The sequence below is a fragment of the Bradyrhizobium sp. ISRA442 genome (genome assembly GCF_038085055.1).
Classification (GTDB): Bacteria; Pseudomonadota; Alphaproteobacteria; order Rhizobiales; family Xanthobacteraceae; genus Bradyrhizobium.
In genome coordinates, this window is sequence record NZ_JALGCN010000004.1 from 1 (window position 1) to 452,588 (window position 452,588).

General features: G+C 64.0%; 439 protein-coding genes, 1 tRNA gene and 10 pseudogenes (1 of these 450 running past the window's edge). 242 read left to right on the forward strand and 208 right to left on the reverse strand.

From position 1 onward, the window contains the following. Positions 1-336: 336 nt before the first annotated feature. The 5 genes from MTR72_RS09520 to MTR72_RS09540 all read left to right on the forward strand — a co-directional run bounded on the left by MTR72_RS09520 (position 337) and on the right by MTR72_RS09540 (position 2,316). A complete protein-coding gene (locus tag MTR72_RS09520; RefSeq protein WP_280964470.1) occupies positions 337-552 on the forward strand; it encodes a hypothetical protein in 216 nt (71 codons plus the stop codon). Positions 553-1,258: 706 nt separating this feature from the next. Then, positions 1,259-1,465 (forward strand): hypothetical protein, encoded by a 207-nt coding sequence (locus tag MTR72_RS09525; protein ID WP_280964469.1) that lies wholly within the window; start codon positions 1,259-1,261, stop codon positions 1,463-1,465. Position 1,466: 1 nt separating this feature from the next. After that, on the forward strand, positions 1,467-1,667 hold the full coding sequence (locus tag MTR72_RS09530) for a hypothetical protein (RefSeq protein ID WP_280964468.1): 201 nt from the start codon (positions 1,467-1,469) through the stop codon (positions 1,665-1,667). A 78-nt stretch (positions 1,668-1,745) separates the two neighbouring features. Then, positions 1,746-2,096, forward strand: a complete 351-nt coding sequence (locus MTR72_RS40330; RefSeq protein WP_280964467.1) for a hypothetical protein — start codon at positions 1,746-1,748, stop codon at positions 2,094-2,096. A gap of 46 nt (positions 2,097-2,142) precedes the next feature. Next, the gene (locus MTR72_RS09540; protein ID WP_280964466.1) at positions 2,143-2,316 is read left to right on the forward strand and encodes a hypothetical protein; all 174 of its coding nucleotides are present in this window, start codon (positions 2,143-2,145) and stop codon (positions 2,314-2,316) included. 12 nt (positions 2,317-2,328) lie between these two features. Here the strand turns inward: MTR72_RS09540 and MTR72_RS09545 are convergent, their stop codons facing one another. Continuing rightward, positions 2,329-3,051, reverse strand: coding sequence for a DUF72 domain-containing protein (locus tag MTR72_RS09545; RefSeq protein ID WP_280964465.1), 723 nt, complete (start codon positions 3,049-3,051; stop codon positions 2,329-2,331). A 95-nt stretch (positions 3,052-3,146) separates the two neighbouring features. Here MTR72_RS09545 and MTR72_RS09550 point away from each other — a divergent pair, with 95 nt between their 5' ends. From MTR72_RS09550 to MTR72_RS09560, 3 genes are all read left to right on the forward strand, one after another. Next, complete coding sequence (locus MTR72_RS09550; RefSeq protein ID WP_280964464.1) at positions 3,147-3,365, forward strand: hypothetical protein; 219 nt, start codon at positions 3,147-3,149, stop codon at positions 3,363-3,365. 145 nt (positions 3,366-3,510) lie between these two features. Next, complete coding sequence (locus tag MTR72_RS09555) at positions 3,511-4,905, forward strand: tyrosine-type recombinase/integrase (RefSeq protein ID WP_341510319.1); 1,395 nt, start codon at positions 3,511-3,513, stop codon at positions 4,903-4,905. A 72-nt stretch (positions 4,906-4,977) separates the two neighbouring features. Continuing rightward, entirely contained in the window at positions 4,978-5,790 is an 813-nt protein-coding gene (locus tag MTR72_RS09560) for a hypothetical protein (RefSeq protein WP_341510320.1), read from the forward strand. 415 nt (positions 5,791-6,205) lie between these two features. On the opposite strand, the gene MTR72_RS09565 is transcribed toward MTR72_RS09560, so the two are convergent. Further along, positions 6,206-6,916 carry a recombinase family protein gene (locus MTR72_RS09565; RefSeq protein ID WP_341510321.1) on the reverse strand — a complete coding sequence of 237 codons (711 nt, stop codon included), beginning with the start codon at positions 6,914-6,916 and terminating at the stop codon, positions 6,206-6,208. 297 nt (positions 6,917-7,213) lie between these two features. Between MTR72_RS09565 and MTR72_RS09570 the strand changes: the two genes are divergently transcribed. The 5 genes from MTR72_RS09570 (at position 7,214) to MTR72_RS09590 (ending at position 15,009) form a co-directional block, all read left to right on the forward strand. Then, a complete protein-coding gene (locus MTR72_RS09570; RefSeq protein ID WP_341510322.1) occupies positions 7,214-9,811 on the forward strand; it encodes an HD domain-containing protein in 2,598 nt (865 codons plus the stop codon). 36 nt (positions 9,812-9,847) lie between these two features. Beyond that, positions 9,848-10,837 (forward strand): HEPN domain-containing protein, encoded by a 990-nt coding sequence (locus tag MTR72_RS09575; protein WP_341510323.1) that lies wholly within the window; start codon positions 9,848-9,850, stop codon positions 10,835-10,837. Between the two features lie 29 nt (positions 10,838-10,866). Beyond that, positions 10,867-11,724 (forward strand): hypothetical protein, encoded by an 858-nt coding sequence (locus tag MTR72_RS09580; protein ID WP_341510324.1) that lies wholly within the window; start codon positions 10,867-10,869, stop codon positions 11,722-11,724. A gap of 1,132 nt (positions 11,725-12,856) precedes the next feature. Continuing rightward, complete coding sequence (locus tag MTR72_RS09585; protein ID WP_341510325.1) at positions 12,857-13,588, forward strand: hypothetical protein; 732 nt, start codon at positions 12,857-12,859, stop codon at positions 13,586-13,588. A gap of 95 nt (positions 13,589-13,683) precedes the next feature. Next, on the forward strand, positions 13,684-15,009 hold the full coding sequence (locus MTR72_RS09590) for a hypothetical protein (RefSeq protein WP_341510326.1): 1,326 nt from the start codon (positions 13,684-13,686) through the stop codon (positions 15,007-15,009). 517 nt (positions 15,010-15,526) lie between these two features. Here MTR72_RS09590 and MTR72_RS09595 read toward each other — a convergent pair. Together MTR72_RS09595 and MTR72_RS09600 are read right to left on the reverse strand one after the other, a co-directional pair. After that, positions 15,527-16,282, reverse strand: a complete 756-nt coding sequence (locus MTR72_RS09595; RefSeq protein ID WP_341510327.1) for an Abi-alpha family protein — start codon at positions 16,280-16,282, stop codon at positions 15,527-15,529. Between the two features lie 197 nt (positions 16,283-16,479). Beyond that, a tRNA-Gln gene (locus tag MTR72_RS09600) sits at positions 16,480-16,553 on the reverse strand. Positions 16,554-16,812: 259 nt separating this feature from the next. Between MTR72_RS09600 and MTR72_RS09605 the strand changes: the two genes are divergently transcribed. From MTR72_RS09605 to MTR72_RS09630, 6 genes are all read left to right on the forward strand, one after another. Beyond that, complete coding sequence (locus tag MTR72_RS09605; protein WP_280964463.1) at positions 16,813-17,175, forward strand: DUF1428 domain-containing protein; 363 nt, start codon at positions 16,813-16,815, stop codon at positions 17,173-17,175. Between the two features lie 371 nt (positions 17,176-17,546). Then, entirely contained in the window at positions 17,547-18,800 is a 1,254-nt protein-coding gene (locus MTR72_RS09610; protein ID WP_280964461.1) for an ABC transporter substrate-binding protein, read from the forward strand. A gap of 66 nt (positions 18,801-18,866) precedes the next feature. Beyond that, positions 18,867-19,730 carry a branched-chain amino acid ABC transporter permease gene (locus MTR72_RS09615; RefSeq protein ID WP_280964460.1) on the forward strand — a complete coding sequence of 288 codons (864 nt, stop codon included), beginning with the start codon at positions 18,867-18,869 and terminating at the stop codon, positions 19,728-19,730. 13 nt (positions 19,731-19,743) lie between these two features. Then, complete coding sequence (locus tag MTR72_RS09620; protein ID WP_280964459.1) at positions 19,744-20,715, forward strand: branched-chain amino acid ABC transporter permease; 972 nt, start codon at positions 19,744-19,746, stop codon at positions 20,713-20,715. Further along, positions 20,705-21,472: an ABC transporter ATP-binding protein gene (locus MTR72_RS09625; RefSeq protein WP_280964458.1), complete on the forward strand. Its 768-nt coding sequence runs from the start codon at positions 20,705-20,707 to the stop codon at positions 21,470-21,472. The genes MTR72_RS09620 and MTR72_RS09625 overlap by 11 nt, the downstream gene beginning before the upstream one ends. Continuing rightward, positions 21,469-22,188: an ABC transporter ATP-binding protein gene (locus tag MTR72_RS09630; protein WP_280964457.1), complete on the forward strand. Its 720-nt coding sequence runs from the start codon at positions 21,469-21,471 to the stop codon at positions 22,186-22,188. The genes MTR72_RS09625 and MTR72_RS09630 overlap by 4 nt, the downstream gene beginning before the upstream one ends. A 38-nt stretch (positions 22,189-22,226) precedes the next feature. Here the strand turns inward: MTR72_RS09630 and MTR72_RS09635 are convergent, their stop codons facing one another. The 3 genes from MTR72_RS09635 to MTR72_RS09645 form a co-directional block, all read right to left on the reverse strand. Further along, positions 22,227-22,793 (reverse strand): invasion associated locus B family protein, encoded by a 567-nt coding sequence (locus MTR72_RS09635; RefSeq protein ID WP_280964456.1) that lies wholly within the window; start codon positions 22,791-22,793, stop codon positions 22,227-22,229. Between the two features lie 69 nt (positions 22,794-22,862). Then, complete coding sequence (locus tag MTR72_RS09640; protein ID WP_341510328.1) at positions 22,863-26,009, reverse strand: multidrug efflux RND transporter permease subunit; 3,147 nt, start codon at positions 26,007-26,009, stop codon at positions 22,863-22,865. Next, positions 26,006-27,187 carry an efflux RND transporter periplasmic adaptor subunit gene (locus MTR72_RS09645; protein ID WP_280964454.1) on the reverse strand — a complete coding sequence of 394 codons (1,182 nt, stop codon included), beginning with the start codon at positions 27,185-27,187 and terminating at the stop codon, positions 26,006-26,008. Before MTR72_RS09645 ends, MTR72_RS09640 begins: the two co-directional genes overlap by 4 nt. 388 nt (positions 27,188-27,575) lie before the next feature. On the opposite strand from MTR72_RS09645, the gene MTR72_RS09650 reads away from it, so the two are divergent. From MTR72_RS09650 to MTR72_RS09680, 7 genes are all read left to right on the forward strand, one after another. Further along, a complete protein-coding gene (locus tag MTR72_RS09650; protein ID WP_279370469.1) occupies positions 27,576-27,815 on the forward strand; it encodes a hypothetical protein in 240 nt (79 codons plus the stop codon). Positions 27,816-28,048: 233 nt separating this feature from the next. After that, a complete protein-coding gene (locus tag MTR72_RS09655) occupies positions 28,049-30,463 on the forward strand; it encodes a TonB-dependent receptor (protein WP_341510382.1) in 2,415 nt (804 codons plus the stop codon). Positions 30,464-30,753: 290 nt separating this feature from the next. Next, positions 30,754-33,297, forward strand: a complete 2,544-nt coding sequence (locus tag MTR72_RS09660) for a TonB-dependent receptor (RefSeq protein WP_280964453.1) — start codon at positions 30,754-30,756, stop codon at positions 33,295-33,297. 20 nt (positions 33,298-33,317) lie between these two features. Beyond that, positions 33,318-34,007: a Fe2+-dependent dioxygenase gene (locus MTR72_RS09665; RefSeq protein WP_341510329.1), complete on the forward strand. Its 690-nt coding sequence runs from the start codon at positions 33,318-33,320 to the stop codon at positions 34,005-34,007. Further along, the gene (gene exbB / locus MTR72_RS09670) at positions 34,004-35,035 is read left to right on the forward strand and encodes a tonB-system energizer ExbB (RefSeq protein ID WP_280964451.1); all 1,032 of its coding nucleotides are present in this window, start codon (positions 34,004-34,006) and stop codon (positions 35,033-35,035) included. Before MTR72_RS09665 ends, exbB begins: the two co-directional genes overlap by 4 nt. A gap of 3 nt (positions 35,036-35,038) precedes the next feature. Beyond that, positions 35,039-35,512, forward strand: a complete 474-nt coding sequence (exbD, locus tag MTR72_RS09675; RefSeq protein WP_280964450.1) for a TonB system transport protein ExbD — start codon at positions 35,039-35,041, stop codon at positions 35,510-35,512. 16 nt (positions 35,513-35,528) lie between these two features. Beyond that, complete coding sequence (locus MTR72_RS09680; protein WP_280964449.1) at positions 35,529-36,293, forward strand: energy transducer TonB family protein; 765 nt, start codon at positions 35,529-35,531, stop codon at positions 36,291-36,293. A 24-nt stretch (positions 36,294-36,317) separates the two neighbouring features. Here MTR72_RS09680 and MTR72_RS09685 read toward each other — a convergent pair whose 3' ends face one another. The 3 genes from MTR72_RS09685 to MTR72_RS09695 form a co-directional block, all read right to left on the reverse strand. After that, positions 36,318-36,740, reverse strand: a complete 423-nt coding sequence (locus MTR72_RS09685) for a hypothetical protein (protein ID WP_280971010.1) — start codon at positions 36,738-36,740, stop codon at positions 36,318-36,320. Between the two features lie 62 nt (positions 36,741-36,802). Next, entirely contained in the window at positions 36,803-37,483 is a 681-nt protein-coding gene (locus MTR72_RS09690; RefSeq protein WP_280964448.1) for a site-2 protease family protein, read from the reverse strand. Between the two features lie 75 nt (positions 37,484-37,558). Next, positions 37,559-38,425 carry a LysR family transcriptional regulator gene (locus MTR72_RS09695; RefSeq protein WP_280964446.1) on the reverse strand — a complete coding sequence of 289 codons (867 nt, stop codon included), beginning with the start codon at positions 38,423-38,425 and terminating at the stop codon, positions 37,559-37,561. A gap of 90 nt (positions 38,426-38,515) precedes the next feature. Between MTR72_RS09695 and MTR72_RS09700 the strand changes: the two genes are divergently transcribed. Further along, a complete protein-coding gene (locus tag MTR72_RS09700) occupies positions 38,516-39,427 on the forward strand; it encodes a DMT family transporter (protein ID WP_280964445.1) in 912 nt (303 codons plus the stop codon). A 10-nt stretch (positions 39,428-39,437) separates the two neighbouring features. Here MTR72_RS09700 and MTR72_RS09705 read toward each other — a convergent pair whose 3' ends face one another. The 5 genes from MTR72_RS09705 to MTR72_RS09725 form a co-directional block, all read right to left on the reverse strand. Beyond that, positions 39,438-39,830 carry a GFA family protein gene (locus tag MTR72_RS09705; RefSeq protein ID WP_280964444.1) on the reverse strand — a complete coding sequence of 131 codons (393 nt, stop codon included), beginning with the start codon at positions 39,828-39,830 and terminating at the stop codon, positions 39,438-39,440. Between the two features lie 7 nt (positions 39,831-39,837). Then, entirely contained in the window at positions 39,838-40,584 is a 747-nt protein-coding gene (locus MTR72_RS09710; RefSeq protein WP_280964443.1) for an SDR family NAD(P)-dependent oxidoreductase, read from the reverse strand. Positions 40,585-40,607: 23 nt separating this feature from the next. After that, positions 40,608-41,339 carry an SDR family oxidoreductase gene (locus MTR72_RS09715; protein ID WP_280964442.1) on the reverse strand — a complete coding sequence of 244 codons (732 nt, stop codon included), beginning with the start codon at positions 41,337-41,339 and terminating at the stop codon, positions 40,608-40,610. Positions 41,340-41,467: 128 nt separating this feature from the next. Continuing rightward, positions 41,468-43,297, reverse strand: coding sequence for an IlvD/Edd family dehydratase (locus tag MTR72_RS09720; protein ID WP_280964441.1), 1,830 nt, complete (start codon positions 43,295-43,297; stop codon positions 41,468-41,470). Positions 43,298-43,445: 148 nt separating this feature from the next. Next, a complete protein-coding gene (locus MTR72_RS09725; protein WP_280964440.1) occupies positions 43,446-44,522 on the reverse strand; it encodes a LacI family DNA-binding transcriptional regulator in 1,077 nt (358 codons plus the stop codon). Positions 44,523-44,725: 203 nt separating this feature from the next. On the opposite strand from MTR72_RS09725, the gene MTR72_RS09730 reads away from it, so the two are divergent. The 14 genes from MTR72_RS09730 (at position 44,726) to MTR72_RS09795 (ending at position 57,742) form a co-directional block, all read left to right on the forward strand. Next, positions 44,726-45,793, forward strand: coding sequence for an ABC transporter ATP-binding protein (locus MTR72_RS09730; protein ID WP_280964439.1), 1,068 nt, complete (start codon positions 44,726-44,728; stop codon positions 45,791-45,793). A gap of 48 nt (positions 45,794-45,841) precedes the next feature. Further along, positions 45,842-47,161 (forward strand): ABC transporter substrate-binding protein, encoded by a 1,320-nt coding sequence (locus MTR72_RS09735; protein ID WP_280964438.1) that lies wholly within the window; start codon positions 45,842-45,844, stop codon positions 47,159-47,161. A gap of 65 nt (positions 47,162-47,226) precedes the next feature. Then, positions 47,227-48,180 carry a carbohydrate ABC transporter permease gene (locus MTR72_RS09740; RefSeq protein ID WP_280964437.1) on the forward strand — a complete coding sequence of 318 codons (954 nt, stop codon included), beginning with the start codon at positions 47,227-47,229 and terminating at the stop codon, positions 48,178-48,180. Next, complete coding sequence (locus MTR72_RS09745; protein WP_280964436.1) at positions 48,173-49,099, forward strand: carbohydrate ABC transporter permease; 927 nt, start codon at positions 48,173-48,175, stop codon at positions 49,097-49,099. The genes MTR72_RS09740 and MTR72_RS09745 overlap by 8 nt, the downstream gene beginning before the upstream one ends. Positions 49,100-49,190: 91 nt before the next feature. Beyond that, positions 49,191-50,177, forward strand: a complete 987-nt coding sequence (gene denD / locus MTR72_RS09750; RefSeq protein ID WP_280964435.1) for a D-erythronate dehydrogenase — start codon at positions 49,191-49,193, stop codon at positions 50,175-50,177. 29 nt (positions 50,178-50,206) lie between these two features. Further along, positions 50,207-51,181, forward strand: a complete 975-nt coding sequence (locus MTR72_RS09755; protein WP_280964434.1) for a sugar kinase — start codon at positions 50,207-50,209, stop codon at positions 51,179-51,181. Between the two features lie 10 nt (positions 51,182-51,191). After that, positions 51,192-51,842, forward strand: a complete 651-nt coding sequence (eda, locus tag MTR72_RS09760; RefSeq protein WP_280964433.1) for a bifunctional 4-hydroxy-2-oxoglutarate aldolase/2-dehydro-3-deoxy-phosphogluconate aldolase — start codon at positions 51,192-51,194, stop codon at positions 51,840-51,842. Between the two features lie 56 nt (positions 51,843-51,898). Beyond that, complete coding sequence (locus MTR72_RS09765) at positions 51,899-53,068, forward strand: acetyl-CoA acetyltransferase (RefSeq protein ID WP_280964432.1); 1,170 nt, start codon at positions 51,899-51,901, stop codon at positions 53,066-53,068. 123 nt (positions 53,069-53,191) lie between these two features. Continuing rightward, positions 53,192-53,392 carry a hypothetical protein gene (locus MTR72_RS09770; RefSeq protein WP_280964431.1) on the forward strand — a complete coding sequence of 67 codons (201 nt, stop codon included), beginning with the start codon at positions 53,192-53,194 and terminating at the stop codon, positions 53,390-53,392. Between the two features lie 124 nt (positions 53,393-53,516). After that, positions 53,517-54,716 carry a CaiB/BaiF CoA transferase family protein gene (locus MTR72_RS09775; protein WP_280964430.1) on the forward strand — a complete coding sequence of 400 codons (1,200 nt, stop codon included), beginning with the start codon at positions 53,517-53,519 and terminating at the stop codon, positions 54,714-54,716. 176 nt (positions 54,717-54,892) lie between these two features. Beyond that, positions 54,893-56,029, forward strand: a complete 1,137-nt coding sequence (locus tag MTR72_RS09780; RefSeq protein WP_280964429.1) for a thiolase family protein — start codon at positions 54,893-54,895, stop codon at positions 56,027-56,029. Then, complete coding sequence (locus MTR72_RS09785; RefSeq protein ID WP_280964428.1) at positions 56,026-56,391, forward strand: Zn-ribbon domain-containing OB-fold protein; 366 nt, start codon at positions 56,026-56,028, stop codon at positions 56,389-56,391. Before MTR72_RS09780 ends, MTR72_RS09785 begins: the two co-directional genes overlap by 4 nt. 495 nt (positions 56,392-56,886) lie before the next feature. Further along, positions 56,887-57,414 (forward strand): carboxymuconolactone decarboxylase family protein, encoded by a 528-nt coding sequence (locus tag MTR72_RS09790; RefSeq protein WP_280964427.1) that lies wholly within the window; start codon positions 56,887-56,889, stop codon positions 57,412-57,414. Positions 57,415-57,439: 25 nt separating this feature from the next. After that, entirely contained in the window at positions 57,440-57,742 is a 303-nt protein-coding gene (locus MTR72_RS09795; protein WP_280971009.1) for a nucleoside triphosphate pyrophosphohydrolase family protein, read from the forward strand. Positions 57,743-57,757: 15 nt separating this feature from the next. Here MTR72_RS09795 and glsA read toward each other — a convergent pair whose 3' ends face one another. The 4 genes from glsA to MTR72_RS09815 all read right to left on the reverse strand — a co-directional run bounded on the left by glsA (position 57,758) and on the right by MTR72_RS09815 (position 63,330). Further along, positions 57,758-59,605 (reverse strand): glutaminase A, encoded by a 1,848-nt coding sequence (glsA, locus tag MTR72_RS09800; RefSeq protein ID WP_280964426.1) that lies wholly within the window; start codon positions 59,603-59,605, stop codon positions 57,758-57,760. A gap of 22 nt (positions 59,606-59,627) precedes the next feature. Beyond that, positions 59,628-61,703 carry a TRAP transporter permease gene (locus MTR72_RS09805; RefSeq protein ID WP_280964425.1) on the reverse strand — a complete coding sequence of 692 codons (2,076 nt, stop codon included), beginning with the start codon at positions 61,701-61,703 and terminating at the stop codon, positions 59,628-59,630. Positions 61,704-61,744: 41 nt separating this feature from the next. After that, entirely contained in the window at positions 61,745-62,908 is a 1,164-nt protein-coding gene (locus MTR72_RS09810) for a TAXI family TRAP transporter solute-binding subunit (protein ID WP_280971366.1), read from the reverse strand. Between the two features lie 146 nt (positions 62,909-63,054). Next, positions 63,055-63,330 carry an acetyl-CoA carboxylase biotin carboxyl carrier protein subunit gene (locus MTR72_RS09815; protein ID WP_280971365.1) on the reverse strand — a complete coding sequence of 92 codons (276 nt, stop codon included), beginning with the start codon at positions 63,328-63,330 and terminating at the stop codon, positions 63,055-63,057. A gap of 42 nt (positions 63,331-63,372) precedes the next feature. On the opposite strand from MTR72_RS09815, the gene MTR72_RS09820 reads away from it, so the two are divergent. Both MTR72_RS09820 and MTR72_RS09825 read left to right on the forward strand, forming a co-directional pair. Beyond that, complete coding sequence (locus MTR72_RS09820; RefSeq protein WP_280964423.1) at positions 63,373-64,347, forward strand: IclR family transcriptional regulator; 975 nt, start codon at positions 63,373-63,375, stop codon at positions 64,345-64,347. Next, the gene (locus MTR72_RS09825) at positions 64,277-65,836 is read left to right on the forward strand and encodes an acyl-CoA carboxylase subunit beta (protein ID WP_341510330.1); all 1,560 of its coding nucleotides are present in this window, start codon (positions 64,277-64,279) and stop codon (positions 65,834-65,836) included. The genes MTR72_RS09820 and MTR72_RS09825 overlap by 71 nt, the downstream gene beginning before the upstream one ends. A gap of 473 nt (positions 65,837-66,309) precedes the next feature. Here the strand turns inward: MTR72_RS09825 and MTR72_RS09830 are convergent, their stop codons facing one another. After that, entirely contained in the window at positions 66,310-66,543 is a 234-nt protein-coding gene (locus MTR72_RS09830; RefSeq protein WP_280964421.1) for a hypothetical protein, read from the reverse strand. Positions 66,544-67,151: 608 nt separating this feature from the next. On the opposite strand from MTR72_RS09830, the gene MTR72_RS09835 reads away from it, so the two are divergent. Continuing rightward, a complete protein-coding gene (locus MTR72_RS09835; RefSeq protein ID WP_341510331.1) occupies positions 67,152-67,493 on the forward strand; it encodes a hypothetical protein in 342 nt (113 codons plus the stop codon). 80 nt (positions 67,494-67,573) lie between these two features. On the opposite strand, the gene MTR72_RS09840 is transcribed toward MTR72_RS09835, so the two are convergent. Then, complete coding sequence (locus MTR72_RS09840; protein ID WP_280964419.1) at positions 67,574-68,494, reverse strand: DUF1127 domain-containing protein; 921 nt, start codon at positions 68,492-68,494, stop codon at positions 67,574-67,576. 163 nt (positions 68,495-68,657) lie between these two features. Here MTR72_RS09840 and MTR72_RS09845 point away from each other — a divergent pair, with 163 nt between their 5' ends. Beyond that, positions 68,658-70,223, forward strand: a complete 1,566-nt coding sequence (locus MTR72_RS09845; protein WP_280964418.1) for a winged helix-turn-helix domain-containing tetratricopeptide repeat protein — start codon at positions 68,658-68,660, stop codon at positions 70,221-70,223. A 174-nt stretch (positions 70,224-70,397) separates the two neighbouring features. On the opposite strand, the gene MTR72_RS09850 is transcribed toward MTR72_RS09845, so the two are convergent. The 3 genes from MTR72_RS09850 to MTR72_RS09860 form a co-directional block, all read right to left on the reverse strand. After that, entirely contained in the window at positions 70,398-71,693 is a 1,296-nt protein-coding gene (locus MTR72_RS09850; protein WP_341510332.1) for an MFS transporter, read from the reverse strand. Between the two features lie 115 nt (positions 71,694-71,808). Continuing rightward, positions 71,809-73,005 (reverse strand): acetyl-CoA C-acyltransferase, encoded by a 1,197-nt coding sequence (locus tag MTR72_RS09855; RefSeq protein WP_280964416.1) that lies wholly within the window; start codon positions 73,003-73,005, stop codon positions 71,809-71,811. A gap of 292 nt (positions 73,006-73,297) precedes the next feature. After that, positions 73,298-74,068, reverse strand: a complete 771-nt coding sequence (locus tag MTR72_RS09860) for an enoyl-CoA hydratase (RefSeq protein WP_341510333.1) — start codon at positions 74,066-74,068, stop codon at positions 73,298-73,300. A gap of 157 nt (positions 74,069-74,225) precedes the next feature. Here MTR72_RS09860 and MTR72_RS09865 point away from each other — a divergent pair, with 157 nt between their 5' ends. After that, the gene (locus tag MTR72_RS09865; RefSeq protein ID WP_280964414.1) at positions 74,226-74,765 is read left to right on the forward strand and encodes a PaaI family thioesterase; all 540 of its coding nucleotides are present in this window, start codon (positions 74,226-74,228) and stop codon (positions 74,763-74,765) included. Positions 74,766-74,823: 58 nt separating this feature from the next. Next, on the forward strand, positions 74,824-75,450 hold the full coding sequence (locus tag MTR72_RS09870; protein ID WP_280964413.1) for a TetR/AcrR family transcriptional regulator: 627 nt from the start codon (positions 74,824-74,826) through the stop codon (positions 75,448-75,450). A 107-nt stretch (positions 75,451-75,557) separates the two neighbouring features. Here the strand turns inward: MTR72_RS09870 and MTR72_RS09875 are convergent, their stop codons facing one another. After that, positions 75,558-76,466, reverse strand: coding sequence for a LysR family transcriptional regulator (locus tag MTR72_RS09875; RefSeq protein ID WP_280964412.1), 909 nt, complete (start codon positions 76,464-76,466; stop codon positions 75,558-75,560). Positions 76,467-76,566: 100 nt separating this feature from the next. On the opposite strand from MTR72_RS09875, the gene MTR72_RS09880 reads away from it, so the two are divergent. The 8 genes and pseudogenes from MTR72_RS09880 to MTR72_RS09915 all read left to right on the forward strand — a co-directional run bounded on the left by MTR72_RS09880 (position 76,567) and on the right by MTR72_RS09915 (position 85,976). Beyond that, a complete protein-coding gene (locus tag MTR72_RS09880) occupies positions 76,567-78,063 on the forward strand; it encodes a CoA-acylating methylmalonate-semialdehyde dehydrogenase (RefSeq protein ID WP_280964411.1) in 1,497 nt (498 codons plus the stop codon). A 22-nt stretch (positions 78,064-78,085) separates the two neighbouring features. Next, entirely contained in the window at positions 78,086-79,231 is a 1,146-nt protein-coding gene (locus MTR72_RS09885; RefSeq protein ID WP_280971007.1) for an isobutyryl-CoA dehydrogenase, read from the forward strand. Continuing rightward, positions 79,228-80,298, forward strand: coding sequence for an enoyl-CoA hydratase/isomerase family protein (locus MTR72_RS09890; RefSeq protein WP_341510334.1), 1,071 nt, complete (start codon positions 79,228-79,230; stop codon positions 80,296-80,298). Before MTR72_RS09885 ends, MTR72_RS09890 begins: the two co-directional genes overlap by 4 nt. Before the next feature lie 19 nt (positions 80,299-80,317). Beyond that, positions 80,318-81,223 (forward strand): annotated as a pseudogene (gene mmsB / locus MTR72_RS09895) (3-hydroxyisobutyrate dehydrogenase); the annotation flags it as partial. Further along, entirely contained in the window at positions 81,223-82,938 is a 1,716-nt protein-coding gene (locus MTR72_RS09900; RefSeq protein WP_341510335.1) for an AMP-binding protein, read from the forward strand. The pseudogene mmsB and the gene MTR72_RS09900, both read left to right, overlap by 1 nt. After that, positions 82,939-83,418, forward strand: coding sequence for a MaoC family dehydratase (locus MTR72_RS09905; RefSeq protein ID WP_280964407.1), 480 nt, complete (start codon positions 82,939-82,941; stop codon positions 83,416-83,418). Between the two features lie 229 nt (positions 83,419-83,647). Continuing rightward, complete coding sequence (locus tag MTR72_RS09910) at positions 83,648-84,565, forward strand: SDR family NAD(P)-dependent oxidoreductase (protein WP_280964406.1); 918 nt, start codon at positions 83,648-83,650, stop codon at positions 84,563-84,565. Positions 84,566-84,743: 178 nt separating this feature from the next. Next, positions 84,744-85,976: a BaiN/RdsA family NAD(P)/FAD-dependent oxidoreductase gene (locus MTR72_RS09915; RefSeq protein WP_280964405.1), complete on the forward strand. Its 1,233-nt coding sequence runs from the start codon at positions 84,744-84,746 to the stop codon at positions 85,974-85,976. 49 nt (positions 85,977-86,025) lie between these two features. On the opposite strand, the gene MTR72_RS09920 is transcribed toward MTR72_RS09915, so the two are convergent. Continuing rightward, positions 86,026-87,243 (reverse strand): MFS transporter, encoded by a 1,218-nt coding sequence (locus MTR72_RS09920; protein ID WP_280964404.1) that lies wholly within the window; start codon positions 87,241-87,243, stop codon positions 86,026-86,028. A gap of 91 nt (positions 87,244-87,334) precedes the next feature. Between MTR72_RS09920 and MTR72_RS09925 the strand changes: the two genes are divergently transcribed. Beyond that, complete coding sequence (locus MTR72_RS09925; RefSeq protein WP_280964403.1) at positions 87,335-88,237, forward strand: LysR family transcriptional regulator; 903 nt, start codon at positions 87,335-87,337, stop codon at positions 88,235-88,237. Here the strand turns inward: MTR72_RS09925 and MTR72_RS09930 are convergent. The 3 genes from MTR72_RS09930 to MTR72_RS09940 are packed head-to-tail and all read right to left on the reverse strand — an operon-like array spanning position 88,234 to position 91,621. After that, entirely contained in the window at positions 88,234-89,313 is a 1,080-nt protein-coding gene (locus tag MTR72_RS09930) for a D-TA family PLP-dependent enzyme (RefSeq protein ID WP_280964402.1), read from the reverse strand. The genes MTR72_RS09925 and MTR72_RS09930 overlap by 4 nt on opposite strands. A 2-nt stretch (positions 89,314-89,315) precedes the next feature. After that, positions 89,316-91,127, reverse strand: coding sequence for an ABC-F family ATP-binding cassette domain-containing protein (locus MTR72_RS09935; protein ID WP_341510336.1), 1,812 nt, complete (start codon positions 91,125-91,127; stop codon positions 89,316-89,318). A 2-nt stretch (positions 91,128-91,129) separates the two neighbouring features. Continuing rightward, on the reverse strand, positions 91,130-91,621 hold the full coding sequence (locus MTR72_RS09940) for a YaiI/YqxD family protein (RefSeq protein WP_280964400.1): 492 nt from the start codon (positions 91,619-91,621) through the stop codon (positions 91,130-91,132). 121 nt (positions 91,622-91,742) lie between these two features. Here MTR72_RS09940 and MTR72_RS09945 point away from each other — a divergent pair, with 121 nt between their 5' ends. Further along, positions 91,743-92,543, forward strand: coding sequence for a hypothetical protein (locus MTR72_RS09945; protein WP_341510337.1), 801 nt, complete (start codon positions 91,743-91,745; stop codon positions 92,541-92,543). Between the two features lie 458 nt (positions 92,544-93,001). Here the strand turns inward: MTR72_RS09945 and MTR72_RS09950 are convergent, their stop codons facing one another. Beyond that, positions 93,002-95,371 carry a xanthine dehydrogenase family protein molybdopterin-binding subunit gene (locus MTR72_RS09950; RefSeq protein WP_280964398.1) on the reverse strand — a complete coding sequence of 790 codons (2,370 nt, stop codon included), beginning with the start codon at positions 95,369-95,371 and terminating at the stop codon, positions 93,002-93,004. A 210-nt stretch (positions 95,372-95,581) separates the two neighbouring features. On the opposite strand from MTR72_RS09950, the gene MTR72_RS09955 reads away from it, so the two are divergent. Together MTR72_RS09955 and MTR72_RS09960 are read left to right on the forward strand one after the other, a co-directional pair. Next, positions 95,582-96,661 (forward strand): Ppx/GppA phosphatase family protein, encoded by a 1,080-nt coding sequence (locus MTR72_RS09955; RefSeq protein WP_280964397.1) that lies wholly within the window; start codon positions 95,582-95,584, stop codon positions 96,659-96,661. A 1-nt stretch (position 96,662) separates the two neighbouring features. Further along, entirely contained in the window at positions 96,663-97,349 is a 687-nt protein-coding gene (locus tag MTR72_RS09960; RefSeq protein WP_280964396.1) for an RlmE family RNA methyltransferase, read from the forward strand. 104 nt (positions 97,350-97,453) lie between these two features. Here MTR72_RS09960 and MTR72_RS09965 read toward each other — a convergent pair whose 3' ends face one another. Beyond that, the gene (locus MTR72_RS09965; protein ID WP_341510338.1) at positions 97,454-98,947 is read right to left on the reverse strand and encodes an MFS transporter; all 1,494 of its coding nucleotides are present in this window, start codon (positions 98,945-98,947) and stop codon (positions 97,454-97,456) included. A gap of 545 nt (positions 98,948-99,492) precedes the next feature. Here MTR72_RS09965 and guaB point away from each other — a divergent pair. The 3 genes from guaB to MTR72_RS09980 all read left to right on the forward strand — a co-directional run bounded on the left by guaB (position 99,493) and on the right by MTR72_RS09980 (position 102,741). Continuing rightward, entirely contained in the window at positions 99,493-100,989 is a 1,497-nt protein-coding gene (gene guaB / locus MTR72_RS09970; protein ID WP_280964394.1) for an IMP dehydrogenase, read from the forward strand. Between the two features lie 260 nt (positions 100,990-101,249). Further along, positions 101,250-102,272: an NADP-dependent oxidoreductase gene (locus MTR72_RS09975; RefSeq protein WP_280964393.1), complete on the forward strand. Its 1,023-nt coding sequence runs from the start codon at positions 101,250-101,252 to the stop codon at positions 102,270-102,272. A gap of 172 nt (positions 102,273-102,444) precedes the next feature. Next, the gene (locus tag MTR72_RS09980; protein ID WP_280971006.1) at positions 102,445-102,741 is read left to right on the forward strand and encodes a hypothetical protein; all 297 of its coding nucleotides are present in this window, start codon (positions 102,445-102,447) and stop codon (positions 102,739-102,741) included. Positions 102,742-102,750: 9 nt separating this feature from the next. Here MTR72_RS09980 and MTR72_RS09985 read toward each other — a convergent pair whose 3' ends face one another. Then, a complete protein-coding gene (locus MTR72_RS09985) occupies positions 102,751-103,590 on the reverse strand; it encodes a metallophosphoesterase family protein (protein WP_341510339.1) in 840 nt (279 codons plus the stop codon). A gap of 190 nt (positions 103,591-103,780) precedes the next feature. Between MTR72_RS09985 and MTR72_RS09990 the strand changes: the two genes are divergently transcribed. Together MTR72_RS09990 and MTR72_RS09995 are read left to right on the forward strand one after the other, a co-directional pair. Beyond that, complete coding sequence (locus MTR72_RS09990) at positions 103,781-104,203, forward strand: MAPEG family protein (protein ID WP_280964392.1); 423 nt, start codon at positions 103,781-103,783, stop codon at positions 104,201-104,203. A gap of 35 nt (positions 104,204-104,238) precedes the next feature. Then, the gene (locus tag MTR72_RS09995) at positions 104,239-105,540 is read left to right on the forward strand and encodes an RsmB/NOP family class I SAM-dependent RNA methyltransferase (RefSeq protein ID WP_280964391.1); all 1,302 of its coding nucleotides are present in this window, start codon (positions 104,239-104,241) and stop codon (positions 105,538-105,540) included. A gap of 294 nt (positions 105,541-105,834) precedes the next feature. Here the strand turns inward: MTR72_RS09995 and MTR72_RS10000 are convergent, their stop codons facing one another. Then, positions 105,835-106,044 (reverse strand): cold-shock protein, encoded by a 210-nt coding sequence (locus tag MTR72_RS10000; RefSeq protein WP_063700132.1) that lies wholly within the window; start codon positions 106,042-106,044, stop codon positions 105,835-105,837. A 269-nt stretch (positions 106,045-106,313) separates the two neighbouring features. Further along, positions 106,314-106,511: pseudogene (locus MTR72_RS10005) on the reverse strand (DHCW motif cupin fold protein); the annotation flags it as partial. Between the two features lie 432 nt (positions 106,512-106,943). Between MTR72_RS10005 and guaA the strand changes: the two are divergent. Beyond that, on the forward strand, positions 106,944-108,542 hold the full coding sequence (gene guaA / locus MTR72_RS10010; RefSeq protein WP_280964389.1) for a glutamine-hydrolyzing GMP synthase: 1,599 nt from the start codon (positions 106,944-106,946) through the stop codon (positions 108,540-108,542). Here the strand turns inward: guaA and MTR72_RS40335 are convergent. The 3 genes from MTR72_RS40335 to MTR72_RS10030 all read right to left on the reverse strand — a co-directional run bounded on the left by MTR72_RS40335 (position 108,441) and on the right by MTR72_RS10030 (position 111,604). After that, entirely contained in the window at positions 108,441-109,862 is a 1,422-nt protein-coding gene (locus tag MTR72_RS40335; protein ID WP_280964388.1) for an MFS transporter, read from the reverse strand. The genes guaA and MTR72_RS40335 overlap by 102 nt on opposite strands. 132 nt (positions 109,863-109,994) lie before the next feature. Beyond that, complete coding sequence (locus tag MTR72_RS10025; RefSeq protein WP_280964387.1) at positions 109,995-110,852, reverse strand: SDR family oxidoreductase; 858 nt, start codon at positions 110,850-110,852, stop codon at positions 109,995-109,997. A 95-nt stretch (positions 110,853-110,947) separates the two neighbouring features. Next, a complete protein-coding gene (locus MTR72_RS10030) occupies positions 110,948-111,604 on the reverse strand; it encodes an O-methyltransferase (protein ID WP_280964386.1) in 657 nt (218 codons plus the stop codon). A 95-nt stretch (positions 111,605-111,699) separates the two neighbouring features. Here MTR72_RS10030 and MTR72_RS10035 point away from each other — a divergent pair, with 95 nt between their 5' ends. Continuing rightward, complete coding sequence (locus MTR72_RS10035) at positions 111,700-112,332, forward strand: TetR family transcriptional regulator (protein WP_280964385.1); 633 nt, start codon at positions 111,700-111,702, stop codon at positions 112,330-112,332. 53 nt (positions 112,333-112,385) lie between these two features. On the opposite strand, the gene MTR72_RS10040 is transcribed toward MTR72_RS10035, so the two are convergent. Both MTR72_RS10040 and MTR72_RS10045 read right to left on the reverse strand, forming a co-directional pair. Then, entirely contained in the window at positions 112,386-113,288 is a 903-nt protein-coding gene (locus tag MTR72_RS10040; protein ID WP_341510340.1) for an SDR family oxidoreductase, read from the reverse strand. A gap of 114 nt (positions 113,289-113,402) precedes the next feature. After that, the gene (locus MTR72_RS10045; protein ID WP_280964383.1) at positions 113,403-114,491 is read right to left on the reverse strand and encodes an alpha/beta hydrolase; all 1,089 of its coding nucleotides are present in this window, start codon (positions 114,489-114,491) and stop codon (positions 113,403-113,405) included. 65 nt (positions 114,492-114,556) lie between these two features. Between MTR72_RS10045 and MTR72_RS10050 the strand changes: the two genes are divergently transcribed. Continuing rightward, positions 114,557-115,468 carry a LysR family transcriptional regulator gene (locus MTR72_RS10050; RefSeq protein WP_280964382.1) on the forward strand — a complete coding sequence of 304 codons (912 nt, stop codon included), beginning with the start codon at positions 114,557-114,559 and terminating at the stop codon, positions 115,466-115,468. Positions 115,469-115,856: 388 nt separating this feature from the next. Here the strand turns inward: MTR72_RS10050 and MTR72_RS10055 are convergent, their stop codons facing one another. Continuing rightward, positions 115,857-116,762 (reverse strand): LysR family transcriptional regulator, encoded by a 906-nt coding sequence (locus tag MTR72_RS10055; RefSeq protein ID WP_280964381.1) that lies wholly within the window; start codon positions 116,760-116,762, stop codon positions 115,857-115,859. A 162-nt stretch (positions 116,763-116,924) separates the two neighbouring features. On the opposite strand from MTR72_RS10055, the gene MTR72_RS10060 reads away from it, so the two are divergent. Both MTR72_RS10060 and MTR72_RS10065 read left to right on the forward strand, forming a co-directional pair. After that, positions 116,925-117,353, forward strand: coding sequence for a hypothetical protein (locus MTR72_RS10060; protein WP_280964380.1), 429 nt, complete (start codon positions 116,925-116,927; stop codon positions 117,351-117,353). Positions 117,354-117,366: 13 nt separating this feature from the next. Beyond that, on the forward strand, positions 117,367-118,512 hold the full coding sequence (locus MTR72_RS10065) for an alpha/beta fold hydrolase (protein WP_280964379.1): 1,146 nt from the start codon (positions 117,367-117,369) through the stop codon (positions 118,510-118,512). Positions 118,513-118,713: 201 nt separating this feature from the next. Here the strand turns inward: MTR72_RS10065 and MTR72_RS10070 are convergent, their stop codons facing one another. Continuing rightward, complete coding sequence (locus MTR72_RS10070; protein ID WP_280964378.1) at positions 118,714-120,252, reverse strand: carboxylesterase/lipase family protein; 1,539 nt, start codon at positions 120,250-120,252, stop codon at positions 118,714-118,716. A 138-nt stretch (positions 120,253-120,390) separates the two neighbouring features. Between MTR72_RS10070 and MTR72_RS10075 the strand changes: the two genes are divergently transcribed. After that, positions 120,391-121,197: an AraC family transcriptional regulator gene (locus tag MTR72_RS10075; RefSeq protein ID WP_280964376.1), complete on the forward strand. Its 807-nt coding sequence runs from the start codon at positions 120,391-120,393 to the stop codon at positions 121,195-121,197. A 91-nt stretch (positions 121,198-121,288) separates the two neighbouring features. Here the strand turns inward: MTR72_RS10075 and MTR72_RS10080 are convergent, their stop codons facing one another. Both MTR72_RS10080 and MTR72_RS10085 read right to left on the reverse strand, forming a co-directional pair. Further along, positions 121,289-121,798: a GFA family protein gene (locus tag MTR72_RS10080; RefSeq protein WP_280964375.1), complete on the reverse strand. Its 510-nt coding sequence runs from the start codon at positions 121,796-121,798 to the stop codon at positions 121,289-121,291. Further along, a complete protein-coding gene (locus MTR72_RS10085) occupies positions 121,795-122,160 on the reverse strand; it encodes a VOC family protein (protein WP_280964374.1) in 366 nt (121 codons plus the stop codon). The genes MTR72_RS10080 and MTR72_RS10085 overlap by 4 nt, the downstream gene beginning before the upstream one ends. Before the next feature lie 103 nt (positions 122,161-122,263). Between MTR72_RS10085 and MTR72_RS10090 the strand changes: the two genes are divergently transcribed. Then, entirely contained in the window at positions 122,264-122,938 is a 675-nt protein-coding gene (locus MTR72_RS10090) for a TetR/AcrR family transcriptional regulator (protein WP_280964373.1), read from the forward strand. Between the two features lie 193 nt (positions 122,939-123,131). After that, positions 123,132-123,566 (forward strand): RidA family protein, encoded by a 435-nt coding sequence (locus MTR72_RS10095; RefSeq protein ID WP_280971364.1) that lies wholly within the window; start codon positions 123,132-123,134, stop codon positions 123,564-123,566. 93 nt (positions 123,567-123,659) lie between these two features. Here the strand turns inward: MTR72_RS10095 and MTR72_RS10100 are convergent, their stop codons facing one another. Then, a complete protein-coding gene (locus MTR72_RS10100; RefSeq protein ID WP_280964371.1) occupies positions 123,660-124,157 on the reverse strand; it encodes a peptide deformylase in 498 nt (165 codons plus the stop codon). Positions 124,158-124,185: 28 nt separating this feature from the next. Between MTR72_RS10100 and MTR72_RS10105 the strand changes: the two are divergent. Next, positions 124,186-124,290, forward strand: a pseudogene (locus tag MTR72_RS10105) (DUF308 domain-containing protein); the annotation flags it as partial. Between the two features lie 17 nt (positions 124,291-124,307). Here the strand turns inward: MTR72_RS10105 and MTR72_RS10110 are convergent. Then, positions 124,308-124,769 (reverse strand): cupin domain-containing protein, encoded by a 462-nt coding sequence (locus MTR72_RS10110; RefSeq protein WP_280964370.1) that lies wholly within the window; start codon positions 124,767-124,769, stop codon positions 124,308-124,310. Positions 124,770-124,838: 69 nt separating this feature from the next. Beyond that, positions 124,839-125,813: a LysR family transcriptional regulator gene (locus tag MTR72_RS10115; RefSeq protein WP_280964369.1), complete on the reverse strand. Its 975-nt coding sequence runs from the start codon at positions 125,811-125,813 to the stop codon at positions 124,839-124,841. 79 nt (positions 125,814-125,892) lie between these two features. Here MTR72_RS10115 and MTR72_RS10120 point away from each other — a divergent pair, with 79 nt between their 5' ends. The 4 genes from MTR72_RS10120 (at position 125,893) to MTR72_RS10135 (ending at position 129,816) form a co-directional block, all read left to right on the forward strand. Continuing rightward, positions 125,893-126,855 (forward strand): crotonase/enoyl-CoA hydratase family protein, encoded by a 963-nt coding sequence (locus tag MTR72_RS10120; protein ID WP_341510341.1) that lies wholly within the window; start codon positions 125,893-125,895, stop codon positions 126,853-126,855. A gap of 37 nt (positions 126,856-126,892) precedes the next feature. Next, positions 126,893-127,726, forward strand: a complete 834-nt coding sequence (locus MTR72_RS10125) for a class I SAM-dependent methyltransferase (protein WP_280964367.1) — start codon at positions 126,893-126,895, stop codon at positions 127,724-127,726. 11 nt (positions 127,727-127,737) lie between these two features. Then, complete coding sequence (locus tag MTR72_RS10130) at positions 127,738-128,241, forward strand: hypothetical protein (RefSeq protein WP_341510342.1); 504 nt, start codon at positions 127,738-127,740, stop codon at positions 128,239-128,241. A gap of 354 nt (positions 128,242-128,595) precedes the next feature. Next, positions 128,596-129,816 (forward strand): MFS transporter, encoded by a 1,221-nt coding sequence (locus MTR72_RS10135; RefSeq protein WP_341510343.1) that lies wholly within the window; start codon positions 128,596-128,598, stop codon positions 129,814-129,816. 123 nt (positions 129,817-129,939) lie between these two features. Here the strand turns inward: MTR72_RS10135 and MTR72_RS10140 are convergent, their stop codons facing one another. The 6 genes from MTR72_RS10140 to MTR72_RS10165 form a co-directional block, all read right to left on the reverse strand. Beyond that, positions 129,940-130,812, reverse strand: a complete 873-nt coding sequence (locus MTR72_RS10140) for a bifunctional helix-turn-helix transcriptional regulator/GNAT family N-acetyltransferase (protein WP_280964364.1) — start codon at positions 130,810-130,812, stop codon at positions 129,940-129,942. 54 nt (positions 130,813-130,866) lie between these two features. Further along, positions 130,867-131,550 carry a VOC family protein gene (locus MTR72_RS10145; protein WP_280964363.1) on the reverse strand — a complete coding sequence of 228 codons (684 nt, stop codon included), beginning with the start codon at positions 131,548-131,550 and terminating at the stop codon, positions 130,867-130,869. A 280-nt stretch (positions 131,551-131,830) separates the two neighbouring features. Beyond that, positions 131,831-132,784, reverse strand: coding sequence for a hypothetical protein (locus MTR72_RS10150; protein ID WP_280964362.1), 954 nt, complete (start codon positions 132,782-132,784; stop codon positions 131,831-131,833). A 15-nt stretch (positions 132,785-132,799) separates the two neighbouring features. After that, the gene (locus MTR72_RS10155; RefSeq protein ID WP_280964361.1) at positions 132,800-134,122 is read right to left on the reverse strand and encodes an HlyD family type I secretion periplasmic adaptor subunit; all 1,323 of its coding nucleotides are present in this window, start codon (positions 134,120-134,122) and stop codon (positions 132,800-132,802) included. After that, positions 134,119-135,861 (reverse strand): type I secretion system permease/ATPase, encoded by a 1,743-nt coding sequence (locus MTR72_RS10160; RefSeq protein WP_280964360.1) that lies wholly within the window; start codon positions 135,859-135,861, stop codon positions 134,119-134,121. Before MTR72_RS10160 ends, MTR72_RS10155 begins: the two co-directional genes overlap by 4 nt. A 116-nt stretch (positions 135,862-135,977) precedes the next feature. Beyond that, positions 135,978-136,268, reverse strand: a complete 291-nt coding sequence (locus MTR72_RS10165) for a hypothetical protein (protein WP_280964359.1) — start codon at positions 136,266-136,268, stop codon at positions 135,978-135,980. A gap of 469 nt (positions 136,269-136,737) precedes the next feature. Here MTR72_RS10165 and MTR72_RS10170 point away from each other — a divergent pair, with 469 nt between their 5' ends. The 8 genes from MTR72_RS10170 to MTR72_RS10205 all read left to right on the forward strand — a co-directional run bounded on the left by MTR72_RS10170 (position 136,738) and on the right by MTR72_RS10205 (position 144,472). Beyond that, positions 136,738-138,408 carry an acetolactate synthase large subunit gene (locus tag MTR72_RS10170; protein ID WP_280964358.1) on the forward strand — a complete coding sequence of 557 codons (1,671 nt, stop codon included), beginning with the start codon at positions 136,738-136,740 and terminating at the stop codon, positions 138,406-138,408. A 134-nt stretch (positions 138,409-138,542) separates the two neighbouring features. After that, complete coding sequence (locus MTR72_RS10175; protein WP_280964357.1) at positions 138,543-140,369, forward strand: chloride channel protein; 1,827 nt, start codon at positions 138,543-138,545, stop codon at positions 140,367-140,369. Between the two features lie 24 nt (positions 140,370-140,393). Then, positions 140,394-140,741, forward strand: a complete 348-nt coding sequence (locus tag MTR72_RS10180) for a Lin0512 family protein (RefSeq protein WP_280964356.1) — start codon at positions 140,394-140,396, stop codon at positions 140,739-140,741. A 6-nt stretch (positions 140,742-140,747) separates the two neighbouring features. Continuing rightward, on the forward strand, positions 140,748-141,440 hold the full coding sequence (locus MTR72_RS10185; protein ID WP_280964355.1) for a GNAT family N-acetyltransferase: 693 nt from the start codon (positions 140,748-140,750) through the stop codon (positions 141,438-141,440). 89 nt (positions 141,441-141,529) lie between these two features. Continuing rightward, positions 141,530-142,714 (forward strand): serine hydrolase domain-containing protein, encoded by a 1,185-nt coding sequence (locus MTR72_RS10190; protein WP_280964354.1) that lies wholly within the window; start codon positions 141,530-141,532, stop codon positions 142,712-142,714. A gap of 14 nt (positions 142,715-142,728) precedes the next feature. Then, positions 142,729-143,394: a DUF429 domain-containing protein gene (locus tag MTR72_RS10195; protein WP_280964353.1), complete on the forward strand. Its 666-nt coding sequence runs from the start codon at positions 142,729-142,731 to the stop codon at positions 143,392-143,394. After that, positions 143,366-143,665 carry a hypothetical protein gene (locus MTR72_RS10200; protein WP_280964351.1) on the forward strand — a complete coding sequence of 100 codons (300 nt, stop codon included), beginning with the start codon at positions 143,366-143,368 and terminating at the stop codon, positions 143,663-143,665. The genes MTR72_RS10195 and MTR72_RS10200 overlap by 29 nt, the downstream gene beginning before the upstream one ends. 102 nt (positions 143,666-143,767) lie before the next feature. Beyond that, complete coding sequence (locus MTR72_RS10205) at positions 143,768-144,472, forward strand: glutathione S-transferase family protein (protein ID WP_280964350.1); 705 nt, start codon at positions 143,768-143,770, stop codon at positions 144,470-144,472. A gap of 2 nt (positions 144,473-144,474) precedes the next feature. Here MTR72_RS10205 and MTR72_RS10210 read toward each other — a convergent pair whose 3' ends face one another. The 3 genes from MTR72_RS10210 to MTR72_RS10220 all read right to left on the reverse strand — a co-directional run bounded on the left by MTR72_RS10210 (position 144,475) and on the right by MTR72_RS10220 (position 146,487). Further along, entirely contained in the window at positions 144,475-145,257 is a 783-nt protein-coding gene (locus MTR72_RS10210; RefSeq protein WP_280964349.1) for a sulfite exporter TauE/SafE family protein, read from the reverse strand. A 17-nt stretch (positions 145,258-145,274) separates the two neighbouring features. Then, complete coding sequence (locus MTR72_RS10215; RefSeq protein WP_280964348.1) at positions 145,275-145,907, reverse strand: TetR/AcrR family transcriptional regulator; 633 nt, start codon at positions 145,905-145,907, stop codon at positions 145,275-145,277. A gap of 208 nt (positions 145,908-146,115) precedes the next feature. Next, a complete protein-coding gene (locus tag MTR72_RS10220) occupies positions 146,116-146,487 on the reverse strand; it encodes a tRNA-binding protein (protein ID WP_280964347.1) in 372 nt (123 codons plus the stop codon). 112 nt (positions 146,488-146,599) lie between these two features. On the opposite strand from MTR72_RS10220, the gene MTR72_RS10225 reads away from it, so the two are divergent. Then, a complete protein-coding gene (locus MTR72_RS10225) occupies positions 146,600-146,959 on the forward strand; it encodes an ArsC family reductase (RefSeq protein ID WP_280964346.1) in 360 nt (119 codons plus the stop codon). 3 nt (positions 146,960-146,962) lie between these two features. On the opposite strand, the gene MTR72_RS10230 is transcribed toward MTR72_RS10225, so the two are convergent. Further along, entirely contained in the window at positions 146,963-147,643 is a 681-nt protein-coding gene (locus MTR72_RS10230; RefSeq protein ID WP_341510344.1) for a hypothetical protein, read from the reverse strand. A 317-nt stretch (positions 147,644-147,960) separates the two neighbouring features. Between MTR72_RS10230 and MTR72_RS10235 the strand changes: the two genes are divergently transcribed. The 7 genes from MTR72_RS10235 (at position 147,961) to MTR72_RS10265 (ending at position 154,441) form a co-directional block, all read left to right on the forward strand. After that, on the forward strand, positions 147,961-148,716 hold the full coding sequence (locus MTR72_RS10235; protein ID WP_280964343.1) for an ABC transporter ATP-binding protein: 756 nt from the start codon (positions 147,961-147,963) through the stop codon (positions 148,714-148,716). Then, positions 148,709-149,455 carry an ABC transporter ATP-binding protein gene (locus MTR72_RS10240; RefSeq protein WP_280964342.1) on the forward strand — a complete coding sequence of 249 codons (747 nt, stop codon included), beginning with the start codon at positions 148,709-148,711 and terminating at the stop codon, positions 149,453-149,455. The genes MTR72_RS10235 and MTR72_RS10240 overlap by 8 nt, the downstream gene beginning before the upstream one ends. Before the next feature lie 37 nt (positions 149,456-149,492). Continuing rightward, the gene (locus tag MTR72_RS10245; protein ID WP_280964341.1) at positions 149,493-150,716 is read left to right on the forward strand and encodes an ABC transporter substrate-binding protein; all 1,224 of its coding nucleotides are present in this window, start codon (positions 149,493-149,495) and stop codon (positions 150,714-150,716) included. A gap of 72 nt (positions 150,717-150,788) precedes the next feature. Continuing rightward, a complete protein-coding gene (locus MTR72_RS10250; RefSeq protein WP_279370353.1) occupies positions 150,789-151,652 on the forward strand; it encodes a branched-chain amino acid ABC transporter permease in 864 nt (287 codons plus the stop codon). 1 nt (position 151,653) lies between these two features. Then, entirely contained in the window at positions 151,654-152,622 is a 969-nt protein-coding gene (locus MTR72_RS10255) for a branched-chain amino acid ABC transporter permease (RefSeq protein ID WP_280964340.1), read from the forward strand. Positions 152,623-152,777: 155 nt separating this feature from the next. After that, entirely contained in the window at positions 152,778-153,422 is a 645-nt protein-coding gene (locus MTR72_RS10260; RefSeq protein ID WP_280964339.1) for a DUF47 domain-containing protein, read from the forward strand. 14 nt (positions 153,423-153,436) lie between these two features. After that, entirely contained in the window at positions 153,437-154,441 is a 1,005-nt protein-coding gene (locus MTR72_RS10265; RefSeq protein WP_280964338.1) for an inorganic phosphate transporter, read from the forward strand. Here MTR72_RS10265 and sugE read toward each other — a convergent pair. Next, the gene (gene sugE, locus MTR72_RS10270) at positions 154,434-154,748 is read right to left on the reverse strand and encodes a quaternary ammonium compound efflux SMR transporter SugE (protein WP_341510345.1); all 315 of its coding nucleotides are present in this window, start codon (positions 154,746-154,748) and stop codon (positions 154,434-154,436) included. The genes MTR72_RS10265 and sugE overlap by 8 nt on opposite strands. Before the next feature lie 157 nt (positions 154,749-154,905). On the opposite strand from sugE, the gene MTR72_RS10275 reads away from it, so the two are divergent. From MTR72_RS10275 to MTR72_RS10315, 9 genes are all read left to right on the forward strand, one after another. Continuing rightward, a complete protein-coding gene (locus MTR72_RS10275) occupies positions 154,906-156,525 on the forward strand; it encodes a peptide chain release factor 3 (protein WP_280964336.1) in 1,620 nt (539 codons plus the stop codon). A gap of 215 nt (positions 156,526-156,740) precedes the next feature. Next, entirely contained in the window at positions 156,741-157,307 is a 567-nt protein-coding gene (locus tag MTR72_RS10280; protein ID WP_280964335.1) for a hypothetical protein, read from the forward strand. Between the two features lie 105 nt (positions 157,308-157,412). Beyond that, the gene (locus tag MTR72_RS10285) at positions 157,413-157,997 is read left to right on the forward strand and encodes an NnrU family protein (protein ID WP_280964334.1); all 585 of its coding nucleotides are present in this window, start codon (positions 157,413-157,415) and stop codon (positions 157,995-157,997) included. A 2-nt stretch (positions 157,998-157,999) separates the two neighbouring features. Continuing rightward, positions 158,000-158,821 (forward strand): 3-methyl-2-oxobutanoate hydroxymethyltransferase, encoded by an 822-nt coding sequence (gene panB / locus MTR72_RS10290; RefSeq protein WP_280964333.1) that lies wholly within the window; start codon positions 158,000-158,002, stop codon positions 158,819-158,821. A gap of 11 nt (positions 158,822-158,832) precedes the next feature. After that, positions 158,833-160,428 carry a class I adenylate-forming enzyme family protein gene (locus MTR72_RS10295; protein ID WP_280964332.1) on the forward strand — a complete coding sequence of 532 codons (1,596 nt, stop codon included), beginning with the start codon at positions 158,833-158,835 and terminating at the stop codon, positions 160,426-160,428. Between the two features lie 162 nt (positions 160,429-160,590). Continuing rightward, positions 160,591-161,244, forward strand: coding sequence for a tetratricopeptide repeat protein (locus MTR72_RS10300; protein WP_280964331.1), 654 nt, complete (start codon positions 160,591-160,593; stop codon positions 161,242-161,244). Positions 161,245-161,285: 41 nt separating this feature from the next. After that, positions 161,286-161,849 carry a hypothetical protein gene (locus MTR72_RS10305; RefSeq protein ID WP_280964330.1) on the forward strand — a complete coding sequence of 188 codons (564 nt, stop codon included), beginning with the start codon at positions 161,286-161,288 and terminating at the stop codon, positions 161,847-161,849. Between the two features lie 49 nt (positions 161,850-161,898). Continuing rightward, on the forward strand, positions 161,899-163,278 hold the full coding sequence (der, locus tag MTR72_RS10310) for a ribosome biogenesis GTPase Der (RefSeq protein ID WP_280964329.1): 1,380 nt from the start codon (positions 161,899-161,901) through the stop codon (positions 163,276-163,278). Further along, the gene (locus MTR72_RS10315) at positions 163,275-164,525 is read left to right on the forward strand and encodes a TCR/Tet family MFS transporter (RefSeq protein WP_280964328.1); all 1,251 of its coding nucleotides are present in this window, start codon (positions 163,275-163,277) and stop codon (positions 164,523-164,525) included. Before der ends, MTR72_RS10315 begins: the two co-directional genes overlap by 4 nt. Positions 164,526-164,663: 138 nt before the next feature. Here the strand turns inward: MTR72_RS10315 and MTR72_RS10320 are convergent, their stop codons facing one another. The 6 genes from MTR72_RS10320 to radA form a co-directional block, all read right to left on the reverse strand. Continuing rightward, complete coding sequence (locus MTR72_RS10320; RefSeq protein ID WP_280964327.1) at positions 164,664-165,890, reverse strand: ABC transporter substrate-binding protein; 1,227 nt, start codon at positions 165,888-165,890, stop codon at positions 164,664-164,666. A 123-nt stretch (positions 165,891-166,013) separates the two neighbouring features. Beyond that, complete coding sequence (locus tag MTR72_RS10325) at positions 166,014-167,162, reverse strand: hypothetical protein (RefSeq protein ID WP_280964326.1); 1,149 nt, start codon at positions 167,160-167,162, stop codon at positions 166,014-166,016. A gap of 75 nt (positions 167,163-167,237) precedes the next feature. Further along, the gene (locus tag MTR72_RS10330; RefSeq protein ID WP_280964325.1) at positions 167,238-167,978 is read right to left on the reverse strand and encodes an SDR family NAD(P)-dependent oxidoreductase; all 741 of its coding nucleotides are present in this window, start codon (positions 167,976-167,978) and stop codon (positions 167,238-167,240) included. Between the two features lie 159 nt (positions 167,979-168,137). After that, complete coding sequence (gene purF / locus MTR72_RS10335; RefSeq protein WP_280964324.1) at positions 168,138-169,649, reverse strand: amidophosphoribosyltransferase; 1,512 nt, start codon at positions 169,647-169,649, stop codon at positions 168,138-168,140. A gap of 23 nt (positions 169,650-169,672) precedes the next feature. Beyond that, positions 169,673-170,302 carry a CvpA family protein gene (locus tag MTR72_RS10340; RefSeq protein WP_280964323.1) on the reverse strand — a complete coding sequence of 210 codons (630 nt, stop codon included), beginning with the start codon at positions 170,300-170,302 and terminating at the stop codon, positions 169,673-169,675. Positions 170,303-170,470: 168 nt separating this feature from the next. Next, positions 170,471-171,916 (reverse strand): DNA repair protein RadA, encoded by a 1,446-nt coding sequence (gene radA, locus MTR72_RS10345; protein ID WP_280964322.1) that lies wholly within the window; start codon positions 171,914-171,916, stop codon positions 170,471-170,473. Positions 171,917-172,141: 225 nt separating this feature from the next. Between radA and MTR72_RS10350 the strand changes: the two genes are divergently transcribed. Next, positions 172,142-173,296 carry an ABC transporter substrate-binding protein gene (locus MTR72_RS10350; protein ID WP_280964321.1) on the forward strand — a complete coding sequence of 385 codons (1,155 nt, stop codon included), beginning with the start codon at positions 172,142-172,144 and terminating at the stop codon, positions 173,294-173,296. A 17-nt stretch (positions 173,297-173,313) separates the two neighbouring features. Further along, positions 173,314-175,365 carry a putative bifunctional diguanylate cyclase/phosphodiesterase gene (locus tag MTR72_RS10355; protein WP_445819567.1) on the forward strand — a complete coding sequence of 684 codons (2,052 nt, stop codon included), beginning with the start codon at positions 173,314-173,316 and terminating at the stop codon, positions 175,363-175,365. Positions 175,366-175,373: 8 nt separating this feature from the next. Here the strand turns inward: MTR72_RS10355 and MTR72_RS10360 are convergent, their stop codons facing one another. From MTR72_RS10360 to MTR72_RS10400, 9 genes are all read right to left on the reverse strand, one after another. Continuing rightward, a complete protein-coding gene (locus MTR72_RS10360) occupies positions 175,374-176,102 on the reverse strand; it encodes a sulfite exporter TauE/SafE family protein (protein ID WP_341510346.1) in 729 nt (242 codons plus the stop codon). A 332-nt stretch (positions 176,103-176,434) separates the two neighbouring features. After that, positions 176,435-177,352, reverse strand: coding sequence for a ribokinase (locus MTR72_RS10365; protein ID WP_280964319.1), 918 nt, complete (start codon positions 177,350-177,352; stop codon positions 176,435-176,437). 20 nt (positions 177,353-177,372) lie between these two features. Then, positions 177,373-177,819 (reverse strand): ribose 5-phosphate isomerase B, encoded by a 447-nt coding sequence (rpiB, locus tag MTR72_RS10370; protein WP_063699988.1) that lies wholly within the window; start codon positions 177,817-177,819, stop codon positions 177,373-177,375. Between the two features lie 66 nt (positions 177,820-177,885). Beyond that, complete coding sequence (locus MTR72_RS10375; RefSeq protein WP_280964318.1) at positions 177,886-178,680, reverse strand: transporter substrate-binding domain-containing protein; 795 nt, start codon at positions 178,678-178,680, stop codon at positions 177,886-177,888. A gap of 19 nt (positions 178,681-178,699) precedes the next feature. Continuing rightward, positions 178,700-179,458: an amino acid ABC transporter ATP-binding protein gene (locus MTR72_RS10380; protein ID WP_280971004.1), complete on the reverse strand. Its 759-nt coding sequence runs from the start codon at positions 179,456-179,458 to the stop codon at positions 178,700-178,702. Between the two features lies 1 nt (position 179,459). Further along, on the reverse strand, positions 179,460-180,128 hold the full coding sequence (locus tag MTR72_RS10385) for an amino acid ABC transporter permease (RefSeq protein WP_280964317.1): 669 nt from the start codon (positions 180,126-180,128) through the stop codon (positions 179,460-179,462). 7 nt (positions 180,129-180,135) lie between these two features. Then, positions 180,136-180,819: an amino acid ABC transporter permease gene (locus tag MTR72_RS10390; protein ID WP_341510347.1), complete on the reverse strand. Its 684-nt coding sequence runs from the start codon at positions 180,817-180,819 to the stop codon at positions 180,136-180,138. A 9-nt stretch (positions 180,820-180,828) separates the two neighbouring features. After that, the gene (locus tag MTR72_RS10395; RefSeq protein WP_280964315.1) at positions 180,829-181,728 is read right to left on the reverse strand and encodes an NAD(P)-dependent oxidoreductase; all 900 of its coding nucleotides are present in this window, start codon (positions 181,726-181,728) and stop codon (positions 180,829-180,831) included. Between the two features lie 40 nt (positions 181,729-181,768). After that, positions 181,769-182,509: a FadR/GntR family transcriptional regulator gene (locus tag MTR72_RS10400; protein ID WP_279370326.1), complete on the reverse strand. Its 741-nt coding sequence runs from the start codon at positions 182,507-182,509 to the stop codon at positions 181,769-181,771. A gap of 270 nt (positions 182,510-182,779) precedes the next feature. Between MTR72_RS10400 and MTR72_RS10405 the strand changes: the two genes are divergently transcribed. After that, a complete protein-coding gene (locus MTR72_RS10405) occupies positions 182,780-183,148 on the forward strand; it encodes a GFA family protein (protein WP_279370325.1) in 369 nt (122 codons plus the stop codon). A gap of 7 nt (positions 183,149-183,155) precedes the next feature. Here the strand turns inward: MTR72_RS10405 and MTR72_RS10410 are convergent, their stop codons facing one another. Then, complete coding sequence (locus MTR72_RS10410; RefSeq protein ID WP_280964313.1) at positions 183,156-183,926, reverse strand: exodeoxyribonuclease III; 771 nt, start codon at positions 183,924-183,926, stop codon at positions 183,156-183,158. A 45-nt stretch (positions 183,927-183,971) separates the two neighbouring features. On the opposite strand from MTR72_RS10410, the gene MTR72_RS10415 reads away from it, so the two are divergent. After that, entirely contained in the window at positions 183,972-184,190 is a 219-nt protein-coding gene (locus MTR72_RS10415) for a cysteine rich repeat-containing protein (RefSeq protein ID WP_280964312.1), read from the forward strand. Between the two features lie 12 nt (positions 184,191-184,202). Here the strand turns inward: MTR72_RS10415 and alr are convergent, their stop codons facing one another. The 4 genes from alr to MTR72_RS10435 form a co-directional block, all read right to left on the reverse strand. Further along, entirely contained in the window at positions 184,203-185,453 is a 1,251-nt protein-coding gene (gene alr, locus MTR72_RS10420) for an alanine racemase (protein WP_280971003.1), read from the reverse strand. A 46-nt stretch (positions 185,454-185,499) separates the two neighbouring features. Next, the gene (locus MTR72_RS10425) at positions 185,500-187,005 is read right to left on the reverse strand and encodes a replicative DNA helicase (protein ID WP_280964311.1); all 1,506 of its coding nucleotides are present in this window, start codon (positions 187,003-187,005) and stop codon (positions 185,500-185,502) included. 516 nt (positions 187,006-187,521) lie between these two features. Next, a complete protein-coding gene (locus MTR72_RS10430) occupies positions 187,522-187,695 on the reverse strand; it encodes a hypothetical protein (RefSeq protein WP_280964310.1) in 174 nt (57 codons plus the stop codon). 130 nt (positions 187,696-187,825) lie between these two features. Further along, the gene (locus MTR72_RS10435; protein WP_280964309.1) at positions 187,826-189,076 is read right to left on the reverse strand and encodes an SAM-dependent methyltransferase; all 1,251 of its coding nucleotides are present in this window, start codon (positions 189,074-189,076) and stop codon (positions 187,826-187,828) included. A 278-nt stretch (positions 189,077-189,354) separates the two neighbouring features. Between MTR72_RS10435 and MTR72_RS10440 the strand changes: the two genes are divergently transcribed. The 3 genes from MTR72_RS10440 (at position 189,355) to MTR72_RS10450 (ending at position 191,548) form a co-directional block, all read left to right on the forward strand. After that, complete coding sequence (locus tag MTR72_RS10440) at positions 189,355-190,365, forward strand: hypothetical protein (protein WP_280964308.1); 1,011 nt, start codon at positions 189,355-189,357, stop codon at positions 190,363-190,365. Between the two features lie 104 nt (positions 190,366-190,469). Beyond that, positions 190,470-191,066, forward strand: a complete 597-nt coding sequence (locus tag MTR72_RS10445) for a TetR/AcrR family transcriptional regulator (RefSeq protein ID WP_280964307.1) — start codon at positions 190,470-190,472, stop codon at positions 191,064-191,066. A 14-nt stretch (positions 191,067-191,080) separates the two neighbouring features. Continuing rightward, the gene (locus MTR72_RS10450) at positions 191,081-191,548 is read left to right on the forward strand and encodes a PaaI family thioesterase (RefSeq protein WP_280971002.1); all 468 of its coding nucleotides are present in this window, start codon (positions 191,081-191,083) and stop codon (positions 191,546-191,548) included. Between the two features lie 121 nt (positions 191,549-191,669). Here the strand turns inward: MTR72_RS10450 and rplI are convergent, their stop codons facing one another. The 4 genes from rplI to rpsF all read right to left on the reverse strand — a co-directional run bounded on the left by rplI (position 191,670) and on the right by rpsF (position 194,146). Further along, positions 191,670-192,275: a 50S ribosomal protein L9 gene (gene rplI / locus MTR72_RS10455; protein ID WP_280964306.1), complete on the reverse strand. Its 606-nt coding sequence runs from the start codon at positions 192,273-192,275 to the stop codon at positions 191,670-191,672. A gap of 49 nt (positions 192,276-192,324) precedes the next feature. After that, entirely contained in the window at positions 192,325-193,296 is a 972-nt protein-coding gene (locus MTR72_RS10460) for a DUF2232 domain-containing protein (RefSeq protein ID WP_341510348.1), read from the reverse strand. Positions 193,297-193,430: 134 nt separating this feature from the next. After that, the gene (rpsR, locus tag MTR72_RS10465) at positions 193,431-193,670 is read right to left on the reverse strand and encodes a 30S ribosomal protein S18 (RefSeq protein WP_011441353.1); all 240 of its coding nucleotides are present in this window, start codon (positions 193,668-193,670) and stop codon (positions 193,431-193,433) included. Between the two features lie 5 nt (positions 193,671-193,675). Beyond that, positions 193,676-194,146: a 30S ribosomal protein S6 gene (gene rpsF / locus MTR72_RS10470; protein WP_280964304.1), complete on the reverse strand. Its 471-nt coding sequence runs from the start codon at positions 194,144-194,146 to the stop codon at positions 193,676-193,678. A 333-nt stretch (positions 194,147-194,479) separates the two neighbouring features. Between rpsF and MTR72_RS10475 the strand changes: the two genes are divergently transcribed. The 9 genes from MTR72_RS10475 (at position 194,480) to gmk (ending at position 203,230) form a co-directional block, all read left to right on the forward strand. Next, complete coding sequence (locus MTR72_RS10475) at positions 194,480-195,184, forward strand: TetR/AcrR family transcriptional regulator C-terminal domain-containing protein (protein ID WP_280964303.1); 705 nt, start codon at positions 194,480-194,482, stop codon at positions 195,182-195,184. A gap of 3 nt (positions 195,185-195,187) precedes the next feature. Beyond that, on the forward strand, positions 195,188-196,213 hold the full coding sequence (locus MTR72_RS10480; protein WP_280964302.1) for a fatty acid desaturase family protein: 1,026 nt from the start codon (positions 195,188-195,190) through the stop codon (positions 196,211-196,213). A gap of 323 nt (positions 196,214-196,536) precedes the next feature. After that, the gene (gene fabD, locus MTR72_RS10485; RefSeq protein WP_280964301.1) at positions 196,537-197,496 is read left to right on the forward strand and encodes an ACP S-malonyltransferase; all 960 of its coding nucleotides are present in this window, start codon (positions 196,537-196,539) and stop codon (positions 197,494-197,496) included. 11 nt (positions 197,497-197,507) lie between these two features. After that, positions 197,508-198,245 (forward strand): 3-oxoacyl-[acyl-carrier-protein] reductase, encoded by a 738-nt coding sequence (fabG, locus tag MTR72_RS10490; protein ID WP_280964300.1) that lies wholly within the window; start codon positions 197,508-197,510, stop codon positions 198,243-198,245. Between the two features lie 314 nt (positions 198,246-198,559). Continuing rightward, complete coding sequence (locus MTR72_RS10495; protein WP_008551805.1) at positions 198,560-198,799, forward strand: acyl carrier protein; 240 nt, start codon at positions 198,560-198,562, stop codon at positions 198,797-198,799. Between the two features lie 105 nt (positions 198,800-198,904). After that, on the forward strand, positions 198,905-200,170 hold the full coding sequence (gene fabF / locus MTR72_RS10500) for a beta-ketoacyl-ACP synthase II (RefSeq protein ID WP_280964299.1): 1,266 nt from the start codon (positions 198,905-198,907) through the stop codon (positions 200,168-200,170). Positions 200,171-200,296: 126 nt separating this feature from the next. Further along, the gene (gene mltG / locus MTR72_RS10505) at positions 200,297-201,565 is read left to right on the forward strand and encodes an endolytic transglycosylase MltG (protein WP_280964298.1); all 1,269 of its coding nucleotides are present in this window, start codon (positions 200,297-200,299) and stop codon (positions 201,563-201,565) included. A gap of 114 nt (positions 201,566-201,679) precedes the next feature. Further along, complete coding sequence (locus MTR72_RS10510; RefSeq protein ID WP_280964297.1) at positions 201,680-202,567, forward strand: YicC/YloC family endoribonuclease; 888 nt, start codon at positions 201,680-201,682, stop codon at positions 202,565-202,567. Positions 202,568-202,570: 3 nt separating this feature from the next. Further along, on the forward strand, positions 202,571-203,230 hold the full coding sequence (gene gmk, locus MTR72_RS10515; RefSeq protein ID WP_280964296.1) for a guanylate kinase: 660 nt from the start codon (positions 202,571-202,573) through the stop codon (positions 203,228-203,230). Here gmk and MTR72_RS10520 read toward each other — a convergent pair. Then, entirely contained in the window at positions 203,163-204,503 is a 1,341-nt protein-coding gene (locus MTR72_RS10520; RefSeq protein ID WP_280964295.1) for a hypothetical protein, read from the reverse strand. The two genes, gmk and MTR72_RS10520, sit on opposite strands and share 68 nt — an antisense overlap. Positions 204,504-205,224: 721 nt before the next feature. Between MTR72_RS10520 and MTR72_RS10525 the strand changes: the two genes are divergently transcribed. After that, positions 205,225-205,524 carry a hypothetical protein gene (locus MTR72_RS10525; protein WP_280964294.1) on the forward strand — a complete coding sequence of 100 codons (300 nt, stop codon included), beginning with the start codon at positions 205,225-205,227 and terminating at the stop codon, positions 205,522-205,524. A gap of 114 nt (positions 205,525-205,638) precedes the next feature. Here the strand turns inward: MTR72_RS10525 and MTR72_RS10530 are convergent, their stop codons facing one another. Next, positions 205,639-206,277, reverse strand: coding sequence for an HD domain-containing protein (locus MTR72_RS10530; protein ID WP_280964293.1), 639 nt, complete (start codon positions 206,275-206,277; stop codon positions 205,639-205,641). A gap of 522 nt (positions 206,278-206,799) precedes the next feature. Here MTR72_RS10530 and MTR72_RS10535 point away from each other — a divergent pair. The 4 genes and pseudogenes from MTR72_RS10535 (at position 206,800) to MTR72_RS10550 (ending at position 209,325) form a co-directional block, all read left to right on the forward strand. Further along, positions 206,800-207,749 (forward strand): annotated as a pseudogene (locus MTR72_RS10535) (NADP-dependent oxidoreductase). 202 nt (positions 207,750-207,951) lie between these two features. Beyond that, complete coding sequence (locus MTR72_RS10540) at positions 207,952-208,680, forward strand: class I SAM-dependent methyltransferase (RefSeq protein WP_280964292.1); 729 nt, start codon at positions 207,952-207,954, stop codon at positions 208,678-208,680. Positions 208,681-208,872: 192 nt separating this feature from the next. Continuing rightward, positions 208,873-209,013, forward strand: a pseudogene (locus MTR72_RS10545) (LysR family transcriptional regulator); the annotation flags it as partial. A 57-nt stretch (positions 209,014-209,070) separates the two neighbouring features. Further along, positions 209,071-209,325: a DUF6894 family protein gene (locus tag MTR72_RS10550; RefSeq protein ID WP_280964291.1), complete on the forward strand. Its 255-nt coding sequence runs from the start codon at positions 209,071-209,073 to the stop codon at positions 209,323-209,325. Between the two features lie 48 nt (positions 209,326-209,373). Here MTR72_RS10550 and MTR72_RS10555 read toward each other — a convergent pair whose 3' ends face one another. From MTR72_RS10555 to lptF, 8 genes are all read right to left on the reverse strand, one after another. Then, positions 209,374-209,610 carry a hypothetical protein gene (locus MTR72_RS10555; RefSeq protein ID WP_280964290.1) on the reverse strand — a complete coding sequence of 79 codons (237 nt, stop codon included), beginning with the start codon at positions 209,608-209,610 and terminating at the stop codon, positions 209,374-209,376. 150 nt (positions 209,611-209,760) lie between these two features. After that, positions 209,761-210,819, reverse strand: coding sequence for an alcohol dehydrogenase (locus tag MTR72_RS10560; protein WP_280964289.1), 1,059 nt, complete (start codon positions 210,817-210,819; stop codon positions 209,761-209,763). 25 nt (positions 210,820-210,844) lie between these two features. Next, positions 210,845-211,699, reverse strand: coding sequence for a 16S rRNA (adenine(1518)-N(6)/adenine(1519)-N(6))-dimethyltransferase RsmA (gene rsmA / locus MTR72_RS10565; protein WP_280964288.1), 855 nt, complete (start codon positions 211,697-211,699; stop codon positions 210,845-210,847). Further along, positions 211,699-212,712: a 4-hydroxythreonine-4-phosphate dehydrogenase PdxA gene (gene pdxA, locus MTR72_RS10570; RefSeq protein WP_280964287.1), complete on the reverse strand. Its 1,014-nt coding sequence runs from the start codon at positions 212,710-212,712 to the stop codon at positions 211,699-211,701. Before pdxA ends, rsmA begins: the two co-directional genes overlap by 1 nt. After that, positions 212,712-213,668, reverse strand: coding sequence for a peptidylprolyl isomerase (locus MTR72_RS10575; RefSeq protein WP_445819568.1), 957 nt, complete (start codon positions 213,666-213,668; stop codon positions 212,712-212,714). The genes pdxA and MTR72_RS10575 overlap by 1 nt, the downstream gene beginning before the upstream one ends. 56 nt (positions 213,669-213,724) lie before the next feature. Further along, the gene (locus MTR72_RS10580) at positions 213,725-216,217 is read right to left on the reverse strand and encodes an LPS-assembly protein LptD (protein WP_280964285.1); all 2,493 of its coding nucleotides are present in this window, start codon (positions 216,215-216,217) and stop codon (positions 213,725-213,727) included. Continuing rightward, positions 216,217-217,314: an LPS export ABC transporter permease LptG gene (gene lptG / locus MTR72_RS10585; RefSeq protein ID WP_280964284.1), complete on the reverse strand. Its 1,098-nt coding sequence runs from the start codon at positions 217,312-217,314 to the stop codon at positions 216,217-216,219. Before lptG ends, MTR72_RS10580 begins: the two co-directional genes overlap by 1 nt. After that, complete coding sequence (gene lptF / locus MTR72_RS10590; protein WP_280964283.1) at positions 217,311-218,480, reverse strand: LPS export ABC transporter permease LptF; 1,170 nt, start codon at positions 218,478-218,480, stop codon at positions 217,311-217,313. Before lptF ends, lptG begins: the two co-directional genes overlap by 4 nt. A gap of 337 nt (positions 218,481-218,817) precedes the next feature. Between lptF and MTR72_RS10595 the strand changes: the two genes are divergently transcribed. The 3 genes from MTR72_RS10595 to MTR72_RS10605 all read left to right on the forward strand — a co-directional run bounded on the left by MTR72_RS10595 (position 218,818) and on the right by MTR72_RS10605 (position 221,439). Further along, positions 218,818-220,329 carry a leucyl aminopeptidase gene (locus MTR72_RS10595; protein ID WP_280964282.1) on the forward strand — a complete coding sequence of 504 codons (1,512 nt, stop codon included), beginning with the start codon at positions 218,818-218,820 and terminating at the stop codon, positions 220,327-220,329. Next, complete coding sequence (locus tag MTR72_RS10600; RefSeq protein WP_280964281.1) at positions 220,326-220,778, forward strand: DNA polymerase III subunit chi; 453 nt, start codon at positions 220,326-220,328, stop codon at positions 220,776-220,778. Before MTR72_RS10595 ends, MTR72_RS10600 begins: the two co-directional genes overlap by 4 nt. Positions 220,779-220,944: 166 nt before the next feature. Next, on the forward strand, positions 220,945-221,439 hold the full coding sequence (locus tag MTR72_RS10605) for a hypothetical protein (protein WP_445819574.1): 495 nt from the start codon (positions 220,945-220,947) through the stop codon (positions 221,437-221,439). A gap of 142 nt (positions 221,440-221,581) precedes the next feature. Here MTR72_RS10605 and MTR72_RS10610 read toward each other — a convergent pair whose 3' ends face one another. The 3 genes from MTR72_RS10610 to MTR72_RS10620 form a co-directional block, all read right to left on the reverse strand. Continuing rightward, the gene (locus tag MTR72_RS10610) at positions 221,582-223,441 is read right to left on the reverse strand and encodes an ABC-F family ATP-binding cassette domain-containing protein (RefSeq protein WP_280964279.1); all 1,860 of its coding nucleotides are present in this window, start codon (positions 223,439-223,441) and stop codon (positions 221,582-221,584) included. A gap of 56 nt (positions 223,442-223,497) precedes the next feature. Then, positions 223,498-223,677 (reverse strand): hypothetical protein, encoded by a 180-nt coding sequence (locus MTR72_RS10615; RefSeq protein ID WP_280964278.1) that lies wholly within the window; start codon positions 223,675-223,677, stop codon positions 223,498-223,500. Positions 223,678-223,894: 217 nt separating this feature from the next. Continuing rightward, a complete protein-coding gene (locus MTR72_RS10620) occupies positions 223,895-224,149 on the reverse strand; it encodes a sulfur globule protein precursor (RefSeq protein ID WP_280964277.1) in 255 nt (84 codons plus the stop codon). A 307-nt stretch (positions 224,150-224,456) separates the two neighbouring features. Between MTR72_RS10620 and ndk the strand changes: the two genes are divergently transcribed. Together ndk and MTR72_RS10630 are read left to right on the forward strand one after the other, a co-directional pair. Then, positions 224,457-224,879: a nucleoside-diphosphate kinase gene (gene ndk / locus MTR72_RS10625; RefSeq protein WP_280964276.1), complete on the forward strand. Its 423-nt coding sequence runs from the start codon at positions 224,457-224,459 to the stop codon at positions 224,877-224,879. 130 nt (positions 224,880-225,009) lie between these two features. Next, entirely contained in the window at positions 225,010-225,870 is an 861-nt protein-coding gene (locus MTR72_RS10630) for a TerC family protein (protein WP_280964275.1), read from the forward strand. A 4-nt stretch (positions 225,871-225,874) separates the two neighbouring features. Here the strand turns inward: MTR72_RS10630 and ppx are convergent, their stop codons facing one another. From ppx to MTR72_RS10650, 4 genes are all read right to left on the reverse strand, one after another. Continuing rightward, positions 225,875-227,377, reverse strand: coding sequence for an exopolyphosphatase (ppx, locus tag MTR72_RS10635; protein WP_280964274.1), 1,503 nt, complete (start codon positions 227,375-227,377; stop codon positions 225,875-225,877). A 12-nt stretch (positions 227,378-227,389) separates the two neighbouring features. Next, complete coding sequence (locus MTR72_RS10640; RefSeq protein ID WP_280971000.1) at positions 227,390-229,579, reverse strand: RNA degradosome polyphosphate kinase; 2,190 nt, start codon at positions 229,577-229,579, stop codon at positions 227,390-227,392. Between the two features lie 227 nt (positions 229,580-229,806). Then, complete coding sequence (locus tag MTR72_RS10645; protein WP_341510349.1) at positions 229,807-230,484, reverse strand: DnaA ATPase domain-containing protein; 678 nt, start codon at positions 230,482-230,484, stop codon at positions 229,807-229,809. A 111-nt stretch (positions 230,485-230,595) separates the two neighbouring features. Then, on the reverse strand, positions 230,596-231,138 hold the full coding sequence (locus tag MTR72_RS10650; RefSeq protein ID WP_280964272.1) for a CDP-alcohol phosphatidyltransferase family protein: 543 nt from the start codon (positions 231,136-231,138) through the stop codon (positions 230,596-230,598). Between the two features lie 153 nt (positions 231,139-231,291). Here MTR72_RS10650 and purM point away from each other — a divergent pair, with 153 nt between their 5' ends. After that, positions 231,292-232,365: a phosphoribosylformylglycinamidine cyclo-ligase gene (purM, locus tag MTR72_RS10655; RefSeq protein ID WP_280964271.1), complete on the forward strand. Its 1,074-nt coding sequence runs from the start codon at positions 231,292-231,294 to the stop codon at positions 232,363-232,365. 4 nt (positions 232,366-232,369) lie between these two features. Next, positions 232,370-233,023 (forward strand): phosphoribosylglycinamide formyltransferase, encoded by a 654-nt coding sequence (gene purN / locus MTR72_RS10660; RefSeq protein ID WP_280964270.1) that lies wholly within the window; start codon positions 232,370-232,372, stop codon positions 233,021-233,023. Between the two features lie 93 nt (positions 233,024-233,116). Here the strand turns inward: purN and MTR72_RS10665 are convergent, their stop codons facing one another. Further along, a complete protein-coding gene (locus MTR72_RS10665) occupies positions 233,117-233,320 on the reverse strand; it encodes a cold-shock protein (protein ID WP_279370272.1) in 204 nt (67 codons plus the stop codon). Between the two features lie 382 nt (positions 233,321-233,702). Here MTR72_RS10665 and MTR72_RS10670 point away from each other — a divergent pair, with 382 nt between their 5' ends. Further along, complete coding sequence (locus tag MTR72_RS10670; RefSeq protein WP_280964269.1) at positions 233,703-234,863, forward strand: autotransporter outer membrane beta-barrel domain-containing protein; 1,161 nt, start codon at positions 233,703-233,705, stop codon at positions 234,861-234,863. Positions 234,864-234,882: 19 nt separating this feature from the next. Here the strand turns inward: MTR72_RS10670 and MTR72_RS10675 are convergent, their stop codons facing one another. After that, positions 234,883-235,923 (reverse strand): LysR family transcriptional regulator, encoded by a 1,041-nt coding sequence (locus MTR72_RS10675; RefSeq protein ID WP_280964268.1) that lies wholly within the window; start codon positions 235,921-235,923, stop codon positions 234,883-234,885. A 71-nt stretch (positions 235,924-235,994) separates the two neighbouring features. Between MTR72_RS10675 and MTR72_RS10680 the strand changes: the two genes are divergently transcribed. The 5 genes from MTR72_RS10680 to MTR72_RS10700 all read left to right on the forward strand — a co-directional run bounded on the left by MTR72_RS10680 (position 235,995) and on the right by MTR72_RS10700 (position 239,547). After that, positions 235,995-236,612, forward strand: coding sequence for a hypothetical protein (locus tag MTR72_RS10680; protein WP_280964267.1), 618 nt, complete (start codon positions 235,995-235,997; stop codon positions 236,610-236,612). Beyond that, positions 236,599-237,219 carry a GNAT family N-acetyltransferase gene (locus MTR72_RS10685; protein ID WP_280964266.1) on the forward strand — a complete coding sequence of 207 codons (621 nt, stop codon included), beginning with the start codon at positions 236,599-236,601 and terminating at the stop codon, positions 237,217-237,219. Before MTR72_RS10680 ends, MTR72_RS10685 begins: the two co-directional genes overlap by 14 nt. A gap of 25 nt (positions 237,220-237,244) precedes the next feature. After that, complete coding sequence (locus tag MTR72_RS10690) at positions 237,245-237,826, forward strand: isochorismatase family protein (RefSeq protein WP_280964265.1); 582 nt, start codon at positions 237,245-237,247, stop codon at positions 237,824-237,826. A gap of 28 nt (positions 237,827-237,854) precedes the next feature. Next, positions 237,855-238,025, forward strand: a complete 171-nt coding sequence (locus MTR72_RS10695; RefSeq protein WP_280964264.1) for a hypothetical protein — start codon at positions 237,855-237,857, stop codon at positions 238,023-238,025. A gap of 139 nt (positions 238,026-238,164) precedes the next feature. Next, positions 238,165-239,547, forward strand: coding sequence for an aspartate aminotransferase family protein (locus MTR72_RS10700; protein WP_280964263.1), 1,383 nt, complete (start codon positions 238,165-238,167; stop codon positions 239,545-239,547). Between the two features lie 75 nt (positions 239,548-239,622). On the opposite strand, the gene rnd is transcribed toward MTR72_RS10700, so the two are convergent. Both rnd and MTR72_RS10710 read right to left on the reverse strand, forming a co-directional pair. Beyond that, on the reverse strand, positions 239,623-240,771 hold the full coding sequence (rnd, locus tag MTR72_RS10705; protein WP_280964262.1) for a ribonuclease D: 1,149 nt from the start codon (positions 240,769-240,771) through the stop codon (positions 239,623-239,625). A 355-nt stretch (positions 240,772-241,126) separates the two neighbouring features. Then, a complete protein-coding gene (locus tag MTR72_RS10710; RefSeq protein WP_280964261.1) occupies positions 241,127-242,026 on the reverse strand; it encodes a LysR family transcriptional regulator in 900 nt (299 codons plus the stop codon). Positions 242,027-242,130: 104 nt separating this feature from the next. Between MTR72_RS10710 and MTR72_RS10715 the strand changes: the two genes are divergently transcribed. Further along, positions 242,131-243,120, forward strand: a complete 990-nt coding sequence (locus tag MTR72_RS10715) for a zinc-dependent alcohol dehydrogenase family protein (protein WP_280964260.1) — start codon at positions 242,131-242,133, stop codon at positions 243,118-243,120. Positions 243,121-243,197: 77 nt separating this feature from the next. Here the strand turns inward: MTR72_RS10715 and MTR72_RS10720 are convergent, their stop codons facing one another. The 5 genes from MTR72_RS10720 to MTR72_RS10740 form a co-directional block, all read right to left on the reverse strand. Continuing rightward, a complete protein-coding gene (locus MTR72_RS10720; RefSeq protein ID WP_280964259.1) occupies positions 243,198-244,517 on the reverse strand; it encodes an ABC transporter substrate-binding protein in 1,320 nt (439 codons plus the stop codon). A gap of 11 nt (positions 244,518-244,528) precedes the next feature. Beyond that, positions 244,529-245,398, reverse strand: coding sequence for a carbohydrate ABC transporter permease (locus MTR72_RS10725; protein WP_280964258.1), 870 nt, complete (start codon positions 245,396-245,398; stop codon positions 244,529-244,531). Beyond that, positions 245,395-246,345, reverse strand: a complete 951-nt coding sequence (locus MTR72_RS10730; protein WP_280964257.1) for a carbohydrate ABC transporter permease — start codon at positions 246,343-246,345, stop codon at positions 245,395-245,397. Before MTR72_RS10730 ends, MTR72_RS10725 begins: the two co-directional genes overlap by 4 nt. A 1-nt stretch (position 246,346) precedes the next feature. Continuing rightward, positions 246,347-247,195: a phosphodiesterase gene (locus MTR72_RS10735; RefSeq protein WP_280964256.1), complete on the reverse strand. Its 849-nt coding sequence runs from the start codon at positions 247,193-247,195 to the stop codon at positions 246,347-246,349. A 227-nt stretch (positions 247,196-247,422) separates the two neighbouring features. Next, complete coding sequence (locus tag MTR72_RS10740) at positions 247,423-248,901, reverse strand: protein adenylyltransferase SelO (RefSeq protein ID WP_280964255.1); 1,479 nt, start codon at positions 248,899-248,901, stop codon at positions 247,423-247,425. A gap of 194 nt (positions 248,902-249,095) precedes the next feature. On the opposite strand from MTR72_RS10740, the gene aspS reads away from it, so the two are divergent. Continuing rightward, positions 249,096-250,868 (forward strand): aspartate--tRNA ligase, encoded by a 1,773-nt coding sequence (aspS, locus tag MTR72_RS10745; protein ID WP_280964254.1) that lies wholly within the window; start codon positions 249,096-249,098, stop codon positions 250,866-250,868. Between the two features lie 232 nt (positions 250,869-251,100). Here the strand turns inward: aspS and MTR72_RS10750 are convergent, their stop codons facing one another. Beyond that, positions 251,101-253,071: a hypothetical protein gene (locus MTR72_RS10750; RefSeq protein WP_280964253.1), complete on the reverse strand. Its 1,971-nt coding sequence runs from the start codon at positions 253,069-253,071 to the stop codon at positions 251,101-251,103. 252 nt (positions 253,072-253,323) lie between these two features. Here MTR72_RS10750 and MTR72_RS10755 point away from each other — a divergent pair, with 252 nt between their 5' ends. Both MTR72_RS10755 and MTR72_RS10760 read left to right on the forward strand, forming a co-directional pair. Continuing rightward, positions 253,324-255,633 carry an NADP-dependent malic enzyme gene (locus MTR72_RS10755; protein ID WP_280964252.1) on the forward strand — a complete coding sequence of 770 codons (2,310 nt, stop codon included), beginning with the start codon at positions 253,324-253,326 and terminating at the stop codon, positions 255,631-255,633. Between the two features lie 317 nt (positions 255,634-255,950). After that, entirely contained in the window at positions 255,951-256,403 is a 453-nt protein-coding gene (locus MTR72_RS10760) for a DoxX family membrane protein (RefSeq protein ID WP_280964251.1), read from the forward strand. A 109-nt stretch (positions 256,404-256,512) separates the two neighbouring features. On the opposite strand, the gene MTR72_RS10765 is transcribed toward MTR72_RS10760, so the two are convergent. The 4 genes from MTR72_RS10765 to MTR72_RS10780 form a co-directional block, all read right to left on the reverse strand. Then, complete coding sequence (locus MTR72_RS10765) at positions 256,513-257,067, reverse strand: dihydrofolate reductase (protein ID WP_280964250.1); 555 nt, start codon at positions 257,065-257,067, stop codon at positions 256,513-256,515. Positions 257,068-257,076: 9 nt separating this feature from the next. Further along, positions 257,077-258,078 carry a polysaccharide deacetylase family protein gene (locus MTR72_RS10770; protein WP_280964249.1) on the reverse strand — a complete coding sequence of 334 codons (1,002 nt, stop codon included), beginning with the start codon at positions 258,076-258,078 and terminating at the stop codon, positions 257,077-257,079. A gap of 168 nt (positions 258,079-258,246) precedes the next feature. Continuing rightward, a complete protein-coding gene (locus MTR72_RS10775; RefSeq protein ID WP_280964248.1) occupies positions 258,247-258,816 on the reverse strand; it encodes a glutathione peroxidase in 570 nt (189 codons plus the stop codon). 134 nt (positions 258,817-258,950) lie between these two features. Then, positions 258,951-260,603 (reverse strand): L,D-transpeptidase, encoded by a 1,653-nt coding sequence (locus MTR72_RS10780; RefSeq protein ID WP_280964247.1) that lies wholly within the window; start codon positions 260,601-260,603, stop codon positions 258,951-258,953. A 207-nt stretch (positions 260,604-260,810) separates the two neighbouring features. On the opposite strand from MTR72_RS10780, the gene MTR72_RS10785 reads away from it, so the two are divergent. The 3 genes from MTR72_RS10785 (at position 260,811) to MTR72_RS10795 (ending at position 262,321) form a co-directional block, all read left to right on the forward strand. Further along, on the forward strand, positions 260,811-261,359 hold the full coding sequence (locus MTR72_RS10785; RefSeq protein ID WP_280964246.1) for a CreA family protein: 549 nt from the start codon (positions 260,811-260,813) through the stop codon (positions 261,357-261,359). A gap of 408 nt (positions 261,360-261,767) precedes the next feature. Beyond that, on the forward strand, positions 261,768-261,929 hold the full coding sequence (locus MTR72_RS10790) for a hypothetical protein (protein WP_280964245.1): 162 nt from the start codon (positions 261,768-261,770) through the stop codon (positions 261,927-261,929). A gap of 29 nt (positions 261,930-261,958) precedes the next feature. Next, positions 261,959-262,321: a hypothetical protein gene (locus MTR72_RS10795; RefSeq protein ID WP_280964244.1), complete on the forward strand. Its 363-nt coding sequence runs from the start codon at positions 261,959-261,961 to the stop codon at positions 262,319-262,321. Between the two features lie 79 nt (positions 262,322-262,400). On the opposite strand, the gene MTR72_RS10800 is transcribed toward MTR72_RS10795, so the two are convergent. Beyond that, positions 262,401-262,646 carry a DUF6719 family protein gene (locus MTR72_RS10800; protein WP_280970999.1) on the reverse strand — a complete coding sequence of 82 codons (246 nt, stop codon included), beginning with the start codon at positions 262,644-262,646 and terminating at the stop codon, positions 262,401-262,403. Between the two features lie 67 nt (positions 262,647-262,713). Beyond that, positions 262,714-264,183 (reverse strand): MocR-like pyridoxine biosynthesis transcription factor PdxR, encoded by a 1,470-nt coding sequence (gene pdxR / locus MTR72_RS10805; RefSeq protein WP_280964243.1) that lies wholly within the window; start codon positions 264,181-264,183, stop codon positions 262,714-262,716. A 74-nt stretch (positions 264,184-264,257) separates the two neighbouring features. On the opposite strand from pdxR, the gene MTR72_RS10810 reads away from it, so the two are divergent. The 5 genes from MTR72_RS10810 (at position 264,258) to kynU (ending at position 269,611) form a co-directional block, all read left to right on the forward strand. Then, the gene (locus tag MTR72_RS10810) at positions 264,258-264,998 is read left to right on the forward strand and encodes a pyridoxamine 5'-phosphate oxidase family protein (RefSeq protein WP_280964242.1); all 741 of its coding nucleotides are present in this window, start codon (positions 264,258-264,260) and stop codon (positions 264,996-264,998) included. A gap of 52 nt (positions 264,999-265,050) precedes the next feature. Continuing rightward, a complete protein-coding gene (locus MTR72_RS10815; protein ID WP_341510350.1) occupies positions 265,051-266,328 on the forward strand; it encodes an ArgE/DapE family deacylase in 1,278 nt (425 codons plus the stop codon). A gap of 385 nt (positions 266,329-266,713) precedes the next feature. Beyond that, positions 266,714-267,523, forward strand: coding sequence for an alpha/beta hydrolase (locus MTR72_RS10820; RefSeq protein WP_280964240.1), 810 nt, complete (start codon positions 266,714-266,716; stop codon positions 267,521-267,523). Positions 267,524-267,554: 31 nt separating this feature from the next. Next, positions 267,555-268,394, forward strand: coding sequence for a tryptophan 2,3-dioxygenase (gene kynA, locus MTR72_RS10825; RefSeq protein WP_280964239.1), 840 nt, complete (start codon positions 267,555-267,557; stop codon positions 268,392-268,394). Positions 268,395-268,402: 8 nt separating this feature from the next. Next, positions 268,403-269,611, forward strand: coding sequence for a kynureninase (gene kynU, locus MTR72_RS10830; protein WP_280964238.1), 1,209 nt, complete (start codon positions 268,403-268,405; stop codon positions 269,609-269,611). Positions 269,612-269,775: 164 nt separating this feature from the next. On the opposite strand, the gene MTR72_RS10835 is transcribed toward kynU, so the two are convergent. Next, the gene (locus MTR72_RS10835; protein WP_341510351.1) at positions 269,776-270,564 is read right to left on the reverse strand and encodes a cobalamin-binding protein; all 789 of its coding nucleotides are present in this window, start codon (positions 270,562-270,564) and stop codon (positions 269,776-269,778) included. Between the two features lie 119 nt (positions 270,565-270,683). Between MTR72_RS10835 and MTR72_RS10840 the strand changes: the two genes are divergently transcribed. Beyond that, complete coding sequence (locus MTR72_RS10840) at positions 270,684-271,085, forward strand: PaaI family thioesterase (RefSeq protein WP_280964236.1); 402 nt, start codon at positions 270,684-270,686, stop codon at positions 271,083-271,085. A gap of 150 nt (positions 271,086-271,235) precedes the next feature. Then, positions 271,236-271,841 (forward strand): GNAT family N-acetyltransferase, encoded by a 606-nt coding sequence (locus MTR72_RS10845; RefSeq protein WP_341510352.1) that lies wholly within the window; start codon positions 271,236-271,238, stop codon positions 271,839-271,841. A gap of 74 nt (positions 271,842-271,915) precedes the next feature. Here the strand turns inward: MTR72_RS10845 and MTR72_RS10850 are convergent, their stop codons facing one another. From MTR72_RS10850 to MTR72_RS10865, 4 genes are all read right to left on the reverse strand, one after another. Further along, entirely contained in the window at positions 271,916-272,221 is a 306-nt protein-coding gene (locus tag MTR72_RS10850) for a hypothetical protein (RefSeq protein ID WP_279370234.1), read from the reverse strand. A 104-nt stretch (positions 272,222-272,325) separates the two neighbouring features. Beyond that, positions 272,326-273,012, reverse strand: coding sequence for a DUF2161 domain-containing phosphodiesterase (locus MTR72_RS10855; RefSeq protein WP_280964234.1), 687 nt, complete (start codon positions 273,010-273,012; stop codon positions 272,326-272,328). A gap of 222 nt (positions 273,013-273,234) precedes the next feature. Beyond that, positions 273,235-273,915 (reverse strand): SDR family oxidoreductase, encoded by a 681-nt coding sequence (locus MTR72_RS10860; protein ID WP_341510353.1) that lies wholly within the window; start codon positions 273,913-273,915, stop codon positions 273,235-273,237. Positions 273,916-273,939: 24 nt separating this feature from the next. Beyond that, a complete protein-coding gene (locus MTR72_RS10865; RefSeq protein ID WP_280964232.1) occupies positions 273,940-274,683 on the reverse strand; it encodes a tyrosine-protein phosphatase in 744 nt (247 codons plus the stop codon). Positions 274,684-274,769: 86 nt separating this feature from the next. On the opposite strand from MTR72_RS10865, the gene MTR72_RS10870 reads away from it, so the two are divergent. After that, positions 274,770-275,081 (forward strand): MliC family protein, encoded by a 312-nt coding sequence (locus MTR72_RS10870; protein WP_280964231.1) that lies wholly within the window; start codon positions 274,770-274,772, stop codon positions 275,079-275,081. Between the two features lie 123 nt (positions 275,082-275,204). On the opposite strand, the gene MTR72_RS10875 is transcribed toward MTR72_RS10870, so the two are convergent. Next, positions 275,205-275,408 carry a DUF2735 domain-containing protein gene (locus MTR72_RS10875; RefSeq protein ID WP_280964230.1) on the reverse strand — a complete coding sequence of 68 codons (204 nt, stop codon included), beginning with the start codon at positions 275,406-275,408 and terminating at the stop codon, positions 275,205-275,207. A gap of 536 nt (positions 275,409-275,944) precedes the next feature. Between MTR72_RS10875 and MTR72_RS10880 the strand changes: the two genes are divergently transcribed. The 5 genes from MTR72_RS10880 (at position 275,945) to MTR72_RS10900 (ending at position 279,788) form a co-directional block, all read left to right on the forward strand. Next, entirely contained in the window at positions 275,945-276,979 is a 1,035-nt protein-coding gene (locus MTR72_RS10880) for a glutamine synthetase beta-grasp domain-containing protein (RefSeq protein WP_280964229.1), read from the forward strand. Between the two features lie 199 nt (positions 276,980-277,178). Further along, on the forward strand, positions 277,179-277,880 hold the full coding sequence (locus MTR72_RS10885; RefSeq protein WP_280964228.1) for a GrlR family regulatory protein: 702 nt from the start codon (positions 277,179-277,181) through the stop codon (positions 277,878-277,880). 20 nt (positions 277,881-277,900) lie between these two features. Beyond that, on the forward strand, positions 277,901-278,587 hold the full coding sequence (locus tag MTR72_RS10890; RefSeq protein ID WP_280964227.1) for a substrate-binding domain-containing protein: 687 nt from the start codon (positions 277,901-277,903) through the stop codon (positions 278,585-278,587). A 96-nt stretch (positions 278,588-278,683) separates the two neighbouring features. Beyond that, the gene (locus MTR72_RS10895; protein WP_007609497.1) at positions 278,684-278,833 is read left to right on the forward strand and encodes a hypothetical protein; all 150 of its coding nucleotides are present in this window, start codon (positions 278,684-278,686) and stop codon (positions 278,831-278,833) included. 250 nt (positions 278,834-279,083) lie between these two features. Further along, a complete protein-coding gene (locus tag MTR72_RS10900; protein ID WP_280970998.1) occupies positions 279,084-279,788 on the forward strand; it encodes a GrlR family regulatory protein in 705 nt (234 codons plus the stop codon). Between the two features lie 135 nt (positions 279,789-279,923). Here the strand turns inward: MTR72_RS10900 and MTR72_RS10905 are convergent, their stop codons facing one another. The 3 genes from MTR72_RS10905 to MTR72_RS10920 form a co-directional block, all read right to left on the reverse strand. Further along, complete coding sequence (locus tag MTR72_RS10905; RefSeq protein WP_341510354.1) at positions 279,924-280,580, reverse strand: alpha/beta hydrolase family protein; 657 nt, start codon at positions 280,578-280,580, stop codon at positions 279,924-279,926. Then, a protein-coding gene (locus MTR72_RS10915; RefSeq protein WP_445819569.1) for an IS5 family transposase occupies positions 280,564-281,323 on the reverse strand; the annotation gives its coding sequence in 2 pieces (ribosomal slippage) (positions 280,564-280,711 and positions 280,710-281,323; 762 coding nt in all). Before MTR72_RS10915 ends, MTR72_RS10905 begins: the two co-directional genes overlap by 17 nt. A gap of 103 nt (positions 281,324-281,426) precedes the next feature. Next, entirely contained in the window at positions 281,427-282,206 is a 780-nt protein-coding gene (locus MTR72_RS10920; RefSeq protein WP_280964224.1) for an ArsR/SmtB family transcription factor, read from the reverse strand. Positions 282,207-282,455: 249 nt separating this feature from the next. Here MTR72_RS10920 and MTR72_RS10925 point away from each other — a divergent pair, with 249 nt between their 5' ends. Together MTR72_RS10925 and MTR72_RS10930 are read left to right on the forward strand one after the other, a co-directional pair. Further along, the gene (locus MTR72_RS10925) at positions 282,456-283,865 is read left to right on the forward strand and encodes an MFS transporter (RefSeq protein WP_280964223.1); all 1,410 of its coding nucleotides are present in this window, start codon (positions 282,456-282,458) and stop codon (positions 283,863-283,865) included. Between the two features lie 41 nt (positions 283,866-283,906). Continuing rightward, positions 283,907-284,104: a DUF1127 domain-containing protein gene (locus MTR72_RS10930; RefSeq protein ID WP_280964222.1), complete on the forward strand. Its 198-nt coding sequence runs from the start codon at positions 283,907-283,909 to the stop codon at positions 284,102-284,104. A 162-nt stretch (positions 284,105-284,266) separates the two neighbouring features. On the opposite strand, the pseudogene MTR72_RS10935 reads toward MTR72_RS10930, so the two are convergent. Then, positions 284,267-284,566: pseudogene (locus MTR72_RS10935) on the reverse strand (alpha/beta hydrolase); the annotation flags it as partial. Between the two features lie 539 nt (positions 284,567-285,105). Between MTR72_RS10935 and MTR72_RS10940 the strand changes: the two are divergent. The 3 genes from MTR72_RS10940 to MTR72_RS10950 all read left to right on the forward strand — a co-directional run bounded on the left by MTR72_RS10940 (position 285,106) and on the right by MTR72_RS10950 (position 288,484). Further along, positions 285,106-285,396, forward strand: coding sequence for a DUF1127 domain-containing protein (locus MTR72_RS10940; RefSeq protein ID WP_341510355.1), 291 nt, complete (start codon positions 285,106-285,108; stop codon positions 285,394-285,396). A 186-nt stretch (positions 285,397-285,582) separates the two neighbouring features. Then, positions 285,583-286,044, forward strand: a complete 462-nt coding sequence (locus MTR72_RS10945) for a GNAT family N-acetyltransferase (protein ID WP_280964221.1) — start codon at positions 285,583-285,585, stop codon at positions 286,042-286,044. A 478-nt stretch (positions 286,045-286,522) separates the two neighbouring features. Continuing rightward, on the forward strand, positions 286,523-288,484 hold the full coding sequence (locus tag MTR72_RS10950) for an adenylate/guanylate cyclase domain-containing protein (RefSeq protein WP_280964220.1): 1,962 nt from the start codon (positions 286,523-286,525) through the stop codon (positions 288,482-288,484). A 394-nt stretch (positions 288,485-288,878) separates the two neighbouring features. Here MTR72_RS10950 and MTR72_RS10955 read toward each other — a convergent pair whose 3' ends face one another. The 4 genes and pseudogenes from MTR72_RS10955 to MTR72_RS10970 form a co-directional block, all read right to left on the reverse strand. Beyond that, the gene (locus MTR72_RS10955; RefSeq protein ID WP_280964219.1) at positions 288,879-289,643 is read right to left on the reverse strand and encodes an SDR family NAD(P)-dependent oxidoreductase; all 765 of its coding nucleotides are present in this window, start codon (positions 289,641-289,643) and stop codon (positions 288,879-288,881) included. A gap of 37 nt (positions 289,644-289,680) precedes the next feature. Then, positions 289,681-290,667, reverse strand: coding sequence for an aldo/keto reductase (locus MTR72_RS10960; RefSeq protein WP_280964218.1), 987 nt, complete (start codon positions 290,665-290,667; stop codon positions 289,681-289,683). 466 nt (positions 290,668-291,133) lie between these two features. Continuing rightward, positions 291,134-292,126 carry an ABC transporter substrate-binding protein gene (locus MTR72_RS10965; RefSeq protein ID WP_280964217.1) on the reverse strand — a complete coding sequence of 331 codons (993 nt, stop codon included), beginning with the start codon at positions 292,124-292,126 and terminating at the stop codon, positions 291,134-291,136. 141 nt (positions 292,127-292,267) lie between these two features. Beyond that, positions 292,268-292,366, reverse strand: a pseudogene (locus MTR72_RS10970) (Isoquinoline 1-oxidoreductase subunit); the annotation flags it as partial. An 11-nt stretch (positions 292,367-292,377) separates the two neighbouring features. Between MTR72_RS10970 and MTR72_RS10975 the strand changes: the two are divergent. The 5 genes from MTR72_RS10975 to MTR72_RS10995 all read left to right on the forward strand — a co-directional run bounded on the left by MTR72_RS10975 (position 292,378) and on the right by MTR72_RS10995 (position 297,688). Next, the gene (locus MTR72_RS10975) at positions 292,378-292,512 is read left to right on the forward strand and encodes a multicopper oxidase domain-containing protein (RefSeq protein WP_280964216.1); all 135 of its coding nucleotides are present in this window, start codon (positions 292,378-292,380) and stop codon (positions 292,510-292,512) included. A 117-nt stretch (positions 292,513-292,629) separates the two neighbouring features. Continuing rightward, positions 292,630-294,252, forward strand: coding sequence for an ABC-F family ATP-binding cassette domain-containing protein (locus MTR72_RS10980; protein ID WP_341510356.1), 1,623 nt, complete (start codon positions 292,630-292,632; stop codon positions 294,250-294,252). 112 nt (positions 294,253-294,364) lie between these two features. Further along, the gene (locus tag MTR72_RS10985; RefSeq protein WP_280964215.1) at positions 294,365-295,855 is read left to right on the forward strand and encodes an amidohydrolase family protein; all 1,491 of its coding nucleotides are present in this window, start codon (positions 294,365-294,367) and stop codon (positions 295,853-295,855) included. Positions 295,856-295,858: 3 nt separating this feature from the next. Beyond that, positions 295,859-296,794 carry a CobW family GTP-binding protein gene (locus MTR72_RS10990; RefSeq protein ID WP_280964214.1) on the forward strand — a complete coding sequence of 312 codons (936 nt, stop codon included), beginning with the start codon at positions 295,859-295,861 and terminating at the stop codon, positions 296,792-296,794. An 18-nt stretch (positions 296,795-296,812) separates the two neighbouring features. After that, entirely contained in the window at positions 296,813-297,688 is an 876-nt protein-coding gene (locus MTR72_RS10995; RefSeq protein WP_280964213.1) for an MBL fold metallo-hydrolase, read from the forward strand. 203 nt (positions 297,689-297,891) lie between these two features. Here the strand turns inward: MTR72_RS10995 and MTR72_RS11000 are convergent, their stop codons facing one another. Continuing rightward, entirely contained in the window at positions 297,892-298,137 is a 246-nt protein-coding gene (locus tag MTR72_RS11000) for a hypothetical protein (RefSeq protein WP_280964212.1), read from the reverse strand. Positions 298,138-298,353: 216 nt separating this feature from the next. Here MTR72_RS11000 and MTR72_RS11005 point away from each other — a divergent pair, with 216 nt between their 5' ends. Further along, complete coding sequence (locus MTR72_RS11005) at positions 298,354-298,812, forward strand: cupin domain-containing protein (protein ID WP_280964211.1); 459 nt, start codon at positions 298,354-298,356, stop codon at positions 298,810-298,812. On the opposite strand, the gene MTR72_RS11010 is transcribed toward MTR72_RS11005, so the two are convergent. After that, positions 298,809-299,780 (reverse strand): alpha/beta hydrolase, encoded by a 972-nt coding sequence (locus MTR72_RS11010; protein WP_280964210.1) that lies wholly within the window; start codon positions 299,778-299,780, stop codon positions 298,809-298,811. The two genes, MTR72_RS11005 and MTR72_RS11010, sit on opposite strands and share 4 nt — an antisense overlap. Positions 299,781-299,901: 121 nt before the next feature. Here MTR72_RS11010 and MTR72_RS11015 point away from each other — a divergent pair, with 121 nt between their 5' ends. Continuing rightward, the gene (locus tag MTR72_RS11015) at positions 299,902-300,579 is read left to right on the forward strand and encodes a nitroreductase (RefSeq protein ID WP_280964209.1); all 678 of its coding nucleotides are present in this window, start codon (positions 299,902-299,904) and stop codon (positions 300,577-300,579) included. 397 nt (positions 300,580-300,976) lie between these two features. On the opposite strand, the gene MTR72_RS11020 is transcribed toward MTR72_RS11015, so the two are convergent. Genes MTR72_RS11020 through MTR72_RS11030 form a run of 3 tightly spaced genes read right to left on the reverse strand, consistent with a single transcriptional unit; the run spans position 300,977 to position 303,596 of the window. Then, the gene (locus MTR72_RS11020) at positions 300,977-302,098 is read right to left on the reverse strand and encodes an HD-GYP domain-containing protein (RefSeq protein ID WP_445819570.1); all 1,122 of its coding nucleotides are present in this window, start codon (positions 302,096-302,098) and stop codon (positions 300,977-300,979) included. Between the two features lie 47 nt (positions 302,099-302,145). Then, positions 302,146-302,478, reverse strand: coding sequence for a PilZ domain-containing protein (locus MTR72_RS11025; RefSeq protein ID WP_280964207.1), 333 nt, complete (start codon positions 302,476-302,478; stop codon positions 302,146-302,148). After that, the gene (locus MTR72_RS11030; protein ID WP_280964206.1) at positions 302,475-303,596 is read right to left on the reverse strand and encodes a DUF2336 domain-containing protein; all 1,122 of its coding nucleotides are present in this window, start codon (positions 303,594-303,596) and stop codon (positions 302,475-302,477) included. Before MTR72_RS11030 ends, MTR72_RS11025 begins: the two co-directional genes overlap by 4 nt. Before the next feature lie 297 nt (positions 303,597-303,893). Here MTR72_RS11030 and MTR72_RS11035 point away from each other — a divergent pair, with 297 nt between their 5' ends. Both MTR72_RS11035 and MTR72_RS11040 read left to right on the forward strand, forming a co-directional pair. Further along, positions 303,894-304,841 carry an AraC family transcriptional regulator gene (locus tag MTR72_RS11035; protein ID WP_280970995.1) on the forward strand — a complete coding sequence of 316 codons (948 nt, stop codon included), beginning with the start codon at positions 303,894-303,896 and terminating at the stop codon, positions 304,839-304,841. A gap of 63 nt (positions 304,842-304,904) precedes the next feature. Then, positions 304,905-305,495, forward strand: a complete 591-nt coding sequence (locus MTR72_RS11040) for an NADPH-dependent FMN reductase (RefSeq protein WP_280964205.1) — start codon at positions 304,905-304,907, stop codon at positions 305,493-305,495. A 113-nt stretch (positions 305,496-305,608) separates the two neighbouring features. Here MTR72_RS11040 and MTR72_RS11045 read toward each other — a convergent pair whose 3' ends face one another. Both MTR72_RS11045 and MTR72_RS11050 read right to left on the reverse strand, forming a co-directional pair. After that, complete coding sequence (locus MTR72_RS11045; protein ID WP_280964204.1) at positions 305,609-307,690, reverse strand: methyl-accepting chemotaxis protein; 2,082 nt, start codon at positions 307,688-307,690, stop codon at positions 305,609-305,611. Positions 307,691-307,787: 97 nt separating this feature from the next. Then, a complete protein-coding gene (locus tag MTR72_RS11050) occupies positions 307,788-308,228 on the reverse strand; it encodes a DUF1810 domain-containing protein (protein WP_341510357.1) in 441 nt (146 codons plus the stop codon). Between the two features lie 181 nt (positions 308,229-308,409). Here MTR72_RS11050 and MTR72_RS11055 point away from each other — a divergent pair, with 181 nt between their 5' ends. Both MTR72_RS11055 and MTR72_RS11060 read left to right on the forward strand, forming a co-directional pair. Continuing rightward, positions 308,410-309,360 (forward strand): DUF2778 domain-containing protein, encoded by a 951-nt coding sequence (locus MTR72_RS11055; RefSeq protein WP_280964202.1) that lies wholly within the window; start codon positions 308,410-308,412, stop codon positions 309,358-309,360. 74 nt (positions 309,361-309,434) lie between these two features. Next, positions 309,435-309,692 carry a hypothetical protein gene (locus MTR72_RS11060; RefSeq protein ID WP_280964201.1) on the forward strand — a complete coding sequence of 86 codons (258 nt, stop codon included), beginning with the start codon at positions 309,435-309,437 and terminating at the stop codon, positions 309,690-309,692. Between the two features lie 57 nt (positions 309,693-309,749). Here MTR72_RS11060 and MTR72_RS11065 read toward each other — a convergent pair whose 3' ends face one another. From MTR72_RS11065 to MTR72_RS11090, 6 genes are all read right to left on the reverse strand, one after another. Then, positions 309,750-310,532 carry an ABC transporter ATP-binding protein gene (locus MTR72_RS11065; RefSeq protein ID WP_280964200.1) on the reverse strand — a complete coding sequence of 261 codons (783 nt, stop codon included), beginning with the start codon at positions 310,530-310,532 and terminating at the stop codon, positions 309,750-309,752. Next, positions 310,520-311,575, reverse strand: a complete 1,056-nt coding sequence (locus MTR72_RS11070) for a dihydrodipicolinate synthase family protein (RefSeq protein WP_280964199.1) — start codon at positions 311,573-311,575, stop codon at positions 310,520-310,522. The genes MTR72_RS11065 and MTR72_RS11070 overlap by 13 nt, the downstream gene beginning before the upstream one ends. A gap of 6 nt (positions 311,576-311,581) precedes the next feature. Continuing rightward, on the reverse strand, positions 311,582-312,403 hold the full coding sequence (locus MTR72_RS11075; protein ID WP_280964198.1) for a GNAT family N-acetyltransferase: 822 nt from the start codon (positions 312,401-312,403) through the stop codon (positions 311,582-311,584). Then, a complete protein-coding gene (locus tag MTR72_RS11080) occupies positions 312,390-313,427 on the reverse strand; it encodes an NAD-dependent epimerase/dehydratase family protein (protein WP_280964197.1) in 1,038 nt (345 codons plus the stop codon). Before MTR72_RS11080 ends, MTR72_RS11075 begins: the two co-directional genes overlap by 14 nt. Positions 313,428-313,448: 21 nt before the next feature. Then, positions 313,449-314,216, reverse strand: coding sequence for an ABC transporter permease (locus tag MTR72_RS11085; RefSeq protein ID WP_280964196.1), 768 nt, complete (start codon positions 314,214-314,216; stop codon positions 313,449-313,451). Positions 314,217-314,299: 83 nt separating this feature from the next. Beyond that, positions 314,300-314,947, reverse strand: coding sequence for a TetR/AcrR family transcriptional regulator (locus MTR72_RS11090; protein WP_341510358.1), 648 nt, complete (start codon positions 314,945-314,947; stop codon positions 314,300-314,302). Between the two features lie 98 nt (positions 314,948-315,045). On the opposite strand from MTR72_RS11090, the gene MTR72_RS11095 reads away from it, so the two are divergent. The 6 genes from MTR72_RS11095 (at position 315,046) to MTR72_RS11120 (ending at position 319,710) form a co-directional block, all read left to right on the forward strand. Further along, positions 315,046-316,065, forward strand: a complete 1,020-nt coding sequence (locus tag MTR72_RS11095; RefSeq protein WP_280964194.1) for an ABC transporter substrate-binding protein — start codon at positions 315,046-315,048, stop codon at positions 316,063-316,065. Positions 316,066-316,408: 343 nt separating this feature from the next. Beyond that, the gene (gene minC / locus MTR72_RS11100; protein ID WP_280964193.1) at positions 316,409-317,098 is read left to right on the forward strand and encodes a septum site-determining protein MinC; all 690 of its coding nucleotides are present in this window, start codon (positions 316,409-316,411) and stop codon (positions 317,096-317,098) included. Between the two features lie 21 nt (positions 317,099-317,119). Then, on the forward strand, positions 317,120-317,935 hold the full coding sequence (minD, locus tag MTR72_RS11105) for a septum site-determining protein MinD (RefSeq protein ID WP_280964192.1): 816 nt from the start codon (positions 317,120-317,122) through the stop codon (positions 317,933-317,935). Continuing rightward, positions 317,932-318,210: a cell division topological specificity factor MinE gene (gene minE, locus MTR72_RS11110; protein ID WP_280964191.1), complete on the forward strand. Its 279-nt coding sequence runs from the start codon at positions 317,932-317,934 to the stop codon at positions 318,208-318,210. The genes minD and minE overlap by 4 nt, the downstream gene beginning before the upstream one ends. Positions 318,211-318,351: 141 nt before the next feature. Further along, complete coding sequence (locus MTR72_RS11115; RefSeq protein WP_341510359.1) at positions 318,352-319,425, forward strand: linear amide C-N hydrolase; 1,074 nt, start codon at positions 318,352-318,354, stop codon at positions 319,423-319,425. A gap of 99 nt (positions 319,426-319,524) precedes the next feature. Next, positions 319,525-319,710, forward strand: a complete 186-nt coding sequence (locus MTR72_RS11120; protein ID WP_027572193.1) for a hypothetical protein — start codon at positions 319,525-319,527, stop codon at positions 319,708-319,710. 22 nt (positions 319,711-319,732) lie between these two features. On the opposite strand, the gene MTR72_RS11125 is transcribed toward MTR72_RS11120, so the two are convergent. The 3 genes from MTR72_RS11125 to MTR72_RS11135 all read right to left on the reverse strand — a co-directional run bounded on the left by MTR72_RS11125 (position 319,733) and on the right by MTR72_RS11135 (position 321,099). Beyond that, positions 319,733-319,978 (reverse strand): hypothetical protein, encoded by a 246-nt coding sequence (locus MTR72_RS11125; protein WP_280964189.1) that lies wholly within the window; start codon positions 319,976-319,978, stop codon positions 319,733-319,735. A gap of 103 nt (positions 319,979-320,081) precedes the next feature. After that, positions 320,082-320,609: a hypothetical protein gene (locus MTR72_RS11130; RefSeq protein WP_280964188.1), complete on the reverse strand. Its 528-nt coding sequence runs from the start codon at positions 320,607-320,609 to the stop codon at positions 320,082-320,084. 109 nt (positions 320,610-320,718) lie between these two features. Continuing rightward, positions 320,719-321,099, reverse strand: coding sequence for a hypothetical protein (locus tag MTR72_RS11135; RefSeq protein ID WP_280964187.1), 381 nt, complete (start codon positions 321,097-321,099; stop codon positions 320,719-320,721). Positions 321,100-321,229: 130 nt separating this feature from the next. Between MTR72_RS11135 and MTR72_RS11140 the strand changes: the two genes are divergently transcribed. Then, on the forward strand, positions 321,230-322,015 hold the full coding sequence (locus MTR72_RS11140; RefSeq protein WP_280964186.1) for an SDR family NAD(P)-dependent oxidoreductase: 786 nt from the start codon (positions 321,230-321,232) through the stop codon (positions 322,013-322,015). On the opposite strand, the gene MTR72_RS11145 is transcribed toward MTR72_RS11140, so the two are convergent. Both MTR72_RS11145 and MTR72_RS11150 read right to left on the reverse strand, forming a co-directional pair. After that, positions 322,016-322,246, reverse strand: coding sequence for a DUF6894 family protein (locus MTR72_RS11145; protein WP_280964185.1), 231 nt, complete (start codon positions 322,244-322,246; stop codon positions 322,016-322,018). A 379-nt stretch (positions 322,247-322,625) separates the two neighbouring features. Further along, on the reverse strand, positions 322,626-323,666 hold the full coding sequence (locus tag MTR72_RS11150; RefSeq protein WP_280964184.1) for a hypothetical protein: 1,041 nt from the start codon (positions 323,664-323,666) through the stop codon (positions 322,626-322,628). Between the two features lie 342 nt (positions 323,667-324,008). Here MTR72_RS11150 and MTR72_RS11155 point away from each other — a divergent pair, with 342 nt between their 5' ends. The 4 genes from MTR72_RS11155 (at position 324,009) to MTR72_RS11170 (ending at position 326,180) form a co-directional block, all read left to right on the forward strand. Then, complete coding sequence (locus MTR72_RS11155) at positions 324,009-324,605, forward strand: L,D-transpeptidase (protein WP_445819571.1); 597 nt, start codon at positions 324,009-324,011, stop codon at positions 324,603-324,605. A gap of 104 nt (positions 324,606-324,709) precedes the next feature. Continuing rightward, on the forward strand, positions 324,710-325,708 hold the full coding sequence (locus MTR72_RS11160; protein ID WP_280964182.1) for a hypothetical protein: 999 nt from the start codon (positions 324,710-324,712) through the stop codon (positions 325,706-325,708). Between the two features lie 16 nt (positions 325,709-325,724). Next, on the forward strand, positions 325,725-325,916 hold the full coding sequence (locus tag MTR72_RS11165; protein WP_341510360.1) for a hypothetical protein: 192 nt from the start codon (positions 325,725-325,727) through the stop codon (positions 325,914-325,916). 66 nt (positions 325,917-325,982) lie between these two features. Then, complete coding sequence (locus tag MTR72_RS11170) at positions 325,983-326,180, forward strand: hypothetical protein (protein ID WP_280964180.1); 198 nt, start codon at positions 325,983-325,985, stop codon at positions 326,178-326,180. Positions 326,181-326,206: 26 nt separating this feature from the next. On the opposite strand, the gene MTR72_RS11175 is transcribed toward MTR72_RS11170, so the two are convergent. After that, positions 326,207-326,641, reverse strand: coding sequence for a COG4315 family predicted lipoprotein (locus tag MTR72_RS11175; RefSeq protein WP_280964179.1), 435 nt, complete (start codon positions 326,639-326,641; stop codon positions 326,207-326,209). Positions 326,642-326,759: 118 nt separating this feature from the next. After that, positions 326,760-327,224 (reverse strand): MarR family winged helix-turn-helix transcriptional regulator, encoded by a 465-nt coding sequence (locus tag MTR72_RS11180; protein ID WP_280964178.1) that lies wholly within the window; start codon positions 327,222-327,224, stop codon positions 326,760-326,762. Between the two features lie 101 nt (positions 327,225-327,325). Between MTR72_RS11180 and MTR72_RS11185 the strand changes: the two genes are divergently transcribed. The 5 genes from MTR72_RS11185 (at position 327,326) to MTR72_RS11205 (ending at position 331,702) form a co-directional block, all read left to right on the forward strand. Continuing rightward, on the forward strand, positions 327,326-329,248 hold the full coding sequence (locus MTR72_RS11185) for an FAD-binding monooxygenase (RefSeq protein WP_341510361.1): 1,923 nt from the start codon (positions 327,326-327,328) through the stop codon (positions 329,246-329,248). 162 nt (positions 329,249-329,410) lie between these two features. Continuing rightward, positions 329,411-330,457: an SH3 domain-containing protein gene (locus tag MTR72_RS11190; RefSeq protein WP_280964176.1), complete on the forward strand. Its 1,047-nt coding sequence runs from the start codon at positions 329,411-329,413 to the stop codon at positions 330,455-330,457. Between the two features lie 162 nt (positions 330,458-330,619). Further along, positions 330,620-330,898, forward strand: a complete 279-nt coding sequence (locus MTR72_RS11195) for a hypothetical protein (protein ID WP_280964175.1) — start codon at positions 330,620-330,622, stop codon at positions 330,896-330,898. 208 nt (positions 330,899-331,106) lie between these two features. Beyond that, entirely contained in the window at positions 331,107-331,313 is a 207-nt protein-coding gene (locus MTR72_RS11200; RefSeq protein WP_341510384.1) for a hypothetical protein, read from the forward strand. A 26-nt stretch (positions 331,314-331,339) separates the two neighbouring features. Beyond that, positions 331,340-331,702: a hypothetical protein gene (locus MTR72_RS11205; protein WP_445819572.1), complete on the forward strand. Its 363-nt coding sequence runs from the start codon at positions 331,340-331,342 to the stop codon at positions 331,700-331,702. A 117-nt stretch (positions 331,703-331,819) separates the two neighbouring features. Here MTR72_RS11205 and MTR72_RS11210 read toward each other — a convergent pair whose 3' ends face one another. Together MTR72_RS11210 and MTR72_RS11215 are read right to left on the reverse strand one after the other, a co-directional pair. After that, on the reverse strand, positions 331,820-332,389 hold the full coding sequence (locus MTR72_RS11210) for a TetR family transcriptional regulator (protein ID WP_280964173.1): 570 nt from the start codon (positions 332,387-332,389) through the stop codon (positions 331,820-331,822). Beyond that, entirely contained in the window at positions 332,389-332,733 is a 345-nt protein-coding gene (locus tag MTR72_RS11215; RefSeq protein WP_280964172.1) for a DMT family transporter, read from the reverse strand. The genes MTR72_RS11210 and MTR72_RS11215 overlap by 1 nt, the downstream gene beginning before the upstream one ends. A 165-nt stretch (positions 332,734-332,898) precedes the next feature. Between MTR72_RS11215 and pdxY the strand changes: the two genes are divergently transcribed. Continuing rightward, the gene (gene pdxY / locus MTR72_RS11220; RefSeq protein WP_280970993.1) at positions 332,899-333,717 is read left to right on the forward strand and encodes a pyridoxal kinase; all 819 of its coding nucleotides are present in this window, start codon (positions 332,899-332,901) and stop codon (positions 333,715-333,717) included. An 18-nt stretch (positions 333,718-333,735) separates the two neighbouring features. Here the strand turns inward: pdxY and MTR72_RS11225 are convergent, their stop codons facing one another. Beyond that, on the reverse strand, positions 333,736-335,058 hold the full coding sequence (locus tag MTR72_RS11225) for a hypothetical protein (protein ID WP_280964171.1): 1,323 nt from the start codon (positions 335,056-335,058) through the stop codon (positions 333,736-333,738). A 290-nt stretch (positions 335,059-335,348) separates the two neighbouring features. Between MTR72_RS11225 and MTR72_RS11230 the strand changes: the two genes are divergently transcribed. From MTR72_RS11230 to MTR72_RS11240, 3 genes are all read left to right on the forward strand, one after another. Continuing rightward, positions 335,349-335,618, forward strand: coding sequence for a hypothetical protein (locus MTR72_RS11230; RefSeq protein WP_280964170.1), 270 nt, complete (start codon positions 335,349-335,351; stop codon positions 335,616-335,618). A gap of 177 nt (positions 335,619-335,795) precedes the next feature. Then, positions 335,796-335,960, forward strand: coding sequence for a Flp family type IVb pilin (locus tag MTR72_RS11235; protein WP_280964169.1), 165 nt, complete (start codon positions 335,796-335,798; stop codon positions 335,958-335,960). An 82-nt stretch (positions 335,961-336,042) separates the two neighbouring features. Further along, a complete protein-coding gene (locus MTR72_RS11240; protein WP_280964168.1) occupies positions 336,043-336,246 on the forward strand; it encodes a hypothetical protein in 204 nt (67 codons plus the stop codon). Between the two features lie 91 nt (positions 336,247-336,337). Here MTR72_RS11240 and MTR72_RS11245 read toward each other — a convergent pair whose 3' ends face one another. Then, on the reverse strand, positions 336,338-336,688 hold the full coding sequence (locus MTR72_RS11245; protein WP_280964167.1) for a zinc ribbon domain-containing protein YjdM: 351 nt from the start codon (positions 336,686-336,688) through the stop codon (positions 336,338-336,340). Between the two features lie 270 nt (positions 336,689-336,958). Between MTR72_RS11245 and MTR72_RS11250 the strand changes: the two genes are divergently transcribed. Further along, positions 336,959-338,365, forward strand: coding sequence for an adenylate/guanylate cyclase domain-containing protein (locus MTR72_RS11250; protein WP_280964166.1), 1,407 nt, complete (start codon positions 336,959-336,961; stop codon positions 338,363-338,365). A gap of 9 nt (positions 338,366-338,374) precedes the next feature. On the opposite strand, the gene MTR72_RS40340 is transcribed toward MTR72_RS11250, so the two are convergent. After that, a complete protein-coding gene (locus tag MTR72_RS40340; protein WP_445819575.1) occupies positions 338,375-338,620 on the reverse strand; it encodes a GCG_CRPN prefix-to-repeats domain-containing protein in 246 nt (81 codons plus the stop codon). A 327-nt stretch (positions 338,621-338,947) separates the two neighbouring features. Beyond that, the gene (locus tag MTR72_RS11255) at positions 338,948-339,538 is read right to left on the reverse strand and encodes a phasin family protein (protein ID WP_280964165.1); all 591 of its coding nucleotides are present in this window, start codon (positions 339,536-339,538) and stop codon (positions 338,948-338,950) included. A gap of 328 nt (positions 339,539-339,866) precedes the next feature. Between MTR72_RS11255 and MTR72_RS11260 the strand changes: the two genes are divergently transcribed. Together MTR72_RS11260 and MTR72_RS11265 are read left to right on the forward strand one after the other, a co-directional pair. Continuing rightward, positions 339,867-340,340 (forward strand): hypothetical protein, encoded by a 474-nt coding sequence (locus tag MTR72_RS11260; RefSeq protein WP_280964164.1) that lies wholly within the window; start codon positions 339,867-339,869, stop codon positions 340,338-340,340. 158 nt (positions 340,341-340,498) lie between these two features. Next, a complete protein-coding gene (locus MTR72_RS11265; RefSeq protein ID WP_280964163.1) occupies positions 340,499-340,900 on the forward strand; it encodes a VOC family protein in 402 nt (133 codons plus the stop codon). Between the two features lie 14 nt (positions 340,901-340,914). On the opposite strand, the gene MTR72_RS11270 is transcribed toward MTR72_RS11265, so the two are convergent. After that, positions 340,915-341,832, reverse strand: a complete 918-nt coding sequence (locus tag MTR72_RS11270; protein ID WP_280964162.1) for a hypothetical protein — start codon at positions 341,830-341,832, stop codon at positions 340,915-340,917. A 311-nt stretch (positions 341,833-342,143) separates the two neighbouring features. Here MTR72_RS11270 and MTR72_RS11275 point away from each other — a divergent pair, with 311 nt between their 5' ends. Continuing rightward, entirely contained in the window at positions 342,144-342,329 is a 186-nt protein-coding gene (locus MTR72_RS11275; protein ID WP_280964161.1) for a hypothetical protein, read from the forward strand. A gap of 221 nt (positions 342,330-342,550) precedes the next feature. Here MTR72_RS11275 and MTR72_RS11280 read toward each other — a convergent pair whose 3' ends face one another. Next, complete coding sequence (locus MTR72_RS11280) at positions 342,551-343,135, reverse strand: hypothetical protein (RefSeq protein WP_280964160.1); 585 nt, start codon at positions 343,133-343,135, stop codon at positions 342,551-342,553. A gap of 287 nt (positions 343,136-343,422) precedes the next feature. Here MTR72_RS11280 and MTR72_RS11285 point away from each other — a divergent pair, with 287 nt between their 5' ends. Together MTR72_RS11285 and MTR72_RS11290 are read left to right on the forward strand one after the other, a co-directional pair. Further along, positions 343,423-343,719 (forward strand): cytosolic protein, encoded by a 297-nt coding sequence (locus MTR72_RS11285; protein ID WP_280964159.1) that lies wholly within the window; start codon positions 343,423-343,425, stop codon positions 343,717-343,719. A 92-nt stretch (positions 343,720-343,811) separates the two neighbouring features. Further along, positions 343,812-344,009: a hypothetical protein gene (locus MTR72_RS11290; protein WP_280964158.1), complete on the forward strand. Its 198-nt coding sequence runs from the start codon at positions 343,812-343,814 to the stop codon at positions 344,007-344,009. A gap of 219 nt (positions 344,010-344,228) precedes the next feature. On the opposite strand, the gene MTR72_RS11295 is transcribed toward MTR72_RS11290, so the two are convergent. From MTR72_RS11295 to MTR72_RS11310, 4 genes and pseudogenes are all read right to left on the reverse strand, one after another. Further along, complete coding sequence (locus MTR72_RS11295) at positions 344,229-344,402, reverse strand: hypothetical protein (protein ID WP_018644642.1); 174 nt, start codon at positions 344,400-344,402, stop codon at positions 344,229-344,231. Between the two features lie 613 nt (positions 344,403-345,015). Further along, a pseudogene (locus tag MTR72_RS11300) lies at positions 345,016-345,186 on the reverse strand (lytic transglycosylase domain-containing protein); the annotation flags it as partial. 70 nt (positions 345,187-345,256) lie between these two features. Beyond that, positions 345,257-346,045: a class I SAM-dependent methyltransferase gene (locus tag MTR72_RS11305; protein ID WP_341510362.1), complete on the reverse strand. Its 789-nt coding sequence runs from the start codon at positions 346,043-346,045 to the stop codon at positions 345,257-345,259. A 167-nt stretch (positions 346,046-346,212) separates the two neighbouring features. Beyond that, entirely contained in the window at positions 346,213-347,010 is a 798-nt protein-coding gene (locus MTR72_RS11310) for a transglycosylase SLT domain-containing protein (RefSeq protein ID WP_280964156.1), read from the reverse strand. Positions 347,011-347,370: 360 nt separating this feature from the next. Here MTR72_RS11310 and MTR72_RS11315 point away from each other — a divergent pair, with 360 nt between their 5' ends. Further along, on the forward strand, positions 347,371-347,547 hold the full coding sequence (locus tag MTR72_RS11315; RefSeq protein ID WP_341510363.1) for a hypothetical protein: 177 nt from the start codon (positions 347,371-347,373) through the stop codon (positions 347,545-347,547). Positions 347,548-347,913: 366 nt separating this feature from the next. On the opposite strand, the gene MTR72_RS11320 is transcribed toward MTR72_RS11315, so the two are convergent. Next, entirely contained in the window at positions 347,914-351,684 is a 3,771-nt protein-coding gene (locus MTR72_RS11320) for a vitamin B12-dependent ribonucleotide reductase (protein ID WP_280964154.1), read from the reverse strand. 769 nt (positions 351,685-352,453) lie between these two features. Here MTR72_RS11320 and MTR72_RS11325 point away from each other — a divergent pair. Then, the gene (locus tag MTR72_RS11325; RefSeq protein WP_280964153.1) at positions 352,454-353,350 is read left to right on the forward strand and encodes a DMT family transporter; all 897 of its coding nucleotides are present in this window, start codon (positions 352,454-352,456) and stop codon (positions 353,348-353,350) included. On the opposite strand, the gene MTR72_RS11330 is transcribed toward MTR72_RS11325, so the two are convergent. From MTR72_RS11330 to MTR72_RS11340, 3 genes are all read right to left on the reverse strand, one after another. After that, complete coding sequence (locus tag MTR72_RS11330; protein ID WP_280964152.1) at positions 353,347-355,605, reverse strand: CHASE3 domain-containing protein; 2,259 nt, start codon at positions 355,603-355,605, stop codon at positions 353,347-353,349. The genes MTR72_RS11325 and MTR72_RS11330 overlap by 4 nt on opposite strands. Further along, positions 355,602-356,024 (reverse strand): response regulator, encoded by a 423-nt coding sequence (locus MTR72_RS11335; protein ID WP_280964151.1) that lies wholly within the window; start codon positions 356,022-356,024, stop codon positions 355,602-355,604. The genes MTR72_RS11330 and MTR72_RS11335 overlap by 4 nt, the downstream gene beginning before the upstream one ends. A 217-nt stretch (positions 356,025-356,241) precedes the next feature. Beyond that, positions 356,242-356,931: a BA14K family protein gene (locus MTR72_RS11340; RefSeq protein ID WP_280964150.1), complete on the reverse strand. Its 690-nt coding sequence runs from the start codon at positions 356,929-356,931 to the stop codon at positions 356,242-356,244. A 242-nt stretch (positions 356,932-357,173) separates the two neighbouring features. Here MTR72_RS11340 and MTR72_RS11345 point away from each other — a divergent pair, with 242 nt between their 5' ends. Then, complete coding sequence (locus tag MTR72_RS11345) at positions 357,174-357,581, forward strand: NADH:ubiquinone oxidoreductase subunit NDUFA12 (RefSeq protein ID WP_280964149.1); 408 nt, start codon at positions 357,174-357,176, stop codon at positions 357,579-357,581. A gap of 352 nt (positions 357,582-357,933) precedes the next feature. Here the strand turns inward: MTR72_RS11345 and MTR72_RS11350 are convergent, their stop codons facing one another. Then, the gene (locus tag MTR72_RS11350) at positions 357,934-358,653 is read right to left on the reverse strand and encodes a DUF899 family protein (protein WP_280964148.1); all 720 of its coding nucleotides are present in this window, start codon (positions 358,651-358,653) and stop codon (positions 357,934-357,936) included. An 81-nt stretch (positions 358,654-358,734) separates the two neighbouring features. Beyond that, positions 358,735-359,420, reverse strand: a pseudogene (locus tag MTR72_RS11355) (DJ-1/PfpI family protein). A gap of 95 nt (positions 359,421-359,515) precedes the next feature. On the opposite strand from MTR72_RS11355, the pseudogene MTR72_RS11360 reads away from it, so the two are divergent. Continuing rightward, positions 359,516-360,376 (forward strand): annotated as a pseudogene (locus MTR72_RS11360) (GlxA family transcriptional regulator); the annotation flags it as partial. A 112-nt stretch (positions 360,377-360,488) separates the two neighbouring features. Here MTR72_RS11360 and bla read toward each other — a convergent pair. Further along, entirely contained in the window at positions 360,489-361,373 is an 885-nt protein-coding gene (gene bla, locus MTR72_RS11365; RefSeq protein WP_280964146.1) for a class A beta-lactamase, read from the reverse strand. Positions 361,374-361,473: 100 nt separating this feature from the next. Between bla and MTR72_RS11370 the strand changes: the two genes are divergently transcribed. Next, positions 361,474-362,376, forward strand: a complete 903-nt coding sequence (locus tag MTR72_RS11370; RefSeq protein WP_280964145.1) for a LysR family transcriptional regulator — start codon at positions 361,474-361,476, stop codon at positions 362,374-362,376. 47 nt (positions 362,377-362,423) lie between these two features. Here the strand turns inward: MTR72_RS11370 and MTR72_RS11375 are convergent, their stop codons facing one another. Further along, complete coding sequence (locus MTR72_RS11375) at positions 362,424-363,431, reverse strand: Na+-dependent transporter (RefSeq protein ID WP_280964144.1); 1,008 nt, start codon at positions 363,429-363,431, stop codon at positions 362,424-362,426. A gap of 122 nt (positions 363,432-363,553) precedes the next feature. Continuing rightward, positions 363,554-364,501: an alpha/beta hydrolase gene (locus tag MTR72_RS11380; protein ID WP_280964143.1), complete on the reverse strand. Its 948-nt coding sequence runs from the start codon at positions 364,499-364,501 to the stop codon at positions 363,554-363,556. A 189-nt stretch (positions 364,502-364,690) separates the two neighbouring features. Between MTR72_RS11380 and MTR72_RS11385 the strand changes: the two genes are divergently transcribed. Further along, positions 364,691-365,728, forward strand: coding sequence for a DUF2155 domain-containing protein (locus tag MTR72_RS11385; protein WP_341510364.1), 1,038 nt, complete (start codon positions 364,691-364,693; stop codon positions 365,726-365,728). 13 nt (positions 365,729-365,741) lie between these two features. On the opposite strand, the gene aat is transcribed toward MTR72_RS11385, so the two are convergent. The 10 genes from aat to MTR72_RS11435 form a co-directional block, all read right to left on the reverse strand. After that, entirely contained in the window at positions 365,742-366,422 is a 681-nt protein-coding gene (aat, locus tag MTR72_RS11390) for a leucyl/phenylalanyl-tRNA--protein transferase (protein ID WP_280964141.1), read from the reverse strand. A gap of 51 nt (positions 366,423-366,473) precedes the next feature. Continuing rightward, complete coding sequence (locus tag MTR72_RS11395; protein ID WP_280964140.1) at positions 366,474-367,577, reverse strand: sensor histidine kinase; 1,104 nt, start codon at positions 367,575-367,577, stop codon at positions 366,474-366,476. Further along, positions 367,574-368,014, reverse strand: coding sequence for a response regulator (locus MTR72_RS11400; protein WP_280964139.1), 441 nt, complete (start codon positions 368,012-368,014; stop codon positions 367,574-367,576). Before MTR72_RS11400 ends, MTR72_RS11395 begins: the two co-directional genes overlap by 4 nt. After that, on the reverse strand, positions 368,011-369,537 hold the full coding sequence (locus MTR72_RS11405; protein ID WP_280964138.1) for a sensor histidine kinase: 1,527 nt from the start codon (positions 369,535-369,537) through the stop codon (positions 368,011-368,013). The genes MTR72_RS11400 and MTR72_RS11405 overlap by 4 nt, the downstream gene beginning before the upstream one ends. A gap of 107 nt (positions 369,538-369,644) precedes the next feature. Next, on the reverse strand, positions 369,645-371,003 hold the full coding sequence (gene accC, locus MTR72_RS11410) for an acetyl-CoA carboxylase biotin carboxylase subunit (RefSeq protein WP_341510365.1): 1,359 nt from the start codon (positions 371,001-371,003) through the stop codon (positions 369,645-369,647). A gap of 82 nt (positions 371,004-371,085) precedes the next feature. Beyond that, a complete protein-coding gene (gene accB / locus MTR72_RS11415) occupies positions 371,086-371,580 on the reverse strand; it encodes an acetyl-CoA carboxylase biotin carboxyl carrier protein (RefSeq protein ID WP_280964136.1) in 495 nt (164 codons plus the stop codon). Positions 371,581-371,616: 36 nt separating this feature from the next. Further along, a complete protein-coding gene (aroQ, locus tag MTR72_RS11420) occupies positions 371,617-372,084 on the reverse strand; it encodes a type II 3-dehydroquinate dehydratase (RefSeq protein WP_280964135.1) in 468 nt (155 codons plus the stop codon). 231 nt (positions 372,085-372,315) lie between these two features. Further along, on the reverse strand, positions 372,316-373,185 hold the full coding sequence (locus MTR72_RS11425; protein WP_341510366.1) for a DUF1236 domain-containing protein: 870 nt from the start codon (positions 373,183-373,185) through the stop codon (positions 372,316-372,318). A 220-nt stretch (positions 373,186-373,405) separates the two neighbouring features. Continuing rightward, entirely contained in the window at positions 373,406-374,176 is a 771-nt protein-coding gene (locus MTR72_RS11430) for a DsbA family protein (protein WP_280964133.1), read from the reverse strand. Between the two features lie 100 nt (positions 374,177-374,276). Then, positions 374,277-375,680 carry a M48 family metalloprotease gene (locus tag MTR72_RS11435; RefSeq protein WP_280964132.1) on the reverse strand — a complete coding sequence of 468 codons (1,404 nt, stop codon included), beginning with the start codon at positions 375,678-375,680 and terminating at the stop codon, positions 374,277-374,279. Positions 375,681-375,870: 190 nt separating this feature from the next. Here MTR72_RS11435 and MTR72_RS11440 point away from each other — a divergent pair, with 190 nt between their 5' ends. The 3 genes from MTR72_RS11440 to MTR72_RS11450 all read left to right on the forward strand — a co-directional run bounded on the left by MTR72_RS11440 (position 375,871) and on the right by MTR72_RS11450 (position 379,117). After that, the gene (locus tag MTR72_RS11440; RefSeq protein ID WP_280964131.1) at positions 375,871-377,058 is read left to right on the forward strand and encodes a pyridoxal phosphate-dependent aminotransferase; all 1,188 of its coding nucleotides are present in this window, start codon (positions 375,871-375,873) and stop codon (positions 377,056-377,058) included. 85 nt (positions 377,059-377,143) lie between these two features. Then, complete coding sequence (locus tag MTR72_RS11445; RefSeq protein ID WP_280970992.1) at positions 377,144-377,701, forward strand: biotin transporter BioY; 558 nt, start codon at positions 377,144-377,146, stop codon at positions 377,699-377,701. A gap of 84 nt (positions 377,702-377,785) precedes the next feature. Then, positions 377,786-379,117 (forward strand): dicarboxylate/amino acid:cation symporter, encoded by a 1,332-nt coding sequence (locus MTR72_RS11450; protein WP_280964130.1) that lies wholly within the window; start codon positions 377,786-377,788, stop codon positions 379,115-379,117. A 94-nt stretch (positions 379,118-379,211) separates the two neighbouring features. Here the strand turns inward: MTR72_RS11450 and MTR72_RS11455 are convergent, their stop codons facing one another. After that, a complete protein-coding gene (locus MTR72_RS11455; RefSeq protein WP_341510367.1) occupies positions 379,212-380,444 on the reverse strand; it encodes an NAD(P)/FAD-dependent oxidoreductase in 1,233 nt (410 codons plus the stop codon). Positions 380,445-380,509: 65 nt separating this feature from the next. After that, positions 380,510-382,654, reverse strand: coding sequence for an Rne/Rng family ribonuclease (locus tag MTR72_RS11460; RefSeq protein WP_280964128.1), 2,145 nt, complete (start codon positions 382,652-382,654; stop codon positions 380,510-380,512). Between MTR72_RS11460 and MTR72_RS11465 the strand changes: the two genes are divergently transcribed. From MTR72_RS11465 to MTR72_RS11495, 7 genes are all read left to right on the forward strand, one after another. Next, a complete protein-coding gene (locus MTR72_RS11465; RefSeq protein ID WP_341510368.1) occupies positions 382,610-383,698 on the forward strand; it encodes a hypothetical protein in 1,089 nt (362 codons plus the stop codon). The genes MTR72_RS11460 and MTR72_RS11465 overlap by 45 nt on opposite strands. 619 nt (positions 383,699-384,317) lie before the next feature. After that, positions 384,318-385,610: an N-acetylmuramoyl-L-alanine amidase gene (locus MTR72_RS11470; RefSeq protein ID WP_280964126.1), complete on the forward strand. Its 1,293-nt coding sequence runs from the start codon at positions 384,318-384,320 to the stop codon at positions 385,608-385,610. A gap of 220 nt (positions 385,611-385,830) precedes the next feature. Beyond that, positions 385,831-388,326: a penicillin-binding protein 1A gene (locus MTR72_RS11475; RefSeq protein WP_280964125.1), complete on the forward strand. Its 2,496-nt coding sequence runs from the start codon at positions 385,831-385,833 to the stop codon at positions 388,324-388,326. Positions 388,327-388,441: 115 nt separating this feature from the next. Then, positions 388,442-389,573, forward strand: a protein-coding gene (gene prfB / locus MTR72_RS11480; RefSeq protein ID WP_341510369.1) for a peptide chain release factor 2 whose coding sequence is annotated in 2 segments (ribosomal slippage) — positions 388,442-388,510 and positions 388,512-389,573 — 1,131 coding nt in all. Because the reading frame shifts where the segments join, the coding sequence is not laid out codon by codon here. Positions 389,574-389,575: 2 nt separating this feature from the next. Beyond that, complete coding sequence (locus tag MTR72_RS11485; protein ID WP_280964123.1) at positions 389,576-390,463, forward strand: NAD(P)-dependent oxidoreductase; 888 nt, start codon at positions 389,576-389,578, stop codon at positions 390,461-390,463. A 117-nt stretch (positions 390,464-390,580) separates the two neighbouring features. Then, a complete protein-coding gene (locus MTR72_RS11490) occupies positions 390,581-391,492 on the forward strand; it encodes a DMT family transporter (RefSeq protein WP_341510370.1) in 912 nt (303 codons plus the stop codon). Between the two features lie 112 nt (positions 391,493-391,604). Beyond that, the gene (locus tag MTR72_RS11495) at positions 391,605-392,843 is read left to right on the forward strand and encodes an ABC transporter substrate-binding protein (protein WP_280964121.1); all 1,239 of its coding nucleotides are present in this window, start codon (positions 391,605-391,607) and stop codon (positions 392,841-392,843) included. Here MTR72_RS11495 and MTR72_RS11500 read toward each other — a convergent pair. Genes MTR72_RS11500 through MTR72_RS11520 form a run of 5 tightly spaced genes read right to left on the reverse strand, consistent with a single transcriptional unit; the run spans position 392,780 to position 398,334 of the window. Next, a complete protein-coding gene (locus tag MTR72_RS11500) occupies positions 392,780-394,123 on the reverse strand; it encodes an O-antigen ligase family protein (protein ID WP_280964120.1) in 1,344 nt (447 codons plus the stop codon). The two genes, MTR72_RS11495 and MTR72_RS11500, sit on opposite strands and share 64 nt — an antisense overlap. 10 nt (positions 394,124-394,133) lie before the next feature. Then, a complete protein-coding gene (locus tag MTR72_RS11505) occupies positions 394,134-395,513 on the reverse strand; it encodes a glycosyltransferase family 4 protein (protein ID WP_280964119.1) in 1,380 nt (459 codons plus the stop codon). After that, on the reverse strand, positions 395,510-396,250 hold the full coding sequence (locus MTR72_RS11510) for an ABC transporter ATP-binding protein (protein WP_280964118.1): 741 nt from the start codon (positions 396,248-396,250) through the stop codon (positions 395,510-395,512). The genes MTR72_RS11505 and MTR72_RS11510 overlap by 4 nt, the downstream gene beginning before the upstream one ends. 3 nt (positions 396,251-396,253) lie before the next feature. Beyond that, complete coding sequence (locus tag MTR72_RS11515) at positions 396,254-398,161, reverse strand: glycosyltransferase (protein ID WP_280964117.1); 1,908 nt, start codon at positions 398,159-398,161, stop codon at positions 396,254-396,256. Positions 398,162-398,169: 8 nt separating this feature from the next. Next, entirely contained in the window at positions 398,170-398,334 is a 165-nt protein-coding gene (locus MTR72_RS11520; protein WP_280964116.1) for a hypothetical protein, read from the reverse strand. A gap of 125 nt (positions 398,335-398,459) precedes the next feature. On the opposite strand from MTR72_RS11520, the gene MTR72_RS11525 reads away from it, so the two are divergent. Together MTR72_RS11525 and MTR72_RS11530 are read left to right on the forward strand one after the other, a co-directional pair. Next, positions 398,460-399,326 (forward strand): DUF6502 family protein, encoded by an 867-nt coding sequence (locus tag MTR72_RS11525; RefSeq protein ID WP_280964115.1) that lies wholly within the window; start codon positions 398,460-398,462, stop codon positions 399,324-399,326. Then, positions 399,323-400,522, forward strand: a complete 1,200-nt coding sequence (locus MTR72_RS11530) for a DUF5666 domain-containing protein (RefSeq protein ID WP_280964114.1) — start codon at positions 399,323-399,325, stop codon at positions 400,520-400,522. The genes MTR72_RS11525 and MTR72_RS11530 overlap by 4 nt, the downstream gene beginning before the upstream one ends. Before the next feature lie 45 nt (positions 400,523-400,567). Here MTR72_RS11530 and MTR72_RS11535 read toward each other — a convergent pair whose 3' ends face one another. Next, positions 400,568-401,935 (reverse strand): M23 family metallopeptidase, encoded by a 1,368-nt coding sequence (locus MTR72_RS11535; RefSeq protein ID WP_280964113.1) that lies wholly within the window; start codon positions 401,933-401,935, stop codon positions 400,568-400,570. Between the two features lie 111 nt (positions 401,936-402,046). Continuing rightward, positions 402,047-402,739, reverse strand: a complete 693-nt coding sequence (locus MTR72_RS11540) for a peroxiredoxin (RefSeq protein WP_280970991.1) — start codon at positions 402,737-402,739, stop codon at positions 402,047-402,049. A 195-nt stretch (positions 402,740-402,934) separates the two neighbouring features. Here MTR72_RS11540 and MTR72_RS11545 point away from each other — a divergent pair, with 195 nt between their 5' ends. Then, positions 402,935-406,762 carry a YhdP family protein gene (locus MTR72_RS11545; protein ID WP_280964112.1) on the forward strand — a complete coding sequence of 1,276 codons (3,828 nt, stop codon included), beginning with the start codon at positions 402,935-402,937 and terminating at the stop codon, positions 406,760-406,762. Between the two features lie 272 nt (positions 406,763-407,034). On the opposite strand, the gene MTR72_RS11550 is transcribed toward MTR72_RS11545, so the two are convergent. The 4 genes from MTR72_RS11550 to tyrS form a co-directional block, all read right to left on the reverse strand. Next, the gene (locus tag MTR72_RS11550; RefSeq protein WP_341510371.1) at positions 407,035-408,729 is read right to left on the reverse strand and encodes a methyl-accepting chemotaxis protein; all 1,695 of its coding nucleotides are present in this window, start codon (positions 408,727-408,729) and stop codon (positions 407,035-407,037) included. A gap of 345 nt (positions 408,730-409,074) precedes the next feature. Then, a complete protein-coding gene (locus MTR72_RS11555; RefSeq protein ID WP_280964110.1) occupies positions 409,075-409,512 on the reverse strand; it encodes a DoxX family protein in 438 nt (145 codons plus the stop codon). Between the two features lie 220 nt (positions 409,513-409,732). Next, positions 409,733-411,004: an MFS transporter gene (locus MTR72_RS11560; RefSeq protein WP_280964109.1), complete on the reverse strand. Its 1,272-nt coding sequence runs from the start codon at positions 411,002-411,004 to the stop codon at positions 409,733-409,735. A 56-nt stretch (positions 411,005-411,060) separates the two neighbouring features. Continuing rightward, positions 411,061-412,314: a tyrosine--tRNA ligase gene (tyrS, locus tag MTR72_RS11565; RefSeq protein WP_280964108.1), complete on the reverse strand. Its 1,254-nt coding sequence runs from the start codon at positions 412,312-412,314 to the stop codon at positions 411,061-411,063. A gap of 161 nt (positions 412,315-412,475) precedes the next feature. Here tyrS and MTR72_RS11570 point away from each other — a divergent pair, with 161 nt between their 5' ends. The 3 genes from MTR72_RS11570 (at position 412,476) to MTR72_RS11580 (ending at position 414,688) form a co-directional block, all read left to right on the forward strand. Then, positions 412,476-413,579 (forward strand): anhydro-N-acetylmuramic acid kinase, encoded by a 1,104-nt coding sequence (locus MTR72_RS11570; RefSeq protein WP_280964107.1) that lies wholly within the window; start codon positions 412,476-412,478, stop codon positions 413,577-413,579. Between the two features lie 97 nt (positions 413,580-413,676). Continuing rightward, a complete protein-coding gene (locus MTR72_RS11575; RefSeq protein ID WP_280964106.1) occupies positions 413,677-414,354 on the forward strand; it encodes a glutathione S-transferase family protein in 678 nt (225 codons plus the stop codon). 10 nt (positions 414,355-414,364) lie between these two features. Continuing rightward, the gene (locus MTR72_RS11580) at positions 414,365-414,688 is read left to right on the forward strand and encodes a DMT family transporter (protein WP_280964105.1); all 324 of its coding nucleotides are present in this window, start codon (positions 414,365-414,367) and stop codon (positions 414,686-414,688) included. Positions 414,689-414,700: 12 nt separating this feature from the next. Here MTR72_RS11580 and MTR72_RS11585 read toward each other — a convergent pair whose 3' ends face one another. Genes MTR72_RS11585 through MTR72_RS11595 form a run of 3 tightly spaced genes read right to left on the reverse strand, consistent with a single transcriptional unit; the run spans position 414,701 to position 416,162 of the window. Beyond that, positions 414,701-414,991, reverse strand: a complete 291-nt coding sequence (locus MTR72_RS11585; protein WP_280964104.1) for a DUF1330 domain-containing protein — start codon at positions 414,989-414,991, stop codon at positions 414,701-414,703. After that, positions 414,988-415,506 (reverse strand): DUF1697 domain-containing protein, encoded by a 519-nt coding sequence (locus MTR72_RS11590; protein ID WP_341510372.1) that lies wholly within the window; start codon positions 415,504-415,506, stop codon positions 414,988-414,990. Before MTR72_RS11590 ends, MTR72_RS11585 begins: the two co-directional genes overlap by 4 nt. An 8-nt stretch (positions 415,507-415,514) precedes the next feature. After that, positions 415,515-416,162, reverse strand: coding sequence for an alpha/beta hydrolase (locus MTR72_RS11595; RefSeq protein ID WP_027524593.1), 648 nt, complete (start codon positions 416,160-416,162; stop codon positions 415,515-415,517). Between the two features lie 348 nt (positions 416,163-416,510). Here MTR72_RS11595 and MTR72_RS11600 point away from each other — a divergent pair, with 348 nt between their 5' ends. The 8 genes from MTR72_RS11600 (at position 416,511) to MTR72_RS11635 (ending at position 424,163) form a co-directional block, all read left to right on the forward strand. Then, the gene (locus MTR72_RS11600) at positions 416,511-417,668 is read left to right on the forward strand and encodes a cysteine desulfurase family protein (protein ID WP_341510373.1); all 1,158 of its coding nucleotides are present in this window, start codon (positions 416,511-416,513) and stop codon (positions 417,666-417,668) included. 94 nt (positions 417,669-417,762) lie between these two features. After that, positions 417,763-419,259, forward strand: a complete 1,497-nt coding sequence (sufB, locus tag MTR72_RS11605) for a Fe-S cluster assembly protein SufB (protein ID WP_280964101.1) — start codon at positions 417,763-417,765, stop codon at positions 419,257-419,259. A gap of 130 nt (positions 419,260-419,389) precedes the next feature. Then, complete coding sequence (gene sufC, locus MTR72_RS11610) at positions 419,390-420,142, forward strand: Fe-S cluster assembly ATPase SufC (protein WP_280964100.1); 753 nt, start codon at positions 419,390-419,392, stop codon at positions 420,140-420,142. 12 nt (positions 420,143-420,154) lie between these two features. Then, complete coding sequence (gene sufD / locus MTR72_RS11615) at positions 420,155-421,459, forward strand: Fe-S cluster assembly protein SufD (protein WP_280964099.1); 1,305 nt, start codon at positions 420,155-420,157, stop codon at positions 421,457-421,459. Beyond that, complete coding sequence (locus MTR72_RS11620) at positions 421,456-422,703, forward strand: cysteine desulfurase (RefSeq protein WP_280964098.1); 1,248 nt, start codon at positions 421,456-421,458, stop codon at positions 422,701-422,703. Before sufD ends, MTR72_RS11620 begins: the two co-directional genes overlap by 4 nt. Next, positions 422,700-423,071 carry an SUF system Fe-S cluster assembly protein gene (locus MTR72_RS11625; protein WP_280964097.1) on the forward strand — a complete coding sequence of 124 codons (372 nt, stop codon included), beginning with the start codon at positions 422,700-422,702 and terminating at the stop codon, positions 423,069-423,071. The genes MTR72_RS11620 and MTR72_RS11625 overlap by 4 nt, the downstream gene beginning before the upstream one ends. Positions 423,072-423,110: 39 nt before the next feature. Then, complete coding sequence (locus MTR72_RS11630) at positions 423,111-423,530, forward strand: HesB/IscA family protein (RefSeq protein ID WP_280964096.1); 420 nt, start codon at positions 423,111-423,113, stop codon at positions 423,528-423,530. A 180-nt stretch (positions 423,531-423,710) separates the two neighbouring features. Then, on the forward strand, positions 423,711-424,163 hold the full coding sequence (locus MTR72_RS11635; protein WP_280964095.1) for a TfoX/Sxy family protein: 453 nt from the start codon (positions 423,711-423,713) through the stop codon (positions 424,161-424,163). Positions 424,164-424,227: 64 nt separating this feature from the next. On the opposite strand, the gene MTR72_RS11640 is transcribed toward MTR72_RS11635, so the two are convergent. The 3 genes from MTR72_RS11640 to MTR72_RS11650 all read right to left on the reverse strand — a co-directional run bounded on the left by MTR72_RS11640 (position 424,228) and on the right by MTR72_RS11650 (position 428,132). Next, positions 424,228-425,295: a GGDEF domain-containing protein gene (locus tag MTR72_RS11640; protein ID WP_280964094.1), complete on the reverse strand. Its 1,068-nt coding sequence runs from the start codon at positions 425,293-425,295 to the stop codon at positions 424,228-424,230. A 118-nt stretch (positions 425,296-425,413) separates the two neighbouring features. Further along, entirely contained in the window at positions 425,414-426,868 is a 1,455-nt protein-coding gene (locus MTR72_RS11645; RefSeq protein WP_280964093.1) for a DEAD/DEAH box helicase, read from the reverse strand. Between the two features lie 301 nt (positions 426,869-427,169). Further along, positions 427,170-428,132, reverse strand: a complete 963-nt coding sequence (locus tag MTR72_RS11650; protein WP_280964092.1) for a helix-turn-helix domain-containing protein — start codon at positions 428,130-428,132, stop codon at positions 427,170-427,172. A 206-nt stretch (positions 428,133-428,338) separates the two neighbouring features. On the opposite strand from MTR72_RS11650, the gene MTR72_RS11655 reads away from it, so the two are divergent. After that, positions 428,339-429,862, forward strand: coding sequence for a caspase family protein (locus MTR72_RS11655; protein ID WP_341510374.1), 1,524 nt, complete (start codon positions 428,339-428,341; stop codon positions 429,860-429,862). Between the two features lie 29 nt (positions 429,863-429,891). On the opposite strand, the gene MTR72_RS11660 is transcribed toward MTR72_RS11655, so the two are convergent. Then, positions 429,892-430,170 (reverse strand): hypothetical protein, encoded by a 279-nt coding sequence (locus MTR72_RS11660; RefSeq protein ID WP_280964091.1) that lies wholly within the window; start codon positions 430,168-430,170, stop codon positions 429,892-429,894. A gap of 111 nt (positions 430,171-430,281) precedes the next feature. On the opposite strand from MTR72_RS11660, the gene MTR72_RS11665 reads away from it, so the two are divergent. Continuing rightward, a complete protein-coding gene (locus tag MTR72_RS11665; protein ID WP_280964090.1) occupies positions 430,282-431,544 on the forward strand; it encodes an FAD-dependent oxidoreductase in 1,263 nt (420 codons plus the stop codon). 198 nt (positions 431,545-431,742) lie between these two features. After that, on the forward strand, positions 431,743-432,519 hold the full coding sequence (locus tag MTR72_RS11670) for an outer membrane protein (protein ID WP_280964089.1): 777 nt from the start codon (positions 431,743-431,745) through the stop codon (positions 432,517-432,519). Positions 432,520-432,595: 76 nt separating this feature from the next. Here the strand turns inward: MTR72_RS11670 and MTR72_RS11675 are convergent, their stop codons facing one another. The 4 genes from MTR72_RS11675 to parE all read right to left on the reverse strand — a co-directional run bounded on the left by MTR72_RS11675 (position 432,596) and on the right by parE (position 437,180). Next, positions 432,596-433,366, reverse strand: coding sequence for an SDR family NAD(P)-dependent oxidoreductase (locus tag MTR72_RS11675; RefSeq protein WP_280964088.1), 771 nt, complete (start codon positions 433,364-433,366; stop codon positions 432,596-432,598). Positions 433,367-433,398: 32 nt separating this feature from the next. Further along, complete coding sequence (locus MTR72_RS11680) at positions 433,399-433,584, reverse strand: hypothetical protein (RefSeq protein ID WP_280964087.1); 186 nt, start codon at positions 433,582-433,584, stop codon at positions 433,399-433,401. 333 nt (positions 433,585-433,917) lie between these two features. After that, on the reverse strand, positions 433,918-434,703 hold the full coding sequence (locus MTR72_RS11685; protein ID WP_280964086.1) for a porin family protein: 786 nt from the start codon (positions 434,701-434,703) through the stop codon (positions 433,918-433,920). A 431-nt stretch (positions 434,704-435,134) separates the two neighbouring features. Continuing rightward, a complete protein-coding gene (gene parE / locus MTR72_RS11690; RefSeq protein WP_280964085.1) occupies positions 435,135-437,180 on the reverse strand; it encodes a DNA topoisomerase IV subunit B in 2,046 nt (681 codons plus the stop codon). 271 nt (positions 437,181-437,451) lie between these two features. Between parE and MTR72_RS11695 the strand changes: the two genes are divergently transcribed. The 3 genes from MTR72_RS11695 to argC all read left to right on the forward strand — a co-directional run bounded on the left by MTR72_RS11695 (position 437,452) and on the right by argC (position 439,870). Beyond that, complete coding sequence (locus MTR72_RS11695) at positions 437,452-437,982, forward strand: DedA family protein (protein ID WP_280964084.1); 531 nt, start codon at positions 437,452-437,454, stop codon at positions 437,980-437,982. Between the two features lie 227 nt (positions 437,983-438,209). Then, complete coding sequence (locus tag MTR72_RS11700) at positions 438,210-438,890, forward strand: FMN-binding negative transcriptional regulator (protein WP_280964083.1); 681 nt, start codon at positions 438,210-438,212, stop codon at positions 438,888-438,890. Continuing rightward, positions 438,887-439,870 carry an N-acetyl-gamma-glutamyl-phosphate reductase gene (argC, locus tag MTR72_RS11705; protein ID WP_280964082.1) on the forward strand — a complete coding sequence of 328 codons (984 nt, stop codon included), beginning with the start codon at positions 438,887-438,889 and terminating at the stop codon, positions 439,868-439,870. The genes MTR72_RS11700 and argC overlap by 4 nt, the downstream gene beginning before the upstream one ends. 122 nt (positions 439,871-439,992) lie before the next feature. Here the strand turns inward: argC and MTR72_RS11710 are convergent, their stop codons facing one another. Then, the gene (locus MTR72_RS11710; protein ID WP_280964081.1) at positions 439,993-440,391 is read right to left on the reverse strand and encodes an MAPEG family protein; all 399 of its coding nucleotides are present in this window, start codon (positions 440,389-440,391) and stop codon (positions 439,993-439,995) included. A 63-nt stretch (positions 440,392-440,454) separates the two neighbouring features. After that, the gene (locus MTR72_RS11715) at positions 440,455-442,263 is read right to left on the reverse strand and encodes a PHA/PHB synthase family protein (protein WP_280964080.1); all 1,809 of its coding nucleotides are present in this window, start codon (positions 442,261-442,263) and stop codon (positions 440,455-440,457) included. Between the two features lie 254 nt (positions 442,264-442,517). Between MTR72_RS11715 and MTR72_RS11720 the strand changes: the two genes are divergently transcribed. The 5 genes from MTR72_RS11720 to MTR72_RS11740 all read left to right on the forward strand — a co-directional run bounded on the left by MTR72_RS11720 (position 442,518) and on the right by MTR72_RS11740 (position 447,634). Then, complete coding sequence (locus MTR72_RS11720) at positions 442,518-442,793, forward strand: hypothetical protein (protein ID WP_280964079.1); 276 nt, start codon at positions 442,518-442,520, stop codon at positions 442,791-442,793. 240 nt (positions 442,794-443,033) lie between these two features. Beyond that, a complete protein-coding gene (locus tag MTR72_RS11725; protein WP_280964078.1) occupies positions 443,034-444,254 on the forward strand; it encodes an LL-diaminopimelate aminotransferase in 1,221 nt (406 codons plus the stop codon). 26 nt (positions 444,255-444,280) lie between these two features. Beyond that, entirely contained in the window at positions 444,281-445,597 is a 1,317-nt protein-coding gene (locus MTR72_RS11730; RefSeq protein ID WP_280964077.1) for a homoserine dehydrogenase, read from the forward strand. A gap of 142 nt (positions 445,598-445,739) precedes the next feature. Beyond that, entirely contained in the window at positions 445,740-446,741 is a 1,002-nt protein-coding gene (glpX, locus tag MTR72_RS11735) for a class II fructose-bisphosphatase (RefSeq protein ID WP_280964076.1), read from the forward strand. 173 nt (positions 446,742-446,914) lie between these two features. Further along, on the forward strand, positions 446,915-447,634 hold the full coding sequence (locus MTR72_RS11740; RefSeq protein ID WP_280964075.1) for a haloacid dehalogenase type II: 720 nt from the start codon (positions 446,915-446,917) through the stop codon (positions 447,632-447,634). A gap of 48 nt (positions 447,635-447,682) precedes the next feature. Here the strand turns inward: MTR72_RS11740 and MTR72_RS11745 are convergent, their stop codons facing one another. Beyond that, positions 447,683-448,972, reverse strand: coding sequence for an adenylate/guanylate cyclase domain-containing protein (locus MTR72_RS11745; RefSeq protein ID WP_280964074.1), 1,290 nt, complete (start codon positions 448,970-448,972; stop codon positions 447,683-447,685). A 242-nt stretch (positions 448,973-449,214) separates the two neighbouring features. Between MTR72_RS11745 and MTR72_RS11750 the strand changes: the two genes are divergently transcribed. Then, a complete protein-coding gene (locus MTR72_RS11750) occupies positions 449,215-449,703 on the forward strand; it encodes a cupin domain-containing protein (RefSeq protein ID WP_280964073.1) in 489 nt (162 codons plus the stop codon). Between the two features lie 65 nt (positions 449,704-449,768). Here the strand turns inward: MTR72_RS11750 and MTR72_RS11755 are convergent, their stop codons facing one another. Both MTR72_RS11755 and MTR72_RS11760 read right to left on the reverse strand, forming a co-directional pair. Further along, a complete protein-coding gene (locus tag MTR72_RS11755) occupies positions 449,769-450,404 on the reverse strand; it encodes a glutathione S-transferase family protein (protein WP_280964072.1) in 636 nt (211 codons plus the stop codon). A gap of 85 nt (positions 450,405-450,489) precedes the next feature. Then, a complete protein-coding gene (locus MTR72_RS11760) occupies positions 450,490-451,155 on the reverse strand; it encodes a GntR family transcriptional regulator (RefSeq protein ID WP_280964071.1) in 666 nt (221 codons plus the stop codon). A gap of 115 nt (positions 451,156-451,270) precedes the next feature. Between MTR72_RS11760 and MTR72_RS11765 the strand changes: the two genes are divergently transcribed. Beyond that, positions 451,271-452,068 carry an enoyl-CoA hydratase/isomerase family protein gene (locus tag MTR72_RS11765; RefSeq protein WP_280964070.1) on the forward strand — a complete coding sequence of 266 codons (798 nt, stop codon included), beginning with the start codon at positions 451,271-451,273 and terminating at the stop codon, positions 452,066-452,068. A 9-nt stretch (positions 452,069-452,077) separates the two neighbouring features. Further along, positions 452,078-452,588: the 5' end (the start) of a CaiB/BaiF CoA transferase family protein gene (locus MTR72_RS11770; RefSeq protein ID WP_341510375.1), read on the forward strand. The gene runs 749 nt beyond the window's last position; 511 of the gene's 1,260 nt are visible here — the first part of the coding sequence; the start codon lies at positions 452,078-452,080; its stop codon lies off the right edge, out of view.

Here is a 452,588-nt window from a genome sequence, read left to right on the forward strand (position 1 = left end):
GTCGGCTTCGCCATGGCCCGTTCCCCTGGTCATGCAGGCGGGAGCGCAATCGGTCTCTCAACCACCGGTGCCTACGGGCAGAGCCTAGCCGGTGATGAACGCGATGATATCCCTTTTCGCAATGGCCTGCCCATAGGAACCAGGCTCGCGCGGCTGCGTCGACTCTGTGCTCCCGGAAATGCCCCTCAATAGCCCCCAAGCCGGGAGAAAACCTTCCCACAAGGTTGGCGACCTCGGCTCTTGCCGGGGTCGTTTACCAGGCGGACCTGGCGCAAATCGGCGGCGGCAAACGAATTTTGAATTCCCTGGTGTCCCAACCAGGCGTAGGGTTCCTGCATGGACCTGCGGCTCACCCGGGAACATCTTGCCGAAGCAGATCGCCACGTGGCGATAAGCGACAGGCATATCGCGCGGCAAATCGAGATCATCAATGATCTGAAACGGTCCGGCTGCCCGACCGATCTGGCCGTCGACGTGCTCCATACCTATCGAATGCTCCGGGCAACGCATGTTGCCCACCGCGACCTCATTCGCAGAGAGCTGGAGCAATAAGGGGCGCCTCGTTTACCACAATCGGGCAGGTGTGGACGTCGCGCCGGAACGATTGTCCCTTTCGGCACTTGAAAAGCTCGACTCTGGGGAGAGTTGAGTGGTCGGCGAAAGGAAAGAGGGGCTGCCGAAGCAGCCGACGCAGGATCGCGGGCCGCGCTGCCCGTCATGCACCGCATTCCCGCGGCTAACTCATGCCCTTCTGGACACCCGCAAGGGTACGACTGTGCCGGTGCGGCGAACGCATCTGGGACGATTGAGCGAATGCAAAGGACGCGCCGACAATCTTGCCGGCGCCATTGCTGAACGCCAAACAAAAAAGGGCCCCAGCTCTTGGGGGGCTTGGGAGGAGCTGGGGCCAACCATCAATACCCTTGGGGAAGGGTGTCGGGAAAACTTGGCAAGCGCTCGATCGTTCCATCGGAAAGAGAAGTATCGAACTCGTCTGTAGCCGGATTTCGCGTCGGGCAAAACACGCAAGCGCCGGGTCGACGGATCACCTGCACCCCTTCCCCGAAGGGGCAGGGGCAGGGGTGCAGACGCAATATCGCGCGGGGTTAACCTATTGAAATGCTGGAACCTACATTTGCGCTGGAAGCTACAGACACTGCGGTTTGGGCCGCCCCAAGCCGGCAGCATGTTGGGCCCCGGCGCCATACCTCCCGCCGGGGCCAATTTTCCCGTTTTCAGAACTTCGACGTGAGAAGTGATGACGACCAAACGCAATCGCAGGAAACAGACGCAATCGCTCCAGGAGCGCTTGCAAGCATCGGCCGAAAAGGCGCGCGAGCTCGCGCGCCGCATGCCCGCGGGCAAGGAGCGCGAGATGCTGTTGCGGCGCGCCAAGCAGAATGAAGTGACCTCGAGCCTGACGGATTGGCTGAGCGCTCCCGGCTTCAGACCACGAGGACATTGAGATGCGGAGCATCAAGCACTACCGTGCCTTCCAGATCGATCCGGACGGTCACGTGTTCGGATGCATCAATCTCGTCTGCGGCGACGACGAGGAAGCCAAGCGCGAGGCTGCCGCGCTCGTGCTGCTCCACCGCATCGAGCTGTGGCGCCTGGACACGCGGATCGCGCAATTCGATCTGCCGCGCGAGATCGCCCGCCAGTAAAGCCGTCCCTGGCCGCGTTGGGAACCGTACGTAGCGCCCCGGGTTGGTCGGACAACCGATCTCGCGGACGGAGCCAGCATGCCGGAACCGGACATTCGCAAGGGGATGCCGCCCGTCAGGCTGTCGCGCGACGAGTTCGAAAGCCGCTACAGGCATCAGTTCATCGATCCCGCTTCGCACCGCTGCAGGATGAGCTCGATGCAATCATCGCAGTTGCATGGGACGCCTACAGCCACGCGCGCAAGGCGCCGGTCACGCGGAAGGCGGGCCGCCGACGAGAAGCGTGCCGATGACATCGAGCAATGCGTGATTTCGCTCGAGAGCGAGATTTGCAAACGCCATCCGAGCGTCGCAGCCCTGTACATCAAGCCGCAGACGAACGCGCGCTATCACGCCGTTCGGGCGAAGCGCCGAGGAGGGCGCTCTTGAGGAAACGCCTGCAATTTCGTCGGGATGACCGAAGAGGAGAATGCCCATGTTCGAAGAGAAGCTCAAGGAAGCCATCATCGGCGAGTTGCAGCGCCAGGCCGCCAACCGGCCTCAATCGCTGAAGGTCGAGGGCTCGGAGGAAGAGCTGATCGTCAACGGCAAGATCGACCTTGAGGCGCTTGTCATGGTCATCGCGGGATCGGTCGCGGGTGGGCCGTGAGTCGCCGGCGGGTCACAGCAGCGATTTGAGCTTGAGCGCATCGGCCGGCGCCGCGCTCTTCTGGTCGTTGTCGAAATACACATACACGTCGCAGCCTTGCCGCTTCCAGTATTTGATGCGCCGCGCCCATTGCGCGAGCGTCGGCTGCGAATAGTGACCTTGATAACGTCCGCTCGGGCCGTGGCCGCGGACGTAGACGAAATCCGCGGTGCGTTTCCACGGCGCTGGTGCATCGTGATGGTCGGAGAGGCACAGCGAGATGTTCTCGTCGGCCAGCATGCGCAGGATGTGCGGCTGATACCAGCTCGGGTGACGAAACTCGAAACTGTAGCGGCGCTTGCGCGACAACAGCTTGAAGAAGGCGGCGAGGCGGTCGGCATTCGCCTCGAATTGCGGCGGGAGCTGAAACAGGATCGGCCCCACCTTGCCGCGCAGCAGGGAAATGCGATCCTCCAGCAGCTCGAGGCTGTTCTCGGATCGGTCAGACAGGCGCTTCCAGTGCGTGATGAACTTTGAGGCTTTCCACGCGAAGACGAAATCGCGGCCGGTCTCCTCCCGCCATCCCTTGACCGCCGCGGGCGTCGGCGTGCGGTAGAACACGCCGTTCAGCTCGGTGGTCTCGAATTGGCCGGCGTAAAAGCGAAGCTGCTGTTTGAGCGGCAGGCCGTCGGGGAAGAACGGTCCTCGCCAGGAGGCGTAGTGCCAGCCGGAGGTGCCGATCAGAACCCGTGCCATCCTTGGTGCCGTCTGTCGCGAGTCAATGTTCCTTGTCGAGGGGGAACGTCTTTGCAGCGGATACGTTGCGAGAGAGATTGACGAGGACCGAGCCGATGTACGCGCTGTTCGAAGGTGACAAACAGATCGGCGATCCTTTCCCGACCGAGAAAGAGGTGTGGGAAGCGGCCCTGATCGAGGGGCTGGTGACCGACGTGCCCGTGGCGGACGAGGAGGGCGGCGGTCGGATCCTTCCGGCCGGATATCGCGTCCGGAGGCTCGACGAGACCTGCGATCCACGGCCGGAGTGGAAGCTGCCGCGCGAAATATCGTAGGGATGCGTTCTGTTCAGGAGCGCGCGGCTGGCTGGGGAACCTGGATACTACCCGCCCTCTTGAAATTGCTGAAGAAAGCGGAAAATATAGCCTAATCAAGCTCCTGTTAGGGTACATGCGTTAGGGGCAGCGTTAGGGGCACCACTTGTCTAGAGGCGATTACCGATACCTGATTCAGCCACGTGGCGCGGGGACCAATTGGTATGCCGCCGTGGAAGTGCCCCGGACGCTCCGTGCTGTTCTCGGCAAGAAACGCTTGGTGCGTTCCCTCAAGACCGAGGACATCAACATCGCCCGCATTGGCCGGTGGTCCGCCGTAAAAGAAATGAAAACTGAGATAGCCAACGCTGGAGGTCACCCTGTTGATGGTCAGGATCGCGGGTTGACTGCGGAGGCCATCGCCTATCGAGAGGAACTAGCGAAAGCCAGCGCGGCACAGCGCGATGACCTCATGTTCGCCATCGTGGAACGTGCTGAGCAGATCGAACGGGCCGAAGGATCGCGACCACGCGGGCAGCCTGAGTCTGGTGACCTGGAGGAAGCTGGGAGGACCTCAAGGGCGGCTGAGTTCGCCAAGGTCGCCTCCGGTCAAGCAACCCCCGTGGACTACTACGTAGAGCGGTGGCTCGCGGCGTCTGGCTACAGTGAACGCACAAAGGCCGACGCCCGCACAGCGCTAACGCAGTTCAAGGATTGGTGCTCGGACACAGGCCGCACCTCCACCACCTTCGTTGAGACCGTGACTGACCGCACAGCGTCGGACTTCCGTGATGAGGCCTTCGTCGCGACCGGCATGCATGCGCACACCGCAAACAAGAAGCTCTCAGCTCTGCGCCAGTATTGGCAGTGGCTCGATAAGAGCTTTGGCATTCGACCTAACCCTTGGGCCGGCAAGTCGCTGGCAAAGCCTCGGGCTCACAGGATAGCTCAGGACGGGCCTCAAGGCAGCGAGCGCCCCTTCACTGATGATGAGGTGGTGATGCTCCTCAATAGCGACGCGGACGACGACCTCAAGGACTTCATGCGTATCGCTGCGCTGTCAGGGATGAGGCTTGAGGAGATAGGTCAACTGCGGGTGCGCGACTGTGAGGACGGCATGTTCTCAGTCACGCGGGGCAAAACACCGGCCGCTGTTCGCTCCGTCCCCATCCACTCATCGCTCAAGGCAATGGTCCAGCACCGTATCGGCAAGCGGGACCTCACCGAGTACCTGTTCCCAGACCTCCAGGACACAGGCTGGGACAACAACCGCACCATGGCCCTCTCAAAACGCTTCGGCTACCTCCGCAAGCGCATCGGTGTGGATGACAAGCGCGATGGGGCGCGACGCTCCAAGGTCAACTTCCACAGCTTCAGGCGGTGGTTCGCCACGAAGGCGGAGGAAGCGGGCCAGCGTGAGAACGTCGTGGCTGCTGTCATGGGACACAGCAAGAATGTCGGCTTGACGTTCGGCCACTACTCCAAGGCGGAGTTGACGGAGCTGAAGAGGGAGTGCGTTGAGGCGGTCAAGCTTCCGAGCAAAACAGTTCGGGCTACCTAGGGAACTGCGGGAAGCTAGCGCCTAGACTAGAATAGAACCACCCGCTGATTCGTAGCGGTCGGACGCATCACGATGACCCCTCTTCAGATTCACCCGGCCGTCAAAGAACTGCCTTCGGCTGAAGGTCCGTTGTTGAACGCGTTGGTGCGCGATATTCAGGCAAACGGGCAACATCTCCCAATCGTTCTCTACCAAGGCATGGTTTGGGAAGGCCGAGCGCGCTTCCACGCTTGCACGGCACTTGGGATTAAGCCGTGGCTCGTGCCCCTTCGTCGACGCGACCCTGTCGAGTTGTACATTGCTTCCAATTACGATCGCATGGGCGAGCCGCGATCCACAAAGCGTAGAGAGATCGTCGCTTCACTATCGACGGCTGACAGCGCCGAAGGTCTTGCCAGAGCGAGAGCGCAACGCGCCGAATGGATCAAAGATGCGCGTGCCGAGTTCAACGATTTGATACGGGATCGTCGCGAGCCGTGCGCGGTCTGTCGCAAGCATATCGATTTCGTACATGCACACCACTGCTTTCCGCTGTCTCTGCAATTCGAGTGTGGAGCTAGCGAACCCATACAGGATTATGAATGGCTTTGTCCGGTCCATCACAAGCGCGTGCACGTCTTACTAAGCGGATACTTGTTGGGTTCCCGCGACCTTTCGTTCCTTGAGGGCATTCCCCATCACGCGGTGGACGAGTGGCTTGCGATTGAGAAAAGCGCGAAGAAGGGCATTGATCTGTGCTGCGAGGCGCTTGGCAAAATACACGGTGAAAACAAACCAGGCCGATATGACCCGCCTTACGGACTGTTCTTGATAAACCATCCAAACATGTTGCCTGCGGTAATCAAGTGGACGCGATCGATAGCGCAACTATCACGCTCCAACTAATTTTTGGGTCACTAATGCGTCCGGTAGAGCCTGGGGCGGCAACGAGACTTCCCCCGTATGGCCCTGAGCAGAGCCGCCCCCCCCCACCATCCACAAGAACGTTCGGCACCACGCCGCGTCCACGTCGTATTGTTCCATGAAGCGGTGCGTGATTCGGACACTGAAGGGGGACCCGCATGGGGTTACGTGAAGTACAGGCAACGGCCATCTCAATGCGCAATAGAGGCGCCTCGCGCGAGAGCATATTCGAATACGTGCTGAGCATGGCCCAGCGTCTTGGCGCTAGGTTAGAGGGTGACGAAAACAGCTTTATGGTCCGCCTCTCGACTGGCGCCACGGTTATCTTCAGCGGCGGTGGCTATTCTTACTGTGGTTGGTCGCGCATGCCGTGCTAGGGACCGCGCCAGCGGTAGTGCTAGTCCCTTTCCAACATCAGTTTCACGGCCGTGGCCGCATAGGGGGTGCCGGTCTTGGTGGTGTGGCCAGCAGCAGCCAGCTCCATGGCTATCTCCCGCAATGACCGCTTGCCACCTTTCGGCCGTGCCCGCGCCAACGAACGCGCAAGCGTGACCGTCGCCTGTCCGTCCCTGCCGTCTCGCTCCAGCGTTTGCTCAGCGATGGACCTCCGACCTTCCACCTTCACGCCCGTGCGCCGCTTGCGGTCCCGAGCGCCTTTCAACTTCGCCACCAACATCGCCTTCTCAAACTCGGAGACCGCACCAAGCACTTGCCGGATCAAGCGGGCTGTGGGTGTGTCATCAAGGAAGGAGGAGGGACTGTCGGCAGCAATGAGGTCAATGCCCCGCGACTTCAACATGGCGAAGCCAACTTCCTGCACCATGAGGTCACGCGCAAAGCGGTTGGCGGTTTCAACGATGATGGTCTTGGTCCCGTTCGCCTCCAGAGCCTCCATCATCGCCGCGAAGCCGGGACGGGTATCGATGGGGTCTGATCCCTTCACGGCTTCATCATAGAAGGTGCCCGCCAGCTCGATGCCTGCCCGCGTTGCGTATGTCTCGATGGCCTGGAGCTGACGCTGCCCGCTGTCCTTATCCTCGCCGATGTTGGCGGCCGATGAGGTTCGCAGATAGGCGAATGCCTTGACGGTTTTCGCTTGCTTGGCCACTGCTTAGCTCCGCTTGTTGTATCGTATTCCTGAGAAATAGATACTAAGGTAGGCAGCAGATCAATGCCCGCTTTGGAATCCCAGTGATTCATTTTTGCATGGATAGAAGCGGAGGCCGCGACATGAGGGCGTAGAGCTAATCTGGAATCACGAGGACGTCCGTGATGCAGCGCTCGCGAACGATAGCGCCCGGGGGTTGGCCTGTTCGAAGGTTGTAGGTCACCGGGTTGGCAGCGGCTTGCCCGTTTAGGTTGGGTTCGGCAGATTGGACCGACCTGACGATAGGTCAATGATTCGATGACAAACGATTTTAGAGAGTGTGCGATTTGGAGCCGCGTCTTCAAAAATGTCGACCCGAAGGACATCGAGAAGGCTTCGCGCCTGCAGGCCTCGTTCATCATTTTTCGGGAGCGTGTAAAAGGCATTCTAGAGAAAATCTCTAGTTCCCTTCCCAATCTGACAGTCCATGACATTACGCACATTGATGCGCTATGGGACACTGCCGGCTTAATTGTTGGCCCCTCCTATCCGCTGAATCCAATGGAAGTGTACGTGCTTGGCGGCGCGATCCTTCTGCATGATGCAGCGTTATGCTTCGACGCGTATGAGGGTGGTCTGGAGGGTATCCGAAACACTGTTCACTGGCGCGACGGCTTGGAGGCCGAAAGAGACAGGAATAGTGAGCGTGACGAACTTCTGAGCCAACTGCAGCTCGAAAGTGCCGCTGATTTCAGTGCTGTAAGGCTGCTTCATGCAGATCAAGCCAAAACCTTAGTCGACCGCGCATGGACCGACCCGGACACAGGGTCTCCCCTTTTTCTGATTGACGATTCCGATCTTAGGAAGCGCTACGGGGCAATCATTGGAGAGATTGCAGCAAGTCATAATTGGAGCATCGAGCGTGTTGAAGACACTCTCCCGGCTCAAATCAATGCTCCGGGCGATTGGCCGGCCGACTGGCGTATCGATCCGGTTAAGCTGGCTTGTATTCTACGCTGCTCTGACGCCGCTCACATCGACAATCGGCGTGCTCCCGATTTCCTTCATGCGCTCTCGCGAAGGCAGGGAATTTCGTTTCAACATTGGAAGGCGCAGAATTGGCTCTCACAGGCTGATCTGGATCTTTCAGATAGCTCGGGCGAGACGATAGTTTTCACGTCAAACCGTGATTTCGAAGCTGCGGACGCAGAAGCGTGGTGGGTCGCTTACGACGCCATTCGATTGGCGGACAAAGAAATCCACGCCAGTAACGAACTTCTAAAAGCGAGGCCTCAGAGCCAAAACTCACCTCCATTTGCAGTTAAGAGAGTTGCCGGAGTTACGTCACCGGAATCAATGGCAACTTTTTTAAGAGCAAGAGGCTGGAAGCCTTGGCATGCAGAACTGCACGTTGGAAATATTGAGCGTCTTGTAAAGACATTAGGTGGCGAGAATCTCTACGGTGCAGGCGATAAAGCTGAACACTTTGCAATAGTGCTTCGAGAACTCCTTCAGAATGCTAGAGACGCCATCGTTGCGCGCAGAAACATCGAGCCAGAATATGCTGGCAAGATCCGCGTTCGCGTGAATGACGTCCCAGCTACTGTTGAAGTGGTCGACGATGGGGTTGGTATGTCCCAACGAGTTCTAACGGGGCCGCTTCTGGATTTTGGTAGCTCTTTCTGGAAGTCCGACATGGTGAATGATGAATTCCCCGGACTTCGTTCATCCGGTTTCGCTTCAGTCGGCCGCTATGGGATCGGGTTCTTTTCTGTTTTTATGGTCGCTAATCACGTTCGAGTGGCGAGCCGCCGATGGGATAGAGGACTAGATACCGTTGCTTCTATAACTTTCTCGAAGGGACTGACACTTCGACCAACGTTTTCCACGGCTGACAAGTTGCCAGTTGGCGGTTCGGCTTCGACCGCGGTAACGTGTGGTCTCAAATCACTGGGGGATAACCCGCCGAGCGAGTGGGTTTACAAGTTGAACCACGACCAAGAATTACGAGTTCCTTTTGACGCATTCGTGGCAAGGATTACTGCCGCGGTGGATGTTCCTATCGAAGTCAGTGTGAATGGAAGTGCGTGGACGGTGGCTCACAATCCCATTGAGGAAGTGATTGCTGGTTCTTACGAGACCAAATTGGAGTGGCTCAAGAAAATCACGCTTTTCGCGCATCTTCCCTCCGATTTAGCAGCTCTCGAAGACGCCGCAAGGCGGTTGCAACCAATCTATTCAAACGGAACGCTAGTCGGGTTTGCGGCCTTACGCTTAGAACTCGGTGAAGCCGCGCCGAATGGAGGTATGGGTACAGTCGGAGGCTTCTTTCCCGCCGGATACCGAGGCGTCGGAGGAGTGAAGAGCTACTATGGCTATATGGCGCAGCTGCCCAACTCGGCGAAGAGAGATGCGGGGAAAAGGCTAGCTTCCAACACTGACCTAACGGTATGGGCCGAGGGGCAGCTCAAATTGCTTGCAGCCAGGATAGGCCCAACGGAATGCCTCTCCCTCTCTTATCATCTTTCCGAGTTTAATGTTGATCCGTCCCCTTATGTAACGGTTGTGCTGTTCAAGGGAACCGCGCCATTAATCGTTTCTCTCGATCAAGCATTCGAACTTCTAAAGAGCGAGCCAATTGCCTTCTTTAAGTTCAATATGATGGATCACGTTGATTCATATGTTCAGGAATTGTCATTCGACAACTATCTGACCTTCAAGCCGCTCATGCATGGCGTTTTTCTGTCGCTCATTGTCGAGGACGGAGTACCAAAGAACCCGAATAGCTTCATAGGCTGCTTACACAGGCGCGCCGCGAGGGATGGTTGCCGGCTCATATTCGAGACCAAGCATACCACTGTTCCGACGATAGGCGGTCCTGCTCATATTTTCATTGTGTCTTTGGCACCCCTGTAAACGGCCTCGTGCAAACCTGGCAAAGGAAAACCTGACGTGCCGAAGGTGGATTTTGGTGAGCTGCAGGCCTCTTACGGCGACCTAAATGAAGGGCCCCAAATCTGCATAATGCGACTTCGGCAGTTGAAGCTCATCATACAAGACCGTGACAAGGGAGAGCTTTGGCCGCTTGCACTGGTCAACGTTGCGACTTGCTTGGAGTGGTTCGCTCGGTCGCTGGTGAAGCATTTGATCGACTACTCCGCAGGCCGAATAAATCCGAACGCCAAGCTATTGAAAGAGCTTAAGATCAATTACGCCCTCATCGTTCAGGCGCGTGTCAATCATTTCTCGATTGGCGATATTGTTGCGATGAGCCGAAACTTCTCGTCTTTCGACGAAATCGAAGACACGCTGAACGACCTTACAAAAGAAGCAAAGCCCTCCATACTGGCGCGTGCCCAAAAGTCATGGGCGGTCATGATGAGCGATGCGTTCCGCGCCGGAGCGTTGTCCCGAAGAACGATTGAGCGGCAGCTAAACGCCCTCTTCGAGAAACGAAATGAGTTGGTGCACGGCTCACCGCGACACTTGGCCTACGATGATCAACTTGACGCTCTGGTTTCCGAGCGGGAGTTGGCGCTGTTTATCCAGTGTGCGATAGAGTACATGAGGCATGTGGTTTCAACTCTTGCGAAGTTCATTCCAGAGCTAAACGCCCGGACGACGCTCGATAATAACTTGAATCAGAGCAACCGCCTCCAAAACAGCAATAAGGCAATCAAAGAATTGGAGCAGGCTATCGAGAGCCGCCTCGCATCGGATGCCACGTATTTAGCTCAATTTCGCAGGGCTCAACACGCTTGGCGCACTTGGCGAAATCGAGAGGCGGATTTTCAAACGACCGTTGTGTGGGGCCCGGCTGGTAGCGGCCGTCCCGCAATATACATGGGTTTCGAAACGACCCTCGGCATGGACAGGTTGCGCAGTTTGGAAAGCTATCTTCGCGAACTAGACCAGCAGGAGAAGATAAGCCGCACGTTGTAGGCCGATGCCGCCAGTAGGGGGAGGGCACGTTGACGTTAGTCGCAGTTTGGAGAGTAGAACACCGGCTTATGGCGGTCGCGGACACCAGAATCGTTCGATCAGCCGGGAACGTGCTCACGGAGCATGGGCCAAAGGTTCTGCCAATCACAGTAGCCTGCAAGCAACCGGGTGATAGCGGCTTCTTTGACCTGGAAGTACATCGCGCCGACATAGGCTTTGCCTACAGTGGCTCAACACTCAGTGCGTTGGCCGCGCATGCGTTGTCAGCGACGCTGCTGTCAAAGCTCATTGGTGCACCTCGGGCGCCGCCTCCGCCTCTTAGTGAGGTTGCATCTTTTGTGGCAGGCGCGTCCTCAGAATATATGCGTGAGGTTTGTCAACTTGCGGGGCGCGACGGCCTGTTTTCAGCCATCGTGTTCGGTTGGTGCCCCGAACAACGCTCATTGCGCGTGTTTGAGCTAACGCCAGCCTACGCACAACATCCCCTGACAGTTGACGTGCAAGAACGGTCTTTGAAACCAATCACACTGCAAGGCTCGGCAGATCAATCGGCCGTTGTTATCGGGACATCGCCAAATCTCCTGCGGGACGCAATAGACAAAGAGCTAGCGGATGCTAGGCAGCGCGGTGAGACCCTAGACATTGTAGCCTTTGATGCGCCCAAGCGCGCCCTTCGGCGGTTGATCGCAGAAGGAGCAAACGAAATGGTGGGCGGCTCGATCCAGCAGGCTTGGGCGACGCCGGAAGGCTTTCAAATCGTGTCGAACGTGGAACCGATTCCGCCAAGGCCGCCTTCCACGCGCAATGCGGGCATGTTCATTCTCGGTTTTGATACCGCGGAAATTCGCAATGTCGGATACTACCAAGTTGGAGCGGAGGGGCGGTAGACCGGCGGGCGTCCTGCTGGGCAATACTGCATTGCTCGAATACAAAAGACTGCTACAAAGGCGGACATCACGAGCGCAAATTCGGTAGGTGTTTCAGGGCCGAAGCTGGGCATTGGTGGTACCCACCCAACTGTACCTACTTCCCCTGCGGCTCACGCAGACGAAGCGCCAGTTGTTCATCTGCGATCACGTCACGTTGATAGCTGACGGCTTGACTTCCATCGCGCGGCATGGCGCGCTTGTGTCACAAAGCTTCCCATTAACCTGTGCTGTGCTGAGCGGCCCCTCAACCCTAAGCTCGTCCTGAATTTCCGGGCGAAGCTTGGCCGTACATGGGCGCACGCCTTTCAAAAATCATCATCCTCGAACACCGCAACTCTTTTGTGGCATCGCCACCAATCGGTTCGCGGGGTTGTCAGCGCGCGCCTTCAATTCACCCCGATAGCATCACCACATCAAGGACCGCGAAATGACGCAAACTTCCCACACCGCCACCTCCCATATCATAGTGCCAGGGGCATCCGCCGTAGAGCCGAAAGGCGGCCGCATCAATGGCCTGGCCCCCATGCCCTCATGCGTTCTCTGGACGCCTCCAGCTCAGTTTGGCCCTCCGAAGCTCTTATTGGCGAGAGGATATGAGCGCGTACAAATCACCATGATAGCGCGGGCCATGGTCCTCACACTACGCACCATCAGGGACAGACATGGCATTGAGGCGCCCATAACTTGCATCACAGAAACTGACGAGGTTTGGGCCACCGCAAGTGATCGCGTGCACTATGCGGAGGCGTCCGGGCAAATGACCAGCGATGGACTTCAGACGTGGCAGGAGTTGCATCAGTTTGCGACTTGCCCCTGGATCACTCATCGTGAACCCAGAACGTCAGTTGAAGGCCATTGGGTTAAATCGTGCTGGCTCCAGGCGAGGGCCATGAGGCCCGATGCGCTTGCAGACTACGCAGTCGACCGCGCGGGCGACGGTGATACTGCAGTGCTTCTGCTGCCCTGTATCAAGTGGTTGGAATGGGTCCCCGCACCGGACCCCTTCTTTGCTTACTAATTGCCGGCACCGCAACGTCATGGGAGCGTCCTTTCGGGGGCGCTTCCCTTTACCTCAAGGCTCCAAATCATCGTGAAAACTAAAGCATTGGCGTGGCTTGAGGCCCGCGCGGGCGAGCATCAAGCAGTCTGTGCCGTGTTTGGTTGTGGCCGGCTGACGATGCGAGCTGCCGGTATCGGCCTAGCGCCCATGCATTGCAGGCATCACGTCGATTTCAATTCCCGTCATGGCAGCCTCTGGCACGCGTCCTACAGTGCGAAGGAACTTCGTCCGTACCTCGTCTCAGCAATGGCATACATCAGGCCTCGCCTCCAGACGGATCAACACATCAAGGACGCGGTCGCGAAGTTGGCTCTGTTGCTTGAGGAGTCGCCGCACGAGATCGCGACACGGCTCCGCGGGATGAAATCGAAGGCCCGCGCAAAGATCGCATTCGGCCGACTCCGCAAGAAGGGCGTAAAGCCCGAGCGCATTCTTGCCACACACCTTGCCATCACCGTCCTCATCAGGGAGGAACCATCGGGTCCGAGGAGCAAAGAGTTTCGCTTCGTGCAAGTGGCCAAGGCCCTGCATCGGTTGGCATCAGGTCATCACGTCGTGCACGAGATGTGGGTGGGTGATCGCCGATACAAGAATCAGCTGCACGTATATCCCCGCAGCGTCGGCTCCGTGCTGAGGCACATGGGGCAAGCCGTGGAGGAGCGCTGCGAATACGCGACGGCAGAGCACGCTGATGGGGTGCTTGCCTGGAAAGTTCGGCGCTACGGGCGGCATCCGGGGTTACCTCCAAGAAGCTCCGTTTGAGATTTCCTCCGTGAGACGTATGACCGATCAAGTGTCGGGAAACCGTGCTGTTAGATCGGCTGAGTATCCCGGTCACTTCGAACCGAATTGAAAGCATGACAGCATCACCACCTTCAAAGCCCGTAGCCCTTGAGACAAGATGGCGGGCCGCATGCCCAGAACTCAAAGCCTTCGTCGAGCGGCTCACCGCGTCCCTAGAAGCTGAGGAGGATGGTCAGGGGCTGCGTCAACGCAAGCGCAAGGCGGCGGACCAAGAGAAGTTTGTGCGGGCAGTCGAAACCATATGCTGCAACTTCGCGGCGGTCGCGCTTGCGTTCGGTCCCGATGGATGGTCGCTCGCGGTTCTGCTCGGTGCGTACGCGTCCAGCAATTCAAAGATCTACGGGGCGCACTTCAAGCTTGTCCTGCAAATGATGGAGGGACGCGGTCTCATCAGCAGAACCAAGGGGTACAAGCATTCCAAACACAGTCGCGCCGTATCAACGATCAGCCCCACGCCGCAGTATTGGACGCATGCGCCGGCACCGGAAAGCTGGGGCGCATTGAGCCTGGAGGACCCGCCCGCGTTGATCGTCGTCGGTACAGACGATGATGGGAAGCGAACCCCGCCACCCAATGGCGTATGGCTTACTCAAGCTGAAACAGACATGCGGCGCATCAATGCGTATCTGAAGTCTATTGCTCTCGCAGTCGCGGGCCGTGAAGTCTTGCCGCCACGAGACATGCCAAACAAGGTAGTCACCATCCTCACCACGCCCCATCACCGCACCGTAAGGCGAGTCTTCAAGGGGACCATCGATCAGGGCGGCCGGCTGTATGATGGGTTTTGGGAAACGATGCGCCGCGAGGACCGCTATCCACTTCTAACGATCGGCGGAGAGCCCGTGGTCAACGTGGATTATGGGCAGCTTTTCCTGCGACTGGCTTATGCGATTTCCAAGCAGACACCGCCTCCGGGGGACCTCTATGATTTGACAGGGCATGACCACGAGCGGGCCGACTGGCAGGCATTGCGGCTGGGCCGAAAGAAGATACTTGCGGCCACGCTTTTGATGAGGACGCCGCTGAGGCAATGGCTAGGCGATTCGGTCGAAGAACGGGCTGTGTTGCGCGATTGCTTTCCGCCCGGCACGAAGCCCGGCCATGTGGTCGCGGGCCTCAAGGAACGGCACAAGGCGATTGCGGCCGACTGGTTTGAGCGCGGGCGCGGCCTGGAGCTTCATCGCCTGGAGAGCGATATCCTAATCGCGGTGATGCTCAGGCTCATCGATTTGGGCATCAGCGCCCTGCCCCTACATGACAGCGTGATCGTCGCGCGTTCGGATGGAGAGCGGGCTCGCCGGGTCATGCTTGAGGAGGCGCGGCGCATCACGGGAGCTGATATTCCTGTCGAGATTAGCACCGGGGACGGTGGCGGTTAAACAGCCAGAGGATTAGCAGCGGAGTCCGTCTAGCGGTGTTTGGCTCGCGGCGTGCTTTGAACGGTATCGGCCCTCAGGCAGGCTCTCTGGCCGTTTCTGGGGGTGCGGCAAATCGACTCGCGCTTACGCTTTCTCTATGCCTCTAAGCTCTAAGCTTTGCCCTAAGAGTATCCATGAGGATCAATGCCTATGTAGTCGATTGCTCATCGACCACCATCACTGAAGGGATGCGATGAGCAGTGCTTTGATGGTGTCTCTGCTCATAGTCCTCAAAGTGACCTAGAAGCTATCACCTCCACACCGGACCAACTTCAAGGGTCCCGAAATGTGAGAGCCCAAAGCACTCAGCTCAATGTCCCACCTCAATGCCCTGCTCAATGCGATGAGGGCGAGGAAGGGAATGAGAATGCACCAGATGAAGCTCAAGGCCGAAAAGGTGGTTACCTCCAGGCTAGCTGCCGGACGTACATCGTGATCCCGCAAGGATGCAGGTGATGTTGGTGGTCGATACTCCCGCTCAGCCCTTCTTGGCGTGCCTCTCGAAGCCATCAGCGGGAATGCAGGCGGCAACGAACAGCCGGCCAAAGTCGGTGAGCATCATTCTGCTTTGACGCTCAATGCCGGTTTGCGGTGCGCCAGCGACAACGAACGTAGGTTTCTGCTGCTCTACTGGCCAAGTCGCTAAGTTCAACGATTCGAGGTGGGAGTACGACAGCTCAATAAGATCGGGCTGGAAGAGTTCATGCTTCGGCAACTCACTGCTCAGCACGACACGATTGAAGAACTTGTTCTGCGCCCGGTCAAAATCAAGATGGTCAACAACCGCGAAGCTCTTCTCTCGCAGTCGATACAGTATCCAGGCCTCATCCCGGCTAAGCAACGCGATGATTTGAGCAAACGACGGATGCAGACTCTTTTGGGCTTCCCTATCGATGGACTTGGTGAGGACCTCCTCATACAGGTCCCACAGCTCGGACTCTTCGTGAACAAACCGCATCCTCTCCAGCACCGGGCCGGCGATTTCCAACGGAGCTTCGACACGTCGCTCTTCAGGAACACGCTTGCTGATGCGCTCAACGGCACGCTCAAGGCGGTCCTGATAGGCAGCAGCGTATTGGAGGGGCGCGAGGATCAAGCGGGCTGTCTTAACCGCATCGGTGCCCAGCTTGCCAACCTCCTTAGCCGGCCCGCTTATCGCGTCATCGTACAGCTTCCCAAGCGTCTCCTTCGGCACGAGCTTGCCGAGCGAGTCCATAATATCCACCACCGGCATTCCTTCCGTCGATATGAGGCAGCACCAATCTGGTGGGAAGGACAGAACTCCTCAAGATTGTCAGCCTCGCTTACGCACCACAAACTTGCGGAGTTCGGGGCGTTAGGGGCAGGCGTTGGGGTCGGCGTTAGGGTACGTCAGTTACCCAGCGCAGAACACCTCAATGATTTCAATTGGTTGTCGCTGCTGAGCAAATTTGGCTGGGGAACCTGGATTCGAACCAAGACAAACAGAGTCAGAGTCTGTTGTGCTACCGTTACACCATTCCCCAACGGAATAGCCGAACAAATTCAATGTCTTACTGATTTGTCCGACTGTGGCCGGAAGCGCGTCTCGCGCAAATCACGGCTCAGGCGTGGCAGCGTTCTACCCGCTCGGCCTGGAGCTGGCAAGCGCTGTGGTGCAGGGGTGTTTCGGGACGGGTCGGCGGCGCTCGCGACGGTTTGCCTCATCCCGAAACGGTCATCGCCTGTCGGATCGCTGGCTCCTGCGTCGTCCTTGGGGCTCAACGTCACCCAAGGAGATCCGTGATGCCCTATGTCGATGGTTTCGTGCTGGCCGTGCCGAAGGACAAGATCGAGGCCTACAAGGCGCTCGCGCGAACGGCTTGCGCGGTCTGGATGGAATACGGCGCGCTCAACTACGTCGAATGCATCGGCGATGACGTTCCCTACGGCGAGCTCACATCCTTTCCGCGCGCAGTGATGGCGAAGGAGGACGAGGTCGTGGTGTTCTCCTGGATCGTCTACCGCGACCGGCAGCATCGCGATGCCGTCAACAAGCAGGTGATGGCGGACCTGCGGCTGAAGGGCGGCGACATGCCATTCGACGGCAAGCGGATGATCTATGGCGGTTTCGAAACGCTGCTCCAGGCGAGCGACTCCGCGGGCTGACGCCGTTGGAATCGTAGGAATCGTGGGGTGGGTTAGCGTAGCGTAACCCACCTCTTTGCTCTTCGCGTCGAGAGAAGTGGTGGATTACGCTTTCGCTAATCCACCCTGTACCTACGCGTTTGAGCAGCCATGTCGCGGCGATCACACCGAAAATGCAGCAGCAGTTGTCTTGCCTGCAATGATCGACGCCAGATTGAGCGGCGCCCCTCTTGTAGCCCTGCCCATGCAGCATCGTCGCAATCCGTTTCACCTTGCCGGCTCTTGGCTGCCATGCCATCCTCCCGGCCGCCAGGAACAATCAAACGGAAGCGCACCTCGCGCAAGCTTCCAAAAAACCTTGGTCGGGGAAACCCTTTGGGAGGTCTGATTTCATGACATTGAAGCACGTCACCGGGCTGCTTTGCGCGGCCGCGATGTCCATTGCGCTCGCGGCAGGCGCACGGGCTGAGGACAAGGTCGTCAAGATCGGCGTGATCATGCCGATGTCCGGCGGCACCGCCTCGATCGGCGCGCATGCCAAGGCGGCCATCGAGGTCGCCATGGACATCATCAACAACGCGCATCCCGAGCTCGGCAATCTGCCGCTGGCGAAGAACGCCGGGCTTGCCGGCCTCGGTGGTGCCAAGATCGAGGCGGTCTTCGCGGACAACCAGGGCAATCCGGCGACGGGCCAGAACCAGGCGCTGCGCCTGATCACGGAAGACAAGGTGGCGGCTGTGTTCGGCGCCTATCAGTCCGGCATCACGCTGACCTCGAGCGCGATCGCGGAGAAATACGGCGTTCCCTACTTGAACTCGGAATCGGTCGCCGCCAATCTCACCGAGCGCGGCTTCAAATGGTTCTTCCGCACCACGCCGATCGCCACCGACTTCGCCAAGATCTACACGGAATTCCTGGCCGACCTGAAGGCGCAAGGTGCCAAGACCGACAGCGTCGCGCTGGTCCATGACAACACCGAGTACGGCACCTCAGTCGCGAACACGATCAGCGCCGCCTTCAAGGAGAAGGGACAGCCGATCGCGGTCGACGTTGCTTACCCCGTCAATGCGACGGACGTGCAGGGGCAGGTGCTGCAGCTCAAGGACAAGAAGCCCGACGTGATCATCATGATCAGCTACACGTCGGACGCGATCCTTTTCGCCAAGACCATGCAGTCGCTCGATTACAAGCCGCCCGTGCTGCTCGCCGACGACGCCGGCTATTCCGACCCGTCCTTCATCAAGGCGGTCGGCAAGATCTCGCTGGGAGTCTTCAATCGCTCGTCCTGGTCGGTCGGGCCGTCCGGCTCGCCCTCCGCCATCATCGCCGACATGTACAAGAAGAAGAGCGGCGAGGAGATGGACGACACCGTCGGCCGCCAGATGCAGGGCTTCTTCGTGCTGGCTGACGCGATCGACCGCGCCGGCTCGACCGAGCCGGCAAAGATCCAGGCGGCGCTGAAGGCGACGGATCTCAAGCCTGAGCAGCTCATGATGGGCTACAAGGGCGTGAAGTTCGATGACAAGGGCCAGAACGTTCTCGCCTCCGGCCTGATCATCCAGCTCCAGGACGGCGAGAACTACGTCGCGGTGTGGCCGAAGGCCAATGCCGCAAAGGCGCCGATGCTGCCCTACAAGGGCTGGTGATCTCCTAAGGGCGGGGCCTTTGGTCCTGCCCTTCCTTTTGGAATTCGATCAGAGCAACGTTAGCCGATGTCCTTTGTTCTCGTGCAGGTGATCGTCGGCGGGCTGCTGCTTGGCGCGGTCTACGCCCTGTTTTCCTCGGGCCTCACCCTGGTGTGGGGCATGATGAACATCGTCAATTTCGCCCATGGCGATTTCGTCATGCTCGGCATGTATGTCGCCTACGTCGTGTACACGCTCATGGGGGGAGGGCCGATCATAGGTGCGCCGCTCGCAACCCTGGTGCTCGCGACCCTCGGCGTCGTCGTCTATTTCGGCCTGATCCGCGACATCATGAAGGGACCGATGCTGGCGCAGATTCTCGGCACCTTCGGCCTTGCGCTGCTGTTGCGCTATTCGGTGTTCTGGTGGTTCGGCGCCAACTTCCTGTCGATGCCGCAGGACATCGTCGGCGGCACCTATGCGTTTGCGGGCTTGCGCATCGAGGCCTCGCGATTGCTTGCGGGCGTCGTCGCGCTGCTGGTGACGTTTGGCCTGCATCTGCTTTTGACGCGCACCTCGCTGGGCTCGAAGATGCTGGCGGTGGCGGAGGATGCGACGGCAGCCCAACTCATGGGCATCCGGCCCGATACCATGCAGGCGATGGCCTGGGCGATCGCGGCTGGCGCGACGGGGCTTGCCGGCGCGCTGATTGCTAATTTCTTCTATATCGTGCCGACCGTCGGCGAGACGCTCGCCATCGTCGCCTTCGTCACGGTATCGCTCGGCGGTTTCGGCAGCGTGCCCGGTGCGCTCGTCGCAGGGCTCCTGATCGGGGTGATCGAGTCCTTGTCCGGCTATCTGATCGGCGCCGTCTACAAGGATATCGTCGTCTACGTCCTGTTCCTGTTCTTCCTCTGGTTCCGGCCGCAAGGTCTGATGGGCAAGATCTGATGGGGAAGACATGATGCGGCGCTTGATCTGGCTCTCAGTCATCGCAGCAGTGGCGATCGCCTATCCGCTGCTTCTGTCCTCGCCGTTCCAGCAGCGCCTCGGCGCGCTGGTGCTGCTTTACGCGATTGCGGCGTCCGCCTGGAACATCGTCGGCGGCTACGCCGGCCAGGTCTCGGTCGGGCACGTCGTGTTCTTCGGCTGCGGCGCCTATGCCGCGATGGGATCCTACGCCAAGTTCGGCCTGTCGCCGTTGTTCGGCATTCCCGGCGGCATCGTGCTGGCGGTCGGGCTCGCCGCCATCATCGGCGTGCCGACACTACGGCTATCGGGCCACTATTTCAGCATGGCCACGATCGCGGTCGCCGAGACGATGCGCCTGATCGTCACCAACACCGACTATCTCGGCGCGGCCGTGGGTCTCTCCGGCCCGACCGTGCCGCGCAACATCTTCGATCTGTCGTTCCTGTCGTCGCTGCCGTACTACTATCTGTTCCTCGTCATCCTCGTGATCACGCTTCTCATCACCTGGTGGATGGCCAACAGCCGGGTGGGATTTTACCTGCGCGCGATCAAGGATTCCGAGCGTGCGGCGCGTTCGCTCGGCGCGCCCGCGAGCCGGACAAAACTCTACGCCTTCATGCTGAGCGCAGCGCTGACCAGCGTCGCCGGCGCACTCTATGCGATGATGTTCGGCTTCGTCGATCCGGAGTCCGGGCTCGGCATCCTGATCTCGGTCAAAATCCTGATCATGGCGGCGCTGGGCGGAGCGGGGCTCTTGTTTGGGCCGCTGGTCGGCGCCGCGATCCTCGTGCCGCTGGAGGAGATTTCCAATAGCTGGCTCGGCGGCAGAGGCGCGGGACTGACCTTCGTGGTCTATGGCGCGATCATCGTGCTGATCGCGCGCTTCCAGCCGGGCGGCATCCTCAGCCTGTTCAAGCGGCGCAGCAAGCCGGGCACTGATGCGGGAGCGAGCCATGCTCCTTGAGGCACGCGGCATCACCAAGGCGTTCGGCAGCTTCAAGGCGGTGGATGATGCCTCCGTGACGCTGGAGCAGGGCGATATTCTCGGCCTGATCGGCCCGAACGGCGCCGGCAAGTCCACGTTCTTCAATTGCCTGACCGGCGACCTCAAGACCACCTCCGGCCGCGTGCTGTTCGAGGGCCGCGACATCACCGATCTCGCGCCGGAGCTGCGTGCCGAACTCGGACTCGCCCGCACGTTCCAGGTGCCGCAGACATTCGAGGGCATGACGGTGCTCGAGAACGTCATGATCGGCGCCTTCCTGCGCGCCTCCCATCGTGCAGAAGCCGAGACGAAGGCGCGCGCCGTGCTCGAGCGCGTCGGCATGAGCGGGCTTGCGGAGGCGCCGGCGCGCTCGCTCGGCACGCCCGGCCGCAAGCGGCTGGAGATCGCCCGCGCGCTTGCGACCGAGCCGAAAGTGCTGCTGCTCGACGAAGCCATGGCCGGCCTTAACGCCAACGAGGTGAAGCGGGCGATCGACCTCGTGCGCGACATTCACCGCTCCGGAATCACGCTCGTCATCGTCGAGCACATCATGGAAGTGATCATGTCGCTCGCGAGCCGCGTGATGGTGTTCCACCAGGGCAAGGAGATCGCCCGCGGCTCACCGCGTGATGTCACGTCCAACCCTGAGGTGATCGCGGCCTATCTCGGCACCCGTGCGGCCAAGGCGGCCGCCGGCCACACGCCGATCGAGCTGATGGGCGGACCGATCACATGAGCGGGCTGTTGCTCAGGATCGAGCACCTCGAGGTGCGCTACGGCGATTTGATCGGCATATCCGACGTGTCGCTGGAGGTGCCCGAGGGCAGCGTCGTCGCGCTGCTCGGCTCGAATGGTGGCGGCAAGACCACGACGCTGAACGCGATCGCCGGTCTCATCCCGGTGCATTCCGGTTCGATCAGTTTTCGTGGCGAGGACATCGCCGGCCAGAATGCCTTCGCGATCGTGCGCAAGGGCCTCGCGCTGTCGCCGGAGGGCTGGCGGCTGTTCGTGCAGCAGAGCGTCGAGAACAATCTGCTGCTCGGCGCGACACCTCTGCACGACAAGTCGCGCAAGGCGGCGCTCCTCGAGCGCGTCTACGAGATCTTCCCGCGGCTGAAGGAGCGCCGCAACCAGCGCGCCGGCACCATGTCGGGCGGCGAGCGGCAGATGCTCGCGGTCGGCCGCGCGCTGATGAGCGATCCAAAGCTCCTAATGCTGGACGAGCCGTCGCTCGGCCTCGCGCCGGCGGTGGTCGAATCCATGTACGAGACCTTTGGCCGCCTGCATCGCGAGGGCCTGACCATCCTGCTCGCGGAGCAGTCAATCGAGCTCGCGCTCGAAGTCTCGGATTTTGCGACCGTGCTTCAGGTCGGCAAAAGCGTGCTGTCCGGCACGGCGGCGGCGTTGGCCGAGGATCCGCAGGTGCAGAAGGCCTATCTGGGCGTGGAGTGATTGCCGGATGGCGCGACACCAAGCGGGACGAGCGCCCGTTACTTGATCTTGTCGTAGGCGGCCGCGAAGTCGTTGAGTGGCATCGGGATCGTGATTGTCTCCTTGGCCATGTTCTGGAAGGAGACTTTCAATTGCTTGCCCGACTTCAGGGTCGCAAGCAGATCAGGGGCGATCGGCGCCGAGGCGTAGCAGCCGCGACTTTCACAAGTCTGGATCTGAAGGTCGACCGTCTTGCCCTCGTCGATCTGAAGCTTTGCGCCGACGGGAATGTTGAGGCCGAGCGGCAACTGGAGCAGCGCCACCGGCGTGCGGGTATCGGGAGCGACACGGATGTTGATCAGCACGACGGTCTGACCGGTCTTGGTCAGGACGGCGTTCTGCTCGATCGCGCATTCGAGCGGCGCTTCGCGGCTCGGGCTGGTGCAGCGCGCGATCCAGCCGGCCTGTGCGTTGCCTTGCGCGGCCTCGCCCTGCTGCTGCTGCGCAGGGGCCGGCGTTGCGGCGGGCTGCGGCGGCGCCCCGTTCTTCCTGGCGGCTTGCTGAGCGGACGCCGCACCCGTCGACAACAGGGCAGCGGCGGTGAGGGCAATCAGTTGGGATCGCATGGGCGTGAAATATCGCGTTGGGGGAAATGGGAGCCCCGCTGTTACCGTCGCAGGACGGGCAGCGCAAGCTTACTCGGCGGCTTCCTTGACGGCGCGGCGCTCAGCCGCCTCGTCCTCGTCGCCATCACCCGAACGGCCCCAGCTCGAGAACAGGTTCGAGAACTTGTCGAGATAGAGATAGACTACCGGGGTGGTGAACAGGGTCAGCGCCTGGCTGACGATCAGGCCGCCGACCATGGCATAGCCGAGCGGCTGGCGGATCTCGGCGCCGGTGCCGTGGCCGAGCATCAGCGGCACGCCGCCGAGCAGCGCAGCCATCGTCGTCATCATGATCGGGCGGAAGCGCAGAATTGCGGCCTGGCGGATCGATTCCTCCGGCGTCTTGTGCTCGTCGCGTTCGGCGGCGATGGCGAAGTCGACCATCATGATGCCGTTCTTCTTCACGATGCCGATCAGCAGGATGATGCCGATCAGCGCGATCAGGCTGAAGTCGAAGCCGGCGGCCATCAGGATCGCGAGCGCGCCGACGCCGGCCGAGGGCAGGGTCGACAGAATCGTGATCGGATGGATGTAACTCTCGTAGAGGATGCCGAGGATCAGATAGACCACGACGAGCGCCGCGAGGATCAGGAGCGGCACTGTGCCGAGGGACTGCTGGAACGCCTGCGCGGTGCCCTGGAAGCTCGAATTCAGCGTCGCCGGCGCGCCGAGATCGGCCATCGCCTTCTGCACGGCCTCGGTGGCCTGGCCGAGCGCGACGCCTTGGGCGAGGTTGAAGCTGATCGTGATCGCCGGGAATTGGCCTTGGTGGCTGATCGAGAGCGGCCGGACCGGATCGGTGGTCCAGGTCGCGAATGTCGACAGCGGAACCTGGTCGCCGGTCAGCGGCGATTTCAGGTAGAGCTTGTTCAAGCTATCCAGATTGCCCTGCATCTCCGGCAGGATCTCAATGATCACCTTGTAGGTGTTGAGCTGGGTGAAATACTGCGTGACCTGTCGCTGGCCGAACGCGTCGTAGAGGGTGTCGTCGATCAGTTGCGGCTGGATACCGTAGCGGGATGCGGTATCGCGGTTGATCTTGAGCTGGACGGTGGTGCCCTGCGTCTGCTGGTCGGTCGCGACGTCGCGCAGCTCAGGCAGCGTCTGCATTTTGGCGAGGATCTTCGGCGCCCATTCGTTGAGCTCGCTGAGATCGGCATCCTGCAGCGTGAACTCGAACTGCGTACGCGTCGGACGACCGCCGAGCCGGACGTCTTGGGCGGCTTGCATGTAGAGGCGCGCGCCGGACACCTTCTCGAGCTGCGGGCGCAGCCGGCCGATGATCTGCTGTGCCGACGCATCGCGCTGGTCGCGCGGCTTCAAGGTGATGAACAAGTTGCCGTTGTTGCCGGCCCTGCCGCTGCCGCCGATGGCCATGGCGACGCTGGCAACGCCCGGATCGGCGAGGATGATCTTGCCGAGAGCCTCCTGACGGTCCTTCATGGCCGCGAAGGAGATGTCCTGCGAGGCCTCGGAGGTCGCGGTGATGAGCCCATTGTCCTGTTGCGGGAAGAAGCCTTTGGGAATCAGGACGAAGAGGTAGATGGACAAGCCGAGCGTTGCGAAGAAGATCAAAAGAGTGGTTCGCCTCCAGCTCAATGCGAGGTCGAGCACTGTCTCGTAACCCCGCAGCATCGCATCAAAGGCACTCTCGCTCCATTGATAGAAGCGTCCGTGTTTGACCTCGCCATGTGCGCGCAGGAAGCGGGACGCCATCATCGGGGTGAGGGTCAGCGACACGAACATCGAGACAAAGATTGTCATCGCCAGCACGACGGCGAATTCGCGGAACAAGCGTCCGATGATGCCGCCCATCAGCAAGAGCGGGATCAGCACGGCGACCAGCGAGATGCTGATCGACACGATGGTGAAGCCGATCTCCTTGGAACCCCTGTAAGCGGCGGCGAGCGGGGATTCGCCCTCCTCGACATAGCGGGAAATGTTCTCGAGCATGACGATCGCGTCGTCGACCACGAAGCCGACCGCGATTGTCAGCGCCATCAGGGAGAGATTGTCGAGCGTGTAGCCGAACACCCACATCAGCGCGCAGGCGCCAAGCAGCGCCAGGGGAACCGTGATGGTCGGAATGACCGTGGCCCAGAAGCTGCGCAGGAAAATGAAGATGACCATCACGACCAGAAAGATGGTCAGGAGCAGTGTGAACTGGACGTCTTCGACCGCGGCACGGATAGTCTGGGTGCGATCGCTGATGACATCGATCTTGATTGCGGGAGGGATCGCAGCCACGAGCCGGGGCAGGGCGGCCTTAATCTTGTCGACCGTCTCGATGACGTTGGCGCCCGGCTGCTTGAACACCACCAGGAACACGCCGCGCTTGCCGTTGGCCCAGGCCGCCTGCTTGGCGTCCTCGGGGCCGGTGACGGCCTGGCCGATGTCGCGAATCCGCAAGGGGCCGCCATTGCGGTAGGCGATGATGACGTCGTTCCAATCCTTGGACTGGGTGAGTTGGTCGTTGGCGTAGATGGTATAGGCGCGCTTTTCGCCGTCGATATTGCCCTTGGGACTGTCGACTGTCGTGATTGCGATTTGGCTGCGCACGTCCTCCATCGACAAGCCCTTGGCCACGAGCTTGGCCGGGTCGATCTGGACCCGGATGGCCGGCTTCTGTTGACCGCCGATGAGGACCTGAGCAACCCCCGAGATCTGGCTGATCTGCTGGGCAAGCTGTGCGTCGACGGCGTCGCTCACGGTTGTCAGGGGCAGCGTCTCGGACGTCGCGGACAGGAGAAGGATTGGGGAGTCCGCCGGGTTCACCTTGCGGTAGGTCGGCGGCGAGGGCAGGTTCTTCGGCAACTGGCCGCTCGCCGCGTTGATCGCGCCCTGCACGTCGTTCGCAGCGCCGTCGATGCTGCGGTTGAGGTCGAACTGGATGGTGATCAACGCCGTGCCCAGGTAGCTCGTCGAGGTCATCTGGGCGATGCCGGGAATCTGGGCGAATTGCCGTTCCAGCGGCTGCGCCACCGACGAGGCCATGGTCTCGGGGCTGCCGCCCGGCAGGTTCGCGGTGATCTGGATGGTCGGGAAGTCCACCTGCGGCAGCGGTGCGACAGGCAGCAGGGGGTAGGCGACGAGACCGACAAAGAGAATGCCGGCCATCAGCAGCGAGGTGCCGATGGGATAACGGATGAAAGGTGCCGAAATCCCGCCGTAGGTCATTCCTGTCGTACCTTATTATTCTGCTTCTGGCCGGGATCCGAACTCGCAACGGCCGTGGTGACGAGGCTCCCCGGCTGGACCTTGAATTGACCGCCGGTGATCACCTGCTGCCCTGGAGTGAGGCCTTCATCAACGACCGAACGTCCGTCGATGGAGTAGCTGACCTTGATCTTGTGTAGCTCGGCCTTGTTGTCCTGATTGACGGTATAGGCGTAGAGGCCATTGGTCGAATGCTGGACCGCGTCATCCGGAACCACGGTCGCATCCTTGAGGGTGCGCACCAGCAGCCGTGTCGAAACCGACTGCCCCGGCCACAGCGTGTGGTCCTTGTTGTCGAACACCGCCTTGAGGCGAATAGTCCCGCTGGTCGTGTCGACCTGGTTGTTGATGACGGCGAGCTTGCCTTCGGCGAGCGTCTTCTTGCCGTCGGTGGTGAGCGCGATCACCTTGAGCGCGCCGGCCTTCTGTCCCTCGCTGATATAGGGAAGCTGGTCTTCCGGCGCGGTGAAGATCACGGAGATCGGCTCGATCTGGGAGATGGTGACTATACCGGTCTGTGTCGAGGCGTTGACGATGTTGCCGATGTCGACCTGGCGCAGTCCGGCGACGCCGGTGATGGGCGACTTTACCTGGGTGTAATCGAGCTGGGTCTGGGCGTTGGCGATCGCGGCCTCGTCGGCGGCGATCTGGGCGGTGAGCTGAGCGACGGTGGAGCGCTGGGTGTCGGTCTGCTGCCGCGTCGCGAATTCGCCGAGCTTGGTGTAGCGCTGCAAGTCGAGATTGGCGTTGGCGAGATTGGCCTCGTCCTGCTGCTTCTTGGCCTTGGCCTGGTCGAGCACGGCCTGGAACGGGCGCGGATCGATTTCAACCAGGAGATCGCCCTGATTGACGATTTGGCCTTCAGTGAAGGCGATCTTGTCGATCTGGCCATCAACGCGGGTCCGCACTTGCACGGTGTTGAAGCCCTGAACCGTGCCGAGGCCGGTCAAATAGACCGGAAAATCGGTCTTCTGTACCGGCGCGATGCTCACGGGCACAGCGGCCGTCCGCGGCGCCGCCTTCTGAGCGGTCTGGGCCTTACCGGCATTCGATGCCGAGAATCGATGCCAACCGTAATAGCCCGCTGAGCCCACGGCCGCGATGATCAGAATCCACAGGATCGGCCGTGACTTTTTCATATGAGGCGTGTCGGCTTGTATGCCCGAATCTAACGAATTTTGGGGCAATTAAAGGGTTCCAGCGCGCCTGTATAATACACGCCAAGTTCCAGTGTAAACAACACTATGGCTTGAGAATCCTAAACAATTGGAAAGCTTTGCACCTGCTTCGGGCGGGCTGGCGTTGCATCGTGCAGCACTGCATTTTCCGCACGCAAATGGCCTTGCTGCAGAGTATCCGAAATGCTCGCGCAGGCTCCCACGCGACGCCCCGCGTGGACGCATGCAGCTCGCGGGAGGTCGCCGACATGGCCCTGGCGAGAACGGTTCTAAACTGGCGCTGTGGCGTTTCGGTTGTCAGGAAAATCGGGCTCGTTCATATCAGCGCCGCCACAACGGGAGCGCAGAAATGGACGAGCTGAACGGCAGGATGATCGCGTGTCAGATTCTGATCACGGGCCTGATCGCGCGCGTCGCCAACGAGCAGCGCGATCCCTTGCGCTTCCTCACCGACTTCCGCGACGAGATCAAAGCCGTCGTCAACGGCGTCAACATCGCCGGCATGGACAACACCGATCGTGTGCGCGCTGTCGCCCAGCGCACCGTCGACGAATTGTTCTCGCTGATGAAGCCGCCGAGCAGCGATTGATCGCTGCAAAACATCGCGCATGAGAGCAAGTGCTGCACGGCCTTGCTGCATCAATATGTCGCGCGAGTTTAGAGCGATTTCAGAATCGAATTTTAGAATTGCTTTGAACTGGATCGATTCAAGTGCTCCGACGTGTCACGTCGCGTTGACCTGACTTTCCTCGATCGATAGCACCGCCCCATCGTTCGTCACGCACGTCGCGCATCGACGAATTCGAGATGGGGGCATTGGTAATGGGGTTGGCGATGGTGCCGCGATCACTGCGTTCGATCGCGGGAAGTGAATCGTTCGGCGAAAGGTTCGACGGGAATTCCGGCAAGGCGGTTTCGGCTGTTGCCGGCTTGATTGCGGCGGCATCGTTTTCGGGGCAGGCCGAGGCGCAGCAATCGAACCTGCCGGCGGTGACGGTGGACGCGCCGGTCGCGCGGCCGCGTCCTGCGGCCTCAAAGCCCACGCCGGAGCAGGTCCGCGCGCGCAATGCGCTTCGCCGCGCCGCGCAGCAGGAGGCCGCGCAGCAGGCTGCTGCCGTGACTCCGGGCTCGGCAAGCGGCGCCGTAGACCGTGATCCCTATGCCGATCCGGAGGCCCCGTACAAAGTCGATCACGTGCAGGCGTCCGGCAAGTTTCCCGAGCCGCTGCTGAACACGCCGAAGACCATCACGGTGCTCAGCAAGGAGGTTCTCGAAGACAAGAACGCCACGACGCTGAAGGAGATCGGGCGCTCGACAGCCGGCGTGACGCTGGGATCGGGCGAGGGCGGCAATGCGTTCGGCGATCGCTTCTTCATCCGCGGCTTCGATGCGCGCAACGACGTGTTCATCGACGGCATCCGCGATCCCGCCGTTTCCATCCGCGAGAACTTCTTCACCGAGCAGATCGAGATTCTGCGCGGGCCGGCATCGTCCTACGCCGGCCGCGGCACCGCCGGCGGCGCCATCAACATCGTCACGAAGCAGGCCGGCGACGTCAACTTCAAGCGGATGGATACCGAGTTCGGCACCGACAGGACCAAGCGCGTCACGCTCGACGTCAACCAGGTCATCGACCCGACTTTCTCGGTGCGCACCGGCGGCCTGTTCCAGGACGCCAACGTCGCCGGCCGCAACTACGTGACCGACGATCGCTGGGGCGCCTTCATCTCGACCAAGTACACCCCGACCACCGATCTCAAGATCACGACGAACTACGTCCACACTGACCTCAGCGGTTACCCTGATTTCGGCGTGCCCTACTACAAGCAGGGCAACGTGCCGGTGACGTCGGCCGGCATTCCGCGCGGAAACTGGTACGGCTTCCTCAACCGCGACTTCCAGACCGCGCGGCAGGATTTCGGCACCGGCACGATCGAGTACAGGGTGAACGATGCCATCACGCTGAGCAGCAAGGTGCGCGGCGAGCACTCGCTGTTGAACTACATCGGCACGCTGCCGCAGAACCCGAATACGACGAGCCTCAATCCGCTGTTCTGGACGACGACGGCGAGCGCACAGAGCCGCTATCAGAACGTGGATGTGTGGGCCAACCAGAACGAGGCCACGGTCAAGCTGGACACCGGCGGCATCAAGCACACTGCGGTGGTCGGAGCCGAAATCTCGAACGAGAACATCTCGATCGACCGTTACGCTGGCCTCGCGTCGGAACTGTCCGGAAGCAGCTTCACGAGCAACGGCGCCGTGACGGGGGTCAATCTCTACTCCCCGCAGTACACCTACATTCCCTTCGGTATCCCGTCGTTGGCCGGAAACCCGACGCGCTATGGTGTCAACACCAACAGCCTATATGCCATGGACACCGCCAACTGGCGCGACATCATCATCGTGAACGGTGGTGTCCGCTACGACGGCTACAACATGAGCTCGTCGACCAATTCGCCGAAATATCTGAAGCTCAACGCCGATCTGTTCAATTACAATGTCGGCGTGGTCTACAAGCCGATGCCGATCGGCAGCGTCTATGCGGCCTATGCGACCTCCGCCAACCCGTTCGGGTCGGAGCTTGATGCGACCGGCACCGATTACGGTGGCGTTCCGGCCAATACGCCCATTTTGCTTGGGCCCGAGCGCAACAAGGCGGCCGAACTCGGCACCAAGTGGGAGCTGGTGGATCGCCACCTGCTGGTCAGCGCTGCACTATTCCAGACGACGAAGGACAACGCACGCGAGACGAATGCCGCGGGCCTGCTCACCTCGAATGCGGCCTACCGTATCCAGGGCATCGACATCGAGGCGGAAGGCAAGCTCACCGACCGCTGGAGCATCTTCGGCGGTCTCGTGCTGATGCAGTCGAAGGTCACGCAGAGCAACATCCCCTCCAACATCGGCCTGCAGCTTGCCAACGTTGCCCACCAGTCGTTCAGCATGCTCTCGAAGTACAAGTTCGACGGCGGCTGGGAGCTCGGCGGGCAGGCGGTGTACCGCTCGAAGGTGTATGGCGGCACGTTCGCGGCCAATACCGGTAACTTGCTGCCGAGCTATTGGCGCTTCGACGCGTTCATCGAAAAGAAGATCGACGCGAACTGGACCATGAAGTTCTACGCGCAGAACCTGACCAACAAGCTCTACTACGACACGCTCTATCGCAGCGCCGTGCCATTCGTGGCGGTCGCACCGGGGCGGGCATTCTACCTCGTGACGACGGCGAAGTTCTGAGTCCGCCGATTCAAATCGGGATGTCTGCCGGTGGCAGCCATCCCAACGTCTCAGCAATCGTTCGAGGCGCGCGAGATCTGCGCCTCGATCGACCATCCGAAGGACAGTTTAGAACGCTTACAAACTCCAGTTTAGAACGGTTTCAAACTGGAATTTAGAATCGTTTTGATCTGGACCGATTCAAAAGTGTCACTGCCGTGATCGCGTTGACCCAGTTTGCCTCGCTCGATACCTACGCCGCGTCGCGTTGTCGCAATGCGACCAATCGTCGTCTTAAGGTGGGTCGTGAAATGGGCAGTGTTCGGATTCCGCGGTCGTTGCGTTCGGCTGCGGCGAGAAGTTCTTTTGACAACAGTTTCGATGCCGCAGCGGGCAAGACGGTATCTGCCGTTGCAAGCCTAATTGCCGTCGCGTCGGTTTCGAGCGGCGCGCAGGCGCAGCAGTCGAATCTGCCCCCGGTGACGGTCGATGCGCCCAAGGAGCGTCCGCGTCCGGCAGCGGCAAAGCCGTCGCCCGAACAGGTCCGCGCCCGTAACGCGCTGCGGCGTGCGGCTCAGCGTCAGCAGGCGGCGCAGGCGCCTTCCGCAAATGCTGTTGCGCCGGATGCTGATCCATACGCGAATCCGGCGGCGCCCTACATGGCCACCCGCGTGCAGGCGTCGGGTAAATTTCCTGAGCCGATCCTGAACACACCGAAATCGATCACAGTGCTCACAAAGGATGTCCTGGAGGACAAGAACGCCACGACGCTGAAGCAGGCGATTCTCAGCACGGCCGGCGTGACGCTGGGCACGGGCGAGGGCGGCAACGCCTTCGGTGATCGCTTCTTTATCCGCGGCTTCGACGCCCGCAATGACATCTTCATCGACGGCGTTCGCGATTCCGGCGTCAGCGTGCGCGAGAATTTCTTCACCGAGCAGGTCGAGATTCTGCGCGGTCCGGCGTCGTCCTTCGCCGGTCGCGGCACCGCCGGCGGCGCGATCAACATCGTCACCAAGCAGGCGACGACGGCAGGCAACTTCTACAACATGGACACCACGTTTGGCACCGACATGACCAAGCGCGTGGTGCTCGATGTCAACCAGGTGATCAATCCGACCTGGGCGGTGCGCGCCGGCGGCCTCTTTCAGGACGCGGGCGTCGCCGGGCGCGACTATGTGAAAGACAATCGCGACGGCGCATTTGTCGCCACCACCTGGAAGCCGGTGGATGCAGTCAAGATCACCGCCGGCTACATCCATACCGAACTGACGGGCTTCCCGGATTTCGGCGTGCCCTACTACCGGCCGAGCACTGCCAGCACTGCTGGCGGCCCGTTCCCGGACTTCGGCTCGAACCGGAACAACTGGTATGGCTTCGTCAACCGCGACTTCTATCGGACCGGCCAGGATATCGGCTCGCTCAATGCCGAAGTGCAGGTCACGCCGGACCTGCTGATCACCAACAGGTTCCGCGATTCTCACTCCACGCAAAACTACATCGGCACGCTGCCGGAAGCCCCGGTGATTGCGAATCCGCTTTCGGCGTCGACGCTGACGGCTAATCCGCAGAGCCGCTATCAGGTCACGGATGTGATCGCCAACCAGACCGAGGCGACCTACAAGTTCAACGACGGCGCCGGCTTCAAGCACACGGCGCTGGCTGGGTTCGAGTATGACCATGAAAGATCGTCGATCGACAAATATCTTGGTCTGAGCTCGGAGGCGCTCCCCGGCGGTTTCAGCGGCAGCGGATCGCTGTCGGGCGTTAGCGTATTCAATCCGCAATTCACGAACTTGCCCTTCGGGATACCCTCGGGCCTGTCCGGATTGCCGACCAAGATCACCATCGACACCAAGAGTGTCTATGCCCTCGATACCGCCAATTATAACGATCTCCTGATCCTCAACGGCGGTGTCCGCTACGACGACTACAACATCAAGACCAGCGGCTATGGCACGGTCAATGGTGTGTCCGGCGTCTTCGGTCAGCAACAGCAAGAGTACGGCATGCCGAACTTCAATCTCGGTGTGACCCTCAAGCCTTTGCCGAACGGTAGCGTCTACGCCGCCTATGCGACGTCCTCCAATCCAGTCGGCGCGGAGTTTGACGGCACGAGCGTCCAGTATGGTGGCCTTGCGCCTGTCCTCAACGGCAATCCGAGCCAGATATTCGGGCCGGAGAGGAACAAGGCGATTGAGCTTGGTACCAAGTGGGAGCTGTTTGACCGCCACCTTTTGTTGACGGCTGCTCTGTTCCAAACGGAAAAGGAGAACGCGCGAGAATCGCGCAACATCACAGCCGCAACTGCGACTGCAGCGTGCCCTTACCCTGCTGGTACAACGGGGACCGTTTCCTGCATCACCGCGGGCGCGGCCTACCGCATCCGCGGTATCGACCTCGAATTGGGCGGCAAGATCACTGACAAGTGGAGCGTCTTTGGCGGCCTCGTCTTGATGCAGTCGGAGGTGACCAAATCATTGATTCCTCCGGCCAACACGACTCTCTACACCACGAACGTTGGCCTGCCTCTCGCGAACGTGGCGCACCAATCTTTCAGCCTGCTCAGTAAATATCAGCTTACGGATGTCTGGGAGCTTGGTGGCCAGGCGGTGTACCGCTCGAAAATCTATGGCGGCACATTCCTCGCGGCCAACCAGGGCACGTCGATCCCGAGCTATTGGCGCTTCGACGTGTTCGCGGAAGCCAAGATCAACAAGAACTGGCAGGTCAAGCTGTTCGTGAACAACATCTTCGACAAGCGCTACTACGACGCGCTGTACCAGAGCGCTGCGCCGTTCGTGCTGGAAGCACCGGGGCGCGCCGCCTACGTGGTGCTCTCGGCGCGCTACTGATGGAGTAACAACGAGGTGCCATGCTGACATGCATAGAGGGCGTCCTGAGCAAGGATGATGTGGCGGACTTCCGCCGCATCATGGACGCCAGCGAATGGGAAGACGGCCGTTCCACCGCGGGCGCGCAGTCGGCGATGGTCAAGCGCAACGAACAGTTGCCGCCGGACGGCGAGGTCGCGCGCAAGCTCGGCAACCGCATCATCTCGGCGCTGACCTCGCACCCGCGGTTCCTCGCCGCGGCGATCCCGCTGCAGATCTTCCCGCCGCTGTTTAACCGCTATGCGGCGAGCAGCGGCCACCATTTCGGCCTGCACGTCGACAACGCCATCCGCGGCGACCGCCTGACCGGCCTTCGCATCCGCACCGACCTGTCGGTCACGCTGTTCCTGGCCGAACCGGAGGAGTATGACGGTGGCGAACTTGTGATCGAGGACACCTATGGCTCGCATGAAGTCAAGTTGCCGGCCGGCGACTGCGTGTTGTATCCCTCGACCAGCCTGCACCTCGTCACGCCGGTGACCCGGGGGGCCCGGGTTGCGTCTTTCTTCTGGCTTCAGAGCATGATACGGGATGATCACGCCCGCAGCATGATCTTTGACCTCGACACCGCCATTCAGGCGCTGGTGGAACGACTCGGGCGCGACGATCCCGAAACGGTCAAATTGACGGGCATCTATCACAATCTCATTCGCTACTGGGCCGAAGTATGAAGACCTCATCTCTCCAAGCAAGCCTTGCCGCAGCCGTGCTGATGGCGGCGACGTGGCTCGCGTCCCCTGTTTCTGCCCAGCAACAAGCCCAGCCGGCGGCGCCGGCACCAGCGACGGCCCCGCAGCCCGCCGCTGGCCCGGCTCCCACGGCACCGCAGCCGAGCGCGGTTGCGCCGGCAGTGCCCCCGACGGCTGCACCCGCTGCCCCGATGCCTGCTGCCTCGACTCCTGCGGCCGCCACGCCTGCCGCGTCCCCAGCGGATGCACCGGCGGCCCCGGCGCCCGAGGCGGCCTCGGCCGATCCCGGCAGCCGGACGCTGAAATCGACCGCGCCCGCCATGAAGGAATTGTCACCCTGGGTGATGTTCATGTCGGCGGACGTCATCGTGAAGGCGGTGATGATCGGGCTCGCCTTCGCCTCGCTGGTGACCTGGACCGTCTTCATCGCCAAGTCGATCGAGCTGTCGGTCGCCTCAAGCAAGCTTCGTTCGGCGCTGAAGAAGGTAGCGGAGGCGCGTTCGCTGGCTGAAGCGCAGATGGCGCTCGGCACCAAGCAGGGGATCCTGCCGTCGTTCCTGGCGGCAGCGCTACGCGAGGCGCGGATGTCGGCCGGCCTTTCGAGCGATGCCGGCATCAAGGAGCGTGCGGCCTCGAGCTTCGCCGAGATCGTGCGCGCGGAGCAGCGGCGCATCCGCATCGGCATGGGCGTGCTGGCGACCATCGGCTCCACGTCGCCCTTCGTCGGCCTGTTCGGCACGGTCTGGGGCATCATGAACAGCTTCATCGGCATCTCGAAGTCGCAGACGACCAACCTTGCCGTCGTTGCGCCCGGCATCGCCGAAGCGCTGCTGGCGACCGCGATTGGCCTCGTCGCCGCGATCCCGGCGGTCATCATCTACAACCACTTCTCGCGCGTGACGAAGAGTTATCTCGAGCTGGTCAGCCGCGCCTCCGGCGTATCGGGCCGTCTGCTCTCGCGCGATCTCGATCGCACCCACGGCACCATGCATTCGCGCGCGGCGGAGTGAGCAATGGGCGCCTCGATCGCAGACAATGATCTCGATGACGATGCGGACTTCTCCGAGACGCATGACATCAACGTCACGCCGTTCATCGACGTGATGCTGGTGCTGCTGATCATCTTCATGGTCGCGGCACCGCTGTCGACGGTCGATCTCCCGATCGATCTGCCGACGTCGACCTCGACGCCGCAGAAGAAGCCGGACAAGCCGACCTACGTCACCATCAAGCCCGATCTTTCCATCGCGATCGGCGAGACCTTCGTGAAGCGGGTCGATCTGGTCAGCGCGCTCGATGCCACGCCCGACATGAGCAAGGACAAATACATCTTCCTGCGCTCCGATCGTGCGGTGCCGTATGGCGAGCTGATGGACGTGCTGGAGTTCCTGAACAAGGGGGGCTATTCCAGGATCAAGCTGGTGGCACTGGAAGGCGTTCCGGGGGCGACCGCACCACAGGGTGCGCCGGCCGAGCCGAAGCCGTGACGAAGGCCTGAAGCCGATGTCCGATCTTGAGCAGAAGTCGCCCCGAACGTTGTGGATCGTTGCCGCGGTGGTCGCGCTTGGGCTCCATCTCGGCGGCGCGGCGCTCGCGCTCGCAAATCTGCGGACGGACGACCCCGACGTCATCGCGGACCCGCAAGGGATCGAGGTCGGGCTCGAGGCGATGTCCCCCAAGGGCGAGCCCAGCGAGCTGCCGCCGGGCCCGGATTCGAACGAGTCGGTCGCGTCGCCTGAATTGACGGAGCAGAAGGCGGAGCTCAAGGAGAGCAGCCTTCCGAAGGATACTCCAACCCAGGCTGAAGAGGCCGACCGGGCCGTGACGCCGAACGAGACCAAGAAGCCGACCGAGGAGGAAACGAAGGAGGCCGTCGTTCCCACCAACGCCTCGACGCCTTCGCCTGCCGCCGAAGCCACTGCGATGCCGACGTCCAACGCCGAGAAGAAGAGCGATCGCTCGGTCCGCATTCGTCAGGGCTGGGAAAAGGACCTCGTCGCGCATCTCGACCGGCACAAGCGCTATCCGAAGGGTTTGTTCAAATCGGTTGAGCTCTCGGTTCGCATGACGCTGGACCGGCTCGGGCACGTGGTCTCGGTTGTCATCGAGAAGGGCTCGGGCGACCCGATATTTGACGACGCGGCGATCGGAATGGTCAAACGGTCGGATCCCGTGCCGCAGCCGCCACCGCTGGTCGCGGACGAGGGGCTGACATTCGTCCTGCCGGTGATCTTCAGGAAGAACGAGAAGACTGCGGGGAAGAGCTAAGGGCTGCGGCGGGCGGCCCTAGTCTCAGCGCCAGTAATACCGGATCGCGACGTAGACAACGATCAGACAGGCGAAGATCAGGGCGACCGGAAGCGGCCGCTTCTGGGTTCCACTGTATGCAGCCGCCCCGAACGGAGCGGTCTTCTTCGGCTTCGGGGCGGGACGCCGGAACACGGTCACATTGTCGCTGACAGGCGGGGCTGCACGCGGGGGCACTTCCGGTGCGGTTCCCGCGCCTCCCATCTCGGCGTAATAGGCCTTGTAGACCGCGGCGATGGTGGTTTCGGTCGCCTCCGCCTCGCTCATCTGCTCCAAGAGGTCCTTGTAGCTGGCGAGAAAGCCCTGCGCGTCCGGGGGCAGGGCCGACAACCCGTTGAGCTTGGCCATCATCTTCCAGGTCGCAAAATCGGCGCGGGCGCGGGTATCGGCTCGTCGCGCGATCAGCATGTCGGCAGCTTTGACCAAGTTGGCCTCTAGCCCTTCGGCTCGTCTTCAGGTGTGTAATTCAACTACGCATTGCCGGTCAGCAAGAGAACAGCCTGAATCACATAACCGGTCAACGTTCCCAGTATTGCTGAAATAACATCAAGATTTAGACCGAACTGCGAACCTGCCAGCGGTAGCAGGATCAGCAGTCCGATCAGGATCAGCATGCCGAATGGTTCGAGCCGCGCCAGCGGCAGGGCGAGCGGACGCGGCAACAGCCCGACCGCGACCCGTCCACCATCGAGCGGCGGGATCGGCATCATGTTGAACACCGCCAGCACTACGTTGATCACGAGTGCGTTCTTGAGGTTGTCGACCACCCATTTCGCCGAACTGGCCGGCACCCAGGGCAGGGCATGGAACGCGAGGGCCGCCGCGAGCGCCAGCAGGATGTTGGTGACGGGACCCGCGAGCGCCACCCAGACCATGTCGAGCCTTGGATTGTTGAGCTTGCGGAAATTCACCGGCACCGGCCTGGCATAGCCGAACAGGAACGGCGAGTGGGCAAACAGCAGCATCGCCGGCAGGATCAGGGTGCCGAACGGGTCGATATGCCGGAGCGGATTGAAGCTGACGCGGCCGAGTTTCCAGGCCGTGTCGTCGCCGAGACGGTGCGCTACGAAGCCGTGTGCCGCCTCGTGGAAGGTGATGGCGATCACCAGCGGCAGCACCCAGACCGAAAGGTCATAGAAGGAGATGTTCACGGCTCGTCCGTCCTGGTTGTGCCTCGCGGCCTTGCAGCCGATCCGGCCAATCCGGCGGTGCAGCGACGCTTCAGGTCAACATATGGGAGCCGATTCTGAAATGCTCCAGCACAAATGATCCGCCAAGAGCGCGCCTGAGCGCGAAAGGTTGCGCGCACGGTGAAGACGGATGTCCGCCGCAGGCAGCGGCGGCAAGCCATCACGCTCGCAGAGGCGCCGAAGGCGGGCAGGCAGGGTACCGGCCTTCACCACTGTCACCGCGAGGCCTTGGGCCGCGATCGCTTCCACCGCCGCAAGGGTTCGGCTGACAAAGGCAAGGCGCCAGGGCCGGCCGGCGGCATCGAGGGCCTCCGCGGCCCATTGGCGAAACAGGCATCCCGGCGGGTAGAGCGCAACGGGCAGCGGAACCTTCGCCTGGGCGGGATACGAGGCGGTGGCCGCCCAGACCGCCTGCTCGCGTCGCAGCAGCTCGCCGTCACCGCGGCCTTGCGGATGCATGGCAATGACGAGGTCGTAGGCCTCGCCGAGCCGGGCCGGCATCGTTGCGGTCAATCCGGTCTCGATCTCGACCCGGACTTGCGGATGGCTCTTGGCAAAGCTCGCCAGCAATGGCGGAATGACGATGGTGCCGTAATCATCCATCACGCCGAGGCGGACCACGCCGTCGATTTTGCGCGCGCGGACAGCGCCGACCGCCTCGGCATTGAGCGCGAGAATGCGGCGCGCATATCCGAGCAGCTCTTCACCGGCCGAGGTTGGTGCTACGCCCGCTCTCGTGCGGTGGAATAGTCTTGTGCCGAGCCGCTCTTCCAGGCGCCTGATCTGAACGCTCACGGCCGATTGGGTCCGGTTGAGCACCGCCGCGGCACGGGTGAACGAGCGATGCTCCGCGACGGCGAGAAAGGCCTTCAGAAGGTCGGGATCGAGATCGGGTGCGGTCATGACGAAACGTTATCCCAGCATGACGGAAATTCCATTCCCTGTTTCGGCGCTCCTCTTATGCTGTTTGCATAATCGCAAATGGGGAGGGACATGGGCGAGATCTCCGGCGTCCTGGCCGCCGTGCTGTCGAGTGCGCTGGGCGGCACCTCGATCGGCGCCACGCGCTATCTCGTGAGTAGCATCGACCCGCTTGCGATCGGCTCGTTCCGTTTCGGCATCGGCTTTCTGCTATTGTTGCCGTTGACGATCCTGCGCGGCGATCGCTGGCCGCAGCGAGCAGACTGGGCCGCCGCGGCCGCGCTCGGTGTTCTGTTCTTCGCCCTGTTTCCGATTCTGTTCAACGCATCGCTGATCTTCACGACCGCAGCGCGCGGGGCGCTCGCTTTGTCGACGCTTCCCCTGCTGACGCTGGCGATCGGCTCCGCGCTCGGCAGCGAAGCGCTGACATTGCGCAAATCTATCGGCGTCGTCGTTGCAACGCTGGGCGTTGCGATCGCGCTGCTCACCGACCTGACTTCGGCGCCATCAGGCGCCTGGCGTGGTGATCTGCTGATGGTCGCTGCCGCGCTGTGCATGGCGCTGTACGGTATCTGGTCGAAGCCGCTGATCCGGCGCTCCAGTCCGATCGCCTTCACGACGATGAGTATGGCAGCAGGCGCGGCCTGTCTCGTCGTGCTCTCCTATCTCCGCGGCAGTTTCGCGCCGGTCGCGGGCTTCGGCGCGCCGCAATGGCTGGCGGCCTTCTATCTCGGCGCCTTCGGTGCCGCGCTGACGTTCTATCTCTGGGCCTTCGCGCTCGAACGAACGACGCCGACGCGGGTGGCGATCTCGGTGACGGTCAATCCGATCACGGCATCGCTGGTCGGCGCTTACCTTCTGCACGAGCCGTTGCGCTGGAATCTGGCGGCCGGCATCGTTACGGTGTTTGCCGGGATCTGGATCGCCACGACAACGGGCGCGCGCATTCAGACTGCCGGCGCCTCCGCCTCAAACCGATCCTGATATTGCGCGATCAGGTCGGAATCGTCGTCGGATATTGCCGCAGGCCGTCGTCGAGCTTCAACCAGGCGATCTTTTCCGAGACCCAGATGTGCTCTGTCGGCGCAAAGGCGTTGCGATCGTCGAAGGTCGCCAGCGCCACGCCCGCGAGCGTACCGTTGCGCCGCCAGGCAAACAGGCGCGTGCCGCAACGTGTGCAGAACACGCGATCGATGTTCTCCGACGAGGCATAACGTCCCGTTTCGCCCTCGACCGTCAGCGCCTTCTGATCGAACTGCGCGCGGGCGAAGAAGGGCGAGCCCATCGCCTTCTGGCACTTGCGGCAGTGGCAGATCCGGACATTGAGCGGCTCGCCCTCCGCCTTGAACCGCACCGCGCCGCACAGGCATCCGCCTTCCCGTATCATGGCTTCCTCAATAGGTTGCTCGTCCGCCGGAGATGTCGAACACCGCACCGGTCGAGAAGGCGCAATCCTCCGACGACAGCCAGGCCACCATAGCGGCGAGCTCTTCCACCAGCACGAAGCGGCCCTTCGGGATCTTCGACAGCATGAAGTCGATATGCTGCTGCGTCATCTGGTCGAAGATCGCGGTTTTCGCCGCGGCCGGCGTCACTGCATTCACGAGGATGTCATGCGTGGCGAGCTCCTTGCCGAGCGATTTCGTCAGCGCGATCAGCCCGGCCTTGGAGGCCGAGTAGTGCGCCGCGTTCGGATTGCCTTCCTTGCCGGCGATCGACGCGATGTTCACGATCCGCCCGTATTTCTGCTTGAGCATGGTGGGGACGACCGCCTTGCAGCAGATGAAGGGGCCGTCGAGGTTGATGCGCAGCACCTTGCGCCATTCCTCCAGATCGGTCTCCCAGACGCTCTTGTTGACGCCGGCGATGCCGGCATTGTTGACGAGGATGTCGATCTTGCCGAACGCCGCAAGCGTGGCGTCGCGGGCGGTCTCGACGGCCGCGGTGTCGGTGACGTCGACCTTGAAGTCGCGCACGTCGCCGCCGATGGCCTTGGCCGTCTTCTCGGCGAGGCTCGAGTCGAAATCCCAGATCGCGACCTTTGCGCCTGAGGCGACAAAACGCTCGGCAATGGCGCGACCAAAGCCCTGCGCGCCGCCGGTGACGATGGCGACGCGGCCGTTCAGATCGATCTTGTTCATGCCGGCAGCCTTTGATCCTGACGTCAGAGCATGTAGCCGCCGTCGACGACGAGGTCGACGCCGGTGGTGAACGCGCTTTCGTCACTGCCGAGATAGACCGCCATGGCCGCGATCTCCTCGGCCGTGCCGAGCCGGCCCATCTTCTGGCGGGCGATGAACATCTCCTTGCCCTGCGGGCCCTGAGCGGCGGCGCGGTCGAGCATCGAGGGGGTCTCGACGGTGCCGGGGCAGATGCTGTTGCAGCGTATGCCTTGGGTGATGAAGTCGAGCGCAACCGCGCGCGTCAGCAACGATACCGCCGCCTTGGACGCACTGTAGACATAGCGGTTGGCAGGCGGCCGCAACGCCGCGCAGGACGAGATGTTGACGATGCTGCCGCCGCCGCCCGCCAGCATCGCCGGCAGGAACGCCTTGATGGTCCGGTGCATGGATTTGACGTTGAGGTCGAACGAGAAGTCCCAGTCCTCTTCCGAACAGTCCAGAATGGTGCCGTGGTGCACGAAGCCCGCCGCATTGAGCAGGATATCGACCTTGCCGACCCGCTTGGCGAAGGCGTTGACATCGGCGGTGTTGCGAACGTCGAGCTTTGCCGTCTCGGCGATTCCTTCCTTGCCAAGCGTGGCGATGCCGCTTTCGTTGATGTCGGTGGCGATCACGGTTGCGCCTTCACGCGCAAATGCGATCGCGCATGCACGTCCGATGCCCGCGGCTGCGGCGGTGACAACGGCGCGTTTTCCCTTGAGGCGGTCTGCCATTTTCTTATTCTCCTCACCTTGAATTGCTTTGCTGCGTCGTCATTGCGAGCGAAGCGAAGCAATCCAGAATCTCATCGCGGAGACAGTCTGGATTGCTCCGTCGCGTCGCTCCTCGCAATGACGAGTGACTAGTGATTATCCCGCGCAACGCCGAACGCGCCGGCGACGTTCTGATAGCGCGTGGCGAGCTCCATGCAGGCGCCGGTCGACTGCTGGCCGACGGTGTTGCGATAGATCTCCTGCCACGGCGTCTGGTTCGGCGGATGCTTGAAGCCGCCATTCGCCTTCAGCTCGGCGTGGCGCTTCTTCAGCTCGTCATCGGAGATCAGGATGTTGGCGCTGCCCTTGTTGAGATCGATGCGCACCTTGTCGCCGGTCTTGAGGATCGCGAGCCCGCCATTGGCGGCGGCCTCCGGCGAGGCATTGAGGATCGACGGCGAACCGGACGTGCCGGATTGCCGGCCGTCGCCGATGCAGGGCAGGGACAGGATGCCGCGTTTGATCAGTGCCGCCGGCGGCTGCATGTTCACGACCTCGGCGCCGCCGGGGTAACCGATCGGACCGGTACCGCGGATGAACAGCACGCAGCGCTCGTCGATGTCGAGGGAGGGATCGTCGATCCGCTCGTGATAGTCCTCCGGCCCCTCGAACACGATGGCGCGGCCCTCGAAGGCGTTGAGGTCCTTCGGGTTGCTGAGATAGCGGTCGCGAAACTCCTTGGAGATCACGCTGGTCTTCATGATGGCTGAATCGAAGAGGTTGCCCTTCAGCACCAGGAAGCCCGCGTCCTTCACCAGCGGCTTGTCGTAATTCCAGATCACGTCGTTGTCGGGCTTCGGCGCATTGGCGCAGTTTTCGCCGATGCCGCGGCCGTTGACCGTGATCGCGTCCTCGTGGATGCGCTTGTGCTGCATCAATTCGCGCACCACGGCGGGCACGCCGCCGGCGCGGTGAAATTCCTCGCCGAGATAGAAGCCGGCCGGCTGCATGTTGACGAGCAGCGGCACGTCGTGACCGAACTTCTGCCAGTCGTCGATCGACAGCTCCACGCCGATGTGGCGGGCGAGGGCGTTGATGTGGATCGGCGCGTTGGTCGAGCCGCCGATCGCCGAATTGATCACGATGCAGTTCTCGAACGCCTTGCGGGTCAGGATGTCCGAGGGCTTCAGATCCTCCCAGACCATCTCGACGATGCGCTTGCCCGTCTCGTAGGCGATCTGGCCGCGCTCGCGATAGGGCGCCGGGATCGCCGCGCAGCCCGGCAGCGAGAAGCCGAGCGCTTCGGCCAGCGAGTTCATGGTCGAAGCGGTGCCCATGGTGTTGCAGTGGCCGACCGAGGGCGCCGAGGAGGCCACGATCTCCATGAACTCCTCATAGTCGATCTCGCCGGCGGCAAGCCGCTCGCGCGACTTCCAGACGATGGTGCCGGAGCCGGTGCGCTCGCCGTCATGCCAGCCGTTGAGCATCGGGCCGCCCGACAGCACGATCGCGGGCAGGTTCACGGTAGCGGCAGCCATCATGCAGGCCGGCGTGGTCTTGTCGCAGCCGGTGGTGAGCACCACGCCGTCGAGCGGGTAGCCGTACAGGATTTCGACCAGGCCGAGATAGGCGAGGTTGCGATCGAGCGCCGCGGTGGGGCGCTTGCCGGTCTCCTGGATCGGATGGGTCGGGAATTCCATGGCGATACCGCCGGCCTCACGGATGCCTTCGCGGACGCGATGGGCGAGCTCGATATGGTGGCGGTTGCAGGGGGAGAGGTCGTTGCCGGTCTGGGCGATGCCGATGATCGGCTTGCCGGACTGCAGCTCGGCGCGGGTGAGTCCGTAATTGAGGTAGCGCTCCATATAGAGCGCGGTCATGCCCGGATTATGCGGGTTGTTGAACCATTCCTGGGAGCGAAGGTGCCGGCGACTGCCGTTGCTGGCGGGCACGTGCCCGTTGGTTGGTTTTTTTGTCATTGGTCTCTCCTGCAATGCAAACGCACTGGCGTCGGTCTTACGGTGTCGGCTTGTGCGATGCCCAACGGCGCGAACGATCGATCGTTGCCCCGCTGGCGGGTCGTTTCCTCACAAGTGCGATACTAGTCATGGGTGCTTGGTAACGCTATCATTTTGTTCGATCCACCACCAATTCGGATACTATCGGCTGGCTCTCTGCGCGCTGTGCGAGCGAGCTCTGCCGTTCGACGACCTTGAAGCCGAGATCCAGCACCGGCTCCTCCGGACGTCGTCCTTCGATCGCGTCGATCAGCATCGTGGCGGCGGCGCGACCCATCTCGTAGCGGTTGGTGCGCACGCTGGTCAGGGTGGGGACCGCACTTGCCATGAATTCGAGATCGTTGAAGCCGACAATCGCGATCTGCTCGGGCACAACGATCTCCCGCCGCCGGCACTCGAAGAGTACGCCGAGCGCAAGGTCGTCGTTGGCACAGAACACCGCATCAATATCAGGCTCTCGCCCGAGGAGGTCGGCAAACAGGGCTCCGCCGAGCGTCACCGAGGTCGGTGTGGCGGTCGTGACGACGAGACGCTGCTCGAACAGCGCAGTCTCCTTCATGGCCGAGACATAGCCGTCCAGCCGCCGTTGCACCCGCGGGTCCATTCGCGCGCCGACGAAGCCAATCCGGCGGCAACCCTGCGCGAACAGGTGCGCAACCGCTGCGCGCGCCGCATCGTAGTGCGAAAAGCCGATCATCATGTCGACGGGACTGGGCCCGATCTCCATGATCTGAACGATCGGGCAGTCGGCCGCCTCCAGCATCGCCCGCGATTCCGCGGTCTGGTCGATCCCGGTCACGATCAGTCCGGCCGGCTTCTGTGCGAGAAAAAGCCGCAACAACCTTTCCTCCTGGAGGATGCTGTAGCGGGTGTTGGAGAGCTGGATCGAATAGCGGCTGCCTTCGGAGGCATCATAGATGCCGCGCAGCACGTCAGAGAACACGTTATTGGTGAGCGAGGGGATCAGCACACCGATCACTTCGGTACGCTGCGAGGCCAGCGCGCGGGCAGCGAGGTTCGGCACATAGCCGAGCTCCTTGGCGGCGCTTTCGACCCGGGCCCGCTTGGCAACCGACAGCGCCTCGGGGTTGCGGAAAAAGCGGGACGCCGTGATCGGGCTGACGCCGGCAAGCTCGGCGACTTCCGCCAACCGGATTTTGCCTGACTTGGTGCGTTTTCGACCCATTTGTTGCTCTTAGCACAGGCACTCCCGCAAACAAAGGAACGTTGACAGCGCTACCAGCAAAGACTAACCAAAGACGAAATTGCCAAAACCGCACAAACTGCTGACAATGTCGCCCGTTAAGTTCGGGCTTCGGTTGGTGAAGTCTGAAAGAACAAGACGGTCGCGGCGCAAGAGGCGTCGTGGACTCGTGAGGAGGGAGCTAGATGTCATCTGTGCAAATCCGCGACGTGCGGAAATCGTTCGGCAATTTTGAAGTCCTGCACGGCGTGACGATTCCGATCGAGGACGGTCAGTTCGTCGTCCTGGTTGGCCCCTCCGGCTGCGGCAAGTCGACGCTTCTGCGCATGCTCGCCGGTCTCGAGAACATCACCTCGGGCACGATCTCGATCGGCGATCGCGTCGTCAACAATGTCCAGCCCAAGGAGCGGGACATTGCGATGGTGTTCCAGAACTACGCGCTCTATCCGCACATGACGGTTGCGGACAATATGGGCTTCTCGCTGAAGCTGCGCGGTGCGAGCTCCGACGAGATCAACAAGCGCGTCAAGCGCGCCGCCGAGATTCTCGCTTTGTCGCCGCTGCTCGAGCGCTATCCACGGCAGCTCTCTGGCGGCCAGCGCCAGCGCGTCGCCATGGGCCGCGCCATCGTCCGCGACCCGCAGGTGTTCCTGTTCGACGAGCCGCTGTCGAACCTCGATGCCAAGCTGCGCGTCGCCATGCGCACCGAGATCAAGGAGCTGCACCAGCGGCTCAAGACGACCACCGTCTACGTCACCCACGACCAGATCGAGGCCATGACCATGGCCGACAAGATCGTCGTCATGCATGACGGCATCGTCGAGCAGATGGGCACGCCGCTCGAGCTCTACGACAAGCCGGACAACCAGTTCGTCGCGGGCTTCATCGGCTCCCCGGCGATGAACTTCCTCAAAGGTCATGTGCGCTCGAACGGCGTTGCGACCTTCGAGGGACCGAACGGTGTCAAGCTGCCGCTCAAGACCGCGCCGACGGCGTCCGACGGCCGCCCCGCGGTCTATGGCGTCCGGCCCGAGCACTTCACGATCGCCGACGACGGCGCGGAGGCCGAGATCATCGTGGTCGAGCCGACCGGCTCCGAAACGCAGGTGTTCGCCAAGGTTGGCGGCGAGCAGGTCGTCGCGGTGTTCCGTGAACGTCACCTGTTCAACCCGGGCGACAAGGTCCGGTTGAAGCCGGATCCGGGCCTGGTCCACTTGTTCGACGAGGCGACAGGAAAACGGCTGAACGCGTAGCGCAACACAATTACGCAAGACAATAAAAAGCATCACAGGGAGGACGACATGCAAGACTTTACCCGCCGGGCTCTGCTTCAAGGGGGAACGGCTTTGGCTGCCACCGGCATGCTGACCGGGCCGGCACTGTTCGAATTCGCCAAGGCCTGGGCGCAGAGCGCGCCTTGGAAGGCGGAGCCGGGCGCCAAGCTGACCGTGATGCGGTGGAAGCGGTTCGTGCCGCAGGAGGATGATGCGTTCAACGCAATGGTCGCGGCGTTCAAGGCTGCGACCGGCACCGAAATGAACGTGTTCAGCGAATCCTTCGAGGACGTGCAGCCGAAGGCCTCGGTTGCGGCCAATACCGGCTCCGGGCTCGATCTCGCCTGGGGCTTGCACACGCTGCCGCAGCTCTTCCCCACCAAAGTGCTGAAGATGAACGACGTCGCCGATTATCTCGGCAAGAAATATGGCGGCTGGACGGATGCGGCCGCCAAGACCTGCAAGCTCGGCAACGACTGGCTCGGCATTCCCGTCGCGACCAACGGCGGTTACATGACCTACCGGAAGTCGGCGACTGACAAGGCGGGCTTCAAGGAGTTCCCGACGGACTTCCCGGGCTTCCTCGAGATGTGCAAGGCGCTCAAGGCCAACAACACGCCGGCCGGCTTCGCTCTCGGGCATGCGTCGGGCGACGCGAATTCGTGGCTGCACTGGGTGCTCTGGGGGCACGGCGCGTACACGGTCGACCAGAACGACAAGATCGTCATCAATTCGCCGGAGACGGCGAAGGCACTGGAGTATTGCAAGGCGCTGTACGAGAGCTTCATTCCGGGCACGCCGTCCTGGAACGATTCCTCCAACAATAAGGCGTTCCTCGCCGGAGAGCTCTATTGCACGTCGAACGGCATCTCGATCTACGTGGCCGCCAAGACCGATGCGACCAAGAAGGAGCTTGCCGCGGACACCTATCATGCGCTCTGGCCGGTCGGGCCGATCGGCAAGCCGACCGAGTTGCAGCTTGCGCTGCCGATCCTCGCCTTCAACTTCACCAAATATCCGAACGCGGCGAAGGCCTTCATCGCCTTCATGCTGGAGAAGGAAAACTACGAGAAGTGGCTGGACGGCGCCCAAGGCTATCTGACGCAGACCTTGAACGCCTATGAGTCGGCGCCGATCTGGACTGCGGATCCCAAGAACACCGTGTTCTCGCAGGCCTCCAAGCGCACCCTGCCGGCGTCCGGCATCGGCACGGTCGGCGAAAAGGCGGCAACCGCGATCGCCGACTTCATCGTCGTCGACATGTTCGCCAACTATTGCACCGGCTCCAAGGATGCGAAGGGCGCGATGGCGGAAGCCGAGCGCCAGTTGAAGCGCATCTATCGCTAACGGTCACGGGGCGGGCGGCCGTCTTGGCCGCCCGCCCGTCAACACTTCGATCAGGGATATCGGGCATGGCTGATGTCGTCGTTCCCCGGGCCAAGCCTCAGATGAGCGAGGCCAGCGCCTGGGAACAGCTCAAGCACAATCGTAACTGGCTCGGCTTCTGGTTCATGCTGCCGGCGATGGCGTTCCTGATCTTCTTCCTGGCCTACCCGCTGGGGCTCGGGATCTGGCTGTCGTTCACCGACACCCGCATCGGGCGCGTCGGCCAATACATTGCAACCGAGAACTACGAGTGGTTGTGGGACGACGCGATCTTCTGGCTTTCGGTGTTCAACACGCTGCTCTACACCTTTCTCGCCAGCGCGTTCAAATTTGGCATCGGGCTCTATCTCGCGCTGCTCTTGAACGAGAACATGCCGTTCAAGGCGATGTTGCGCGCGATGGTCCTGATCCCCTTCATCGTGCCGACCGTGCTGTCGGCGCTGGCATTCTGGTGGATCTTCGATTCGCAATTCTCGATCATTTCCTGGTCGCTGAAGCATCTCGGACTGATCAGTCAGAACATCAACTTCCTGGGTGACACCACCTGGGCCAGGATTTGCGTGATCTTCGCCAATATCTGGCGCGGCGTGCCTTTCGTCGCCATCACGTTGCTCGCAGGACTACAGACTGTGTCCCCGTCGCTCTACGAAGCCGCAACCCTCGACGGCGCCTCGAGCTGGCAGAGATTCCGCTACATCACCTATCCGCTTCTCACCCCGATTATCGCCGTCGTCATGACCTTCTCGGTGCTGTTCACCTTCACCGATTTCCAGCTCATCTGGGCGATGACACGTGGCGGCCCGGTCAATGCGACGCATCTGATGGCAACCTTGTCCTACCAGCGCGCGATCATCGCGGGGCAGCTCGGGGAGGGTGCCGCGATCTCCAGCGCGATGATTCCCTTCTTGCTCGCGGCCATCATGATCTCATGGTTCGGCTTGCAGCGCCGCAAGTGGCAGCAGGGAGAGAGCAATGACTGACCTGCCCACCAGATCCATCGATCTCAAGAATGTGCTGTCGGGTTCGGCGCCTACGGCCGATCACAGCGAGGGTATGAGCTATCTGCAGTCGGTGCCGCGCCGGATCGTGACGCTCTATCTGCCGCTCACGATCATCGTCGTCATCCTGCTGTTTCCGTTCTACTGGATGGCGCTGACGTCGGTGAAGCCCGACGAGCAGCTCCTCGATATGGAAACCTACAGCCCGTTTTGGACCTGGAATCCGACCTTCAAGCACTTCCACAAGCTGCTGTTCGAGAGCTACTACCCGCACTGGCTCTGGAATACGATGTACGTGGCCGTCTGCGCCACGGTGCTTTCGATTTTTGCGAGCGTGCTGGCCGCCTACGCCATCGTGCGGTTGCGCTACAAGGGCGCCAATCTCGTCGGGGGACTGATCTTCCTCGCATATCTTGTACCGCCGTCGATCCTGTTCATTCCGCTCGCCACCGTCGTGTTCCAGTATGGGCTGTTCGACTCGCCCCTGGCGCTGATCCTGACCTATCCGACGATCCTGATCCCGTTCTCGACCTGGCTGTTGATGGGCTATTTCAAGACCATCCCCTTTGAGCTCGAGGAGTGCGCGCTGATCGACGGGGCGAGCCGCTGGCAGATCCTGATCAAGATCGTGCTGCCGCTCGCGGTGCCCGGGCTGATCTCGGCCTTCATCTTCTGCTTCACGCTGTGCTGGAACGAGTTCATCTACGCGCTGACCTTCCTGCAATCGACCAGCAACAAGACCGTGCCGGTCGCGATCGTCAACGAGTTCGTGGACGGTGACATCTATCGCTGGGGCTCGCTGATGGCGGGAGCCCTGGCCGGCTCGCTGCCGCTCGTCATCCTTTACGCCTTCTTCGTGGAGCATTATGTGTCGGCGATGACCGGCGCCGTGAAGGAGTGACCAGCGGGCCTGCCACGAGAACGCGCCAAGGGACGTATCAAGAGAACGTACCAAGAGCGGCGCGTGCTAACCAATAAGAAGGAGTAGGCTCTTGCACATTCTGGTTCTGGGCGCCGCCGGCATGGTCGGCCGCAAACTCTGTGAACGGCTGCTCCGCGACGGCCGCCTCGGCAAGAGCGATATCACCAGGCTGACCATGCACGACGTGGTCGAGCCCAAAAAGCCGGAGAGGGCCGGCTTTCCCGTCGAGACCGTGTCGGGCGACTTCGCCGTGGCGGGTGCGGCCGAGAAGCTGATCGCCGGCCGCCCCGACGTGATCTTCCACCTGGCCGCCATCGTCTCCGGCGAAGCCGAGCTCGATTTCGACAAGGGCTACCGCATCAATCTCGACGGCACGCGGATGCTGCTCGACGCCATCCGGCTTATGGGCGGTGGTTACAAGCCGCGCGTGGTCTTCACCTCGTCGATCGCGGTGTTCGGCGCGCCGTTCCCGGATGCGATCGGCGACGAGTTCTTCCATACGCCGCTGTTGAGCTACGGCACGCAGAAGGCGATCGGCGAATTGCTGCTCGCCGATTATTCCCGCCGCGGCTTCCTCGACGGCATCGGCATCCGCCTGCCGACCATCTGCATCCGGCCCGGCCTGCCCAACAAGGCGGCCTCCGGCTTCTTCTCCAGCATCCTGCGCGAGCCGCTCGCAGGCAAGGAAGCGGTGCTTCCGGTCTCGGAGGATGTTCGCCACTGGCACGCCACGCCGCGCTCTGCCGTCGGCTTCCTGCTGCACGCCGGCACCATGGATCTCGCGACGGTTGGGCCGCGCCGCAATCTGACCATGCCCGGCCTGTCCGCAACCGTCGGCGAGCAGATCGCGGCCTTGAAGCGGGTCGCGGGCGAAAAGGTTGCTGCGCGCATCAAGCGCGAGCCCGATCCCTTCATCGTCGGCATCGTGGGCGGCTGGCCGCGCAATTTCGATGCAAAGCGCTCGCGCGAGCTAGGCTTCACCACGGCCGAGAAAACCTTCGACGATATTATCCGCATTCACATCGAAGATGAGCTGGGCGGCAATTTCGTCGCCTGACGTAACCGGTGAACAGTGTGGGTCGAGAGATGGCGAGCGTTGCTTGCGTCGGCGAGTGCATGGTCGAGCTCAGGCAGGCCCAGGGGGGACATTCCACTGGGCAGGGGCAGGGCGGCGGCCTCTACTCGCGCGGTTTCGGCGGCGACACCCTCAACACGGCGGTTTATCTCGCGCGGCTCGACGTCAAGGTCGACTATTTCACCGCGCTCGGCGATGACGCCTTGAGCGATGAGATGGTCGCGGCCTGGGCGGCGGAGGGCGTCGGCACAAGGCGCGTCGTGCGCCTGCCGGGCAAGCTGCCCGGTCTCTACATGATCCAGACTGACGGCAAGGGCGAGCGGCAGTTCTTCCACTGGCGCGACAGTGCGGCGGCACGCCGGCTGATGGATCTGCCGGAGACGGACGAGATCCTGAACTCGCTGATGAGCTACGACTTCATCTATCTTTCGGCGATCACGCTCTCGATCTACGACGCGGCGGGGCGCGAGCGCCTGTTCGCGGCGATCAAGCGTGCGCGGCTGCTCGGCACCCGCTTCGTGTTCGACACCAATTTTCGCGCGCGCGGCTGGCCCGACCGCGACGTCGCCCGCGAAGTCTTCGCCGCGGCCTTCGCGACCGCCGACATCGTGCTGACCTCGACCGAGGACCTGCTCGCGCTCCATCCCGGCGAAGGCCATGCCGAACTGATGGCACGCATTCCCAGCCCCGAGCTGGTGTTCCGGCTCGCCGAGCCCGTCAGCCTCCTGCGCTTTCCCGGCGGGACCCGCGAGGTCCGCGCCGAGCCGATGACCAAGCCGGTGGTCGACACCACCGCGGCCGGCGACAGCTTTGCCGCGGCCTATATCGCGGCCCGGCTCGGCGGTTCCGATCCGGTCGAGGCCGCCCAGGCCGGACATCGCCTCGCGAGCCTTGTGATCTGCTATCCCGGCGCCATTATTCCGGGCTATGCCATGCCGCCGAAGAAACGGCACCGGCCGGCAACCTCACGCCAAGCGACCAAGTGAAGCGAAAGTCATGACCACGACTGCCCAACAGAACCAACTCGCCGCGCTGTTCAAGGCCGCGACCGTCATTCCCGTCCTTACCATCGAGCGTATCCAGGATGCCGTGCCGCTGGCACGTGCGCTGGTCGCCGGCGGCGTCCGCACGCTGGAGGTGACCCTGCGCACCGCCGTTGCGATCGAGGCGGCGAGGGCGATGATGGCCGAAGTGCCCGAGGCGATCGTCGGCATCGGCACGATTCTCAATCCAGCGGACTTTGCCCGTGTCGAGAAGCTCGGCGTCAAGTTCGGCATCAGCCCGGGGTTGACCCCCGATCTGCTGGAGGCCGCGACCGACAGCGCCTTGCCCTTCGCGCCGGGCATTGCGACTGCATCCGAGCTGATGATGGCCCTGGCGCAGGGTTTCGACATCGTAAAATTCTTCCCGGCCGAGCAGGCCGGCGGCATCAAGGGGCTGCGGGCGCTCGGCGGGCCGTTCCCGAATGTGCGGTTCTGCCCGACCGGCGGCGTCGGCGAGGCCAATGCGGCGGCCTGGCTTGCCGAGCCCAACGTGGTCGCGGTCGGCGGCTCCTGGCTGTGCCCGACGGCGGAGATCAGGGCCGGGAACTGGGCCGGCATAACTGCCATCTGCCAGCGCACGCTCAAGGCCCTGAAAGCCGCGTGAAGTCTTGCGATCGATGGGCTAAGACTTAGGTCAGGTAAGATCTAGGGAGAATGACCATGACCGCCAGCATCGTCGGATGGGCGCATACGCCGTTCGGCAAGTTCGACACCGAGACTGTCGAAAGCCTCGTCACCCGCGTCGCCAATGAGGCGTTGGCGGATGCCGGCATTGCCGCCTCCGACGTTGACGAGATCGTGCTCGGCCATTTCAATGCCGGCTTCTCGCCGCAGGATTTTACCGCCTCGCTGGTGCTCCAGGCCGACCCGCAGCTCCGCTTCAAGCCGGCAACCCGTGTCGAGAACGCCTGCGCCACCGGCTCCGCCGCCGTGCACCAGGGCCTGCGCGCGATTGCCGCAGGGGCTGCCAAGATCGTGCTGGTCGTCGGCGTCGAGCAGATGACGCGCACGCCGGGGCCGGAGATCGGCAAGAATCTCCTGAAGGCGTCCTATCTGCCCGAGGACGGCGACACTGTCGGCGGCTTCGCAGGCGTGTTCGGCAAGATCGCCAGCGCCTATTTCCAGAAATATGGCGACCAGTCCGATGCGCTGGCGCTGATCGCGGCCAAGAACCACAAGAACGGCGTTGCCAACCCCTTCGCCCAGATGCGCAAGGATTTCGGCTACGAGTTCTGCCGCTCCGAAAGCGAGAAGAACCCGTACGTCGCCGGTCCCCTGAAGCGTACCGACTGCTCGCTCGTCTCCGATGGTGCTGCGGCGCTGGTACTCGCGGATGCCGAGACCGCCAAGGGCATGAGCAAGTCGATCGGCTTCCGCGCCACCGCACATGCGCAGGACTTCCTGCCGATGAGCAAGCGCGACATCCTCCAGTTCGAGGGCTGCACCGTTGCCTGGCAGCGCGCGCTGGAGAAGGCCGGCGTCTCGCTCTCCGACCTGTCCTTCGTCGAGACCCATGACTGCTTCACGGTCGCCGAGTTGATCGAGTACGAAGCGATGGGCCTGACGCCGAAGGGGCAGGGCGCCCGCGCCATCAAGGAAGGCTGGACGCTCAAGGACGGCAAGCTCCCGGTCAATCCGTCCGGCGGCCTGAAAGCCAAGGGCCATCCGATCGGCGCCACCGGCGTCTCGATGCATGTGATGACCGCGATGCAGCTTGCGGGCCAGGCGCCCGAGGGCATGCAGCTCAAGAACGCCAAGCTCGGCGGCATCTTCAATATGGGCGGCGCCGCCGTCGCCAACTACGTTTCCGTGCTGGAGCCTTTGAAGTAGAATCTTGTAGGGTGGGCAAGGGCGCAAAGCGCTGTGCCCACCTTTTTCTTGCGCTAAGTCATGGTGGGCGCGCTTCGCTTTGCCCACCCTACTGCTCTTGATTGATTTTGCAGGATACGCATCATGAGCAATGACACGTCACTCTCACTCGACGAAATCAACGATCGAATTGCGATCCTCGAGAGCAATATCAGGCAGCTCATCGAGCAGGCTGCCGCCGCTTCGGGCGAGCAGAACGAGGCGCGCATCGCCGATCGCATCAATCAGCAGAACGAAGAGCTCGAACGGCTGCTCAAGATCCGCGAATCCCGCCAGAAGAAATAGCGCCTGTATCGCCGCGTAGCGCATACGGCCATACGCGGCTCGCGCTTGCCTGAGCTGCGCCGCTGCCGTTAGCTGGACCGAAATCGCGGGCCGCGACTGAGCCCGCGCGGATCGGGAGTGAACGATGGGGCCGCTGAAGGGCATCAAGGTCATCGACATGACGACCGTGCTGATGGGGCCTTATGCGACCCAGATGCTCGGCGACTATGGCGCCGACGTCATCAAGGTGGAATCGCTTGAGGGCGATGTCACCCGTCTGATCGGTCCGATGCGGCATGCCGGCATGGGGCCGGTCTTCCTCAATACCAATCGCAGCAAGCGCTCGATCTGCCTCGACCTCAAGAAGCCCGCCGGCCGGAAGGCCGTGCTGCGGCTGCTCGAGCGCGCCGACGTCCTCGTCTACAATGTTCGCCCGCAGGCGATGGCGCGGCTGCAACTCGGTTATGACGTCGTCTCCGAGATCAATCCGCGCCTCGTCTATGCCGGTGTGTTCGGCTTCGGTCAGGACGGGCCTTATGCGGCCAAGCCCGCCTATGACGATCTGATCCAAGGCGCGACCGCACTACCGGCCCTGATGGCGCAGACCGGCGACGGCGTGCCGCGCTACGTGCCGAATGCGCTGGTCGATCGCATCGTCGGGCTAACCGCGGTCGGCGCGATCTGCGCCAGCCTCGTGCATCGCGACCGCACCGGCCGCGGCCAGCGCGTCGATATCCCCATGTTCGAGACCATGGCGGGGTTCGTCATGGGCGACCACATGGGTGGGCTCACTTATGAGCCGCCGCTCGACAAGGGCGGTTATGCCCGTCACCTCTCGCGCGACCGCAGGCCCTACAAGACGTCAGACGGCTATCTCAGCGTCATCGTCTACAACGACAAGCAGTGGGAGAATTTCTTCAAGGCGACCGGCCGCGACGATCTGCGGGCTGATCCGAAGTTTGCTACTTTTGCCGGCCGCGCCGCCAACATCGACTTCGTCTATGCCGAACTGGCGCGCATCTTCGAGACTCGCCCGACCGCCGAATGGATCGAGCTGCTCACCAGGGCCGACGTGCCGGTGATGCCGATGCACGACCTCGCGTCGATCCTGCACGATGAGCATCTGGAGGCGACCGGCTTCTTCCCGGTCGTGAATCATCCCACTGAAGGTCCGATCCGGAGCATGAAAGTCACTGCGAGCTGGTCGGAGACCGAGGCCGAACCGGTTCGGCTCGCACCGCGGCTCAATGAGCACGGTGCAGAGATTTTGCGCGAGATCGGATACGCGGCGGACGAGATCGCGGCGTTGGTGCGCGATGGTGTCACGCGCTCGTCGCCGGAATAGAGGAGGAAACGCGATGACACTCTCATCCGTCCTCATCCGTCATTCCGGGGCGCGCTCCCTTGGGCGCGAGCCCGGAATCCACACTCACGATGGTGGTTATGATTCTCAGATGCGCAATTGCGCATCAAAGCTCGCGACTTCGTCGTGCCCCGGAATGACGACGGAGAGATGATACCATGACCTTCATCACCGGCGTCGGCCTCACGTCTTTCGGCACGCACGAAGGCTCGTCCTCGCTCGACCTGATGAGCAAGGCAGCCCAGCTCGCGATCGACGATGCCGGGCTGAAGCGCATGGAGATCGACGGTATCCTCTGCGGCTATTCGACCGTCTCGCCACATATCATGCTGGCGACCGTGTTCGCCGAGCATTTCGGCATTCGCCCGGCTTACGCCCATGCCGTCCAGGTTGGCGGCGCGACGGGGCTCGCGATGACCATGCTTGCGCATCATCTCGTCGAGGCCGGCGTCGCGCGGCATGTGCTCGTGGTGGCCGGAGAAAACCGTCTCACCGGACAAAGCCGCGATGCCTCGATCCAGGCGCTGGCGCAGGTCGGCCATCCCGACTACGAGGTGCCACTGGGGCCGACCATTCCCGCCTACTATGGTCTCGTCGCCTCCCGCTACATGCACGAATATGGCGTGACCGAAGAGGACCTCGCCGAATTCGCGGTGCTGATGCGCGAGCACGCCCGCACACATCCCGGCGCACAGTTCCGCGACCCGATCACGGTCGCCGACGTCATGGCCTCGAAGCCGGTCGCGATGCCGCTAAAGCTGCTCGACTGCTGCCCGGTGTCCGACGGCGGGGCGGCATTCGTCGTCAGCCGCGAGCGGACGGGCGAGGCCGGCGTGCGCATTCGCGGCTGCGCCCAGGCTCACACCCATCAGCATGTCACGGCGGCGCCGCCCCTGAGCGAGCTCGGCGCCGAGATCTCGATCGCGCGCGCCAGGGAGGCGACAGGCCTTGCGATCTCGGACGTGCGCTACGCCGCGGTCTACGACAGTTTTACGATCACGCTCGCGATGCTGCTTGAAGACCTCGGCCTCGCGAAGCGCGGCGAGGCGGCCGCGCGGGTGCGCGCCGGCCATTTCGGCCGCGATGGCGCGATGCCGCTCAACACCCATGGCGGCCTTCTCAGCTATGGCCATTGCGGCGTCGGCGGCGCCATGGCGCATCTGGTCGAGACCCATCTGCAGATGACGGGGAGGGCAGCGAGCCGCCAGGTGCGCGATGCCTCCATTGCGCTCCTCCACGGCGACGGCGGCGTGCTGTCCTCCCATGTCAGCATGTTCCTGGAGCGGGTGCGATGAGCGGCAACGGGCGAATCGGCGAGTGGACCGGAGGCGAGCAGGCCATCACCTATCAGCGCTGCGGCTCATGCGGGGCCGTGCAGTATTTCCATCGCGCCTTCTGTGCGGCGTGCGGAGCATCCGCACCGCGCCAGCAGCGCGCGAGCGGCAAGGGTACGGTCTATGCGACCTCGCTGGTGTGCCGTGCCGCCACGCCCGAGACGCGCGCGCACGTGCCCTACAACATCGTGCTGGTCGATTGCGCCGAGGGTTTTCGCATGATGGCGCATGGCGAGTCCGGTCTTGCTATCGGCGACGAGGTCGATGCGAGCTTTAAGTCCTTTGCGGGAAGGCTCGTGCCGTTCTTCACCAAGAGGGCCTAGTGGAATTCGTCATTCGGGGGCGGTCCAAAGGACCGAACCTGGACGGGCTTCTGGGTCTGGCTTGTGCGAGAGCCACCCCGGAATGACGATACGCAGTACTAGCGCCCGTAGAACAATATGCTGGCGATGACGAGCATCGCCGTTACCGCCAGCATATGCGCGAACGCTCCCGAGGCCGCCCTCCTGGTGGCTTCCTTCATGCCTTTTCTCCCTAGACTTGGGCGTGATTCATCGTTGCGCGCGCTGCGCAATCGACGGTCCTGTTTTTTACTCGGAACACCCCACTTCGATTATTCGCCGCGATTTGTCCCCACGCGGCGAATATCGACTGTGCCAAGGTCGATCAGCAATGCGGCGGCAATTTGACTCGATAATGTTGCTCCTGCGTCGGTGCGCGAATAGAGTTTCCCGGAACTTTCGCCGACAACGACAAAAACATCGAAAGTCCGAGGAAAATCTTAGGGAAGCTCTTCGGGCAAAATCTTCAGGAAAATCATGGCCCGCATCGACTACAGCGATCCGTCCAAGGCGTCCGACCGCACCCGCGAGATTCTCGACAAGAACCGCCACGCCAACATCTTCCGCATGATGGCGCATTCGCCGAGCTATTTTGAGCAGTATTGCCGGCTCGGCGGCGCCATTCGGCACAAGGGCGAGCTTGATCCGATCGTGCGCGAGCTCGCGATCACGCGCACCGGCATCCTGTGCGAAGCGCCGTATGAGATCGTCGCGCACAAGCGCATCGGCAGGAATGTCGGCGTCACCGACGAGCAGAACGTGGCGCTCGCAAATTGGCAGGCCGCGAATTGCTTTGACGAGACGCAGCGCGCCGCGCTCGCCTTCACCGACGAGATCGTCAAGCTGAACAAGCCGACGGACGCGACGTTCAAGGCGATCGCCGCCAGGTTGACGCCTGCGGCGCTGGTCGAGCTGCAGCTCTCTGTCGGCTTCTACATCATGACCTCGAAATTTCTCGAGACCTTCGAGATCGATCTGCAGCCTGTCACGGAAGTGGTGGGCTGATCCGAAAGGAGCAGCAAGGATGCCGATGACGATCGATGAATATGCGGCCTGGGCCGCGAGCGTTGCGAAAGTCGATGAGCATCCGTCGAACGAGCGGTTGTCCTATCTTGGTCTTGGCCTCGCCGGCGAGGCCGGCGAGGTCGCCGAACACATCAAGAAGCTGTTGCGTGATAGCTGGCTCGACCAGGCGGGTCTCGTCGATGAGCTCGGCGACGTCATCTACTACTGGGCTTGCCTGTGCGCGGCGACTGGCCAGAGGCCATCCGAAGTGCTCAAGGCAAGCGCAGCCAAGATCAACCGGCGGCTGAGCGAGGCCGCGAGCCGCTGAGCCGCAACCTGGCGCTCACATCGACGTCAGGATGTCCACCTTGGCGTTGGCCACGATCAGGCGATCGGCGAGGAGCTGCGCCAAATTGCGCATGATGCGCTCGCCGGCGCGCGGGTGCTGCTTGCGGAAGCGTTCGAAATCCCTAAGCGGCACCTCGAACGCGGTCGCGGCCATGTCGGCGAACACATCGGCGGAGCGGGTCGGCTCCAATAGCGCCATCTCGCCGAACGCCATGCCCGCGGTCAGCGTCGCCAGCCGCACCCCGTCCGGCAGCGTGACGTGGACGGCGCCGCTGCGCAGGAAGAACAGGGCATCGGCGGGATCACCGGTCGTGAGGATCTTCGCGCCGGATTGATAGGTCCGGATCGTGCAGAGCGAAGCCAGATCGGTCAGCTCCTCCGCGCTCAGACCGGTGAGCAGCGGCTGTTCGGCAAGCTCGGTGGTCTCGTGGAAGTCGATCGAGCCGCCGTAGCGATAGACGATCTGGTCTTCCGCCCATTCGATCGCGGTGTCGAGCAGGAAGAAGTCGCGGACGTTCTTGAGCTCCGCGGTCCATTCCCGCAAAGCATTCCACTCCCTGGAGGCGCGCTTGACCCCGGACAGGATCACCGTGACGTTGAGCGCGGCCAGCTCCTCGAAGGCTTCCGCGACCAGCCGCGCGCCGGCGCGCGTGGTCGAGGTGACACGATGGAGATCGAAGATGACGAATTGCGGCCGCGGGCCGCCGGCGAGCCGGCGCGACACGTAGTCGACGGCGGACAGCGACAGCGTGCCGACCAGCTCGATCACCCGCACCTCGTGCTCACGGGCGGCCAGGATCTCGCGCTCCTGCGGACGTCGCACGCGCCGCGACGGGCTCTTGCCGATGTCGTAGTCGGCAATGATCGCGTTGCGGGCGTCGTCGCTGCGGTTGAGCATGTGCAGGTCGTAATGCGAGGACAGCGCCTCGCAGACCTTGATGCCGCGCACGCTATTGCCGTGCTTGTCGAGCCGTGGCGAATAGCTGCCGAGCCCGAGGCGGGCGGGAAGCGCTGCGAGAATGCCGCCGCCGACGCCGCTCTTGGCGGGGATACCGATCCGGTAGATCCATTCACCGGCATAGTCGTACATGCCCGAGGACGTCATCACCGACAGCGTCCGTGCGATTGCATAGGGCGTCATCACCTGCTCGCCCGTGACCGGGTTGAGGCCGCGGTTGGCGAGCGTTGCCGCCATGACCGCAATATCGCGCGCGGTCACCAGCACCGCACACTGCCGGAAATAGACGTCGAGCACGGCCGCGACATTGTCCTTGATCACGGCGTTGGTGCGCAAAAGATAGGCGATGGCGCGGTTGCGGTCGCCGGTCTGGCTTTCGGAAGCGTAGACGGCTTCGTCGACGTCGAGATCGCGCCCGGCGAAGCGGCCGAGCGCAACGCGGATCTGCTCGAACGCATCAACGCCCTTGCTCTCGTGGATCAGGCCGGTACAGGCAATCGCGCCGGCATTGACCATCGGGTTGAACGGATGGTTCTCGGCGTTGAGCCGGATCGAGTTGAAAGGATCGCCCGAGGGCTCGACACCGATCGTGCTTTCAACCTGTGCCGCGCCGAGCAGGTCCAGCGCGAGCGCGAACACGAATGGTTTGGACATCGACTGGATGGTGAAGGGCACCCGGCTGTCGCCGACCTCGTAGACATGCCCGTCGAGCGTCGCGAGGCTGATCCCGAAATGGGCAGGATCGGCCTTGCCGAGCTCGGGAATGTAGTCGGCGACCGCGCCCGAGTTCTCGGCGGAGAATTCGCTGAGGCAATTGTCCAGAAACCGCAGCAAGGGCGGTTTCGAGCGGGTCCAGGCGGAAGCGGGAGGCGATAGCGGTTTCATCGCCTCTCTTTGTGCAACGCAATCAGGGCACGCGCAACCCGTCTGGCACCGGGCTCTGCCGTCGCACCAGGAGAAGGGCGAGCAAACTCGTCGGCGCCAGGATCGCGAGCCCCAGCAGCGTGATCTGCATCTGCGACAGCGGCATGATCCCGCCGCCGGGCGTGGCAACGACGAATCCGCCGATCACCAGCAGCACGCGGATGGGCCACTCGAGCGCGCCCGCGCCGCGGAGGTCGCCGACGAAGGCCTGGTAGCCCTGGATGCCGCCGCAGATGAATAGCGTGCCAAACGCGGCGAGCGCCATCAGGCCAAGGCCGGGCAGATACGGGCTTGGTCCCTGCAGCACCAGCGCGGGATTGAGCACGAAGAAGAACGGGATGAAATAGATGATGCTGCCGACCCACATCGATTCCCAGCCCGTCTTCATCGCCGGCGAGCCGGCAATGCCCGCGGCCGCGAAGGATGCGATCGCGACCGGCGGCGTGATCGACGACAGCATGCCCCAATAGAAGATGAACATGTGCACGGCCATGCGGTTGAGCCCGAGCTTTTCCAAAGCCGGTGCGACCAGAATGGCGAGGAAGATGTAGCAGGCCGTCGTCGTCAGCCCGAGCCCCAGGATCAGGCTGGTGAAGGCGCACATCGCAAGCAGCAGAAACGCGTTGTCGCCGGCAAGCCGCAGCAGGTCGTTGGCAAGGCTCGACACCACGCCGGTCATCGAGAACGCGCCGATCAGGAGGCCGCAGCCGGCGAGGATGCCGACGAGCTCAACGAAGGTGCGCCCGTTGACCTCGAGGAACTTGCCGATCGTCGCCGCGGTCCAGCGTGTGTCCTTGGAGAAGATCTGGTTGAGAACGAGCAGCAGCGCGGTGGCATAGAATGGCGCATGGCTCTCGCGCTTGAAGTACAGCAACATCACGATCAGCAGCGCGATGACGAAAACGTAGTACCAGCCGTCCCTGATCGTATCCATTACCCGCGGCAGCTCGGCGCGCGGAATGCCCTTCAGCCCGTGGCGCGCGGCATAGGCGTCGACCTGCATGAACAGGCCGACATAGTAGAGCGCGGCCGGAATGATCGCGGCGACCGCGACCTCGGCGTAGCTGATGTTGAGGAACTGTGCGATCACGAACGCGGTCGCGCCCATCACCGGCGGCGCCAGCACCGCGCCGGTCGAGGCGCAAGCCTCGATTGCACCGGCATAGGAGGCGCGAAAACCGCTCTTCTTCATCACCGGAATGGTCATGGTGCCGGCGGTGAGCACGTTGGAGATGATCGAGCCCGACATCATGCCGAGCAGGCCGCTCGCGAAGATGCAGACTTTCGCGGCGCCGCCGCGGAAGGTGCCGCACAGCGCGAAGGCGAGATTGATGAAGAACTTGCCGGCTCCCGTCATCATCAGCGCGGTGCCGAACACGAGAAAGCCGATCACGGTGTCGGCGAACGCCTGGATCGGAATGCCGAGCAGGCTCTCGCCCGAGAGCACGTGATAGGCGGTCGCCTGTTCCAGCGTCGATTGCGTGCCGCGGAACGGCCCGAGCCACGCGGATTCGGCGAACAGAGGATAGACGGTGAAGGGCAGCACGCTCAGCAGCAGGCTCCAGCCGCCGGTTCGGCGCAGCGCCTCCATCAGCATCGCCCACATCACGAGACCCGCGACGATCACGCTGTTGGGCGCGCCGCCGAATTCCCATCCGGCTTCAGCCGCCTTGCGCACGTTCGACATCAGCAGCAGCGCCGCCGCGAAGGTCACGACGAAGAACGCAAGGTCATACCAGGGAATCCGGTCGAGCGGCGCGCGCTCGCTGCCCGGAAAGATCAGGAAGGTGAAGGGCAGCATCAAGGCGATCAGGAGATAGAAGTACTCCGTGTTGAGTTGGGTGTAGCCGACGAAGAAGCGCAGCGAGAATTGCTGGTTGATGCAGAGCAGGATCGTTGCCGCGGTCGCAGCCACCAGCGTCCAGCGCCAGGCGCCGCGCAACGTACGCACGCGCGTCACCTCGGCTTCCTGCATGTTGCCGGCAGCGCCGTGAGGGTCGTCGAATACGACCCGCTTGGCTTGCTCCTGCGGGCCGGGTGAAACTGAAACAGACGACATGATCGACCCCGCGCGTGGTGGCTGGCTGCGCTTCTTGCAGACTAATCAAACCCGTTCGGCATGTCGGCCTTGGCAAGCGCGGCCGCGCGCGCTTTCATCCAGCCGTCGAGGAATGCCTTGTCGTCCGATGGCGGGTTGGACTTGCCGTAGTCGGCCCAGGCGGCCGCGAGCACCTCTTGCCGCTTGAACAGCTTGTTGTTGTGGGACTCCTGCGCGTCGGTCCATTGCCCGGCTTCCTTCAGCGCCTTGACCGCGCCGGGATGCACCGGAACTACCCAGTTCTTGGTCTGGCGGTCGGCGGCAAGCCCGCCGGCGCCGGGCGCGGAGTCCTTGTAGGCGTCGTAGTTCACGATCATCGCCTTGGTCATCGCGTAGACCTGATCCGCTGCTTGCGAGGCGTAGGCGACGAAGATCGGGTAGGGGTAATTGCCGAGTTCGACCGGCTTTTCCGGCGAGATGCCGGCGCCGCAGGTCGCAAGCTGCGGGAAGAAGAACGAGCCGACCTTCTGCATGCGCGCCCAGCCTTCCTTGTCCTTGGCGGGCAGCGGAGGCCAGACCAGGCCACGCGGCGAGGTCTCGGCTTCCTTGGCGGGGCCGGTGATGGTGGTGCCGAAGGCGGCATCGGTATCGTTGTTGATCAGGCCCTTCCACATCGCGCCGTAGCTTGCGAACTCGACGACCTTGACGTCGTCTTTCGTGAGACCGGCGAAGGCGAGAACGGCAAGCGAGTTTTGGTTCAGCGCCGGCGAGCCGACCACGAAGCCGACCCGCTTGCCTTTGAGGTCCTTGAGCTCCTTCACGCCGGCATCCGCGGCAACGCCAAGCGATCCGCAATTGCAGTCGACCGTGGAGAGCATGAGCTGAAGCGGCTGCGGGCCCCATTCCTTGCTGCCGAACTCGAACACGCCTTCCTGTGCGAAATAGGTGCCCGATCCCATCGCCGACGAGGCCGCGCGCTTGGCGCGCAGCGGCGCGAGGCGGGCGACGTCGTTGCCGGCGGGCAGCACGCGCACATCGGTGCCGTATTTATCCTTCATCATCTTGCCGACGCCGACCGCGATGTTGAAGCCGGCGGTTCCGGTGTCATAGGCGGTGAAGGTCAGACTAGGCGGCAGCTTGATGTCTTCAGCCGAGGCGTAGCGTGTAGACGCAAAAGAAAAGCCCGCAACCAAGGCAGGCGCGAGCATGAGCAGCCCACGAAGCATGTTTCCCTCCAATCGTCTCCCCTTGTTGTGAAGACGTTCTTGCTTGGCGCGGATCATGTCATCGAGAATCGGCGATGGCAACGCCGTACCACGAATGCGAAAGTCGGACTGACAGATTGTCGCGGAAGATATCCACGAAGTGCGTTTCAACTCGCGACGATCGCTATGGCCTGGCCTTCGGCGACGACATCGTCGAGTTTCACGAGAAGCGATTTGATCGTGCCGGCCGCAGGCGAGGGCACCGGTATCTCCATCTTCATCGCTTCGACAACTGCAACGTCATCGCCATCCGCGACGCTTCCTCCAACCTGCACGGGAATCGCACACACGCGTCCTGCAACCTCGGTGACGATCTTAATATCTGGCATGCCAATCGCCTTTTTGTTGTCGTCGCAAAATGCCTGAGGTAGCTTCGTCTGCAAGTGGAATTTAATTCCGCAGAGCGGAACAAACGGTAGGGATCAATGGGACGACGTTCGGAGCGGTTGAGTAGGCAAGGAGTGCTCGCTGGTGATGCCGGTGAGAGCGATGTCATCCAGGTGGTTTCGCGCGCGTTCGACGTGTTGCGATGCTTCGAGGGCCATGAGGCCCGACTCGGCAATCTCGAGATTTCCAATCGCTGCGGTCTGCCGCGATCGACGGTGTCGCGGCTCACCCACACGCTGACGCGGATGGGACAGCTCGTTTACCTGCCGCGCGATCAGAAGTATCGCATCGGTCCGAGCGCGGTGGCGATGAGCGCCTCGATGATGAAGGGCGCCCAGTTGCGCTCCATGATCCGCCAGCGCCTCCAGGAGGTCGCCGAGCAACTGCCGGGCACGGTCGGCTTCGTCGTGCCGGATCGCTTTCATCTCGTCTATCTGCAATTCGCGCGCTCGGCGTCCGCACTCGGTCTGCATGAGGGGACCGGTAGCCGCATCTCGATGGCGTCGACCGCCGCGGGCGCGGCCTACACGGCAGCACTGGCGCCGGAAGTCGGCGATGCCTTGATTGCGGAAATGGAACGCGAAGCTCCCGAGACCGCCAAGATCTTGAGGCCTCGCATCGAGGCCAACCGCCAGTTCCTGCGCGAGCATGGCTATGTCGTGGCCTGTGGTCTGTGGAGCCCGCACATCAACGGCCTCGCCGTGCCGATGTGGTCGCCGCAATACCAGACCTTCGTCGTCGTCACGATCGGCCTGTTGGCCGCGATGTATGACGAGCAGCGTTTGCATGACGAGGTCGCGCCGCTGATGGTCGGGCTTGGCAGGTCGCTGGGCAGCCTGCTTGAGGGCGCGGAAGCTGATGTGTTCAACAACCGTCTCGCACGCAAGCCGATCGCGATGGCAGTTCAAAACAACAACAAGCCCATCAGGTCGGAGGGAGTGAATGAACTGGAAGCCGGAACTCGACGAGCTCGCTCGGCGCGAAGCCTTCGCGCGGGAGATGGGAGGCGTTGACAAGGTCAAGCGACAGCATGACCAGGGCCGGCTGACTGTTCGGGAGCGCATCGACAAGCTGACCGACAAGGGCAGCTTTCACGAGATCGGTGCCGTCTCCGGCATCGGTGAATACGATCAAAAGGGCGAGCTGAAACACGTGACGCCGGCGAACTGCGTGTTCGGCCGCGCGCGCGTCGAGGGCCGTACCGTGGTCGTGGTCGGCGACGACTTCACCGTGCGCGGCGGCTCGGCCGATGCGTCGATCTCCGCAAAGCCGCTGATGGCGGAGGAGATGGCGCACGACTTCCGTCTGCCCATCGTCCGCATTATCGAAGGCTCCGGCGGCGGCGGCTCGGTGAAGACGATCGAAACCAAGGGCGCGGCCAATCTGCCGGGTGGCATAGGCGGCACGCGCTGGTATCGCTTCACGACGGAAAATCTGTCCCGCGTGCCGGTGGTTGCGCTCGGCCTCGGCTCGGTCGCGGGCCTTGGCGCAGCGCGTCTTGCCGCCAGCCATTACTCCATCATGACAAAGTCCTCGGCGATGTTCGTCGCCGGGCCGCCTGTGGTGAAGGCGCTCGGACAGGATCTCTCGAAGGAGGATCTCGGCGGCGCCGACATCCAGACCCGCGCCGGCGCGATCGATCATGCCGTCGAGACCGAGGAGGAGGCGTTTGCCTGCGCGCGCCGCTTCCTCTCTTATCTGCCGTCGTCGGTCTACGAGCTGCCGCCGACCTTGCCCTGCACCGACGATCCCGAGCGCACCGAAGAAGCGCTGATGAACGCGGTGCCGCGCAACCGCAAGCAGGTCTACAAGATGCGGCCGATCATCGAGTCGGTCGTCGACAAGGGCTCCTTCTTCGAGGTCGCAAGGAACTTCGGCAAGCCGATCATCGTCGGGCTCGCGCGGCTCGAGGGCAGGGCGGTGCTGCTGCTCGCCAGCGACAGTTTTCACTATGGCGGCTCCTGGACGGCGGATGCGTGCCAGAAGGTGGTGCGCTGGGTCGATTTCGCCGAGACCTTCCATCTGCCTATCGTCTATCTCATGGACTGCCCCGGCTTCATGATCGGCCTGGATGCGGAGAAGTCAGCCACCATCCGGCACGGCGTCCGCGCCATGGCCGCGGTCAACCAGACCACGGTGCCCTGGTGCACGGTGATCCTGCGCAACGCCTTCGGTGTTGCAGGCGTGGTGCATCAGCCCGCCGACCGCTTCTCGATCCGCTACGCCTGGCCCTCGGCCTATTGGGGCTCGCTGCCGCTCGAAGGCGGCATCGAGGCCGCCTACCGCGCCGATATCGACGCGGCGGAGGATGGGGTCGCCAAGCTTAAGGAGATCGAGGAGCGCCTCAACAAGCTGCGCTCGCCGTTCCGCTCGGCCGAGAAATTCTGGGTCGAGGAGATCATCGATCCCCGCAAGACGCGTTCGCTGCTTTGCGAATTCGCGCGGCTCGCCGAGCCGCTGCGCACGCCGGGGCCACCGGGGAATATGACGATCAGGCCGTAGCTACTGGCGTCATTGCGAGCGCAGCGAAGCAATCCAGAATTCTTCCGCGGGGACAGTTTGGATTGGTTCGTTGCTCCGCTGCTCGCAATGACGAGGCGGATGGGGACGCGCCCCACAATCTCCGCCGTCGTCCCGGCCCCCGTGCGCAATTGCGCACTAGGCCGGGACGACACCGGTTGTGTGCCGGCTCCTTCCGAATCTGTTCAGTCCAACATTGCCGATCTTGCCCTGTAGCATCCGCTGAAAGGCCCGATGCAGGAACCATTTTCGGCGCTCCGCATTCAACGCGCATGAGGAACCTGTATTTCGGCATCGGCGCTCTCGCCGCCGCGCTGGTTCTCCTCACGATTTGGCTAGGCCAGCACGAACGGCAGGCGTCAATCGATCGCCTCGAGCAATGGGAGATCCCGCGCCAAACTCAGCGCTAAGGAATCCATGACTGCCTGAACAGCGGCGGCTTCGGCGCGACTAATTTAGCGCCACTCGGTATCGGGCAGCGTCCCAGGCTGCGGTCGGAGTTGCTCCAGCCCTTGCTCGATAACTCGCAGATCCTCACGCACGACGTCGAGAGCCTTACGGGGATCGATGCTGGACGTAGACTGCAGGTTTCCAAGCAACTGGCGTCGAAGGTCCTGCATGTCCTCCAGCGCTCGCTGGTTCTTCAAACGTACATAAGCGGAAACGATCGATTCGATGGTCGATGACACAATGGGTGCTCCTGAAAATATGAGTAGTTCCTGAAATAAGGCCTCACGATAATCAATCTGAGCTGACAATCAAAGCCACCCGCTATCGATTTTTGGCGGTGGCAAGCTCATTGGTTTCCGCCTGACGCAATGGCGATGAGAGCGATGGTCGGGGCGGCCGCACGCGCCTCCTATCGACGGCCCTAGCCACTCGAAATGCGTCTTGATGAAGAAAGCGCTGGCCAAGCCATCAGTATCACGAGGATGCTTTGCAATTTTGTGACGGACGACGGTGGAATTGCCCGTTTACCATTTGGACAGCGAGCGGCGCGCAGATGCAGCCATTTTCGGCCGTTGTTTAGGCCCATTTCAGCCAAACTGTTATTGGTTCCTCATTGCCCGGGGCAGGACCATCAATTCGGAGTCCTGCGATGTTCAGGCAAGTTGTTTCTACGTGTCTTCTGGTTATCGTTAGCTCTGTCGCCTCGGAAGCACGGCCCTATCGCATTCATCAAGCACAAGCACCCGGATGCAATGTGACCATGCCCTGTGACTTCTCGTATTCGCAAACGCGCCGCGAGCAAGTTTCGCGGGACTCACTACAAGCGTATCGTTCAACGCAACTGACAGTGACCGACACTGGTAGCGCCGCTACGGCGGTGAACATCTCTGGCGTTCGCGTCGGCGGCAGGCCGGCTGGTTGCCCGTCGTCGTTCTGCGGCTGTGGCGCGGCCCTGCGCGTGTTCGGTCGTATCGTGCCGGAATTGAATCTTGCCTCCAACTGGCTACGCTTTCCGCGGACATCGCCGGCGCCGGGAATGGTGGCGGCACGACGCGGCCATGTCTTCATCCTGGAGCAGCACCTCGGAAGGGACGTCTGGATGGCCTATGACTCCAACTCGGGCGGACACGCAACGCGAATGCACGCGCGTTCACTGCGGGGTTACACGGTCGTCAACCCGCGCGGGTGAGCTGAGGTACACGGCACAACCGTGACCGGCTCGCCGCTGCCTGCTGTGCAGGTGGCGGCGGGCCTAAGCATTTAACCGAATTACCTGGCCATCGCTGCGGCCTCCGCAGAAGCGGGTTTATCGGGTCGCACGAACACAAAGCGGGATATCACCGATATTTGGGCGTCGTCGTGGCCATCCTGGCCGATCAGGATGAGGCCTGCTCCGCCATTGGCGACCGTTAGGAGAACCGGTTCACCCGCCCATGTTCTGATAGGCTCCATCCCGATGGTGAGAAACTCACCGATTGGCTGATCCAGATACTGGAGCCTGAGCTGAGGCGCGATTTCGGCGGCAGCAAGTCCAAAGCCGAGCCCTTGTGCACGCGCATAGATGTCTCGCAACGACGCTGTCTCACCTTGGAAGCCAAGCTCGGCGACCGACACGGCAACAAGCTGGACTTCGGCTTTCTTGTCGCTCAGGCTAAAGGCGGGTCGAGCGAGTATCTCGTCAGCCGAGTTTCCGACGCCGCACCCTATTGCATCCATGGCGCGGCGTAGAGCGAATGAATCCGCGAACGTCCCGATCAGGATCGTCTTCCAAACCGAGACATCGGCAGCGGAGCTGATTGGAATCTGCGATCCGGGAGCCGCCGGAGCAGCCTTGACCGCCAAGTGATTGCGCAGAACATCCTGTGCAGTGCATTGAGCGCGGGCGCGATCTGCGGAAATCAGGCTAAACACGTTAAAGAGCAACAGGATCACAAGTGCATCGCCAATGCGCTGGGCTGACGAGCGATGCGGCCTCGCGATGCTTCGCTGCGAGGCGATGTAGTCGATCTCGCCGCGCGTCGTGCCGATATCCATGAGCTCCCTGTCGCTGAGGGCACTTAGGTCGGCTTGTACGCCTCGCCGCCTGCGGCGTTCCTGCCATGCGCTCCGGAGCCGCTGGAAAAGGCTGATAGCCTGCTGTGGGGATGCGGCAGTCCGCCGCATCCGCGCAGCGCTGTAGATTGCGCTCATCGGGTGTTTTCCTTGGCATTTCTACCCGAGTGAGGCTGCCAGCTCTCGGCCGGACACGCTTGACGCGCGGCTTACATTTTCCTAACCGGCGGCTTATTCTTTACCTTCATACGCGTGCAAAGACGGCTCCGCGCAGCGGTGGTCGCCGACAGGGATTGGCAATTTGCGCTATCTCTTTGAGGAGTACGTGTTCGACACAGATCGACGCGAGCTGCATCGCGGGGCTAATGCTGTTTCCGTTGCACCGCAAGTCTTCGACATTCTCGATTACTTGATCCGCAACAGGGAGCGCGTTGTCAGCAAAGACGACCTCATGAACGCGATATGGAAGGGGCGCATCGTTTCCGAGGCTGCGTTGACGACCCGGCTGAATGCCGCCCGCACCGCCATCGGTGATTGCGGAGAGCAACAGCGCCTGATCAAGACTCTGCCACGCAAGGGTTTCCGCTTCGTCGGCGTGGTGCACGAAAGAGATGGAGCTTCCGACAGCGCGATGGCTTTGGACAGCCGGATTCACTTGTTGGATGCTGCACCGGCACTGCCCGACAAGCCCTCGATTGCCGTGTTACCGTTCGCGAACATGACTGGCGATCCGGAGCAGGAGTATTTCGCGGACGGAATGGTTGAGGAGATCACGACCGCGCTTTCGCGTTTCAGGTGGTTGTTCGTCATTGCTCGAAATTCGAGTTTCACTTTCAAGGGCCGAGCCGTCGATATCAAGGAAATCGGCCACAGGCTTGGCGTGCGCTATGTCCTTGAGGGATCCGTGCGCAAGGCATCGGGGAGAGTCCGCATCGCGGGACAGTTGATCGACGCGGTGACGGGCGCGCATGTCTGGGCAAATAGCTACGAACGAGACTTGAGCGATATTTTCCCGCTCCAGGACGAGATAGCGGCCGCGGTCGTCTGCGCGATCCTGCCGAAATTGATGCGAACCGAAATCGTGGCGGCAGCGCGACGGCGACCGGAGGACCTCACCGCCTATGATCTTCAGCTCCGTGCCATGTCTCAGTATTCCAAAGCGACCCCCAAAGGCTTGGCTGAGGCGATAAGGCTTGCCAATCGCGCTTTGGAGCTTGACCCGGGGCTCGGTTTTGTCGCGGCTTTGGCGGCTCTCTCTCACATGCTCAACGTCGCCGTGGGCTTTGCCAGCGATCCTGAATTCGATCGGAGGGAGGCTGCTCGGTTCCTTCGCTTGGCGACTAGGGTCGACGATGGTGATCCTCAAACGCTGTCAATAGTTGCCGTCGTCTCGGCGTTCATGCTCGGCGATTACGAAGGCAGTATCGAAATGGTTGACCGAGCGGTCGCGCTCAATCCCAATTCGTACTGGGTATGGCTCGACAGGGGTTGGGTCTATCACACCGCGGGAGTGCCCGAAGAGGCGATCCGGTGCTTCGAACGGGCCATGCGCATGAGCCCGGTTGACCCGCTGATGGACCGGCTGTCTGTGGGAATGGGGATGGCCTTCATCGAGCTTCGTCGCTTTGAGGAGGCCATCGCCGCGGCCAGGAAAGCCCTGCGTCAGAACCCGTCATTTGGGCCAGCTTTCGGCTGTTTGGCCGCCGCGCTTGCCCACGCTGGACGAGACGCCGAGGCGCATGAGGCGGCAGCGCGTTTGCTTGAGCTCGATCCCGCTTTCACAATATCCACATGGATTGCTCGGGGCGGACAATCGAACGCCAAGACGATGCGCGAAGGGCTCCGCAAGGCAGGGCTACCAGAATAAACCATGCGAAGGATGGCAGCGTTAACGCGCTCGTGGTCACTGCATTCGATGTGAACGAACTGCTGACCTCTGACGCCTTCAAAACGCTGGCTCGCAGATCGGCGGCGCTGCGGTCTTCGGGGTGACCACTACGATCAGGTATTAGGCCGGCGCGGGCCGGCCCAATACGCTCGCTCAGGCCATCGCCGGTTGCGGCTTCGGCTTCGGCTGGCGCGAGAGCGCCAGCACGATCAGGGATGCAAACACGCAGAGCGCGCCGGCGACGAAGAACGCGGGCAGGTAGCTCGCCAGTAACGTCCGCGACAGGCCTGCTCCGAACGCGGCGGTTCCGGCGCCGAGCTGATGGCCGGCAAAGATCCAGCCGAACACCAGGTTGGCGCGCTCGGGGCCGAACTTCTGCGCGGTGAGGCGCACCGTCGGCGGCACCGTCGCAATCCAGTCGAGTCCATAGAACATCGCAAACAGCGACAGGCCGTAGAACGAGAAGTCGCTGAACGGCAGGAAGATCAGCGAGAGCCCGCGCAGGCCGTAGTACCAGAACAGCAGCCAGCGATTGTCGTAGCGGTCCGACAGCCAGCCCGAGAAGATAGTGCCGAAGAAGTCGAAGATGCCCATCGCCGCGAGCAGGCTCGCCGCCTGCACCTGCGGGATGCCGAAGTCGAGGCACATCGGAATCAGGTGCACCTGAACGAGGCCATTGGTCGAAGCGCCGCAGACGAAGAAGGTCGCAAACAGGATCCAGAACGCGCTCGACTTCGAGGCGTCGCGCAGCGTGCCGAGCGCAACGGCCGTGATCGAGCCGTGGCTGACGGGCGGCGCGGGCAGGGGCTCGGTGCCCTCGTCGCCGAACGGGCGCAGGCCCAGATCGCTTGGGCGGTCGCGCATCGCGAGCGCGACGGCCAGCGCGGAGACGCCGAGCATGACGCAGACGAAGCCGAGCGCAAGCCGCCAGCCGAAGCGGTCGGTGAGGCTTGCAAGCAGCGGCAGGAATACGAGCTGGCCGGTGGCGACGCTCGCGGTCATGATGCCGACGACGAGCCCGCGCCGCGCCGCGAACCAGCGCGTGGCAATGGTGGCGCCCAGCACCAGCGCGGTCATGCCGGTGCCGATGCCGATCACGACGCCCCACAGCAGCACGAGCTGCCAGACCTCGGTCATGCCGAGCGATGCCACCAGCGCGGAGACCACGATGAGCTGCGCGGCCAGCGTCACGTTGCGCAGGCCGTAGCGGTTCAATAATGCAGCGGCGAACGGCGCCATCAGCCCGAACAGGATGAAGCGGATCGACAACGCCGACGAGATCTGCGCCGTGCTCCAGCCGAACTCCTTCTGCAGCGGCACGATGAACACGCCGGGCGCGCCGACCGTGCCGGCGCTGATCAGCGCGGCGAGGAAGGTCACGCCGGCCATCACCCAGCCGTAGTGGATATTACGGCGGGAAAGTGCTGCCGCGAGCCAGTTCGAAATCATAGCCCCTCAATCGTGGTTGGCGGGCGCCGGGAGGCCCGCGTCATCATTGCAGTCTGGCACAGGAGTCGGAAGTCTAAAATGCCAGACTTCCCTCAATTTCGGACGTCATCGTCGTTCAGCGCGCGAGCCGCTCCACTGCGATCGCGGTGGCTTCGCCGCCGCCGATGCAGAGCGCCGCGACCCCGCGCTTGAGGTTCTGCGCCTCCAGCGCATGCAGCAACGTCACGATCAGCCGTGCACCGGTGGCGCCGATGGGATGGCCGAGCGCGCAGGCGCCGCCGTTGATGTTCAGCCTGTCGCGGGGAATGCCGAGATCACGCTGCGCCGCCATCGCCACGACGGCAAAGGCCTCGTTGATCTCGAACAGGTCGACGTCGCCGACGCTCCAGCCGACCTTGTCGAGCAGCTTGCGGATCGCCGGGATCGGCGCCGTGGTGAACCATTGCGGCTCCTGGCTGTGGGTGGCGTGGCCCTTGATCTCGGCCAACGCCGGCAGGCCGCCCCGATTGGCGAGCGAGCGCTTCGTCAGCACGAGCGCGGCGGCGCCGTCGGCATTGGCAGAAGAGGCCGCCGGCGTGATGGTGCCGTTGGCGCGGAACGCCGGCTTCAGCCCTGGGATCTTCGTCGGATCGACCTTCAGCGGATGCTCGTCATTGGCGATGACGCGAGGACCTGCCTTTTCGCTCAGCGTGATCGGCGCGATCTCGGCCCTAAACGCGCCGCCCTCGACCGCCTTCCGCGCGCGGGTCAGGGTCTCCATCGCGTAGGCGTCCTGGTCGCGGCGGGTGAACTGATAGGTCTCGGCCGTCGCCTCGCCGAAATCGCCCATCGAGCGGCCGGTCTCGTAGGCGTCTTCCAGCCCGTCCATCATCATGTGGTCGATGATACGGTCGTGGCCGGCGCGATAGCCACCGCGCGCCTTTGCCAGCAGATACGGCGCATTGCTCATGCTCTCCATGCCGCCGGAGACGACGATCTCGGCCGAGCCGGCACGAATGATGTCGTGCGCCAGCATAGTCGCCTTCATGCCGGAGCCGCAGACCTTGTTGATGGTGGTCGCGCCGGTGGCGTCGGGCAGGCCGGCCGCGCGCGCCGCCTGGCGTGCCGGTGCCTGGCCCTGGCCGGCCGGCAGCACGCAGCCCATGAAGACCTCGTCGACCTTCTCCGGCGCAAGCTTGGCGCGTTCGAGCGCTGCTCCGATCACGTGCGATCCGAGTTTGTGCGCGGCGAGTGGCGAAAGCTCGCCCATGAAACGTCCGAGCGGGGTGCGGGCAGCGGAGACGATGACGACGGGATCGGCGGCTTCGGCCATGACGGGGCTCCCTAAAGATGATGCATCTGTAAGATTATGATCATCATATGATGCGACGCAAAAATTGCAACGGCACCCGGCATGAGAAATTGTCGTGACTCGAATGAGATTTTTGTTGGAGTGATCAGCGGAGCTTGCTGCTGTTGGCGCAGATCTTGCCCCATGCGACGCTGTCATCACCCGCGAAGGGGGGTGATCCAGTATTCCAGAGGCAGCGCAAGGATACGGAGAAGCCGCCGCGTACTGGATGCCCCGCTTTCGCGGGGCATGACACCGCTCCCGCGGAGATAGCCTACCGCTTCCGATTGACGAACGCCTGCATCAGCCGGGTCGGCTCATCCTTCAGGAACGACTCGCCGAACACCTTGACGCTGAGGTTCACCGACTCCGTCAGCGGCAGTTCTTCCCACTGACGCAGCAGCGCCTTCTGCGACCGCAGCGCTTCGGGGCCGCATTCGAGCAGGCTTTCGATGGTGTGCTCGACCTCAGCGTCGAGTTCGTCCGGCGCGGCGACCCTGTCCACCAGTCCCCAGGCCAGCGCCGTCGGCGCGTCGATGTTCTCGGCCGTCATCACCAGCCAGCGCGCGCGAGCCCAGCCGATCAAGCGTGGCAGGAGCGCGGCATGGATCACCGAGGGAATGCCGACACGCACCTCCGGCATGCCGAAATGCGCATCGTGCGCGGCGATCCGGAAGTCGCAGGCGGCTGCGACTTCGAGCCCGCCGCCGAGGCACCAGCCCGGCATGCGCGCGATCACCGGGGCAGGGAAGGCGCGCACGGCTTCGCAGAGATCGCGCAGGCGGCTGATGAAGGCTTCGGCCGACTTCTGGTCCAGCTTCGCCATTTCCTTGATGTCGGCGCCGCCGATCATGCTCTTCTCGCTCTGTCCGCGCAGCACCACCACGCGAATGCTGCGGTCGGCGGCAAGCTGCTGCAGGCCTTCGCGCACCGCATCGGTGACGGGCGAGCCGAGGATGTTGAGCGAGCCGGCATTGCAGATTGCAACATGAACGACGTCGCGCCCATCGCGCGCCACGCCGCAGTGATGATTGAGCATTTCCATAGCGGGATCTCGAAGCTTTGTGGACGTGCGCGCCGTGCGCATCGGTCGGATCCACTTCCGGGCTGAAATGCTCCGCTTGTCAAGCGGGCAGGGCGACTGAGTTGCCAACACGAAGTCCGTCAGATAGTATGATGCGTATCATACAAAGAGGCACCCCATGACCGACACGGATCAACTCGACCTGTTCTCGCCCGCGCACCGGCGCGAGCGCGTGGTGGACTGGCAGGTGCCGGCACCGGTTGCGAAGGCGGCCATGGGACTCTCGGGCATGGACGCCATGCTGGGCATTCGCGACGGCCGCCTGCCGCCGCCGCCTTTCGCCAAGCTGATTGGCTTCACCATGGCCGTAGTCGAGCCCGGCCGGATCGTCATGGAACTCGAGCCGCGCGAGGATCTCGAAAACACCATCGGCCTCCTGCACGGCGCGACCGCAGCGGCGCTGCTCGACACCGCCATGGGATGCGCGATCTCGACCAGGCTGGAGGCCGGGCAAGGGTCCGTCACGCTCGATCTAAAGCTGACCTTCCTGCGCCCGCTCTCGATCCGGTCCGGGCTGATCTCGGCCGAAGGTAAGGTGATCAAGTTGGGACGCCAGAGCAGCTACGCCGAAGGCTTCGTTCGCGACGGGAAGGGGGCGCTGGCGGTCCATGCAACTGCAACCTTTTCGATGATCGGCAACAACTTAACTGCGAATTAATGCGCCAATCGGGCAATTGTCGTGTATTAGATGATTTCCGACATCCAATGGGATCAGCATGCGCTACTCCAGGGAACACAAGCAGGAAACCCACGACCGCATCGTGAGGAAGGCCTCCGTACGGCTGCGCGAAAAGGGCGCCCACGGCATCGGCGTTGCCGACCTCATGAAGGAAGCCGGCCTGACCCATGGCGGCTTCTATGCGCATTTCGATTCCCGCGAGGCGCTGGTGATCGAGGCTTTTGCCTACGCCATGGACCGCTCGATGGAGCACTGGCGCAAGATCACGGACGAGGCCGCTCCCGAAAAGCGGCTGGCGCTCATCGCGGAGAGCTATCTCTCGGCGCTTCATCGTGACAATCCCGGGCACGGCTGCTCGATCCCCTCGCTCGGCGCCGAGATCGCGCGCGAGAGCCCGAAGACACGAAAGGCCTTTGCTGGCAAGCTCGACGAGATGATCGAGATGATGGCCGACTTCATCCCCAACCTGCCGCGCAAGGCGGCGCGCAAGCAAGCGATCGCGACGCTGGCGACCATGGCTGGCACCATGCTGCTGGCGCGCATTTCTGGTTCCAGCGAATTGTCGGACGAGGTGCTGAAGGCGGGCAGGGACAGCGCGCTCGATGGCGCCCGCCGCGAGCCGGCGAAGGTATCGGCGAAGAAGCCGCGCGAGAAGCAGAATTAGCGCGAGCTGCCGTAGGGTGAGTTAGCCCCGCGGCTGCGCGAAGCGCAGTCCGTTAGGCGTAACCCACCGCTTCTGTAGCAAGGAGCGAGAGAAGAGGTGGCCCCAATTCATCGCCCCGAAAACAGTCCCCGCTCCTGTTCCACGATCTCGCTGATGTAATCCGCCACCGCGCGAATGCGCGCGAGATCCTTGCTGTCGGCGTGCATGAGCATCCAGAACGTTCGAGTGATCGAGACCTCGTCCCGCAGCACCGGGATGAGCTGCGGATAGTCGCTCGCCATGAAGTGCGGCAGCACGGCAATGCCGAAGCCGGCCAGCGTGGCGTTGAGCTGCGCTATAAGATTGGCGCTGCGGAAGCGCGCCGAAAGGCGCGGCGCGACCTGCGGCAGATAGTCCAGCTCCGGCGTGAACAGCAGTTCCTCGATATAGCCGACGAAGCGATGCTGCGGGAGCACCTCGCGCGAGGTGATCCTGGGGTGGCGGTCGAGATAGGCAGGTGCGGCATAAAGCCCGAGGCGGTAGTCCAAGAGCTTGCGGCCAACGATCCGACCCTCGTTCGGCATGGTCAGGCTGATGGCGATGTCGGCTTCGCGCTTGGAGAGGCTGAACAGCCGCGCGGTTGCCACAAGTTGCAGATCGAGATCGGGATAGCGATCGGCAAAGGCCACAAGCCGCGGCGCCAGGAAGGCGGTGCCGAAGCCGTCGGGGGCGCCGATCCGCACCGTGCCGGTCAGGCGCGCCACCGAGCCGCCGACCTGCTCCTGGTTGGCAACGATGGTGGATTCCATCGCTTCCGCACTGTCGGCGACGCGCTGGCCGGCCTCGGTGAGGAGATAGCCGGTCTTGCGCCGGTCAAACAGCTTTGCGGAGAGGTGCCGTTCGAGCCGGTCGACGCGGCGGATCACCGTGGCATGGTCGACGCCGAGTTGCTTGGCCGCAGCCGAGACCGAGCCGCCCCGCACGATGGCCAGCACGAAACGAAAATCATCCCAGTCGATCGCGCCTTGATCCAGCATTTTCGCACATCTATGGTGCAATATCTCAGACTTGAATCCTATAAAATGCAGGTCAATAGGATTTGTCAAAGCGATCTAACCCGTTCCGTGGGAGGTATTCATGCGCGCAGTCGGACATTTCATCGGTGGCAAGGAAGTGAAGGGCACGTCGGGCCGCACCGCCGACGTCTTTGAGCCGATGACCGGCGACGTCCAGGCCAAGGTGGCGCTGGCGTCGAAGGCTGAAGTCCGCGCCGCCGTCGAGAACGCGCGCGCCGCGCAGCCGGAATGGGCTGCGACCAATCCGCAGCGCCGCGCCCGCGTCATGATGAAGTTTCTCGAGCTGGTGCAGCGCGACTACGACAAGCTCGCCGAGCTCTTGGCCCGCGAGCACGGCAAGACCGTTCCCGACGCCAAGGGCGACATCCAGCGCGGTCTCGAAGTGGTCGAGTTCGCCTGCGGCATTCCGCACCTGATGAAGGGCGAGTACACCGAAGGCGCCGGTCCCGGCATCGACATCTACTCGCTGCGCCAGCCGCTTGGCGTCGTCGCCGGCATCACGCCGTTCAATTTCCCGGCGATGATCCCGATGTGGAAGTTCGCGCCCGCGATCGCCTGCGGCAACGCCTTCATCCTCAAGCCGTCGGAGCGCGATCCCGGCGTGCCGATGAAGCTTGCCGAGCTGATGATCGAAGCGGGCCTGCCGGCCGGCATCCTCAACGTCGTCAACGGTGACAAGGAGGCGGTCGACGCCATCCTCGACGATCCCGACATCAAGGCCATCGGCTTCGTCGGCTCCACCGCGATCGCCGAATACATCTATACCCGCGCCGCGCAGACCGGTAAGCGCTGCCAGTGCTTTGGTGGCGCCAAGAACCACGCCATCGTCATGCCCGACGCCGACATGGACCAGACCGTCGACGCGCTGATCGGCGCAGGCTACGGCTCGGGCGGCGAGCGCTGCATGGCGGTCTCCGTCGCCGTTCCCGTCGGCAAGACCACCGCCGATCGCCTGATGGAGAAGCTGATTCCACGCGTCGAGTCGCTGAAGATCGGCACCTCGATCGATCCGTCGGCCGATTACGGTCCGCTGGTGACGCGTGAGGCGGTCGAGAAGGTCAAGAGCTACATCGACATCGGCCTCAAGGAAGGCGCGACGCTCGCCGTCGATGGCCGCGGCTTCAAGATGCAGGGCTACGAGAAGGGCTTCTATCTCGGCGGTTCGCTGTTCGACAACGTCACCAAGGACATGCGCATCTACAAGGAAGAGATCTTTGGCCCGGTGCTCTCGGTCGTGCGCGCACACGACTACAAGGAAGCGCTGGCGTTGCCGTCCGACCATGACTACGGCAACGGCGTTGCCATCTTCACCCGCGACGGCGACGCCGCGCGCGACTTCGCGGCCAAGGTGAACGTCGGCATGGTCGGCATCAACGTGCCGATTCCGGTGCCGATCGCCTACTACACCTTCGGCGGCTGGAAGAAGTCGGGCTTCGGCGATCTCAACCAACACGGCCCGGACTCGATCCGATTCTACACCAAGACCAAGACGGTGACCTCGCGCTGGCCGTCCGGCGTCAAGGAGGGTGCGGAGTTCTCGATCCCGCTGATGAAGTAATTCTTTTTAGAGCGAGGCGATGATGCAGTTCGCTCTGAACGAGGATCAGATCGCGGTTCGCGACATGGCGTTGGCGTTTGCGGCGGAGAAGATCGCGCCGCATGCGCTGCGCTGGGACGAGGAGAAGCATTTTCCTGTCGACGTGATGCGCGAGGCCGCCACGCTCGGCATGGGCGGCATCTACATCCGCGACGATGTCGGCGGCTCCGCCATGACGCGCTTCGACGCGGCGCTGATCTTCGAGGCGCTCGCGACCGGCTGCCCGACCACCTCGGCCTTCATCTCCATCCACAACATGGCGTTGTGGATGATCGATGCCTACGGCAGCGACAGCCAGCGCCAGAAGTGGCTGCCGAAGCTCTGCACCATGGAGCTGATCGCAAGCTACTGCCTGACCGAGCCGGGCGCCGGCTCGGACGCGGCGGCGCTGCGCACCCGCGCGGTGCGCGACGGCGATCACTATGTTCTCAACGGCCAGAAGCAGTTCATCTCGGGTGCCGGCGGCAGCGATATTCTCGTTGCGATGGTGCGGACCGGCGGCGACGGGCCCGGCGGCATCTCGACTCTCGTCATCGACGGCAAGACGCCGGGCGTCTCGTTCGGCGCCAATGAGCGCAAGATGGGCTGGAACGCGCAGCCGACCCGCGCGGTGATGTTCGAGAACGCGCGCGTGCCGGTGGCCAACCGGCTGAGCGAGGAGGGCGTCGGCTTCAGAATCGCGATGGCCGGGCTCGACGGCGGCCGCCTCAACATCACGGCGTGTTCGCTCGGCGGCGCGCAGGCCGCGCTCGACAAGGCGCGCGCCTACATGAAGGAGCGCAAGGCCTTCGGCAAGCGGCTCGACGAATTCCAGGCGCTGCAATTCCGCCTCGCCGATATGGCGATCGAGCTGGAGGCCGCACGCACTTTCTTGTGGCGCGCCGCGGCGGCGCTGGACCGCAAGGACCCCGATGCCACCATGCTCTGCGCGATGGCCAAGCGCTTCGGCACCGATATCGGCTTCGAGGTCGCCAACCATGCGCTGCAGCTTCACGGCGGCTACGGCTACCTCAGCGAATACGGCATCGAGAAGATCGTGCGCGACCTGCGCGTGCACCAGATCCTCGAAGGCACCAATGAAATCATGCGGCTCATCGTGGCGCGCAAACTGATCGAAGGCGCACGATGACGGCGATGGTGGAAGAAGGCGATCTGGTTGCGCGCGTCGAAGGTTTTGCCGGCGTAATCCGGCTCAACCGCCCCAAGGCGATCAACGCCGTCACGCTGGAGATGTTTCGCGACATCGAAAAGGCGCTCGACCGATTCGAGACCGATCCCGCGGTTGCCGTGATCCTGCTGGAAGGCGCCGGCGAGCGCGGCCTGTGCGCCGGCGGCGACATCCGCGCGCTCTGGGAGAGCTCCAAGGTCAACGGCGATCTCGGCAAGATCCTGTGGCGCGAGGAATACATCCTCAACGCCCGAATCAAGAAATTTCCAAAACCCTACGTCGCCTTCATGGATGGCATCGTGATGGGCGGCGGCGTCGGTCTCTCCGCGCATGCAAGCCATCGCGTCGTGACCGATCGTACCAAGCTTGCGATGCCCGAGGTCGGCCTCGGCTTCTTCCCCGATGTCGGCGGCACCTATTTGCTGTCGCACGCGCCCGGCGAGATCGGCACGTATTTTGGCCTGACCGGCCAGACCATGAACGGCCCGGATGCGATCCACGCGAAGTTTGCCGATGCGGTGGTCCCCGCCACAAAGCTGCCGGCGCTGCGCGAGGCGCTGACGAAAGTTCGCCCGGGCGCGACCGCGGCCGAGGTCAGTAAGCTCATCGACGGATTTGCGACCGGCGGGACCGCCGGACCCGTGGCCGCCAAGCAGGCGACGACCGACGTGCTGTTTGCGTTCGACCGCATGGAAGACATCGTCGCTGCGCTCAAGCGCGACGGCTCGGACTTCGCGATAGCCACGCTGAAGACTCTTGGCGAGAAGTCGCCCCGCGGCATGGTGGTGACGTTGAAGCTGCTGCGGCTCGCACGTCAGGCGTCAAGTCTGGAGGAGTGCCTGGTGCGCGAATATCGCGCCGCGCTCGAAGTCTTCCGCAGCGACGATTTCCGCGAGGGCGTGCGCGCCGCCGTGATCGACAAGGACCGCAATCCGACCTGGTCACCGCCGCGGATCGAGGACGTCACGCCCGACATGGTGGCGCCGTATTTCGCCGAGATCGGCGCCGACGAGCTGAAATTCAACTGACAGAGCGAAACGCGCATCAGCGGAGGAGACGAAGATGGCCACGATCGCATTCATCGGTCTCGGCAACATGGGCGGCCCGATGGCGGCCAATCTAGTCAAAGCCGGCCAAAAGGTCGTTGCGTTCGACCTGGTCGAGGCCTCCCGCAACCAGGCCAAGGCCGATGGCGCCAGCATTGCCGACAGTGCGCCAGGGGCCGTGAAGGGGGCCGACATCGTCGTCACCATGCTGCCGGCCGGCAAGCATGTTCTCGGCGTCTGGAACGAGGTCATTCCCGCGATGGCCAAGGGCGCGCTGATCATCGATAGCTCGACCATCGACGTCGAAAGCGCGCGGCAGGCGCATGCGCTTGCCGCCAAGCACGGCGTGCTGTCGGTCGACGCGCCGGTCTCCGGCGGCACGGGCGGCGCCAAGGGCGCGACGCTCACCTTCATGTGCGGCGGCGAGGAGACAGCGTTTGCGACGGCAAAACCCGTGCTGGAGAAGATGGGCAAGAAGATCGTGCATTGTGGCGGTGCCGGCGCGGGACAAGCGGCGAAGATCTGCAACAACATGATCCTCGGCATTTCCATGATCGCGGTGAGCGAGGCCTTTGCGCTCGCAGAGAAGCTCGGGCTCTCGCATCAGGCGCTGTTCGACGTCGCCTCGACTTCGTCGGGCCAGTGCTGGTCGTTGACGAGCTATTGCCCGGTGCCGGGCCCGGTGCCAACCTCGCCCGCCAACAACGACTACAAGCCGGGCTTCGCCTCGGCACTGATGGTGAAGGACCTGACGCTCGCGCAGGACGCCGCGAAGGCGGCGGGCGCCGCGACTCCGCTCGGCAAGCATGCGCAGGAGATCTATCAGTCTTTCGATGCAGCCGGCCATGGCGGGGTGGATTTTTCCGGAATTATCAAGCACGTTAGGGAGTTGGCCGGGAAAGCTTGATGACGACATTTCAGGAAGCGCGCGCCTTTCTGCTAAAGCACCGCACGGACTACGAGACAGCGGTCAAGGGTTTCCGCTGGCCCGATCCGGTTCCCTTCAACTGGGCGCTCGACTGGTTCGACGCCGAGCTGGCGGCGAATGCGGAGAGCAAGGACCGGCCCGCGCTCTGGATCGTCGACGCGCAGGACCAGCAGACCAAGCTGTCTTTCGAGACGATGTCGCGCCGCTCCAATCGCGTCGCGAACTTCCTGCGCGCGCAAGGCCTGAAGCGCGGCGATCATCTTCTGCTTCTGCTCGGCAATGTGGTTCCGCTGTGGGAGACCATGCTCGCCGCGATGAAGCTCGGCGTCGTCGTGATTCCTGCGACCACGCTGCTCACCGCCGATGAGTTGCGCGACCGGCTCGATCGCGGCAAGGCGAGGGCGGTGGTGGCGGCGCAAGACCAGGTCGCGAAGTTCGCGGGGCTCGGCACCGAAAATCTCGTCCGCATCGTGGTCGGCGCGGCCACCGATGACTGGCGTGCCTACGATGAGGCGGCGAAATCGTCGGAGAGCTTTGTGCCCGATGGTCCGACCAACGCCGACGACCCGATGCTGCTCTATTTCACCTCCGGCACCACGGCCAAGCCAAAGCTGGTGCGACACAGCCAGCGCAGCTATCCCGTCGGCCATCTCTCCACGATGTACTGGATCGGGCTGAAGCCCGGCGACGTTCACCTCAACATTTCCTCGCCCGGCTGGGCCAAGCATGCCTGGAGCTGTTTTTTCGCGCCATGGAATGCGGGTGCCACCGTGTTCGTCGTCAACCAGCCGCGCTTCGATGCGAAAGGCCTGCTCGCCACCATCGGCCGCTGCGGCGTCACCACGCTGTGCGCGCCGCCGACGGTGTGGCGGCTGTTCATCCAGGAGGACCTTTCGTCCTTCAAAGTGGCCTTGCGCGAAGTCTGCGGCGCCGGCGAGCCGCTCAATCCGGAGGTGATCGACCAGGTCCAGGCAGCCTGGGGTCTCACCATCCGCGACGGCTACGGCCAGACCGAGACCGCCGCGCTCGCCGGCAACTCGCCGGGTCAGAAGGTCAAGGTCGGCTCGATGGGCCGGCCGCTGCCGGGCTATCGCGTCCAGATCAGCGACGCCGACGGTCATCCGGCGAAAGAGGGCGAGGTGACGTTGCTGCTCGGCGCGGATCGTCCCGCCGGCCTGATGCAGGGCTACCAGGGCGACGACGGCAAATTGTCGGGCGCCGAAGGCACGCTCTATCGCAGCGGCGATGTCGTTTTCGCGGACGAGGAAGGCTATCTCACGTTCGTCGGGCGGTCCGACGACGTCTTCAAGTCCTCCGACTACCGCATCAGCCCGTTCGAGCTGGAGAGCGTGCTGCTGGAGCATGAGCTGGTCGCGGAAGCCGCCGTGGTGCCGAGCCCGGATCCGATCCGGCTCGCGATCCCCAAGGCGTTCGTGCTGCTGACCTCGGGCGCGGAGCGGACGCCGGAAACCGCGTTGTCGATCTTCAAGCATCTGCACACGCGCCTTGCGCCGTTCAAGCGCATCCGCCGCATCGAGATCGTCACCGAGCTGCCGAAAACGATCTCTGGAAAAATTCGCCGCGTGCAGCTACGCCGGCTCGAACGCGACGACGATCGCACCGATCCCCTGCGCGGTCGCGAATTCCGGGAAGAGGACTTTCCGGAGCTGCCGAAAACCCGGAGTGAGACCTAAGTGAACGAAGTTTGGAAGAAGCCGCCGATTTCCCTTGAGGCCTATCAGGCCCTGGTCGGCAAGGAGGTCGGCGTGTCGTCGTGGCACCTGATCGACCAGCCCCGCATCAATAGCTATGCCGACGTGATCGAGGATCACCAGTTCATCCATGTCGATCCCGAGCGTGCGAAGAAGGAGACGGCTTTCGGCACCACCATCGCGCACGGCTTCCTGACGATGTCGCTGCTGTCGATCATGTCCTACGAGGTGATGCCGGTCATCGCCGGCACCACGATGGGCGTGAACTACGGTTTTGACAAGCTGCGCTTCATCTCGCCGGTCCGCGCCGGAAAGCGCGTCCGCGGCCGCTTCGTGCTGACTGAAGCCAAGCTGCGCAAGCCCAACGAATTGCAGTCCCGCACCAACGTCACGGTGGAGATCGAAGGCGAGGACAAGCCGGCGCTGGTCGCCGAGTGGCTCGGGTTGATCTATTTCGCCTGAGCGTGCCCGTCATTGCCGGGCTTGACCCGGCAATCCATCGCTGCTCAAAAGCTCTCCAATCGATGCACTCGGACCCTCTCCCCTTGGGGGAGAGGGTGCCTCGCGGAACGCGAGGCGGGTGAGGGGTCTCTCTCCGCGAGCGCATCTGTGGAGAGAGACCCCTCATCCGGCGCTTCGCGCCACCTTCTCCCACAAGGGGAGAAGGAAACGGAAGAACAGGACTTCACTCATGGCAATCAGGTTTGACGGACGCGTCGCCATCGTCACCGGCGCGGGCAATGGTCTGGGGCGCGCGCATGCGCTGGGGCTGGCGAGCCGCGGCGCCAAGGTCGTGGTCAACGACTTCGGCGGCGCGCGCGACGGCACCGGCGGCTCGCTCTCGCCGGCTGAGGCCGTGGTCGAGGAGATCCGCAAGGCCGGCGGCACGGCGATGGCCGACGGCGCCGACGTGTCGAATTTCGAGCAGGTCACCGCCATGGTCGAGCGCGCCACCAAGGAGTGGGGCAGCGTCGATCTCCTCTGCGCCAACGCCGGCATCCTGCGCGACAAGTCGTTCGGCAAGATGGAGACCACCGATTTCCAGAAGGTGCTCGACGTGCACCTCGTCGGCACCTTCTATTGCTGCAAGGCGGCCTGGGCCGGCATGCGCGACCGCAACTACGGCCGCATCGTGCTGACCACCTCGTCCTCCGGTCTCTACGGCAATTTCGGCCAGGCCAATTACGGCGCGGCGAAGTCCGGCATGGTCGGCCTGATGAACGTGCTGGCCGAAGAGGGCCGCAAGAACGACATCCGCGTCAACATCATCTCGCCGACGGCGGCCACCCGCATGACCGAGGAGCTGCTGCCGCCGCAGGCGCTGCAGCTCATGAAGCCGAACGCGATCACGCCGGCGGTCGAATATCTCCTCAGCGAGGATGCGCCCACCCGCACCATCATGGGCGCCGGTGCCGGCTCCTTCGCGGTGATCAAGATTTTGGAGAGCGAGGGCATCAACCTGCCGGAGTCCGAATGGACCCCCGACGCCGTCGCCGCGCGTTTCGCCGAGATCAGCGATATGTCGAAGGCCAAGGCGCTGACGGGCGCGTTCGAGCAAACGCAGAAATATGTGGCGCAGGCCGCGGCCCGCGCCGGCATCAAACTCTAACCGCCGTCGTTCCGGGGCGATGCGACGGGACTGCGCGAGAGCGGCCCGGAGCATCGAGCCCGGAATCCATCGTGCCGCACAGCGCGTTGCCTAGTGGATTCCGGGCTCGTGCCCAAGCGGACGCGCCCGGGAATGACGAGCCTGTTTGTGGCGCGAGAATCTGGCCTAAACTCACGCCATGACCTCAACCGAAAACCACGTCGCCGTCATCGGTGCCGGTCCCGCCGGACTGATGGCGGCGGAGGTGCTGGCGCAAGGCGGTGCTTACGTCACCGTCTACGATGCGATGCCGTCGGCTGGCCGCAAATTCCTGATGGCCGGTCGCGGTGGGCTCAACCTCACGCACAGCGAGCCAGTGCCGCTGTTCATGGCGCGCTATCGCGAGGCGACGGCGAACCTGCAAGCGGCGATCGAGGCCTTCCCACCGGATGCGTTGCGTGCCTGGTGCGAAGGGTTGGGCGAGCCGACCTTTATCGGCTCAAGTGGCCGCGTCTTTCCGAAGGCGTTCAAGGCATCGCCCTTGTTGCGGGCCTGGCTGCGCCGGCTTGATGCCAGCGGCGTGCGCTTTGCCTTTCGCCAGCGCTGGACCGGCTGGGATGATGAGGGACGGTTGCTGTTTCGGGCACCCGGCGGCACGTCCGCTGTTGCAGCCCGCCTCACCGTGCTGGCGCTCGGCGGCGCAAGCTGGCCGCGGCTCGGCTCCGACGGCGGCTGGACGCAAATCCTCGTCGACAAAGGGCTTGCGATATCGCCGCTGCGGCCCGCGAATTGCGGCTTCACCATCGCCTGGTCCGATGTCTTCCGCACGCGCTTCGAAGGCCAGCCGCTCAAGGGCATTGGCCTGAGCTGCGGCCCGCACCGCGTGCGCGGCGAGGCGACCATCACGCGCACCGGCATCGAAGGCGGCGCGATCTATGCGCTGTCGGCTGAGTTGCGCGAGGCGATCGCGGCGAGAGGCGAGGCTGCTCTCGAGGTCGTCTTGCGGCCTGACCTCGATCGCGCCGAGCTGGTCCGCCGTCTGTCCGTGTCGCGCGGCAAGCAGTCGTTCTCCAACTTTCTGCGCAAAGCCGTGCAGCTTTCGCCCGTTGCGCTCGGATTGTTGCAGGAAGCGGCGATCGGGGCAGGCCAATCATTATCGGCAATGCCGGCCGAGCGATTGGCCGAGCTCGTCAACGCCGTGCCGATCAAGCTCACCGGCGTTGCGCCAATCGCGCGCGCGATCTCGAGTGCCGGAGGCATTTCCTTCAGTGAGATCGACGCGAGCTGGATGATCCGCAAGCTGCCGGGCGTGTTCGCAGCCGGTGAGATGCTCGACTGGGAAGCGCCGACTGGTGGCTACTTGCTTCAGGCCTCGTTTGCGACTGGCGCCGCCGCGGGGCGGGGTGCGTTGGAGTGGCTGAAACGTTCCTAGAACGCCGCCGAGGCCTTCGCTGCGAGCCTCGAAGGATGGCGCGGGCGCGTCATGACGTACCGGTCCTGGTCATGAGATCGGTGAGGAGACCGAGCACGCCAAAACTCGCGGCGACGACACAGACCATGGTCCAGCCGCCGTAAGTCCAGGCCAGCGACGCCGCGGCAGCGCCGACGCCACCGCCGATGAAGAACAGCGCAACGAACAGGCCGTTGATGCGGCCGCGCGCTTCGGGACGCAGCAGGTTGATGGCGCGGCGGCCCAGCGTCTGGTCGGTGGTGATGCCGACATCGAGCAGGATCGTGCCGAGGCTCAATACAAGCAGGGCGACTATTCGTGATTCCATCACACCGGCCCAGGCACAGAGCGCGAGCGAGGCGATGATGAGCAGATGGGCCGCAAGGAACATCGGGCGCGCCCAGCCTTTGTCGCCCCAGCGGCCGGCCAGCGATGTCGCGGCTGCGCCGGCCACGCCGATCAGGGCGAAAGCCGCAATTCCCTTGGCGTCGAGGGCGAATGGCACGTCCGGCAGCCGCAGCGCGACCGCGGCCCAGAACGCAGTGAAGGACGCCATGACCAGCGCCGCGGTCCAGGCCCGCACGCGCAGCACAGGCTCTTCCCGCAGGAGCCTTGGGAAGGAACGCAGCAATTCGCCGTAGCTTTCACCGGCCGCCGGTTGCAGCGTCGGCAGATAGCGGCCGAGCGCGCCCAGAAGTAACGCCATCAGGATGGCCGAGAGGAGGTAGTAGGCACGCCAGCTCCAGAGATCGGCGATGAGGCTCGCCGCGGGGCGCGACAACAGGATGCCGATCATCAATCCGCTCATGACCTCGCCGATGGCTTGGCCGCGACGCTCCGGCGCCACCATGGACGCCACGAGGGGGACCATCATCTGGATGGCCGCGCAGGAGGCGCCGAGGACGAAGGTGGCCAGCAGCAGAAGCGACGGCGTCGGCGCGAGCGCCGTCGCAAGGGCAGCGAGAATGGCGCAGCCGAGTGTCCGCAGGATCAGGCGCCGGTTCTCGATGAGGTCGACGAGTGGCACCAGTAGTAACAGGCCGAGCGCATAGCCGAGCAGCGTGAGCGTGCTGACGAGGCCCGCCTGCCAGGCGGTCATGGCCAGCGACCGGCCGATCAGGCCAACCAGAATCTGCGGCGCGAACAGGTTGGTGACGACGACGCCGGTGGTGACGGCGCCGAGCCAGATCAGGGATCGCTCGGCACGCTGCTTTGCGGGCGCAAGCTTGGTGGTTTCGAAGATGGTCATGGGACCTCGCAGGCTGTGATGCGGGTCCTTTAAGCGGGCTCCCTAATATGCTACAATTCAAATAAGCCTATAAAGAATATGCGAGTTCGTTATGAACACCCATGACCTTGTCGCCTTCGTCGCAGTGGTCGAGACCGGATCGATCGTTGCGGCCTCAGCGCGCCTCAACCTCACCCAGCCCGGCGTGACACGGCGCATCCAGAATCTCGAGGAGATGCTGGGTGCGCAGCTCCTGGATCGGCTCTCGAAGCCGCTGAAGCCGACGGCCGCGGGCTATGAGGCCTATGAGCAGGGCCGCCGCCTGCTCAGGATGCTGGACGATCTCAAGTCGGGAGTCGCCAATGACGGCGTAGTGCGCGGCGAGTTCAGGCTGGGGCTCACGCCGTTTCTCTCCGAGGCCGGGCTCACTGCACCGCTCGATGCCGTGCGCGCCGAATTTCCGGCGCTGAGCGTGCGCATCGTCTCGGGCTGGTCGCCCAACCAGGTCGAGCGGGTCTGCCGCAACGAACTCGACGCGGCCGCGATTTGCCTGCCCGATGGCGCAGTACCGCCAGCCGACCTCGTCGCAGACGATCTCGGCGCGCAGCCGGTGGTGTTCGTCGTTGCGCGCGACATGAAGATCCCGCGCATCGTCGATCTGGAGCGCCTGTCGCAAATATCATGGGTGATCAACCAGGACGGCTGCGGCTTTCGCGACACGCTCAAGCGCCGGTTCGATGCCGAGCATCTGCCGTTCAACATTGCCGTCGAGGCGCTCGACAGCGAGCTTCGCCTGTCTCTGGTCGCGCGCGGCCTCGGCGTCGGCCTTGTGACGCCGATCGGGCTGAAGCGGAGCGCGTTTCGCGACAAGCTCAAGCCGGTCGCGGCGCGGGATTTCAATCCCGCGGTGCGCGCGTGGATCGTGCATCGCCCGCCCGCCGGCCGGCTGGCGCGTCCGATCAAGCTGTTCCGCGACGGGCTGGATCGCGAACTGCAGGCGCTGATCGGCGCCTAGCGCAGCTTGCCTCTTGCCGCCACCGGCAGTGCGCCGATGATCTCCTCGCCACGGACCATCACCACCTCGTCCATCATGTTGACGACGACGCAAACGTGATTGGGCACGATGCGCACGACGTCGCCGACGTTCGGGCGGGTGTTGCTGCGGGAGAGGTCGAGGAAGCCGTGCTCTTCGGCGAAGCGCGCGATCCTGGCTTCGGGATGCTCCAGGATCAGGCCGTGGCCGTCGAGGCCGCCGGTGTCCGTCGTCAGCGTCTTCGAGCCGGCATCGAGGATGCCGCGCTCGGGCGCCGCGCGGCTGACGACCGTCGAATAGATGTGCAGAGCGCAGTCGTCCCAGGTGGCGGAGCCGGCCGCGACCTGCATGCGGTCGTTGTAGATGTAGGTGCCGAAGCGGTGCTCGGTGCCGCCCTTGAGCTTGCCGAGATTGACGAGGTTGGGCGTGCCGCCGGTCGACACGATCGGGGCCTCCAGCCCGTGCGCGCGCACGCCCGCCAGCGCCTCATCGTAGAATTTCTGCGCCTCGGCCCAGCCGGTCTCGGTCGGGTACATCATGAACCCGGCGAATTGCAGCCCCTTCGATGCCGCGATCTCGCGTGCCAGCGCCACCGCCTCGGCCGGCGTCTCGACGCCGGCGCGCTTGCGCCCCGTGTCGCATTCCACCACGACCGACAGTGGACGGCCGGAGGCGGCCGCAGCCTTGGGCAGGCCGGCGACCACGGTCGAATTGTCGGCGGCCACCGTCATGTTGGCCTTCGCCTGCAGCGCGCCGAGACGCGCCATCTTCTCCTCGCCGAGCAGATTGTAGCTGATCAGGATATTGTCGATGCCGGCATTGGCCATGATCTCGGCCTCGCCGAGCTTCTGGCAGGTGATGCCCTTGGCCCCCGCCGCGATCTGCATCTTGGCGAGCGTCGGGTTCTTGTGTGTCTTGATGTGCGGCCGGTTGGCGACGCCGGCCTCATTGCAGGCCTTCTGGATCCGCGCGATGTTGCGCTCGACCTTGTCCATGTCGATGACGGCACAGGGCGTGCCATATTCACGGGCGATCTTGGCGGCGAGAGTCGTTGTCATGGTTAAGCCTGTTCAATCTCTTCGCGGAGCATTTCAAGTTCGAGCCAGCGGTCTTCAGCAGCGGAAAGTTCTTCGTGGGCCTTGGCGATCGCGGCGGACGTATCGTCGAATGTCTTGCGATCCTTGGCGTAGAGACCGGGATCGTCGAGCACGCGCTGCAGTTTTGCAATATCGGCGTGAAGCGTCTCGATCTTCTTGGGCAGCGTTTCGAGCGCGTGCTTCTCGTTGAAGCTCAACCGGCGTTTCGGCGCCGACGTCGGAGCAACGGGCCGCTCTTCCTTCTTTTCCGCGACAGGCTGCCCCTTGACCGTCTCGCGCTTCAGGTCGGCGCCGCGCTGCGCCAGCATATCGCTGTAGCCGCCGGCATATTCGATCCATCCGCCGTCGCCATCGGGTGCGATCACGGAGGTGACGACGCGGTCGAGGAAGTCGCGGTCGTGACTGATCAGGATCACCGTGCCTTCGTAGTCGCCGAGCATCTCTTCCAGCACGTCGAGCGTCTCGAGGTCGAGATCGTTGGTCGGTTCGTCCAACACGAGAAGGTTCGAGGGCTTGGCCAGCGCGCGCGCCAGCATCAGCCGGCCGCGCTCGCCGCCCGAAAGCACTTCGAGCGGCGTGCCGCGCTGCTCCTGCGCGAACAGAAAGTCTTTCATGTAGCCGACGACATGCTTCGGCTTGCCGCCAACCATGACGTGGTCGCCGCGGCCGCCTGTCAGGGCTTCGGCCAGCGTCGATTTGGGATCGAGGCTTTCGCGGTGTTGGTCGAGGGTCGCCATCTCCAGATTGGCCCCTAACCGCACCGTCCCGGAGTCGGGCTGCGCGCCGCCGGTGAGCAGATTGACCAGCGTGGTCTTGCCGGCGCCGTTCGGCCCGATGATGCCGAGGCGGTCGCCGCGCTGGATCCGGGTGGAGAAATTCTCGACGATGTTGCGCTCGCCATAGGCCTTGCTGACGCCCTTGGCTTCGATCACCAGCTTGCCGGACTGCTCCGCTTCCGCCGCCGCGAGACTGGCGCTGCCGGCCGTGCCGCGATAGTTGCGCCGCTGCGCGCGGAGCGCGTGCAGATTGGCGAGCCGCTTGACGTTGCGCTTGCGCCGGCCGGAGACGCCGTGGCGCAGCCAACGCTCCTCGTCGACGATCTTGCGGTCGAGCTTGTGCTGGTCGCGCTCCTCCTCGGCCAGCACCCCGTCGCGCCAGGCCTCGAATGCGGCAAAGCCGCGGTCGATCTGCTTGATCTTGCCGCGATCGAGCCAGGCCGTGGAGCGCGAGAGGTTGGTGAGGAAACGGCGGTCATGGCTGATCAAGACCAGCGCGCTGCGCCGGCTGTCGAGCTCCTTCTCCAGCCATTCGATGGTGGTGAGGTCGAGATGATTGGTCGGCTCGTCCAAAAGCAGGATGTCGGGCGAGGGCGCCAGCACGCGCGCGAGCGCCGCGCGCCGTGCTTCACCGCCGGAGAGATTTGCGGGAGTCTCCTCGCCGGTCAGCCCGAGCTGCTCCAGCAGATAGCGCGCCTGGTGATGGTCATCGCCGGGCGCGAGCCCGGCCTCGACGTAGGCAAGCGTGGTTTTGTGGTCGCCGAAATCCGGCTCCTGCGGCAAATAGCGAACCGTCGCGCCCGGCTGCACGAAGCGCGTGCCGGCGTCGGCCTCGACGAGTCCCGCCGCAATCTTCAGCAGCGTCGACTTGCCGGAGCCGTTGCGGCCGATCAGGCAGACGCGCTCGCTTGGCGCGACGTTGAGCTCGACGCCGGTCAGAAGCGGGGTGCCGCCAAAGGTCAGCCTGATGTCCTTCAGTTGGATCAGCGGCGGCGCCACGATCAGCCCTCGCTCGCTATGGCCTGCTCGGGGCGGCGACGCTGAATCCGGCGCAGTGTCTGGTCGAGCGCCGAGAGGAACGCGGAGCGGTCGCGCGGCGCGAAGGATCTGGGACCGCCGGTGACTTCGCCCGCCGAGCGGAGGTCAGTCATCAGGTTGCGCACCGCGAGCGTCATGCCGATCGACTCTTCCGTGAACGGCTTGCCGTTCGGCGCGATGACGTCCGCGCCCGCCTTCACGCAGCGGCTTGCCAGCGGAATGTCTGATGTCACGACGACGTCGCCGGGACCGGCGCGCTCCGCGATCCAGTCGTCGGCCGCATCCATGCCGGCGCCCGCCGCGACACGCTCGATCAGCGGATCCTGGGGCACGCGGATGAAATTGCCGGCGACCACGCTCACCGGCACGCCGTGCCGGATCGCGACGCGATAGATCTCGTCCTTCACCGGACAGGCGTCGGCGTCGACATAGATGCGGGTGGTGGTGTCAGTCATCGGCGGCGTGGTACCCCATTCGGGCCGCAAAGGCGAGGGGATTGACCCCGGTTCCTCAGGCCCTACCATCGCGCCCGAAACAACAAGAATTCAGGGCAAGAAATTAGGGAAGGTGAACCCCATGCCGAACCGGCTCGAAACCTATCGCGTGCAGGCCTACAACACGGCCAAGCAGTCCGAAAACAAGATGCATGACGATACGGTGGCGCGCCGCTTCGGCTTTTCCGGTGGATTGGTGCCCGGCGCCGATGTCTTCGCCTACATGATGCATGTGCCGATCGCCCGCTGGGGCCGCGATTTCCTTGCGCGTGGGCTGATCGAGGCGCGCTTCATCAAGCCGGTCTATGACGGCGAGGCCGCCGATATCGATGCGACCGAGCACAACGAGTTGCTCACGATCGAGGTGTTCAGCCGCACCGAGCTCTGCGCGACCGGCACCGCCTCGCTGCCGGCTGCCGCGCCGGCGGTGGCTTTGAACGACTATGTCGCGGTCCCGGCCGTGACCGAGCGCAAGCCGATCAGCCCCGCGACATTCGAGGCGGGCAAATGGCTCGGGACAGTGCCGCGCCGCTGGGCCGGGCAGGACGCTGCCGACTATCTCGCCGACATCCGCGAGGCCGATCCGATGTTCGCGCGCGAAGGGCTTGGCCATCCAGGCCTGATCCAGCGGGTCATGAACCGCGTGCTGGTCGACAACACGATTTTGGGCCCGTGGATCCATGTCGGCAGCCGCATGCAGCTCTTGTCGGCCGCGCGTGCCGGCGACGAGATCACCGCGCGGGCGAAGGTCATCGCGAACTACGAGAAGAAGGGCCATCGCTTCGTCGAGCTCGACGCGCTGGTCGTCGCCAACGGGGAAACGCCGTTGGTGCACTGCCACCACACCGCGATCTACCAGCCGCGCGAGCAGGCGGCGGCGTAGGGCGGTAAGGGGCACGCGCGTCGCCGCAAACACGGTGTCATGCCCCGCGAAAGCGGGGCATCCAGTACACCGCGGCTTCTCCGTATCCCTCCAACGTCTCTGGAATACTGGATCGCCCGCTTTCGCGGGCGATGACGATTGCGGGTGTGGCGGCAGCGAGCGCGTCTAACCCAAATTACGGTGTCATGCCCCGCGAATGCGGGCCATCCAGTACGTCGCGGCTTCTCCGTATCCCTCCAACGTCTCTGGAATACTGGATCGCCCGCTTTCGCGGGCGATGACGATTGCGGGTGTGGCGGCAGCGAGCGCGTCTAACCCAAATTACGGTGTCATGCCCCGCGTAGGCGGGGCATCCAGTACGCCGCGGCTTCTCCGTACCCCTCCGACGTCTCTGGAATACTGGATCGCCCGCTTTCGCGGGCGATGACAGTGATGATTGTGGAAGCAGGAAGTCGCCCCTACGCCCCGCCCTTCGCCTGCTGGATCGCGCGCCAGACGCGCTCCGGCGTCAGCGGCATGTCGATATGCTTGACGCCGTAGTCCGAGAGCGCATCGAGCACCGCGTTCACCACCGTCGACATGCTGCCGGCGCAGCCCGCTTCGCCGCAGCCCTTGGTGCCCAAGGGATTGCTCTTGGCCGGCACCGGGTGATCGCCGACCGTCATGAACGGCGCGTCCTCGGCGCGCGGCAGCGCGTAGTCCATCAGCGAGCCCGTGATCGGCTGGCCGCTCTCGTCGTAGCGGATCTGCTCCATCAGCGCCTGGCCGATGCCCTGGACGACACCGCCGTGGAGCTGGCCCGCCACAAGCATCGGGTTGATCACCGTGCCGAAATCGTTCACGGCGCTGTAGCGCACGATCTGCACCACGCCGGTGTCCGGATCGATCTCGACCTCCGCGACGTGGCAGCCGTTCGGGAAGGCCGACGGCACAACGTCGCTGGTGTGATCGACGTCGAGCGAGTCAGGCACGCCCTCAGGCACCTTGCCCTCATGCAGGCGCTTTGCGAGCTCCATGATGTCGATGCTGCGGTCGGTGCCGGCGATGGTGAAGCTGCCATCGGCGAACTCGATGTCGACCTCGGAAGCTTCCAGCATGTGCGCGGCGGCGCGCTTGCCCTTCTCGATCACGAGCTTGGAGGCCTCCACGATCGCCATGCCGCTCGCCGTGATCGAGCGCGAGCCGCCGGTGCCGCTGCCGGTGTGGACGATGTCGCTGTCGCCCTGCACCAGCCTGACGCTCTCGAAGGGGATGCCGAGCTGCGCGCACAAAACCTGCGCGAACGGCGTCGCGTGGCCCTGGCCGTAGTCGAGTGTGCCGGTGATGAGCTGCACGGTGCCGTCCGGATCGAACACGATCTTGCCGAGTTCGACGCTCGGCGGCGCGGTGACCTCGAGATAGGAGCCGACCGCGATGCCGCGCAGCTTGCCGGCTTTCTTACTCTCCTTCTTGCGCTTGGCGAAGTTCTCGTGGTCGGAGATCTCGAGCGCCTTGTTGAACACCGACTGGAAGTCGCCGCTGTCATAGGTGACGCCGGACGAGGCCGGGAACGGCATCTGGTTCGGCTTGATGAAGTTGCGCTTGCGCAGCGTCAGCCGGTTGATGCCCATCTCGTCCGCGGCGCGGTCGATTAGGCGCTCCATGTAGTAGTTCGCCTCGGGCCGGCCGGCGCCGCGATAGGCGCCCATCAGCGTGGTGTTGGTCAACACCGTCTTGATGTCGACCGCCATCAGCGGCGTACGATAGACGCTGGAGAAATTCTTGCCGGTGTTGAGCGAGAGCGGGCCGGGCGCAACGCCGGTGATGTAGGCGCCGAGATTGCCGTAGCCTTCGAGCTTTGCCGCGAGGAAATGTCCCTCGGCATCCAGCGCGAGCTCGGCATGGATTTTTTGCGCGCGGCCGTGGCTGTCCGAGAGGAAGCTGGTCGAGCGCTCGTCGAGCCACTTCACCGGGCGGCCGAGTTCCTTGGCCGCATAGAGGATGCACATATATTCGGGGTAGTTGATGTTCTTCATGCCGAAGGAGCCGCCGACATTGGCGGTGAGGATGCGCACCTTTTCGTTCGGTACTTTCAGGTTCTTGGCGAGGTTGGCGCGGTTGCCAGCGACGCCCTGCGTCGGCACCTGGATGGTGTAGCGCTCGGTCTTCTTGTCGTAGGACGCGAGCCCCACGCGCGGTTCCATCGAGACCACGGCGACACGGGTGTTCTCGATGTCGAGCTTGGTCACATGGGCGGCGCCGGCGAAGGCGGCGTTCACCTTCTCCACATCGCCATAGTGATAGTCGAGTGCGACGTTGTTCGGGATGTGGTCGTAGAGCTGTGGCGCGCCGGGTCTTGCGGCCTCCTCGGGGTCGGTCACTGCCGGCAAGGGCTCGACATCGACCTCAACCGCTTCGGCCGCGTCGCGCGCCTGCGCCAGCGTCTCCGCAACCACGAAGGCGACGGGATCGCCGACGAAGCGGACCTTGTCGGTCGCGAGGGGCTGGCGGTTGGTCTGGAGCAGGGGCGAGCCGTCACGGCTCTTCAGCGGCAGGCCGCAGGTGAAGGGGCCGTAGCCGGCGGCGTTAAGGTCGGTGCCGGTCCACACCCCCAGCACGCCCGGCATCGCTCTGGCGGCCTCGGTGCCGATGCCGCGGATCACGCCATGGGCATGGGTCGAGCGGACGATCACGGCGTAGGCCTGGCCGGGCAGGTTGAAATCGTCGGTATAGCGGCCCTTGCCGCGCACCAGCGTGTCGTCCTCTTTACGGCGGACCGGTTGTCCAACGCCGTATTTTTGCAGTGCAATAGCGTTTTCGAGCGTCGACGATTTGGTGTGTTCTTGCATGGAAATGTCCTGAAAAGCCGGCATTTGCGCGGGTTTCGCGGGCGCCTGAAGGACCGACCCCGTTCAGATAACCCACGGCCCCGTTCACGACAACGCACGAATGGGCATGGTCCTATGTGATGCGTTGTTGCGCAGGCCTAATGCGCTGCTAAAGTTTCAGGCGAAAAAGCAATTCCAGATCGGCCCAGCGGGCCGCGGAAAGACGTTTGTATGAATGACCACACGCGGCTCCACAACGGCCATGCGCCGGACGGGGGCCTGGAGGGGTCGATGGCGACGGTGGCGCTTGCCGCCGCATCGGCCGTCCCCGCGCCGGCGCCGGGAACCGGCGTCTATGCGGCGCTCGACCTCGGCACCAACAATTGCAGGCTGTTGATCGCCTGTCCGACCAGCGATGGTTTTCGCGTGGTCGATTCCTTCTCGCGCATCATCCGGCTCGGCGAGGGCGTCTCGGCGACCGGCTGCATCAGCGAGGCGGCGATCGAGCGCGCGATCGCGGCGCTCAGCATTTGCCGCGACAAGATCAACCTGCGCAAAGCAAGACGGCTACGGCTGATCGCCACCGAAGCCTGCCGCGCGGCCTCGAACGCGGAAGGCTTTCGCAGCCGCGTCGCGGCCGAGACCGGCATCGAGCTCGAGGTGATCGACCGCGAGACCGAGGCGGCGCTGGCCGTGCTCGGCTGCTCGCCGCTGGTCGATCCCAGGGGGCGCGGTGCGATCCTGTTCGACATCGGCGGCGGCTCGACCGAGCTGGTTCGGATCGAGCGCGATCCTACGGACGAAAATCCCCAGCCGCGCATCAAGGCCTGGATGTCGATTCCGCTCGGCGTGGTGACGCTGGCCGAGCATTTCGGCGGCCGCGACGTGACGCCGGAGATCTATGCTGCGATGGAGCAGGAGGTCGCGAACCATGTCGCGCCGTTCGCGGAAGAGCACGGGCGCGATCTCGCCGACATGCACCTTTTGGGTACGTCCGGCACCGTGACGACGCTCGCCGGCATCCATCTCAACCTGCCGCGCTACGATCGCCGCCGCATCGACAGCATCTGGATGAACGATGCCGACATCACCGCGACCATCAATAAGCTGCTCGGCATGAGCTATGAGCAACGCGCCGGCAACAATTGCATCAGCGTCGAGCGCGCCGACCTCGTGCTGGCCGGCTGTGCCATCCTCGACGCCATCCGCCGCGCCTTTCCGCTGCCGCGCCTGCGCGTTGCCGACCGCGGCTTACGCGAAGGCATGCTGGTCGAGATGATGCGCGAGGACGGCGCGCTCAGGAGCTGGTGAGATGGCGAAGGACACCACCGGCCGCTTGCACGTCCAGGTCAAGACCGGCGGCAAGCGCAAGCTGTCGTCAAAGCTCTGGCTGGAGCGGCAACTCAATGATCCCTATGTCGCCAAGGCCAAGGCGCAAGGTTATCGCTCGCGCGCCGCGTTCAAGCTGCTGGAGATGGACGACAAGTTTCGTCTGCTGAAGCCCGGCATGGCGGTGGTCGATCTTGGCGCTGCGCCCGGCGGCTGGAGCCAGATCGCGGCGAAGCGCGTCGGCTCGGTCGACGGCAAGGGCAAGGTCGTCGCCATCGATCTCTTGGAGATGCCGGAGATCCCCGGTGTCGATTTCGCGCAGCTCGACTTCATGGACAATGACGCGCCTTCGAGGCTCACCGCGATGTTAGGAGGCGGCGCCGACGTCGTGATGTCCGACATGGCCGCCAACACCACCGGCCATCGCAAGACCGACCAGCTCCGCATCGTCGGCCTGGTCGAAACCGCCGCAGCCTTTGCCTGCGACGTGCTCAAGCCCGGCGGCACGTTCCTGGCGAAGACGTTCCAGAGCGGTGCTGACGCCGAGTTGCTCGCCCAGCTCAAGCGCGACTTCGCCACCGTACGTCACGTCAAGCCGGCCGCGAGCCGGCAGGATTCCTCGGAGCGCTATGTGCTGGCGACGGGATTTCGGGGGGAGGCGAAGGCCTAGCCCCAAACTCCGTCATTGCGAGGAGCGAAGCGACGAAGCAATCCAGAGTCTCCGCGGAAAGATTCTGGATTGCTTCGCTTCGCTCGCAATGACGAGGCGAGGCACTACCCCAGCCGCTGATCCCGCATGTCCTGCGTATCCTCAGTCGCCGCCTTGACGGCGGCGCTCGCCGCACTCTTTGCCGCGCCCTTGCGGCTGGAGATCTCGACCGCCTTGCGGCCGGAGATCTCGTGGCCCGCATCATGAGGCATCTGCCAGAAGAACCAGCTCGAGGCCGCCGAGGTCAGCGCGACGACGACGAAGGCCGGTGCGAACATGGTCGCGTCGAGCTCGCTGACATGGCGCAGCCACATCGTCGTCTCCACCGAGGCGGCGCCGACGGCAACGCCGGCGGAGACCGCGAGCTGCTGGTTGACGCTGACGAGCGTGGTGGCGCGGCTCATCTGCGCGGTTTCGACCTCGGCATAGGCGACCGTGTTGATCGCGGTGAACTCCAGCGAGCGGAAGAAGCCGCCGACCACCAGGATGACCATGATGATGAGCAGCGGGGTCGTCACCGTGAACAGCGCGCACACGCCGAGGAAGAATGCGCTGACGATCGCGTTCACCGCCATCAGGTTGCGGAAGCCGAAGGTGCGGATTATCCGCGCGGCCAGCGTCTTCATGCCCATGGCGCCGAGTGAGGAGGCGAAGGTGACGAGGCCCGAATGGAATGGCGTCAGCCCGAACCCGATCTGCATCAGAAGCGGCAGCAGGAAGGGCAGCGCGCCGATGCCGAGCCGGAACATGAAGCCGCCGAGGACGGCGGCGCGTAAGGTCGGCAGCTTTAGCAGCGAGAAGTCGAGCACCGGCGATCCCGTCCGCCGGGCGTGAAGCACATAGAGAGTCATCGAGATCGATCCGCCCACGACGAGGGCCGCGACCGTGCTCCACGGCAGCAGGTTGAGCCCGGCGACCGACAGTCCGAACGCGATGCCGGCGAGCCCGATGCCCGCCAGCACCATGCCGTAGAGATCGAACTTCTCCTGCGTCTCGCTCTTGATGGGATCGATGAAGCGCAGGGCCATGAAGATGCCAAGGAGTCCGATCGGGATATTGATCAGGAAGATCCAGTGCCACGACGCGTAGGTCGTGATGAAGCCGCCGAGCGGCGGCCCGATCACGGGACCGATCAGGGCAGGGACCGTGACCCAGGCCATGGCATTGACCAGCGCGCTCTTGTCGACCGAGCGCAGCAGCACCAGGCGTCCGACCGGCGTCATCATCGCGCCGCCCATGCCCTGGAGGATGCGCGCGAACACGAAATCGGTGACCGAGGTTGACAGCGCGCAACCGACCGAGCCTACCATGAACACGCAAACGGCGATCGCAAAAACCAGCCGCGCGCCGAACCGGTCGGCGGTCCAACCGCTCGCGGGGATGAACACCGCGAGCGACAGCAGATACGAGGTGATCGCGAGCTTCAGCGTCAGGGGGCTGGTGCCGATGTCGGCGGCGATCGCCGGCAGCGAGGTGGCGATGACCGTCGAGTCCATGTTCTCCATGAACAGTGCGGTGGCCACGATCAGCGGAATCACGCGTTGCTTGTCGATCGACATGACGGATTGGTAATGGAAATCAGAAGGAAAGGTGGGACTTGCGGCTTATCACCGCCGCCGGGCCGAGACCATTGCGGAACCACGCATAGCACCTAAATCCCGCGTAACAACGGTGTGACCCGTGGTTGCGCCGGACGCCGGAGGTCCCGTGATGATCTACATCCTTCGCGCTGCTGGGCGCGGCGAGGCGTGAGCTGGCAGGGACTCTCGCTCCCTCGTCATTCCGGGGCGCGCCTCTTGGCGCGAGCCCGGAATCCACTAGGCCGCAGAGACCGCTGCCGGATGGATTCCGGGCTCGCGACTTCGTCGCGCCCCGGAATGACGGTGGTGGTCCGCCGCCGGGCTGTCCACGCTGATCTGACGCAAAAAAAGCCTGTGCATGGCTGGCAACCGGTCCGAATTGCTTTGATTCGTCACCCGGTCGTGCTATCGACCGGCGTCAACCCCACCGATGGGCTCCGATTCGACGGCGATGCCGCAAGGTACGCCGAGGGCGGCGCTCATCCATAAGCATTTGCGGCATGGCCGCAGGAAGGAGTTGGCAGATGGCCACGGTGCAAGGTCTTCAAGGCATCCGCGAAGCCTTTACGTTCGACGACGTGCTGTTGAAGCCGGGCCTGTCGGACGTGCTTCCCTCCGAAGTTGACATCCGCTCCCGCGTCACCCGCGCCATTCCGCTCAACATCCCGATCATGGCCTCCGCCATGGACACCGTCACCGAGGCACGGATGGCGATCGCGATGGCGCAGGCCGGCGGCCTCGGCGTCATCCACCGCAATTTCGATCCCGAGGGCCAGGCCGCGCAGGTGCGGCAGGTCAAGAGATACGAGTCGGGCATGGTGGTGAATCCGCTGACCATCAGCCCGGAGGCGACGCTCGACGATGCGCTCAAGCTGATGAGCGATCACGGCATCTCCGGCATTCCCGTCGTCACCGGCGCAGGCAAGGCCACGCCGGGCAAGCTGGTCGGCATCCTCACCAACCGTGACGTGCGCTTTGCGACCGACCGCCGGCAAAAAGTCTCCGAGCTGATGACGCACGAAAACCTCGTCACGGTACGCGAGCATGTCAGCCAGGACGAGGCGAGGCGGATGCTGCACAAGCACCGCATCGAAAAACTGCTCGTCGTCGACGACCAGTATCGCTGCGTCGGCCTGATCACCGTGAAGGACATGGAGAAGGCGGTCGCCCATCCGCTCGCCTGCAAGGATGCGCACGGCCGCCTGCGGGTCGCCGCCGCGACCACGGTCGGCGACACCGGCTTCGAGCGCAGCGAACGGCTGATCGATGCCGGCGTCGACCTCGTCGTAGTCGACACCGCGCATGGTCATTCGCGGCACGTTTTGCATGCGGTGAACCGGATCAAGCGCCTCTCCAACTCGGTGCAGGTCGTCGCCGGCAACGTCGCCACCGAAGACGGCGCGCAGGCGCTGATCGACGCGGGCGCGGACTGCATCAAGGTCGGCATCGGCCCGGGTTCGATCTGCACCACGCGCATCGTCGCGGGCGTCGGCGTGCCGCAGCTCACCGCGATCATGGATGCGGTGGAGGCGGCGAAGAAAGCCGACATTCCCGTGATCGCCGACGGCGGCATCAAGTTCTCCGGCGACCTCGCCAAGGCGCTCGCCGCCGGTGCCGACATCGCCATGGTCGGCTCGCTGCTCGCCGGCACCGACGAGACGCCGGGCGAGGTGTTCCTGTTTCAGGGCCGCTCCTACAAGGCCTATCGCGGCATGGGCTCGGTCGGCGCGATGGCACGCGGATCGGCGGACCGCTACTTCCAGCAGGACATCAAGGATACCTTGAAGCTCGTGCCCGAAGGCATCGAGGGCCAGGTGCCCTACAAGGGCCCGGTCGCCAACGTCATGCACCAGCTCGCCGGCGGCTTACGTGCCGCGATGGGTTATGTCGGCGCGCGCGACCTCAACGAGCTGCATGCCAAGGCGCAGTTCGTCCGCATCACGGGCGCGGGCCTGCGCGAAAGCCACGTCCACGACGTGACCATCACGCGCGAGAGCCCGAACTATCCCGGCGGGGGTTAGGTCGGCTCATCCACACTCTGCTGTCATGCCCCGCGAAAGCGGGGCATCCAGTACGCCGCGGCCGATCCGTATTCGTCGCCGTCTCTGGAATACTGGATCGCCCGCCTCCGCGGGCGATGACGGCGAGGGGGCGGCTCGTTCGTGCCGCCTCTCTTCGTTGCAAGAAGCATCTGCGGCCACGCACTCCAGTGCTTTTGTATTGACGCGCTCCGCTCCCTCCGCTTCCGTTCGCGTCGAAAGACAATTCGGAGGAAGCCCCTATGCCCCAAGGCAAACGCATCGTTCTCGCCGCGCGTCCTGTCGGCGAGCCCAAGCCGTCTGATTTCCGCATCGAGGAATTCGCGATCCCGACGCCTGCGGCAGGTGAAGTCCTGCTGCGCACGATATGGCTGTCGCTCGATCCCTATATGCGCGGACGCATGAGCGAGGGACCATCCTACGCCGCACCCGTGCCGGTCGGCGGTGTCATGGAGGGCGAGACGGTCAGCGAGGTCGCGGCTTCCAACAATCCGGACTTCGCCAAGGGCGACATCGTGCGCATCCGTGCGGGCTGGCAGACGCACGCGATCTCGAGCGGCAAGGGATTGATCAAGGTCGATCCGAAGCTGGCGCCGATCTCAACCTCGATCGGCGTGCTCGGCATGCCCGGCATGACCGCGTACACGGGCTTGCTCGACATCGGCAAGCCGCAGGCAGGCGAGACCGTCGTCGTCGCCGGCGCCTCTGGCGCGGTCGGCTCTGCCGTGGGCCAGATCGCCAAGATCAAGGGCGCACGCGCGGTCGGCATCGCCGGCGGCAAGGACAAGTGCGACTACGTGGTGAAAGAACTCGGCTTCGACGCCTGCATCGATCATAGCGACGCTGATCTGGCGGCCAAGCTGAAGGACGCCTGCCCGAAGGGTATCGACGTCTATTTCGAGAATGTCGGCGGCGCCGTGTTCGAGGCGGTCTTCCCGTTGCTCAATCCGTTCGCGCGCGTACCGGTGTGCGGCCTGATCGCGCACTACAACGACACCGAAGCCAAGCCGCCGAAATGGGCCGCCAGCATGATGCGTGCAACGCTGACCAAGCGGCTGACCTTCCGCGGCTTCATCGTCAGTGATTTCGCGGCACGCCATGGCGACTTCCTGCGCGACATGTCGACCTGGGTCCGCGAGGGCAAGGTCAAGTACAAGGAGTTCGTCACCGAGGGCCTGGAGAGCGCGCCTGTCGCCTTCATCGGCCTCCTCAAGGGCGCCAATTTCGGCAAGCAGCTCGTCCGGGTCGGGCCGGACAAGACGTAGCCGGCGTCTTTCGCTCCCGAGGGGCCGTCTTCGGCTCCCTCGGGGTAGAGCGAGTGGTTAAGAAGGAGTCACTGATCGGCAACACCCGGCCCGTAAAAGCTCCGGGTGTGACCGTCAGTTCATTGACCTCTGAGCGAAGGCATTGAATCATCGCGCATTTTCAGGTGCGATGATGTTAGAGACCGGTATTTTCTGCGTAATATTGCTGGCCGTCGGCTATTGGACCGCGATGTATGTCATGGGCCGTCGTGCCGACGTGATCCATGGCAAGTTCGTTCATGCCGACGATGAGGCCGAATTCGCGCCGGCACAGATGCCGACTCCGCCACCGCCATTTCCGCAGCGTCCGGTCAAGACCATCAGGCCTGCCGATGTCCAGCCTGTAAATGATGAGGCAAAGCCGGTGAGCAGTGCCACCCTGCAATCGCTGTTGGCAGCGATCCAGCAGGATTTGAAGGGCGTCGCCTGACGCTCATCGCTAGTGTCCGCCCATCTGGGCGAGGATTTCCTCGATGTCGATATCGACCTGGCCCGGCGCCCGGACGTGGCGGACCTCGAGGCTGTCGGGCTGGAAGCGGTATTCGACGAGGCCGACTTCCTTGATCGCGATCCGCTGTTGGCGCTTGTCGTTGATGACAAAGCCCGCCGACGGCGCCCAGACGTGACGGGTGTGGCGATAGGTGAAGTCACGCCGCTGGTGCACGTGGCCGCTGGCGATGAGGCGCAGATCGACGCCGGAAAACATCTCGATCAGGCGCGCGCGGGCCGGCTGCGGCACGTAGCGGATCGAGGTTTCGGGTGCTTCAGGATCGTCGGGCAGGTTGAGAAACACCGGCTTGTGCAGGAACAGCGCGACCGGCTTGCCGTCTATGCGCGCGATCTCGGAGGCGAGCCAATCGAACTGCTCGGCCTCGAAGGCGAGGCCAGAATTCATCACCAGCGAGTTGAGGCCGATGAAGCGCCAGCCGGCCGCTTCGAATGCCCAATGGTCCTCGCCCATGACCGAGCAGAACTGCTGGCGGTGCGCCTCGCTGACCGGCGGCTCGGGCGCAGGGCCGATCGCGGTCGGATTGTCGCCGATGTCGTGATTGCCGGGCAGGTAGCGGCAGTCGACGGGCAGGGCGTCGTGCAGGCTTTTGGCGAACGCGACGTCATCCGGCTCGCTCGGCCCGTCGAAGGCGACATCGCCGGTGTTGACGACGAGATCGGGCCTGTCGGCGTCGATATGCTCGCTGATGCGGTGGAAGTTCGCGACCAGGCCGGGAAAGCGCCGGCCAAGATGCGTGTCGGAAATCTGCGTCAGGCGGAATTCGGGCATGCTCCAAGCATAGCCCGACCGCGAGACCGAACGATGACGCTAGGAACCATGCCCGGATGAGGGTGAAATCCCTTTAACTATAGGTAGTTGGGCGTTGCGCCGGGAACGCCGCTTCAACTCGTTGATTGTCAGGAACAACGGTGACGGCTAATTGACGGAGTGGCGGCTCCCGCCGGTTGGGAAAATTTCAATGTCCGTTCAGATGGTTCTGCTGCCGGTTTTCGTGCAGGTCGCCCTGACCTTCGCGCTCCTGATCTGGATGGTGCTGGCGCGCCGGCGCGCGCTGGTCTCTGGCGAAACCAAGATCCGCGACATTGCGCTGGGCGAGCCGAACTGGCCGAAGGGTGCCACACAAATCGCCAATTGCTACCGCAACCAGTTCGAGCTGCCGGTGCTGTTCTATGCCCTGATTGCGCTGGCGCTTCCCTTACGCCATGCCGATCTCTTCATCGTGCTGATGTCCTGGGTGTTCGTGGTGGCGCGCTTTGCCCATGCCGCCGTCTTCGTCTCCACGAACGATCTCGGCCGGCGCTCGACGATCTGGCTTGCCGGCGTGCTCGTGCTGCTCGCGATGTGGATCTACTTCGCGCTGCGGATTTTGTTGCTGATCTGAGCGCTTAAGCGCCAATTCTTATCTGAAAGCTTCAAATGACCCCCGCTGCCCGGCTGTCCGCGGCCATCGAACTGATCGACACCATAGAGAAAGACCGCGTGCCCGCGGCCAAGGCGCTGAAGGAGTGGGGCACCGCGCACCGCTTTGCCGGCTCGGGCGACCGCGCCGCGATTGCCGGCCTCGTCTGGGATGTGCTGCGCCGCTACGCCTCGAGCGCGTTCCTGATGGACGCCGACACCGCGCGGGCGCGGCTGATCGGCATGCTGCGTCTCGAGCGCAACGTGGATACGGCGACGATGGCCGCGCTGTTCGACGGCAGCCGCTTTGCGCCGGCGCCGCTGACGGAGGCGGAGCAGGCGGCGCTGGCCTCGCGTTCCCTGAAGGGTGCCCCGGCCGCGGTCGCCGGCGATTATCCGGAATGGCTCGACCCGCATTTTGCAAAAGTGTTCGGCGAGGACCGCGCCGCGGAAGCGACCGCGATGGCGAGCCGGGCGCCGCTGGATCTGCGCGTCAACACGCTAAAATCCAATCGCGACAAGGCGCTGCGCGCGCTTGCTCATCTTCATGCGAAGCCGACGCCGTGGTCGGCGACCGGCCTGCGCATCGAGCTTTCGGCCGATTCGCGCAATCCCGGCATCCAGGCCGAGGAGGATTTCATCAAGGGCGGCATTGAAGTGCAGGATGAAGGCTCGCAGCTTGCGGCCGCTTTCACCGCGGCAAAACCCGGCGAGCAGGTGATCGATCTCTGCGCCGGTGCCGGCGGCAAGACGCTGGCGCTCGCGGCCCTCATGCAGGGCAAGGGCCGGCTGATCGCGACCGACCGCGACAAGCGCCAGCTCGCCCCGATCCACGAGCGGCTGTCGCGCGCCGGTGTCCACAACGCCGATGTCCGCACGCCCAAGGGTGAGGCCGATCCGCTCTCCGACATCCGCAGCTCGGCCGATCTCGTCGTGATCGACGCGCCCTGCACGGGAACCGGCACCTGGCGCCGCAACCCCGACGCCAAATGGCGCATGCGCCCCGGCGCGCTGGAGATCCGCCTGCGCGACCAGGCCGAGGTGCTGGAGCGCGCCGTGCCGCTGGTGAAGGCGGGCGGCCGCATCGCCTACATCACCTGCTCGGTGCTTTCAGAGGAAAACGGCGAGCAGGTGAGGGCGTTCGTCGAACGCCATCCCGAATTTTCCGTCGTGCCACCGGAGCAGACCGCAAGCGTGCTCTGGGACAAGGCCGAGGATTTCGCGAAGGCCGCGCTGCAGTCGGGCGAAGGCTGGCTGATGACGCCGCGCCGGACGGGGACGGATGGGTTCTTCGTCTCGGTGATGAAGAAGGCTGGTTGATCGTCCATCGTCATTTCCGGGACTCACTACGCGCCCTGGAATGACGAACTCGTAGGGTGGGTTAGCCGACTACATCTGCCGTAGCTTCCACGAGCGAGGGCCGAAGGCGTAACCCACCACTTTTCTCGCGGCGACAGAAGTGGTGGGTTACGCTTCGCTAACCCACCCTACGGCAGCGCGGGCCAGGCCACGCTGTCCCACTCAAGCAAAAGCCCCGCGCACCGAAGCTCGGTCGCGGGGCCTGTTAGATTGCGCCCTGCCAGTACGTCCGTGGTCAGAGCGTGGCGCGGCGGATTAGCCGACGCGGAGATTGTCAGCGGAGGACTTGCCGCTCCGGCGGTCTGCGACGATGTCGAACGAGATCTTCTGGCCTTCGTTGAGGGTGCTGAGGCCGGCGCGCTCCACCGCGCTGATGTGGACGAACACGTCCTTGTTGCCGTCATCTGGCTGGATGAAGCCAAAACCCTTTTGGTTGTTGAACCACTTCACGGTACCCATAGCCATAATGTTTTCCTTTCCATGACAATGTACGCACGAGGACTCGCGCGCGAATGCTTCACGCCCAACGTCCGATTGGTCGATTTTGGAGAAATCTCTGAAACGTGCGCGCCCGTCAGGGACGAGGCGAAGCGGCCCAGTCGTTTGGCCAATGATCGATGTTCACAATCTAGAGAGATAATGGGGCTACTTCAAGGCACTGCCCGCACATCGCGACATCGCATCAGTTTTCTATTTTGCGCTGCAACTTCGCCTCATAGGCTTCGCGGCGTGCTTCAATCTACGATGAACAGCGTCGCGCCGGTGGCGGTCGACGAGCGATGCGCGGCATCGCCGAAATCCGAGACCTGGTAGCTCATCCCCGCCGTGAGCTTGAACCTGCGCCCGTCGCGCAGCTCGGTGTCGAGCTCGCCCTGCACCACGTAGAGCACGTGCCCGCGGTCGCACCAGTGATCGGCGAGATAGCCCGGCGAAGGGGGAGGTCGGGAGTTTCATGGCGGTGATCCTGTTCCGACGGCGGCCGTGCTGCTGTTATGGCACGCCGCCGCCATAGTTTCCGTCGTTGCAATGACAGTGTGCGGAACGACCGTACCTCACTCTCGCTGTCATCGCCCGCCTTGTGCGCAATTGCGCACTGGGGCGGGCGATCCAGTATTCCAAAGGCAGCGATGGGATACGGATAGGTCGCGGCGTACTGGATTCCCCGCTTTCGCGGGGAATGACAGCGGTGGGTGGGAAGGCGCCTCCCGCGCGTGTACATGCACGACAGGCTAGCCGCCGACGTAGCGGCAAAAAATTAGGTCAATAATATTGCCCTATTGCTGCTGTGTCCATGCCCAAAGAAGAATGTGGGCGTGCCCGCCCGCGCTGTTGCGGGGAGGGCCCTCGTCGCGTATCTGCTTGCCATGACAGCAGCACAGAACGCCCGCGAGTCGTCGACGCCCTCGGTGGCCTCGGCGCACGACAAGATTCTCATCATCGATTTCGGCAGCCAGGTGACGCAGCTCATCGCCCGTCGCGTGCGCGAGGACGGCGTCTATTGCGAGATCGTTCCGTTCAACAAGGCCGAAGAGGCCTTCAAGGAGATGAAGCCGAAAGCGGTGATCCTCTCCGGCGGCCCGGAATCGGTGCATGAGGCCGGTTCGCCCCGCGCGCCGCAGCTCATCTTCGCCTCCGGCGTGCCAGTGATGGGCATCTGCTACGGCCAGATGACCATGGCGGCCCAGTTAGGGGGCGAGGTCGAGGGCGGCCACCACCGCGAATTCGGCCGCGCCGACGTCGAGGTGAAGGCCGAGAGCAAGCTGTTCGAGGACATCTGGTCGCTCGGCGGCAAGCATCAGGTCTGGATGAGTCATGGCGACCGCATCACCAAGATGCCGCCGGGCTTCACCGTCGCCGGCACCTCGCCGAACACGCCGTTCGCGGTGATCCAGGACGAGCAGCGCAAATATTACGGCCTGATGTTCCACCCCGAGGTGGTGCACACGCCCGATGGTGCAAAACTCATCCGCAATTTCGTGCGCAAGATCGCCGGCCTTTCCGGCGACTGGACCATGCGCGCCTTCCGCGAGGAAGAGATCCAGAAGATCCGCGCGCAAGTCGGCAAGGGCAGGGTGATCTGCGGCCTGTCCGGCGGTGTCGATTCAGCGGTCGCCGCCGTCTTGATCCACGAGGCGATCGGCGACCAGCTCACCTGCGTCTTCGTCGATCACGGCCTGATGCGCCTCAACGAGGCCGAGACGGTGGTCGACCTATTCCGCCACCACTACAACATCCCGCTCGTGCACGTGGACGCCTCGAAGCAGTTTCTCGGCGAGCTCGAAGGCGTCACCGATCCGGAAGTGAAGCGCAAGACCATCGGCCGCCTCTTCATCGAGGTGTTCGAGCAAGAGGCGAAGAAGATCGGCGGCGCCGACTTCCTCGCGCAAGGCACGCTCTATCCCGACGTGATCGAGAGCGTCTCCTTCACCGGCGGTCCCTCGGTGACGATCAAGTCGCACCACAATGTCGGCGGTCTTCCCGAGCGCATGAACATGAAGCTCGTCGAGCCCTTGCGCGAGCTGTTCAAGGACGAGGTGCGCAAGCTCGGTCGCGAGCTCGGCCTGCCTGAGATCTTCGTCGGCCGCCACCCGTTCCCGGGCCCGGGCCTTGCCATCCGCTGCCCCGGCGAGATCACCAGGGAGAAGCTCGAGATCCTGCGTCAGGCCGACGCCGTCTACATCGACCAGATCCGGAAAGCAGGTCTCTACGACGAAATCTGGCAGGCTTTTGCGGTGCTGCTCCCCGTAAAAACCGTCGGCGTCATGGGCGACGGCCGCACCTACGACTACGTGGTCGGCTTGCGCGCCGTCACCTCGACCGACGGCATGACCGCGGACTTCTACCAGTTCGATATGAAGTTCTTAGGTGAGACCGCGACACGCATCATCAACGAGGTGAAGGGCGTGAACCGGGTGGTGTACGACGTGACCAGCAAGCCGCCTGGGACGATTGAGTGGGAGTGAGGGGGAGTGCTGTAGAGTAAAATCGGACAGTGCAGAGTACAGCAGGCGATGCTGTCTCACCGATAGTAGTCGATAGTTTCGGACGGCTGACAGCGTGTTAGCTCGAACGCTCACGTTCACTATCCCTGGAACAAGGCTCTCTGGGTTCGGCGAAGGGTGAGTGCGATTAAGAGACCTCCCAGCGAAGCGGCTCCGCCAATCAGGAAGACACTGCCATATCCGGCCCTGTCTGCCAGAAGCCCAGCCAAAGGTCCGGTCAGGCCGTAGGCGAGATCCTGGAACGCCGCGTACCCGCCGAGCGCAGTGCCGCGCAGATGCGGTTCGACAAGATGCACGACCTCCCGCCCCATGGCCGGCCATGGCCGGAAAAATCATCGAGCACCCGAGCCCCGTCAGGAATGCGCCGATGAGGGCAAAGGCCGGACTGGGGGCGCTCCAGATCAGGGCTTGGCCGATGGCCTCGATCGCGAGCGACCCTATCGCCACTGGCAGGCCGCCAATGCGATCCGGCAGGTGGCCAAACAGCACGCGAACCAAAACAAATCCGCCGCCGAAGGCGGTCAGGCCTAGCCCGGCATAGCTCCAGTTTCGGTTAAGGAAGTAGAGCACGAAGAACGCGCCGATTGCGGCGAAGCCGATGCCTTGAAGACAGACAATCAACCCGTGCCACCAGATCCTTCCTATCACGCTCCGGAACGACAGCCGTTCGGCATCCGGATGCGCGGCAACACCGGCCATGGGCCAGATCGCCAGCAGCCCAAGACAAGGCAGAACCGCACTGATCGCCATCGCGCCGACAAAGCCGAATCGCTCAAGCAATATGAGGGCGATCGGACCACCGACGGCGAGTGCGCCGTAAATTGCCGTGCCGATCAGCGCCAAGACCCGGGCCGAGCGAGCCGGACCGACCAGCCCGATGCCCCAGGCAATCACGCCGACTCCAACGAGACTTTCACCGAGTCCGACGAGCAGCCGGCCGGCGAGGAGGACCAGGAAAGAGACCAGGGGCGTCTGCGATAGAAGGCCTGCTATCAACGAGATCAGCGCTCCTGCCACGTAATAGGCGAGACCCTGCGCTACGGCGATTTTGGCGCCACGACGATCAGAAAGCGTGCCGGCGTAGCCCCGCGTCACGATCGTCGCGAAAAAGGCGATGCCGACGCCGAGCCCGGCCCAGGCGTTGCCGAGCCCAAGCTGCTCGGCCACATAGACCGGCACGATTGGAAGGGGCATCGCAACGCAGAGATAAGAAACGAAGAGAATGGCGGTCAGCAGCAGCAGGCGAGCCTGCGCCGGGTCGCGTGTCGATTGGAGAGACATGGTTATTCTCCATGTTGTTCCTCAATCGACGGCGTGCGGAAATAGACGCACTCCGATCGACGAGGATCGTTGAGTGCGTTGGCTGACGTGAACGCTTACGGCCAGTGCGACTGGCGGAGTTCCTCACCCGGCTTAGTATCCGGGGTCAGCGATGTCGTTGAGCAGGTCCGGACCGGTCGGTCTCCAGTCGAGCAGCGCGCGTGTATGCTCGCTCGATACAGACATCTCGGCGCCCGCCATGTTGGCGAACCAGCCAAAGTGGTCGCGCTCCCGCGGCTCGACCGGCAGACCAAGCCGACGGCCGATCACCTCGGCGATTGTCTTGAATGGCACGCCCTCGTCCGCAACCGCGTGGTAGACCCGCTCCGTTACGCCCTTCTCGAGCGCAAGCCGGTAGACGCGTGCAGCGTCCGCTCTGTGTACACCGGACCAGCAGTTCAGACCCTCGCCGAGATAGGCTGACACGCCCTTCTCGCGCGCCATGCGGATCACAATGGGGATGAAGCCGTGGTCGCCGAGACCATGGACCGATGGTGCGAGCCGGACCGTGGCTGTGCGCACGCCGCGCTCCACCAGAGCTTGTGCGGCCGCTTCTGATTTCCGCGGCGAAGCCGGGTTGGGCATGTCAGCCTCGGTCGCGCCACGCGGCAGTCCTGACAGGCCCGATGTGACGAGCAGCGGTCGGCCCGATCCTTCGAGGGCGCTTCCGAGCGTCTCGATCACGCGCTGGTCTTGAGCAGCACTCTCGGGGAACTTGGAGAAATCGTGATTGAATGCAGTGTGGACCACCGCATCCGCTGCTGACGCCGCGCCGTGCAAGGCGTCGAGGTCGTCGAGCGTGGCGCAGAGCGGGTCCGCGCCTGCCGCGGCCAGCGCGGTCGCCTTTTCCTTACTGCGCGCGAGGCCGGTGACTTGGTGGCCGGCGCTGATCAACTCGTTGACCACGGCGGAACCGACCCATCCGGTGGCGCCTGTTACGAAGACACGCATTTCGAGACTCCTTTCCTGTGCCCGGCCCAGGGGGCTCGGCATTGGCTCTGTCGATCGTTGGGTTTGCTCGGCGGCGCAGCCGCCGACGGCTGGCGCTAGACGGTCCGCATCGATAGTTCGACATCCTCGCCGAATGGCACGGACAAGTAGCCGGCCGCGCGCGAGCGGACGCGCGCCAAGTATTCGGGAGAAAAGTCGGCGTTGTCGGCGACGATAAGGGCGCCCTGCCGTAGGCGGCTCTCCATCAGGGCCAAGATTTCGGGATAGAGCGCCTTGGCGCCGTCGAGCAGCAGCAGGTTGATCGTCTCAGGAAGATCGACGCTCAGCGTCTTGAGCGCGTCTCCCTCCCGGATCTCCACTAGGTCGATGAGACCGCCGTCCGTCAGGTGTCGACGGGCCTGCGCCACCTTGGACGGCTCGAACTCGCTGGTAATGAGACGGCCGCCGCCATTGTCCCTGAGGGCCGCGGCGAGGTGCAGGGTCGAGATGCCGAACGACGTTCCGAACTCGACGATCGTCCGTGCGTGGCAGGCCCGCGCCAGCATGTAGAGCAGCACGCCCGTCTGCGGTGAGACGGGAAGCCAAAGATCTTTCAGGCGTCCATAGAGGTCGAGATATTCTGTCTTGCTCCGGATCAGGCGCGCCTGTTCATCGGACGACAAATCAGCCATTGCCGGGCTGGTCGCCGCGGCCGCCTTTTCGAACAAGCCAGCGAGCAGCGGCGCGACCGGCGTGGTGGTCAAGGTGGTCATGGAGGTTCTCCGACTTGACTTGAGTTGCGTTCTTCCGTTGGAGTAGAAATACGACTAATTCGTCGTGTTTCCTATTCGCATTGCCAGGCGCCGCCATGCCCAATCGTCGAAGAGCCCAGATTTCCTCACGAAAACAGCCCAAGCAGGTCCGTTCGAATGAGCTCGTCGCCGCGGTTTTGGAGGCTGCTGTTCAGGTTTTGGCGAAGGAAGGCGCGCAGCGTTTCACCACCGCACGGGTGGCCGAGAAAGCCGGCGTCAGCGTCGGATCGCTGTATCAATATTTCCCGAACAAGGCGGCGATCCTCTTCCGACTCCAGAGCGACGAATGGCGACAGACGACGGAGTTGCTGCGCGGCATACTCGAGGACGTCCGGCGACCGCCGCTCGAACGGCTACGCACACTCGTTCACACTTTCATCCGCTCGGAGTGCGATGAGGCCGCGGTGCGCGTCGCGCTCGGTGATGCCGCGCCCCTTTATCGTGACGCGCCCGAAGCGCGGGAGGCGACGGCTTCGGGCGAGCGTATCGTCCAGGTTTTTATGCGAGAGGTCTTGCCCAAGGCCTCGGAAGCGACCCGCGCATTGGCCGCCGACCTGATCACGGCGACGTTCAGTGCGGTTGGAAAGCAGTTCTCGGAGGCTCCCCGAACTCCCGGAGAGGTTAAAGCCTATGCGGACGCCATGGCTGACATGTTTTGCGCCTACCTGAGAGACCTGCAGCGCGTCTGAGCGTTGCCAGAGGCGGTCTGGCGATACGGCGAGACCGCGTGTCCCGCGAATTCTCATTCGGCGGCTGCGGGACGGTAGGCGCACTCCCTGAGATCGGCGACAAGACTCGGACCGGCGGGTTGCCAGCGGAGACGTCCACGCGTCCATGTGCTCGACGCCGGCATATCGAGCCGGGCGAACATCGCCAGCCAGCCGAAGTGGTCCGCCGCCGCCTCCTGCGACAGCGACACGACCGGCACACCGAGCCCTGCGCCGACAACTTCGGCAATTTCACGCATCGGCACACCTTCCTCGGCGACCGCGTGGTAGCGCGCGCCGGCCTCGTGTTGCTCCAGTGCCAGGCGATAGAGGCGGGCTACGTCACTGACGTGTGCTGCCGGCCAGCGGTTCGCGCCATCGCCGACATAGGCGGATACGCCCTTTGCGCGCGCGACTTCGATCAGTGGTGTGATGAGTCCCTGTTTCGCAGTGTCGTGCACCTGCGGCAGGCGTATCACCAGCACCGAAACACCCTTTGCCGCCATCTCGGCACCCGCCTGCTCGGATGCGGCGCGGGGATTGGCATGGTGCCAGTCGACCGTTTGCTCGATCGCGGGCTCGCCAAGTCCTGTACTACCCATCCCGATGACCGACGTGATGATGAGCGGGCGGTCCGAGCCGGCGAGTACGCCGCCCATTGCCTCGATCACCCGCCGATCCTTTTCGCAATTCTCGGCGTAGCGCGAAAAATCATGATCGAAGGCGGTGTGGATCACCGCATCCGCCTGCGCAGCACCACGAGCGACGCGGTCCGGATCCTCGATCGTACCGCAGTGTGCCTCGGCGCCCGCTTCCTCGAGCCAACGCGCACCGGCGTCGGAGCGGGTCAACCCGAGCACCTGATGGCCGGCGCCGATGAGTTCGGGCACGATGTGAGAACCAATGAAGCCGGTCGCGCCGGTCAGGAAGACACGCATGGGAAGTCTCCTAATTGTTCGGGTCATGTTGCTTGCGATCCGGCGCCGGCACGGCAGGGCCTTTCTTCGGCGAGCCTCATGTGCACGGCGCCAGCGTCACTTCAGTCCGGCGCCTCAGGAGCGGTTGGAGAAGAAGCGGGCGACGTGGGGCACCACCTGATCGATGGTGATCGGATCCTCATAGAACTGGAGCTGGTTCTGCGATCCCAGCCAGACGAGTTCCTTGTGGGCCGCCGGAATGCTCTCGAAGAGGTCTCGCGGGATCTGCGGGCCAGAGGCCGCGCGATCGGCATGGACCATGAGGGTCGGCGTGGTGAGGCGCGCCATCGTCGTGCGTACGTCGTAGCTCCAGATCGCCGCCTCGGACATGGCGGTCATCCGGTTCTCCCACAGGCCGTGGAAATTCCAGAACGGGCCGCGGTCCGCCCAGCGGATGTAGAACTGGTGGATCGGAGGCGCGGTCAGCAGCGCGGTCGGATCGGGCGGCGTCGGCTGAGCCGAGACGACGGGAATATAGGAGACTTCGCCCGTTGCCTTGAACCGGGCCTCGGCCTCGCGAGAGCGGCTTATGCGCGCCTCCGCCGTATCGCCCACATACATCCTCGCCACCTCGGGCGTCAGATAATGTCCGGCAACGATGGCGAGCGCCTTCACACGCGGGTCGAGGCTAGCGGCCTCGATACCCCAGTTCACGCCCTGGCAGATGGCGAGGATGAAGATGCGCTCCGGGTCGACGTCGCCGCGGGCGATCAGGAAGTCGACGGAGGCGCGCAGGTCGTCGATCTTCGCCGCCCCGCTTTCGTGCCGGCGCGGCTCGCCCCCGCTCTCGCCGTGGTGGCGCGGATCGAAGACGAGGGTGACGTAACCGTCGCGTACGAGGCGTGAGGCATACTGGATCGGGGACTGCTCTTTCACGAAGGCGACCGGGCCGATGACAATGATCGCTGGCTTGCGGCCGGGACCGGCTGGCGTGAACAAGTTGCCAACCACCTCCGTACCCTCGCTCAGGTATGTAACGCGCTCGACCGAGTAGCGTGGGGTCTCAAGCCGTCGATGCGGCCCCCAAGGTTGCGTCTCGAACGGACCGCTTAGGGTGGCGGCTGGACGGCTCGCGGCCGGTCCGCCCGCCTGAGCGAGAGCAGGCACGCTCGCGAGTGTGGTGGTCGTGGCGATGGCAAGGGCAAGTGCGGGGGCGGTGTGCATGGGGCATCTCCTGGTTGGCCCCCAACTTATCCATGCGGTTGTATTCGGAAAACGCCGCAGCTAGCATGCTCAACATGCGCGAACCGGATGCACAACTCGACCAGATTGACTTGAAAACCCTGCGCATGCTCGCGGCACTCCTCGACACTGCGAGCGTCACTCAGTCCGGTGAGATGCTGGGCTTGAGCCAGCCTGCCGCGAGTCGTGCTGTTGCGCGCCTTCGGCGGGCGCTGGGCGATCCGCTGCTCGTTCGCACCAGCAAGGGGTACGCGCTGACTGCCCGAGCCGAGGCGCTCAAGCCCCGCGTGGCCGACGCTCTGGCTGCGATCGGGCTGATGTTCGAGGGAGGCGGCTTCGATCCTGCAACGGCGCGGCGCACCTTCCGCATCGCCGCAACAGACTACGGCTCAGTGACAGTGTTGGGCCGGCTTGCCGCGCAGGTCGCGCGTGATGCGCCGCGCGTGTGCCTCGACGTGGTGCCCTTCGGATCCAACACGTTTTCGGACCTTGAGAGCGGCGGCCTCGACTGTGCACTCGATGCCGACGAGGATCTCCCGCCGGACTTTCACTATCGCGAGTTGTTCCGGGACGATTACGCCTGTCTTGCCCGGCGAGGTCATCCTGCCCTTTCGAAGCGGGGAAACATTCTGGAGCGCATTGCCGCGTCGCCCCAGGCAATCATGATGTATCCCGAAGGCAACCGATTGCTTCCCGACGAGGTGCTGCGGGAGCTTGGGGTTGTGCCGACCATGACAACTTTGCGCACGCCTTACTTCTTGTCGATACCCTGGATAATCGCCGAGACCGATCTCGTCATTTGCGTCCCCCGGCGCGCGGCCGAGAGGCTTGCAAGTATCGCGGGACTTGAAGTTCGGCCACTGCCGAACAGCCCAAGCATCTCTTTCCGCCTGATCTGGCACGAGCGGATGCACCGTGACCCTGGCATGCGATGGATCAGGAGCCTCATCCGCTTCTAGGGCGCAGTTTCGTTCACGTTACTCGTTTCCGCTATCGAAGCCTTCTCGATCTCGTGCTTGAGGTCGCCCCGGGCGACGTGAACCATGGAGGCGGAGGGGCTGCGCGTCATGCGCTACAGCGCTGACGGTCTTTTTTTCAGCCGGTCGGTGATGCCACTATCATTGGAGATTGCAAAAATATCGACCGATCGTTGTCGATAGTCGCTGAAACCGGACAGAATCCAAATCGGCGAAATTTGCTTTTGAATTCAAGAGCGCGAATTTCTGACGGATCGGTGAGACGGTTCTTCATCGGGCACAGAAAAAATTGCGGCGAAAATTCAGCGCGTTATCATCATTTAAAACAATCGAGTGGGAGTGAGGCAGGACGATGCAATACTTCGCGCACCTAAGTCGGGGTGAGGCTGCCGTGCTCCAAAATTCGTCTCTGGCGGCGGAACGCCTCGGCGATTGCGCTTGAGACGGCTCTGATGCGGGCGGCGCGCCGCATGTCCTGATGCACGATCAGCCACAGCACGCGTCGTGCCGGCGCCCTGTCGGGCCAAACGCGGACCAGATCCGGCGCGGAATCGCCGAGAAAGCAGGCAGCTTCGGCAATGCCCGCTTTGCTCGCCGCGGCTCGAAGCTGGATGAGAGGGTTGTCGCAGCGAAGCGCTATCCGCGCACCTTCGAGCGACTCGCCCATGAAAGGCTTCATCGCGGTTGGCGGCGCTGTGAAGGTGATCAGGTCGAAATCCGCCAATCCCTGGCCCTGCTTCGGGACTCCTGTGCTCGCCAGGTAGTGCTTCGACGCGTAAAGTGAGAAGGCGACTTCGCCTAACTTGCGACAAACGAGGTCCGAAGCCGACGGCCGGCTAAATCTGATCGCAAGGTCGGCCTCGCGGCGCGCGATGTCGAGCGAGCGAACGCCGGCGATCAAATCCACACGCAGCTCTGGATGGGTTTCGCGCAGCGCCGCAATGGCAGGCGCTACCAACTGATAGGCGAGCGCCTCGGTCGTGGTTATCCGAACCGAGCCCGTGAGCAGCGCGTCGCGTCCGGCGACAATGCGCTCAAGATCCATGGCGGCGCTCTCCATTGTCGCGCATTGGCGCAGGATGGCCTCCCCGGCCGACGTGGTCACAAAGCCATCCGGGGTCCGGTTCAGCAGTGTCACCCCGAGCCGCTCCTCGAGCAGCGCAACCCGCCGCCCAACCGTCACATGACCCACGCCCAAGGCACGGGCAGCTCCCGACAGGCTGCCGGCGCGCGCTACGGCCAGGAAGAAGCGTACGTCATCCCACTGCCAGGTCATGGGCATCATCATCCCTGTTCATTTGTGAACACCATATGTGAACAAATCGATGAGGCAAACGACATCTCGAGCTTCTATGTGAACGGCCAGAGCTCGGACGCCAAAACAGCGCAAGTCACCAAGAATGCAGCCAGCGAGCGGCCACCTGGAAGGAAGCCCGCAATGATCGCAGAAAAGAGAACGGCGAACCCCCTCCGTCACGTCGTCTTTGCACTCGCCCTGACGCTGATGGGAGCTACGTCCATCACATCCGCTGTCAAGGCTCAGACCTTCTCGCCCACAGCCACCGGCGTGATCGTCATCCTTGGCGTGAAGGCCGGTGTCGCGCGCGAACAGGTGATGGCCGTCATGCCTGCTGAAATCCGGGCGACCGTGCAGCTCTATCTCAGTGGCAAGATTCGCCAATGGTATTCGCGTGGCGATGGCCGTGGAGTCGTCTTGTTGCTGGATACGAAGGACGTCGCCGAGGCGCAGACGATCATGGAAGGCCTGCCGCTGGGCAAGGCAAATCTCATGGACCAGGAGTACATCGCAGTCGGTCCACTCGTGCCGCTCGGTTTGCTCATGGCCAATCCCGCACCAGCGCAATGAAGGAGTCATGGTGATGCCGAAGCTGCAGCCGAGCGACGATGAAGGGAGCAGCGCAATACGAGACACGACGCTATCGCGACGCGACATGCTTTGGGCGGCAGGCGCGCTCACCGTCGGTGCCGCGTTCGCGGAGCGGTCAAGCGCCGCCACCCCCGAATCGAGCGGGGCCAGCGCTCAGTCGACATCTTGGCCGGATTCGACGATGCCCGAGGTGACGCATCGCATGATCGAGACGAACGGCATCCGTTTGCACGTTGCCGAGCAGGGTGACGGTCCGCTCATCATCCTCTGCCACGGCTTTCCCGAGTGCTGGTATTCCTGGCGGCATCAGCTCCCGGCGCTGGCGAAGGCCGGGTTCCGTGCGGTGGCACCCGACTTGCGCGGCTATGGGCACAGCGACCGTCCGGAGGAGGCGGAGAAGTATACGATTCTCGATGACATCGGCGACATCGTGGGTCTCGTCGATGGTCTGGGTGCTAAGCAAGCGGTGATCGCCGGCCACGACATCGGCGCCGCGATAGCATGGCAAACGGCGCTTCTGCGCCCCGACATCTTCCGGGCCGTCATCGCTCTCAGCCCACCGTTCCGGCCGCGCGCGTTTGGCAGTTCGGGGCCACCAACGACGCTCATGCCGCGGACCAAAGATGCGGTGTTCTACCAGCTCTTCCTCCAAACCCCCCAGGCTGAAGTGGCTCTCGGGAAGGACTTGCGGCGCACATTCCGTGGTCAGTTCTACTCGCTCTCGGGTGACAGGCCGCCGGGCGGCGGGTTTGCTGGCGGGATGATGCCCCGCCAGGGTGCTTTGTTATCCGATCCGGCATCCTTGCCGGCTTGGATCACGGATTCGGACATCGATGTTTATGTCGAAGCATTCACGCGGAGCGGGTTTCACGGTCCGCTCGCCTGGTGGCGCAACATTGATCGCGGCTGGGAGCTCATGGCCCCCTTTGACGGGACGGCGGTATCTGTCCCGGCGCTCTACATCGTGGGCGACCGCGACTTCGTTGCTACTGCGTTTGAACAGGCCATAGCCAAGCAGTCGAGCTTCGTTCCCAAACTCCGACCGCCAGTCATGCTCGCGGCTTGCGGCCATTGGACCCAGCAGGAACGTGCGGCTGAGGTCAGCACCGCGATGATCGACTTCCTTCGGAGCATGTAGGCGAAGTTCGCGAAAACCGCCTGAAGGCTGAGAGTAACCTTGCAATGACCGATGCACTTGAATCTCCGGCCGTTGGAGGTTGTCGTCGGTAATTTTTCCGTCGTGAGGACGTAATCCAGCATCTCTCTCATCGCGCCGCGCTCATAGATAGCGGGTTACGCTTTTGCCAACCCGCCCTACGAAATTACGATGTTGAGCCGCTTACCGCATTTCGCGCCAGCGCATCGGCAGGATGCCATTCTGCCTGAAACTGTCGAGGAAGCGGAAGCGAGCGGCTTGCGGATTGGGGCGGGCTTGGATCGTTGTGTCGAGGATCTGCACGACGTCGTTCTCATCATAGAGGGGCCAAGCTGGCAGACCGGATCCGTTCGGATCCCCGTGCGTCGCGAAATTCACCCAATAGCTCATCATCGTCCGCGCCAGAGCGCGGTCCTCCTCAGCCGGTGGCGTTGTACTGCCGATCACTTGTTGCGGTGTCAGTGTGCCGAAGACGAAGGGGATCTCGGTGACGTGCGAGGCGATGGGCGTGTAGGGCGACGTATAGCTGAACAGGTAGCCGTAGACGGGCGCACGCCTGCCGCGTCGATGTAGCCGCAGCCATTGCCAGACCTGCTCGCTGATCACATAGTCGCCCGTGAGTGCAGCCGCGGAAGCCTTGGCCTCCGCGTCGGTCCCGGCCGGGTAGACCTTCAGGAAATCGGCCATGCGCTCCTTGCCGAACATCTTCTCGGCCGCGGCGAGAAAGGCGGGCGCCGACTGATCGGGGAGTGATTGCGCAGGGAAAGGGAATTCCTCGGCGATATTCCAACCCGCCAGCAAGGGGATGTGCATCTGTTTGCCGCGCAGGAATCGCCGAGCAGGCACGTCCGGCACCACATAGCGATCGATACTCGGTGAGAATGCCGCAACGACGGGGCTGGTCTTGAAGCTCCACGGCGCGGCTGCATTCAACAGGGCGGCCGGCATGGTGCGCAAAGCTGCGATGGATGCATCGCCCTGTTGCCGGGCGAAAGCGATGCCGCGCGCGCGGGATTCTTCGAAACCCTGGAGTGGTCCGTGTTTGCCATCCCAGAATGCGCCGCTCTGTCCAATGGCCTTGTGAAACAGTCCATGTGCGAGCGGGGAGGCCATCAAAATGCCGACGGCCATGGCACCGGCGGACTCGCCGAACAGGGTGACGTTGTCGGGATCACCGCCGAAGCCGGCGATGTTGGCCTTGATCCAGCGTAGTGCTGCCAGTTGATCCTGCAGGCCGTAGTTGCCTGACGGCGCCTCCGTATCGAGATAGGGATGGGCGAAAAAGCCGAAGACGCCGAGGCGATAATTGAAGCTGACGACGACGACACCCTCGGCTGCCAACGCGCCGCCGTCGGTGGCGGGGTTGGCCGAGGAGCCGAATTGAAAGCCGCCGCCATGAATCCACACCATCACTGGCCGCTTCTCGTCCGCGCGCTTCGCTGCGGTCCAGATGTTGAGATAGAGGCAATCCTCGTCGCGCGGTCCCGGCCGATGGTCATTTTCGAGTGCTGAAAGACACCCCGCGCCAAAGACAAGCGCATCGCGCACGCTGCCCCAGGGCGCCGGGGGCTGCGGTGCACACCAACGCAGAGGTCCGACCGGGGGTGCTGCGTAGGGAATGCCCTTGAACGCCAGCACGCCGCTCGCATCCCGTCGGAGACCTCGCACGAGACCTGCTTGCGTGCGGACCTCACGTCCGAGCTCGGCTGCTTTCGAGGTCATGAAGCCATGCATGGTCGTCTCTCTTGATCGCGTGAGCGCCTGGCCGCCGCCAGACAGGTTCAGGCGGCAACCTATGGACTTTCGCCCCTGCTGAATTTAGATATTCAGCCAATCAATTACTAGAAACATGCAATCGTCATGCGGCAGCCTCTTCGCTTTCCGTGGCCGAATCTCGATGTGGACGATCTCTCCGCGCCGGTTATCGCCGTGCGCGTTGACGTTCTCGGATCCAGGGTGGAGGTGCCCGATCACAGGCACCGCAAGGGGCAACTTATCTTCGCGCTGGGAGGCGGCGTCACCTGTCGCGTTCCCAGTGGCCTATGGATGGTGCCACCTCATTGCGGGGTGTGGGTTCCGGGCGGCATGCAGCACAGCAACCTCGCGACAGCCAATGCCCGGCTCTTTTTCGTCTACATCGAGCCGGATATTGTCGACCTGCCGGATCAATGCTGCACGCTTTCGATCTCGCCGCTACTGCGTGAATTGATCGTCGAGTTGTCCGATCAGGTTGCAGATGATGAGGCGAGGGTGGACCTCCTGGCGAGCGTCCTTCTGCGTGAGCTACCCCGCATGCCCGTTCAGCAGTTACATCTGCCGCTCTCGCCCGAGCCGCGGTTGAAGCGGATTGCTGCAGCGCTGGCGGAAGACCCGTCCGACCGCAGCACCCTGGCCGAATGGGCCAATCGCGTCGCCCTCAGCGAGAGCAGCCTCGCACGCCTCGTCGCCAAGGAAACGGGGCTGACCTTCGGGCGCTGGCGTCAGCAACTGCACCTGATCGTAGCTATACGAGAGCTGACCTCCGGTGCGAGCGTGCAGCAGGTTTCGGCCGATCTCGGTTATGAATCCGTCGCGGCCTTCATCACGATGTTCAAGAAGGCGCTTGGGAGACCGCCGGCAAAATATCTCGCCAGTATCGCTGATGCCGGTTCTGCGATCGTCGATTGAAGAGGGGGGCGACAATCAACAGTGAATCGAACCCATTGCGATTGAGAAGCGGAATCGATGGTTATCGCTTCGCTCCACCCATCCTGCGAGCTTACATACCGAGTGCCATCGCGATGCGCGATGCGAGTAGCTTAAACATGAAGCCTGGAGAATAGCCGCGATAGCTTGGCAAATCGTCTGCAGGTGCAACGCCATCCGGCTTGAATTTCGTGCAAATCCGGAGCTGCAGTGGCGGGAGTTCTCCTTGAAATCTCGCTCTGTATGCTGAGACCCAGTGCGGGCCTGTATCGAAATTCATGAACATCGCCGAGTTGCAGCACGCAGCGACAACCCTGTTTGTCGCCGAACTTTGCTTGAGTTTGTAACGCCTCAGCAGGTCGGCTCCCTTGGAGCACTCGATGCGGTCTTTTCGATAGAGGATATATGCCGTCCCGCCATCGGGATCGCGTACGGCGCCAGCATTTGGCAAAGCTTCGATCTGTTCGGCTCCCTTTTGGCAGTCGTCGCAATAACACACGTTGCTTACGATCGGGCTGCCGAACGCTTTGAGTTCGACGCTGCCGCAGGAGCACGTTGCGATCATGGTGGGGGAGCGTGTCATCTGCTGGCGATCACCATACGGTTGCCCTCGCAGTCGCGAAATTCAGCGACCGTGCGCCCGGGTTGCCAGGGAGCCTCCATTGGTTCCGTGACGATTTCCACGCCGCGCGTCTTGAGTCTCTCGACCGTCGCTTCGACGTTTGCATCCACCAGCACGAGCACGGGTTCGGCGGACGGCGCCGGATCCTTGCGCCTAACGAAATGCAGCGTCGTTTCGGCGTCTGCAAATTTAAGTTCGATCCATCGCCATCCGTCCCGTCCCATGGGCTGATCGGCGACGGCGCGGCAGTCGAAATGAGCGACGTAGAAGGCTTTGGCCCGCTCCTGGTCTAATACTGGAAGCTCGGCAAACTGAACGTGCATTATCGACCCCTCACATTGCGTCCGGGCTGCAGGCAAACTAGACTGTCTAGTACCGATATCAAACTAGACTGTCCAGTTCCATACGTCAATCGAGCAAATGGGTATGACCACGACGCCGTCAGCAGGTGCTTCAAGAGAGTTCGAAGAGCAGGGCCGCTCGGCGCGAAAGCGGCGGGCGATCATCGACGCAGCTACGGAAGTCTTCCTGCAAAAAGGCTATCTGGCCACGAATATGGATGAGATCGCGGCGCTCGCGGCCGTATCGAAGCAGACAGTCTACAAGAATTTTCCCGGCAAGGAAGCGCTGTTCGTGGAGATCGTGAGAAGTGTGAGCACCCGAGCCGGGGATAAGGTCCACAACGAGATGCCGGACATAGCCGCGGGCGAAGATATTTCCGAATATCTTGAGCGCTATGCGTACCGACAGCTTACTGTCGTGCTGACGCCGCGCGTCATGCAACTACGCCGTCTGGTGATTGGTGAGGTCGGCCGCTTCCCCGAACTGGCGAAGACTTTGTTCGATGACGGACCCAGGCGCGCGATGGCGGTGCTCGCATCGTTGTTCAAGCGCTTGGCCGATCGTGGCCTGCTGGCGATCGATGATCCGGCTGTCGCCGCCTGCCAGTTCAATTGGTTGGTTATGGCGGAGCCATTGAATCGGGCAATGCTGCTCGGTGACGAGGCGATTCCCAAGCCGGCGGAGCTCCGACGTCACGCTGCGGCCGGCGTGCGCACGTTCCTCGCAGCATACGGCAAGACGCGCGGGCGAAAGCGGTGAGCGGATCCGGTTGTGACTGGAAGCATGTAGGACGGGTAGAGCGAAGCGAACCCATAGACGCGGCAGCTTCGGCGTGAGAGAAGAATTGCGGTGACGGTGCAGTCAGCCTCCGTGGATCGGGAATGGTAGTGCCGAGGGTGTTACGGTAACCCGGATGAACTTGCTGAATCTGTGATGGGAAAGGTGCCTTGAAATGTCCACGAATAGCTCTGCCGATCTGAACAGGCCCGGAGGAAACTATGTGCCGGTCATCATTCACAATGGACTGGCCTATGTGAGCGGCCAGTTGCCGCGCCGTGGCGAGGATCTCCTTTGTTCCGGCAAGGTCGGTGCAGATGTCGATGTTAAGGCTGCCCAGGAGGCTGCCGCTTTCTGCGTTGATCTCTGCATAGCCGCCGTCAGCCATGCCGCGGGCGGCGAGGAGAAGATCGTTCAGGTCCTGAAGGTCGTCGGATATGTCGCCTCGGCACCGGGATTCATCCAACAGTCGCAAGTCATGAACGGAGCTTCGGACCGACTCATCGAACGGCTCGGGGAGCGGGGTCGCCACGCGCGCACCTCTATCGGGGTCGCCGAGTTGCCGAGAGGCGCGCCCATCGAACTGGAGATGGTCGTCGCCGTTCGATGATGAGGCCTAAGACCAGCCGCCGTTTGAAAGCAGCGAGATATCTGACGGCGGGCGGTCGAAATCGCTTCACTCTACCCATCCTGCGATCGCCAACTATCCCCGCGAGGTCTTCTCAAACCGCTTGATCAGTCGCTCTCGCTTCAGCCGCGACAGCCGCTGGATCCAGAACATCCCGTTGAGCTGATCGATCTCGTGTTGGTGGCAGACGGCGCGCAGGGCCTCCGACTCCTCGGTCTGCATGTTGCCGTCGAGATCCTGATAGCTGATCCGCAAGCGGGCGTGGCGCTGGACCTCGTCGTTGACGCCGGGCATGGAGACGCTACCTTCGCGATGCAGGATCATCTCGGGTGACGCCCATTCGATCTGTGGATTGACGTAGGTCCGCGCGCCGTCCTTGGGGTCGAGCTCGAGCACCACGACGCGCAAGGGGATGCCGATATGCGGCGCCGTGATGCCGATGCCGGGCGCAGCGCGCATCGTCTCCAGCAGATCCGCTGCAAGCTCCCGCAGGCCGGCGTCGAAAGCGGTCACGGGCCGGGCCGGGATCGCGAGCCGGCGGTCGGGATAGCGGACGATGGGACGAATGGTCATGCAGGCTCCTAACACTTGCCGGCGTCGATCAGCGAACAACATCGCAGGCTATGCTGCGGTCGGTGCACTTTACTTTTTCGTCTCGGCGGCATGGCTCGCTGTCAGCGAGTGGCGCCGCAGCGCAGCGATGTGAGGCCTCGCCGTTTCCGTTCACTGGCCCGGATACGGCGTGCCGTCCTTGTGCAGGAACCGGCCGTCGGACGCCGGGCTCATCATGTCGATGTCGGAGCAGGTGATGAGATCGTCGGGCGAGCGCGAGCCGACTTCGAGATAGACCGCCGTCGCGTCCGACCTGTTGATCATGTGATGGCCGTTGCCGCTGCCTTTCGGGAAAGCGGCGCAATCGCCGGCGCGCAGCACCGTTTCGCCGTCATCTTCGATCAACGTTACTTCGCCTTCGAGCACATAGACGAACTCGTCCTCGTGCGAGTGCCAGTGGCGCTGGCTCGACCAGTTGCCTGGCGGCAGACGCATGAGATTGATCCCGAAATCCCTGAGTCCACCGGCATTTCCGAGCCGCTGCCGGATGCGGTCGGCGCATGGCGCGCTGAATTCAGCCGGATATCCGGATCCCTTGCGTTGCGGAACAGTTGAGATGTCGATCTTGGGCATGGTTTCTCCTGCCGTTTCGTGCCGACTTATCCAGCTTACTCGCCCTTGATGAAGCTGCAGCGGTAACAATCAAGACCTGCGTGCACGCTGGGTCTTGCTCGATCCCCGCGGGTTCGCTGCGCCTCGCGGTACATCGGCGCCGCGATATCTCACGTGCTCGATAAACGCGCGCAGTTTGGGCAGGACCTGACGTTTCCCCGGATAGTACAGAAACACCCCTGGCCCGGTCACGGCAAACGGCGTCAGCAGCGCCTGCAGCCGTCCCTCGGCAATCGGCGCCCTCGCGAGCGGACCGGGCACCTGCGCAAGGCCAACGCCTTGGATTGCGGCGCCGAGCAGCGTGGCATAGTCGTGCGCGATGAGCGGGCCTGTCACGATCGCCTCGACGGACTTGTTGCCATCCACGAAAGGCCAGGGTGCGATCGATCCGTTGGCGCGGCGCAGGCGCAGGCAGGCGTGCTGGCGAAGATCGTCGATGCGTTGCGGCCGCTTCCGCCCGCGCAAATAGTTGGGGCTGCCGACCACCATGAACGGGAACGGCTGCGTCAGCCGCACCGCGATCATGTCGGGCGCGATGAGCTGGCCGAGACGGATGCCTGCATCGAAGCCGGCTGCGGCAAGATCCACCATCTCCTCGCTTGCGGCGATCTCCACCTCGATCTCGGGATAGGCCTGGCAGAAGGCAGCGATCACCGGCTCGAGGATCAGTGGCACGACCGATCGGGGCACGGCGAGGCGTAACAGCCCGGCTGGCCGCTGGCCGAGGTCGCGCGCGGCTTCGCTGGCGGCAACGAGCTCCTCGAAGGCGGGTTTTGCGCGCGACAGGAAGCGCTCGCCGGCCTCGGTCAATCCGACGCTCCGCGTCGTGCGGGTGAACAGCGCCGCGCCGATGCGGGCCTCGAGCGTGCGTACCGCCTGGCTCATCGCCGAAGGTGTCACGCCGAGCTCGGCGGCCGCGCGCCGAAAATTGCGGTGCCTGGCAACGGCGAGAAAAGCCTCGACGCCGTCGAGCGCACCCTGCCTGATTGTGAAGTCTTGCTTCATAGCCCGTCGACATTATCGCGGATAGTCGCGCGGCGGAAGCGGCCGTATGTCTGGGACAGAACCCAAGGAGGGTCGCGACATGCCCCGAGTAGAACACCATCAGCAGTCCCCCCGGCAAGCTTCCGAGAAGGATGTGATCGGTATGCATCGCCGAGCCTTTCTGGCTGCCGGCGCAGCCGCGACAGTGCTCGCCGGCAGCCGTACAGCCCTCGCGCAGAACCAGCCGGTGGATGCGCCCGCTCCGATGAGCGAGGCAGCGATGCCCAGCACGGTCAAAGTCGACCGGCTGGATGGCTCAATTCTGCTGATCGGCATCGATCGGCAGCAGTCGAACCGTATCGACTTTTCAGCCTTCATCGGCTTGGGCCGTGCGTACTATTTGCTCGATCACGATGACGCGTTGCGCGTCGGGGTGCTCTATGCCCAAGGCCCCGACTTTGTAGGAGGGATCCTCGATCCCGCAACCTGGGCACCAGTCCTGCGCACCGGTCGCTTCCCGGAAACCCGCGAGTTCGTCAATCCGATCGGTACGGTGCCACCGCGCCGGGAGAAGCCGGTCGTCGTCGCCGTTCAGGGCAAGACCCAGGGGGCAGGCCACGAGCTTTTCCTCGCGGCCGATGTCCGGGTTGCCGCCAGCGATACCGTATTCGGCCAGGGAGAAGTGAACCGAGGTCACTTCCCGGCCGGTGGCGCAACAATCAGATTCGTCCGCGAGGCAGGTTGGGGCAATGCGATGCGTTACATGTTGACCGGCGATGATTGGGGGGCCGACGAAGCCTACCGTCTCGGTCTCGTTCAATACGTGACCCCGCCCGGCAAGCAGCTCGATCGCGCGATCGAGGTGGCGCGCAGGATCGCTACGGCAGCCCCGCTCGGCGTTCGAGCGACCCTCGGTTCAGCGAATCGTGCCCTCTTCGATGGTCAGGAAGCCGCCTTCACGGCGCTGCTCCCCGAACTTGGTCGACTGGCGCAGAGCGACGACCACCAAGAATATTTCCGAGCGCTGCAGGAAAAGCGCGCTCCCGCCTACCGTGGCCGCTGATGGCGGTCGAGGAAACCCCGACGCGAGGAGCTTCGCAATGACAGAAGTATTGGATGGCGTGCGCGACCACTATCGCGCAATCGGCCTCACCGAGCGGCTGAAGACAGCGCTCGCATCCTTCGGGCCAGAGGAACAGCGGCTCACGCCGCAGCAACTCGCTGCCCTCGACCAGTTTCACACGCGCGGGCTCGCAGCGACTGCCGACCTTGCGAAGCTCGCTGGAGTCACGGCCGAGATGTCGGTTCTCGACGTCGGCGCGGGCATTGGCGGGCCGGCACGCTTTCTCGCGTCAGCTTATGGCTGCCGGGTGATCGGCGTCGATCTCAGCGATCCCTTCATCGATGCCGCCCGCTATCTGACAGCGCGCACAGGACAGAGCGAGCGCGTGTCGTTCGAGATCGCCAGCGCGCTGGAGCTGCCGTTTGATGACGGTCGTTTCGACCTCGCATGGCTCCAGCATGTCGCCATGAACATTCCTGACCGGACGCGGCTTTATCGTGAGATACGGCGCGTGCTGAAGGTTGGGGGTAGGTTTGCGACCTTTGACGTGGTCGTGTCGGACAGCCGCGAACCGCACTATCCGGTGCCGTGGGCGCGAACGCCGGCAACGAGCTTTCTGCTGTCGGCCGTTGCCACGCGCGAGGCGGTCGAGGCGGCCGGCTTCCGCACGCTTGTCTGGCTGGACGACACCGAAGCCGCCAAGGCTTGGGCTGCCCAGCTCCGCGCGTCCGGGCCGCCGCCGTCGCCAAATCTCGGCGTGGTCATGGGGCCGGACTTCGCCCAGCTCGCCGCCAACCTGGGACGCAATATCGGGGAAGGCCGGCTCGGCATCCTGACTGCTGTGTTCGAGGCCGCACCGACCGACTCCTGAGAGGATGCCAGATGTCGCCGGCAACCATCTTCCAAATCCATCTCGCGCTTGGTTACGTGCCGTGGCTGCTTCTCTTCGGTGCGTATGGGTGGCCCTGGCTCAAGTCGATGGAGCCGGTCGAGGCGCAGCGCGCCATTGCCGCTCTTCACAGCTTCCGCTTCTTTGGGCTTGTCTTCCTGGTCCCCGGTGTGGTCGGGCCGCATCTGCCCGCCGGGTTCGCCACCACGGCCGCCTACGCCGATTTCGCAACCGGGCTATTGGCCATGCTGGCGTTTGTCACGGTAAGGCTGCGTGCGCTGTTCTGGCCGTTCGTCGTTGCCTTCAATCTCGTCGGGGCAGGCGACATCCTCGTCGACTACTATCATGGCATTCAGCTTGGCCTTCCGCCGCAGGCGGGGGAGTTGGGGGGCGCCTACGCGATCCCGATCATCTATGTGCCGCTGCTGATGATCACGCACGCGGCTGCGTTCTATTTGCTGGTGTATTCCGACGATCGGCAGGCGTCTGCGGCGTGATGAGATCGCGTGCGGCTGATGATGACATCGTGCCGGTGTTTTGTCCGACGTGTCAAATTGCTTCCAGCCATCGTAAGTCGTTGATCCGGCAGATGCCGGCTACTTTGCATGGGGTTGTTTTCGAGATTTTTGTCTGGGGCCCAAAGCCTCAAGTCGGCTGGTTCATCCGCAGTCCTGGACATCGATCCATCATTGACAATGAATTCGGTTACAAGAAATCCGAAATAGTATGGGTGTTTCGCCTGACCCCCGCGGAACCCGCGCACAAAATTATTTCGTGTCCGATTGTTGCCGGTGTCGGCCCCCGCCGTTCCCATTCGTCTTCCACCCAGACAGACCTGACGGGAGACCAAAATGACCCCTTTCCCTTATCGCTGGGTGATCGTCGCCGCGGGCGGCTTGCTCGGCTGCGTCGCCATCGGCGGCATGTTTTCGCTACCGGTGTTCCTCCAGCCGATCGCCAAGGATACCGGCTGGTCGGTGACCGGCATCTCCAGCGCGATGACGATCGGCTTTCTGGCGATGGCCTTCACCAGCATGGTCTGGGGCACGCTGTCGGACCGGTTCGGACCGCTGCCGGTGGTGCTGACGGGGTCGACGGTGCTGGCCCTGAGCCTGTTCGCGGCGAGCCATGCGACGTCACTGCTCGCGTTCCAGTTCGTCTTCGGCCTTTTGGTCGGCGCCTCCTGCGCGGCCATCTTCGCGCCGATGATGGCGACCGTCACCGGCTGGTTCGATACCCATCGGAGCCTCGCCGTGTCGCTGGTGTCGGCCGGCATGGGCATGGCGCCGATGACGATGTCGCCGCTCGCGGCCTGGCTCGTCTCCAACCATGACTGGCGCACTTCGATGCAGATTGTGGCGCTGGTGGTCGGCGCCATCATGATCCCGGTCTCGCTCCTCGTCCGCCGTCCGCCCGCGCTCGCGCATGCGCCGGCCGCGGTGTCGGGCGAGGGCGCGCCGCAAGCCGAGATGTCGATGGGCGAGGCGCTGCGCTCGCCGCAATTCCTCATCCTACTCGCGACCAACTTTTTCTGCTGCGCCACTCATTCCGGTCCGATCATCCACACCGTCAGCTATGCCGTGAGCTGCGGAATCCCGCTGATCGCTGCGGTGACGATCTACAGCGTCGAGGGTTTTGCGGGCATGGGCGGCCGCATCGCCTTCGGGCTCCTCGGCGATCGCTTCGGCGCCAAGCGCGTGCTGGTCTCGGGTCTGCTGTTGCAGGCGTTCGGCGCGCTCGCTTATGTCTTCGCGCATCAGCTCACCACGTTCTACGCGGTCGGGGCCGTCTTCGGCTTCATCTATGCCGGCACGATGCCGCTCTACGCGGTGCTGGCGCGCGAAAACTTTCCGCTGCGAATGATGGGCACGGTGATCGGCGGCACGGCGATGGCCGGCAGCCTCGGCATGGCGACCGGTCCGCTCGCCGGCGGCCTGATCTACGACGCGTTTTCGAGCTACGCCTGGCTCTATATCGGCTCCTGGGCGATGGGCCTCGGCGCGTTCCTGATGGCGATGATGTTCAGGCCGTTTGCGAAGCCGCAAGGCGAAGTGGCGCCGGTGGCGGCGTGAGAAAGGAAGCCGTCATTCCGGGGGCGATGCGGAGCATCGAACCCAGAATCTCGCGGCACAACTTGTGGATTCCGGGTTCGCGCTGTTGCGCGTCCCGGAATGACGGGAAAGCGACGCCGAACTTCAAAGCCGCTTTTCGAAGAACAAATCCGGGTAAGGATCGTCGTTGAAGCGCGGGATCTCGCTCCAGCCGGTCCTGCGGTAGAGCTGGCCGGCTTCCGGCAGCGCGCTGTTGGTGTCGAGCCGCAGCAGCGCGATGCCGAGTTCGCGCGCGGCTGCCTCAGTTGCATCCATCAGGCGCCGGCCGAGGCCGAGTCCGCGCGCAGCGGGCGCGACCCACAGCCGCTTGATTTCCGCGTAGCCGTGGTCCGTGCCCTTCAGCCCGACACAGCCGATCGGCAGCGTGTCCGACATCGCGACGATGAACGTTCCCCGCGGGCGGCGCATGTCGGCGGCATCGGGATCACGCGACAGCGTGACGTCAAAGCCCTGTTTGAAGCGGCGGCCGAGCTCAGCGTAGTACTCGCCGAGGCAATAGCGTGCCTCATCGCTGCGCGGATCGATCTCGTCCAGCGCGATGCGGTCGCGCGTCAGCGCGGACGCGATCAGGTCCATCGCCGCGAGCAGGGCGTCCGCTTGCGAATGACGGCCTATGAAGTCCTCTGCCTGTGCATTCGAGAGCGCCTCATAGGCGGCGAACTCGCGCCGGCCCGCGCGCGTCAGCTTCGCGACGCGGCGGCGTGCGTCATCCTCATGCGCCGTGGTCTCGATCAGCCCTTCGTCCTCGAGGCTGCGCAAGAGCCGGCTCATCAGCCCGGAATCGAGGCCGAGATAATCGCGGATCTCCGCGACGTCGAAGCGTCCATGCCCGATCGCGTTCAGCACGCGCGCCGCGCCCAGCGGCCGGCCGCGCCCGAGGAACGACGTATCGAGCGCGCCGACGGCGGAGGTGACGGCACGGTTGAAGCGGCGAACGCGGGAGACGGGGTCGAGCATATATCTGACTTTAGTCAGATATTATTTTCAGGTCAATCGGGCTGGGGCGGCGCCTCAGCTCGGTAACGATGCACCGGCCTGTTCCTTCACGATGTAGTCGGCATACCAGTCCGGCCAGTTGTCATCGTACTTGCCGCCGGTGCGCTTCTCGTGCTCGCCATGCGCGACCGCCGCGCGGCGCAGCGCGCCTGCGAGATCGGCGGTCGATTTGAATGTCGTGTCGGCCTCGACACGGCCGGGCAGGCGCGTCGTGATCTCCTGAAGCAGCCAGCCATTGCCGTCGGGATCGCGGAATGAGGCGAAGGAGCGATAGCTGCCGCGCGCAGGATCCGGGCCGCTCACGCGACGCGAGCCGGAGATGTAGGGTTCGTCCGGGCCAGTATGCGTGTCGCCGCTGCCGTGAAAGACCTCGCCGACCTCGATGCCGCGGGCAACGAGCTCGTCACGGGCCGTCTGGACGTCGGACACGATCAGGTACAGGCCCTGCGCGGAGCCGGGCGCTGCCGCCGTGACGTTCCTGCCGAAGATGACCGAGGCGTTCGAGCCCGGTGGGGTGACCTGGATCACGCGCCAGCCGTCGTCCGAGGCGAAGTCGGCATCGAGCCGCCAGCCGAGCTTCGCGTAAAACGCCTTGGCGCGATCGACGTCGGACACCGGCACGACGACGATCTCGAGCTTGAAGTCGATGCTGCCCGGTTTCGGCGCCTCGGCAGCCTTGCTGTTCTCGGTGATGGCCATGGAGTCCTCCCTGATGTCGGTGAACCGGCGATGCGCATCTTGCGCGCCAAATGTGTCAGCTTGCGTGATGCCGCAATCAGAATAGCGCGCGCGACGCCGTTCGTCCGCAAAGCTGGAGTGCTTCTTGGGGGCGGTCTCTTCGCCACATCAACGGTCGGATGCTACCGCGTCGCCGACAATCAGTGCGCGATCAATGCGTTGCTACGTCCGTGGGACGGGGACGCCCGCCGACCGAGGGCGGCACCGAGCTGTCGCTGAAGGTGGCGCAAAGGCCTCTTCGCTAAAAATGATGCACGCCGAGCGCGGAGAACGCGCCGTCATGGACGTCGTGGCCTTCGCTCGTCGGCTGGCCGAGAAAGCCGAGATGCAGTGTGAGTGGTGGCAGTGCCGCCATCGGTACCGCGCCGGCGGTGTCGAGGCCGCCGATATCGACATCGTGTGTCGCCGCACCGTCATGCGCTGTCGCCAGCGGCGAACTCACGATGTCGGTGACGAGCGCGCTGACCAGATCGGTGGCTGGCGCATGGTCTGCACCGCCTCCGACGGAGTGCAGCAGACCGCCGACGATGCCGGTGACACCATCCACGAGTTGTCCGACTGTCCCGGTCACCGTGGACGTCAGCTCCGTCACGGTCGTGCTCAGGCTGTCCAGCGTATGCGACACCGCCGCGAGCGAGGTGTCGACGAGGTTTGTGATGGTATCGCCAAGCTGGTGGAGGGACGTCGCCGGATCGATCGCGGTGGATATCGCAGCATCGGCGTGGGTGGAGGCGTCTCCGGCGCTCACGGCGTGATCAGACGCGTGGGGAACGCTCGTGGCGTCAGCGTGACTTTCAGCCGCGACCGGCGCGGAGTCGTGGCCCTGCGTTCCGACCGCAACGTCCGCGCCTCCACGGGCGTCCGAGGCGCCGCTGCCCATCGTTGCGTCGGTGTGCAGCACCGGCGCGACATCGTGCGATGCCGGATCGGTCGCATCGGCATGCTGATCGCCGGATGCAGGTTGCTGTTCACTCGGAGCCATTTCGGCGGGCGCAGGCTCGGTCGGGTGCTCGGGTGTCGAGTGGGAATCCGTCGGAAGCGGCTGGGCAGCGATGGCGTCGTGAAGCCGACCCGCGTGAGCCTCGTCCAGGAAGGCGATCAGCGCGGTCATGAACGCGACGGTCTCGTCCGTCGTGATATGGCGCGCCAGCTCCGCCTTCTCGGCGCGGCGGTTGTTCTGCTTGGATGCAGACATCGACCTTGCTCCTCGTCAGCGTTCGCGGAAGGCGCGCGTCAGCTCGTCGCGCAGCGGACCGAACAGATATTCGAACAGCGTCCGCGGGCGCGTCGGCACGATCACCTCGGCCGGCATGCCCGACTGCAATTCGATGCGCGACTTCTTCACGTCCTCCGGCTCGAGCGAGACTTCGACGGCGTAGTAGCCGGGCCCGGACTTGTCGTTGGTGACGCGATCGGCCGAGACCGTTCGCACGATGCCGTAGAGACGGGGACGCTCGATGTAGTTGACGCCGGTCAGCCGGACCTCGGCGCGGCGCCCGACCGTGACGTCGTTGATGTCGGAGAGTTTTAGCTGCGCATCGACGATCAGCGGATTGTCCGACGGCACGATGTCCATGAGCTTGGCGCCGGGCTGGATCACGCCACCTTCGGTGAACACGTCGAGCCCGACCACCGAGCCGGTCGCGGGCGCCCTGATCTCCGTGCGGGTCACGACGTCGGTCGCGGCCTCGATCTTCGGTGCAAGCTCGGCGAGCTTGTTCTCAGTGGAACGGAGCTGATCGGTGATTTCGCTCATCCTCGCGCGTTCGGCCTTGGCGATCTCGAGCTCGTTCTGCGAGATCTGCTGCTGCATGCCGGCGATGGTGGCGCGCTGTGCGCCGATATCGGCCTGCAGCTTGGCGTCCTCGCGCTGGAGCGCCAGGATTCGGGTCTTCGGCGTATAGCCCTGTTCGTACAGGCGCTGCGCACCGCCCATCTCGTCCGACAGCAGCTCGCGCTGCTTCTCGGTGCCGGTGAGCTGGGCCTGAGTGCCGCCGATCTGGGCGTTTAGTTCCGCGATCTTACCCTTGAGCACGGCGGTCTCTGCCTCGAATTGGTGTCTTCGCGCGGCCATCATCGCGATCTCGTTCGCCATCGCCTGGCGCAGCGCGGGCTTCGCGCCTTGCGCATCGACGCCGAAGTCCGGCGCAGTGCGGCCGTCGCGCTCGGCGATCAGCCGCGCCTCCGCAGCGCGTGCCGCATCACGATCTGCAACCAGCACCTCCAGCTTGGCGCGCGGATCGCTGTCGTCGAGCGCAACGAGGAGCTGTCCCTTTTCGACGTGGGCGCCGTCGCGGACTAGAAGCTGGCGGATCACGCCGCCATAGGGATGCTGCACGCTCTGCCGCCGCCCCTCGACCTGAAGATTGCCGCTGGCAATCGCGGCCCCCGAGATCGGAGCAAGCGTGCCCCACAGCGTCATCGCGGATGTGAACGCGCCTACCACGATTGCTCCGACCAGCGCCGGCCGCCCCGGCCGCGCATAGAAGGCGCGCTCGCGGCTGGTGACATAAGTTGCGCCGAGCGTGCTCATGACGCGGTGGCCTTTGCAGCGGCCTGCTGCTGCAAGGCCTGATAGACCTCGCCGGGTGGCCCGAGCATGTCGAGCATGCCGCTGCGCAGCACCATCATGACGTCGACGATGTCGAGGATCGTGGTGCGGTGGGTGATGACGATGACGGCGGCGCCGTCGGCCTTGGCCTGGAGCAGGGCGGCCTTCAGCGCTTCCTCGCCGGGGCCGTCGAGATTGGCATTGGGTTCGTCCAGCACGAGCAGCGGTGGCCGTCCGAGCAAGGCACGCGCCAGGCCAAGCCGCTGGCGTTGTCCGCCCGACAGCCCGACGCCGCCGACACCGAGCCGCGTGTCGTATTGCCGGGGCAGCTCGAGCACCATCTCGTGGATGCCGGCGCGGATGGCGGCGTCGATGATCTCGTCGGTCGAGGCGTCGCCGAAGCGCGCGATGTTCTCGCGCACGGTGCCGGCGAACAGGCCGACGTCCTGCGGCAGGTAACCGACATGGCGGCCGAATTCGACCGGGTCCCAGTGATTGTAGTCGAGGCCGCCGAAACGCAGCCGCCCTGTGGCGGGCGCCATCGCGCCGACCAGGAGGCGCGCCAGCGTGCTCTTTCCGGATCCGCTCGGACCGACGATGCCGAGGGCCTTTCCACCGGCGAGCTCGAAGGACAGGCCCTTGAGCACCGGCTCTTGCCGCGACGGCAGCTCGCAGACGAGCTCGCGCACCTCGACGGTGTTGCGCTGCTTCGGCACGATGGTCTGAGGTGTCGTCAGATCGATGGTGGCGAGCAGGTCTCGCACTTGCGTGTAGGCGTCGCGCGCACCGATGAACTGCTTCCAGGTGCCGACCGCCTGTTCGACCGGCACCAGCGCGCGACCCATGACGATGCTGGCGGCGAAAATGGTTGCCGGCATGATCGCGTGGTCGATGGCGAGCCAGGCGCCGGTGCCGAGCATCAGGGATTGCAGCAGCAGGCGGAAGAAGCGGATCGACGACGTCATCACCGCGTTCTTGTCGCTGGCGATCGCCTGCTGGACCAGCATCGCGGAACGCTGGCTCTGCCAGTTGCGCTCGACCGCCGGCTGCATGCCCATGGCGCGGATCACGTCGGCGTGGCGCAGAACGTTCTCGGTGAAGACGTAGGACTGATTTCCAGACGCCTCAGCCTGCTTCATCGGCGCGCGGGTCAGAACCTCGTTCACGCCGGCGAGCCCCAGCAGCAGCAATGCGCCGATGGTCGCGACGAGACCGAGCAGGGGATGGATGAAGAAGAGCAGCAGCAGGTAGATCGGGATCCAGGGCAGGTCGAACGCGAAATAGATGCCAGGCCCCGTCACGAAGGTGCGGAACTGGTCGAGATCGCGGAGCTGTTGGGCGCCGCGCGAGGCACCGCGCTCGGCCGACCGCACCACTAGCGCCTCGAACACGCGCGTCGACAATTCCATGTCGAGCCGGATGCCGCAGCGAATGAGGATCCAGGAGCGCACTGCGTCGAGCCCCGCCATGGTCAGCAGCGCGATGGCGAGGATCAGGGTGAGAAGGACGAGGGTGGAGATGTTTTCGTTGAGCAGGACGCGGTTATAGACCTGCATCAGATAGAGCGGCGAGCTGAGATAGAGCAGGTTGATCGCGCTGGAAAACAGTCCGGCAAAGAGGAAATGCGGCCAGAGTTTGAGTAACGCCTCGCGAACGTCGTCGCTGTGACGACGAGACGACCCTGCCGCCTCATCCGCGACCGTCAAAGCCCCTGCCGCCATATGTGTGATCCCTGGAAATAAAGAGTGCGCGCCGAGACGCTGGCGGGCTTACGCGTTGAATTGCGTGGGGCTGTCGCCCCACGCCACGCATCGTCATGAAGTGAGGGAACAGCGACTCAAACCAGGCCGTGAAGGAGCCCACCGACGTCGAGATGGCCGACGTCTGCACTGAGGCCGACCGCGGTTGGTGCGGAGATCGAGGCTTCGATGCCGCCGGTTCCCGCGAGGCCCGACGCGGATACGTCAATGCTGGGGTTGGTTTCGATCAGCGCGCCGAGATCGAGCGTGTGCGACAGATCGACCGCGCCGCTGGCGCCGGCCGTTGCACTTCCACCTGCATCGACACTGCCTGTAGCTGTTCCAAGCAAGCCATCGACCGTGCCGAGCAGGTTTCCGAGAAGAGCCATGTGAACTCCTTTGGTTGGCATTTGAGATCGCGACAGAAGAGTCGCTGCCCAAGAAGTCATGCCGCCGCGAAAAGTTGCGGACTCACATGAGGCCATTTCGTGCTGATTTCTTGGACGCGGAACTTCGGAGGCCCGCGCGAGACGAACAGCGCATCTCACTCGCGGCGAGATTCTGGATTGCTTCGCTGCGCTCGCAATGACGGTGTTTGTTGAGGTAGAATACAGACCATCTCCCGACGTCGTCCCGGCGAAGGGCGGGACCCATTACCCCGGTCAGCGTTGTCGAAGCTCGCTGGGCCACCGAACAACAACTGCCTGTGGTTATCGGTCCCGACCTTCGCCGGGACGACCATGTTAAGCGAGCTCTAGAGCTCCTCACGCGCCGCTTTGTGAGTTGTGCCGGCGCCTCGGGCGGCTACGATGCGTCTGCTACAGCGGTGCGCGGGAGCCGAAATATGCTGGAGGCGACATGAGCGGGCAGGAGCGCAAGGTGAAGGGATCGGATCTGCTTGTCGCGGCGCTGGAGAACGAAGGCGTCGACCGCATCTTCGGCGTTCCCGGCGAGGAAAATCTCGATCTGGTGGAATCGTTGCGCAACTCCAAAATCGAACTGATCCTGACCCGGCATGAGCAGGCCGCCGCGTTCATGGCCGCAACCCATGGACGGCTGACGGGCAAGCCGGGCGTGTGTCTCTCGACGCTCGGCCCGGGCGCGCTCAACCTGTCCACCGGTGCGGCCTATGCGCATCTCGGCGCGATGCCGATGATCTTGATCACCGGCCAGAAAGCGATCATGAGCAGCCGTCAGGCGCGTTTTCAGATCGTCGACGTGGTCGCAACGATGAAGCCGCTGACGAAACTGTCGCGGCAGATTGTCAGTGCCTCCAGCATCCCGACGGTGGTGCGCGACGCCTTCCGCGCGGCGATGGAGGAGCGGCCGGGACCGGTACATCTCGAGCTGCCCGAGGACGTCGCGGGGGAGGAGGTGGCCTCCGTCCCGGTGGTGCCGACCCATCCGATCGAAATCCCCGTTGCCCATCGTGCCGCACTCGACCGTGCCGCCGCGATGATCTTGGCCGCGAAGCGGCCGCTGGTGATGATGGGAGCGGCGACCAGCCGGCCGAGGTCGACCCACGGCATTGCGAGCTTCGTGCGCCGCACTGGCATTCCGTTCTTCACCACCCAGATGGGGAAGGGCACGGTACCCGGCGGCACCAACCTCTATATGGGCACTGCAGCGCTGTCCGAGCGCGACTACGTCCATGACGCGATCGATGCGGCCGACCTGATCGTCGCGATCGGTCATGATCCCGTCGAGAAGCCGCCCTTCATCATGGGGCCGTCGGGTCCGAAGGTCATTCACGTCAGCTACACGCCCGCCAGCGTCGAGCAGGTCTATTTTCCGGATGCAGAGGTCGTCGGCGACGTCGGCCCCAGCCTGGAGCTGCTCGCCGACCGCGTCGAGGGCAAGCTGCCGCACGCGGCGGCGCTGTTGCCATTGCGCGAAAAGATCCTCAGCCACATCGCCGATCGCGCCACCGAGGCACGCTGGCCGCCGACACCGCAGCGGATCGTGCACGACATCAGGCAGGTGATGCCGGAGAACGGCATCGTCGCGCTCGACAACGGCATGTACAAGATCTGGTTCGCGCGGAACTACCGCACCCGCGTCGCCAACACGCTGCTGCTCGACAATGCGCTGGCGACGATGGGCGCCGGCCTGCCGTCGGCAATGATGGCCGCGATGCTCTATCCCGATCGCCGCGTGCTCGCGGTCGCCGGCGACGGCGGCTTCATGATGAACAGCCAGGAGATGGAGACGGCCGTCCGCCTCAAGCTCAACCTGGTCGTGCTGGTACTGGAGGACAACGCCTACGGCATGATCCGCTGGAAGCAGGCAGTCGATCACTTCGCGGATTTCGGCATGACCTTTGGCAATCCCGACTTCGTCATGTACGCCAGGGCCTATGGCGCGCAAGGGCACCGGATCGCGAGTATCGACAGCTTCGTGCCGACGCTCGATGCCGCATTCAAGGACGGCGGCGTGCACCTGATCTCGATCCCGATAGACTATTCCGAGAACGTGCGGGTGCTGGTCGACGAGCTGCGGGCCCGAGACAGGCAGGGCGGTGGCCATTAACTTTTGCGGCCAACCGGCTTTTTCAAAGACAACATCTGCCTGATTTAGAGGCAGGGCGAATACCAGCCATTCCTTGAAATATATCGGGTCACGATATATTGGCAGGCGCGAGAATTCTCCCGACAAGAGCAAACATGCGCCAGACCCTGGACATAACCGGCGGGCTTCCGCGTCATCGCGGCAAGCCCGGAGACTTCACCGCCGACCGCCGTGTGCTGATCCTGATCGGGATGGCCATACTGGTCGGGAGCCTCGGGGCCGGGGCAGCATGGGTGCTGCTGAAGCTGATCGCGCTGGTTACGAACCTGGTCTGGTTCGGCCATGTCAGCACCGAGAACGTCGCGCTGGCGAATGCCCATCCGGGAATCTGGATGGTGCTGGCGCCGGCGCTCGGCGGACTCGTGATCGGGCTGATGGCGCGCTTCGGCTCGGAGAAGATCCGCGGGCACGGCATTCCCGAGGCGATCGAGGCGATCCTGATCGGCGGCAGCCGGATGCAGCCGAAGGTGGCGATCCTGAAGCCGCTGTCCTCGGCAGTGTCGATCGGCAGCGGCGGTCCGTTCGGCGCCGAAGGGCCGATCATCATGACCGGTGGTGCCATCGGCTCGATCTTCGCCCAATGTTTCCATCTCACCGCCGCCGAGCGCAAGACGCTGCTGGTCGCGGGCGCGGCCGCCGGCATGACGGCGATTTTCGGAACGCCGATCGCGGCAGTGCTGCTCGCGGTCGAGCTGTTGCTGTTCGAATGGAAGCCGCGCAGCTTTCTGCCCGTGGTGACGGGCGCCGTGGTCTCCGCGGCCTGGCGTCCGCTGCTGTTCGGAACGGGACCGCTGTTTCCGTTCGCGGAGCGGCCGGACCTGCCCTGGTGGGGACTGGCGGCTGCGATCGGCGTCGGCGTCGTCGCCGGCCTGCAATCCGGATTGATGACGCGGCTGCTCTATGCGGCCGAGGATCTGTTCGATCATGTGCCGCTGCACTGGATGTGGTGGCCGATGCTGGGCGGGCTGGTGGTCGGCCTCGGAGGTCTCGTCGATCCGCGCGCGCTTGGCGTCGGTTACGACGTCATCGCCGATCTGCTGTCCGGCCACATGGTGCGCGAGGAGGCGATCCGGCTGTTGCTGGTCAAGTCCGCCATATGGGTCGTCGCGCTGGCCTCGGGCACGTCGGGCGGCGTGCTGGCGCCGCTGCTCATTCTCGGGGGCACGGCGGGCTGGATGGAGGGGTTGGTGCTGCCCGGTGGTGCCTCGTTCTGGGCACTGGTCGGCATGGCCGCGATGATGGGCGGCACGATGCGCTCGCCGCTCACCGGCGTTATGTTCGCAATCGAGCTGACCGGCAACATCGACATGCTGCTGCCGCTGCTGGCGGCGACAGGAGCCGCGCACGCCGTCACCGTCCTGCTGCTGAAGCGCTCGATCCTCACCGAGAAGATCGCGCGCCGCGGCCAGCACATCACGCGCGAATATTCGATCGATCCGTTCGAGCTGCTGCGCGCCGCCGACGTCATGGTGAAGAGCGTCGACACGCTTCCAGTCGACTTGCCCATCGACGCGGCCGTTGCCTTCTTCACCTCGGAGGAGCGGCGTCACAAATCCTATCCCGTCGTCGCCGCCGATGGCCGGCTGACCGGGATGGTCACCCGTGCCGACGTGCTGCGCTGGCGTACCGAGGGCGATCACCAGGCCGCGACGCTCGACGACGTCGTCTCGGATACTTCAGCGGTGATGGCGCATCCCGACGATGTGCTGGGGCGGGTGGCCGATCTCATGGTTGCCTCCGACCTCGGCCGCCTGCCGGTGGTCGACCGCGCCAGCCATCGCGTCGTGGGTCTGGTCGCGCGCAAGGATCTGTTGCGTATTCGCGCGGTCGTGATTGCCCAGGAGGAACACCGCAACGCATATTTCCTGCGTGAAAAGACGCTTGTGCCGGAGGCGCGGATCGCGGAAGGTCAGCCCCTCTGAACTCCAGCATTCACAGGAATGGAAATGACCCGCGTTCGCTGCGTTACCGAGATGGGCATGGGCGTCGACGTCCACGGCAGGAATGCGACCAAGGCGGCCAAGCGCGCCGTCTCGGACGCGATCAGGCATTCGAGCCTTGGATTCTTCCGGATGATCGGGAAGACCGCGAACGACATGTTCGTTGAGGTCACCATCGCGGTGCCGAATCCCGAAGCCGTCGACAAGGACGCGGTCGCGAAGGAGCTTCCTTACGGCACGGTGACGGTCAATGCGGTCAAGGGCGGGCTGGAGATTCCCTCGGCCACGGAGCAGGCCAACGACCCCATCCTCATCGCCAACGCGGCCGTCATCGTCAGCTTCGACAAGGAGTAGGACGAGGTGTCCGACGGCGACGAAACGCTGCTGGATCGTCCGATCTGGAGCGCGCTGACGACCCGCCAGAAGCATCTGGCGGAGGGCGGGCCTCAAGCGTTGCGCTACCCCGTGGCGATGACGCCCTTTGCCGACATGGTCGACATGTCGGCGGCAAGCTTTGCTGATCTCGGCGGCTTGATGTCACCTTCACAAGTGGCCGTGCTGTTTACGCCGGACGTCGTGACACCGCCCACGGGCTTCAAGGTCGTGCTCGCGGAGACCGGCGAGCAGATGATCGGTGCGCCTGGCGACAGCACATTGCGGGGCGCCGAGATCGTGACGCTGGGCGCCGCCGACGTTCCCGCGATGACGGCGTTGACCGCGCTGACGAAGCCCGGTCCGTTCTCGGCGCGAACGCATGAGCTCGGCACGTTTCTCGGCATCCGTGTTGGCGGTGAACTGGTTGCGATGGCCGGGGAGCGGATGAAGCCGGGCAATTTCACCGAGATGACCGCGATCTGCGTGCATCCTGCTCATCGTGGACGGGGTTACGCGCAGGCGCTGCTCGGGGCCATCGCGCGCCAGATCGAGGCGCGCGGCGAAGTTCCGTTCCTGCATGTCTTCTCCAACAACGCATCAGCGATCGCGCTGTACCAGAGGCAGGGGATGCGGATTCGGCGCCGCTTGCACGTTACTGCGCTGATGAAGCAGGCGTGAACGTCGCACATCGTCGTTCGGTCGCCAGCGGGCCTTCATATCCGGCAAATTCGCGCTATATCGTCCGCAGCCACATTGGGGAGCAGCAGATGGACGCGAGGGTCAGCGATTTTTCCGCCGTGCGGACGGCGATGCAGCGCTATGTCGATCAGGAGATCATCCCTGGCGCATCCTGGGCAGTGCTGCGCGGGGGCGATGTCGTCGATCAGCAATGTGTCGGCTTGGCCGACCGCGAGGCGAACGTCGGGCTCCGTCCGGACCACATCTTCCGCGCCTTCTCAAACACCAAGATCTTCGTCACCTGCGCGATCATGCTGCTGGTGGAGGAGGGCCGCGTCGGGCTTGACGACGTCGTCGAAAAATTCCTGCCGCAGCTCGGCAATCGGAAGGTGCTGAAGCAGGGCGCGGCGAGCCTCACCGATGTCGAGCCGGCGAGGGGGCCGGTCACGATCCGCCAACTCCTGACCCACACCTCCGGCCTGAGCTATGGCATCTTCGATCCCGGCACGGTGCTGTTCAAGGGCTACAACGAGGCACGCGTTCTCGATCCGCTGACACCGCTCACCGACATGATCGACAAGCTTGCCGATCTGCCGTTGTCCTATCATCCCGGCACCGCCTGGGAATATTCGGTCGCCACCGACGTGCTCGGCCGTGTCGTGGAGGTCGTTTCGGGCAAGTCGCTCGATGCCTTCCTCAAGGCGAACATTTTCGATCCGCTTGGCATGGCCGACACCGGCTTCCACGTGCCCGAGGCTGCACAGGGCAGGCTGGTCGGTCTCTATAATGGCGCCGACGTGCTTGACCCGATGAAGCCTGGCCTCACGCGCGCCGACAATCTGCCCTATCCGCAAGCCTATCGACGGCTATTTCCGCGGCTGTCGGGTGGCGGTGGCTTGGTCTCGACCTTGCCGGACATGCTCGCGCTGGTGCGCGCGCTGCTGCCGGGGTCGGACGCGCTCCTCAAGCCCGAGACGCTGCGGCAGATGATGACGAACCAGCTCCCTGCAGGCCAGACGATCCGCTTCGCCAATCTCGGACCGATCCCCGGCAAGGGATTTGGCCTCGGCGGCGCCGTCACCTTCGCTCCGACGCCCTTTGATCCCGTAAACTCGGCCGGCGAATTCCAGTGGGGTGGCCTTGCCGGGACCCATTGGTGGATCTGTCCAACGGCCAATACCGCGGGCGTCCTGATGACCCAGCGCTACATGGGCTTCTGGAATCCCTTCTTCTTCGAGTTCAAGCGTCTGGCCTACCAGGCGGTCGGAGGCTGATCTCAAGAAATTGCGTGCCCACCTATCTCGGCCTCGATGGATTTCGTTTCGGCTGGGTCGCGGCCTGGATCGACGATGGCGGCGATCACGGCTTCGATTACTCGCCGGGTCTGACCCGGTTGCTCGCGATGCCGCATGCGAGGGCGATGATCGACATGCCGATCGGCTTGAAGCCTGACGGTTATCGCATCTGCGACGTGCGCGCCCGCGCGTTGGTCGGCGCAGGCGTGTTCCTCGGTGCGCGGCGAAACCTCTGGGCGTTTCCCGACATGGCTACGGCCAATCGGCACTACTGGGAGCACGAAGGCAAGGGCAGGGGCGTGTCGGCTCAGCTCTGGAATATCAGGGACAAGATCAGGGAGGTCGACGATGTCATGACGCCCGCGCGACAAGCGATCGTCGGCGAGGCGCATCCGGAATTGATCTTCTGGAATCTCGCTGGCCGCATCCGGCTCGAGCGGAAGACGTCGGCGCGCGGCCGGAAGCAGCGCATGGCGCTCCTGAAGCAACGAGGATTCACAAAGCTCTCGAAATGGCTGACGCAGCGTCATGGCACCGGCATCGGCTGCGACGATCTCATCGACGCCTGCGCCTGTGCGGTCGCGGCGCGCGACAGCACCGAGCGTGTCGACGGTGGCGAGATCGATCCGCGTGGCCTTCGGATGGAGATCAACTATTGAGCCCATCGGCGTCGGCAGGCACGGCGAGATATTCCGGGAAAAAACGGCAACTTTCTTCGAAATGGACAGGAACTGCGACTGGTTGCGCGCGTTCACGTTGCGAACTGAACAGACGGAAGTCCTCGCGATGAACCATGCCAGTCAATTCGCGACCGCGATGATCGCACTCGTCTTCACCGCAACACTGCTCGTCACCGGGCAGCTCTTCATCGAGCAACGCGCACAGCGCGATATCGTTTACACGACGAGCCATTTGTTGCGGCCACTGTGAAAGGGCTTCGATTACTGAAGTTGTATGATGGTCGCTCGACCTTGCGCCATTCGACGGCTCGCCTAGATTAGGCCATGTCTCACGAATGAAGCCGGGGTCCCGATGTCCGATCTGTCCGCCTTTCCCATCACCAAGCGCTGGCCGGCCAAACATCCCGAGTTGCTTCAGCTTTATTCCCTGCCGACGCCCAATGGCGTGAAGGTCTCGATCATGCTGGAGGAGATCGGACTACCCTATGAGGTCCATCTCGTCGACTTCGGCAAGGACGATCAGAAGACCGCGGAGTTCGTCTCGCTCAATCCGAACGGCAAGATTCCGGCGATCCTCGACCCCAACGGTCCCGGCGGCAGGCCGCTGCCGCTGTTCGAGTCCGGTGCGATCCTGCAATACCTCGCGGAGAAGACCGGCAAGCTGCTGCCGCAGGATGCCGCGCGGCGCTATCAGGCCATCCAGTGGCTGCACTTCCAGATGGGCGGCATCGGGCCGATGTTCGGCCAGGTCGGTTTCTTCCACAAATTCGCCGGCAAGGATTTTGAGGACAAGCGGCCGCTCGAGCGCTACGTGGGCGAGTCCAAGCGTCTGCTCGGCGTGATGGAATCACATCTCGCCGGCCGGCAATGGTTCATGGACGACGACTACAGCATCGCCGACATCTCCATGCTCGGCTGGGTGCGCAACCTCATCGGCTTCTACGGGGCAGGCGACCTCGTCGCGTTCGGCCAATTCAAGTCGGTCGCTGCCTGGCTCGAACGTGGGCTGGCGCGTCCGGCCGTGCAGCGCGGGCTCAACATTCCCAAGCGGCCGTAAGATCAGCTCAGCGCCTTGTAAGTCATGTAGAGAGCCATCAGCGAGACGAAGCCGATCATCATCCGCCGCAACGCCGGTTTGCTGATGCCATTGGCCATTCGTGCACCGAGATCCGTGCCGACCCAGAGGCCGGCAAGGATTCCGATGATGGCGGGCCAGCCGACCACCAGGCTTTTGCTCCAGTAGATTGAAGCCGGCAGAATGGTGGTCGGGATCACGGAGAAGATGAGGCTGACGAGCTGGGCCTGATGCTGCGGAACGCGCAGGCCCGCCGCGAGGCCGACCGTGATCGCAAGTCCGCCGCCAATGCCCATGAAGCCCGAGGAGAAGCCGGCGAGCGTGCCGACGAGGAGCAGTGGCAGCCAGGGCAACTCGCGCGGCTTGCCAATCTCGTCCGTCCCATCCTCGCGCTCGCGGCGCAGGATCAGCGCTGCGATCAGCGCAGCGAGGTAGACGACATAGGCCCATTGCAGGAGGGAGTCGGAGACCGCGACCGCCGCATAGCCGCCGCTTACGCCGCCGACGAGAAATCCGAGTCCGATCCAGATGATCCATCGCAGCGGGCTGCGATTGCCGCTCTGCCAATAGCTGCGGACGCCGGCAAGGCCCGTCGGCGGTACTTGCGCGATCAGCGAGGTGCCTTGCGCCACGTGCTGCTCGGCGCCGAGCAGCAGTACGGAGAAGATCACGAGGCCGCCACCCGGGCTCACGCCCATGAAGCCCGATGTCAGTCCTCCGGCAAGACCGACGCCGATGCCGGCGAGCAGTTCATGGATCCAGGACATCGCTCATGCCTTGTCGTTCATGCCTTGGTCCGGCGCCTGACGTCCGGCTTGGTCGTGCGAAATCCTTCGATCATGCCAGCGACAGCCGTCATGCAGGCCCCGACGTTGATCTCCTCGCCCCAGCACTTCTGCAGCACAAAGCCCTGAAAGATCGCGATCAGCACGCGTGCGGTTGCCTCCGCGCTGATGTCGCGCTGGATGAGGCCGTCGTGTTGGGCGCGTTCGATCAGCGCCACGATCAGCGCGCGCGGCATGTCGATGCCTTCGACGACGCTGGTGCGGACCCGGCGGTTGCGCAGCGCCTCCGCCCAGCCATGGATTCCGACGCGTCGCCGCGCTTCGCCCACGGGATCGGTGAGCCAATGTCCGTAGACGCGGACAAGCGCGTGAAGCGCTTCGAGCGGATCACCGGAGGCCTGCGCCACCGAATTGAGCACGGCCTCGCGGCGATGGCGGTCGTCCGCCAGTGCCTCGATCAGATCGTCCTTGCTCTGGAAGTAGAGATAGACGGCACCGTGGCTCAGTCCCGATCGCTTCACGATGTCGGCCATGCCGGTCTGGTGAAAGCCGTTTTCGGAGAAGCAGGCGAGTGCAGCGTCGAGAATCTGCTGGCGGCGGCCTTCACGTTTTTTCTCGCTGATTTTCGGCACGGGTCGCTCCAGGGATAAGTGACCAACTGATCGGTTTAATCTCGGCGAAGCCAGGAATGATGGGTGGCACAGTTAAATAAAAAACGATCGATCAGTCAGGTTTAGGGGCAAAGATGTGGTTCGTCAAGGCGTCCGCGTGGTCGGCGCGGTGCAAGCGGAGGGAATTATCGGGCGCCCAACGGTGCCCCCGGTGCCCGGAGCCGCAGCGCTAGAACAGCCGGCCGCCGTTGGGCACGGGCTTGCTCGGCTGCATCAGCACGACCTTGCCCTCGGCATCCGGGAAGCCGAGCGTGAGCACGTCGGACACGACCGGTCCGATCTGGCGCGGCGGGAAATTGACGACTGCCGCGACCTGTTGCCCCACCAGCGTCTCCAGCGGATGATTTTCTGTGATCTGTGCCGAGCTTTTGCGCACGCCGATTGCGGGACCGAAGTCGATCCACAGCCGCCAGGCCGGCTTGTGCGCCTCCGGGAACGGCTTGGCATCGATGATGGTGCCGACGCGGATGTCGACCGCGAGGAAGGTGTTGAAGTCGATGGTCGGCGATGCGGCCGCGGCGGGATCGTGGGTGACGTGCATGGTATGTCCGTTCGAGAATTCACAGCTTCGCTCAAAATATTGTGGCGGGAACCGGAGTTTCGTACAACGCCACGACTACAGCATCACACCACGCATGCGCGAGGATCGAGTCTTGCCCAACATCATCTACGGCATCAAGAACTGCGACACCATGAAGAAGGCGCGCGCCTGGCTCGAGACTCATGGCGTTGCCTATGAGTTCCACGACTACAAGACTGCGGGTGTGGAGCAGGACAGGCTCAAGCAGTGGAGCGACGAGGTTGGTTGGGAAGCGCTGCTCAATCGTGCCGGCACGACCTTCAAGAAGCTGCCCGATGCCGACAAAGAGGGTCTGAACGAGAAGAAGGCGCTGGCATTGATGCTAGCGCAACCATCGATGATCAAGCGGCCCGTCCTCGAGATCGGCCGCAAGCTCCTGGTTGGCTTCAAGCCCGACATTTACGCGAAGGAAGTCGGCGCCAAATTGCGCTAGAGGCTAGTTCAGTTCGATGATCTCGGTGGCGACGCCGGAGCTGGACTGGTCGGCGAATTCGACGACATCCGCAGCGGCGATGCGGCCGGGTGCGCGGTGGAAGAGATCGCGGTCGATCACGGCGCGCAACTTCGGGCGAGGCAGCGCGTCATTTCCGCGCATCAGGTTCTTGATCTCGAATCCGCCGTCCTCGCAGAACGTCTTTAGCGATGCGATGACGTGGCTGATTTTATCATCAGTCAGGAACGGCAGCAGCAGCCGTTCATAGGCGACGACACGTCCGTAGATGTCGTCGACATCGGCAACGCTGTAGACCGGAAGGCCGCGCGCCACGCATTCGTGGTAGATCGGCATCACGAAGGGCGCGAGCCGCGGCCCGACATAATCGTCCAGAAAAACGCCCTTGCCGGTATGTCCATAGGCGCGCGAGATGCGCGAGCCGTCACTCTGGATCGTCAGACGCGGCGTCGGCGCCGACGTATCCACCGTGTAGTAGATGAGATCAGACAGCTCTTCCTCGAGCCGCGCGGGCTGATACTCCCAGATCGCCGGCGCGACCTGCGCGCGCGCATAAAGTCGCAGCCACGAGTTCAGGAGATCACGCTGCTTGATCGACTTGACGATGGAGGGAGCGGCGCTTGCGAAATCCAAAGCAATATTCCCGGCGAACAGAAGCTCGCGCATGATCGTTGCTGCGGGAAAATTTTCTATGAAGGCTGGCGCGCCGCACGAAAGACCGTTAACGACAGCTTGATGACCGGTGCTTTGCGAACCGGGAAGCCGGGCAGGCGCGACATCAAATCTCTCCGACTAAGGGAGCATGTGTATCCCAGGCGGAGCCTTGATCTGCTCAGCTTTCCGCCTTGCCTAACCCCCGTCACCTCCGGCATATTCCGCGCCCGGAGGCGGCGTTCCGGGATGGGTCCAATGCCTCCGGAAAGCCGAAGTAACAAGGACAGCCACGCGCGACCTACGCGTCGTGCGGGCAGGGGGAAATCTATTTGGCCGATGAGTTCATTCTCGAGACGGAAGGCTTGACCAAGGAGTTCGCGGGCTTCTTTGCCGTCCGCGACGTTGCGCTCAAGGTCCGCCGTGGGAGCATTCACGCGTTGATCGGTCCGAACGGGGCCGGGAAGACGACGTGCTTCAATCTGTTGACCAAGTTCCTGAAGCCGTCCGCCGGGAAAATCCTGTACAAGGGACAGGATATCACCGCGATGGCGCCGGCCGACGTGGCCCGCATGGGACTGGTGCGTTCGTTCCAGATTTCGGCGGTATTTCCGCATCTCACCGCGCTCGAAAACGTCCGTGTCGCGCTTCAGCGCCAGCACGGCAGCTCGTTTGATTTCTGGCGCTCGAAGTCCGCGCTCAACCGCTTCAACAATCGCGGGCTCGAGCTGTTGAACGATGTCGGCCTCAGCGAGTTTGCCAATACGCCCGCGGTCGAGATGCCCTATGGGCGCAAGCGCGCATTGGAGATCGCAACCACGCTGGCGCTCGACCCGGAGATGATGCTGCTCGACGAGCCGATGGCCGGCATGGGCCACGAGGACATCGACAAGATTGCGGCGCTGATCAAGCGCATCTCGGCGAAGTACACCATCCTGATGGTCGAGCATAATTTGAGCGTCGTGGCCAACCTCTCCGACATCATCACCGTGCTGACGCGCGGACAGGTTCTTGCGCAGGGCAATTACGCCGATCTCACCAAGGACGAGCGCGTCAAGGAAGCCTATCTGGGAGCCGGTCATGCCTGAGACTGCGATTGCGGAAGCTCCGGCCAGGTCTGCGGCGGGCGGCAACATCCTCCAGGTTCGCAACCTGGAAGCCTGGTACGGCGAGTCCCACATCCTGCACGGGATCAACTTCGACGTGAACGCGGGCGAGGTCGTCACCCTGCTCGGGCGCAACGGCGCCGGCAAGACGACCACGCTGAAGTCGATCATGGGCATCATCGGCAAACGCGCCGGCTCGATCAGATTCAACAATCAGGAGATCATCCGCGCGACATCGGACAAGATCGCGCGCATGGGCATTGCCTTCTGTCCGGAGGAGCGCGGCATCTTCTCCAGCCTCGACGTGCGCGAAAATCTGCTGCTGCCGCCGGTGGTGCGGTCAGGGGGGCTGCCGCTCGATCAGATCTTCGACCTGTTTCCGAACCTGAAGGAACGCCTCGCCAGCCAGGGCACCAAGCTGTCCGGCGGCGAGCAGCAGATGCTCGCGATCGCGCGCATCCTGCGCACCGGCGCAAGCTTCCTGATGCTGGACGAGCCTACGGAAGGATTGGCCCCGGTCATCATCCAGCAGATCGGGCATACCATTGCACGGCTCAAGAAGGAGGGCTTTACGATCCTCCTCGTCGAGCAGAACTTCCGCTTCGCATCCACCGTTGCGGATCGCTACTACGTGGTCGAACACGGCAAGATCATCGACGGATTTTCCAATGCGGAGCTTGCCGCCAACATGGACAAGCTCCACACCTATCTCGGCGTCTAGAACTGCCAAACGAGAAACTTCAAAAAAGGAAAGTTGCATGAAGACCAGGTCGATTGCGTCGTTTCTGTTGACCACAGCTCTGACGTTCGCTGCAGCAGGCGTCGCTTCCGCGCAGGACAAGACCGTCAAGATCGGCGCGCTGTCCGATCAGTCCGGCCTCTATGCTGATCTCGGCGGACCCGGCTCGACCCTGGCCGCGCAAATGGCTGCGGAAGACTCCGGTCTCACGGCGAAGGGCTGGAAGATCGACATCGTCTCGGGCGATCATCAGAACAAGCCCGACATCGGCACCGCAATCGCACGGCAGTGGTTCGACGTCGACAAGGTCGACGTCATCGTCGACGTCCCGAACTCCGGCGTGGCGCTCGCCGTCAACAACGTCGTGAAGGAGAAAAACGGCGTCTACATCAATTCCGGCGCGGCGACCTCGGATCTCACCAATGCGCAGTGCTCGCCCAATACCGTGCACTGGACCTACGACACCTACATGCTCGCCCACACCACAGGCCAGGCGCTGGTGAAGGCCGGCGGCGACACCTGGTTCTTCCTGACGGCAGACTACGCCTTCGGTGCGGCGCTGGAGCGCGACACCACGGCGGTCATTACCGCCAATGGCGGCAAGGTGGTCGGCGGCGTCAAGCATCCGCTCAACACGCCGGACTTCTCCTCGTTCCTGCTCCAGGCGCAGGCCTCCAAGGCCAAGATCATCGGCCTTGCCAACGCAGGCGGCGACACCACCAACTCGATCAAGCAGGCGGCGGAGTTCGGTATCGTCAAGGGCGGCCAGAAGCTTGCGGCGCTGCTCCTGTTCCTCACCGACGTCAAAGCGATCGGTCTCGAGACTGCACAGGGGCTGAACTTCACCGAGACCTTCTATTGGGACATGAACGACCAGACCCGGGCGTTCTCGAAGCGTTTCGCCGAGCGGATGAAGAATAATGCGCCGCCGACCATGGTGCAGGCCGGCGTCTATGCGGGCCTGCGTCACTATTTCAAGGCGCTGGAATCGCTTGGCGGCAACCCGCATGACGGGGCGAAGGTTGTCGAGAAGATGAAGTCGATGCCGACGCAAGACGAGCTGTTCGGCAAGGGCGAGATACAGCCCAACGGCCGCACCATCCACAATGCCTACCTGTTCGAGGTGAAGAAGCCCTCCGAGTCCAAGGGGCCGTGGGACTTCTACAAGCTGGTCGGCACTGTGCCGGGCGACCAGGCCTTCACGCCGCTGTCGGAAAGCAAGTGCGCGCTGTTGAAGAAGTAAGCTAACAGCCCGCAGGCCTTATCGGCCTGCGGGCAACTCCAGGGAACGCCGAAGGGACTGGGTGCGGGATCGATGCAGGCTCTCTATGCACAGCTACTGGTGGGACTGATCAACGGCTCGTTCTACGCGCTGCTCAGTCTCGGGCTTGCCGTGATCTTCGGCATGCTCAACATCATCAATTTCGCTCATGGCGCGCTCTATATGATGGGCGCGTTCGTCGCCTATTTCCTGTTGGACCTTGGTGGCATCAACTATTGGTGGGCGCTGCTCATCGCGCCGATCATCGTCGGCATCTTCGGCATGATCCTGGAACGGACCATGCTGCAATGGCTGACGGGTCTCGACCATCTCTACGGATTGCTTCTGACCTTCGGCATCGCGCTAATCGTGCAGGGCGTGTTCCAGAACTACTTTGGTTCGTCTGGTCTGCCCTACGCGATTCCGGACCAGCTCAAGGGCGGCATGAATCTCGGCTTCATGTTCCTGCCCGTCTATCGCGGCTGGGTCGTTATCTTCTCTCTGGTCGTGTGCCTGGCCACCTGGTTCCTGATCGAGAAGACGCGGCTTGGCGCTTACCTGCGTGCCGCAACCGAGAATCCGACGCTGGTGCGCGCCTTCGGCATCAACGTGCCGCGTATGATCACGCTCACTTATGGCCTGGGCGTCGGCCTTGCTGCGCTGGCCGGCGTCTTGTCCGCGCCGATCAACCAGGTGCGGCCGCTGATGGGCGCCGACCTCATCATCGTCGTGTTCGCGGTGGTCGTGATCGGCGGCATGGGATCGATCATGGGATCGATCATCACCGGTTTTGCGCTCGGCGTGATCGAGGGCCTGACCAAGTATTTTTACCCCGAGGCCTCCAACACCGTCGTCTTCGTGCTGATGGTGCTGGTGCTGCTGGTGAAGCCGACGGGACTGACGGGAAGGGCGGCCTGATATGACAGCCTTGACAGACGATACGCTGCCGACGACCCCGCACGCGATGCGCGACGAGATGATCGTGTTCGTGGTGATGGCGCTGCTGCTGGCCGCCGTGCCGTTCAGCGGTATCTATCCGTTCTTCGTGATGCAGGCGCTGTGCTTTGCGCTGCTCGCCTGTGCCTTCAACCTGCTGATCGGCTATGGTGGCCTCTTGTCGTTCGGCCACGCGATGTTCCTCGGTACCGCCGGCTATTGCAGCGCGCATGCACTGAAGGTGTGGGGGCTGCCGCCAGAGCTCGGTATCCTCGTCGGCGTCGCCGCGGCCTTCCTGCTTTCGATCGTGACTGGCTACGTCTCGATCCGCCGCCAGGGCATCTATTTCTCGATGATCACGCTGGCGCTGTCGCAGCTCCTGTACTTCATCTACCTCCAGGCACCGTTTACCCATGGTGAGGACGGTATTCAGGGCATTCCGCAAGGCCACATGTTCGGCCTCTTCGATCTGTCCAAGCCGACCGTGCTCTACTATGTCGTGCTGATTGGCTTCCTCGCCGGCTTCCTGCTGATATTTCGCATCATCAATTCGCCATTCGGCGAGGTGCTGAAGTCGATCCGCGAGAACGAGCAACGCGCGATTTCGCTGGGCTATCGCACCGACCAGTACAAATTCCTGGCCTTCGTGCTGTCGGGTACGCTGGCCGGCTTTGCCGGATCGCTGAAAGTGTTCGTGGCGCAGAATGCCTCGCTCACCGACGTGCACTGGTCGATGTCCGGCGAAGTCGTGCTGATGACGCTGGTCGGCGGCCTCGGAACGATCTTTGGCCCGGTGGTCGGCGCCTTCGTGATCATCGCCATGCAGCAATATCTGGCGAGCTTTGGCCAGTGGGTGACGGTGATCCAGGGCGCGATCTTCGTAATCTGCGTGCTCACCTTCCGTCGCGGCGCCATCGGTGAAATCGCCCATTATCTCCGCAGATCGCTCTAAGTTATTGATACAACTGCGATTTGTAGGTCTTGCGAAAGCGGTGGATGATGCCCCTCCGCGGGCGTGCGATGGCACGCGCGCGGATCGAAAATGGTCTATGACAGTTTCATGACGGCCCATTCGGGCCGGCCATTTTCCAAGCGGCAGCAATTCCCATGATGCGATGGTTTCGCAATTTCCTCCCCAAGGAAGAACGGTTCTTCGACCTGTTTGACCGTCATGCCCAGACCGTGATCCAGGGCGCCGTCGCGCTTCAGGGGATGCTGAACGGCGGCGAGGAGACCCCGGTCTATTGCCAGCGCGTCAGTCAGTTTGAGAACGATGCCGACAACGTCACCCGTGAGGTGCTGACGGCGGTGCGCCGCACCTTCATCACGCCGTTCGACCGCGGTGACATCAAGAACCTCATCACGTCCATGGACGACGCCATCGACCAGATGCAGCAGACGGCCAAGGCCGTGATGCTGTTCGAGGTCCGCGCTTTCGAGCCGCCTATGCGCGAGATCGGTGCGCTTCTGATCGAATGCGCCAATCTGGTCGGCCGCGCGCTGCCGCTGCTGCAGTCGATCGGCCCGAACGTCGCCATGCTGACCGCCATCACCGAAGAGCTGACCAAGCTGGAGGGTCGGGTCGACGATCTCCACGACATCGGGCTGAAGGAATTGTTCCTCAAGCACCGGGACGGCAACGCGATGGACTTCATCGTCGGCGCGGAGATCTACGACCACCTCGAAAAGGTCGCCGACCGCTTCGATGACGTGGCGAACGAGATCAACAGTATCGTCATCGAGCAGGTCTAGGGCAGGGCCGCGCCGTGGATGTCGCGTTGGGTCTTCCCGTCCTGGTCGCACTGATCGCCGTCGCGCTGCTGTTCGACTTTCTGAACGGTCTGCACGACGCCGCCAATTCGATCGCGACCATCGTCTCGACCCGCGTGTTGCGGCCGCAATTCGCCGTGTTCTGGGCCGCCTTCTTCAATTTCGTGGCTTTCATGGTGTTCGGCCTACACGTGGCTCAGACGATTGGCACCGGCATCATCGAACCCTCGATCGTCGATGCCCAGGTGATCTTCGCCGCCCTCGTCGGCGCCATCGTCTGGAACCTCGTCACCTGGGCGCTCGGAATCCCGTCCTCGTCGTCGCATGCGCTAATCGGCGGTCTCGTCGGCGGCGGCATGGCCAAGGCAGGAATCTCGGCGGCGGTGTGGAGCGGATTGTCCAAGACCGTGCTGGCAATCGTGCTGTCGCCCTTGGTCGGCTTCCTGCTCGCGATGATGCTGGTTGCGATCGTGTCGTGGGCCTCGGTGCGCTCGACGCCGTTCGCGGTCGACCGCGCCTTCCGCATCCTGCAATTCGCCTCGGCCTCGCTCTATTCGCTCGGCCATGGCGGCAATGATGCCCAGAAGACCATGGGCATCATCGCCGTGCTGCTCTATTCGCAGGGGCATCTGGGCAGCGAATTCTCCGTGCCGTTCTGGGTGGTGCTGTCGTGTCAGGCGGCGATGGCGCTGGGCACGCTGATGGGCGGCTGGCGCATCGTCCGCACCATGGGCCTGCGCATCACGAAGCTGACGCCGATGCAGGGTTTTTGCGCCGAGACCGGCGGTGCCGCGACGTTGTTCATGGCGACGTTCCTCGGCGTTCCCGTTTCGACCACCCACACCATCACCGGCGCGATCGTCGGCGTCGGCGCCGCGCGCCGTGTCTCGGCGGTGCGCTGGAACGTCGCAAGCTCGATCGTCTACGCCTGGGTGATCACGATCCCAGCGTCAGCGATCGTGGCGGCGCTGAGCTGGTGGGCGGTCCAGATCTTCAAGTAACGAGCTTCAGCCCCACGATGCCGGCGACGATCAGCCCGATGCTGGCGACGCGAAATGCGGCGGCCGGTTCGCCGAACAGGATGATCCCCAGCGCCGCGGTGCCGACCGCGCCGATGCCGGTCCAGACCGCATAGGCGGTTCCAATCGGAAGCGATTTGAGCGCGAGCCCGAGCAAGATGATGCTTCCCGCCATCGCGGCGAGCGTGAGGACCGACGGAACGAGCTTGGTGAAACCCTCGGTGTATTTCAGTCCGATCGCCCAGGCGACCTCCAGCAAACCCGCGACGAACAATATGGTCCAGGCCATCACGACCCTCCATTCAAGGCAGGGTCGTCCCCGCGGCTGACGTTGCTGAAGAGGGGAAGGTCGTCCTTCCCAAGGCCGATATGGGGCTGGCGAGAGGGCTCCGCAATCACCAAATGAAGCTTGATCAGGCCCATTTTCCCTGCCAAACGCTCCCGCCATGTCCGACATCGCCATTACAGCCGAATCGCCGGCCCGTTCCCCGCTTGCCGCTGAAGTGGCGCGGCGGCGCACCTTTGCGATCATCTCCCACCCGGACGCGGGCAAGACCACGCTGACCGAAAAGCTCCTGCTCTTCGGTGGCGCCATCAATCTCGCCGGCCAGGTCAAGGCCAAGGGCGAGCGCCGCAACACGCGTTCGGACTGGATGAAGATCGAGCGCGAGCGCGGCATCTCGGTCGTGACATCGGTGATGACCTTCGAGTTCGAGGGGCTCGTGTTCAACCTCCTGGACACGCCGGGCCACGAGGACTTTTCGGAAGACACTTATCGCACGCTGACGGCAGTCGACTCCGCCGTGATGGTGATCGACGCTGCGAAGGGCATCGAGGCGCGCACGCGAAAGCTGTTCGAGGTCTGCCGCCTGCGCGACATACCGATCATTACCTTCATCAACAAGATGGACCGCGAAAGCCGCGACGTCTTCGAGCTCCTTGACGAGATCGAGAAGACGCTCGCGCTCGACACCACGCCGATGACCTGGCCGGTCGGCCGCGGTCGCGACTTCCTCGGCACCTATGACATCGTCAACGGCGGCGTGCGCCTGCTCGAAGGCGGCGGCGCCAAGACCGGCGCGGCGCAGCAGATCGAGATCGAGGAGCTGGCGAAGCTCAATGCGAACCTCGATGTCGGGGCGGTCAAGGACGAGCTCGAGCTCGTCACCGAGGCCTGCAAGCCGTTCGAGCTCGAGGCCTTCCGCGAAGGTCACCTGACGCCGGTCTATTTCGGCAGCGCGCTGCGCAATTTCGGCGTCGGCGACCTGCTTGAAGGCCTCGGCAAGTTCGCGCCCGAGCCCCGGGCACAGGAGAGCGACCAGCGCAAGATCGAGGCGGCCGAGCCGCGCATGAGCGCTTTCGTGTTCAAGATCCAGGCGAACATGGACCCGAACCATCGCGACCGCATCGCCTTTGCGCGGTTGTGCTCGGGCAAGCTCAGCCGCGGCATGAAGGCCAAGCTGGTGCGCACCGGCAAGAGCATGCCGCTGTCGAGCCCGCAGTTCTTCTTCGCGCAGGACCGCTCGGTCGCGGACGAAGCCTTCGCCGGCGACGTCGTCGGCATCCCCAATCACGGCACCTTGCGCATCGGCGACACGCTGACCGAGGGCGAGGATTTCACGTTCGTCGGCGTGCCGAGCTTTGCACCGGAAATCGTCCGTCGCGTCCGGCTGACCGATGCGATGAAGGCGAAGAAGCTCAAGGAAGCGCTGCAGCAGATGTCGGAAGAGGGCGTGGTGCAGGTGTTCCGCCCGCGCGATGGTGCGCCGGCGCTTGTCGGCGTGGTCGGCCCGCTACAGCTCGACGTGCTGAAGGCGCGACTGGAGGCCGAATACGCACTGCCGGTCGAATTCGAGGTGAGCGAGTTCCAGCTTGCGCGCTGGATCTCCTCGGACGACCGCAAGACGCTCGATACCTTCATCGCCGCCAATACGTCGAGCATCGCCGATGATGTCGATGGCGATCCCGTGTACCTCGCCAGGAACGAATTCTATCTCGGCTATACCAAAGAGCGCGCCGAAGGCATCGCGTTCGCCAACGTCAAGGACGTGAAAAAGAAGGGGTAGGGGCAGCCTCAACCTCCGCTGTCATGCCCCGGCTTGACCGGGGCATCCAGTACGCCGCGGCTTCTCCGTATCGTTCGCCGTCTCTGGAATACTGGGTCGCCCGGTTCAAGCCGGGCGACGACAAGAAGCTGAGCGCGAGCATGTGAACGCCCGTGGGCTTGACGTGTTCAGGGCCGATGCCACGTTTCGCACAGGTGGCGTTGCGAGCTCACATCATGTGGCGCGGTATCCTTGTTCTGTTGCTGACCCTCTTGGCCGTTAGCGCTGCCGACGCGCGGCGTCGCCAGATCAACCCAATTCCGTTCTCGCACGAGCCGTGCAGCGTGCTCGACAATCGCCCCTGTACGCCGTCCTATTGCAGCGTGCTCGAGCGCGGACCCTGCATTCCCGAAATCTACTATCCCTACGGCCAAAATCTCCAGCTCACGGTCGAGAGCGTTCCGTCCGAGGCCGATCGCGCCAAGTATCAGAAGCCGGATCACGACCTCGATACGATCGGCGACCTCTTCGCCGAGCTGCGCTCCTGCTGGTCACCGCCGACCAACAATGTGCGCACGGGCATGCAGATGTCGGTGCGCTTCAGCTTCAATAAGGCGGGCGGCCTGATCGGACCGCCGCGCCTGACTTTTGCGACTGCAGGCGTCCCGGCCGACACCCGGACGAGCTATCTCAGCGCGATCAACGCGTCGCTGAACGCCTGTCTGCCGCTGAGGTTCACGAGCGGTCTTGGCGGTGCGCTTGCCGGGCGGCCGATCGCGATCAGATACGTCGATAATCGGTAGCCTCGCAAATAGCGCGATGCTCCGGCCACCTGAGGAGCCCCGTTGCGGCCTGCGGCCGATCGATGATACGTCAGAGGCGGGGGCGCTTGTTAAGGGGAGGATGTCGTGGGTCTGCTCGTCATGATCCTGGGGCTCGTGCTGTTTTTCGCGGCCCATGTATTCACCACGAAACGCAAGGCGCGGGCACAGGCGATCGCGAAGCTGGGTGAGGGGACCTACAAGATCCTCTATGCGCTGGTGTCGCTGGCGGGTCTTGCGCTGATCGTCTGGGGCTTTGGCCATTATCGAGCGACCGGCTGGATCGACGTGTGGTATCCTCCGAAGGCGCTGAAGCACATCACCGTTGCGCTGATGCTGCCCGCGGTCATTCTGGTGGTTGCATCCTACATTCGTGGCCGCATCTATGCGACGTTGAAGCATCCGATGCTGGCCGGCATCAAACTGTGGGCCGCGGCGCATCTGTTGGCGAACGGCGATCTCGGCTCCATCATTCTGTTCGGTTCGTTCCTGGGCTGGGCGGTCTATGACCGCATCTCGCTGAAACACCGCACCGATAGCGGCGCCCCGCCGATTCCGATCGGCGGCGCCACCAACGACCTGATCGCGGTCGCGGTTGGGGTCGTCGCCTACCTCGCGCTCGCCTTCGCGTTCCATCCCGTCGTGATCGGCGTGCCTGTCATGGGATCCTGACAATGTCCGTCCAATCCGCCGTCAAGCGCAAGACCGCGCCCGACCTCCGCGTTCGCAAGAATGGCGAGCCGATCGTGATGCTGACCTCATATCACGCGCATACCGCCGCGCTGGTCGACCGGCACTGCGACGCGATCCTGGTCGGCGATTCCCTGGGCAATGTCATGCACGGATTCGAGACCACGGTGCCCGTGACGCTCGACATGATGATCCTGCAGGGCTGCGCGGTGATGCGCGGCTCTCGGCAGGCGCTCGTCGTCGTCGACATGCCGTTCGGCTCCTACGAAGGCTCGAAGGAGCAGGCCTTCCAGTCGGCGGTGCGGATCATGAAGGAAACGCAGTGCGGTGCGGTCAAGCTCGAGGGCGGCGCGCGGATGGCGGAGACGGTGGCATTTCTCGCCGAGCGCGGCATTCCCGTGATGGGCCATATCGGGCTGACGCCACAATCGATCAACGCGCTTGGCTCGTTCCGCGCACAAGGCCGCGAGGAGACGAATTGGGCGCCGATCGAGAACGACGCCAGGGCGATCGCAGAGGCGGGGGCTTTCTCGATCGTGATCGAGGCGGTCGCCGAGCCGCTGGCGCGCAAGATCACGCAATCGATCGCCGTTCCTACCATCGGCATTGGCGCGAGCGCAGCCTGCGATGGCCAGATTTTGGTGTTGGAGGATATGCTCGGCTTGTCGCCGCGGTCGCCTAAATTCGTGCGCCGCTATGGCAATCTCGGGCCGGCGATCGAGGAAGCCATCGCGGCCTATGCGCGCGACGTGAAGAGCCGTGCCTTCCCGGGCCCGGAGCACGTCTACGCGATGAAGAAGAATTGACGAGGAAGCGCATGGACTGGTCGCAGCACTCACTTCCACCCATGCGACTCGAGGCCCGCTTCGGCGATCGCGTGGTGCCGGCATTTTGCGAGCGGCCGGCCAGCGTCTGGGCGATGATCGCGGAGGCCTGCGCGCGCAACGGCGATGGCGAGGCACTGATCTGGGGCAATGTGCGGCTGAGCTGGCGCCAGGTCGTGGACCAGGCCGCGCGGATCGCGGCGGGGTTTCGCAAGCTCGGCCTCAAGCGCGGCGACCGCGTCGCGATCCTGCTCGGCAATCGCATCGAATTTCCGCTGCTCCTGTTTGCCGCCGCGCATGAGGGGTTGGTGACGGTGCTGCTCAGCACGCGCCAGCAGAAGCCTGAGATCGCCTATGTGCTCACCGATTGCGGCGCCAGGATACTGATCCACGAGGCCGCGCTTGCCGACCGCCTGCCTGCTGCGCAGGATATTCCGGATATCGTCGATCGTATCGCCATCGACAATGATCCGCAGCGCTCGCGCTTCGCGATCCTTGCGGACAACGCACCGGCACCGGCGCCAGTAGAGGTCGCGGAGGAGGATACAGCGATGATCCTCTACACCTCGGGCACGACCGGTAAGCCGAAGGGCGCGATGCTCGCCCACTGCAACATCATCCATTCCTCGATGGTGTTCGTGTCGTGTCTGGAATTGACGGCGGCGGACCGTTCGATCGCGGCCGTGCCGCTCGGCCACGTCACCGGCGTCGTCGCCAACATCACGACCATGATCCGTTGCGCCGGCACGCTGATCATCATGCCGGAGTTCAAAGCGGCGGATTATCTCCAGCTCGCCGCGCGCGAGCGCGTCACCTACACGGTGATGGTGCCGGCGATGTACAATCTCTGCCTGCTCCAGCCGGATTTCGACGGCTACGATCTTTCGAGCTGGCGGATCGGCGGTTTCGGCGGCGCGCCGATGCCGATCGCGACCATCGAGAAGCTCAAGGCGAAGATTCCCGGCCTGAAGCTGATGAACTGCTATGGCTCGACCGAGACGACGTCGCCGTCGACGATCATGCCGGGCGAGCTGACCGCAAGCCATATCGATAGCGTCGGCCTGCCGTGCCCCGGAGCGCGGATCGTCGCGGTGGCGGCGGATGGGCGCGAGCTGCCGCGTGGCGAGATCGGCGAGCTCTGGATCCAAAGCGCCTCCGTGATCAAGGGCTACTGGAGCAACCCGAAAGCCACGGCCGAAAGCTTCACCGGCGGGTTCTGGCATTCCGGCGACCTCGGCTCGGTCGATGCGGACGGCTTCGTCCGCGTGTTCGACCGGCAGAAGGACATGATCAACCGCGGCGGCCTGAAGATCTATTCCGCCGAGGTCGAATCCGTGCTGGCCGGCCATCCCGCCGTGGTCGAGAGTGCGATCATCGCCAAGCCTTGCCCCGTATTGGGCGAGCGCGTCCACGCGGTGGTGGTGACGCGGACACCAGTTGCCGGCGACGTCCTACGCGCGTGGTGTGCGGAACGGCTGTCCGACTACAAGGTGCCGGAAACGATGGCGATCACTGCCGAGCCGCTGCCGCGCAATGCCAACGGCAAGGTGCTGAAGCGGCAATTGCGGGAGCAGCTCACAGGAACCTGAGCCGGGCAGGCGGCCCCAAGATGGTTGGGTTAACGCCTTGATCGGGCTGGCTTTGCCTTGCCACCGCCATACCGATAGGGTACGCCGCCGCCACGCGGGGGGTGGGATTTCCGACGCGAGCGATCCGGCGCGCGCTCCCGACCGGGCATGGGATTAGCTTAAGTGTCTGAATTATTTGACGAAGTCGACGAGGAAGTACGTCGCGAACAGCTCAAGAAGCTGTGGGATAAATATTCGATCTACTTCATCGCGCTGATGGTGCTGATCGTGGCGGCCGTCGGCGGCTGGCGCGGCTACCAGTACCTGGAGGCCAAGAAGGCCGCCGAGGCCGGCGCCGCCTTCGAGAAGGCCGTGGAATTGTCGGATCAGGACAAGCACGCGGACGCGGAGAAGGCCTTCACGGAGGTCGCTGCCAAGGCGCCGTCGGGCTATCGCACGCTGGCGCGGCTGCGTGCCGCGGCCGAGGCCGCGGTCGCCGATCCCAAGGCTGCTGCCAAGATGTATGACGACATCGCCGCCGATCGCAGCGTTGGTGCCGAGTGGCAGGATCTCGCCAAGATTCGCGCCGCCGGGCTGCTGCTCGACGGCGCGAGCTACGCCGATATACAGCAGCGGTTGGAGGCCTCGGCCTCGGCCGGCTCGACCTTCCGTCACACCGCCCGCGAGATGCTGGCGCTGTCGGCCTGGCGCAATGGTGACACGAGCGCGGCCCGCAAATGGCTGGACGCGATTGCGGAGGACGGCGAGACGCCGCCGGGTCTACGGTCGCGCGCCGAGGCGCTCCAGGCCTTGCTGCCGCCCGTCGCCAAAAGCTGAGTCAGTGCTGACGGCCCCGAGAGCTTAGACGAGACATCCATATGCGCCGCACCCCACGTTTGATCGCAGCCGCCGTCCTGGTCGCCTTTACCGGCCTTCTGGGCGGCTGCTCCAGCGGCGGGTTCGATCCGGCCGACATGCTCGATTTCCTCGATACCAAGAAGAAGCTGCCGGGCGATCGCAAGCCGGTCTTCCCCGACGGCGTGCCGGGCCTCGAGCAGGGCGTGCCCAAGGACATGTACAAGGGCGCGCAGCAACAACAGCAGGATCCGAACGCGGCCGTTGCGGCTGCGCCCGCGGCGCCGCCGCCTGAGCCGGCCCCGCCGTCGAAGTCCGCGAAGGGCAAGAAGAGCAGATCACCGGCAACCGCAGCGACCGCACCGGCTGAGGCGCCGGCCGGCGAGGTCGATGGCGAAGCCCAGCCTGCGGACGCGCCGCCTGCGGCTGCCCCGCCGCCGAAGCAGAAGATCGTGCGCAAGCGCACCACCGCGCCGCCGCCCGATCAGCCAGCCCAGCAGGCGGCTCAATCGGCACAGACCACGCAGCAACAGCAGTCGCAAGGGGCCTTCCCGGCTCCGCTGCCAAGCGGCAGCTTCTCGCGCTGATCATTTCATTGCATTGACAGGCGCAGCCCCCGCAGCGCACGAATGACCGATGTCCTTCACGATCGCCATCATCGGCCGGCCCAATGTCGGCAAGTCGACGCTGTTCAACCGCTTGGTGGGACAGAAGCTTGCGCTCGTCGATGATTTGCCCGGCGTCACGCGCGACCGCCGCGAGGGCGAGGCCAAGCTCGGCGACCTCCAATTCACGGTGATCGATACCGCCGGCCTCGACGAGGGCGCCAAGGGCTCGCTCACCGCACGCATGCAGGAGCAGACGGAGACCGCGATCGCGCACGCCGACGCGCTGTTCTTCGTGATCGATGCCCGGGTCGGCCTCACGCCAACCGACCGCGCCTTTGCCGATTTCGCCCGCCGCGCCAACAAGCCGGTTCTGCTGGTCGCCAACAAGAGCGAGGGCAAGCACGGTGATGCCGGCGCGATGGAGGCCTTTGCGCTCGGCCTCGGCGATCCCATCCAGATCTCGGCCGAGCACGGCGAGGGCATGGGCGAGCTCTATGACGCCCTGAGCGGGGTGATGCCGGAGCCCGTCGAGGACGAGGCCGAGGACGACGAGCCGCTGTCCGAGGAAGAGGCGGCCACGCGCCCGATCAGGGTTGCGATCGTCGGCCGGCCCAATGCCGGCAAGTCGACGCTGATCAATTATTTGCTCGGCGAGGAGCGCCTGCTGACGAGCCCGGAGGCCGGCACCACGCGCGATTCCATCGCGGTCGAGATCAACTGGAAGGGGCGCGATTTCCGCGTGTTCGACACCGCCGGCCTGCGCCGCAGGTCGCGCATCGAGGAGAAGCTGGAAAAGCTCTCGGTTGCGGACGCGCTGCGCGCCGTGCGGTTTGCGGAAGTCGTCGTGCTGATGATGGACGCGCAGAACCGCTTCGAGGAGCAGGACCTGCGCATCGCCGATCTGATCGAGCGCGAGGGCCGTGCGGTCGTGCTCGCGGTCAACAAATGGGACCTGATGGAGACCAAGGGCGGCGGCGCCATTTCCGGCCTCCGTCGTGATGCCGACCACTGGCTGCCGCAGGTCAAGGGCGTGCCGATCGTTGCCGTCTCCGGCTTGATGGGCGAGGGCATCGACCGCCTGATGCAGGCGATCCAGGACGCCTACGCGGTCTGGAACAGGCGCGTGCCGACCTCTGCACTGAACCGCTGGTTCGAGCAGGCGATCCAGGCCAATCCGCCGCCCGCGGTCTCGGGCCGCAGGCTCAAGCTGAACTACATCACCCAGACCAAGGCGCGCCCGCCGAGCTTCGTGCTGTTTTGCTCGCGCGCGGACGCGGTCCCGCAGGCTTATCTTCGCTATCTCACCAACTCCCTGCGCGAGGCTTTCGAGCTGCCGGGCACGCCGGTCCGGATCACGCTGCGCGAAAAGGCCAATCCCTTCGCGCACAAGCGCAAGCGATTGTCGTGAGCGAGGGGACGAGCGGGGCCTTCGCACCAGATGCCGCGCCGGTCCGGCGCGGTGCGGTCGCCTTCATCTTCGTCACCATCCTGCTCGACATGCTCGCGATCGGCGTGATCATGCCGATCCTGCCGAAGCTCGTGGAGAGCTTTGTCGACAACGACACCGCACAGGCGGCGAGGATCTTCGGCGCGTTCGGCACCGCCTGGGCGCTGATGCAGTTCGTGTTCTCGCCGCTTCTCGGCACATTGTCGGATCGCTTCGGACGCCGGCCGGTGGTGCTGCTGTCGAATTTCGGGCTCGGTGCCGACTATGTCCTGATGGCGCTTGCGCCGTCCCTGGCCTGGCTGTTCGTCGGCCGGGTGATCTCCGGTATCACCTCGGCCAGCATCTCGACGTCTCTCGCCTATATCTCGGATATCACGCCGCCCGAGCGTCGTGCGGCGATCTTTGGCAAGGTCGGCGCAGCCTTCGGTGCCGGCTTCATCATGGGGCCGGCGCTCGGTGGCCTGCTCGGCGACATCGACCCCCGGCTGCCGTTCTGGGCGGCGGCGGGCTTGAGTCTTGCCAATGCGCTCTACGGTCTGTTGATCCTTCCGGAATCCCTCACGCCCGACAAGCGCGCGCCGTTCCGCTGGAAGAACGCCAATCCACTGGGCGCGCTGAATCTTCTGCGCTCCCACCCCGTCCTGGCGGGATTGTCGGTGGTCACTTTCATCGCGCAGGTCGCTCATGTCGTCTTGCCGTCGACCTTCGTGCTCTACGCGAGCTATCGCTATGGTTGGGATTCCAAGACTGTTGGATTGACCCTCGCCATGGTCGGCATCTCCGCCGTGGTGGTGCAGGGCTTCGCCATCGGCCCGATCGTGCGCGTGCTCGGTGAGCAGAACGCGTTGCTGCTCGGATTGGTCTGCGCCGCGATCGGCTTCGTGATCTTCGGCTGCGCCCCGACCGGACCGCTGTCCTGGATCGGCATTCCCGTGATGGCGTTGTGGGGTGTCTCCGGTGCCGCGTCTCAATCGCTGACGACACGGCTCGTCGCGCCCGATCAGCAGGGTCAGTTGCAGGGGGCGGTCGCAAGCGTGCAGAGCGTGTCGCAGCTTGTCGGCCCGTTCCTGTTCACGCTGACATTCTCGTATTTCATCGGCAGCACCGCGCCGCTGCATCTGCCCGGCGCACCCTTCCTGCTCGCGGCGGTGCTGATGGTCGTGTGCGTGGTCATCGCGATGCGAACGCTGGCTGGCGCCAGGTCGTAGCGACTGTAGGGCGGATTAGCAAAGCGTAATCCGCCACTCCAATCGCCGTGAGAGAAGCGGTGGGTTACGCCGGAGCCTGTCATCGGGCCGCGCTGCGCGCGGACCCGTTGGGCTAACCCACCCTACGACAGCGTCGCTCTATTTCTTCACCAGCGGACACTCGCTGGCCTCGAGCGGCTTGGCGGCGTCTTCCGGGGCGATGGTGGCGATCAGCTTGTAGTAATCCCACGGATACTTTGACTCTTCCGGCTTCTTCACCTCGAACAGGTAGGCGGGGATGAGGCGGCGGCCGTCGGCGCGCAGCGGGCCCTTGCCGAAGAGGGGATCGTCGGTCGGGATTTCCTTCATCTTGGCGACGATCTTGGCGCCGTCATGCGGATTGCCGCCGAGCGCTTCGAGCGCTTTCAGATAGTGAAGGACGGCCGCGTAGTTGCCGGCCACCGTCATCGACGGCATCGCGTTCTTCGGCGAAACCTTCTGGAAGCGCTTCGACCATTCGCGAGTTTTGTCGTTGAGGTCCCAGTAGAACGACTCGGTGAAGGTGAGCCCCTGGGCCGTCTTCAAGCCGAGCGAATTCACGTCGGTGATGAAGAGCAGAAGCGCGGCGAGTTTCTGGCCGCCCTGGACAATGCCGAATTCGGACGCCTGCTTGATGGCGTTGGTGGTGTCGCCGCCGGCATTGGCAAGTCCGACCACCTTCGCCTTCGAGGACTGCGCCTGAAGCAGGAAGGAGGAGAAGTCCGAGGTGTTGAGCGGATGCTTGACGCCGCCGAGCACCTTGCCGCCATTGGCGGTGACGACGTTGCTGGTGTCGCGCTCGAGCGCATGGCCGAAGGCATAGTCGGCGGTCAGGAAGAACCAGGTGTCGCCGCCCGCCTTGGTCAGCGCCTTGCCGGTGCCATTGGCGAGCATGTAGGTGTCGTAAGTATAGGAGATGGTGTTGGCGTTGCAGGCCTTGCCGGTGAGGTCTGCGGTCGCGGCGCCCGAGTTGAGCAGGACCGCGTTCTTTTCCTTGACGACGTTGCTCACCGCGAGCGCGACGCCTGAGTTCGGCGTGTCGGCGATGACATCGACCTTCTCTGCATCGATCCACTGGCGGGCAATGTTGACGCCGATGTCGGGCTTGTTCTGGTGATCGCCGCTGATGACGTCGATCTTCCAGCCCTTGGCGCGCAGGCCGGAATCCTCCACCGCCATGTTGACTGCGGCTACCGAATTCGGGCCGCCGATGTCGGCATAGAGGCTCGACATGTCGTTCAACACGCCGATCTTCACAGTCTTGTCTTGGGCGAAAGCCGAGGTGGCGAAGCCGAGGCCGGCACAGGTCAACAACGCGGCATAGCGCCACGCACGAGCGTTCTTCATTGTGTTCCCTCCTACTGGTGATGCCGCGGACTGCCCTCTTGAATGGGGCTTTTTGGCCATCGGCGCGATCGGTGACGATCTCCGGGTTCCCGATAGCCTGTCTCGGGGTATGCCGCAATGCGCTTAAGGTAGGGCGTCCGAGGTCAGCCTGAATTTCTGGATTCGCTTCGCGTTATCGACCTCCGCGGTATAGACATTACCCTTGGCGTCGACCGCGATCGCATGGACCCAGTGGAATTGCCCGGCGTTGCGGCCGCTGCGGCCGAAGCTGCCGACCACGCTGCCGTCCTGACGCTTTAACACCCTGATTTCGTTGTTTTCCCCGTCGGCGCTCAAGAGATAGGTCTGCTTCGCATCGGGCCAGATCGCGATGTCCCAGACGGCACCGTTTCCCAGCGTGGCCTTTTCGTAGAACCACTCGTTAACGAAGGTGCCGTCCTTCTTGAAGACCTGGATGCGGTCGTTGATTCGGTCGCAGACATAGACGAGGCCGTCATTGGCTATTTTGACGCAGTGGACGGGATTGCCGAATTGCTGGGCAACCGGCGCCTTGGGATCGTAGGGCGCCTGCTTGTCGTCGTTCGGCTTGTTGCCGTAGGCGCCCCAGTGGCGCTTGTAGGCGAGCGTGCTCGCATCGAAGACGATGACGCGGTGGTTGCCATAGCCATCGGCGACGTAGATCTCGTTCGCCTCCTTGTCGATCGCGGTTTCGGCAGGCTTGCCGAGCTGGGTCGTGTCGTTGCTGCCGAGGCTCGGCGCGATCTTGCCGATCTGCGCGACGAACTTGCCGTCGAGCGTGAATTTCAGAATGGCGTTGTCGTTGTCGGCATTGCCGCCGATCCAGACGAAGCCGCGCTCGTCGACCTCGATGCCGTGCTCGCGGCCGACCCATTCATAGCCTTCGCCGGGACCGCCCCAGGCGCGCAGCAGATTGCCGTCGGTATCGAATTCGAGGACTGGCGGCGCCGGCACGCAGCATTTCGAGCGCGGCGGGTTGAGAGTGGCGCCTTTCTCGTCATCCGTCAGCGAGCGCGGCCGATGGATCACCCAGATGTGGCCCTGCCAATCGACGGTGATGCCGCCGACCTGGCCGAGGATCCAGTTGTTCGGCAGCGGCTTTGGCCAGGATGCATCGACCGCGAATGTCGGGACGCCGCCCGCAATCGCTGCGCCGGGCAGCGCGTGCATCATCGCCACGATGAGGATTGAAATGGAGTGAGAGAGACGTGCCAGCGCACGCATAAGGCCTGCGCGATCATGCCATGGCGCCATGGCGACCTCCCATTTTTTCTGCGGCTTGCTGCCGCTTGAGCGCGGCAGTCAATCGCGGGAAGGTTGCGAAGTCAATTAGGCCGGGGAGCGGAAGCTCATCAGGGTGCGGGTCTTGTAATCGTAGAACTTACCGGTCTCGGTCCAATCCGGTGCGCACATCGGTACGATGAATTCGGCGACCTGCTCGGGCGTATCGAGCGTCATCGGATCCTCACCCGGCATCAGCGTGGCGCGCATGCGGGTGCGGATCGGACCCGGGTTGAACAGGTTGACGCGCAGCGCCGTGTTCGCGGTCTCCTGTGCCCAGGCGCGCGCCAGCGTCTCGAGCGCGGCCTTGGAGGCGGCATAGGGGCCGACATAGGCGGTGGCCTTGTTGGCCGCGCCCGAGGTGATGAACAGAGCGCGGCCGGCGTCGGATTGCCTGAGCAGCGGCTCCATGCAGCGGATGAGCTGGAAGTTCGCGGAGACGTTGACCGCCATCACGTCGTTGAAGGTCTTCAGCTCGATATGGCCGAGCGGCGAGGAGGGGCCGAGCACGCCGGCATTACCGACGAGGATGTCGAGCTTGCCGTAGCGCTCGTGCAAGCCGGCGCCGAGCCGGGCGATGCCGTCGGAATCGGTGAGGTTGAGCGGCACTAGCGTCGCGGTGCCGCCGTCCTTGCGGATCTCGTCGTCGAGTTCCTCGAGCCCTCCTTGCGTGCGCGCCACCGCCACGATGTGCGCGCCGGCCTTCGCCAGCGCCCTGGCGGTGGCAAAGCCGATGCCGCGCGAGGCGCCGGTGACGAGAGCGATGCGATTGGCGAGGGGTTTTGTCATGGCTGGGTTTTACAGGCGTTAGCGTCCGGGACAAGCCCTCATGAGCCCGTCATTCCGGGGCGGTCCGCAGGACCGAACCCGGAATCTCAAGATCCCACAATGCGCAATTGCGCATTGTGGTTCGATGCTTCGCATCGCCCCGGGATAACGCCTTCGGCGTCAGCTCGCTTCCGCCAGCAGGGACAATTGCCGCGGCTGCGGCTCGGTCTGGGTCTGGTCGGTGAGGTGGGTCGGATAGGCGCCGGTGAAGCAGTGATCCGAGAACTTCGGATTGGCCGGGTCGCGGCCGGGCTCGCCCATGGCGCGGTACATGCCGTCGATCGACAGGAAGGCAAGCGAGTCTGCGCCGATGATCTCGCGCATCTCCTCCAGCGAATGCGTCGCGGCCAGGAGGCCGCCGCGATCGGGCAGGTCGATGCCGTAATAGTCCGGATAGAGGATCGGGGGCGAGGCGAGGCGGAAGTGCACTTCGGTCGCACCCGCATCGCGCATCATGCGCACGATCTTCTTCGAGGTGGTGCCGCGCACCAGCGAGTCGTCGATCAGGATGATGCGTTTGCCTTCGATCGCGGCGCGGTTCGCCGAATGCTTCATGCGCACGCCGGATTCGCGGATCGCCTGCGTCGGCTGGATGAAGGTGCGGCCGACATAGTGGTTCCGGATGATGCCGAGCTCGAACGGCACGCCGGAATGCTGGCTGTAGCCGACCGCGGCGGGCACGCCGGAATCAGGCACCGGCACCACCACGTCGACCGGCACGTGACTTTCCCTGGCGAGCTGGGCGCCGAAGGCCTTGCGCACCTCGTAGACGGAGCGGCCGTGGACGACGGAATCCGGACGGGAGAAATAGATGTATTCGAAGATGCAGGGGCGCGGTGCCATCGGCGGGAACGGCTTGTGGACGTCCTGGCCGTTCTCGTCGAACACGATGACTTCGCCGGGCTCGATGTCGCGGATGAAGCGCGCGCCGATGATGTCGAGCGCGCAGGTCTCCGAGGTCAGGATCGGGCAGCCGTCGAGCTCGCCGAGCACGAGCGGGCGGATGCCGCGCGGATCGCGCGCGCCGACCAGCTTCTTGTTGGTCAGCGAGACCAGCGCATAGGCGCCTTCGATCTCGCGCAGCGCGTCGATATAGCGTTCGATGAAGCGGTTACGCTTGGAGCGTGCGACCAGGTGCAGGATCACTTCGGTGTCGGTGGTCGACTGCATCATCGCGCCGTTCCTCACGAGCTCGCGGCGTAGCGTCAGGCCGTTGGTGAGGTTGCCGTTGTGGGCGACGGCAAGGCCTCCGGCATTGAGCTCGGCGAACAGCGGCTGCACGTTGCGCAGGATGGTGGCGCCGGTCGTGGAGTAGCGGACATGACCGACCGCGACATTGCCGGGGAGGCGGTCGATCACCTCGTGGCGGGAGAAAGTGTCGCCGACGAGGCCAAGCCGGCGTTCGGAATGAAAGCGGTTGCCGTCGTAGGAGACGATACCGGCGGCTTCCTGGCCGCGGTGCTGAAGGGCGTGGAGGCCGAGTGCGGTGATAGCGGCGGCTTGAGGGTGGCCGTAGATGCCGAACACGCCGCATTCCTCGCGCAGCGTATCTCCCTCCAGGTCGTCCTGAAGCTCTAGCGCGGCTGGGCCGAGATCGAGATCAAGTTGGGCGTCCTGGTCAGGGTTTCGCATCTCGTTCGCGCCTCTCTCTGGGCTCAACGCGCCGCGGGTTTCTCGATCAGCTTTTTCAGGCTGTCACGAGCCGGTTTACTGTATCCGTCGCCGCCGCCCGAAGGCTGCTGCTCGGAATCAGCTTGATCATCATCTGGTTTGTTTTTCTTGAATCTCTTCAAGATGGTGTTCTCGGGGTCATCCGGCAAGAGCGACATCAGCCAATCTCCGGTTCCCTGGAGCACCACCCGGGACTTGGCCCCGGTGACCCAGTCCGGGCGCTGCTTGTCCGGCACCAGCCACGTGAAGAACAGGAAGGCGACCACCACGATCAAAAGGCCGCGAGCCAGCCCGAACAGGAAGCCGAGGGTGCGGTCCAGCGCGCCGATCCGCGAGTCCAGGATCATGTCGGAGATGCGCACCGTGATCACGGAGACCACGATCAGGGTGCCCACGAACACGCCGGCGACCACGACCACGCTCGCGACTGTATCGTTGTTGAAATAGGTCTTTGCGGTCGGCAGCAGCTTGGAGAACGAGTACAGCGTCACGATCGCGGCCGCGCCCCAGGCTGCGATCGACAGGATTTCGCGCATGAAGCCGCGGACCATGGCGAGCAGGCCCGAAATCAGCATCACACCGAGCAGGATCAGGTCGAGGAGTGTAATCGGCATCGGCTGGTCAGGTCCGCTCGTACTCTCAAAGGTGCTCAGCGAATCGGTGTCTTGGCCGCCGCCCTAAATGACGGGCCGACGGCGCGTCCGGCAAGGCCGGAACCACGCAATCCCATGCTGCTTTTGTGACGGGTGTATAGCGGCGGGGGCGCAGGACGTCACCTCCGGCTAGCCCTCCCCACGGCGGAATCTTGCCGGTGTGGCATTTTTCTCTGCCGGTGCGTTCGCGTCGCCCCGGCGGGAGCCGCGGGCGGCGATCTCGGCCACCAATGTGGTCAGGCTGCCGACGGCATTGAGCGCCAGCCCGGCGTCCCCGCCGGCCTCGCCCCGGGCCGATTCGGGCAGCACGGCGCGGCTGAAACCGAGCTTGGCCGCTTCCTTCAGCCGGGCCGGCGTCTGGGCAACGGGGCGGACCACGCCGGAGAGCGAGATTTCACCGAAATAGACCGCATCCGTGGGTAACTGCGCATTAACCAGGGAGGACACCAGCGCAGCCGCGGCGGCGAGGTCGGCCGCGGGCTCGTGGATGCGTAAGCCCCCGGCGACGTTGAGATAGACGTCATGGCCCGACAGCTTCACCCCGCAATGGGCCTCCAGCACCGCTAGCACCATCGAGAGCCGGCTCGGGTCCCAGCCGACCACCGCTCGGCGCGGAGTTCCGAGCGAGGTCGGAGCCACCAGCGCCTGCAGCTCGACGAGCACGGGCCGTGTGCCCTCGATGCCGGCGAACACCGCCGTGCCCGGGGTGCCGAGATCACGTTCCGACAGGAACAGCTCCGACGGGTTGGTGACCTCGCGCAGGCCGAGGCCCGTCATCTCGAATACGCCGATCTCGTCGGTCGGGCCGAAGCGGTTTTTCACGGCACGTAAGATGCGGAATTGCTGCGAGCCTTCGCCCTCGAAAGACAGCACGGCGTCGACCATGTGCTCGACCACGCGCGGGCCGGCGATCTGGCCGTCCTTGGTGACATGGCCGACCAGGATGATGGCGGCTCCCGTCTTCTTGGCGAAGCGGATTAGCGCCTGCGCGGAGGCGCGCACCTGCGTCACCGTGCCGGGCGCGGATTCCACCGTGTCGGTCCACATGGTCTGGATCGAGTCGATCACGATCAGCCGGGGGACTGCGCCTTCCGACAAAGTGGAAACGATGTCTTCGACCGAGGTTTCGGCGGCGAGCTGCACCGGCGCATCCGACAACCCGAGCCGTTCGGCGCGCAAGCGCACCTGCGCGACCGCCTCTTCGCCGGAGATATAGACGATGCGGTGGCCGGCCCGCGCCAGCATGCTGGTCGCCTGCGTGAGCAGTGTCGACTTGCCGATGCCGGGATCGCCGCCGACGAGCAGCACCGAGCCGCGCACGAAGCCGCCGCCGGTGACGCGGTCGAGCTCGGTCATCCCTGAGGAGAGGCGTGGAGCGTCCGGGCTTTTTCCAGCGAGGCTCTCCAGCGCAAATGTCCGTCCCTTGCGCTTCGAGCGGATCGACACCGGCACGCTGCCGGTCGTGTCCTCCTCGGCAAGCGTATTCCATTCGCCGCAGGCGTCGCATTTGCCCTGCCAGCGGTTATAGGCCGCGCCGCAGTTCTGGCAGACGAAGGAAAGCGTGTTCTTGGCCATGTCGAGAGCGAGTCGGGGGTTCAGATTTGCTGATAGCACGGAACGGGAAGGCGGGAGAGCTTCGCCGGCCGGCGATCCGGCGCCACCCGCGCCGGTCAATATCGCAATTCAGGGGATCGGATACACCCTTTGTTAGCCCTGCGCCGCCGTGGCCAGCCGGATTTTGCGAAGTGTTAGCGGACGCCGGTCCACCCTCGGAACCAATCGGGGGTGGCGAAGAGAACAATGAGATTCCTGCGCATATTGCTGGCCGCGAGCCTGGCCTGCGGCGTCCTTGCGCCGGCCAGCAGCGGCATTGCGGCCGAGGCAAGGCGCCTCAACATCGTCTTCGTCAATCCGGGCAAGACCGGCGAGGTCTTCTGGGACATGGTCTCGCAGACCATGCAGGCGTCCGGGCGCAAGCTCAACGCGAACATCGAGGTGCTGACCAGCGAGAGAAATTACCGGATCATGCAGGAGCTCGGCCTTGGTGTGCTCGCCCGTACCGAGAAGCCCGATTTCCTCATTCTGTCGAACGAAGAATCCGCGGCGGTGCCGATCGTGGAGGCGGCCGAAGCCGCGGGCGTCAAGACGCTGTTGCTGTCGAACACGCTGATCGGCGAGGACGCCGCGCGTCTGGGGCCGCCGCGCCAGAAGCTCAAGACGTGGCTCGGTGACATCACGACCGACCTCACGACGGCAGGCGCGCGGATGGCGAATGCACTGATCGGCGCGGCACGAGCCGAAAAATGGCAGAGCCAGGACGGCAAAATCCACATTCTCGGAATCGGCGGCGACGAGATCACGCCGGCCTCGATCGCGCGCAACGTGGGTCTCGATCTTGCCGTGGCCGCCGCGCCCGACGTGGTAGTGGACCGGATGCTGTTCGCCAACTGGACGAAATCGGAGGCCGAGCACGTCACGGCCAATTATCTGAGCTGGGCGTCCCGCAAGGGCATCCGCCCGGCAGGCATATGGGCCGGAAACGATCCGATGGCGCTGGGAGCGCTGCGCGCGGCAACTGCCGCAGGCCTCGCGCCGGGCCGGGACATCGAGGTGGTCGGCCTCAACTGGTCGGAGGAAGCGCTGCGCGAGATCAAGGCGGGTCGCCTCCTCCTGAGCGACGGCGGTCACTTCCTGCTCGGCGGCTGGTCGATTGTCCTTTTGCGCGACTATGCCGATGGCTGCGACTTCGCGGCCGCTTCAACCCACATCGAGGTCAAGACGTCCGCGATCACGCGCGACAACCTCGTCTCCGTCCGCGACCTGATCAGGAATCGCGCCTTCGACCGGATAGACTTCGCGCGCTTCAGGGCGAAGGCTGGCGCCTGCGGTCACTATGACTTCTCCATCGACGCGCTCATCTCGTCGCTGTCGCCCCTGAACGGCGCCGGTGAATGATGAAGAAAGATGACGGGATGAGCGAACCGGATCGGACCGGGCTGGCGAAGCCCGCGACGTCGCGCTCGGTCGTCCGCGCGATGATCTGGGCCACGGTGCCGGTGCTGCTGCTGGTTCAGCTCCTCGCCTCGGCCGGCGTCGAGGTCTCGAGCTTCTGGTCGCAGATCAGGCAGCTCGACGCCCGTATCGCCCGGGTTGCCGACAGTCGCGCCGAGCTGATTGCCGAGCCGCTGTGGAAGATGCGCTACGACCAGGTCACGAGCGTGCTCAACGAGGTCATGCAGGACGAGTCGATCGCTGCGGCGACCGTCTATGACGACACCGGCGTTGCGATTGCCCGCGTTGAGGCGCGGTCGACGGGGCAGTCGGTCGCCGAGGTCTCCCGTCCCATCAGGTACAGCAACGGCAACATGGCCGTTCAAGCCGGTCGGATCGCGATCGCCTATTCCTATTCTTCCCTCTATGCGGATACGGGCAGCCGGCTGAAGCTGCTTCTCGTCGTCGGCGTGCTCGCAACGCTTGCGACCGTGATCGCGATGCGGATCTCGGCGAACGTCTTCATCGGCCGGCCGCTCGCCGCCATGATGTCGGCGATCCAGCGCAGCAAGCAGGACGGCCGCGCCTATCCCGCGGATGTCCGGTCCTCGAACGAGTTCGGCCAGCTCGCGCGCGCCTTCAACGCCATGCAGCATACGACCTCCGGCGCGCTCGACCGTCTTGGCCATATGGCTTCGCACGATCCGCTCACCGGCTTGCCGAACCGGCGCTCTCTGACCGAGCGCCTGATCGTCCTGAGCAGCGATGCCGGCGCACACGACGCGCTGGTCGCGTTCTGCTTCATCGATCTCGACGACTTCAAGGGCATCAACGACACCTTCGGCCATGATGCCGGCGACAAGTTCCTGGTTCACATTTCGGAGCGGCTTCGCAGTGCGGTCGAACCGGAGGATTGGGTCGCGCGGCTCGGCGGCGACGAATTCGTGGTCATTCGGCCCGAGGTGACGGACGTGGCGGCCGCGCAGGCGTTCGCACGGCGATTGCTGGACGCGATTTCCGAGCCGATACGCCTGCACGACAAGCTCGTCATGCCGCGCGCCAGCATCGGCCTTGCCGTGCGCCACGCGGACGATCCCGAACTGTCGCATCTGCCGGCGCTCGCCGACATCGCGCTCTACCACGCCAAGAGCAAGGCGCCGGGCACCATCGCGGTGCTGAACGAGACGCTTCAGCACGATTACCGTCGGAGCAGAGATCTCGAATTGGCCATTCCGGCCGGTTTTGCCGAAGGACAGTTCGAGGTCTGGTACCAGAGCCAGGTCGACCTCGAAAGCCAGGGCGTCGCCTGCCTGGAGGCGCTGATCCGCTGGCGCCATCCCGAGCACGGCCTCATCGGCCCCGGCGAGTTCCTTCCGCTGATCGAGCGCAGCGGCAACAATGCCCGGCTCACGCGTTATGTGCTGACCGATGCTTGCCGCGCCCTGCAGCGCCTCGCTGTGGCCGGCAAACCGCAGATCCGGATCGCGATCAATCTGCCGCCGTCAGAGCTGGCGGACCATTCGCTCGCCGGCGAGATCCGCGAGACCTGCGCGCGCTTCGGCGTTGCCGCCTCGTCCCTCGAGCTCGAAATCACGGAAGGGTCGCTGATCAACAACATCGCCAGCGCGTCCGAGACCTTGCGCCGCCTGCGGCGGCTGGGCGCCACGATCGCGCTCGACGATTTCGGCACTGGCTACAGCTCGCTCGCCCATCTGCGCCGCTTTCCGCTGGACAAGGTCAAGATCGACAAGGCGTTCATCAGCGAGATCCCGGCAAGCGCCGAGGACAAGGCGATCGTCGGCGTCATCGCGTCGCTCGCGGACACGCTGGGACTCACCCTGATCGCGGAAGGCATCGAACGGGCCGAGCAGGCGCAGGCCATGCGCGAGATCGGGGTGAGGTTCGGGCAGGGCTACCTCTATCAAAGACCGCAGCCGCTCGATGCCGTGCTGCAATGGCTTGATGGAGAGGCGGCCGGCGAGAGCCTCGCGCTTGCCGACAGCCCGTCGGTCGTGCCCGAATTCGCGGCGTGAGCGCCGCGTTACGGTGACTGTGTCGCGTTCCAGAGCATGGACAGCCCGGCCGCGATCATGATCGCGTCCATCACCATGCGGAACACGTCCGGCTTCAGGTGCAGCACGAAACGCTTTGCAATGAACGCGCCTGACATCAGCGAGGAGCCCGCGATCAGGCCCTTGACGAAAACATCCTGCGTCAGCGCGCCGAAGCGTTCGAAGGTCACTGATTTGGCGAAGTAGAGACCGAGCGAGGCGGCGGCCTCGGTCGCGAGGAAGGCGCCTTTGGTGAGGCCATAAAACAGGAAGAGCGGTACGCTGAGCGGGCCGGTCGAGACCACGATGCCGGTGAGATAGCCGATCACGGCGCCGCCGATCGCAAGGTGCCATAGATTGGCCTTGAGGTGGTGCCGCGCGAGATAATGCCGGGCCGGCACCATCGCGATCAGGAACAGGCCGATGGAGAGATCGACGGCGTGCGAGGGCAGCGCCAGCAGCGTGCGCGCGCCAAGGGCTGCGGCCGGTATTCCCGTGACCGAATAGGCCGCGCAGGCCCGCCAGTCGACCTCGCGCCACCAGGCCAGGATCCGCGAAAAATTCGCCATCATGGACGCGACCGCCATGATCGGCACTGCTTCCTTCGGGCCGTAAGCGTACACCAGCACCGGCATCAGCATGATCGACGATCCCGTGCCGACGATGCCGGAGATGGTGCCGGCGAGGAGGCCGACGCTGAGGACGAAGAGGAAGGCCAAGAGATGCGCTCCGGGAATCGACAGAGTGTAGCCGGAGGAGGCGAGAAGGGCGAATGATCGTACCAAAGATTCAGTGTCGTCCCGGCGAAGGCCGGGACCCACAACCACAGGATTGAATTGTGGCGCGAGATGGTGGTTATCAGTCTTTGCCAAACCACTCCCTGGGGTAATGGGTCCTGGCTTTCGTCAGGACGACGTTGAGGAACATCATACGAAATTGCTTCAACGTCGTCATTGCGAGCGCAGCGAAGCAATCCAGACTATCACCGCGGAACGATTCTGGATTGCTTCGCTGCGCTCGCAATGACGAAGTATCGGCAGCAGTGCACCGATCAGGTGAGGGACGGAATCTCGGCCCGAACTGGCATGCCGGCCTGCGCGCCCGGCTTGAGGCATTTTTGCGCTGCGGCTTCGCATCCGACCTGCATCGCGGCTTGCAGAGGCATGGCTTCGCTCAGCATGGCAGCGAATGCGCCGACAAAGGTGTCGCCTGCGCCGGTCGTGTCGACGGGCATGATGCGCGGAGCAGGCACCCGAAGGTACGTGCCGTCAGCCATCGCGGCGAACGCTCCTTGCGCGCCCGCGGTGACGATGCAGGTAAGGTTGCCCGCCTTCGCCAGATGCCCGGCTGCGGTCTCGTAATCGGGTGAGCCAAAGCCGATGGCTGCGGCGGCATCGCGCGCCTCATGCTCGTTGACGAGGAGGTAGTCGGTCACGGCGAGCAGGTCCGTGACCATCGCCGTCGTCATCTTCTCCGGGACCGGTGCGAGATTCCAGACCACGGTGCCCGACGCCGATTTCGCCCGGCGCGCGGTCGCAAGCGACTGCGCGAACGGCACCTCCATCTGCAGCACCAGGATGGTGTCGGCGGCGAATTGGCGGGCCGGTACATCAGCGGCGATGGCCATCATGTTGGCGCCGCTTGCCACCGTGATCGCATTTTCGCCGGCGGAATCGACGGTGATGAAGGCGCAGCCCGTTGGCTCGTCGGCGCCGACGATGAGATCGGTGTCGACACCATTCCCGGCGAGATTTTCGAGCACGCGATCACCGAACGCATCTCGCCCCACACGGCCCGCCATCCGAACGCATCCCGGGCCTGCGATCCGCGCGGAGGCAACGGCCTGGTTGGCGCCCTTGCCGCCGAAGTGCGTCTGATAGGACGGCGCAAGCACCGTCCTGCCCGGGCCGGGAATGACCGGCACCAGGGCGACCAGATCGATATTGAGCGATCCGAACACCAGGATCATGGCACGTGGCCCCCGGGAGGTCAGCCTTCCTCGTCCATGACGCGAAGCTTCTCGACGCGGCGGCGGAAATCCTCGTCGGTGGAGAATTCGGCGGAAAGATAGGAGGAGACGAGATCCACCGCGAGCCAGGCACCGACAATCTGCGCGCCGATGCACATCACGTTCACGTCGTCATGCTCGACGCTCTGATGGGCCGAATGAACGTCGTGGCAGACCGCAGCGCGGATGCCCTTCATCTTGTTGGCGGCGATCGAGGCGCCGACGCCGGTACCACACACCATGATGCCGCGGGCGGCCTCGCCCGAAGTCACCTTCTGCGCCACGGCCCGTGCGATATCGGGGAAGTCGACCGGCTTGTCGTCATAGGAGCCGACGTCGACGACGTCGTGGCCGAGGCTGCGGATGTGGTCGATGACGGTTTGCTTGAGCGGCCAGCCGGCGTGGTCGGATCCGATGACAAGGCGCATGTGATTTCCTTTTCGATGGTCTTTTGATCGTGACGGCCGCGGACGGCTGTCACGATCTGGTCTCGTTCAGCCACGCATGTCGGGCGGCAGCTCGACACCGTGGAATTTCTTGTAGATGGCGTTCAGCTTGCCGTTCTTGACGTTTTCGCTGATCCAGGCGTTAAGCTTCTCCATCAGCCGCGGCTCGCCCTTCTTCAGGCCGATGGCGAGATCGAAGGTCGCGAGCGGGATGCGGGACTCGAAGACGCGCACGGGATTCTTCACACCGATCTGGTTGATGATCGTCGCCGAGGAGCCGACGCAGTCGACCTGGCCGGAGACGGCGGCCGTCACCATGGTGGCGTCATCGTCGTAGCGGGCGATCTTCAGGTCCTTGTCCTTCATGTTGGACAGGGTCGTATCCTGCGTCGTGCCGCGCGAGACGCCGATCGACTTGTCCTTGACGTCGGGCCAGTCCTTGACGCTCGACGACTTCAGGCAGCCGACGTCCGATTGCAGCGTCGCGTAGCGATTGGTGAAGTCGATCACCTTGGCGCGGTCCGGCGTTACAGACAGCGTCGAGATGATGATGTCGGCCTTGCCGGTCAGGACGTTGGGGATGCGGGTCGCGCCGGTGGTCTGGACGAATTCCAGCTCGAGCCCCCAGTCCTTGGCGAGCATCTGCGCCACTTCGACATCCGACCCGGTCGGCTTCATGCTGGAGTCCATCATGCCCGAGGGCGGAATGGCGAGGTCGGTCGAGATGCGGATCTTCTTCGCCTTCATGATGTCGTCGAGCAGGTCGGCAGATGCCGGTGTCGCCGCCGTCATCACGAAGCAGCACAACGAGACGGCCGCGCCCAGCAATTTCCTGTTAGTCATCCTTGGTTCTCCTCTCCTGTCATGATTTTAGATTGCCCGTGCCGACGAACTGCATTAGCTCGGGGGTCGTTGGCGATGTCAGGATCGAGGCAGGCCCGGTTTCGTGGACCTTGCCGCGATGCATGAACACGATCCTGTCGGCGATGCTCTTGGCGAACCCCATCTCGTGGGTGACCATCACCATGGTCATGCCATCCGCCGCCAGTTGCTCGATCACCTTCAGCACTTCGCCGGTGAGCTCGGGATCGAGCGCAGAGGTGACCTCGTCGAACAGCATGACCTTGGGCTGCATCGCCAGCGAGCGGGCGATTGCGGCGCGCTGCTGCTGGCCGCCGGATAGCTGCTCGGGATAGGCGTGAAGCTTCTCCTCGAGCCCGACCTGCGCGAGGACCTTGCGTGCCAGGTCCTTCGCCTGGTTGGCAGCGATTTTCTTCACGGCGCAGGGCGCCAGCGTGATGTTCTGTTCGATCGTGAGATGCGGGAACAGATTGTAGCTTTGGAACACGATGCCGACGTCCTGGCGCAAAGCGCGCAAATCCACGTCCGGCCTGTCGACCCGGTGCCCGCAGACCACGATCTCACCGCCATCGACCTTCTCGAAGCGGTCGATGCAGCGCAGCGCTGTACTCTTGCCGGAGCCGGACCGGCCGATGATGGCGAGCACCTCGCCGCGATCGACGGCGAAGCTGACGCCGTCGAGCACCTTGAGCGGACCAAAGCTCTTCTGCACGTCGCGGAGCGACACGATCGGTTCGGAGGAGGAGAGGTTCTGCTGCATGTCAGGCTGGAGCGAGGTTGACCTTGCCACGTCCCATGCGCCGTTCCAGCCTTTGGCTGAACAGCGATAGCGGGTAGCACATGGCGAAGTAGACGACGGCGATGATCGCGTAGATGACGAAGGGTTCGAACAGCGAGTTGTTGACGATCTGGCCCGAGCGCATCAGCTCGACGAACCCGACCACCGAGGCGAGCGAAGTGTTCTTGATGATCTGCACCATGAACCCGACGGTGGGGGGCGTCGCAATGCGGATCGCCTGCGGCAAGATCACCTTCAGCATGCGCTGGGTCCGGCTCAGGGCGAGGCCTTCGGCCGCCTCCCATTGCGGCTTGGGCACGGATTGGATGGAGCCACGCCAGATCTCGCCGAGATAGGCGGCGACATAGAGCGTGAGCGAGGCCGAGGCGGCCACGAGCGGCGAGACCTGGAGGCCGATTGCGGCCAGGCCGAAATAGCCGAGGAACAGGATGACAAGCAGTGGTGTGCCCTGGACGAGCTGGACATAGGCGGCGCTGGCGATCCGCACCGATTTGAGCGGCGATATCCGCGCCAGCGCAATCATGAAGCCGACGATGCCGCCGCCGATCAGTGCGATCACGGACAGTCCGACGGTCCACAGCGCGCCGTGGCCAAGGAAGATCAGGTGGTTGATGTTGAGATGTCCGCCCATGATCATCTCACAACGGCGTGCCGAGCCGGCGCCGGCGGGGAAACAGCACCAGGCCGAGGCCCCAGAAGCCGGCGCGCATCACCAGCGATAGGATGACGTAGAGGACGGCGACGATGATGTAAGTTTCGAACGCACGATAAGTGTCCGACTGGATGTAGTTGGCGATCGCGGTGAGCTCCTCGGCCGAGATCTGCGAGCAGACCGAGGAGGCCAGCATCAAGAGCACGAACTGGCTGGTGAGCGCGGGATAGACCCGCTCGACCGCGGGCAACAGGATGATGTGCCAGTAGATCTGCACGCGCGACAGAGCCAGCCCCTCTGCCGCCTCGATCTGTCCGCGCGGGATTGCTTCGAAGCCGGCGCGCATGATCTCGGCGGTATAGGCGCCGACATTGATGGTCAGCGCCGCGACCGCCACGGTGAAGGCGGAGAATTTCAGGCCGAGGCTGGCAAGCCCGAAATAGACCAGGAAGATCTGGACCAGCAGCGGCGTGTTGCGGATGGCTTCGACATAGATCCTGCAGGCGGTTGCGATCAGCGGTTTGTGCGTTCCGCGGCCGACCGCGGCAAGCGTGCCGAGCAGGGCGCCGAACACGGTCGCGAGGGCCGCGAGCTCCAGGGTGAGGGCGGCGCCGCCAAGGAAGCTCGGCCAGCGCTCCAGCACCGCAGGAAAGTCGAGTTGAATGCTCATCGCGCCCGGTTAGCCCGTGACCTGGTTCGTCATGCGGTCATAGACGCGGAACAGCGCCTGGTTGCCGTTTGTGCCCTCGCCATGTGCCCGCGCATCGACATACTGGCTGGTGACGAGTGCGGTGCCGGGCAGCGGCACGTTCAGCGCCTGCGCGTGTTCCTGCACCAGGCGGAGGTCCTTGAGCATTAGATCGATGCGGAAGCCGGCGCCGACATCGCCCTCGATCATGGCGGGGCCGAGCTTGTCGAGCATCCAGGAGGCGGCTGAGCCGCCGAGCAGCACCCGGCGCAGCAGGTTGAGATCGACGCCGGAGGCGCGTCCCAGCGCGAGCGCTTCGCAGATCGCCTGAATGTTGATGCCGCAGATGAGCTGATTGCAGAGCTTGACGGTCTGGCCCGCGCCGGACGCGCCGACATGCGTGATCGTTGTGCCCATCGCGCGGAAGAACGGTTCGGCCTGGGCAAAGGCGTCGGTATCGCCGCCCGCCATGATCGAGAGCGCGGCGTTCTTCGCGCCCAGCGGTCCGCCCGAGACCGGTGCATCGATGAAGCTGACGCCTGTCTGCTTCAAATCGGCATGGATACGGCGGACGGCGACCGGCGAGATCGTGCTCATGTCCACGATAAGCTTGCCGGGCGGTGGCGATTTCAGAAGGCCATCCTCGCCGTAAATGGTCGCCTCGACATGGGGCGTATCGGGCAGCATGGTGACGACGACGTCCGCGCCGCGCGCGGCATCAGCGGGATTTTGCGCGCGGGCCGCGCCTTCCTTCACGACGTCGGCGACCGGAGCCCCATTGAGATCGAAAGCGCGAACCGCGTGCCCGGCCTTCAGGAGATTGCGCACCATTTCCCGGCCCATCGTGCCGATGCCGATGAAGCCGACGCTGCCCTTGTCATCCCGTCCCATGTCGCTCGTCCGTTTCTTGTTTCGCAGGTCTGCCAGCCAGTCAGCGTGAGGCGCTGCTTCTGTCCGTCTCGCCGACGACGGCCCGCCGCCGGTATTCATCGCCGATGGCAAAGTGCTTGCGCAGCGTTGCATCCGCCCGCTCTGGGTCGCGCGCGACGACCGCCTCGAAGATGCGCCGGTGGTCGTCGATCAGATACGTCTTCATCGACGGGAAGGCCTGCACCAGCTCGCGGCGGCTGCGATGCGAATGCGTCAGCAGACCCGCCATCGAATTATGCAGGACGGTCAGTGTCTCGGAACGTGAGGCCACGACGATCGCGCGATGGAATTCGAAATCGGCCATGCCGCCCGCATCCGCCTCGTCGATCGTCTCCTCGATCTTCGCAAGCGCGCGCTGCAGGCGCTCGAAATCGGCAATGCCGGCGCGTTCGCAGGCGAGCCGGATCGCCTGACATTCGATCGCGACGCGCGCCTGCATGACGTCGTCGAGCATGTCGGCCTGCTGGGCCAGCGCAAAGGTGAAGAAGTCATTCAGGACCGACACGTCCGGCCGGGTCACCACGGTGCCGATGCGGTCGCGGATCTCGACGATGCCGAGCACGGTAAGGGCGCGCAGCGCCTCCCGGACGATCGGACGGCTGACGCCGAGGAGGCTCGCAAGCTCGCGTTCCGAGATCAGGCGGTCGCCAGGCTTGAGCGAGCCTGCAAGCAGGCGCTCGCGCAAGAAGGCAAAGACCTTCTCGAATCCCTTTTCGCCTTCGGCGGCCCGCTTGAGCTCCATCCCCGTCTCGTCTTGATATGACCTTGGTTAGACCAGTAGGATGACCAGAGTATGCCGTCAAGGGGGCTGGAGCTAGCGGCTTTGAACCAGGCAGGGCACAACCGGCTACTTTGCATGGGGTTGTTTTGCGAATTTTAGTGGCGAACCGATCACCGCAGCCCGCGCGCGCCCTTCCGCGAACTAGGGGCCGCGACGTGCCATGCTGCTGACAGCATGTTGGCAGCAGGGGCGGGATACGACCGTCTCCTGCCATTGAGAGAGGGAGCGGTCATGCCGATCGAGGCAAGCTGTCATTGCGGTGAGACGGTGTTCGAGGTGACCGAGGCGCCTTCGAGCGTGACGCGCTGCACTTGTTCACTCTGCGCCAAGCGCGGCGCATTGTGGGCCTATTACAAGCCGGCGCAATTCCGCCTGCTGTCGCCCGCCGACAATGTCGCGACCTATCTCTGGGGCAGCCGGACGGTCAAACATCATTTCTGTGCGAGCTGCGGCTGCGGGACCTACTCGGAGTCCCCGGATTGGTCGACCGGCAAGCCGGACTTCGACAATCCCAAGGTCGCGGTCAATGCGCGTCTGTTCGACGATTTCGATCTCGATGCGGTGCCTGTGAATGTCATCGACGGGAAGAACCTGTGGTGAGGCGCTGTCAGCGCAGCACCAGCCACGCCGGCGCATGATCGCTGGCGCCGTCCTCGCCGCGAGTCGTTTTGTCGACGCCTGCCTTGATGAGGCGCGGAGATAGCTTCGGGCTGAGCAGCAAATGATCGAGCCGCAGGCCCGCATCGCGCGGCCAGCGGTTCCGCTTGTAGTCCCAGAAGGTGTAGATGCCTTTCTCCGGATGCAGCTTGCGGATCGCATCGCACCAGCCCTGTGCGACCAGTGAAGCAAAGGCTCTGCGGCTTTTCGGCTGGATCAGCGCGTCGTTGTCCCACGAGCGTGTCGGATAGATGTCGATCGCGGTCGGCGCGACGTTGTAGTCGCCGGCGAGCACAACCGGCAGGTCCTGATCGAGGAATGTTTTGGCGTGGCGCTGGAGCCGCGCGAACCAGGCGAGCTTGTAGTCGAATTTCGGCCCGGGCTGCGGATTGCCGTTGGGCAGGTAGATGCTGGTAACGATGATGCCGCGGATTGCGGCCTCGATGTAGCGTGCCTCGTGATCGTCACGATCGCCGGGTAATCGGTCGCGAGTCAGCACGGGTTCGGTGTTGCGGGCGAGGATGGCGACGCCGTTCCAGGTTTTCTGTCCGCGCCACACCGCGCCGTAGCCGGCTTTCTCGATCGCCGCGATCGGGAATTCGGCGTCGGTCGCCTTCAGCTCCTGGAGGGCGACGACGTCGGGCTTCGCCGCGCGCATCCACGCCAGCAAATTGGGCAGGCGGCGGTTGACGTTGTTGATGTTGAATGTCGCGATCTTCATGTAGAGATGGCGGCCTTGTTCGTTACGATCCGAGCCGGAGAGACCATGTCCAAGTTGAACTTCGCTGCCGTCGCCTTTGCCGTCATGTTCTCCGGGGCCGCGCTGGCACAATCGACCGATACGCGCGGCGCGTGCAAGACCGACTACGACAAATTCTGCGCCGGCATCGCGCCCGGCACCGGCCGCATCGTCGCCTGCCTCAACGCCAAGCGCGACCAGCTCACCGCGACTTGCAAGGCGGCGCTCGATAGCCGGAAGAAGTAAGGGACGAGCCGCTCAGGTTGGCAGCGGCGGCGGGCTCGCCGGCTGCTCGGCGGCCGGTGCAGGTGCCGGCTTTGCGATCGGCTCTACCACGTTCCCGCCCTTGTAGACGCGGGCGTAGCGGCGGCCGAGACTGGTCAGCACCTCGTAGCCGATGGTGCCGAAATGATGTGCGAGCTCGTCGACGGTGATGCCTTCGCCGAGCAGCGTCGCCATGTGGCCGCGCCGCGCCGCATTCGGCGGCAGTTCGGTGATGTCGATCGCGATCAGGTCCATGGAGACGCGGCCGGCCACCGGGCAGCGCTTGCCCGCCACGATCACCTCGGCACCGCGGGTGCCGTCATTGGAGCTGGCGGCGCGGAAATAGCCGTCGGCGTAACCAACCGCGACGATCGCGAGCTTCGTCGGCCGCCGCGCGGTCCAGGTGCCGCCATAGCCGACGGTCTCACCGCGCTCGAGATTGCGGGTCTGCACGATGCGCGCCTTGAGATCGACGACCTGCTGCATCGGATTGTCGGCCTCCGGCGTCGGGTTGACGCCGTAGAGCGCCGCACCCGGCCGCACCATGTCGAACTGGAAATGGGCGCCCAGGAAGATGCCGGAGGAATTGGCGAGCGCGGCCGGCACGCCCGCGAACGCGCTGGCGATGCTGCGGAAGGCGGCGAGCTGTTTGGCGTTGACGGGGCTGTTGACCTGCTCACCCGAGACCAGATGGCTCATCACGAGCGTGATGCCGTGATCGCCGGCATGGATGCGGGGGATGATGGCCTGCGCCTCCGCGAGCGTCAGCCCGAGCCGATTCATGCCGGTGTCGACGTGGATGGCGGCCCCGCCGGTCCAGCCGGTACGGCGGCAGAACACATCCCATTCGGCGAGCTCGTTGAGATCGCCGATCACCGGCCGGCAATTGATGTTGGCGTAGTGCTCGCCGGTGTTCTGGAAATAGCCGCCGAGCACGTAGATCGTCGCCTCGGGCACCGCGGCGCGCACAGTGCGTGCCTCCTCGATGGTGGCGACGAAGAAGGTCTTGCAGCCGGCCTTGCTCAGCGCGCGCGCGACCTGCGCGGCGCCGCAGCCATACGCGTCGGCCTTGACCACCGCCGAGCATTCGGCCGGAACGGCGGTTTTCTCGAGCTTGCGCCAATTGGCGATGATGGCATCGAGATCGACGGTGAGCACGCCGCCGAAGGCTGCAAGCGCAGCGGCCTGGTTGGCCTCCGCGGAAAGGAGGCCGGTCTGCAGGATCATTTTCGGGTCCGACGCCACTGTCATGGCATCGTTTTACGCAAGAGGCAGGCGCTGTTCAAGGAACTCAGTAGTCGCTGCGGTCCGGCAACTGACCATCATGGGCAAGGTCGCCGAAGCGCGTGACCGAGGAATCGAAGTGCAGTTCGACCGTGCCGGTCGGACCATGGCGCTGCTTGCCGATAATGACTTCGGCCCGGCCGACCGTGCGCTCCATGTCGGCCTGCCATTTGGCGTGTTCCTCGGTGCCGGGACGCGGCTCCTTCATGGCGAGGTAATATTCCTCGCGGAACACGAACAGCACGACGTCGGCGTCCTGCTCGATCGAGCCGGATTCACGCAGGTCCGAGAGCTGCGGCCGTTTGTCGTCGCGCGATTCGACCTGACGCGAGAGCTGCGACAACGCGATCACGGGTACGTTGAGCTCCTTTGCCAGCGCCTTCAGGCTGGTCGTGATCTCGGTGATTTCCTGCACGCGGCTGTCGCTGGCGCGCTTGCCCGAGCCGGACAGAAGCTGGATGTAGTCGATCACGAGCAGATCGAGGCCCTTCTGCCGCTTGAGACGGCGCGCGCGCGCCATGAGCTGCGCGATCGACAGACCGCCCGTTGCGTCGACATAGAAAGGCAGCGACTGCAGCTCGATCGAAACCTGGCGGATCTTCTCGAAATCGGCTTCCGAGATGCCGCCACGGCGGATGTGGGAGGAGGGAATGCCGGTGCGCTCGGCCACGATACGCGTGGCGAGCTGGTCGGCCGACATTTCGCAGGAGAAGAAGCCAATCACGCCGCCATTGGCGGCCTTCATGGTGCCGTCGGCCTGGAGTTCTGGAACGTAGGCTTGCGCGACGTTGTAGGCGATGTTGGTCGCAAGCGAGGTCTTGCCCATGCCGGGACGGCCCGCCACGATGATGAGGTCGGAGTGCTGCAGGCCGCCCATCTTGGTGTCGAGGTCGCGCAGGCCCGTCGAGATGCCCGACAGCTTCCCATCGCGCTGGAAGGCTTTCGCCGCGAGATCGACCGCAACCGTCAGCGCCTGCGAGAACTTCTGGAAGCCACCGTCATAGCGTCCGGACTCGGCGAGTTCGTAGAGACGCCGCTCGGCGTCCTCGATCTGCGCCCGCGGCTGGAAATCGACCGGCGCGTCATAGGCGACATTGACCATGTCCTCGCCGATGCCGATCAGGTCGCGCCGAAGCGACAGGTCGTAGACAGTGCGGCCGTAGTCCTGGGCGTTGATGATGGTGGTCGCTTCCGCGGCGAGGCGCGCCAGATACTGCCCGATCGTCATGCCACCGACGTCGGTATCGGCGGGCAGGAACGTCTTCAGCGTCACCGGCGTGGCGATCTTGCCCATCCGGATCAGGCTGCCGGCGGTTTCGAAAATGGTCTGGTGCAGCGGCTCGAAGAAGTGCTTCGGCTCCAGGAAGTCGGAGACGCGATAAAAAGCGTCGTTGTTGACCAGGATCGCGCCGAGAAGGCTCTGTTCCGCCTCGATGTTATGCGGCGCGCTCCGATAGGCGGGAGTTCCGGGATCGGGCGCGAGTTTGAGGACGGTGGAATCAGTCAGAGCCATAGTTCGTGCTTGTCATTGGGAGCGCGGGTCGGGGATAAAGCGCTTCTCTCCGCCACAGAGAAAGCACTCCCGTGCCTTATGCCCGATTCACACAATCCGGTGTGTGAATCCTCGCGTCACGTCCTGTCAACGTCTTGACGCTGGAATCGCGGCGCGAGGCGAGGCGCTGCTTAAGCGTTGCGACCGTGCGCGCTTGAGATGATTAGGGAATTCTTGAACGGAACTTAGCCTGATTCCGACAAGGTGATCTGCCGCGGAAAAATCCGGATGACGTGAACCTTATATGTCGGCGCGCCGACCCATCCATGAGAGCGCGCACGAGTCGGCACGCTGGCCAGCTTTCGGCTCGGGCTCAGACCAGCAGGAGGTAGACCAGCGCAACCAGGGCCGCTCCGACGCCTGTGGCGATCAGGGCGTAGTCGGTGCGGAGGTCGTCCTGCACGTCGAAGGAGGTTCGGGTCTCTTCGCTCATGGCGACGGAATAGGCCAGGGCGGACCAGATTTATGTGAACCAGTTCACATCTTCCCGGATTCTTTCGGGGTGGCGGAACGGGAAAGCGGGCAGGAGGTTTGTCCGCTGAAACCCGTCGTCAGAAAGACGAGGCAATCGATGCGGCCAGAACGGCGGCCCCAGATTTGGCGAAGCGAGGCAGGCAGCCGGCGTTGGCTGTCGGCGCTGATCGCCGCCATGGAGGATGCCGCGCGGCCGGAACTGCGGCGAGAGCCGGTCCCGGCCGAGACGCTCGCCCGAGTGCGCGTACAATTGGCGCTCCCGGCCTCTTTCGGGCCCCATCGGGCATCAGCGCTGCGTCACTAACCCTTATTCGCCTGCGAGCCTCAGTCTGGGCTTGGTGCCGCCTTCGAGGCCGCGCAGCCTGGCCTCTTCATGTCCGATATAGTCCCGCGTAACCGGCACCACACCCTGGCGGCGGGTGAGCTGGATCTGGAAGTTCATCATGCCCTGTTTGCGGAAGGTCATCTCGCAGGCTGCGAGATAGAATTCCCACATCAGCGCGAAACGCTCGTCGTAGAGCTGCACGGCCTCCTCGCGCCGCGCCATGAACCGCTCCCGCCAGGCCTTGAGCGTCTCGGCATAGTGCAGGCGCAGGATCTCGATGTCGCAGACCAGGAGCCCAGCTCGCTCGATCGCAGGAAACACCTCCGACAGGGCCGGGATATAACCGCCGGGGAATATGTATTTGGCGATCCAGGGATTGGTGGAGTCGGGGCCCTGCGACCGGCCGATCGAGTGCAGCAGCATCACGCCGTCCTCGCTTAGCAGCTCGGCGCAGCGCTTGAAATAGGTGTCATAGAACTTCACGCCGACATGCTCGAACATTCCGACCGAGACGATGCGGTCGAATGGCCCGTCGATGTCGCGATAATCCTCCAGCAGGAAGCGCGCCGATCCGGTCAGGCCCTTCTCGGCCGCGCGCGCGTTGGAGACCTGCAACTGTTCTGTCGACAGCGTGACGCCGGTGACGTCGGCGCCCGCGATTTCGGCGAGGTAGAGGCCAAGCCCGCCCCAGCCCGAGCCGATGTCGAGCACGCGTTGCCCGCCCTTGACCAGGAGCTTTGCCGCGATGTGCCGCTTCTTGGCGAGCTGCGCATCGTCAAGCGAGGTCTCCGGCGTCTCGAAATAGGCGCAACTGTACTGCTTGTCGGCATCGAGGAAGAGCGAATAGAGCCGGCCGTCGAGATCATAGTGATGGGCGACGTTGCTGCGCGAGCGCGAGCGCGGATTGAACTGTTTGAGGTGCCGCGTCAGGTAGCGCAGGTGCCACCACGGTTTTGCCCATTGCGGCAATACGTCGGGTTGATCGAGCAGGATCGCGAGGACATCAGCTATCGTGCCGCGCTCGACGATGAATTCGCCATCCATATAGGCCTCGCCAAGCCCGAGTTCGGGATTGATGAGGATCCGTCGCTGCGCATCCGTGGTGACGAAGCGGACTTCCACCGGCTCGCCGGAGCCATCGCCGACGGCGAATTTCATCCCGCTCGCGGTGGTCACCGTCATCGACCCGCGGCGGATGAATTGAGACAGGAATTTACGCAACAAACGGTCCATCGCCACCCTACCTCCCGAGCGAACCCGAAAAGATGCGACTAACCCGGCCTTCTGTTCTGACGCCCAGGGACCGGATCGGTTCCTATGCGTTTGCATCTAAATGTAGTGGAGCTTGTTCCGACCCGCTATTGCATTGTGTACAAAGCCGATATTCGAAAATCGCGTAATCACATCCTTGCGCGATGAGCCGCCTTCCATTCATGCCACAATCGGCTAAAAGGTGACCGCCGCGCGGGATGACGGCTGTGTTTGCAGTTTTTTCAACGGAGATGATGGGAATGTCGAGCCGAGCGCTCAGCCTCGCGACGGTATTGCTTCTGATCGGCTTTGGCGCGACCGACGCCGTTTTTGCGCAGGCCACCAATCTCGAAGCCGGCAAAAGCCCGTCGCAGCTTTTCGCGCAGACCTGCAACGCCTGCCATAAGAGCCCGCGGGGACTCTTGAGGACGGTCGCGCCGGGGTCGCTACCGGGCTTCCTGCGCCAGCACTACACCACGAGCCCGGACATGGCGGGCATTCTCGCCTCCTACCTTGTCTCCAACGGTGCCACCGACACTCGCTATCAGGCCAAGGACGGCAAGGACAAGAAGGACGGCGCCAAAGAGAAGGACGCCAATACCAATCCCGCGCAGGCGCCTGAACATCAGGGGCGCCGCCAGCGCTCGCAGGAAGCGGCGAAGCCGGAGGGCGAGGGCGCGGCTCCGGCGCCTGAGGGCGCACGCCAGAAGCGCATGGCACGACCGAGCGAGGAGGGCGCCAAGGAAGGTGCCAAGCCGGAGGCCGCCAACGAGCGCACTCACGAAGGCCGCAAATCCAAACGCATGAGCAAGCGCGGCAGGCCGGAGCGCGAAGAGGCGCCGAAGGTCGACGCCGCGGCACCGGCCGACGACAACAAGGGTGAAGCCAAATCTGAGCCGAAGGCCGAACCCAAGAGCGAGAGCGCCAAGGTGGATGCCGGGCGCGATGAAGCCAAGCCGGATAACGCGAAGGCGCCCGAGAAGCCCGCTGAACTGAAGCCGGACAGCGTCAAGGTCGAGCCGAGCGGCGGCGAGACTCCAGCGCCGCGGCCTGAGCCGGCGACGCCGGCCCCGCCGGACGCCGCTGCGAAGCCGGCCGAGTCCGCCGCGCCGACCGAAGCGGCCGCGTCCAAACCGGCCGAGACGACGACCGGCGGCAGCTCTGAGCCGGCGGCAAAGCCGCAGGAGCCGCCATCAACCCCGACCGCCGCGGCACCTCCACCGGCAGCGACGGAGCCGTCCGGCCTGCCGACCCCGCCGATCTCGCGATAGCAAATCGTCAGCTCAAGGCCACGGAGGTCGCGTCGATCGCGGCCTCCGCATCGTCTTGACGGTGATTAGAGTGTTGCTCTAGAGTTATGCTCTAGGAGGCGCCAATGTCATCCGGCGTGCGTGACGACTTGTTGGCAGCGGGGCTCGCGGTGTTCGATCGCGTCGGCTTCGAGGCTGCGACGGTGGCGGCGATCCGCGCCCGCGCGCGCGCCTCGAACGGCAGCTTCTTCCATGCCTTCGGATCGAAGAAGCAGCTCGCCGGCGCGCTGTTCCTCGAAGTGCTGCGCCATTATCACGCCGCGATGCTCAAAGCGCTCGATCCCCTGCCGGATGCCGGGCAGGGCATAGATCGCCTGATCCGCGCGCATCTCGACTGGGTCGTGTTGAGCCGGCGCGAGGCGCGCTATCTGTTCGAGATCTCCCGCAGAGAATGGAGCGAGGACGTCCGCGACGCCCAGCGCGCGCAGAACGCGCGTCTTGCCGAAGGCATCGAGCGCTGGCGCGCGCCGCTCGTTGCGCGCGGGGATCTCCTGCCGATGACGCCCGTGATGTTCATCAGCCAGCTCATCGGCCCGGCGCAGATATTTTGCCGCGCCTTTCTCTCCGGGCGCGATCGGATCGATCCGCGCAGCGAGGCCGATACTTTGATCACCTGCGCTATCCGCGCGTTGCTGCCGCCCGAGGGTATCAACAGAAAATGAGGAGCGGCGTCATGATAGGAACCGAGGCAGATCCCGATTTCGCAGCCGTAGCGGAGCGCATCCACGCCAATGTCGGTCGGCAGGGCTTCATGAACCTGGTCGGCGCTGAATTGTCAGAGCTGTCGCGCGGCACCTGCACGATTGCGGTGGAACGCCGGCCCGAGCTGCTGCAGCAGCACGGCTTCTTTCATGGCGGCGTCACCGCCTTCCTCGTCGACAACGCCACGACGATTGCGGCGGCGACCTCGCGCGGCCAGCCGGCGCTGACCGCGGAATACAAGCTCAATCTGCTGGCGCCCGCGGTCGGCGAAAAGTTGATCTGCCGGGCGCGGGTGATCAAGCCGGGCCGCCAGGTCGCGGTCGTTGCGGCCGACGTGTTCTGCCTCACCGACGGCGTGGAGAAGCACACGGCGACGGCACTGGCCTCGATCGCGATGCTGACCGAGGACGTTGCCGCGAAAACGAAAAGCCCGGCCGCGTAAGGCGGCCGGGCTAGTTCTCTCGTCATTGCCGGACTTGACCCGGCAATCCATCTTTCAGCGAGAAGCCCTTATGTGATGGATGCGCGGGTCAAGCCCGCGCATGACGTGTTGTATTCGTGGCTTACTTCTCGGTCTCTTCCGCAGCCGGCGCCGGCGCGAGCTCCTCGTGCTGGGCTTCCGGATCGAAGAACTCGCCGGCGGCGGCGATCGCCTCGGCGGCCGCATCGCGGTCCTCGTTGCGGGTCGAGATGTCCTCGCCGCGGTTGATGCGATCGGCCTCGTCCTGGCTGCGCGCGACCGTCACGGTGATCTCGACTTCGACCTCTGGGTGAACCGCGACGGTCAGCGTGTGCTTGCCGATGGTCTTGATCGGCGCGTCGAGCTGCACCTGCGGACGGTCGAGGTGCACGCCGTCGGCCTCGAACGCGGCAACGATGTCGCGCACGGTGACCGAGCCGAAGAGCTGGCCGGCTTCGGAGGCCTGGCGGATCACGATGATGTTCTTGCCTTCGATCTTCTCGGCGACCTTGGACGCCTCGCCCTTGGCCTGGAGATTGCGCGCCTCGAGCTCGGCCTTCATGCCGTCATACTTGGCGCGGTTGTCGGCGGTCGCGCGCAGCGCCTTGCCGCGCTTGAGCAGGAAATTGCGGGCATAGCCGTCGCGAACCTTCACGACTTCGCCCATCTGGCCGAGCTTGTTCACGCGTTCGAGCAGAATGACTTCCATAACGTTCTCCTTTGAAGTGTTGTGCGAGTCTTAGTTTTCAGGGTTGGACTTAAGGGGTTGGCAGCGGCGGCGGTTGCCTGTTGCGCAGGAAACGCTCGCGAACGCCGAACACGGCATCGGCGAGACCGAGGATCACCATCGCGATCACCGGCCATCCGAACACGACGACGACGGCGTAGGCCGAGCCGAGCCAGAAGGCGCGGCTCTTCAGCGCGAGCGTCAGCGTGTGCAGCACGGCAAACCCAGCCAGCGCGTAGGCCATCATCAGCGCCGCCGTCGTGATCTGTGCGACGATTGCGAGCAGCCCGCCGGTAAAGCAGAACGCGAGCGCGACGCACAGCACTACGAGCGTCATGGTCGGCAATTCCGCGGTCATCAGGTTCGGCCAGGGGCGGCGCAGCCGGCCGGAGGTCGCGGTCACCTTGGCGCTGAGCCAGAGGTTGAGGGTGAGCGTCATCATCGAGATAATGGCGGCGGCGGCCGGTGCGATCCGCACCAGGGCGTCGATGAACTGCTCAGCTTCACCAGTGGTCTGCGGATCGGCGGTATGGAGGATGCGCATCAGGCCGCGGCGCAACGTGCTGGTGATGGTGTCGGCGTCGGTGCCGAGCGTGAGGAGGGCGGCCATCGCGGTCAGTGTGGCAAACCCCGCTATCCACAGCAGGATGCGGCCGACCGGGTACCATTCGATCTCGGGTTCGGCCGGCGACTCGGTGGCGTCGGGAGGTGCGCCCACGTGTCGGCCGAGCAAGACGAGGTGGCCAAGCCACCAGGCCGGCAGTGCGACGGTGACGGCGAAGGCGATGCAATAGGGAAGGCCGAACAGTGCGCCGAGGCCGATCGCGGCCGCGATACCGCCAAGGCTCGCGCAAAGCGGTCCCCAGCCAATCGCGACGACCATCAGCGGCAATGGTGCAAGATAGAACAGGACCAGCGAGATCAGCGCGCCCGAAACGATCGAGGCGAACATTAGGGCCGACGCAGCGCCGGCGATCAGGGCTATCAGTCCAAAGGTCATCATTAGCTGTCCCGCCCCTTCCGAGCGGTTAGAGGCATTGTTTGCCCCAACCATCGGCAACCGGACGACCCGGAAGCCTTATGAGTTCATAACGTCGCGACCGGCGGCGTCGTCGCCGCCGGTCGAAGTCGGTCGTATCAGCGGATCACGTAGGGCAGAAGGCCCAGGAATCGCGCGCGCTTGATGGCGCGGGCGAGTTCACGCTGCTTCTTCGCGGAAACCGCCGTGATGCGGCTCGGCACGATCTTGCCGCGCTCGGAAACGTAGCGCATCAACAGCTTAGAATCCTTGTAGTCGATCTTCGGCGCGTTCGGACCCGTGAACGGGCAGGTCTTGCGGCGACGGAAAAACGGACGGCGGGCGCCAGCTTCAGCCATGTTTCTTACTCCTCATCCGTCGTGGTTTCGGCTTCCTCGCGGGGGCGGCGCGGACCGCGGTCACCGCGGAAGCCACCCTCACGGTCGCCACGGAAGCCGCCTTCACGCTCGCCGCGGAAGCCGCCGCCACGGTCGTCGCGCTCGCGATCGCGATCAGCCTTGCGCATCATCGCGGACGGGCCTTCCTCGAGCTCCTCGACGCGGATGCTGAGATAGCGGATCACGTCTTCACTGATGCGCTCCTGGCGCTCGATCTCGGCGATCGCCGCCGACGGCGCGTCGATGTTGAGCAGCACGAAGTGCGCCTTGCGGTTCTTGTTCATGCGGTAGGTGAGGGAGCGCACGCCCCAGTTCTCGGTCTTGGTGACCTTGCCGCCGAGACCTTCGACGATCCCGGTCATCTGCGTGGTCAGCTCTTCCACCTGCTGCGGGCTCGCGTCCTGACGCGCGAGAAAAACATGCTCATAAAGAGGCATGGATGTCCTTTCCTCATGTTGGCGCTTCACCCGGCGTCAAGCCCTTAAGAGACCTTCGGAAAGGACTCTGGGATTAAGCTCAGAAGGCGGAAACACGGGACGACGGGCCGACTGGCCCTGCCACACCAAAATCACGAAGGAATTTGCTGAGACCGTCCGTTCAGCTCCCGGCCGGGGTCTGCGGATGGCGCGCTTTATACGGATTTTGGCCGACTTTGCAAGGTTGCGAGGGCCAGTTTCGACCCGGATGGTCCCGGTGTGGGCGCTCAAAACAGGCCGAACCGGGTTGATTTATTTGTTTGTATATCATACAAATAAATCTGGGAGGATTCAATGGCGGGAAAATCCGTCCAAGCCCCGTTTGAAACGGCCGGCGACCCAAAGCACGCTGCGCGTGCCACGCGCTCGGCTGGTCGCAAGATGCGCTCGCTACTGCTCGACGCGGCGAGCCCGCTGTTCAAGGAGCGGGGGCTGTCCGGTACTTCGATCGCCGACATTGCAACCGCCGCAAACGCCTTCCCGAGCCAGATCACCTATTACTTTCGCACCAAAGAGGCGCTGTTCGTCGAATGCGCCTGCCGCGATCTTCTTTATCTCGCGCGCGCGACCGAGCAGGCGGCGCTGAGGGCGCGCTCGCCTCGGGAGTACACCCATGCGCTAGCGGAAACGGTCACGGCGAGCGATTCGGTTGCCTTCTTCGCCGAGGCGCTGACGTTGACGCGGCGGCGCCAGGATCTCGCGCCGCTGGTCGAACGCACCATCGAACGCCTGCATGCCGAGGGTGCGCGCGCCTATGCGGGGCAGGTGGCGCGGCATGGCTGGCGCTCCCTGCGCGCACCGGACGAAAGCTCCCGGCGATTCTGGGCCGTCGCGATCGGCGTCGTCCTCGAAGGTTACGCCATGGGCCGCTCACCCGAACAGCTCTGCGGCGAGATGCTGCGCGTCCTCGGCGAGCAGGCGAAATCGACAGACGATGCCGCGCGCCTGCGCCTCGTCGACGACGGCGGCGCTTCAACCTCTCAGGACGAGGAGAGTTAGGCCATGACCGCGCTTCGCATGCGTGCCCGCGATTTCCTCACCGAGGACCAGCTCGTCGATGTGCGCCAGCGTGTCACCTGGAAAGGAGTTGCGCTGATCGCGCACGCCTGGGCGCTGATTCTCGGCGCGATCGCGCTCGTCGCCTGGTGGCCCAATCCACTGACTTATGTTTTCGCGGTCGCCATCATCGGCTCGCGCCAGCTCGGGCTTGCGATCCTCATGCATGACGGCGCGCATGGCTGCCTGTCCGCCGACGAGAAGACCAACCTCGCACTGAGCCAGTGGTTCTGCGCCTATCCGCTCTTTGCAGAGACGCGCAGATATCGCCGCTATCACCTTCAGCATCACGCGCGCACCCAGCAGGAGGATGATCCCGATCTCGTGCTGTCGGCGCCGTTTCCGATCACCAGGCTGAGCTATCGCCGCAAGTTCATTCGCGACATCACCGGGCAGACCGGCTACCAGCAGCGCAAGGCACAATTGCTCAACGCGCTCGGCCCGAAGGACTGGCCGTGGCGCCAACGCGCCGCGCATTTCTGGGAGAAGCTCGGGCCGCAATGTGTCGTCAATGCCGCGATATTCGCGGCGCTTGCCGCGGCCGGCGTATGGTGGGCCTATCCGCTGCTATGGCTGGTGCCGCTTTTGACCTGGATGATGGTCATCACCCGCATCCGCAACATCGCCGAGCACGCTGTCGTTCCTGATAGCAGCGATCCCCTGCGCAACACCCGCACCACGCATGCGAATTTTCTCGAGCGTCTGTTCATCGCCCCGTACTACGTGAACTATCACCTCGAGCACCATCTCTTGTTCTATGTGCCCTGCTACAACCTGCCGAAGGTGCATCGCCTGCTGAGCGAGAGCCGGCATGCCGGCCGCATGGAGGTGCAGCCGAATTACGCCGCTGTGCTGCGGCTTGCCACGGCAAAGCCCGACCATGAGGATCGTCCCGGCCAGCTCGTGAACAGCGCGCGCCGCGCGCGGGCGGGCGCGGAGGTCGACGCCAACCAGACGGCCGGCGGGTTTTGAGGGGCGACACTCCCCAACATTCTTTCCTCGTCGTCCCCGGGCGTGCGCAGCGCGGGCCCGGGACCCATAACCAAAGGGAGCAGTTTGACGAAGACTGACAACTCCGAGTTCGCCCCAAACTCAATCCTGGGGTCATGAGCCCGCGGGGACGACACCGAATAAGTGGAAGGACCACCGGTCGGTTGCCCATCGCAGCTTGACATGCCGGCCTCGGTCAGTGTCTACGGCCCCCTTTGGAGCATGATCCGGAACCAGGGCAAAAGGTCGCGCTTAATCGGCTGCCGGTTCTCGAAGGTATCACGCTCGACAAGCAGGGAGCGCCGATGACGGCAGCATTCACATTTCCGGGGCAGGGGTCCCAGGCGGTCGGCATGGGCAAGGCCCTGGCCGACGCCTTTCCGGCGGCGCGCGCCGTGTTCGACGAGGTCGATGCGGCCCTCGGCGAGAAGCTGACGGCCACCATTTGGGATGGCCCGGCCGAAACCCTCCAACTCACCGAAAACGCCCAGCCGGCGCTGATGGCGGTCTCTGTCGCCACCCTGCGCGTGCTGGAGAGTGAGGCCGGTTTTTCCGTCGGGCGGGACGCAACCTTTGTTGCCGGCCACTCGCTCGGCGAATATTCGGCCTTGGCGGCGGCCGGCAGCCTGACGATTTCCGATACTGCGCGTCTTCTTCGCACTCGCGGTCTCGCAATGCAAAAAGCCGTCCCGGTCGGCGTAGGTGCCATGGCTGCGCTGCTCGGGCTCGATTATGAGGCCGCGATGGAAGTCGCCAACGAGGCGGCGCAGGGCCAGGTCTGCCAAGCGGCCAATGATAATGGCGGTGGGCAAGTAGTGGTCTCCGGCGACAAGACCGCGGTCGATCGCGCCGTCGAGATCGCCAAGGGCAAGGGCGCCAAGCGCGCGATGCTGCTGCCGGTATCCGCACCGTTCCACTGCAAGTTGATGCAGCCGGCAGCCGATGCCATGGCCGAGGCGCTATCGAAGGTGACGATCAAGGCGCCGGCGGCGCCACTGGTGTCGAACGTGCTGGCGAGCGCCATCACAGATCCCGACGAGATCCGCCGCCGCCTGGTCGAACAGGTCACCGGCACCGTGCGCTGGCGCGAGTCGGTTGCCTATATGGCAGGGCAGGGCGTCACCCGCTTCTTCGAGATCGGTGCGGGCAAGGTGCTCACCGGTCTCGTCAAGCGTATTGCGGACGGCGCCGTCGGGGTTGCGGTCGGCGGGCCGAACGACATTGCTGCTGCCAAGGATGCATTGGCCGCTGCGAAGCAGGCCTAGAGGAGTTATCGATGTTCGATCTGACTGGCAGGAAGGCGCTCGTCACCGGCGCGACCGGCGGCATCGGCGGCGCGATCGCGCAGGCCCTGCACGCGCAAGGTGCCACGGTCGCCATTTCTGGAACGCGGAAGGAAGTGCTGGATGAGCTTGCGGGCAAGCTCGGCGAGCGCACCCACGTGCTGCCCTGCAATCTATCCAAGGCCGACGAGGTCGAGGCGCTGGTGCCTGCTGCCGAGCAGGCGATGGGGCAGGTCGACATTCTCATCGCCAATGCCGGCATCACCCGCGACAATCTCTTCGTCCAACTCCGCGACGAGGACTGGGACGAGGTCATCAACGTCAACCTGACCGCGACGTTCCGACTCGCGCGCGCCGCCACCAAACTGATGATGCGTAAGCGCTTCGGTCGCATCATCGCCATTACCTCAGTGGTCGGCGTCACCGGCAATCCCGGGCAGGGCAATTACACCGCGTCGAAGGCCGGCCTGATCGGCATGATCAAGACGCTCGGGGCCGAGTACGCCAAGCGCGGGGTCACCGCGAACTGCATCGCGCCCGGCTTCATCAAGACACCGATGACGGATGCGCTGAACGACAAGCAGCGCGAGACGATTCTGACCAAGGTTCCGGCCGCGCGCCTGGGCACGCCCGAGGACATCGCGGCGGCCGCCGTGTACCTGAGTTCGAACGAAGCAGCCTATGTCACCGGCCAGACCATCCACGTCAACGGCGGCATGGCCATGATCTGAGGCCCTCGTTCCGCACTGCTCAAAGAGTGCGGTGCGGGGATGCGGCAAACGGCCGTTTCCGGAGCGAATTGAGGCTTGTAGTCAAGGCAGTTGAAGTATGATAACCGGACCTTCAACGGATGGGCGAAGAACGCCATTGCAGGTTTTTGAAACCCTGTATATTGGCGATGCGGAGCCTTGGCCGTCGTTCGCCGGGCCCTGCATCGGCTAGGATGGGGCCAAATCAAAGTTCGTAAGCGAAGGCAGTCAACGACCACGACGGCTCGTATCGTCCCGGGGGGTCGGGTCTACAGGGAACAACACGAGGTTAAGCAATGAGTGACATTGGCGAGCGGGTTAAGAAGATCGTGGTCGAACACCTTGGTGTTGAACCCGAGAAGGTTGTCGACAACGCGAGCTTCATCGACGACCTCGGCGCCGACAGTCTGGACACCGTCGAGCTGGTGATGGCGTTCGAAGAAGAATTCGGTTGCGAGATTCCGGACGACGCCGCGGAGACGATTCTCACCGTCGGCGACGCCACCAAGTTTCTCGAGAAGAACGCGAAGAGCTAAGGCTCTTCATTTCGCGGGACAACATTGAAACCGGACGGGCCGCTTTCGGCGGTCAGCCGGTTTCTTGTTATCGGCCGTGAATCTTTCAAAGCGGAGATTTGCGATATGAGGCGGGTTGTCGTCACGGGCCTCGGCATGGTTACGCCACTCGGCTGTGGCGTCGAGCCGACCTGGAAGCGCATCCTCAACGGCGAGAGTGGTGCGCGCCGGATCGAGAGCTTCGACGTCTCGGATCTCCAGACCAAGATCGCCTGCGTCGTGCCGCGCGGCGACGGCTCTGGCGGCAGCTTCAATGCCGACCAGTGGATGGAGCCGAAGGACCAGCGCAAGGTCGACGACTTCATCATCTTCGGCATGGCGGCCGCCAAGCAGGCGCTCGACGACGCCAACTGGCATCCGGAGTCCGAAGAGGACAAGTGCGCGACCGGGACCATGATCGGATCGGGCATCGGCGGCCTCAACGGCATCGCCGACACCGCTATCCTCCTGAAGGAGCGCGGGCCGCGCCGGGTGTCGCCTTTCTTCATTCCCGGCCGCCTGATCAATCTCGCCTCCGGCTATGTCTCGATCGAGCATGGGCTGAAGGGACCGAACCATTCCGTGGTGACGGCCTGCTCAACCGGCGCACACGCGATCGGCGATGCCGCCCGCCTGATCGCGCTCGGCGATGCCGACGTCATGGTCGCCGGCGGTGCCGAATCGCCGATCAGCCGCATCGGTATTGCCGGCTTCAACGCCGCGCGTGCGCTGTCGACCGGATTCAACGAGACGCCCGAGAAGGCCTCGCGTCCCTATGACAAGGATCGCGACGGTTTCGTGATGGGTGAGGGCGCCGGCGTCGTGGTCCTTGAGGAGCTCGAGCACGCCAGGCGTCGTGGCGCCAAGATCTATGCCGAAGTGATCGGCTACGGCCTGTCGGGCGATGCCTATCACATCACGTCGCCGTCACCCGATGGCGATGGCGGCTTCCGCAGCATGTCGGCGGCGCTCAAGCGCGCAGGCCTTTCGCCGTCCGATCTCGACTACATCAACGCGCACGGCACCTCGACGCCGCTTGGCGACGAGATCGAGCTCGGCGCGGTGGAGCGGCTGCTCGGCAACGCCGCGTCCAAGGTCGCGATGTCCTCGACCAAATCGTCGACGGGCCATCTCCTCGGTGCGGCCGGCGCGATCGAGGCGATCTTCGCGATCCTGGCGATTCGCGATAATGTCGCGCCGCCGACCATCAACCTGGACCATCCGTCGGTCCAGACCGCGATCGATCTCGTGCCGCGCACGGCGAAGAAGCGCGAGATCAATGTCGCGTTGTCGAATTCTTTTGGTTTTGGCGGTACCAATGCGTCGGTGATCGTCCGCCGACTGGCTCATTAGCTTGCGTTTGAGACGAATCCACCGTTTTGCCTTTTATCGGCGATAGTCATACTTGTGGGCGCGTGCATTTGGCCGGACAAGCGATTGTCAGGCCGTGATTGAACCGGCAGGATCCAGGTTGCTTCGATGAGTGAAAGGCCGCCCATTTCGCCCCGGAGCCCGCGGGCCGCGCTGGAGCCCGAGCAGGTCCCGCCGCCGCCGAAGCGATCGGACCGGGCGCGCAACCCCTTCGTGGTGGTCGGCAATGCCATCATCACCCTCCTGCTGATCAGCATGCTGGGCGCCGGCGCCGTCTATTACTACGGCCGCCAGGTGCTGGAGGCGCCGGGACCACTCCAGGAAGACAAGATCGTCAACATTCCCTCACGCGCCGGCAAGCGCGACATTGCGGACACGCTGAACAGGGAAGGCGTCACCGACGTCAATCCCTGGGTGTTCATCGCCAGCGTAGCAGCGCTGAAGGCGAGCTCGGATCTGAAGCCGGGTGAATATTCGTTCCAGAAGAACGCCTCCTTGCGCGACGTGATCGCCACCATCGTCGAGGGCAAGGTGGTGCAGCATGCCGTCACGATTCCGGAAGGCCTGACCTCCGAGCAGATCGTGGCGCGGCTCTCCGACAACGACATCTTCACCGGCGGTGTGCGCGAGCTGCCGCGCGAAGGCACGCTGCTGCCTGAGACCTACAAGTTCCCGCGCGGGACCACGCGCGAGCAAGTGATCCAGCGCATGCAGCAGGCGCACAAGCGCGTGCTCGCCGAGATCTGGGAGCGCCGCAGCCAGGATCTTCCGGTCAAGACGCCGGAACAGCTCGTGACGCTCGCCTCGATTGTAGAGAAGGAGACCGGCAAGCCGGACGAGCGCAGCCGCGTTGCCGCCGTGTTCGTCAACCGGCTCAAGCAGAAGATTAAGCTGCAGTCCGATCCCACGATCATCTACGGCCTCGTCGGCGGCAAGGGCACGCTCGGTCGCCCGATCAAGCGCAGCGAGATCACGCAGCCCTCGCCCTACAACACCTACGTGATCGACGGCCTGCCGCCGGGCCCGATCTCCAATCCCGGCCGCGCCTCGCTCGAGGCCGCCGCCAATCCGGCGCGCACCCGCGATCTCTATTTCGTCGCCGACGGTTCCGGCGGGCACGCCTTCACCGAGACCTACGACGCGCATCAGAAGAACGTTGCGAAGCTGCGCGCGATGGAGAAGCAGATCCAGAACGACACGGTCGAGCCGGCCGACGATGCGCAGGCGCCTGCCGCCGGAGCGCCCGCCGACACCCCGACCGCGACCACGCCGCCCAAGCCGACCCAGCAGAAAAAGCCGCCGGCGCGGCCCGCAAATCCCGCGCCTGCGCGGCAGGGCTCGGTGTGGCCCGCTTCGCCGCCGGTGGTCCAGCGCTAGGATCGCTGGCCCGCCTTACGAGACTTTGCGGATTCCACTTTCCTGCAAAATAGTCTTAAGATTCGCGTGCCTTGATGGCCTCACGAATCTTACCTGTCCGGAGAAACTTACCCGATGGCGCTGTCGTCCATGACCGGCTTTGCCCGAAGCCACGGCGCAAGCGGGCCGTATACGTTCGAATGGGAATTGAAGTCGGTGAACGCCAAGGGGTTTGACCTGCGGGTACGGCTGCCGCAGGGGTTCGACGAACTCGAGGCCCATGCCAAGAAGCGCGCGGGCGAGGTGCTCTCGCGCGGCACCGTCTACGCCAATCTCAACGTCAAGCGCACCAACGCCGAGGCCTCCGTCCGCATCAATGAGGACGTGCTCGCCGCCGTGCTGAAGGCCGCCGCCCAGATCGCCGGCAAGGTCGACGCGGTAGCGCCGAGCATAGACGGCCTCCTAGCCATCAAGGGCGTGATCGAGGTCGCCGAGCCCGAAGGCGACGAGGACGAGGACAAGGCGGCGCGCATTGCGGCGGCCGAGGCCTTCGACAAGGCGCTCGCCGATCTCGCCGAGATGCGCAAGCGCGAGGGCACCTCACTCGGGCAGATCCTGACTCAGCGCGTGGATGAGATCGAAGCGCTGGCGAAGCAGGCGGAGGCCGCGCCTGGCCGCAAGCCGGACGCGATCAAGGCCAAGCTTGCCGAGCAGATTGCGGCGCTGCTCGACACCTCCGATCGATTCGATGCCGACCGCCTGATGCAGGAAGCGATCCTGATCGCGACCAAGGCCGACATACGCGAGGAGCTCGACCGCATCGCCTCTCACGTCGCGCAGGCGCGCGAACTCATCGGCAAGGGCGGCCCGATCGGGCGCAAGCTCGATTTCCTGGCCCAGGAGTTCCACCGCGAGGTCAACACCTGCTGCTCGAAGTCGAACGATATCGAGCTGACCAACACGGGACTCGCCATGAAGAACGTGGTCGAGCAGTTCCGCGAGCAGGTCCAGAATCTGGAGTGATCGATGACGACGGGCGGTCACGGAACTGATGGTGTCGAGCGGCGCGGGCTGATGTTCGTGCTGTCCTCGCCGTCAGGCGCGGGCAAGACGACGCTGTCGCGGTTGTTGATCGAGCGGATGCCGGGATTGAGAATGTCGGTCTCCGCGACGACGCGGGCGATGCGGCCCGGCGAGGTCGACGGCCGCGACTATCTGTTCGTCGACAAGCCCAGGTTCGAAGCGATGGTGAAGGGCGACGAGCTTCTGGAATGGGCGACAGTGTTCGACAACCGCTACGGCACGCCGCGCGGCCCGGTCGAGGCGGCGCTGTCGGCGGGACAGGACGTGCTGTTCGACATCGACTGGCAGGGCACGCAGCAACTGCGCGAGAAGGCGCGCGCCGACGTGGTCAGCGTTTTCATCCTGCCGCCCTCGGCGGCCGATCTCGAGAAACGCCTACACTCGCGCGCGCAGGATTCGGACGAGGTCATCCGCAAGCGGATGAGCCGCGCCAGCCACGAGATGAGCCACTGGGCTGAGTACGATTACATCGTCATCAACCACGACGTCGATGAGGCCTTCGCCGAGGTGCAGTCGATCCTGAAGGCCGAGCGCCTCAAGCGCGAGCGGCGCGTTGGCCTCGTCGGTTTTGTGCGAAGTCTGCAAGGTCAGCTTCAGGGCTAGGCTGCATCAACCGCGGGCCTTCCTTCGCCAGCCGTTCCAGCATCTGGGTGATGACGTCGATATCGACTGCGTCGGCATTGAAGTCGTCAGGCTCTTCGACATGAGCCTCTTCGACTTCGACCTGTTCGATTTGCGTCTCTTCGGCCTTCGCCTCCTCGGGAGGAGCCTCTTCGATATGGGCATCGATTGCCGCGAGCTGCGGCGCGTGCGTCTTGGCCTCAAATGCCTCGACTTCGCTGCGGTCGTGCTCGTCCTCCACGGCCTTCTCATGCGCCTGGGACGCGTCGCGATTGTCGACGATCGAAATGGGTCTTGGTCTTGCGAACAGCGGTCTTGGGGCCGAGGGTCTGGGGGGCAAGGGTCTCGGGGCCACGGGGCTTGAGGCCATGGGACGCACGAGGTCGAAATCGACCGGGCGGGGGCGCTGCACGCTTGGTGCAGGTCCTGCATCGCGCCAGGGCGCACGGCTGTGGTCCTGGTCCTGTTGCTCCCAGTTGTCCCAATTCACGCGGCGAGGGCCGTCGGCGGCCTGGACGCGGATACGGGAGCCGGCGAATCGATAGATCACGCTGCCGATGACGCCCGCGAGCGCGAGTGCGCAGCCGATCACGAGCAGCAGCGTCGGCAGCGAGCCGGTTGGCTTGGCCGGGGCATCGGCCGCGGCCGGCGTCACCGGCGCAGGCGATTGTGGGGCGGGAGATTGAGCCGGCGTCGCGCTCGGCTGCGCTTCGGCTGTGACCGTCGGGGCCTCCGACTGCGGCTCGGGCGCCACTGATGTCGTTGAGGTGTCGGGCCAGCGGGTGGTGACCGCTGCTTGCTGCGGCGCATTGCTGTCAGCGGAGGCTGGGGGCGACTGCTGCGGCGCCGGTGCGGTCACATTTGATGCGGTTCCAGCCTGTGCCGTCACATATTCGGCGCGCGCGTCCTGGACCGAGTGCGGCGCTGCCGGCTCCGTGCTTGTCGTGCTAGTCGCGGTCTGCGCGTTCTGTGTGGTCGACGTCCGGGCCGCCTTGTCGCCTTCGGCACGCAGATACCAGCACTTCCGCTTGCTGCGATCGATGCGATAGAACCAGTGCTGTCCCTGTGGTGCGGTGGCTTTGGGCGAGGCGAGGCAATCGTCGGCCGTGGTCGCCGCGCTCGGCGTGCTCTGCGCCGCCGCCGCGCTCTGCGACGTGCTTGGCGCGTTCTGCGTCTGCGATACGGCTGCCAATGGCACGCCCGCGATGATGCTCGCGACGAGCGTGGATACGAATTTCGCGGATCGGTTGCCCATCCTGGTCTCCCGGTTACGCAAGCAACTTGTTAGCAACCCTTTCTCGTCAAAGAGTTGGGTCGCAATGAGCCGCAAATCCGGAGAGGATGAGGCTTAAATCGGGCTCGCGCCGTGTTCATCCCGCCCCGAAATCGAACACCTTTCGGCCGCGATTACTGCTTGATCGAGGTCCCCGAGCAACCGGAAGGGTCCCGAGCGCCCCGAGAGGCCATAACTACACATGGGCCGAGGCGGGTAGGGCATGGCCCAGAAGAGTTGGAGCACCGCTCGGGGCGACGCGGCATGCTGCCAAATGGACTTTCGCGGTTCACGACCGCCTCGAGCGCAAGAGCGGACATTCTGCCGGAGCTGCACGTCTGCGAAGGGCATTCGACGGCATTGAGGCTTGGCCTTGGGAGATGAGGGGAGGGCGATTGCATATGAAAGAGAGTTTGGCAGGCAGCCTCCTTGCGGCCCATCCTTCGAGACGCCCGCTTTTGGCGGGCTCCTCAGGATTGAGGTCCTCTTTTTTGCGGCGAAATCCAAGACCCTCATGGTGAGGAGCGCCGCCCTACGGCGCGTCTCGAACTATCAGGCCGCGTAGTTCGCAGCCTCTAAAGGTCCATACGCGATCGCCCTAGGAGACGAGGGAAGGGAAGCATCTTTTGAAGGCGGCAATAGGAACTGGGAAATGTTTGGAAGTTCGCGCGTTACCGGCCGGAGCGCACAAGAGGAGAAGTGTATGCGAACCGCAACCCTCGTGATGATTGTCTTCGCCACAAGCGCGATTGCCTTCCCGGCAACGGCACAGCAGCAACAGGCCGCGCCCAGTGAGCAAAACAAGATGGAGATGCAGCGTGATGTAGACAAAGGGCTCAAGACCAGCGAGCCGAACGAGCAGATGCAACGGGATGCAGACAAAGGCATCAAGACGCGCAACTCCGGACAGTCTGGCTACGTGGCCGACCAAGACAAGCCGGGCGCTTCCGCGCATCCTCCGGGTCAACCGGGAAGTGGGCAGACCACCGGTTCGGGCAGATAGGTGATCCGAGACAGAACCGTTAGCGATCCCTTTGGTCCGACCGCGCGGCGCTCGAAGTAGCCGCCCCAACACTCTGATGTTTTCGCAAGTCGTCACCGTTTGCGGAACGACGGCTCAGCTATGCCATGGAGTATTGCGGATTCGAGTGCAAGCGTTTGGCTTGCGAAATGCGGGGTCGTGATCTTCGATATAATCGACGTTAACTGTGCCGTATGTGGTCTGAGGCTTCCTCAGCGCCGAACACGTCTGAACCCGAATGAACTCATTCTTGAAATCACCGCGCGGAAACGCAGCAATGACCCGCTCGCGTTGCTCGGGCGTATAGTCGTCGTAGCCAATCCCGACCACGTCCACCAGAACACCCGCGTTCGTGAGCGCGATTTCCGGCCGCATGTATTGGGGGATGCCCGGCGTGGTATGTAGCGCGATCGCTTCCCACACCAGATCCGCTTTCGGTTCAGGGATGCCATGGCTTCTGAGAAATTCTCGCGCCGCATCGGCGCCGTCGACTTCGAAACGCTTGGCCTCGGTATGATAAGGGTCGACAAGGCCGAGGTCGTGAAAGAGTGCAGCAATATACAACAGCTCAGAGTCAAATTTCAGGTTCTGGCGGAGTCCCTTCATCGCGCCGAATATGAACACGCGGACCGAGTGATTGAACAACATCTCAGTTTCGTGTTGCCGCACCAATTCGGCGGCCTCCCGGGCGATCTTGCTGTCTGGAATTTTGACGCCGGAAATCAAGTCGGTCATTTCTAACTCCTATTTGCGCTGAATACAGCATCGCAAATTCTTAGTGGGGCTGTGGGAACAGTTGCCCACCAGATGGGTCGCAAAATCAGAACTGTAAGTACCTCGCGGTATGAAGATGTTGCAGTGAGATATTGAGACTGGTGCAGCATCTCGATCAGTCCTGTCGCTCCTGCGCAGCCTATTTTACGAGGCATTTGGCCAAGGTGCTCCAGGGCGGTTTCCATCGAACGGGACTCCGGACAGAACTCAAAGCCAATGTGCAGGATGCTCATTCCCAAGCTGCAGGAGCATCACTTCCGACAAACAGCGACAGCGTGTCAAAATGTCCGATGGAGAGCTGGCTATGAGGAGCTGATGTCAACGTCGCCTTTGGGCATTTGATATCCGCACATAGACGGGTCTTCATCTCTCACAGACGCCTGGCGTTTTGGATTGACTCAGGCGTGGAGCACAGAGCGATACAGGAACTCCAAAATGGCAAATGTCTTCGCTGGCAATACGAACGACGGTTCTGACCTGTGTATGTTGGCATGGCGCGTCCATGAGTTTGGACCGCCGGAGGTGATGAAGCTGGAGAGGATCGCCCGCCCAGAGGCTGCTTTGGGGCAGGTCCTGATCCGTGTTCACGCAGCAGGAGTCGGTCCCTGGGATGGCTGGATCAGGGCCGGCAAGAGCGCCTTGCCGCAGCCTCTTCCTCTTACGCTCGGCTCCGATTTGTCCGGAACGGTCGTGGCCTTGGGGTCCGACGTTTCCGGATTGGCTGTCGGAGATCAAGTTTTCGGTGTGACTAACACTCAGTTCCTGGGCGCCTACGCGGAATATGCCGTGGCCTCCGCCGGGATGCTCGCGAAGAAGCCGAGGTCGCTGAGCTATGCCGAAGCGGCTTCCGTTCCCGTCGTCGCCGTTACGGCGTGGCAGGGTCTATTCGACCATGCTCGCCTCGAAGCCGGTCAGACGGTCGTCATTCACGGAGCTGCGGGGAGCGTGGGCGCCTACGCAGTTCAGCTCGCTCGTCGCGCTCGCCTGCTTTCGGTCGCCACGGTGGGAGCGAAGGATGTCGATTACGTTCGCTCACTCGGTGCCGACAAGGTGCTGGACTATCATACCCAACGGTTCGAGGATGAGGTGAAGGATGCCGACGCGGTGTTCGATCTGGTCGGGGGCGAAACGCAATTGCGTTCCTTTGGGGTTCTTCGCCGGGGTGGCAAGCTGATCTCTGCCGTGTCCCAGCCTGATCAACATCGCGCAAAGGACCATGGTGTCACAGCGGCATTCTTTTGGTGGAAGTCACCACTGCGCGGCTGCGCACGATCGCCGAACTCATTGATCGCGGCGAACTGAAGGCGCGTGTGGGTGCAGTCCTCCCTCTCACCAGTGCGCGAGATGTGCACATGATGCTGGAAGGTCAAAGACCGCTTCCGAAAGGGAAGATAGTTCTCAATCTAGAGGGCGAAGTCACGGCGCCTGTGTGAGTTCGGGCTAACCAGGAGCGGTGCGGCAGCGAGGGGGCTCTGGCGCAACGCGGTCGGTCGCAGTCGTCCGAAAGCCAACACGGCCGACGGGCGGCTGACGTGCGGCAATGGGACGAGCAGTGCGTCAGCCCAAGCGTCGCATTGCCATAAGCCGAGCTCTTCCTTACGTGGGTGGCCGGGGCCAAGGAGTCAGTACGAGGAAATGGCGCAGAACATCTACGACAATTCTGAGTTCTTTGCCGGGTATAGCCAGCTTGCGCGTTCGGTCTGCGGGCTTGATGGTGCGCCGGAGTGGCCGTCCATCCGCGCGCTGCTGCCTGATCTTCACGGCAAGCGTGTCATTGACCTTGGCTGTGGTTTTGGTTGGTTTGCCCGTTGGGCAAGGCAACATGGAGCAGAGTCCGTGCTGGGGCTCGATGTCTCCGAACGCATGATCGCACGTGCCACGGCATCGACTGATGATGAGAATATTCGCTATGTCATCGCCGATCTGGAACGGGTGGAATTGCCCGAAGCAGAGTTTGACTTGGCGTATAGCTCGCTCGCTCTTCACTACATCGAGGATTTCGCAAGATTGATCGGTCACGTGCACCGGTCGCTGCGCCCCGGCGGACGCTTCATTTTCAGCATAGAGCATCCGATCTATATGGCCCCGATGCGGCCTGGCTGGTCGGTCGATGAAGACGGCTGCAGGACCTGGCCCATCAACCGCTATTCCGTCGAAGGATCTCGGAGCACGGATTGGTTCGCAAAGGGTGTGCTGAAACAGCATCGCACGATCGGAACGACATTGAACACGTTGATAGGCGCAGGGTTCGTGGTGCGCCACGTTCAGGAGTGGGCGCCCACCGCTGAACAGCTCGCTGTCCAGCCGGATCTGGCGGACGAAGTCGAGCGCCCAATGATGCTTATTGTGTCAGCTCAGCGGTAGGTGCGGCGCCATGGCGCACGCGGTGCGATAGAGTTCCGGGGCCTGCGGGCTGCGCACATACTCCGGAATGGCCGCGAGGCAGTGGCGATCATCCGCTTGCCGGCGCCTCTGCGTCACGAGCTGGCGGGGCTCGCGTATTCGCTGCTTTGGCGCAGGGCGAAATCCACAAGCTCGACGCCCCTATGACGCCCCTATATTGCATCAGGCGAGCTGGTGCGGGTGCTGGCGAACTGGTGCGAGCCGTTTCCGGGCTATCACCTCTATTATCCCAGCCAGCGGCAACCGACGCCCGCATTCACCCTGCTCGTCGAGACCCTGCGCTATCGGGGCTGAATGCACGCCAAGCGCAATATGCGGGTACCCCGGGGGTCGGGACAAATAGGAACTGTAGTGGCGACCGCCGAATTCCAACTCATGCCACGATTTTATTTCGACTACCATGACTGCAGCGGGACCATCGTCGACAACGGCGGGTACGATCTCTCCGATGGGCTCGCCGCCCGGCGGCTGGCGTGGGAATCGCTGGGGCAGGCTATTCTGGACGGCGCGTCTCGCAACGTGCTGGGAGAACTTGCAATCGAGGTGAGAGACGCTGCGGGCCCGGTGCTGCGTGTCTCGGCAATAATCGAGGTGGAGAAGCCCTGAGGCCGCGCCGCTCGAACAGGACCGCTCACCTTGCGCACGCACAGAGCATCATCGGGAACGCAACTCGCGGTCGCCTGAGACGCGAGTTCGCGCGTTATGCTCGCGGTAGGCGGTGATCGCCTTGTTGGCGAGCATCAACTGCCGGCGCTCACCGGTCCTGAGCTGCGCCTCGATGGAGTCGAGAATGACATTGGCAGACGCCTCGGGCTCGCCGAGCTCTCCGCTTTTCTCCAGAAAGCTCCAGGCAATGAAGAATGCGCTTTCGACGACGCAGCGAATGGACATGCGTTGCCAACGCGGTTCGAGCGGCCGCCGTTCCGCGTGCGCGGTTTTGCTCCGAACGAGTTTGCGGTTTCTCGCGTTGACGTCAGCGACGCGCTGGTCGGATCAATGAAAGGCGTGCGCGGCGACGTGTTCCCGCCGCCGCGCGAAAATTCAGTTCTTCAGCACGATGCGGCCGACCACCTTGCCGGCGCGCAAGCTGTCGATCCACTTCTGGACGTCGGCCATCGGCTCTTCGCGCATCGGTGTCGGCTTGATCTTGCCGGCACGCGCGAGCGCCATCAGCTCGTGGGCCTCAGTGAGCGTGCCGACCATGAAGCCTTCGATGGTCATGCGCTTGTAGACCCATTGCACCATCGGCAGCGTAAACTGGCCGCCCATCAGGCCGGACACCACGATCTTGCCGCCGCGCGCGGCGACAGCAACCGCGAACGCCATCGACTTCTCGTTGCCGGCAAAATCGACGATCTCGTCGAAGCCGCCGTCGGTCTCCTTCAGGATGCGCTTGATGACGTCGGGTTCGGCCGGATCGTAGGCGACCGCCGCGCCGTTCTTCAGCGCGGTCTCGCGCGCAGCCGGGCTGAGATCGGCGACCGTGATCGGCTGCTTGAACATGGCCTGCGCGAACGATAGGCCCATCATGCCGACGCCGCCGAGACCGATCAGCAAGAGGTTGCGCTGGCGCGGGCGGTCGACCAGGCGCTTGAGCGCGCCGTAGGCGGTCACGCCCGAGCACATCAGCGTCGCGGCCTGGTTGACCGGCAGGGGATCGTAATCGAGCAGGTATTTTGCGTCGGGCACCAGCACGTGGCTGGCAAAGCCGCCGTCGATGGAGACGCCGAGGAAGCGCTGCTTGGCGCAGAGGTTCTCGTCGCCGTTCTGGCAGTCGCGGCACTGGCCGCAGCCGATCCACGGAAACACCGCCTTCTTCGCGCCGACGAGGCCGGCTGGCACGTCGGGACCGACTTCCTCGACGACGCCGGCGATCTCGTGGCCGAGCGTGAAGGGCAGCGTCATGCCGCGCGTGGTGTCGAGCTTCTTGCCGCCGCCGAGATCGGCGTAGCCGTCCTGGATGTGCAGGTCGGAATGACAGAGGCCGCAACGTTCGATGCGCACCAGCACCTCGCGGCCTTGCGGCTTGGGCGTGTCGATGATGGTCTCGCACAGCGGCGCATCGAACTTGACCAGGGACTGCCGACGCATCAGCGCCATATTCCTTCCTCCGAAATTGTTGTTGTCAGGCGTCGCTGCGTATATCGGCCAATTCACGGGCCATGGCAACAAAGCCCGAGATCGGAACGGTCTCCGCGCGCCGCGTCGCATCGATGCCGGCGGCGCTCGCGAGCCGCGCCGGATCGGCCCCGAGCGATTTCAGGCTTTGACGCAGCATCTTGCGGCGCTGCCCGAACGCCGCGGCCGCGACTTGCTCGAGCAGCCGGCGATCGCAAGGCAAGGGATTTTCGCGCGGTACGAGGCGTACGACAGAGGAGGTGACCTTCGGCGGCGGCACGAAGGCCGCGGGCGAGATGTCGAACAGGATCTTCGTCTCCGCGCGCCAGTTGGCGAGCACGCCGAGGCGGCCATAGGCCTCCTCGTTCTCGCGCGCGACGATGCGTTCGCCAACCTCGCGCTGGAACATCAACACCATCATCTCGTACCAGGGCGGCCAGGGCTCGATCGTGAGCCAGTTGATCAGGAGCTGGGTCGCAATGTTGTACGGCAGGTTGGCGACGATCTTGGCCTTGGCGCCATCGAGCAGCGGCCGCGGGTCGAAGGTCATGGCATCGCCATGCACGATCTCGAGCCGGCCGGGATAGCGTGCGGAGATATCTGCAAGCGCCGGGAGCGCGCGCTCGTCATGCTCGATTGAGATGACGCGGGCGGCGCCGAGCGCGAGCAGGGCGCGCGTCAGCCCGCCCGGGCCTGGGCCGATCTCGACGATGGTCGCCTCTTCCAGCGGCGCGGCCGCACGCGCGATGCGCGCGGTCAGATTGAGGTCGAGGAGGAAGTTCTGGCCGAGCGATTTGCGAGCCGACAGGGCATGCTGGCGAATGACCTCGCGAAGCGGCGGGAGGTCGTCGATCGCGCTCATCAGGCTGTCGCAGCCGCCATGCGGCTCGCCAGCCGAACAGCAGCGATCAAGCTCGCCGGATTGGCCTTGCCGGTGCCTGCGATGTCGAACGCGGTGCCGTGATCCGGCGAGGTGCGGATGAAGGGCAGGCCGAGCGTGACGTTGACCGCGTCGTCGAAGGCGATCGTCTTGATCGGGATCAGCGCCTGGTCGTGATACATGCAGACGGCGCAGTCATAGGTGCTGCGCGCGGCGTCGTGGAACATGGTGTCGGCAGGCACCGGCCCCTTCACCTCGATGCCCTCGTTGCGCAGCACCTTGACGGCGGGTGTGATGACGGTCTGCTCCTCGTGGCCGAGCGAGCCGTCCTCGCCGGCATGCGGATTAAGGCCGGAGATGGCGATGCGCGGGCGCGCGATGCCGAAGCGGGATGTCAGCTCGGCCGCGACGATACGCACTGTGGAGACGATCAGCTCGCTCGTGAGCTCGGCGAGCGCGTCGCGCAGCGAGACATGGATGGTCACCGGCACCACGGCCAGCCGCGGCGACCACAGCATCATCACCGGCTGAGGTACGCGGCCGCCCGTTGCTGCGAGCTCGGCGAGGAATTCGGTGTGTCCGGGATGACGGAAGCCGGCGCGATAGAGCACGCTCTTGGCGATCGGATTGGTGACCACGGCGGCGGCGCGGCCATCGCGGACGTCGGCAACGGCCTGGCGGATCGAGGCGAGCACGGCAGGCGCGCTGGAATCGTCCGGCTTGCCGGGGCTGGCCGTCGCGATCGCGCCGGTTGCGACGACGGGCAGCGCGTCGGCGAAGGCTGCTTCGGCTTCGTCCGCGCGCATCGCGGCGATTTCGATGTCGGCGCCGAGCGCCTTGGCGCGCCGCGCGACCAGTGCCTCGTCGCCGAGCAGGTAGAAGGCGGGAAGGTTCAGTTCACGGCGCTTCAGCCAAGCTGCGATCGCGATGTCGGGGCCGATGCCGGCGGGTTCTCCGAGGGTCAGGGCCAGAGGCTTTGCGAAAAGCTTGGCCATCAGCGCTTGCGATATTCGATCATCGCCGCCTTGCGGATCTCCTCGAGATACGCCTTCGAGGTCTTCTCGTATTTCTCGGCGTACATCTTCTCGCGAATCTCGCGCTTCTTCGGCGTGTCGATCATGGTCGGCTTGCGGGAGCAGAGGACGACCATCTCGATGCCCTGTTTGGTCATCTCCGGCGGGGTCAGGTGGCCGATCGGCGTGTCGTCGAGCACTTTGCGCAGCGCCTCGGGTAGCTCCGCGGTCGTCTTCGTGACGGTCTCGCGGATCGCGGCGTTCGGCGTCGAGCGGAACAGCGAATTGGCTTCCTCGCAGCTTCCGACGCGTCCGCGATAGGTCTCGGCCTCCTTGTGCCGCTGTTCCAGGAAGGCCTGGGACGATCCGCGTGGCACGATCAGGACGATCGGCTGCATCTTGTATTCGGTGCCCTCGATCTGAAGCTTCTCGCCCCCCTCGGACCGCACCTTGTCGGCGACGTCCTTCTCGCCAACCTGCAGGCGCTCCTTGTAGCGGCCGCGCACCAGGCTCGTCCAAACCATCTCGGCCCTCATGCGGCTCTTCAGGGTCTCCGGCCGGACGCCCTTGACCTCGAGCGACTTGGTGAGCTGCTCCGGCGCGACGCGCATGCGCTGGGCCATGCCGGCGTAGGACTGCTCGATATCGGAGGCGCCGGGATCGACGCCGTATTTCTTGCCTTCCTTGATCTTCACCTTGTCGTCGATCAGCTCGTTGATGACCTCCTGACGGCTCGGGGTCTTCTGCGTCGTCAACTGGTCGAGCTTGGTGCGCTGCTCGATGTCGAAATCAGTGATGGGGTCGCCATTGACCATGACAACGATGTTCTGCGCCTGCGACGGCGCCGGCGTGCCGATGAGGATCAGCCCCGTAGCAAAGACGGGAAGGACGAGGCGAAGAAGGGACAATGGGATCATCGTCATGATTGTCGCTCGCATGTCAGCCGCGCTGAACCTGCGATCCTTTTGAAAACGCGGCCGGCACTTCAGACGGTTCACTGATAGCCGGAGAGACCGGAGGTGCTGGTCGTCGACGTAGTCGCCAGTGTACGCAAGCCGATCTGGAACATGAACGCGTGGCTCAGCACGGGCGGCGTGGTGCCAGCAGAGTAGCTATACGAAGTTACATAGTTCGCCGCCAGCACGAAGCAATCGTCGACATAGCCGGCACCGACCACATATTGGTTGATCTTGTTGGCCTCGAGATCCCAGCGCGCCGAGCCCGTCACCACCCAGTTGGATGCGACCTTCAGCGAGCCGGACGTCAAGATGCCCTCGCGGCGCGTCAGATAGCCGAGCTCGGGCTGCGGCGCATAGTTGCCGTAGATCATGCTGACCGACCAGCGGTCGAAATTGGCGCGGCCTTCGGCCTCGAAGCGCTGGACGTTCCAGGTCTGCTCGTCCATCCGGCTGCGGACGCTGAACGTATAGGTCCGGTTCGGCGAATAAGCGAGGCTTGCCACGTAATCGGACCGCGGCTTGTCGAGACCGGAATCGAGGCCGGTATTGATGGCATCCTGGACCGCGTAGGAGTTCAGGCCGAAGAGCTGGTAGGACTGCCCGAACAGCGCCTTGACGGCGCCGCCCTGGTCGAACTGCGTCGTGGCCTGCACGCCGACATTGGCGCGGCCGCCGCCCTCGACGCGATCGTAGCCGGAGAACTTGTCGACGCTGAACAGGTTCGAGGTGTCGAACACCATGCTCTGCGCGTCCTCGTTGGGAAACTTGCCGGCATAGGGCTCGTTCGGGCGGATGATGATCTGCGCGATCGGCTCGACGGTGGTCGAACCCCACGGCTGAACGTTGATGAAGGGATAACGGTACTCGAGACCGACGGTCGGCATCAGGCGCACCGCCTGGGTGTCGCCGACGGGCAGGTAGTTCGATACGCCCGGCTGGTTGGAGACCGAGGAGTTGATCGCATCCGCGCGAAGGCTGGCGAACGGCGTCCAGATCTGGCCGAACGGATCGGTGAACGACTTCCGCCATTGCGCTTCCGCGGTCAGCCGGGTGTAGGTGCCGGGGAAGCCGCGCAACAGGCACTGCGAGGGGATGCGCGCCAGCGGATCGGCCGACGCCGTCGTGCACAGGCCGGCGGTGTTGGCGAGCGTCGTGATCGGATCGAATACCGCGGTCTCACGCGACAGGTTCAGGAAGTTGGTCTTGTAGCTGAACTCGCCGCCGAAGACTGGATAGTTGAGCACGTTCGAGTAGTCGATCACAGGATAGACCACCGGCACATTGCTCTGGTTGCCCGAGAAGCTCAGCCAGTACATCGTGCGCGCGTCGAAGTAGCTGCGGTTGCCGACGCCAGTCAGATAGAGCTGCGAGAGCGCGTCCGTCGGCAGGTTCAGGAACGATCCGAGCGGATCGCGGTACTGCGCCAGGCGGTAGTCCGACATGAAGTAGTAATCGGAGAGCAGGACGCCGTCCCAGCCCCAGGTCCATTTGTCGTTGAGCGCGAACTGGCCCTTGGTCTCGACGCCGCCGCGGAACTGACGGTCGCCGGGCTGGCCGGCGAACTGGCCGGGATCGAGCTGGTCGATGCCGTAGACGCGGATCTGATAGGCGCCGTCCATCAGGCGCTGACGGAATTCGGCCTGGAACAGCACGCCCTGCTTGGACGTGATGCGCGGGCTGAAGGTTGCGTCCATATCCGGCGCGATCGCCCAGTAGAACGGGACTTCGACGCCGTAGCCGAACGCGGTGTAGGAGGTGAAGCCCGGCATCAGGAAGCCGGTCTTGCGCTTCACGGTCGGGTCGGGCGTCGAGAAGTACGGCATGTAGGCCAGCGGCACGCCGAAGAATTCGAGCTGCGCCGTCTCGAAATACAGCATCTTCTCCTGCTGGTCGTGGATGATGCGTGCACCCTTGACCTGCCACAGCGGCGGCTTCTTCGGATCGTCCTTACACGGCGCGCAGGCCGTGTAGACGCCGTTCTCGAATACCGTGTAGTTGCCGCTGGAGCGGTCGGCGCGGGTCGCGGCCATGCGAGTCTGGTCGGCGGTGTCCACCCGCAGCGAATCGACGAACCCGTCGCGGTAGTCGTCGGACAGGTCCATGATCTCGGCATAGGTGATCTTGCCGTCGGCATCCGTCATGCGGATGTTGCCTTCGGCATGGAGCCGCTTGGTCTTCTGGTCGTAGATGACCTTGTCGGCCTCGACGCTGGTGCCGTTGTAGAAGAGCTGCACGTTGCCGACCGCGGAGACGCGCGAGTTATTGTAGTCGTAGTCGACCTCGGTCGCCTGCACGAGCATCTGGTTGTCGTTGGCGACTTTGGGCGGCTTGGGACGCGGCGGCAGCGGATTGTAGGTGAAGCTCTGCGCGTGCGCCGGCGTTACCGTGGCGACATCGATCAGGCCCGCAAACGACGCGGCAGCGATGAGGGTAAGAAGGACCTTGCGCACGGGCAAGCCGATCCCGTTCGCGCGCACCACGGTGCGCCGCGTCAAACAAGACACGAGTCCTCGGCGGACGGCAGTCACTATCCGTCCTCCTGATAAAGCAAGGCCAAGAAGCCGGTGAGGCCGCCCACCACAACGGGCAACCACGCCGCAGCGATCGGATGCATCAACTCAGCCTTGCTCAAGTCCTCAGTTACTTTCGACAGGACGTAGAGCAGAAAGCCCGCGCCCACGCCACTCAAAACCATCTTCTGTACGCCACCCATCCGGAAGAAGCGCAACGACACGGAGGCCGCAAGCATCACCATTGCGGCGAGCAAAAACGGCTGTGCCAGAAGCTTGTGATACTGGAGTCGATATCCGGCTGTCGCGAAGCCTGAGCTCTCGGATGAGCGGATGTAGTTCGGTAGTTGCCAAAAGGACACAGTCTCGGGTGTGGAAAAGCTGTTGCGGACCTGGGCCTCGGTCAGCGTCGTCGGAATTTCCAGCCGCGCCTGGTCGACGGGTGGGGCGTCCAGCGAGAACCGGCGCACCGTCTTGAACAGCCAGTGACCGTCCTCGAGCGTTGCCTCGCGCGCCTCGATCCGCTCCTTGAAATGCCAGTCTGTATCGAACCGGAACAGCGTCAGCCCGGTCAGCCGCACGCCCTGCTGCTCGCTGCGCGCCGCGTTGATAATGACCTGGCCGTCATTGGTGACCTGGTTGAGCCAGAAGCCCGAGGCGTCCTGGATGCCGCCGCCCGGCGCCGAGCCGAACAGCTCCGCCTCCATGCGCTTGGAGAGTTCGCGTAAGTTCGCCGACATCGGATTGTAGGCAACAGTGGCAATCACCCCGATCAGGAGCGCGCTGCCGAGCGCCGGCGAGATGAACTGCCACGCCGAGATGCCGGCGGCGCGGGCGACCACGAGCTCGAGCCGGCGGGAGAGGGCGAGATAGCAGGTCATGGCGCCGATCAGCATGCAGAACGGCGTCAGCTTCTCCAGAAGCTGCGGCACGCGGAACAGCGAGGTCTCGGCGACCATGATCGCGGAGGCCGACGCCAGCCCCGAGGTTTTGCGCACCATCTCGATGTAGTCGACGAGGACGAGCAGCAGGAAGATGCTCGCGAACACGCCGAGCGCCGAGATGACGAAGCGGCCGGCGAAATAGCGCCCGAGCGTGTTGGTGAGCATGCTCATGCAGCGGCCGGACGTCCGAACAGACGCGCGATCCGCGCGTTCGATCTGTTGATGGCTTCGAGCAGGGCGGGCGGCGGTTCGACCACGATGCCGCCGACGATCATCCACAGCCCGCCGCCGATCGCAGCCGCCAGCATCGCGTACTGGATCAACGGGGCAAACGGCGACTTCACCGCCATCACCGAGCAGGCGAATCCCGCCATGCGCAGGCCGAACACGGCGAGCACCGAGCCGCCGATCGAGAAGTTGCGGCTCTGGCGCGTGGTGCGCGGCGCACCGAGGAAGGCGAAGGTGAGCGCCGCAAATGCAAACGGGTAGAGCGGCGCCATGATGCGGTCATGCAGCTCGGCACGGAACTGGCCGGGCACCGCCTTGTAGACCGGGTCGTCCTCCTCCGGCGAGAACAGCTCCCAGAGATAGCGCTCGCGGATGCCGAGGGTGACGTCATGGCCCTGGTTGGAGAACTTCGACATGTCGAAGCCGTAGCGGCCGAACGCCACCAGCGCCGGATCGCGCTTGCCGGCCTCGAAGCGCTGCAGATTGCCGTCCTTGAGCACCAGGAACGATCCGTTGCCGTTCTTCACGACCTCGCCGTGCTCGGCGACGATCGAGACGCGCTCATTCGGATCGCGGCGATCGTCGATGAAGATGCCGGCAAGGATGCCGCCCGGCTGGCGTTCGCGGATCCGGATCGTGAGATTCTTGTCGAGCTGGGCGAAGCGGCCGGGCTGCAGGATGTTGGTGAGGACGTCGGCGGTGATCTCAGCGTCCCACTGCTTGATCCGTCGCATGCCGTCGGGGGCGAGATAGGCCGCGATGAAGGCGACCAGCAGCGCCACCACGCAGGTGGCGTAGAAGAACGGATAGAACAGCCGGAACGGCGAGAAGCCGGCGGCATTCATCACGATGATCTCGGAATCGGTCGCGAGCTTGTTCAGCGTGTGCGAGATCGCGATCATCAGCGCGATTGGCGAGATGATCAGGATCAGCGCCGGAATGACGAGGCTGGTGATGCCGAGGAAAGTAAGGATGGTTTGGCCCTGGCTCGTCATCAGGTCGATGCCGCGCAACGCCTGCGTAATCCAGATCACGCCGGTGAGGCTGACCAGGACGAGCGCAAACGACGCCAGCGTCGTGCGGAAAATATACCTATCGATCGACCCCATGCGCTACCGCACGATTCCCACCAAGGCCCCACTGCAGGTCCGGAACCTGGCCGCCGACCCATCCCCGCAAAGGGATCCCCAAGGGTCGCGCCGCCACTTCTTCCGCCGGCTAATCTCTCACTACCATCCCTTTGATCCGTCAACAAAATGGCTGCCCCGTGGCACCGTCAATATATGGTTAATATTTCGCTCTTGTGGCGTTCGGGCCACGGCCGAGCTTGGCATCGGCCGGGCCTTTCGCCCATAGTGCGGAAAGTCCAGTGAATCGCGGTTCAGCGCCGGCCCTCGGCCGGTCCCGCTGAATGGCTAAAAGCCCCATGTTTTGGAGGAGTTACCCATGTCCGATGCCATCAAGGTCGGCTTCGTCCCGCTTGCCGCCGCGCCACGTGGCATCCTGGTCGTCTTCTGCGACGACAGTCTGAAGGTGGGCCCGGCGACCGCCAAGGCGCTCGGCGCCGCCAACGAAGTCGTGAAGCGGGCGGCCGCGGCCGCCGCCTTCAAGGGCAAGAGCGGTGCGGCGCTGGACATCCTGGCGCCCGAGGGATTGAAGGCCACCCGCCTGATCGTGATCGGCGCCGGCAAGACTTCGGCGCTGAAGGCGAGCGACTTCCTCAAATTCGGCGGCGGGGCGGCGAGCAAGCTCCAGGCCGGGGGCGGTGCCATGACAATCATGACAATCATGGCGGAATTGCCCGATGGCGCGATGACGAGCGAGCAGGCGGTCGCGATCGCCTCGGGCTTGCGCCTGCGCGCCTACAAATTCGATCGCTATAAGACGAAGAAGAAGGACGGCGAGGAGGGCGGCGCCCTGCGCGCTGACGTCTCGCTCGCGGTTGCCGATGCGGCGGCGGCGAAGAAGGCCTTCGTGTCGGCGGGCCATGTCGTCGACGGTGTGATCATCGCGCGCGACCTCGTCAACGAGCCTCCGAATGTGCTGTTTCCCGAGGAGTTCGCGCGCAGGGCAAGTCAGCTCCGCAAGCTCGGCGTCAAGATCGAGGTGCTCGACGTCAAGGCCATGCAGAAGCTCGGCATGGGCGCGTTGCTCGGCGTCGGCCAGGGCTCGGTGCGGCCGAGTCGCACGGTGATCATGCGCTGGGACGGCGGCAAGAAGGGCACCGCGCCGGTGGCCTTTATCGGCAAGGGCGTCTGCTTCGACACCGGCGGCATTTCGATCAAGCCCGCCGGCAGCATGGAGGACATGAAGGGCGACATGGGCGGCGCGGCCTGCGTCGTCGGGCTGATGCATGCGCTCGCGGCGCGCAAAGCCAAGGTCAACGCCGTCGGCGCCATCGGCCTCGTCGAGAACATGCCCGACGGCAACGCCCAGCGTCCGGGCGACATCGTCACCTCGATGTCGGGCCAGACCATCGAGATCATCAACACCGACGCGGAGGGGCGCCTCGTGCTCGCCGACGTACTCTGGTACGTCGCCAAGAAGGTGAAACCGAAGTTCATGGTCGATCTGGCCACGCTCACCGGCGCGATCATGGTCGCGCTCGGTACCGAGCATGCCGGCATGTTCTCCAACGATGACGAACTCGCCGAACGGCTGCTGACCGCCGGGCTCGAAAGCGGTGAAAAGGTCTGGCGCATGCCGCTCGGGCCCGAATACGACAAGCTGATCGATTCGCAGTTCGCCGACATGAAGAACACCGGCGGCCGCCATGGCGGCTCGATCACGGCGGCGCAGTTCCTGCAGCGTTTCGTCGACGGTACGCCCTGGGCGCATCTCGATATCGCCGGTACCGCGATGGGCGCGCCGAAGACCGACATCAACCAGAGCTGGGGCTCCGGCTATGGCGTACGGCTGCTCGACCGGCTGGTGGCAGATCATTACGAGAGCAAATGACCGAAGTCCTGTTCTACCATCTGCAAGACATATCGGTTGAGAACGTCTTGCCGCCGCTTCTTGAGAAGTCGCTGGAACGCGGCTGGCGGGTCGTGGTGCAGTCGACCTCGCCGGAACGCGCCGACGCGCTCGATGCGCATCTGTGGACCTATCGGGACGATTCTTTCCTGCCTCATGCGACGTGGCGCGTGAACGATGCGGCCGACCAGCCGATCGTGCTGGCGATCGAGGAGGACAATCCGAACGGGGCCAACGTCCGCTTCCTGATCGACAATGCCACGCTGCCTCAGGACGCGCAGAGCTACGAGCGCATGGTGCTGTTGTTCAACGGCGACGATCCGGAGGCGCTGGCCCAGGCGCGCGGCGCCTGGACGGATTGCAAGACGCGGGGATTCGAGGTGACCTACTGGCAGGCCGACGAACGCGGCCGGTGGCAGCGGCGGAATTAGCGGTGGATCGCTATTAATGATAATTTGCACTTTTCGGGCGATGCTGGTTTTGGCCACCTTCGTGCCGCAAAGTGATGTTGGGACAATCGCTTAGGGCTGGTCCTTCACCCGGGGAATTTAGTTTATCGTGCGACATCAAAAGCTTCCAAAGTCGCTCATAGTTGCGTTGGCCGCCGTCGCACCGCTGATCGCGGGCTGCTCCGGCGGGAGCGATCTGTTTTCGAAGGACGCCGAGTGGTTCTCCAGGGCCGGCCGTCTGAGCATCAAGAACATCTCGATCGAATCGCCGCCGCTGACCCCCGACAAGCCGGTAAGGCCCGACGAACTGGTCAGCGCCGATGGCGCGTGTCCGGGCATGACGCCTGTTGGCGCGCCCGCCGATGCCAATGCGTCGAGCGAACCGTCCGCGCCGGCGGGCGGAACGGTCGCTCTCGGTCATACCGAATGCGACGTGGTGCGCGGCATCGGCGCGCCATCGAGCGTCAACATCTCCAATGATGCCGGCGGCAGGCGCATCGTTGTGGTCACGTGGACTACCGGTCCGCGCGCCGGCATCTACACCTTCACTTCGGGCCGCCTGTCCTCGATCGAAGGTACGCCCGAGCCGCCGGCCGCGCCGAAGACGGCCAAGCCGAAGGCAAGAAAGAAGACCGCGACCTGATTGAAAGCTCGTGTCCCGGACGCGGCGCGGCATGAATGACGCGACACTGAGCCGGGACGCAGTTTGTCATGATGATGGGCCCCGGCTCAGCAGCGCATCACTATCGTGCTGCGCAGCGTCCGGGGCGCGAGAGCGACGCTAGCTAACCCGCCGCTTCAAACTGCGCGCTGGCTTCGAGCCATTGTTCTTCCGCGCGCGCCAACGCGTCCGCGGCATTCGCGCGCGCCTTGGAGAGTTGCGCGGCCTGATTGGGATCGCGGGTGAAGATGTCGGGGAGCGCCAGTGCAGTGTCGATTTTCGTGATGATCTCACCGATGCGGGCGATCTCGGCTTCGGCCTCCGCGATGCGCTTCTTGAGCGAGCCGCGATTGTCGTTTCTAGCGCGCTGAGGCTTCTCGCTCGCGGCGCTGCGTTCGCGCGGCGAGGCGTCCGCGTTGCGCGATGACAGCACCATGCGGCGGTATTCGTCGAGATCGCCGTCGTAGTTCGTCACGGTGCGATCGGCGACGATCCAGAGCCGTTCGGCGCAGGCTTCGATCAGGTAGCGATCGTGCGACACCATGATGACCGCGCCGGGAAAATCGTTGATGGCCTCGGCGAGCGCGGCGCGGCTGTCGATGTCGAGATGGTTGGTCGGCTCGTCCAGGATGATCATGTTGGGGCCGAAGAAGGTCGCAAGGCCCAGCAGCAGCCGCGCCTTCTCGCCGCCCGACAGTTTTCCTGCCTTGGTGTCCGCCGCCTTGCCGGAAAAGCCGATCGCGCCGGCGCGCGCCCGTACCTTGGCCTCCGGCGCATCGCCCATCAGCTTGCGGACGTGATCGTAGGCGGAGGCGTCCTCGTTCAGCTCGTCGAGCTGATGCTGCGCGAAATAGGCGATCGACAGCTTGTCCGCGCGCGTGACTTTGCCCGAGAACGGCGCGAGGCGGCCGGCGAGCAGCTTGACCAGCGTCGACTTGCCGTTGCCGTTGGCGCCAAGAAGCGCGATGCGGTCGTCATTATCGATGCGCAAGGTGACGCGGCCGAGCACTGGCGTTGCCGGATCGTAGCCGACCGAGACGTTGTCGACCGCGATGATCGGCGGAGACAGGATTTTCTCCGGCGCGGGAAAGCTGATTTCGCGCACGTCCTCGGTGACCAGCGCCGTGATCGGCTTCAGCCGTTCGAGCATCTTGACGCGCGACTGCGCCTGGCGCGCCTTCGACGCCTTGGCCTTGAAGCGGTCGACGAAAGCCTGCAGGCGCGCACGTTCGGCCTCCTGGCGCTTGACCTGCTTGGCATCGAGCAGCTCGCGCGCGGCACGCTGCTCCTCGAAGGAGGAATAGGAGCCGCGATAGAGCGTGAGCTTGCCGCGCTCCAGATGCAGGATCTGGTCGACGGAGCTTTCGAGCAGGTCGCGGTCGTGGCTGATCACGATCACCGTGCGCGGATAATGCGCAAGGTGATCCTCCAGCCACAGCGTGCCTTCGAGATCGAGATAGTTGGTGGGCTCGTCGAGCAGAAGCAGGTCAGGGGCTGCAAACAGGGTCGCGGCCAGCGCAACGCGCATGCGCCAGCCACCGGAGAATTCGGCGCAGGGACGCGCTTGGTCGGCGGCTGAAAAGCCGAGGCCGGAGAGAATCGCGGCGGCTCTGCTCGGCGCCGAATGTGCGTCAATATCGACGAGCCGGGTCTGGATCTCCGCGATCCGGTGCGGATCGCTGGCGCTCTCGGCCTCGGAGAGCAGCGCATCGCGTTCGAGATCGGCCCTGAGCACGACCTCGATCAGGCTCTCCGGACCGTTCGGCGCCTCCTGTGCGAGGCTGCCGACGCGCCAGCGCGGCGGCAATGTCACCGTTCCATGTTCGGCGGCGAGCTCGCCGCGAATCACCTTGAACAGCGTCGACTTGCCGGTCCCATTGCGTCCGACCAGACCAACGCGCGCGCCGGGCGTGATCTGCACGGAACTCTGGTCGATCAGGAGGCGCCCGGCGAGCCGGACCGAGAGGTCGGTGATGGAAAGCATGCGGCCTTGTCACCGCAAGGCGGCGCGAACGCAACCCGTTTTTCTAGACCTGCCCGTTAGTGCGAGCTGTCCTCTCGGTCTCGCTTCTTCAGCTCGTCCAAAAGATGCTCGAGATGCGACGTCAGTCGGGGCTCGGGGCGAAGGTTCTGCCGCAGCCGCTCGCCCACGGCATCGCAAATCGCGCGGCTGGTGCGCCGATCAATCTGTTCGCTGTTATTGGCGGAAACACCAGCCATAGCAGAGTTCCGTTGTTTCAAAGTAATAACGACACTCTACCAAGTCACTGACCGCAAATTTGTTTCGCCCGTGCCGGGACTGCCGGGTATTCTAGTAAAAATTGTATTAATGGTCGCGCCACCGCAAATGCAAAGCCCCGGCGCGGGGGACGACGCCGGGGCTTCTCTTGGAAGGTACCTGGGGGGTGGTACCTTGGGAAGGTGCTGTCGGACTTAGTTAGTAGCAGCGGTTGATCAGCCGCCAGCGGGGGCCCCAGGGAGTCGGGACCAGCCGGCGTACATAGCAGCCGCCATAGCCGTAGGAGACGGGGCCGCCGACATAGAAGCGCGGTGCACCCCAGCCCCAGCCGTGGTGCCAGCCGCCGCCATGCCAGCCCCAGCCGCCGTGCCAGTGTGCGGAGGCGGAGGTCGGCGCCAGCGCGGCACCCAGCGCGACCGCGGCGACTGCGGCAAGCGAAAGTTTCCTCAACATGGTGATCTCCTCAAAACTGCCGGCGCGGGCCTGCGCGTCGATGGAAAGGCCGCCGAAACGGTCTGCCTCGAAATGAGGCTCGGTTTCGATGGAGAAGAGCCTAGGGCAGGGAGGCTGAACCGAATCCTGACGGGATCTGCAGATTCGGTTCATCTGGGTGAAATTGTTGTAATCCACGCCGGAATGTTCGGCCCCGGTCCTGCGGCGAAGCGCCCGCGCGGGCCCTTCGGCGGTCGCTTGCCGTTCCGCAAAGGCGTCGATATAAGCCCCGCAACTCCACACACCGCTTTTCCTCAAGGACAAGATCATGGCGATTGAACGCACCTTCTCGATCATCAAGCCCGACGCGACCGAGCGTAACCTGACCGGCGCGGTCAATGCCGTGATCGAGAAGGCGGGCCTGCGCATCGTCGCCCAGAAGCGCATCTGCATGACCAAGGGCCAGGCCGAGACCTTCTATGCCATCCACAAGGCGCGCCCGTTTTTCGGCGAGCTCGTCGATTTCATGACCTCGGGTCCGGTCGTGGTGCAGGTGCTGGAAGGCGAGGGCGCGATCGCCAAATATCGCGAGGTAATGGGCGCGACCGATCCGTCGAAGGCGGCTGACGGCACCATCCGCAAGCTCTACGCGAAGTCGATCGGCGAGAACTCGGTGCACGGCTCGGACGCGCCGGAGACTGCCGTGATCGAGATCGCGCAGTTCTTTTCGGGCAACGAGATCGTCGGCTGATCTTCAGCTGGCGCGCTAAAGCGCGATGAATCTCATCGCGCTTTAGTTTATTGTTTAAGCATGATCTTCTCGGAAAACCGCGGCGCACTTTTCCGGATCATGCCTTGTTGACGGGGCGAAAGGACGTATTGTGAACTGGCTTTGGCAGATCTTCGATCCCGCCACTATCGGGTCTGTTTTCACCCAGTTCCGCAATGAGATGGCCGAACCGACCTTCTGGATTGCGGTCGGCAAGATCATCTGGATCAACATCCTCCTGTCCGGCGACAACGCGCTGGTGATCGCGCTCGCCTGCCGCGGCCTGAATCCGAGGCACCGGCTGTGGGGCATGGTGCTGGGCGCCGGCGCTGCGGTGCTGCTGCGGATCATCTTCACCGGCATCGTCGCGAGCCTGATGGCGCTGCCGTACCTGAAGCTGGTCGGCGGTCTGGCGCTGATCGTGATCGCTGCCAAGCTCCTGGTTCCGGAGGCGGAGGACGAGGAGGGCGTCGAGTCCGCTTCGCATCTCTGGCAGGCCGTGCAGATCGTCGTCATCGCCGACATCGTCATGAGTCTCGACAACGTCATCGCGGTCGCCGCCGCCGCCAATGGCAGCGTGCCGCTGTTGATCCTCGGCCTTGCCATCAGCGTGCCGCTGATCGTCGCCGGCGCTGCGCTGATTATGGCGCTCCTGGCGAAACTGCCGGTCCTGGTCTGGGCGGGTGCGGCACTGCTCGGCTGGATCGCCGGCGAGGTGATCGCGACCGATCCCGGCGTCGAGCCGAACCTGCACGCGCTGTTCGATGGTCCGTTAGGCGCCTCGCTGGATTCGATCCTCGCAACCCTGCGCATCCCGCCGCAATTCGCCCATGGTGGCGGAGGCGGCGAATATCTCTGCGCCGCACTCGGCGTCATCGTCGTGCTGGTCGTCGGCTACATCTGGCGCCGGCGCAGCCTGAGCGCGGTCGCGCTTGACGCCTCCGAGCGTCACGCCAAGGTGTCGGCGGAGTAATTCTCTAGCGGCGGACGATCGAGCCGGAGCGGCCGATCAGGCGCGCGAGCTGGCGGAAACGGCCGCCGACGCGATCGGCGACGAGGTCGCCGAGCTTGTGCTCGAACACGAGCATCAGCTTGCGTCCCTCGTTGCGGAAATGCGTCGCTGGCAGCACGCCGGGCCGCGCCGCCGAGATCAGATGCGCGACGCGAAAGGCGGCGCCGAGCAAACGGGCGCGTTCGAGCTGGGTCGGCGTCAGCAGCTCCTGCATCGTCATCGGCGGCTGGTTTTCTTCACTGAGGCCTGCGTAGCGGTAGAACACCGACAAACCGACGAAGGCGCGCTCCTGGTGATTGATCGCGCCGAAATTGCCGTTGACGACGAGGCTCAGCGTCTGCTCGCCGCGATGGTCGGGATGCACGCGCCAGCCGATGTCCGAGAGCAGGCACGCGGTGTGGCGTAAGCGGCGGTCCTCCTCGGTTTCGCGCAGCTTCACCACGCGCGCCAGGCGGTCGCTCCAGGCGATCAGCTCGCGGGCATGGCGGGCCGAGCGCGACAGCAGCTCGTTGAGTTCTTCAGCCGCGCAGATCAGGCCGTCCTTGCTGCGCTCGGCTTCCGACAGCTTCTCATGCAGCAGGCCCTCGCGCACGCCGAAGGTCGAGAACACGATGGTCTTCGGCTTCGCGACGCGGATGATGTGCTCGAGCACCAGCGCTGCATAGGTGAGGAGGGGACGCCGGGCATCGGCGACGACCTCGATGTCGGCAAGCATGTCGGCCGCCGCAAGGCGCCGCAGCCGGCGTGCGAAGTCGAGGGCCTCCGCCGCGGGAATGGAATAGCCGTGCATCACCTGGAGCGGATAGCCGCTCTGGATGATGTGGATGCGCGCGAGCGCGCGCCAGGTACCGCCGACCGCGTAGAAGGTGCGGCCGTGGCCTGCGGTGAGCTGCGGCACCTCGTCGATCTCCTCGCGCACGATGCGATCGGCGCGCTTGAGCGATTTGTGCGCGAGGTCCTGCAGCGCGAGGCCGCCGAGCGGCAGTGTCACGCCGCTGCGCACGCTGTTGCGGCGCACGTCGATCAATTCGAGCGAGCCGCCGCCGAGGTCGCCAACGATGCCGTCGGGAAGATGGATGCCCGAGATCACGCCTAGCGCCGACAGCCGCGCCTCTCGCGGTCCAGACAGGATCTCGATCTTCACGGCGCAGATGCGCTCGGCTTTCGCGATGAAGTCGGGACCGTTGGAAGCGTCGCGGCAGGCGGCGGTGGCGATCGCAAACACGCGACCGACCTGCATCACCCGGCACAGCGCCCGAAACCGCTTGAGAGAGGTCAACGCCTTGTCGACGGCATCGGGCGCGAGCAGGCCCGTGCTCTGCACCTCGCGCCCGAGGCCGCATAGTGTCTTCTCGTTGAAGATCGGAATGAGGCTGCGCGTCAGCCCCTCGTAGACGACGAGACGGACCGAGTTGGATCCGATGTCGATGACGGCGACGCTCGCGCTGCGCTTGCGCGGCCGCTTCACGACAAACTCCGATCAGGACTGATGGCGTTCGTTCCGGCGCGTGAGCCGGCGCGGCGAGGATTCCTTGAGCGACTTTCCACGGCCAGACAGACTCGGATTTGTCATGAAGTAGTTGTGGACGTTGAAAGGCTCCTCGCCCTTCGCGGTCTTCATACGCGTTGAGGACCCGTCGGGCAACAATTGCCAGCTTTGCTCATTGTCCTTCAGATTCGCGACCATGATTTGTTCGAGAACCTGCTGATGCACCGTCGGATTTTGCAACGGGCACAGCACTTCGACGCGGCGGTCGAGGTTGCGCGGCATCATGTCGGCTGACGAGATATACACAGCCGCCTTGGCGCTCGGCAGGCCCTGGCCCATGCCGAAGCAGTAGATTCTGCCGTGTTCCAGGAAGCGTCCGATGATGGATTTGACGCGGATGTTCTCCGACAGGCCGGGGATGCCGGGGCGCAGGCAGCAGATACCGCGCACCACGAGCTCGACTTGGACGCCGGCCTGCGAGGCCTCGTAGAGCGCGTCGATGATGTCAGGATCGACCAGCGCATTCATCTTCATCCAGACCGCGCCGTGCCGGCCGTGCCGCGCATGCGCGGTCTCGGCCTGGATGTGCTCGATGATGCGTGCGCGCAGCGTCAGCGGCGACACTGCCATCTTTTCCAGATCGCTCGGCGCGGCATAGCCGGTGATGAAGTTGAACACGCGCGCGGCGTCGCGGCCGATGGTCGGATCCGAGGTGAAGTACGAGAGGTCGGTATAGATGCGCGCGGTGACCGGATGGTAGTTGCCGGTGCCGGTGTGCACATAGGTGGTGAGGCTGCCGCCCTCGCGGCGCACCACCATCGACAGCTTGGCGTGCGTCTTGAGTTCGAGGAAACCGTAGACAACCTGTACGCCGGCGCGCTCGAGGTCGCGCGCCCAGCGGATGTTGGCCTCCTCGTCGAAGCGCGCCTTCAGCTCGATCAGTGCGGTGACGGACTTGCCGGCCTCGGCGGCTTCCGCAAGCGCGCGCACGATCGGCGAGTTGATGGAGGTGCGGTAGAGCGTCTGCTTGATTGCGACGACATCGGGGTCGCGCGCGGCCTGCTGCAGGAACTGCACCACCACGTCGAAGGATTCGTAAGGGTGATGGACGATCAGGTCCTTCTGCCGGATCGCGGCAAAGATGTCGCCGCCATGCTCGCGCACGCGCTCGGGATGGCGCGGCACGTAAGGGGTGAATTCGAGGTCGGGCCGGTCGAGGCGGGTGAGCTGCGACAGTTCGTTCATCGCGAGCACGCCATCCACCAGGAAGACCTCGTCGTCGGCGGCCGACAGCGCGTGCTGCACGAAGCTGCGCAGCTCCTCCGGGGTCTTGGCGTCGATCTCGAGGCGGATCACCGACCCGCGGCGGCGGCGCTTCAGCGCGGTCTCGAACACGCGGACGAGGTCTTCGGCCTCTTCCTCGATCTCCATTTCGGAGTCGCGGATGATGCGGAACGCGCCCTGACCGTGGACATTGTAACCGGGGAACAGGCGATTGATGAACAGGGCGGTGGCCTGTTCCAGCGAGATCAGCCGGACCTTGCCATCGCTCGGCATGCGGATGAAGCGGTCGATCTTGCCGGGCATGCGGATCAGCGCGTTCATCTGCTTGCCGTCGGCGGCGCGCGTCAATTGCAGGGCGATGGTGAAGCCGAGGCTTGGAATGAACGGGAAGGGATGCGCCGGGTCGATCGCCAGCGGCGTCAGCAATGGGAACACGTTGTTGAGGAAGTAGTCCTCGATCCAGGCTCGCTCCGCCTTGGTGACGTCCTTGCCGTCGACCAGCACGATGCCGACGTCGGCCAGCGTGCCACGCAGGTCGCGCCAGATTGACTGCTGGTCGCTGGCAAGCTGGGAGACGGTGCGGTTGATCAGCGCGAGCTGCTCGGACGGCGTCAGGCCGTCGGGACTGCGCTCGGGAATGCCCTCGCGCACCTGGGCCTTGATGCCGGCCACGCGGACCATGAAGAATTCGTCGAGGTTATTCGCCGAAATTGACAGGAATCGGACCCGCTCCAGCACCGGATGGTGGGCATTGACCGATTCTTCGAGGACGCGGCGGTTGAAATGCAGCCAGGAGAGTTCGCGGTTGATGAATCGCTCGGGGCTCGTGGCGATCGCCGGCTGACCTTCGACTTCTTGAATTTTTTCCTTGATTTCAACGGCTTGCACGGATTCCATCAGAAGTCGGTCCATCTTGTCTCGCCTTACCTTGCACCTACGCGCAAAACCGGCCAGAGCATGTGTTAGTCCGATGACGTTTCGATGACGTTGCCTTTAGCGTAACGCGCCAGCCGTCCAACAGGACGATTTGGCTTCGTCGGCTGTAATGCTACAGGCGCAATCATTTCGATGACATTGATGTTCCGCAGTTCCGTCGCGTCAAGCGACCTCGAGGCGGGACCTGGTCAGGCATCGCGGAGGAGGTCAGCGGCCAGCGCCCGGGTCACGGGCCGGCCGAGCCGCAGGGCCTCGCTGTCCAGGAGCTCCACCGCCCGCCGGGCAGCGGCCGAGGAGCGCTCCAGGCGCGTGGCGAGATAGCTGACCACGCTCTCGTCGACCGTGAGCTGGCGGTCGGCACAAAACTTCACGATCAGGCCGCGAAACAACTGGTCGTCCGGCGGCAGAAGCGAGATCGCCGGCACCGTGCGCAGGCGAGAGCGCAGGTCGCGTAGCTCGATGTCGAGCGCGGCCGGAACTTCGCGTCCGGTGAAGAGGACATAGGCGCCGTCCTCGCGGGCGAGGTTCATGAGGTGGAAGAGGGCGCGCTCGTCGAAGTCCTTGGCCCTGAGATCCTCAACCACCAGCGCGCCGGTCGCCAGCGCCCCCGGCACGGTGGCTGCGGTCAGTGCATTGGCCGTGGTCGAACGGGCGCCGGCCTGCTCGGCCCAGATCGCCGCGAGATGGCTCTTTCCCGACCCTTCCGGGCCGGCCAGCCACATGATCCGGTGTGGCCACTCCGGCCAGCCATCGATCAGGGCAAGCCCGGCCGCGTTGGCAGGGCCTTCGAGAAAATTGTCCCGGCTCAGGCTCTCCGCATGCGGAAGCGAAAACGCCAATTGTCGGGGGTGAACGCGGCCTGCCACGCTAACTTTGCTCCATGCCGGACGTGCCGGCCTCACGTGAAGAGATCTGACATATCGAGCGCGAGCGAGTCAGCCCGACTTGGCCTTTTGCGGGGCCTGCACTTGCTTGGCTCACTTGGCGTCGATGGTGCTCATGTGCCGCAGCCATTCGATGAGATACAGCGACACCGAGGACAGCGTGAAGACCGTCACGAAGCCCATCAGGATAATATCATAGGGTGCCGGCTTGAAGCCGAAGGCGAGGGCGGCCAGCACCAAGGCTGCGTAGGCCACCTGGGCTGCCGTGTTGAGCTTGGATACCATCGACGGCTTCATCTCGACCGGCTTGTCGAACAGCCAGGACACGATCACGGCAGTTACGATCATGATGTCGCGTGATACCACCAGGATCACGATCCAGCGCGGAATGTCGCCCCAGATGCCAAGCGCCAGATAGATCGACACCAGCAGGGCCTTGTCGGCGAGCGGGTCGAGCAGGGCGCCGAGCTCGCTCGTCATGTTGAAGCGCTTGGCCAGGAAGCCGTCGACGGCGTCGCTGATGCCGGCGATCAGGAACACCGCGAACGCCACCTCCATTTGGCTCGATACGATGGCCCAGACGATGATCGGGACCAGCATGATCCGGCCCAGGGTAATGATGTTCGGAATACTCACGCGGCGCTTCCCGGCACCCTGTCTGACCTCAAATCCGGCCCTTTGAAGGCTGAACCGGTTGATATCTACATAGTATAGGGCAGCGCGCCATGCTTGCCATTGCGCGTCCCCGGAATTCGACGTAACCAGCCGCAAACCCACTGGAAATCGGGCATGACCGACCGCAAAAACGGCCTCACTTACGCCGATTCAGGTGTCGACATCGACGCGGGCAACCGCCTGGTCGACCTGATCAAGCCGATGGTGCGCGCCACCGCGCGCCCCGGCGCCGACGCCGAAATCGGCGGTTTCGGCGGCCTGTTCGACCTCAAGGCAGCCGGCTTCAAGGATCCGGTCCTGGTTGCCGCCACCGACGGCGTCGGCACCAAGGTCAAGATCGCGATCGAGACCGGCCTGCATGGCGGGATCGGCATCGACCTCGTCGCCATGAGCGTCAACGACCTCGTGGTGCAGGGCGCCGAGCCGCTGTTCTTCCTCGACTATTTTGCCTGCGGCAAGCTCGATCCGGAGGCTACGGCCGCGATCGTTGCCGGCGTTGCCGAGGGCTGCCGGGAATCCGGCTGCGCCCTGATCGGGGGCGAGACCGCCGAGATGCCGGGCCTCTACAAGGACGGCGACTACGATCTCGGCGGCTTTGCCGTCGGCGCCGCCGAGCGCGGCACGCTGCTGCCGCGCAAGGACATTGCCGCCGGCGATGCCGTGATCGGCCTTGCGTCCTCCGGCGTGCATTCCAACGGCTTCTCGCTAGTGCGCAAGATCGTCGAGCAGTCCGGCCTCGGCTTCGAGGCCAAGGCGCCGTTTTCGCCGGTGATGACGCTCGGCGGCGCGTTGCTGACGCCGACGCGGCTCTACGTCAAATCCTGTCTGCGCGCGATCCGCGAGACCGGCGCGGTGAAGGGGCTTGCCCACATCACCGGCGGCGGGTTCACCGACAACATTCCGCGTGTGCTGCCGAAGCATCTCGGTGTCGGCATCGATCTGGAGCGCCTGCCGGTGCTGCCGGTGTTCAAATGGCTGGCCGCGCAAGCCGGCATCGCCGAGCTCGAAATGCTGCGCACGTTCAACTGCGGCATAGGGATGATCGCGATCGTCGAGCCGGATGCGGTCGACAAGGTGGTGCAAGTGTTCACCGATGCCGGCGAGACGGTGGCGCAGCTCGGTCGGGTGATCGCGGCCGAAGGCGAGCACCGCGTCGTCTATAGCGGCCACCTTGATCTCGCGCTGTGAACCGATGAAGCGCCGTGTTGCCATTCTGATTTCCGGCCGGGGCTCGAACATGGCCGCGCTGATCAAGGCCGCGGCCGCGCTGGATTTTCCGGCGGAAATCGCGCTCGTCATCTCGAACAAGGCCGATGCGCTCGGGCTGGAGCGCGCAAAGGCGAGTGGCGTGCCGACGCTGGTGATCGAGAGCAAACCCTTTGGCAAGGACCGCGCCGGCTTTGAGGCGGTGCTACAGGCCGCCCTCGACCAGCATGGCATCGAGTTGATCTGTCTCGGCGGCTTCATGCGCCTGTTCACGGCCGAGTTCACCCAAAGCTGGTACGGACGGATGCTCAACATCCACCCGTCGCTCCTGCCGTCCTTCCCCGGCCTCGATCCGCATGGCCAGGCCTTGCGTGCGGGGGTGAAACTGTCTGGCGCAACAGTGCACTTCGTCATCCCCGCGACTGACGCCGGGCCGATCGTGATGCAGGGCGCGGTCCCTGTCAGCGACAACGACACGGCGGACACGCTCTCCGAACGCATCCTCGAAGTCGAGCACCGCATCTATCCCGAAGCGCTGCGGCTGCTTGCGACCGGCAAGGTCCGCATCGAGGGCGACGTGTGCAAGACGGCGGGAAGCGGACCTTCGGAGAATTTCCTGATTTCGCCGGTGGTGAACTGAGCCGCTGTCGCGGGACTTGCCGAACTCACAAACAAGATCCCCCGGCAGAGCCGGGGGCAACGTCGTGATCCCTTGCGAAAGTCGCGGGAGAGATCAGGAGACCTTGAGGTTCTCCGCGGATGTTTTGCCGCGGTTCTCCACGAGGTCGTATTCAACCACCTGGTTTTCATTGAGGGTCGTGAGGCCCGCGCGCTCGACGGCGGAGATGTGGACGAAGACGTCCTTATCGCCGCCGTTCGGTCGAATGAAGCCATAGCCCTTGGTCGGGTTGAACCATTTGACGGTGCCCTTTTGCATCGCCAGTCTCCTCCTCTAGACATAAAAAAGACGCGGCCACGCTTTTGCGCGTGCCACGCCACAAACGGGCTTCCGGAAGTCTGTTCGAGTCTTGAGTCTCAAAGTCGCGAAACGCACAGCCGAGCGGCCAAATCCGATTGTGCTGGATATTGCAACACGAAATTCGCACGTTAGCAAGCAGCGCGCGAATTTCAAGTCCGGACCGGATCTCCACGTCCGCTATTTCCGACCTGTGGCAACGGAACCACAATCGGAAGCAATCACCCCTGGTCGAGCCCCGCAACCGATTGACCCTCCGTGGCAGTTCAGCACAAATCGCCGCATACGCTGCGGCGTGTGTTGCATTTTTGCGCGCTGCCATTTGCTTTCGGGATTTATCGCCATGTGCTGCACGTCGCAGCTCTCCGGGACACGGCAGATGATCGGGCTGGACCGTGTCCGCCGGATCGCGGCTACGATTGTGATGGCCATTGCATTCGTTGTGATGATTGCGGCTACGTCGGCCCACGCGCAAAGTCCGACGCCCACCCCGACGCCAACACCAACGCCCACGCCGTCACCGACCCCGATCCCGGTGCCGACCGCGACGTACTACGACCAGTCGGCCGGCAACACCACGCTCAATCTCGGATCGTGGTTCCTGGAACGGCTCGGCAATCAGGCTTCGGGCGGCTTCAACCGCTCCCTCCGCACCAACCCCGGCGGGGGCGGCGCGTCGGAGAGCACGGAGGATCCGCGCTATCGCACCTGGTTCGAAGGCTATGGCATCTCGCTCCGGACCGACGCGCAGGGCGATTTCGTCGGCGACAAGCGCAAGACTTTCGGCGGCGTCGCTGGTTTCGGTGCGCGGCTCGCGCCGGGTGTTAATCTCGGCTTCTCGGTCGATCAGAGTCACACCGACATCGACGTGCCGCTCGCGCTCCAGTCCGCGACGCTCGACCTGACCCAGCTCGGCTTCAACGGCTCCGTCGACAAGGGCCCCTGGACCTGGGCCTTCGCAGTAGTGCACGGCTTTGGCAAGGTCCATTCCAGCCGGGACACCGGGCTTGGCCTTGCGACCGCGGGCTACCGCGCCGCGGTCGACGGCGCGCTGACCGAGATCAGCTACTATTGGACGAAGGATGAGATGCGGGTCGTGCCAAAGGGCGCACTCGAATATGTCCGCGCCACCAGCGCTTCATTCCAGGAAGCCGGTGGACTGGACCCGCTCAATGTCGGCTCGACGGCGATCTCGCGGGCGCGCGTCATGATCGGGGCCGAGATCGGACGCTATTTCATCCTCGACAGGAAGATCCTCGACCTGTCGGCCTACGGCAAGTTCGTCGACAACTTCTATCAGAACCTCGGCTCGGTCCAGGTCAGCCTGGGGACGGAGAGCATCATCGTGCCCGGAATCGGCGAGAGCCGTTACGGCATGGATGCAGGCGCTTCTGTCTCGTTGAGCCTGACCAACGTCGCGCGGCTTTACATCAACTACGATGGCAAGTTCCGCAACGAGCTCATGTCGCACCAGGGCACGGCCGGCTTCGAATACAGATGGTGAGGTGCGGCCTCGCGCACTCTTACGTCGGCGTCGCCGCGACGTAGCCGGTCAGGCCAAACCCCTCGCGTGCGGTCGCCATCATCGGAACCAGCGCGTTCGGATGGATGAATTCATCCCGGAAACAGGGATAGGTCCTGGGATCAAAAATCTTCTTCAACCAGTCGACCACGATTTTGTGCCGCTCCGAGGTGCGGAACTCCTTGTGATAGGTGAGCCAGAGATCGGCGTGGTGGCTGACACCGAGATCGACGGCGACGAGCGATGCACCGAGCGCGATCGAGACCGTCGGCAGGAAGCCGATGCCCGCGCCGCGCTCCACAGCATAGAGCACCCCGACCGAAGAGTTGGTCTTGATCCCGACGATGCCCTCCAGCGATGTCAGTCCGAGCACGCGGGCGTAGGCACCATCGTCGACCTGCGGCGCGCTCTGCTTGATGATCCGGTGATTCATCAATTCGGCGAGCGTCGCGGGCACGCCATAGAGGCTCTGATAGTCCTTCGAGACGAAGGGATAGATGTGCAGCCGGCCGAGCTTGGTGACGATCAGGTCGGGATTGGTCGGCGGCTCGAGCTGGATCGCGATGTCGGATTCCAGCCGCGCGACATCTGCCTGCTCCATCGCGCAGCGCAGTTCGACGGTGATCTTGCGATAGGTCTTCTGGAAATCGATCAGGCGCGGCAGGATCCAGAAATTGCCAGGGCCCTCAGTCACCGCGACGCGCACGGTGCCGGCCGTATCGTTCGACGAACGCGAGGCGCGGCGAAATACGTTGAAGGCGTGACGTTCCATGTGGGCGACGTCGGCAATCATTGCGGTGCCTTCGTCGCTGAGCGTGAGCCCGCTCTGATCACGCAGGAACAGCTTGCAGCCGATGCTCTCTTCAAGCCGGTCGATCCGGCGCATCAGCGTAGTGGACGTCAGGCCGAGTTCCTCGGCCGCGTTGCGAAAACTTTTAAACTTTGCGCACGCTAAAAACAGTTTCAAATCGTCCCAAGACGCATCCAGGACTTCTTCACGGTGCTGCGTCATCGCAGCACCCCGGTGCAATAGTTGCTGCATACTCCTGATCCCCAACCGCTAAGCTCGTTGTCATAGCGGGGCACGAAAACGACGAACGATAGAGGGGCGACATGGGTATGGAAAGGGGCTCGTTCGCCGCAAGGCACGATTTTGACTCGCTGGCCCTGAGCCCGGAGATCGATGTCCGTTGTGCGCAATTCTCGGAAATTGCGACGCTTTCTGAGATGGCGCGCCGGCAGGTGCCGGGCGTTCGGATCGGGGCAGCGGAGCTCGCACGCTACTTCGCTTTCGATCCCCAGAGCCTCCTGACCTTCAGCCGGAAGGGGCGCCTGCTTGGCGGCATCGCCTTCCTGTTTCTCAACGACCGTGGGCACGATGCGCTGTTGCTCGATGAAATCTGCTTGACCGCGCCCGACACGCGCCACCTCGCCGCTGCCGACGAGGAGGTGTCTGCCATCTATATCTGGGCGATTGCGGCCACAGGCCGCGGCATCGCTGGTCTCGGCAAGGCCGCGGCGCATCTGCGTCAGCAGCGGTTTCGTAGTGCGGATTGCTACGCTCAGCCGTCGACTGTCGCAGGACGCGACATCATGAAGGCGACGGGCTTCGAACCTGTCGCCAGCTTCCAGCCCGATCTCTGGTGTTACGAGCGGCCCTGGAACAGGCAGCCGCTGCGCATGCCGGGCTCGATCATCCAAGCAAGGAGTTTTGCAGATGCACGGCACTAGGATTCCTCTCGCCAAACCGGACTCCCGCGCCATCACGGTCAGGATCGCGCGCGATCCCAGCGATCTCATGCTCGTCACTTCGATCCGTTCCGCGGTTTATCTCGCCGAGCAGGACTGTCCCTTCGAGGAGGAGTTCGACGGCAACGATCTGGTAGCGGCACACTTCATCGGCTTCGTCGGAAACGAGCCGGCGGGTTGCCTGCGGGTGCGCTTCTTCGGCGAATTCGCCAAGGTCGAGCGGCTCGCTGTCCGTCACCAATATCGGCGCTCGCGCGTCTCGTTCAAGCTGGTGCAGGCGAGCGTCGACTATGTGAAGCGCAAGGGGTTTCGCAAGATCTACGGCCAGGCGCAGGACCGGCTGGTTGATTTCTGGGCCCACTTCGGCGCCAAGCCGCTGGGTCACAACCGCAAGATCACGTTCTCCGATTTCTCCTACACCGAGATGGTGCTCGAGATCGAGCCCGGGCCGGACGCGATCACGCTCGATAGCGATCCCTATGTGATTATTCGCCCCGAGGGCGACTGGGACCGGCCGGGCGTGCTCGATGCCTCGGCCGGGCGAGCGGTGACCTCGCCGTTGCGTGATCTCGCGCTGGGCGATCGTTGAAATTGAGACAGCCGCAAGCAAAAAAATGCAGGATTCCGTCCACGACGATCCGCCGATCCTGGTCTGCGCGGATCTCCAGGTCGAATATCTCACCCAGGGGCGCCGCCACGTCATCCTCGACGGCGACGCCGCCATGTCGCGTTGCCTGGAGCTCTTGACACTGTGGCGTGACAATCTCTGGCCGGTGATGCACCTGAAGCGCATCGCGCAGGCGGCCTGGTTCAATCCGGCATCCAAGCTGACCGATTGGATTGCGGAGGCGAAGCCGCGGCCCGGAGAGATGACATTCGAGCACCCGCTGCCCTCGGCCTACAGCTCGTCACGATTTGTCGACTACATGTCCAATATCCGCTCGGCCCGGTGCGTGCTGTTCGGTTTTTCCCTGGACGAGACCATACTGGCGACCGTCGTCGACGGTTTTCACCGCAGCCATCGCTACCAGGTGGTCGGTGACGCCGTGGCCTGCCGACAGCCGGGCGCCGGCGATGCCGCCGCCTACAAGCAAGCGGTGGTGAATGTCATCGGCAATTTTGCTACAATCCGGACGAGCGCCGAACTGATCAGGACCAGCGGCGCCATCGCGACCCAGGCAGGCGCGACCGGATAGGCGAACCAAGACCAGGTGGACTAAGACGTTGTCGCGTGGGGACGAGCTGAGGGAGCTGGTGGGCGAGCTGTCGCGCGCTGCCGAGAAGGCGCGCCGGCTCAGCCTGCCCACGACCGTCTATCTTCTCTCGATGGCGCTCGTCGAGGTGAAGGAGGCCACTGAGGCCGCCGATGGCGATGATGATGACGGAGCGGCCTGAACGTGGCACGGCACTGCTTTCTGCATCGCTGCCGGGCATTTGCTGCTGACGAAATGGCGTTGCAACTTCTGTAGTGTCGCAATAGCCAAGTGATGACGCTGGCCGCGCCGGTGATGTGAAGCCCTGAGGATCTCCGAAAATGTCGATGCTGCCCAATTCGCAAGAGGCCCGGGATGTGGCCTATCAGCTCCATCCCTATACCAATGCGCGCACCCATCAGCAGGCAGGTCCGCTGGTGATCGAGCGCGGCGAGGGGCCTTACGTCTTTGACGCGACGGGCAAGCGCTATTTCGAGGCGATGGCGGGGCTATGGAGCGTCGGGCTCGGCTTCAATGAGACGCGGCTGGTCGAGGCCGCGTACCGCCAAATGCAGGCCCTGCCGTTCTATCATACGTTCTCCGCGAAATCGCATGGGCCCTCGATCGATCTCGCCGAGAAGCTGGTCGCGCTCGCGCCGGTGCCGATGAGCAAGGTGTTCTTCACAAATTCCGGCTCGGAAGCCAACGACACCGTCCTGAAGCTGATCGCCTATCGCTCCAACACGCTCGGCCAGCCGCAGCGCAAGAAGGTGATCAGCCGCCTGCGTGCCTATCACGGCGTCACGATCGCTTCCGCAAGCCTCACGGGCCTTCCGAACAACCATCGGTCCTTCGACCTGCCGCTGCCGAACATCCTGCACACGGGCTCGCCGCACTTCTACAAGGACAGCGCGCCGGGCGAGAGCGAGGAAGCCTTTGCGACGCGGCGGGCCGAGGAGCTGGAGGCACTCATCATCAAGGAAGGCCCGGAGACGATTGCAGCCTTCTTCGGTGAGCCAGTGATGGGCGCGGGCGGCGTCATCGTGCCGCCGGCGACATACTGGGACAAGATCCAGAAGGTCCTGAACAAATACGACATCCTGCTGGTCGCCGACGAGGTCATCTGCGGCTTCGGCCGCACCGGCAAGATGTTCGGCTGCGAGACCTACGGCATCAAGCCCGACGCGATGGTGGTCTCCAAGCAGATCACCTCGAGCTATTTCCCGCTGTCGGCGATCATCCTGAACGACCGCATGTTCGAGCCGATCGCGGACGAGAGCAACAAGATCGGCGTACTCGGCCACGGCTTCACCGCCGGCGGCCATCCCGTCGGCTCGGCCGTGGCGCTGGAGAACCTCAAGATCATCGAGGAGCGCGGCCTGGTCGCGCATGCGGCCGAGACGGGCGTCTATCTGCAAGGCAAGCTGCGCGAGCTCGCCGGCCATCCGCTGGTCGGCGAGGTCCGCGGCGTCGGCATGATCGCCGCGCTCGAGCTCGTGCTGGACAAGCGGCGCAAGACCGCCGCAGCCACGCCCGGTGCCGTCGGCGGCATCGCCAGCCGTATGCTCCAGGAGCGCGGCGTGATCTCGCGCAACATGCTCGACGCCATCGCCATCTGCCCGCCGCTGATCGTCAACAAGGGCCAGATCGACGAGCTCGTCACCACGATCGCCGGCGTGCTGGATGATATGAAGGCGGAGGCGGCGAAGCTCACGCCGGCGTAAAGTCGGCGCATCTATCGATAGATCACGCGGTATGGGTCCTGGCCTTGGCCAGGACGACATCGGGGGGATCTCGGCCTACGCCCGCTTGACGCCGATCACGCGGCCTTTCTCGATCGCCAGCGCCAGCTCGCCGCGCTTGAGTTTCAATGCGGCTTCGCCGAACAGCTCGCGGCGCCAGCCGTGCAGGGCGGGCACGTCGGCTTCATCGTCGGCGGCGATCTGCTCGAGCTCATCCACGGTTGCGATCACCTTGCTGGCCACCGCGTGGCGCTCCGCGGTCATGCGCAACAGCACCTTCAACAGCTCGACGATTGCCGCGCCATTGGCGTTGTTGCGCGGCTTCTCTAGCTTCGGCAGCGTGGAAAAATCTCGCGCCAGCCCACGCTCGACGGCGGCGACGATGTCCGCGCCCCATTTGGATTTCTCAAAACCCTTCGGCACCGAACGCAGATGAGCGAGCTTCTCCAGAGAGGTCGGCGCGTGCGTTGCGATGTCGCTAATCGCCTCGTCGCGCAGCACGCGGCCGCGCGGCACGTCGCGGCTCTGCGCCTCCTGCTCGCGCCAGGCCGCGACCTCCATCAGCACCGCAAGGTCCTTGGGCTTGCGCACCCGCGTCTTCAGCCGCTCCCAGGCGCGCTCGGGGTGGAAGTCGTAGGTGCGGGGCGAGGTCAGGATCTCCATCTCGATCGAGACCCATTCGCTGCGGCGGCGCTTCTTGAGGTCGGCGTCGAGCGCTGCGAACACGTCGCGCAGATGCGTGACGTCGGACACCGCGTAATGCATCTGCTCCTTCGTCAGCGGCCGGCGCGACCAGTCGGTGAAACGGTGGGTCTTGTCCGGCCGGTGGCCGGTGACCTTCTCGACGAGCTGGTCGTAGGCAATGCTGTCGCCATAGCCGAGCACCATGGCGGCGACCTGGGTGTCGAACACCGGATGCGGGATGATGTTGGCCTGGTGCCAGATGATCTCGATGTCCTGGCGGGCGGCATGAAACACCTTCAGCACGTTCTCGTTGGCCATCAGCTCGAAGAACGGCTTGAGGTCGATGCCCTCGGCCAGGGCGTCGATGACCACGGCCTCCTCGGCGCTTGCCATCTGCACCACGCACAGCAGCGGGTAATAGGTGGTCTCGCGCAGGAACTCGGTATCGACTGTTATGACGGGGTGCTTCGCCAGCCGGCTGCAGGCAGCCGCGAGGTCAGCGGTGGTGGTAATCAGATCCATGAACGGCCCATGAGACGTATATCAGCCGTTCTGCCGAAAGTGCTGTGATGTCAAGGGGCTCGTAGCGAATTCGAGCCTTGCATTGGACCGGAATCGCTCGAGCCGGCCGAAAATCCTACTCGTAGCGGATCCGCTGCGAGGGTTTGCGGGCACACGGCAGCGCCACCACGACCACGCACATTGCGACCAGCGCCAGTCCCAGGAACTCGAAAACCAACAGATCCACGGCAAAATCCCCCGAAGGAACCGTTAGACTTGTCGGGGCGGTGTTGAGGGTCTGTTAATTCTCGTGGTTACCGGCGGCTGGACGGGTCGAATGGTGGACGAGAGGTTAACTGGGGCGAGAGCCCCACCGTCACGTCGTGAGCTTCGGCAGGGCGGCAGCCAACGTATCCACGGCAGCGCGGACCTTCGGCGGCATCTGAGGCGAGCGCGGCCACAGCGCGTGGCAATCGTAGAGGAATTCCGCCCGGCCTTCGAAGAGTCGGACGAGGGCGCCGGCTTGGAGGCGTTCGCGGACGAGCCAGTAGGGCAGCCAGACGAGCCCCATTCCGCGTGTCGCGGCATCGGCGATGGCTTCGAGATCGTCGAGCCTCAGCCTGCCGGTCGGTACGACCTCGCGCGGGGGCTGGCCCTCGCACGGAAACAGCCACGGGCGGACGCGCCCGGAGCGGCGATAGATGATCGCCTGATGCCGCGCCAGATCGTCGATCGATTTCGGCCTGCCGTGGGCGCGGAGGTAGGACCGCGCACCGCAAACCACCATGCGCTGGCGGGCGATACGCCGCGCGATCAGGCCGGACTGGTCGTCGAGATCGCCGGTCCGGATCGCGAGATCGTAACCGGCCTCGATGAGGTTCGCGATCGGATCTCCAAATGAGAGATCGAGCTCCAGCGCCGGGTATTTCCGCGCGAGCTTGAGCAGCAAGGGGGCGATGCAATGCCGCCCCAGCAGGGCCGGCATGGTCACGCGCAGTCTGCCGCGCGGTTCGCTCTGCTGGCCAGAAGCGACGGCGTCGGCGGCCTCTGCTTCCGTGAGCACGGCGCGGCAACGCTCATAATAGGCCTGGCCGGCATCGGTCAGGCTCTGGCGTCGCGTGGTCCGGTTCAGGAGACGAATGCCGAGCCGCTCTTCAAGGAAGCGGACATGCTTGCCGACCATGGGGCCGGACATCTCCAAAGCATCGGCCGCGGCCGCGAACGAGCCGAGGTCGACGGCCTTGACGAACGCGGCCATGCTGGTCAGGCGGTCCATGATTGCAAACTCTTGATTTCGACTGTTTGGCGTTCAAGACGATTTATCCGCTCCGACGCGGTTGCCATAGCTCCATTCGATTCAATTGTTTTGGAGTTGTGCCCATGGCGCGAGTCGTTCGTTTTCACCGGCATGGCGGCCCCGAAGTGTTGCGTATCGAGACCGTCGATATCCCGCCGCCGGCACGCGGCGAGGTTCAGATCCGGGTCAGGGCACTGGGGTTGAACCGTGCCGAAGCGCTGCTGCGATCCGGGACCTATATCGAGCCGGCGACGTTTCCCTCGGGCCTTGGTCTCGAGGCCGCAGGCACCGTCGAAGCCATCGGTGAAGACGTGAGCGGCTTTGCCCACGGCGATGCCGTCAGCATCGTGCCGCCCGTGTCGATGGTGCGGTGGCCGGCTTATGGCGAGCTCGTGACGTTCCCTGCAGAGCTCGTCGTGAAGCATCCGCCCGTGCTTGCCTTCGAGGCGGCGGCTGCTGTGTGGATGCAGTATCTCACGGCGTTTGGCGCGATCATCGACATCGCCGGGCTCGATCGCGGCGAGGTCGTCGCCATTACGGCCGCATCGAGCAGTGTCGGGCTTGCTGCAATTCAGATCGCGAACCGCATCGGCGCAGTTCCGGTCGCCCTGACGCGAAGCTCGAACAAGCGACAGGCCTTGCTTGATGCGGGAGCCGCCGACGTGATCGCGTCGACCGAAGAGGACATTCGATCGCGGCTCGCAGACATCGCCGGTTCAAAGGGCGTCCGGGTGGTGTTCGACGCGGTCGGCGGCCCAACGTTCGAGCCGCTGACCGCGGCCATGGCGCCGGGCGGGATCCTGATCGAGTACGGCGGGCTGAGCCCCGAGCCGACGCCGTTTCCGCTCTTCAACGTTCTCAGCAAGAGCCTGACACTGCGCGGCTACCTGGTGCACGAGATTATCCGCGATCCCGCGCGGCTCGCGCGGGCAAAGGCGTTCATCCTCGAAGGACTATCGGACGGCTCATTGAAGCCGATCATCGCAAGGACGTTTCCATTCGAGGAAATCGTCGAGGCGCACCGTTTCCTGGAGTCGAACACGCAGTTCGGCAAGATCGTTGTGACGATCTGAGCGGGCGCGTTCCCGAAAACGCATTCGGCGCCCCGCATGACGGGGCGCCGAAGCTTGCTTGCGCGATGTGACCGGCCTCAGGGAAGCTTCAGCGAGGTCTCGGCGTTGTACGGCTTGAGCAGCTCGTCGGCGGCCTTCTGGGCGGCGGCGAGGGCCTCCTTCGGCTGCTTCTTGCCGTTCAGAACGAGCATCACCTCATCCTCCAGCGTCTTGCGCACCGGCACCGTCTTGTAGGTCGCGAACCAGGGCTTTGCGACATCGAGCTGCTCGACGGCGGTCTTGGCGTCCGGGTTCTTGCTGAGGAAGTCGATCATATCGGGCGTCTTGTAGGCGGCCATGTTGGGCGCGAAATAGCCGGTGGCGCGGCTCCACCAGGCGCTCTTTTCGGGCGAGGTCATCCACTTGATCAGCGTCCAGGCAGCCTTCTGCTTGTCGGCCTCGAGGCCCGCCGGAATGATCAGCGAGGCGCCGCCGATCGGCACCGCGTTGCGGACGTTGCGCGGGATGAAGGCAACCTTGTAGGCGAACTTGGCGTTGTCGCGCACGTAGGTCAGCGAGCCCGTCGACAGCATCATCATCGCGGCATTGCCGGAGATGAAGGAGGTGCTTACGGCCGGACCGGGCGTGGCACCCGGCGCATGCACCTTGTGCTTGGTGACGAGGTCGTTCCACCAGGTGAGCGCGCCGAGCATCGAGGGCGTATCGTAATAGACTTCGCCGCCGAACTCCTCGTTGTAGTAGCGCCCGCCATTGGACATGGTGAGCGTTTCCATCATCCAGCCGCAATAATCATAGGCGCAAGGGATGGCGATGCCCCAGCGCGTGACCTTGTCGCCTTCGCGCCTGGTGAGCTTCTTGGCCCAGTCGGTCAGCTCCGCCCAGGTCTGCGGCGGCTTGTTCGGGTCGAGCCCGGCTTCCTTGGCCTGCTCGGCGTTGATGTAGAGCAGCGGCGTCGAGTTGTGGAATGGCACGCCGTAGACCGAGCGATTGATCACTGCGTTGCCCTGCAGCGCCGGGAAGAACTGGCCCAGGAACTGCTCCTTGGTGGTGCCGTCGGCAGCAATCAGGGAATCGAGATTGGTGAGCTCGTTCTCGATCTGCATGTCGAGCAGGAAATTGGCCGACATGATCACGGCAGCCGGCGGCTTGCCGGCCTTGATCGCGGCGCGGGTCTTGATCAGCGTGTCGTCATAGGAGCCGGTGTAGACGGCGGTCGCCTTGATGTCCGGATGGGTCTCGTTGAACTCCTTGATCAGCGTGCCCATGTCGCGGGCGAGCTTGCCGTCGACGGGGACCGGGAAGAACAGGTCGATCTCGGTCGGACCTTCGGCCAGCGCCGGGAAGGCGAGGGCGCCTGCCATGGCGAGGCCGAGCATGAGCCTGCGGGAGAACAGCATCGAAAAATCTCCTATTTGATGCCTGAGGTGACGAAAGAGCTGATGAAACGCTTCTGAAAGATCAGGAAGGTGATGAGCAGCGGCGCGATCACCATCAGCGTGCCCGCGGCGATCGTGCCCCAGGCCTGGGTGCCTTCGGCCGTGGCGGTGAAGACGGACAGTCCGACCGTGAGCGGCCGCTTGTCCGGCGAATTGATCACCATCAGCGGCCACAGGAAGTCGTTCCAGTGGCTGGTCACGGAGATGATGGCGAAGGCGGAGAAGCTCGGCAGCGACAGCGGCACGTAGATGTGGCGGATGCGCTGGAGCAGACCGGCGCCGTCGATCAGCGCGGCGTCCTCGAGCTCGGTCGGGATCGCTTCAAAGGCCTGTCGCATCAGGAAGGTGCCGAAGGCCGAGGCGAAGAACGGCATCATCACGCCGGTGAGCGTGTCGTAGAGGCCGAGCTGCGCCACGAGCCTCAAGTTCGGCACGATCAGCAGCACCGGCACGAGCATGAGCTGCATCAGGAACAGATAGAAGATCAGCGTCTTGCCGGCGAAGGCGAGGCGCGCAAACGCGAAGCCTGCCAGCGTGATCGTGACGAACTGCACCAAGAGGATGCCGGTGCAGATGAAGGTGGTGTTGAGGAAGTAGCGCGGGAAATCGCCGATCTCCCAGGCATCCCCGATGTTGTCCAGCGTCGGCTTCACGCTCGGCATCAGCTCGGCCATCGCGTTGATGCCCTCGGAAGCGGGGCGCAGCGTCGCCACGACCATCCACAGGAACGGGATCAGCCAGACGATCGCGAACAGCACCGTCAGTGCGAAGCCGAGCTTCGGCGTGATCTCCCGGCGGGTGGCGAGCGGGGCGTCCTCGAACAAACCCTTGAACAGCTTCATGGCCCGCCCTCCCGGTTCGCAAGCGTCCGGAAGGACAGCGCGGTCAGCGCCATCAGCGCGGCGAGCGTCAGCAGCGTCGCCGCGGAAGCCTTGCCGATGTCGTAATGCTCCACCGCCTGCTGGTAGATGTAGAACAGCACGAGATTGGTCGCGTTCGATGGGCCGCCCTTGGTCATGACGAAGACGTGGTCGACCTGTGTCACCGCATTGAGCGTGGCGATCACCGTGACGAACAGGAAGGTCGGGCGCAGCTCCGGCAGGATGATGTAGCGCAGGCGCATGAACGGACCGGCGCCGTCGAGATGCGCCGCCTCCATGACGTCCTCGGGCACCGCCTGCAGGCCGGCGAGGAAGAACAGCATGTAGTAGCCGGCGTTCTTCCAGATGGTGATGATCATGATCGCGTAGAGCGCGATGTCGGGATCGCCGAGCCAGTTCGGCAGCACCGGAAGCAGGCGGCCGATGTAGTAGTCGAGCAGCCCGACATTGGGCAGGAAGATGAACAGGAACAGCGCCGACGCCGCAACCATCGGGATCAGCACCGGCAGGAACAGCGCGACGCGCAGTGCGCTGGTCACCGCGTTGGTGCGCGAGAGCGCCAGCGCGAACAGCAATGCGAGCCCGATGCTGGGGATCGCGGTGCCGACGGCGTAGACAAGGTTGTTGACGACCGCACCGGTGAAGGAGGGATCAGCGAGCACCGCGCTGATGTTGTCGAGGCCGACGAAGCGAACCGGCGCTTTCGGCGTGGTGCGCTGGTAGAGTGCATCGACGAATACGCGTCCCATCGCGCCATAGGTGAACAGCGCGAGAAAGACCAGTGACGGCAGTAGCAGGAGATACGCCGGCAGCGAGGCCTTGAGACTGGCGGCAAGTCTCCCGAGAGCATGTCGTCGCGGCGGCGCCGAGGTCGCGACCGGGAGAGCCGCGGGTTCAGCGAGGCTCATCTCACCGCGCCACGAAGTTGAGCGCATAGTCGCGGTCCTCCATTCCCGCCGGGGCGGCGAAGGGGAAGCGCAGACTGGTATCGAGGAAGTCGTGGCTGTGCACGACCACGTTCTCCTGGTCGATCAGCACCACGCCATAGGCCGGCGGTTCGTGGCTCGCCAGATGCGGAGCGTTCGGATTGAGTTCGAACCAGACCTGGTGGTTGGTGCCACGCAGCGTCGAAAATGGGATCTTGCCATAGCTGCCGAAAATCGGCCGGTGAACATGGCCGAAGAAGAGGTGGCGAATGCGCGCGCGATAAGGCGCGATCACCTCGGCAAACTCCGCGCTCTGCGCCAGTGCGATCTCGTCCATTGCGTGCACGCCGACCGGGAAGGGCGGGTGATGCATGAACACGACGAACGGCATGTCGGCGGGCGCGGCGGCAAGCGTGTTCGCGAGCCAGCCCAGGCGCTTTGCGCACATCTCGCCCGCATGGCTGGTCTCGTCCAGCGTATCGAGGAAGACGAACAGGCCGTGCTCGGTGGTCCGCGTCCCCTGCACGAAGCCGTTGGGATCGCGCGGCGCCGCCTTCAGGCCGTCGAGGCAGGCGACGCGGCGGTCGTGATTGCCGACCATGGCGATGTAGGGAATTTTGAGCGCGGCCATCGCCTCGGCAAAATTGGCGTAGGACGCAGGCTCACCCCAATGGGTGAGGTCGCCGGTCACGACCGCAAACGCGGCGTCGGACTGGTGCTGGTTGATGTCGGCGATGGCGGCATCCAGCCGGGCGCGCGGGTCGAGCCCATAGAGCTTCAGTCCCGGGCCCGCGAGATGCGTGTCGGTGAGGTGGATGAATTTGAAGGGCATGGCGCGCGTGTCAGGTCTCTGGGAGGACGGTCGCCTCCGGCAAGACGGCCCGCCAGCCGGTTAGAGTGAGAGTGTTTCAGTTTGATGACAGTGGTTGCCGACGCCGCAAATTGTTGGGCAGAACGGCAGATGCGGTCAACCGGGTCGTCTCGCGCTGCGGCATCGAGCCGATCGCGCGAGCACGCGACGAACGCCAGCCTCAAGCAGCGCACGAAGCCGAACCAACCTCACGTCCCGCAGAACGTCCGCAGCACTCGCTGATCCGGCAGCGGAGGATCTTGATAGGCAGCGTACTCCGGCTGATCGCCGTACGGCTTCGCCAGCACCTTCACCAATTCCTCGAACGGCGCGTAATCGTCGTTGTTCATCGCCGCCTGAATCACGGCCTCGACGCGGTGGTTGCGCGGGATAAAGGCGGGGTTGACCGCATGCATGGCGGCTTGTCGCTCGGCCGGTGTCTGCGGCTCCAAGGCGATGCGCTCGCGCCAGCGCTTGGCCCAGTCGTCGAAAGCCGACGGGTCCATGAATTGCGCGCGGACGTCGGCAAGGCCGGCTTCGTCACCTGCGGCATCGCCGAGCCGGCGGAAGGTGAGGGTGAAGTCGGCCTGGTTCTTCGCCATGGCGTCGAGCAGGTCCTGGATGAGCGCGTCGTCGCCGTCGCCCTCAGTGAACAGGCCGACCTTTCTGCGCAGGCCCGCCTGATAGGCCTTGCTGAAGATGTCGGGGAACGCGCCGAGAATGTCCTGCGCTTGTTCGATCGCCTTCTCCTGGTCGTCGGAGAACAGCGGCAGCAGGCATTCGGCCAGGCGAGTCAGATTCCACAGTGCGATGCGCGGCTGGTTGGCATAGGCGTAGCGGCCCATCTCGTCGATCGAGGAAAACACCTGTGCGGGATCGTAGGCATCCATGAAGGCGCAGGGGCCGTAGTCGATGGTCTCGCCGGAGATCGAGGTGTTGTCGGTGTTCATGACGCCGTGGATGAAGCCGACCAGCAGCCAGCGCGCGACGAGATCGGCCTGGCGCGCCACGACGCCGGCGAGCAGCGCATGATAGGGCCGCTCGGCACCGAGCAGCTCCGGATAGTGGCGGGCGATGACGTGATCGGCGAGCTTGCGGACCGCGTCGGTGTCGCGGCGGACGGCAAAAAACTGGAAGGTGCCGACGCGGATGTGGCTCGCTGCAATGCGCGTCAGCACTGCGCCCGGGAGCGCGGTTTCGCGCAGCACGTGCTCGCCGGTGACAACAGCAGCAAGCGAGCGCGTGGTCGGAATGCCCAGCGCGAACATGGCTTCGCTCACGATGTACTCGCGCAGCACCGGACCGAGCGCGGCGCGGCCGTCGCCGCGGCGGGAGAACGGAGTGGGACCTGACCCCTTGAGCTGGATGTCGCGGCGGACGCCGTCCTTGTCGATGACCTCGCCGAGCAGGATTGCCCTTCCGTCGCCGAGCTGGGGCACGAACTGCCCGAACTGGTGGCCGGCATACGCCATGGCGATGGGGTCGGCGCCCGGTGGAACCGTCTTGCCGGCCAGGATTTCGGCGCCTTCGGGGGTCTCCAGGATATCGGGATCGAGCCCGAGCTGGACCGCCAGCGGCCGGTTCAGCTTGATCAGCCGGGGCGCGGCGACGGGCGTCGGCGCGACGCGGGCAAAGAACGTGTCCGGCAGCGCCGAATAGGAATTCTGGAAGGGGAAATGCACCGTCATGGCCTTAAAGATAGGCTCGGAACGCCGATCGGCAAAGGCTTGTGCCCTGATGGGCCAAAAATGGACGTTCCGGGCCCAAAACAGGCCGTTCCCTTGGTTGCCGCCCCCGGCCTCGTCGGGTAAACCCTGCCGCAACTTCGGACCGGCCTTTTGGCCGTCCGATTCGATCCTCCGACATTGATTTTGGGACGACCATGCATCGCTACCGGTCACATACATGCGGCGCGCTCCGCGAGAGCCACATCGGCGAGACGATCCGCCTCTCAGGCTGGGTCCATCGCGTTCGCGACCATGGCGGCGTGCTGTTCATCGACCTGCGCGACCATTACGGCCTGACCCAGTGCGTGGTCGACCCGGACTCGCCGGCGTTTTCGCTCGCCGAGAAGCTGCGCTCGGAATTCGTGGTGCGCATGGACGGCAAGGTTCGCCGCCGGCCCGAGGGCACCGACAATGACGACCTCGCGACCGGCAAGGTCGAAGTTTACGTCAGCGAGATCGAGGTGCTCGGCCCGGCCGGCGATCTGCCGCTGCCGGTGTTCGGCGACCAGGAATATCCTGAGGACATCAGGCTGAAATACCGCTTCCTCGACCTGCGTCGTGAGAAGCTGCACCAGAACATCATGACGCGCGTCGCGATCATCGATTCCATGCGCCGGCGCATGAAGGATCAGGGGTTCTTCGAGTTCAACACCCCGATCCTGACCGCGTCCTCGCCGGAAGGCGCGCGCGACTTCCTGGTGCCCTCGCGCATCCATCCCGGTAAGTTCTACGCGTTGCCGCAGGCGCCGCAGCAGTACAAGCAGCTCCTGATGATGAGCGGCTTCGACCGCTACTTCCAGATCGCGCCGTGCTTCCGCGACGAGGACCCGCGCGCCGACCGCCTGCCGGGCGAATTTTATCAGCTCGACGTGGAGATGAGCTTCGTCACGCAGGACGACGTCTTCGCGGCGATGGAGCCGGTGATCACCGGCGTGTTCGAGGAGTTCGCCAAGGGCAAGCCGGTGACCAAGGGCTGGCGGCGGATTCCGTTCGCCGAGGCCTTGCGCAAATACGGCAGCGACAAGCCGGACCTGCGCAACCCGATCGAGATGCAGGACGTCTCCGAGCACTTCCGCGGCTCCGGCTTCAAGGTCTTTGCGCGCATGCTCGAAGACCCCAAGAACCAGGTCTGGGCGATCCCGGCCGCGGGCGGCGGCTCGCGTGCGTTCTGTGACCGCATGAATTCGTGGGCGCAAGGCGAGGGCCAGCCCGGCCTCGGCTACATCATGTGGCGCGAGGGCGGCGAGGGTGCGGGTCCCCTGGCGAACAATATCGGGCCGGAGCGCACGGCCGCGATTCGCGCGCAGCTCGGCGTCAAGGAAGGCGATGCCGCCTTCTTCGTCGCCGGCGATCCCGACAAGTTCTGGAAGTTTTCAGGCCTTGCCCGCAACAAGGTCGGCGAAGAGCTGAACCTCACCGACAAGGAGCGGTTCGAGCTCGCCTGGATCGTCGACTTCCCGATGTACGAGTACAACGAGGACGATAAGAAGGTCGATTTCTCCCACAACCCGTTCTCGATGCCGCAAGGCGGTCTGCAAGCGCTGAAGGGCCAGGACCCGCTGACCATCAAGGCGTTCCAGTACGACATCACCTGCAACGGCTACGAGATCGCCTCGGGCGGTATCCGCAACCACGTGCCGGAAGCGATGGTGAAGGCGTTCGAGATCGCCGGCTATGGCGAGCAGGAAGTGGTCGATCGCTTCGGCGGCATGTACCGCGCCTTCCAGTATGGCGCGCCGCCGCATGGTGGCATGGCGGCGGGCGTCGATCGCATCGTCATGCTACTGTGCGGCACCACGAACCTGCGCGAGATCTCGCTGTTCCCGATGAACCAGCAGGCCATGGACCTCCTGATGGGCGCGCCCTCGGAAGCCACGACCAAGCAGCTCCGCGAACTGCACATCCGGGTCAACCTGCCGCAGAAGTGACGTTGCTTCGCCTTTCCCCGCGTGCGGGGAGAGGCCGCATCCACATCGTCATTGCGAGCGCAGCGAAGCAATCCAGAGTCTCTCCGCGGAAAGATTCTGGATTGCTTCGCTGCGCTCGCAATGACAGAGAACGAGGACCGTTCGCGAGTCCAACTCTCATCGAATTTGCAGGGCGGCCCAACCCTCTGCCCGTAAGAGCGGAGCGAGGGAGCAAGCGCACCGCCGTTGTAGCTCACATCCCCGTCGACGCCTCGATCCGGAATTGCGCCAGCGCGACGATCGGCTCGGTCTTCAGGAGCTCGATGAGCTGAAGCACTGGCACCTTGCCGAGCGGCGTCAGCTTGAGCGCAAGCGTCTGGCCGGGCGTCTGGACGAAGCTCGCGATCGCGTCCACCGCCGCGCCTGCATCGGGGTTGGCGGCGGCGACCTGTCCGCGCTGCGCCTTGATACCGTCGATGATCGCCTGCCGCGCGGCGTCGCGGCCGACATTTTGCGTGCGCGCGAATTGCGCGACCGCGAGATCGACGATGCCATTGTCGTGCAAGCTGAACTCCACCGTGCCGGCCTCGATCTCGCCCGCCTGGGCTATGGCCTGCGTCAGATCGGACGTGAACACGCTGCGTGGCACGTTGCCGAGCGCGACGCGGGCCTGCGCCTTGGCGAGGTTGCCGAGATCGATGGTGGCCGGCGCGAGAGCGAAACTGCTTGAAGTTTCTGTCCAGGCGGCGCCGACATCGAGGTCTATCGCGAGCTTGTCGATGCCGGCCATGGTCAGCGGCATCTGCCTTGGGTTGGCCGGATCGGTCGGAGCGACCATCTTCACGACCAGATTGGCCTTGCTCGGGATCGATCCGATCAAGTGCCCCCAGTTCAGGCTGATCGTATCGATGGTGACGAGCTGCCGCGCGTTCTTGTAGGGCGAGACCACGCCCTTGATCTCGGCGCCTTCGAGCACCCAGAACAGGGCCAGCATCTGGTCCGGCGAGGGCGCTTGTCCCGGATTGGCGACGTTCGCCGCCCAGCGCATCAGATTAGCCGCACTGAACGATTTGAGCGCGAAGCGCTCCATCTTGAACTGCCCCTGCGGGGACGGCGTATCGACGCCCTCGATCGCGAGCTCGCCCTGCTGGTATCTGATCGTCTTGATCTTCGGCGTCCCCTGCGGCGTCGCCATCGACAGGTTGCCGATCTCGATCTTGCCGACCCGAAGGCCCTCATAGAAGCCAGCGAGCTTCTCCAGCATGTCGCGCGACTGCGCCGGCGTGGGCGGGGTCGACCGATCGGCCGACACCAAAGCGAAGATCTCGGCCGGCCGGAATTTCGACGGCTGGACCGCGATGTCGTCGACGGCGACCCCGTCGATCTGCATCCGCACGCCCTGGGTCGACGTCACCACATAGGGACCGGTCGAGACTTGCCGGTAGACGCGATGATAGCTGTCGTCACTTGTCTTCTGCGGATCGAGTGCCGCGGCGATCGCCGTCGAGTCGAAATCATTGATGAGGATGGTTGAGAGCTCGCCGGTCAGCTTGTTCTGCTTGCCCGGCTGCGGCACGTTGAACGTGAAGGTCGCATGGTCCGCCTTCATCGCATCGATCTTGCCCTCGCCGAGGTTCTGGATTTCCAGGCCCGAATAGACGATGTCGCCGCTGCCGCCCGCGCCGTTGCCGGCATCGACAGAGACGGTGAGGGTGGGGGCGACGACCGAGGACGCCGTAATGGCTGCATATTGCTCGAGCACAAACCGGTACATGTCGACGAGTGAGTCCGACGCCGGTGCACCTTGGACGCGAACGGGGCCGGAATAATCCCGCAGCGTGATTTGAGGTATCTTGTAGGTCGCCTTCAGCTTCGCTGCGCCGAAATCCTCCAGCGCGACGTCCAGGCCGGCGATCTCGATACTGTCCGCGGAGACGCGCGTCTCGTCGATCCGGCGGACGCCGGTGCCCCTGAGGCTCGCGATCCTGACATGGGCCTGCGGCTGCTGACCGGGCTCGATGGCGATGTCCTCGATCGTGAGCGTCCGCGTCGCGAGGTCGAACGCCATTCTGCCGTGGCTCGCCTTAGCCCCGCGGGCGCGGATCTGATCAAACATCGCCTCGACCTCGGCCGTGGCGCGGTGCTGGACGTAGAGATTGAAACCGAGCCATCCGCCTGCGGCCAGCACGGCGAGGGCGATCAGGCCGATCAGGATTCGTCTCATGCGTCAGCTCCAGTGGTCGATCGTGCGCAGCACAACCTGCCATATTCGCGAAACGTGGGGCGGTCCAGGGAAAGCTATGGTTTTCAAATATTTGACCGAGCGCCCTGTTGACGGGGTTGTAATCGGATGTTGCCACCGAGCCGTCGGCTGTGCTTCATCCCGGTTTCCATGCGCCGGAATACCGCGTGCACCGCGGTGAACTGGTCAGGACAATGCACTTTTGAGGCCGCATAACGCGAGGCGAAACACCGTATGTCGTCCCATTCTGAAGATCTCCATTCGGCGGCCCTGGCCTATCACCGCCTGCCGCGCCCCGGAAAGCTCGAGATCCAGGCGAGCAAGCCGCTCGCCAACCAGCGCGATCTCGCGCTTGCCTATTCTCCGGGCGTTGCCGCCGCCTGCACCGAGATCGCTAAGAGCCCGGCCGAAGCCGCCTCGCTCACGACCCGCGCCAACCTGGTCGCCGTGGTCTCGAACGGCACCGCGGTGCTGGGCCTCGGCAATATCGGTCCGCTGGCCTCGAAGCCGGTCATGGAGGGCAAGGCGGTCCTGTTCAAGAAGTTCGCCGGCATCGACGTCTTCGACATCGAAATCGCCGCCGAGACCATCGAACGCGTGGTCGAGACCGTTGCGGCGCTGGAGCCGACCTTCGGCGGAATCAATCTCGAGGACATCCGCGGGCCGGAGTGTTTTGAGATCGAGGCGCGCCTGAAGGAGCGCATGAAGATCCCGGTCTTCCATGACGACCAGCACGGCACTGCGATCATCGTCGCCGCCGCCATCACCAATGGCCTTCGGCTGAACGGCAAGAAGCTGTCCGACGTCAAGATCGTGGCATCGGGGGCGGGCGCCGCGGCAATCGCGACGCTCAACCTTCTGGTGTCGATGGGCGCGCAGCGCAAGAACATCTGGGTCTGCGACATCGACGGTCTCGTGCACGAGGGGCGCAACACCTCGATGGACCGCTGGAAGGCGGTCTATGCGCAGAAAACCGACAAGCGCACGCTCGCCGATGTCATCGGCGGCGCCGACATCTTTATTGGTCTGTCGGCGCCGAACGTGCTCAAGCCCGAGATGGCCAAGGCGATGGCCGAGCAGCCGCTGATCATGGCGCTCGCCAATCCCGTGCCGGAGATCATGCCGGAGGAGGCGCGCAAAGCGCGCCCCGACGCCATGATCTGCACCGGGCGCTCCGACTATCCGAACCAGGTCAACAACGTCCTGTGCTTTCCCTTCATTTTCCGCGGCGCGCTCGACGTCGGCGCCACCGCGATCAACGAGGAGATGAAGCACGCCGCGGTCGAGGCCATCGCGCAGCTTGCGCGCGAGGCGCCGTCGGATGCGGTGGCGCAGGGGTTTGACACCGGCGAGACGCAAGGGTTTGGCCCGGGCTCGCTGATCCCGAGCCCGTTCGATCCGCGGCTGATCCTGCGCATCGCGCCGGCTGTGGCGAAGGCGGCGATGGAATCCGGCGTCGCGACACGTCCCATTACCAATTTCGACGAATACACGGCGCTGCTCGAGCGCTTCGCCTTCCGCTCCGGCCTCGTCATGAAGCCGATGTTCGCGAAGGCCAAGACCCAGCCGGTCCGTGTGATCTATGCCGAGGGCGAGGACGAGCGCGTGCTGCGCGCAACGCAAGTCGTGCTGGAGGAGAAGCTGGCGCGGCCGATCCTGGTCGGCCGTCCCTCGGTGGTCGAGGCGCGCATCAAGCGCTTTGGCCTGTCGATCAGGGCGGGCAAGGATTTTGACCTCGTCAACCCCGAGGACGATCCGCGCTACCGCTCCTATGTGCAGTCCTATGTCGAGGTCGCCGGTCGCCGCGGCGTGACGCCGGATGCGGCGCGCACGGTGGTACGCACGAACAACACGGTGATCGCGGCGCTCGCCGTGGTGCGTGGGGAGGCGGATGCCATGCTCTGCGGCGTCGAAGGCCGCTACATGAGCCATCTGCGCCATGTCCGCGAGATCATCGGCTTCTCGCCGGGGATCAGCGACTACGCCGCGCTGGCGTTGCTGATCACCAGCAAGGGCGCCTTTTTCATCGCCGATACCCAGGTGCGGCCCAATCCGGGCGCGGAAGAGCTCGCCGAGATCGCCTCGCTCGCGGCAGTCCACGTCCAGCGCTTCAACATCAAGCCCAAGATCGCCTTCGTGTCGCACTCCGATTTCGGCGGCTACGACACCGAGTCCTCGCGCAAGATGCGCCGCGCCACCCAGCTCCTGAAGGAGAGGCATCCGGAGATCGAAGCCGACGGCGAGATGCAGGCCGACACCGCGCTGTCAGGGGCGGCACGCAAGCTTGTGCTGCCGCACTCGAATCTGGAAGGCGAGGCCAACGTCCTGGTCATGCCGACGCTCGACGCGGCCAACATCGCCTACCAGACCATCAAGGTTCTGGCCGACGCGCTTCCCGTCGGCCCGATCCTGATCGGCCCGGCGCGCCCGGCGCACATCCTCACGCCGGGTGTCACCGCGCGCGGCATCCTCAACATGACCGCGGTTGCCGTGGTTGAAGCGCAGGAGCGTGCAGCGCGGCAGCAGCCGACTTTGTTCACGTAGGCGGCGCCGCTTCTTCACCTCACCCCGCTTGCGGGGAGAGGCCGAATTCGAGCGTAGCTCGAATTCGGGTGAGGGGGGAGCTTCCGCGATTCCAACTGCCACCGTAATCGCGGAGGCGGCCCGTTACCCCAAGCCTCCCAGCGCGAGCGAAGCTCGTTGCGCCCCGTAAGAACTGGGAGAGGGGAGCACACGCCCGGAGCCTCGGCAGCTCAATCTTTTCAAAACGGTTCGCCATTTCCCCGTTTGAAAAGCTCACACGGACTCTTCATAATCCCGTCTGCGTCCCGTGCTCTAGAGCTTTGCCCATGAGGCCGACCATGCCAGCGTTCGTGACTTTCGGGCGGATCCTGTTCGCCGTGCTGTTCATCTACACGGGCGCGACCAAGCTGTTCGCCATCCAGGCGACAGCCGATTTCATCGCCACCAAGGTCGCGGTGCCCGAGGCGATCGCGCCATACGCAAAGCAGGTCGAGCAGGCGACCGCGATGACCACACCGCAGCTCCTCGCGATTGCGGTCGGTGCGCTCGAAATCATCGCAGGACTGATGATCGCACTGAACTTCGGCGCGCGCTTCTTCGCGATGCTGCTGATCATCTACGTCGCGGTCGCAACCGTGCTGTTCTACGATTTCTGGAACCAGGTGCCGCCAGACAACGCCAAGATGCTGGTCGACGCGCTCAAGAACCTGTCGATCATCGGCGCGCTGTTCATGATCATCGGCTACGGTCGCGCCACGCGCCCGGTCGAGGCGGCCTACGGCGACGTGTAGAGCCGGTTCGTAGTGTGGGTTCGCCGACCACGTCCGCCGTAGCTCAACGAGCGAAGGCGGAAGGCGTAACCCCCTCGTGTTGTTGGAGAAGCGGTGGGTTACGCTGACGCTAGCCCGTTCTGCGCCAGGGCGTGACAGTGACTTCATGCTCGGCATCGAGCGTAAACGGCGCGCCCGGCTTCATCCCGTGTGCGGCCAGCAACTCGTGCGGTGTCCGTTCCGGCACGCCCACGAAGCAGCCTTCGCCGCCGGGCAGCCGCACGTGCGGCGCTTCCGACAGCCAGAACGTGTCATAGCGGTCCATGAACATGTCGAACACGTCGGGACCGCCGATGATCGCGACTGTGCCGGAGACGACGTCGGCGAAGGCGCAGGCTTCTTCGAAGCTCGCGTGCGCCGGATTCCACAGGGTCGCGTTCGGCATTTCCGGATCGACGGTGAGCGCCTTGATCCTGCGGGTCAGGATCAGCCGCTTGCGCTTGGGCGAATTCGGCTGCCCCTCATGCGAGTGCCGGCCGTGCACGATCAGCGCGGCGCGATCGAGCGCCTGCTCGAAGAACAGCTTGTCGCCCTCGAACTTCAAGACGTCAGGCATAACATGGCCCGCGTCGGCAAGCATGCCATCCGCGGAGACGATGACGTAACCTTCGAACCGGAAAGACAATGGTGGCGGCTATTCGGAAACGGTCGTCACCACGCTGTTGACAGGGCGCTGGCTCACCGTCGGCAGCTTGACGTCCTTGAGCAGCTCCTGGTCGTATTCGGGCAGCGTCGAGACCGGCGCCTTCGCGCGCATCGCCACCACCTTGTAGCCGCCGGCCTTGAGGCGGTTCAAGAGCTCGGGCAGGGCTTCCGCCGTGTGCTTCTGGAAGTCGTGCATCAGGATGATGCCCTTGCCGAGCTTGTCGAGCTTCTTCATCACGGTCTCGATCACCTTCTCGGGCTTGGAGGCCTTGAAGTCGAAGGAGTCGAGATCGCAGGAGAAGATCGCGATGTTGCGGTTGCCGAGATAGGTGACCATCTCCGGCGGATGCTGGAGCGCCGGGAAGCGGAAGAACGGCGAGGGCGAGATGCCTCCGAGCGCCCATTTCACAGCGCTAAAGCCTTTCTCGATCTCATCCTTCCTCTGCTGCTCGTTGAGCTTCTTGTTGTTGAGATTTGCATGCGACCAGGTGTGCGTGCCGATGGTATGGCCGGCCGCGTAGACCTGCTTCAGGAGCTCCGGCTCATAGGTCGCGTGCTTGCCGATCGGGAAGAAGATCCCGGTGGTGCACTGATCGGCGAGTGCCTTCAGCACCGCGGGCGTGTTGTGCGGCCAGGGACCGTCGTCGAAAGTGAGAACCACCTCGTGGTCGCGCAGGAAGTCGAGCTCCTTGAAGTGCTCGAAGCCGAAGCCGGGTCCGCCGGTGGTGTCGATTTCGACAGTGCGGGCGACGCCGAGTGCATCTGGATTGTTGCAGGCGGCCCGCGCCGGCTGCGCCGCTTGTTTCGGCGCAGGCGGATTGACGAAGGCGGGCTGTGCGGCTGCCGCAGCGGGTGCGGCTGCAGGCGCTGCGGCAGCCGGTGCGGCTTGCGTCGCGGCCGCGGGCTTCGCTGCCGGGGTTTGTGACCACGCAGCGCCTGCCATCGCGACAGACATTGCGCTTGCCAAAATCAGTCTTGCCGCCACACGCATGGTGTTGTCCCTCGAGATTGATCCCGTTGTTCCACCGCGGCTTTTCGCCTCCGGCAAAACCCTTTCCTTGCCCCAGATAATCCTAACCTAGATGGTGCGCCGTCGCCATTGCAACGGCTCTTTGACGCTTCGCCACAATTGTGCCCAACCGTCTTGAAGTGCGGCGCGTCAGCTATCAGCCAGTGCTTTCGCGACCGCTGTCTTCACCCGCGTGTCGGTCGGCTCGACCGCAGACGCGAACACCTCGGCGATATAGCCGTCGCGGCCGATCAGATACTTGTGGAAGTTCCAGCGCGGAACCTCCTTCGGCCGCGCCTCTGCCGCCCATTTGTAGAAGGGATGCGCCTTCGCTCCGACCACAACGACCTTGGCCGCGATCGGGAAGGTAACGCCGTATTGATGGTGCGCGGTCTCCGAGATTTCGCTCGCGCCGCCGGGCTCCTGGCCGCCGAAATCGTTCGAGGGCACGCCGATGATGGTCAGCCCGCGCTCGCGAAACTCGCTCCAGAGCTCCTGCAATCCAGCATATTGCGGAGTGTAGCCGCAGAGCGAGGCAGTGTTCACGATCAGCAGCGGCCGGCCGGTGAAGGCGGCGAGTCGGATGTCGTCGCCCGAAAGGGCCGGGAAGGCGAAGGCGTAGGCCGAGATGCCGCTCATGCCGCCGTCGGCCAGCGCGCGCGTTGCAGACGCGGCGGTCGCGGCAAGCGCCGCGGTCAGGATGGTCCTGCGGTTCGGCATGGCGACGTCCCCGACGTGATCCGGACGCATCTTAATTCACCGGGGCCCGCGCGATGCTCACCATCGCGTTACGCCGCCGCAGTTGGACTGTGCTTCCTCCTCCCCAGGCGGGAGCGGTGAACCGAGCGCGCGGCTCAGCGCAGGCGGACGATGAAGTCCGTGCCTTCGCCGGTCTCACCCTGGTTGATGCCCTGGTCCGATACGATAATCGAGCTGCCGGTGGTCAGCATCTCGTTGATCTTCGCCATGGTGTCGGCGGGGATCGAGATGCGGTCGAGCGCCTCGGCCGGGCCGTCCGGCGTGATCACAGGCTTTGCTGTAACCGGGATCACGGCTGCGGCCATGCGCTGGCGGTGGTTCTTGCGGCCGCCATCCTCGCGCTCGGCGGACCTGATGGAGATGGGCAGCGACACCACAGACCAGTGCAGCACATTGGTGTCGGTCTTGTCGACCTCGGCCGTGAAGACATGTGTGCCGAGCGGCCGGTCGCTCGCCGCGATCGTTACGGGTACCTCGAACAGCGCCGCAAAGTTCTGCCGCACATAGAGCTTGGAGTCCTTGCGGCTGATGAACACGGCGATCTGGCCGGCGCGCTTCGGCGCTTCCACCTTTGCTGAGGGCGCAGGATCAGCGAGGCGGCCCTGGTCCTTACTCACATCCGGTGAACCGGACTGCGCGGGCGCGGTGGCCGTCACCGCTGCATCCGGCGTCTTGGAAGACTCGGCCGTCTCGGTCTTGGTTGCTCCGACCTTCTCGGCGGGCTTGGCATCGGTTGTTGCCGTGGCCTTGGGTGCATCCTTGGAAGCATCGGCTGCCACCAGGTCAGGCTTGGCCGCCGCGTTCGCCACCTCGGCCGGCTCGGACACTTCGGCGGTCTTGGTCTCGGTTGCCACGGTCCTGTCCGCCGATGCGACGGCTTCGTCGTGGGCCGGCGCGTCACCGATCGGCAGGTCCGACATCACGGCGTGACCGACCGTCGAGCGCAGCTCGAGCACGGCGTGTGCGTTGGCCGTCTTCGTCTCGGCCGGCTTGGCTTCTCCGACGGTCGCTTCGGCGGTCTTGGTCTCGGTTGCATCCCTGTCCGCCTTGTCGCCGGCATTGGTCTGTGGCTCGAGGCTGGCTGCGGGCTGCGGCGCAACGCGCACGGAGGCGAGCAGCGGATGCGAGAAGCTTCGCGGCGTCATCTGTCCCGGCGTGACGATCACGCGCGCGCCCATCTTGGTCCAGTTCCACATCTTCACGGCAAATGGCGTCGGCATGCGGATGCAGCCGTGCGAGGCCGGGTAGCCGGGTAGCACGCCGGCATGCATGGCGACGCCGGACCAAGTGATCCGCTGCATGTACGGCATCGGCGCATTGCTATAGATGTTGGAGTGGTGGAATTTGTGCTTCTGGATGACGCTGAACACGCCCATAGGCGTGGAATGGCCTTTCATGCCGGTCGACACCGGCGATTCCGCAAACACCCCATTGGAATCGTAGATCGTCACTTTCTGCCGGTCGATCGAGACGACGATGACGAGCGGTCCTTGCGGCTTGGCGCCGACCTCCTTCTCGGCGACGATGTCCTTCTTGCCGGTCGCGCTGCGCTTCTGCGGCTTCTGTCGCAGCAATTCCGGACGGCGCTCCTGCCGGGCGAAATAGGAGCCGTCGGAATAATCCGTCCAATAATAAAACGCTGCTTCCGCGTGCCTTGTCGTGCCGATCGCACCCGCCGCCGTCAAAACGGCGACGTGCCAGAACCGCGCCGATGCGGCGATAGAACTGGACCCCTTCACGCTGTTCATCCTCGAATCCACAATTCCAGGTTAGTATTTAGTCTCTCAGAGGGTATATGCGTTCACCAGCATGGCGGTTCTGCGGTCCGCTACATTTGTCCGAGCCGTAGCAAAAAAGCCTCACAGAGCAGTAAACAGCGGCAACCTCTGGCGCCGGGCGCCTTCCTGATCGGCTGCCGAATGCCTACGTTGCGGGACTCGCTACCGGAGAACTTCATGTCATCCCGTTTCCCCGGTTTTTCCGGCATCCGCTTGAAAGACTTCGCTTTATTCCTCCTGCTGCTGATCTTGTCCGCGACCTCCGCCTTAGCTGCCGACGAGCCGGATCTGATCTTCCGCCGCTCCACCGTGTTCAAATGGGTGAGCCCCAACGACAAGCTTGCAACCTACGGTGTCGACGATCCCGAGGTGGAGGGCATCGCCTGCCATTTTACCGTGCCGGAAAGAGGCGGATTTAAGGGCTGGCTGGGGCTGGCCGAGGAGGTCTCGGACGTCTCGCTGGCCTGCCGCCAGGTCGGCCCCATCAAGTTCAAGAACAAGCTCGAGCAGGGCGATGACATGTTCCGCCGGCGCCGCTCGCTGTTCTTCAAGAAGATGCAGATTGTGCGCGGCTGTGATGCCAAGCGCAACGTGCTGGTCTACATGGTTTATTCCGACAAGCTCATCGAGGGCTCGCCGAAGAACTCGACCTCGACGGTGCCGATCATGCCTTGGGGGACGTCGGATACGAATATCGAGAAGTGCGGCGACTTCTTCACCCAGTGACGACGCCTCAATCCTGATGCGGCGCGCGCGGCTTGATGAGGTGTGAGCCCGTCAGCCGCACGAACATCTGCGGCACGGCCTCGTAGCCAAGGCTCGACTGCAGCGCCATGGCCCCAAAAGAATCCTCGGTTCGATTGGATCGACCTTCGTTTGTGCTTCTCTTCAGCAGAAAAATGCAAAACGCATGCGAAGGGCAGGTCTCGGCCGGATGACCGCGCCGTCACACGCCCATCTGAAATGATTGATGTTTTCCGAGAATTGTTTCGTCGCACCGCGGTCGACGAAACAATTCTCACGAACACGAAACCATTTTGCGCTTTTGGCGCATCACGGACGAAACGACGCATGGTTATCAGGTCCGCAACGAAACGGTGCACCGGCCGACGGATTAGATCCTGGAGACAGTGAATGCGCGCGCTCAGCCTCATCCTCGCGTTCGGCCTCGTGCTCGCTGGCTCGTCCGTCGCAGGTTCGGCCAATGGCAATCTGCCGGGCGTCGGCACCTTCGAGTACAGTGGCTCGCCGATCACCCCGGCGTCCCAGCCGATCGCGGTCGCGGCGCGCTTCTGATCGTTAAGAGAAACTCAGCCGGCAGCACCATGATGCTTCGTCTCTGCGCCGCAGCGTTCATCTCTCTCGCAACGATCAGCGCGGCCCAGGCGCAGGTGCGCTCTCCCAACAGATTGCCGGATCCACGCAGCGAGTTCGTGCGGCTGTGCGCGCCGCATATGCTCGGCCGCTGGGAGCATCCCGAGGACGTTTGCGGCTGCCTGCACGACCATGCCGCTGCCGTCGTCGAAGATCGTGATCTGCGCGAAGCATTGCTGCGCGGCATCAGCGAGACCGGCGTGCCGACGATCGAAACCGACTGGGTCCCGGCATCCAAGCAGAGCGAGATCGGTCCGACCTTCACCAAGATCGCCAAGCCGACCTTGCAGTGCATGTTCGACCCGGCGAAGTAAGCCTCGTTTTTCTTTCCGTAAAACCGCCGCACACTTTGCGCTAACGCGGCCCTTCGGGTGCGGATGATGCTCTAGCCCATCATTTCGATTTCGGACCGAACCGTGGCACGCAGGCACTGGTGCGCGAGACCCCCTTGTCGGTCATCTTCGCGCCGCGCACTTCCTTGACCTGTCCGGCTGGACACGTTCCGTCGTCCACGAGCACGCGCTGGCCAAGCTTGAGATCGACGATGTCCTGTTCGCGCCCGACGGTGGCCGCGTGGGCTACCGTCGCCATCGCGGTGGAGATCAGGAGCGAGAGGCAAGTCGCGCGGCGCAGCAGCATCATCAGAGGTCCCGGCATTGATGGCGCAATGTAGGGAGCAGCGCGCGATTCTGATAGTGAACCTTCGTCACGTCCGGCGGGCCGCTTTGTGGTTCGCACGCAAGGCGGCAAGCGATTCCCGCGCGAGCCGATCGGCGGATGCGATGAGTTGTGGAACCGCGTGTCCCGAAAATCCCAGCACGAAGCCGGGAAGGGGGCGCGTGCGTGAGTAGGTGTCAGCCAACAGCCAGCCTTCCGCGCCGGCCGCCTGCTTCGCCTGTGCCGCGACTGCAAGGTCGATGGACGGATCGAATCGTGCGACCAGATGCAGGCCTTGTGACGGCACCGGCACCGAGAGTGTCCCGTCGGACGCGGCTTCAAGCGTCGCGGCCAGTACATCGCGCGCCTCGCGATAGAGTTTTCGCACACGCTTCAGGTTTGCGGCGAAGGCTCCCGAATTGAGCATGTCGGCGACCGCGCCCTCCATCAGCGTGCCGGGAAAACGGTCGAGCGCGGCGCGTGCGGCGGTCACGTCGGCGATGAGGCGCTCGGGCAGAGCGCAATAGCCGATGCGCAAGCCCGGAAACAGGGTTTTGGCAAACGTGCCCATGTAGATCACGCGCTGGAGACGATCGATGCCGGCGAGCGACATCAGCGGCGCGCCGTCATAGCGGAACTCGCTGTCGTAGTCGTCCTCGAACACGAAGGCGCCGGCCGTCTTCGCCCAGTCCAGCAGCTCGAGTCGCCGCGACATCGACATCTGCACGCCCAGTGGAAACTGATGCGACGGCGTCACATAGGCCGCGCGCGCGGAGGGTGCGGCCGCACGGCCCTTGGCGATGCGCATGCCGTGCTCGTCGACAGGAACCGACACCGCGCGATACCCACAATGCGCAATGGTCCTGTGGGCGGCGGGATAGCCGGGATCCTCGCACCAGACCTGATCATTCGGCTTCAGAATCGCGCTGAGAACGATCCGCAGCGCATGCAGCGTACCCGAGGTCAACATGATCTGGTCGGGATCGCAGCGCAGGCCTCGCGCCGACAAGAGGTGGTCGGCGATCGCGGCGCGCAGTTCGCGGCTCCCGCGCGGATCGCCATAGTGGAGATGCTCGGCGCCAAACGCGCGCATGCGCCGGCCGACGAAAGCGCGGAAGCGCTGCACCGCGCGCTCGTCGATATGGGTGCAGCCGAGTGAGAAGGCACCTTGCCGCGGCGCCTCGACGGCGACTTTCGGCTTCTTCGGCTCGGCCGCGTGTGCCGGGATGCGAGCGGCGACGAAGGTGCCGGAGCCGACTGTCGCCTCGGCGAAGCCGTCGGCGATCAGGCGCTCATAGGCGGTGACGACGGCGTTGCGCCGAAATCCCGTTTGCTTTGCCAGGGTCCGCGACGGCGGCAGCGGCTCGCCCGGCTTTACCAGCCCGGCGACGATCATCTCACACAGCGCCTGGTACAGCCGGTGCGCCGCGGACGCGCCGGCCGTGACGTGCGGGCCGGCGAGGTCGAGCGGTAGCTCGGACCTGGGCGAGGCGGCGAAATTGGTCGGAATTTTTTGCATGGAATTGGCACTATCGCAGACCAAATTCGCCGGTACAACTCCCTGGAATTCTTCCAATTCCGACAGGAGCGGCCGTGAACCAGGACCAGGTCCAAAATGGCGAGACCCCAAATTCCTATCCGACGTCGGCGCGCAGCCAGGTGAAGCGCCGCCACGACCGCGGCTTCTACGATCACGCCACCGTCCACCGCATCCTGGACTCCTCGATGCTCTGTCACGTCTCCTATGTGATCGACGGCCAGCCTTATTGCACACCGACCTTCTTCTGGCGCGAGGGGACGAAGCTCTATTGGCACGGCTCGAGCGCGAGCCGCATGCTGCGCAACCAGTCAAAGGGCGAGCGGGTATGCCTGACGGTCGCCCATCTCGACAGCCTGGTGCTGGCGCGCTGCGGCTTCAATCACTCCGCCGACTACCGCGCCGTGATGGCGTTCGGCACCGCCTATCTCGTCACCGATCCCGAGGAGAAGGAGCGCGCGCTGGTTGCCATGGTCGATCGCTTCTTCCCTGACCGTACCGCGGGCCTGCGCCAGAGCAACACGCAGGAGATCAAGGCGACGTCCTTCATTGCGATGGAGATCGAGGAAGCGTCGGCAAAAGTCCGCGCCAAGGGCGTAGCCGACGACGATGAAGACTACGCGTTGCCGATCTATGCCGAGCGCATTCCCGTGCGCACCGTGCTCGGTGCGCCGGAGCCGTGCCCGCGTCTGCGCGACGGCGTGACGCGCCCTGCGAAGCTGAATGGCTATTCCGAAGGCCGATTGCTCGAAGATGCATTGCGGGATGCCTATTTTGCACAGTACCCGAACGGCTGAAATCGGCTAGCTTGCGCGCTCCCTGGATGATTGGAATGCCTGGAGTTGCCTGATGAATGCCGATACGCAGCAGAGGATTGTTGACGCCGTCGACGCCGGTTTCGAAGCCCAGCTTGGGACCACCCGCGATTTCGTCGCGATCCCCTCGATCCGCGGCGCGGAGGGGCCGTGTCAGGACATGATCGGCGACCTCCTGCGCGAACGCGGCTACGAGATCGACGACTGGCACATCAATGTCGACGACTTGAAGGACCTGCGCGGCTTCGGTCCGATCGAGCATGACTTCTCCAAGGCGCGCACGGTGGTGGGCACCTATCGCCCTCAAACGAACGGCGGCAAATCGCTAATCCTCCAGGGGCACTGCGACGTCGTGCCTGCCGGTCCCCTGGAATTGTGGGACACGCCGCCATTCTCGCCTGTCATGAAGGACGGCAAGATGTTCGGCCGAGGCGCCTGCGACATGAAGTCCGGCACCATCGGCGCGCTCTATGCGCTGGACGCGATCAAGGCTGCGGGCTTTCGGCCGACGGCGCGGATCCATTTCCAGTCCGTGATCGAGGAAGAGAGCACCGGCGTCGGCGCACTCTCGACGCTTCAGCGCGGCTATCGCGCCGATGCCTGCTTCATTCCAGAGCCGACCGGCGGCAAGATGGTGCGATCGCAGGTCGGCGTGATCTGGTTTCGTCTGCGGGTGAAAGGCCATCCCGTCCACGTCGCACGTGCGGGCTCAGGCGCCAACGCGATCATGGCGGCGTATCATTTGATCCAGGCGCTGCAAAAGCTCGAGATCGAGTGGAACGAGCGGGCGAAGAGCGATCGTTATTTCAAGACGCTGAACCATCCCATCAACTTCAATCCAGGCATCATCAAGGGCGGCGACTGGGCTTCCAGCGTGCCGGCCTGGTGCGACGTCGACTGCCGTATCGCGGTGCTGCCGGGCTGGTCGATCGCCGATCACCAGAAGGAGATTGTGGCCTGTGTCGCCGCCGCCGCGCGCAACCATCGGTTCCTCGCCAACAACCCGCCGCAGATCGAATGGTCGGGCTTCCTGTCGGAAGGCTATGAGCTGACCGACGCCGCCGCGCCGGAAGCCGCCTTCGCGAAGGCCTTCGATAGGACCTATGGCGGTGCGGTCGAAGACCTCGTCTTCACCGCGCTCACCGACACCCGCTTCTACGGTCTCAACTACGGCATCCCGAGCCTCTGCTTCGGTCCGAGCGGCGGCGAGATGCACGGCTTCAACGAATATGTCGATCTGGAGTCGCTGAAGAAAGCGACCAAGGCCATGGCGCTGTTCATCGCGGAATGGTGCGGGCTGGAGAAGGCGTAGTTTCTTTCTCCGCCGTCATTGCGAGCCAACGGGTCCGCGCGAAGCGCGGCCCGATGACAGGCTCCGCGAAGCAGTCCAGAATCCCGCCGCGGAGGCAGTCTGGATTGCTTTGTCGCTACGCTCCTCGCAATGACGAATTGGTGGTCCCTCATCCTGAGGAGCTTGTGACAAGCGTCTCGAAGGATGAAGGCCCGGTCGGTGGCCTCGCCCTTCGCGGCGCCGCTGCGCGGCTCCTCAGGGTGAGGGGAGACACCTTGCCGGTACGGCTTGCTGCCCGAAACACAGACGCCGCCAAATGCTTTAAGCTTCAAATAAAGGCTAGGATGCCGGCCGTGCCGGTGGCAGACTGGGCCCCATCGCAGGCCGAGTCCGTCAGGGAGTGACAATGCGCGACTGGGATGATGCCTATGCCAATTCGGCCCATGTGCCGGGCTCGGACAAGTTGCCCGCGCTGTGGGCGGAGCGGGGGGCGGCTTATCGTGCCGGGCTCAACGGTCTTCGTCCCGACATTGCCTATGGCCCCGGCCAGCGCCAGCGGCTCGACCTGATTCTGCCCGACGGCGAAAGCAAAGGCCTCGTCGTCTTCGTCCACGGCGGCTATTGGATGCGCTTCGCCAAGTCGGATTGGACCGATCTCGCCGAAGGCGCGCGGCACCACGGCTGGACTGTCGCGTTGCCGAGCTACACGCTGGCGCCGGCCGCCCGCATTTCTGACATCACCGTCGAGATCGCCGCCGCCATCGCCAAGGCGGCTTCGCTCGTTTCGGGCCCGATCCGGCTCGCCGGCCACTCTGCTGGCGGCCATCTCGTCACGCGGATGCTGTGTGACGACAGCCGGCTCGAGCCTGCCATCTACGATCGCATCGCCGCGACGCTCTCGATCAGCGGTCTGCACGATCTGCGTCCGCTCTTGAAGACGAAAATGAACCAGACGCTGCACATGACCACGGAGGAAGCGACGCTGGAGAGCGCTGCGCTGCATCTGCCGCGCGGACAGGCACCGGTCACGGCCTGGGTCGGCGGCGCCGAACGCCCCGAGTTCATCCGCCAGTCCGAGCTGATGGCGAATGTCTGGACCGGTTTTGATGTGCCGACGCGCCTTACCATCGAGCCGGGGCTCAACCACTTCACGGTGATCGACGGGCTGAAGGATCCGTCGTCGCCGATCACCGCGCGCCTCGTCGGCCTCGACTGACAAAAGAGGGGATAATCGAGAGGGCCTTGTCATGACGTCCAGCGATTACGATCCCACCAACGAAGGCGCCGAGACCGATTTTGCCCGGCGGATGTCCTATGGCGATTATCTGGCGCTGGACGCGATCCTCACCGCGCAGCATCCGCTGTCGGAGGCGCATGACGAAATGTTGTTCATCATACAGCATCAAACCACGGAATTGTGGATGCGGCTTGCCATCCACGAGCTCAGCGCCGCACGCCGTGCGATCGCGCGGGACGACGTGGCACCGGCAATGAAGATGCTGGCGCGGGTGTCGCGCATCTTCGAGCAGCTCAACAGTGCCTGGGACGTGCTGCGGACTATGACGCCCAGCGAATACACGCGCTTCCGCTCCAAGCTCGGCCAGTCCTCGGGCTTCCAGTCGCGCCAGTACCGGCTGATCGAATATCTGCTCGGCAACCGCAATCACGCCATGCTCAAGCCGCACGCGCATGACGCGGAAGTGACGAAACTCCTGGAAGCCGAGCTTGCGACACCGAGCCTCTATGACGAGGTGTTGCGGCTCGCCGACCGCCACGGGCTCAAAATGCCGGCCTCGGTATTGTCGCGCGACGTGCGCGAGACCCACAGCCTCCATGAGGGGGTGCTTCAGGCCTGGCGCGAGGTCTACGAGGCGCCCGAGACGCACTGGATGCTCTACGAGCTCGCCGAGAAACTGGTCGACTTCGAGGATTATTTCCGCCGTTGGCGCTTCAACCACGTGACGACGGTCGAGCGCGTCATCGGCTTCAAACGCGGCACCGGCGGCACCGGCGGCGTCAGCTACCTCAAGCGCATGCTGGAGGTCGAGCTGTTCCCCGAACTTTGGCGCGTCCGTACCATCCTCTAGAGGTGTCCATGACCGACAGTCAGTTGCGCGTCTATGATGACACCAGGGCGCTCTTCCATTTGCCGGAGGGCGTAATCTATCTCGACGGCAATTCGCTGGGGGCGCTGCCGCTTGGCGTGGCCGAGCGCGTGGGCAGCGTCATCACGGCCGAGTGGGGCAACGAGCTGATCCGCGCTTGGAACACGGCCGGATGGTATGTGCAGCCGCGCCGCGTCGGCGATCGCATTGCGCGGCTGATCGGTGCGGAGGCCGGCTCCGTGATGATGGGCGATACGCTGTCACTGAAGGTCTATCAGGCGCTCGCCGCCGCGCTCGACATGAAGCGGGAACGCAAGGTCGTCTTGTCCGACACCGGCAATTTCCCAACCGATCTCTACATGGCCGAAGGCCTGATCGCGACGCTCGGGCGTGGGCACCAATTGCGCCTGGTGGCGCCGGAGGAGATCGAGGCCTCGTTGTCGGAGGAGATCGCGGTCCTCTACATCACCGAAGTCGACTACCGTACCGGCCGCCGCCACGACATGTCGATGCTCACCGCGAAAGCGCATGCGCTCGGCATCGTCACCGTCTGGGATCTCGCACACTCGGCCGGCGCCTTGCCGGTCGATCTCGCCGGATGCGGCGCCGATTTCGCTGCGGGGTGCACCTACAAATATCTCAACGCGGGCCCCGGCGCGCCGGCCTTCTTCTATGTCGCGCCGTGCCACGCCGATCGCGCATGGGCGGCGCTGTCGGGGTGGATGGGACACGCAAAGCCCTTTGCCTTCGATCTCGGCTATGCGCCTGCCGGCGGCGTCGAGCGCATGCGCGTCGGCACTCCGCCGGTGCTGGCGATGGCGGCGCTCGAGGCCTCGCTCGACATCTGGGACCGCGTCGACATCGGCGAAGTGCGCGCACGCTCGCTGGCGCTGGGCGATCTGCTGATCGCCGAGGTCGAGCGCCGCTGCCCGCAGCTCAAGCTCGTCACCCCGCGCGCCCACGAACGCCGCGGCTCGCAAGTTTCCTTCGCCTTCGATGGCGGCTACGCCGCCATGCAGGCGCTGATCGCGCGGGGCGTGATCGGCGATTTTCGTGCGCCGGATATCATGCGGTTCGGCATCACGCCGCTCTATGTCGGCGAGGCCGAGGTGCTGAAGGCGGCCGAGATCATCGAGGAGGTGATCATAGACGAGGTGTGGCGGCGGCCGGAGTATCAGGTGGTAAATGCGGTGACGTGAGCCCGCTCTGCTGTGCCCCGGACGCAGCGCAGCGCTTCTTCAGCGGTGCGCTGCAGAGCGGGGCCCATGCTACGCGGGAATTCGTTGCGAGATGGGTCCCGCCTCAGCACCGCAATGCTGGCGCGTCGCGGCGCGTCCGGCACACGAGATGCTCGACGGGGAAGTTATTCGCGCTCGCCCCACAAGGCCTTCACGATCGCATCCAGTCCATCCGTCAGCGCGGCCGGCCCCGGTTGCAGTATGATCGTCGACTTGATCTCGACGATGCGGTCATCACGCACTGCCGGAATCTCGCTCCAGCTATCGCGCTGGCGGATGCGCGCGGGCACGACTTTCTTGCCGCACCAGGAGGCGAGGATGACATCGGGCGCGGCGTCGCGCACCGCCTCCGCCGTGACGATGCGGTCCTTCGCGGCGTGCCGATGCCGCAACTCCGGAAACACATCCTCGCCGCCGGCGATCTCGATCAGCTCTGAGACCCAACCGATGCCCGAGATCAACGGATCGTCCCACTCCTCGAAATAGACCTTTGGCCGCGGCAAGGGGCGGGGTGTTGCGACGATCGTGGCGAGGCGGCATTCGAAGCCTTGCGCGAGGTCCTCTGCGCGTCCTGCCGCGCCCACGAGCGAGCCTAGCGTGCGGATCATTGCCAAAATGCCGGCGACGTCGCGCTGATTGAAGACGTGGACGGCGATACCGGCTCGCACGAGGTCGGCGACAATGCCCGCCTGAAGGTCGGAGAAGGCCAGCACGATTTCCGGCTCCAGCGCCAGGATTTTTGGAATGTCCGCCGAAACGAATGCCGACACCCGCGGCTTCTCGCGGCGCACTTGTGGTGGGCGCACCGCGTAACCGGAGACGCCGACGATGCGGTCCTGCTCGCCGAGAAGATAGAGCGTTTCGACCGTTTCCTCGGTCAGGCAGACGATGCGGCGGGGCGGGAAGTGGCGCATGGGAGGAGCATATGCGCAAATGCCGGCAAAGATGTCAGCAGGGCCCTTACCTCGGACGTCATTGCTTTGCTGATCAAAGCCATTCACGTTGAGAACACAACGAATTGGGAGAAGACTCGATGACGCCGCTTGAGAAACTTAAAGCGATGAAGATGCCATTTGCCGAACTCAAGGGTGTCGAATTCGTCGAAGCCGAGAAGGATCGCGTGGTGGCACGGATGACGGTCAGGCCCGATCTCTGCACGCTCGGCCACATCGCGCATGGCGGCGCCGTGATGGCGCTGGCCGATTCGGTCGGGGCGGCTGCGACCGTGATCAACCTGCCTGAGGACGCCAAGGGCACGACCACGCTGGAGAGCAAGACCAATTTCATCGGTGGGGCCAAGGAAGGAACCACCCTGGTCGCCACGGCAACACCCGTCCACCGGGGCCGTCGAACCCAGGTCTGGACGACCCGGCTGGAGACCGAGGACGGCAAGCTGGTGGCCGTGGTGACCCAGACGCAGCTCGTCCTCGGATGATTATGGGGACTTGATTCTGTTAACGAATTGGTCGTTTGCCATGCCTCTAACTTGGGCAGGTTCCCATCTTGAAAAATATGCTGCGACGCACAATATTGGGCGCCTAGGGATTCGAACGCCTCCTCGAGGGACACCAAGAGGAGTTTTGACGTGGCAATTCAAGAGACCGTCCGTACCGCTCAGGGCTATGTGCGGACACTGATCCAGCAGGAAGAGCTGCCGCTTCTGCGTGATCACCTTCTGAGGCTCGATCCTGAAAGCCGGCACGACCGATTCAACGGTTTTCTCGACGACAGCTTCATCGAGCGTTATGCCGCCCGCTGTGCCGAGGACGGTACAGTGATCGTCGCCTATATCGTCGACGGGGTGGTCCGCGGTGCCGCCGAGTTGCATCCGCCGGAAGGCGATTCGTTGCCTGAGGTCGCGTTCAGCGTGGAAGCCTCGGCGCGCCGCCAAGGCGTCGGCACCGTGCTGTTCCGCCGCCTGATCGCCGAGGCGCGCTGGAAAGGCTACAAGCGCCTGCGCATCACGACGGGAGCCGAGAATCACGCTATGCGCGGACTTGCGAAGAAGTTCGGCGCGCATCTGCAATTCCGGCATGGCGAATCGACAGGCACGATCGATCTCGCCAAGACGCCCGAGGCCGAGCTTGCTGATCTCGCGGCAGCGCCGTTTACGGCCGGCCGCGCGATCCTCAGCTTCAACTCGACCTGCTGGAAGCTCATCTCCAGCATGTACGGCAATCGCGCCGCTTAGGGGCGTTGCCCGGAATCAAAAAAGCGGACCGGCAAGGCCGGTCCGCTTTCGTATTTGGGGGAATGAAAAAGCGCTCAGGTCCCGGTGCGCTTGTCGTTGCCGAAACGGCGCACGACGCGGCGTTCGACCACGACCGAACGTTGTGCGCCCTGTTCGCCGGCGATGACGCGGGTTGCCGAAATGCGGGTGTTGGTACGGGCCTGCTTCTTCACTTCGGCCTGCACGACATCGAGCGGCATTCCCATCAGCGCGGCAGCGATCTCGGCCTGCGCGTCCTGATCGTCGGTGATGCCGACGGCGGCGAAAATCGCCTCGTCCAGGGTCGGCGGATCGTGGCGGACGCGCCGCGTGCCATATTTGGTATTCCAGTCTGCACTCATGGGGGCCTCATTTCGATCCCGGGATACCTAGTGCCGCCTATGTTGCATTGCAATATGATTTTGATGTGGCATCTCAGCTATTCACGGCTTGCATCGATCCAATGTCAGGACGGAGAGGCGACACCGGCATCGACGTTAACCCGTTGCTGCGGCCAGCGTTTCAGGGCCGCCTGGCCGGCCTCAGTGAGGCCATAGATTCCGCGCTCGGCGCGCTTGAACCAGCCATAGACGTTGTGCAGGAGGATCTTGCCGGCGTCCGGACAACGTTCGCGCAGCTCGCGGACGCGCCGCGGCCCGTCGGCGAGCGCCGCCGCGCAGGCGAGCGCTTGCTGCCGATAGGCGGTCATGATCGGCGCCCGCGTGCTGCCGCCGAGCACGGGATCGCCGTGGCGGCGCTGATGCTCAGCGACGAGGCGGGAGCGTGTCTTCGGCTCGCGGCGCGGGGCTGCCGTCGGCGGCTTCACCAGCACCTCGACTTGGCCGCGATCGGTCACCCCTAACATGCCGAAGCCGAGCCGACGGCAGAGGTTGCGGTAGCGCGCATCGCTCTCGCGTCCCTTGCCGCGCGCCGACATCTTTGCGGCGATCCAGATCTCGTCGCCGGCCGGCGCGCGGTCGACGGCCTGCAGGATCAGCTCGAGATTGAAGGAGAGCTTGAGCTCGCCGATCACCACGACCGGCGGATCGCCGGCGCTCAAGCCTACGAGATCGCAGCCGCCGATCTCGCCCTTGACCGTGAAGCCGAGCTCTTCGAGGAAGCGTTTGACGGGCAGATAAAGGGAGGTTTCCAAGAAAGCTTCCGAGGCTTTGCGTTCCGTTTCGAGAATCAGTTCCGGGCAGTCTAGCCCGGATCGGACCTAGGCCTCTGCGCCATTTGATCGGGAATCGATGGTGCGGCTATCCTGCACGCGGGGACAGTCGGGCGTTCGCGAAGATGACAATCGGGAATGGGCTGTACCACATCCGGATCGAGATGCTGGACGGCGTGCAGGGCGGCAAATCGGGGTGCCGGACTAGACGCGTCCACTCACCGGGATCAGGGCACCCGTGACGCCGCTCGCGGCGTCGCTGGCGAGGAACAGGATCACCTCAGCGAGCTCCTGCGGCGTCACCCATTTGGAGAAATCCGCTTTCGGCATGTCCGCGCGGTTGGCCTTGGTGTCGATGATCGACGGCAGCACCGCGTTCACGGTGACCTTGCCTTTCCACTCGTTGGCCAGTGCCTCGGTGAGGCGATGCACGCCGGCCTTGGAGGCTGCGTAGGGGCCCATGCCGCCCCCGGCATGTAGCGCGCCCATCGCGCCGATGTTGACTATGCGGCCGGCCTTGGAGGCGGCGAGATGCGGCAGCGCCGCGCGCGAGGTGTTGAGCGCGGTCAGCACATTGAGCGCATACATGCGCTGCCATGTCTTGATGTCGCCGTCGCCGACCGTCTCGAAGGCGAAGCCGCCAGCGACGTTGATCAGCGCGTCCAGCTTGCCGAAGTGCTGTGCCGCCGTATCGACCGCCGTCTTCGCCTGTGCCGCATCGGTCAGATCGACGCCGCCGATCTCGATGCGGTCGGCCGTCGCCGGCATCTGCGAGGGGGCGTAGTCGATGCCGGCAATGCGCGCGCCTCGCGCCCGCGCAACCTCGGCCACCATCTTGCCGAGCGCGCCGAGCACGCCGGTGACGATCAGAACCTTACCTTGCATCATCGACCTCCGGGCACACGGCGCTTAGAATTGCAAATAGCGCGCCTTCAGCGCGGTCCGCTCCGGTGTGCCGAGCTTGAGCCCATCGCGCAAGTAGGATTCGAGATCGCCATATTCGGCGCGCACGGCCTCGAAGCCGGCATCGAGATAGGAGGCCTCGACGCTTCCGATGGCGTCGAGCACATCGGCGGGAAGATCGACCGCGCTCGTGGCGTCACGGCGGTAGAGCTGGTTGGTCAGCAGGTAATCTTCGGCGATGATGCCGTCCGCCACGCCGAGCGCGTGCAGGATCAGCGCGCTGGCAAAGCCGGTGCGGTCCTTGCCGGCAGTGCAGTGGATGACGAGCGGCGCGCGGTCCTCCAACAAGTGCCCGAACAGCGTCCGGAAGCTGTGCGTGTTGTAGCGGACATAGTTGCGGTAGGACTCGCGCATGATCTCCAGCGCAACCGGCGCGGTCAGCGTGCCCCTGGCGAGCTCGGCGCGCAGCGCAGCCACCACGGTCGGTTCGATCGGCAGCGAGTGGACAGTGATCTCATTGACCACGCAGACGCCGGCGGCGCGCTCCTCAACCCCGCGAAAGTCGAACGCGCTCCTTACGCCGAGCGCGCGGACGATGTCGACATCGGCCGCAGTGAGCTGGCCGAGATGGTTGGAGCGGAAGATGTGGCGCCAACGCGTCGTGCGGCCGTCGGCAGTCGGATAGCCGCCGAGATCGCGAAAATTGCTGGCGCCTTGCAGCTTGAGGTGGCGGGCAGGGGAGTCTGACATGGGATCAGCTTGGGCTATGTTACCGGCGGGCGCGCGTAGCAGGCGTCCTTCGGGTTTTTTCTTGAGGTCTATTACAGGGGGCGATCATGGGCCGGCACAAGGCCATTATTTTGGCTTTCGGACTTCTTGCAGGCGGAACCTTCCAGGCGCGGCCGGCGAGCGCGCAGACGTTCCAGACCTATCGTTGTGCCGATGGTACGCAGTTCATCGTTGGGTTTTATGACTACGACAAGCGCGCCTTCGTCCAGATCGACGGCGAGCCGATCACTCTCGCCAAGCGGCTGACGGTCTCGGGCGCACGCTATTCAGGGGCGGGCATCACGCTGAAATTCGGCAAGACAGGCACCACCACGGTCAAGCATCTCAAGCGGCCTGTCACCACCTGTGCGGTGATCTGAGAACCTGGTCCCAACAACAAGGTCCCAAGAATCAAAAAGGGTCGAAACGACGTTGTTTCGACCCTTTTTCGAATTGCCGCCCGGATTCGAGCGAGCACGGCAGTCCCGAACCGAAGGCGGGCATCATCGGTCCCATTTCGGCTTGGCTTCGTCGATCGCCTCCTGATGATACCAGCTATCGCTGCAGATCGATTCGCTCACGGGACGCGAAACGTGATCGGCAGGAAGGCGGGTCTCGCCATAGCGGCGCCCCCCGAGAGCGGCGCGGCCGCCGACGGGGAATTGGTAGATCTTTGCAGATCCCTCACTCAGACCATTGTTGATCATTCGATATCTCCTTGGTCGAAGCGCTTGGCCTCCAAGCTGCGCCTGACTCGTTCGATTGTGGTTACTGGAATCTCGATATTGGCCGAGCATGCGGGAATGCAAAGTGCCCAAAAGCAGATCACTTCCTGCCTATTTCTTGGGCTGCCGATGTTTTGCTTCCTCCAAGGCATCGGACGAGTGACCAAACGCCTGGGCCATTGCGAAGGTTGCGAGAGGCGGGCCGGCGACTTTGCGAAAATTGCGGGACGGTGCTGCGCCTTTCATCGGTAGCGGCACTGCAGCGCTAGGCTGCATTAGAATCGAGCGTTTTCCGCGGGATTTTTGCAGTGCAGCTTCACGGAAAGGTGCGCTGCTGTGACGCACGGATTTGGGGACCTCCGGCGGGCCTGCCGGCGTGGACCGGCACCGGTGGATAAAGGTCAGCAGTACGGTCTTTTGGCACGTAAAATGCTTGTAACCGGGCGGCCGATGATGGCCGGGTACAATGTGCGGGAACTCTCGGTTCCCACCTTTCGCATCATCTACAGAGAGGCTCAATGACCAAGTACAAGCTCGAGTACATCTGGCTCGACGGATATACGCCGACACCGAATTTGCGCGGCAAGACTCAGATCAAGGAATTCGCGTCGTTCCCGACGCTCGAGCAGCTTCCGCTCTGGGGCTTCGATGGCTCCTCCACGCAGCAGGCCGAAGGCCACAGCTCGGACTGCGTGCTGAAGCCGGTTGCAGTTTTCCCGGACGGCGCCCGCACCAATGGCGTGCTGGTGATGTGCGAAGTCATGATGCCCGATGGCAAGACCCCGCATCCGTCCAACAAGCGCGCCACCATCCTCGACGACGCCGGCGCCTGGTTCGGCTTCGAGCAGGAATATTTCTTCTACAAGGACGGCCGTCCGCTCGGCTTCCCGTCGTCCGGCTATCCGGCCCCGCAGGGTCCGTACTACACCGGCGTCGGCTATTCGAACGTCGGCGACGTCGCCCGCAAGATCGTCGAGGAGCATCTCGACCTCTGTCTCGCGGCCGGCATCAACCATGAAGGCATCAACGCGGAAGTCGCGAAGGGCCAGTGGGAATTCCAGATCTTCGGCAAGGGCTCCAAGACCGCTGCCGACCAGATGTGGATGGCCCGCTACCTGATGCTGCGCCTCACCGAGAAGTACGGCATCGACATCGAATTCCACTGCAAGCCGCTCGGCGACACCGATTGGAACGGCTCGGGCATGCACGCCAACTTCTCGACCGCCTACATGCGTGAAGTCGGCGGCAAGGAGTACTTCGAGGCGCTGATGGCCGCCTTCGAGAAGAACCTCATGGACCATATCGCCGTCTACGGCCCGGACAACGACAAGCGTCTGACCGGCAAGCACGAGACCGCGCCCTGGAACAAGTTCAGCTATGGCGTGGCCGACCGCGGTGCCTCGATCCGCGTTCCGCACTCCTTCGTCAACAACGGCTACAAGGGCTATCTGGAAGACCGCCGTCCGAACTCGCAGGGCGACCCATACCAGATCGCTTCGCAGATCCTGAAGACGATCTCGTCCGTGCCGACCGACAAGAAGGCCGCGGCCTAAGATCCTCCCGGCCCGGGCCAGGGGGGGCTGGTCCGGGTTGCTTTCAATCCGCCAGAGTCGAAAGGCTCTGGCGGATTTTTGCATTTTGATGACGATCTCCGCTGCGGTCTGGCGGCCATGCCGGGCCCTAAATTTGTCCATCGCCGGCGAAAGCGGGATAGACTGCGCTCGGATGCGCGCAGGGCCGGGGACGCGGCTGGTGTTCGAAGGGTTTTACAAGGTGCGATTTCAGCTTGGCGACGCGGTCGGCAGGAGCGTGATGCATGCCGGCAACGGCAAGATGCTCGGCGGCAATTCGGCCTTCGCCCACATCGGCACCTACGAGAAGACGGACGACGGCGTCGACGTCATAATCAAGACTGTCCGCCACAACCCGGATCCAAATTACCGCGCCATGGCCGGCACTGACGATGCGACCTTGATTGCGAAGGGGACGCCGGACGGCGATCTCTATCGCTTCAGGGGGGAGCTGAAGGAGTTGCCCGGCGTGCCCTTCCAGTCGGTGATGACGCCGATCACGGAGGACGAGGTGCCGATCGCAGGCGGCGCCGGCGAGGGCGGCATCGTCGACGGACTCTACTCGGTTCACCTGCGCATGCTCGATGGCGTCGATGGCGGCCTCACCGGCGTGATGCTGCTGAACCGGGGCCGCATCCTCGGCGGCGATGCATCGTTCTATTACCTCGGCACCTACACAGCGGCGAAGGGCCGCTGGAAGGGCCAGATCCTGAACCAGGAGCACACGCCGGCGAAGGACGATCCGATCTTCGGCGGTCATGAGGTCGGGATCGGTTTCTCCGGCACCTATGACGGGGAGCACGCGGTGCTGGAGGCAACCGCGTTCGCCGGCAAGCGCAGCCTGCGCCTGACCGCCGCGCTCAAGCTGATGCATCGCGTCTGATCACTATCCCGGAATCACACATGGAAAATACCGTCCGCACGCTCTCGACGCTTGGCCTGTTAGGGGCGATGCGTCAGCTCTCGTCGGCCTTTGAGGCGGCCACCGGTATCCGGATCGACGCGGACTTCGCGCCGACCCAGGCACTGCTCAAGCGGTTGCGCGATGGCGAGGCCGCCGATCTCGTGATCCTCACGCGCGAAGGGCTCGACGAGGTCATCGGCGAAGGCCGCGTGGCCGCGGACAGCGCCGTCGACCTGGCGCGCTCCTATGTCGGTATTGCCGTCAGGGCAGGGCACGCGCATCCCGATATCGTCACCGAAGGTGCGCTGCGCCAGACGCTGCTGGCCGCGCGATCCGTCGCCTATTCACGACTCGGCGCGAGCGGAATCTACTTCGCGGAATTGATCGAGCGGATGGGGATTGCGGCCGAGATCAATGCCGGGGCCACCATCGTGCAGCAAGGTTTTACGGCAGAGCGGCTCGTGACCGGCGAGGCCGATCTCGCCGTGCAGCAGGTCAGCGAGTTGAAGCAGATCGACGGCATCGAGGTGGTAGGACCGATCCCGCACACCTTGCAAACGCCGGCGGTGTTTTCCGCCGCCCGCATGGCGGATGCGAAGCATGCCGCAGCCGCCGACCGCCTGCTGCGCTATCTGGCTTCACGCGAGGTGGTGCCCGTCCTGCGGCAGTCCGGGCTAGAGCCCTAATGGGCGAGGTTGCTGCGGATGCCTCTGCCGCGGCTTGCTTGGGGAACCTCGCCCGCAAGCCCGTCGTTGAGTCCTGGACGAACGGGAGGCGCGATCATGATCCGCAAACTGGCATCCGGCGAATATCGTCTCTATTCACGCAAGGTGAATCCCAAGACCGGCAAGCGCCGCAATCTCGGCACCTTCAAGAGCCGTGCGGCGGCCGAAAAGCACGAGCGCGAGGTGCAATATTTCAAGCGGCACTAGCGCGTGGTGAATGCCGTCCCGGACCGGCCTACAAAAAATATCGAAAACAACCCCATGCAAAGTAGCCGGGAGGCCGGGATGGCGGTATGCGGATTTAGCGAAATCGATTGACGCGTCGGGCAAAACACCGGGACGATGGCATCATCGCAGCGGAAGGCCAACGGTTCCTGCGCGGAAAAGCCCGATGGCAACGGCCGTCGGACAATGCTAGGTAGCCGGCGATTCGATATTGCATTTGCGGGCCATTTCATTGCTGGACGGTCTCTACAAGGTTGAGTACGGCATCAACGGCGCGTTCGGCCGCAGCATCATGTGCATGCACGAGGGCAAGCTGCTGGGCGGCAATTCAGCCTTCGCGCATCTCGGCACATATCAGGAGCGCGATGGCGAGATCATCGGCGAGGTGATCACCGAGCGTCACAATGATGATCCCGACTTCAAGCCGCTGATGGGCGCCGACGTCGCTGCGATCAAGGTGCGCGGCAGGACGGAGGGATCGACAATCCTGTTCGAAGGCAAGGCGGATCCGATGCCCGACGGCGTGTTCTGGGCAAACCTTGCGCCGCTCGACGATGCGGCGCTGCCGCCGCGCGGCACGGTCGGGCCTGATGGCATTGCGAACGGGCTGTACTCCATCCACATCCGCGCGCTCGACGGTGTCGATGCCGGGCTCTCCGGCGTCATGCTGCTGATGGACGGCCGCATCCTCGGCGGCGATGCATTCTTCTACTACCTCGGCTCCTATTCGTCTGCGGATGGCCGCTGGAAGGGTGAGATCCTCAACCAGGAACATACGCCGGCGAAGGAAGAGAATCCCGTCTTCGGCGGCTATGAGGTCGGGATCGGTTTCTCCGGAAGCTGTACGGCGGACAGCGGTGAACTCGAAGGCATCGCGCTCGCAGGCAAGCGCAGCCTGCGCCTTGCCGCTTCGCTCAAGCTGATGCGGCGGGCTTGAGGCGCGCGCTCATGAATTCGTCGCGTCCGCTTTGCAGGCGACGTTGAAGCCGAGACGTCTGCATGTCGGCCGTCGGCCCAAAAGCGGTCCTTTCGAGGGTACCGACCAAACCGCCTGAGCGGATTCCACCATCGCTCAGAGATGCTCTCGAAAGAATCTTAGAACGCTTGCGTTGAAATCACGGTGAAAGGCTGCCCGATCAAAGCCCGCCGGATCGGTGCAGAAGCGCGGCAAGTTTGCGGCAAGCTCCGGTGAGCATGGCGGCAAGAACGCGAAGTGGCCGGCTGGCACGATATGAACCTGGGGTTGGCCCGGCAAGGCATTGAGGACACGCGCAACGCCTTCCGGATCAACTCCCCGATCTTTCGCTCCTATTTCAGATCGCCAGACCTGTAACGGGATGTGGATGGGTGACAAGGTATTCTTCGTGAAAGCCACGGTCGGTGCAGGATCGGCCAGCACGGCAGCTCTGATCCGAATGTCGCTCGGCAGGTTTTGCAGGACGTCGCCGCTCCGAACCTGCTGGCAAAATCGAGAGTTGTCGGTGCAGTAGGATGCAGTGCGCTGGAAATCGAAAGTGGCACCTTCGAGCACCAGCCCCGTATAGCCGCCCTTCGAAAAGCCGAAGAACCCAATCCTGGACGGGTCAATAGCCTCTCTGTCCTTCCAATCCTTCAACATGAAATCGAGTAAGCGAACCATGTCGACCGGCCGTGAAGCCCAGACTGACAGGGTTTCGCTTTGCGAGGTATCGTTGCCGTTGTCGCCCGGATGACTAGGACGCGGACTCATAAAGACGCAGCCATAGCCTGATTGACGCGAGTTGAACGAAGGCAAGATAGTTGGCAGCGAGCCTGTCGTAGCGCGTCGCCACCCGACGACATTGTTTGATCCTGTTGAAGAACCGCTCGACTTGGTTGCGAGCGATAGAGATAGGGGCTGAAGCAGATCGGATCGCTCCGATTCCTTCTCGGCGGGATGTTGGCCCACGCGCCCTTCTTCATGGCGAGCTCTCTGATCCAGTCCGCGTCATAGCGGCGGTCGGCCAGCAGCATTGACCCAGATTTGAGGCGAGACAGCAGCTTTCCCGCAAGTCGAACGTCGTGCGCCTCGCCGGGGCTCAACGCCAGCCGTACCGGCAGACCATTGCTATCTACCACCGCATGAATTTTGCTCGTCAAGCCGCCGCGTGACCTCCCCATCGATTGGCGCTTGTTTCGTGTGATGCAGGCTCCAGGCTGATGCACGCGGACAATGGAGGTGTCGATCATCTGGACAGCGGCATCGTGGGCTACGGCAAGTGCGTCAATGATGCGGCCCCAGACACCAGCTCGTCGCCAGCGGACGAAACGGTTGTAGCAGGTCGTGTACGGGCCAAAATGATCCGGCAAATCGCGCCAAGGTGCCCCGGATCGCAAGACCCAGAAGATGCCGTTGAGCACACGTCGGCCGTTTACCCGAGGAACGCCACGAGGCTTATTGGGCAGCATGGGCTTGATGGCAACCCATTCATGATCAGCGAGTTCGTAGCGCATGATTCGAGCCCCAGTTTGGGAGCTTGAATCACAGGGGTCTGGCCAATCGCAACACTTCGCGCTCAGCTCCGGTCCCCACCGCCGAAAGTGGCTAATCGCGCTACTACCTCCGTCCGAGGGACGCTGATTCGACCGCTATAGCTGATACCCGGCCTCCGGAGACTGATCCAACACGCCCATCGTGACCGTCCATCGGGGGTGCGCCCTCGATGCCGAACGTTGCGGCGAGCTCTCTAACGCCAACTGGGGTTACGACGAGCGCTCGGCTATCCCTGACGTGCTCGACCCAATTGTGCTGGAGAGCGTGATCAAGAATGGCGGCGCCGACCGCCCCGGCCAGATGCGGCCGGCGCTCGCTCCAGTCGAGACAGGGACGACAGAACACCCGGCGCTTGGAGGCGAGGCGAAGATCGACGCCCAACTCATTGAAGAATAACCGGCCGGCATCGGTGAGTTGCCCGCCATCCTCGTCGAGCAGAATAAACGACTGTTGGACCAGCCGGTCGGCGATTGCGACGGCGATGCGGCCGGCCATGTGGTCATAGCACGTGCGAGCGTACCGGAGCGTTTCTCCACCGCGCCAGAGATTGCGCTGCCGGGCGGGGCCGTCCTGCGCCACGACCATGAGACCTTCCAGCACGCGCGCGACGTGCGGAGAGGCCAGGCGGAAATATCGTCGTCGGCCCCGCTTTGCGAGCGCGAGCAATCCCGCGTCGCTGAGTTTCGCAAGATGGCCACTCGCTGTCTGCGGCGCCACGCCAGACACATACGCGAGCTCCGAGGCGGTCAACGTTTGGCCGTCCATTAGCGCGCTCAGCATGTTGGCGCGCGCCGGGTCGCCGATGAGTGCTGCGACTTGGGCGATTTTGGGTCCCGTGTCCATGCCCTTCTCGTACGCCGATAAGGACGCAGTGCCAAGCACGAATACTTCGGTCAAGACCGTAGTGTTTCCGCGAGACTGGTTCGATCACGAGACATAGGTTGCCTGGACGCCAACAGGCCCGGTGAAGGAAGTCCCGCGATGAGGCGAAAGATCATCCCGCGGCTCCGAATATTCGATTGGTATCGAATGACCATCGCAAAGCGGGCTGATCTGGGCCGTCAAATTCTTACAGGAAACTGAGTGGGATCAATGCAAACAACTTCGTTCAATACAAGGCAGCCGGAACTAGCCCACTCCGACAACACGTCATCCCGTTCGCCTCTCGCGACGGCGCTGGCACTTGCTGCCACGAGCCTCGGCCTTGGCGTAGTGCAGCTCGATATCACCATCGTCAATACTGCGCTGAGCAGCATCGGCACCTCGCTCGGCGGTAGCGTGGCCGAGCTGCAATGGGTCGTGACCGCTTACACCATCGCATTCGCGGCCTTCATTTTGACCTCCGGCGCGCTCGGTGACCGCATTGGCGCCAAACGGATATTCATCGCGGGCTTTGCGATCTTCACGTTGGCTTCGCTCGCCTGCGCGCTGGCGCCGTCGGCGATATTCCTGATCGCCGCACGCTCCGTGCAGGGCCTGGCAGCAGCGATCCTGGTGCCGAACTCGCTGACGCTGCTCAATCATACCTATACCGATCCGAAGGCGCGCGGCCGCGCGGTCGGCTTCTGGGCCGCAGGTGCGAGCGTCGCACTGACTTCGGGGCCGTTCGTCGGCGGCGCGCTGATCGCGCTAGTCGGCTGGCGCGCGATCTTTCTCGTCAACCTGCCGATTGGCGCCGCCGGCCTCTGGCTTGCCTGGCGTTATGCCGAGGAGACGCCGCGGCTCGCGCAGCGCGAGATCGATCTGCCGGGACAGATCACGGCGATTGCAACCCTCGGCACGCTGGCCGGCGCCCTGATCGAAGGCGGCGTGCTCGGCTGGAGCCATCCGCGCGTCATCATGGGCTTCGTGGCATCGGCCGTGATCGGAGTCCTGTTCGTATGGCGCGAGGCGCGCGCGCCACAACCGATGCTGCCACTCTCGCTGTTCCGCCACCGCATGTTTGCGCTGACCGCTCTGGTCGGGCTCCTCTTCAACATCGCCTTCTACGGCCTGATCTTCGTGCTCAGTCTCTACTTCCAGGAGGTCAACGGCTGGTCGCCGTTCGCAACAGGACTCGCCTTCGTGCCCATGATGGGCATGGTGCTGCCCGCCAACCTCGTCACCGCATCGGTGAGCGAGCGCCTCGGCGCGCCGCAAACCATTGCACTGGCTTGTGTGATCACTGCCGCGGGCTGCGTTGCGCTGCTGCCTGTGGCCTCAGGCACCAGCTACGGGGCGATCGGCACTCAGCTTATGGTCCTCGGCGGCGGGCTCGGCCTGCTCGTGCCGTCCTTGACCTCGACGCTGCTCGGCAGTGTCGAGAAGTCGCGATCCGGCATCGCCGCGGGCGTGCTGAACGCAACGCGGCAGACCGGCAGCGTGCTTGGCGTTGCCCTATTCGGCTCGCTGGTCGGAGGCAACAACGTGTTCATTGCGGGCGCACATGCCTCGCTGCTCATTTCGGCCGCTGTGTTGCTCGCCGGTGCGGTCGCGATCTGGCTTGGCCGAGCAAAGGACTGACGATGAAGGGGAGGGGCGGATCGACCTCGTATGGTGCCCGGATGTCGAAGACCGTGGGGCCGGGCGGCTCGGAGCTTTCTTATGCAGTGAAGCGCGCGTTTGGCACACTGCAAATTTGGCGCGAGCGGGTTCGGCAGCGCCGCGAATTGGCGCAATGGACTGACCACGACTTGCATGATGTCGGGTTGTCCTGGTCCGACATCGCTCTGGAAATCAAAAAACCCTTCTGGCGGGCTTGAATAGTACTTGAGCAGGCTGCCTCTTGCACGACGAGGCCGGCCAAAGAAGGCGGGCCTTTGTCCGACTAAATTCTTCTGCTTTTGGCCCATCGCGACATTTGTCGCGGTTGGCAAAGGAGGTTGGTATCGGAGCGAAGCGGACTTAGCCGCCGGTTTATGAGTACACAGCCTAATGGCTGCGACGACAAAGCCGGCGTCAGCCAACACCTCTGCCGTGTCATGATGGAGACCGAACCAGCCGCCGCGACCGTGGGAGAAGACCACCAGAGGCAGCTTTGCGCCAGTGACCGGACAATCCTTCGCGCCTTCAAGGGAATTCGTAAAGGGTACCGCGAGGCTGCCAAGTGGCACACCCTGCGGCTTAGCTGCGCATGGATACCAAATAGCGCCGGCGAGCGACGGAGATTCCAGCAACTGGATGCCGGCCGCCCGAACAGGAAACGCCAGGCAATTAAGGATCACGGCGTGTGCAAAATATCTTTTTGAGCCCCAAAACTACCTCCTAACTGGTAGATGTAGTACAACAACGGCTCACCATAGGATTGTGTCGAGATTCTTTGCACGTGCCCGGCGGAGGCGATGTCTGCAATCGGGACAAAATGCAAAGAACTCAAGCTCAGCAAATCTAGTCCGCCATGCCCCACTAGGCGGATCTCCATCAGATGCGCGTCGCTTCGCTGGGGCCAAAGGCGGACGTTGAGGCCAGCGGCAACCTATCGGTTACCCTGCACAGAATTTCGCTGGGCCGAGGCGACTCGCCTCCAGGATGTAACGGGCTTCCTCACATCCCTTGATTTTAGACGATCGTCGTGGTATCAGCACGTGATGAACAAATCAGTGCGCAACTTCAACAGCATTCACATGACCCGCTTCGGCTGGGCCGTGGAAGGAGTCGCGCGCTAGGAGTTCGACGACGACATCTTTTCACCAGGCCCCGCCGGCATCGGACGGGGCCTTTTGTTTGGCCACGCTCCCTGCCGGCGCAACAGCAGGAGCATCCGATGCCACCCCAACAGACGAACATCAGTTCCGAGACCGAGCGCGATGCCGCAGGGCTTGGTCTCGACGTATCCATCGCATCGCCGCGGAGCGTCCGAGCCTTGCTCCAGCGATATTGGCGTGCGTTTCAGGAGCGGCGCCAACGCCAGAGCTTGCGAGCCAGCTTGCAGGACCTGAGTGACAGGGAGCTGATGGACATCGGCTTGACGCGCGCCGAGATCGATTACACACAGGTCAACGAGCTATCGATACGCTTAGAGATAGCACGCGGTATCTATGGGGCCGTGGTGTGATGTAACGGATCAATGGTCATATGCGGAAAATGCGGTTTGCGGCCAATCATGGCCGCTTCCGCTTTTGAACCTCTGGCCCCATCGCTCTCGCCAAGTCGGAAAAGGGACGTCCGGATGAATCGCCTGCATCGACACTGCAAGTTCGATTCAATCGATCATCATTCGAGTTAACGGTGGGAGGGATCAATGGAATGCGCGATCCGCCCAGCCCTCGAAGACGACGCCGACGAAATAAGCGCGGTCATTTTACGCGCGCTGCGCGAAGCAAATGCGAAGGACTATTCAGACGAGATCATCGAAAGGGTCGAGCGTAGCTTCAGCCCGAGCGCCGTGCTGCAACTGATCGGCAAGCGCACCGTCTTTGTTGCTACGATTGACAGCCGCCTCGTTGGAACAGCAAGCCTTGACGGAAGCGTAGTCCGTACGGTCTTCGTGGCTCCCGATGTTCACGCACAGGGGATTGGCAGGCTCCTGATGGCTGAGATTGAGCGCACAGCGCGTGAACGAAACATCTCTTCGTTGACCGTCCCTTCGTCGGTCACCGCCGAGCCCTTTTACGCGCGGCTTGGGTTCAAGGCCGTGCGCGACAGCTACTATGGTGACGAACGCACGATCGTCATGGAGCGATCGCTCAATGCCCCTTGGTAGTCCGGGCCAAAAGTTGCCAATGATGGCCGAACTGAACGACGTCTGGTCTACCTCAACGAACCGATGTGCCGATGGTCAGTGACACCTTCGGCTAAGGGCCCAGAACCGGATTTGCGGCACCGCAGAGAGCTGCGCTGGCACCGCGCTGCTGAACCGTCATCAATCGAGCGGGGACTAACCTTTCGCCGCGAAGACGAATTCCTCATGGAACGTCTCATCCGACACCCATGCCCGCGACCCCTCGTGGAAAGCCGATTTAATCTGGCACTATTTCCACGGCGGCCAGGACAGTCTCCTTCGAGGTCAAAAAAGCGACATCCGCTTCCAAATGTCTGTTCACCCATCCGGAGCGGATGTCGGTCAGCGCGGCTGACATTTCAGACGATCGACATGATCCCCTGGGCGGACATCTCATCAAAGCGCGTTGGCGCTGCCGCGTGATCCATCGTACAAATGTAACTGAGTTGGACTGCGGGCCATGTTGCAGGAGCGGCCAAGCCGGGTCGAGCGCAGGTTGTCGGCGATCCTAGCCGCCGACGTCGCTGGCTATTCGCGACTCATGCACGAAAACGAAGAGGTCACCCACGCCAAGTTGGCCGGACTTCTCACGGAGAGCATCACGCCCGCGGTTGCCGAACACGGCGGCCGGATCGTGAAGAAAACCGGCGATGGGTTCTTGGCGGAATTTCCGAGCGCGGTCGAAGCTGTTCGAGCTGCTATACAATTCCAGACCCGTGTAAAAGAACTTGCGATCAGCGAGGCGGAAGGGGCACGCATTGCTTTCCGCGTCGGCGTCAATATCGGCGACGTGATCATCGAGCCGCACGACATATTTGGAGATGGCGTCAACATAGCGGCGCGGCTTGAGAGCATCGCAGAACCAGGCGGCATTTGCGTCTCGTCCTCTGCCTACGATCAAGTGCGGGGCAAGGTGGGCGTCGAGTTCGCCGATCTGGGCGAGCAGAACCTTAAAAATATCGCTCACCCCGTGCACGTCTTCGCCTTGCAGCCCGATGTTCTGGCTAGTCTGCCGGCTCCTCCGGAGGCGCCTGCCGCCCCAAGGTCGACGCCACGGAGATTTCTTTGGACTAGCGCCGCGATCGTCCTGGCACTCGTCGGCGGTGTCACAGTAGCCGCTTGGTGGTTTCGATCGAACCCTGGCACCCCCTCATCGGCCTCTATTGCTACGAACAGCGCCAAGAGCGTTGCCGCGATTTCTCACGCAAGCCCCGCGCCACGCTTCTCGATTGTTGTGTTGCCCTTCGCGAACTTGAGCAGCGATCCAGATCAAGAATACTTCGCGGACGGGATTACCGACGATCTGACGACCGACTTGTCACGCATCTCAGGTAGCTTCGTGATCGCCCGCAACACTGCGTTTACCTTCAAGGGGAAGGCGGTAGACATCAAACAGGTCGGCCGCGAGTTGAATGTGCGATACGCTCTAGAGGGCAGCGTGCGGCGGGACGGAGACCAAGTCCGAGTAAATACGCAGCTCATCAACGCGGAAACCGGCGCACACATTTGGGCTGATCGGTTCGACAAGGATCGCACAGACATCTTCAAACTGCAGAACGAGGTCACCGCTCGCATCGCCGGGACCCTGAACCTGGAACTGATCAGGGCCGAAAGCCAGCGTGCAGAGCGTGAGCATCCGGACAACCCTGATGCGGCCGAACTTGCCATGCGAGGCTGGGCCGCCTTTAACAGACCGCGATCTCGTCAGCAGTCGGCCGAAGCGCGGATGCTGTTTGAGCGGGCACTACGCATCAATCCGCAATCTCCGGAGGCGCTGCACGGCCTGGCGCGCACGCTTGTGAATGATGTGGCAAATCGTTTTAGCGATGCCCCCGCCGCTGACCTCGCCCGCGCTGATGAAGCGCTGAGGCAGGTACTCTTGAGCGCGCCCGACAATGCTCTGGTACACGATACCAAAGGCCAGATCTTGCGGGTGCGGAAACAGTTTGAGCAGTCGATCGCGGAATACGAGACAGCTATCAATCTGGACCGAAATCTCGCGAACGCCTATGCGGCAGGTGGCCTTACCAAGCTATTTGCAGGGCGCGCGGAGCAGTTGTTCGCGCCGGTCGAAACCGCCATCCGGCTGAGTCCGCGCGACCCGCTCCTGAGCGGTTGGCTATACTTTATCTGTCACGCACATACGCATCTCGGTCACGACGACGAAGCGATCGATTGGTGTAGCAAGTCGATCGCCGCTAATCCGCTTCTTTGGTATGCCTATATTGACCTGATCTCTGCCTATGGCTGGAAAGGGCAAAAGGATAACGCGCGTGCCGCGATGGCCGATCTGAACAGGCTAATGCCGAATTACACGGTGAAGAAATGGGCCAATGAGGGTTATTCGGACAATCCGGTTTTTGTCGCCCAGTATCAGCGGATCGTCGAAGGACTTAGGAAGGCGGGATTGCCCGAAGAATGACAGCAGCTAACGAGACAGCGCCAATCTGGTCCGAAGAAAGTTATATTGTGAACCTGGCAGCTACTCCTGATCCGCGGCCTCGCAGGCAAGCGCAGCCTGCGCCTTGCCGCTTCGCTCAAGCTGATGCGGCGGGCCTAGGGCGTCTCATATAGTCGTCGCCGCGTCCGCTTTTGCTGTTACAAGGCGACGTTGAAGCCGATGCGTCTGCATGTCGGCCTTGGGCCAAAAAGCGGGACTTAGGCGACGCGCGAGGGCAATACGCTCAGCGCCAGACCTTACCGAGGCCGCGCAGCGACAATGACGAAGCCGATCGCTGAATGTCGTGTCAACGTCGGTTGCGAATTGCGTTATGTTTTTCGAAACACTTGACGGGCTCACCTGCTCGACAGTTCGATCAACGCATGACGAAGCCGCCGTCCACCGAGATGGACTGGCCGGTCACATAGCTCGCGGCCTCGCTGCATAGCCACAGAACCGCATTCGCGATTTCCTCGGGGCGTCCGACACGCCCCATCGGAATGCTTTTTTCCATGGCCTTGAGCGCATCGCCTTGCCCGCCGGCCACCATCTGGTCCACCATCGGTGTCCATATCAATCCCGGGCAAACGGCATTAACGCGGATGCCCCGCGTTCCATATTCGAGCGCTGCGCTTTTAGTGAACCCATGGATACCGTGCTTGGCGGCGTGATAGATCCCGCGTTCTACACCTCCGACGAGACCGCCGAGAGACGAGCAATTGACGATGGCGCCGCTGCCCTGCTTGCGCATCTGCTGCAATTCGAACTTCATGCAGCTCCATATGCCGCGCAGATTGACTCCCATGACACGATCATAATCCTCGCGGTTAGTGTCAGCGGTTTCTGCGAGCACATTCTGGACGCCGGCGTTGTTGTAGGCGGCATCGAGCCGACCGAAAGTTTCGACCGTCTTTGAGACCATGGCTTCGACCTCAGCATCATCGGCCACATTGCAACGGATGCTGATCGCTTTGTGACCTCGAGCAGTGAGCTCGTCGACGGCAGCGCGTGCCGTATTCTCGTTCCAGTCCGCGAGCGCGACAGACGCCCCCGATTCTGCGAAAGCTCTTGCGGTTGCGAGACCGATACCGGAAGCTGCGCCGGTCACCAGAGCGACCTTACCTTCGAATGAAATGTTCATGTCGCTATCTCCTTTAGTGGTTGCGGCGTCCATGCCGTCAGCGCTCCGTGCGCACGGATTCTGCCGGGGGATAGCGGTCGCCTTGTATGGTGATCCTGGCGGCGGCCTCCTCGATCTGCCGCAAATCGTCGGGCGTGAGCTCGACTGCGGCCGCGCCAATGTTCTCATCGAGCCGGTTGCGCTTCGTTGTGCCTGGAATCGGGACGATCCAGGGCTTCTGCGCCAGCAGCCAGGCGAGCGCGATCTGCGCCGGCGTCGCGTGCTTCCGCTTTCCAATCGTCTCCAGTAATTCGACCACGGGACGGTTCGCCCTGAGAGCCTCTGGCGCGAAGCGCGGCAGGCTCGTGCGGTTATCGTTGCCGCCGAAGGTGGTCGTCTCGTCGATCTTGCCGGTGAGGAATCCCCTCCCAAGCGGGCTATAGGGGACGAAACCGATCCCAAGCTCCGCGCAAACCGGCAGCACCTCTGCTTCGGGCTCGCGCCACCACAGGGAGTATTCACTCTGGATCGCCGCGACCGGCTGAACCGCGTGCGCACGGCGGATGGTCGAGGCGGCCGCCTCACTGAGCCCAAAATGCTTGACTTTGCCTTGTACGATGAGATCTTTCACCGCGCCGGCGACGTCCTCGATCGGCATGTCGGGATCGACCCGGTGCTGATAATAGAGATCGATCATCTCGACGCGCAGCCGTTTCAGCGAACCTTCCACCGCCTTTCGGATGGTCTCGGGGCGGCTGTCCAGGCCGCTCGGCCTCGTCTGACTTAAATCGTGGCCGAACTTGGTGGCGATGACGACCTCCTGGCCGAATGGCTCCAAAGCCTCACCTACGAGTTCTTCGTTCGTGAGCGGGCCATAGACCTCGGCCGTGTCAAAGAAGGTGACACCGCGCTCCACTGCCGCGCGCACGAACGCAATCATCTCATTGCGGTCCGGGGCCGGACCGCGATGGTAATTCAGGCCCATGCAGCCGAGGCCGATAGCCGAGACCGCAAGTCCGCAGTTGCCAACCGCACGAGTCTGCATTGTTTATTCTCCTGTGCGTTTCCGAGCGATCACGGCCGGACGCAATCTGGAAAGACACAGGTCAAACCCTAAGGCGTTTCCTCTCATGCGATTAGATGATAAATTATGATTGGACTTATAAGGTAGGTTGATGAATCAATCGGGGCGACGCCAGTGATTGACTTGCCTTCGTCGCCGTAGCGAGAGAGCGCAACTTCACGCGAAGCCGCGCTTTGGCGGCAACAACCGCATCTGAAGCCGACCTGCCATCCATGAGCGTACGAAATCTCGGTGATCGGGATTACGCGCTACGGAGCCCGACAGAAGCCGCCCGGCTTCTGGCCGAATTCCGCTTTGGGGTCAGAAGCGGCGGTTGAGGCAAGTGCAACCCGGCGTCCGGATTGCCGCCGATGGCCGACAGCACGATCCTTTAAATACCGCTCGGCTTGGGCCAAACTCGGACTCATGCGCTGCACCAATAGGATCTCTATTCGATCACTTCGTCGGCAAAGCTCAACAAGGTTGGCGGCAATGTTAAGCCGAGCGCTTTCGCCGCTTTGAGATTGATCGACAAGGTCATTTTGGTTGGAAATTCCACCGGGAGTTCGCCTGGCGGAGTGCCGTGCAAAATCTTGTCCACGAAATAGGCGGCTCGGTGATAGCACCAGCGCAAATCCACGCCGTAGCTGATCAGCCCGCCGTCCATCACGTGTTCTCGATAGCCGTAAATTGTCGGCAGCCGTTTCGTCGCGGCCAGTTGGGCAATTTGCGGTCCCACACTCAACAAGAGCCCGGTCTGCAGGACGATGACGGCATCGACCTGGAGGCTTGCCAGCGCCTGCATAGCGCGTTCGATTTCTACCGGACTGCTGATATCGGCTTCCGCGATTGCCAATCCCATCGCCTTTGCCGCCCCTGCCAATTCCTGTCGCTGCGGCGGAGCTTTCGGATCCTTGAGATTGGTGAGAAGACCGATTCGTCTTGCCCCTGGCACGACCTCGCGGGCGACCTCCAACTGCTTGGCCGGCAATCCGGTGACATAGGGTTCGATCCCCGTGACATTGCCGCCCGGCCTTGCTTCGCTCGCGATCAAGCCGAGGTGGACGGCATCGGCCAGCGCCGGACAGACAATGGGGATTACCTGTGACGCGGCGCGTGCTGGAACTGCGGCGTTAACGGCAGCAGCTACGATTACAGAGGGTTTGAGAGCAACGATCTCCTGGGCGAGTGCCGTGAGCCGATCCTGAAATCCCTCGGCGTAACGAGGTACAAACTCGAAGTCGCGGCTCTCGATATAACCGAAGTCCCGCATGCCGGCCACGAGATCATCTGCAAAGAACTTGGCCAACCTGCTTGCTGATCCCGATAGCCAAGCGACACGCGGCCGCTCCTTTCCCAAGCCTTGCGCCCATACCGGCCACGTGACCGCCGCGCCGGATAACGCGCCGAGGAATGTCCGTCTGCCGATCTGGACCGACATCGGGAAACCCATTGGATGGCGTTGCCCACAAATGAAATAATATCATCACGGCGCGTATGCGCCCAGCCATCGGTGACGAGCGGGCGACCTCCGCTTTTCTCTCGGAAGCTGACGTCTACGAGTACTCGCCCCAGCGCCTCGTCACGGCGCCGGGCAGGCGGCTCCGGTCTTCACCCAGGCTTCGACGAGCGCACCGGCCTGCGCCTGCGTGCCCGGCACCGGTGAGCGGCCGTTGCCGGGACTCCGTGATCGTGGAGCGCAAGGGCGGCCAGGTCGTGTTCCGCTCCCGCTTCCTCGATTTCCCCGGCGTCTTCATGCTCCACTGCCACATGATGAACCATGAGGAGATGGGCATGATGCAGACGGTCGAGGTCTATAAGCCGTAAGCCTCGGGGCAGATTACGGGAATTTCGCGTTTGACGGGGGAATCCGGGTGCGGCCGGGGCTTCCCCTGGCGGCCGGCATGGCCTATTACGCTGCAACAAAAATCCCCCAAAAACCCCATGATCCGCCTCGACAACGTCAGCAAGCAAGCCGGCCACCAGATCCTGTTCATCGAAGCCTCCGCGGCGCTCAACAAGGGCGAGAAGATCGGCCTTGTCGGCCCGAACGGCGCCGGCAAGACGACGCTGTTCCGCATGATCGCGGGACAGGAGCTGCCTGACGAAGGACAGGTCTCGATCGATCGCGGCATCACCATTGGTTATTTCAGCCAGGATGTCGGCGAAATGTCCGGCCGCAGCGCCGTGGCGGAGGTCATGGATGGCGCGGGCCCGGTGAGCGAGGTCGCGGCTGAGCTGCGCGAGCTCGAGGCCGCGATGGCCGATCCGGACAAGGCCGACGAGATGGACGAGATCATCGCGCGCTATGGCGAGGTGCAGCACCGTTTCGAGGAGCTCGACGGCTACGCGCTCGACGGACGGGCGCGCGAAGCGCTGTCCGGCCTCGGCTTCAGTCAGGAGATGATGGACGGCGACGTCGGCGCGCTCTCCGGCGGCTGGAAGATGCGCGTCGCGCTCGCGCGCATTCTCCTGATGCGTCCCGATGTCATGCTGCTCGACGAGCCGAGTAACCACCTCGATCTCGAAAGCCTGATCTGGCTGGAGAAGTTCCTGCACGATTACGAAGGCACGCTGCTGATGACCTCGCACGACCGCGAGTTCATCAACCGCGTGATCTCCAAGGTGGTCGAGATCGATTCCGGCTCGCTCACGACTTACTCCGGCGACTACGAGTTCTACGAGCAGCAGCGTGCGCTGAATGAGAAGCAGCAGCAGGCGCAGTTCGAACGCCAGCAGGCGATGCTCGCCAAGGAGATCAAGTTCATCGAGCGCTTCAAGGCGCGCGCGTCTCATGCCGCGCAGGTGCAGAGCCGGGTGAAGAAGCTCGACAAGATCGAGCGGGTCGAGCCGCCGCGCCGCCGCCAGAGCGTCGCGTTCGACTTTCCGCCGGCGCCGCGCTCGGGCGAGGACGTCGTCGCCTTGAAGAACGTGCACAAGGGCTACGGAGCCAAGCGCATCTATGACGGCCTCGATTTCATGATCCGCCGCCGCGAGCGCTGGTGCGTGATGGGCGTCAACGGTGCGGGCAAGTCGACGCTGCTCAAGCTCGTCGCCGGCGCGAGCGAGCCGGATCAAGGCACGGTGGCATTGGGCGGCAGCGTCAAGATGGGCTATTTCGCCCAGCATGCGATGGACCTGCTCGACGGCGAGCGCACCGTGTTCCAGTCGCTCGAGGACGCGTTCCCGACCGCGGGGCAGGGAAGTCTGCGCGCGCTCGCCGGTTGTTTCGGCTTCTCCGGCGACGACGTCGAGAAGCGCTGCCGGGTGCTCTCGGGCGGCGAGAAGGCGCGCCTCGTGATGGCGAAGATGCTGTTCGACCCGCCGAACTTTCTCGTGCTGGACGAGCCGACCAACCATCTCGATCTCGCGACCAAGGAGATGCTGATCACGGCGCTGTCGGATTTCGAGGGCACCATGCTGTTCGTCTCGCACGACCGGCATTTCTTGGCGACTCTGTCGAACCGCGTGCTGGAGCTGACGCCCGAAGGCATCCACCAATATGGCGGCGGCTACACCGAATATGTCGCCCGCACCGGCCAGGAAGCGCCGGGATTGCGGAGCTAGCATTCCTGAGCGCGCCTTGACGCGTTGATACCTCTCGTTACGCTCCTCTGCGCACCTTCCGAGCTGATTGCGGGCTTGGAGGGGCCGGCTTTTGGGATGCGGGAGTTGCGAGATGGGCGGCTTGGTGATCACGGGCGGTCGGGTGGTCGATCCGGCCAGCGGGATGGACGCCGTCGGCGACGTCGCGGTGATGGATGGCCGGATCGCCGCGGTCGGGACCTCCCTCGGCGGCGCCGAGCGGACCATCGACGCGACCGGGCTGGTCGTGGCGCCCGGATTCATCGACCTGCATGCGCATGGCCAGTCGATCCCCGCCGACCGCATGCAGGCATTCGACGGCGTGACGACGACGCTCGACCTCGAGGCCGGAGTGCTGCCGGTCGCGGCATGGTACCGGAAGCAGGCGGCGAAGGGACGCGTGCTGAACTACGGCGCCGCCGCCAACTGGGCTTTCGCGCGCATCGGCGCGATGACTGGCTCCAACTCCGAGAGCTCGCTGGAGGCGTTCGGCAATGCCATGCGCGATCGCCGCTGGATCGACAACGTGGCGAGCGATGCGGAGGTCGCCGGCATCCTCGATCGTCTGGCCGAAGGGCTGAACGAGGGCGGCATCGGCATCGGCATCCTCAATGCCTATGCCCCGGGCGCCGGCGTGCAGGAGCTCACAGCGGTTTGCCAATTGGCGGCCACGCATGACGTGCCGACCTTCACCCACGTCGCCTTCATGTCCCGCATCGATCCGGAAAGCGCCGCCGAGGCCTACATCCGCCTCATCGGCTATGCCGGTGCCACCGGCGCGCACATGCACATCTGCCATTTCAACTCCTCCAGCAAGACCGATATCGAGCGTTGTGCAAAGCTGGTGGCCAAGGCGCAGGCGCAGGGACTTCCGATCACGGTCGAGGCCTACCCCTATGGCACCGGTTCGACGGTGCTCGCGGCGGCGTTCTTCAGCGACCCTGAATTCGAGGCGCGCAACGGCACCGGCTATGACTCGGTGCAGCGCGTTGCCGACGGCCGGCGCTTCCGCGACCGCGAGGAGCTGCTTGCGGCGCAGGCTGCCGAACCTTCCACGCTGGTGCTCTGGCACATCCTGGATCTCGAGAACAATGCGCATCATCGCGATCTCCTCGACATCTCGGTGCTCTATCCCGGCGGCGCGATTGCGTCCGACGCGATGCCCTGGACGCTCTCCGATGGCAGCGTCTACACCGGCGATGCCTGGCCGCTGCCCAAGGATGCCACGTCGCATCCGCGCTCGGCCGGCTGCTTCACGCGCTTCATCCGAGAGTGGGTGCGGGAGCGGCGGACGGTGTCGCTGCTGGAAGGCATCCGCAAATGCTCGCTGATCCCAGCCCAGATCCTCCAGCACAGCACGCCCGCGATGCGTGCCAAGGGCAGGCTCTCACCTGGCGCCGATGCCGACATCGTGGTGTTCGACTACAACACGCTGACCGACCGGGCGGAGTTCTCGGCGATGAATCGTCCGTCGGAGGGCGTGCGCCATCTCATCGTCAGCGGTCATCCGCTGATCGCGGACGGTGTGCTGGATGTGGCGGCAAGACCGGGCCGACCGGTGCGCCGGCCCGCCGGCGAGGGCTAGGGTGTGTCCGTCCCGGTTCTGCTCGTGGCTGGCTTCCTCGGGGCGGGCAAGACCACGGTCGTGAACCATCTCCTGGCGCACGCCGAAGGGCGGCGGATCGCAGCCGTGGTCAACGATTTCGGCGCGATCAATATCGATGCCGAGCTGATCACGGGCGCTGCCGATGGCGTCGTGAGCCTCAGCAACGGCTGCATCTGCTGCACGCTGGAAGGCGATTTGTTGCGCACGCTCGCCGCGCTGCTTCGGCGTGATCCGAAGCCCGACGTCATCGTGATCGAAACCAGCGGCGTCGCCGATCCGGCGGACGTCGTGCGCAACCTGATGGACCCCGTGATCTTTCGCGAAGCGCCGCTGGAAATCGTGCTGTGCGTGGTCGATGCGGCGATGCCGGTCGACATGCTGGACGACGCGCTGCTGCGATCCCAGATACGGGCCGCCGATATCATCGCGCTGAGCAAGGTGGACCTCGCCGATGCGACTGCTTGTGCGCAGTTTCGTGACGCCGTCCGTGCGATGCGCCCTGCAGCCGTCCTGGTCGATGCGGTCAATGGCGACGTGCCCGCTGCGCTGCTCTTTCCGCCTGACGTCGATCGCCTGCCGGCGCCGCGCGAGCCGGGGCCGAGACGGCCGGCCGCCGAGCGGTTCGAGTCCATGAGCTGGTCGTCGGACAAGCCGGTGTCGCTACGGCGGTTGCAAGCCGTGATCAGCCGGCTCGCGCCAAAAATCGCGCGGGCGAAGGGATTGTTCGAGACTGTCGAGCAGCCCGGGCGGCTGATGGTGTTCCAACTCGCCGGCGGGCGGGCGACGCTGGCTGCGGGCGGGACAAGGGCCGAGGGGATGCCGCGGACGCGGATTGTCTTCGTTGCCGAGATCGGCGTTCTCTCGCGCGATGAGATCGACGGCATCATGGAAGGGTGCATTGAGACCGGCACCGCTTGAGACGGGAGCAACGCGACGATGAACCAGCTCAGGATCGGCGACATCACCATCGATGCGGTGATCGAGCGGGAAGGGCCATGGCGGCGACCGCAGGATTTCTTCCCGGCCTATGACGAAGGCGTGTTCGAGCGCCATCTGCCGACGATGGAGCCTGAAGTCTTCGACCCCTCGCGCGGCATGATGGTCATCACCTACCAGACCTTCGTCGTGCGCACGCCGCGCTACACCATTTTGGTCGACACCTGCACCGGGGAGGACAAGGGTCATCCGCCGCCGTTCGACTTTCCCGGCAAGGAGCGCTGGCGCAACGAGTTGTTTGCGCTCGGCATCAGCTTCGGGCACATAGACTACGTCTTCTGTACCCATCTCCACATCGATCACACCGGCTGGAACACGATGCTGCGCGACGGCCGCTGGGTGCCGACGTTCCCCAACGCGAAATATGTCTTCCACAGAGGCGAGTATGCCGCCTGGGAGGCGGAGCACGCCAAGGGCAACAATCCGCCCGGCACCGTCTTCCGCGACAACTGCCTGCCGATCGTCGAGGCCGGGCAGGCGCTCCTGGTCGACGACGACTACGCGCTCGACGACACCGTCACACTGACGCCGACGCCAGGGCATTCGCCCTGCCATTGCTGCGTGAACATATTTTCGAAGGGGCAGCGCGCGGTGGTCGCCGGCGACCTCATGCATCACCAGATCCAGTGCCGCGAGCCGGACTGGTCGGCGAAGCCGGATTGGGATCCCAGGCAGTCGGCAGTGTCACGGCGAAAGTTCTTCGCCTCCGTCGCCGATACCGATACGCTGATCCTGCCGATCCATTTTCCGGCGCCGACGGCAGGGTGGATCAAGCCGCTCGGGAGCGCTTTCGACTACCGCTTCAAGCGGGAGTAGGGACTGTTGAACGGGCTTGAACCGATGCCGCCGCCTTACCTCGCCCCGCTTGCGGGGGAGAGCTCGAATTCGATCGTAGATCGAATTCGGGTGAGGGGCCTTCCGCTGGTCCGACTGTCACCGTGATTGTGGATGCAGCGCCTCACCCCAACCCTCTCCCCGTAGGTACGGGGCGAGGGAGCAGAGTGTCGCCGTGGCGCGCCTTAGGCGCTGACCTCGCACTTCTTCATGAAGCTGTTCTTGGCCGCGCCGGCGAGCGGCTTGCCGTCGGAGCCGACGGCCTTGGGCGCGCAGACCTCCTGCTTGCACTTCTTCAGGAACGACGTCTTGGCAGCGCCGGCGAGCGGCTTGCCGTCCTTGCCCACGGCCTTGCTCTCGCAGGTGTCCTCCGCGAAGGCCGAGCCGGCCGCGAAGGTGGCGATGATGGCAGCCAGAAAAATCCGCTTCATGATGGGTGTCTCCCTAGACCAAAATGGCCTGTCCGAATTGGAACTCGGAATCATGGCGCAATCAAGCAGGATCAGCGCTCGCTCTTGGTATCCGCCTCAATTTTTCCGATGTGCGGAGATTGCCATCGCCTCGCCGGGCACGTGCTGCACTGCGCGCTGACCGGTCACCACAAACCTGTTAGCCTCAGCCCATTCCAGCAGGAAGGGAGCATTGCGATGGATGCCGTGACAGGCCCGCAAACCACCGACCAGCATTCCCATCTCGTTCAGCCCCAAATCATGGACTGGCAGCAAACGCGCTTTCCGGGGTGCGAGGCTAAGACGTTGCTGTTCGATCGCAGCACGGGTTTGATGACAGCCCTGATGCGCTTTGCGCCGGGGGCGGTGCTGCCTGATCATGAGCATGTCGGCATCGAGCAGAGCTATGTGATCGAAGGCGCGCTCGTCGACAAGGAGGGACCTGCCAAGGGCATCGCCTGCAAGGCCGGCGAATTCATCTGGCGCGAGGCGGGCAGCCGTCATGCCGCCTGGTGCCCGGAGGGCGCACTGATCCTTGCGATCTTCCAGGTGCCCAACAAGTTCTTCGAGGCCGATGGTCGGGCGGTCGATGCGTCCGGCCAGGATTGGGACGAGGCCTGGGGCCATACGGCTCCGCAGCGGGCGCCTCGCGCTTAGCCGCTTCGAACGCCGCGGGCTAGCAGTGCCTTGAAGTCGGTGCGTGCACGCTGCGCCTCAGTGCGGGCGACCTCGGACGCATCACCAAGGCCGAAATAGCCGTGGATCAGGCCGGCGCCTTCGTGATGCTTCACCCGCACGCCGGCCGCCTCCAGCGCCCGTGCATAGGCCGTCCCTTCGTCGCGCAGCGGATCGAACCAGGCTGTCGTCACGATCGCGGGCGCGACGCCGGCAAGCGACGCCGCGCGCAGCGGCGAGACCCGCCAGTCCGCGGCGTGGCCGGGATCGGCGAGATAGTGGCCGCAAAACCATTCCATCACGGCGCGCGACAGGAAATAGCCTTCCGCATTCTCTGCGCGCGACGGAAATCGCGTGTTCTCCCGCGCATCGGCGTAGCTACCGACGACGTCGGTCACGGGATAGACCAAGAGCTGTGCAGCGAGCTTGATGCCGGCATCGCGGCAGGCGATCGCAGTCGTCGCCGCGAGATTGCCGCCGGCGCTGTCGCCGGCGACGCCGAGCCGCTTCGGATCTCCGCCAAATTCCGTGACGCGGTCGAATACGTCGCGCGCCGCGGCAAAGGCGTCCTCGAACGCGCCGGGAAAGCGCGTCTCGGGCGGCCGCCGATAGTCCACGGACACCACGACCGCGCCGGTCTCGATCGCCAGCCATCGCGCCTGCCTGTCGTGGGTTTCCAGATCGCCCGCGACCCATCCGCCGCCGTGAAAGAAGACCACGGTCGGCGTGGGGCCCGAGCCGATCCGATAAACGCGCGCATCGAGCTGACCGGCGCCGCCCTTAACCTTGATATCCTGCACGGTATCGACCGGTGGCGGGGGCACCGCGGCGCGTGCAGCAGCCAATGCGCGCAAGGAATCGCGGGCGCTTTGTGGCGTCATCGTTGCGGGATCGCGCAGCGGCAGCATCGGAATGATCTGGGCGATGACGGGATCGAGCGGCGCTGCCATGGCGGGTCCTCACAGGGGTTCTTGGTCTTGCTTGTCGGGTAGCATAGATTTTGCGCGCCGCATCGGCAACCGGAGCTCCGTTGCGATGCCGCAAAAGAACGGGCAGGGGAGGTTTCGTCAGGTGGAATTTGAAACGCTGGTCCAGTCGCGCCGCAGCGTGCGTGGCTTCAAAAATGAGCCGGTGCCGCGCGCCGTGATCGAGGCGATCATCGAAACGGCCAAGCGCGCGCCGTCATCGATGAACACCCAGCCTTGGCATATCCACGTGCTCACCGGCGCGCCGCTGGAACAGGTGCGCCGCCGCAACATGGAAGAGATGATGGCCGGCGCCAAGGTCAACCGCGACATCGTCAGCCATGGCGAGTATCAGGGCGTTCATCGCACGCGGCAGGTCGACATCGCAAAGAAACTGTTCGGCGCGATGGGGATCGCGCGCGACGACAAACCGATGCGACAGGACTGGGTGTTACGTGGCTTTCGCCAATTCGACGCGCCGGTCTCGCTGGTGCTGACCTATGACCGCGTGCTCGACCCCGGCGCCGTCTGCCATTTCGATCTCGGCGCGCTCTGCTACGGCATCGTGCTCGCGGCCTGGGATCGCGGCATCGGCTCCGTGATCAACGGGCAGGGTATCATGCGCTCCGACATCGTGCGCGAGGTCGCCAGGATTCCGCATGATGAAGTCATCATGACCTGTGTCGCAATGGGATATCCGGATGACACATTTGCTGCGAACGCAGTGCGCTCGGATCGCGAGCGCAATGGCGAGTTCGTGCGGTTCGTCGGCTTCGCCGACTGAGAGAGTGCGCCGCCCGCGGCGGAGGAGATTATTCTCCGCAGGAAATTTTTGATGCGGACAACTTGTCGGCTCTTGCAATCTCGATTGCGCGGGAGGAACAATATCGGACGTGAAAGGTTTGTTGCTGGCGCGAGGGAATTGATATGCGGCGGCTGGCTAGCCTGGTTCGACGGTTCTTTGGTCCGCGAGTGCGGCCCCCCGTTGATGATGATCCAAGTCTTCCTTTTACACCCGAAGAGTTCGGCCGGCTGATCCGCAGCGGCAAACGCCAGGATATGAAGCGGCTCGCGGAAGGATTGGCGTGCCGGTCGATTCCGCGCCGCGCCAGATACCGGGCCACACACTAGGCCCGTCTCGCAACGCTCGTGCCCTTAGCAGGCTGATCGAGTGCACACGCTCACCTTGTGAGCGCGACGTTCTTGAACGAGGTGAGGAGCGCCTTTTCCAGCTTTCCCCTCATTCCGCACAGAATGTTGTAAGCCTCTTCGCGCGGCATCGTCGGCTTGTAGTGCCGATGTTCGATCAGCGCTGCGAAGATGTCCGAAATCGTGAGGATGCGAACGACGTCGCTGATGCTCTCGCCGCAGAGCGCATCGGGATAGCCGCTGCCGTCGAGGTATTCGTGATGATGCCGCACGGCATCGAGGATCTCGGGCGAAATATCCTTGTGGTCCTTCAGGAAATCATAGCCCGCAGCCGGATGAGTCTCGATCAGGGACCTTTCCTCGGCATCCAGACGCCCGGGCTTGTCCAGGATCGTCAGCGGAATCCGGGCCTTGCCGATGTCGTGGAACATGGCGGCCGAATAGAGCCGCTCGAGATCGCTCCGCCTGACGCCGAGGCTCAATCCGAAGTCGATTGCTACGCCGGTTACGAGCAGACAGTGCTGGTAGGTGCCCTCGTGATGACGCCGCACCGTGGTAAGCCATTCGGATAGCCCGTGTTCGGCAATGCGATTGGCGATCTTTCCGCCGGCTTCTTTCGCTCCATCCATGTCGATCGGCTGGCCGAGTGTCACGGCGGTGAACATCGAGGCGATGGTGGTCGCCGCACTTTCGACGGCATTGTCCGGTTGCGACGCATCGCCTGACGCCGCGGCCGCTGGTTCGGCGCGATCAGCCAGTACCGTCAGCAGTTTTGCTTTGTTGGTCGTTCCGGGAAGGACGAGCGTCGCCCCGAGGGCGTAAGCCTGCGAGATGCAGATGTGGGACGTGTCCTCGACCAAAAAGATGCGCTTCTTGGCCTTTGCCAGCTTGGCTGCCCGCTTCTTGATCGCTGCGATGTTTTCGAGAGCACGCAGGTCCGCGCGGATGACCACGGCGAAAGGCACTTGCGGGAGCCTGGCTTCGGCGTCGAGTCGTTCACCCGCGACGGTGAATTGCTTTTCGAGGATCGAGCAAACGCCTACGAGTTTCTCGGAGGAATCGGCCAGCACATGCACGAATCTGGGAGCCGCGTGGGCCTCGCGGGGACTTCCGGCGAATTCGTCGGAGCTGGGTATGGTTCGCGCGTTCTGCACCGCTGAATGACCCTTATGTTTTGATGCTCTGGGCGATGCTTCAGGGCCTACTTGGCTTCACCCGGCCTCAGCGCGGCCGCCTTTTGTCCCTTCGTTGTCTTCTTCCTGCTCTCAGCGGTGACAAAATGAACACCGGCCATGGTTCCGTCGATCCAGACCAACTCGCACCGCCGGTACGCCAGTCCCGTGGACGACAGCAGCATGAAGAATTCCTTGGCTTGCAGGACATCGAGCGTTCCCTCCACCTCGATCTTGGCGCCCGTTTGCGACACGTCGAGCAGGACGCAGCTTCGTCGCCATGTGCCGTCCGAGCCCATCAGGTTGACGGACTGCCTGTGATCCATCCGCACGCGAAGCGCCTTGCGACTGTCGAATTTCATCGGCTCACCCCCGTTTTTGCGTCACGATGACCCGGATCGCTGATGTTGGCGTTTGCCGTCATTTCGCCCCAACGAACCGTCCATTGGCTGGTCGACAAAAGAAGTGTTTCGAAGATCTGCTGCGCTCGCTCCCGTTCTGCAAAGGAGAGCCGCATGCCGCCCCGGTTGCTGAGGATGGCAAGCGTCGTCTGCCAGTTCAGTCGTGAGGCTCGGCAGGCCATGACCAGCCCTTCGCAATCGGGGGCGGTCATGACGTGCTCGATGAGCTCGATCGGAACTCCCGCGAGCACCGACAGCGCTATGTGAAGGTTGGCGATCTCGCCGCGTATGGCGAAACGGTTGACCGTCGAGTCGCTCAGCTTGCCGACGCGACTCAGTGCGACGATCTCGGGCCTTGCACGTTCGTAATCGGCGGCGCAGGGGCGCTTCAAGCTGATCGGAGCGGGCTTGGGACCCGATGCGGTACCCGGCGGCGCGTAGGAGTCATTCGGCTTCGCGGCCGGTGTCTGCCGCGATGAGGGAGTGAGCAGCTTGCGCACGATCACGTCGGGCGTGCCCGGCCTGAGTGCCAGCGCCTTCGTAATCTCGCCGTCCTGCTCGCCCCGATCAATCAGTATCGCGTAGGCCGCATCGGAAAACCTGGCTCCCGGGTTCTTGATGACCGCAAGACAGACCGTGCTGCTGCCGCGCTTCACCACCATCTCGGTTACGGCGGGTTCGATTTTTTCTCGAGCCGAGATCGCGAGAAGGTGAAGGTCGCCACCGGACGTCGCGACCATTTCAAGATCAGTCGGGGCGAGTGCCTGCGATCTGAGCAGTACCGGGCTCGCAATGGCGGGATCCTCATGCCGTGCCAGCCGTTGCAACGTCTCCTTCGGCGCCACTGTCAGCTCGGAAATAGCTATGCTGAGCTGGAGCAGCGTTTTTGGAGTGACCCGTTCGGTCAGACGAAGGAGAATGCCATCGACGACGTTGACAAGCAGCTCGTGCGGGCGGTCGCCGGAGGCAGAGAGCAGGTGAACAATGCCGGAAACGATACGCGCACATCGCTCGGGCGGGCAGGTCGCGACCGCCTCTTCCAATTCAGCAAGAATTTGCGCAGGCGAAATTGCCATCATGGCAGGGCCTGAATTGAAAACACTTCAGCTATTCAATGAGATTGATTTCGCCGCAGAGTTGTTAATTTGAATTTTAGACCTTGATGGCCGGGGTATTGCCGCACCGTCGCAACCACTGGAAACGATATCGAAATTTGGCAGGCATCGATCCGCCGTCTTGTCCTCCGAGCCGGGGACTCGCCAACTGGTTGAAAGGATCCAGGATGATTCTTTCGGTCGAGCGGGACAACCGAAAGGGGGAAATCAGACCGGTAAGTGCCGGACACGCGTCGTTTCCCGGCGCGATTTCAATTTGCCATGAACAATATTGATGAAACGCCCGGATTGGCGCCAAGGGTATTTCGCTTTTCAGACGTCGATGAATTTCGCAGTTCGATCCGTGGCTTGAACGTCGAATTCACGCCGTTCGTGCGAAGGATCGCTGCCGAGCAGCTCATACTGCACCTGCCAGGCTGTGACGTGAACGTGACGCGGACGTTCCCGCGCGTGGTGGATGGGCAGCTCGTCGCGAACTGCACGGCGATCGGCTTTGCGATGGACGATCACGACGTCCCCATTCGCTTCAATGGTGCACAGCGGGATCGTGCGGTCGTTGTCATCGGCAGCAACGGCTCAGCCTATAATGCCATCGAGGAGGTGCAGCGGCACATTGCCTCAGTCGTCTTCAGACCGGAGGTAACGGATCGTGGTTGGCCGGAGACGAGGTCAAACTTCAGGATCTTCGAGACGAGTATTCCGGCCCTGCATCGGCTGCGGAGGGTGGTCACGGAGGTAATAGCCGCCGCTTCGGTTCCGACCGATCCCGCCGAAGTGCCGCTAAAGGCCTCCGCCATGAAGGAGTCCCTGCTCGCTGCCGTCGATGAAGCCTTCGAGAATGTGGTTTCCGCGCGCTGGACGGTGCGGCCGAACGACGAGCGGCACTTCAGGATCTTCCAGGACATTCGGGCCTTGCTGTCGGACGATCTCTCCCAACCCATCTACAGCGAAGAGATCGCCCGCAAGCTCGGGATGTCGGTTCGCACCATGCACGACATCGTCCGGCGCTATCGTGGCATGAGCCTGCACCGCTATCTGCGCCTGCGCCGGCTATGGCTGGTACGCAAGCGCCTGCTTGCGGGCGCCGACAGCGTGAAGGCCGCGGCACTTGCTTTCGGCTTCTGGCACTTGAGCGACTTTTCCGGGAGTTATCGCGATCAATTTGGCGAATCGCCGTCGGAAACGCTCGAGCGCGGCCGCAAGGCCTGACGCTTGAGGCTTGGTCAAGAAGTAGATTGGGCCCGGGCTGCAGTTTCATGCTAGCCTGCCGGCATGAGCAATCGCATCCTCGTCCTCTACGGTTCCTACCGCTCCGATCGCATGGGCATTCGCCTTGCGAACTTCATCACCGATCGCCTGCGCGGCCGCGGCGAAGATGTCGAGTTCATCGACGCCAAGGCGGTCGGACTGCCGATGCTCGACCGCATGTACAAGGAATATCCCAAGGGCTCGGTGCCCGAGGCGCTCGAGAAGCTGGCCGGGCAGATCCGCGGTGCCGACGGGTTCGTCTTCGTCACCGGCGAGTACAATTGGGGCATTCAGCCCGGGCTGAAGAACCTCACCGACCATTTCCTGGAAGAATGGTTCTGGCGTCCGGCTGCGATCGCGAGCTATTCCGCCGGCCGACTGTCCGGCGCGCGTGCCGCGACTGCCTGGCATGGTACGCTATCGGAGATGGGTATGGTGGTGGTGTCGAGCACCATCGGTGTCGGCCCGATCGCGCAGACTCTGTCGGCCGACGGCGAGCCGATCGGCGAGGGCGGCAAGGCGCTGGAACGGTCGTTCCCGCGCTTTGCCGACGACCTCCTGTGGTGGATCGAAGCCGCCAAGGAGCAGCGCGCGCGGAAGGCGCCGCCTTACTGAGAGACGGTGCTCTAAAGCGCGATGAGATTGGAATGAATCGTCATCGCGCTTTAGGTTGTTGTTTAAGCATGATCTTTTCGGAAAGCCGCTCTCGCACTTTTCCGGATCATGCTTTAGGCCGCCCTGACTTCGCTCAGGAAGCGGTTGAACTGTCCGGCGAGATCACGCGATTGCGTTGAGAGTTGCTCGGCCGCGCCAAGCACCTCGCTTGCTGCCGCACCGGTGTCGTCGGCGGCGCGCTGCACGCCGCTGATGTTGGCGTTGACCTCCTGCGTGCCACGAGCGGCTTCCTGGACGCTGCGGGCGATCTCCTTGGTCGCCGAGCCCTGTTCCTCGATCGCGGCCGCAATCGCGGTGCCGATCTGATCGATCTCGGCGATGACGTCGGCGACGTTGCGGATCGCGTTCACGGTCTCGTCGCTCGCGGCCTGGATCGCCGAAATTTGCTCGGAGATTTCTGTCGTGGCCTTGGCGGTCTGGCCGGCCAGCGACTTCACTTCGGAGGCAACCACGGCAAAGCCGCGGCCGGCATCACCGGCGCGGGCGGCCTCGATGGTCGCGTTGAGCGCCAGAAGATTGGTCTGCTCCGCGATGCTCTGGATCAGCGTGACGACATCGCCGATCTTCTGCGCGCCCTCGGCGAGTGCGCGGGCGGTGTCGCCGGTGCGGCGCGCGTTGTCGACGGCACGGGCCGCAATCTCCGTGGACTGGGCGACCTGGCGGCCGATCTCCGCGATCGAGGAGGTTAGCTCCTCCGTGGCGCTCGCAACCGTCTGCACGTTGGTCGAGGTCTGCTCTGATGCCGCCGCCACCACTGCGGCCTGACTGTTGGTCTGAGCCGCGGTCGAGGTCATCGACTGCGCCGTGCTCTCCATTGCAGTGGAGGCCCGGGACAGGCCACCGACGAGCTCGGTGACCTTGGCCTCGAACGCGCGCGTGAGCTCGTCGAGCACCTGGGCGCGGCGCATCTTGCCATCGTTCTCGGCCTGCTTCTCGGCCGCGAGCCGGTCGGCCCGGATCATGTTGTCCTTGAAGACCTGCACGGCGGCGGCCATCGCCCCGATCTCGTCGGAGCGCTCGGCGCCGGGGATCGCTTCGGTGACGTTACCCTCGGCGAGCCGCGACATCCGTGTCGTCAGGCTGACGATCGGCGCGCAGACACGGCGGCGCACCATCACGACAAGCCCGATGCTCGCGATCAGCACGGCGGCGAGGCCGGCCAGCGCGATGCCAAAGCTCGTGCGCGCGGCGGTGGACGCACCGGCGAGGATCTGCTCGGCATTGTCATAGAAGGCGTCGCGGACCCCGATGATCGTGCCGAGGCCGCGCTGCGAGGCGGCATAGTAGGTTTCGACGTCGTGCTCGTACTTGCCGCTGACGGCGCCGTCCTTGGCGAGCTTGAGCTCGCGGCCGAATTCCTCGACATAGACCGCGTTCATCTTCTCCAGGGCGGCGGCGACGTTCGCAGGCGTTGCCGGATTGCCGCGCAACTCCATCAGCGACATCACGAGCTGGTCGTTGCGGCCCTGCGAGCGGCTGACCTCGGCCTTCTCCGCATCGGTCGCGACCTTTTTTCCGCCGACGAGGTTCTTGTGCACGCTGGCATTGAAGCCGCCGATGTCGCGCAGCGTCATGGCGATGTTGGCGTTGTTGGCCTGGCGGTAGGCGTCGCCGTTCAGAATCGCCATGCGGCGGACCTGCTCATTGAGAAGGGCGGTGACGCCACCATTCAGCACGGCATTGTCGGCGACGATCTTCTTGGCGGCGTCCTTCCGCGCCTCCGCGGGGCCGGCGATCGCCTTGTCGATGGCCTCGCGCAGCGCGGAAAATTTCGAATTGATGGCGTCGATATTGCTGCCGATGGTGTTGCCGTCGTCGAAGGAGCCGGGCAGCTCCTTGCGCAGCGCGGTCATCCTTTCGCGGGCGCCGTCGGTCTGCTTGCGCAGCCTGTCCTGCTCGGTGAGCTGCGCCGGATCGACGGTGGCTGGCCCGTAAAGGATATTGGTGGAGAAGCCGCGCTCGGGATTGAGATAGCGCGGGATGTCGCTGACGGCGCGGACGATCGCGAGCCGGCCCTGCGCTTCCGCGATCCTGTCCATGGTCTGGTATTTCGTGATGGCGACGTAGACGGCGAGGCCGCCGCCGACGGTCGAGAGGGAGACGATGGCGGTGGTCAGAAGCGTTCCGATTTTCATGGGCAGTCCGGGTAATCAATGCTCGGAGAATTATTTTCCACGGACGATAGGTTGCCCTTGTTAATCCCGGGTTTACGCTGGCTCACTGGCGGACGGGTCAGTCGGGTGCCCGATCGCATTTGGCCAAAATCTCCAGCGTCGCGCGGTCGTGCTCGCCGCCGAAATATTTGGCGAGCGCCTGGCCGAAGATCGGCGCGTCCGACACCGCGCCGAACAGCGTCATCGACGAGCGGAATTTGGCATCGTCGGGCGCGCCCAGAATCGCGTTGATGGTCTGCCCCTCGACGGCAAGCACGAGGCTCGTGCATTCCGCAAGGCGCGGGCCCAGGGCAGGGTGGGCGAGGTAGGCCGTTGCCTCCTCGCGCGAGCCGATCGCGTAGTGTTGCGACATGGCGCTGAAGCCGAGGCCCGCCACCTGCGGGAAGATGAACCACATCCAGTGGCTCTGCTTGTGGCCTCGGGACAGCTCCGCCAGGACGTCGTGATAAACCGGGTCCTGGGCCCTAACAAACCGCTCTAGATCGAAAGGATCGGTCATGGGGTACCTCACCGGCCGCGATTATGCCTAACTTTTGGCTCCTGATATGGTAGCTGGTATAGAGTCTCCCGGGTGGGGGTTGGGCACCCCCGGGGGTCGATTTGGGGATCTGATGGTTTCCGACGCCGCACAAGCCGAGAGGCTATTGTCGCGCCGCCGTATTGGGCGGGCCGAGACAATCATGCTGTCTCTCGCTGCGATCGCGCTCTCGCTCGGTGCTGCCGCGTGGATCGTGGACATCGGTGATTCGGCCCCGCTGGCCTCCGCCGCCCTGCCGCCAGCCAATTCTCTGTCTTTCAACGAGCGCTTCACGTCGCTTTCAGGTGACCAGCCCGCTCGCGACCTTGGCCTGCGCCCGCTCGAGCGCTCCGCCTTGAACGCGGTCCAGCTCAAGCTCCGTGACGCCAGGGCGCTGCTCGCCCAGCAGCTCCAGGGCGGCGACTGGCGGTCGACCCTGACCGACGACGACCCCGCCGTGGCCGACGACCCGGCGCCCTCGCAGCGCGCCGATGCCGTTCCGATGCCGCGCTCGCGCCCGGTCCAGGCGGACCTCGCCGCCCAGGTCGCCTCCAGCCAAGCCTACGCCGAAACGACGCCCAAAGTCGACAACCGCAGCTTCTTCGAGAAGTTCACCGACAAGATCAAGCTGGCCTCGCTGACACCGGACAGCGGCCTGTTCCGCAAGGGACCTGATCTCGCCGCGCTCGGCTACGATTCGCGAACGGCGGTCTATGACATCTCGGCGAAGGCGCTCTATCTGCCGAGCGGTGTGACACTGGAAGCGCATTCGGGCATGGGCGCGCTTATGGACGACCCGGATCATGTCGACCAGCGCATGGTCGGAGCGACCCCGCCCGCCACTTACGATCTGAAGCCGCGCGAAAAGCTGTTCCATGGCATCCGCGCGCTGCGCATGACTCCGGCCGAAGGCACCACGGCGCTCGGTCGCGTCGGTCTTCTCACCCACAGTTACATGCTCGGGCCGCGCGGCGACTCCAACGGCTGCGTCTCGATCAAGGACTATGATCGCTTCCTGAAGGCCTACGACAATGGCGAGTTCAACCGTCTGGTTGTCGTGCCGAGCCTGAAGGGGTCGGCGACCGCCTCGCAGCGCGCAACCACCGACTCCTGATATTTGCATATTTGCCTGCTACGGCAGGGCTGCCGTTTCCCCTTCGTTAAGCCGTTCTCTTCCAGAAGCAGCCCATGACCGATCCTTCAAGTTCCGACACCCCGCTGCGCACGACGTTCAAGATCCGCCTGAACGGCGACACGCTGGCGATCGCGACCGTCGGCCAGGCCTATCAATTCCTCACAAATTACAATTCCGTCGAGTGGATGGAATTCCGCACCCTGCATGAGGACGCCGTCGCGGCGCTGGAAGGTGCGGCCGACAACGCGATGCTCGCGGTGCAGGCCACCAACGCTGTGCGTGCGCTGTTCGTCAGCGCAAAGCTGCTCTGAGCACCAGCACATCGTAGCCGGGATAAAGCGGCTAGCGGCTACGCCTGGGCGCGATGTTCACGCCGCGCCCAGGCCCAGCTTGGCATAGATGCGGCGCGCATAGGCGCCGAATGCGTCGGTCGTCTTGAGCGGAAGCGCGCGCGGGAAGGGCAGATCGATCGCGAAGTAATCGGCCATCTTCGCCGGTCCCGCCGTGAGCACGGCGCAGTGCGAGGACAGGAAGACTGCTTCCTGAATCGAGTGCGTCACGAAGATGATGGTCTTGCCGCTCTCGCGCCAGATCCGCAGCATCTCGAGGTTCATCTGCTCGCGCGTCAGCGCATCCAGCGCGCCGAACGGTTCGTCCATCAGGATCAGCTTGGGATCGTGCACGAACGCGCGCGCGATTGCGGTGCGCTGCTGCATGCCGCCCGAGAGCTGCTGCGGGTATTTGTCTTCGTAGCCGGCGAGTCCGACGAGGTTGAGCAGGTCGCGCGCCCGTTCGCGCGCAGCCTTCATCGGCAAGCCGACGATCTCGGCCGGCAGCAGCACGTTGTCCAAAATGGTCCGCCATTTCAACAGCAGCGCTTGCTGGAACACCATGCCGATGTCGCGGGTCGGATCGAACGGGCTCCCGGCATTGCCGATCTTGACGGTGCCGCCGTCCGCGCCATGCAGGCCGGCCAAAATCTTCATCACCGTGGTCTTGCCGCAGCCGGACGGTCCGACCAGCGACACCAGCTCACCTTCCTGCACGTCCATCGTGACGTCGGAGACGGCGAGAAATTCGGCTCCGCCGCTGCGATAGACCTTGCGGACGCCGCGCAGGCTGATGAAGGGCTCAGCCGTCATGCCAGCCATTTGTCCAGGTTGGCCGCGACGAACGCATCGTCGCTGAGGTCGGCGTGCTCGCGGCAGACGCGGTCGATCTCCTCTTTCTGCCCGGGGCTCAGGCCCTCGCTTGGATCGAGGCACCACAGGCCCTGAATCAGGCCCTGACGCCGCAGCACTTCGTGGCAGCCGGCAATGCAGCCATGGAAATTGTTGGCGACGTCGAAGAACGCGCTGTTGCAGTCGGTGACGCGTGCATCGAGCGCGAGCAGATCGGCCGGCACGGTGTCCTTGTGCCGCGCCGCCTTGCAGCGCTCGAACTGCTTGATCGCGCTCGCAGTCCAGACCGACCAGTGTCCGAGCAGCCCACCCTTGAAGTAGGTCCGTGTCGTGACGCCCTTGTCGCGCAGATCGAACGGCAACGTGAGATCGAGCAGGATGTGATCGTCATTGCCCGTGTAGAGCGCGACGCGATCGAGCGCGCCGGCCGCCGCCACACCGCGCAGCACGTCGAGCGTCTTGTAGCGATTGAACGGCGCGATCTTGATCGCGACCACATTGTCGATCGCGGCAAAGCGCTGCCAAAAGCGGCTCGACAGGACGACGCCGCCGACAGCCGGCTGGAGATAGAAGCCGACCAGTGGAATTTCCGCAGCAACCGAGGAGCAGTGCGCGATGATCTCGTCCTCGGAGGCGCTCTTCATCGCAGCGAGGCTGAGCAGCCCGGCGTGGTAACCGATGTCGCGTGCCGTCCGGGCTTCGCTCGTTGCCTGCTTGGTCGGGCCGACAAGCCCCGCGACCATAGCCAGCGGACGTTTGGTCCAGGTCGCGGCGGTCTCGGCGGCGAGCTCCAGCACCGGCCGGTAGAGGCCGACGTCGCGGATCGCGAACTGCGTGGTGTGAACTCCGACCGCAAGGCCGCCGGCGCCGGCATCGATGTAGTACCGCGTCAGCGCGCGCTGATGCGTCTTGTCGAACTTACGCTCGGAAGTGAGCGCGAGGGGATGGGCTGGCAGCACGGTTCCGTCGGCGATCAGCTTGCGGACGTCGCTGTTGATCTGGCTGTGATGCATGATGTCCTATCCGAATTCAGGGCCGGCGACGGCGAACGGCGTTTCGTTGCCAACCTTGGTGGCAGGGCCGAACCGCATGCGCTGGAACGGCCGCTCGGTCGTCCAGCCGGCGGTGGTCAATCCTTGCAGAAACTCCTTCTGCGACGCGACCGCGTCGATCAGGAGCGGTCCACTCTCGGACCGCGCGATCGCATCGACCAGCGTCAGCGCGGTCGCGGCATCATTTGCAAACAACGGGCCGATGTGGCGTGCGGTTCGCCCATCGCGGACCAGTGCGATGGACCCGTTCGCTGCGGCGATGCGCGAACCGGAGCGCTGCGCGAACGCGGTGAGAAGGGCGGTTCGATCGAAGCCGGTGGCTCGTTTGTCGCGCGCGCAAAGTGCATCCAATGTCGCTGGCGCAGGCGGCGGCGCCGCGCCTTGCGAGGATTTTTCCAACTTCAGCCGGCGCAACTGCAGTGTCGGCGTGAAGCCGAGGGGACCATAGACCGCGGCGCCATCGGGCGTCGCGTCGAGCCAGCTCGTCAGGCCGCGCTTCCTCGCCGTCTCCAGACAGGCGTCGACGAGACGCGTCGCAAGGCCGCGCCGGCGGTGACTTGCCGTGACCAGAACCATGCTGATCCAGGCGTTATTGCCGGAGTAGGGCAGCAGCGCTGCCGTTGCGACGAGCCGAGCGTTGTCGCGAACGCCGAACACGACGCCCTCGCGCAGGAAGAAGCGCCAGTCGTCCTCGTTCTGGTTCCAGTGCGCTTCCGTCGACAGCATCAGGGCGGCCGCTGCATCTGCGACGTCGAGCTGAACGACAGGAACGTCGTCAATAGCGGCCATCGCGCACCTCATACTTGGTGGGCTTGCCGAGGCTCGGCATGGCGCGGCCGACCCAGTCCGCCGTCCAGGCGATCAATTGCTCGGTATCGACGACCGGCAGCCCGAACAGTTCGACCGCCTTTGACGTGTCGGTCAGCCACGCCGTCGGCTCTTCCTTGCCGACCAGCACCGGTGCGCGGCCGAACCTCGCACCGAACTTCGCCGCGAGATCGCGCACCGCTAAAATCTCGCGGCCGCTGACATTGATCGGCGAGGTCGGCGTCGTGCAATGCGCAAGGCAGCGCAGCGCCTGCGACGATGCATCGCCTTGCCAGATGAAATTGACGTGACTGATGCTGACGTCGATCGGCGTGCCCGTGAGCACCTTGGTCGCGATGTCGTGGAGTACGCCATAGCGCATGTCGATGGCGTAGTTGAGCCGGAACAGCCGCCCCGGCGTTCCGAATTTGCGCGAGAAATACTCGAACATGCGCTCGCGGCCGACGCAGGACTGGGCGTATTCGCCGGGCGGATTGGGCGCCATGTCCTCGCTCGAACCTTTACCGTCGACCGGGACGAAGGGATAGACGCAGCCGGTCGAGAACGCCACGATCCGCGAGGCGGGGAAGGCTTGCGCGACCAGCGCCGGGACATGGGCGTTCATCGCCCAGGTCAGCGACAGGTCGCCCTCGGCGCCGAACTTGCGGCCAGCCATGAAGACGATGTTGGATGCCTTCGGCAGCGCATCAATCGCGCGCTCGTCCATCAGATCGCAGTTGATCGTCTCAATGCCGCGTGCGTGCAGCCAGTCCTTGACGCTCGCGTCGCTGAACCGGGCGACGCCGATGACGCGGCGCTCGGGTGCGGCCGCCTTGGCGAGGCCGGCCAGTGTCGGTCCCATCTTGCCGCCGACGCCGAGGATCATGATGTCGCCGTCGACCCTTTTGAGATCGTCGATCAGCGCCTGGGTCGGTCGGCACAGGAGATCGTCGAGCGCGGCGACGTCCGGGATCGTTGTCGGCAGCGTCTGGCGGGTGAGCAGCATGGGTGGTTCCTTGTCGATAAGTCACAGCCTTGCGCCGCCGACCACGAACATCCGTTCGAGGGCCAGCACCAGGCCGTAAAGGGCGACCCCGAGCAGTGTCAGCAGCACGACGGCCATCACCATCGCGGGCGTATCGAGCGCCGACTGCACCTGGATCATGAGATAGCCGAGCCCGCGCTCCGAAGCGATGAACTCGCCGACGATGGCGCCGGCCACGGCCAGGATGGCGCCGACCTTCATGCCGGAGAACACGTAAGGCAGCGATCCCGGGAGCTGGATCTTGCGGAACAGCGTCCAGCGCGAGCCGCGGAGGGATTTGACGAGATCGAGCAGGTCGGGCTCGACCTCGCGCAGGCCGCGCGCCGTGGTGAGCAGGATCGGAAAGAAGCAGATGCTGAATGCGATCAGGATGTTGGGCACGATGCCGTAGGAGAACCACACGATGAAGAGCGGCCCGAGCGCCACCTTCGGGATCATGTTCAGCGTCACGAACAGCGGCAGCAGGAGCAGGCTCAGCAGCGGCGCCCAGCTAAAGATCACGGCCAGCGCGATCCCGACGACGGCGCCGAGCGCGAAGCCGCCGAGGATCTCGATGGCTGTTACCAGCGTGTTGGCGCCCCAGGCATAGCTTGCTGTTCCCAGCGTCTGCACCGTCGCGAGCGGGGAGGGCAGGATGAATTTCGGCACGTGGAAGGCGTCGACCAGCACCTGCCAGAGCACGAGCACGGCCAGATGCACGATCAGGACGATCGCAAAGCTGCGCGCAGTGCCTCCGCCGTCACCTGTCACCGACTGCTCCCTGTTGGCGCGGCCACCCGCGCCGCGACCGTAAGCCTAGCCTCGTCCGGAGCGACTTTCAACCAGTTGGTTGATTATGGCCGGAGCGACTGCAGCACCAGATCGACGACATGCCTGCGGCGGGCGCGCCGCGCGGCGCGGCTCGACAGGTCCTTGCCGAAGATCGCCGACAGCGTCGGCGTGTTCGAGAGATAGAAGTAACTAAGCCCCGCAATCGAGATGTAGAGCTGAACAGGGTCGATCCCCTTGCGGAACGCGCCGCCGCGGACCCCCTCGTTGAGAATGTGGGAGACGCTTCGGATCAATGGCGAATGCATTGCCTCGAGGCGCGTCGAGCCGCGGACGTGGCGCGCGCCGCCGCGGTTCTCGTCGTTCAAAAGCACGATGAAATCAGGGTTTGTTGCGAGGTAGTCGAATGAAGCCTCGATCAGTTTCCGGATCGCCTTTTCCGGCGCCAGGCCTTCGAGGTTGAGCTGGCGTTCCTGCTCGCGAATATCGGCGTAAACCCATTCGAGCACGGCGAGATAGAGCGCGTCCTTATCGCCGAAATGGTGGTAGACGAGCTGCTTGTTGACGCCCGCGCGCTCCGCGATCTCGTCGACGCGGGCGCCCGCGAAACCGTGCCGGGCGAACTCCAGGCGCGCCGCGGTCAGCAGCTTTTTGCGGGTGGCGGCGGGATCGCGCCGCTGCGGCACAGAGTCGCCAGATCGTTTCGAGGGCATTTCCAACCAGACAGTTGACAATTCGAGGAGGGGCCTGTTGCATTGGTAGCCTCACATGGGGAGAGCGACAAGCCGGTCGCGGAACGAGGAGAGATGCGATGAAGCGTTTGCAGACGGCGGGCTCGGCTCTGGTCCTGGCCCCGATCTTGGCCCTGATGCTCGGTCTGCCGGCAAGTGCCGGAGAGGCGGTCAACCTGACCCTGAACTGGACGCCGACGGCCGACCACTCACCGTTCTACTACGCCAAGGCGCAAGGCTGGTACGAGAAGGCCGGCATCGATCTCACGATCGAGACCGGCAAGGGCTCCGGCGTCTCCGCCGCCAAGGTCGGCTCCGGCGGCTCGCCCTTCGGCATCGCCGATCTCGCCACCATGCTGGTGGCGAAGGGCAAAGGCGCCGACGACGTCGCCGTGATGAGCATCTATGCCAACACCGGCCAAACCTTCTACTGGCTGAAGAGCTACGGCGTGAACGGCGTAAAGGATTTCCCGAACCACAAGATCGGCAATCCGCCGGGGGATGCGTCGCGGGTGATGTGGCCGGCTTTCGCCAAGGCCGCAGGCATCGCGCCCGACTCCGTCAGCTTCGTCAACATCGGGCCGACGGCGAAGATCGCAGCGCTAAAGAGCCACACCGTCGACATCATCAGCGATTTCTACAATGAGCACGATCTCAAGGTGATCGAGTTCGGCGGCGACCTCGGCTACGTCAACTGGAAAGACATCGGGCTCAATCCTTACGGCAATTCGCTGATCGTCAACGGCGCCTATCTCCAGAAGAACCCGAAGCTCGTCGAAGACTTCGTGCGCATCTCGCAAAAGGCCTTCGCAACCTGTGTTGCCGACGTCGCGCCGTGCCTGAAGGCGCTGCTCGACCAGGTCTCCGGCCTCGACAAGGAGAATCAGGAGCGCCAGTGGGAGCGCATCAAATATCTGATGACAGACGAGTTCACGACGACGAAGTCGCTCGGCTGGATCGACGGCGATCGGATGAAGAAGGACTACGAACTGGTGCAGACCTATCTCGGCATGGAGAAGCCGTTCGACGTCACCACTTCCTTCACGACCAAGATGCTTGATCCCGCCATCAAGATGGATGCGAGCAAGGTGAAGAAGTAGAGGCGGTTTGCTCTCGTCGACTGTCGGGGCAGTGCAGCGCGTCCGGAGCACGGAGGTTAGCTGCGTCGTCGCCTTCAGTCATTGCGAGCGCAGCGAAGCAATCCAGAGTCTTTCCGCTGGGATAGTCTGGATTGCTTCGCTGCGCTCGCAATGACGAGGTTGGGAAAGCTCCGTTTCCTAAGGTCGTCCCGGCCTTCGCCGGGACACCGGAGATGGGGTCGCTTGCCCGTGCCCGCCGGGCCATTGCCGGTCACCCCACGTAACTCCACGGACATAATTAACCGGCCGTTAACCAAATCCGCCGCATCGTTAACCATTCAATAACGGGGACGAGTCGGCCGCCATGACGGCAGCAGCAAAACCTCAACGCCAGATGGTGCGCCTGCGCGGGCGATCCTACGTGGCCTTCGTGTTCGTGCCGACGGTGCCGATCCAGGACTGGCTCCAGGAGATCGACGCCACCATCACGCGCTCGCCGGGCTTCTTTGCCGGTCGGCCCGTGGTGATCGACCTGTCTTCGGTCGATCTCAGCCAGTCTGGTATCAGCCACCTGCTTGCGAGCCTTCAGGACCGCAACATCCGCGTGCTCGGCATCGAGGGCGTGGAGGAGGCGCGGTTGACCCCGGCCATGCCGCCGCTGCTCACCGGCGGGCGCCATTGCGTGATCGAGCCGACCGCGCCCAAGAAGCCGGAGACCAAGCAGCCGACCTCGCTGCTGCTCGATCACCCCGTGCGTTCGGGCCAGACCGTGATCTTCCCCGAAGGCGACATCACCATTCTCGGTTCGGTCGGCTCCGGCGCGGAGGTCGTCGCGGGGGGATCGATTCACGTCTACGGCGCGCTGCGCGGCCGCGCCATGGCCGGCGTCAACGGGCACACGAGCGCGCGCATCTATTGTCAGAAGATCGAAGCCGAACTGCTTGCAATCGATGGGTTTTACCAGACTGCGGACGACATCGACGCCGCCTTGCGCGGCAAGCCGGCGCAGGCCTGGCTGCAGGGGAATACCATGCGAATTACAGCACTGAACTGACCAGCAAAGGAGACATTTCAGATGAGTAAGGTACTGGTCGTGACATCAGGCAAGGGCGGGGTCGGCAAGACCACGACGACCGCCGCGCTGGGCGCCGCACTGGCGCAACGCGGCGACAAGGTCGTTGTCGTCGACTTCGACGTCGGCTTGCGCAATCTCGACCTCGTGATGGGCGCCGAACGCCGCGTCGTGTTCGACCTCATCAACGTGGTGCAGGGCGTCGCCAAACTGCCGCAAGCACTGATTCGCGACAAACGGTTGGAAAATCTCTGGCTGCTGCCGGCCTCGCAAACCCGCGACAAGGACGCGCTGACCGAGCAAGGCGTGGGCAACGTCATCGCCGATTTGCGCAGCCGGTTCGACTGGGTGATCTGCGACAGCCCGGCCGGCATCGAGCGCGGCGCCTCCATGGCGATGCGGTTTGCCGACGAGGCGGTGATCGTCACCAATCCCGAGGTCTCCTCGGTGCGCGACTCCGACCGTATCATCGGCATGCTCGATTCCAAGACGGTGCGAGCCGAGAAGGGTGAGCGCGTCACCAAGCACATCCTGATCACGCGCTACGATTCCTCGCGCGCTTCGCGCGGCGAGATGCTCAGCATCGACGACATCCTCGAGATCCTGGCGACGCCGCTGCTCGGCATCATCCCGGAGAGCCAGGACGTTCTGAAGGCATCCAACGTCGGCACGCCCGTGACGCTGGCGAATACCGACGGTGCCCCGGCGCGCGCCTATATCGACGCGGCCAAGCGCCTCTGCGGCGAGAACGTTGCGATGCACGTTCCGGCCGAGCGCAGAGGTCTGATGGACCGCCTGCTGCGACGGAGGGCTGCATGAGCATGGGTCTCCTTCGGCTTCTCCGCGGCAACAAGGCTTCCGCTCCCGTCGCCCGCGAACGGTTGCAGATCCTGCTTGCGCATGAGCGTGGACTGCGCGGCCAACCCGATCTGCTCGGCGTGCTGCGCGAGGAAATTCTCGCCGTTGTGTCGAAACACGTTACGCTCGATCCGACCAAGGTGATCGTGCGGCTCGAGCGCGGCGACGAAGTGTCGACGCTCGAGGTCGACATCGAGGTGCCCAACGACATCGAACGCAAACGGGCGGTCGGATAGGGGATCCGGCCGGGGTCGTCTGACTTTGGGGTGGAAGACAGGCAGTCCGCTGGCCGCAGCGGGCTGCCTTCATATCCGGCTTCGCCGCTAGATTGCCATCAAGCCATGTTGCGCTCTCAGCTTGTCGAATGGGTATTCGCCATGCTGCAGAGACACTTCGTTCGCCAGCGCGCATTGTCGGCTGGCCTCGCCGCGCTGCTTGCGGCCACGCCCGCGGTCGCATCGGCCTGCACGCGTCTGGTCTATCACGGGGTCAATGGCCAGGTGATCACCGCACGGACGATGGACTGGAGGAGCGACGTCGCGACCAATTTGTGGATCTTCCCGCGCGGCATGGCGCGCAACGGCGAGGTCGGGCCGAATTCGCTGAAATGGACGTCGAAATACGGCAGCGTGATCGCCTCGGGCTACGACATCTCGACGACCGATGGGCTGAACGAGGCGGGCCTCGTCGCCAACGTGCTGTGGCTCGTGGAGTCAGAATATCCAAAGTTCGACCAGAGCAGGCCGGGGCTGACGATCGCAGCCTGGGCGCAATATATGCTGGACAATTTCGCGACGGTGCAAGAGGCAGTCGATGCGCTCGCGAAGGAGCCGTTCATCATCGTCACCGACAACGTGCCGGGTGAGAAGCGGCTTGCGACGCTGCATCTGTCGATCTCGGATGCGACCGGCGATAGCGCCATCGTCGAATACATTGGCGGCAAGCAGGTCATCCATCACGATCGCAAGTATCAGGTAATGACCAATTCGCCGGTGTTCGACGAGCAACTCGCGCTCAACGCCTATTGGGAGCAAATCGGCGGTACTGTGTTCATGCCCGGCACGAACCGTGCGTCGGATCGTTTCTCGCGCGCGAAATTCTACGTCAACGCGATCCCGAAGGACGAGAATCCCAACCGCGCGGTCGCGAGCGTCTTCAGCGTCATCCGTAACGTCTCGGTTCCCTTCGGCATCACAACGCCGAACGAGCCGAACATCTCCTCGACGCGCTGGCGCACGGTCGCCGATCAGCAACGAAAGCTCTATTTCTTCGAATCCGCGCTGACGCCGAACACGTTCTGGGTCGACCTTCAGAAGATCGATTTCTCGCCCCAAGGCGGCAAGGTGAAAAAGCTCGATCTCGGTCCCGACCAGGACCACACCTATGCCGGCGATGCCACAGCCAGCTTCCACGAAGCCGCGCCGTTCAAATTCCTGGGCCTGCCGATGTGATCGGCGTCGGGCGGAACGGGACCGGTGCCTCAATCGTTGTGAGGAACCCGCGGGGAGAACAGAGCGATCACCGCGGCTTCGCCATACGGGAGAGTGCCCATGATGTCCGAGGTCCAGGTCCACACCGTCGCGCGGCAGATGCTGGAACAGCACGGCTTCGCTGCGATTGCAAAGGCGGCGGAACAGGCGCAGGCCTGCGAGGGCCGCGGCGAGGCGGAGGAAGCCAAGGAATGGCGTCACATCGTCGATGCCATGAAGATCATGCGCGGGCCGCATCAGAGCTGACTCGCGGAAACTGCGAACGCGCTCAGCGCTCCTCGCGATCGGTCCCTTGCGCCGGAGTTCGGTGCTGAGTTTGCGCTTGGCCGCGCTCGCCCGTCTCCTTGCAGGGAAGCTGCTCCCACGATCCGTCCGGCGCCTGCTGATAGGCGCTGCAAGTTGACGTGGCTGCCTTATCCTCGCCCTTTTGGGCCTCGGAATTCCTCGCCAGCGACGGCACCGTCAGCACCGCGGCGGCGAACGCGCCGACAAGAACGGCATGAACAATCCGCATGAGGTTCTCCTGTTCGAAGATGCCCGCATGCTGGCGAGGATTGTGACGATTGTTTGCCGATGTGGCGGTTCCGTGGCGGCATGCTTAACCCTGGCGCGAACGTTCACTGCCCAGCGGGTTCGATGGCCATCTCGTTGCGGCGGGCGCAGGCGCGCAGCCAGCCGATGACGCCCGGATGCACCGAAAACTCGTAATTGTCCTCGACCACCTTGGCCTTCACAGCCACCACTGAACCCTTCTCGATTGCTGCAGCCAGTACAGCGTCATGCTGCGGGAAGATGCCGATTTCATCGGATCCCTCGACCTGCGCGGAGAACGCGCCGAACGGCTCATCGGCGATCTTCAGCGTCGCCTCGAGGGCTTCGCCTTCCGGCAGCTTGAGCTTGGAATCCTTCAGCATCAAGATCAGCCCCTTTGCGCGGCCCACGATCAGGAAGATGCCGAGACGACGCGAGGGCTTGTCCGTGCCGAGGAGATAGTGGCGGCGGATGAGCAGGCAGGGCGCTCCACGTTCCCTGCGGAAAGCCGCACCTGCCGGCCCGCGACAGGCTTGTCCGCGGTCGCGGCAAGCGCGGGCAGCGCCAAATTCGCGGCCACGAGCGCCGCAAGCGCCGCTGTCCGGCGCTTCCAATGCATATGACTCGCGGGCATGGCCCCTCGCGCGTTGTCCTCAGCTCGAGGATTGGACGCGAGAGAAGGGCCTGAGGTTCACAAATACCTCGAGCTGCGTCGCCGGCCCGCTAGCTCTTGCTGCGGATGAAGCCGGCGAGATTGGCCTTTTGGGCCTCGCACCAGCCCGGCAGGCCGAGACGGCGCTGGTCGAGATCGGTGCTCTGGGTCGCCACCGCCACTTCCGACATGAGCGCGTCGTCCTGCTTCTCGCCCATCTTGCCGCCGGTGTGCATGTAGGCAATCGCCTTGCGCACCTTCTCGGTGGTGTCATCGGGAAGGTGCATCTGCTGCGCCTTCTGCACCAGGTCCTGATAGACCACATCGGTGTTGGGACATTCGACCTTGGCCGCGAAGGCCTGCAAGACCATCGTCACATAGACCGACCGCGGCTCAGCCTGGGCCGGCGCTGCGATCAGCAACAGGCCCGCGATCAGAAAACCATAGCGCATCCTTGGTACCTCCCCGATTTTCCGGGAAGGCTAGCGTCCATGGCCGCGATCCGCAATGGTGCCGGGGCGTAATTGTCGACCGTCCAGGCGCTACGCTATCGTGAACGTCATCCTGGTCAGGGAGAGCGACATGAGCCTCTTGAGCACGCCATTTGATCCCGTCCATGACACGGCGGTCGTCACCGGCGCGGGTAACGGCATCGGCCGTGCGATCGCCTTGGCCCTGGTCGGCGAGGGCGTGCGTACCGTGTTTGCCGACGTCAGCGCGGAGCGGGTGACTGCCGCAATCGGCGCGAGCAGCAGGCCTGACCTCGCGGTGCCATGGGTCGGCGATCTCGCCAATTTACAAGCTTGCGATGCGCTCCTTGCCGCGGCCTTAGCAGCATTGGGCGAGGTGACGCACTTCGTCCACAGTGCATCCCCACCGCGGCGCGAGGCCGATCACGCCTTCGCCGTCGATCGCAAGACCTGGCAGGAGATGCACGCCGTCAATCTCGATGCTGGATTTCATCTGGCGCGCGAAATCGCCAAACGGCTCATCATTGCCAAGCGTGCGGGTTCGTTCCTGTTCCTCACCTCTCTGCACGCGGGCACGCCGCGCAACTTGCCGCATTATTCGACGGCGAAGGCTGGAATGGCGATGCTCGTCCGGGAGCTGGCCAAAAGCTTCGGTCGCCACAACATCCGCGTCAACGCGCTGGTGCCCGGCGCCATCGCGGCCGGCGGCTTCGTGGCGGATGCCTCGCTCGCAAGACACATCCCGCTCGGTCGGCTTGGTCAAGCCGAAGATCTTGCGCCGATGGCGCTGGCAGTGCTGTCGAACAAGGTATCAGGCTACGTCACCGGCGCTGCCATCGTGGTCGATGGCGGACTGTCGCTGACGAACTGGTTCGAGGCGCCGATTCTGGACGCCTAGCTAGCGTCGCCAGGCCGGCACCGGATCGAGCGGAGTACGATAAAGTTCCTTGTGATCGCGATCGGTGACGCGCACCGAGCAACCCTTCTTCTGGAGCTCGGGCTTCACCTGCGACAACTCGCACGCCAATTGATCGGCGCGATCAGATGCCACCTCGAGATCTTCGAGGATGATACTGCCCTGGTTCTTGAACTCTTCACCAACCACAAGGTCGAAATAGTAGTAGGGCATCTTAAATCCCCCTGTGTCACGACACGTCTCAACCCGGCTCGGATGGTACCACTGAGTCGATCTTTCCCGAATGAAGCTCGCGCGCAATCTCTGTGCTTATGGCGCAAAAATCATGTGCAACATGTGAGTGAGTTAAGATTTTATTAAACATGTCGGCGCGATGATCACGCCATGGAATTGCAACAGAACCGGGCTCCGGGAACCGGCAGTTGCAAGAGAAGGCCGGCGGCATAGATCCCGACGGCCTTTTCTCTTTCACAGGCGACCGCAATATCGGTCACCGTAGTCGTCCGGACTTAAACCGTCACATCGACTCGGTCAGCGTCGTGCGCACGCATGCACATGCGTGCCTTGGCGTTTGAGTCGCGCGCGTGTTAGTTCAGCGCACCGGCATCGGCGGACGCACGACAGGTCCGTCATCGTCAGCGACGGCCTGCGAAGACATGGGTGCGACTGACGGCGGCGGAACGGCGGCGGCTTGCGATGGCGGCGGAGGCGCGGGCGCATATGTCGGCACGTAGGCCGGTGTCGCGACCGGCTTCGGCCTGCGCACCGGTGGCACTGCTGCTGGCCGCGCCGGCAGTGCGGAGACTCTTGCACGCGGCGGCTCGGCGGGCTTCGCCTCGGCCGGCTTCGGCGCGGTTGCCTTCGCCATTTCGCGCGCCATCTGCTCCTGTCCAGCCTTCAGCTCGGCAATGTTTGTCTTGAGTTGCTCGATCTGCTGCGCCATCGCGGCGATGTCGCGCGTCATCGCTTGCGCCGATTGCACTGGATCAGGCGCGGCTGCCGCAGTGCTGTTCTGAGCCGCAGGCGGCGTTGCTTGAGCTGCGGGCGGCGTCGCCTGAGCTGCCGGTGGCGTCGTCTCGACAGTGGGCGGTGTTGCCGGCTGATCGGCGACCTGGTCCGCTGGCGCCTGAGGAACGGGTTGTGCGGCTTGCTCAGCAACTGCCGGCGTCGCCTGAGGCGTCGCAGACGTGAGCGAGGACGTCAGCGCGGGCACCCATTCGGCGATCATCTGTATTGCGGTATCCCCGTGCTTTTCCCAGGCGACGGTGGCCGCGGCGCTGCCCGCGGCAAACAGCAACGTGACGAACGCGCCACCGAGCCATTTGCTGACGGACGATCGCTTACGCCTGTTCGGCAGATCGCCGGCGGCCGCGCGAACGGCCGTATCGACGGACGGCGCTGCCGCCAGTGCTGCGGCGGCCAAGTTGATCTTGGGAGTGATCTTGGGCTCCGGACGGCTCGCAGCCTCCGGCGTCTTCGCAACCTCCGGGGCCAAGGTCGGCGCGTCGTTGCCGGGACGCGAGGCCATAATCACGTCGGGCGAAATCTGCAGCGCATCGTGGGGATCGTTGTCCTTGATCGTGTCCTTCACGATTTCATCGACGATTTGCTTGCTGTTCAGCGTCGCGAGCATCGCAGCTCCTTTGCAGCCTTGTCGTTGAAGCCTTGGTCGTCCGCATTTGCGCGAGCCGATTGATTGAGTCCAGCCACCCCAAGCCCTGATGCGCACGAGTCCAGTCGGGTTTGACCAAAGCAAGGCGGCGGGATGGAGACAGTGCGGCGGTCTCCCGCCGTTTGCGGTGATGGAACCCGGGGCAAAAAACACGCGGACGTGTTCCATGCTGCCTTCTTTTCAGCACGATTTGGGCGGCATCTAGTGCTGCTGGGGGCGTTAATTGATCCGCTAGGGGGGCAGGCGGTGCCAAGATCCTTAATCGCTCTTTTCGTTGCTGCCTTGCTTCCGCTCGGCGGCTGCATGCAAGCGACCCTTTCGCCATCGACCGATGCGAGCATGACGCCGCGCGACCGGCAGTTGCTGGCGCACACACCTTACGCGCAGGCGAACGTGCCTGAGCAATATCTCCGCCACATCGTCGACTACTCCCGCAAGGAGCAGCCCGGAACGATCCTGGTCGATACGAACGCGCGTTATCTCTATTACGTGCTGCCGAACGGTAAGGCGATCCGCTACGGCGTTGCAGTCGGCGAAGAAGCCATGGCGTTTTCCGGCGTGGCGCGGGTCGGCCGGATGGCGGAGTGGCCGGACTGGATTCCGACACCTGAAATTCAGGCGCGCCTCGGGCCGTATCCGTCGCGCGTTGCAGGCGGCCCAGCCAATCCGCTTGGCGCGCGGGCGCTCTATCTCTACGCCGGTAACAAGGACACGCTCTACCGTATCCATGGCACCAACCAGCCTGAATATATCGGGCAGGCGATCTCGTCGGGCTGCATCCGGATGCGCAATGAGGACGTGATCGATTTGTTCGACCGGGTGAAGCTCGGCTCAACGGTGGTGGTGCTGCCGCCCGGGCAGAGCGCGCAAGCGGAGACGGGAGCGAGCTGGCGCGGGTGAGCGCGTCGTCAGGAGCGCCCAGCGTTTGCGGACAATTTTAGTCATTCTCTTGCGGCGTCTGTAATACTTCGCGTCTAGCGTGCAGCCCGCAAGGGGTTGCTCGCATGTATCTCGTCAAGAATTCTCCGCGTGCGCTGTTCGCTGCGCTGATTCCGCTCGCTATCGTGGAAGCCGTGCTGATGGTGTTCGCGATTGCCGGCGGACAGGTGACGGATCCCGCCGGCGTGCCGGCACCGGATCAGATCGTCGCGTTCTATGCCGGGCGCATGGCCATGAACGCGGCCCTGCTGTTTGCCGGTCATATCATGCTGCGGCAGTGGACGATCTCGAGCCGGCTCGCTTACGGTCTCATGGGCGGCGTCATGGCGGCCGTGAGCTGCGGCATTGCGATGCGCAATCACATTCAGCTTGCAGCGCCGGGCGACGGCACGGTCGTGACGATTGGACTGCTGCCGACGATCGCCGGAATGATCGGCGGATTTCTCTACGGCCAGTTTGCCGGCCTGAGCCCGGTCGCGGGCGCAGCGCGCGTCGCGTCCGGTGAAGCCGCCGCGGGTGGGTCGGAATGCCTGGCTGCACCGCTCGTGTTCGACGGCCCGGTCCAGGTCCGCACCTCGATCGCAGGGATAGCGATCGCCGCAGTCATGCCTGCGACGCTGGCAACGATTCTGCCCTACACCCTGCTGCCGCTGCTCATGCACGGCTTCGAGGACAAGAGCACCGCGCACATCTTCGCGGCCGTGATCCCGGCACAGACCTTCCTGACAATGCTGGTCGTCACGGTGATCCCGTCGACCATCTTCATGCTTTGCGTGCATCACATCGCGCGGGCGATGGGCCGGTGCCGTGCCTGGGAATATGCGGCGATCGGAGCCGCGATAGCGTTCGCATGCATGCTGCTGCTCGCGCTCATGGTGCCGCTCCTCACCGTCCTGTTGGTGCCGGCTGCGTTCTGCGCGGCCGTGATGGGCGCACTCTACCGACGCTTCGCCGGCATCGAGCCCTTGCCGTTGCCGGAGGCCGTGATCGCAACCGATTCCAACACACTCGTCGGTGCCGATCATCCGTCGCGACGCCAGCACGGCGTGATCCTCAGCAACTGACTGCCGAGGAGGGATCGTGAAGGAGCTTGCGGCGCTCGGCGCAGGTCTGCTGATCGCGGCAGTGGCGGCGCTCTGGTTCACGACCAAGCCCGTCCTGGTGAAACAGGAAATCAGGCCGCTCCAGGCGAGCGCGGACGCGCCGACATTCAGCCCGTTATCGCCGAATGCGCGGACCAAAATAGGCGCCTGTTGGAACCAAAAAAGGTGAATTGCTTCACAGCGGATTCGTACCCGCTGCGCTATGTCTCAATGGCTCGTTGCCATTGGAGGCATCATGCAGAAATTCCTTTATCAATTGAATGAAAGCGACCGCCGGATTGCGCGGAAGTGGCGATTGGCCACGCTCGGCTTTTATGGATCGATCCTGGCCGGAATGGTCCTTTACATGGCGTTGCACTGGAATCCGGAGGTGAATTACGCCTCTGCTGACTCCACGGCGCATGTGAAGATCGTAAGCCCTTCACGGCATTGAGACCGCGTGTGGTTTGATTTCGCGCCTTACTGCTCTGGCCGCGCTATGCGCCACTGCAGGGTTGTTGCGTTGCCGTTGGTATCGCCCGGCGTTTTGTCGGCAGGCGAGGTGTAGAGCGGGCGATAGCGATAGGCCCACATCTTGCTACCGTCATTGCGTGTGATGACGGTGAAGTCGCCGATAGCCTTGGCGTCGGTGGGCGCGGCCAGTGGCGTCCAGCTCTCGGTGCATTTGCCGTCGCAGCTCGACGACTTGCCGCTCGTATCGCGCTCGTAATAGTAAAGCGTCATGCCCTTAAGATCGACGAGCTTGGGGCCTTGCTTGGTCAGAACGACGCGAGCCGGCGCAGTCGTCGTCTCGGGCTTCGGCGGCGGAGGGGCGTCACCGCCGCCATGGCCGTTGGCGAACGCAGGGCCGGTCGCGAGCGCGACCGCCGCGGCAGCAATGACGAACCTGAACATCGAAAACCCCCGACCAGCAAAGTTAATCGCGCGCTAAGCGCCGAATAGCGCCGACGCTAGCAGCCGAAGGTTAGCTCCTGGTTTCGCGACCCTGCGACAAATACGGTCAGAATACGGGCTATGCCTGCACGTCGCGCAGCGGCGCGCGGCTGAGGTCGTTTCCGGCGGCGATGGCCTTGCGCAAGAGCCGCATCAGCTCCTCGCCCTCCTTGGCGGTGAGGCCGCGCAGCATGATGCGCTGCGCGGATTCGACGGCGGGCGTGATCTTGCGCAGGGTGCGGCGGCCCTCGTCGGTAATCTCGAGCTCGCGTGCACGGCGGTCACGGCTAGAGGCGCGGCGCTCGGCGAGACCTTTCTGCACGAGGCGGTCGACCACACCGGTGATCGTGGTACGGTCATAGGCGATCAGTCCGGCCAGGGTCACCTGGTCGAGCCCCGGATTGGCCTTGATGGTCGCGAGCGCCGCGTATTGCACCGGCGTCAGGTCGAAGCCGGCATCCTCGACTTCGGCCAGGAACACCGCCACGGCAATCTGCTGGAACCGGCGCGCCAGATGCCCGGGCATGTCATTGTTGTCTTTCACCGAATTCTCCTCAGCGCGGGGAAGGGTGGATCGTTGACAAGTATACTGATAGTCAGCATACTGAGCAATATCCAAACAGAACGTGACCGGGAGAAGTGCTCATGCAATTCCATCTCAATGGATTTCAGCCGGGCGATCCCGAAATCGCCGATCCCGCCGAGCGCGTTCAGCCCCCGGGCGCAGCAGGAGCCGTTCCGTCAGAGGTCGATGTGCTCATCGTCGGGTGTGGTCCGGCCGGCCTGACGCTCGCCGCCCAGCTCGCCCAATTCCCTGACATCAAGACCTGCATCGTCGAGCAGAAACCGGGCCGGCTGCTGGTCGGCCAGGCCGACGGCATTGCCTGCCGCACCATGGAAATGTTTCACGCCTACGGTTTCAGCGAGCGTGTGCTGAAGGAAGCCTATTGGGTCAACGAGACGACGTTCTGGAAGCCGGACGCGCGGACCTCGGAAACCATCGTCCGTAGCGGCAGGGTGCAGGACGTCGAGGATGGGTTGTCGGAATTCCCGCACGTCATCCTGAACCAGGCGCGCGTGCACGACGGCTTTCTCGACGTCATGCGCAAATCGCCGGCTAAGCTCGAGCCCTATTACAGCCGGCGTCTGCTCGACCTTCAGGTCGATCCTGCCGCCGGTGCCGCCGACCACGCGGTGACCGTCCGTCTTGCCCGGGTCGATTCCGAGCACGAAGGCGAGGTCGAGACGATCAGGGCGCGCTACGTCGTCGGTTGCGACGGGGCGCGCAGCACGGTGCGCAAATCGATCGGCCGCGAGCTGCACGGCGATTCCGCCAACCACGCCTGGGGTGTCATGGACGTCCTGGCGGTGACCGATTTTCCGGACATTCGCTTCAAGGCGCTGATTCAGTCGGCCAAGGACGGCAGCCTTCTCATCATTCCGCGTGAAGGCGGCTACATGGTTCGCATCTATGTCGAGCTTGCCAAGCTCGATGTCGGCGAACGCGTTGCCAACCGCAACATCACCGCCGACGACGTGATCGCCAAGGCGCAGCGGATCCTCAATCCGCACAAGCTCGAGGTGAAGGAGATCGCCTGGTGGTCGGTCTACGAGATCGGTCAGCGCCTCACCGACAAGTTCGACGACGTGCCGGAGGCCGAGGTTACGACGCGCCTGCCGCGCGTCTTCATCGCCGGCGATGCCTGCCACACCCATAGTCCCAAGGCGGGGCAAGGCATGAACGTCTCGATGCAGGATGCCTTCAATCTCGGCTGGAAGCTTGCCGCGGTCCTCGGAAAGCAATGCGCTCCATCGCTGTTGCACTCCTACTCGGCAGAACGTCAGGCTGTCGCGAAAGAGCTCATCGATTTCGATCGCGAATGGGCGGGCATTCTCGCTTCGGCGGCCAAGGCCGGCGGGGCCGATGCGGCCGAGACGCAAGACTATTTCGTGAGGCACGGTCGTTACACGGCCGGAACCGCGACGCATTACCGTCCGTCGATCATCACCGGCGCGACGTCCCACCAGAACCTCGCCGAAGGTCTCGTCATCGGCAAGCGCTTCCACTCCGCGCCGGTGATCCGCCTTGCCGACGCAAAGCCGGTTCATCTCGGCCATGCGGCGCGGGCGGATGGCCGTTTCCGCATCTATGCGTTTTCGCGCGCTGAAGATCCGGCTGCGGTCGGCTCTGCCATTCGTGCGTTGTGCAGCTTCCTGATGGAGGCGCCGGAGTCGCCGGTCCGCAAGTTTACGCCGGCGGGTGCCGACATCGATGCCGTGATCGATCTGCGTGCGGTGTTTCAACAGGATCACCGCGACCTCGCGATCGGGGCCATGCCCGCGCTGCTTCTTCCGCGCAAGGGCCGCTACGGCCTGATCGACTACGAGAAGATGTTCTGTGCCGACCTCAAGAGCGGCCACGACGTTTTTGCCATGCGCGGTATCGATCGCAAGGCGGGCTGCATGGTCGTGGTGCGGCCGGACCAGTACGTCGCGCATGTACTGCCGCTCGACGGCTTTGCCGAGCTTGCGTCGTACTTCGACGCCTTCATGTTGCAAGCGCACTGACAGGTGGCGTCGCTGTCGTTTGCTTCGTCCATGAACGGCGGATGAATATTGAACCCGCGCGCGGCACGCATACCGCGCGCATCGATCTTTTGGCGGATACAACGACAGCGCGCGGAACGCTCGTTCCGCTTGGACGTTCCGACTTCAGAGGAGGAACACGCCATGAGACTCAAGAGTGTTTTGCTTGCCGCATTGCTGCTCGCACCGACGGCCGCGTTGGCCGCGCCGGGCATCGTCACCGTCTCGACCGGACTGCGCGCCGGGCCGGGATCGGGCTTTCCCCTGGTCGATCGCATCCCTGGGGGCACCCGCGTCAACATCCATGGCTGCCTGAGAGGCAATGCCTGGTGCGACGTGAGCTTCTCCGATGATCGCGGCTGGGTATCGTCGCAATATCTCGAATACCTCTACCGGAATCACTACGTCTATCTTCCCGACTTTGCCGACGAGATCGACGTGCCCGTCGTTCCCTTCGTGCTGAGCTCGTACTGGTCGAGCTACTACGCGGGGCGGCCCTGGTATCGCCGCCACGCCTACTGGAATAACTACTGGACCTCGCACGAGCGTTTCGCGACGCGGGTAACGCTCGATCCGCGCGCGGCCCGCATCGGTCGTGCCGCGACGCGCGACGCCGCGATCGCACTCGGACGCACCGGCACAACTGTCAGAGGCAACGCCGCGATCTCCGGTCGCGATGCCGCCGCGGCGCGCCGCAACGCCGCGGTCGCGACGCGCGAGGCAACGACCGCGAGGCGCGGTGCCGGCATCGAGAGGCGAGGCATTGCGACCGCAAGGGGCAGCGCGGCGATCGCGAACGAGCGCGCCGGCATCCGCCGTGGCGAGCGTTTCGCTCACGAGCGGGCCACCGTGCAGGGTCGTAACCCGAACGCCGCGCAAGCGCGCATGACGACGCATGAGCAGGCTGCGGGTCGCGCCGCTGCTCGTGTGCAGCCGATGGCGCGCGGCCACGAGGCTCCGCGTGTGTCAGCCGCACCTGCGGCCCGCCCAGCTCCGCATATGGCGCAGCCTAATGTGAGCCACGGCTCGCCGATGAACGCGCGTGCACAGCAGATGCCGGCGCCGCGCGCGGCTGCGCCCGCGATGCCGCATGCCGGTGGCGGCGGTGGTGGTGGTGCGCCGCATATCAATGCCGCACCGCATGGCGGCGGCGCGCCGGGCGGCGGACCTGGCGGCCATCAGAAGCATTAGGCCTATCCAAAAGCCCGGCGCTCGCGCCGGGCTTTTCCTTTGGCTGGAAGCAAGGCGCCTACAATTTAAGACAGTTCTTCGTGGACAGTTTTCATCGATCGAAATATTTCTACCCAAAGATGTAGTCATCCACTCGGGGCAGCGGGGCACGGGAGGATGACGATGAGACAGAGCCAAGCGGAGACGCGCCGCCAAAATGTCGCGAAGCGTTCGATGGCCAAGGAGGCCAAGCAACTCACCGGCCTGATTGCCGGGCTGCACAAGTCGCTCGAAGATATCCGTAAGCAGCGGGCAAACACGAAATTGTCCGGCGCCGAGATCGGCCTTCTCGATGAGCGGCGCAACAATCTGCTCCTGACCATCGCGGCCCTGGACGATCGTCTGTCCGCCGTGCAGGGCCTGATCGATCTCGGCCGTCCGCACATCATCCGCGTCCACTGAACGGTTTGCCGCGTTCTCGGTTCCGTCGCGGCGGCGATGGACCCGGCCGGGCTGACGCCCGACCAACAGCAGAATCGGTAACGTGACGCGCCGCATTGCTCCTTCGCACCATCTGAACCGACGCGGGTCCACAATGCTGCCGTGGACTGCACCAAATTGCCACATGTCCGGCGAATTGCCGCCAAAGCCCGCTGCCACGACGGGCAGGGTGCAGAGCAACGCTAGGGGATGCGCATTGGCCTACAAAATGGTCGCAGAACGCGACAACGAGAAGTACAGTTTTGCGCGCGAGAGCCGGCTCCTGATCGTGGCAAAGGCGAGGGTGTGGGCAAGCGAGGGATGGCGGGTCGTCATCACCGATGAGGACGGCAAGGCGTACGCGCCGAGCGAATTCGATCAATTGCTGGCGGCGTGACCGCGCGGCGGGGTTAGGGGACGACGTTGATAACGCTATTTCGGCCGGGGCGCGATCGCATCGCGCCTCTTGTGACTCTTGCCGCCGCCGTCGTGCTGGCGGCGACTGTGGCATCCGCGCAAAATCTCGACGCCGGCAAATCCCCGGCCAAGCTTTTCGCGGACGGCTGCGCGACCTGTCATCGCAGCCCTCGTGGGCTTGCAAAGGGGCGCTTCAGTCTGACGCTCACCTGGTTCCTGAAGGACCACTACGCGACCAGTTCCGACTCTGCCAAGGCGCTCGCCTCGTATCTGGAATCCGTCGATACCGCCCCGCGCACAGCAACCAAGCCTGCGGCGCGCTCGCCGCGCTCTACGCCGCGTCCGCCTCGACCCGTGCAGGATCATTAGTGAGATGTGTAGGGTGGGGTAGCGAAGCGTAACCCACCTCTTCGCGCGTGGCGACGGAAGTGGTGGGTTACGCCTTCGGCTAACCCACCCTACGGAACGGCCTTGAGGGCAAAGCCGCTACGTGCGCCGATAGGTTTGCGCCAGCAACCGGCCGTGCACGGCGCGCAGGTCCGCGCTCATGCGGGTCTGCCCGGTGGTGACGTGAGACAGCCAGGCGCCGTCGGCGGCGAGGCGTACGACGTGGAGTTCTGGCGCGCCGTCGGTTGTGCGATGGCGCTTCAGGCGCGCCTTCATCCAGTCGTTCCAGAGCTGGCGCAGTGGCGGATCGGTGACGACGACCATGCTCAGCGCCGCCCAGGGCGTATGGAAGCCGAAGGCCTTGCCGGTAAACACTGCGTTCACGTAAGCGCGCGTGAAGCTGCCGCGCGGCTTCGGATCCGCGGCGATGGCGGCGTCGATCTCGGCATCGACGCGGGCCAGGAGATCGGCGAACAGGCCTTCGATCAGCGCCTGCTTGCTCGCGAAATGATGGAACAACCCGCCCTTGGTAACTCCGGCCGCCGCCGCCACCGCCTGCACCGTGACGCCGGACACGCCATGATCCATGGCGATCGCCGCCGCACGGTCGAGCAGGGCGCGCCGCACCTGCTCTGGCTGCTTGGCGCGAGTGTGGGCGCTGCCCGGCATCAGTGCACCGTCGTCTCCGAGAACAGGTTGATGATCACGACCCCGGACACGATCAGCGCAATGCCGACGAAGGCCGCGGCGTCCAGCATCTGGCGGAACAGCACGAAGGAGACCGTGGCCGTCAGGATGATGCCGACGCCGCCCCATATCGCATAGGCGATGCTCAGGGGGATGACCCGGATCGCGACCGACAACGCGTAAAACGAGGCCACGTAGAACAACACCATCGCCAGCGTCGGCCACGGGCGCGTGAACTGCGCGGAGTGCTGCAGGAAGGCGGATGCGGTGACCTCGAAGATGATGGCGAGGGCGAGCGCTGCGTAGGCGTTGAAGGCGGAGGTCATGACAGATTCGGGAGTTTTGCGGAAAAGATACCGCGCGGTAGGTATGTTTAACCGCAATATGGCGTTTGCTTGACTGGCTACATCAGGGGCTCATATCACATGCGAGTGACGAGCCCACGACAGGCCCCCTTGCGCGGCGGCCTGATTGACCTTACGGACCTCACCATGCTCGTCATCTCCATTCAGAGCCAGGTGGTCCACGGCCATGTCGGCAATAGCGCGGCCGTCTATCCCATGCAGGCGGAGGGCGTGAATGTCGCCGCGGTGCCGACGACGCTCTTGTCGAACCATCCGCGCTATCCAAGCCTGCACGGGCGGGTGCTCGAGGCCGAGTTGGTGGCCGACCTGCTCAAAGGCGTCGAGGAGCGCGGGCTGGTCGAGCAGGCCGCCGTGCTCGTGACCGGTTATCTCGGCTCACCGGCCAATGCCGCCGTCATCGCCGATTTCGTCGAGCGCGCGTTGCGGTCGAATTCGAAGCTCACTTATCTCTGCGACCCCGTGATCGGGGATGACGGCCGGATCTACGTGGCGGAGGGCATCCTGGACGTGCTCCGTCACCGGTTGTTGCCGGCTGCAACGCTTGTTACGCCCAATCAGTTCGAGCTCGAGCTGCTCTCCGGCGTCAAGGTGATGGATGTGCAGGGTTTGCGCGCCGCGAGCACGGCGATTGCCGGGCAGGGCCGGACCGGCGTTGTCGCCACCGGTTGCGAGCTCGCCGACACGGCAGCGGGGCAGGTCGAGACGATTCTCTCTTCGGGCGGACAAATGTCGCGCTTTGCGACGGCGCGCCTGCCGATCCGCCCCTACGGTACCGGCGATCTCCTGACCGGCCTGATCGCAGCCCATCTTGCCAAGGGCGCAGCCGTCGAAAAGGCCGTGCGTCTGGCGGTGCAGACTGTGTTCGCCGTGCTGGTGCGCACGCAGCAGGAGGGATCAGCGGAGATGCGGCTCGTTCCGCTGCCCACGACACCACCTGACGCGTAAGGCGCGCCCGGCTTCGGCTCAGATCGTCCGTCCCTTGGACGCGCGAGCCGACTTCTGCGGCTTCGCCGAGCTTCGTTCACGCGCGCTGTGCATCTTCGCCTTCTTCGACGCCGCGTGGGCCTTCGCGTTCGCGGCGATTTGGCGCTCGCCCGTGCCACGGCGCGAGATGTATTCCTGGCCGTCGATGGGACCGACATGCGGGGGATCGCGGTCGAGATAGGGACGGCCGATGCCGAGCGCCTTGCCGTTGGCATCGATCCATTTCCACAGCACCTCGGTCGAGGTCCAGCGCTGCGCGCGGTTGTCACCCTTGGTACTCACGACGTCAGCCGCGAGCCCATGACCGTAGCCGCCGCGGAAGCTGCCGCCGTGATACGACCGGTCGGAAGCCGCCTTGAGGCCGCTGGCGATTGACTGACGATAGTCGTCGCGGAACGCGCTGGTGATGCCGGGTGACAGGCCGGCGGCTTCGGCCGCAAGCAGCGCGCGAAACAGCTTGCGCTTGAAGCTGCGATCCATGCCGCCGATCACGTAGTCCATCATCGACATGCCGGCATGGTCGGCCGCCTTCGGATCCTTCCAGGCGAAATCCTCGTCGACGAGCTTGGTGAAGGACCGCATCACCGTGACTGTCTTGCCCCTGCGTTTAACGCTGACGGCCCGGCGCTCTTGCACCTTGATCGAATCCTCCTTGGGCGTGCGCTGATAGAGCGCCCACAGATAGCGGTCGATGCAGGCGTCGATGACGAAGCATTCGTCAAGGACCGCGACGGTGTCGGCAGGAGGCGTTGCCTTGCTCTCGCTCGCAGCCGGCGCGCTCTCGATGGCCGCGGGTGATAGCGGCGCGCCGTCCGGCACGATTTCCGTGGGATCTGAGGATGCGAGCTTGATCGCAGGCGCTTCGGCAGGGACCGCTTCGTTGCTCGCTTGAGCCGGCGCGGATTCGCTGCTCGCTTGGGCCGGGATGTCTGCAACCGCAGGAGGCGGCGCTTCCGCCGGCAGGATCTGCGCCGGGTCGGCCGAGGCAAGCTTCACGGCCGGCTCGGCGGTATCGGGCGTCGTCGCAGTCTCCGTTGCGGCGGTCTCTGTGCTCGGCGGCGGAGGCAGGGCGACCGCGACGTCGGCGCTTGCGGCGGCAGGGGCGTCGATCACCGCAGCCTGTGGAACATCGGCACGCTCAACGTTGGCAGCGGAGGACTTTGCGCGGATTTCGGCGGCGGCGTCGGCACCGCTGCTCTCGATGAGGGCCGGCGCATAGGCGGACAGCGAAAGTGCAAGCCAGCCCACGACAACGGCCGATGGGCATGAGACCGCCACCAGGAGAGATCGCCGATCGTCCATGACCCCAGCCTCCAAAGGCTCTGTCCGAGCCGGTTTGCACAGCTAGCCACGCGGCAACCTTGATTGTTCGGGGCGAGATGTGGCCGCGCAATGGCGCAGGAGGGGGAGGGCGGGCGTTTTTTGGAAAACTGTGCCCGCGGGGCAACGAATGGGAACTTTTTCGGCGGGATCGCTGAGGGCCTCAAACGTGATCCGTGAAATCTGCATTGTTGCAATGCAACATGGTGACTGGTGCGGCGCAACAATGCTGACTAGGTCACGTTCTCAACGCACTACCCAGGAGAATCGGTGTGAAGAGAATTTCGTATACCATTGCAGCCGTCGCTGCCCTCTCGCTCGCCGGCGTCACGGCCAGCTTTTCCGCCGAGCTGCCGACCTATGAGGCGGCCGGGCTGCCGATCTCGCCGGTTCAGGTTGCTGTACTCGGCGGCTCCCACGTCCAGGGGCAGGCGCAGGCCTCGGGCAATGCCGCCACGCCGCATCAGCTCAAGGTTCTGACGCCCCGCAAGCTGTCGACTGCCGCCGCTGTGCCGGGCCAGACCGAAGGCCGCGCGCGCTGAGATCAGGCGCTTTCGAATTGCAGAAGCCCGCGACATCGTCGCGGGCTTTTTTGTTTGGCATGGCTTCCGCGCGATTTCCCGTCAAATTGATCAAGTGACATTTACTCAATCTTGGATTGTAGTCCGGCATTCCTCCCCGCACCGACAACCTACGACTGAAGTGGGAAGGAACTGACATTGAAGGGCATCATCACCAGGTTCATCGCCGATGAAAGCGGCGCCACCGCCATCGAGTACGGCCTGATCGCTGCCGGCATCGCGCTTGCCATCATCGAAGTGATCTATGCGCTCGGCATCAACCTCGTCGCAAAACTCACCTCGCTCGCCACGGCGTTGAAGTAGATCGTTGCTCGGTCGATCGCTCCTCAGCCTTGAGAAGTGCAGCTCGCATGCAACCCAGCGCAAGCCGGGGCGTTAGTCGTCCATGACGCATTCTTCGCTCCGCCCCATGCGGGATTTCGATCCTGCCGAGCCCGCCATTCTGCACGACCGCCCATCGGACACGATCATCACCTGGACTGCTGAGGAAGCTGACGACTATCGCCGTGCGAGCAGGCCGCTCGGCGATGGCAGCGTTGCATGGAAGGGATTCGTGTTTGACGGCTGGGGCCACGTGCTCGGCGGATGAGCGTCGCCTGCGACGGCCTGCGGGAACGATCGCGCACCGATGATTCGGAATGAGGCAGCGAACAGGTTCGCGTGAGCGGCTCCCTACGAATCTACGCCTTCTTCACGAACTCCGACTTCAGGTTCATCGCGCCGATTCCGTCGATCTTGCAGGCGATGTTGTGCCCGTCGGTCGCGTCCTGCAAGCGGATGTTCCTGACTTTGGTGCCGCCTTTGACGACCGACGACGATCCCTTGATCTTGAGGTCCTTGATCACGACTACGCTGTCGCCATCGGCAAGCAGATTGCCGTTCGCATCGCGCACACCGGTCTCATGCGAGGTCTGCGGGGCCGCGTCCGCCGCAGCGCTCCATTCATGGCCGCATTCCGGGCAAACCCAGAGATCGCGATCCTGATAGGCGTGCTCGGAATTGCACGTCGGGCATTTCATCGCGTCGTTCATCGCTCGCTCCCCGCCCGCCTTTGGGCGCGCCGCACCGTAGGTTCGTATTCGCGCAAATCAAGCGAAACTTCCGGCCCGCCTGCCGCGATTGTTATTCGAGGCGGCAATTACCTCTGAAGTAGGCAGGCTACGCCCGGGGCGGTTCGTACGACCACTGAACTCGCATCATCGTGACGCAGCAATCGGCTGCTACGGGTTGTGCCTCGCCTTCCCGGGCATACCTGACGGGAAGCGGATTCCGTCTGGCCCCCTTTCAGCTAAGACCAACGCATGAGCGAAATCGAGACCTTGTTTGGTGTCCTGCGTCAGTCGGCCGACGAAGGGGTCGTCGACCTGCTCGAGCGCATGCTGCGGGAGGCGCCGGACCACGCCTTGAGCAAGATGAATGCGTTGGATCTCGCCGGCCGCGCCGGCCTCGGCGAGGAGCAGGTGATCGCGGGGTTGTTGCATGCGGTCGGGCTCGGCATACTGGAGATGACCTGGAGCGTGATCTGCCCGAGCTGCGCCGGGGTCCTGTCCGCCAACAAGAGCCTGAAGACGGTGAACAGCCCGCAATATCACTGCGCGTTCTGCGCCGCGGGCTACGAGACGACGCTCGACAATCTGGTCGAGGTGACCTTCGCCGTCAGCCCGCGCGTGCGCAAGATCGCGGCCCACAATGCCGACGAACTGTCGCTCGCCGAATATTATCGCCAGGTGTTCTGGAGCTCGGCCATCGATCTTCCCGCCGACCTCGACGGGCTCCTGCGCGAACTCACGCTGGAAACTGTCGACCTGCCGCCGGGCGAGCGGGCGATCCTGTCCCTGCAAGTGCCGGCCGGCATGTTGATCGTGTTCGATCCGGTGACGCATACGGCGCAGTTCCTCGAGGTCAAGGGCGAGGAGACCAGCGAGCGCCAGAACCTGTCGCTGATCTTCAACAAAGCCGATGTCCCCGTCGATTCCGTGAGCCTGTGCCCGGGCTCGCTGCGGCTCGCCCTGGAGAATCGTACCGACGTGCGCGTGCTACCGGCGGTATGGGTCGCCAACCAACGGCTCGACGACCTCCTGACGCGGCGCAAGCCGAGCCTCACCGCCAAGCGCCTCCTCACCAACCAGACCTTTCGCGACCTCTATCGTACCGACACGCTCGCGATCGGCCAGCGCCTGAAGATCCTGAGCCTGACGTTCCTGTTCTCGGACCTCAAGGACTCCACCGGGCTCTACGAGCATGTCGGCGACCTCGTCGCCTTCGATCTCGTCAACGAGCATTTCCGCCTGTTGCAGGAGATCATCGCGGCCGAGCAGGGCGCCGTGGTCAAGACCATCGGCGATGCCGTGATGGCCACCTTCGAGACCCCCGACCGCGCGATCGCCGCCGCAATCCGCATGCGCGAGGCCATGAGCGAGTTAGGGGCCCAGCGCCAGCAGCAGGGGTTGCTTTTGAAGATGGGCATCCATGAAGGATCCTGCCTCGCGGTCACCCTCAACGGCCAGCAGGATTATTTTGGGCAGACCGTGAACATCGCCTCGCGCGTCCAGGGCCTTGCTGCCTCGCGCGCGATCGTGGTCACGGAAGCGGTCGTGGACAATGCCGAGGCCCGCACCCTGCTCGAGGCGAGCGGCCTCAACCCAGCCCGCCGCAGCGTGGCGCTGAGCGGAATCGCGGACAAGGTATCGGTCTACGAGATCCTGTGAGGGGAAAAATCACGAGGCGGCGTCCGGACTCCAAACCCAGTCCTTCACCTTCGGGAAACAAGCCCGCTTGCCAGAGCTCCAGACATAATCCGAACCGCCGCAAGGCGGACGTGCACGAGACGTGGCCGGACATTCATTCCAGACACGCGCCCCCGTACCCCAGCCATCGACCACACACGCGCCATAAACGGTGGCGTGGCAGCCGGGACCGCAGCCGTCTGCGGCGTTGGCTGTGCAGACCGCAAACAGAAGCATCACAGGGGCAGTACAGGCCAACAGGACGCGTGGAAGGTGGCTGGTCATGCGCTCGCTCCTTCATGCCGAGGCCCGTCTGAACGTCGCACAGAATTGGCCGGGGGCCTGCCGGCCGGACCTCCGTCCAGGATAGCACTAGAGCCCATGGCCGAGAACGCCGCCGGTGCAAGGCGGCCCGCGCGCGGCCAGCGGGCTGACGTCAAGGCGCAGTGAGTAGGACGGGTTGAGCTCTTGCGAAAACCCATCTTCGCGAACCGCAATGATGGGTCTCGCTTCCGCCTTCGCTCCGCGAGCTACGGCGGACAGGCCGTTCCGCGCAGGCTAGCGCTAGTGACGCGTCGCGCGCAACTCGACCGTGGTTTGGGTGACCCTCGCCACCCAGCCCTCGAAATTCATGACACGCTGTTTGACCAATTCCTCCTGCAGGTCGCCAATCTTCCGCGACTGCGCGACGAAGGTTTCGAGGGCTTCCCTCGCAAACTCCATCTGAAATGCGAAAGCCTCGGCGGGTGACCGCGCGGTCGCGAGCTTCCCGACGAACGCCCAGCTCTGTTCGAGCGCCTTCAGGGTGTAGTCGGTGTAGGCAGTTGCGATCGTCTGGGGGCTCACCGCAGCGAGTTCCAGTGGGGTGATCGGTGCATTCGCCGGGGTCTGCGTCGGCAAAGCCGGGGGCGGATTCGACGCGACCGGTGGACTGATGTCCGGGCTCGTCTCTTGACCGATCGCCTGACCAATCTCCTGACCAATCTCTTGGCCGATCTCATGCTCTTGGCCGATCTCTTGGCCAACCTCCGCCGCCCGCATTTCGTCAGTCCTGGCGAGCTGCTGCTCGCCGGCTTTCGTTCGCTCCCCGGCCTTCTTTCGGCCTTTGCGCTGGCTCGACTTGCCCATCGGCTTGTTCCCGTCCGCACTCAACATGAAACGATACTCCCAATAAAAATTGAGCCGCCAGATTCCGTTCCGTTCTCGCCGGAATCGCGGTTGCGCCTTGTCATCGGGATGGCGGGTGTGTGGAGAGATTTGGAAGGGGCAGGGGAGGTGTGGCTCACGTTCTTGGCGAGGAAAAGGCCCGCCTTTCGGTGAGGTTGTGCACCCCTGACATCATTATCCCAGCGTGCCGCGTTGGCGATTGGGAAAAGATGGCAAAGCTGGGGCTGTCAACGACATATGGGGTTAGAACACCGCTTACCCCCGTAATACACTGAATGCTCTTTGGGGTTCGGGAGCGTTCATTTGGGAGATCACCATGGCAGGTGTTGAACAATTGCGCAGACGGGACGGTGTGAACCTTGTTCAACTCGAGGCGGACATTTCATCGGTTCGCCCGGGAACTTCAATCGCGTCGATTGCTTTGCCGGAGTACGTCGAACACACCGAGGGTGTCACACGCGTCGGCGCGCTCAGTGCAGAGGCGGTCATCCGCGACTATGAATCCGCTGCAAAAGAGATCGAGGCCATGGGCAGGGAGCTGATCGACGCCGCGCAAAAGTGCGAGGCGCTGACAGCCCAGGTCCATGATGCGATTGCCTTCATGCGCGAAACGGCAGCGGGCTATCGCGAAGAGGGGCGGAAGATCTTCAAGCGCATCGAAGAATGCGCGCTCTTCACGGAAGACGTCCGCAAGACATGCGAACAGGTCAAGCGCAGAATGAAGGACGTCTCGGTCGACGAGCCCTCCGAGCCGGAACTTGTGGAAGAGCGCGAGGCGGAACGCGCATAGTCTTAGGGGGCGCAGCCTTAAGACGTCTGGTCTCTTTGGGGTGATAACTCGTAGGATGGGTTGATCGCTTGCGAAGCCGCGTCATCGTCGCGCGCAGCGATGATGGGCTCGCATGGCTCGACTCATCCTACGGGCTATTTCGGGGAGACCAGTCCGCAATGACCTTCCTGCTCAATATCGACGTGCCCGATGTCGAGACGGCGGCGGCGTTCTACACCGCCGCGTTCGGCCTGTCGGTCGGCCGCCGCTTCGGCACCGACTTCGTCGAGCTGTTGGGCTGGCCGGCGCCGGTCTATCTCCTGACCAAACAGGCGGGCACGTTAGGTGCCGGCGACGACCGCCGCCGCTACGACCGGCACTGGACGCCGCTGCACATCGACGTTGTCGTCGACGATGTCGACGCCGCAGTCGAGCGCGCCCTGCGCGCCGGCGCGATCTTGGAGGCGCCCGCGCGCGAGGCACCCTACGGCCGGATCGCCATGCTGGCCGATCCGTTCGGGCACGGTTTTTGTCTGCTGGCGTTCAGTGCGGCGGGGTATGACGCGTTGCTCGGCGAGTAGTTCGCCTACCGGACTCACCAATACGGATCGTAAGGATCGCCCATATAGGGCGGGGGCATCCAGGGGGCTCGCGGCCGCCTGGGCCGCGGAGGTGCGGCTGCAGGCGAGTGCTGCTGCCGCACAACTGTATCGTTCGTCGCGCTCCGCGTGGCGGATTTCGCGGATTGGGCGGTAAGCTGCGCTTGCAGTGCCTGGACCTGAGCGGCGAGGCGCGCATTGTCCCCGGCACTTTGCTCCCGCGCCGTCTTGAGTTGCTGAATGGCGTCGGCCTGCTCGCGAAGCGTTTGCTCGTTGCGGCTCTTCTGTTGCTCGAGCTTCTCGTTGATGCTCGCAAGTTCCTGCGTGATGGTCTTGAGCGATTGCGCCAGCTCGGCGGAACTCTGGTCGGGCGACGGCGCGCCGGCTGGCGGAGCGCTTTCCGCTTCCTTGTGAGCCGGCGGTGCGGGGAGGGACGGCGGCTCATCCGCAGCCGCGAGCTGAACTGTTGGCGGCTGCGCCGAGCTGTGAATTTCGGACGCCTTCGGGGACGGAGTCGGGACCGGCGGGGCCCATCGCGCCATGATCGCTTTCGCCTCATCGCGATATTGCGAGGCGAACGCAGCGCCAAGGATGCCTATCGCCAACAACACCGCGACGAAGGCCCGCAGCATGGGCCGATCCCCTTTCAGGCCTTGATGGCGAACCTTGCCTTCCGGTGCTGGCGCCTTATCCGGGGGAACGTTGCTTCGTTCCGCATCGGCCTTGATCGGGCGGGTCGGCGGGCTGTCGCCGCGTTCCAATCCGGAAACCAACTGGTCCAGCCGCGCAAGATCCTGTTCGGCGCTCTTGATCCGTTCATAAGCCCGCGCCAGCTCGCCATCGGCGCGCGGCGCGTCCGGCTTCGGGGCGTCTGGCTTCGGGTCTTGCGGCTTCGGGTCGTGCGTCTCAGGCACCGATGCGACCTCCATTCAGTCTGGCGTCAACGGAATGAGCGCGGCAATCCGAGATCACCAAAGAGGATAGTTCTCGCCGCGTTCCAAAACAACGCGGGCGCGAGGGAAAAATTGTGGCGACCTCGCTACCCCATCTATGCTTGCTAACAAAAAAAGGCCCCGGAGCGACCGGGGCCTGTAGCGCGTCTATCGGTGGGCAATCACCAGGCGTGCCAAAACGCGTGGTGATGGGCGAATGCAGCGTCCGCTCCCGTTGGCATCGGACCCGCGGAGGGGGCGCCGCCGCCATCTGCTGCGAAATGATGCGCGGCATGTTCGATGGCCTGGGCATGCGGGAGCGAGATCTGATTTGGATCGGCTTTGCCGATGCCTTCAACGAGCGAGGCGAGCGCCGCGCCCATGCCTCGGCCGGCGTGGTGGTGTGCATTCGTGACATCGCCGTTGAGGGCAGTTTGATCGGTTGCCCCGGCTGGTTCGGACGGAGGCCGATCCACTGAGGTAGCGGCATCCGCCGTTGCAGGCTGATCCGATGCGTCCTGGGTCGTGGCAACGTCAGAGCCGGTATCGGCCGGAGCGGGGCTTGTGGCGCCTGCGGCATCGGCAGGAACGGCCGCCTGGCCGGTGTCGGTCTGGACGGTGTCGGACTGTGCGGTGTCGGACTGCGCGACGGGATCGGTCTGTGGCGCTGTGCTGGATGCTCCCGAGCCGTGGTCGACCGTCATGACGAGGTGGTCGCGTATCCAGTTGATATCGGCAAACAGGTGGCTTGCTGTTCCGGCGTGGCCTCGACCTGGGCCAGGGCCGTTGTGTGGCCAGCCATGTCGACGACATAGCCGCCGTATGTCTGATAGGCCTTTGCAAGCGCCAATCCTTCGGGGGTGAGACCCGCGGCCGCAAGATCAATGTTCGGCGGGAGTGCGAAGTGCGCGCCCATCGGTATCGTTCCCGTGTACGATGCGGCACTGTCGCCGTCGGCAGATACAGCCGGAAAGGTAAACTGACCGGCATGGTTCGGTCCGGTTGCGGCTGCCAACTGATGCGTGTCGAGCTCGATCCCAAGGGCGTGCGGGATCGAAAGATTGTTCAACTCGTCCTGGGTGACGAGTCCTCCAAGCAGCGAAGCACCGGCCTGGCACTTTTGGTCCCCTCTAGTGAAGTAACTGTTGATCCCTTTTTCATTGCGCGGCTCTTGTGGTGGGCGACGACGACGAAAATCGGAGCAAAGGGGATTGGAGCGTGGGAATTTGGCGGCGACATTGCGGCCGACGTGATCGGTGCAGCGTTGTGCTGTTGCGAAACTCATGGTTCTCGCGTCACGGTTGATTGACGGCACAGCGCGTCCGACAAAAATATCGAAAACAACCCCATGCAAAGTAGAAATCACTACGGATTTTGATTTCGGCGATACCGAATAGCGTTTGACGCGTCGGGCAAAACAGGAGCATTATGGCATCGTGGCGCCGGTGCGACGGCTAAGAGTTCGTGCGTAGCCGGGATGGAGTGAAGCGCAATCCGGGACAGGCACCTGCGGTACCATCCCCGGATTACGCTGCGCTCCATCCGGGCTACGCCTCTGCAAAGGAGGATCCGATGAAGTCGCTGTTGCTGCTCACGGCGAGCGGTCCGATGCTCATTCTTACATCCCACGAGTCCCTGCACGACCAGAAGCTCCTTGAGGTGCTCAGGGGCAAGGGGATCGGCAAGTTCGTCGCGTTCGAGGTTCCCTTGTCACTTGCGAGAGCGCGCTACGGCGGGCACTTTCAGGCGGTCGAAAGCAATCTGCAGGAGACCGATGATTTGAGGGTCCTCGATTTCGACGGCCAGCGCATCTTCCAGCTCTTTCGTTTCGATGAGCTGGGCGCACCGAACCTGAAGGAACAGTCGTGATCCCGCGGCGGCGAGAGCGATGGGGCGAGCAGGGCCGTTCCGAAGCGACGCCGATTGAGGTACGGTGGAAGCCTGGACCTGAGGAGTCTGCCATGACGTCGTATACCGTCGGGTTGAAGCTCGGGGCGCGTGCCAAGGCGCTCACGATCGAAGCCGAGGACGCATTGGTCGCGGCGCTGAAGATCAAGCTCGAGAACCCCGAGGCACTCGTCACCTACGTTCGCAAGTCAAATCAGCGTGGCGATCGTCGCCACCCGCACGAAGCGTTGCGGGCCAGGAAAACCGGCTAGCCCTACTGCATCACAAGGCCCCGGCCTGATCCTGAGGAGCCCGCGGCAAGCGGGCGTCTCGAAGGATGGCCGTACGCGAGAGCCGGGCCTTCATGGTTCGCCCGGCGATGCAAAGCATCGTCCGGAGACGCGCGTCCGTGATCCTCACCATGAGGATCTCGTGATGCAGTAAGTCTAGCCAATGCTGTGGCTGCAGCAACATCCAGGCGGCGTCGGTCATCAGCGAAACAGCGCGACAAAGATCACGTAGAGCCAGCCCAGGATCCCATGGATGATCGCCCACAGGATCGAATGGTTGTTGGTGTAGGAGATCGCGATGGCGAGCGCCGAGCCGAACCCCACGCCGTATTTCGCGCCCTCGACGCGGACGCCGTAGTAACGATTGCCGTTCATGATGATCCTTCCAGCAGACTGCGTCGGTTGGGGTGAACGTGTGCGAGATCTATCATTGCCGTGAACCGATGCTCTTGCTCTTTCTTGGCATGGGTCTTGAGGGAGTGGGTAGGGCGGATCGGGCTTCGCGTCCCAAGTATTCGTTTCGGGCCACAAGCTGGCTTGGTGCGGGCGGCGGCCGAAGTTCGCCAGGCCGAGAGCGTCATTTCAAGCAACTCGAGAGCGAATTAGCTTGCCTTGCTTTGAGTCCTTTTGCACTCTCTTGGCCAGGAGGCCAACGCATGAAGAAAATGACCGTCGCGTGCACTCTCGGAACGGCTCTGGTGCTGTGCAACCTTGGGACGTCTGGTGCTGAAGCCCGGACGCGGAAGGTCCAAGTCGTTGATGTCCCACGGCAGAGGCTTGTTGTTACGCCGCCGCCCGTGTTGAGGCCAACGCCCTGGGATTATTATATTGTTCCACGATATCGTTATCGCCCTGAAGACGACCGGGTCGATCCATACGGCCCGCCCTATGTGTCGTCGTGGGTCCGCTATGAGGGGTGGCGGTGGCCATACTGGTGGTAAATCGGGTGGCACCGGTGCGACGGCCAGGAGCTAGCTACAAGAGCTAGTTAATTGCCGTCATCCGCCGCAAGGCGCAGAAATCGCCGCTTCATCGCGTTGACCCCCGAGATATAGCTTGCGACGAGGTGGTCGCCGCACCGCTCGCCGGCGATCATCTGAAAGTGGCGGCGTGCGTAGGCCGTGGCGGGACCTGCGCCGCAGAGATGGATGAAGGCGGCGCTCTGCGAGCTACAGCGGACAGGTCGCTCCACTCATCGTATGGGCTGACAGTGTATGGGCTGACTGTGGCTATGCGGGCTGCGGCTTGCATCCCTTGATCGCGTGGGCGCGGGCGCGATAGGCGATGCGGCCGTCGGCGCTAGCGGGCAGGCGCGCCTGCACGCGCTGCCTCAGTGTGGCGACGTCGGCCAGCGGCATCTCGGCGATCATTGGGGCGATCGATGGGGCTTTCGTCTCCACCTGCCAAAACTCCTCGAAATCGCCAAACGTCCGCTGCACGGCGATTTCTCGGGTCTCGATCTGCGTCAAGCCCGCTGCGATCCAGAATGCGCTCAATGCATCGAGGCGCGACGCCTCCATGCGAGGCGGGCGTGTCGGCGAAAGTCCCATCGCGCTGATCTCCGCAAGGATCGGATCGAGCGGGAAGCCGCCGTCCAGCATGTCCCAGATATAGGTTGCGACGAGGCCGCCCGGCCGAGCCACCCGCACCAATTCCGCAATGCCCTTCGCGGGATCGGGCACGAAGACCAGCACCAATGCCATCACCGCGGCATCGAAGCTGTCCGTCGCGAACGGTAGCTCCATCGCATCGCCTTGCTGGAAATGAGCGCCGCGTGCCCCGGGTCGCATGCGCGCAAAGGCGAGCTGTCCCTCGGAGGGGTCGATGCCCTGCACCTCGGCAGGGGCGCAGCGCGACAGCACCAGCTCGGTGAAGGCGCCGTTGCCGCAGCCCACGTCGATCCAGAGCAGGCCTTGCGCAGGTTTAAGCCAGTCGAGAAAGACCTCGCCGGCAAGCCGGCTCCAGACCCCCATCATCTGCTCATAGGCGGCACCGTCGTCGAAGCGAATTTCGGGCATGCACGGCTCCATGGCGCGTGGCGGGTCAAGCGAGTGTAGCCTGTCAACGCGCGGGCGGGAACGGCGGATCCGCTGCGGCAAAGCGCGCTGCAATCCGTCGCCGCTGCGGCACTCAGCGGCGCCGCGCGCATTCCGCCGGAAAAGATTGATTGGGAGGGGTGGACGAGCTAATCGCCGTCATCCGCCGCAAGCCGCAGAAATCGCCGCTTCATCGCGTTGACCGCCGAGATATAGCTTGCGACGAGGTGGTCGCCGCACCGCTCGCCGGTCGTCATCTGAAAGTGGCGGCGCGCGTAGGCGGTGGCGGGACCTGCGCCGCAGAGATGGATGAAGGCGGCCAGATCCTGCTTCTGCTGTGCGCTGGCCTTCACATCGCCGGCGCGCGCGAGAACATCAGCCACATTGCGGTCCAGATACACGGATGCCAGCTCGATGGCGTGGCTCGGGATCGCGCGGATATAGAAGCTGGTGAACCCGCAGCCGGTGTCCGTGATCGCGTTTTCGCGGACACAGAACCGTGCGGCTTCGGCGTAGGCTGGGTCGGTCATCTGGTAAAGGCCGACGGCGCTGGAGGCGGGCCGGTAGATCGCGAGGGGATTGAGGCTCAATCGCCAGCGCCAATAGGTGCGCGCCACCGGATTGCCCGAGCTCTCGACCTGCGCCAGCGCGGCCAGCAATTCCGGCGTGATCGTATCGGTGGAATGCTTGCGGAAGAGCGGCCCGTATTGCCGCCAAGTCTCGGCCGGCTCCTTGTCGAGGGAGTTGCCGACAAGGAAGAACAGCTCGGTCGGCTTGCGGATCACGTGATAGACGATGTTCATGAGCGCCGCGGCCGCAAGCAGGATCGCCACGCTGCCCGCGATCCGAACCATCCGCGGTGTCCGCGCGAACCTCTTTCGCGTCCACCGCGCGCCCCGCCGGAAGTTGCGAAGGCGGGGGAGGAGGCGACTGCTTTTTCTTGGCATGGGTTTTGGGGGAGCGGGATAGGGAGCATAGCGGAAGCATATTGCGCTGACGATCCCTAGTCGCGGATTGTGCTGCGCTAATCCGACCTACGGGCTTGGCAGGGAACTCGTAGGATGGATTGAGCTCTACTTGGCGTCGGGCATTGATAGGTATCGCCTGGCTCCACCCATCCTGCGCGCTGTTGGCGTTTAGTGAGGAGGGGTACGCCTTGGTTTTGGAAGGCTTGCGAAATGCGTCGGCTCGGCTCGCGTCCGGCCGATGATTTCGTCACGCGAACGAAAAGAGCTCCTTTTCTTTAGGCGAGAATAGTTCGTCAGAAAGTACCCTGCAATTGAGCTTCTCCCACGCGAGAAATGCCCATGGCGATTGAGTTTTGCCGAATATCGTCAAGCTGGGCGCGCCACGCCAGTCATTGGAGTGAAATTGCTGAAACACAATCAACGCAAAGCAAAGCGGTGTTAGTACCCTCTGAATTTGCCATCGATTCTCTGCGTGATGTCCATAATGAAAGTGCGAACATGGATGCTCGAATTTGACATAATCGTCTGGCGCATTCTCGTACCGAAGTAGCGGAGCATGCTGACTGTTACGGATTTCTGCAACCCGGTGCAAAAATTCCTCAACGGTGACTACCCGCAACGATGGGTCGAGGAGTTCTTTGGAGTGCGGCGTTTCCGGCTTTAGCCTTGGCAATCGCATGACGGGATATTTACGCCAAGCGTCACCTCGGAGGAATCTCTTGGCCGACGACGAGCACTCATCGACTCCTATCCTAGGTAAGAACATAAAGGGAACGCTGTCAATGGAAGATGCTCGTCGCAGCTCCAGTAAAGAGGCGGCCTTGCGGCCGCCTTTTTTTCTGGACGCCCGGGCATGACGATCATCGCGGGCGGGCTACCGCCTCACGAACACCCCGTCGTGCTGCCGCACGTATCGCACTTCATGCACGTGCCGTTCCGCACCAGCGTGAAGTTGCCGCACTCGGAGCACATCTCGCCTTCGTAGCCCTTGGCTTTCGCTTCCGCGCGGCGCTCGGCCTTGGTTGGCACCAGCGTTTGCGCGGTGCCGGCCTTGCTCCATTGCATCTGCTCGAGCTTCTCGGTGGGCGAGAGGTCGTGGCTGGCTTCCTGCTTCAGGGCGACGGCGCCTTCGACCGCGTCACTGGTGCGGGCCGAAGCGCCGTGCGAGGCCAGCGCCGTGACCTTGCTGCCGCCGGCGGGGGCACTGTCGTTGCCGGAGGCGACGGCGGTGGAGCCGCCGCGCATCACGACCAGATTGTCGGTGCGGGAGCGGGTGAGGCCGCGCGAGACCAGCTTGGTCGCGTGGTGGCTCGGCTCCTCGTCCGGCTCCTTGCCTTCCTCGACGCCCTTGCCGAGCGCGTCGAAGCCGGTCTCGTTGGGATCGACGTGGGCGAGGTCGAAGCGGGAGAGGTAGCTCACCGCGAGCTCGCGGAAGACGTAGTCGAGGATCGAGGTCGCGTACTTGATGCTGTCGTTGCCCTGCACGGGGCCCGCCGGCTCGAAGCGGGTGAAGGTGAACGCGTCGACATATTCATCGAGCGGCACGCCGTATTGCAGACCGAGCGACACGGCGATGGCGAAGTTGTTGATGAAGGAGCGCAGCGCCGCGCCTTCCTTGTGCATGTCGATGAAGATCTCGCCGAGACGGCCATCGTCATACTCGCCGGTGCGCAAGTACACCTTGTGGCCGCCGACGACCGCCTTCTGGGTGTAACCCTTGCGGCGATCCGGCATCTTCTCGCGCTCGCGCATCACGATGATGCGCTCGACGAGCTTTTCGACCACCTTCTCGGAGACCTGGGCCGCGCGCGCCGCAAGCGGCTTCTCGTAGAGCTGCTCGACCGCATCGTCCTCGTCCTCATCGTCGCTGATGAGCTGGGAGTTGAGCGGCTGGGAGAGCTTGGAGCCGTCGCGATAGAGCGCGTTGGCCTTCAGCGCCAGCTTCCACGACAGCATGTAGGCGGACTTGCAATCCTCCACCGTCGCGTCATTCGGCATGTTGATGGTCTTGGAGATCGCGCCCGAGATGAAGGGCTGCGCCGCCGCCATCATGCGGATGTGGCTCTCGACCGACAAATAGCGCTTGCCGACCTTGCCGCATGGATTGGCGCAGTCGAACACCGGATAGTGCTCGGCCTTGAGGTGCGGAGCACCTTCCACGGTCATCGCGCCGCAGATGTGGACGTTGGCCGCCTCGATCTCGCGCTTGGTGAAGCCGACGGCCTGGAGCAGGTCGAAGCCGGGGGCCGCGATCGCTTCCGAGCCGATGCCGAGCTGGTCGCGGATGAAATCCTCGCCAAAAGTCCACTTGTTGAAGGCGAACTTGATGTCGAAGGCGGTCGGCAAGGCCTTTTCGACCTTCGCGATCGCTTCATCCGTGAAGCCCTTGGCCTTCAGCGTCGCGGCATTGATGCCCGGCGCGTTGGACAGCGAGCCGTGGCCGACGGCATAGGCCTCGATCTCGGCGATCTCGCTCTCGCGATAGCCGAGCGCGCGCAGCGCTTCGGGGACCGCGCGGTTGATGATCTTGAAGTAGCCGCCGCCGGCGAGCTTCTTGAACTTCACGAGCGCGAAGTCCGGCTCGATGCCGGTGGTGTCGCAGTCCATGACGAGGCCGATCGTGCCGGTCGGCGCGATGACCGTGGTCTGGGCGTTGCGGTAGCCGTGCTTCTCGCCGAGCTCGAGCGCCGCATCCCAGGCAGCCTGCGCATGCGCGACGAGGTCGGCTTGCGGGCAGGAGGCGTGGTCGAGCGGCACCGGGTTGACCGAGAGCGCCTCGTAGCCGGAGACCTCGCCATGCGCGGCGCGGCGGTGGTTGCGGATCACGCGCAGCATGTGCGCGGCATTCTTCTTGTAGCCGGGGAAGGTGCCGAGCTCGGCCGCGATCTCCGCGGAGGTCTTGTAGGTGATGCCGGTCATCACCGCGGTCAGGGCGCCGCAGAGCGCACGGCCTTCCCTGGAGTCATAGGACAGGCCCATGGTCATCAGGAGACCGCCGATATTGGCGTAGCCGAGGCCGAGCGTGCGGAACTCGTAGGAGAGCTCGGCGATCGCCTTCGACGGGAACTGCGCCATCATCACGGAGATTTCGAGCACCAAGGTCCAGAGCCGGCAGAGGTGCTCGTAGCCCTCGACGTCGAAGTGCTTCGTGGTCGTGTTGTAGAACGTCAGCAGATTGGCGGAGGCGAGGTTGCAGGCCGTGTCGTCCAGGAACATGTATTCCGAGCACGGATTGGACGCGCGGATGTCGCCGGACGCCTTGCAGGTGTGCCAGTCGTTCATCGTGGTGTTGAAGTGCAGGCCGGGGTCGGCCGACGCCCAGGCGGCGTAGCCGATCTTCTCCCAGAGGTCGCGCGCACGAAGTGTCTTCGTGACCTTCTTCGAGGTGCGGGCGACGAGGTTCCAGTCGCCGTCGGTCTCGACGGCACGCAAGAAATCGTCCTTCAGCGAGACCGAGTTGTTGGAGTTCTGGCCGGACACCGTGAGATAGGCTTCCGAATCCCAGTCGGTGTCGTAGGTGTCGAACTGGAGGTCCTTGTAGCCCTGCTTGGCGAACTGGATGACGCGCTTGATGTAGTTGTCGGGCACGAGCGAGCGGCGCGCGAGCTTGATCTCGCGGCGGAGCGCCGGGTTCTTCTCGGGATCGAAGCAGTCGTCGCCCGAGCCCTCGCAGTTCACGCAGGCCTTCAGCACCGCCTTGAGGTGCTTCTGGTTGATCTTGGAGCCGGTGACGAGAGCTGCGACCTTCTGCTCCTCCTTCACCTTCCAGTCGATATAGGTCTCGATGTCGGGGTGATCGACGTCGACCACGACCATCTTGGCGGCGCGGCGCGTGGTGCCGCCCGACTTGATTGCGCCAGCCGCGCGGTCGCCGATCTTGAGGAAGCTCATCAGGCCGGACGAGCGGCCGCCGCCCGAGAGTTTTTCACCCTCGCCGCGCAGGCGCGAGAAGTTGGAGCCGGTGCCGGAGCCGTATTTGAACAGGCGCGCCTCGCGCACCCAGAGGTCCATGATGCCGCCCTCGTTGACGAGGTCGTCGCCGACGCCCTGGATGAAGCAGGCGTGCGGCTGCGGATGCTCGTAGGCGGACTTGGACTTGGTCAGCTTGCCGGTGAAGGGGTCGACGTAATAGTGGCCCTGGCCGGGGCCGTCGATGCCATAGGCCCAGTGCAGGCCGGTGTTGAACCATTGCGGCGAGTTCGGCGCGACCATCTGCATGGCGAGCATGTAGCGGAGCTCGTCATAGAAGGCCTGGGCGTCCTCGTCCGAGGAGAAGTAGCCGCCCTTCCAGCCCCAATAGGTCCAGCAGCCGGCGAGGCGGTCGAACACCTGTTTTGCGCTGAGCTCGCTGACATAGCGCTCCTTCTCGGGCAGAGCGGCCAGCGCCTCCGTGTCGGGCACGGAACGCCACAGGAAGGAGGGGACGGATTCTTCCTCGACCTTCTTCAGGCGCGCGGCAACGCCCGCTTTGCGGAAATATTTCTGCGCGAGGACGTCGGAAGCGACCTGCGACCACTCGGCCGGCACTTCGACGTTGTCGAGTTTGAACACGACCGAGCCGTCGGGATTCCTGATCTCCGACGTGGTCAGCCGGAATTCGATCCCGGCGTAAGGTGACTGTCCTTGCGTGGTGTGGCGCCGCTCAATCCGCATCGTCTTGCCCCGTCCTTTTCTCTGACCGGACCGCCTTCGTGTGGGCGTGCCGGGTCGCATTTCTCGAGTTCGCGATTCCTCCAAGGGCCGGACCGGCCTAAAGGCTTCGCAGTTCAGCCGGTGGAATCCGGCCCAGTTTCTCCCGACGCGATGGTTCGGTGCGCACACCTCGCATCCGCCGGCATGTCCAGGCCCATCCGCCCCCAAGGGGATGTGCCCGACATGCGTTCAACGCCCCAACGCCACGTCTTCTACCGATGCCATCCGAGCCTGTTGCCGGCCCGTTCTGGCGCCCGAAAAGTCCGCGTTTGAAGGGCAGACAAGCCCTTGCCCCGCTGCCTTGGTCTGGCCGGCGGAGTGGTCATTTGCGGGACCCTTTGGGGGAGTGCCGGCGGGACGCAAACTCACTCGCGCCGAACGGATCGAAAGCTAGGACTCTCCGTTGCGCCCGTCAAGAACTAGTGCGAGTTCCTGAATCAAATACTAAATATGGTGGAAAGCGGGGGATAACAGGGGTCTCGGCCGCGCCTGTTGTGGGGGCAAGTATCAGTGAGTCCTCAGGGATTCCCAACCGAAAAAATTTGCATCCGGTGTGGATGCGCACCCTTCGTCCCGCTGTTCACAGGGCAGCTATATTTTTGGGCGGATGGGATTGCGTCAGCAAGACTCACGTAGTGCCACGGAACTTGGGGCAGGCATGCCCGCGAAGGTGGTGGTGAAGCCGCCGAATCCGCGTCAAGCTGACGGGCGTTTCTGCCGGGTACCCCACATGCATGATTCGACTCGCCGGGCTATGCGGCCGCGCATCGCCCCGGCCGGCCTGATGTTCCTCGCCATCACCTCGATCGGCTGGGGCTTCAACTGGCCGGCGACCAAATTCCTGCTCGCCGAGCTGCCGCCCTTGACCCTGCGCGGGGTGACCGGCGTGCTCGGCGCCGTGCTTCTGGCTGCGCTCGCCCTCGTCCGGCGCGACAGCCTGAGGGTCCAGCCCGAGATCTGGCCGCGCCTGCTGATTGCGGGCGTGCTCAACGTGACCGGCTGGATGGTGCTGATGGGGCTCGCGCTGCTGTGGCTGCCGGCGAGCGAGGCGGCGCTGATCGCCTACACCATGCCGGTCTGGGCCTCGATCATCGCCTGGCCGGTGCTCGGCGAGCGGCCGACGCTGCTGCGAACCATTGCGCTGGTGATGGCCTTTGCGGGCCTTGCCGCGATCATGGGCGGCAACGGCTTTGCGGCGAGCGAGGCCAAGCTGCCCGGCATCGTCATGGCGCTCATCGGGTCGATCGGCTTTGCGCTCGGCACGGTGCTTCTGAAGAAATACCCGATCCATCTGCCGCCGATCACGGCGGCGGCCTGGCAGATCGGCGTCGGCTGCCTGCCGGTCGCGATCGCGGGCCTTCTCCTCGAGACCACGCATCTTTCACTGGTGACGCCGATTGGCTGGGCGCTGCTGGTCTATTCGACCGTGGTGCAGTTCTGCATCGCCTATGTGAGCTGGTTCGCCGCGCTGTCGCGCCTGCCGGCCTCGGTTGCGGCGATCGGCACCATGGCGGTGCCGGTGATCGGCGTCGTCGCCTCGGCGCTCGCGCTGGGCGAGCCGTTAGGGGCGGGGCAGATCGCGGCGCTGATCTTCACGCTCGCAGGCGTCGTGCTGGCGACGCGCTAGCGCGGAGATCTTCCGCCCCCGCTCAGCGCCAGGCGGATCATCTCGGCGAGCTGGTTGCGGCGGTAGGGTTTCGTCAGCAGCATCACGCCGTCGTCGAGCTTGCCGTGATGTACGACGGCGTCGTCGGTATAGCCCGACGTGTAGAGCACTTTCAGCCCGGGGCGGATCTTTGCCGCCTTCTCGGCAAGCTCACGGCCGCTGATGCCGCCGGGGATGACGATGTCGGTGAACAGGAGATCGAAGGCCTCGCCGGCTTCGATCAATTGCAGCGCGGCCTTGCTGTCGGCGGCGGCGATGGTCCGGTAGCCGAGACTCTGCAACTGCGCGGTGACGAAGTTGCGCACCAGCGTATCGTCCTCGACGACCAGGATGGTCTCGACACCGCCCGCGGCAGCGGGGAGAGCGGGCGCAGTCGCTTCCGCCAAGCCTTCGCCCGGCGGCAGATAGAGCTTGATCGTCGTGCCGTGGCCTTCCTCGCTGTAGATCTTGATGTGGCCGCCGGACTGCTTGACGAAGCCGTAGACCATGGACAGGCCAAGGCCGGAGCCCTTGCCGACCTCCTTGGTGGTGAAGAACGGCTCGAACGCCTTCTCCTGGACTTCGGGCGGCATGCCGGTGCCGTTATCGCTGACCGCGAGCATCACGTAGGGACCGGGCCGGACGTCCGGATTGGCCTGCGCATAGGCCTCGTCCAGCGTGACCCGGTGGGTCTCGAGCAGGAGCTTGCCGCCGTTCGGCATGGCGTCGCGCGCGTTGATCGCCATGTTGAGCACGGCGTTGGTGAGCCGCGACGGATCGATGTGCGAGGTCATCGGCCCCTGTTCCAGCGCGGTCTCGATCTGGATCTGCTCGCCGAGGGTGGGGCGCAGGAGCTTTGCGATATCGGTGATCGCGGCGTTGATCTCGACGTCGCGCGGCTTGAGCGGCTGCTTGCGCGCAAACGCGAGCAGATGCTGGATCAGCTCGGCGCAGCGCTCGGCGGCATCGTCGATCAGCCGCGCCACGCGCTGGAGCTCGGGCTGCTGCTCCAGGCTCGCGACCAGCGTCTCGGTGTTGCCGGAGATCACCGTCAGCATGTTGTTGAAGTCGTGGGCGACGCCGCCGGTGAGCTTGCCGATGGCGTCCAGCTTCTGCGACTGGTGGAGCTGCCGCTCGGTTTCGCGCGAGGTGGTGGCATCGTGATAGACCAGCACCGCGCCGGAGATATTGCCTTGCGCGTCGCGCATCGGCCGGCCGCTGATCATGAGGTGCCGCGGAGGATTGCCGCTGTGCGGGCGTACGACCATCTCCAGCTCTTCGAACGCATCGCCGCGTAGCACGCGCGTCGACGGCAGCTCGTCCGGCTTGAGCGGCGTAACGCCATCGCCCTGAAAGACGTCGGACAGCGCCCGCAGGTTGCGCAGGTTCATGCCGGCGCGATGGAGCAGCATGCGCTCGGCGGCCGGATTGGACAGGAGGACGTCACCCTCATTGTCGATGACCAGCACCGCCTCCGCCATGCTGCGGAACGTGCTCTGGAGCACGTTGACGGAGAGGCGGAGCTCGTCGTGGGCGGTGACGAGATGCTCGGTGCGCTCGGCGACGGCAGCCTCGAGTAGCTCCTTGGCGGCCTGCGTCTCGTGCAGCGAGCTTTGGAGCTGGACCCGGGCGCGCCGGGTCTCGCGCATCAGAAGCGCGACCAGGAGCAGGATCAGCGCAGCCCCGGCGACATCGATGCCGAGTAGAACGATGCCGGTGCGACGTGAATCCGACGTGCGCGCGGCGAGCAGTGCGTCTTCTTGCGTGCTCAGGCGGTCGAGATTGGCCATCACCGTTTCCATGAGGCCGCGGCCCTCGGCCCTGCCCTGGAGCGCGGCAATGCCGGCGCGGTCATTCTCGGCGCGCAACCGCATCGCTTCGGCCGCGATCTCGAGCCGGCGCTGGATCAGCGGCCCGGTGTCCTCGAGCAGGGCGACCTGGTCGGAATTGTCGCGGAGGGCGCGCTTGAGCTCGGCCAGCGCCGGCGCGATGTTGCTGCGTGCGGCCTGGAAATCGTCGTTGAACCCGGGAGTGAGATAGATCTCGTAGCCGCGCGCTGCGCTCTCGGCGCGGCGGATCTGGACGCGCAGGTCCGAGATTTTCTTAAGGACGTCGATGGTGTGATTGACCCAGGCCGCATCGGACCGCGACTTGACGTCAAGTCCGATCGAGGCGGCGGTGATGATCAGGAGGATGGCAAGTCCGGCACCGAGAATGACGCGCTGCGAGGGGATCAAGGGGCTTCTTTCTTGTCCTTCAGCGGTGTGGTCTCGCCGGGGCCGGCGAGGCATTCCTTGATCGTGGTCAGCAGCGCTTCCGGCGTGAACGGCTTGCGCAGGCAGCGCATCGCGCCGAGCTCCAGCGCCATGCGCAAGAAATCGGGAGAGGGCGAGGCGGACGAAGCGAAGGCGTAACCGGACATCGCGATCAGCGGAATCGTCGGGGCGCGCTCGTGAAAGATGCGGATGGATTCGAAGCCGCGCATGTGCGGCATGAAGATGTCGACTAGCATGACATCAAAGGTCTGTGCCTCGAGCGCAGCAAGCCCTGTTTCGCCGCCGTCAGTCAGCGTGACGTCGAAGCCCTGACGTTGGAGGAGGACCTCGATGGTCGCGCCGACCATCGGATCGTCATCAACCACGAGGATACGCGGCATGACACTTCCCAGTAGATCGAAGTCCCCACAGCGGTTGTGATATAAGCGAATCGTGCGCCCGGTCAATTTTGGATTGGATCAGGGTAGATATGCACGGTGGGGTGATTAAGGGTCCATTTGCAACGGTGCGTACAAGACGTCGCCAGCGCACGCGATGCGCGTGAAAAGGGCGTCGCATCGCTGCGACGCCCTTTGGGTTCAAATGATCTTGATGCGCTTACGGGCAGGGATGCCGCTGTCCGTCATAGCCGAGATATGTGCCGGACGCCGGATCATACGACCTGTAGCGCTGAGCGCAGTAGGCTGCGGAGTCGCCGCCGCCGTCAGGCACCACGGCCACGGACGGCTCTTCGTCGTAATAGGTGTCACCATAATAGTAGGAGTCATCGTAGTACGGGCCGCCGCCATAATAGGCGTATGAGCCCAGCGCGCCGATTGTCGCACCTGCCGCCACGCCCGGCCAGAAGCCGCCGCGATGACGCCAGTAGCCACCGCGCCAATCGCCACCGCGCCAGTTACCGCCGCGCCAGGTACCGCCGGTTCCTGCGGCTGCGAAGCGTGTGCCGCCGGTCGTGACGGACGGCGAGGTTACGCCCGGACGCATCGCGGCACCGGCTGCGAAGCTGCGGCCGCCTGTGCTGAAGGACGGCGAAGCGCCGCCCGGACGTGCTGCGGCGTTCGCTGCGAAATTGCCGCCGCCACCGCGCATCGCCGCGCCGCCACTGAAGCCGCCGCCACCCATGCGCGCGCCGCCTCCACCGAAGTGAGCACCGCCGCCGCCTCCGCTGCCGAAGTGGGCGCCTCCACCACCACCGCCGTGGCCGCGCCCCTGTGCAAAGCTCGGCGACGCCATCGGCAGAACCAGCGCCAGCGCTGCGGCTGCGCCCAAAACTTTCAGACTGTTCATGTGCAACTCCTTTTCCCGGAAGCAAACCCGTTGAGGCGGCTGTGGTTCCTGGATCACACGTCTGGCGATCGAGGCGGGCTTCCACCCGCCACCCGTACCGGCATGAACGGATCGAGACGGGGCATTGCGGCGGCGGCAGTGCCACCGCCATGGCCTGTGCGTGGGTCACGTTCGCACCTGCCGAACTGGACATTTCGCCGCCCGGATGGCATCAGGACCCCGGAAAGCAGGGCCCTTGCCGCATGAAACAATTCTTCCTCAAGCTCTTCACCTGGTGGAATGGCCAGACCTTTGGCACCCAACTCTGGACCTGGCGGTTCGGGGAACTGGTCGGCCAGGACGAGCAGGGCAACCGCTACTATCGCACCCGCGGCGGGGCGATCGACCCGGCGCTCGGATTCGAGCGGCGCTGGGTAATCTATAACGGCTATGCGGAAGCGAGCCGCGTTCCGCCGGACTGGCATGGCTGGCTGCATCACGTCGTCGACGTGCCGCCGACCGAGATCAACTACCAGCCACGCGAATGGGAAAAGCCGCACCAGCCGAACCTGACGGGCACGCCGAGAGCCTACCGGCCGGCCGGTTCGACGCTCGCCAGCGGCAAGCGGCCAAAGGCGACCGGCGACTATCAACCCTGGACGCCAGGCTAATCACCCGGCCGACCGAATCGTCCTTCACTGCTTTTGGATGCATCCGCATCCGCTGCAGCCGTTGTGGACAATGGGAACAGCGGGGACGCCGCTTGCGCATCCGTTGCGCTGAGACGAGCAATGCGGCTCAATGATCCCATCTTACGGAGATGGGAGACCATCGCGTTCGGTTCGGGCAACAGCTCGCGACTGTCCCGATATGCAGCGGCCGCCGACGAGGACTCGACCGGGACATAGGCCCCCGGTCTGCTAGGTCCGAAATCGCCCGATGGAATGTGCAGCCGCCGTAAGACAGGAAAGGCCGCTTGGGAAACCGAGCGGCCTTTTTCTTTGATCGCGTTGCGCCAGCGCTTCAGTCGTAGCGCACCTTGGGGAAGAAGTCGCCGCGCCCCTCGGGCGTCATGTCGAGCAGGCCCCAGAGCGGATCGACCAGATCGCCCGCGCGATGGTGTTGCTTCGGCGCGGGCGGCGCAAAGCTCATCTCCGACCCCCAGAAGTGCCTGATCTTGCCGCTCGCCTTCTTGAAGACGTTGAAGATCGTCTCGTCCCAGTTCTGTCCGTCCGGAACATGATGCTGGGCGCGCATCCCCCTGGAGAATTTCGACGTATCGCCGAAGTAATCGGCATCGTAGCTGTTGCCGGCGGTGGACAGCAGCGACAGGTGCTCCCAGCCGCGTTCGTGGGCCCAAGCGGCGAGCCGCGCGATCGGCGATTTGGCGACGATGTGGAAGGCTGCGCGCTTGCCGATATGTCGTGCGGCGCCGTCGAGCCCGTCAAGCAGATGGGTGCAGCCGGGGCAGGGCAGCTCGCGTTCCGGCCCATACATGAAGCTGTACAGGATCAGCGTATCGTGCGGGCCGAACAGATCCGACATCCTGACCTGTTCCGGCATGCTCGTTTTGCCGATCCGCTCGAAGACATAGTCCTGCAGCACCTCGCCGCCGAGCGGCAGCGCGCGACGCTTGGCGGCCACGGTTTCAATCTGCGCCCGGAGGGCGATCTCCTCGTCCAGCAACGCATTTCGCGCGGCGCGATATTCAGTGCTTTCGTTGGGGTAGTGGAGATGCTCCATGCCTGATCTCCTGGACGCTGTGAATTTTGGTGCGGGCTTAACTCACCCCCAAAACGTCAGTTCCGCCCCAACATGGAATGCCTACATCACCCGCGCTGCCGCGCGCTTGACGGCCTCGATACGACGGGCCTGGTTTTGCGCGCCGCGTTCCCTGAGAAAAGCAAGCACCTCGGCAGGCGCCGTATCGGGCGAGCCCGCATTGAACGGGGGGCCGGATTGTATTCGAGGCGGAGCTGGATCGCCTCCGCCGTGGTGCGATCGACCAGCATCGATACCAGCGTCAGCGCGAAATCGATGCCCGCGGTGACGCCGCCGCCGGTGATGCGGTTGCGATCGATGCACACGCGCGTCTTCGTCGGCATCGCGCCGAAATGGCTGAGCATCTCCATCGCGCTCCAATGGGTCGCGGCGCGATAACCCTTCAACAGGGCGGCTGCACCCAGCACCAGCGATCCCGTGCAGACCGAGGTGACGTACTTGGCGCCCTCGGCCTGCCTGCGCAGGAAGTCGAGGGTCTCCTCGTCATTGACGAGAGCATCGATCCCAGAGCCGCCGGGCACGCAGATGACGTCGAGCTGCGGGCAATCGGCGAACGTCACGGTCGGCGTCAGCATCAGCACGGAATCGCTCGGCATCGGATCCAGGGTTTTCCAGATCAAGTGCACCGTCGCCCCCGGCACGGAGGAGAACACCTGCAAGGGACCGCTGAAGTCGAGCTGGGTGACGCGTGGGAACACCAAGAGCCCGATCTGTAACGGCGACGACATCGAAGAACCTCCCGAAAAATCAGCTTGACGTCGGCAGGATGGCATGGTGCCCTCGCGTCCGGAATGGCGCATTTCCCTCTTTTTCGGACTAAGCGATGATCGGCATCCTGATCTTCCCGGATTTCCAGTTGCTCGATGCGGCAGGTCCCATCTCGGCCTTCGAGATCGGCGCGCGCTACGCCGCCAAGCCGCTCGCGATCCGCGTGCTCGCCGTCAATGCAGGCCCGGTGCGCAGTTCGTCCGGCGTCGAGATGGTCGCGCGTGATTTCAAATCAGCCAATGCAATTACGACCCTTGTCGTTGCCGGCGGTGAGGGCGTGGCTGCGGCGGCACGCTGCCCCGCCACGCTGGCCTTCGTGCAGCGGCTTGCGCGGCGCGGCGTGCGGGTCGCGAGCGTCTGCTCGGGCGCCTACGTGCTGGCCGAGGCCGGACTGCTCGACGGCCGCCGCGCCACCACGCATTGGGGGCGCACGCGCGACTTCGTCGCGCGCTATCCGAAGGTGAAGTTCGAGCCAGACCAGATCTTCACCCGCGACGGCAATGTGTGGACCTCGGCCGGCATCAGCGCCGGCATCGACCTTGCGCTGGCGATGGTCACCGAGGATCACGGCGAGGAGGTGGCACAGCAGACCGCGCGGCAGCTCGTGCTCTACCACCGCCGCAGCGGCGGCCAGTCGCAATTCTCCTCGCTGCTGGAATTGAAGGCGCCGAACGGCCGATTCGGCGGGCTGTTGTCATGGGCGCGCGAAAATCTCGACGCACCGCTGACGGTGGAAGATCTCGCCGACCGCGCCGGCATGAGCGCGCGGCATTTCGCCCGCGCCTTTGCCGCCGAGACCGGCACGACGCCGTCCAAGGCGATCGAGCGGCTGCGTGTCGAGGTCGCGCGCGAGCGCGTGCAGTCCTCGCGCGAGGCGATCGAGCTCGTCGCGGAGGCGACCGGCTTTCGCGATCCCGAGCGGATGCGACGCGCCTTCATCCGCGCCTTCGGCCAGCCGCCGCAGGCGCTGCGGCGCGCGGCGCGGGCCGGCTAGGGCGTATACTTCCGGTCAGCCAAGCCTCTTCTAGTCAGCCAAGAGTCTTGCCGATCTCACGTCCTACAGATGCGATGATGTCATTTCGCCCATTCGGGTCGAGCGCGGATCCGGTGAGGTAAACTGCGATGATCAGCGGCGGGTGCTCGGGCGGCCATACGATCGCTACGTCGTTGGTGGTGCCGTGTTCGCCCGCTCCGGTCTTGTCGCCCACGCGCCAGCCTTGCGGCAGGCCGGCGCGCAATCGGCTATCTCCGGTCTTGTTCGCGATCAGCCATTTCGCGAGCTGATCGCGAGCTTCCGGCAGGAGCACGTTGCCGAGCAGCAAGCGCCTGAAGTTTGCGGCCATTGCATTTGGTGTCGTGGTGTCGCGCGGATCGCCCGGCGCCGCCTCGTTCAGTGCGGGTTCGATCCGGTCCAATCGCGTCACCTTGTCGCCGAGGCTCCGCGCAAAGCTGGTCAGCCCGGTCGTGCCGCCGATATTTTTCAAAAGCAGGTTTCCGGCGGTGTTGTCGCTCCTGGTAATGGCAGCGTCGCAGACCTCAAGGAGCGACATTCCTTCGCCGCCAACATGCTCACGGCTCACGGGCGAGTTCTCCACGATGTCGGCTTGCTCAACGCGAACGCGCCGTTCGAGGCGGTCCAGCCTGCCGCCTGCGCCTTTGAGGATTGCTGCGGACGCAAGCACCTTGAATGTGCTGCACATGGGAAAGCGTTCATCTCCCTTGTGATGAATCAGTGCTCCCGTTTTCGTGTCGAGCACGGAAACGCCGAGCCGGCCTCCGCTCTTCAGTTCCAGCTCTGTAATGGCCTCGATCAGTCGTGCTGTTCCGGCTGGCGCCGCACTCGAAATCTTGGGCAGGAAGGCACTTCCTGCGAACGCAAGTGCTGATGAGCCGAACTGACGTCGCGTAAGCATCGTAAACTCCCGTAAATCGTGCACAGGCTTTTGCTTCGCGCTCTATCGATTGACAAACGATGGTTCGTAAGGCCATCCATAAGCAAAACTTGGATCAGACGTGACCCGCCGTCCGCCCACCGTTTCCGGCCTGCCGCTCAATGCGCTCCGTTCATTCGAGGCGGCAGCGCGTCATCTCAGCTTCACCAAGGCCGGCCTCGAACTTCGCGTGTCGCAGGCCGCTGTGAGCCAGCAGGTGCGGATCCTCGAAGAGAGCCTGCGCGTAAAGCTCTTCAGGCGATTGACACGTGGGCTTGCCCTTACCGAAGAAGGTGAAGCGCTGCAGCCTGCGATCTCCGACGCCTTCAGTCGAATCAACCAGGTGCTGGACCGGTTTGAGAACGGTCGAATGCGCGAGATCCTGACGATTGGTGTGGTCGGTACGTTCGCGTCCGGCTGGCTCCTTCCGCGCCTCAAGAGCTTCACGGCCAGGCATCCGCACATCGACATCAGAATCTTTGCGAACAATAATCGCGTGGACCTCGGTGGCGAAGGATTGGACTACGCCATTCGTTTCGGCGATGGCGCGTGGCACGGAACGAATGCCGAGCGTCTGGTCGATGCGCACTTCACGCCGATGTGCGCGCCAACCATTGCGAAGCGGCTCGAAACCCCGGTCGACCTCCACCAAGAGGTGCTGTTGCGGTCTTATCGGACGGGCGAGTGGGCGCAGTGGTTCGAAGCGGTGAAGTGCCGGCAGCCTCGTATGGCCGGCCCGACCTTTGATTCATCGGTCTCGTTGGCGCATGCGGCAGCCCAAGGCGCCGGAGTCGCGCTGTTGCCCGTCGTCTTGTTTTCGGATGACGTGTCGCGCAAACGGCTGGTCTGTCCTTATGACAGTCAGGTCTATCTCGGATCGTATTGGCTCACGTCCCTGAAATCGAAGCGTTTTTCACACGCCATGCAAGCGTTCCGGGGCTGGATATTGGAAGAGTGCAAGAAAAAGAGACGGCACGAGAGATGATCCCTCATATGCGCCCCGGCTGCCGCGGAGGCTTGTGAGTGCGTACGCTAGGTCGGGCTGCCTGCGGCCGCTGCGCCGGACGCGTGCACGCGGGCCATCAAGCGGCGCGCGATCGGCGTCAGCATGTAGGGAGCGAGGTGGATCGGAAACTGGGTGAGCGCAAAGTAGAGCCAGGTCGTCGGCGGCAGCGCGCCCGCGGTCGCAGCCAGCATCAGCCCCAGATTGCGCTGTGACACCATCAGCCCGAGCGCCAGCGCGCGCTCGTACCCGACGCGGCGGAAGAGCAGCGTCGTGACCGCCAACAGCGTGAAATAGACCGCAAACGCCATCAGCGCGACGCCGATCGTGAAGACCGGATCGGTCACGAGGTCGCTCGCCACATCGCCCATCACCGCCGACGCGAACACCAGCAGGATGATGATGTTGATGCCGTCGATCGGCCGCCTGTGGCGGTGGATCGCATCAGTGCCGACGGCACGGCGGATGACAGTCGCGGCGAGCAGCGATCCGGCAAGCAGGCCGAGCAGCTTCAAGCCGAGCGTGAGCGGCGTGATGCTGAGGCTGGCGCCGAGGAACAGGCTTGCGAACAGCGAGGCGGTGAAAGGCACGAGCGCGGTCGAGGTCACCAGTGTGACCAGCACCAGCGTGGCGTCGAGGCCGATCATCGCGGCGAGCGCGGGTGAGGCCATCATCGGCGAGGCCATGCCTTGCAGCATCAGCGCGAGGAAGAGGCCGGGCGAGCGGCTGTCGAACCCGGTCGACCAGGCGAGCAGCCCGACGAGCATGGGCACGCCGATCGTGGTCCACGCCGTGGCGGCCGCGACCAGCCCGGGCCGGCGCAAATGGCCGTAGAGCGCGGCCAGATCGACGCGCATGAAGGAGATGCAGAGCAGGCAGAAGATCGCCTCGGTGACGTAGGGGCGCAGCAGCGCCCCGATCGGCGGCACCGCAATCGCGATGAACACCAGCGCCGCCACCGCGCGCGTGCCCTGGTCGCCGAGCCAGGTGAGCCCGCGCAGGGGAACGGCGAAGATGGTTCGAAGGCTGATAGACATCCGGGTTTTTCAGTATCGATGGATTTGTAGCCCGGATGAGCGAAGCGATATCCGGGGCAGGTGCTTCCGGTGGATAAAGTGTCCCGCATGTCGCTTCGCTCATGCGGGCTACAACGCTTTCGCTAGCCCAAGCCTTTCAGCCATGCGCCGATCTCGCTCGCGGCAACGTTTGCCTGCGGGAGCAGCTTGCCCATGGTGAAGAAGCCGTGGAACTGCCCGGGAAAGTGCCTGGAGGTGACGCTCACGCCGGCCCGCTTCAGACGCGCGGCGTACTCTTCGCCTTCATCGCGGAGCGGATCGGCGCCGGCGGTGAGCACATAGGCCGGCGGCAGGCCGAGAAGCGTCGCGGCGCGTGCCGGCGAAGCGCGCCAGTCCTGGATGTCGGCGACGCCGTTGAGATAATGATCGCGGAACCAGCGGATCACCGAATGCGTGAGCAGCACGCTGGTCTCGGGCTCGCTGTGAGAGCCATGCGTCATGGCGAAATCGATCGCCGGATAGATCAAGACCTGACCTGCGATCGCAGGACCGTTGCCGTCGCGCGCGGCGAGCGCGACGACGGCTGCGAGATTGCCGCCGGCGCTGTCGCCGCCGACCGAGAGGCGCGCGGCGTCGATGCCGAGATTGCGCGCGTTGGCCGCAACCCATTTGGTCGCGGCGATCGCATCGTCGACGGCGGCGGGAAACTTGTGCTCGGGCGCGAGGCGGTAGTCTACCGAGATCACGATCAGCGCGCCTTCGATCGCGAGCTTGCGGCAGGCGACATCATGGGTCTCGAGATCGCCGATCACCCAGCCGCCGCCGTGGAAGAACACCAGCGCAGGCGACAATCCGTCGCGCCGTCGCAGCTCGGCGGGAACATAGATGCGCGCCGGGATCGCGCCGTGCGACGCCGGGATCGCCAGCTCCGCGATGCGCGCCAGCTCCGGTGCGTCCGGATTGGTGGCAAAGCGCGCCTGCGAATAATAGGCGCGCGCTTCCGGCGCGGTTAGGCTCTCGTAGGCGGGGCGGCCGGCCTCCTGGAACGCCCTGTAGACGGCGGCGGCATCGGGATCGAGTACGACGGGCATGGGCGGTCTTGTCCTGCTCCGGTTGGCCCGGAGACGCTTGGACCCTCCGGCGGGCCCTGGCCGACTATTCCATCCCAAGACGGGTCTGGCCAGTCGGCGGCTGGCAGAGGAGGGCAGGAATGCCGCCCTTTCCCCGCCGTATTCGGCGTGTTAACCGGGTGGCCTGCGAGCGGCGGTATCCCCTGTAGAATGTCCAACAAGCCCGATTCGCTGTTGAAGCCGCGCGAGATGTTTCGAACCCTTACCCTGACAGGACTTGCGGCGCTGCTGGCCGCCTCGGCGATGACGCTTGCGCCGCCTGCGCAGGCGCAGATCGGCACGATCTTCTCCGACCCGCCGCCGCGGCCGCCGGGCAGCATTCCGCGCGGCCAGCCGCAGCCGCAGATCCCTGATGACGACGAGGAGGTGCCGGAGCTGCCGCCGCAAGGCCGTGTGCTGCCGTCGCGCCCGATGCCGCGTCAAAGCAATCCTCAAGGCAACATTCAGGGCAACGCGCTGCCCGGGCCGGTCGAGACCCAGCCCCTGGCGCCGCCGCCGGGCACCACCGTTGCTCCGCAGAACCAGCCGCCGTCCGTGGCGGTCGCCCCGCCCAATCCGCAAGGAGCGCCGCAGCCGGGCGCGGCACCTGGCCAGCGCCAGCCCCAGCAGAAGGGCGGCGTGCCGCAGGCGCCAGCGAGCCTCCAGCCGGGCGATGAGGTCGTCACCGAGCCGCCGGCGCAGAAGATCGTGAACAAGAAGGCGACCTTCTCGGGCCTCGACAAGATCACGGGCCGCATCATCAATTTCGACGAGGACGTCGGTGAGACCGTGCAGTTCGGCGCGCTGCGCGTTAAGACCGACGCCTGCTACACGCGGCCGGCGACGGAAGCGGCCAACACCGACGCTTTCGTCGAGGTCGACGAGATCACCTTGCAGGGCGAGGTGAAGCGGATTTTCTCGGGCTGGATGTTCGCGGCCAGCCCGGGCCTGCACGGCGTCGAGCACCCGATCTACGACATCTGGCTCACCGATTGCAAAGAGCCGCAGCAGACCATCGCGACCGCGGCACCCGACCCCGCCGCCGCAAAGCCGCCGCCACCGCCGCCGCCTGCGCAGAAGAAGGCCGCGCCGAAGCAGGTGCAGCAGCGTCCGCCACAGCCATTGCCGCCTCCGCAGCAGCCGCAGCCGGCTGCACCGCCGCCGCAGCAGCAACCGGGCCTGTTCAATTTCCCCGGATTTAGTCGCTAGTCGCAATCATCGACTATTGCCGTGACGCGATGATCTCGAGCGCGCGTGCGCCCGGGATTGCTTCTCCCGCAGACAGCTTCAGGAAATCGGCCGGCTCGCCGGCCAGCGCCCTGTCGAGCAGGCCGGTGTAGCGCCGCCGTGAAATCTCGACCGCGCCAAAGCTCTTCAGATGCTCGGTGACATATTGCGTGTCGAGCAGCTCGAAGCCGCCGTAGATGAGGCGCGCAACCAGATGCACCAACGCCACCTTGGAGGCATCGCGCGCGGTGTGGAACATGCTCTCACCGAAGAAGGCGCGCCCGAGGCTCACGCCGTAGAGGCCGCCGACGAGATCGTCGCCTTGCCAGGCCTCGACGCTGTGGCAATGGCCGAGCTCGTGCAGGCCGCCATAGAGATCGCGGATGCGCTTGTTGATCCAGGTGTCCTCGCGTCCGGTCTGCGGCGCAGCGCAGCCGGCGATGGTCGCCTTGAACGCGGTGTTGACGGTGACACGAAGCGCATCCGAGCGCACGGTCCGTGCGAGACGCGAGGCAACGCGGAACCCATCGAGCGGAATGACGCCCCGCATCTCCGGCTCGACCCAGAACAGGGTCGGATCATCGGCGCTCTCGGCCATTGGAAAGATGCCGCAGGCATAGGCGCGCAAGAGCACAGCCGGCGTGATTTCAGACGAAGCGGATTCGCGCGAAGTCATGACCCCTCGACAATAGCAGGATTGCGACGGGCTTGCGATGGGTGGCGCGGATCAACTCGCCGCGGCGTTGCTTGCCTTAGCGGGCGCCGCGGCAGTCCGGCTGAATTTCAGGACGATGCGGGTTCCGGCATGGTCGGGATCGCGCTCCACGGAAGCGTCGAGCTTGGAGGCCATGGCGGCGACGATGCGCTGGCCCATGCCGGTCGAGTGCGGATCGGCCTTGGCATTGTCGCCGACGCCGTCGTCGGCGATCGACAGCAGGAGATCCTCTCCTTTCGAGGTCAGCTCGACATGAATGGGGCCGGCACCGTCGGGATAGGCGTATTTTACCGCATTCATTACCAGCTCGTTGACGATGATGCCGACAGCGACCGCGCGATCCGGATCGATCTCGATCGGCTCGGCCTTCAGCGTCAGGCGCGACATCCGGTTACCTTCGGCCGAACGGCGCAGGTCTTCGAGCAGCGAGTCCAGATACTGGCTCAGGATCACGCTCTTCAGATCCTGTGAGGTGTAAAGGCGGCGGTGGACCTGGGCGACAGCGGCGACGCGGCCCATCGCGTTGGTCAGGGCAGCCTTGACCTCCTCCTGCGCGGCAGTGCTCGCCTGCAAGTGCAGGAGCGAGGCGATGATCTGGAGCGAATTGCCGACGCGGTGATTGACTTCACGCAGCAACAGCTCGCGCTCGGCGGCAAGCGCGGCGTAGCGGTCGCGCGAGGCATGGACCTCGGCCTCGGCCTCCTCGCGCGCCTTCTGCATCTCGGCCTGGCGCAGCGCTCCGTCGGCCGCGACATGCAGCAGCGGGATGAAGTCTCCTTTCACGTCCTTGACCAGATAGTCGGCCGCGCCTGCCTTCAGCGCGGTGACTGCGATGCTGGAATCCTGCGAGGCGGTGACGAACACCACCGGCGGCGCATCCGGGATCGCCATGATCTGTTCGAGCGTCTCGAGCCCGTCGAGGCCCGGCATGTACTGGTCGAGCGCCACGACATCGATACAGCCGCCGGGACCCGCGCTACGGATACGCTCAAGGCCTTCCTCGCCGCTCGCGGCATGAATGACCTTGTAGCCGCGGCGCATGAGTCCGCGCTCGACGAGGCGGGCCAGCGCGTCATCGTCGTCGATATAGAGCAGTGTCGGCGTTCTCTGATTCATGTGGCGGCGGGCGGGACCTGGATGACCGAGAAGAACAGACCGAGCTGCCGGATGGCGTTGGCGAAGTTCTCGTAGTTGACGGGCTTGGTGATGTAGACGTTGCAGCCGAGCTCGTAGCAGCGCTTGATCTCCTGGGAGTCGTCGGTGGTGGTCAGCACCACCACGGGCGAAGCCTTCAGGTACTTGTTCTCCTTGATCTGCTTCAGAATGTCGATGCCGGTCATGTCCGGCAGGTTGAGGTCGAGCAGGATCAGGAGGGCGTTGCCCTTCTGCGTGAGACCGCTACCGTCAGCGCCGAACAGATGCTTCATGGCTTCGGTGCCGTTGGCGAACGCGACGATCTCGTTGTTGACGCCGGACCGGCGGATGTTGCGCTCGATCAGGCGCGCATGTCCCTCGTCGTCCTCGATCATGATGATGGTGACAGGCTGGGTCATTGATCGGCTTTCCGATTGCTGGCGTTCCAGTTCATTGGCAGCGTGATCGTGAATGTACTGCCTGCGTTCAGTTCCGACGATACCGACATCGTACCACCGAGACGACGCACAAGTGCACGCACGTGTGCGAGACCGATGCCCTGGCCGGGCTTGTCCTGGGTTCCCGCGCGGCGGAACAGGTCGAAAATTCGCTGATGATCCTTCGGATCGATGCCGCGGCCGTTATCCATGATCTCGAAAATAGCGTATCCGAGCTTGGTCCGCCCGCGGATTCTGATTTCCCCGGGGACGCCGGTCCTGAGATATTTGATGGCGTTGTCGATCAGATTGGAGAATATCTGCTCGAGCGCCAGGCGATCGCTGACGATATTCGGCAGGGGCTCGACGTGGATTTCGGCCTGCGCTTCAGCCGCCTGATGCGCCAGCGTCGACGCTATGGCCTCGATCAGCTCGCGTGTGTCGATCCGCCTCGGCTCGAATTCGCGCCGGCCCTCGCGGGTGAGGTTGAGGATTGCCGAGATCAGCCGGTCCATCTTGGCGATCGAGGACTTGATGAAGCCGAGTGCCTCGGAAAAATCCTCCGAAAGCTGCTTGTCCGGACCCTCGAGCACGATCTCGCGACCCGCGCCGGGCGCCAGCGGCGGACCGTCGGCCGGGACATGGGTGAGGCTCTCGATGCGGCGGAAAATGTCGCCGCCAAGCTCATCGAGCTCGCTGGTGAAGCCCATGATGTTGACGAGCGGCGAGCGCAGATCGTGGCTGACGATATAGGCAAAGCGCTGGATCTCGTTGTTGGCTTCGCGCAGGTCTGCGGTGCGTTCGTCGACGAGGGCCTCGAGATTGACGTACGCGTCGCGCAAGCGCGCCTCGGCGTCGTCGCGGATCCGCGCCGAGCGCCGCACCAGCCAGACCGAGATCAGCGCGAGCACGACCACGAGGCCCGAGCCGATGCCGGTCATCGACGCGGCCAGCGTCTGGCTGAGGTCCGCGTTGACCGAGCGGAGATGGAACAGGCGTTCCTCTTCCCGGATCATCGCGTATGCGATGCTGGTGATCGTGGTCGTGGTATTGCCTGCGGCCGCTTCGTTGACCAGCGCCGTTGCCTTCTCCGGCTGGCCTTGCCGGACGAACTCCATCTCGCGCGCGAACTGGTCGAGCCGCGTCTCGATCGCGACGCTCAGCTTTTCGACGTTGTCGCGTTGCGATGGATTGTCGGTGCTCAGGCGCGTGAGCCTGTCGAGCGCGGGAATGATGGCAGCCACGGCCTTGTCATGGTCGGTCTTGAAATCCGTCTCCCGGGTCAGGAGGTAGCCGCGGGCTCCGCTCTCGGCGCGCCGGACTTCGAGCAGGAGCGCATTGACTTGGTTCTCCACCTCGATGGTGTGAAGCACCCATTTGCTGTCGCTGCGGGCCTTGTTGACCAGATACACCGAGCCAGCGCTGATCACGGTCAGCACCAGCAACCCCGCTGCGAACAGCAGGATCTGCCAAAATGCGCGCCGCCGCTGCGCCTTAGCCGTCACGACGGTCTCGCCTCATACAAGACAATGGAGTGCAAGGAGCCCCCTTTGAGCAGACCAACGGCTCAAAACGCCCGTGCAGGCAGAGGGTTCCCCGGGAGGCCGGAAATTTATCTGGTGGCGGGCTCCATCTGGCCGGCCAGGTACTGTTCCAGCCAGTGGATGTGGTAGTCGCCGTCAATGATGGCGGGCTCCCGCACCAGGGCGCGGAACAAAGGCAGTGTGGTCTCGATGCCGTCGACCACCATCTCGTCGAGAGCCCGGCGCAGGCGCATCAGGCACTCGCCGCGGGTCTTGCCGTGGACGATCAGCTTGCCGACCAGGGAGTCGTAATAGGGCGGGATCGTGTAGCCCTGATAGACTGCCGAATCGATTCTTACGCCGAGCCCGCCGGGCGGATGAAATTGCGAGATGCGACCGGGCGAGGGCCGGAAGGTCTGCGGGTTCTCGGCATTGATGCGGCACTCGATGGCATGGCCGATGATCTGCACTTCGTCCTGCCGCGCCGGCAAGTCGCCTCCGGCGGCGATGCGGATCTGCTCCAGCACGAGGTCGATATCGGTGATGCTCTCGGTGACGGGATGCTCGACCTGGATGCGAGTATTCATCTCGATGAAGTAGAACTCGCCGTCCTCGTAGAGGAACTCGATGGTGCCGACGCCGAGATACTTCATCTCGCGCATCGCCTTGGCGCAGGTCTCACCGATCTTGGCGCGCGCCGCTGCGGTGAGGACGGGCGAGGGGCCTTCCTCCCAGACCTTCTGGTGACGACGCTGCAGCGAGCAATCGCGTTCGCCAAGGTGGATCGCGCCGCCGCGGCCGTCGCCGAGGATCTGGATTTCGATGTGGCGTGGCTTCTGGAGATATTTTTCGAGGTAGACGGACGCATCGCCGAAGGCGGATTTCGCCTCGTTGGCCGCGGTCGACAGCGCCACCTGAAGGTCAGCCTCGCTATGCGCCACCTTCATGCCGCGGCCGCCGCCGCCGGCAGCGGCCTTGACCAACACGGGGAAGCCGATCTTCCTGGCGATCGCCATCGCATCGTCATCAGGCCCGACCGCGCCGTCGGAGCCGGGCACCACGGGGATGCCGAGCCGCTTGGCGGTTTTCTTGGCCTCGATCTTGTCGCCCATCAGGCGGATGTGCTCAGCCTTGGGACCGATGAAGTGCAGATTGTGCTCGGCGAGGATTTCGGCGAAGCGCGCATTCTCCGATAGGAAACCGTAGCCGGGATGCACCGCGTCAGCGCCGGTGATCTCGCAGGCTGCGAGCAGGTTGGGGACGTTGAGATAGCTGTCCTTCGAGGGCGGCGGGCCGATGCACACGCTCTCGTCCGACAGCCGCACATGCATGGCGTCGGCATCGGCGGTCGAATGCACGGCAACGGTCGCGATCCCGAGCTCCTTGCAGGCCCTGAGGATGCGAAGGGCGATCTCGCCGCGATTGGCTATGAGGATCTTGTCGAACATGGCGCCTCAGCGGGCGAATAGCGAGTAGCGAATGGTGAATGGTAAGACAGTAACCATTCGCCGCTCGCCTTTCGCCACTCGCTCATTCAATAATCACCAGCGGCTCGCCGTACTCGACCGGCTGGCCGTCCTCGACCAGGATCTGCGTCACGGTACCGGCGCGCGGCGAGGGGATCTGGTTCATTGTCTTCATCGCTTCGATGATCAACAGAGTCTGCCCGATGGAGACCTTGGTGCCGACCTCGATGAAAGGCTTGGCGCCCGGCTCGGGTGCCCAATAGGCGGTGCCGACCATCGGCGAGATGACGGCGCCCGGGTGTTTTGACATGTCCGGCGCACTGGCCGCAGGTGCAACGGCCGCGGCGGCGACGGGCACTGCGGGGGCGGCGGCTGCCACCGGCATCGGCATGGTCGCAGCGACGCTGATGTTGCGCGCGACGCGCAGGCGGAAGCCTGCGCGCTCGATCTCGATCTCGGTGAGGCTGGTCTCATCGAGCAGCAGCGCGAGCTCGCGCACGAGCGCCGAATCGTCGCTGGAAAACTTTGCGGCTGCTTTGTCGTCTGGCTGGCGCGCCATGATTCTGATCCGAATATTCTGTGTGATGAGGGTGCGTCAGGCTTTGGGCTCGAGCCCGAGTTTGGCGGCAAGGCCGAGGATCGCGAGGCGGTAGCCCTCGACGCCGAAGCCGCACAGCGAAGCGAAGGCCGCGCGTGCGGTGTAGGAATGGTGGCGAAAACTCTCGCGCGCGTGGATGTTGGTCACATGCACTTCCACGGTCGGGATCTGCACCGCGAGCAGCGCGTCGTGCAGCGCGATCGAGGTGTGAGAATAGCCGCCGGCATTGATGATGATGCCCTTCATCTTGCGGGCGTGCGCCTCGTGGATGAAGTCGATCAGCTCGCCTTCGCGGTTGGACTGCCGGCAGTCGGCCTTGAGACCGAACTGCGCCACCGTCTCCCGGCACAGCTTCTCGACGTCGGTCAAGGTCGCGTGGCCGTACTTCTCCGGTTCGCGCGTCCCCAGCATGTTGAGGTTCGGCCCGTTGAGTACGAGGATCGTGTCGGTTGCTGGTTCGGCCATTCTTGTCCCGGCAGGTGCTTCGGCGTGGCGGGGGTTATAGGTAACAAAGGGCCTTAGGGGAAGCCTTGAAGGACCTCCCGGGGGCCTTGAGGCACCTCATCCGGCTTGCAAAAACCTGTGCGGAAACTACGGAAATTGCTTGTTAACCAGGCCAAAGCATGGCTGCCGGCCGTACACCAAGGGGCGGGCATCGCTGCCCGCCCCCGGAAGGTTGCCGTGATCCGGCCTTAGTTAGGCGTTGAGAACCGCCACGATCTCGTAGGTGTCCGGATTGATGATCACGATCTCCTCGCGGACCAGGATGAACTTGTAAGTCCGCCACTCCGGATAGATCGTCGCGACCCGCGGCGGCAGCGCGTGCAGCTCGATGCCTTGGCGCGGAATGCGGGTTCCGACCGAGATCGAGAAGTTCACGTTGGTCACCGGGGCGACGCGCTGCTCGTGGATCACCGAGGTGATCTGGGTGCGCTGCTCGGTCGAGAGCTTGGCGCCGGCGCCGGCCTGACCGGTGGTCTGGGTCGAGGTACCAGCCTGGCCCTGTACGTTAGTGCCGCCCTGGCCCTGGCGGCTCTCGCCTGTGGTCGTGCCGGACTTGCTCTGGCTCTCCGAGCTCATGCCCTTCGACTTGTCCTGCTGGCCTTGGGCGCGTTCGTCGGTGCGCTGCCCCTTTGTTGCACCTGACTTCTCCTCAGCCGTCGGATTCTTGTGCATCGTGCCCGAGGACTTCTCGTCCTTCATTGCACCTGAAGACTTCTCTTCAGCGCCGGACTTGGATTGTCCCACGGTGCCCTTTTCCTTGCCCGTCGAATCCTTGTTCATGGCGCCGGATTTCTCGTCCTTCATAGCGCCCGAGGATTTCTCTTCGGCGCCGGACTTCATGGAGCCACCGGCCTGTCCAACGGTGCCCTTTTCCTTGCCCATGGAGTCCTTGCCCGTGGTGCCGCCATGCTCAGCCGCGCCGCCCGACTGCGAGTGCTGCATCTGTTGCTGTTGCGAGCCGGCACCGCCGCCGCCCTCGCGGTTATAGCCCTGTGCGTTCGCCAGTCCGGTGCCGGCGATCAACGCGAGCGCAGCAACCGAGATCATGAAGCGGTTAGACATTGAACTTCTCCTCACGTGTTTCTTTGCGTCATTGCCCGCGCCGACAACGAAAGGAGATTTGAGTTGTTCCGGAACTCCGCCGGTTCCGCGGCATTTGTTTGTTGAATGCCGAATGAATGCGTGCGTCGGGACTGCGACACGATCGAGGTCGCAAAACGCAAAGCAAAAGGCCGGCTTTTCAGCCGGCCTTGCTATGTGGAACGGAACAACGAGAGCTGCGTCAGCAGGTCGCCTTGCCGCAGCGCGCAACGCCGATCTTCTCCTTCAACCCCTCGAGGCCGATGGCGCCGACGACGATCTGCTTGCCGATCACGTAGCTCGGCGTGCCGTTCATGCCCATCGCTTCGGCGAGCTTGAAATTCTCCTCGATGGTGGCGCGCACTTCCGGATTCGCAATGTCCTTCTCGATCTTCGCGACGTCGAGGCCGGCCTCCTTGGCCGCGGCAAGCGCGTGCGCCTTGTCGGCCTGGCCGCGACCACCGAGTAGCTTCTGGTGGAAGTCGAGATACTTCTTGCCGGTGGGATCTTGCATGCGCACGGCGACCGCGACTTGCGCGGCTTCGACCGAACCTTGGCTCAGGACCGGGAATTCCTTCAGCACGACCTTCAGCTTCGGATCGGTCTTGATGAGGTCGAGCATGTCGGCCATCGCGCGTTTGCAATAGCCGCAATTGTAGTCGAAGAACTCGACGAAGGTGACGTCGCCGTCCTTGTTGCCCAGCACGACCTGGCGCGGCGAGTTGAAGATCGCGTCCGCGTTCTGCGCGATGCTCGCTTCGTGCTTCTGCGCTTCGGCGGCGGCCTGACGCTTGCTGAGCTCGGTCATCGCCTCCTCGAGCACCTCGGGATGGGTGACCAGATAGTTTTTGACGATCGCCTCGATCTCGGTGCGCTGGGCATCCGAGAAGCTGTCGGCCGAAGCGGGCCCCGTCACGCCGCAGCCGATGGCGAGCGCAAACAGCGCGGGAACGAGCAGGCGCAGCGAAGGCATTGGCAAATCCTCTTATCCAAAGCAGGTTTCGGAAAACGTCCCGGCGGGCTCAAGCGTGTCGTCGTGACGTCGTGGTATCGGGCCTTGTGGTGTCAGGCATTCAATTGTTACGCGGCGGCTTCGCCGCCACGATGTCGTCGGCCTTGACCCAACCGGGTGTGCCGACGGCGAAACGGGTTTTCGCGCGCGTGGCAAGCTCGCGGGCGGTCTTGTTGTCGCCGCGCAAGTAGGCGGCCTGGGCCGACGCCAGATCGGCCTCGGCATAGTCTCCCTTCCGGCCATAGGCCATCGCGAGCTGGGTGTAACCAAGCGGCGCCTCGGGCTCGCGTGCCACCGCAGCCCGGAGAATCCGAATGGCTTCGTCGGTGTAGGCCTTATTATCGGATCCGACCAGAGCCTGCCCAAGTAACATCTCGATGAGCGGTGAGTTGCTGGAGAGCTGCACTGCCTTGCGCAGGGCGGGGATGGCCTCTGCCGGTTTTCCGCTCTCGAGCAGCGCCTGGCCGCGGACCTCGTAGAAGTACGGGTTGTTGGGCTGGACCTGGATCAGCGCATCGATCTGAGCCAGCGCGCTGCGCAGGTCCCCGTGCAGATAGGTGCTGATGGCACGGGCGTAACGTGCCGGCATGCTGTCGTTGGTCTGCGGATAGCGGCGATAGACGGTTTCCGGCCGCTCCATGAAGGCCGAGATCTTGGCGCGGACCATGTCATGGCGAAGCTGGAGCGCCGGATCGTCCTTCTTGTCCCAATAAGGGCTGGTGCGGGCGAACTCCTGCAGCGCCGCGACGCGCTCGGCAGGCATCGGATGCGATTGCAGATAGGGATCGGCGCCGCGCGCGGCGAACAGGCTCTCGCTGGTGAAGCGCTTGAAGGTCTCGTACATGCCCTTCGGCGACTGCTGGGTTGCGGTCAGAAACTTCACGCCGGCGCGGTCGGCGTTCTCTTCCTGCTGGCGCTGGTAGGACAGCAGCGTGCGACGGATCATCTCCTGCGGGCCGGCGATCGCGGCCGCGCCGGCATTTGCAAGACCGTTGTTGCCGGAGTTGCCGCCGCGGCTTGCGCCTGCGGCGAGCGCGCCAGCGCCGAGCAGCATGGCAATGATCATCTGCGTCTGCGCAGTTGCTAGCTGCTCGCGCAGCTTGGCGAGATGGCCGCCGGCCAGATGCCCGGTCTCGTGGGCGAGCACGCCGATAAGCTGGTTCGGCGTCTCCGACTGCAGGATCGCGCCATAATTGACGAAGATGCGGCGGCCATCGGCGACGAACGCGTTGAACGAGGCATCGTTGATGATCACCATCTGGATGTTCTGCTTCTCGAGGCCCGCCGCGCGCAGGATCGGACGCGTATATTCACGCAGGAGCTGCTCGGTCTCGGTGTCGCGCAGAATGGGCGGCCCCTTCGCCTGTGCGCGCGCCGCCGCGAGCGGCGTCAGCACGATAGCCGCTGCCGTGACGAGCGAGGTGAGGGCGGAGGCTTTCTTGCGCAAAGCGATCTGGAGCAACATCAAGCGGTCTTGGTCAAACGGTCTTGGTCAAGCGGTCTTGGAACGCAGTTCCGTGATTGGTTTTGGCGATTGGCGGCGGACCGGATACGCGATATGCCCTTATGAGCCGTACAATGCGGCCAGTCTGGGGCGCAAGCGCCCTGTCCTCCGGACGATAGCGGACCGGCCGCCAGCGAAATAGCAGAAATCGATGCACGATGCGACATTGAGGAACCGCCTGGCGCCGTGGCTCGAGCCGTCCCGCCGCAGCGATGTTCCCCCGTTTATGGTGATGGACGTGATGGCCGCGGCGGCCCGAATCGAGGAGGGCGGGGGCCATGTCATTCACATGGAGGTCGGCCAGCCGTCGGCTGGGGCGCCCAAGACCGCGATCGCGGCCGCCCATGCTGCGCTCGATACCGGCCGGATCGACTATACTTCGGCGCTCGGCATCCCGTCGCTGCGCGAGCGGATCGCGCGTCATTATCGCGACGTCTATGGCTGCGCGGTCAGCGCGGAGCGGGTGGTCGTGACAACGGGCTCGTCCGGTGGCTTCATCCTGGCCTTCCTGTCGATGTTCGAGCCCGGCGATCGTGTCGCCGTCACGGTGCCGGGCTATCCGCCTTACCGTCATATCCTCACTGCGCTCGGTTGCGAACCGGTGCTGATCGAGACCACGAGTGAGACGCGCCACGCCTTGACCGGCGAGGCCTTGCTCGCCGCCCATCGCAAAGCCCCGCTGAAGGGCGTGCTGGTCGGAAGCCCCGCCAATCCGACGGGAACGATGATGTCGAGCGAGGCGATGTCGGGCCTGATCGCGGCGGCGGAAGATGCCGGCATCCGCTTCATCTCAGACGAGATCTATCACGGGCTCGACTACGCGTTTCCGGCGGTGACGGCGGCAGCGCTGTCGGAGCGCGCACTCGTGATCAACTCGTTCTCGAAGTACTTTTGCATGACGGGCTGGCGCGTCGGCTGGATGGTCGTGCCGGAGATTTTGGTGCGGCCGATCGAACGGCTGCAGCAGAACCTGTCGATCTCGGTGCCGGCGCTATCGCAGATCGCGGCCGAAGCTGCATTCGACGGAACGGCCGAGATGGATGCGATCAAGCATGGCTACCAGGAGAACCGCCGCATCCTGATCGAGGGATTGCCCGAGGCCGGCTTGACAAGGTTCCTGCCCGCCGACGGCGCCTTCTACCTCTATACGGACGTCTCGGATTTCACCGCCGACAGTTTCGACTTCGCCAAGCAGATGCTTGAACAGGCCCATGTTGCGGCGACGCCGGGTATCGATTTCGATCCTATTCACGGCCGTTCGTTCATCCGCTTCTCCTACGCGAGATCGGCGGACGAGATGCGGGAAGCAGTTGACCGGATCGCTCACTGGCTTAAATAGCCCGCCAGTTTTTCCAGAGCTTCCGGAGTTCAACTTGTCTGACAGATCACCAGCCATCGCGCCGCATTTTCCTCTCGCCGCCATTGTGTGGCCGGTCCAAAGCGGCGAGTTCGCCGGGGCGCTGCGCGCATTCGTCTTGATTGCGCTCGGCACCGCATTGATGGCGCTGTCAGCGAAAGTCAGCCTGCCGCTGCCCTATGTGCCGATGACCTTGCAGACGCTTGTCGTGCTGATGATCGGTGCGGCCTATGGCTGGCGTCTTGGCAGCGCAACCATGATCGCCTACCTCGCCGAAGGCGCGATCGGACTGCCGGTGTTCGCGGGCCCCGTCGGCGGAATCGCGCCGCTGGTCGGCCCAACGGCCGGATATCTGTTCGGCTTCGTCGCGGCAGCTTTCGTGACGGGTTATCTCGCCGAACGCGGCTGGGATCGCAGTATCGTGCTGCTGTTCGCTGCGATGGCCGTCGGTCACATCGTTATTCTGGCGGCGGGATTCGGCTGGCTGGCCTTCGGCCTCGGTCTTGGCATGCCCAAGGCCTGGCAGGTCGGCATCGTGCCGTTCATCGCCGCGTCGCTGGTCAAGAATGCGCTTGGTGCCACCTTGATGCCAGCCGCACGCCGGGTGGTCGACCGTCGCGGGTAAAGCGCGCAACACCGACCAGTTCCAATTGACAGGGCCAGCCAAGTTGCTCTTGGCTGGCTCGCAGTTTTGAGGGGGAGTGGACAAATGACGACGACAACGATGGCGGGTGTGCCGACAGCACCGGCCGCCAAGCCGTGGTACAAGATTCTCTACGTCCAGGTGCTGATTGCCATCGTGCTCGGCGCCATCGTCGGCTGGTTGTGGCCGTCGGTCGCCACCAACGACTGGATCAAGGCGATGGGCGACGGCTTCATCAAGCTGATCAAGATGGTGATCGCGCCGATCATCTTCTGCACCGTGGTCTCGGGCATCGCGCATATCCAAGATGCCAAGAAGGTCGGCCGCATCGGCGTCAAGGCGCTGGTCTATTTCGAGGTCGTCTCGACCTTCGCACTCCTGATCGGCCTCATTGTAGGCAATCTCGTCAGGCCCGGTGCGGGCTTCGGCAATGCCGCGGCCAGCGAGCAGGCCGTCGCCAACTATGCGAAGCAGGCTGCGGGCCAGAAGTCCGTCGACTTCATCCTGCACATCATTCCCGACACCGTGGTCGGCGCCTTCGCGCAAGGCGAGATCCTCCAGGTGCTGCTGTTCTCGGTGCTGTTCGGCTTCGCCATCATGGGCCTCGGCGAGCGCGGCCACACCATCCGCAGCTTCATCGACGATGCCGCGCATGCGGTATTCGGCGTCATCTCCATCGTGATGCGCGCGGCGCCGATCGGCGCGTTCGGCGCGATGGCCTACACCATCGGCAAGTTCGGCACCGGCGCGATCCTCAACCTGATCGGTCTGATCGCGACCTTCTATGTCACTGCTGCGCTGTTCGTCTTCATCGTGCTCGGCATCATCGCGCGGTTCGCCGGCTTCTCGATCTTCAAGTTCCTGGCCTACATCAAGGACGAGCTCCTGATCGTGCTCGGTACCTCGTCGTCGGAAAGCGCGCTGCCGTCCTTGATGGAGAAGCTGGAACGGCTCGGCTGCTCCAAGTCGGTGGTCGGCCTCGTGGTGCCCACGGGCTATTCGTTCAACCTCGACGGCACCAACATCTACATGACGCTGGCGACGCTGTTCATCGCGCAGGCGCTCGGCTTCGATCTCACGCTGGGTCAGCAGTTGACGATCCTGATCGTGGCCATGCTGACCTCGAAGGGCGCCTCCGGCATCACCGGCGCGGGCTTCATCACGCTCGCCGCGACGCTCGCCGTGGTCGATCCGCGCCTCGTGCCGGGCATGGCGATCGTGCTCGGGATCGACAAGTTCATGAGCGAATGCCGCGCGCTGACCAATCTCTGCGGCAACGGCGTTGCCTGCGTGATCGTCGCCTGGTGGGAGGGCGAGCTCGATCGCGACAAGCTCACCGCGCGGCTGAGCCAGCAAATCGACCCGACGGACATGGAAACCGCCGTCACCACGGACTGATCTGCAAGCCGCATCTGATGGCGCGTACCGTCAGACCTTGAAATAGCAGGGCTGGTCGAGATCCTCGATCAGCCCTTATTCTTTCTTTCGCCGGCTAGAAGCGGTCCGGCCGGTACGGCGCGGGATCAATTGATGGCGTCTCGCCGTTCATCATCTCCGCGAGCAGGCGTCCAGTCGCAGGCCCCAGCGTAAAGCCCTGGTGGCCGTGGCCAAAATTCATCCATAGGCCGCGATGGCGCGGCGCGGGGCCGAGCACGGGCAGCATGTCGGGGGTGCAGGGCCTGGTGCCGAACCACGGCTCCGGCTCGACGCGGGTGCCGAGATCGATCAACTCTCGCGCCGACGCTTCTGCGCTGGCGAGCTGAACGGGCGTTGCGAGCGCATCCGGGCCCGTCAACTCCGCGCCGGTGGTGATGCGGATCCCCTTGGCCATCGGGCCCATGGCGTAGCCGCCGGCCTTGTCGACCAGCGGCAGATCGAGCGAAGAGCCGCCGCTGTAATGCATATGGTAGCCGCGCTTGCGCACCAGCGGAATGCGGTAGCCGAATTTGTGTAAGAGATCGGGCGACCACGGCCCGAGCGTGACCACGACGTCTGCGGCATCGATGCGTCCCTCGGCCGTGTCCACCGACCAGCCGGTGGCGGTCTGCCGCAGGGTCTCGGCATCGCCGCGTACGATCCTGCCGCCGAGGCGCTCGAACAGGTTGGCATAGGCGGTGACCAGCGCACCGGGATCGGACACGGTCCAGGTGTCGAGCCAGTGGATCGCGCCGGGAAGATCGTCGCGCAGGATCGGCGCGGCCTTGGCAAGCTCGCTCCCCGAGAGCACGCGAAAATTCACGCCGAAGTCGTGCCGATCTTCCTCCGCGGCCTTGATCGCAAGGTCGAATGACGCGGGGTCGCGATGCAGCATGCGGTAGCCGGCGCGGCGGATGAGATTGTCGGCATGCGCGTCGCGGATGAGGATGTCGTGCTCTGCCGTCGCGTAGGCGATCAGGCGCGCCCAGGCTTCGATCGCTTCGCGATGCCGCTTCGGCGCCGAGTGCCACCAGTAGCGGAGCAGGGGCTCGATGTGGAGGTGTAGGGAAGAAAGGCTGTAGCGCACATCGTTGGTGCGGCCGGTCGCGATCTTGAGGAGCGTCGCAAGGTCGCGTGGCATCGGGTAGGGCCGGACGGCTTCCGCCTGGATCATCCCGGCATTGCCATAGCTCGTCTCGCGGCCCGGCTCCCTGCGGTCGACGAGGGTCACGGACCAGCCACGCCGCTGCAGGTGCAGCGCCGCGCCCACACCCACCATGCCGCCGCCGAGAACGATCGCGCTTCGCATTCGAATGACCCCGCCAAATCAAAACCGCCCGGAATGACCGGGCGGTTTCGTCTGGATTGTTGGTTTTACTCGCCGCCGCCGAAGCGGCGCGACCACCAGCCGGCGCGACGCGGTGCGGCCGGCGTTTCGCTGGCCTCTTGCGCGGGCTCCGGAGCCGGGGCGGGCGGGGCAGCCTGCTCCGGTACCGGCTCAGCCGGCATTGCCGGCTCGGGCTGGCTGTTGAGCAGGAAGCTCACCTTTTCGCGGACCGTGGAACGGCGTCGCGCGGCCTTGTCGTCGGAGGCCGGCTCGTCCGTTGCGGCAGAGGCGGTCGGCTCGGGCTGGCTGGGTGCTTCTGCCTGCACCTCGGGCTGGGCGATCTGCAGCTCGGCGCTCGCCTCGGCGGGTTCCGTATCGGCGATCGACGGCGCGGCTTCGCTGCTGCCACGGTCGAAATCGGCGACTGCATCGCTCACTTCCGACGGCGGATTGGCGCCAAGCTCATCGCCGATCGACCCGGCGAGACCTTCCTCGCCGCCGCCACCGCGCCGACGGCGTCCACCGCGGCGACCGCGCCGGCGCCGGCGTTCACCGCCGCCCTGCTGCTCGCCACGGGCCTGCTGTTCCTCGGCCTCGTCGCCGTCCTGCTCGGCGGCTTCGGTCTCTTCGTCGGCCTCACCGGCAACCATCGCGGCATCGGGGGCGATCGGCGCGCCGTCCTCGCGAAGTTCGCCCTCGCGCTGGCCACCGCGGCCGCGCCGGCGGCGGCGCCGCCTGCGGCGCTGGCCATCCTGTTCGGGCGCGCCTTCACCGGCTGCCTGCTCCTCGGCAAGACCTTCAGTCTCTTCCGTCTCGATCTCGGATTCGAGCTCCGAATCGAACTCGTCCTCGTCATAGGCCTCTTCAGCCGCCGGCGGCGGGCTTGCGGCGGCCTGCGCCGCGAGCAGCGCCTTGGCGGCCTCCAGCGTGTGCACCTGCTCGCCACGGTCGATGACATAGGCCTGCGGCCCGCTGACGCTCGCGTCGGCGATGATCGACAGCGTGACCTTGAAGGCGTTCTCCAGGTCGCGCAGGTGGCCGCGCTTGTGATTCAGCACGTACAGCGCGACGTCGGTGCGGGTGCGGACCACCAGATTGTGGGTCGCGCCCTTCATCAGGATCTCTTCGAGACCGCGCAGAAGCTGGAGCGCAACCGAGGATACCGAGCGGACATGGCCGGTGCCGCCGCAATGCGGGCAGGGGTCGGTCGAGGATTCCAGCACGCTGGCGCGGATGCGCTGGCGCGACATCTCCAAAAGGCCGAAATGCGAGATGCGCCCGACCTGGATGCGCGCGCGGTCCTGCCGGAGGCAATCGGACAGCTTGCGCTCGACCGCGCGGTTGTTGCGCTTCTCGTCCATGTCGATGAAGTCGATGACGATCAGGCCGGCGAGGTCGCGCAGGCGAAGCTGGCGGGCGACCTCTTCGGCCGCTTCCAGATTGGTTTTGAGCGCGGTGTCCTCGATGTGGTGCTCGCGCGTCGAGCGGCCGGAGTTGACGTCGATCGAGACCAGCGCCTCGGTCTGGTTGATGACGACGTAGCCGCCGGAGCGCAACTGCACGGTCGGCGAGAACATCGCGTCGAGCTGACTTTCGACACCCATGCGCGAGAACAGCGGCTGGCCGTCGCGATACTGCTTCACCGCGCTGACGTTGGCCGGCATCAGCATCTTCATGAAGTCGCGCGCTTCGCGGTAGCCGGATTCGCCCGCGACCTGGATCTCGTCGATCTCCTTGTTATAGAGGTCGCGCAGCGAGCGCTTGATCAGCGAGCCTTCCTCGTAGACCAGGGTCGGCGCCTGCGACCGCAGCGTCAGGTCGCGCACCGTCTCCCACATCCGGATCAGATATTCGAAGTCGCGCTTGATCTCGGGCTTGGTGCGGGAAGCGCCCGCGGTGCGCAGGATGATGCCCATGCCCTCGGGCACGTCGAGATCCTGGACGACCTCCTTGAGACGGGAGCGGTCCTGCGCGCTGGTGATCTTGCGGCTGATGCCGCCGCCACGCGCAGTGTTCGGCATCAAGACGGCATAGCGGCCGGCGAGCGACAGATAAGTCGTCAGCGCCGCGCCCTTGTTGCCGCGCTCTTCCTTGACGACCTGCACCAGCATCACCTGGCGGCGCTTGATGACTTCCTGGATCTTGTATTGGCGGCGCGGACGGAAGGTGCGCTCCGGCACTTCCTCGAGCACGTCGTCGCCGCCGACGGATTCGACGACTTCGTCTTCGATTTCCTCGCCGTCTTCGCCATCCTCGACGTCAGTGGTTGCCTCGGCATGCGGCGCCTCGGCGCTCTCGCCGGCCGCATAAACGGCGTCGGCGGGCTCGGCGGCGGTGGTCACGGCTTCGGCGAAGGCCTCGGCGTGAGCTTCCTCCGCGGGCGCTTCGGTAGTCGTCGGCTCCTGAGGCTGGGCGGCAAGTTCGGTGGCGACAACGGGCTCGGCTCCCACGGCCGCGACAGGGGCGGGCGCCTGGTCGTCGTGATCATGGTCGCGCGCCTGCTGATCGTGCTCGCCCGCGGGTTCATAATCGTCATGATGATGCGCGTGATGCTCATGATCGTGACGATGCTCGTCGTGCCCATGCTCGTCATGATCGTGGTCGTCGTCATGGGCCTCGAACGCACCGGGATGCTCGGCATCGGCGTGCAGATGCTCGCCCTCGTGCGGGACGCCCTCGGGGCGCTCGGGCAGCAGCTCGCCCTCGACCGGCTGGGCAACGGGATCCGCGCCCGCCTCGAGGCCATCGACGATGTCGCTCTGGACACGCTCGCCATGACCGCGGCGGCGGGCGTTGCGATGGCGCGAGCGGCGGCGGCCGTGGGAACGATTCTCGTTCTCCTCCTCGGCTTCGCGATGGGCCTGCTCCTCGGCCTCGATCAGCGCCTGCCGGTCGGCGACCGGGATCTGATAGTAGTCGGGATGGATTTCGCTGAAGGCGAGGAAGCCGTGGCGGTTGCCGCCATATTCCACAAAGGCGGCCTGGAGCGAGGGTTCGACCCGGGTGACCTTGGCGAGGTAGATATTTCCGCGCAGTTGCTTGCGTTGCGCGGTCTCGAAATCAAACTCTTCGACGCGATTGCCGCGGACCACGACGACCCGGGTCTCTTCCGGGTGGGTGGCATCGATCAACATCTTGTTGGGCATGTCTTGGCTCTTGGCGGCGGCGGGCGCGATTCACCGTGGGCGCGAATCGCGCCGCCGGGTGACGCGACGGTCCACCTGATTCGGGGGTGAGGGGAAGGCCGAAACGTCCTCTCTCGCGCCATGTCGAACTGGAGCCTGGGGGGCCAAGGCGGCGCGCGGGAGTTTCGCTCCGCAGCGTCGCGAATGGTCCTTCAGATTTCGTCGGCACAGTCTGGCGCATCAAGCGTCGGCCCGTATGAAAACTCGGGCGGCGAGGCCGCCCCTTAATCAGTTGCTGCTGGCCAGGTCTGGCGCGAGAACGCGCGTCCTGAGGATCACAACCGCTCCCCTGGGATTAAGGGATCGGGTAACGAGAGGCTACGTCGCTGTCAGAACCGTCCCTGGAACGCGAGAGGTAACCCAGGACCGCCTGCCGCCGGGGCTCGACCCCGTTCCACCTCGCTGCCGCGCTCCGCGCTGGCCTCAAAGGGGGACGGAAAACGCTGGAATTCCCAAAGCTTGAGAGTTCCGGCGCTGCACCGGGCGCTGAATGCGACACAACCGAATATATTGGCCGTCAGCAGTCTGTACATACGAGGAATGGACCAGCGGTGCAAGGGAGCGTCGCACGTCGGTCACAGTCGTCGAGTTTCGCGCCTTTTGTCATTAAGACCTGATTAACCCTGCAGTTCTATTGCGATAAGGAAGCTGCTCGGAGGCACGGGATTCGGTGGCGAGCCGCGCAAATCAACGGGTTTTGCTGGGGTGTGCGCTGTTGTGCGCCGCAGCATTGCCATGTGCCGATTCCTCCCGTCTGAGTGCCGCCGAAAGCCCGCCGCGAGTGGCTGTCGCGACGGCGAATTTCCCGGTCGCTTCGGCTGCGCGGCTTGCCGGCGATGCCAAGCAGACCCGCTTCATTCTCGACCTCGATCAGACCGTCACCTTCCGCGCCTTCACCCTGGCCGACCCCTACCGGGTCGTGGTCGATGTGCCCCAGATCAATTTCCAGCTTCCGTCCGGCACCGGCGTGGGACGTGGCCTGATCAAGGCTTTCCGTTATGGGCTCGTGATGCCCGGCGGATCGCGAATCGTGTTCGACCTGGCGGGACCGGCCAAGATCGCCAATTCGTACGTGCTCGAAGCGGCGAACGGCCAGCCGGCTCGGCTCGTACTCGAGCTGGAGGAGGTCGATCGCGCCTCCTTCGTGCAATCGCTCAGCCCGAATAGCCGCCCCGAGCTGCGGCCCGCGATTGCCGACGCGCCGCCCGCGACCGTTCCGGCCACGGCTCCGGAGCCGGCGCAGCAGAAGCCGGCGGATGAGCGCGCCGTGGTGGTGATCGATCCCGGTCACGGCGGCATCGACAACGGAACGCAATCGAGCGGCGAGAGCGAAAAGAACCTGGTGCTGGCCTTTGGCCTCGCGTTGCGGGACCGGCTGGAAAAGAGCGGCAAATATCGCGTGGTGATGACGCGGGACGACGACACCTTCATCCCCCTCAACGACCGGGTCAAAATCGCCCGCAACCTCAAGGCCGCCCTGTTCGTCTCGATCCATGCCGACGCCTTGCCGCGCGCGGAGGGCGATGCGCAAGGCGCCACGATCTACACTCTGTCCGACAAGGCATCCGACGCCGAAGCCGAGCGCCTGGCGGACGCGGAAAATCGGGCGGACGCGATCGCCGGCTTCAACCTCGCGGAGGAGCCGACCGATGTCGCGGACATCCTGATCGACCTCACTCAGCGGGAAACACGCACGTTTTCAAACCGTTTCGCCCGTTTGCTGATGGGCGAAATGAAGTCTACGGTGCGGATGCACAAGCATCCCCTGAAGTCTGCGGGCTTCCGGGTGCTGAAGGCGCCCGACGTGCCGTCGGTGCTGGTCGAGATCGGTTACGTCTCCAACAAGGGAGACCTCGAGCACCTCGTCTCCGAGGGCTGGCGGTCCCGTGCCGTGGGCTCGATGGCGCAGGCGATCGACGGATTTCTGGCCAAGCGGATGGCAACCGCGGGGTCTGCGAATTGATGAGGGAAGTTTCCAGCCCGCCGTTAAGCCCTAGTTTGGCCACAGCGGGCGCTTTATAAAAAAGCCGCAGGGGGTTCCGGAATCGACGAGAATCCCGCTCGGCAAGCGCCTTTAGGCCCGGCGCCGATGTATTTGAGTAGGCCGGTGAATTCGCGACGTAAGGACGACGCCTGTTGGCGGCGCCAAGGGCTGATCCAGGGATTGAACGGATAAACAGATAATGCGCTTGCTGGTGCGGTTCATGGGCTTCCTGTTCGCCGCGGGAACGGTGATGTTCCTTGTTGGTGTCGGTGCCGTGGCAGGCCTGATCTGGCATTTCTCCAAGGACTTGCCCGATTACTCTCAGCTTCAGGATTACGAACCGCCGGTGATGACCCGCGTGCACGCGGTCGACGGTTCGCTGCTCGGCGAATACGCCAAGGAGCGCCGGCTCTATCTGCCGATCCAGGCGGTGCCGAAGCTCGTGATCAACGCCTTCCTGGCGGCCGAGGACAAGAATTTCTACGAGCACGGGGGCATCGACTACACCGGCATGGCCCGCGCCGGATTGCTCTATCTGCAGAACTACGGCTCCAACCGCCGCCCGCAGGGTGCTTCGACGATCACCCAGCAGGTCGCCAAGAACTTCCTCCTGACCAACGAGGTCTCGTTCTCGCGCAAGATCAAGGAAGCCTTGCTGGCGATGCGGATCGAGAAGACCTACTCCAAGGACAAGATCCTCGAACTGTACCTCAACGAAATCTATCTCGGCCTCGGCGCCTACGGCATCGCGGCGGCTTCGCTGGTCTATTTCGACAAGTCGGTGAACGAGCTGACGATCGCGGAAGCCGCTTATCTGGCGGCGCTGCCGAAGATGCCGGCAACGCTGCATCCGGTGCGTAACCGCGACCGCGCCATCGAGCGCCGCAACTACGTGATCGACCGTCTCCAGGAGAACGGCTGGATCAAGCAGGCCGACGCCGACAAGGCGCGCAAGGAGCCGCTGGCCGTCACCAATCGTTCCAACGGTGCCCACACCTTCGCCGGCGAATATTTCGCCGAGGAAGTCCGCCGCGACATCTTCGAGCGCTATGGCGAGAAGAAGCTCTATGAGGGCGGCCTGTCGGTCCGCACCACGCTCGATCCGAAGATCCAGGTCATGGCGCGCAAGACCATGGTCTCGGGCCTCGTGAACTATGACGAGCAGCAGGGCTATCGCGGCGCGATCAGCAAGCTCGATACGTCAGGCGACTGGGGCGTGAAGCTTGCCGAGATCAAGTCGCTCTCCGACATCTCGCCGTGGCGCATGGCGGTGGTGCTGGAAACCAGCGACCAGTCGGCACGCATCGGCTTCCAGCCGAGCCGCGAGCTCGGCGGCGCCGTGAGCAAGCAGCGCGAGACCGGCATCGTCACGCTCGACGGCGTGCGCTGGGCGCGGGCCGCGCAGGGCGGTACCAAAGGCAAGACGCCGACTGCGGTGTCCCAGGTGCTCCAGCCCGGCGACGTGATCTATGCCGATCCACTCTACAAGGACGGACAGCCCGTCGAGGGCCAATACCGCCTGCGGCAGATCCCCGAAGTATCCGGCGCCATGGTGGTGATGGATCCGTGGACCGGCCGCGTGCTCGCGATGGTCGGCGGCTTCTCGTTCGACCAGAGCCAGTTCAACCGCGCCACGCAGGCCTACCGGCAGCCGGGTTCGTCGTTCAAGCCGATCGTCTATTCCGCGGCGCTCGACAATGGCTATACGCCCTCGACTGTCGTGCTCGACGCGCCGATCGAAATCGACCAGGGGCAAGGCGCCGGCGTGTGGCGCCCGGAGAACTTCTCCTCGGGAAAATTCCAGGGACCGGTGACGCTGCGCAACGCGCTGCGGCAGTCGCTCAACACCGTCACGGTGCGGCTCGCACAGGACATCGGCATGCCCTTGATCGGCGAATACGCTCGCCGCTTCGGCGTCTATGACGAGCTGCCGAACTATCTCTCCTACGCGCTCGGCGCCGGCGAAACGACGGCGATGCGCATGGTGACGGCCTATTCGATGATCGCCAATGGCGGCCGACGCGTGAAGCCGACGCTGATCGATCGCATCCAGGACCGCTACGGCCACACCATCTTCAAGCACGACCAGCGCGAATGCCGCGGCTGCGACGCGCCGGGCGGCTGGAAGAACCAGAACGAGCCGCTGTTGATCGACCGCCGCGAGCAGGTGCTGGACTCCATGACGGCCTATCAGATCACCGAGCTGATGGAAGGCGTCGTGCAGGCCGGCACCGCGACTGTCGTCAAGGAGGTCGGCAAGCCGATCGCCGGCAAGACGGGCACGACCAACGAGGCCAAGGATGCCTGGTTCGTCGGCTTCTCGCCCGACGTCGCCGTCGCAATCTATATGGGCTACGACAAGCCGCGGCCGCTCGGCAGAGGCAACGCCGCCACCGGCGGCCATCTGGCAGCGCCCATCGCGCGCGACTTCCTGAAGCTCGCGCTCGCCGACAAGCAAGCGGTCCCGTTCAAGGTGCCGGCCGGCATCAAGCTGATCCGCGTCGTTGCCAAGACCGGCATGCGTGCCGGCCCGGGTGAGACCGGTGGAACCATCCTCGAAGCCTTCAAGCCGGGTACGGCGCCGCCGGACAACTACTCGGTCATCGGCGTTGCCGACGCCGACGGGCGCGTGCCGCAGCAGGCGCCGCCCGATACCGGCTTCTTCATGCGCCCGGGCACCGGCGGGCTGTACTAGGGCCTTAGGATAAGATCCGCGATCTGAAGCTCCGGCGGTTGCGCTTTGCAGCCGCCGCCGCTACATCCCCATTGCAATTGCACGCGGGAACAATTCCGCGAGATCAGAGAACGACATGCGCGCCGAAATCGAACGGTTGGTAGAAGAGATCAAGCAGTCAGTCGGGCTGCTGAGGAGGCATCTTTGACGTCGAGAAATCGACGGCGCGCCTTGCTGAGCTGAACAAGCTCGCTGAAGATCCCAACCTCTGGAACGATCCCCAGAAGGCCCAGAAGCTGATGCAGGAACGCACCTCGCTCGAGGATGCGCTGTCGGGTATCGGCAAAGTCGAGCAGGAGCTCGAGGACGACGTCGGCATGATCGAACTCGGCGAGGCCGAGGGCGATGAGGGCGTCGTCGCCGAAGCGGAAGCTGCGCTCAAGAACCTGAAGAAGGAAGTCGCACGGCGCGAGCTCGAAGCGTTGCTGTCCGGCGAGGCCGATCGCTTCGATTCCTATCTCGAGGTCCATGCCGGCGCCGGTGGCACCGAGAGCCAGGACTGGGCGCAGATGCTGCTGCGCATGTACACACGCTGGGCCGAAACCCACGGCTTCAAGGTCGAGGTGTTGGAGGAGTCCGACGGCGAAGAGGCCGGCATCAAGTCGGCGACCATCCAGGTCTCCGGCCACAACGCCTACGGCTGGTTGAAGACGGAGGCCGGCGTGCACCGGCTGGTCCGCATCTCGCCGTTCGATTCCAACGCACGCCGGCACACCTCGTTCTCGAGCGTGCAGGTTTTCCCGGTCATCGACGACAGCATCAAGATCGACATCAAGGAATCGGATGTCCGCGTCGACACCATGCGTTCGGGCGGTGCCGGCGGCCAGCACGTCAACAAGACCGAATCCGCGGTGCGACTGACGCATATTCCGAGCGGCATCGCGGTGGTCTGCCAGGCCGGCCGCTCCCAGCACAAGAACCGGGCGCAGGCCTGGGACATGCTGCGCGCGCGGCTTTACGAGATCGAGCTGAAGAAGCGCGAGGAGAAGGCCGCCGCAGACCAGGCCGCCAAGACCGATATCGGCTGGGGCCATCAGATCCGCTCCTACGTGCTGCAGCCCTACCAGATGGTGAAGGACCTGCGCACGGGCGTGCAGACCTCCGACACGTCAGGCGTGCTCGGCGGCGACCTCGACGAGTTCATGGCTGCGACGCTGGCGCAGCGCGCCTTCGGCACCACGACCGGCGAGATCGAGGACGTGGACTGATCATGGCCCGCGTCGCCTTCATCGGATTGGGGCGGATGGGCCACGGCATGGCCGGCCGATATCTCGATGCCGGCTTCACGGTGACGCTGTGGAATCGCAGCAAGGCCAAAGCCGAAGACCTGATCGCGCGTGGTGCGCTTTGGGCGACCTCGCCGGAGGACGCCGCGATCGATGCCGACGCCGTCGTCACCATGGTCGCGGACGACGAAGCCTCGCGTGCGGTCTGGCTCGGGCTCAAGGGCGCGGCCAAGACCGCAAAGGCCGGAACGATCGCGATCGAATGCTCCACGGTCTCCTATGATCATGCGCGCGAGATGGCCCGCGAGCTGAACGGCCGCGGCCTCACCTACATCGATTGCCCGGTCACCGGATTGCCGGATGCGGCAGCTAGCGGAAAGCTGACACTTTTGGTCGGGGCCGACCCCGCCGATCTCGATCGCGCGCGGCCTTATCTGGAGCCGATCGGTTCGACCATCCGCCATTTCGGCGCAGTCGGCTCCGGCACGGTCTACAAGCTCATCAACAATCTGATGGGCGCGATCCAGATCGCAGGGCTTGCCGAGGGGCTTGCGATTGCCGAGCAGGCCGGGCTCGACATGAACCTGGTGCTGGAGTCGATCCAGGCCGGCGTTGCCGCCAGTCCCCAGGTGCAGCGCCACTCCAAGCGGATGGTCGCCCGCGACTTCAGCGGCGCAACTTTTACATCGGCGCTGCGGCACAAGGATGCCGCCTATGCCGTGAAGCTTGCCGAGACCTTGCTGGCCGACAAGCCGCTCGTCGCGCGCGCCGCGGTCGAGTCCTACGCGCGAGCCAAAGCCGCGATGCCGGACGACGATGAAGGCAGGATGATCGAGCTCGTGTCGAGGCCGAAGAAGAGGAACACTTCCTAGCCGGTTGAGCTGACATGGGTCCTGAACGCCTCGTTGGCGGTGCTCGTTTCGGAAATCGGGTGGAAATCTCGGTGGCGGCCGACTAAGCGGCAGGTTCGGCCGCCCATGTGAGACGCCATGCCGCTCAACGACAACCGGATCGATGCGCGAGATTGGTCGCTGCTTTGCGTGCTCTCGGTCCTCTGGGGCGGCTCGTTCTTCTTCAATGGGGCGGCGCTGCGCGAACTGCCGGCTTTGACATTGGTGTTCCTGCGCGTCGCTCTTGGCGCGATCATTCTGCTGCCGCTGCTGCGCGCGCAGGGGATCGCATTTCCCAACGGCTTTGCCGGCTGGCGAGCATTCCTTGCGATCGGACTGCTCAACAACGTCGCGCCGTTCTCGCTGATCGTGCTCGGTCAGACCTTCATTCCGAGCGGTCTGGCGTCGATCCTCAATGCCACGACGCCGCTGTTCACGGTGATCGTGATGGCGGCTGCGGGCGAAGAGATGTTGCAGATGCGTCGCGTAGCCGGCGTCGCGCTGGGGCTCGTCGGCGTGATTGTCCTGAGAGGATGGGGCGCCGACGCGAGAGCGGGGCAGGCACTTGGCATCCTACTCTGCCTTGGCGGCGCCTTCAGCTATGGCCTCGCGGCGCTGGCGGCGCGGCGATTGTTGAAGGACTCGCCTCCGCTCGGGACGGCAACGTTTCAACTCATGGCCTCGACGTTTTTGATGGCGATTGTCGTCGGCGCGATCGAGAAGCCATGGCGGCTGCCGCTGCCGGGTGTGGCGACGTGGCTTGCGGTGCTTGGTCTTGCGGGTCTTTCGACGGCATTGGCCTACATCGTTTTCTTTCAGATCCTGCGCCGCTCGGGCGCGACCAATGTCATGCTGGTGACGCTGCTCATCCCTGTGACCGCCATTCTTCTGGGATGGCTGGTGCTCGGCGAGCCAATCTCAGCGCGAGAAATCGCAGGTGCGATGGTCATCGGCAGCGCATTGCTCGTGATAGACGGGCGCGTGCCGGGTTTGCCGCGGCGCGCTGCGTAGGTTCCCGATTTCGGCGAGCCGTTTCATGTCGCGGAAAATGGAGAGGCTTGCCAGCCGCAGGCCTGCTTGCGACACTTCCTGCAAAACAAGACTACAAATAGGGGAGAGAACGATGCCGGGTCGTCGCAACAGCCTTGCTGCCCTCGCCACGCTCATTGCTGCGGGAATGTTGGCCGCCTCACCGGCCTCGGCGCAAAAGAAATACGACCCCGGCGCCACCGACGCCGAAATCAAGATCGGCAACATCATGCCCTATAGCGGGCCCGCGTCCTCCTATGGCGTGATCGGCAAGACCGAGGCCGCGTTCTTCCGGATGATCAACGATCAGGGCGGCATCAACGGCCGCAAGATCAATTTCATCAGCTATGACGATGCGTATTCGCCGCCAAAGGCAATCGAGCAGGCACGCAAGCTTGTCGAGAGCGACGAGGTCTTGTTGATCTTCCAGCCGCTCGGCACGCCCTCGAATTCCGCGATCATGAAATACATGAACGCGAAGAAAGTGCCGCAGCTCTTCGTCGCCTCCGGCGGCACCAAGTTCGGGGACCCGAAGAATTTCCCATGGACCATGGGCTTCCAGCCGAACTACCAGAGCGAGGGGCGGATCTACGCAAAATACATTCGCGATCACTTCCCGAACGGCAAGATCGCAGTGTTCTGGCAGAACGACGATGCCGGCAAGGACCAGTTCAAGGGCCTGAAGGACGGGCTCGGCGACAAGGCCAGCATGATCATCGCCGACCAGTCCTACGAGGTGAGCGATCCCTCGATCGACTCGCAGATCGTGGCCTTGCACGATTCCGGTGCCGATATCTTCTTCTCCTGGGCCGCCCCAAAGGGCTCGGCGCAGGCGATCCGGAAGGTCGGCGAGCTCGGCTGGAAGCCCAAATTCTTCCTCGCCAACACCGCGACATCGGTTGCATCAGTGCTGAAGCCCGCCGGTCTCGAATATGCCAAGGACATCATCTCGACCGTCTATCTGAAAGACCCAACCGATCCGACCTGGGACAAAGACCTCGCCGTGGTGAAATGGCGTGAATTCATGGACAAATATTATCCCGAGGGCGACAAGGCCAACGCTAACAACATCTACGGCTATGTGCAGGCCGAAGCGATGGCGCAGGTCCTGAAACAATGCGGCGATAATCTTACGCGCGAGAACGTCATGAAGCAGGCTGCCAACCTGAAAAACTTCCACACCGATCTGATGCTGCCCGGTATCATGGTCAACACCTCGCCCGACGATTATTTCCCGATCGAGCAGATGCAGTTGATGCGCTTCAACGGTCAGGCCTGGGAGCTGTTCGGCGACGTCATCACCGGCGAGGTTGGCCACGAGCGCAGCCAGTAGTCATCGCCGGCCGGCGTTCTCGCGCGCAGCGCCATGCCGCCGGCAACGCCGACCCCGAGGACATACATCCAGCCCTCGTGGAAATCGAACAGATGCGAGTTCAGGAGCGAGCTCGCGATGTTCTGCACGACGACGACAAGGCCGATCCAGGCCGCAAGCTCTTCGTCTGCGAACAGGCGAAGATGGGTGAGCCACATCGCGTAGAGCAGGGCGACGCCAACCAGGCCCCACTGCACGGCGACATTGAGCGTCTGGTTGTGCGGGTTGTTCACGATCTCGACGTCGAGGTCACTTCGGCCTGTGGCGGCGCGCTCGAACTGCCGCTTGATCGAGCCTGTGCCATGCCCGAGCAGCGGCGCTTCGGTGAAGGCGAGGGCTGACTTGCGCCAATAGGTCAGGCGTTGGGCGGTCGAGGCGTGGCTGATGTCCTCATGGCCGTGCTGATATTCGACTGAAATGTCGGTGATGCGCTGGCGCAGATAGGGCGATGCCGTCCAGGCGAGCGCGCTCGCGGCAACGGCGCCAGTGAGCAGGAATAGGGCTGCCCGCCGGCTCAGATGGCGCCAGGCGAACAGCCCGAGCAGCACCACGATGCAGAGCAGCGCCGTGCGCGCTGACGCGACGAACACCATGTTGGTGACGAACAGCAGGATCAGCGCCAGGCAGGCGATCGTCGCTCCGACTTGCCGCGCCCGCCAGAATCTCAGCGCGGGCAACGCGAGCGCAAAGGCGCACAGCGTGAACTCCTGGCTCTGGTCGATGTAGTTCTTGACGGGTACGCCGGCCGATGCGGTCGCGCTGATCTTCCAGGCGGGATGGAGCAGCACGATCCAGGAGAAGACCGCAAGCAGGGCGCAGGAGACAAGAAAGGCGACGCACACCCACATCCCGTGCTCCGATCGCCTGAAGTGATAGAGCAGTGGCGGGATCAGCACGAGTTTCGCCACAGGCTTGATTGCATGCAGCCGGTCCGCCCATGCGCCGTCCGACCACAGGATGCCGACGAGGGCGAGCAGCAGGATCGCAAAGGGCAGGGCAAGTGCCGGCTCGGCGAGACTGCGCGCGTAATCGCGCCAGCCGATGCTCGGCGTCACCGCGAGCAGCCAGAGCCCGACAAAGATCGACGGCGCCGTGGTCGACCATGGGAGCGAGGCCGCGATCATGGCGGCGAGCAGGTCGGCGGTCCGGATCAGCGCGTCCGGGCTGCGCCAGGCCCGCCATCGGCTGCGCCATGGCCATGAATCGGCAGGGTCAGTCCGTGCCGCGGATTCGGCGGTCATGGCGAGGGACCTATTGCGCCGCCATAAGGCTCTCCGCGGGCACGTACTGGCCGAGGAAGTCGCGGGCCTGGGTCTGGTAGCCGAAGCGCTCTGCAAGCTCGCTGCGCTGTGCCCGGATCTTGCCGCGACATTCCTCCTGCCGTGCCAGCATGCGGATCACGGAGGCGGCAATCGACTCGGTCGAGAATGGATCGAAATAGTCCGCGAGGTCGCCTGCGACCTCGCGGAACACGGCGATATCGGAGCACAGCACCGGCGTGTTCGCAGCCAGCGCCTCGATGATCGGCACGCCAAAGCCTTCCGCGAAGCTCGGCATGATCAGGCCGTGCGCCTCGGCGATCAGGGCGGCCTTTTCGTGCTCGTCGACATAACCGGCGAAGCGGACGTTCGGCGGAAGGTTGCGCATCCGGCTGATATGACCGGCATAGCCGATCACCACCAGATCGGCTTGAGGCACGTTGCGGAAGGCGCGAATGACGGTGGCGACGTTCTTGCGCGGCTCGTTCGAGACGATCACGACAAAGCTCGGCCGCCCCGGACGCCCCGACGGGGCTGGCAGGTGCAGGACATCCGGGGCGTCGAACCGGGTGCGGGGATACACCACCCGCGCCGGTAGGTGCGCAAATTGCGGCAACAGTTCCCTGAACCGCATCATGCTGTAGTTTGAGACGAAGGCGAGCTCGTCGGCCTGACGCAGGCTGGTGAGGAGCCGCGACAGGAACAGCCGCGTTGCGACGTCGCTCAGCTTGAGGTCGGTCAGCGGCAACAGGTCGTGGACGACACAGATCACTTTGGCCTCCGGCCTGCGCCTGATCGCGACGCGGGTCGGCGTGTCCACCACGATGACGTCATAGTTGCGCGCATCGATCCGGGGCGGCGGCAGCAGGAAGAAGGCCGAGGAGTCCTGGTAGCTGTAGAACCCGGGCTCGAGCTGGAAGTCGCGGAACAATTCGAGGTGGCGCAGGTCCGGCGGGATGTATTCGAGCGCCGCGGTCCGGTTCTCGATCAGCCGCGCGCGCAAGGCCCGCATGCCGATCGCGCGCAGGAAGCAGGCCGTGTATTCCCACGATACCGACATGGTGAGGCGATGCCTGAGCCAGTCGAGCGTGCGCCGCAGGCCGCCCCGCGCGACCGGCTCGCTCATGTTGACCTCGTCGAGGAAGCGATAGAGGGCGAGCAGCTCGATATTGTGCGACCGCGCCGGAAACAGCCGTGTGCGCTGCTCGCGCCGGCGCAGCTTGCGGTAGCGCCGCGTGGTTTCAACGAGCAGCGTGAGCTCGTGGCCCTCGGCCGCGAGCGAGCGCATCAGCTCGCGCGTGAAGTGAAAGATGCCGCGCTTGTGGTTCGGCTCGCCGAGCGCTTCGGAGACGACAAGGATATTCTGCTTCATGCGCGCTTCTCGCGGAGCTCAAAATTGGACCCGGACGTCGGCTCGACGGCGACGGTCGAGGCAATACGGCCATGATCGAGATTGATGATTCTGGTGCACGTGCGCTGCAGCAGCGGCTGGTCGTGCGAGGCGATGATCACGATGGCGGCCTGCGAGACCAGGTTGAGGAGTCGCCTCTGCGCCTTTTCGGCGAAATGTTCGTCGACCACGCTCAGCCACTCGTCGAGCAGGAGGATGTCGGCCGGAAAGGCAGTGGCGGTCGCGAACAGGACGCGCATCAGCATGCCCGAGGAGAACATGCGCAGGGGCAGGCGTTGCATGCGCTCCTCAAGCTCGGTGAACGCCCAGATCTCGTCGATCACCGCGCGGCTCGGCTTGCGTCCGCTGATCCGGAGCAAGAGAGCGATGTTGTCCTCCGCCACGAAATCCAGGTTGACGCCGGCGTTGAGGCCAAGCAGGGGGACGACGTTGCCCTTGATCGCGACGCTGCCGCTGCTCGGCGGATAGACGCCAGCGATGAGGCGCAGCAGCGTCGACTTGCCGGAGCCGTTGGGGCCGGCGAGGCCGATGCGGCTGCCCGCTTCCGCCTCGATCGAGACGTTGTCGACGGCGCGGATGATCCGCATCTCGCCCGGCTCGCGGATGAGGCGGCCGAGCAGCCGCCGCTTCAGCGAGTAGTCGTAGGCGCCGTAGAGCGGATAGTCGAGACAGACGTTGCGCAGGCTGATCGAGACCATGCATCAGATCCAGAAAGCGGCTTTGCGCAGTTGAACCAGCGTCAGTGCGCTCGCAAGGCTCAGCAGCGCCAGCGCGACCAGGACATAGACGATGCTGGTCGTATCGACGTGACCGCCCACGAGCGGCTCGCGCCAGACCGCGAACAGATGCGTCAGCGGATTGAGCCGCATCACCGTCGAGCGGTGACTGATCATGTCGGACGACCAGATCACCGGCGAGGACAGGAAGGCCAGCATCAGCGTCGATTCGATAATCGGCTTGAGGTCGCGATAGCGCGTCGCCATCGCGCCGAGGACGAGACTGAGCGCAAACGTGCAGACAATGAACAGGAGCAAACCGGGCACCGCTTCGAGCGCGCCGGAGACGTTGCGCGGGGTCAGGACGAGCCAAAGGATGAGCGGGACGCAGGCGTTATGCAGTGCGAACAGCGCCTGGCGGAACGTGCATTGCAGCAGGAAGATCACCGGCGGCAGCGCGCGATCGCGGATCAGGCTTGCCGAGCCCTGCAGGGCCGTAGTCGCGTCGAGCACGACGCCGTTGAGGAAGGTCCATGCCGTCATCGACAACGCGAGCATGGGCAGCCGTGCCAGCACGCCGGCATTGGACATCTGGCCGATGACCGAACCCAGCACCCCGACCACGATTGCCATCTGCAGCGACATCCAGAACGGACCGAACAGCGAGCGCACATAGCGGTGGCGCATGTCGGACCAGGCCAGCGCCGCCGCGATCCGGACCGAATCCAGCCACCCCGCCGCAGGCGCCGCCTGATTGCACGGCGCGCCGATCGCGTCGCGATAGACGGCTTCCATGCCCTCCTTGAAGGACGTGGCGGAATACCGGGTCACGGCCCGCGTCCGCGCCGACAGGCCCATGCGGCGGCGGCGCTCGGGATCGCGGATCAGCGTGTCGATGGCGTCACCGAGCTTCTCGGCATCGCCGGGCGGCACCGTGATCGCCTCCCTGCCATGACGTGCGACGTGGGGCACTGCGGTATCCAGCGCCGTGTTGACGACGGGGCGGCCGGCGGCCATGGCCTCCAATTGGGCGAGGCCGAAGGTCTCGGCATTGGTCACCGACGGCATCACGAAGACGTCGGACATGCACATCAGCTTGATGCGCTCGCAGTCATTCACCGAGCCGAGCAGGCGGACACGGTCGCCGACGCCAAGCTCCCGGATCAGTTGCTCGAGCCGCGGCCGCTCGACGCCTTCGCCGATGATCCAGACCTCGAACGTTCGGTTGACGGCGGCGCGGATTAGGACGTCGAACCCCTTGTAGGGAACGAGGCGGCCGCAGGCGAGTACGAGGCGGCCGCGATCGTTGACGTGGTGCGGCTCGATCTTCGGCCAGTCGTAGGTCGTGGTGTCGATGCCGAACGGCACGACATGGCATTTGTCTTCGAATTCACGGAGCAGCGGCGTGTTCTCGACCAGCACGCGGTCGGACACGATGATGGCTTTGGCGTGCCGTAGCGTCCGCCGCATCAGGGGCTGGACGAACCAGCGCAGGCCGGCATGGGTGACGATGTCGGCGTGCCAGTGCACGACCAGCGGCCGCTTGCGGCCGAAGCCGAGGGCGAAGACGAGGTCGGCGAGCGGGAAGGGCGCGTGAAGCGCGAGCAGGTCATGGTCTGCGATGCGGCGCCACAGCCGCCAGGGGTAGGCCGGGGCGGCCGGCAGCGACAGCAAATTGCCGAACGAGCGCACGCGCTCGACCTCGACGTCGCCAACGACCTCGTGGCGCTTGGCCGATTGCGAGCAGACCAGCACGGCGGAGTCGAAGCGGTCCTTCAGGCTGGCGCAGATGTCGCGGATCACCGTGAGCGTGCCGCCGAACAGGTCGGGATAGTAAATCTTGAAGATGTGCAGCACCGACGGGCGGCGCGCGGTTTCGCTGGTGGGGTTCATGATGGCGATCAACCTGCGAGAAGCGCTGCGACGAACGGCGCGGCCACCAACGACATGAAAATCACGACCCGCACGAGCGCCAGCAGCGGCGGCTCGACCCGATCGCGATGACCGTGCTGGAGAAGCGGAACGGCACGCGGTGAGCTGGAAATGCGGGCCAAGCGGTCGGCCATGGTCAAAGTCCCTTCAAGTCGCGCCCTCAGTGGCGTCTCGTATATGTGGGAAAATTTACCACGTCAATCGGCTAGTAGGAAAAAGTGGGATTGTGTCCCACGGATTGCATCGCTACAATTCAGACATGAATGCCAAGCCCGGGACCAAGGCAGCGGCGCCGCAGCCGAACGCCGCCGCCAAGCTGCACGCGCCGCTGGCGCGGCTGCTGCGGCCATTGGTGCGGCTGTGCATCCGCAGCGGCATGACGTTCCCGGCCCTGGCGCAGCTCCTGCGCGAGCTCTTCATCAACGTCGCCGAGCACGATTTCGCGCTGGAAGGAAAGGAGCAGACCGACAGTCGCGTCAGCCTGCTCACGGGAATCCACCGCAAGGAGGTGGCACGGCTGCGCGGCGCCGGCGCGCCGGTGCACGAGGCGCCGGCGGCGGTCTCGCTGACGAGCGCGGTGATCGCGCGGTGGCTCGCCGCGCCCGAATTCACCGATGCGAAGGGGGAGCCGCTGGCACTGCCGCGCACCGCCGAGGGCGAGGCGCCGTCATTCGAGCAGCTCGTCGCCTCCGTCACCAAGGACGTGCGACCGCGCGCGGTGCTCGACGAATGGCTCGACCGCAAGCTCGTCACCATCAACGGCGACGACGAGATCGAGCTGGTGGAGGCGGCCTTCGTCCCATCCGGCGAGGACGACAGCAAATGGCACTATCTCGGTCGCAATTTGCATGACCATATCGCGGCCGCCGCCCAGAACGTGTCGGGGCCAGCGCCGCGTTTCCTCGAGCGCGCCGTGCACTACAACAATATCTCGCCGAAGCTTGCGAGGCGCCTCGAGGCGCGCTCGCGCGAGCTTGCCATGGACGCGCTGAAGACCGCCAACCGCGAGGCGAACCGCGCGCTTGCCAAGGACAAGGGCGGCGACGCCCGCTGGAATTTCGGCATCTACATTTATTCCGAAGATGCCGACGACGATAGCGACGGGCACGAAGGCAGTTCGTCATGAGCCGCCGGACGCCGCTCGTCTCACGCCGTCTGCTGCTGACGGGCTTTTGGCTCGCCGGAACGGCCATTGCCCGCGCGCAGGTCAAGCGCGGCACCGACCAGGGCATCGGCGGCACCGGAATCTCGCGCGGCGACGATCATGGCATCGGCGGCACCGGCATCGTCGGTGTGATCCAGCGCTTCGGCAGCATCTACGTCAACGGCGAGCGCATCACCTATGCGAGCGACGTGCCCGTCCGCATCGACGGCGAGGCGGCCAGCGCCAGGGCCTTGCGCATCGGCCAGCTCGCGCGCGTCGTCGCGATGCGGCAGGCCGACGGCACGCTTGCCACCCGCAGCATCACCATTGCGAGCGAAGTCTCCGGCCCGATCGAAGCGGTGAAGGGCAACGAGCTGACCGTGCTGGGCCAGAAGGTGCTGTCGAGCGGCAAGGAGAGCTGGCGCCGCGCAGGCACCGAGGTTGCCGTGCACGGCCTGCGCCGCACCGACGGCGTGATCGTCGCAAGCCTCGTCGAGCAACGGCGCGGTGCATCCGCGCGGGTCACTGGTCTGGTCGAGCGTGGCCCGGACGGCTTGCACATCGGCGGGTTGAAGCTGAGCGGCGTGGATCCCTTGCTCGTCGGCCAACGCGTGCAGATCGAAGGCAGCACGAGCCGGGGGGTGATGCAGGCGGCGCGCACCCGCATCGACGACTTCTCCGATCTCGTCGGCGCGAACCGGCTGTCGATCGAGGCCTATGTGCAGCGGGTGGGCTCGAACCTGCAGTTTGGCTCCGGGCTCGTGGCCCACGACGGATCGCGCTTCGGGCCGGCGGCGGGCGAAGCCCGCATGGTGGTCAGCGGCGCATTCGATCGCTCGCGCGGCCTGCAGATCGATTCCGCGCAAGCGGTCGGCCAATTCCCGGGATCGCCGATGCCGTCACCTGGACGAAACCCCGGCGCGCCGGGCCGCGCCCCGGGCAGCTCGATCCTGAATCCCGGAAGCGGCAGGCCGCCGGCCGGCGGCCAGCCTGCGCCTGGTGCCCCCGGGACCGGTTCTGCGCCCGGACCCGGCCCGGGCCCGGTGCCTTCGGGCCCCGGCGCTCCGTCAGGACCTGGCGGCATGGGACCGCCCGGCGGGCCAATGGGGCCTGGCGGTGGAATGGGTGGTGGCGGCTTCGGCGGACCCGGCGGAGGGATGGGGGGCGGCCGGCGCTAGCGTCGGGCGCGACAGCCGCGCGCGTTGACGCGTCAGGCTTTTGGCTCAGCCCGCGCTCAGGCGGACACCGGCGCGCAGGAATTTTTGCGGATCGACCGCCTCTCCGTCGATGCGGGTTTCGTAATGCAGATGCGGGCCAGTCGAACGTCCCGTCGATCCGACAAGACCGACGACCTGGCCGATCTTCACGATCTCGCCGACCTTCACGTTGATCTCGGAGAGATGGCCGTAGCGGGTCGAAAGCCCGTTGCCGTGATCGACCTCGACCATGCGGCCGTAGCCGCCGGACCAGCCGGCGGAGACCACCTTGCCGTTAGCGGTGACGCGAACGGGATCGCCGCTGGCGGCGCGGAAGTCGAGCCCGGTGTGCATTGCCGGCCGGCCGAGAAAGGGGTCGCTGCGTACGCCGAAGCCGGAGGTGAATTCGACCTCGCCGATGACGGGCTTGCGATAGGGCACGAGCGCCAGCGTACGATTGAGCCGGTCCATCTCGGTGCGGGTGACGTTGATGCGATAGAGTTGCTTCTCGAACGGCCCGGCATTCGCGGTCAGCTTGACGGGTACAAAAGGTCCACCCATCGCCGTGCGTGGAACGGCGGCCTCGAGACTGGCGAGGTTCAGGCCGAGATCGCTGACGACGCCGCGCATCCGCCGCACACGTGATTCCATACCGTCCTCGACGGCGCTGAGCGCCGCCATCTGGCGGCGTTCCACCTGATCTAGCGAGGTCTGGAGCCGGACCAGGACATTGTCGAAACCCTGGTTCCTGGCGAACTGATTGACCGGCGCGGCCACGACGGTCGGCGCGCGCGACTCGAGCCGCGCTTCGCGATCCGGCGGTGCCACGAAGATGACGGTATCGCTGATCGGCGAAGGTTTTGGCGTGCCCTGCACCACGCCCTGGTTCGAATCGCCGCGTTGAGGAGCGGAGCGGGGAATCGATCCGGTCACGTCGGGCATGGCGCCGAGCGCCGTCGCCCGGGACTCCAGCGCCGTCTGGCGCTTCATGATCTGGTCGAGCTTCTGGTCGAACTGCTCCTGGTCGAGCAACTGCCGGCTGGTGGTGCGGTCCACCTTGGCTCGCAGCTCGGCGATCCGGTCCTCATAGGCGTACTGCATCTCGGCCTGACGGGCGATCAGCCGGGTCAGGACGTCGTCACGGAAAGCGAAATAGGTGGCGGTCGCCGCCGACCAGAGCCCGAGCAGCACGACGGTGCCGACCACGATCCAGAACACCACCGGCCCGAAGCGCACCTGCTTGCCGGCGTGGACGAGGGTGTAGGCGTCATCGGCTGCGGGGAGGGGAATCGCGGCTGCCGCCGCTGCGGCGGCGGGGCGACGATGGAAGGATCGTCCGTGATCGTGGGGATGATGTTGGGGGTACTGCGAGTATTGGGCAGAACTTTTCGACATCGGCACTCCCGCGCCGGTCGGAACGGTTCCTTGCGGCCTAATTGCCGCAGCAATCTGGGCTGTTCATGGTTAATTTTCCGGAAACGGGAACACTCGAATTCGAGGGCCTGGTTAAAGACTTCTTGCCGTCGCGAGTACGTCGTCCGCATGGCCATCGACGCGGACATTGCGCCAGATCTTGGCCACCCGACCGTCGGCGCCGATCAGCACGGTCGTACGAAGAATCCCCAGGAAGGTTTTGCCGTACATGGATTTTTCGCCCCAGGCGCCATACGCCTCCAGCATCTCGTGGGTCTCATCCGAGATCAGGGGAACGCCGAGCTTGTGCTTGTCGCGGAACTTCTCCTGGGCCTTGACCGGATCGGCGGAGATGCCGAGCACGACCGTGCCGGCTTGCGCGAACGCGTCCGCAAGGCGCGTGAAGTCGATGGCCTCGCGGGTGCAGCCGGGCGTGTCGGCTCGGGGATAGAAGAACAGGACGAGCTTGCGGCCGGCATAGTCCGATAGCGTGGCTACGCCGCCGCCGTCGCGGGGCAGGCGGAAGGCAGGCGCCTTCTGACCCTCGGCCAAAACGGGTTTGGCTGCGGTCGCAGGCTGGGCTAGGGATTCAGAAGATCTTAACCGTTTCGATGCGGCCTTATGCGATGCTGCTTTTGCTGGTGCTTTGCTTGATTTGCTTGCTGGCGTCCGCTGCGTTTTCGCGGACTTTGTTTGTGCCGATGCCCGCAATTTCGCGGTCTTCTTCTTAGCCGTCGGACCGCCGGAGGCCGTTTTGGACGATTTCTTTCGGGATTTCTTGGACATACGCCTTCCTTTCGACGCTTTCGACGGGTCAACCAAAGGGGTATTGCAGCTCTCGTCAGATGCGGCGGATTCGCGCCCTCGGCTGGGTAAGTCTGACGGCGCGGGAATATGGTTACAAGGAATTCCAGGCACCACCCCACTGCTCGTTGAACGCGCTCCCGGGGCGAAATGACGAACAGCAGGAACATTCGAGGAATGGCGGCAATCCCGGCGAAGGGGACTTCGATCCCCGTCGACGGGTGCGGCCCCGGCGGCGCTCAATCCTATGATGGGCGCCTGTATCGAGAGGCAATGGCAAGGAATACGTCGCCCCAGGATCATTATCGGGATTACGATCGGCGCGGCGGCGTACAAGAGCCGCTGGAATGGGACGAGGCCGACTGGGATCCGGATCAGGAGGAGGCGGCGGGCAATCGTGCCCGTCGGCTGTTGTCGCGTTCCAATTCGGGCTTCCACCGCGTCGGTGATGGGTTGGGGTCGTTCCGGCGGTGGCTGGCCGCCGATCGCTGGTTGAAGCGGCTGGCCATCGTCGTCGGCGCCCTCGTCGTCATCGTCGTCGGCTGTTTCGGCGCGCTGTGGTGGCGGCTCGGTGCCGGCCCCATCAATCTCGATATCGCAACGCCTTGGCTCGCGGCGGCTATCGAAGACAATATCGGCAATGGCAACACTGTGGAGGTCGGCGGCACGCAGATCGAGCGGGCCGGTCGTGTCCGCATCGCCGTGCGCATCCGCGACATCATCGTCCGCGACCGCGACCAGGCCATCGTCGCCAGCGCGCCGAAGGCGGAGGTGAAGCTGTCGGGCACGGCGCTGTTGATGGGCCGGCTGCGTGCCGAAAGCCTCAACCTCGTCGATGCCGAGCTGGCGATCCGCATCGCGCCTGACGGGGCCGTCACGGTGTCGGCCGGCGACACCGCAAAACCTCTGGCAACCGGCGTCGCGTCGAAGACGGAAGCGGGCCTGCCGCCGACCTTCCCGCGTACGGAAGCTGCGTCGCCGCCCGCGTCGGTGGCGCCCGGTACCTCGTCCAGCCCCAGCGCGCCCGCCGCGGCGGCCACGAGCAGTGCCCAGAATGGAATTCTCGCCGGTCTCGACTGGCTCGACAGCCTGAGCATGACTGGTCTGGATGGTCAGAACCTCAACGAGATCGGTCTGAAGAACGGCAACCTGATCGTCGACGACCAGCAGCGCGGCAGCAAATGGACGTTTGAGAACATCACCCTCAGCCTGCGCCGGCCGAGCCACGGCGGGGTGGCGCTCAGCCTCGGCGAGGAGGGTGCACGTCCGTGGATGTTGCGCGCCACGATCGGACCATCCGAGAACGGCGTGCGCTCGGTCGACATTCGCGCCGACAAGGTCTCGACCTCCAACATCCTGCTGGCGCTGCGGCTGAAGGACCTGACGTACAATGCAGACCTGCCGCTGACTGGCGAGCTCAAGGGCGAGCTCGGCCGCGACGGCGTTCCGACCTACTTCCGCGGCAAGATCGCTGTCGGCGCCGGCAACGTCATCGACACCGATACGCCCGATTATCCGATGGCGATCGACTCGGCCGAGATCAACGTCGAGTGGGACGCCGGGCGGCGGGTGCTGGTCGCACCGTTCAAGATACTCTCGGGCGCCAACCGCATCACGCTCCTGGCGCATCTCGAGCCGCCCAACGGCAGCACCAACGACTGGCAGCTCGGCTTCAGCGGCGGCTCGATCCTGCTGGGCGGGATCGATAACGAGCCGCCGCTGGTGTTCAACCGCATTGCCATCGGCTTCCGCTTCGACAGCGACCACAAACGCGTGCTGCTGACGCAAGCCGATGTTTCCAACGGCGAGATCGGCGTCGCCGGCACCGGCAGCATCGACTATTCGGGCGAGCCGCGGCTGATGCTCGGCTTTGCGGGGACGCCGATGTCGGCCTCCGCCCTGAAGCGGATGTGGCCGACGCTGATCGTTCCGGAACTGCGCGAATGGGTGATCGAGCGGATCGAACGCGGCACGCTCCAGCGCATCGAGATCGGCATCAATTCGCCGACACGCAACCTTCCGCGCAAGGGGCCGCCGATTCCCGATGATGGCCTGTCGGTCAACATCGTGGCGAATGGCGTTGCGGTTCGTCCCGTTGACGGCATGCCGGTGGTGCACGATGCCGACCTGAGAGCGCACGTAACAGGGCGCACCGCAACTGTGACGATCGGACAGGGCGTCGCGGACACGCCCGCGGGCCGCAAGATCACGATCTCCGATTTCACCTTCGAGGTGCCGGACATGGCGCCGAAGCCGTCCCCCTCGCGGAGCAGGTTCCGCGTCGACGGACCGGTGCCGGCAGCGGCGGAAATTCTCGCCAATGACCGCCTGAGCGATCTGTCGGCGACCTTCGTCGATCCCAACACCAGCAAGGGGACGTTCTCGGCGAACATCATGCTCGGCATGCCGGTCAAGGGCGAACTGACCAAGGACGACACCACCTACGCCGTGACTGCCGATCTCAACGGCTTTGCCGCCGACAAGTTGGTGATGAACCAGAAGCTAGAGGCCAACAACCTCAAGATCGTCGCCAACAACCAGGGCTATCAGGTCAAGGGTGACGTCAAGATCAACGGGCAGGCGGCCTCGGTCGACTATCGCAAGCCGGCTGAGGGCGACGCCGACGTCCGCCTGCAGGCCACACTTGATGACGCGAGCCGGGCGCGGATGGGCTTCGATCTCAGTCCCGCCGTCAGCGGCTCGCTGCCGATCAAGCTCTCGGGCAAGATCGCAAGCGGCCCGGACCAGACGACCAAGCTGGCCGTCGAGGCCGACCTGACCTCGGTCAAGCTCGACAACATCCTGCCCGGCTGGGTCAAGCTGCCGGGCAAGTCGGGCAAGGCCACCTTCAAGGTCGTGCCGACCGCGCAATCGACGCGCCTCGAGGACATCGTCATCGAAGGCGGCGGCACCTCGATCAAGGGCTCGCTGGAGGTCGACCAGAACGGCGACCTCATGAACGCGAACTTCCCGACCTACGCGCCCTCCGACGGCGACAAGGCGTCGTTGAAGGTTGAGCGCGGTCCCGACGGTGTGATTCGCGGCAGCATGCGCGGCGACGTGTTCGATGCCCGCGGTTTCCTGAAGTCCGCGATCTCAGGCAATTCCAAGGACGATGCGAAGAGCAAGCTGAAGAACATCGACTTCGACATCGACGTGAAGCTTGGCGCGGTCGCCGGTTTCAACGGCGAGGCGATGCGCAGCGTCGATGCCAAGATGTCGAAACGCAGTGGCGCCATCAAAGCCCTCACCCTGAGCGGCAAGATCGGCAGTAACACGCCGGTGGCGGCCGACCTGCGTGGCGGCCGCGCCCAGGGCAGCCGCGAGGTCATTTATCTCCAGACCAACGATGCCGGCGCGCTGCTGCGCTTCACCGACACCTACACCAAGGCTGTTGGCGGGCAGATGGTGGTGGCGATGGAGCCGCCGACGTCCGAGCCGAATACGTCGCGCGAGGGGCTCATCAACGTGCGCGACTTCACGGTCAAGGGCGAGGCGCAGCTCGAGCGCGTTGCCGCGGGTGCGCCAAATGGGACTGGGAACGGCGTCTCCTTCAGTGCGCTGCGCGCAGAGTTCACGCGGCAGAACGGCGCGCTGACGATCCGTGACGGCGTGGTCAAGGGGCCGATGATCGGTGCCACGATCGAAGGCTCGATCGATTATCCCGGCAATCAGGTGTGCATGAGCGGCACCTTCGTGCCGATGTACGGCGTCAACAACATCTTCGGGCAGATACCTTTGTTCGGCATCTTCCTCGGCGGTGGCAACAACGAGGGCCTGATCGGCGTCACCTACGAGGTCGTCGGCACCCCCGCCGCGCCGGTGATGCGTGTCAATCCGATCTCGGCGATGGCGCCGGGCCTGTTCCGCAAGATCTTTGAGTTCAACACCGGCAAGCAGAACTCGCCGATCGACGAACTGCCGACGCAGCAGCCGAGGGGTGACAGCCCGACCGGATCATCGACGCGCCAGCTATCGAACGGCTGCACCCTCGCGCGGCGCTAGTGCAAAGTCCGCTTTCATTTCATGGATGCGATCAGGCGTGATCGTTGCCACATCTCCCGGTTGCGGGGAAGGCAATCGCATTTGAAAAAGCTCTTGGTACGCGGATTCCCTGCGGCCATCCTTCGAGACGCCCGCTTTGGGCGGGCTCCTCAGGATGAGGTTTTGTTCTCCGGCGAAATCTTAGATCCTCATGGTGAGGAGCGCCGCCTTACGGCGCGTCTCGAACCATGAAGCCGAGCATGTTCACGGCCTTATGAGCTGATTTGCGCGGCCTACGCCGCGCGCACGCCCGCCAGGAAGGTGCCGACTTCGCCGGAGAGCTGCTCGGCCTGCTTGGAGAGGTTCGATGCGGCCGCGAGCACCATGCCGGCGGCGTTGCCGGTCTCGTTCGCCGCTGTGCTGACGCCGCCGATATTGGTGGTGACTTCCCTGGTCGCTTCCGCGGTCTGCGACACGCTGCGGGCGATCTCGGCGGTCGCCGCACCTTGCTCCTCGATCGCGGCCCCGATCGAGGTTGCGATCCGGCTGACCTCCTCGATGGTCGCGGTGATCCCGCCGATGGCGTCCACGGCCTCCTTGGTCGCGCCCTGGATCTGCGCGATCTTGTCGCCGATCTCGCGGGTAGCTTCCGCGGTCTGGCTGGCGAGCGACTTCACCTCGGAGGCTACGACGGCAAAGCCGCGGCCGGCTTCGCCCGCGCGCGCGGCCTCGATGGTGGCGTTGAGCGCGAGCAGGTTGGTCTGGGCGGCGATGCTCGAGATCAGCTCGGCGACGTGCTCGATCTGCTGGGCACCGTCGGACAGCGCGCGCACGATGGTGTCGGTACGGCGGGCGCTCTCCACCGCGCGGCCGGTGACCTCGGCGGATTGCGCGACCTGGCGGCTGATCTCGGTGATCGAGGAGGAGAGCTCCTCGGCGGCGGCGGCCACGGTCTGCACGCGCTGGCTGGCTTCGGTGGCGGCGGTGCCGACCACGGCGGCCCGGCGGTTGGTGCCTTCGGCGGTCGAGGACATCGACTTGGCCGTGGTCTCCAGTTCGCCGGAGCCCGAGGCCATCAAGCCGACAAGCTGGCCGACCGAGGCATCGAAGCGGTCGGCGAGCGCGATCAGCGCCTCGCGCTTCTCCTGCTCGCTGCGGGCCTTGGTGGCGACCTGTTCGGCCTCGAGCGCGCGCGCCGTCAGCGCGGTCTGCCTGAGCACTTCGAGCGTCTCGGCCATGCGACCGATCTCGTCGCCGCGATCGGTCTCCGCGACCGGCTTGTCGAGGGCGCCGTCGGCGATCTCCTGCATGCGGTTTTTCTGGCGGTCGAGTGCGCTGAGCACGTCGCGGGCGATCAGCCAGGACAATGTCGCCATCAGCAGCATCAGGCCGATGCCGACTGCTGCGAGCTCCAGCGTCAATGCGCGCACGTCGGCGTCGATGTCGTCGACATAAAGGCCGTAACTCATCGTCACGTTCCAGGGCGCGAATTTGCGTGCGAATACGGTCTTGCGGACAGGCTCGGTCTGGCCGGGGCGGGGATACAGATACGACGTCACGCCGCCTAGAGGATTTTGACTGGCGACATTGATGATCGCGTCGGCGATGACCACGCCGTTGGAATCGGTGGCGCCGGTGATCTTGCCCTCGAGCTGCTGGTTGGCGCCGTTCACGAGGAGGGACGAATCGGAATTGTAGACGACCGGATAACCTTGGCCGCCGTTGAAGCTCATGCGCCGGCCGCGCAGATGGAACTGGGCTTTGGCGTCTCCCGGCGAGAGCTTGCCGGCGGTGACGTCGTCCTGGAGCGATTGGGCGAGGCTGTAGAGGAGATCGACCGCGGTGCGCATCTGCTGCGCGCGGTCTTCCATCATGCGGCTCTTGCTGAGGAAGGCGGATACCGCGATGATGGCGGTCACTGTGAGCGCTGCGAGATAGACCATGCTGGCAAGCTTGGTGCGGATTCTCAAATGACTCAGCAGCTTCATCACGGCCCCTAGCGAATGGTTGTTATTGCGCGCATCGGTAGCATGAAGTTCTTACCAATCATGAATGGACGCATGCGACGCACCGCCGTGCGGGCAGCTTTCGCAGGCGGACGCGCTAGCGTGCGGGCGAATTGCCGCCGCCGGCGTGCGCCGGCTCGCGAGCTCGCGAAAATCGATCTTAGACTTTGGTTGTCTTAGCCCGGCCCGACCCGCAATGAAGCGATTCGTTCACCGCATCATCCTGTCCGTGCTGCTGGTCGCAGCACTGGCCGTCATCTGGAACGTGCTGGGGGCACGTTGAACCGGCACCGGCAGATCTGCCGGTGCCGTCTTGCTTCGAACAGTTTAGCGCCGCGCGTAGGCGCCGCCCGGCTCGCCGCTCTCCTTGCCCATCAACGCATCGACGCTGATCAGGCCGCCGCCGGCAGCGGAGAGGTAGAGGCAGGCGAAGCAGAACAGGATCGCCGCGGTGCCGCCGTTGAGCAGCGGCAGGAACACCGGCGAGCCGCTCTTGAACATGTGGCCCATGAAGTAGGCGAAGGCCATTTCACCCGAGAGGATGAAGGCCGTGAGCCGGGTGAATAGGCCGAGCATGAGCGCCGCGCCGAGCACAAGCTCGAGCGTACCGGCCGCATAGATCAGCGGCGGGATGTCGGCGAAATAGGGAAGCACGGGAAACTTGAAAAGTTTCGCGACGCCGTACTGGAACAGCAAGAGACCGGTGATGAAGCGAAACAGGCTCAAGAGAACCGGCTGATAGCGAGAGAGAAAAGTAAAGTTCATGGTTTGCGCCCTTCCATCCAAGACAGCGACTTGAATCGCATTCGGTTCCACCCTGCAAGCAGCACGTTTTAAAATCGCGCTGACATTTTCGTCATGTAAGACAAAACACCGCAGACGAGGACTTGAGCCCTGCACGATCCGCATTTTTTGCGTGTATCGGCGCCACATCAGCCCGTAATTTCCCGGTGACGTGCATGATTGCAGGTTACCTTGGGGAGACCTACCGCCGCAAGGCGGGCACAACCAAGAATGGAATCATGCCGAGCACGACGCTCGCAAGTGCGAAGACGAGCAGGGCGTTGTAGCCGTGGGTCGCGTCATGGATCAGGCCGCCGCTCCAGGAGCCGAACGCAGAGCCTAGTCCGCTGCCGATCGAAATCGTGCCGTAGATTGTGCCGACGCGCTCACCGCGAAAGATCTTCATCGCGGTCGCGGTGATCAGCGGTCCGCGCGAACCCATCATGCTGCCGAAGCAGACGACGAAGCCGGTGAGCAGGATGATGTTCGGATAATACGGCAACAGCCAGAGCAGGAAGATGCCGAGGATCGAGATCGCGTAGCTCAACAGCACGGACGGCCGGCGTCCGATCAGGCCGTCGAGTGCGGAGACGCCGAGCATGCCGAACACCAGCACGACGCCGGAAAATCCCCACGCAGTTGCCGCCTGCAACGGCGGAAAGCCGGCATCGATCAGATAGGCGACGATCTGCGCCGCGATCGCATACATGCCGACGGCGGTGAAGAAGAAGGTCGAGAACAGCGCCCAGAAGGCGTGGTGTCGCATCGCGCTCAGAAGGGTCCAGCCGTTGTCGATGAAATGCGGATCCGTCTTCTTGACGACATGCGGCGAGCCCCCTGCGAACAGGCGCCACGGCAGCAGCGTCAGCGGCACCAAGAGGCCGAGCGCGGCAAGGCCGAATATCTGATAGGTCTCGCGCCAGCCGAGATGGTCGATCAGGAGCTGCGAGGCCGGCAGCAGCGCCAGCACGCCGCCGCCCATCGCCGAATAGACCACCGCCATCGCGGTTGGCAGCCGCGGTCCGAACCAGCGGCCGAGCAGGATCGAGTTCGGAACGTTGCCGATGAAGGCGACGCCGATGCCGACGCAGATGCCGATACTGACCTGGAATTGCCAGAGATGCTGCGCGTGGCCCGCGATCAGGAATGCGGAGCCGAGCAGGAGAAGTCCAAGCGAGTAGACGATGCGCGGCCCCGAGTGATCGAACAGCCGCCCGACCAGCGGCGCGGTCAGTCCGCTGATCAGCCAGGTCAGCGAATAGATTGAGACGACCTGGGCGCGATCCCAGCCAAAGTCCTGCGAGATCGGCTTCAGGAAGACGGTGAAGCTTTCGCTGAGGCCGCGGCCGAGCACGGCCAACGTGAAGCACAACGCCAGCACGACGAGCGCAGTGCGCACGGCGCCTTGCTGCGTTGCTGCGACTTGTTCCCTCGCAGTTTCCTTCGACGCTTTCTTGGGCGTGTTCTGGTCCATTGCCGATCAGGGAGCGCGCTTCGGCGCGCCCTGACAAGCATCAAAAGCACATACGCCTATGCAGGCCTGACGAGGACGTGCTTCTTCTTGCCGAACGACAGCTTGATCACGCCTTCCGGCGTCAGATTGGCCGGCGAGAGTGTCATCTTCTCGTCGGTGACGGGCTCGTCGTTGACGCGCAAGCCGCCGCCCTTGATCTGGCGCCGGGCTTCACCGTTGGAGGTGACGAGGCCCGCCTTGACGAAGGCATTGAGCACGCCGAGGCCGGAGTCCAGTTCGCCGCGCGGAATTTCCACGGAAGGCAGGGTTTCGGCCAGCGCGCCTTCCTCAAAGGTGCGGCGCGCGGTCTCGGCGGCCTCGAGGGCGGCCTCGCGGCCGTGCAACAGCGCGGTCGCTTCGGTGGCGAGCACCTTCTTGGCTTCGTTGATCTCCGAGCCCGCGAGCGCCTCGAGCTTCCTGATCTCGCTCATCGGCATCGTCGTGAACAGTTTCAGGAACTTGCCGACGTCGGCGTCCTCGGTGTTACGCCAGTACTGCCAGAAATCGTAAGGCGAGAACTGGTCGGCGTTGAGCCAGACCGCGCCTTGCGCGGTCTTGCCCATCTTGGCGCCCGACGCCGTGGTGAGCAGCGGCGTCGTCAGCGCGAAGAGCTGGTGCGTCCCCATGCGGCGGCCGAGATCGACGCCCATGATGATGTTGCCCCACTGATCCGAGCCGCCCATCTGCAGGCAGCAGCCGGTGCGCTTGGCGAGCTCGACGAAGTCGTAGGCCTGGCAGACCATGTAGTTGAACTCGATGAAGCTCATCTCGTGCTCGCGCTCGAGGCGCAGGCGCACGGAGTCCATGGTCAGCATGCGGTTGACCGAGAAGTGCCGGCCGACGTCGCGCAGCATCTCGATCCAGTTGAGCTTGGTGAGCCACTCGGCGTTGTCGAGCATCACGGCGTCGCTCTTGCCGTCGCCATAGCGCAGCACCTTGGCAAACACGCCGCGGATCGAGGCCTTGTTGGCCTCGATCTCGGCGACGGTGCGGATCGCGCGCGTCTCGTCCTTGCCGGAGGGGTCGCCGACCATGGTGGTGCCGCCGCCCATCAGTGTGATCGGCTTGTTGCCGGACTGCTGCAGCCAGTGCAGCATCATCATGGTCAGGTAGTTGCCGATGTGCAGCGAGGGCGCGGTACAGTCGTAACCGACATAGGCGATTGCCTCGCCCTTCGCGGCAAGCGCGTCCAGCCCCTCGAAATCGGAGCACTGGTGGATGAATCCACGTTCCTGCAGGGTATTGAGGAAATCCGATTTAAATGCACTCATCTGTCAGCGGCTCTGATCATTCTTATTTTACGGTAACTGGGGCTAGTTGCGGAACCCAGGCCAGCGGGACTGCCGCAGCAAAGCGCGCTGTGGCATTATAAGATGTGCTTGTTTGATACAAGCCAGGCGTCGGGGTAGGAAGACGTCGAGGCTTACTTGAGATGATGTTGACCGCACTCGGTCTGATGAGCGGGACCTCGCTTGACGGGGTGGACGTCGCGCTGATCGAAACCGATGGAAAGCAGATAAAGGCATTCGGGCCGTCCGGCTACCGGCCCTACGGTCCGGCCGAGCGCAGCCTGCTGCGCCGGGCGCTCACCGAGGCCGTGAACCTGCCGCAGCGTGATGCCCGGCCCGGGGTGCTGGCCGAGGCCGAGCGCGCCGTGACGCTGGCCCATGCGGAAGCCGTGGCCGCGTTCATCGCCCAGAACCGGATGAGGCCGGAGGACATCGACATCATCGGCTTCCACGGCCAAACCGTGCTGCACCGGCCCGAGCGCCGCATGACGGTGCAGATCGGCGACGCGCCGGCGCTGGCCAAAGCCATCCATGTCCCCGTGATGCATGATTTCCGCGCCGCCGACGTCGAGGCGGGCGGGCAGGGCGCGCCCTTCGTGCCGGTCTACCATCGGGCGCTGGCACAGTCGCTGGAGCGCGAGGGGCCGATCTGTGTCGTCAATATCGGCGGTGTCTCCAACATCACCTATATCGACGGCAACGACACGCTGATCGCATGCGACACCGGGCCCGGCAACGCGCTGCTCGACGATTTCATGTACCGCATCATGAACCAGGCGTTCGATGCGGACGGCAAGTTCGCCGCGCTCGGCAAGGCTGATGAGACCTGGATCGCGCGGGCGCTGGAGCTGCCGTTCTTCGCGCTGCCGCCGCCGAAATCGCTCGACCGCAATGATTTTGCCGCGCTCAAGCTGGGCGACATGGCGCCCGCCGATGGCGCCGCGACGCTCACCGCCTTCACCGCGGCGGCAATCGCTCGCATCATCCCGCTGCTGCCGAGGCGGCCGCGGAGCTGGATCATCTGTGGCGGCGGCGCCCGCAACCTGACCATGCTGCGCATGCTGCGGGAGCGGGTGGGATCGGCGACCGTCGAGGCCGCCGAGACGCTCGGCTGGGCCTCCGACGCCATCGAGGCGCAGGCGTTTGGCTTCCTCGCCGCCCGCGGCCTGAAGGGCCTCCCGCTCTCTTATCCCGCGACCACGGGCGTACCGATGCCGATGACGGGCGGGGTGATCGCTCGTCCTTGAGGTCCCACGCGGTCGATGCAGAAGCATCGATCTTGACGGTTGGATGCAAATGCATCTATATTGAATGCAGTTGCATCAAACCGCCGGGATCAGGACCATGACCGCAGCCCTCAAACTGATCAGCCACAAGCTTTGTCCCTATGTGCAGCGCGCGGTGATCGCGCTCTCCGAGAAGGGCGTGCCGTTCGAGCGGATCGACATCGACCTCGCCAACAAGCCGGATTGGTTCCTGAAGATCTCGCCGCTCGGCAAGGTGCCGGTGCTGGTGGTCGCGACCGACAAGGGCGAGATCGCGCTGTTCGAGAGCAACGTGATCTGCGAGTACATCGAGGAGACGCAAGGCGGCGTCAGGCTGCACCCGGCCGACGCGCTGAAGCGGGCCGAGCACCGCGCCTGGATGGAGTTCGGTTCGGCGATCCTGGGCGATCTCTGGGGGCTGGAGACCACGACAGACCCCGCGACCTTCGACAGCAAGCGCCAGGCCATCGCCGGCAAATTCTCCCGTGTCGAGGCGGCACTTGGTGCCGGCCCCTTCTTCGCCGGTGATCGGTTCAACCTCGTCGACGCGGTGTTTGCCCCGATCTTCCGCTATTTCGACGTGTTCGATGGGCTCGCCGAACTCGGCATCTTCAGGGATGTGCCGAAAGTGCGGGCGTGGCGGGCGGAGCTTGCCAATCGTCCGAGCGTGCGCACGGCGGTCGGTGCGGACTATCCGCAATTGCTGCGTGCCTTCCTGGTGCGCCACGACGCGCATCTGCTCAAGCTCGCGGCCTAACGGGATGCCGATGTCACCGTCGTTGGCCTGGCTCATGCTCGTGATCGCAGGCGCGCTCGATGTCGGCTGGGCGATCTCGATGAAATACGCCGAAGGTTACACGCGGCTTGGCTGGAGCGTCGCCTCGCTGGTGCTGCTCGCCGCCTTCGTCTTCCTGCTCGGACGGGCCTTGAAGGTGCTCGAAGTCGGCGTCGCCTATTCGGTGTGGACCGGCATCGGTGCGGCCGGCACCTTCCTGATGGGCGTCGTGCTGTTCGGCGAGACGCTGAGCGCATTGAAGATCGCGGGCATCGCGCTGGTGCTGATGGGAATAGCGGCGCTCAAGCTGGCGTAAGACGATCACCGATCAGGTGCATCCGTCGGCAAGCAGCAGCTTGCTCGTCGTCGTCGCGTGGCGCAGCTTGAACAGCTCCTGAATCTCGGGGTCGCCGAGGAATGCTTCTGCGTTCTCGCGCGCAGGAAATTCGATGATGACGAGGCGCTCCGGCGCCCAGTCGCCCTCAATCGCGGTCGGCTGCACCCCGCGAACGATGTAGCGTCCAAAATGCTTGGCGATGAAGGCCGGAATTTCAGCGATGTATGTCTTGAAGCCGGCAAAGTCGTTCACCGACAGGTCGAGCACCAGATAGGCCTTCATTGCTGGAGCTCCGCGGCCATCTTTGCGAGCGTGACGATCGTGTTCATGTTGCGCGCGGTGCCGGCCTTGGCCGCGGGGATGACGAGCTTCGACGTCCCCATGCCTTCGCCATAGTGCACGTAGATCTCGCGGCGGCCGAGGCGGACCTCCTCGTTGTTCTGGCCGCGGATGCCGGCAAGCGCGTCGGCCGGCGGGGCCTTGTCGAGGAAGATCGCGACCGTGCGGTTGGGAGCAGCCGTCGGGAATGGATTGTCGGCCGCAACCTGGGCCATCTCGGCGGCGCTGCGCACCAGCACGCCGACCGGCGCGCCGGCGTAGGCGTGCAGGCACTTTTCGAGCGCGGTCTTGATCGCGGCTTCCGACTTGCGGGACGTGAACACCACATTGCCGCTGGCGATGTAGGTGCGCACGGCGGCGAAGCCGAGCTCCTCGCACATCGCCTTGAGCTCGCTCATCGGCAGCTTGCCAGTGCCGCCGACATTCACGGCACGCAGCAAGGTGACGAACGAGCCCATTTGAAGCCTCAGCGCACGTTGGCGAGCCGCATGTCGAGATAGGCAGTGATGGTCTCCATCAGCGGCTCGAGCTTGCCGTCGAAGAAGTGGTTGGCGCCGGGGATGACCTGCTGGTCGATCACGATGCCCTTCTGCGTCTTCAGCTTCTCGACCAGCGTGTTGACGTCCTTGGGCGGCACCACCGCGTCCTTCTCGCCGTGCACGATCAACCCTGAGGACGGGCAGGGCGCAAGGAAGGAGAAGTCGTAGAGGTTGGCGGGCGGTGCGATCGAGATGAAGCCTTCGACCTCCGGGCGGCGCATCAGGAGCTGCATGCCGATCCAGGCGCCGAAGGAGAAGCCGGCGACCCAGCAGGCACGCGCTTCGGGATTGATGGTCTGCGCCCAGTCGAGCGCGGCGGCGGCATCCGATAATTCGCCGGTGCCATGATCGAACGAGCCCTGGCTGCGGCCGACGCCGCGGAAGTTGAAGCGGAGCACGGAGAAGCCGCGATGTGCGAAGGCGTAGTAGCACTGGTACACGATCTGATGGTTCATCGTGCCGTGAAACTGCGGATGGGGATGCAGGATCATCGCGATCGGCGCGTTCTTCTGCTTGGCCGGGTGATAGCGGCCCTCGAGACGGCCCGCAGGGCCGGCGAAAATGACTTCAGGCATCGATGATCTCTTGATTGATTCCCTTGAGAGATGATCCTTGGCAATCAACCGCTTGTAGTGGCCTCATCGACAGCGAAGCCGACGAAAGCACGAATGAGGGTGAAGGCGCCTTGCGGTGATGCGCGAGTGCGCGCGGTGACTTAAGGCCCGCGTTCTAACATAGGCTGTGGGTCAAAAAGCAAGCATCTTGAACATCGCCTAATCCGTTCAAGATGTTAGCGTGTCATCGTGGCGTCATCGCGAGGCCGCGGTTTTGGAATCGAGGTTGCCAAACGCACGGCTGCGGCCCACGTCGGGCGATCCAACGCGCAAGACCACGTCTCGCGAATTCAGGTAGTATAGTACTTCATGCGGAATCGTGTTTATCTCGACTGGAATGCCACCACCCCGCTCCGCGCGGAAGCACGGATGGCGATGCTGGCCGCCTGGGACCTGATCGGCAATCCGTCCTCGGTGCATGCGGAAGGGCGCGAAGCACGACGGTTGATTGAGAAAGCGCGTGGGGCGCTGGCGTCCGCCGTGGGCGCGCTGCCGCGCAACGTGGTCTTCACCTCGTCCGGAACCGAAGCCAATGTGCTGGCGCTGTCGCCCGGCTTATCGGCCCCGGCCGGCGGGACGGTGGAGCGGTTGCTGGTTTCGGCGGTCGAGCATGCCTCGGTGCTGGCCGGGGGACGGTTCCCGAGCGACAGGATTGGTCAGATTCGGGTCACGCCGTCGGGGGTGGTCGATCTCGAACACCTCAACGCCTTGCTTGGCGCCGGCGCGCCGGCGCTGGTTTCCATCATGGCGGCCAACAACGAGACCGGCGCGCTTGAACCGATCGGGAAGGCGGCAAAGGTGGTGCACGACGCGGGCGGCCTGCTGCATGTCGATGCGATCCAGGCGCTCGGAAAGATTCCATTCGATATCAAGGCGGTAGGTGCCGACCTTGCGACCTTTTCTGCGCACAAGATCGGCGGTCCCAAGGGCGTCGGCGCGCTGGTCGTGGCCGAAGGAGTCTCGGGGCTGGAGCCCGTGCTGCGCGGGGGCGGGCAGGAGCTTGGTCGCCGGGCGGGAACCGAGAATGTGGCTGGCATTGCCGGCTTCGGCGCGGCGGTAAAGACGGCCGTTCAGACGCTCTCTGAGGATGCGGAGCGCATGGCAAGCCTCAGAGATCGCTTGGAAAATGGGCTCCGCTCCATCGCTGGCGCGACCATCTTTTCGGACGATGTCCAGCGGTTGCCCAATACCGTCCTGTTCAGCGCGCCAGGCCTGAAGGCCGAGACGGCCGTGATCGGCTTCGACCTCGAAGGCATCGCGGTGTCCTCGGGCTCGGCCTGTTCGTCGGGAAAGGTACAGCCGTCCCATGTGCTTTCGGCGATGGGATTTGGCCCTGCCATTGCCCAGGGAGCGGTGCGCGTCAGTCTGGGCTGGTCCACGCAGCCCGAAGACATCAATCGGGCCTTGGAGGCTTGGCGAAAGCTGGGTAATACCCTACTTAGAGAGCAGGCACGAAACACGGCTTGAATCGTTCTAAGCACGTGCTTTCGGCTAGGAAACATCGTAATAGTCGTCCGAGTTTGATCCACCGCGGTCCTTGAAACCGCGAGCGGAGGATGGAATGCCAGCCGTACAAGAGACGGTCGAGCGCGTGAAGCGCATCGACGTCGACCAGTATCGTTATGGGTTTGAGACCCTGATCGACTCCGAGAAGGCCCCCAAGGGGCTATCGGAAGAGACCGTAAAGTTTATCTCACAAAAAAAGAACGAACCCGCCTGGATGCTCCAGTGGCGGCTCGAGGCCTATCGCCGCTGGCTGACCATGACCGAGCCGACCTGGGCGCGCGTCGAATATCCCAAGATCGACTTCCAGGACATCTACTATTACGCGGCGCCGAAGCCGAAGAAGGCGGTGTCCTCGCTCGACGAGATCGATCCGGAGATTCTCAAGACCTACGAGAAGCTCGGCATTCCCCTACGGGAAGTCGCGATGCTCGAAGGCATCGAGCCCAAAATCGGCGAGCAAGATCCGGCGCAGCGCAAGATCGCGGTCGACGCGGTCTTCGACTCCGTCTCGGTTGCGACCACCTTCAAGGCCGAGCTGAAGAAGGCCGGCGTGATCTTCATGCCGATCTCGGAGGCGATCCGCGAGCATCCCGAGCTGGTGCAGAAATATCTCGGCTCCGTGGTGCCGACCTCGGACAATTTCTATGCGACGCTGAACTCGGCGGTGTTCTCCGACGGCTCGTTCGTCTACGTGCCGCCGGGCGTGCGCTGCCCGATGGAGCTGTCGACCTATTTCCGCATCAACGAGCGCAACACCGGCCAGTTCGAACGCACGCTGATTATCGCTGACAAGGGCTCCTACGTCTCCTATCTCGAAGGCTGCACCGCGCCGCAGCGCGACGAGAACCAGCTTCACGCCGCCGTGGTCGAGCTCGTCGCGCTCGATGATGCCGAGATCAAATATTCGACGGTGCAAAACTGGTATCCCGGCAACTCGGAAGGCAAGGGCGGCATCTACAATTTCGTCACCAAGCGTGGCGACTGCCGCGGCGCCCATTCCAAGATTTCCTGGACCCAGGTCGAGACCGGCTCCGCCATCACCTGGAAGTATCCGAGCTGCATTCTCCGCGGCGATAGCTCCCGCGGTGAGTTCTATTCGATCGCGATCTCGAACGGCTTCCAGCAGGTGGACTCCGGCACCAAGATGATCCACCTCGGCAAGAACACGTCGAGCCGGATCATCTCCAAGGGCATCGCCGCCGGCAAGTCGCAGAACACCTATCGCGGTCTCGTCACCGCGCACCGGAAGGCGACAGGCGCGCGCAACTTCACCGCCTGCGATTCCTTGTTGATCGGCGACAAATGCGGCGCGCATACCGTGCCGTACATCGAGGCGAAGAACTCGTCGGCGACGTTCGAGCACGAAGCGACGACCTCAAAGATCTCCGAGGACGTGCTGTTCTATTGCATCCAGCGCGGCCTTTCCCAGGAGGAAGCGGTCGGCCTCGTCGTCAACGGCTTCGTCAAGGACGTGCTTCAGCAGCTCCCGATGGAGTTCGCGGTGGAAGCGCAGAAGCTGATCTCGATCTCGCTTGAAGGGTCGGTCGGTTAAGTCGGACCTCATCCTGAGGAGGCTGCGAAGCGGCCGTCTCGAAGGATGGAAATCGGAAAGATTGTTGGCCACGTCCTTCGAGACGCGCCTGCGGCGCTCCTCAGGACGAAGGGATAGGTGGAACAAGACAATGCCTTTGCTTGAAGTGAAAGACCTGAAGGTTCGCGTCGAGGATCGTGAGATCCTCCACGGGCTGACGCTGACCGTGAACGAGGGCGAGATCCACGCGATCATGGGGCCGAACGGCTCCGGCAAGTCGACGCTCTCCCACGTCATCGCCGGCAAGCCCGGCTATGAGGTCACCGACGGCCAGATCCTGTTCAGGGGCGAGGACCTCCTGGAGATGGACCCCGAGGAGCGCGCCGCCAAGGGCGTATTCCTGGCGTTCCAGTATCCGGTCGAGATCCCCGGCGTCGCCACCATGACCTTTCTGCGCACCGCGCTGAACGCGCAGCGCAAGGCGCGCGGCGAGAGCGAATATTCGACCCCGGACTTCCTGAAGAAGGTTCGCGAAGTCTCGAAGTCGCTGAACATCCCGCAGGACATGCTCAAGCGCGGCGTCAATGTCGGCTTCTCCGGCGGCGAGAAGAAGCGCAACGAGGTGCTGCAGATGGCGCTGTTCGAGCCTGCGCTTTGCATCCTCGATGAGATGGACTCGGGGCTCGACATCGACGCGCTGCGCATCGCCGCCGATGGCGTCAACGCGCTGCGCACGCCCAAGCGCGCGATGGTCGTCATCACCCACTATCAGCGTCTCCTGAATTACATCGTGCCTGACTTCGTGCACGTGATGTCGAAGGGCCGCGTCGTGAAGAGCGGCGACAAGCAACTGGCGCTGGAGCTGGAGGAGTCCGGCTACACCCAGTTCGAGGACGCCGCGTAAGGATTGTTTGCGATGAACGTTGCTGTGGCAAAGACCGGAAGCGGCCGCGCGGTGAGCGATCTCTTCGCCAGCGCCGAAGGCCGGCTGCCGGGTTCGCCGGCGGTCGTTGCAGTGCGCCGCGAGGCGTTCGAGACCTATGAGCGTCTCGGCCTGCCGCACCGCCGGCTCGAAGAATGGAAATACACCGATCTGCGCGCGCTGGTCGGCGAGGTGCCACCGCTTGCTGGCAGCCCCGATGCGGCCGCGCTGTCGCGCGCCGCGGCGGCCGCGAAGGCGCATGCGTTTGCCGGTGCCCGCAAGCTGGTGCTGGTCGATGGCGTGTTCGCGGCCGATCTGTCGGACGTCAAGGCGCTGCCTTCCGGTATGAGCGTGACGACCCTGCGCGAGACGCTGGACAAGACCGCCGATCTCCTGACGACCGCATCCACCGATGCGATGATCTCGCTGAACGCGGCGATGGCGACCGATGGTGTCGTGCTGTCGATCGCCGACGGCACCCAGCCGTCCGCGCCTGTCCAGATCATTCACGTTGCGACCGCGCCTTCTGCGTCTAGCTTCACCCGTTCGCAGGTTCGGATCGGGAAGGGAGCCCGCGCGACCATCATCGAGAGCTTCGTCGCTGCCGGTGCCGGCGCTTACCAGGTCCACGACGCCGTGCTCGTCTCGATCGGCGACGACGCTGACGTCGCCTATATCCGCCTCATGGACGATGCGCCGGATGCGGTGAACGTTACCTCGCAATTCGTCACCGTCGGCGCCAATGTGAAGCTCAACTACTTCAACATGACCAGCGGCGGCGCGGTCAGCCGCCTCCAGGGCTTCATCACCTTCGCCGGCGAGGGCAGCGAGCTTTCGCTCAACGGGGTGAACCTGTTGAAGAAGACCGAGCATGGCGATGTGACGATGGTCGTGGACCATGCCGTGCCGAACTGCATGAGCCGCGAGACCTTCCGCGCGGTTATCGACGACCGCGGCCATTCGGTATTCCAAGGCCGCATCATCGTCCGTCCCGACGCGCAAAAGACCGACGGCAAGATGATGACCCGCGCGCTCTTGCTCTCGGACGAGGCGGAAGCTGACAACAAGCCTGAGCTCGAGATTTTCGCCGACGACGTCTCCTGCGGCCACGGCGCCACCGCCGGCGCGCTCGACGACAGCCTGCTGTTCTATCTGAAGGCGCGCGGCCTGCCGGAGAAGCAGGCCCAGGCGCTGCTGATCCAGGCTTTCGTGGGCGAGGCGATCGAGCAGATCGCCGACGATGACCTGCGCGAGCACGTGATCGGCATTGCCGAGCGCTGGCTGGAGCGACGGTCATGAGCACGCATCCGGCGGTCCTAAACGGCGCCTATGATGTTGCGCGCGTGCGCAAGGACTTTCCGGCGCTCGCCATGCAGATCTACGGCAAGCCGCTGGTCTATCTTGACAACGCGGCCTCGGCGCAGAAGCCGCAGTCCGTGCTCGACCGCATGACGCAGGCCTATATATCCGAATACGCCAACGTGCATCGCGGCCTGCACTACCTCGCCAATGCCGCCACCGAAGCCTACGAGGGCGCGCGGGCGAAAGTCGCGCAATTCGTCAACGCCCGGCGTACCGAGGAGATCATCTTCACCCGCAACGTCACCGAGGCGATCAACCTCGTGGCGTCGTCCTGGGGGGAGCCGAACATCAAGCAGGGCGATGAGATCGTCCTCTCGATCATGGAGCACCATTCCAACATCGTGCCCTGGCATTTCCTGCGGGAGCGCCACGGTGCGGTGATCAAATGGGCGCCGGTCGATGATGAAGGCAATTTCCTGATCGACGAGTTCGAGAAGCTGCTGACGCCGAAGACCAAGCTGGTCGCGATCACTCAGATGTCGAACGCGCTCGGGACGTTCGTCCCGATCAAGGAGGTTGTGCGGCTGGCCCACGACCGCGGCATCCGGGTGCTGGTCGACGGCGCGCAAGGCGCGGTGCACCTGCCCGTCGACGTGCAGGATCTCGACTGCGATTTCTACGCTTTCACCGGCCACAAGGTCTATGGCCCGACCGGCGTCGGCGCGCTCTATGCCAAGCACGAGCACCTTGTCGCGATGCGGCCCTTCAACGGCGGCGGCGAGATGATCCGCGAGGTTGCCAAGGACTGGGTCACCTACGGCGACCCGCCGCACAAGTTCGAAGCAGGCACCCCGCCCATCGTCGAAGCAATCGGCCTTGGCGCTGCCATCGACTACGTCAATTCGATCGGCAAGGAGCGCATCGCTGCGCACGAGCGCGACCTCGTCACCTACGCCCAGGAGCGGTTGCGCGAGATCAACTCGCTGCGGTTGATCGGCACCGCCCGCGGCAAGGGCCCGGTGATCTCTTTCGAGCTCAAGGGCGCGCACGCCCACGACGTCGCCACCGTGATCGACCGCCAGGGCATCGCGGTGCGCGCCGGCACCCATTGCGTGATGCCGCTTTTAGAGCGGTTCAACGTCACCGCCACCTGCCGCGCCTCGTTCGGCATGTATAATACGCGTGACGAAGTCGACCATCTGGCACGGGCGCTGCTGAAGGCACGGGATTTGTTCGCATGAGTGACATGGCCGAAGTCAAAGCTAATCCGATGGAAACCCATTCGGCGCTGCCGCCGGAGGAGACCGAGCGGCTGACGCGCGAGATCATCGCTGGCCTCAAGACTGTGTTCGACCCGGAAATCCCGGCCGACATCTACGAGCTCGGCCTGATCTACAAGGTCGAGATCAAGGACGACCGCTCCGTCGACGTGTTGATGACGCTGACGACGCCGAATTGCCCGGCCGCCGGCGAGCTGCCGACCATGGTGGAGAACGCAGTTGCCAGCGTTCCCGGCGTCGGCGTGGTCGACGTCAAGGTCGTCTGGGAGCCGGCCTGGTCACCCGAACGCATGAGCGACGAGGCGCGCCTCGTGCTTAACATGTGGTGAGCCCGCCCCTAGCATTGAATTTGCTCCACAACGGACCACATGACTGACATGACCCAAGCACCGTCGGCCTCGACACCAGCTTCCAGCCCCAAGCCGCGGCGGCCTCGCCCGCAGGTGATGCGGCTGACGGATGCTGCCGCGCAGCGTATCACCGAGCTGGCCCAGCGCGCGGATTCCGAGATCGTGGGCCTGCGCGTCGGCGTGAAGAACGGTGGCTGCGCCGGTCAGTCCTATACGGTCGAATACGCCCATGAGATCCGCCCGACCGACGAGGTCGTCGAGGACAAGGGCGTCAAGATCCTGGTCGATCCCAAGGCCGTGCTGTTCCTGCTCGGAACCGAGATGGACTACAAGGCCGACAAGATGCAGGCCCAGTTCGTCTTCAACAACCCCAACCAGGTCTCCGCCTGCGGCTGCGGCGAGTCGGTCGAACTGCGGCCGGCGAAGGTTGAGGGGTAGGTAGTTCGCCTCTAGCAAATCAAACCGCTGTCGTCCTGGCGAAGGCCAGAACCCACCGCGTGATCTCGCTGCGGTGGGCGGTGTCAGGCGACTGGTACGACGAACAGTCATCGCTAAACTACCTTCCGTGGTGATGGGTCCTGGCTTTCGCCAGGACGACGATGGGGAGGAAGCTTGGCCATGGACCGCGAATTCCTGATCGACCTGTTCGCCGATTTCGGCCCGGTCACGATCCGCAAGATGTTCTCCGGCTACGGCATTTCCGCCGACGGCACCAACTTCGCGTTGTCACTGCGCGCCGGCCTGTTTTTCCGCGCCGACGAGCAGACCATCCCGGACTATGAGGCCGAGGGCTCAAAGCCGTTTCAGTACCAGACGCGCGCCAAGACCGTGACGGTGAACTCCTACTGGCAACTGCCCGCACGTCTGTTCGACGATTCCGAAGAGTTGGCGCAATGGGCAAGAGGAGCGCTCGCCGCTGCGCAGCGTGCGAAGGTGAAGAAGAAGCCGAAGACGAAGAAGAGGGTTGCCACGGTTGCGAAAGCGCCGGCGAAGAAGCCGGGCAAGAAGGTTGCGGCGAGAAAGCAAGCCAACAAGGCTGCGGTGCGCAAGCGCACTAAGAGGAAGGCGTAATCGCCTCCGTCATTCCGGGGCGCGGCAAGAGGCGCGCCCCGGAATGACGGCCGGTGAGTAGGGCTCACGCCACCTGGCCGCGCGATTCCGCGACGTATTCCGGATCCGCCTCGCAGATCACCCGGTTGCGGCCGTTGCGTTTGGCGGCGTAGAGGCAGGCGTCGGCGCGCTCGATCAGGGAGTCGGTGTCGTCGCCTTGCTTCAGCATGGAGACGCCGACGGAGATGGTGACGCGGCCGAGGATCTCGCCAGTGGATTTCTTCTTCAATTCCTTTGCCATCACGGCACGGCGGATGTGATCGGCGACGGTGAGGGCCTGGCGCAACGCGGTGTTGGGCAGTACCACCGCGAACTCCTCGCCGCCGTAGCGCGCGGTGATGTCCTGGCCCTTGATGGTCTGCTTCAGGGACAGGCCGACCAGGCGCAGCACCTGGTCGCCGGTGAGATGGCCGTAGGAATCGTTGAATGACTTGAAATGATCGATGTCGAACAGCAGGAGCGACAGCGGCTCGCCGCTAGCGAGCGCGCTCTGCACAGCCATGCCGATCATGCGATCGAAATATTTGCGATTTCCCAGCCCCGTGAGCGGATCGGTCAGGCTCTCGGCGCGAATCGCCTCGAGGCTCTGCTGGAGATTGCTGATCTCGTTCTTCGACAGCGTCAGGCGGTCTTCCAGAACCTTGTTGGTCTCGCGCATCTCGCGGGTCGAGCGTACCAGCGTCTCGACGATCGACTTGATCTGCTCGCGGCTCTTGGCCGACGACAGCTTTTCCGTCGCGCCCGACAGGCTGGCTTCGTAGGAACTGGTCATCCCGAGGGCTTCGCCCAGGATCTTCACGACGTCGTCGATCTCGCCGATGACGCGCGCGCCGACCTTGTCGATACGATCGGTGGTCTTGATGTGGGAGAGATAGGTCTCGTAGATCTGCTCGAGATCGGCTTCGGTCAGCTTGCCGTTGCGCGCCAGGGTCTCGTTGATGATCTTGTTGAGCGGCGCGTTGTAGCCGGTGGCGTAGACGTACCAGATTTCATAATTGCGGGGAATTGCGGTTTGCTTGAGCGATCGGATCTGACCGAGCGCCACCTCGGCGAACGCCATCGTGCGTTCGTGTTCGTCGAGCACCTTGACCACGGAACATACCCCACAACGGTCGGTGCGCCGCCGACCGCAGCAATGCTTAAATTATGTTCGTAGGCTAACGGATGATCGTGAACGGCCGGTAAACGGCCGTTCGCAAGCGCATCGCGCTTTAGGCGCCGGCGGGAGAGCGCACCGGTCGCAGCAGAAACGCCGGAAGATGGGAATGATCGCCGGGCTCGGTGTCGATCTCACGTTGCGGCCGGCGCGGCTCGGGACGACCGATCGACGGCACGTGCGATGCATTGGCCTGCTGGCGCGCGCGGTGGCGCGGCTCATGCGCATGCTTTGCTTCGGAGGCTTGCCTTGAATCGCCACGCGGCTCGTGGCTGCGCTCACGGTCGTGGCCGCGCTGAGGCTTGCCGCGTCCGCCGCGCGAACGCTCGCGGCCGCGCTTTTCGCGCGTGCGCTCGGTCGCTTCAGTCGTTTCCGCGTGCACTTCGTAATCGCCTTCGGCGCGGGGAATGTTCTGGCCGATCAGCTTCTCGATCGCGGCCATCGACTTCTGGTCGAGCGGCGTCACGATCGAGATCGCGGTGCCGGTGCGGCCTGCGCGGCCGGTGCGGCCGATGCGGTGAACGTAATCGTCGGGGTGGTGGGGAACGTCGAAATTGAAGACGTGGCTGACCTCGGGAATGTCGAGGCCGCGGGCGGCGACGTCGGAGGCAACCAAGAGCGGCAGCTCGCCCTTGCGGAATTGATCCAGTGCCGCCATGCGGGCCGGCTGGTCCATGTCACCGTGCAGCGCACCGGCACTGAAGCCGTGCTTTTGAAGTGACTTGTGAACGATCGCGACCTCGCGCTTGCGATTGCAGAAGATGATTGCGTTCTTGAGGTCTTTGGCTTCGCGGAGCAGGCGGCGGAGCAGCTCGCGCTTCTCGTGCGGCTCGCGGCCGGCCGGGATCTGCGACTGCGTGACGGTCACGGCCGTGGTGGCGGGCCGGGAAACTTCGACCTTCTGCGGATTGTGCAGGAAGGCCTCGGTGATGCGCCGGATTTCCGGCGGCATGGTCGCGGTGAAGAACAGGGTCTGCCGCGTGAAGGGAACGAGCTTGCAGATGCGCTCGATGTCGGGAATGAAGCCCATGTCCAGCATGCGGTCGGCTTCGTCGATGACGAGCAGCTCGACGCCGGTGAGCAGGAGGCCGCCGCGCTCGGTATGGTCGAGCAGCCGGCCCGGCGTTGCGATCAGGACGTCGACGCCGCGCATCAGCTTGGCGTCCTGGTCGCCGAAGGAGACGCCGCCGATCAGGAGGGCGACGTTGAGCTTTTGGCCGGCGCCGTACCGGTCGAAGTTCTCCTTGACCTGTGCCGCGAGCTCGCGGGTCGGCTCCAGGATCAGCGTGCGCGGCATGCGCGCCCGGGCGCGACCCTTTTCGAGGATGGTGAGCATCGGCAGCACGAAGGCCGCGGTCTTGCCGGTGCCGGTCTGGGCGATGCCGAGGACGTCCTTGCGTGCGAGGACGTGGGGGATCGCCTGTTCCTGAATGGGGGTGGGGTTGGTGTAACCAGTGGCCGCCACTGCGGCGAGGACTTTTTCGGATAGTCCGAGATTTGAAAAGGACATTGAGCCTCTAGTCGAAACCGCCGTTCGGAATCGAGGGTAAAAAGGCTGTCGCGTTCCACCCCGAAACGGCGCGCTCTCAAAGAAGCTGGGGGTGCTGACTTACCGCGAACAAAGCGCAAGGCTCAGGAATCGCTCTTCGATCTGAGCCGCGTCGACCCGGAACATAGGGGGGAATCGGCCAAAGTCAATGGAGCGGGTGGGAGAAGGCCCTAAAAACCCTGAGGTTTTTGCCCAAATAGCGGGCGCGGGGCGCCTTTTCCGGCTCTGTTCGCAGGTTCGGCGGGAACCTCGCAGCCGGCCATCAGCTCCCCTCGGCGGCCTGGGCCCGGAAATCGCCGGGGGCCATGCCGTAGGCGGCATTGAAGACCCGGTAGTAGGTCGCAAGGCTCTCGAAGCCGCAGGCCGTGGCGATATCGGCAATCAGCCGATCCGGCGCTTCTCGCAGTAGGCGCTGGCTCTGCTTCAGCCGCTCCTCCGTCACCGTCTGCGAGAAGCTGCGCTCGCCCATCTCGAACAGCATGTGAAGATGGCGCACGGAGACACCGAGCAGGTCCGCCACCATGGCCGGCGTCAGATCGGGATTCCTGAGGTGCCGTGCGATCAGGCGGCGCGCCAGCGACAGGCGGGCGGTCCGCAGCGCGGATTGCCCACGCCGGCTCCCGGGCCCGATGATGCCGCGCTCGATCAGCGCGAGGTGGGCCAGTGCCTGGACGAGCGCGGTGGTCTCGGCCGACCCATCGTCCGCGGCGCTCTGGCCGAGATCGGCAAAGCAGGAGTTCAAGAGGGGCGCCAGGGCGGGATCGTTGAAGGTCTTGGGCGCTAGCTCGCGCATGCGCTTGTCCTGCGTGGGAATGCCGCTGACAGGGATCTTCAGGATCCGCAGGTGAAATCCGGCAGCCCCGAGCGGCACGGTGCGGTAGGGCAGATCGGTATGGCTGGTGGCGAAGCTGCCATTGGGAATCGCGAAATCGCTGCCGCGCATGCCGCCGAACCAGCCACCGCCGCCGAGTTGCTGGTAGACGCAGACGCTGTCGCCGGGCGCGTAGGCGATGTCCGCCTTGCTGCGCTCGACGGTGTAGCGCGAGGCCTTCAGCTCGACGAAGCCGGCGCCGCCGAGCTGGCGCAGCGAGAACTCGCCGAAGAAGTCGGCGCGCCGTTCACGCTCGAGCTCCGCCGTGACGCCGAACAGCCCCTTGGCGCGGACCTCGCGCCAGTAGTCGAAGCGATCGTGCGGCTCGACTTCATCGGTACACCAGCGATACACGGCAGTCCCCGGTCTCAAACGGAATTGCAGAAAGAAAAAAGCAGATTCCGCCGGAATCTGCCATAGGTGGCATGCCCGCGGCGGAGGACACATCCGGTTGAACCGGCGCCGCCGCTCGGCCGACTACGACATCAGCAGCGGCCGTGGCAAAAAGGGCCGGTTCGAACGAGCCGGGTCAACGAGCCCTCCGCAATGGGGAATTTTCGATGGCACGTCGGTTTTTCAAGGTCCTGGCGGCGCTTGGCCTTGCGGTGAGCCTGCTGAGCGGCCTCGCAGGGGGCGCCCATGCCGAAAAGCGCGTCGCGCTCGTCATCGGCAACAACGACTACAAGAACGTTCCGAAGTTGCTCAAGGCCGTCAACGACGCCCGCACGATGGGCGACACGCTGAAGCAGCTCGGCTTCGCGGTGATGGTGGCGGAGAACCAGAACCGGCAGCAATTTTCCGAGACGCTGCTCGCTTTCGACAGGACGATCGAGCCCGGCGACACCGCGTTCTTCTTCTATGCCGGCCACGGCTTCGAGATCGCAGGCCAGAACTATCTGTTACCGACCGATGTGCCGGCGGCGACCGAAGGCCAGGAAGAGCTGGTACGCGACGCGTCGATCCTGGCCGACCGCATCGTCGAGCGCCTCCAGAACAAGAAGGCGCGGACCTCGATCCTCGTGTTCGACGCCTGCCGCAACAATCCGTTCGAGCGTGCGGGCACGCGCGCCGTCGCCGGCGGCGGCGGGCTCGCGCCGATGACGCAACTGCCCGAAGGCGTCTTCTCCGTGTTCTCGGCGGGCCCCCGCCAGACTGCGCTTGATCGCCTGTCGAACGAAGACGCCAATCCCAACTCGGTGTTCACGCGCACCTTCGCCAGGGAACTGTTGCAGCCGGGCGAAAATCTCGTCCAGGTGGCGCAGCGCACCCGCCGTCTCGTCAGCGAGATGGCCGAAACCGTCAAGCACAAGCAGGTGCCGGTTTATTTCGACCAGATGGTCGACGATGTCTTTCTCAGCGGCCTCGCGAAGGATGCCACGGCCGCTACCCGGCCGGCCGATACGCCGCCGCAGAAGGTGGCGGCGCTGCCGCCGGTGTCCGTGCCGCGCGTGCCGAAGGAGGAATCCACCAACGCGCCGATCGCGAGCTTCTCACGCCACAATGGCGGCTGGAGCGTGGTGTTCTCCTTCGCCGACCCGACGCTGGGAATTTCCTGGCGGATGGCCGGCGGCGGCGATTTCCGCGAGACCGGCTTCATCGACACGCTCGATCCGCGCACGCGCAAGCGGATGCCAAACCCGTCGATCGAATTGCCGCCGGACGCGCAGGCCGGCACGATCGAGGTGCGCTATGTCGATGCTTCCGGAGACATGCAGGGGCCGTTCCCGATCAAGTTCGATCCCGAGGCCGCGCTGATCCGCGACCAGCGCAAGATCCTCGACATGACCGCAACGAGCTGGCTGTCATTCCGCGAATTCAACGGGCTGCTCGTCTACTACACCCACCTCGTGTCGTATCGCTGCGCCATCCGCGAGGTTCGCATCGGCATCGACACCGCTGTGCCCAATCAGGTGCTGAAGATGCCGGCCTGCGACATGCGCGATCCCAGCGCGATCACCGCGGGCATGCCGCTCTACATGAAGCTCGCGCCGGCGACGCAGTTCATCTCGGTCGAGCTCACCTATCGCGACGGCAGCGTCTCGGAGATCAAGAGCTTCCGCACGGCGAACCGCAGCAACAATTGATCTGGTGTGGATTCTCTTCGAGCAGGCTGCTATTGGCGATGCTTCCCGAAGAAGCGCTTGATCGAGTCAACCGCCTCGGCCAAGGGCGGCGCGAGCGAAAAGAACGCGCCGAGGGCGATCGAGATAATGACGTGCCGGAGCAAGACCTTGTCCTGCTCCTCGACCGGATGACCATTCTGGTCGATCCGCACCGGGGCAAGCGTTCCGCCCGGACCCGGCTTCTGCAGTTTGCGCGACGGGATCATGATCACGACGAAAAGCACGTTGATCAGAATCCAGATGCCGACCAGTGTCAGTACCGTGCGCAACGCAATTTCCTGAAATAGAAACCTTTTACAAAGCTACTGGTCATTCGCGCTGGCAGCAAACCAAATTGCGGTTTGTTGCAGTGCAATAAAGGCCTAAGGGGAGAGCGGATCGTGGAGCCAGGCACGTCACCATCACAGCCGTCCGAACGTCGCTCCCTCAAGGTCCGCTGCTGCATCGTCGGCGGTGGGCCGGCCGGCATGGTGCTCGGCTATCTCCTGGGCCGCGCCGGCATCGACGTGGTGGTGCTGGAAAAGCATGCAGATTTCTTCCGCGACTTCCGCGGCGATACCGTGCATCCCTCGACGCTCCAGGTCATGGACGAGCTCGGCCTGATCGACGGCTTCCTGAAGCTCCCGCACCAACGCCTGCAGACGATGGATGGCCTGTTCGGCGGTACGCATGTGCGGATTGCCGATCTCAGCCGGCTCCGTACCAAATACCCTTTCATCGCCTTCATGCCGCAGTGGGATTTTCTGAACTTCCTGCGTGAGGCCGGCAAGCGCTTTGCCTCGCTGAAGGTGCTGATGAGCACGGAAGCCGTCGACCTGATCCGCCGCGGCAAGGCGATCGCCGGCGTGCGCGCGACAACGCCGGAGGGGCCGCTCGACATTGAGGCCGATCTCACCATCGCCTGTGACGGCCGGCATTCGATTGTTCGCGAGCGCGCGGGCCTCAGCGTCGACGAGATCGGCGCGCCCATGGACGTGCTGTGGTTCCGCGTCGGCCGCAAGCCGGATGAGACCGAGAACCTGTTCGCGCGCATCGAGCCCGGCAAGATGATGGTCACCTTCGACCGTGGCGACTACTGGCAATGCGCCTTCGTCATCGCCAAGGGACAGTATGAAGCCGTGAAGGCGAGGGGATTGCAGGCGCTGCTCGACGACGTCGTGCGGATGGCGCCGGTCCTCCGATCCGGCATTGGAGACGTGAAGAGCTTTGACGACGTCAAGCTGCTCACCGTCGCGATCAATCGGCTGAAGCGCTGGACGCGGCCGGGTCTGCTCTGCATCGGCGATGCCGCGCACGCGATGTCGCCGGTCGGCGGCGTCGGCGTCAATCTCGCCGTGCAGGATGCGGTCGCAACCGCCAATCTGCTTGCCGACAAGATCAGTCGGGGTTGTCCGTCCGAGGACGAGCTCGATGCCGTGCGCGCGCGGCGCGAATTTCCGGTGAAGATGACGCAGGCGATGCAGGTGGTCGTGCAGAACCACATCATCAGCGGTGCCTTGAAGCCTGGCAATCAGCCGCTGAAGGTGCCGCTGATCATCCGCCTGATCACCGCGGTGCCCTGGCTCCAGGGCATTCCGGCGCGCCTGATCGCGCTCGGCATACGGCCGGAGCACGTCGCCTCGAAAGCTGCGCCAACGTCGTGATCGCAAGTTTGGCGTTGGCAAGAATTCGGTAGGGATAACAGCGCATTAATTCAAGTGCTGCGCGTTGCGCCGCTGCAACAGCGCATCCGGATTCGAAGCGTTCAAATGTGATTCCCGACACGTCCGATCGGTTGATTCCAATTTTAGTAAGAACTGTCTGTGAGCGTGCGCCCATCAGAGACAAGGGGTGTACGTACCATGCGTTCCAAATTGATTGCCGCTTTTGCCTGCACGACCGCACTCGTGTCGACCGGCGCTGCTTCCGCTGCGGATCTCGCCGCGCGGCCTTACACCAAGGCGCCGGCCTATATCGAGCCGCTCTTCACCTGGACCGGCTTCTATGTCGGCGGTCACATCGGCGGCGCGTGGACCAACGAGCAGTTCATCAACAACGGCAACGGTGCGCCCTTCGCCGATCTCTCGCCGGGCGAAGGCTTTCGTCAGCGCGGTTCGGGCATCATGGGCGGCGCACAGATCGGCTACAACTGGCAGGCCAACAACTACGTGTTCGGCATGGAAGGCACCATCTCCGGGCTCAACAACTCCGGCCGCGTCATCAACACGGTGTTCGGTCCGGGAGCCTTTGACGATCAGTTTAGCTGGCGAACAAACGTGCTGGCGACCGTCGTCGGTCGCGCGGGCTTCGCCGTGCAGAACAATCTCTTCTACATCAAGGGCGGCTATGCCGGCGTGAACAACCGTCTGTCGGTCGTCGACACCGCCGGCGTAGCGACGGGCTCGGGCGGTCAGACCCACTGGGCCAATGGCTGGACCGTCGGCGCCGGCTGGGAATACGGCATCACCCGCAACTGGATCGTCGGCCTCGAGTACAACTACGCGGCCTTCGGCAGCCAGACCTATCAGCTCGGCGGCACCGCGGGTAACTACACGTTCGATGCCAAGCCGCGCGACATTCAGTGGGCGGTGGTGCGCGCAAGCTACAAGTTCGACGCGCCGGTCATCGGGCGCTACTGAGCTGTCGCAACGCGTCAGGCAAACGAAAGCCCCGGGCGGTGCCCGGGGCTTTTTTGTTGAGCGAGCCGAGCGCGCTTCAGGCCATCACGGAGAAGCCACCGTCGACGGGGATGGCTGTGCCCGTCACGAAGTCCGAAGCGGGTGAGGCCAGAAACACGGCGATGCCGGCAAAGTCGTCGATGTCGCCCCACCGTCCTGCAGGCGTACGCGCCAGCACCCGCTCATGAAGTCCCGACACCTGCTGACGCGCGCCGCGCGTGAGATCGGTGTCGATCCAGCCGGGCAGGATGGCGTTGACCTGGATGTTGTCTGGTGCCCAGGCATTGGCGCAGGCGCGCGTGAACTGCACGATGCCGCCCTTGCTCGCGGCATAGGCCGGGGCGAAGCTCGCGCCGAAGATCGACATCATCGACCCGATATTGATCACCTTGCCGCCGCCGGACGCCTTCAGCGCGGGGTAGGCCGCCTTCGAGCAAACGAAGGCGCTGGTGAGGTTGGTGTCGATCACCTTGCTCCATTCGTCGAGCTCGAGCTCGTGCGGCGGCTTGCGGATGCTCATGCCGGCGTTGTTGACGAGAATGTCGATGCGACCGAGGTCCTTCACGACGCGCGCAACCATGGCTTCGATCGCGGCCTTGTCGGTCACGTCGGTCGCGACACCGATGGCCTTGACGCCGCGCTGTTTGAGGTCCTCGACCGCCGCCTTCGACTTCGCCTCGTTGCGTCCGACGACGGCAATGTCGGCCCCGGCGTCGGCCAGGCCGCGGGCCATGCCGAGCCCGATACCGCCATTGCCTCCCGTGACGACCGCGACCTTGCCGCGAAGATCGAACCGACTGGATGTCATGCTTTCAGTACCTTTTCTTGCCGTGGTTTCTTCTATTGGTTGCTCTGCCAGATCAGGACCAGCCCGAGGCCCGCCATGGCTGTGCCATAGCCGGCCCATTGTAGCTGGTTGATCATGAAGCTCGACCGGGGCCAGGCGATGCTGCCGGTGCCTTGTCCGATCCAGAGCAGGCCGACGGCGAGAGCAAACAGGCCTGCGACCAGCAGAAATCTGCGCATCGTGTCCTCCCCATCGGTCCGCTTCTGTCGCGCTGCGGCACCAACGAAGTCGCCTCGTTCGGCCGCCGTCACGAAAGCTTGGCAGCAGACTAGCCGTAGCTTCGGTGCGGATACAATGGCCGGGGTCGCAATGCGGCGGGGAGGCGATCGCAGATGCTGATTGGCTAGCGATCAAGGCGCAGCTCGCGCCGGCCTGGAGCTCGCTCGAGGCGAGCGCCGGCGTTGAGTCTCCCACGTGAAACGCGATTCGTGCCGGCTCAGTGCAGAGCATGTCCAACAACGAAAAAGCCCCGGACGATGCCGGGGCTTTGACGTCTGGCGATTTACGCCGGATCAGTACTTCGCGACGACCGGACCCGTCCAGTTGAAGCGGTACACAAGAGAGGTCGAGACCGTCTGGACAAGCGGCTTGAAACCAAGGTTGGTTGGAGCCGCCACGTTGCCGACGTCCGACAGCGCGTCGATGTTCTTCCGATCGTAATAGGCGGCGCGATACTCGGTCTTCATGAACCAGCCCGGCGCGGTAATGCCGAAGATGTTCAGATTGTTTTCGACACCGCCACCAACGAACCAGCCGTTGCGATTGAAGGAGTTGGTGTGGAAGCCGACCGGAACGCCGGTGAAGCTGTCGAGAAGCGTGGATCCAGACCAGTGCGAGCCGCTATAGCCGCCGTTGACGTACGAGAGAACGTTCGGGGCGACCAAGTAGCCGACGCGGACGCCCGCGGCCCACGCATCTTCCATCTTGATCTTGCCGGTCACGCCCGTGAAGGGATCCTGGACGTTGCCGCGCAGGCTGCCAAACTGTCCGTCAGCGAAAACACCGAACACCCAGCTCGGATTGAACTGCCAGTCATAGCCAATGCCGACCGTACCGAACCAGCCATCTCCGCCCTGGGTCTGATGAAGGCTCAGCGCGGTGCCCGTTGCGGCGACGCGGGAATACGTGTCCGCGTCCCAGAGGCCGCCACCGGCACCACCGAAGATGTAGAAGCCGGTCCAGTTGGCGACCGGCGCGGGCGGCGGAGCCTTCGTGTAGGGACGGGCCGCCAAGTCGGCCGCCGAGGCCGAACCGGTCATCGCCGCAACCGCGGTCAGAGCGAGCAAAATCTTCTTCATGTTAAAATCCCCAACCTTGGTCTGCTTTGGCAGGCGCGAGCGCACTGAAGTCCGAGCGATTTGATGCCCGGACTATAGACGTTTCCGGCCGAAATACTGTTGCGGCGCAGGCACAGTCGCTGGAAAACGCCGCCTCATGGCACCGGTGACTTGCGCCGCGCGTGATCGCGCTCTCCGGAAAATATCAAATATTTCCAATGCATTGTGAGATGTTTCGGAATCGACTGCCGGGCATCTGTCGTTCGCCGGTTCGGCCTCATCCGAAATGCAGGCGGAGGGGGCCGCGACATGGAACCAGCGGGACCACGACTGAGTCGCAGATCGCGCGGATGCTCCGCCGCTCGATTCGAGCCTGCCTTCGGCCTTCTGAGTGCAAAACAAAAAGCCCCGGCCGACGCCGGGGCTTTTGCATGTCGCGTCAACGAGCTGCCTCAGACGTCGAGGAGCTCCTCACTGGCGAACTCGGCCTTGTCGGAGATGAAGGCGAAGCGTGCCTCCGCCTTGGTGCCCATCAGGCGCTCCACCGAATCCGCGGTGGTGTCGCGGTCGTCGGCCAGCAACACCACTTTCAGCAGGGTCCGCTTGGCCGGATCCATGGTGGTTTCCTTGAGCTGCGCCGGCATCATCTCGCCGAGGCCTTTGAAGCGGTTCACCTCGACCTTGGCATTGGCGTTGAACGCGCTCTTGAGCAGCGCCTCCTTGTGCGCATCGTCGCGGGCATAGACCGATTTGGAGCCATGCGTCAGCTTGTAAAGCGGTGGCACGGCCAGGAAGAGGTGACCTTCATCGATCAGCCGCGGCATCTGCCGGTAGAAGAAGGTGATGAGCAGCGAGGCGATGTGGGCGCCGTCGACGTCGGCGTCGGTCATGATGATGATGCGTTGATAGCGCAGATCCTCTTCGCGGTAATGCGCAAGCTGGCCGCAGCCGATCGCCTGCACGAGATCGGAGAGCTGGGCGTTCGCCGTCAGCTTGTCCTTGCCGGCGGAGGCGACGTTGAGGATCTTGCCGCGCAGCGGCAGCACGGCCTGGGTCTTGCGGTCGCGCGCCTGCTTGGCGCTGCCGCCGGCCGAGTCGCCCTCGACGATGAAGAGCTCGGAGCCCTCGGTGCCGGCGTCGGTGCAGTCGGCGAGCTTGCCGGGCAGGCGAAGCTTCTTGCCTGCGGTCTTGCGCGCGGTCTCTTTCTCCTGGCGGCGGCGCAGGCGCTCCTCGGCGCGATCGATCACGAAGTCGAGGAGCTTGTTGGCCTGGTTCGGATTGCCCGAGAGCCAGTGGTCGAACGGATCCTTCATCGCCTGTTCGACGATGCGCTGCGCCTCGGCCGTCGCCAGACGATCCTTGGTCTGGCCCTGGAATTCAGGCTCGCGCACGAAGACGGAGAGCATCACGGCCGCACCGACCATCACGTCCTCGGAGGTGACGGAGGCCGCGCGCTTGCCCTGGCCGACGCGCTCGGCGTGATCCTTCAGCCCGCGCAATAGTGCGCTGCGCAGGCCCGATTCATGCGTACCGCCGTCGGGCGTCGGCACGGTGTTGGTGTAGGACGACAGGAAGCCGTCGGCATCGGCAGTCCAGGCCACGGCCCATTCGCAGGCGCCGTGCGCGCCGTTGCGCCCCGACTTGCCGGAGAAGATGTCTGGATGCACCAGCGTGTCAGCATGGATCGCGGCGCCGAGGTAATCCTTCAGGCCGCCGGGGAAGTGGAACGTGGCTTCCGCCGGCACGTCCTCGACGCCCTTGAGCAGCTCGGGCGCGCAATTCCAGCGGATCTCGACGCCACCGAACAGATAGGCCTTCGAGCGGGTCATCTTGAACAGGCGCTGCGGCTTGAACGTGGCCTTGGCACCGAAGATGTCGGTGTCCGGCTTGAAGCGCACGCGTGTGCCGCGGCGGTTGTTGACCTTACCGAGATCTTCGAGCTTGCCCTTCGGGTGGCCGCGCTCGAACGTCATGCGATAGAGCTTCTGGCTGCGCGCGACTTCGACTTCAAGACGCGAAGAAAGGGCGTTCACCACGGAGATGCCGACGCCGTGCAGACCGCCGGAGGTCTCATAGACCTTGGAGTCGAACTTGCCGCCCGAGTGCAGCGTGCACATGATGACTTCGAGCGCCGACTTCTTGGGGAATTTCGGATGCGGATCGATCGGGATGCCGCGGCCGTTGTCGGTGACCGTCAGGAAGCCATCCGCGCTGAGATCCACTTCGATGAAGGTCGCGTGTCCCGCCAGCGCCTCGTCCATAGAGTTGTCGATGACCTCGGCGAAGAGATGATGCAGTGCCTTTTCATCGGTGCCGCCGATATACATGCCGGGCCGGCGCCGGACCGGTTCCAGGCCCTCCAGCACCTCGATGTCCGCGGCGGTGTATTCGGCCTCGCCGCCGCTTGCCCGCGAGGCGGTTTTCGCCGGCGCGGGCTTTTTTGTTTCGCCGCCACCGAACAAATCGTCTTTTGCTTTTTGTTTCAACTGCTTGGACATATATCTTGATACGTTTTGAGGGCCGCGCAGGCGGCGAATCGGTTGGCGTGACTATGCCACGGCTGGCCCGAAAAGGTGACCGCAGGGCGGGCCGGGCGGTGTGGTTGCGAGCCAATCCCGGCGATTTTACGCCGCAGGCCGACCAATTCCCGGCAATTTGACACCGCCGTCCGCTTTCGGCCGGGCTTTGTGACTTGATGTCACGCAAGCCCTTGGCTTACCAGTCTTTTCTATCTGACAGGACCACGACGGGGCGGGAAGGCTATCTGGAATGGAGCAGTTTGCGCACGCACTGGCCGATTTCGTGCGCGCGCACCAGGCCTGGGCCGCCCCAATCGTGTTCCTGCTGGCCTTCGGGGAATCGCTGGCTTTCATCTCGCTCCTGGTTCCGGCCTGGGGCGCTCTGGTCGCGATCGGCGCGCTGATCGGCGTGAGCGGCATCAGCTTCTATCCGGTCTGGATTGCCGGCGGACTCGGTGCCGCCCTCGGCGACTGGGTCTCCTACTGGTTCGGCTATCGCTACAAGGGCCAGGTCGCCCAGATCTGGCCCTTGTCGCGCTATCCGGAGCTCCTCCCCAAGGGCGAGGCCTTCGTGCGCCGCTGGGGCGTGCCCAGCATCTTCATCGGCCGTTTCTTCGGCCCCTTGCGGGCTTCCGTGCCGCTCGCCGCCGGCATTTTCGAGATGCCGTATTGGAGCTTCCAGGTCGCCAACTTCGTCTCCGCGCTGGTCTGGGCGGCGGCGCTGCTGCTGTTCGGCGACGTGATCGCGAAGATCATGGAATGGATCTGGCGCTTCATCTGACGGCTTGAACCTTGACGGGAACCGCGGCCGGCCTTATAGCCGCGCGCCATGATCAACGCCGCGACCATCCTGTTCGCCCGTCGCCGCCGCCGCAACCTAGCGGTTTGGGCGGTCGATCGCGTTTGAGATCATCGTCTTTGCCGCTGGATCCGGTCCGCGGCATTCTCTCTCCTGTCAGCGCGATCTGATCCGGCGGCCCCAAAAAGGAGGCCCAGCAGGAGACCACGATGTACACGCCACCCTTTTTCAAGCAGGACCGCGCCGCGAGCCTCAAATTCGCGGAGGAGCGCGGCTTTGGCACGATGTGCGCCTTTGACGGCCGCAAGCCGATCGCGTCTGCGCTGCCGTTTTACCTGACTTACGCCGATGACGTCACGCCGCACGCGGCCTTTCACGTTGCCCGTCACAATCCGCTGGTAAAGCTGGCGGACGGTGTGACGTCCTGGCTGCTCGCGGTGAGCGGTCCCGATGCCTATGTATCGCCGGACTGGTATGTCTCGCCGGATCAGGTGCCGACTTGGCTCTACCAGTCGGTTCATCTGACCGGCCCGGCGCGGCTGTTGTCGGACGCTGAGCTGGCGGTGCAGATCGACACGCTCAGCGACAAGTTCGAGAGCTGGCTGTTGCGGAAGAAGCCGTGGACGTCGGCGAAGATGGCTGCCGGACGGCTCGAGACGATGAAGAAGGCGATCATTGGTCTGGTCATGACGGTTGAAGAGGTCGAGGGCAGCTTCAAGCTCAACCAGCACAAGTCGGACGCCGATTTCGCGGCGATCGCAAATGCGCTTGGCGAAGGCGATGCCGGCGCAAAGCAGATTTCACACTTGATGCGGCAGACCCGGCCGCAAATCTTCACTGATCAAGTTTTTGCAGACGATACGAACAAGCTCGAAAGGACCGTGCCATGAGCCTCGCCGACACCAAGCAAGCACCGACCACCGGCGCGGCGAACAAGCCCGCCACCGTCTTCGTCGACGGCGGCTCCGGCACGACCGGGCTCGGCATCAACGAGCGCCTCAAGCTCCAGAGCGACGTCGCGGTGAAGACGATTCCCGACGACAAGCGCAAGGATCCCGCGGCCAAGAAGGCGCTGATGGAGGAGGTGGACCTCGTCATCCTCTGCCTGCCCGATGACGCCGCCAAGGAGACGGTCGCGCTGGTCGACAGCATGGGCGCCTCGGCGCCGAAAGTTCTGGACGCGTCCACGGCGTACCGGGTCGCGCCCGACTGGGCCTACGGCTTTCCCGAGCTGACGGCTGACCAGACCGGCAAGATCAAGGCCGCGAAGAAGGTCTCCAATCCCGGCTGCTATCCGACCGGCGCGATCGCGCTTTTGCGGCCGATCGTCGATGCCGGCTTGCTGCCGGCCGACTATCCCGTCACCGTCAATGCGGTGAGCGGCTACTCCGGCGGCGGCAAGTCGATGATCGCGAGCTTCGAGGATGGCAGCGCGCCCTCGTTCGAGCTTTATGGCCTCGGCTTCGAGCACAAGCATCTACCGGAGATGCAGCTCTACTCGAACCTGACGCGGCGGCCGATCTTCATCCCCTCGGTCGGCAATTACCGGCAGGGCATGCTGGTTTCGGTGCCGCTGCAGCTCGACACGCTGCCGGGCAAGCCTGATGGAGCGGACCTCCAGGCCGCGCTGGCAAAACGCTACGCCGGCTCGAAATACATCTCGGTGATGCCGCTTCAGAACGAAGCGACCAGGAGCGGCCGGCTCGAGCCGGAGGCGCTGAACGAGACCAACATGCTCGAGCTCTACGTCTTCGCCAGCGACAAGTATCACCAGGCGGTGCTGGTCGCGCGCCTCGACAATCTCGGCAAGGGCGCCTCAGGTGCCGCAGTGCAGAACATGCGGCTGATGCTGGGCTTGGCGGAGGAGTAGCCGAGGGCGCGCTCCTTCGTTCTCCGTCATTGCGAGCGAAGCGAAGCAATCCAGAATATCCCCGCGGAAACGGTCTGGATTGCTTCGTCGCTTCGCTCCTCGCAATGACGAGGGAGAGCGCGTCAAAGCACCTGGAAGATCGCCAGCGCCAGCACGGCCTGCGCGAGGAAGCCGACTGTGAAGGCGAGGGTGCGGAACACCGGCAGGCCGAGCGTATAGACGATCAGATGCGCAACGCGGGCCCAGAAATAGACGGCGCAGGCGAGCACGGTCCACTTGGTGGAATAGTCGATCGCGTTCAGGATCAGCACCAGCGGCGCGAAGATCACGAGGTTCTCGACCGCGTTGTCATGCGCGAACATCAGCCGGTTCGCCCATTCCGCATGCGGCTTGTCGCCGCGCGAGGGATTGGCCAGGGTGCCGGAGAGGCCGCGAACCTGGCAGCGGTTGATGATGTAGGGGATCCAGAGGATGCCGGTCAGGATCACCGTCAAGGTCAGCCAGAACAATTCGCGCGTCATAACCCGGTCCCCTCTACTCGCTGTGCCGAGAAGAGAGCTTATACAAAAGCGCGAGAGATTCCGCTACGCGCGAACGCGGACATAGCTGCCGGGCGCATCCTCGATCGGCGGCATGGCGTCGCTGCCGACCGCGCGCGCCGGGACCTCCTCCGGATCGAGCCCGCCCAGCCATTCGCGCCAGTCCGGCCACCACGAGCCCTTGTGCTCGACCGCGTCCTTCATCCACTGGGCGACGCCGACGTCCTTGATGTTGTCGTTGGTCCAGTACTGGTACTTGTTCGAGGCGGGCGGATTGACGACGCCGGCAATGTGACCCGAGCCGGACAGCACGTATTTCACCGGGCCGCCGAAGAACTGCGAACCATAGAGCACCGACTCGGCCGGCGCGATGTGGTCCTCGCAGGTGGCGAGGTTGTAGACGGGCACCTTGACCTTGGAGAGATCGAGCAGGGTGTTGTCGAGCACCATCGTGCCCGCGGAGAGCCGGTTCTCCAGATAGCAGTTGCGCAGGTAGTAGGAATGGTTCGCCGCCGTCATGCGGGTGGCGTCGGAATTCCAGTGCAAGAGATCGAACGCACTCGGCTGCTGGCCCTTCAGATAGTTGCTGACGACATAGGACCAGATCAGGTCGTTGGAGCGTAGCATGTTGAAGGCCATCGCCATCTTGGAGCCTTCGAGCACGCCGGCGGCCCGCATGTCCTGCTCGAGCGCCGAGATCTGCTCCTCGTCGACGAAGACGAGGAGATCCCCGGCATGGGTGAAGTCGACCTGCGCCGCGAAGAACGTTGCAGAGCTCACGCGCTGGCGGCGTTTCTCGGCGAGCCAGGCCAGCGTGGTGGCGAGCATCGTGCCGCCGACGCAATAGCCGGCGGTGTGCACCTTCATCTCGCCCGTGGCCTTCTCGATCACGTCCATCGCCGTGAGCGGGCCTTCCTTCATGTAGTCTTCCCAGCTCTTGTTGCCGAGCCGCTTGTCGGGATTGACCCAGGAGATCACGAACACCGTAATGCCCTGATCGACGCACCATTTGATGTAGGATTTCTCCGGCTTGAGATCGAGGATGTAGAACTTGTTGATCCAGGGCGGCACGATCAGGAGCGGCGTGCGCAGCACCTTTTCCGTCGTCGGCGTATACTGGATGAGCTGCATCATCTCGTTCTGGTAGATCACCTTGCCCGGCGTCGTCGCCATGTTGACGCCGACGACGAGGTTGTCCGGATCGGACTGGCGGATCTTGAGCATGCCCTTGCCGGCCGCGATGTCCTCGGCCAGCATCTTCAGGCCGCGCGCGAGATTTTCGCCGCTGCTTGCGACCGTCTCGCGCAGCACTTCCGGATTGGTCAGCACGAAGTTCGACGGCGACAGCGCGTTGGTGACCTGCTGGACGTAGAACTCGGCCTTGCGGCGGGTGTGTGGATCGAGCCCCTCGGCGTCGCGCACCAGTTCCTGCGCCCATTTGGTCGTGAGCAGATAGAGCTGCATCACGAAATCGAAGAACTGGTTCGACTTCCATTCCGGATCGGCAAAGCGCTTGTCGCGCGGAGCAGGCGCGATCGCGGGTGCGACCTCTTCGCCGGCCATGCGCCGCACCGCCGCGCCCCAGAGATCTAGGTAATCCTTGGCAAGCTTGGTCTGCAGTTCGGAGGAACGCGAGCTGTCCGACAGCCAGTATTCGGCGACCGACGTGAACGTCTTGACGACTTCCGTGAGCTCGGTCGGCGGGCGATCCTGCACCTCGCCGCTTTCGCGCGGCTTGATGTAAGCGGCAAGCGCCTTGCCGCTGCTTTCGAGCGCCCGCGCGACATTCATCGCGAAGGCTTCCGCATCGAATTTCTTCTCGGACGTGGGCGTGTCGGGCGTAACGGTACTCATGGCCAAGACAGTAACGATTCATTCCGTATTCGTCACCGCGAAGCTCGCACGATTGGCGTTAAACACTCTCGAAGATGTGTTGCAGTGCGACAAAGTTTCTTGGTTCCGTCACAATGAAGCCGCACCTGGTGGGTTGGTGGATCTTGGATGTTTTGCTCGCTTGCACCATTTAGGGCGGCAATGGTTTGAGCTTGGGCAGGTTGTCGGGTTAAGCTGCGACAGCCGGGCGTTGGGACGAGTAGGGGATTTCCCAAGTGTTGGCGTTGAGGGACCTGCAAAAGACGCGGCTTGCGTGCGGGGCGTTGCTGATCGCGGCGCTGGCGCTTGCCGGCTGCTCCAGTCAGATCGCCGATCTGATGCCTGCGGATGCCCAGGCGCATCCCAAGGAGCCCGGCACGTATCTGCCCGTGCACGACCTGCCGCCGGATCGTGATCAAGCGATCATACCGCCGGACCAGCGCGCCAAGATCGAGGCGGAGCTCGCCGCCGCGCGCGACCGCCAGGCCGTGGCCGCCAAGGACGCCAAGTAAGACGCGAAGCAAGAACGCGAAGCGAGGCGGTGCAACGTAATCGCTGGCGCACCCGCCGGTCCGTGCTAAAAGACGTCAATTCAGCCGAAAGTTGGGGTGAAGGAGTTCAGCCCTTGTTGCCGAAATCCACTCTAAGTACCTGATTTGGAGTGATTTTCGCGCAAGATCTGGAACCCTCTTCGATGGCCCGTCGAGGCCGTTCGATTCTGTCCCGACCGGTTGCCCGGAGCCCAGAGAGCCATGGAAGAATTTTACCGCATCCGCCGCCTGCCGCCTTACGTGTTCGAACAGGTCAACCGGGCCAAGGCGGCCGCACGGAATGCCGGCGCCGATATCATCGACCTCGGCATGGGCAATCCGGACCTGCCGGCCCCGCCGCATGTGCTGGAGAAGCTGAAGGAGACGCTTGGCAAGCCGCGCACAGACCGTTACTCGGCCTCGCGCGGCATCCCCGGGCTGCGCAAGGCCCAGGCCGCCTATTATGCCCGCCGCTTCGGGGTGAAGCTCAATCCGGACACCCAGGTGGTGGCCACGCTCGGCTCGAAAGAGGGCTTTGCCAACGTGGCGCAGGCGATCACCGCGCCCGGCGACGTCATCCTCTGTCCCAACCCGAGCTATCCGATTCACGCCTTCGGCTTTTTGATGGCGGGCGGGGTGATCCGTTCGGTGCCGTCGGAGCCGACGCCGCAGTTTTTCGAAGCGGTCGAGCGGGCGATCGTGCATTCGATCCCGAAGCCGCTCGCGCTCGTGGTCTGCTATCCCTCGAATCCGACCGCCTATGTCGCGAGCCTCGACTTCTACAAGGATCTCGTCGCCTTCGCGAAGAAGCACGAGATCCTGATCCTGTCCGATCTCGCCTATGCCGAGGTCTATTTCGACGAGAACAGCCCGCCGCCCTCGGTGCTCCAGGTGCCGGGCGCGATGGATGTCACCGTCGAGTTCACCTCGATGTCGAAGACCTATTCGATGGCCGGCTGGCGCATGGGCTTTGCGGTCGGCAATGAGCGGGTGATCGCAGCGCTTGCGCGCGTCAAATCCTACCTCGACTACGGTGCGTTCACGCCTGTCCAGGTCGCGGCCACCGCGGCGCTCAACGGCCCCGACGATTGCATCAAGGAGATGCGCGACACCTATCGCAAGCGCCGCGATGCGCTGGTGGAATCGTTCGGCCGCGCCGGCTGGGACATCCCGCCGCCGGATGCCTCGATGTTCGCATGGGTCCCGCTGCCGGAGGCTTTCCGCAGCATCGGCAGCATGGAGTTCGCAACCCTGATGGTGGAGAAATCCGGCGTCGCGGTGTCGCCCGGCGTAGGCTTTGGCGAGCATGGCGAAGGATATGTCCGCATCGCCATGGTGGAAAACGAGCAACGGATCAGGCAGGCCGCGCGCGGCGTGCGCCGCTTCCTTGAAAGCGGTATCGAAACGTTGCACAACGTCGTTCCGCTCGCCAATCGGCGTTAGTTCTCTCCGGCAGGTTCTTTCGCGTCATGGTCGCACCCCTGAAAGTGGGTATTGCGGGGCTCGGCACTGTGGGCGCCGAGGTTGTCCGCCTGATTGAAACCCAGGCCCGCATGCTCGCGGGCCGCAGCGGCCGTGGCATTCGCGTGGTCGCCGTCACCGCACGCTCGAAGGCGAAGAAGCGCTCCGTCGATCTTAACGGCGTCGAATGGGCGAAGGATCCGACCGCGCTTGCGACCCATCCCGAGGTCGATTGCTTCGTCGAGTTGATGGGCGGGGCGGGCGATCCGGCGCTCTCGGCAGTCGAAGCTGCGCTGAATGCCGGCAAGTCCGTCGTCACCGCCAACAAGGCGCTGCTCGCCAAGCACGGCATCAAGCTCGCCAAGGCCGCCGAAAAGCACGGCGGTGCGCTGAATTTCGAGGCAGCGGTCGGCGCCGCCATCCCCGTCATCAAAACGTTACGCGAAGGGCTCGCCGGAACCGGCATCGACCGCGTCTACGGCATCCTCAACGGCACCTGCAATTACATCCTGACGCGGATGGAGCAGGAAGGCCTGTCCTTTGCCGAATGCCTGAAGGATGCGCAGCGGCTCGGCTATGCCGAGGCCGATCCGTCCTTCGACGTCGATGGTCATGACACCGCCCAGAAGCTCGCTATCCTCGCGAGCCTCGCCTTCGGCACGAAAGTTGCTCAAAGCGCGGTGTATGTCGAAGGTATCTCCTCCATCGCGCCGGAAGATCTTCGTGCGGCCGCGGATCTCGGCTACCGCGTCAAGCTGCTCGGCGTTGCAGTTCGTACCGCAAAGGGCATCGAGCAGCGCGTGCATCCGACCATGGTGCCGAAATCGTCCTCGATCGCGCAGGTGATGGGAGTCACCAATGCGGTCACGATCGACGGCGAAGGCATTCCGCCGATCACGCTGGTCGGCCCCGGTGCAGGCGGGGCTGCGACCGCATCCGCCGTTGTCGCCGATATCGCCGATGTCGCGCGCGGCATCCGCGCCAATCCGTTCGGCCGCCCCGTCTCTCACTTGCGCGACACCAAGAAGGCGCCGATGGAGCGGCACGAGGGCGGCTATTACATTCGGCTCTTGGCGCGCGATTTCCCGGGCACCGCGGCGGCGATCGCCACGCGTCTGGCCGAGCAGAAGATTTCGATCGAATCGATCGTGCAGCGTCATCCTAATGGCGGCGCTGCGCCGGCCGGCGGCAAGGCTGTGCCCGTGCCCGTCATCCTGATCACCTACGCGACCCACGAGGACGCGGTGCGCCGCGCGCTCACCGCCGTGCAGCGCGACAAGGTGATCAGCGGACGGCCGCAGGTCATCCGTATCGAGAAGAACTAGAGCATGATCCGCAACAGTGTGCAGCGGTTTTGCGGAAAGATCATGCTCAAACAAAGAGAGTGGTTCGGGCGAACGAACCGTGGGCGTTGCGAGTTGATGCGGACAGTGACTTCTGTCCCGAACTGTTTGAAGGAGTAAGCCGATGTCGACCCATATTTCAGTCCCGCCGCATGCGTTGCTTGAGCGCATTCTCACGCTGGAGATCGTGCGCGTGACCGAGCGGGCGGCGGTGTCGGCGGCGCGGCTGCGCGGACATGGTCAGGAGAAGGCGGCCGACCAGGCCGCCGTCGACGCAATGCGGCGCGAGCTCAACAAGCTGCCGATCGAGGGCACCATCGTCATCGGCGAGGGCGAGCGCGACGAGGCGCCGATGCTCTTCATCGGCGAGAAGGTCGGCATGAACGCCGGTCCCCAGGTCGATATCGCCGTCGACCCGCTCGAAGGCACCACGCTGTGCGCCAAGAACATGCCGGGCGCGATCGCGACCATGGCGATGGCCGACGGCGGCACGCTGCTGCACGCGCCCGACGTTTACATGCAGAAGCTCGCGGTCGGTCCCGGTTATCCCAAGGGCGTCGTCGATCTCGATGCCTCGCCCGCCGATAACGTGCGCCGTCTCGCCAAGGCCAAGGGTGTCGCGCCCGAGGCGATCACCGTCCTCGTGCTCGACCGTCCGCGCCATGCCGACATCATCACGAGCGTGCGCTCGACGGGTGCGGCAGTGCGTCTCATCACTGACGGCGACGTCGCGGGCGTGATCCACTGCGCCGACCCCGACAACACCGGCGTCGACATGTATCTCGGCACCGGCGGTGCGCCGGAAGGCGTGCTCGCCGCCGTGGCGCTGCGCTGCATCGGCGGCCAGATGCAGTGCCGCCTCATCCTCGATTCCGACGAGAAGCGCGAGCGCGCCGCCAAGATGGGCGTCAACGATCCCAAGATGATCTACGGCATCGAGGACATGGCCAAGGGCGACTGCCTGTTCGCCGCCACCGGCGTCACCACGGGCTCGCTGCTGTCGGGCGTCAAGTTCCGCAAGGACGGCGTGATCGAGACCGAGACGGTGGTGATGCGCTCGGTGACCGGCACGGTGCGCTACATCAAGGCCGAGCACCGCGAGCTGGCGAAGTTCCATTTGGATTGAGCAAGGCAATAACGACTGCCGTCATTCCGGGGCGACGCGCAGCGTCGAGCTATGATGCGCAATTGTGCATCAGAGAATCCATAACCACCAACCGGGGTTATGGATTCCGGGCCTGCGCCTAACGGCGCATCCCCATTGCGCAATGTGGAATGACGAGCGTCGAGGAAGCGCACATGTCCGATCTGTCTGCCGTCAAAGCCCTCGTGTTCGATGTGTTCGGCACGGTCGTCGACTGGCGCACCAGCCTGATCACCGACTTCATGTGGTGGGGTAAGCAACGCGGCATCATCGCTGACTGGACCGCGCTGGTCGACGGTTGGCGCGGCATGTACGTCGCCTCGATGGACGACGTGCGCAAGCACCCCGAGCGCGGCTATGTCATCCTCGATGATCTGCATCGCCGCTCGCTGGAGAAGCTGGTCGAGAAGTTCTCGATCAAAGGCCTCACCGAAGCGGATCTCGATCATCTGACCAAAGGCTGGCACCGCCTGCATCCGTGGCCGGACAGCGTCTCCGGCTTGAGGCGGCTGAAATCAAAATTCGTGATCTCGCCGCTGTCGAACGGCAACGTCGCGCTGCTGACCAACATGGCGAAATTCGCCGGTCTTCCCTGGGACCTCGTGATGTCGGCCGAGTTGTTCGAGCACTACAAGCCCGATCCCGAGACCTATCTCGGCGCCGCGCGCCTGCTTGGTCTCAAGCCGGAAGAGGTGATGATGGTCGCCGCTCACAACGGCGATCTCCTGGCCGCACAGAAGAACGGCCTCAAGACCGCCTTCGTCGCGCGTCCGACCGAATACGGCCCGCTGCAGAAGGTGGATTTCGACGCCACCGGCAACTGGGACATCGTCGCGAAGGATTTTGGCGGCGTTGCCGATCTGCTGGGCTGTTAAGCGCGGGCTCGCAATTTGCGAGTCTACTGACGCGTACGCGCGCTCTCATCAACCCGGAGCCAATCGAGACCCCCCGATACGGCTGTACTCGGCAAGAAAGTGGTCATTCGGCAAATGGCCGTCGCCATTGCGCGAGTACTCCTTTTTCAAGCCATTGAGAAAGAACATCTGGTGCGCGCGATGGTGCTTGGCTTCGATCGGGCCGCGCGGCTCCAGGTCGAACAGCCCATGGATATGTCCGGCCACGGTTTCCGAGACGTTGATCCGCCCGGCTATTCCAAACGCTTCCATGAACCATGCGGTGTTGACCGCATCGCCCCATATATCGAAGCTCATCCTGCGGTTGCCGACGACACCGGAAATGACTGGTCCGGTATGGATGCCGATGCGCAATTGCAGGCCGTGATCTCCGGTTGCCTCGCCTTGCGTCTTGAGGTGATCGAGCCGGGCCCGCATCTCGAGCGCGGCCAGGCAAACGTCGATCGCGTGTCGTCGGTCGGGTGCAAGCACGCCGGCGACCGCCATGTAGGCATCGCCCATGGTCTTGACCTTCTCCAGACCGTGTCGCGCGCCGATTTCGTCCAGAGCCGAGAAATAACCGTCGAGGAGATTGATGAGCCTCGCCGGCTCGGTCCGTTCGGCTAGCAGCGTAAAGCCCTGGATGTCCGCGAACAGAATGGTTGCCGACCGGGTGTATCTGGGCTGAACCATGCCGCTACGCTTCAGCTCGTCGGCAATCGGTGCCGGCAAGACGTTGCGCAGCAGCTCTTCGGCACGCGCGCGCTCCAGCGCGGCCTCTGCTCGCGCCTGCTCCATTTCCTTGATCGTGTGGCCGTACTCTATCAGCTTCCGGCGCAGCTCCAGTTGCGCCAGCACCTGGTGCGACAGCATGCGCAAGGCTTCTGTCTGCGCGAAAGAAAGCTGTCGCGGCTCGAAGTCCATCACGCAGAGCGTTCCGAGCGCATAGCCTTCGTCGGTGATCAGCGGCATGCCGCAATAAAAGCGGCAGGGCGGCGTCAGCGCGGCCATCGGACTGTTCTCAAAACGCGGATCCCGGCTCAGGTCGGGAACGACGAGCAGCTCGGCACCGCAGATCGTCGTCGTGCAGACAGCATTTTCGCGCGGTGCGTTGGTTACTTCTGCCGGCAGGCCATATCTCGCCTTGAGCCAGCGTCGCTCGTCGTCGATGAAACTGATGTAGGAGACAGGGCAGCCGCAGATTTGCGCCGCGAGCTCGGTGATTTCGTCGTAGGCGGACTCGGGCGCGCTATCGACGATGTCGAGAGCGTGCAGGGCAGCCAGCCGTTGGGTTTCGTTTGTGGGTGCCGGTAACGGCATGCTGGTCTCCGTGCCGGAGAACCCGAGACAGGTCTCCCGCGTTCCGATAGTCGAGCGGTGCGACCATGCCGTTCATGTGGGAAAGGGTGGAGGCGCCACAAGTGGCGCGCCAGGATGCAAAACGGGTTCCACCACGCGCAACCTCTGGAGGTGCGTCACGTACGTTCGGCGAGGAACGTCGTGACATCAGGCGGGTTCGCTGAACGACAACGCATCGCAAATCGATCCTGAAGGGAACCGTCATGACCAGCGATACAACCTCGCCATTGACCGCGCTCTCCCGGGCGGCGGGGACCGGACCCACGCTGGACGTGCTCGGCGTGACGCACAGCTACAAGGCGATGGCGAGCGACACCGGCCAACAATTCTCGATCTGGGAATCGATCGTGCCGCCGGGCCGCGGCGCGCCGGCGCACACGCATACCCGCGAGGACGAAGCATTCTATGTGTTGAGTGGCGAAATCCTCGTTGAGGTCGAAGGCGCGAGCGATCCGTTGCGCCTTGGCCCGGGCGCATTTCTCTTTGCGCCGCGCCATCGGCGCCACGGCTATCGCAATGTCGGCATCGATACGGCGCGCGTGCTCGTGTTTGCGATGCCGGGCGCCGGCCTCGATCACATGTTCGCGGCCTTGCACGAAGAGGGAAGGCGGAGTGGAGATCGGCCGGCTATCCAGACCATTGCGACGATTGCCGGGCAGCACGGCGTCGTTATCCACCCGTCGGCCGGCTGAGCCGTTTTGGTTGGATCGAACTCATGCGACCGCGCCATCGGCTGAGAACAGCTCTCGCAGCAGGCTTACGGCAATCGCGGCATTGTGGCCACGAACGCGGACCGCTTGGAGAGCTCTGACCACCAGTCATTGAGCCTGGGGTGCTTTTCGAGAAGCGCTTTTCCTTCGTCAGCCAGCACAAAGTAGCCAATCATCGGCGCCAGATGGATGTCAGCCAGCGACAGTTGATCGCCGCAGAGGTATTGCGCGTTGCTGGCGGCTGTCTCCAGCGCCGCGAGCACCCGCGGCGCTGCCGCAAGGCCTCTTCGAAATTCGCTCTCGTTCGCCTCAAGTCTCATGAGCGGCCTGAACACCCCGTGAGAGAAGACTTGCCGCACCAGGGGCCAGTAGGCGTAGCTGTCCGCAATCGACATGATCTGATTGCAACGCGCTCGTTCTCTCGGCTCCGCCGGCTGAAGCCGGGGGCCTTCGAATGCTTCATCCACATAGCGCGTGATGGCGCCGGTTTCGTAAACCACGAACTCTGAGTGAACCAGTGCGGGCACGCGCTTGAAGGGATGTGTCGCAAGGTAGCTCGCGGGGATATTCTCCGCGAAAGGATTTACCTCTACCCAGGTGTACTCCACGCCCTTTTCATGGAGCGCCAATCGGGCGATCCAGGAATAGACGCTGTATTGATAGCCATGCAGCTCGATCGCCATGTACCGCGGTCCTGTCCTGCCGCGATCAGGGTCGCCCGATCCGTGGGCGTTTACAAGCCGGCCGGTGCTGCTGTGCGCTCGTCCCTCACGCGATCCGCAGCGTGGGCTCGCTTCCTTCCGTTTCGGCAAAGCCCGCTTGCAAAACTTCTTCGCGCTTGTGACGGAGATGCGCACGCAGGATGTGCGACAGGCCGACGCCGTCGCGCCGCTGCAGAGCGTTCAGGATCGCCTCGTGCTCCTGGACTGCGCGCGCCCAGCGCTGCGGCGTCATCGGCGTGACGTAGCGCGCGCGGCGAATGCGCGCGGTCACCGATGCATAGAGCCCTACGAGCACGGGATTTCCGGCCGCGGTGACGATGGCCTCGTGAATGGCGCGGTTGCCGCGGTAGTACTGGATCAGGTCGCCCTCGCGATAATGCTGCACCATGTCGGCGTGCGCGGCAGCGATCTCGTCGATCTCGGCGTCCGTGATGCGTTCGCAGGCGAGCTCGCCGGCAAGTGCCTCGAGACCTTGGCAGACCTCGAACAGGTCGCGCATGTCGTTGTCGGTCAGCTTCGCCGCGCGCGAGCCGCGATGGGGCAGCAACTGCACGAGCCCTTCGGCAGCGAGCACCTTGAGCGCCTCGCGCAGCGGCGTGCGCGAGATCTCTAACCGTTCGCACAGCTCGCGTTCGGGAATCCGTGCGCCCGGCGGGATTTCGCCGTCGAGCAGGATGGCGCGGATGCGGCCGACGACCTCTTCGTGAAGCATGGCACCGGCTCCATTTTGCATGCAAAACTGAATTTAATGTCCTGAATTTGAGATTTATAGCTTGAAAATATCACATTTTGCATTCAAAACTACAAAAAACAAAGGACATGAGGAAATGGATCAGCCGGTCGCGGAGGCGAAAGACCTCGTTTTTGAGCGCCAGGACGGCATCGGACGGATCACTTTCAACCGCCCGCAGGCCCGCAATGCCTTCACCTTCGCCATGTACGAGCGGCTCGCCGCGATCTGCGAAGAGGCCAACAGCGATCATTCGATCAAGGTGCTGGTGCTGCGCGGTGCGGGCGATAAGGCCTTCGCCTCGGGCACCGACATCAACCAGTTCCGCGAATTCAAGACGCCGCAGGACGCGATCGATTACGAGAACCGGATCGATCGGGTGCTCACCACGCTCGAGCAGTGCCGCGTGCCGACCATCGCGGCGATAAACGGGTTCTGCACCGGCGGAGGGGCGGGCATTGCCGCGGCCTGTGACCTGCGCATCGGCACGAAAAGCGCGCGGATCGGATTTCCCATCGCCCGGACGCTCGGCAACTGCCTGTCGATGTCCAATGTCAGCCGTCTCACCGCACTCATCGGTGCCGCGCGCGTCAAGGATCTGATCTTCACTGCACGTCTTGTCGATGCCGCGGAGGCCGCAAGCGTCGGACTTCTCGGCGAGGTCGTCGACGATCTCGCAGCGCTCGACAGGCGTGCCGATGAGGTCGCTCGCCTGCTCGCCGGCCACGCGCCGCTGACGCTGAATGCGACCAAGCAGGCGGTCGCCCGCCTGCAGAAGCGGCTGACGCGGGATGAGGGGGAAGACCTCATCCTGATGTGCTACACGAGCCAGGATTTTCGCGAAGGGCTCGATGCTTTCCTCAACAAGCGCGCGCCGCAGTGGCGCGGTCAATAGGACAGGCCGATGCAAAGCGATCCATCGCAATCCACCTCTCACCGTTCGGGACCGCTGGCCGGACTCAAGGTCATCGATCTCACCCATGTCATGGCGGGGCCGACCTGTACCTTGATGCTCGCCGACATGGGCGCCGACGTCATCAAGATCGAGAAATGGCCAAACGGCGACGACACCCGCCATTCGGTGCCGCCGAAGATCGGCGATGAGGCGGCGTCCTTTCTGATGATGAACCGCAACAAGCGCGGCATCGTGCTGGATCTGAAGACCGAGGGCGGCAAGGAGGTGCTGCGGCGGCTGATCGCGAGCGCGGACGTGCTGGTCGAAAATTTTGCGCCGGGCGCCATGGAGCGCCTCGGCTTCGGTTACGAGGTGCTGCACAAGCAACTCCCGGCGCTGATCTACTGCTCGTTGTCGGGCTTTGGCCGCACCGGGCCCTACAAGCACCGGAGGGGGTTCGACCTGGTCGCACAGGCCATGAGCGGCATCATGAGCTTCACCGGCGAACGCCCCGATGGTC

Coding starts and splice junctions, on each gene's coding strand:
- MTR72_RS10575 (WP_445819568.1), bottom strand. CDS start 213,668: ATGCGAGCGACAATCATGACGATGATCCCATTGTCCCTTCTTCGCCTC.
- MTR72_RS09810 (WP_280971366.1), bottom strand. CDS start 62,908: ATGCTTCGTGGGCTGCTCATGCTCGCGCCTGCCTTGGTTGCGGGCTTT.
- MTR72_RS11350 (WP_280964148.1), bottom strand. CDS start 358,653: ATGGAGCATCTCCACTACCCCAACGAAAGCACTGAATATCGCGCCGCG.
- fabF (WP_280964299.1), top strand. CDS start 198,905: ATGAGGCGGGTTGTCGTCACGGGCCTCGGCATGGTTACGCCACTCGGC.
- MTR72_RS10495 (WP_008551805.1), top strand. CDS start 198,560: ATGAGTGACATTGGCGAGCGGGTTAAGAAGATCGTGGTCGAACACCTT.
- MTR72_RS11290 (WP_280964158.1), top strand. CDS start 343,812: ATGACGTCGTATACCGTCGGGTTGAAGCTCGGGGCGCGTGCCAAGGCG.
- MTR72_RS09965 (WP_341510338.1), bottom strand. CDS start 98,947: ATGTCGATCGACAAGCAACGCGTGATTCCGCTGATCGTGGCCACCGCA.
- purF (WP_280964324.1), bottom strand. CDS start 169,649: ATGCGAAACCCTGACCAGGACGCCCAACTTGATCTCGATCTCGGCCCA.
- MTR72_RS11095 (WP_280964194.1), top strand. CDS start 315,046: ATGAAGCGTTTGCAGACGGCGGGCTCGGCTCTGGTCCTGGCCCCGATC.
- MTR72_RS10425 (WP_280964311.1), bottom strand. CDS start 187,005: ATGGCTCTGACTGATTCCACCGTCCTCAAACTCGCGCCCGATCCCGGA.
- tyrS (WP_280964108.1), bottom strand. CDS start 412,314: ATGAGTGCATTTAAATCGGATTTCCTCAATACCCTGCAGGAACGTGGA.
- MTR72_RS11400 (WP_280964139.1), bottom strand. CDS start 368,014: ATGACCCAGCCTGTCACCATCATCATGATCGAGGACGACGAGGGACAT.
- MTR72_RS11740 (WP_280964075.1), top strand. CDS start 446,915: ATGTCCGATCTGTCTGCCGTCAAAGCCCTCGTGTTCGATGTGTTCGGC.
- pdxA (WP_280964287.1), bottom strand. CDS start 212,712: ATGGCCAAGCTTTTCGCAAAGCCTCTGGCCCTGACCCTCGGAGAACCC.
- MTR72_RS10670 (WP_280964269.1), top strand. CDS start 233,703: ATGTGCTGCACGTCGCAGCTCTCCGGGACACGGCAGATGATCGGGCTG.
- accB (WP_280964136.1), bottom strand. CDS start 371,580: ATGGCGCGCCAGCCAGACGACAAAGCAGCCGCAAAGTTTTCCAGCGAC.
- MTR72_RS11725 (WP_280964078.1), top strand. CDS start 443,034: ATGGAAGAATTTTACCGCATCCGCCGCCTGCCGCCTTACGTGTTCGAA.
- MTR72_RS10050 (WP_280964382.1), top strand. CDS start 114,557: ATGCTCAACATGCGCGAACCGGATGCACAACTCGACCAGATTGACTTG.
- MTR72_RS09950 (WP_280964398.1), bottom strand. CDS start 95,371: ATGCAAGAACACACCAAATCGTCGACGCTCGAAAACGCTATTGCACTG.
- MTR72_RS10365 (WP_280964319.1), bottom strand. CDS start 177,352: ATGATCCTGGTGTTCGGATCGCTCAATATCGATCTGGTCGCCCTGGTG.
- MTR72_RS10435 (WP_280964309.1), bottom strand. CDS start 189,076: ATGGACCGTTTGTTGCGTAAATTCCTGTCTCAATTCATCCGCCGCGGG.
- MTR72_RS10710 (WP_280964261.1), bottom strand. CDS start 242,026: ATGGACCGCCTGACCAGCATGGCCGCGTTCGTCAAGGCCGTCGACCTC.
- MTR72_RS11160 (WP_280964182.1), top strand. CDS start 324,710: ATGTATCTCGTCAAGAATTCTCCGCGTGCGCTGTTCGCTGCGCTGATT.
- MTR72_RS09875 (WP_280964412.1), bottom strand. CDS start 76,466: ATGCTGGATCAAGGCGCGATCGACTGGGATGATTTTCGTTTCGTGCTG.
- MTR72_RS10995 (WP_280964213.1), top strand. CDS start 296,813: ATGAACCAGCTCAGGATCGGCGACATCACCATCGATGCGGTGATCGAG.
- MTR72_RS10940 (WP_341510355.1), top strand. CDS start 285,106: ATGCCACCCCAACAGACGAACATCAGTTCCGAGACCGAGCGCGATGCC.
- MTR72_RS10025 (WP_280964387.1), bottom strand. CDS start 110,852: ATGCGTGTCTTCGTAACAGGCGCCACCGGATGGGTCGGTTCCGCCGTG.
- rpiB (WP_063699988.1), bottom strand. CDS start 177,819: ATGCGCCTTGTCATCGGATCCGACCACGCCGGCTGGCCGCTCAAGCAA.
- MTR72_RS10775 (WP_280964248.1), bottom strand. CDS start 258,816: ATGCCGAACCGCAGGACCATCCTGACCGCGGCGCTTGCCGCGACCGCC.
- MTR72_RS09820 (WP_280964423.1), top strand. CDS start 63,373: ATGGGACGACGTTCGGAGCGGTTGAGTAGGCAAGGAGTGCTCGCTGGT.
- MTR72_RS10190 (WP_280964354.1), top strand. CDS start 141,530: ATGGACGCGAGGGTCAGCGATTTTTCCGCCGTGCGGACGGCGATGCAG.
- MTR72_RS10525 (WP_280964294.1), top strand. CDS start 205,225: ATGCGAACCGCAACCCTCGTGATGATTGTCTTCGCCACAAGCGCGATT.
- glsA (WP_280964426.1), bottom strand. CDS start 59,605: ATGAAACCGCTATCGCCTCCCGCTTCCGCCTGGACCCGCTCGAAACCG.
- MTR72_RS09660 (WP_280964453.1), top strand. CDS start 30,754: ATGGGCAGTGTTCGGATTCCGCGGTCGTTGCGTTCGGCTGCGGCGAGA.
- MTR72_RS11505 (WP_280964119.1), bottom strand. CDS start 395,513: ATGAAGCAGAATATCCTTGTCGTCTCCGAAGCGCTCGGCGAGCCGAAC.
- MTR72_RS10755 (WP_280964252.1), top strand. CDS start 253,324: ATGTCGTCCCATTCTGAAGATCTCCATTCGGCGGCCCTGGCCTATCAC.
- MTR72_RS10035 (WP_280964385.1), top strand. CDS start 111,700: ATGCCCAATCGTCGAAGAGCCCAGATTTCCTCACGAAAACAGCCCAAG.
- MTR72_RS10860 (WP_341510353.1), bottom strand. CDS start 273,915: ATGCAAGGTAAGGTTCTGATCGTCACCGGCGTGCTCGGCGCGCTCGGC.
- MTR72_RS11120 (WP_027572193.1), top strand. CDS start 319,525: ATGATGTCCGAGGTCCAGGTCCACACCGTCGCGCGGCAGATGCTGGAA.
- MTR72_RS09850 (WP_341510332.1), bottom strand. CDS start 71,693: ATGATTTCGAACTGGCTCGCGGCAGCACTTTCCCGCCGTAATATCCAC.
- MTR72_RS10155 (WP_280964361.1), bottom strand. CDS start 134,122: ATGAGCACGCTCGGCGCAACTTATGTCACCAGCCGCGAGCGCGCCTTC.
- MTR72_RS10925 (WP_280964223.1), top strand. CDS start 282,456: ATGCAAACAACTTCGTTCAATACAAGGCAGCCGGAACTAGCCCACTCC.
- parE (WP_280964085.1), bottom strand. CDS start 437,180: ATGTCCAAGCAGTTGAAACAAAAAGCAAAAGACGATTTGTTCGGTGGC.
- MTR72_RS11745 (WP_280964074.1), bottom strand. CDS start 448,972: ATGCCGTTACCGGCACCCACAAACGAAACCCAACGGCTGGCTGCCCTG.
- MTR72_RS10985 (WP_280964215.1), top strand. CDS start 294,365: ATGGGCGGCTTGGTGATCACGGGCGGTCGGGTGGTCGATCCGGCCAGC.
- MTR72_RS11005 (WP_280964211.1), top strand. CDS start 298,354: ATGGATGCCGTGACAGGCCCGCAAACCACCGACCAGCATTCCCATCTC.
- MTR72_RS09960 (WP_280964396.1), top strand. CDS start 96,663: ATGGCGAAGGACACCACCGGCCGCTTGCACGTCCAGGTCAAGACCGGC.
- MTR72_RS10780 (WP_280964247.1), bottom strand. CDS start 260,603: ATGAACAGCGTGAAGGGGTCCAGTTCTATCGCCGCATCGGCGCGGTTC.
- bla (WP_280964146.1), bottom strand. CDS start 361,373: ATGCTTACGCGACGTCAGTTCGGCTCATCAGCACTTGCGTTCGCAGGA.
- MTR72_RS10280 (WP_280964335.1), top strand. CDS start 156,741: ATGTGGCGCGGTATCCTTGTTCTGTTGCTGACCCTCTTGGCCGTTAGC.
- MTR72_RS11755 (WP_280964072.1), bottom strand. CDS start 450,404: ATGGCGATCGAGCTGCATGGCTATCAATACAGCGTCTATTCCTGGATC.
- argC (WP_280964082.1), top strand. CDS start 438,887: ATGAGCCTCGCCGACACCAAGCAAGCACCGACCACCGGCGCGGCGAAC.
- MTR72_RS11210 (WP_280964173.1), bottom strand. CDS start 332,389: ATGCCGGGCAGCGCCCACACTCGCGCCAAGCAGCCAGAGCAGGTGCGG.
- glpX (WP_280964076.1), top strand. CDS start 445,740: ATGTCGACCCATATTTCAGTCCCGCCGCATGCGTTGCTTGAGCGCATT.
- MTR72_RS10820 (WP_280964240.1), top strand. CDS start 266,714: ATGCGCGACTGGGATGATGCCTATGCCAATTCGGCCCATGTGCCGGGC.
- MTR72_RS11555 (WP_280964110.1), bottom strand. CDS start 409,512: ATGAACTTTACTTTTCTCTCTCGCTATCAGCCGGTTCTCTTGAGCCTG.
- MTR72_RS11475 (WP_280964125.1), top strand. CDS start 385,831: ATGCGCTTGCTGGTGCGGTTCATGGGCTTCCTGTTCGCCGCGGGAACG.
- MTR72_RS11215 (WP_280964172.1), bottom strand. CDS start 332,733: ATGACCTCCGCCTTCAACGCCTACGCAGCGCTCGCCCTCGCCATCATC.
- MTR72_RS11090 (WP_341510358.1), bottom strand. CDS start 314,947: ATGCCCTCGAAACGATCTGGCGACTCTGTGCCGCAGCGGCGCGATCCC.
- MTR72_RS11545 (WP_280964112.1), top strand. CDS start 402,935: ATGGCGGCAATCCCGGCGAAGGGGACTTCGATCCCCGTCGACGGGTGC.
- MTR72_RS11255 (WP_280964165.1), bottom strand. CDS start 339,538: ATGTTGAGTGCGGACGGGAACAAGCCGATGGGCAAGTCGAGCCAGCGC.
- MTR72_RS11170 (WP_280964180.1), top strand. CDS start 325,983: ATGCAGAAATTCCTTTATCAATTGAATGAAAGCGACCGCCGGATTGCG.
- MTR72_RS10405 (WP_279370325.1), top strand. CDS start 182,780: ATGCCGATCGAGGCAAGCTGTCATTGCGGTGAGACGGTGTTCGAGGTG.
- MTR72_RS11010 (WP_280964210.1), bottom strand. CDS start 299,780: ATGGCAGCGCCGCTCGATCCCGTCATCGCCCAGATCATTCCGATGCTG.
- MTR72_RS09635 (WP_280964456.1), bottom strand. CDS start 22,793: ATGCGATCCCAACTGATTGCCCTCACCGCCGCTGCCCTGTTGTCGACG.
- MTR72_RS11675 (WP_280964088.1), bottom strand. CDS start 433,366: ATGACATCCAGTCGGTTCGATCTTCGCGGCAAGGTCGCGGTCGTCACG.
- MTR72_RS10295 (WP_280964332.1), top strand. CDS start 158,833: ATGGACTGGTCGCAGCACTCACTTCCACCCATGCGACTCGAGGCCCGC.
- MTR72_RS11030 (WP_280964206.1), bottom strand. CDS start 303,596: ATGATGGCAATTTCGCCTGCGCAAATTCTTGCTGAATTGGAAGAGGCG.
- MTR72_RS10615 (WP_280964278.1), bottom strand. CDS start 223,677: ATGGCTGGTGTTTCCGCCAATAACAGCGAACAGATTGATCGGCGCACC.
- MTR72_RS11375 (WP_280964144.1), bottom strand. CDS start 363,431: ATGTCTATCAGCCTTCGAACCATCTTCGCCGTTCCCCTGCGCGGGCTC.
- pdxY (WP_280970993.1), top strand. CDS start 332,899: ATGCTCGTCATCTCCATTCAGAGCCAGGTGGTCCACGGCCATGTCGGC.
- MTR72_RS11040 (WP_280964205.1), top strand. CDS start 304,905: ATGAGCAATCGCATCCTCGTCCTCTACGGTTCCTACCGCTCCGATCGC.
- MTR72_RS10620 (WP_280964277.1), bottom strand. CDS start 224,149: ATGTTGAGGAAACTTTCGCTTGCCGCAGTCGCCGCGGTCGCGCTGGGT.
- MTR72_RS11245 (WP_280964167.1), bottom strand. CDS start 336,688: ATGAACGACGCGATGAAATGCCCGACGTGCAATTCCGAGCACGCCTAT.
- MTR72_RS10275 (WP_280964336.1), top strand. CDS start 154,906: ATGTCCGACATCGCCATTACAGCCGAATCGCCGGCCCGTTCCCCGCTT.
- sufB (WP_280964101.1), top strand. CDS start 417,763: ATGCCAGCCGTACAAGAGACGGTCGAGCGCGTGAAGCGCATCGACGTC.
- purM (WP_280964271.1), top strand. CDS start 231,292: ATGACCGACCGCAAAAACGGCCTCACTTACGCCGATTCAGGTGTCGAC.
- MTR72_RS10095 (WP_280971364.1), top strand. CDS start 123,132: ATGTCCACGAATAGCTCTGCCGATCTGAACAGGCCCGGAGGAAACTAT.
- MTR72_RS10790 (WP_280964245.1), top strand. CDS start 261,768: ATGCGCGCGCTCAGCCTCATCCTCGCGTTCGGCCTCGTGCTCGCTGGC.
- rnd (WP_280964262.1), bottom strand. CDS start 240,771: ATGGATCTGATTACCACCACCGCTGACCTCGCGGCTGCCTGCAGCCGG.
- MTR72_RS11000 (WP_280964212.1), bottom strand. CDS start 298,137: ATGAAGCGGATTTTTCTGGCTGCCATCATCGCCACCTTCGCGGCCGGC.
- MTR72_RS09540 (WP_280964466.1), top strand. CDS start 2,143: ATGTTCGAAGAGAAGCTCAAGGAAGCCATCATCGGCGAGTTGCAGCGC.
- MTR72_RS11185 (WP_341510361.1), top strand. CDS start 327,326: ATGCAATTCCATCTCAATGGATTTCAGCCGGGCGATCCCGAAATCGCC.
- MTR72_RS11385 (WP_341510364.1), top strand. CDS start 364,691: ATGTCCAACAAGCCCGATTCGCTGTTGAAGCCGCGCGAGATGTTTCGA.
- MTR72_RS11525 (WP_280964115.1), top strand. CDS start 398,460: ATGAATGCCAAGCCCGGGACCAAGGCAGCGGCGCCGCAGCCGAACGCC.
- MTR72_RS09985 (WP_341510339.1), bottom strand. CDS start 103,590: ATGCCCGAATTCCGCCTGACGCAGATTTCCGACACGCATCTTGGCCGG.
- MTR72_RS09980 (WP_280971006.1), top strand. CDS start 102,445: ATGTTAGAGACCGGTATTTTCTGCGTAATATTGCTGGCCGTCGGCTAT.
- MTR72_RS10440 (WP_280964308.1), top strand. CDS start 189,355: ATGTCGAGCCGAGCGCTCAGCCTCGCGACGGTATTGCTTCTGATCGGC.
- MTR72_RS09685 (WP_280971010.1), bottom strand. CDS start 36,740: ATGCTGATCGCGCGACGAGCCGATACCCGCGCCCGCGCCGATTTTGCG.
- MTR72_RS09730 (WP_280964439.1), top strand. CDS start 44,726: ATGTCATCTGTGCAAATCCGCGACGTGCGGAAATCGTTCGGCAATTTT.
- MTR72_RS10560 (WP_280964289.1), bottom strand. CDS start 210,819: ATGGCGCTGATGCGTCGGCAGTCCCTGGTCAAGTTCGATGCGCCGCTG.
- MTR72_RS11115 (WP_341510359.1), top strand. CDS start 318,352: ATGCTGCAGAGACACTTCGTTCGCCAGCGCGCATTGTCGGCTGGCCTC.
- MTR72_RS09615 (WP_280964460.1), top strand. CDS start 18,867: ATGTCCTTTGTTCTCGTGCAGGTGATCGTCGGCGGGCTGCTGCTTGGC.
- MTR72_RS09860 (WP_341510333.1), bottom strand. CDS start 74,068: ATGGAAATGCTCAATCATCACTGCGGCGTGGCGCGCGATGGGCGCGAC.
- MTR72_RS11195 (WP_280964175.1), top strand. CDS start 330,620: ATGAGACAGAGCCAAGCGGAGACGCGCCGCCAAAATGTCGCGAAGCGT.
- purN (WP_280964270.1), top strand. CDS start 232,370: ATGAAGCGCCGTGTTGCCATTCTGATTTCCGGCCGGGGCTCGAACATG.
- MTR72_RS10380 (WP_280971004.1), bottom strand. CDS start 179,458: ATGCAGCAGAACCTCTCCTCCTCCGAACCGATCGTGTCGCTCCGCGAC.
- MTR72_RS11450 (WP_280964130.1), top strand. CDS start 377,786: ATGACGACGACAACGATGGCGGGTGTGCCGACAGCACCGGCCGCCAAG.
- MTR72_RS10390 (WP_341510347.1), bottom strand. CDS start 180,819: ATGAGCATTCAACTCGACTTTCCTGCGGTGCTGGAGCGCTGGCCGAGC.
- accC (WP_341510365.1), bottom strand. CDS start 371,003: ATGTTCGACAAGATCCTCATAGCCAATCGCGGCGAGATCGCCCTTCGC.
- MTR72_RS10115 (WP_280964369.1), bottom strand. CDS start 125,813: ATGAAGCAAGACTTCACAATCAGGCAGGGTGCGCTCGACGGCGTCGAG.
- MTR72_RS11670 (WP_280964089.1), top strand. CDS start 431,743: ATGCGTTCCAAATTGATTGCCGCTTTTGCCTGCACGACCGCACTCGTG.
- lptF (WP_280964283.1), bottom strand. CDS start 218,480: ATGGGGTCGATCGATAGGTATATTTTCCGCACGACGCTGGCGTCGTTT.
- MTR72_RS09900 (WP_341510335.1), top strand. CDS start 81,223: ATGACGACATTTCAGGAAGCGCGCGCCTTTCTGCTAAAGCACCGCACG.
- mltG (WP_280964298.1), top strand. CDS start 200,297: ATGAGTGAAAGGCCGCCCATTTCGCCCCGGAGCCCGCGGGCCGCGCTG.
- MTR72_RS10740 (WP_280964255.1), bottom strand. CDS start 248,901: ATGACGGTGCATTTCCCCTTCCAGAATTCCTATTCGGCGCTGCCGGAC.
- MTR72_RS11340 (WP_280964150.1), bottom strand. CDS start 356,931: ATGAACAGTCTGAAAGTTTTGGGCGCAGCCGCAGCGCTGGCGCTGGTT.
- MTR72_RS09705 (WP_280964444.1), bottom strand. CDS start 39,830: ATGATACGGGAAGGCGGATGCCTGTGCGGCGCGGTGCGGTTCAAGGCG.
- MTR72_RS09955 (WP_280964397.1), top strand. CDS start 95,582: ATGAATGACCACACGCGGCTCCACAACGGCCATGCGCCGGACGGGGGC.
- MTR72_RS11190 (WP_280964176.1), top strand. CDS start 329,411: ATGAGACTCAAGAGTGTTTTGCTTGCCGCATTGCTGCTCGCACCGACG.
- MTR72_RS11500 (WP_280964120.1), bottom strand. CDS start 394,123: ATGACCGCCGAATCCGCGGCACGGACTGACCCTGCCGATTCATGGCCA.
- MTR72_RS11570 (WP_280964107.1), top strand. CDS start 412,476: ATGATGTTGACCGCACTCGGTCTGATGAGCGGGACCTCGCTTGACGGG.
- MTR72_RS10090 (WP_280964373.1), top strand. CDS start 122,264: ATGACCACGACGCCGTCAGCAGGTGCTTCAAGAGAGTTCGAAGAGCAG.
- MTR72_RS11065 (WP_280964200.1), bottom strand. CDS start 310,532: ATGGCTGGCATGACGGCTGAGCCCTTCATCAGCCTGCGCGGCGTCCGC.
- MTR72_RS09655 (WP_341510382.1), top strand. CDS start 28,049: ATGGGGTTGGCGATGGTGCCGCGATCACTGCGTTCGATCGCGGGAAGT.
- MTR72_RS11715 (WP_280964080.1), bottom strand. CDS start 442,263: ATGAGTACCGTTACGCCCGACACGCCCACGTCCGAGAAGAAATTCGAT.
- MTR72_RS11600 (WP_341510373.1), top strand. CDS start 416,511: ATGCGGAATCGTGTTTATCTCGACTGGAATGCCACCACCCCGCTCCGC.
- MTR72_RS10320 (WP_280964327.1), bottom strand. CDS start 165,890: ATGAAGAACGCTCGTGCGTGGCGCTATGCCGCGTTGTTGACCTGTGCC.
- MTR72_RS10060 (WP_280964380.1), top strand. CDS start 116,925: ATGATCGCAGAAAAGAGAACGGCGAACCCCCTCCGTCACGTCGTCTTT.
- MTR72_RS11150 (WP_280964184.1), bottom strand. CDS start 323,666: ATGCTCGCGACGCTGAACAGCAAGCAAATCGTCGATGAAATCGTGAAG.
- MTR72_RS10445 (WP_280964307.1), top strand. CDS start 190,470: ATGTCATCCGGCGTGCGTGACGACTTGTTGGCAGCGGGGCTCGCGGTG.
- rplI (WP_280964306.1), bottom strand. CDS start 192,275: ATGGAAGTCATTCTGCTCGAACGCGTGAACAAGCTCGGCCAGATGGGC.
- MTR72_RS10000 (WP_063700132.1), bottom strand. CDS start 106,044: ATGGCTATGGGTACCGTGAAGTGGTTCAACAACCAAAAGGGTTTTGGC.
- MTR72_RS11240 (WP_280964168.1), top strand. CDS start 336,043: ATGACGCATTCTTCGCTCCGCCCCATGCGGGATTTCGATCCTGCCGAG.
- MTR72_RS09530 (WP_280964468.1), top strand. CDS start 1,467: ATGCGGAGCATCAAGCACTACCGTGCCTTCCAGATCGATCCGGACGGT.
- MTR72_RS09680 (WP_280964449.1), top strand. CDS start 35,529: ATGTCCGATCTTGAGCAGAAGTCGCCCCGAACGTTGTGGATCGTTGCC.
- MTR72_RS11045 (WP_280964204.1), bottom strand. CDS start 307,690: ATGAAAATCGGAACGCTTCTGACCACCGCCATCGTCTCCCTCTCGACC.
- MTR72_RS11630 (WP_280964096.1), top strand. CDS start 423,111: ATGACTGACATGACCCAAGCACCGTCGGCCTCGACACCAGCTTCCAGC.
- MTR72_RS10055 (WP_280964381.1), bottom strand. CDS start 116,762: ATGACCTGGCAGTGGGATGACGTACGCTTCTTCCTGGCCGTAGCGCGC.
- MTR72_RS10385 (WP_280964317.1), bottom strand. CDS start 180,128: ATGGGCGGACATCTCAACATCAACCACCTGATCTTCCTTGGCCACGGC.
- MTR72_RS10175 (WP_280964357.1), top strand. CDS start 138,543: ATGCGCCAGACCCTGGACATAACCGGCGGGCTTCCGCGTCATCGCGGC.
- MTR72_RS10715 (WP_280964260.1), top strand. CDS start 242,131: ATGGCGCGAGTCGTTCGTTTTCACCGGCATGGCGGCCCCGAAGTGTTG.
- MTR72_RS11435 (WP_280964132.1), bottom strand. CDS start 375,680: ATGTTGCTCCAGATCGCTTTGCGCAAGAAAGCCTCCGCCCTCACCTCG.
- MTR72_RS11455 (WP_341510367.1), bottom strand. CDS start 380,444: ATGCGAAGCGCGATCGTTCTCGGCGGCGGCATGGTGGGTGTGGGCGCG.
- MTR72_RS10530 (WP_280964293.1), bottom strand. CDS start 206,277: ATGACCGACTTGATTTCCGGCGTCAAAATTCCAGACAGCAAGATCGCC.
- MTR72_RS09920 (WP_280964404.1), bottom strand. CDS start 87,243: ATGACCATCTTCGAAACCACCAAGCTTGCGCCCGCAAAGCAGCGTGCC.
- MTR72_RS10555 (WP_280964290.1), bottom strand. CDS start 209,610: ATGTCCATTCGCTGCGTCGTCGAAAGCGCATTCTTCATTGCCTGGAGC.
- MTR72_RS09910 (WP_280964406.1), top strand. CDS start 83,648: ATGGCAATCAGGTTTGACGGACGCGTCGCCATCGTCACCGGCGCGGGC.
- MTR72_RS10595 (WP_280964282.1), top strand. CDS start 218,818: ATGTCCGATGCCATCAAGGTCGGCTTCGTCCCGCTTGCCGCCGCGCCA.
- MTR72_RS11510 (WP_280964118.1), bottom strand. CDS start 396,250: ATGGTCTCGATCAGCCTGCGCAACGTCTGTCTCGACTATCCGCTCTAC.
- MTR72_RS10065 (WP_280964379.1), top strand. CDS start 117,367: ATGCCGAAGCTGCAGCCGAGCGACGATGAAGGGAGCAGCGCAATACGA.
- MTR72_RS09700 (WP_280964445.1), top strand. CDS start 38,516: ATGGGCGAGATCTCCGGCGTCCTGGCCGCCGTGCTGTCGAGTGCGCTG.
- MTR72_RS11700 (WP_280964083.1), top strand. CDS start 438,210: ATGTACACGCCACCCTTTTTCAAGCAGGACCGCGCCGCGAGCCTCAAA.
- MTR72_RS09885 (WP_280971007.1), top strand. CDS start 78,086: ATGCAGTTCGCTCTGAACGAGGATCAGATCGCGGTTCGCGACATGGCG.
- MTR72_RS09610 (WP_280964461.1), top strand. CDS start 17,547: ATGACATTGAAGCACGTCACCGGGCTGCTTTGCGCGGCCGCGATGTCC.
- MTR72_RS10770 (WP_280964249.1), bottom strand. CDS start 258,078: ATGCGTGTGGCGGCAAGACTGATTTTGGCAAGCGCAATGTCTGTCGCG.
- MTR72_RS11075 (WP_280964198.1), bottom strand. CDS start 312,403: ATGGCCGCTATTGACGACGTTCCTGTCGTTCAGCTCGACGTCGCAGAT.
- MTR72_RS10150 (WP_280964362.1), bottom strand. CDS start 132,784: ATGTCTGCATCCAAGCAGAACAACCGCCGCGCCGAGAAGGCGGAGCTG.
- eda (WP_280964433.1), top strand. CDS start 51,192: ATGACCACGACTGCCCAACAGAACCAACTCGCCGCGCTGTTCAAGGCC.
- MTR72_RS11335 (WP_280964151.1), bottom strand. CDS start 356,024: ATGCCGCGTATCCTCGTGGTTGATGACGATCCGATGGTCGGCGCGACC.
- MTR72_RS10750 (WP_280964253.1), bottom strand. CDS start 253,071: ATGAGACGAATCCTGATCGGCCTGATCGCCCTCGCCGTGCTGGCCGCA.
- MTR72_RS11645 (WP_280964093.1), bottom strand. CDS start 426,868: ATGTCCTTTTCAAATCTCGGACTATCCGAAAAAGTCCTCGCCGCAGTG.
- MTR72_RS11060 (WP_280964201.1), top strand. CDS start 309,435: ATGACCGATCCTTCAAGTTCCGACACCCCGCTGCGCACGACGTTCAAG.
- MTR72_RS10540 (WP_280964292.1), top strand. CDS start 207,952: ATGGCGCAGAACATCTACGACAATTCTGAGTTCTTTGCCGGGTATAGC.
- MTR72_RS10245 (WP_280964341.1), top strand. CDS start 149,493: ATGAAGACCAGGTCGATTGCGTCGTTTCTGTTGACCACAGCTCTGACG.
- MTR72_RS09605 (WP_280964463.1), top strand. CDS start 16,813: ATGCCCTATGTCGATGGTTTCGTGCTGGCCGTGCCGAAGGACAAGATC.
- MTR72_RS09765 (WP_280964432.1), top strand. CDS start 51,899: ATGACCGCCAGCATCGTCGGATGGGCGCATACGCCGTTCGGCAAGTTC.
- MTR72_RS09595 (WP_341510327.1), bottom strand. CDS start 16,282: ATGCCGGTGGTGGATATTATGGACTCGCTCGGCAAGCTCGTGCCGAAG.
- MTR72_RS09665 (WP_341510329.1), top strand. CDS start 33,318: ATGCTGACATGCATAGAGGGCGTCCTGAGCAAGGATGATGTGGCGGAC.
- MTR72_RS11590 (WP_341510372.1), bottom strand. CDS start 415,506: ATGGGCTCGTTCGTCACCTTGCTGCGTGCCGTGAATGTCGGCGGCACT.
- gmk (WP_280964296.1), top strand. CDS start 202,571: ATGACGACGGGCGGTCACGGAACTGATGGTGTCGAGCGGCGCGGGCTG.
- MTR72_RS11265 (WP_280964163.1), top strand. CDS start 340,499: ATGACCTTCCTGCTCAATATCGACGTGCCCGATGTCGAGACGGCGGCG.
- MTR72_RS11050 (WP_341510357.1), bottom strand. CDS start 308,228: ATGACCGATCCTTTCGATCTAGAGCGGTTTGTTAGGGCCCAGGACCCG.
- MTR72_RS10395 (WP_280964315.1), bottom strand. CDS start 181,728: ATGGGACGGGATGACAAGGGCAGCGTCGGCTTCATCGGCATCGGCACG.
- MTR72_RS10110 (WP_280964370.1), bottom strand. CDS start 124,769: ATGCCCAAGATCGACATCTCAACTGTTCCGCAACGCAAGGGATCCGGA.
- MTR72_RS10760 (WP_280964251.1), top strand. CDS start 255,951: ATGCCAGCGTTCGTGACTTTCGGGCGGATCCTGTTCGCCGTGCTGTTC.
- MTR72_RS11560 (WP_280964109.1), bottom strand. CDS start 411,004: ATGGACCAGAACACGCCCAAGAAAGCGTCGAAGGAAACTGCGAGGGAA.
- MTR72_RS10965 (WP_280964217.1), bottom strand. CDS start 292,126: ATGTCGGTCCAGATCGGCAGACGGACATTCCTCGGCGCGTTATCCGGC.
- MTR72_RS10920 (WP_280964224.1), bottom strand. CDS start 282,206: ATGGACACGGGACCCAAAATCGCCCAAGTCGCAGCACTCATCGGCGAC.
- MTR72_RS11635 (WP_280964095.1), top strand. CDS start 423,711: ATGGACCGCGAATTCCTGATCGACCTGTTCGCCGATTTCGGCCCGGTC.
- MTR72_RS11035 (WP_280970995.1), top strand. CDS start 303,894: ATGAACAATATTGATGAAACGCCCGGATTGGCGCCAAGGGTATTTCGC.
- sufD (WP_280964099.1), top strand. CDS start 420,155: ATGAACGTTGCTGTGGCAAAGACCGGAAGCGGCCGCGCGGTGAGCGAT.
- MTR72_RS10135 (WP_341510343.1), top strand. CDS start 128,596: ATGACCCCTTTCCCTTATCGCTGGGTGATCGTCGCCGCGGGCGGCTTG.
- aspS (WP_280964254.1), top strand. CDS start 249,096: ATGCATCGCTACCGGTCACATACATGCGGCGCGCTCCGCGAGAGCCAC.
- MTR72_RS11285 (WP_280964159.1), top strand. CDS start 343,423: ATGAAGTCGCTGTTGCTGCTCACGGCGAGCGGTCCGATGCTCATTCTT.
- MTR72_RS10045 (WP_280964383.1), bottom strand. CDS start 114,491: ATGCACACCGCCCCCGCACTTGCCCTTGCCATCGCCACGACCACCACA.
- MTR72_RS09870 (WP_280964413.1), top strand. CDS start 74,824: ATGCGCTACTCCAGGGAACACAAGCAGGAAACCCACGACCGCATCGTG.
- MTR72_RS09840 (WP_280964419.1), bottom strand. CDS start 68,494: ATGAGCGCAATCTACAGCGCTGCGCGGATGCGGCGGACTGCCGCATCC.
- MTR72_RS10945 (WP_280964221.1), top strand. CDS start 285,583: ATGGAATGCGCGATCCGCCCAGCCCTCGAAGACGACGCCGACGAAATA.
- MTR72_RS11485 (WP_280964123.1), top strand. CDS start 389,576: ATGGCCCGCGTCGCCTTCATCGGATTGGGGCGGATGGGCCACGGCATG.
- MTR72_RS10205 (WP_280964350.1), top strand. CDS start 143,768: ATGTCCGATCTGTCCGCCTTTCCCATCACCAAGCGCTGGCCGGCCAAA.
- MTR72_RS10305 (WP_280964330.1), top strand. CDS start 161,286: ATGCGCCGCACCCCACGTTTGATCGCAGCCGCCGTCCTGGTCGCCTTT.
- MTR72_RS09550 (WP_280964464.1), top strand. CDS start 3,147: ATGTACGCGCTGTTCGAAGGTGACAAACAGATCGGCGATCCTTTCCCG.
- MTR72_RS09560 (WP_341510320.1), top strand. CDS start 4,978: ATGACCCCTCTTCAGATTCACCCGGCCGTCAAAGAACTGCCTTCGGCT.
- MTR72_RS09650 (WP_279370469.1), top strand. CDS start 27,576: ATGGACGAGCTGAACGGCAGGATGATCGCGTGTCAGATTCTGATCACG.
- MTR72_RS11310 (WP_280964156.1), bottom strand. CDS start 347,010: ATGCCAAGAAAAAGCAGTCGCCTCCTCCCCCGCCTTCGCAACTTCCGG.
- MTR72_RS11395 (WP_280964140.1), bottom strand. CDS start 367,577: ATGAATCAGAGAACGCCGACACTGCTCTATATCGACGACGATGACGCG.
- MTR72_RS11140 (WP_280964186.1), top strand. CDS start 321,230: ATGAGCCTCTTGAGCACGCCATTTGATCCCGTCCATGACACGGCGGTC.
- MTR72_RS10100 (WP_280964371.1), bottom strand. CDS start 124,157: ATGACCATTCGTCCCATCGTCCGCTATCCCGACCGCCGGCTCGCGATC.
- MTR72_RS09770 (WP_280964431.1), top strand. CDS start 53,192: ATGAGCAATGACACGTCACTCTCACTCGACGAAATCAACGATCGAATT.
- MTR72_RS10325 (WP_280964326.1), bottom strand. CDS start 167,162: ATGGCGCCATGGCATGATCGCGCAGGCCTTATGCGTGCGCTGGCACGT.
- MTR72_RS11515 (WP_280964117.1), bottom strand. CDS start 398,161: ATGAACCCCACCAGCGAAACCGCGCGCCGCCCGTCGGTGCTGCACATC.
- MTR72_RS09775 (WP_280964430.1), top strand. CDS start 53,517: ATGGGGCCGCTGAAGGGCATCAAGGTCATCGACATGACGACCGTGCTG.
- MTR72_RS10075 (WP_280964376.1), top strand. CDS start 120,391: ATGCGGCAGCCTCTTCGCTTTCCGTGGCCGAATCTCGATGTGGACGAT.
- MTR72_RS09740 (WP_280964437.1), top strand. CDS start 47,227: ATGGCTGATGTCGTCGTTCCCCGGGCCAAGCCTCAGATGAGCGAGGCC.
- MTR72_RS11520 (WP_280964116.1), bottom strand. CDS start 398,334: ATGGCCGACCGCTTGGCCCGCATTTCCAGCTCACCGCGTGCCGTTCCG.
- MTR72_RS10700 (WP_280964263.1), top strand. CDS start 238,165: ATGTCGATGCTGCCCAATTCGCAAGAGGCCCGGGATGTGGCCTATCAG.
- MTR72_RS10340 (WP_280964323.1), bottom strand. CDS start 170,302: ATGCCGATTACACTCCTCGACCTGATCCTGCTCGGTGTGATGCTGATT.
- MTR72_RS09805 (WP_280964425.1), bottom strand. CDS start 61,703: ATGTCGTCTGTTTCAGTTTCACCCGGCCCGCAGGAGCAAGCCAAGCGG.
- MTR72_RS10875 (WP_280964230.1), bottom strand. CDS start 275,408: ATGATCAACAATGGTCTGAGTGAGGGATCTGCAAAGATCTACCAATTC.
- MTR72_RS09695 (WP_280964446.1), bottom strand. CDS start 38,425: ATGACCGCACCCGATCTCGATCCCGACCTTCTGAAGGCCTTTCTCGCC.
- MTR72_RS09930 (WP_280964402.1), bottom strand. CDS start 89,313: ATGACAACGACTCTCGCCGCCAAGATCGCCCGTGAATATGGCACGCCC.
- MTR72_RS10410 (WP_280964313.1), bottom strand. CDS start 183,926: ATGAAGATCGCGACATTCAACATCAACAACGTCAACCGCCGCCTGCCC.
- MTR72_RS09880 (WP_280964411.1), top strand. CDS start 76,567: ATGCGCGCAGTCGGACATTTCATCGGTGGCAAGGAAGTGAAGGGCACG.
- MTR72_RS09625 (WP_280964458.1), top strand. CDS start 20,705: ATGCTCCTTGAGGCACGCGGCATCACCAAGGCGTTCGGCAGCTTCAAG.
- MTR72_RS11175 (WP_280964179.1), bottom strand. CDS start 326,641: ATGTTCAGGTTCGTCATTGCTGCCGCGGCGGTCGCGCTCGCGACCGGC.
- MTR72_RS10510 (WP_280964297.1), top strand. CDS start 201,680: ATGGCGCTGTCGTCCATGACCGGCTTTGCCCGAAGCCACGGCGCAAGC.
- MTR72_RS10905 (WP_341510354.1), bottom strand. CDS start 280,580: ATGAGTCCGCGTCCTAGTCATCCGGGCGACAACGGCAACGATACCTCG.
- MTR72_RS11225 (WP_280964171.1), bottom strand. CDS start 335,058: ATGGACGATCGGCGATCTCTCCTGGTGGCGGTCTCATGCCCATCGGCC.
- MTR72_RS09825 (WP_341510330.1), top strand. CDS start 64,277: ATGAACTGGAAGCCGGAACTCGACGAGCTCGCTCGGCGCGAAGCCTTC.
- MTR72_RS10980 (WP_341510356.1), top strand. CDS start 292,630: ATGATCCGCCTCGACAACGTCAGCAAGCAAGCCGGCCACCAGATCCTG.
- MTR72_RS11295 (WP_018644642.1), bottom strand. CDS start 344,402: ATGAACGGCAATCGTTACTACGGCGTCCGCGTCGAGGGCGCGAAATAC.
- MTR72_RS10170 (WP_280964358.1), top strand. CDS start 136,738: ATGAGCGGGCAGGAGCGCAAGGTGAAGGGATCGGATCTGCTTGTCGCG.
- MTR72_RS11070 (WP_280964199.1), bottom strand. CDS start 311,575: ATGCATCACAGCCAGATCAACAGCGACGTCCGCAAGCTGATCGCCGAC.
- MTR72_RS09915 (WP_280964405.1), top strand. CDS start 84,744: ATGACCTCAACCGAAAACCACGTCGCCGTCATCGGTGCCGGTCCCGCC.
- MTR72_RS10795 (WP_280964244.1), top strand. CDS start 261,959: ATGATGCTTCGTCTCTGCGCCGCAGCGTTCATCTCTCTCGCAACGATC.
- MTR72_RS11655 (WP_341510374.1), top strand. CDS start 428,339: ATGGCACGTCGGTTTTTCAAGGTCCTGGCGGCGCTTGGCCTTGCGGTG.
- MTR72_RS10680 (WP_280964267.1), top strand. CDS start 235,995: ATGGGTATGGAAAGGGGCTCGTTCGCCGCAAGGCACGATTTTGACTCG.
- MTR72_RS10725 (WP_280964258.1), bottom strand. CDS start 245,398: ATGAAGCTGTTCAAGGGTTTGTTCGAGGACGCCCCGCTCGCCACCCGC.
- MTR72_RS09780 (WP_280964429.1), top strand. CDS start 54,893: ATGACCTTCATCACCGGCGTCGGCCTCACGTCTTTCGGCACGCACGAA.
- MTR72_RS40340 (WP_445819575.1), bottom strand. CDS start 338,620: ATGCTTCTGTTTGCGGTCTGCACAGCCAACGCCGCAGACGGCTGCGGT.
- MTR72_RS09710 (WP_280964443.1), bottom strand. CDS start 40,584: ATGAACAAGATCGATCTGAACGGCCGCGTCGCCATCGTCACCGGCGGC.
- MTR72_RS11155 (WP_445819571.1), top strand. CDS start 324,009: ATGCAAGCGACCCTTTCGCCATCGACCGATGCGAGCATGACGCCGCGC.
- MTR72_RS11495 (WP_280964121.1), top strand. CDS start 391,605: ATGCCGGGTCGTCGCAACAGCCTTGCTGCCCTCGCCACGCTCATTGCT.
- MTR72_RS10165 (WP_280964359.1), bottom strand. CDS start 136,268: ATGGCTCTTCTCGGAAACCTGCTCGGCACGGTCGATGGCTTGCTTGGA.
- MTR72_RS11025 (WP_280964207.1), bottom strand. CDS start 302,478: ATGAAATTCGACAGTCGCAAGGCGCTTCGCGTGCGGATGGATCACAGG.
- MTR72_RS11345 (WP_280964149.1), top strand. CDS start 357,174: ATGAAACAATTCTTCCTCAAGCTCTTCACCTGGTGGAATGGCCAGACC.
- exbD (WP_280964450.1), top strand. CDS start 35,039: ATGGGCGCCTCGATCGCAGACAATGATCTCGATGACGATGCGGACTTC.
- kynU (WP_280964238.1), top strand. CDS start 268,403: ATGACCGACAGTCAGTTGCGCGTCTATGATGACACCAGGGCGCTCTTC.
- MTR72_RS11425 (WP_341510366.1), bottom strand. CDS start 373,185: ATGTCTAACCGCTTCATGATCTCGGTTGCTGCGCTCGCGTTGATCGCC.
- MTR72_RS11530 (WP_280964114.1), top strand. CDS start 399,323: ATGAGCCGCCGGACGCCGCTCGTCTCACGCCGTCTGCTGCTGACGGGC.
- MTR72_RS09865 (WP_280964414.1), top strand. CDS start 74,226: ATGACCGACACGGATCAACTCGACCTGTTCTCGCCCGCGCACCGGCGC.
- MTR72_RS09590 (WP_341510326.1), top strand. CDS start 13,684: ATGACAGCATCACCACCTTCAAAGCCCGTAGCCCTTGAGACAAGATGG.
- MTR72_RS11540 (WP_280970991.1), bottom strand. CDS start 402,739: ATGTCCAAGAAATCCCGAAAGAAATCGTCCAAAACGGCCTCCGGCGGT.
- MTR72_RS11440 (WP_280964131.1), top strand. CDS start 375,871: ATGCACGATGCGACATTGAGGAACCGCCTGGCGCCGTGGCTCGAGCCG.
- MTR72_RS10160 (WP_280964360.1), bottom strand. CDS start 135,861: ATGGCGGCAGGGGCTTTGACGGTCGCGGATGAGGCGGCAGGGTCGTCT.
- minC (WP_280964193.1), top strand. CDS start 316,409: ATGACGGCAGCAGCAAAACCTCAACGCCAGATGGTGCGCCTGCGCGGG.
- MTR72_RS10720 (WP_280964259.1), bottom strand. CDS start 244,517: ATGCTGTTCTCCCGCAGGCTCATGCTCGGCCTCGCCATGGCAGGCGCC.
- MTR72_RS11305 (WP_341510362.1), bottom strand. CDS start 346,045: ATGCCCGAAATTCGCTTCGACGACGGTGCCGCCTATGAGCAGATGATG.
- kynA (WP_280964239.1), top strand. CDS start 267,555: ATGACGTCCAGCGATTACGATCCCACCAACGAAGGCGCCGAGACCGAT.
- MTR72_RS10130 (WP_341510342.1), top strand. CDS start 127,738: ATGTCGCCGGCAACCATCTTCCAAATCCATCTCGCGCTTGGTTACGTG.
- minE (WP_280964191.1), top strand. CDS start 317,932: ATGAGCATGGGTCTCCTTCGGCTTCTCCGCGGCAACAAGGCTTCCGCT.
- MTR72_RS10870 (WP_280964231.1), top strand. CDS start 274,770: ATGGGCCGGCACAAGGCCATTATTTTGGCTTTCGGACTTCTTGCAGGC.
- MTR72_RS11325 (WP_280964153.1), top strand. CDS start 352,454: ATGCATGATTCGACTCGCCGGGCTATGCGGCCGCGCATCGCCCCGGCC.
- MTR72_RS11320 (WP_280964154.1), bottom strand. CDS start 351,684: ATGCGGATTGAGCGGCGCCACACCACGCAAGGACAGTCACCTTACGCC.
- MTR72_RS10895 (WP_007609497.1), top strand. CDS start 278,684: ATGATCCGCAAACTGGCATCCGGCGAATATCGTCTCTATTCACGCAAG.
- MTR72_RS09620 (WP_280964459.1), top strand. CDS start 19,744: ATGCGGCGCTTGATCTGGCTCTCAGTCATCGCAGCAGTGGCGATCGCC.
- MTR72_RS10800 (WP_280970999.1), bottom strand. CDS start 262,646: ATGCTGCTGCGCCGCGCGACTTGCCTCTCGCTCCTGATCTCCACCGCG.
- MTR72_RS10250 (WP_279370353.1), top strand. CDS start 150,789: ATGCAGGCTCTCTATGCACAGCTACTGGTGGGACTGATCAACGGCTCG.
- rpsR (WP_011441353.1), bottom strand. CDS start 193,670: ATGGCTGAAGCTGGCGCCCGCCGTCCGTTTTTCCGTCGCCGCAAGACC.
- MTR72_RS10260 (WP_280964339.1), top strand. CDS start 152,778: ATGATGCGATGGTTTCGCAATTTCCTCCCCAAGGAAGAACGGTTCTTC.
- fabG (WP_280964300.1), top strand. CDS start 197,508: ATGTTCGATCTGACTGGCAGGAAGGCGCTCGTCACCGGCGCGACCGGC.
- MTR72_RS10850 (WP_279370234.1), bottom strand. CDS start 272,221: ATGAGTGCAGACTGGAATACCAAATATGGCACGCGGCGCGTCCGCCAC.
- MTR72_RS10950 (WP_280964220.1), top strand. CDS start 286,523: ATGTTGCAGGAGCGGCCAAGCCGGGTCGAGCGCAGGTTGTCGGCGATC.
- minD (WP_280964192.1), top strand. CDS start 317,120: ATGAGTAAGGTACTGGTCGTGACATCAGGCAAGGGCGGGGTCGGCAAG.
- MTR72_RS10690 (WP_280964265.1), top strand. CDS start 237,245: ATGCAGGATTCCGTCCACGACGATCCGCCGATCCTGGTCTGCGCGGAT.
- der (WP_280964329.1), top strand. CDS start 161,899: ATGTCCTTCACGATCGCCATCATCGGCCGGCCCAATGTCGGCAAGTCG.
- MTR72_RS10210 (WP_280964349.1), bottom strand. CDS start 145,257: ATGTCCTGGATCCATGAACTGCTCGCCGGCATCGGCGTCGGTCTTGCC.
- MTR72_RS11250 (WP_280964166.1), top strand. CDS start 336,959: ATGAGCGAAATCGAGACCTTGTTTGGTGTCCTGCGTCAGTCGGCCGAC.
- MTR72_RS10040 (WP_341510340.1), bottom strand. CDS start 113,288: ATGCGTGTCTTCCTGACCGGCGCGACCGGCTTCATTGGTTCTCACATC.
- MTR72_RS09545 (WP_280964465.1), bottom strand. CDS start 3,051: ATGGCACGGGTTCTGATCGGCACCTCCGGCTGGCACTACGCCTCCTGG.
- aat (WP_280964141.1), bottom strand. CDS start 366,422: ATGACTTCGCGCGAATCCGCTTCGTCTGAAATCACGCCGGCTGTGCTC.
- rpsF (WP_280964304.1), bottom strand. CDS start 194,146: ATGCCTCTTTATGAGCATGTTTTTCTCGCGCGTCAGGACGCGAGCCCG.
- panB (WP_280964333.1), top strand. CDS start 158,000: ATGTCCGTCCAATCCGCCGTCAAGCGCAAGACCGCGCCCGACCTCCGC.
- MTR72_RS10890 (WP_280964227.1), top strand. CDS start 277,901: ATGGAAAATACCGTCCGCACGCTCTCGACGCTTGGCCTGTTAGGGGCG.
- MTR72_RS11585 (WP_280964104.1), bottom strand. CDS start 414,991: ATGAAGGCCTATCTGGTGCTCGACCTGTCGGTGAACGACTTTGCCGGC.
- MTR72_RS10375 (WP_280964318.1), bottom strand. CDS start 178,680: ATGACTAACAGGAAATTGCTGGGCGCGGCCGTCTCGTTGTGCTGCTTC.
- MTR72_RS09945 (WP_341510337.1), top strand. CDS start 91,743: ATGCCGAACCGGCTCGAAACCTATCGCGTGCAGGCCTACAACACGGCC.
- fabD (WP_280964301.1), top strand. CDS start 196,537: ATGACGGCAGCATTCACATTTCCGGGGCAGGGGTCCCAGGCGGTCGGC.
- pdxR (WP_280964243.1), bottom strand. CDS start 264,183: ATGCAAAAAATTCCGACCAATTTCGCCGCCTCGCCCAGGTCCGAGCTA.
- rsmA (WP_280964288.1), bottom strand. CDS start 211,699: ATGAGCGCGATCGACGACCTCCCGCCGCTTCGCGAGGTCATTCGCCAG.
- exbB (WP_280964451.1), top strand. CDS start 34,004: ATGAAGACCTCATCTCTCCAAGCAAGCCTTGCCGCAGCCGTGCTGATG.
- guaA (WP_280964389.1), top strand. CDS start 106,944: ATGACAGCAGCACAGAACGCCCGCGAGTCGTCGACGCCCTCGGTGGCC.
- MTR72_RS09795 (WP_280971009.1), top strand. CDS start 57,440: ATGACGATCGATGAATATGCGGCCTGGGCCGCGAGCGTTGCGAAAGTC.
- MTR72_RS11125 (WP_280964189.1), bottom strand. CDS start 319,978: ATGCGGATTGTTCATGCCGTTCTTGTCGGCGCGTTCGCCGCCGCGGTG.
- MTR72_RS10460 (WP_341510348.1), bottom strand. CDS start 193,296: ATGATGACCTTTGGACTGATAGCCCTGATCGCCGGCGCTGCGTCGGCC.
- guaB (WP_280964394.1), top strand. CDS start 99,493: ATGGCCACGGTGCAAGGTCTTCAAGGCATCCGCGAAGCCTTTACGTTC.
- MTR72_RS09570 (WP_341510322.1), top strand. CDS start 7,214: ATGACAAACGATTTTAGAGAGTGTGCGATTTGGAGCCGCGTCTTCAAA.
- MTR72_RS10355 (WP_445819567.1), top strand. CDS start 173,314: ATGAGCGAACCGGATCGGACCGGGCTGGCGAAGCCCGCGACGTCGCGC.
- MTR72_RS10240 (WP_280964342.1), top strand. CDS start 148,709: ATGCCTGAGACTGCGATTGCGGAAGCTCCGGCCAGGTCTGCGGCGGGC.
- MTR72_RS10145 (WP_280964363.1), bottom strand. CDS start 131,550: ATGGCCATCACCGAGAACAGCAAGGCTGCCGAGGCGCCGAAACCGGGC.
- MTR72_RS09785 (WP_280964428.1), top strand. CDS start 56,026: ATGAGCGGCAACGGGCGAATCGGCGAGTGGACCGGAGGCGAGCAGGCC.
- MTR72_RS09940 (WP_280964400.1), bottom strand. CDS start 91,621: ATGACTGACACCACCACCCGCATCTATGTCGACGCCGACGCCTGTCCG.
- MTR72_RS11765 (WP_280964070.1), top strand. CDS start 451,271: ATGGATCAGCCGGTCGCGGAGGCGAAAGACCTCGTTTTTGAGCGCCAG.
- MTR72_RS09640 (WP_341510328.1), bottom strand. CDS start 26,009: ATGACCTACGGCGGGATTTCGGCACCTTTCATCCGTTATCCCATCGGC.
- MTR72_RS11135 (WP_280964187.1), bottom strand. CDS start 321,099: ATGCGCTATGGTTTTCTGATCGCGGGCCTGTTGCTGATCGCAGCGCCG.
- MTR72_RS10835 (WP_341510351.1), bottom strand. CDS start 270,564: ATGCGCCACTTCCCGCCCCGCCGCATCGTCTGCCTGACCGAGGAAACG.
- MTR72_RS10640 (WP_280971000.1), bottom strand. CDS start 229,579: ATGGAATCCGTGCAAGCCGTTGAAATCAAGGAAAAAATTCAAGAAGTC.
- MTR72_RS11710 (WP_280964081.1), bottom strand. CDS start 440,391: ATGACGCGCGAATTGTTCTGGCTGACCTTGACGGTGATCCTGACCGGC.
- MTR72_RS09925 (WP_280964403.1), top strand. CDS start 87,335: ATGAACACCCATGACCTTGTCGCCTTCGTCGCAGTGGTCGAGACCGGA.
- MTR72_RS09745 (WP_280964436.1), top strand. CDS start 48,173: ATGACTGACCTGCCCACCAGATCCATCGATCTCAAGAATGTGCTGTCG.
- MTR72_RS11625 (WP_280964097.1), top strand. CDS start 422,700: ATGAGTGACATGGCCGAAGTCAAAGCTAATCCGATGGAAACCCATTCG.
- MTR72_RS10085 (WP_280964374.1), bottom strand. CDS start 122,160: ATGCACGTTCAGTTTGCCGAGCTTCCAGTATTAGACCAGGAGCGGGCC.
- MTR72_RS11315 (WP_341510363.1), top strand. CDS start 347,371: ATGGCGATTGAGTTTTGCCGAATATCGTCAAGCTGGGCGCGCCACGCC.
- MTR72_RS09890 (WP_341510334.1), top strand. CDS start 79,228: ATGACGGCGATGGTGGAAGAAGGCGATCTGGTTGCGCGCGTCGAAGGT.
- MTR72_RS11380 (WP_280964143.1), bottom strand. CDS start 364,501: ATGCCCGTCGTACTCGATCCCGATGCCGCCGCCGTCTACAGGGCGTTC.
- MTR72_RS10230 (WP_341510344.1), bottom strand. CDS start 147,643: ATGCGCGAGCTTCTGTTCGCCGGGAATATTGCTTTGGATTTCGCAAGC.
- MTR72_RS10030 (WP_280964386.1), bottom strand. CDS start 111,604: ATGACCACCTTGACCACCACGCCGGTCGCGCCGCTGCTCGCTGGCTTG.
- MTR72_RS10330 (WP_280964325.1), bottom strand. CDS start 167,978: ATGACAAAACCCCTCGCCAATCGCATCGCTCTCGTCACCGGCGCCTCG.
- MTR72_RS09735 (WP_280964438.1), top strand. CDS start 45,842: ATGCAAGACTTTACCCGCCGGGCTCTGCTTCAAGGGGGAACGGCTTTG.
- MTR72_RS10730 (WP_280964257.1), bottom strand. CDS start 246,345: ATGAGCCTCGCTGAACCCGCGGCTCTCCCGGTCGCGACCTCGGCGCCG.
- MTR72_RS11685 (WP_280964086.1), bottom strand. CDS start 434,703: ATGAAGAAGATTTTGCTCGCTCTGACCGCGGTTGCGGCGATGACCGGT.
- MTR72_RS09995 (WP_280964391.1), top strand. CDS start 104,239: ATGACCCCCGCTGCCCGGCTGTCCGCGGCCATCGAACTGATCGACACC.
- MTR72_RS10960 (WP_280964218.1), bottom strand. CDS start 290,667: ATGCAGACTCGTGCGGTTGGCAACTGCGGACTTGCGGTCTCGGCTATC.
- MTR72_RS11145 (WP_280964185.1), bottom strand. CDS start 322,246: ATGCCCTACTACTATTTCGACCTTGTGGTTGGTGAAGAGTTCAAGAAC.
- MTR72_RS10955 (WP_280964219.1), bottom strand. CDS start 289,643: ATGAACATTTCATTCGAAGGTAAGGTCGCTCTGGTGACCGGCGCAGCT.
- MTR72_RS10475 (WP_280964303.1), top strand. CDS start 194,480: ATGGCGGGAAAATCCGTCCAAGCCCCGTTTGAAACGGCCGGCGACCCA.
- MTR72_RS10350 (WP_280964321.1), top strand. CDS start 172,142: ATGAGATTCCTGCGCATATTGCTGGCCGCGAGCCTGGCCTGCGGCGTC.
- MTR72_RS10815 (WP_341510350.1), top strand. CDS start 265,051: ATGAATGCCGATACGCAGCAGAGGATTGTTGACGCCGTCGACGCCGGT.
- MTR72_RS10600 (WP_280964281.1), top strand. CDS start 220,326: ATGACCGAAGTCCTGTTCTACCATCTGCAAGACATATCGGTTGAGAAC.
- MTR72_RS09855 (WP_280964416.1), bottom strand. CDS start 73,005: ATGGCCGAAGCCGCCGATCCCGTCGTCATCGTCTCCGCTGCCCGCACC.
- MTR72_RS10415 (WP_280964312.1), top strand. CDS start 183,972: ATGTCCAAGTTGAACTTCGCTGCCGTCGCCTTTGCCGTCATGTTCTCC.
- MTR72_RS10610 (WP_280964279.1), bottom strand. CDS start 223,441: ATGCTTTCCATCACCGACCTCTCGGTCCGGCTCGCCGGGCGCCTCCTG.
- MTR72_RS10125 (WP_280964367.1), top strand. CDS start 126,893: ATGACAGAAGTATTGGATGGCGTGCGCGACCACTATCGCGCAATCGGC.
- MTR72_RS40330 (WP_280964467.1), top strand. CDS start 1,746: ATGCCGGAACCGGACATTCGCAAGGGGATGCCGCCCGTCAGGCTGTCG.
- MTR72_RS10930 (WP_280964222.1), top strand. CDS start 283,907: ATGTCGAAGACCGTGGGGCCGGGCGGCTCGGAGCTTTCTTATGCAGTG.
- MTR72_RS10840 (WP_280964236.1), top strand. CDS start 270,684: ATGACGCCGCTTGAGAAACTTAAAGCGATGAAGATGCCATTTGCCGAA.
- MTR72_RS11275 (WP_280964161.1), top strand. CDS start 342,144: ATGTTCGATGGCCTGGGCATGCGGGAGCGAGATCTGATTTGGATCGGC.
- MTR72_RS11575 (WP_280964106.1), top strand. CDS start 413,677: ATGACCGCAGCCCTCAAACTGATCAGCCACAAGCTTTGTCCCTATGTG.
- MTR72_RS09630 (WP_280964457.1), top strand. CDS start 21,469: ATGAGCGGGCTGTTGCTCAGGATCGAGCACCTCGAGGTGCGCTACGGC.
- MTR72_RS09725 (WP_280964440.1), bottom strand. CDS start 44,522: ATGGGTCGAAAACGCACCAAGTCAGGCAAAATCCGGTTGGCGGAAGTC.
- MTR72_RS10865 (WP_280964232.1), bottom strand. CDS start 274,683: ATGTCAGACTCCCCTGCCCGCCACCTCAAGCTGCAAGGCGCCAGCAAT.
- MTR72_RS09790 (WP_280964427.1), top strand. CDS start 56,887: ATGGCCCGCATCGACTACAGCGATCCGTCCAAGGCGTCCGACCGCACC.
- MTR72_RS10665 (WP_279370272.1), bottom strand. CDS start 233,320: ATGCAAAAGGGCACCGTCAAATGGTTCAACCCGACCAAGGGCTATGGC.
- MTR72_RS10070 (WP_280964378.1), bottom strand. CDS start 120,252: ATGACCTCGAAAGCAGCCGAGCTCGGACGTGAGGTCCGCACGCAAGCA.
- MTR72_RS11580 (WP_280964105.1), top strand. CDS start 414,365: ATGTCACCGTCGTTGGCCTGGCTCATGCTCGTGATCGCAGGCGCGCTC.
- MTR72_RS11680 (WP_280964087.1), bottom strand. CDS start 433,584: ATGCGCAGATTTCTGCTGGTCGCAGGCCTGTTTGCTCTCGCCGTCGGC.
- ndk (WP_280964276.1), top strand. CDS start 224,457: ATGGCGATTGAACGCACCTTCTCGATCATCAAGCCCGACGCGACCGAG.
- aroQ (WP_280964135.1), bottom strand. CDS start 372,084: ATGGCCGAACCAGCAACCGACACGATCCTCGTACTCAACGGGCCGAAC.
- MTR72_RS11430 (WP_280964133.1), bottom strand. CDS start 374,176: ATGCCTTCGCTGCGCCTGCTCGTTCCCGCGCTGTTTGCGCTCGCCATC.
- MTR72_RS11260 (WP_280964164.1), top strand. CDS start 339,867: ATGGCAGGTGTTGAACAATTGCGCAGACGGGACGGTGTGAACCTTGTT.
- MTR72_RS09645 (WP_280964454.1), bottom strand. CDS start 27,187: ATGAAAAAGTCACGGCCGATCCTGTGGATTCTGATCATCGCGGCCGTG.
- MTR72_RS09525 (WP_280964469.1), top strand. CDS start 1,259: ATGACGACCAAACGCAATCGCAGGAAACAGACGCAATCGCTCCAGGAG.
- MTR72_RS10220 (WP_280964347.1), bottom strand. CDS start 146,487: ATGCACGTCACCCACGATCCCGCCGCGGCCGCATCGCCGACCATCGAC.
- MTR72_RS10685 (WP_280964266.1), top strand. CDS start 236,599: ATGCACGGCACTAGGATTCCTCTCGCCAAACCGGACTCCCGCGCCATC.
- MTR72_RS09975 (WP_280964393.1), top strand. CDS start 101,250: ATGCCCCAAGGCAAACGCATCGTTCTCGCCGCGCGTCCTGTCGGCGAG.
- MTR72_RS10880 (WP_280964229.1), top strand. CDS start 275,945: ATGACCAAGTACAAGCTCGAGTACATCTGGCTCGACGGATATACGCCG.
- MTR72_RS10080 (WP_280964375.1), bottom strand. CDS start 121,798: ATGACACGCTCCCCCACCATGATCGCAACGTGCTCCTGCGGCAGCGTC.
- sufC (WP_280964100.1), top strand. CDS start 419,390: ATGCCTTTGCTTGAAGTGAAAGACCTGAAGGTTCGCGTCGAGGATCGT.
- MTR72_RS10400 (WP_279370326.1), bottom strand. CDS start 182,509: ATGGAGCTCAAGCGGGCCGCCGAAGGCGAAAAGGGATTCGAGAAGGTC.
- MTR72_RS11535 (WP_280964113.1), bottom strand. CDS start 401,935: ATGTCGAAAAGTTCTGCCCAATACTCGCAGTACCCCCAACATCATCCC.
- MTR72_RS11080 (WP_280964197.1), bottom strand. CDS start 313,427: ATGCTGCTCACCCGCCAGACGCTGCCGACAACGATCCCGGACGTCGCC.
- MTR72_RS10120 (WP_341510341.1), top strand. CDS start 125,893: ATGCCCCGAGTAGAACACCATCAGCAGTCCCCCCGGCAAGCTTCCGAG.
- MTR72_RS09720 (WP_280964441.1), bottom strand. CDS start 43,297: ATGACAAAAAAACCAACCAACGGGCACGTGCCCGCCAGCAACGGCAGT.
- MTR72_RS09990 (WP_280964392.1), top strand. CDS start 103,781: ATGTCCGTTCAGATGGTTCTGCTGCCGGTTTTCGTGCAGGTCGCCCTG.
- MTR72_RS11750 (WP_280964073.1), top strand. CDS start 449,215: ATGACCAGCGATACAACCTCGCCATTGACCGCGCTCTCCCGGGCGGCG.
- MTR72_RS10520 (WP_280964295.1), bottom strand. CDS start 204,503: ATGGGCAACCGATCCGCGAAATTCGTATCCACGCTCGTCGCGAGCATC.
- MTR72_RS09755 (WP_280964434.1), top strand. CDS start 50,207: ATGGCGAGCGTTGCTTGCGTCGGCGAGTGCATGGTCGAGCTCAGGCAG.
- MTR72_RS11730 (WP_280964077.1), top strand. CDS start 444,281: ATGGTCGCACCCCTGAAAGTGGGTATTGCGGGGCTCGGCACTGTGGGC.
- MTR72_RS10255 (WP_280964340.1), top strand. CDS start 151,654: ATGACAGCCTTGACAGACGATACGCTGCCGACGACCCCGCACGCGATG.
- MTR72_RS10675 (WP_280964268.1), bottom strand. CDS start 235,923: ATGCAGCAACTATTGCACCGGGGTGCTGCGATGACGCAGCACCGTGAA.
- MTR72_RS11760 (WP_280964071.1), bottom strand. CDS start 451,155: ATGCTTCACGAAGAGGTCGTCGGCCGCATCCGCGCCATCCTGCTCGAC.
- MTR72_RS11595 (WP_027524593.1), bottom strand. CDS start 416,162: ATGCCTGAAGTCATTTTCGCCGGCCCTGCGGGCCGTCTCGAGGGCCGC.
- MTR72_RS10480 (WP_280964302.1), top strand. CDS start 195,188: ATGACCGCGCTTCGCATGCGTGCCCGCGATTTCCTCACCGAGGACCAG.
- lptG (WP_280964284.1), bottom strand. CDS start 217,314: ATGAGCATGCTCACCAACACGCTCGGGCGCTATTTCGCCGGCCGCTTC.
- MTR72_RS10735 (WP_280964256.1), bottom strand. CDS start 247,195: ATGCCCTTCAAATTCATCCACCTCACCGACACGCATCTCGCGGGCCCG.
- sugE (WP_341510345.1), bottom strand. CDS start 154,748: ATGGCCTGGACCATATTGTTCGTCGCGGGTTTGCTGGAGGTCGCCTGG.
- MTR72_RS11620 (WP_280964098.1), top strand. CDS start 421,456: ATGAGCACGCATCCGGCGGTCCTAAACGGCGCCTATGATGTTGCGCGC.
- MTR72_RS11055 (WP_280964202.1), top strand. CDS start 308,410: ATGCTGTCTCTCGCTGCGATCGCGCTCTCGCTCGGTGCTGCCGCGTGG.
- MTR72_RS11695 (WP_280964084.1), top strand. CDS start 437,452: ATGGAGCAGTTTGCGCACGCACTGGCCGATTTCGTGCGCGCGCACCAG.
- MTR72_RS10785 (WP_280964246.1), top strand. CDS start 260,811: ATGTCATCCCGTTTCCCCGGTTTTTCCGGCATCCGCTTGAAAGACTTC.
- MTR72_RS11490 (WP_341510370.1), top strand. CDS start 390,581: ATGCCGCTCAACGACAACCGGATCGATGCGCGAGATTGGTCGCTGCTT.
- MTR72_RS40335 (WP_280964388.1), bottom strand. CDS start 109,862: ATGTCTCTCCAATCGACACGCGACCCGGCGCAGGCTCGCCTGCTGCTG.
- MTR72_RS09520 (WP_280964470.1), top strand. CDS start 337: ATGGACCTGCGGCTCACCCGGGAACATCTTGCCGAAGCAGATCGCCAC.
- MTR72_RS10180 (WP_280964356.1), top strand. CDS start 140,394: ATGACCCGCGTTCGCTGCGTTACCGAGATGGGCATGGGCGTCGACGTC.
- MTR72_RS09715 (WP_280964442.1), bottom strand. CDS start 41,339: ATGGCAGACCGCCTCAAGGGAAAACGCGCCGTTGTCACCGCCGCAGCC.
- MTR72_RS11280 (WP_280964160.1), bottom strand. CDS start 343,135: ATGAGTTTCGCAACAGCACAACGCTGCACCGATCACGTCGGCCGCAAT.
- MTR72_RS10430 (WP_280964310.1), bottom strand. CDS start 187,695: ATGGCGGCGATCAGCGCCGACAGCCAACGCCGGCTGCCTGCCTCGCTT.
- MTR72_RS11550 (WP_341510371.1), bottom strand. CDS start 408,729: ATGAAGCTGCTGAGTCATTTGAGAATCCGCACCAAGCTTGCCAGCATG.
- MTR72_RS10140 (WP_280964364.1), bottom strand. CDS start 130,812: ATGCTCGACCCCGTCTCCCGCGTTCGCCGCTTCAACCGTGCCGTCACC.
- radA (WP_280964322.1), bottom strand. CDS start 171,916: ATGGCCAAGAACACGCTTTCCTTCGTCTGCCAGAACTGCGGCGCGGCC.